Source organism: Pseudomonas sp. BS3767 (genome assembly GCF_900099665.1).
Classification (GTDB): domain Bacteria; phylum Pseudomonadota; class Gammaproteobacteria; order Pseudomonadales; family Pseudomonadaceae; genus Aquipseudomonas; species Aquipseudomonas cerasi.
The window spans coordinates 1-461,373 of record NZ_FNCX01000001.1 but is presented as its reverse complement, the minus strand read 5'-3'; the positions used below and the strand labels follow the sequence as shown (position 1 = coordinate 461,373).

The following is a 461,373-nucleotide window of genomic DNA, read 5'->3' as shown; positions in this document are numbered from 1 at the left end:
GCCTGCTCGTTGAGCTCGCGATACGTCAGGCGCTGTTCGCCATGGACGACTGCCGGCGCTTCAGGTGTGCGCTCGACCTGTGCTTCGAACAGCCCATGAATGGTCTGTTCGTGCGGGCAATCCAGCGCCGTGTCGTTGAACCCCACCAGCAACTGCTTGCGCTCGGCAGCCGGCAGAATCGGCAGGCTCTCGAGGGCAGTATCCGGCGACTGCTCCAGCGCAACCAGCAGATTGTCCAACGCGGTCTGCATATAGCCGCAGACTCGCCCGGCGCCAACCTTGCCGGTCACCAGCACTGACAACCTGAAACCGTCGCCTTGATCATCGACGTTCAAGGTCAGCGGGTAGTTGGTGCGTTCCTCGCCTCTCTGTACGTCGATGCCGCGCCAGGCCTCGATCGACTCAGCAGAGGGTTCGCCCACGCTGCTGTGGCGGTAGTTGAGCAGCGCGCTGAATAGTGGCAGCGGTGCCGCCACGCCGCTGCAACGCTGCGCCAGCACCAACGGCGCGTGTTCATGGCCGAGCAGCGCGGTGAGTTGAGCATGGGTCGCCCGGACCCCGGCCTGCGCACCCTGCCCGGCCAGATCGACGCGCAGCGGCAACGTATTGATGAACATGCCCAACGCCCTTTCGGCGCCTTCACCACTCTGCATGCGGCCTATCAGCACGGTGCCGAATACCACAGATTGCCTGCCCGATACCTGGCTCAATACCTGAGCCCAAGCCAGATGGACCAGACTCGCGGCGCTTACCCCCAGCTGCCGGGCCTGGGCGCGCAGGCGCAGGTTCAATTGACGGTCCAGTGTCAGACTGCTCTCTTCAATGTCGCGGCCATCGCCCTGCACATCCAGCAGGCCGAATGGCAGCGTCGGTTCGTCGATATCACCGAGCTGTTCGCGGAAGAACGCTTCATGGTCTTCGCGGCTCACACCGAGGCGAGCCTGGGCCACATAGTTGCGATACGGAATGGCGACCTCGAGTTGGTCAGCCTGGCCCAGCAGGTGTGCCTGCATGTCGTGGAGCACAACCTCCAGCGCCGTATGGTCGAGGACCATGTGATGGAACAGCAGAATCGCCGCCCACCGCTGGTTGGGCTGATCTTCGGCAAAAACCAGCCGTAGCAGCGGTGCCTGGCTCATGTCCAATCGCGAATGGCGAGGGTCGAAGCGCTGTTGCAGCTGCGCCATGATCGGCCCTTCAAGCGGGTCGAGTTCGACCTGCTCCACAGGCAGACGGGCCTGACGACAGACCACCTGCACCGGTGTTTCCAGGCCCTGCCACTGCACCGCAGTGCGCAGGATGTCGTGGCGATCAACCACACTTTGCAAGGCGCCGACAAAGGCGTTCATGCGCGCACGGTCAGCAATCTCAAACACCGATTGCAGGACGTACGGGTCGCCTGCGTCTGCCGCCAGGTGGTGATAGAGAATCCCCTCCTGCAACGGCGCCAACGGGTAGATGTCCTGCACATTCGCCACGCCGCCAGGCACGCTGGTGACAATAAGGTCGATGGCGGCCTGATCGAGATCGGCCAGCGGCAGCATCTCCGGCGTGATGCGCGTGCAATTGTCCGGGATAGCATTTTCCGGGACTGTTATTTCATTTCCGCCACCCACCGCCGCAGCCAGTGCGGCCAGCGTCGGCTGTGTGAACAGGGTGCGAATATCGGCATCGAGCCCCTGGCGCCGCATCTGTGCGATCAGATTGACAGCCAGCAGCGAGTGACCGCCGAGTTCAAAGAAGTGGTCATGACGCCCCACCCGCTCGACGTGCAGCAGTGAACTCCAGATCTCGGCCACAGCCGTTTCCACCACCCCTTGAGGTGCTTCGTATTCGCGATCAGGAAGCGCTTCGCGATCCGGCAATGGCAAGGCCTTGCGGTCGACCTTGCCATTGGCGGTCAGCGGCCAGGCGTCCAGACGTATGAAGGCGCTGGGCACCATGTAGCCCGGCAGCACTGCCAGCAAGGCAGCGCGCAGTTCGGACACCGGCATCGACAGCGAACCGGCGCGTTCGATGAAATACGCCGCCAGCCTTGGCTGGCCCGGCTCGTCCTCACGGGCCAGCACCAGCGCTTCTTCGATACCCGGCAATTGGCTGAGCTGAGCTTCGATCTCGCCCAGTTCAACGCGTAAGCCGCGGATTTTCACCTGATCATCGTTACGCCCCAGGTAGTCGAGAGTGCCATCGGCATTCCAGCGTGCCAGGTCACCGGTGCGATACATCCGTGCATCTGTGTGGAACGGATCACGCAAAAAGCGCTCGGCAGTCATCTCCGGCCGATTCAGATAGCCCCGCGCCACGCCTTCCCCGGCGACGTACAGCTCGCCCGCCACGCCCAGCGGCACCAGTTGCTGATGCTCGTCGAGCAGGTACACACGGGTGTTGGCAATCGGTGTGCCGATGTCGAGGCTGCCGTCGGGCAGCAAGCGCCCCGATGTGGCAACCACCGTGGCCTCGGTCGGGCCGTAGTTGTTGATGACGGCAAAACCCGGATCGCGCTGGAACTGGCGCAGGCGGTCGCCACCGATCAACAGCGTGCGCAAGGTGGGGTGAGACAAATTGCGGCTGAAGGCGTACTCGGCGACCGGTGTTGGCAGGAAGGCCACCTGCAGCGGTTGAGCGATCCACCAATCAAGCAGCGCATCGATGTGTTCATTGCTCACCTCCGCAGGCGGAAGGTGCAGGGTTGCCCCGGCACACAGCGCCGGCCAGACTTCCCAGGCCATGGCGTCGAAGCCGAAGCCAGCGACGCTGGCGGTATGGCTGCCAGCTTGGAGATCGAAGGTCTGGCAATGCCAGGCGATCAGGTTGCCGAGGGTGCGGTGCTCGACCATCACGCCCTTTGGCTGGCCTGTGGAACCGGAGGTGTAGATCACGTAAGCCAGATGCGTGGCGTCGAGCCCGGCCACCTGCGGGTTTTCCAAGCGTTGCGGCCATTCAGGCCGGTCGAAGGCGATGACCGGTGCAGCCGTTTCCGGCACACGGCTCATCAGGGCCTGCTGGGTCAGCACTACTTTGGGTGCGCTGTCGGTCAGCAGATAGGCAATGCGCTCGTCAGGGTGCGACGGATCAACCGGGACGTAGCCGGCGCCGGCCTTGAGCACGGCGAGCATGGCCACCAGCGTGTCCAGACCACGACGGGCCATGACCGCCACGCGATCATCGATACCTACGCCGAGACTGATCAGGTGATGGGCCAGTGCGTTGGCGCGATGGTTCAACTCGCCGTAGTGCAGGCGATGCTCCCCCACCTGGGCTGCCACACCTTCAGGTGTGCTGGCCGCCCGGGCTTCGATCATGGCGTGCACGGTCTGCTCGTCATTAACCTGCGCCAGCGCCGTCGTGTTGAGCGTTTCCAGCAGGTAACGGCGTTCCTCTTTGCCGACCAGCGTGATGCGATCAAGGTGCGTCTGCTCATCGGTCGCCAGGGTTTCGAGGACTTGCACGAAATAGCCGAGATACCGTTGCGCGGTCGCTTCGTCGAACAGCGCCGTGGCGTAGTCCAGCGTACCGAGCAGCGTTTCACCCTGCTCGCTCAGGTTCAGCGAAAGGTCGAACTTGGACACCTGATTGACTTGCTCGATCGGCACCACTCGCAGGTCGCCCAGCGACGCGGCGGCGTGTTTGCCGGGCATCCAGTTCAGCGTGTTCTGGAACAACGGGGGATGGGCCAGGCTGCGCGTCGGACGAACCACTTCAACGACCTGCTCGAACGGCAGGTCCTGATGCTCCTGTGCTTCCAGTACGCGCGTCTTGACCTGAGCCAGCAGCGCTTCGCCGCTCGGATTGCCCGAGGTGTCGATGCGTACCGCCAGGGTGTTGACGAACAGGCCGACCAGGTCTTCCAGTTCGCTACGGCCTCGCCCTGCCACCGGGCTGCCAATCACCACTTCGCCCTGACCGGAAAGACGTGTAAGTGTCGTCGCCCAGGCGGTCATCAGCGCCATGTACAACGTAACGCCCTGGCGTTGCGCCAGTTGACGCAGATCTGCCGTCAGACGTGCGTTCAGTTGCACCGCAAGGCTGGCTCCGGCGAAGTCCTGCTGCGCCGGACGCGGCCGGTCAGTTGGCAACGTGAGCAGCGTCGGCGCGCCCTCCAGTGCCTGACGCCAGTAGGCCGCCTGGTGCTGCAGACGCTCGCCCGATAGCCAGCGACGTTGCCATACTGCGTAATCGGTGTACTGGATCGCCAGCGGCGGCAGTGGGTCGGGCTGTCCCTGACAGAACGCCGGGTACAGCGCCAGCAGCTCCTGGCTCAGCACACCCATCGACCAGCCATCGGCGACGATATGGTGCACAGTCAGCAGCAGCACATGACGGTCGTCGGCCACATGCAGCAGATGAGCGCGAATCAGTGGGCCGTCAGCCAGATTGAACGGTGCGACCGCCTCGACCCGAATAGCCTCTTGCAGGCGATGGGGCACATGGCGAATGTCTTCGACAGACAGTGTGGCGTCTGCGCAGGTAGGCGCGAACAGCACCTGCGCAGCGCCTTCGCGGCTCACGAATCGGCTACGCAAGGTTTCATGGCGTTCGACGATGCGTGCCAAGGCTCGCGTCAGGGCGGTGACGTCGAGAGTACCCTCAAGGCTCAGCGCCATCGGGATGTTATAGGCTTGGTTACCGCCGTCCATCTGTGCCAGGAACCACAACCGTTGCTGGGCGAAGGACAATGGCATTGGCTGATCACGCTTCACCGGCAGGATCGCTGTCAGCTCACTGCGCGCCACGCCACCCAGCGCTGCGGCCACCGCTGCCAGTTCACCGCGGGCGAACAGCTCGCCCAGCGGCAATTCCACGCCCAGTTGCAGGCGCACTTGAGACACCATGCGCATGGCCAGCAGGGAGTGCCCGCCGAGATCAAAGAAGTTGTCGTTACGGCCAATCCGCTCGACCTGCAGCACCTCGGCCCAGATCTCGGCCAGCGCCACTTCGACTTCGCCTTGCGGTGCTTCGTAACCACGACTGATCAGCGATTGCGCATCCGGCACTGGCAGGGCCTTGCGGTCGAGCTTGCCATTGGCGGTCAGCGGCAGCGCATCGAGCTGCACGTAGGCCGCGGGCACCATGTACTCCGGCAATGTGCCTTGCAGGTGGCTGCGCAGAGACTCAATGTCGAGCACGGTTTCAGGCTGTCGCGCCGTGACATAGGCCACCAGACGCTTGTCACCAGGCACATCCTGACGGCATAGCACCACGGTCTCGCTTACATCGGCGTGTTCGGCCAGGCGCACTTCGATCTCACCCAGTTCAACACGGAAACCGCGGATTTTCACTTGATCGTCATTGCGACCCAGGTATTCCAGGTTGCCGTCGGCACGCCAGCGCACCAGATCGCCGGTGCGGTACATCAGTGCATGTTCAGAAGGGCTGAACGGGTCGACGACAAACTGCGTGGCGCTCAATTCGGCACGATTCAAATAGCCCTTGGCAACGCCCTGCCCGCCGATATACAGCTCGCCGGGCACGCCCAACGGCACCGGTTGGCCTTGGCCATCGAGCACATACAGGCGGCTATTACCCACCGGTTTGCCGATAGGGATCGAGCCATCGCCGACCGACGTAATCTCGTAGGTCGCGGAAAAGGTCGTCGCCTCGGTCGGGCCATAGCCATTGAGCAGATGGTGTGGAGGATTGTTCGCCAGCACTCTGTTTATAACGGCAGGGTCCAGCACATCGCCGCCGACGATCAGGTAGCGCAGACGTGAAAACGCTTCGCCCAGCCCCGAAGCGTATTGATGGAACAGCCCTGCGGTCATCCACAGCACGGTTACCGATTGCTCCAGCAACAGGCGCTGGAAATCGCGCGGGGACAGCAAGTCATTCTGCCCGATCACCACCACGCAACCGCCATTGAGCAACGGTGCCCAGACATCCAGCGTACTGGCATCAAACGCCGGGTTGGAGGCAAACGCTACGCGATCCTGAGCATTGAAATCGGCGTAACCGTTGTTGATCACCAGACGGCTGATGGCGCGATGCGGCACCAGCACACCTTTCGGGGTGCCCGTCGAGCCGGAGGTGTACATGATGTACGCGACACTTTCGCTGGACTGCGGCAATGCCAGATCAGTGTCTTTCAGGCCGTCCAGCGTCAGATTGTCGAGGTCAACACGCTGCGCAGCGGTCGTCAGCGACATCTGGCTATGGGTCAGCAGAACACGCGCCTGACTGTCTTCGATCATGAACGTCTGACGTTCGACCGGTGCATTGATGTCCAGCGGCACGTACACCGCCGAGCACTTGAGCACCGCCAGCTGGCTGGCGAGCAGGTCGAGGCTGCGTTCCAGCAGGATCGCTACGCTGTCACCCGGCTGCACACCGAGCCCCAGCAGATGCCGCGCCAGGCGATTGGCCCGGGTGTTGAGTTCGGCATAGCTCATGGCCACGCCATCGTGGATTGCAGCGCAAGCTTTGGGGCACGCCCGTACCTGGGCTTCGAACAGACTCTGCACGGTCTGCTGCTGTGGGTAATCCCGCGTGGTGTCGTTGAACGCCACCAGCAGTTGCTGCCGTTCGGCTTCCGGCACTACCGGCAGATCGCACACCACCGAATCCGCCGCGAATTCAAGGGCTTTGACCAAGTGGCTCAAGGTGGTCTGCATGTAGGCGCAGATGCGCCGCGCATCAATACCGGTCACAGCCTGCACATTCAGCCTGAAACCCGTACCCAGGTCATCGACGTTCACAATCAACGGATAGTTGGTTCGCTCTTCACTGCTCAGGGCATGGATACCCTGCCAGGCCTGGGTGTCCCGCTCGGAGACGTTGCCAACCGCACTGTGGCGGTAGTTGAGTAGCGCATTGAACAATGGCAGCGGCGCGGCCACGCCACTGCAACGCTGGGCGAGCACCAGCGGCGCATGCTCGTGACCGAGTAATGCCGTCAGTCGCTCGTGAGTCGCTTTTAAACCCTCGAACACTGTTATCGCACCGACGTCCACGCGCAGGGGCAACGTATTGATGAACATGCCCAAGGCACGGTCGGCGCCCTCACTGCTCTGCATCCGGCCCATCAACACTGTGCCGAACACTACGTCGCGCTTGTCCGACAAATTGCCCAGCACCTGGGCCCAGGCCAGATGCACCAGGCTGGCGGCACTCACACCCTGTTGCCGGGCCTGAGCTCGCAGGCGCAGATTCAGTTGGGCGTCCAGCACCAGGCTGGCTTCTTCAATATCACGACCGTCGCCCTGCACATTCCCCAGGCCGAACGGCAGCGTCGGCTCGTCGATATCGCCCAGCATGTCGCGGAAGAACGTTTCGTGATCTGCCTGGCTGACACCCAGGCGTGCCTGGGCCACATAGTTGCGGTATGGCACGGGCACCGACGCTGCCAAGGCTTCGGCCTCGTCAAGCAGACAGCTCTGTATTTCGTGCTTCACCACTTCCAGCGCGGCGTGGTCCAGGGCCATGTGATGGAACAGCAACATCGCGCAAATCCGCTGGTTGAGCGGATCTGCGGCATAGGCTACGCGCATCAAGGGAGCCTGACCGATGTCCAGACGGTAGTGACGCGGGTCGAAACGGCTGTGCAATTGCTCCGCGATACCACCGTTTGCCGGATCCAGTTCAAGCGCTTCAAGGTGCAACCGGGCTTGACGCCAGACCACCTGGACCGGGGAGTCGAGACCTTGCCACACCACGCTGGTGCGCAGGATATCGTGGCGGTCGATAACTGTTTGCAGTGCGTGAACAAAGGCGTCCATGCGTTCGCGGTCGTCAAAGACGAACTGAGTCTGCAACACATAGGGGTCGCCGGTTTCGGCTGACAGGTGGTGATAGAGAATACCTTCCTGCAACGGCGCCAGCGGGTAGATGTCCTGCACATTGGCCACGCCGCCCGGCACGGTGGCTAGGACTTGATCGATCTGCACCTGCGTCAGGTTGATCAACGGCAGCAGCTCAGGCGTAATTTGCTGGCAATCGTCATTAATGAGATTGGCCGGCACCACTATCTCAGTGCTACCACCGATTGCTGCGGCCAGTGCGGCCAGCGTGGGCTGGCCGAACAGCGCACGCACGTCGACGCTCAGGCCTGACTGGCGCATATGACCTATGAAACTGACTGCCAGCAGCGAGTGACCGCCCAGTTCGAAGAAGTTGTCGTGACGACCGACCTGCTCGACGCCCAGCAATTCTTGCCAGATAACCGCGATCTGCGTTTCTGTTTCGCCCTGCGGCGCTTCGTAGCCACGGCTGATCAGCGAGTCACTGTCGGGTGCTGGCAGTGCTTTGCGATCCAGCTTGCCGTTGGGGGTCAGCGGCAGCTTATCCAGCATCACGTAAATGGCTGGAACCATGTACTCCGGCAACCGTTGCTGCAAATGACTGCGCAGGCTGTCGATGTCCACTACGGTGTGCCCGGCCGCCAAGGTGTAATAGGCCACCAGACGCTTGTCGCCGGGAATGTCTTCGCGAGCCGTCACCACCGCTTCATGGACGGCCGGGTGTTTAGCCAGACGCGCATCGATCTCGCCCAGTTCGATACGGAAGCCACGGATCTTCACCTGATCATCGTTACGGCCCAGGTATTCGATATTGCCGTCTGGCAGATAGCGACCCAAGTCGCCAGTGCGGTACATGCGTGCCGCTGGGTTTTGGCTGAACGGGTCCTTGAGGAAGCGTTCGGCAGTGAGGTCGTCACGGTTCAAATAACCCCGCGCCACACCGGCTCCGCCGATGTAGATCTCACCCGCAACACCCAGTGGAACAGGCTGCTGTTGCTCATCCAGCAGGTAAAACTGGGTGTTACCGACCGGTTTACCAATGTGCGGAGCGAAGCCGTCTTCGCGATCCATCGCCACCCAGCTTGAATAGGTGGTGGTTTCCGAAGGACCGTAGAGGTTGCACAGGCGCTGCACGCCTGTTTTTTCGAACAGGTTTTCTACCAGACTGCGCTTGAGCGCTTCACCGGCCACGTTCACCGTGTGAACCGTGGCCGGCAGCCCCTCAACGTCCAGCAGTGCTTTAAGCGCCGACGGTACGGTGTTGATCAGGCCGATATCGTGCTCGCCGTGTTGCAGTTCCAGCACGTTTTTGACGACTTCGATGCTGCCGCCCGAGGTCAGTGGCGCAAAGCACTCGTAGACGGCGAGGTCGAAGTTCAGCGAGGTGGAGAACAGCGTTTTTTCCAGTGCCGACCCGTCAAAAGCCGTGTGTGCCCAGCTCAGGAAGTTCACGGTGTTACGGTGTTCGATCATCACGCCTTTCGGCAAGCCGGTCGAACCCGAGGTGTAGATCAGGTACGCCAGATGCGCTGAGGTCAGCCCAGGTACCTGCGGATTCTGGACGGATTGGTCCTGCCAATCGCTCAGATCAAGATTGATCACAGGCACCGAAACGTCGGCCAGCAGGCCCTGAGTAGCGGTTTGAGCCAGAACGGCTGCCGGAGCGCTGTCCTGCAGCATGTAGGCAATACGTTCTGCCGGGTAAGCCGGATCGAGCGGCACATAGCCGCCGCCCGCTTTGAGAATCGCCAGCAAACCGACGACCATTTCTGCGCTGCGTTCTACACAGATACCGACTCTGGAATCCGGCTGCACACCCTGCTTGCGCAAGGCATGGGCCAGGCGGTTGGCCTGCTCGTTCAGCTCGCGATAGGTCAAGCGCTGTTCGCCGTGAATCACTGCCAGCGCGTCCGGTGTGCGCTCGGCTTGCGCTTCAAACAGGCCATGGATGGTCTGCTGTTGCGGATAGTCCAGCGCCGTGTCGTTGAACCCCAGCAGCAACTGCTCACACTCGTCGGCCGGCAGGATCGGCAGGCTATCGAGGGCAGTGTCTGGTGATTGTTCCAGCGCGATAAGCAGATTTTTCAGTGCGGTCTGCATATAGCCGCAGACACGTCCGGCGCCAACCTTGCCGGTCACCAGCACCGACATTCTTAAGCTGTCACCCCGGTCATCGACGTTCAAGGTCAACGGATAGTTGGTCCTTTCCCCGCTGCTGAGCATGTCGATACCGCGCCAGGCCTCGATCGACTCATCGGAGGGTTCGGTCACGCCGCTGTGGCGGTAGTTGATCAGCGCGCTGAACAGGGGTAAGGGCGCTGCCACACCGCTGCAACGCTGCGCCAGCACCAACGGCGCGTGTTCGTGGCCAAGCAACGCGGTCAGGCGGGCATGAGTCGCCCGCACTCCGCCGCGAGCGCTCTGCCCCGCCATATCGACGCGTAACGGCAAGGTATTGATGAACATGCCCAACGCCCGTTCGGCGCCTTCGCCACTTTGCATACGGCCCATCAACACGGTGCCGAATACCACCGTGCGCTTGCTCGACACCTTGCCCAATACCTGAGCCCACGCCAGGTGCACCAGACTCGCGACGCTTACCCCCAATTGCCGTGCCTGAGCGCGCAGGCGCAGAGTGAGCCGACGGTCCAGAATCAGGTTGCTGTCTTCAATGTCGTGGCCATCACCCTGCACATCCAGCAGGCCGAACGGCAGCGTCGGCTCGTCAATGTCCCCCAGCAGCTCGCGGAAAAACGCTTCATGAGCTTCGCGGCTCATGCCCAGACGGGCTTGGGTCACATAGTTGCGATACGGTATCGCGGCGTCGAGCTGGTCCGCTTTGCCGAGTAGCCGGGCTTGCATGTCATTAAGCACAACGTCCATCGATTTGTGGTCGAGAACCATGTGATGGAACAGCAATATCGCCACCCAACGCTGGTTGGGCTGGTCTTCGGCGAAGGACAGTTGCAACAGCGGTGCCTGGCTCATGTCTAGCCTTGAGTGACGAGGGTCGAAGCGCTGTTGCAACTGATCCATGACCTGGCCATCGGCCGGATCGAGTTCGACCTGCTCCAGAAACAGCAGAGCCTGACGACAGACCACCTGCATCGGTGTTGCCAGACCTTGCCAAAGCACCGCAGTGCGCAAGATGTCGTGACGGTCGATCACACTTTGCAAGGCATCGACAAAGGCGTTCAGACGCTCGCGGTCAGCAAAGGCGAACTGCGTCTGTAACACATAGGGGTCGCCGACCTCGGCGGCCAGATGGTGATAGAGAATGCCTTCCTGCAGCGGCGCCAGCGGGTAGATATCCTGCACATTCGCCGCACCGCCTGGCACGCTGGCGACAATGAGGTCAATGGCGGCCTGATCGAGATCGGCCAGCGGCAGCATCTCCGGCGTAATGCGCATGCAGTCGTCGGGGATAGCATTTTCGGGGACTGTTACGTCACTTGCGCCGCCGCCCACGGCCGCAGCCAGCGCGGCGAGGGTCGGCTGGCTGAACAGTACGCGAACGTCTGCGCTCAAGCCGGCCTGGCGCATACGTTCGATCAGGCTGACGGCCAGCAGCGAATGCCCGCCCAACTCAAAGAAATGGTCATGTCGACCGACTTGCTCAACCTGGAGCACTTCGGCCCAGATCGTCGCCAGCAGGTTTTCCACTTCACCTTGCGGCGCTTCGTAGCCACGGCTGATCAATGCCTGCGCATCCGGTTCGGGCAGCGCTTTACGGTCAAGTTTGCCGTTGGTTGTCAGCGGTAGTGCATCGAGGCGCACATAGGCTGCGGGCACCATATAGTCCGGCAGGCGGGTTTGCAGATGGCTGCGCAGTGTCTCTATTTCCAGTGTTCGCTGAGCCTCATGCACAGTGAAATAGGCCACCAGGCGTTTCTCTCCTGCGTCCTGTCGCACCAGCAGCGCTACTTCGTGTACCGCAGGGTGTGTGGCCAGAACGGCCTCGATTTCGCTCAGCTCAATGCGGAAACCGCGAAGTTTCACCTGGTCATCGTTACGGCCCAGGTATTCGATGTTGCCGTCTGGCAGATACCGGCCAAGATCGCCGGTACGGTACATGCGTGCCGCTGGTCGCTGGCTGAACCGATCCTGCAGGAAGCGTTCGGCGGTCAGTTCGTCACGGTTCAGGTAGCCCCGCGCTACACCGGCGCCGCCGATGTAGATCTCGCCCGCAACGCCCAGGGGGACGGGCTGTTGCCGTTCGTCCAGCAGGTAAAACTGCGTATTGCCAACCGGTTTGCCGATATGAGGAGCGAAACCGTCTTCGCGATCCATCGCTACCCAGCTTGAGTACGTGGTGGTTTCCGACGGGCCATAAAGGTTGCACAGGCGCTGCACGCCGGTTTTTTCGAACAGGTTTTCCACCAGACTGCGCTTGAGGGCCTCCCCGGCCACATTCACGGTGTGGACCGACGTCGGCAGTCCTTCTACATCCAGCAAGGCCTTGAGCGCCGACGGCACGGTGTTGATCAGGCCGATATCATGTTCGCCGTGTTGCAGTTCCAGAATATTTTTAACCACCTCGATCCTGCCGCCCGAGGTGAGTGGCGCAAGGCACTCGTAGACGGCGAGGTCGAAGTTCAGCGAGGTGGCAAACAGTGTTTTTTCCAGCACAGAAGCGTCAAAGGCTTTGTGCGCCCAGGTCAGGAAGTTAACGGTGTTGCGGTGCTCGATCATCACGCCTTTCGGCAGACCGGTGGAGCCCGAGGTGTAGATCAGGTAGGCCAGGTGCGCCGAAGTCAGCCCCGCCACCTGCGGATTCTGGACGGATTCGTCCTGCCAATCGCTCAGGTCAAAATTGATGACGGGCATCGAAATATCGGCCAGCAAGCCCTGAGTAGCGGTGTGAGCCAGCACGGCTGCCGGAGCGCTGTCCTGCAACATATAAGCAATACGTTCCGCTGGATAAGCCGGGTCGAGCGGCACATAACCGCCGCCCGCCTTGAGAATCGCCAGCAACGCGACGACCATTTCCACGCCTCGTTCGACACAGATCCCGACTCGCGAATCCGGTTGCACTCCCTGTTTACGAAGGGCATGGGCCAGGCGGTTGGCTTGCTCGTTGAGTTGGCGATAGCTAAGGCGCTGTTCACCGTGAACCACTGCTACAGCATCCGGCGTGCGCTCGACCTGCACTTCGAACATCCCGTGAATGGTCTGTTGGTGCGGATAATCCAGCGCGGTGTTATTGAACCCCACCAGCAACTGCTCGCGCTCCTCGGCAGGCAGGATCGACAACTCTTGTAAGGAGGCTTGTGGTGTCTGCTCCAGCGCCGTTACCAGGGTTTCCAGCGCCATCTGCATGTAATTGCAGACGCGTTTGGCGCCGATTGACGAAGTGACCAACGCCGTGAGGCTGAACCCCTCACCCAGGTCATCGACGTTCAACGTCAATGGATAGTTGGTGCGTTCTTCGCTGTTCAGGGCATAAATACCCTCCCAGGCCTGGGCGGTCCGTTCTGAAACGCTGCCAGGCGCACTGTGGCGGTAGTTGAGCAAAGCGCTAAACAATGGCAGTGGCGCGGCCACACCACTGCACCGCTGGGCGAGCACCAGCGGTGCATGCTCGTGGCCGAGCAAGGCAGTCAGTCGTTCGTGAGTCGTTTTTAATCCCTCGACCACTGTTATCGCACCAACATCCACGCGCAGTGGCAACGTGTTAATGAACATGCCCATGGCGCGGTCAGCGCCCTCACCACTCTGCATACGGCCCATCAATACCGTGCCGAACACCACGTCACACTTGCTCGATACATTGCCCAACACCTGGCCCCAGGCCAGATGCACCAGGCTGGCGGCACTTACACCCTGCTGCCTTGCCTGAGCCCGCAGGCGCTGATCCAGCCGGGCGTCCAGCGTCAGGCTGGCTCCTTCGATATCACGACCGTCGCCCTGCACATCCTGCAGGCCGAACGGCAGGGTCGGTTCTTCGATGTCGCCAAGCATCTTGCGGAAGAATGTTTCGTGACTGGCCTGGCTGACACCCAGGCGTGCCTGGGCCACGTAGTTGCGGTACGGCACCGGCACCGACGCTGCCAAGGCATCGGCCTCGCCGAGCAACCCGCTCTGTATTTCATGCTTCAACACTTCCAGTGCCACATGGTCGATGGCCATGTGATGAAACAGCAACATCGCCAGCCAGCGGCCGTTGAGCGGATCATGGCTGAAGACAATGCGCATCAGGGGCGCGTGACGCACATCGAGGCGGTAATGCCGGGGATCGAAGCGCTCGTGCAATTGCTCATCAACCGGGCCGTCTGCCGGGTCGAGGAGCAGCTCGGTGACTTGCAGTTCGGCTCTGCGCAGCACCACTTGCACCGGCTCGGCGAGACCCTCCCACAGCACGGCGGTGCGCAGGATATCGTGCCGGTTGATCACGCCTTGCAAGGCGCCGCTGAAAGCGTCCAGTCGTGTCCGGTCAGATATCTCGAACAGCGCTTTCAAGGTGTAGGGGTCGCCCCCTTCTGTACTGATGTGGTGGTAGAGAATCCCTGCCTGCAGAGGCGCCAATGGATAGATATCCTGCACATTCGCCATGCCACCCGACACGCTGGCAGCTATCTGATCGATCTGCATTTGGCTCAGGCTGATCAGCGGCAACAGTTCAGGGGTGATGTATTCACAATGTTCGGGAATCAGATTGGCCGGCACCACGACTTCCGTGCCACCACCGACCGCAGCTGCCAGCGCCGCCACGGTCGGCTGGCTGAACAGCACGCGAACGTCGGCACTCAGGCCGACCTGACGCATCCGCTCGATCAGCGTCACTGCCAGCAGCGAGTGGCCACCCAGTTCGAAGAAGTGATCATGGCGACCCACCTGCTCGACCTTGAGTACGTCTGCCCAGATTGAGGCCAGCAGGGTTTCGAGCTCGCCTTGCGGTGCTTCGTAACCATGGCTGATCAGCGACTGTGCGTCCGGCGCTGGCAGGGCCTTGCGGTCGAGCTTGCCGTTGGCGGTCAGCGGCAGCGCATCGAGCTGCACGTAGGCTGCCGGTACCATATAGTCCGGTAACAACCCTTGCAGATGGTTACGCAGGTGTTCGATGTCCGGTGCAGTTTCAGGCTGCTGCGCCGTGACATAAGCGACCAGACGCTTGTCGCCAGGCTCATCCTGACGGCACAGCACCACGGCTTCACGAATATCCGAGTGCTCGGCCAGGCGTGCTTCGATTTCACCCAGTTCAACGCGGAAACCACGGATTTTCACCTGATCGTCATTACGACCCAGGTATTCCAGATTGCCATCTGCGCGCCAGCGAACCAGGTCGCCAGTGCGGTACAGGCGAGCCTGTGGGGCGCTGTCAAACGGGTCGGCGACGAACTTCTCAAGAGTCAGTTCATCACGGTTCAAATACCCCCTGGCGACACCCTGTCCACCAATATACAGCTCGCCGGGCACGCCCAAAGGCACTGGCTGGCCTTGGCTGTCGAGCACATACAGGCAAGTGTTGCCCACCGGTTTGCCGATAGGGATCGAGCCATTGCCGACTGACACAATCTCGTAGGTGGCGGAGAAGGTCGTCGCCTCGGTCGGGCCATAACCGTTGAGCAGATGTTGCGGCGCATTGTTCGCCAGTACCCGGCCAATAACGGCAGGGTCCAGCACATCACCGCCGACAATCAGGTAGCGCAGGCGCGAAAAGGCCTCGCCCAGACCCGAGGCGTATTGATGGAACAATCCGGCGGTCATCCACAGCACGGTTACGGCTTGTTCCAGCAGCAGGCGCTGGAAATTCAGCGGCGAGAGCAAGTCGTGCTGCCCGATCACCACCACACATCCACCATTGAGCAGCGGCGCCCAGACATCCAGGGTGCTGGCGTCAAACGCCGGGTTGGAGGCAAACGCTACGCGATCCTGAGCATTGAAGTCGGCATAACCGTTGTTGATCACCAGCCTGCTGATGGCCCGGTGCGGCACCAGTACACCTTTCGGAACACCCGTCGAACCAGAGGTGTACATAATGTAGGCGACACTTTCGCTGGACTGCGGCAATGCCAGATCAGTGTCTTTCAGGTCGTCCAGGGTCAAATCGTCGAGATCGATACGCTGTGCACCACTCGTCAGCGATACGTGGCTACGAGTCAGCAGGACACGCGCCTGGCTGTCCTCGACCATGAACGCCTGTCGCTCTACAGGCGCGTTGACGTCCAGCGGCACGTACACCGCCGCGCATTTGAGCACTGCCAGCTGACTGGCGAGCAAATCGTGGCTGCGTTCCAGCAGGATCGCCACGCTGTCACCCGGCTGCACACCGAGCCCCAGCAGATGCCGCGCCAGGCGATTGGCCCGGGTGTTGAGTTCGGCGTAGCTCACGGCAACACCATCGTGGATTGCCGCGCAAGCTTCGGGGTACGCCCGCACCTGAGCTTCGAACAGGCCATGCACCGTCTGTTGCTGCGGGTAATCCCGCGCGGTGTCGTTGAACGCCACCAGCAGCTGCTGGCGCTCGGTTTCCGGCACAACCGGCAGGTCGCACACGGCTGAATCCGGTGCGGATTCAAGGGCCTCGATCAGATGACTCAAGGCGGTCTGCATGTAATCGCAGACCCGCTGGCCATCGAAACCGGCTGCAACCTGCACGCTCAACAGGAAGCCTTCGCCTTGATCGTCCACCGACAGACTCAACGGGTAGTTGGTCCGTTCGCGGACGCCGAGCACCTGAGCATCCGCCCACCGCTCGCCACCGCTGGCTTCGCGCGCCGGGCTATGGCGGTAGTTGAGCAGCGCGCTGAACAGCGGCGACGTTGCGGAAACCGCACTGCAACGTTGAGCCAGCACCAATGGTGCATGTTCGTGGCCGAGTAATGCAGTCAAGCGGTTATGGGTCAGACGCACGGCCTGACGTACGCCGCCGCTACCGACATCGACCCGCAGCGGCAAGGTATTGATGAACATCCCCAGCGCGCGGTCGGCGCCCAGGCCGCCTTGCATGCGTCCCAGCAACACGGTGCCGAAGACCACGTCTTCACGTCCACTAGCGGCGCTCAGCACTCGTGCCCAGGCCAGGTGGTGCAGGCTTGCTGCACTCACCCCCAGTTGCCGAGCCTGAGTGCGTAGACGTTGACACAGATCAGCCGGAAGATCATGGCGAACCTCCTTGACGCCCTGCCCATCACCCTGAACCTCAAGCAGGCCGAACGGCAGGGTCGGTTCATCGACATCACCAAGCATCTCGCGGAAAAACGCTTCGTGTTGCTCGCGACTCACGCCCAGACGGGCCTGACCCACGTAATTCCGGTAAGGCATCGCCGCCGGCAGTTGCGCTGCGGTACCTTGCAAGTGAGCGAGCATTTCTGCGCTCATCACGTCCAGCGCGGTGTGGTCGAGGGCAATATGGTGGAAAAGCAGGATCGCCACCCAGCGCTGGTTCTCAGAGTCCTCGGCGAAGGCCAGGTGAATCAGCGGGGCCTGCCTGAGATCGAGGCGGCACTCGCGCGGATCAAAACGGTTCTGCAACTGAGCGACGATATCGCCGCCGTCCGGGGCCAGGGTGATCTGCTCCATCGACAGCTCGACCCGGCGCAGAGCGACTTGCAGCGGTTGCTCCAGATCTTCCCAGACCAGCGCCGTGCGCAGGATGTCATGGCGATCGATCATCGCCTGCAAGCCTTCGGCAAAGCGTCGTACGTGTGCCGGGTCGCGCAGGGCGAAGGTCGCTTGCAGCAGATACGGGTCGCCCTGTTCGGCAGCAATATGATGGTAAAGAATGCCTTCCTGCAACGGCGCCAGCGGGTAGATGTCCTGCACGTTCGCTGCGCCACCGGGAACGCCGGCGACAATACGCTCGATACTCGCCTGGTCCAGTGCTGTGAGGGTCAGCATGTCCGGGGTGATGTGCCTGCAGCCCTCGGGGATGCCGTTGGCGGGCACCTCGATCTCGATGCCGCCGCCTACGGCCGCCGCGAGTGCGGCAAGGGTCGGTTGGCCGAACAGCACGCGCACATCGGCACTCAGGCCAGCCTGGCGCATGCGCTCGATCAGCTTCACCGCCAGCAGCGAATGACCGCCCAGTTCGAAGAAATGGTCCTGCCGACCGACCCGCTCCACACTCAGTACTTCGCACCATAGTGCGGCCAGCGTGGTCTCGGTGTCGCCAAGCGGCGCCTGATAGTCGCGACTGGCGAAAGCATCGGCCAATGGCTGTGGCAACGCACGACGATCCAGTTTGCCATTGGGCGACACCGGCAGTTTTTCCAGGTGTACATAGGCTGCCGGGACCATGTAGTCAGGCAGCAGAGCCTGTAAATGCAGGCGCATCTGGTCGGTCTGGGGCACAACCTGGCCGGCCTGCACGCTGAAATACGCCACCAGGCGCTTTTCACCTGGAACGTCCTCGCGGGCCAGCACTGCCGTATCGCGCAGGCCTGGATATTGACCAAGGCGTGCCTCGATTTCCCCCAGTTCGATACGAAAACCACGCACCTTGATCTGATCGTCGTTACGGCCCAGGTAAACAATCCTGCCGTCCGCCTGCCAGCAGGCAAGGTCGCCGGTCTTATACAGGCGCGCGTGTGGGTTGCCGACATAGTTGCTCGCAAACGGATCAGCGATAAAGCGTTCGGCGCTCAGGTCATCGCGGTTCAGGTAGCCACGGGCGACAGCTGCGCCACCGATGTACAGTTCACCCGCGACGCCCACCGGCACCGGGCGCATGTGTTCGTCGAGCAGGTAGATGCGGGTATTGGCCACCGGCTGGCCGATGCTTGGCAAGGTCGGCCAGGCCTGTGGATCGCCATCGAGAGTCAGCGCCGTGACCACGTGGGACTCGGTCGGGCCGTAGTGATTATGCAGGCGGGCATCGCTCAGACGGGCGAATAACTGCCGCATCGGTTCGGTGATTCGCAGTTGTTCACCCGCAGTGATCACGTCCTGCAACAGGCACTCAGGCTGTTCAGGCTCGTCAACCACGGCCTCGGCCAATGCCTGCAGGGCAATACACGGCATGTACAGGCGTTCGATACGCTGCTCGCAGATATGCTCGAACAGGCGGCGGAAATTCAGACGAGTATCAGCGTGGATCAGCGACAGCTCGCCACCTGCGCACAAGGTGCTGAAGATTTCCTGAAAGGCCACATCAAAACCCAGTGCTGCGAACTGCAAGGTACGTTGCCTCGGGCGACGGTCCTCGACAGACTGGGCGATCTGCCAGTGCATCAGGTTGACCAGCGGCGCATGGGGCATGGCCACGCCTTTTGGCTGACCGGTAGAGCCCGAGGTGTAGATCAGGTACGCCAGGTGCTGCGCGCCAAGCCCTGCGAGCTGCGGGTTGGTTGCCGGCGCGCGGTCGATACCGCTCTCGGCGCGGGCCTCAGCTTCCAGCAGCAACACCGGCATGGCGGCCTGCGCAAAGCGCTCGCGCAAACCACGTTGGGTCAGCAGCATTTTCGGTGCGCTGTCCTCAAGCATGTAGGCCAGACGTTCTTCAGGGTAAGAAGGGTCGAGTGGCACGTAGCCTGCGCCGGCCTTGAGAATGCCCACCAGGCCGGCGATCATTTCCAGACTGCGTTCCACACAGATCGCTACGCGGTCATCAGCACCAACGCCTGCAGCGATCAACCGGTGGGCAATCTGGTTGGCCCACTGATTGAGCTCGGCGTAACTCAGGCGCTGGCCTTCGTAGGTGACCGCCACCGAATCGGGCTGCGCAGCTGCCTGAGCTTCGAACAACTGGTGCAGCAAAAGGTCTTGCGGGTAGGCGCTATCGAACGCGTTGAAATCTTCCAGCAATTGGCGACGCTCGTGCGCGGGCAGCCAGTCGAGGCTGTGCAAGGCAGCATCGGGCCGGTTGTCCAGCGCGTCGGCCAGTTGTTCCAGCACCGTGTGCATGTAACCGCAGATGCGCCGGGCATCGATTCCGGCCACCGCCTGAACGGTCAGACCGAAGGATTCGCCGAGGTCGTCTACCGATAACGACAGTGGGTAGTTGGTGCGCTCTTCACCGCCGAGTACCTCGACACCGCCCCAGAGTCTGGTCTGCCCAGCCTCTTGGGGTGTCTGGGCGCCGACCGCGACATGGCGGTAGTTCATCAGCGCACTGAATAACGGTGTCGGTGCTGCTACGCCGCTGCATCCCTGGGCCAGTGACAACGGTGCATGCTCATGACTGACCAACGCCGCCAACCGGGCGTGAGTGGTGCGCACTGCAGCCTCAATGCCCTGCTCTCCGGCAGCGACGCGCAATGGCAAGGTATTGATAAACATGCCCAAGGCCCGCTCGGCGCCTTGACCACTGAGCAGGCGGCCCATCAACACGGTACCGAACACCACATCCTGACGCCCCGACAGGCGCCCGACCACCTGGGCACAGGCGAGGTGATGCAGGCTGGCATTACTGACGCCCAGGCGCCGCGCATGGGCGCGCAGACGTCCGGCCAGTTTCGGCTCAACCGGCAATAGCGCTTCGTCGACTCCGCTGCCGTCGCCTTGCACGTCTTGCAGGCCAAATGGCAGGGTCGGCTCGTCAACATCTGCGAGCATGTCGCGGAAAAACGCCTCATGCTCCTCGCGGCTTACGCTCAATCGCGCCTGAGCCACATGATTCCGATACGGCACCGACGCGGGCAGATGTTCGCCGCGCCCCTGTCTGAACGCATCGATCTCTGCGCCCAGCAAGGCCAGCGATGTGGCGTCGTCGATCAGGTGATGGAAAAGCAGCACCGCAACCCAGCTTTGGTCGACGGGATCTTCGGCGTAGTGCAGGCGCATCATCGGGGCCTGATGCAGGTCCATGCGTATCCGCCGTGGATCGAACTGTGCCTGCAACTGGGCCGCAACATCACCTTGATCCGGGTGCGGTAAAAACGCCTCGACCCGCAGTCGTGCCTGACGCCAGACCACCTGCACCGGCTCGTCGAGTTCTTCCCAGGCCACAGCCGTGCGCAGAATGTCGTGACGATCGATGACTTGCTGCAAGGCTTCCGTAAAGTCCAGCAGTTGCTCGAAGCTATCGACTCGCAACAAGGCCTGCAACAGGTATGGATCACCCTCCTCATTCGCCAAATGGTGATAGAGGATGCCTTCCTGCAACGGCACCAGCCCATAGATATCCTGCACATTACTCACACCGCCCGGCACGCTGGCGACCACCCGGTCGATCTGGGCCTGGGTGAGCGCGGCCAGAGGCAGCATGTCCGGGGTAATGTGCCGGCAATAGGCGGGAATCTTATTGGTGGGCGCCTGCACCTCTGTGACCTTGCCGCTGGCTGCCGCCAGCGAGGCCAGGGTTGGCTGGCCGAACAGCACGCGCACGTCGGCATTCAGACCGATGTCGCGCATGCGTTCGATCAGTTTCACCGCGAGCATCGAATGCCCACCCAGCTCGAAGAACTGGTCATGGCGGCCTACCTGCTCGACGCCCAGCAACTCGGTCCACAACCCGGCCAGGCGGGTTTCCGTCAGCCCTTGCGGTGCCTCGTATTGACGCCGGGCATAAGCTTCGGCCGAGGGCAGCGGCAGTGCCTTGCGGTCGAGCTTGCCATTGGCGGTCAGCGGGAACGCCTGCAGACTGACAAAAGCGCTTGGCAGCATGTGCTCGGCGAGCGACAGGCGCAGCTGTTCACGCAAATAGGTAGCGTCGGGTTCCAGGTCTGCTGTGCCGATGACATACGCCACCAGACGCTTGTCGCCCGGTTCGTCTTCACGCACCACGACCACAGCTTCGCGCACGCCTTGGCAGGCGCTCAATTGAGCTTCGATCTCGCCCAGCTCGATACGGAAACCGCGAATCTTTACCTGCTCGTCGTTGCGGCCCAGGTATTCCAGGCTGCCGTCCGGCAACCAGCGACCCAGATCGCCAGAGCGGTACATCCGCGCGCCCGGTTCCGAAGCAAATGGATCATCGAGAAAGCGCGTCGCGTTCAATTCGTCGCGATTGAGGTAGCCACGGGCCACGCCTGCCCCGCCGACGTACAACTCGCCCACCGCACCCGGTGGCAGCGGATGGCCATAGGCATCGAGCAAATAAAGTTGCAGGTCGGGGATGCGCTTGCCAATCGGGCTGGCGCCCACGCGCTGGGCGTCTTCAGGCTGCAACGGATAGTAGGTGACGTGCACGGTGGTTTCGGTAATGCCGTACATGTTCACCAGTTGCGTGTCAGCGTTCACGCTGCGTGCGTACCACGGCTTGAGCATCGCCGTATCCAGTGCTTCACCGCCGAAAATTACCTGGCGCAGCGAATGTGCCTGTTCCTTTTCTCCCTGGGCCGCAATCAATTGGCGAAACGCACTCGGCGTCTGGTTGAGCACCGTAACACCTGCACTGCACAGCAGGTCGTGGAAGTCTTCAGGCGAACGGCTGACCAGTTGCGGCACGATCAGCAGACGTCCGCCGTGCAGCAGCGCGCCCCAGATTTCCCAGACTGAGAAGTCGAAGGCAAACGAGTGGAACAGCGCCCAAATATCCTGTTCATTGAAACCGAACCAGTCCCGGGTGGCCGAGAACAGTCGTGCAACGTTGCGATGCTCGACCATCACACCCTTGGGCAGGCCGGTGGAGCCGGAGGTGTAGATGACGTAGGCAAGGTCGCTGGGTTTGACCGCTACTTGCGGATTGCAGGCGCGTTCATCCTGCAAGTCGACATCGTCGAGATAGATCAGCGGCACATCCGACACCGGCAACGCCTGTTGTACTGATTGCTGGCTCAACAATGCTACCGGCGCACTGTCGCCGAGTGTGTAGGCCAGACGCTCGAGCGGGTAAGCAGGGTCCAGTGGCACGTAACCGGCGCCGGATTTGAGGATCCCCAGCAAGCCGATAATCATTGCCGGGCCGCGTTCGACGCAGATCGCTACACGATCGTCCGGGCGTACACCCTGTGCCAGCAAACGATGCGCGACCTTGTTGGCACGCGCGTTGAGTCCACCGTAGCTCAGGGTCTGCCCTTCGAACATCAGCGCGACGGCGTCTGGTCGCTCTGCGGCGCGGGCTTCAAACTGCTGGTGGATCGTCAGGTACTCGGCGGAATGTGGCTGACCGGCATTCCACGTCTGAATCTGCAAGGCGTCGGTCTTGCTGATCAGCGAGAACTCATGCACTGGCAGTTGTTCGTTCGCCAGCCCCTGCTCCGTGACTTGCTGCAAGCGCTCGGCAAGCGGGACGATCTCGTCGTGCTGAAAATAGGCCTCGTTGTAGATGTAGTGCAGCCGCGATTCAGTGTCGCAAGCGTTGCTGCGCAGGTGGATGGCCAGCGGTGTCTGCTCGTGGTTGTTTGAACACTTGAAGGCGCGGGCGCTTGCCTGACCGAAGCGAAGCAGTTGGTTTTGGCGCTCATAAGAAAACGTCAGGTCGAACAATTGCGTACGCTCGGCACGGCGCAATTCCAGCAAGCTGTTAAGGTCGCTGACCGGAAACCGCTGGTGGCGGTAATCCTGCTTGACTGCCCGACAGATGCCCTGGACCAGTTCAGCGAACGTCAGGTCGGGACTGAATTTCAGACGCACTGAACTGAGCTGGGTAAAAAGCCCCAGGGTCTTTTTGTAGCTGGCAGTGGAACGGTTGAGAATCGGCAAGCCGATGACCAGTTCATCACGCTGACAGGCGCGGGTGAAGTACACGTACAGCACTGCCAGATGAACGTGGAACGACGAGGCGTTCAGTCGCAGGGCCAGCTCCTCGATCTGCTGCTCCAGGCCACGGTCCATGCCGTAGCTGAGGTGGCCGCTGCGGCTCGTCGCCGGGTGCTGAATCCGAGCCTGGTGACGTGGCGCCAGCAATGGATCGGGGATGTCGCGGTATTTGTCCAGCCAATAGGCCTGATCGAGAGCAAAGCGTGGCGACTCGCGATACTGGCGGTCGTCCTTGATGAAATCGACATAGGACGGTGCCGCCAGATCGGGCACACGTTGATCGTGCAATACGCTGTAAAGCTCACTGACGGACGCACAGAGCCGGTCGATGCCCCAGCCATCGAGCGCAATGTGGTGGGCATGAATCACGAAGTAGAAACGCTGTGCTTCGAGCTTGAGCAAATGCACTCGGAACAGTGGTCCACCTTCCAGCTTGAACGGTTGTTCAAGCTGAGTCTGCATCCAGTGTTCGGCTGCCTGACGCGGGTCGTCCCGCCCTTGCAGGTCAAACGGTGTCACAAGCATCGGCATGCTCGTGGCGAAGGTCTGCATCGGCACGCCTTCCTCGTCCCGCTCTTCGAGCAGGACCATGCGCAGCGCATCATGCTTCTCGATCAACAGGTCCACGGCTCGCTGGAATATCCCGGAATCGAAGGGGCCTTCGATCTCCACGTAGCCGCCGATGTTGTATAGCGGCGAGTCGCCCTGGGTCATCTGGTCCAGCCAGATATTGCGTTGGGCAGCGGTCAGGACAAATGCCATACATTTCTTCTCGCAAAGGGTTGGCCTTGTCGCACGCAAGAGGCGGCGACAGCCGATAGTCGATTCGGGGCCAGGGAGTAGCGCGCTTCATGCCGTTTTGCGAAGGATCATCCCTGGAAATTTGGACCGCGCTTCAGTTCAGGCGCGCTTGTCCTGCACCGCGCACTTCACGTCGGAGACGATGCAACCATCGACCAACTTGATGATGCGATCGGCCAGCTGGAAGTACTGGTCGTCGTGAGTGATGATCAGAACGGTCTTGCCGCGCCGTTTGAGGTCCGGCAGCAGTTCCTCGTAGAAGAAGCGCTTGAATGGCGGGTCCTGGTCGGCGGCCCATTCGTCCAGCAGGTAAATCGGACGGTCTTCCAGATAGGCGCAAACCAGGGCCAGGCGTTTCTGCTGGCCGTATGACAAGGCTTTGGTAGTTGAATAACCCTGCCCTTCGATTTTGACCTTGTCTTCCAGGCCCAGAGTCGACAGGTATTTCTGCGCCTGGTCGGTGCTGGCCAGTTCTTTCTCGTCAGGACCTATCAGCCGGTTGAACAGATGGAAGTCGGAGAACACTGCCGAGAACAGATCGCGATAGTGGCTGCGCGAGTCTTCGGTGATTGCCGTACCGTCGAGCAGTAGCTGACCTTCTTTCGGGATGTACAGGCCGCATAGCACTTTGGCCAGGGTACTTTTGCCACACCCGTTGCCGCCGACAATGTAGATCAGCTCACCGGACTGGATTGTCAGGTCGATAGGCCCCAGGGCAAACCCGGAATTACTCAGTGGGTCCGTGTAGTTCATGTGGACGTTTTTCAGCTCGATCCTGCCCCAGGACTTCTTGTGATCGAGGAGCAACACATTGTCGGCGTCGCTGGTTTCCGGTTCCGGATGCGGTTCGTTGATGGAAAATCCGAAATCCGCCAGACGTGTGCAGGCGATACGTCCCTGGGCCAGCATCGGCATGGTGGTGACCAGCATCACCAGCGGGCCCATGATGTACAGCACCGCCAGGACGCTGGCGCTCATGGTCTTGGCATCGATTACAGCGAACATGGGAGCAGCGAACAACAGGCAACCGATCAGCAGCGACAGGGTCAACTGGCCAACGTTGTCGGCGGTGGTGTACCAGAGCCGTTCGATGTAGTTGTACCTCGCGACCCGGGCCGAAGACTCCTGGATCGCCGAACGGCTGAACCAGCGGCGACGAATACCGTTGAGTTTCAGTTCCTTGAGGCCGAACACAAGCGCGTGTGTGTATTCGTTGAATGCGGTGAACTCGTCGCGCACCTTGTGGGTGTACTTGATGCCGCCCGCGAAAAACAGCAGGTACAGTGCGACGCCCAGCACCATCAGTCCGATGGTTATTGCGAACACCACCCAGGACAGGTAAGCCAGATAGGCAATACCAAACAGAAATACCGCCGACTCCACGAGGATCGTCGGCATGATCAACAGCGTTGCGTTGAGTTGCGGAATATCGCTGGTGAGCATCGTCAGGACATTCGGCGCACCGCGGCGGTCGACTTCCTCAAGCGGCGTGCCGAGGATCTTGCGGCACAGGGCAATGCGCAGGCGGGTCATGATGCGCATGCTGGCGTAGGCCGGAAACAGCGCCGCACCGTTGCGGAAAACCAGGGCAACCAGGCTCAGGCCAACGAACCAGAACAACGACTCACGCTGAAAGGTCTCCTCGTGAATCGCCTGGTTGATCACATTGACAACGGCAATGGAAGCCACGCCGCTGATCAGACCCGTCAGCAGCGTAAAGAACGTCAGCCAGGGATGGCTGCTCCATAGCAGACGCATTATCGAGCCCGGTCTGGTCTTCTTCTCTTGCTTGGTTTTCATTGCTTGCTGTCCTTGTATGCATTGGCCCGCGCGGGCGTCGGTGGTTGAACGCCCTGGCGGTTTCACTGGATATCGATCATTCAGACCGGTCGCCAGACATCGCCCCGAGCGGTCATTTCACCCATGGCCACGACGATCAGCCGGGGTTCTTCATAAGGGTCACGGGCATGGGCGACGAGCATGTTGTCAAGCATCACGACATCGCCCTTGCGCCAGTCGAAGCGCACCGCGCACGCCTCGTAGGCATCACCGATCAAAGCCATCACCGAGTCTTCGATGGCTGAGCCGTCGCCATAGCTGACCATCCGTGGCAGGCGGTCGGGGCCAAACATGTCGAGCAGGTCCTCGCGCAGTTCCTCGCCCATGCAATAGGGGTGATGCAACTGCACCTGATTGAAAAACCCACGCTCGCCGGTAAACGGATGGCTGATCACCGCCGGGCAGAGGGTGCGAAGCTGCAGGGTGTCGCCGTCGAGCCATTCGAAGTCCGTACCCTGCTCGCGGCAACGCTGTTCGATAGCGCTGCGTTCGGAGGTGCCGAAGAACGATTCCCAACTGGGCTCGACACCGGCTGTGAAGGTGCGGCTGTAAAGCAGACCTTTGCTTTCAAAACGCTCGATCACCTCTTTCGGCAGGTAGGCGAGCACTTGGCGAATGTCCGCCAGTGGCGTCGCCCCGCCCACTTGCGATGGCTTCTCACAGAAGAACCATTGCTTGCGTGGCCAGCTTTCCAGGTGCGAACTCTCGTTGTGATAAAGGATCATCTCGCGCTCGGGATACGGCGTTGAGCGATAGACATTACGCCCGCCTTCCTTCTTCGGAAGGTCGCCATACGTGCCGTGCAGGCCAGGCGACAGCGCCTCGGCAAACGCTTCGAAGGCGGCGACCGAAGGCAGGTCAAACCCGCGAAACAACACTGCGCCGTGACGACACAGCAGTGCCTCAATCGCCTCGCGTCGCGCGTTGGCCCACTGGGCCGGGTCCAGTTCATCAACGGTTGGCTCGATCACTATCGGCAAACTGATGCCGGCCGCCAGCAAGGACAACCGCACCGAGGGGGCAGCGGCCTTGTCGGGCCAGCTTGGCGCATCCGCTTGCTGTTGGTCAGCGAAAACGGGCGCAGTGTTAGCTTGAAGACTCATGAACAAACTCCTGGACCTCAGCCCTTCACATCCACTTTTTGTATAGAGCCAGACCAGCACGCTCCGGCACTACGCAAGAATCAAAACACTGATGACCAGAAGCGTCTGTCACCGCAATCCGGGACAGCGGTCGCACAGCGGGTCGATGTGTGGTGATGAGATTGGGCAGGCTTTGTCCCCATTTCCCTCGACAGACGCCGGCTGACAGTCGGTGCTGAAATGCGACAACTGCGGATCATGCCGGCCCATTGACGGATTCCTCAGGCCGCAGGGATGTCTCGATTGCAGCGGATTTGAACGCTGCATCTGGTTATTACACAGGAGCCTTGGTCATGCCGATTAAGAACACTGACGAATCGCCCAGCGCTGCGTCAGCCCCTCTCAAGCCCGGTGCTTTCCTGCACGAGATATTCAGTGACAGCGCACGTCAATTTCCCGAGCGCACCGCCGTTAGCGATGCGCTCAGGAGCTTGAGCTATGCACAGCTCGACGCACTCTCGACAAAGCTGGCTGCACGTTTGCGCGACGAAGGCGTGACCCAGGGCATGCGTGTGGGTATGTACCTGCCGCGCAGCGTCGATCTGGTCATCAGCCTGCTGGGCATTCTCAAAGCCGGTGGTACCTATGTGCCGGTCGATCCGCAATATCCCGGTAAGCGCGTCGAACACATCGTGCGCGACAGCGGCCTGAACCTGATCATCGGTGATGCTGCCAATCTGCCGAAAGTACCGTCTCTGCGTGCCTTGGCGCTCGACGAGTTGTTGTCCGCACCGGCGCTGGAGCTGGCTGTCGAAGACAGCCGCGTCGACCCTGATCACGCCACTGCGTACATCATCTACACCTCTGGTTCCACCGGTGAACCCAAGGGCGTACAGGTTTCTCATGGCAACGTCAGTCGCCTGCTGGAAAGTACTCAACGCGCCTACGGCTTCAACGCCCAGGACGTCTGGTCGATGTTCCACTCCATCGGTTTCGACTTCTCGGTCTGGGAAATCTGGGGTGCCCTCGCCCACGGCGGCCAGGTGGCCGTTGTCCCGTATGACGTCTCGCGCTCTCCTGCCGCTCTGCGTCAATGGCTCGCCGATCAGCGCATCACCGTACTCAGCCAGACGCCATCGGCTTTCCGTGGTCTTGATGAGGCCGATCGTGGCAACACCGCGCCGCTGGCGCTGCGCTACGTAGTGTTCGGTGGCGAAGCGTTGCCCGCCAGCGTGCTGCGTCCCTGGGTCGAGCGTCACGGCGACCAGAAGCCCGCGCTGATCAACATGTACGGCATCACCGAGGCCACCGTTCACACCACCTTCAAGCGAGTGTTGGCGCAGGACCTGGAAACAGCAGCCATGGTGTCGCTGGGCAAGCCGCTGGACGGCTGGCGCCTGCACCTGCTTGACGCCAGCCTGGCGCCAGTGGCGGCAGGCACTACCGGCGAGCTGTACATCGAAGGTGCTGGCGTGGCTCAGGGCTACCTGAACCGTGAGGCGCTCAACGTCGAGCGCTTCGTCGAGTTGCCCGGTGCCATACGCGCTTACCGTACTGGCGACCTGATGACCCTGGAGAGTAATGGCGAATACAGTTATGCCGGTCGCTGCGACGAGCAATTGAAAATCAGCGGTTTCCGCATCGAGCCAGGCGAGATCGAAGCCTCTCTGCAAACCAGCCCCAGCGTGGCCGCTGCCCATGTCGGCGTACATGATTACGGCGATGGTGACCTGCGCCTGGTGGCTTACGTGGTACCAGGCCAGGGCGTCGATGCCTGGACCGAACAGGCTCGCAGCGAAGTTGCCGCGTTGATGGCCGAAAATTTGCCGGAGTACATGCGGCCCTCGGTGTATGTGCCGCTGGCAGAACTGCCGGTGACTCATCACGGCAAAATCGACAAGCAACAACTGCCCTCGCCTGCCGCTGACACGACGCCTTCAAGCGCGGCAGACGTCAAGGGCCTCAGTGAACAGGAGCACTTCGTGCTCAAGGTCTGGAGCGAAGACCTGGGTCTGAAAAACATCGGCGTCAATGATGATTTCTTCGATTCCGGCGGCACTTCACTGGCATTGATCCGCTCGCTGAGCAAGCTCAAGACACATTACAAAATCAACCTCGACCCCGGGATCCTGGCGGACGGCGCAACGGCCAAAGTTCTGGCCGACCACATCTCCCGTAGCCTTGTTCAAGCCCATTGACCGAAAAGGAAAAGCTCATGAGCAAAAAATTCGCTTTAACTGCGGAACAGCGTGCCTCGTTCGAGAAAAATGGTTTTATCGGTCCGTTTGACGCCTATTCGCCAGAAGAAATGAAAGAAACCTGGAAGCGCACCCGTCTGCGCCTGCTCGACCGCAGCGCCGCGGCCTATCAGGATCTGGACGCCATTTCCGGGGGGACCAACATCGCCAACTACGACCGCCATCTGGATGATGATTTCCTGGCCAGCCATATCTGCCGCCCGGAAATCTGTGACCGTGTCGAAAGCATCCTCGGACCTAATGTGCTCTGCTGGCGCACCGAGTTCTTTCCCAAGTATCCGGGCGATGAAGGCACCGACTGGCATCAGGCCGATACGTTCGCCAATGCTTCCGGCAAGCCGCAGATCATCTGGCCGGAAAATGAAGAGTTCGGCGGCACCATCACCGTCTGGACGGCGTTCACCGACGCCAACATTGCCAATGGTTGCCTGCAGTTCATTCCTGGCACCCAGAACAGCATGAATTACGACGAAACCAAGCGCATGAGCTATGAACCCGATGCCAACAACTCGGTGGTCAAGGATGGCGTGCGTCGCGGTTTCTTCGGTTACGACTATCGGCAGTTGCAGATCGATGAGAACTGGAAACCCGACGAGGCCTCTGCTGTGCCCATGCAGATGAAAGCCGGGCAGTTCATCATTTTCTGGTCAACGCTGATGCATGCGTCCTATCCGCACAGCGGCGAATCACAGGAGATGCGCATGGGCTTCGCGTCACGCTACGTACCGTCGTTCGTGCACGTCTATCCGGATTCGGACCACATCGAAGAGTACGGCGGCCGCATCAGCCTGGAGAAATACGGCGCGGTGCAGGTGATCGGTGACGAAACACCCGAATACAACCGTCTCGTGACACACACCACACGCGGCAAGAAATTCGAAGCGGTCTGACCCACAGACGTCAGACGAACGTAGCCTCGCGCAATGTGCCTGAAAAAAGCGCCCAACAAAGAGTGTAGATCCATGACTATTTCCTCCGATGCAGCGATGCGTCTGTGCGAGACGGTGAGGATGCTCAGGCACCTTGCCCTCAATTTGCCCGATCCCGTGTGCCTGAGCTTTCTCGCCCGGGACAACGACCCGCTGCCAGAGCCGGCGTGCTCCAGCGTGCGAGCCACAGAGCGGGCGATCAATGCCGCGTTTGCGCGCATTGGTGTGCGCACCCTGCAGTACTTGCACGGTGGCGAGGCACAACTGTCGTCGTTCGAATACTTTATAAGCCGCAAACTCTGCGAGGCGCTCGACTACAGCTACGAGCACTTCGACGATGCTGAAGACGTCACCGCCTTCAATCGACTGCTCAAGCATTTTGAATTCAGCGGTGCAGTGCCGCACATCGAGACATTGCACCTGACCACCCGTGACCATGCGCCTTTGCTGGTGCATGCGAGCGCCAACCGCGAGCTGCCTCCCGTGGTTCTGGCATTGCCTTGCGGCATTCCGTTCGATCTCTGCCGCGACTGGTTCAATGCCTTGAGCGAGCGGTTTTTTGTCGTGACCTGGGAGACCCGAGGGCTGTTCGGTGCCTGCGAGGCATTCGACCAGATCGCGGTGGACACCGATGCCCAGGTTGCCGACATGATCAGCGTAATGAATCACTTCAGGTTATCAACCGCACATCTGATGGGTATCTGCGGCGGCGCAGTGATCGCCCTGAGCGCCGCTGCTGCCCACGCCGACCGGGTCAACTCCCTGAGCCTGTGGCATGGGGATTACAACCTGGGCGACAACGACCTGCGCACCGCTCACCAGCAAAACTTCGAGTGGCTGATGGAAAGCGCAGCTCAGGATCGTGGCGAGGCTGCTGACCTGCAAACGATGTTCCTGGACCAGGCGACGCTGGCCACCACCCCTGAGCCCATTGCCCACGTGGTGCTTTACCCCTACGTCAATCCCGAGTTGTTTTATCGCTATGCGCGCCTGAATGACGCGCTGAACAAGACCGAGCTGGCACCACGACTGACGCGCATCACCGCGCCAACCCTGGTGGTGGCGGGCGATGCCGACTCGACTACGCACATCGGCGGCTCACGGTATATCGCCGCGTCGATCAAGGACGCCACGCTGCACGTAGAGCGCGATGGCAGCCACCTCGCGTTCTTTGCCTCAAGCCATCAATCGAAACAAACCGCCTTCAGCTTCCTCGAAGAAGTTCTTCAGCCCGCTGTTGCCTGACAGTGGTTCGATACCTCGTCGAGTAAAAAAGGGGGCTCAGGCCCCTGGCTTTACTCTGCGCGGCGACCTTGAGCGCGGCGGCGACCGGCTCACCTTCAAAGCGCCACACTGGCGAAGCACCAACCTTCCTTCACCGACCCGCTCCATAGGCCAATGGAATCGGTCCAGGCCTTTATACCGGCGAGGCGCAGCGTAGCCTTGAGTCATTGATCACCCAGCCCGGAAGACCACCGCGCGCAGTTGTCCCAGCTTCCCATGACAGACATCCCCAGGTGGATGCTCTATTTTTTTTTCAATGTTCTTAATCCTCCCGCCGACTGGCATTCGTCCAGCGCCATGCCGCGCCGCCCTTCGACCGGAGACGAGCCAATTGATTTCGCAAACAGGTGCTTTGAGATGAATTCGTTGATCGACAATCTGTGCACGCAAGGACAAGAGCTCCTTCCGCTGGCTTCGGTTCAGCAAGGTATCTGGCTTGATCAGCTCGCCTATCCGCACCTGCCTTATTACAACATCGGCATGACTCTGGAGATCAAGGGCGACATCGATATTGCGCTGTTCGAGAAAGCCATCCAGATGGTCGTCGACGGCCATGACGCGCTGCGTCTGAGTTTCAGCCACGAAAGGGGCATGGGCGGCCAGCGGGTTCTGTCCAAGGCGCCGTTCACGCTTGAAGTGACCGACTTGCCTGACGTCGACGGCGACGCCGAGCAGGCCATTGCGCATCTGCGCGAGTCCTTCCGCCAACCCTTTGAGTCAATGATCGGACAACTCTGGGAGTCGCGTCTGGTTCGTTGCGGGCCGCAACTCTATTACTGGTTCAATCGCTTGCACCACCTGGTCGCCGACGGCATCGGTGCAGTGCTGATAGCGCACACCGTAAGCGATGCCTACTCAGGCTTGCTGGAAGGCAAGCAAACGCTGGCCGAGGGGCCTTCTTACCTCTCGTTCCTTGAAGAAGACAAGGCCTATATGACGTCTTCTCGCTACGAGCGTGATCGACTGTTCTGGGAGCAGGCCTACGCCCAACTGCCGCCGGTTCTGCTGCAACGCAGAGCAGATTTCAAGGCAGGCGTAACCAACGGCCCAGCCCCCAGTGACCAGGTTCAAGCCATGTTGCCCCGCGCGCTTTACAACGCGCTGACTCAGTTTGCCGGCGAATGCAATCTGTCCGTGGCTCATGTACTGGTCGGAGTGATCAGCACCTATTTCTGCCGCACCGCGGGCGTCGATGAGATCGTTGTCGGCATGCCGGTGCATAACCGTACCAATGCTCGTCAGAAAGCCACCATCGGTATGTTTTCGTCTATCAGCCCGATTCGCGTGGGCTTCGATCCGCATGAAACGCTGGTCGACCTGATGAATAACATCGGCACGCAACTACGTCGCACTTACCGCCACCAGCGTTTCCCGATTGCCGAACTCAATCGCAGCCTGCGGCTGGCGCAAAACGGACGCCACCAGCTGTTCGATGTTTCACTTTCGTTCGAAAGCTTCGATGGTGACGTCACATTCGGCTGCGAGGACCCGGCACGGGTGCTGATGCTGGACAATGGTTACGAGCAGACGCCCATGGCGATCTTCGTACGCGATTACCATCCCTCTGAAGACATCCACCTGGATTTCAACTTCAACACGGCTTATTTCACCTTAGAGGAAGCGCAGCGCGTACAGCAGCGCATTTTCGCCATGCTTGAAGCAGTGCTGAATCAGCACGACACGCCTTTGGCGCACTTCCCGCTGATGAGCGAAACCGAGCATCAGCAACTGGCAGCTTTCAACGAAACCGCCCTCGCCTATCCCCGCGATGTCGTTATCCACCAACTGATCGAACAACAGGCCGCCCAGCGTCCGGATGCCTGCGCCGTACGCGGCGACAGCGGGCCGTTGCTCACTTACGCCGAACTCAATCAACAGGCCAACCAGCTCGCCCATCGCCTGATAGAGCTGGGTGTGAAGCCGGATACGCGGGTCGCAGTCAGCCTGCGTCGCGGACCGGAAATGGTCGTGGCGCTCTTGGGTATTCTCAAGGCCGGTGGCGCCTACGTGCCGATCGACCCTGACCTGCCCAGCGCCCGCCAGACTTATATGCTCGAGGACAGCTCGCCGCAGGCAGTGCTGACCACTCAGGACCTGAGCGACAACCTGCCGGCCCTGGACCTTCCGGTGCTGGTGCTTGATAGCCACGATGACAGCGCGCAACTGGCCAGGCAGCCGACCGGCAACCCGGATGCCAAGGCCCTGGGCCTGCAGCCGAACCATCTGGCCTACGTGCTCTACACCTCGGGTTCCACCGGGCAGCCCAAAGGCGTGATGAACGAACACCTGGGCGTAGTCAACCGCCTGCTATGGGCCCGCGACGCCTATCAGGTCAACAGTCAGGATCGCGTGCTGCAAAAAACCCCGTTCGGTTTCGACGTGTCGGTCTGGGAGTTTTTCCTGCCACTGCTGGCCGGGGCCGAGCTGGTCATGGCTCGTCCCGGTGGCCATCAGGATCCGGAGTATCTGGCTCAAGTGATGAGTGACGCGGGCATCACCCTGCTGCACTTTGTACCTTCGATGCTCGATGTGTTTCTGGAACACCGCTCAACCCGCGACTTCCCGCAACTGCGCCGCGTGCTGTGCAGTGGCGAGGCCTTGCCGCGTGCGTTGCAGCGCCGCTTCGAGCAACAGCTCAAGGGCGTTGAACTGCATAACCTGTATGGCCCGACCGAAGCGGCCATCGACGTTACTGCCTGGGAATGCCGTCCGACGGATCCGGGCGAAAGCGTGCCTATTGGCCGCCCGATTGCCAATATTCAGATGCACGTACTCGATGCCTTGGGCCAGTTGCAACCGCTGGGCGTGGCGGGCGAGCTGCACATTGGCGGCATCGGCGTGGCGCGGGGTTACCTGAACCAGCCGCAGCTGAGTGCCGAGCGTTTCATCGCCGATCCGTTTTCCGAAGACCCGCAGGCACGCCTGTACAAAACCGGCGATGTGGGTCGCTGGCTGGCCAATGGCGCGCTGGAGTACCTGGGCCGCAATGACTTTCAGGTGAAGATCCGCGGTTTGCGTATCGAAATCGGCGAAATCGAGGCCACCCTGGCCAAACACCCGGCGGTCCATGAAGCGGTGGTCACCGCTCGCGAAGACATACCCGGCGACCAACGTCTGGTGGCTTACTACACGCAGTCTGCCGAGCACACTGCTGTCGATATCGAAACCTTGCGCGGTCACCTGCAGCAACAGTTGCCGGAATACATGGTTCCGGCCATTTATGTACTGCTTGAGGCGATGCCACTGACGCCGAATGGCAAGCTCGATCGCAAGGCGCTGCCAGCACCGGATGCACAGGCGCTTATCAGCCGTGGTTACGAAGCGCCGCAAGGCGAAGTGGAAACCCTGCTGGCGTCGATCTGGGCCGACGTGCTCAAGGTTGAACAGGTGGGTCGCCATGACCATTTCTTCGAACTGGGTGGCCACTCACTGCTGGCGGTGAAATTGATCGAACGCATGCGCCAGGTCGGCCTGAGTGCCGATGTGCATGTGCTGTTCGGCCAGCCAACCGTGGCGGCACTGGCGGCAGCTGCCGGTGGTGGCTCGGAAGTCGTGGTGCCGGCCAATCTTATTCCCGAACGTTGCGACCGTATCACCCCGCAGATGTTGCCGCTGATCAACCTCTCTCAGGCGCAGATCGACCACGTGGTGAAGGGCATGCCCGGTGGTGTTGCCAACGTGCAGGACATCTACCCGCTGGCACCGTTGCAGGCGGGGATTCTTTACCACCATATCAGTGCCGAACAGGGCGACCCCTACACCCTGAAAGCACTGTTCGCGCTATCTGACCGGGCGCGACTGGACGATTTCAGCGGTGCTTTGCAAGGTGTGATAAACCGCCACGATATCCTGCGCACCGCGGTGCTGTGGGAGGATCTCGATGAACCGGTGCAAGTCGTGCTGCGTCAAGCTGAACTGCAAGTCATCGAGTTGTTCCTCGACCCTGCAGACGGCCCGGTTGACGAGCAATTACACCAGCGCTTCGACCGCCGGCATTACCGCCTCGATGTGCGTAACGCGCCATTGATGCGCATTGTCTTTAGCCATGACCCGGTCAACGACCGCTGGCTGGCGATGCTGCTGTCCCATCACCTGGTCAGCGACGCCACTTCCCTGTCCGTGGTACTGCATGAAATTCAGGCGCATCTGCTCGGTCAGGGCAATGACCTGGGTGAGACAGTGCCATATCGCAACTATGTCGCCCAGGCTCGCCTGGGTGTCAGCGAGGCACAGCACGAAGCGTTCTTCCGCGACATGCTCGGCGACATCGACGAGCCGACGCTGCCGTTCGGTTTGCAGGATGTGCAGGACCGTGGCCGCAACCTCGAAGAGGCCAGCGTGACCCTGGCGGCCGAACTGAACCTGCGTTTGCGGGCTCAGGCTCGACAGGCAGGCGTCAGCGTCGCGAGCCTGATGCATTTGGCCTGGGCGCGGGTGCTGGGCAATGTCTCGGCCTGCGAACAGGTGGTGTTCGGCACGGTACTGCTGGGCCGGATGCAGGCCGGTGATGGCGCCGACCGTGCGTTGGGCATGTTTATCAACACCTTGCCGCTGCGCGTCGATATCGGCGCGACGACAGTGGCCGACGGATTGAAGGCAACCCACGAGCGGTTGACGGCTTTGCTGGGGCATGAGCATGCTCCGCTGGTGCTCGCCCAGCGTTGCAGCGGCGTGGCCGCTCCGACGCCGCTATTCAGTGCATTGCTCAACTACCGGCACGATGCTGTGAGCGATGTTTCAGCAGAAGCTGCCAGCGCCTGGGGTGGGATCGAGTCCTTCGGCACCGAAGACCATACCAACTACCCGTTGACCCTGAATGTCGATGACCTGGGCGATGCTTTTACGCTCACCGTTCAGGCCGTCCAGCAAATCAATGCCCAGCGCATCGGCGAGTACATGCAGGTTGCACTGCGCAGCCTGGTGCAAGCGCTGGAACACACGCCGCAAGCAGCGCTGAACAGCCTGCCGATATTGCCGGACGATGAGCGCGAGCTATTACTGGCGGGGTTTAATGACACTGCCCACCCTTATCCGCGCGACGTACTGATCCACCAATTGATCGAACAACAGGCCGCCCAGCGTCCGGATGCCTGCGCCGTACGCGGCGACAGCGGGCCGTTGCTCACTTACGCCGAACTCAACCAACAGGCCAACCAGCTCGCCCATCGCCTTATAGAGCTGGGTGTGAAGCCGGATACGCGGGTCGCGGTCAGCCTGCGTCGCGGCGCGGAAATGGTCGTGGCGCTCTTGGGTACCCTCAAGGCCGGTGGCGCCTACGTGCCGATCGACCCTGACCTGCCTAGCGCCCGCCAGACTTATATGCTCGAAGACAGCTCGCCGCAGGCGGTGCTGACCACTCAGGACCTGAGCGACAACCTGCCGGCTCTGGACCTTCCGGTGCTGGTGCTCGATGACCGCGATGACAGCGCGCAACTGACCAGGCAGCCGACCGGCAACCCGGATGCCAAGGCCCTGGGCCTGCAGCCGAATCACCTGGCCTACGTGCTGTACACCTCGGGTTCTACCGGCACGCCCAAAGGCGTGATGAACGAACACCTGGGCGTGGTCAACCGCCTGCTCTGGGCCCGCGATGCCTATCAGGTCAACAGTCAGGATCGCGTGCTGCAAAAGACCCCGTTCGGTTTCGACGTGTCTGTGTGGGAGTTTTTCCTGCCACTGCTGGCCGGTGCCGAGCTGGTCATGGCCCGTCCCGGTGGCCATCAGGATCCTGACTACCTGGCGCAGATAATGAGTGACGCGGGCATTACCCTGCTGCACTTTGTGCCCTCGATGCTCGATGTGTTTCTGGAACACCGCTCGACCCGCGACTTCCCGCAACTGCGCCGCGTGCTGTGCAGCGGCGAGGCCTTGCCGCGTGCGTTGCAGCGCCGCTTCGAGCAACACCTGAAGGGCGTTGAACTGCACAACCTCTACGGCCCGACCGAAGCGGCCATCGACGCTACCGCCTGGGAATGCCGTCCGACGGATCCGGGCGACAGCGTGCCCATCGGCCGTCCGATTGCCAATATTCAGATGCACGTACTCGATGCCTTGGGCCAGCTGCAACCAATGGGCGTGGCCGGTGAACTGCACATCGGCGGTATCGGCGTGGCGCGGAGTTACCTGAACCAGCCACAGCTGAGTGCCGAGCGTTTCATCGCCGACCCGTTTTCCAGCGACCCACAGGCACGCCTGTACAAAACCGGCGACATGGGTCGCTGGCTGGCCAATGGCGCGCTGGAATACCTGGGCCGCAACGACTTTCAGGTCAAGATCCGTGGCTTGCGTATCGAAATCGGCGAAATCGAGGCCGCGCTGGCCAAACACCCGGCAGTCCATGAGGCGGTAGTCACTGCTCGTGAAGATGTACCGGGCGATAAACGCCTGGTGGCTTATTACACCCTGATCGCAGAGCATGCTTCGGTAGACATCGACAGCCTGCGCGGTTGGCTGCAGGAACAACTGCCGGCCTACATGATCCCGATGGCCTATGTGCTGCTCGACTCAATGCCGCTGACGCCGAACGGCAAGCTGGATCGCAAGGCGCTGCCGGCGCCGGACGGTGATGCGCTGATCAGCCGTGGCTACGAAGCACCGCAAGGCGAAACCGAAACGCAGATTGTGGCTATCTGGCAAGACCTGCTGGGCGTCGAGCAGGTCGGGCGTCACGACCATTTCTTCGAACTCGGTGGCCACTCACTGCTGGCCGTCTCTCTGATCGACCGGCTGCGCAAGCAGGGGTTGAATCTCAACGTAAATACCGTATTCACTGCGCCCAGCGTGCGTGAAATGGCCCTGGCCATCAGCCAGGACAAACAAGTCCTGTTCCAGGCTCCGGCTAACCGCATCCCGGCCGACTGCACGCAATTGACGCCAGACATGCTGCCGTTGGTGAAACTAAGCGTCGATGAGATTGAGCTGATCACCTCCGCCGTTCCCGGTGGAGCCGCCAATGTTCAGGACATCTACCCGCTGATACCGCTTCAGGAAGGCATCCTGTTCCATTACCTGCTCAATCGTGAACGCGACGCCTATCTGGTGCGCTCGACGATCGAGTTCGACAACCGTGCGCGTCTTGACGCCTTTCTTGAGGCGCTGCAGACGGTTATCGACCGCCATGATGTCCTGCGCAGTTCGGTGCATTGGGTCGGCCTGCCGCAAGCGGTGCAAGTGGTGCACCGCCAGGCGCAATTGCCGGTCCATACCCTCACCCTGACGCCGGATGAAGACGCACTCAGCCAGGTGAATCGTCTAAGTGATCCAGGTCGTCTGCGCATGGACCTGCAACAGGCACCGCTACTACTGGCCTACATTGCTGGTGACCCGAACTCGGATCGTTGGCTACTGGCGCTGATTGATCACCACATGATCAGCGACCACGTCACTCTGGAGCTCATACTCGAAGAAATTCGCCTGCTGATGCGAGGCAAGAGCGCAGACCTGCTGCCAGCGCAGCCTTATCGGGAGTTTGTCGCACAGACCCTCGCCAGCCCTTCAAGTGCCCACGAAGCCTATTTTGCACGCCGTCTGGCGGATGTTGATTCACCCACCGCTCCGTTCGAACTGCTGGAAGTTCAGGGCGACGGCAATGACGTCATAGAGGCCGAACTGGCATTGAACGGTGAACTCTGCGCACGTATCCGGACTCAGGCCCGGGAGCGCGGTATGTCCCCGGCGGTTCTGTTCCATGTCGCCTGGGCGCAGGTGCTGGCCCGTTGTACCGGTCGCGATGATGTGGTGTTCGGTACGGTGGTCACCGGCCGCCTGCAAGGTACGGTCGGCGCCGAGCGGGCCATGGGCATGTTCATGAACACCTTGCCGGTTCGCGTGCAACTGGCCACGCAAGGCGCCCAGGAACTGGTCATGGCCACCCACCGTGATCTCAGCGAGTTACTGAGCCACGAGCAGGCATCATTGGCCCTGGCCCAGCGTTGCAGTAGCGTGGCCACGGGGGCGCCATTGTTCTCCAGCCTGCTCAACTACCGGCACCAGAGCCAGGACAGCCAGTTGCAATGGCCGGGCCTGCGCCTGCTCGACAGCTCCGAGCGCACAAACTACCCGTTGTGCTTGTCGGTCAATGATTACGGCAGTGACCTGGGCCTGTTGATACACAGCGTGCAACCTGCGGATCCGCAACGCCTGTGCGCCATGATGCAGTGCGCGCTGGAGCAATTGACCGACGCGCTGGCGCACACACCACAGATGGACGTTACTCAGCTGGATGTGCTGCCCGCCGCCGAGCGCAACCTGCTGCTGGAGACCTTCAACCAGACCCGCCAGGACTACCCGACGGAGCTGTGCATTCAGCACCTGTTTGAAGCCCAGGTACGCACGCAACGCGGTGCCATCGCCGTGGCGTTCCAGGGGCAGCGCTTGAGCTATGCCGAACTAAACCGTCAGGCCAACCGTCTGGCTCATCACCTGATCGGCCTGGGCATCGGCCCTGATGATCGCGTGGCGCTCTGCGTCGAGCGCGGTGTGGAAATGATGGTCGGCCTGCTCGGTGTGCTCAAGGCCGGTGCTGCTTATGTACCTCTTGACCCGGCCTACCCGGCCGAGCGCCTGGCCTACATGATCGAGGACAGTACGCCGTCGGCGTTGCTGACACAGCGTCACTTGCAGGAATATCTGCCGACCCTCACCTTGCCACTGGTGCTGCTCGACGATGATCAGCGCAAAACCTTTACCGAGCGTGACGACAACCCGGTCGTACCGACCCTCGGCGTGCGCAACCTGGCGTATGTGATCTACACCTCCGGTTCCACCGGCAATCCCAAGGGCGTGATGATCGAACACCGCGGTCTGGTCAACTACAGCGTCGATGCGGCACGACTGTTTGGCCTGTCCCAGAGCGACACGGTGCTGCAACAAAACACCCTTAACTTCGACCTGTCGGTGGAGGAGATCTTCCCGGCACTCCTGGCCGGTGCCACCCTGGCGCCGAGCCGCGAGATATTCGGCAGTGAAGGAACTGAAAATCACGGCATTTACCCGACCGTCCTGCATTTGACCGCCGCTCACTGGCACACCCTGGTCGCCGAATGGCACAACCAGCCGCAGGCTGCTGAACAACGCCTGGCCGAGGTACGCCTGATCAACGTCACAGGTGACGCATTGTCGGCACAGAAACTCAAGCTCTGGGACGAGATGCGCCCGGCGCACACGCGTTTGATCAATACTTATGGGCCTACCGAAGCGACAGTGTCCTGCACCGCCGCTTATGTCAGCCATGACGCCGTGGCCGGCAGCGAAGGCAGCGGCAACGCGACCATCGGCAAGCCAATGGCCAACACGCGTATCTACCTGCTTGATGCCCACCAGCAGCCGGTGCCATACGGCGTGGCCGGTGAGATTTTCATCGGTGGCGACGGCGTGGCGCGGGGTTACCTGAACCTTGAAGAGGTCAACGCCGAGCGTTTCCTCGCGGATCCGTTCAGCAACAGCCCTGATGCCAGGATGTACAAAACCGGCGATCTGGCGCGCTACATGGTCGACGGCCGTATCGAGTACCTGGGTCGTAACGACTTCCAGGTCAAAGTACGCGGTTTCCGTATCGAGCTGGGCGAAATCGAAGCCCGCCTGGGCAATTGCACCGGGGTCAAGGAAGCGGTGGTGGTCGCTCGGGAAGATAACCCGGGAGACAAACGCCTGGTGGCCTATGTGGTTGGCCAGCCGCAAAGCCAGCTTACAGCCGCTGAACTGCGTGCCGAACTGGCGCCGCAACTGGCCGAGTACATGCTGCCGAGCGCATTCATGATCCTCGACGCCTTGCCGTTGACGCCGAACCGCAAGCTCGACCGCAAGGCCTTGCCAGCCCCGGACGCTGATGCACTGATCAGCCGTGGCTATGAAGCCCCACAAGGCGAAACCGAAGAGCGGATCGTGGCTATCTGGCAAGACCTGCTGGGCATCGAGCAGGTCGGGCGTCACGACCATTTCTTCGAACTGGGTGGCCACTCACTGCTGGCCGTCTCGCTGATCGAACGTCTGCGCAAGCAGGGCCTGAATCTCAACGTAAAGACTGTATTCACTGCCCCCAGCGTGCGTGAAATGGCCCTGGCTATCAGCCAGGACAAACAAGCCCTGTTCCAGACACCGGCCAACCGTATTCCGGCCCACTGCACGCAATTGACGCCAGACATGTTGCCGCTGGTGGAACTGAGCGTCGCTCAGATTGAACTGATCACCTCCGCCGTTCCCGGCGGCGCCGCCAATATCCAGGACATCTACCCGCTGGCACCGCTTCAGGACGGCATCCTGTTCCATTACCTGCTGAATCGTGAGCGCGATGCCTACTTGATGCGCTCGATGATCGAGTTCGACAGCCGTGCGCGTCTTGACGCCTTTCTTGAGGGCCTGCAAACGGTAATCGACCGCCATGACATCCTGCGCAGCTCGGTGCATTGGATCGGCCTGCCGCAAGCGGTGCAAGTGGTGCACCGCCAGGCGCAATTGCCGGTCCATACCCTCACCCTGACGCCGGATGAAGACGCACTCAGTCAGCTGGACCGGCTAAGTGATCCAGGTCGTATGCGCCTGGACCTGCGACAGGCACCGCTTCTACTGGCCTACATCGCTGGCGACCCGAACTCGGAACGTTGGTTACTGGCGCTGATTGATCATCACATGATCAGCGACCACGTCACCGTGGAACTCATACTCGAAGAAATTCGCCTGCTGATGCGAGGCCAGAGCGCAGACCTGCTGCCACCGCAGCCTTATCGGGATTTTGTCGCACAGACCCCCGCCAGCCCTTCAAGTGCCCACGAAGCTTACTTCACCCGCCGCCTGGCTGATGTGGATTCACCCACCGCTCCGTTCGACCTGCTGGAAGTTCAGGGCGACGGCAATGACGTCGAAGAGGCCAAACTGGCATTGAACAGTGACCTCTGCGCACGTATCCGGACCCAGGCCCGGGAGCGCGGCATGTCCCCGGCGGTTCTGTTTCATGTCGCCTGGGCCCAGGTGATGGCCCGTTGTACTGATCGTGATGATGTGGTGTTCGGCACCGTGGTCACCGGCCGCCTGCAAGGTACGGTCGGCGCCGAGCGGGCCATGGGCATGTTCATGAACACCCTGCCGGTTCGTGTGCAACTGACCACACAAGGCGCCCAGGAACTGGTCATGGCCACCCACCGTGATCTCAGCGAATTATTGAGCCACGAGCAGGCATCACTGGCCCTGGCCCAGCGTTGCAGTAGCGTGGCCACAGGGGTGCCGTTGTTCTCCAGCCTGCTCAATTACCGGCACCAGGGCGAGGACAGTCGGTTGCAATGGCCGGGAATGCGCCTGCTTGACGGCACCGAGCGGACCAACTATCCGCTGTGCTTGTCGGTCAACGATTACGGCAGTGAGCTCGACCTGATAATACACAGCATGCAGCCTGCGGATCCGCAACGCCTGTGCGCCATGATGCAGTGCGCGCTGGAGCAATTGACCGACGCGCTGGCGCACACACCGCAGATGGCCGTTACGCAGCTGGATGTGCTGCCTGCCGCCGAACGCAACCTGCTGCTGGAGACCTTCAACCAGACCCGCCAGGACTACCCGACGGACCTGTGCATTCAGCACCTGTTCGAAGCACAGGTACGCACGCAACCTGGTGCCATCGCCGTGGCGTTCCAGGGGCAGCGCTTGAGCTATGCCGAACTGAACCGTCAGGCCAACCGTCTGGCTCATCACCTGATCGGCCTGGGCATCGGCCCGGATGATCGGGTGGCGCTGTGCGTCGAACGCGGTGTGGAAATGATGGTCGGCCTGCTCGGTGTGCTCAAGGCCGGTGCCGCTTATGTGCCGCTTGACCCGGCTTACCCGGCTGAGCGCCTGGCCTACATGATCGAGGACAGTACGCCGTCGGCGTTGCTGACCCAGCGTGATCTACAGGAGCGCTTGCCGGCGCTGAACTTGCCGCTGGTGTTGCTCGACGACGATCAGCGTCAGGCTTTCACCGCGTGTGATGACAACCCGGTCGTACCGAATCTCGGCGTGCGCAACCTGGCGTACGTGATCTACACCTCGGGTTCCACCGGCAATCCGAAAGGCGTGATGATCGAGCATCGCGGCCTGGTCAACTACAGCGTCGATGCGGCGCGGCTTTTTGCTCTGTCCCCAACTGACACCGTCCTGCAGCAGAACACCCTGAACTTCGACCTCTCGGTGGAAGAAATCTTCCCGGCACTCTTGGCCGGGGCCACCCTGACGCCAAGCCGCGAGATCTTCGGCAGCGAAGGGACTGAAGATTACGGCATTCATCCGACCGTCCTGCACCTGACCACTGCGCACTGGCATACGCTGGTGGCCGAATGGCACAAACAGCCGCAGGTCGCTGAGCAACGTCTGCAGCATGTGCGTCTGATCAACGTCACGGGTGACGCACTGTCGGCACATAAGCTCAAACTCTGGGCCGAGATGCGCCCGGTGCACACGCGTCTGATCAATACTTATGGGCCAACCGAAGCGACGGTGTCCTGCACTGCGGCCTACGTCAGCCACGACGCTGCGGCCGGCAGCGAAGGCAGTGGTAATGCGACCATCGGCAAACCGATGGCCAACACGCGCATTTACCTGCTCGACGCTCATCAGCAGCCAGTGCCGTATGGCGTGGCCGGTGAAATCTACATTGGCGGCGACGGCGTGGCACGCGGTTATCTGAACCTTGAAGAGGTCAACGCCGAGCGCTTCCTCGCGGATCCTTTCAGCAACAGCCCTGATGCCAGGATGTACAAAACCGGCGATCTGGCGCGCTACATGGTCGACGGCCGTATCGAGTACCTGGGGCGTAACGACTTCCAGGTCAAGGTTCGCGGCTTCCGCATCGAACTGGGCGAAATCGAAGCCCGCCTGGGTAATTGCAAAGGGGTCAAGGAAGCGGTGGTGGTCGCTCGGGAAGATAATCCGGGAGACAAGCGCCTGGTGGCCTATGTGGTTGCCCAGCCGCAAAGCCAGCTTACAGCCGCTGAACTGCGTGCCGAACTGGCACCGCAACTGGCCGAGTACATGCTGCCGAGCGCGTTCGTGCTGCTTGATGAACTGCCGTTGACGCCGAACCGCAAGCTTGACCGCAAGGCCTTGCCGGTTCCGGCGGACGATGCTTTTGCCAGTCGCGAACACGTGGAGCCGCAAGGTGCTACCGAGATTGCGCTGGCGCATATCTGGCAAAACCTGCTCGATCTGGAACAGGTGGGCCGTCATGACCAGTTCTTCGAACTGGGCGGCCACTCCTTGCTGGCGATGCGCCTGATTTCCCAGGTGCGCCATCAATTGGGCGTCGAACTTGGTCTGGCCGCGCTGTTCGCCCATCCCGAACTGAGTACCCTGGCCGCGGCCATCGCTCAGGCCGGACGCAGCGACTTGCCGGACATCGTGCCGGTGGCACGCGATCAGGCGTGGCCGTTGTCATTCGGCCAGCAACGTCTGTGGTTTCTCGCCCAGATGGAAGGCGCCAGTGCGGCCTACCACATACCTGCCGGCCTGAGCCTGCATGGCAAACTGGATCTCAAGGCATTGCAACGGGCGTTGGAGCGTATCGTGGCGCGCCACGAAGGTTTACGCACCACATTCATGCAGGGCGATGACGGACAGCCGGTGCAACGCATCAGCCCGGCGCACACCGGTTTCAACCTGCAAGTGCACGACCTGCAAGGGTTGGCGGATGCCGAGGAAAAACTTCAGGCACTGGCCAGCGAAGAGTCGCTGCAAAGCTTCGACCTGCAACAGGGCCCGTTGATTCGTGGCCGCCTGATTCGTATGGCCGAGGACCATCACGTATTGTTGCTGACCCTGCACCATATCGTTTCCGATGGCTGGTCGGTTGGTGTGCTGACCCGCGAATTGTCCGCGCTGTATGCGGCATTCAGTCAGGACCAGGACGACCCGCTGGCGCCGCTGGACCTGCAATACCTGGACTACGCGGTGTGGCAACGTCGCTGGCTGAGTGGCGATCTGCTGCAACAGCAAAGCAATTTCTGGCAGCAAACCCTGGCAGATGCTCCGGCGTTGTTGATGTTGCCCACCGACCGTGCGCGTCCGGCGCTGCAGGACTATGCCGGTGCAGCACTGCCCGTCGTTTTCGACAAAGACCTTACCCGAGGTCTCAAGGCATTGAGCCAACGCCGCGGCAGCACCCTGTTCATGACGGTCATGGCCGCGTGGGCCGGCCTGCTGGGACGCCTGGCGGGTCAGGACGATGTGGTCATTGGTACGCCTGTGGCCAATCGTACACGCAGTGAAGTCGAAGGGCTGGTGGGTCTGTTCGTCAACACCCTGGCCATCCGCGTTGACCTCAGTGACAAGCCTACGGCAGAGACGCTGCTGGCGCGGGTCAAGCAGCAGACTCTCGATGCCCAGGCGCATCAGGACTTGCCGTTCGAACAAGTCGTGGAAGTCATCAATCCGCTACGCAGTCTGTCCCACAGCCCGATTTTTCAGGCCATGCTGTCGTGGGAGAATAACGAGGCGTCTGATCTGACGCTCGGCGACATGACTCTGAAAAGCATCGAATTGGCCGCTGATACGGCCCAATTCGACCTGACGCTGGACATGGCCGAGGTGGATGAGCAACTGGTCGGCACGCTGGAGTACGCCACCGCGTTGTTCGACGAGAGCACCATGCGGCGCTATCTGGGCTACTTCCAGCGTGTGCTGGAGGCCATGGTCGCTGACGACCAACAGGTGCTGGAGCACGTTAACTTGCTGGGTGTGGACGAACGTGAACATCTACTGGTGGGCCTCAACGCAACAGAGGCGCCCTACCCGCAGGACTTCACGATTCATCAACTGTTCGAAGAAAGGGTTCAGGCACAGCCCAACGCCATCGCCTTGGCTTTCGAGGCGCAGCGCTTGAGCTATGCGGAATTGAACCGTCAGGCAAACCGTCTCGCTCACCATCTGATCAGCCTCGGCATCAAACCGGATGATCGGGTGGCGATCTGCGTAGAGCGTGGCGTGGAAATGCTGATCGGCGTGCTCGGTGTGCTCAAGGCCGGTGCTGCTTATTTGCCACTGGACCGGGCCTACCCTGCCGAGCGCCTGGCCTACATGATCGAAGACAGTGCGCCGTCGGCACTGCTGACCCAGCGTGATGTACAGGCGCATCTGCCGACGCTGGACTTGCCACTGGTGCTGCTCGATGAAGATCAACGCGACACCTTCAACGAGCGTGACGATAACCCGGTGGTGGAAAACTTCGGTGCGCGCAATCTGGCGTATGTGATCTACACCTCGGGCTCAACCGGCGTGCCGAAAGGCGTAATGGTCGAGCATCGCGGATTGCTCGCCGTCAGCGCGGCGTGGGAGAAATTGTATGCGTTACACGCGCCACTCAATCATCTGCAGATGGCCGGGTTTTCCTTCGATGTGTTCAGCGCCGACCTGATCCGCTCACTGGGTTTCGGCTGCACACTGGTGCTGTGCCCACGCGAGACCTTGATGGACCCTCCTGCGCTTTACCGCCTGTTGAGCGAAGAGTCGATCGGTTTTGCGGATTTCGTGCCTGCCGTGCTCAACGCGTTGCTGGGCTGGGTGGAAGAGACGGGTCACGACCTGTCGTTCATGCGCACCGTGGTCTGTGGTTCGGATATCTGGACCGCGCACAGCGCCCGGCAACTGCGCAAGCTTTGTGGCGATCACGTGCAGATCGTCCAGGCCTACGGTGTCACTGAGGCCAGCATCGACAGCACCTGTTTCGAGTTCGAGGCAAACAGCCAGGTCGACGGGGTGTTGCCGATTGGCCGCGCGTTGGCCAACACGCGGATTTATCTGCTCGATGAGCTTGGCCAACCGGTTCCGCCGGGTGTCGCGGGCGAGCTGTATATCGGCGGCGCAGGTATTGCACGCGGTTATCTGAATTTGCCGCAACTCACCGCCGAACGCTTCATGGACAGCCCCTTCGTGGCGGGCGAACGGCTGTATCGCAGCGGCGATATGGCTCGCTATCGGGCTGATGGCAATATCGAATTCCTCGGCCGCAACGACTCCCAGGCCAAGCTGCGCGGGCTGCGTCTGGAGCTGGGCGAAATCGAAGCACGCCTGGCCGAGGTTGCGGGCGTGCGCGAAAGCCTGGTCGTGATTCGCGAGGACAGCGGCGGCACGCCGAAACTGATCGCGTATTTTGTGGAATATGCCACTCGCGAAGAGTCTGGCCCTACCCTGACCCCGCGCGCGCTGCGCCAGCAGCTGCAACTCAACCTGCCGGAATACATGATCCCGGCAGCGTTCGTGCGCATGGCCGCATTGCCGCTGAGCGCCAACGGCAAACTGGATCGCAGAGCATTGCCCGAGCCGGATGCCGACGCTTTCGATCAGCAGGATTTCGAAGCAGCCGATGGCCCGCTGGAGACGGCAATCGCCGCAATCTGGGCCGATATGCTGGGCGTCGCACAGGTCGGCCGCAATGATGACTTTTTCGCGCTCGGCGGTCATTCATTGCTGGTCATGCGCGTGCTGGCTCAGGTCCGTCAGCAGTTGAATCTGGAGGTTTCACCGTTGGCGTTTTTCGCGGCACCGGTGCTGCGACAGTTCGCTGAGCTGCTTGCCAATACGCAGGGCAACGCTCGCCTGGTGATTACGCCTGCACAACGTTCGGGTGCGTTACCGCTGTCGTTTGCCCAGCAGCGCCTGTGGTTCCTTGCGCAACTGGAAGGTGGCAGCGCCGCTTACCATATTCCGGCGGGACTGCGTATGCGTGGCAGCCTTGATCAGGCGTCGCTGCAACGCGCGCTGGACCGTATCGTGGCCCGCCATGAGGCACTGCGCACGACCTTTGTACAAGAGCAGGGACAGCCTGCGGAGCAGCGTATCTCTGCCACTGAAACAGGTTTCAGACTGCAACTGCAGGTACTGGCCGGGCAGACCGATGCCGAAGACAAGCTGCTCGCCATCGCTGCACAAGAGGCCAGCGAGCACTTCGACCTCGTCAATGGCCCGTTAGTGCGCGGGCGTCTGGTGCGCATGGCCGATGACGACCACGTGTTGCTGGTGACCATGCACCATATTGTCTCCGATGGCTGGTCAACCGGGGTGTTGAACCGCGAGCTGGGCGCGCTCTATGCAGCCTTCAGTGAGGGGGCGGAGGATCCGCTGCCGGCGTTGCCGGTGCAGTACGTCGACTACGCACTGTGGCAACGTGACTGGTTGAGTGGCGACGTGCTGCAACAACAGCGTCAGTACTGGCAGCAGGCACTGGCCGGTGCGCCAGCCTTGCTGACCTTGCCGACCGATCGGCCACGTCCGGCGCAACAGGACTACAGCGGGCAGACGCTGGAGCTGGTGCTGGATACGCAATTGACCCATGGCCTCAAGGCTTTGGGCCAACGATATGGCAGCAGCCTGTTCATGACCGTGATGGGTGCCTGGGCCGCGCTGTTGGGACGGCTGTCCGGTCAGGACGACGTGGTGATCGGTACGCCGGTTGCCAATCGAATGAGCGCCGAGGTGGAGAACCTGATCGGGTTCTTCGTCAACACCCTTGCTGTACGGATCGACCTCTCGGGGGCGCCGAGCGTCGAAGCGCTTATGCGGCAGGTCAAACAGCAGACTCTGGCTGCTCAGGCAAATCAGGACCTGCCGTTCGAACAAGTGGTTGAAGTGGTTCGACCACAACGCAGCCTGTCTCACAGCCCGATTTTTCAGGCGATGCTGTCATGGCGAGACAATGAGGACGACGCCCTGGTGCTCGGCGACATGAGCCTGCAAGGCGTTGCAGTGCCCGGTGATGCATCAAAATTCGACCTGGCGCTGGACATCGGTGAGGTAGACGGACAACTGATCGGCACGCTGGAGTACGCTACGGCGCTGTTCGACGAAAGCACCATGCGACGTTATCTGGGCTACTTCCAGCGTGTGCTGGAAGCCATGGTGGCCGACGATCGGCAAGTGCTGGAGCAGGTGCCGTTGCTCGACACGGCGGAGCGCGAGTACCTGCTGAAGGATATCAATGCCACAGAGCGCACCTACCCGCTCGGTCAGTTGATGCATCGCTTGTTCGAGGCACATGCCGAAGCTGCACCGCAGGCAATTGCAGTCCGCCAGAGTGAGCAAACGCTGACCTACGCCGAACTCGACAGCCGAGCCAATGCCTTGGCTCAGCACCTGCGCAAACACGGTGTGGGGCCAGGAACCCGGGTGGCGATCCTGCTGGATCGGTCGGTGGAATTGCTGGCCAGCATGCTGGCCACCCTCAAGTGCGGCGCGGCTTATCTGGCGCTGGATCGTCTGGCGCCCGAAGAGCGCCTGCGCTTCATGCTCGAGGACAGCGAAGCCATCATGCTGCTGAGCCGTAGCGACCTGACGGCACCTGACATGACGCCAAGACTGGATCTGGACACACTGGAACTGTCGGCGCTGAACCAGGGGCCAGTCATGCTTGCAGATGAAATCGCAGGCGAAACCCCCGCGTGCATCATCTACACCTCTGGCTCCACCGGTGTGCCCAAGGGCGTGATCGTGACTCACAACGGCATTATTCGGCTGGTTAAGGACAACGGCTACTACGACTTCTCCGCCGAGGACCGTGTGGCGTTTTCGTCCAACCCGGCGTTCGACGCCAGCACTCCGGAAATCTGGGGTGCATTGCTCAATGGCGGCCAGTCGGTGATTATCGAGCCGCAGGTGCTGCTTGAGCCGGTGGCCTTCGCCGCCCTGCTGAAGCGCCATGGTGTAACAGCCATGATCAGCTCGACCGCCCTCTTCAACCTGTATGCCGGGTTGATTCCCGAGGCCCTGGCAGGCCTGCGCATGATCATGTGTGGCGGCGAGCGCGCTGATCCGGCCTCGTTCCGTCGGGTCCGGGAGCACTCCGCTCAGGTACGCCTGTTCAACGGCTATGGCCCGACCGAGGGCACCACCTGTGCCACCAGCTACGAAATTTTCGATGTACTGCCTGACACCCTGAGTCTGCCGATTGGCAAGCCTAATGCCAACGTGCGGGTCTATGTGCTTGACGCCGGGCGCGAGCCGGTGCCGATGGGGGTGGTCGGCGAGATCTACATCGGTGGCACAGGCGTCGCACTCGGCTACCTGAACCGCCCGGAACTGACCGCCGAACGTTTCAGCGAAGACCCGTTCAGCCAGCAGGCCGGCGCGAGACTCTATCGCACCGGCGACCTGGCGCGCTGGTTGCCGGACGGTAACCTTGAATACCTGGCGCGTAACGATGGGCAGGTCAAGGTCCGCGGCTTCCGCGTCGAGCTGGGCGAAATCGAAAGCCTCCTGCACTTGTGCGACGGCGTGCGCAACTCCGTGGTGGTGGCGCACGAAGCCAGCCCGGGTGACACCCGTCTGGTCGCCTACTACACCGTGCATGCAGACGCTGAAGCACCTGATCCAGAGGATCTGCGTGCGCAATTGAGTGCCGATTTGGCGGAATACATGGTTCCGAGTGTGTTCATGCGCCTGGATACCTTGCCGCTTACGCTCAATGGCAAGGTCGACCAGAAAGCACTGCCGGCACCGGACCTGAACGCCATGTCCGCGCGAACTTACGTTGCGCCGGAGGGTGCCACCGAACAGGCCTTGGCGGACATATTCCAGGAGCTGCTGAGCCTTGAACGAGTGGGTCGCCATGATGGCTTCTTCGAGCTTGGCGGTCACTCGCTGCTGGCTGCGCAACTGGTTTCCCGTGTGCGTCAGCAACTGAACGGCGACATGGCGCTGCGTCAGCTGTTCAATCACCCGACCGTGGCCGAACTGGCGAAAGTGGTCGACGGCCTGCAAGCGGCCGACACCGACAGTATCGAACCCATCGAGCGTAACGCGCCGCTGGCACTGTCCTTTTCCCAGCAGCGCCTGTGGTTCCTCGACAGGCTCGACCCTGGTGCCAGTGGCGCCTACCACATGCCGATGTCGCTGCTGCTGCGCGGCGAGCTTGATCACGGCGCGCTCAAGGCTGCGCTCGACCGTCTGGTTGCACGTCATGAAAGCCTGCGCACCACCTTCGAGCTGCACGGCGAACATCCGGTGCAGGTCATCGCTGCGGCGGACAGCGGTTTCGCCCTGGCAGAGCAGGACTTGCGCTCGCAGCCTTATGAACAGGCCAGCCTCAGCGCTTCACGCATCGCCGACAGCGAGGTCGCTGCACCGTTTGACCTGCGCCAGGGCCCGCTGATTCGCGGGCGTCTGCTGCGCCTGGCGGATGATGAGCATATGTTGCTGATCACCCAGCACCACATCATCTCCGACGGCTGGTCGGTGGGTGTGCTGATCAACGAGTTCGTCGCTCTCTACCAGGCCTTCAGTCAGCATCAGCCTGACCCGTTACCGGCCCTGTCAATTCAGTACGCCGACTACGCCGCCTGGCAACGCCGCACCTTTACCGGCGAGCGCCTTGCCGAGCAGGCCGACTTCTGGCGTGAGCACCTGGGTGGCGCGCCGACGCTGCTGTCGCTGCCCACCGACCGGCCGCGTCCGGCGCTGCAAAGCTACCGCGGCGGCGCGGTGCCCGTGACGATCGATGCGACGCTTTATCAGCGTCTGGAGCGCTTCTGCCAGGCCCATAACGTCACCCTGTTCATGGGCCTGCTCAGTGCCTGGTCGGTGCTTATGGCACGTCTGGGCAACGAACGCGATGTAGTGATAGGCGTGCCGAGCGCCAACCGTGGCCGCACCGAAACCGAGAACCTGATCGGTTTCTTCGTCAACACCCTGGCCCTGCGCATTGATCTGGCGCAGAACCCCAGCGTGGCGCAACTGCTGGAGCAGGTCCGCCAGACCACGCTGGCGGCCCATGAACATCAGGACATTCCGTTCGAGCAAGTGATCGAAGCCTTGCAGCCGCCACGCTCGATGAGCCATAGCCCGCTGTGTCAGGTCGCCCTGTCGCTGGATAACACCAGCATCGGCGGCGAGTTGAAGCTGCCGGGCCTTAGCCTGCACCCCGTGTTACAAGCCCATGAAACCGCGCAGTTCGACCTGATGCTGATCCTGGGCAGCGAAAACGGCACCCTCACCGGGGTTATCGAATACGCCAGCGATCTCTTCGATCGCGCCACCGTCGAGCGTTTTGCCCAGCATTTCCATACGCTGCTGGAAGCGATGGTCGAGGATGTCGCGCAACCTGTGCTCGGCCTGCCGTTGCTCAGCCCGGCGCAGCGCCTGGCCTCGCCAGCGCTGCTGCAGCCCAAGGCGGTATTCGCGTCGGGTCTGATGGTGCATCAGCGCTTCGAACAGTTCGCCGCCGCCCATCCGCAAAACATCGCGCTGGTCTTTGGCGGGCAAGAGGTGAGTTACCAGACGCTCAATCGCCGAGCCAACCGTCTGGCCCATGAACTGCTTGCCCAAGGCGTACGTCCCGATGACCGGGTGGCGATCCTCGCAGAGCGTGGCACGCAGATGATCTGCGCGGTGCTGGCCGTGCTCAAGGCCGGTGCGGCCTACGTACCGCTGGACCCGACTTACCCCACCGAGCGTCTCGGCTACCTGCTGACAGACAGTGCGCCGGTAGCGTTGCTGGCCCAGTCGGCCTGCCTCGACGTGCTGCCGGTACACAGCGTGCCGGTACTGACCCTCGGCGCGGACAACGACAGTGCCGATTTGGCAGATGAATCGCTGGACCGCAACCCTGAGCCTGCTGCGCCGGGTCTGTCTCGCGAGCATTTGGCATACGTCATTTACACCTCAGGGTCTACAGGCCTGCCCAAAGGTGTGCTGGTGGAGCACGGCAACGTTGCACGCCTGTTCGACGCCACCGCCGGGCAATTCAACTTCGGGCCTGAGGATGTCTGGACGCTGTTCCACTCCTTTGCCTTCGACTTCTCGGTCTGGGAAATCTGGGGCGCGCTGTGCTACGGCGGCAAACTGGTCATCGTCCCGAGTGAGGTGGCGCGTTCACCGGATGACTTCTATGCGCTGGTCTGCGAGCAGCAGGTCACCGTTCTGAACCAGACGCCAAGCGCTTTCCGCCAGTTCATCCAGGCTCGCGAACGCAGCCCGCAGGAGCATGCGCTGCGTGAAGTGGTGTTCGGGGGGGAGGCTTTGGACTTCCGCAGCCTGCAGCCCTGGACCGCACGCACACCGCTGTCGCGTACCCGTCTGGTGAACATGTACGGCATCACGGAAATCACCGTGCATGCCACTTACTATCCGATCAGCCAGTCGGAAATCGACACAGCCATGCCAAGTCTGATCGGGCCGGCACTTGATGACCTGTGCCTGCGTATCCTCGATGACTATCAGCAGCCGGTGCCGGTCGGCGTCAATGGCGAGATTTACATTGGCGGTGCCGGGGTTGCCCGGCATTACCTGAACCGCACCGAACTGAATGCCGAACGTTTTATTGCCGACCCCTATGCGTTGCAAAGCGGCGCACGGCTCTACCGCACTGGCGACGTTGCGCACTACCGCAGCGACGGCGGCGTGGTCTACGTCGGCCGCAATGACTCGCAAATCAAGATTCGCGGTTTTCGTATCGAGTTGGGCGAGATCGAGGCGCAATTGCTCGCCTGCCCCGACGTTCGTGAAGCGATGGTCATCGTGCGTGAGGATCGCCCTGGCGACAAACGCCTGGTCGCCTATCTGATTGCCGAGGACGGCGCTGCTCCCGAGTCAGCGCTTCTGCGCAGCCAACTGGCCAGCGTGCTGGCCGAACACATGCTGCCAAGCGCCTTTGTGACCCTTGAAACCTGGCCGTTGACCACCAACGGCAAGCTGGACCGTGCCGCCCTGCCCGCGCCGGACCAGTTCGCAACGGTGAGTCGTGACTACGAAGCACCGCTAGGCGCTATCGAAACGACCCTGGCCGCTGCCTGGCAGGAATTGCTCGGGGTTGAACGTGTCAGTCGCCAGGATCACTTCTTCGAACTGGGTGGTCACTCCTTCCTGGTGATTAACCTGATAGAGCGCTTGCGTCAGATCGGCTTGGTGCTGGACGTCAGCACGGTGTTCTCGGCGCCAACCCTGCAAGCCATGGCTGCGGTCCTGGCGGGCGGTACTGCGGCGGAACGGGTCGCCCCGGCGAACCTGATTCCGGTCGATTGCACGGCATTGACCCCGGACATGCTGCCGTTGGTGAAGCTGACCCGGCAGGAACTGGAACATATCGTTGCCGATGTGCCAGGCGGCGTCGCCAATGTTCAGGATATCTACCCATTGTCGTCGCTGCAGGAAGGCATCCTGTTTCACCATCTGTTGCAGTCAGAAGGCGACGCCTACCTGATGCGCACCATAGCGACGTTCGACAGCCGTGCGTTGCTCGACAAATTCCTCGGCGCGCTGCAAGTGGTGATCAACCGCCACGACATCATGCGCAGCTCACTGCGCTGGCAAGGTCTGCCGCAACCGGTACAAGTGGTGCATCGTCAGGCAACGTTGCCAGTCATTCAGCTCGACACTGCACCGGGTGAAGACGCCTTGCAGATGCTGCGCGAACGCACCAATACCTACCATATGCGCCTGGACCTGCAACAGGCACCGCTGATAGCCGCGTATATCACCTACGATACCCGGCAGGAAAAGTGGCTGATGGCGTTGCTGGACCATCACCTTATCAGCGACAACGTCACCCTGCGCCTGATCATGGGCGAGATCCAGGCAGTGATGGACGGACGCGCCGACGCCCTGTCGCCATCGCAGCCGTACCGCAACTTCATCGCCCAGGCCGCGTGTGTGTCCCAGGCCGAACATGAAGCCTACTTCCGTCAACTGCTGGGGGATGTCGATACCACCACTGCGCCTTACGGCGTGCTCGATGTGCGTGGCGGCGATGCAACAATCCTGCGTTCGGTGCAGGATCTGAGCGACGATCTCAGCGCGCGGATCCACGCCACCGCACGGGCTCAGGGCGTGCCGACCTCGGTGCTGTTCCATGCGGCATGGGGCTTGGTGGTAGCCGCCACCAGCGGCCGCGACGACGGGATTTTCGGTACCGTGCTTTCGGGACGTTCCCAAGGCACCTCCGGTGCCAACCATGCGCTGGGCATGTTCATCAACACCTTGCCGATGCGTATTCGCCTGCAACAGAACAGCGTGCGCGATATCGTTCAGGACGCCTACCAACAGCTCAGCGGCCTGCTGACCCACGAGCAGGCGCCACTGGCCCTGGCGCAGCGCTGCAGCGCAGTGGATGCATCGCTGCCGATGTTCACCGTGATCCTCAATTGCCGTCACGGTGATCTGGTGAACACTGCCGGGGAAAACATCGAGGACATGGGCGAGGAGCAGGAAGGTGTTCATTTCCTGGGCTCCGAAACCCGTACCAACTACCCGATCGAAATTGCCGTAGCCAATGAGGCCAATGGCTTTTCGCTGACCGCGCAGTCTATAGATGGCATCGATCCGCACCGGATTGCCGCCTACCTCGGTCAGGCGGTTGCCGAGCTGGTCAATGCCCTTGAGCAGGATCCGGCACGCCTGGCAAGCAGCCTGGAAGTGATTCCGCAGGCCGAGCGGCAACTGCTGCTCAACGACTTCAACGACACTGCCAGCGACTTCGCACCGGTCGTGCCGATCCATACCTTGTTCGAAGACCAGGTCCGCCGCAATCCTGACGCCGTGGCGCTGGTCTACGAAGACCGCCAGCTAAGCTATCGCCAGCTCAACCGCCGTGCCAACCACATAGCCCGGCAACTGCTGCAACTTGGTGTACAACCGGACGAGCGCGTGGCCATCTGCGCCGAGCGCAGCCTGGATATGATTGTCGGCCTGCTGGGGGTGCTCAAATCAGGCGCCGCCTACGTGCCGATCGACCCTGCCCACCCAACTGACCGCATGGCCTTCATGCTGCAGGACAGCCAGCCGCGTGCGCTGCTGACCCAGAGCGCCCTCAGTCTGCCGGCCGGCGATACACCACTGATGCTGCTCGACAGCGCTGAATCGCTGCTGGCGGCGGATGATCAGGCGTTCGATGCCAATCCGCTGGTCGACAGCCTGACGGCGGAAAACCTGGCCTACGTGATCTACACGTCAGGCTCCACCGGCCAGTCGAAAGGTGTCATGGTCGAGCACCGCTCGGTGTTCAACTTCTGGAACGTGCTGACCCGCACCACCCATCAGCATTGCCCGACACCGGCCACCGTGGCGCTGAACGCCGGCTTCTTCTTCGACATGTCGATCAAAGGCATCTCGCAATTGTTCTCCGGCCACACGCTGGTGATCATCCCGCAACTTATTCGTGCCAACGGCAGCGAACTGCTGGACTTCCTCGAAGCCCACCAGGTTCATGCCTTCGACTCAACACCCTCGCAGCTCGACACCTTGCTCTCGGCCGGTTTGCTGGAGCGCAGCAGTTACCAGCCGGTCAGCGTGCTGTTGGGTGGCGAGGCGATCAACGCCAGCACCTGGGAAAAGCTGCGCAACTGCCCGACCATCCGCTTCTACAACATGTATGGCCCGACCGAATGCACAGTGGACGCGACCATTGATCTGATCCGCGACCTGGGTGAAAAACCAAGCATCGGCCGACCCATCGCCAACGTTCAGGTGCATGTTCTGGATGCGCGTGGCGAGCCCGCACCACTGGGCGTCGCCGGGCAAATTCACATCGGCGGTAGCGGTGTGGCCCGTGGCTACCTCAACCGTGACGAGCTGAGTGCCGAACGCTTCATCGCCGACCGGTTCTCCGATGTTGCCAATGCGCGCCTTTACAAAACCGGCGACCTGGGTCGCTGGCTGGCGGACGGCACGCTGGAATACATGGGCCGTAACGACTTCCAGGTGAAGGTTCGCGGTTTCCGTATCGAGCTGGGTGAAATCGAAAACGTTCTGCTGGCCGTATCAGGCATCCGCGAGGTGGTGGTGATTGCCCGCAACGACAGCCAGGGTGATTCGGACAGCCAGCGCCTGGTCGCTTATGTCTGCGGTGAATCGGTTGCGGCCGAGCACTTGCGTAGCGAGCTGCTCAAGCATCTGCCTGAGTACATGGTGCCCAGCGCCTTCGTCCAGCTGGATGCCCTGCCGCTGACCTCGAACGGCAAGCTCGACCGCCGAGCGCTGCCGGCCCCCGGTCAGGATGCGTTGGCCAGCAAGGCTTACGAGGCGCCGCAAGGCGAAACCGAAGAGGCCATCGCCGAAATATGGAAAGCCCTGCTGCATCTGGATCAGGTCGGCCGCGACGACGGCTTCCTTGAACTGGGCGGCCATTCGTTGCTCGCCGTGCAATTGCTGTCGCGACTGCGACGCAAGCTCGGTACACGAATCACCTTGCGCGAACTGTTCGACGCACCGACCGTTCGTGGCCTGGCCTCATTGGTCAACGCCACCGCGCCAAGTGAAGCGCAATCGATTCCAAGGGCGGATCGCTCGGGACGTCTGCCATTGTCATTCTCCCAGCAACGCCTGTGGTTCCTGGATCATCTGGATCATGCTGCCGGTGCGGCCTATCACTTGCCGATGGCCTTGCGCCTGACAGGGACGCTGGACACGGTTGCCTTGCAGGCGACGCTTGATCGTCTGGTTGCACGCCACGAAACCCTGCGCACGCGTTTTGAACTGGTGGACGGTGAACCGGTGCAGAAGATCGCCCCGGCCGATACCCGCTTTCCGCTGTTGCACCAGGATCTGCGCGATCTTTCCAGTGACCAGCGCACGGCGACCCTGACCCGTCTGGGTCAGGAAAATGCCACGCAACTGTTCGATCTGACCAAGGGCCCGATGCTGCGCGGGCATCTGCTGCAGGTTGCGGATGCCGAGCACGTGCTGTTGATCACGCTGCACCACATCGTCTCCGATGGCTGGTCCAACAGTGTGCTTGCCCAGGAAGTGAGCGTGCTTTACGCCGCCTTCAGTCAAGGCCAGAAAGACCCGCTGCCAGCACTGCCACTGCAATACGTGGACTACGCCGCCTGGCAACGGCAATCCCTTGACGGCCCGGCGCTGCAAGCTCAGATCGACTTCTGGCGCACGCATCTGAAAGGTGCGCCAAGCGTATTGAACCTGCCACTGGACCGTCCGCGCCCAGCCATCCAGAGCTATACCGGCGGGATGATCGACTGTGTGCTCTCGCCAGAGCTGAGTGCCGACTTGCGTTCCTTCAGTCAGGCTCAGGGCAGCACACTGTTCATGGTCCTGCTGGCAGGCTGGTCGATGCTCATGAGTCACCTCAGCGGCCAGAACGATGTGGTGGTTGGTACACCTGTCGCCAATCGTCAACGCCCGGAGCTGGAGCCACTGATCGGCTTCTTTGCCAATACGCTGGCATTGCGTGTGGCAACCTGCCGAGAGACCCGACTGAGTGAAGTGCTCGGTCGGATCAAAGACATCACGCTGTCTGCCTACAGTCATCAGGATCTACCGTTCGAGCAAGTGGTAAGCGCCTTGCAGCCAACCCGTAGCATGAGCCACAGCCCGTTGTTCCAGGTGATGCTGAGCCTGGACAACACGCCCCCTTCGCTGTTGCAACTGCCCGGCCTGGAAGTCGAGTCGCTGGACAGCGCCCATATCACCACTCAGTTTGACCTGTCTTTGTCACTCAACGATACCGGCGAAAGCCTGAGCGGCGGTCTGCAATACTCCAGCGACCTGTTCGACAAAACCACTGTACAGGCCATCATGCAGCTGTTTGCCAGGGTTCTGGAGAACATGGTGACTGACGCACAGCAGTCGATCGGTCAAGTGCTGGACAACACGCCGGCGCTGCCGCGTTCGGCGCATAGCGCGGCGCTCGCTGCGACGGTCGAGGACGAACAGCCTGAAGACCTGCCTTACGAAGCACCCGAAGGCGACACCGAGATCGCCCTCGCCAACCTCTGGAAGGAGTTGCTCAAGCTGGACAAGGTAAGTCGCCATGACGACTTCTTCAGGCTGGGCGGTATTTCGCTGATGGCCGTGCAGATGGCGTCGCGTTTGCGCAAGGTACTCGGCAAACCGATCGCTGTCCGCGATCTGTTTATCGAGCCGACCATTGCCGGTTTCGCCAGGACACTGGACAGCCAGACACGTCCCGGCCATCACAGCAATCTGGTACCGGTCCGTCGCACTGGCTCGAAAAGGCCGCTGTTCCTGGTCCACCCGTTGGGCGGCGAAGTGCAGTACGTGCGCGATCTGGCCGCGGCAATCGACCCACAGGTGCCGCTCTATGGCTTGGCCGCCAGTGGCCTGGCAGCTGGCGAGAAGCCGTTGTCTGACGTGCCGGCCATGGCGGCGAGTTACCTGGCAGCGATTCGCCAGGTACAACCGAAAGGGCCTTACCGGATCGGCGGCTGGTCTGCAGGTGGTCTTATCGCTTATGAAATGGCCCGCCAGCTGCAATCCAGCGGTGAACAGCTGGAGTTCCTCGGCATCATCGATACCTCCGCGCGTCTTGAGCAGCAAGCGCCGGAGGTATTGAGCGAAGGTCAATTCCTGATGAGCTGGCTACCCGAGCAGCTTGATCCCGAGGTTCTCCGGCAGCTCACCGAGCTGGCCAGCGCGGATGCCGTCGAGGAAATGCTGGCATTTTGCATGGCACAGCGCCTGCTTCCGGAAGAACTGCCGCAGAACGTCGATGCCACCATGCTACGCAGCCATGTTGCGGTGGCCCATGCGATCCATATCGCCATCAGTGCCTATGTCAGCCTGCCCGCCCCGCTTCACGTGACACTGTTTACCGCAAGCGGGCAGGAGCGTACCGATCCGCTGCTGGGTTGGGGGGCTTTGCTTGAAACACCGGTGAGCGTTACAGCGCTTCCCGGCACCCACGACACACTGGTCAGGGCGCCTCACGTCAGCGCATTGGGCCAGGCGATCTCTCGAGCGCTCGACAAGGAGCCCGTCCAAATGAGCAGCAGTGAAGAGGTCCATGTTCGATAACCGCACTTTCTGACGGGTAACCGCTCGGTTGTGCAGGATGTCCCGGTATCCCGTGACAGACTTTTCCTGCACAACTCAGCTTAATTGGATCCTCAAGCTGAATCGTTTCTTGTGAAGATAATCGCGCTTGATACCGGATTCGAGTGATGTTGAGGCGCGAAGGATTTGAGCGGTCTTAGGGCCGAATTCACAGTCTGGGCGACAGAATTGCACGCAACTTCTGATCGTCAGGAATGGACATATGAACCGACAAGTGAATGCCAAAGATGAAGTGAAAACGCACATTTATCTGGAACTCGGGAAGCTGGTGTCTAGCGTCGGAGATGACATGTTTCTGAGCAATATGTACCAGTTAATCAATACATCGCTGGCTGTAAGCCGTGTGGAACTGAGCGAGTGGACCGTTGATGACAGTCAGGCGACGGTGACCGATGTACAGTTGCTGGGCTACGCGGGCGCTGAGTTGAATCCGCAGATGCAAACGGTGTGTCCGACCCGTGCCAGACACCGCAGCGACCATCCACTGGTCAAGCGCGTGCTGGAGGTAGAGGACGACCTGCTGATTCACCTGAACGCCCGGATGAAAAACCAGCAAGGCAATGACTGTCTCGGAACCTCCCACCAGTGCAGCATGATTTCGCGCAAGGCCAATCGCTGTTGTGTGATCTCACTGCACCGTCCGCAAGCTGACAAAGATTACTCGTTGCAAGAGCTGTCTTTTTTGAAATACCTCTCGGAGGCCCTGCTGCCTTTGTCGGAGCGCCATGCCCGCGCCCATCGCCAATCCGGTATGAAAAGCGCTGGGGTGCCGCTGTCCCATGGCCCGCTTTCCCTCGAGCACAAGCAATTGCAAAGCGAGTTCAACGAGCGCTTGCGTGCCTGCGACGTCTCACTCTCGGCACGGGAGAAGGAGGCCTGTCTGGAATTCCTCGCGGGCAGCACAGTTCCTGAAATCGCAGAGAAGCTTTGCGTCAAGAGCAGTTCTGTCGAAACCTATCTGAAACGCTCCGCCGCCAAGCTGGGTATCAGCGGTCGACATGGGCTGGCCAAGTGGCTGATATGCGCAGAATGAACAAATCCGTTAGCCCATGGCTATTTGCAGTACTGTCGTTGAGCGGCTGCTCGCTGATTCCGGACTATCAGCGCCCGGCAGCCCCGGTTGCCGCACACTACCCACAATCTTTCGACTCGGCGCCAGCGCTTTCTGGCCCACTGGCGGCGGACATGGGATGGCGTGACCTGTTCCGCGACCCTACGCTGCAACAACTTATCGAAAGCGCCCTGCTCAACAATCGTGACTTGCGCGTGGCAGCACTTAACGTCGAAGCCTATCAAGCGCAATATCGCATTCAGCGCGCCGATCTGTTTCCCGCGATCAGCGCCACGGGCAGCGGTACCCGGCAACGCCAGCCCGCCAGTATCACGCAGACCGGCGGCCCGGTGACCAGCGGTACTTATTCGGCGACGCTGGGCATCAGTTCCTATGAACTGGATTTGTTCGGACGCATACGCAGCCTCAGCGATCAGGCCTCGCTCACCTATTTGTCCAGCGAAGAGGCCCAGCGCAGCGCTCAACTCAGTCTGGTGGCGAGTGTCGCCACCGCTTACCTTACCTGGCGTGCCGACCAAGAGCTGTTAGCCTTGACTCAGGACACGCTGATGTCCTACGAAAAAAGCCTGAAGCTGACCACTCGTAGCCAGCAAGTCGGCGCTTCCTCGTCACTGGACCTGGCCCAGTCGCGTACATCGGTGGAGAGCGCACGAGCAAGTCTGGCGACGTTCCAGCGCCAGGTCGCCCAGGACCTCAATAACCTGACCTTGCTGGTGGGCACGACGGTTGCGGACAGCGCGCCCAGCCGTCCGTTGTCCTCGGAATGGCTCGCTGAAGTGCCAGCGGGGCTACCTTCTGAGCTGCTGCAACGACGCCCGGACATTCTTGAAGCCGAATACCAGTTGCAGTCGGCCAACGCCAGTATCGGTGCTGCGCGAGCGGCGTTCTTCCCGAGTATTACCCTGACGGCCAACGCCGGTACATCCAGCACCGAACTGTCCGGCCTGTTTAAAGCGGGTTCGGGAGGCTGGGTGTTTTCGCCGCAGATCAATATCCCGATTTTCAACGCCGGCAGTCTGCGGGCAAGCCTTGATTACTCGAAGATCCAGAAGAATATAAGCGTTTCAAAGTACGAAAAATCGATACAGTCCGCCTTTCAGGAGGTCTCCGATGGCCTGGCTGCGCGCCAGACCTACAAACGTCAGCTGAAAGCGCAGAGCGACCTCGTACAGGCAAGCCGGGAGTATTACAGCCTTGCCGAACGCCGCTATCGCATTGGCGTCGATAGCAGCCTGACATTCCTCGATGCACAACGCTCTTTATTCAGCGCTCAACAAACCCTGATCACCGACCGACTGTCGCAGCTGACCGCCGAAGTCAATCTCTACAAGGCGCTGGGCGGCGGCTGGACAGAGCGTACATCAAAACCCTTGTGAGGACTGAAGATGGGCACATTCGAACCAGGAGCACATGTACGCCTTCGCTCGGGCGGCAAAATCATGGTGGTCAAGCATGAAGCTGCGATCACTCCTCTCCCGGACACTCTGCTGGTGATGTGCGAGTACCGGTCAAAGAATCGTCTGGTGCAGGGCTTTTATTCGGAGCGGGATCTGATCCTTGCGCGCCGCGAGCCAATGCCCAATCATGACTGAGAGCAACCCGGCCTAGTGGGTTGCGTCGCATCAGGAACCACTTGGGCGTCGCAGGGATTGCAGCAATCGCTGAACCGGTACTAAATGACACTGATCATTTGACTCGCAGGCAGTCCGGTGCAGTAGATGACATTGCGATAAGCGGCTTGATTAGTTGCTCTTGTGCAAGCATGTTCTGGCTGTGCAAGCTGTAGAGTCTGTCCCTGGACTGGCTGGTCATAACAGAACATCAACGCTTTATTCGGGCGTTTCGGATATCCCCCCGCCACCCTTACTGGACTTTTCTTCGACGTCCGAACCGCTGGGCAGTTCTGATACGTTTGCCAAGTGTGGTCTTATGTTGTTGGCGGCCCATATGCGCTGGACGCTGGCCGGCGATATACCGACAAGCTTCGCCATGCTTCGACAGCTCCAGCGAGCGTGACCTACACACGGCTGAGTGACTTGATCAAGGGCCTTCCTCAAGGCTTCGGCTGGCAGGGATGACTTGCGGCCTCTTCCAGGCAGATCCACCAGACCTTGCAGGCGCAGCTCTCGGAAGCGCTTGCACCAGCGGGTGACTGAAACAACCGATAGCCCGGTCAACCTGGCAATCTCGTTACGCGAGCAGCCTTGTGCGGCGAGCAAAATCACCTGCGCCCGGCGGCCTTCGCGCTGACTGACCGTGATTGATTCAAAGCGCCGATTCAACTCGACCTCTTCATCTTCACTGAGCACAATGCCACGGTAGCTCACGTGACCACTCCACTCATTATTAACCTCATAAGTACAATCAACGGTCGGTACACATTTAATAGATAGTGTATGGGCGGGGCACTGTCGGTTTGAATAACTCAGGCGAAGATCGCGGTGGTGGCCACGTTATACAACGCAATAATCGCGAACAGTCCAATGACCAATGAAACAAATCGGTTGACTCGATTGCCCGATAGTAACGAGGGTAGCTTTCGGCCGAAAAATGCGCCCAACGCGACCCACGTTATTCCGACAGGAATAACGACCAACGAAAAAACAGTCATGAATGCCCCATAACTTTCCACGTGCAAAAAGGTTCCAGCGGGCGCTATGATCGTAGCGAAAGACAGCCCTTTTGGATTGTTGAGTGTTGCCAAAAACAACGCTCGGATCGAAATCGGCGCTGGCTTTCCATCGGTGTCCTGTTGAATCGAAAACCACAATTTCAGAGAAATATAGAACAGGAACATCACGGCCAGAACTTTGGTCGCGACCACTACCCAGCCATAGTTTTCGATCATTGCGTCGATGGACAAACCCCACGAGGTGATCTGAATCAGATAAGCCGCCCACTCGGCAGCGACCAGCTTCAGCGAATACATGCCCAGCCCGCGACTGATGCCTGATTGCAGCAGCAGCGAATTAGTCGGCCCTGGCACCAGCAGCAAGGTGAGCATTGCAATTGCAACGTAATACATGGCCATACCCAACACTCCAAAATAGATTTTTTCCAGCTCGCCGGGGTTTTCAAACATGAACACCACGGGTGCATGGGCAAGCGCCTAAGCCTTCAGGACATTGCTGAAGCTGGCATCGATTGTTAATCCACGGTTGACCTTGTTTTACTACGTACGCCCATTTCATTAACAAGGCGCTTACAACGTATCCGTTATCGATTTGACGCAGACTTACTGCCGCCCTCGATGTCTTGTTAGTCGGCTCCCCCTTCAAGCACCCTCCACACCGCCCCGCTCTCCGATGACAACCCTGTCGCCGGCTTTGAGCCCCGAAAGTACTTCGACCCTGACCTGGTTATTGATGCCTGGCACCACGTCCGCTGTTCTGACCTCGTCACCTTCACCCAGAACTCTTACGCTGTAGGTGCCGTCTTCCCGCCGGTCACCCAGCGCGGCAACAGGAATCGTCAACACGCCCTCTTTCGCCTCCAGCACAATTCGGACGTTAGCGGTCATGTCGATGTAGAAGCGGCTTTCAAGGTTGGGGACATCAAAAAGGGCGTTGTAGAAGACGGCTTTACTGTTTTCGCCTGTTGCTCCGGACTGGCTTGCAGCGTCCACAGGACCTGGCTCGATCGCCTTGAGGGTGGCGTTATAGCGCGTATCAGGATCGCCCGGGATAGTGAAGTAAACCGCAAGACCGGGTTTGATTTTGAGCACGTCGGCTTCGGAAACCTGCGCCTTCACGGTCATGGTGTCGAGTTGCGCCATCTTCAGAATGACCGGTGCCATCTGGTCTGCAATGACGGTCTGGCCCTCCTGAGTGACGATGGCGAGGACCTGACCATCCATTGGTGCGAAGATTCGTGTGTAGTCGAGTTTGATGCGTGCCGCTTCTTCCTGCACGCGGGCGGTCTGCAATTGTGCGGTGAGCGAAACCAGATTGGCGCGCTGGGCCTCCAGCTCAAATCGAGTCTTGTCCTGATCCGCTTTGGAAACCGCCGTCGTGGAGCCCAGTGCCTGGTATCTGCGATCATTCGACTCGGCAAGCTTCAACTTATGCAGCGTCGCGTCCCGTTCAGCCGTGAGTTGTTCGATTTTGACGACCGCCTGGCGCAGAGCATTTCTGGCGGGCAGAGGGTCGATCTCTGCCAACAGCTGGTTTTTTCTGACCATGTCACCAGGTTTGACCTTCAAGGACTGCAATTGCCCGGAAACCTGTGCGCCGACGTCCACCTGATTACGCCCATGGAGCACACCTTGTGCCATGACGGCGTACTCCATGTCCGTAACTTCCGCTGCGGCAGAGAGAAAAGCTGTCTCTTCTTCCCCGCTTGCGCCCTTATAGAAGGCGTAGCCAGCCAGCGAGATCGTTAGATCGATCAACACGAGTCTCAAAAGGATTTTGCGGAAATTCAATTTCCGGAAAAAGCCGACAATGCTCACTGTATTCCCCGCCTAATGGGCTTCCCGGATCTCGGATGAATCAACGGCTCAACACTTAAATAAAGGGCGTACATGAGAATATCTACTTCGCCACTACCGCTGTCCTGCGAGGCAGGCGCTCATTCTGCAGCCATGCACTAATGGAAACATCAGGACCTGTGTGCGTCTGTCCCCGCATTCAGGGACATTATCGCGGGGCGTCGCCGGATGGTTGTGTCTGAAACGCAAAAACGAAACATATTTTGAGCACCCTACAGCGATCACGTGAGGCAATGGACTCTTGGCATGAAGAACTTTATTTTTGAGACAGATGGCCCGCCATGTATTTCGTCGCAGGCGTCAGGCTTCAGTAGTTGCAATCGTGACGTATCGAAGAGGTCAGCCACGCAAAAGATCTTTTATTCTGAGACTAATATCGGGTTCCCGCTTAGGGTGTTTGTCACTTGCTAGTGAGCACCGTCGGCGCTGGCTATCCGGCCTCTAGCGAGACGCTTGTCCCCCTTTTCCCCTACAGACTGGGTATGGCCTCTATGTGTAAATTCTCTAATGCACTAGTAACATTGTCCTACAATCAGACAGTATACTCATTGCTAGGTATGAGACGGCTGCCCTGTATGCGAGGTTGCTTTTGGTTCGGCTGGAGATTAACGCCATGGGGGCGAATGTGTAATGGAAGCCAATCTACAAATGACGGGAAATCAGTCAGCGTATTTTCTGGAGCTCGGGAAGTTAATCGCAAGCGTGGGTGATGCAGGATTCGCTTCGAACATGTACCAAATCATCGCGGCCAGCGTTCCCATCGGTTGCCTCGACCTGAGCGAATGGACGATCGACGAGAATGAAGGAAGCGTTATCAGCATCCAGCCTCTGGGGCAGGAGACCGCCGATCACAAACCGATGATTCTAACCGTGTCGCAGAACCAGGAGACGCTGCTCGCTCGAATGCTCAGTGTTGACGACTTTCTGCTCGTTCATCTGAAACTACCCAGCAGCGTTGGACAGGCCAGCTCTGGCCCGACAGGTACCTATCACTGCAATCTGGTGTCGCGCAAGTCGAACAGGCGCTGTGTCATTTCCTTGCACCGCGACCATCATCAACGTGATTTTTCACTTCACGAATTATCGTTTTTGAAGAATTTCTCAGAGGCCCTGTTGCCCCTGCTGGACAGACATGCCCAGACAACCCGTACTTTGTGCACTGCGCATGCTGACAACGAAGCCGTTACACAGGGCGGCCAGCAGCTTCAACGCGAGTTCAACGATAAGCTGAGTCAAGCGGAGGTCCGGTTGTCATTGCGTGAAAAAGAAATATGCCTTGGCATATTGGCTGGCGCTACGGTCCCAGAGCTTGCCGACAAACTGCATGTCAAGAACAGCTCCATCGAAACCTACCTCAAGCGCGCCGGAGCGAAGCTTGGTGTGAAGGGGCGACACGGTTTGGTCAAGTGGATGACAGGCGTATCTCAAACAGCCTGAGCCCGCCATGCGCCGCAGCGCGGTTTTACCTGTCTGATCGTCTCGCCCAGCGGGTGGCCGAAGCCAATCTGCACCAGGTGCTCGGTGATGTTGCCTGTGTCGCACCGCCAGCCAACCGCCCCTCCATCGGCTAAACCGAGTGAGGCTACTGTTGTACAGCGATAGTTTTATAAAATGCCTGTAGCGAAGTCAGCAAACACCAAAATTAAAAACAAGCGCCCCCCTGATGAAGGGCGTTGTGATGCGCACTTACTGTGCACTATCGTACGCGTGGGTACTTATTCACTTGCTATCGAGCAGGATAACTAGTATGGCGTGCCTGTCCGGAGCGTCATGCCGCTTCGCTGCTGTCCAGCACATCCAGTAATACTGCGCGGAATGACACCCAGCGTTATAAGCGTCACGTGTGATCTCTCTCTTATTATTAAGCTTTTTTCATTGCAATTCAGGTGTGAAACATGAACTATATGGTTAGTATTCGGTCATACGCTCAGATGGATTTATTTAAGGCCCCTTCGATCAATATGATCACCTTAATATAAAAAAAATGGTGCAACACGCCCCCGTATTGCCACCCCCGTGTGCGTACGTGGACAACATGGACAGGGATAGGAGTTGATCGTCATGCCAACGTTACTCGCTGCCTTTAGATCGCCGCCGCAGGCGTTATGGCTTCACTCTGTGGGACGATTGTCATCAGACAACCCTCTAGTTACTCAGAGTGATTCGCATTTCCCTGCGCTACCTGGCACACCTCAGACTCAATAAACATCGATAAAAGAAGTTATCAATATTAACGAGTGCATTGCTTATGGTTAGCATTCTCGCTTTTCTTAACACGCATGAATTTTTACTAGTGCATGCTCTTGGGCAACGTTATCGCTCCACGTTCAACCTCTTGTTAAGTCAGTATAAATTTTGTATGACGCCCTACATATAATCTGTTTGGTCGCAGGGCTTGAAGAGTACAAAGCACTTACTTATTCATTTGCTGAATCAAGGCTGCGCCTTGGCGTGTCTCTTTATAAACGGAAAAAGGAACCCCGATGAACATGCAACAGCTTTTCCCGCATCTCGGCAAAGTGATCTCCGGTATTGGAAGCCGTCAGTTCGCTCGCTTGCTCCACGAGATGATTACCGCTTCATTGCCCGTGGATGCGACCCATGTCATTCAGGGACTCAGTCGATCTACGAATGAAGTCACCGGCGCTCAGGCCATAGGTGCATTTGGCGGAAACCTACACCAGGTGCTCACTCCCGGGGTCGATAGCAGACGTCTGGAGCCTGTTCTGTTGAGCCCGACAGAGCTGGCAGATACGCGCATCGACAGATCCATCAGGTTCGAGTCGCCCACTTACAGCGCGCAAGAGAAGCCAGGTCATGTGCCCTCCCACGCCGCTCTCCCCCAAGTACACCTCGCTTACCCGGGAAAGGGGGAATATGTGCTGTCGGTTTATCGATCACCCTCTGCCAAGGCATTCACCAGTCAAGAGCGCGCCCGACTCAAAGACCTGTCCTGGGTCGTATTGCCCATCGTGAAGCAACACATTGCGACCGTGACACCTACCCTCGTTTCGACAAACCCCTTGCCTGTCACAAAAAGCCTGAAAAACAAAGATGCCATGGAAGGCCTGCGCCAGCGTTTCCTGGGCCGCCTCGAGGCATCGGCGCTAAGCCTGTCTTCGCGCGAAACCGAAGTGTGCGTCGGCCTGCTGGCTGGTCTCACGGTGCCTCAACTGGCAGAAAGGCTTGATCTGAAAGTCAGCACAGTGGAGAGCTACTTCAAGCGCGCGGCGGTAAAAATGGGCATCGCGGGTCGCAGTGCGCTACTTCGCTGGTTGCATGCAGAGCAGCGCATGCAGCATGCAATCCCAGTAGAGATGTTTCAGGCGGCTGTCTGAGCAGAGTGCGGTTTTATGGTCGTTCCACGTTAAAGGATTCTCCCACCGTGCAGCGGTACGGTCTGTAGACCAGTTGATACCCGTCTCGACCGCGACCGCCGCGCCATCCGGCGTATGCCGGACGTCATTGCCGTCCCCTCGACTGATCAATGTCGAGGGTAAACGACAATACTGTGCAGGTTTATGCGTATAGCGCTATTCCTCTAGCGCATAAAAAAACCCGCCGAAGCGGGTCGTTTTTCTATCAATACCATTCCGACATCCTGTCAGTAGCCGTCCCGGCAATGGTGATCATCCTTGACCTCCGAAGCGCCTCCTGCGCAACGGTTGATGGCTATAGATTGCTACTTCGCGAGCACGTCGTACAGGGCTGATGCACTCCAGCGCGTGTAAGCCTTTCGCTATAGGTTCAACTATGGCGCAGCGAGATCACCCCTGTTCAAACTCGATCAACACCTTGCCGATGTGCTGTGCTGCGGCGAAATACGCGTAGGCTTCGGGGGCCTCGGCGAATTTGAATGTCCTGGCGACTACCGTTTCAACTCCATTGGCCTCGATGGCTCGAATAAGGTCGACAAACATCTCGCGGCTGCCGTTGGCGATGCCTCTGATTGTGACGTTTTTGAGGATCAGCGACAGGTAGTCGGGAATCGGCGAGTGCTGACCTGGCGTCACGCCTATCACGGCAATACGGCCGTTGACGGCAGCCGCCGCGATCGATTGTCCCAAGGTGTCCTGCCCTCCTGTCTCGATAATGATGTCGGCACCGGCGTTATCACTGAGCGCCATGACTTGAGCCGCCCAGTCCGGGTGCGTGCGGTAATTGATCGTGATGTCGGCGCCAAGCTGACGCGCGATGTCCAGCTTCTCGTCACTCGATGAGGTGATCGCCACGCGTGCGCCGTGAAGCCTGGCCAGTTTCAACGCGGCCAGCGCCACTCCGCCGGTCCCCAGACACAGGACGAGTTCACCCGGTTTGACCTTGCAGACCTCCATCAGCGCGTTCCAGGCGGTCAGACCGGCAGATGCCAGTGCGGCAACGTCCTTGTCAGCCAACGCGTCCGGTACGTGAATCAAGGCAGCGGCGGGCAATACGACTTTTTCAGCCAGCCAGCCGTCATGAGTTACACCGACATCGTGGGCGAACACGCTGGTGCGAAATTCGCCCTGCAGCCAGCCGGGAAAGTGACCGCAGATGACCCGGTCGCCCGGTTTGACCTGGCTGACGCCCTCGCCTACGGCGATGACTTCACCCACGCCTTCGGACATGGGAATGCGCTCTGGTAATTGTCGGGGGCCGTATGTACCACGCAGAATTTGAACATCCCGGCTGATAAGGCTCACCAGGCGAGGCGCCACGATGGCCTGCCCCGGCCCGGCGATCGGCTCGGGCCGAGTGGTCGCGGTCAGCGCGTCCAGGCCTTGTTGAGATCCGATCTGAAAAGCTTTCATGAACATAATCCTTGTGCCGTCAGCGCCATGAGGTCTCTGCATCGCGCCTTGAAAATATCGTGTCGCCCGGTTCAGGGCCGCGGGTTTTTCAACGTGTCGCCTACACAATACCTGCTCAGCGCTGAGCATCAAGTCCGGCACTCGCATCCCGGCCGCCTTGGTCTGCTGCCTGGCGTGGCGTAACGGCACGGCGCAGCGCAGCGTTGCGTTGCGTTGCGCCACGGCCGTGCTTACGCCTGATGTACCGAGTTATTGTGGTAGCTGGCAGCCCTTTTTCTTCAAGGATTCCAGGACCCAGGAGCGATCGTTTTCTCCCTTGGCGATCTGTTCCAGTTGCTTTTGTTCGGCATGGTGCTTGGCCGCGGCTCGATCATAGACGTCGGCGACATGCTCGTACGGTACGCACAGCAAGCCGTCCTCATCGCCTATGACCAGATCACCCGGTTCGATCACCATACCGTCGATCGCAATGGCCACGTTGATCTCACCCGGTCCGTCCTTGTAAGGGCCCCGGTGGGAAATGCCTGCTGCAAACATCGGGAATGTCCCCGCAGCAATGCTCCCTGCGTCCCGAATCGCGCCGTTGATGACGATGCCCGCCACGCCACGCTTCACCGCATAGGCCACCATCATCTCGCCGATGAGCGCGTTGCTCAGGTCTCCCCCCGCATCCACCACGATCACATCGCCCGGTTCGGCGATATCAATGGCGTAATGCAACATGAGGTTGTCACCGGGCCGGGCTTTCACGGTCAGAGCAGGTCCGGCCAGCACGCCTTCGCGGTGCATCGGACGCAGTCGAGCGCCGCCTGCGGTCATTCTATTCATCGAATCGCTGATATTTGCGACGGGTACGTCGCGATAACGTGATACCCACTCGGCGCTGACTTTGCGGGCTGCTTCGAGGACTCGGAATCCAATCGTCATGGGGCATGGCTCTCTTGAAATTATGGGTTGCCGCCGAAAGGCTGGGAGAAGAATTTTCAGAATCACATTTCATTTTGTATCAATCAAGCGGTAAAAAATAATTAATAAACTTTTTTATTCCGATAAAAATCAGGATAGTGAAATGGCATTTCATTATGGTAGGTTTTGGATATCGGGTTGAAGTCGCTGCCCGGTCGCACACCAAACGCGACGCAAACAAGAACAAGGTACGCATCCATGACCCGCAAGATTTTGCTGACGGGCCCCGCCCTGGCACACAACGCGATGAGCTATGCGAATGATCTGGGCATTCAGATTTTCCCCACCACCCCCTATCTGCCGGCTGAAGAGCTCACTTCGCTCATCCGCGACGTGCAGCCCGACGCGATCATCGTCAGGCAAGGCAAGCTCACGCGAGAAATGATCGAAGCGTCCCCCATGCTCAAGGCGGTCGCCAAGCATGGGGTCGGCTACGACACCATCGATATTCAGGCGGCGGCAGAGAAAGGTGTCCCTGTCATGATCGCCCTCGGGGCGAACGCGCAATCCGTGGCCGAACATGCCTTTGCGCTCATGTTCAGCGTGGCTCGGCAAATTGCCTGGCTGGATGCCCGTACACGTCAGGGGCATTGGGACAAGGCCACCGCCAACGGCATCGAGTTGTCCGGCAAGACATTGGGGTTGGTTGGCCTTGGAGCGATCGGCAGCATCCTGATGGATCTGGTTGCGCCCTTGCAGATGAAGGTCAAGGTGTTCGACCCTTACCTCAAAACGCTACCCGAACGTTCAAACGTCGAGCGTGAAACCGACTTTGACCGCCTCATCGAATCCAGCGATATCATCAGCCTGCATTGCCCGCTGACTGACGAAAATCGCAACCTGATCAGTACCGCGCAACTGAACCGCATGCGCTCCAACTGCATCCTGATCAATACTGCCCGTGGTGAACTGGTCGACACCCAGGCGCTTATCCAGGCGCTGCAAGCCAACAAAATCGCAGGTGCGGGGCTGGATACGTTCAATCCGGAGCCACCGCCTGCCGACAGCGCGCTGTGGCAGCTGCCAAATCTCGTTGCCACACCGCATACGGGTGCCAATACCACCGAATCCCTTGATCGCGTGGGACTGCTGGCCGTTCAACAGATCGTGAAAGTGTGGGGAGGCGACGCGCTTGATCCTCGCTGCGTCGTGAATCGCCAATTGCTCGATAGCTGATCCGGCTTGCGCCCCGCTGCCTGGCCGGCGGGGCGAACATCTACCGTTTCTCCACAAAAATAAACACAGGAGAGCACCATGGCCCGCCCCCAAGCGACTCAACCGGTCACCGAACTCGAGCGCACTACCATGCGCAAAGTTGCATGGCGACTGCTTCCATTCCTTATCCTCTGTTACCTGATTGCGATCATCGACCGCGGCAACATCGGCATGGCATCGCTGCAGATGAATCATGACCTGGGCCTCAGCCCGACGATCTTCGGTTTCGCGAGCAGCCTGTTCTTTGTTTCCTACTTTCTGGTCGAGGTGCCGAGCAACCTGGCACTGCAGAAATTCGGCGCGCGCATCTGGATTGCACGCATCATGATCACCTGGGGGCTGATTTCCGCAGGTACGGCTTTTGTACAGGGCGCCAACTCGCTATACGTCATGCGCTTTCTGCTGGGCGCTGCCGAGGCAGGTTTTTTCCCGGGGGTGCTGCTGTACATGACTTACTGGTTGCCGTCAGCCTATCGAGCACGCATGGTGGCGATCTTCATGGTCGCTATTCCAGGTGCAAACTTTCTGGGCTCGCCGCTTTCGGGCTACCTGCTGACACTGGACGGCTGGATGGGCATGAGGGGCTGGCACTGGCTGTTCATTCTTGAGGGGATCCCCGCGGTACTGCTGGGAATTGCCTGCCTTTTCATTCTCACAGATCGTCCCGCTCAGGCCCGCTGGCTGAATGACGCGCAGCGCACCTGGCTGGTTAACAAGCTGGACGAAGAGCGCAAGCTCAAGACCAATATCGGCCATATCTCGCTGTGGAAGCTGCTCAAGCACAAGGACATATGGGTCATGGCGCTTATCTATTCAGGCGCGTCTGCAGCAGGCAGCACCATGAGCGTATGGGCACCGCAACTGTTGAAAAGCTTTGGCCTGAGCAATCTGGAGATCGGCTTCGTCAATGCCATTCCCTACGGTATTGCATCGGTTGCCATGATCGTCTGGGGGCGCAGCTCGGACCGCAGCAATGAACGTCGCTGGCACACCTCCGCCACGTTGTTTTTGATCACGGCAGGTCTGCTGCTGGCGCTGGTCACATCCTCTCTACCCGCCACTGTGATGATGCTGACCATGGTGCTCATCGGCGCCTACTCGATGAAAGGCCCGTTCTGGGCACTGGCGTCCAACTGGCTTTCGAGCAGCACGGCAGCTGCCGGACTGGCGGCCATCGGCGCTCTGGCGAATCTGATCGGAGGCGGGATCATGGTCAATGCTTATGGTGCTATTCACCAGGCCACGGGAAGTTATGCGATCGCTCTGCTGCCTCTGGCCGCGCTGTGCACGGCTGGTGCAATCGCCGTGGTTGTGATGGGCAGAAGCCGCAAGCGTGAGGCGCATGAGGACGCCAAATCTGTAGAGGTCAACTGAGAAACTGGCGATAACGGTTTGAAACGCTGCCTTGCGCAGCGCTTCAAGTCGGCCGTTTATGGAAACTTCGCACTGCTGCCGGACTCAGACCGCTTCGTCGACCGCCGGTGCGCGATGTGCCACCTTCTCCTCGCCGAAGCTTTTCCCTCCCAGGCTGCGCGTCAGGTCGTCAGCCACCTCGATGAAGATCGACCGGATCGCTTTTGCGTAGTCAGCGGTCAGTCGCATGGACGGGCCCGAAAGTACCAGTGCTCCGATGTTTTCATGCAGCGGGCCAAAAATAGGCAATGCCATCGAGGCAGCATGCGGGTCAGTCGCACCGCTGGAGTAAAAAGGCTCCAGCCCATCCTTCGCACGGGCATACGGGGTACGCAATGCTTCGGCACTCGCCGCACCGTCCATGGGGCGCATGTCTCCAGGCTGCATATGCAATCGCAGCCGGTGAGGAGAGTTGACCCGGTACTGGCACAACCGATAGGCGCCGTGTTTCACATAAAAAGAGGCCGTCTCGCCGGTTTCACCGGTCAACTTGTGCAGTCTTGGCAACACATGCCGCTCAAGATCCAGAGCATCCTGGTAGACCGCATTGAGGCGCATGACCTCGCTCGCGAGCATATAGCGACCGTCTGCAAGACGATTGACGAAGCCATAGGTTTCCAGGGAAACCATCAAACGCATGATCGTGCTTTTGATCAGTCCGGTGCGCTCGACCAGTTCCACAAGGCTCAAGGCCGAGTCTCCGATCTGAAACGAAGACAGAACGGTGAGCACTCTATCCGCTGATGCGACTCCATTCACGGCGGGACGTGGACGCGTTTTGACCATCATTATCTCCTGTGCGGCAGATTGCAGCATGAACCTCGAACTCGCAGCATTATCCGTTAGCTGAAAACGGATAGCCATGAAACCCTTGGTATCAGCCGCGCTGCAAAGGTCAAAAAAACGCCGCCAGCCCAATGTCGGGCTTACTGCTTCAAATGCCAGACACCTTCCACCTTGTGCGCCAGACCTCGCTCGCCCAATGATTCGATATATTTCTGCATGCCCTTTTCGCCACGTTTTTGTAGCAGGCGGATGGCCCGTGGCAATAGATTGGGGAACAACATGGCCAGACTGGACGCCCAGGATTCACTCGGTTTCGGTGATCGCTCCAGGCAGGGCTTGTCGAGCATGAGCATTACCTGACGTGCGACGTCATCCGGCGATTGCGGCGGCGCGATGAACTGCAAGGCGTTGCCGCCCTCAATCGCTTCCTTGCGCAACATTTGTGTGTCTGTCGCAGTGGGCAGGATCGAGCCGACCTTGATGCCCTTCTCTGCCAGATCCAGCCCGATCGACAGCATGGCGCCACGCAGGCCGAACTTGCTGGCGCAATAGATGGGTGATTCCGGCGTGGGAAATACACCGCCCAGCGAAACCGTGGAGATGATCCGGGCGTCAGCCGAGCGCTTGAGCAATGGGATGGCGAGGCGCGTAAGAATCAGGGGTGCAACGAGATTGATATTGAGCTCTCGGCTGATGCTGTCCACCGAGCGTGTATCGAACGCCTCGACCACCGCGATGGCGGCATTATTGATCAGCACGTCCAGTCGGCCAAACTCTGCTTCTATATAGGCCATCAAATCAGCCAGGGCTTGCTGATCGGTCAGATCAACCACATAGGGATAAGCGCCTTCCCCCAGTTTTTCTGCCAGCGAACACAATTGTTTTTCGTCGATATCAGCCAGGACCAGTTGCATCCCCCGACGGATCAGCTGGGCACAGATGGCCTGGCCTATGCCACCGGCCGCACCGGTAATCAGGACCACCGTTTTCATGAGCACGTCTCCTGAATGGCGGCTGTTTCCTGGAGCAGCGGCGCAGCCACATAGCCGGCACCTCTGCGCAGGTTCTTGTAGTAGCCTTCCTCGACCATTGGCCAGCCCAGCCCATGAGACAACTTGCGCAGGTATTTCTTGAGCGTATGAGCCTCCAGGTACACCTCATGGCGTTGGGATTTGACGAACGTGATCCCCCCGGAAAGATCCGGATCGTCAGACGCAATCAACCGATCAAATTGACGAGCTCTGGCTTTTTGCTGCAATTGGTCGCGCAAGTAACAGGCCACCGCGTGGGCCTCGCTGTCGAACAGCTTGTAGGCGCTGGAGTTGGTTTCAACGTAACCGATGCCAAACAGGTTGTGGTGCTCCCGGCTGAAAATCGACAGGTATAACCGGGGCCGACCGCCCTTCCACTCGAAATAGTTTGCGGCGTATTTGCAGCTCCATTTATAACCGGTGGCGTAAAGCACCAGATCCAGCGCCTCGCGTGTGCCATCCTTGAACACCACGTACTGCCCCTCATAGTGCGAGACATCCGCTTTGACCTGAATATCACCGTGCTGCAAACAGTGCAGCAACTGGGTATTGAGCAACGGGTGGCTTTCAAACAGCTTGTGGTCAGGTCTGGGCAAGCCAAAACGGCGCGTGTCGCCATTGATCACGCGCAGAATCGCCTGAAATATAGGCCGCGCCAGCCATATTGGCAGTTGCGGCCCCTTTTCGCCGAACTCATCAACCGGCATTCCGAACAGATGCTTGGGGATGAAGTGATAGCCGCGGCGCATGCTGATAAAGGCTTTATCCGCATGCCTGGCGGCGTCACAGGCAATATCTGCACCGGAGTTGCCCGCACCGATGACCATTACCCGTTTGCCCTTGAATTCGTCGGCATGCTTGTAGGTTACCGAGTGCCTGATGGTGCCTTCGAACTGACCTTTCACCTCGGGCATGTTCGGGTCCCAGTTGCACCCTGTGGCGCACACAACCGCGCGATAGCGGCGTCGTTCACCGTTGGCCAGTGTCACCAGCCAGCGGCCGTTTTCTTCCTTTTCGACATTGTCGACGGCGGTGTTGAAGCGGATTTTGCCGTACAGGTCGAACGCCATTGCAAAGGAGCGAACGTACTCGAAAATCTGCCGATTGCTCGGGTAGTCGGGAAAGTGCGCGGGCATCGGGTAATCAATGAAGCCAGACTGATCGCGCGAAGAGATAAAGTGCGCCGAATGGTACATCGGCGTTCCGGGGTTATTGATATCCCAGACACCACCCACTTCACTGTGTCGCTCGAATTGTTCGTAATCGAGTCCCTGGCGCTTCAGCGCCCTGGCCATGCAAAGCCCGCCAGGCCCGCTTCCGATAATGCACACCGCGTCGGCGCAATCGTGGATCTTGTTGTCGTTGCTCACGTTGTATTCCTCGGGTTCTACAGCGAGAACCCTAAGTTAGCCAACGAGCCGTAGCGCTAGCAGGGGGTTTATGGACGTTAAAGGGGGTGATAACGGACTTGTCCGACAGGCACTTCAAGCCGATAAAAATGAACGTTTCCACGGATGTTTCAGCTGTTTTTTCAGGCATGCTGTGATTCGATGGGACAAAAATACCTGCACGTGAAAGGTCTGGATCAATATGAAGCTCATTGCCGACCCACTGTTCTCCGAAGCCTCTGCCCCGCCACAGGTATCGCGCATGCTCCTGCAGTACGCGACCGATCGTGGCGTCAATACCCAGTGGCTGTGCCGTGGCCTGGGTTTCGCTCCTGACGACCTGAAGAAATCGGGTTATTTACTGTCGCACCGGCAAAGCAACCTGCTGGTGCGCCGGACCCTTTCGGAGTTGGGCGATGATGGCTTGGGGTTGTCGGTCGGCCAGCGCCAGACGGCCGTGTCATGGGGTATCGTCGGATTGGGCATGCAGGCCAGCCCGACGCTGGGCGATGCGCTCAATCTGGCCATCCGCTATCAGAAACACGCCGGCGCCCTGCTCTCCCACCGTATGGAGTTTCACGAGGGGCGTTGCCTGACGTATATCGTGCCGCAGTTCTTCGACCCCGATGTAATCGGTTTCTATCTGGAAGAGGCGTTCGCCAGCGCGATGGCGATCGTTCGGCACCTGAGTGGCCGTCATGATCTGGTTCCCAGTCGTGTGGAACTTGAATACCCGGAGCCCGAGCACGCGCATCGGTACAAGGAAGTGTTCCGCTGTCCGGTGGTATTCGCCGGTACGCATAATCTGATCGAGTTCGACGCCCGTTGGCTGGAAACGCCATTGGTCACGCGTGACGATTTCGTCGCGGCCGAAGTGGCCGAGTTGTTGGACAGCGCAAACTGGGAAGATAAAGGCACGTCTGATCTTGTCGAAACCGTGCAACGGGAAATACGCAAGCGGCTCTGCGCGCCGCCGTCACTCAATGAACTCGCGCAGCAACTCAATATAGGCGAGCGCACCTTGAGGCGGCGTCTGGATGAAGCCGGACAGTCTTATCAGGGCGTCATCGATTCACTGCGCCGGGCAAAGGCACTGTCACTGCTGAGTCACCGCGAAACGAAGCTGATCGACGTGGCCAGCGAAACCGGCTTCAGTGATATTCGTGATTTTCGCCGGGCATTCAAGCGCTGGACCGGGGTAACGCCGCGAGAGGCCAGGCACGAGATGCAGCAGTTCCGCAAAGATATCCAGCGCCCGACATCGCCCTGATGTTTCGCGTGATCCGCAGTCTGCAGCGTATTGACGGAAGTCCATCGCCGCCCCCTTTCGCGTCCGGTTCAGCCCTGATCGTTCTGTAACCGATTGTTTAACGTAGCCCTGCTCTGCATAACCAATCAAACAAGAGATGGGCTGCCATGACCGATCGAGTCCTTGTTACCGGAGGTGGCGGGTTCGTTGCCTGCCACCTTATTCAGCAATTGCTCGCCAGCGGTATTACCGTCAATACCACCGTGCGCAATCTCGCCAACGAGACAAAAGTGCTGCCTTTGCGGACGCTGCAAAAGCAGTATCCGGGCAGGCTTTATCTGTTCGAGGCGGACCTTCTGGCAGAAGGCGCATTTGATGCGCCCATGCGCGACTGCAACGTGGTCCATCATGTGGCGTCACCTTTTCTGTTGCCCGAGAAAATAAAAGACGGTCGCCGGGAGATGCTTGAGCCCGCACTGCAGGGCACCCGGAATGTTCTGCAGAGTGTCGATAAAACCCCCAGCGTGATGCGCGTGGTCATGACCTCCACGGTCGGGGCAATCTTTGGTGACTACATCGATGTGCTGCAGATGAGCAACAAGACCCTCACCGAGGAGTATTTCAATACCAGCAGCACACTCGAGACCAATCCCTACCATTACGCCAAGGTCGAAGCCGAGAAAGAGGCGTGGCGAATCTGCGAAGCGCAGAGCCGCTGGAGCCTGGTGACGATCAATCCCGGCATGATTCTGGGCCCGTCTCTGACACCCGCCTCGGAGTCCGGAAGCCTCTTCCTGCTGGATGAGATGTTCCGTGGCTACTTCTTTTACGGGATGCCCGACCTGAGCCTGACGACGGTCGACGTCCGGGATGTGGCGACAGCCCATATCACCGCGGCCAATAAGGCTGACGCTCATGGACGTTACATCCTTGCCGAACAACGAATGATCTCTTTCGTGGAGATCGCCGGCATTGTGCGAAGTCTGCATCGACGTCCCTGGCTGCTGCCCCGCTATCAGATCCCCAATGTGCTCGTGCGCTTGATCGGTCCGATGTTCGGGCTCACTCAGGCTTACCTGAGCAAGCATCTGGGCATCCGTTTCAGCGTGGATAACCAGCGCAGCGTGAATGATCTGGGAGTCAGGTATCGCTCGATCACCGAAACGCTGACCGACCACTATCAGTGCTGGGAAGCGCAGCGCCAGCTGAAAGGTCAGGCGGCCCGAAACCGTTAGGTTGCTCCGTCTGTGTAAACGGAATGGAACATGCATGGTTATCTGCCATCACGTTTCACCCGAGGTCTTCCCATGCGCCATCTCGATACCGATTGCCTTGCCGCTTTTGTTGCTGTCATCGACTGCGGCGGGTTTACCAACGCCGGTGAGCGTATCGGCAAGACCCAGGCAGCGGTAAGTCTGATGCTGGGACGACTGGAAGCCAGGGTCGGGCGCAAGCTGCTGGAGCGCTCTCGCCGTGGCGTCACGTTGACGGAGCATGGCGAAAGGCTGATCGGCTATGCCCGGCGCATCCAGATGCTTGAGGATGAAGCGCTTGCCGCGCTGGATTGCGGGCAGGAGGCTGCCCGCGTCCGTATCGGCATGCCGGATGACTACCTGGAGTCACTGGGGTGCGAGCTGATGCAGGCGTTCGCCCTGCGCCACCCGCATCTGCAGGTGGAAATCATCTGTGATTTTTCTTCTCGCCTCGAGGCGATGATTACGGAAGGTAGCATCGACCTGGCGATCATCACCCGCGCCAACGCCAAGGTACAAGGTGAGTTACTCCGGTGCGAGCCGATGTTGTGGTGCGCAGCGCCGGGGCATTTTCCCGAGCAGCAGAAGGTTGTGCCGCTGTCATTGTTTACCGACAGCTGCCGGGCGCGTCCGCAGATCATCGAGGCGCTGGATCTGCTAGGCACGCCCTGGCGAGTGGTCAGTTCGTCATCCCATCTCCCGGGCGTCATGCATTCGGTTCGATTGGGCACCTCGGTGACGGTATTACCCGCTTCGGTCGTGCCGTCCGGCTGGCGCATTCTGCATTGCGAGCAATTGCCCGAGCTGCCGAGCATCGAGCTGGAGCTTGTAGTGCCCGAACATGCCCTGCTGAACACGCGCCGCCTGGCACATTTCGTTCGCGACTGCTTCAAGGCCGAAAGCCTCTCGGAAAACAGCTCACAAGTCACTTCTAAAGGCACGATTCAAAGCGAAGCGATGGCCGCCTTGTAGCCTTCCAGCAAGGCCTGCAATGCCTGCTCCTGATGGGCAAAGGTCAGGTAGGTGCGGCCGAAAGCAAACGGCATGCTCATGACCCTTTGCCGACGCAGCGCCTTGTGCAAGGCCAGCGTCCAGCGACTGTCAGCCATTTGCGCTGCATCAGCGTAGTCTTTGGGCGGGACTGCCGACGGCCATAAGGTGAACACCGACCCGTAACCCGTGCTGCTTACCGCCATGCCCTTGTCGGCAAAGGCTGCCACCAGTTGCGCGCGCAACTGATCGCCGCGTCTCAGCAGTGCGGGATAGTCCGCAGTGGCCAGTTGCTTGAGGGTTGCCAGTACTGCGGCGCAGGCCGGCGGCGCTCCGCTGTAAGTACCGGCACGGACGATTTTCCCCTGTTCGAACAACCCCATGTATTCGGGCTTTCCGACCAGTGCAGCGACTGGAATACCACTGCCGATGGCCTTGCCGACCGTGGCGAGGTCGGCCTCGGCACCCAGCAACGTGCCGGTCAGCCCCGGGCACAGGCGCAGCCCCATCAGCACTTCATCCAGAATAATGAGCGCCCCGTTGCGGTGGGCCAGATCGCTGAGGTACTTCAAGTACCCGGCTGCAGGTTCGATGCAACCCGCATTGGCCAGCACCGGTTCCAGCACCAGAGCGGCAATGTCGTGGTAGTCGCGAAACAACTGCTCGGCGTCGGCAAAATCGTTGTAGCGCAGCAGCAGTACACCGTCCCTTTCCGGACGCTGCGTACCGGCCATCAGGGCCGATGCCTGTCCGGCGTTGCCAAAGGCGACCGAGTCGTACCAGCCATCATAGCCGGCAGCGAACTTGACGATACGCTGGCGGCCCGTCGCGACGCGGGCAGTCCGGCAGGCCAGGTGCACCGCTTCGCTTCCGGTATTGACGAATATCACCTGGCTGAGATCGCCGGTGAACGCTGCCAACGCCGCCGCCGCAGCCTCCTCGTCTGCGTGGGCGAAGGACGGCATCGGGCCATTGATCATCGCAGCACTGGCTGCAGCCATGACCTGCGTCTGGGCATGACCGAGCATGGTTGCACCGAAGCCCATTGCCGTGTCCACGTAGCGAATCCCCTCGCTGTCCCACAGCCATGGGCCACTGGAACGCGTGACATTGAAGACCTGGCCATCGATTTCAGGCAAAGCGCGGCCGCCGCTGGAAATTCCACCGATCAAATGTTTCATCTTTTTTCTCAGGAAATGGGAGGGATCAATAGCCCATGACGCGGGGCAACCATTGGGTCAGATTCGGGAAAAACACGAGCAAGGCGATGGCAAATGCCGTAGCGATCCAGAACGGTATCAATCGTCGTGAGACGGAGCCGATATCAATACGCCCGACATTGCACACCACAAAGATGTTGGTTCCGATAGGCGGAGTGAACAGCCCCCAGCCCAGGGTCATGGTGAAGATCAGACCGATCTGGTAGGGCTCGAAACCTGCCGCCTTGGCAACAGGAACCAGAATGGGGGCCAGGATGATCATCGCCGGGCCCAGGTCCAGCCAGAAGCCAACGACCTTGAGCACCAGAATCACCAGCAATATGGTGATCAGCGGGCCGGTATGCAGGCCGACGATCCAGGTCGCCACGGTATGCGGTACCAGTTCGAAGGTCAGAATCCAGCCGAACGGCATCGCCACGGCCATGATGATCATTACCGAGCCAGTTGTGGTGACCGCTTCGGTCACGGCCGGGAACAGGTCACGCCAGCGCAATTGGCGGTAGACGATGGTGCCGACGAACAGCGCGTAAAGAACCGACAAAGAGGCTGCTTCAGTGGCCGTGGCAAAGCCGGTCACTATCGTTCCCAACACCATGAACGGCATCAGCAATGCTGGTAGCGCGCCGGCGGTATCACGCAGGAACAGGCCCCAGTCCATCTTGCCTTCGGCTTTTGGAAAGCCCTCGCGAACCCCTACTATATAAGCGGTCAGCATGAAGACTGCGGCGAGCATCAGGCCGGGGATCACGCCGGCCATGAACAGACCGCCGATAGACGTATTGGTCAGCACGCCGAACATGATCAGAATGACACTCGGTGGCACGATAATACCCAGCGTTCCGGAGGCAGCGGTGACTGCCGCGGCGAAGGCACGAGGGTAGCCTCGCGCTTCCATCACCGGAATCATGACCTTGGCAACGGTGCCGGTATCGGCCGTGGCCGAGCCGGTCAGGCCGCCATAAACGAACGCAGTGGCCACGTTCACCAGTCCGAGTCCACCACGCAAACGTCCGAAGCAATGCTCTGCAACGCGCATGATGCGCAGCGTGAGGCCGCCACGATTCATCAATTCTCCAGCCAGCAGAAACAACGGAATCGAGGCCAGGGTGGATGAGTCCGCACCGCGCAGTGTCTGCTGGGCGAGCCAAGCCAGCGGCATGTGCAGATCGCCCCATAGCAAAGCCGTGATACTGCCACCGGCCATCGCCCAGACGACGGGCAGGCCAGCCATCAACAAACAGAAAAACGCCAGAAAGAGAATCAGCACGGTCATGGGCGTACTCCGTTGCGAATCAGGCGTGCCAGGCGCACAACGGCCAGTATCGCGAGCATTGCGGCAGCGCTGATCAGCGCCAGTGAACTCAGTCCTGCCGGCCAGCGCAGCACCGGGGTCGGCATCCAGCCTGTGCGTGAAATAAACGCCACACCGCTGCTCAGCAGCCACGCGCTGATTCCCAGCAAAGCCACGCTCGCAAAGGCATCCAGGGCCTTTTGCAGAGCGGCCGGCAGCATGCCTGCCAAGCCTTGGAATCGCACGTTCTCCTGCCTCATTTCAGCGATCACCGCGCCAGTGAACGTCACCCAGATAAACCCGATGGTGGCGATCTCGAACGACCATTCGAAGCCATGCAGGTTCAGGTAGCGGGAGAAGACGCCCGCCAGAATGGACAGAAAGGTGACGGCGAACATCAACGCGCCGAATACAGCAAGGCAGCGTTCAGCCAGGCTGCTGGGTGGTTGGTCGGGATGCGGGCTGATAGACATGGCATCACTCGCCTTGCGCGTCGTGTCGCAGCTGGCTGACGAAGTCTTCGCCCCAGACCTTGCCGAACTGCGTATAGACCGGATTGCTCAGCTCGCGAAACGGCCGAGGGTTGACGTCGTTGAACTTCACGCCCTTGCTCTGCATTTCCTGCTGGATTTTGCTGTACACCGCTTCCAGCTGTGAGCGATACCAGGCGGTGGTGTCGACCACCGCCTTGTCGAGAGCCGCCCGCTCCGTTGTGCTCAGGCTTTCATACTTGTCCTTGTTGATGAACCAGAAGTTTGCCGACCACACGTAGTTCGAGAGCGAGACATACTTGGCGACCTCGTACCACTTCTGATCATGAAAGTCGCGCAGTTCAGGCTCGACCCCGTCCACTACACCCGATTGCAGCGAGGTATAGACCTCGCCAAACGGAATCGACTGCCCCAGCCCGCCCAATTGCTTGATGGTTGCCAGAATGACCGGGTTGGGCGGCGTGCGTATTTTCAGGCCGCTAAGGTCCGCTGGTTGCAATATCGGGTGTTTGCTGTTGGCGAACTGACGAAAACCCGAGTCCAGTGCCGAGAGCATGACGAAACCGTGGTCCTGGCCCATGCTCAGAAATTTCTTGCCGGCTTCGCTATCGAGGTAGGCATGCACGGCGACAGAATCTTCGAACAGAAATGGCAGTGACAATGCATTCAGGCGTGGATCGATGCCGTCGGTCGAGCCGCCCAGGCCAATGTCGATGGCACCGGCGCCGACCGAGTCGACGATAGGCGCTTCGTCGCCCAGTTGGCCGTCCGGATAGACCTGTACGTTCAATTCACCTTTCGTCTCGGCGCTGACCTCGGCGGCAAAACGCGTCATCGCCTGGTTGATCAGACTGTCGGAGCTGGAGGCATGGGCCAGACGCAAGGTCTGCCCGGCCATTGCCAGGTTGGTACCCACGAGAAACGCCAGACCGGCGATGGCCTGAAGTACTACGGTTCTACGAGACAGGGATCTGAGCATGGCGGCGAACTCTCGTTGATGGCGTTGAAGCTATTAACCATGAGCCGCTGCTGCAGCGTCAATTGAGAGATGGCTTTTTGCGATTAAGATGCGTAATACATCCATACATATATTTATTTATGGGCACCCTCTCCGCCATCCTGGCGCTCTCAGTCAACTCTGGCCGCTCCACTCAAGTATTGCGATAACCCGGTGATTACAGTCGAGGTGCCAAGCGAAGCCTTCTGCTCACAACTCCAAAAATAGAGCCGCGCCGATGACACTGAAAATATCCTTGCCAGCCTGCCTGGTGCTTAGCTTCATGCCGTTCGTTGCCCACGCAGCAGATGGCCCTCCTCCGCCCTCGGTCAGCCAGCCCAGTGGTATCAATCTGGGCGGCACGAGCTTTTACGACGGTTTTGCCGGACCGCCTGGCCTGACGCATCAGACCTATCTGAAGTTCAGCACGGCAAGCAGCATCAGAACCAACGGCGGCAAAGACAACAGCGCCTTCGACGACCCGAAGATCAATGTTGTCACGATGATCAATCAGTTGAGCTATTACTCGCCAGAGAGCATTGGTGGTGCGCACCTGGGCTGGAGTCTGCTGGTGCCGGTGGTCTCTCTGGACGGTGACTTCGGTGACAACGGTGCCACACTCAAAGACAACGGCGCGGGGCTGGGCGACGTTACGGTCGGGCCTCAGGTGCAGTTCGACCCAATAATCAACGCCCAGGGAAGGCCGGTTTTCGTCCAGCGTGTGGCTTTCGATACCATCGTGCCCACGGGCAAATACGACAAGCACAAAGACCTGAACCCTGGCTCCAATCATTTCTCGCTGAACCCCTACTGGGCGGCCACCTGGATGCCTGCGCCGCGCTGGGAAATGAGTTGGCGCCTCAACTACCTGTACAACTTCAAGAACGACGACCCGGCGAGCAGTTCGCAACAGTTTTTCGACGGGCAGTCAGTGCGCAACACCCAATCCGGCCAGTCGGCGTGGGCCAACTTCACCGCGTCGTATGAAGTGTTCCCCAAGGTTTCCGTCGGCATCAACGGCTACTACTTCAGGCAGATATCGGATGATCAGGTCAATGGCAGCCGCTTGAGTGACTCCCGGGAAAAAGTACTCGGCATCGGACCTGGCCTGTTCTGGAAAATAAGCGAACCGCAGGCGTTCTGGCTGAACACCTACAAAGAAACCGGCGTCGAGAACCGCTCACGCGCGGATTACATGGTGCAGGTTCGTTACGTTCACACGTTCTGACCGATGTCTGTGTCCGCCCGTGCACGGTGGGCGGCCCCTTTGTAGAGGTAATGAGTGAATATATCTGGCAACGACGCCTGTCGCGTTGCGCCGAAGAGTTGCGCAGCAATGAGCATGCCCATCGTTCACTGACCGATATCGCCTATGCCTGGGGCTACGGCAGCAGTTCGCATTTCAGCAGGCAGTTCAAATCGACATTCGGTATGTCGCCCCGCCTGTTTCGAGAGATGGCTCGCGGCAGGGATAAGCCGTCGAGTGCCGCCTGACAGCTGCAATCAAGCGACGGTTTCAGACCGGTTTCGAGCCGTGCAGTGCCGGCAAAAGCACGTTAGCTCGACAATCGGCGCGCGTTGCAAGAAACTTGGCAGCACGGTCTGCTCGTATCGGCATTCCGCCTCGGCACCATGACCTCCAGCATCCCTGCTCCCCAATACGCTGCAACGGGCGGCGTCGGCAGGACCAGATCGGCCTCATTACTGCCCGTGCCGTTGACGCAGTTATCCACTTCATCGATATCGCCAACGGAGCACGTTAATGTTTCATGTCATGTTCAGCATGCCCTGCCTGTACGTCATCGCCCGATTCCTATGGCCGATGCCCTGGGCGTTATCGGCGAAAATCGCCGTTGCGGTGCTGCTTGTCCTTGCCTCGCAATATCATCTGTATTGCCGGTTTTCCTCCGGCAGCGTGTTCTCGCCGGAATTTCCACGCTACATCGTGATGCTGTTCAACTGGGCGTTCGGCGCGATCCTGTTGCTTGCGGTACTGCAAATCATCGTCGACATCTGCACATTGCTGACGATGCTGGTGCGCCGGCAGACGCTGAGCATTCCGGCCAATCTGCGTTATTTCATCGGTATGGCGGCCCTGGTGCTGGCGGCAATCGGCGTCCAGCAGGCCGTGCGCGTGCCGCCAGTGAAAGACATCCAGATCGCGATTAAAAACCTGCCTCCGCAATTCGAAGGCTACAAGGTATTGCAACTGACGGACATGCACATCAGCCGCCTGTTCGATGCGCCCTGGACCCGGGCTGTGGTGCAGCAGTCCAATGCGCTGGGGGTTGACCTGATCGTCATCACCGGCGATCTCATCGACGGCTCGCTCAACGACCGGAAGCAGGATATCGAGGCGCTGCGCGATTTGCGTGCGCCGGATGGCGTGTACGTCATCCCCGGCAACCATGAGTACTTTTTCGATAACCAGGCGTGGATGCAGCACTTCGTCTCGCTGGGCATGATCCCTCTCGCCAACAGCCACACGCTGATCGAGCACGACGGTGCACGCATCGCTTTGGCCGGCGTCACCGATGTCACGGCGCCGAAAACCGGCTTCCCTGCGCCAGACCTGCAGAAAGCCATAGCAGGCATCGCGAAAGACACACCGATCATCCTGCTCGACCACCAACCCAGAAACGCCGAGGAAACAGCGACCCACGGCATAGCGCTGCAACTCTCCGGGCATACCCATGGCGGCATGATCTTCGGTCTACACCGGCTGCTGGCCCTGGCCAACGGCGGATTCGTATCCGGGCTTTATGATGTGGGCGGGATGCAACTGTACGTCAACAACGGCACCGCACTCTGGCCCGGGTTTGCCATTCGTCTTGGCAAACCTTCGGAATTGACCCGGATTACGCTTCGGCGGGCGCTTTAGCGTTCCATCAGTGGGGCGTTGGCTGTTCGTTTAGTGGGTCTGCTGTCTCCTCCCGGGATTGAGCCAAAAGATCGTTCAACGCTGCATTCAGCCTCTGCAATGCTCCCTCTTTGTCTACCCACCATTCCGTGGACCATAGCCGCACCAGATTCCAGCCGAGACCGCTGAGAATTGCTCCGCGGACCTTGTCCCGATCCCGAGCAGTGGCAGCGCTGTGATAGGTAGCACCATCGCATTCGACGCCAGCCAGATAGTCACCCGGACGATCGGGATGAACAATTCCCAGATCAATGCGGAAACGAGAGACTCCGATCTGCGGAATCACTTGCCACCCAAGACGCCTCAGGCCCTGAGCGACTGCCTCCTCGAACGGCGAGTCGTAACCACCGACCGAGCCTTGTACCGCCTCGGCCAAAGCTTTTGGTCCGCGCTGGGCAAACTCTATGAAATGCTTCAAGTCACGGACTGCGCGGGCATTGGTGCGGTTCAGGTCGATCATTGAAGGATCAAAGGATGAGAACACCAACATTTCTCGGCGAGACCGGGTGATCGCCACGTTAAGCCTGCGCCAGCCGCCGTCCTTGTTGAGGGGACCGAAGTTCATGGACATGACCTGCGCGCCGGGCTCGGTAGGACCGTAGCCTATCCCGAGCATAATCAGGTCGCGCTCATCGCCCTGGACTGTCTCCAGATTCTTGACGACAACCGGCTCGGTCTGTGTGTCCTGAAAAAACGGCTCGATCTGCGGGTACTGCTTGCGGGCATTGTCCAACAGATCATTGATCAGTTTTTGCTGATCGGAGTTGAGCGTGATAATACCGATCGAATGGCCAGCAGCCACGAACGCGGGATCGGTAAGGCGCTTGACTGTCTCGCTGACAATGGCTTCGGCTTCAGCCTGGTTGTAGCGCCCTTTGCCTTTTGCATAAACACCGTCAACCCTGCGCCACTCGACGGCACTCGCGCGAGTCTCTGCTGCCGGAAAGGTAATGAGATTACTGTCGTAGTAACGATGATTGGAGAAGGCAATCAGGCTTTCATGGCGACTCCGGTAGTGCCAGCTCAGACTGTGGCTCGGCACCCCTGCTCCCAGGCATTCGTCCAGAATGCTTTCCATGTCTTCCGCGGTATCGTCGTCGCTGGCATTCGGGCCACGGTTGAAAAAGTTCGTCGGCGGCATTTGACGCGGGTCACCCGCGATAACCACTTGCCTGCCGCGAGCTATCGAACCGATTGCGTCCCATGGAGCAATCTGCGAAGCCTCGTCGAAAATGACCAGATCGAAAGGCGGTTGATCGGCGGGCAGGAATTGCGCAATCGACAGCGGGCTCATCAGCATGCAAGGCGCCAGGCGATTCAGCGCGTCGCCCATTTCGACAGCCAGTTGCCTGACAGGTTTGTGCCGGCGAGACTTCTGCAATTCATGTTTGAGAATGGCAAAGCCGCTGCTCTTGGGTATGTCATTTTTGGAGGGGATCAAGCCACACAGTTTGGCCCGGATGTAACGCACCGTCAGTTTCGCCATTTCGTCGTCCAGACGAACGAAAGCCGCAATATCACTCATGTGCTCGGCAGCCACAAAATTCCGCAACAGAGGTTCGCCGTCTATACCCTGCGTAGCGAACCAATGGGCATAGGCCGTGATGAAGGTTTCCTCGCTTGCTGCAGGTGACAGACTCCCTGCCTCGAGCGCACGCGCCAGACTGGCTAACCCAGCCTCACCAGCCTGCTCGCGAACCCGGCACCAATCGCACCATGCCTTGAGCTGCTCTTCTTGTTGCTGGATTGAGAGCGAAGTAGCCCTCAACACGCCAACGCTCGGTTGTGTATCTGTACCGGCTGCAGATAATTCGGCAAACAGTCGAGCGGCGTCTTCATAGCGAGACAACGCCTGTTGCAAGGCTGATAACGCTACGCCGATTTGCCCGCCCGGCGCCAACATTTCGTTCGCCTCAACGACCAGTCGCGCGACGGCACCGCGTAGCGAAACGAGGTGGTCCGGTGATTGGGCCAGACCGCTTATCAGCCCGCGCAGACGTTCAGCCATTGAGGCTGCACGAAATATCTGTGACACGTCACTGGTCAGGCCCTGCCAGCCCGGGATCGATTGCAGGCTGCCGGCCAATGTATCCAGTTCGTTCAGTTGCGCGTGCAGGCGCTCGAAAATCGCCAGGTCGCCAAGCGTGTCCGGCAGGCCTGCTGCGCCACCTGAAGAGGCCAGCTTCTTCGCGACCTTTTTCTTGGCGAAAGTCGCCAGGAACCAGAACTTTCCTTCGGCATCTCGCCATTCGCTGCGCATCGCCTCAACGGGAATGCGACGGCAGGCTTCGTCCGCATAATCCAGCGACAGACCTTCCTCAAGCTCTCGATAGCTTTCGATTAACTGGCACGCGCGCCGGGCGGCTTCAATACGCGCGACGGCGTCGGGTGCAAAAGCGAATGAGAGGTTCAGTCCATAGGACTCCACGACCAGAGTCGCCAATTCGCCAAGGTGCTGAACCTGCGCCACTTCGGCTACAGGCAAGTCAAGGTGCGTCAGGACAAGAAGCCTTTCACTCGCCGCATTCAGCGCGTCAAGGGCCTGCGGCAGCTCACGTGCGGCATTCGCAATGTGTGCCTGCCAGGCGTTCGACCACTGGGTCTGCGCCAGAGCGCCGAATTTGCCTGACAAATTACGTGCGGCATCACCGTTCAGGCCTAACCGGCGCGACAGATCCAGCAACTGGCTGTACTCGGCAGCATCATGCTGCGTGTCTGATGGCCAGGTCAGCCTGGGTGTTTGAGGGCCATGATCACGAACCACACGACCAATCGCCTGATGCAGGGAGAGCCCGTTGCTCCAGCGTCGGTGCAGTACCGCGACCAGTTCGTTGAGTCGCGAACGCAGTGTCTGCAAACGAGTGGCTTCACGCTCCCATTCGTCGGCGCTCAATGCGTCGCTGACGTCCCAGGCGCGGTCCAGTTGTTTGAGTACTTCAACTTTAGAGGTCTTGCTTGAATGCAGTTCCAGGCAAAACTCGCCCAGCCCCTGTTCTGCCAGGCGACGGTAAACCACGTCCAGTGCCGCGCGCTTCTCTGCCACGAACAGCACGCGGCGGCCCAAGGCCAGATTGTGGGCAATCATGTTGGCAATGGTTTGCGACTTGCCGGTTCCCGGAGGCCCATCCATGACGAAACTATGAGTACCGGCAGATGCCACCACGGCAGATAACTGTGAAGAGTCGGCCGGCAACGGGGCGAAAAGCGTGGCGGGCGTTACTGACGAGTCCAGATGCTCTGGTCTGGGAAACTCGTCTGAGCCGGAGAAGCCCTCATCTACCTCAGCGGGGTCCAGCAAATGCTTGACCAAAGGGCTTTGCAGCAGCAGTGCTGCGTTGGCATTCAGGTCTTTCCACATCAGGTATTTGGCAAATGAGAAGGTTCCCAACACAAGTTCGGTACTCACCTCGAAACCCGGCACGTCACGCACTGCTCGCCGCACCATGTTCCAGATACCCGTCACATCAATGCCACTTTCATCGCTGGGCAGTTCGCCGTCCAGTCCGGGAATTACCAACTCGAAGTCATGGCGCAGCAGTTCAAGCAGCGTCAGATTGAAACGTGGTTCCTCATCAAGAAGGCTTAGCGTTACCCCGGACAAGGCACTTTTACGTTCAAGTTTTACTGGCAGCAAGATCAGGGGCGCGGAGTAAGTTTTCGGGTCGTCGGCACTCTTCTTCCATTTGAGAAAGCCGATGGCCAGAAACAGTGTGTTTGCACCGCCCTCTTCCAGGTCGCTACGCGCCTTTCGGAACAGATCAATCAGGGTGGCTTCAAGTTTGACTTTTTCCAGCCCGGCGAGCACTTCACCACGAGCAAGAGCCTGACGAGCAACTTCGTCAACCAGGTTTTCATTATTCTGCTGTTCGTACAGCGCCTCATCCCGGCCACTGCTTTTCAGGTCAGGCACCGGCAGCACGCGAATTCGCTGCCCACTGGAGAGAAGGTCTTCAAGCGCTGCCGGATCGGGGCACAACAGGCGTACGCCTTTTGCGCTGTCCGGGAGATGCAGGAGACGGTTGCGGGTCGTCAGATCGAGGAGTTTGCGTTGCCACAGCGTCAGTTTGCCGGCAGGACCTTCGCTGTCGGTATTTATTTCGACATCGAACCCCGGGAGTGCCGGCGCCTCCTCCAGTCCTTCAATAGTGGGCGGAGCATCGGCTGTCGCATCAGATCCTTCTGTTACTGATATGAGCGCCATCGGACGAATCTTCTGCATCCGGGCACGGTGCAAATCGATGGCCATGATGAACTGCTCATCATCGAGTTGCCGCTCGGCAGCTGCAATTGCCTGGGAGAACCCCGGCGCAGGTGTCTGGGTAGAAAGGGTGGTTTCGAAGACCACCATTTCCTTCAGATCCATGCGTTTACGTACTGCCGACGCCTCATCGGTCAACAATTGGGAAAACTCTTGAGGCTGCAACCATACGCCTGCAAATGCATGTCCCTTGGTCATGATCAGCAGAGCATTCAAGCCCGCCTGCTCCAACGCCGCAGCAAACAGCAATGCAGTGTCCAGACAGGTCGCCACGCCGTTTTCCAGAACCACACTCGGAGGCCTGACTTTTTGGCCCTGCTGCTCAAAACTGGCCGGAGGTAATGCATAGCTCAACTGAAAGCTGCACACTCCTGACCAAATGGCAGAGGCAAGCTCCCAGGTTCGCGTACGCGACTTGCTTTCATAGCCGTCAATGCCATCTTTCTTGCCTGCGCGCCGTAATACCTGTGAAGCTGCCTTGAGTACGCGATCTACCGCGGGATCATTGGGCATGCAGAAAGCTGCAAGCAACTCCGGCATTGCGCTCAAGCCGCCCCATTCTGTTCGCGCCAGGAGTTCTATAGGGAAGCGCTGCTCGACGAGCACGTTGTCGCCCTGGGACAAGCGCATCACCACGTCTGCGCTGAGGCTTTCAGTCAGCCCGGCCAAATAACCCGCATTAAGCTTGATATCGCGCTCGGAGATGTTGAGGCGATCACCTGCATGGATGCGATCTATATGCCAAGTCCGGCTTTCTACGAAATCGGGGTCGGTGCTTAAACTCAGGGTCAGGTTTTCAAAACCGGTTTCTTCCTGGTTCCAGATGCTTAGTTCACGTACCAGCGGTACGGCGTTCTGGTGAGAGGCGAAACCGATCTTCCGGGCGATCAGCGCCTCAATCTCGATGTTCATTCACGGGCTCCTGAAGCTGCGAGCGCTTGCCTCATAGAGGCAGCCAAAATGCGCATATACTCCATGAGTCATCGACAATAAGGAATGCTTATATGTGAATGGAACGCCTTATTCGCAGCAGCACCTCACGTTGACGCGATCGGTGCCTATCCCGATCACAGTTCCAAGAGGGTGTTGCAGCTCGCTGTACTGGCAGAAAGCCGCAGGTTTTATTGGGCGCCAAGCACTAGAGAACTCTCATCGTCTCTGGTGAATCCAAAGTTCCGCATTGAAGTTCGAGAGCGCCTGACTTGAAGCACATCCCCCTTATTTTCCAAGAACCGCCAACGCCCTGACCGGCCCTTTAGTCTCACTCATTGTCAGCAGCTCTGTTACCTGAGCCAACGGTAAGGGCCGTCCGAACAGGTAACCTTGGGCAAAGTCGCACTCATGAGTGGCCAGCCAGTCAGCCAGTCGCTCGTGCTCAACACCCTCGGCGGTGATTTTCATCCGCAGGCTTTTCCCCAGAGCGAGGATGGCCTTGACCATCTCGTTCTGGTTCTCGAGCGTCGTGTCGAAGAACGATCTGTCGATCTTGATCTTATCGATGGCAAGTTTGGTCAGGTGGTAAAGCCCTGAATAGCCGGTCCCGAAATCGTCCAGGGCGACGCTCACGCCTATCGCGCGCAGACGTTCGAGATTCAGGCGGGCACTGTCGACATTGGCGACGAGAGCGTTTTCCGTCACTTCCACTTCCAGCCGACTCAGCGGGAATTTTCCTTCGCTGGCCAACTGTTCCAGCCAGTCCGGAAAGTCGGGACTTTCGATCATCAGTGAGGTGACATTGATTGCCAGCGTGAAGTCGCTTGGCCAAGCGCGTGCCTGATCGAAGGCCTGAAGCAAAAGGGTCGCGGTGAGTGGCTTGATCAGCCCCAACTGTTCTGCTACGGGTATGAAGTCAAGCGGCAGAATGATTCCGCGCTCCGGATGCAGCCATCGCGCCAACAGTTCGAACCCGGACAGGCGCTGCTCTGGAAGGCTGACAATGGGCTGATAGAACGGTTGAATATCCTTCTCTTCGATAGCCTGGGTGAGTTCCCGCGCGAACTGCTCCTGCAGGCGCTGCTCGCGCTCGAAGCTGACTTCATAGAAATGAAATGTGGCTCGGCCACCGGTCTTGCCGCGGTACATGGCGCTGTCAGCACGTTGCAGCAAGAGGTCGGGGTCTGAGCCGTCCATTGGCGCAATGGCAATGCCGAGGGTTGCACTCAGGACCACACGCGGCAGGCCGACGCTGGATGCCGCGATTTTGGCCAGAATGTTTTCAGCGAGCGGCGCCAGTTCGGCATGGCTGAAGTCACCGCTGACCGCCAGGCCAAACTCGTCGCCACCCAGTCGCGCAACGGAAGCCTGCCACCCGACAGTGGCGTCGCGCAGGCTTTCGGCAACGGCGCAGATCGCCGCGTCTCCCGCCGCATGCCCATGGGTATCGTTGATGAGCTTGAATTTATCCAGGTCGATCAGAAAAACCGCAGTGTGTGTCGCTGGCTGCCGTAAGCGTGCAACCAGTTGCTCGTGAAACACACGCCGATTGAGCAAGCCGGACAAAGGATCGTGGCGGGCCAGAGATTCGCTGAGCGCCTGTGACTCGAGCAAATCGTTGTAGCTGCTATGGAGCCGTTGCATCAGGCGTTTCAGAAGAATGAACGGTATAACCATCGATAACACTGCAAAGCCTGTCGAGGTCAATACAAAACGCCAACGCTCGGCGTTTTCGAAGTCCTGGTCGTAGGGTAAGCCCATTGCGACCATGGCGACGGATTCAAGTTCGAATTCCCACGCGATGGCCAACAGGAAAATAGAGAACACGTAAAACCACAACAAGGTGTAAAGGTACTTACGAACCATGTGTGGGCTGCGCAGGAAAGTCATAATAACGATGCTCGAAATGACGGCGGGTGCAACGGTTATAAGCAGGGTATCGGTAGCCGGCTATCAGTCTTGAGGCAGTAGCACAGTGATTCCGATAGTGGGCGCCTTGCGCGAGTGCTGTCCCATCGATTTAATAAAACACACTCATTTAAAACTTTTATACGCAGGTGGCTCTGCACAGATCAGTACACTTCCTTTCCTGTTTAACTGCGCAGTGAGTGACTCAGGGCAGCACACCTTTAGTGTCCCCTGAGTCGACCCGACTGTTCACACTTAACTGGAGCGCTGGTCCACAAACCGGCTGACTGCCCGCACTACCGTGTTGGCACCTTGCTGGATTTCCTGGATCACACGGTCTGCGTCGTTGGCCAATACCAGCGCCTCGGAAGCCTGTTCGGTGCTGCGCACAATGACGCCTACTGCGTCTGAAGCCAGGCTTTGGTTGGTCTTCACGACGTTTACGATTTCTTCCGCGGCTTTTGTCGTGCGGGAGGCCAGCTGGCGCACCTCATCGGCCACTACGGCGAACCCCCTGCCCTGTTCGCCAGCCCTGGCGGCTTCAATCGCTGCGTTCAGCGCGAGCAAGTTGGTTTGTTCGGCAATACCGCTGATGGTTTTAATGATTGTCCCAATCACCTGACTTTGCGAATCCAGTGCTTCGATACCTCGTGTAGCCTCTGCCATCGAAATGGTCAGCTGGCCGAGCATATGCAGCGTGTCCTTGATGACTTTTCGGCCTTGCTGCGCGCTGCTGTCAGTATCGATAGATGTTTGATAAGCCATTTCCGATGCTTCGGCGACGGCTTTCTCGCGCTCGACCTGTTCAGTGATGACCGTCGCGAACTTGGCAATTTTATAGAGTTTGCCGTTGGCGTCGGTAATCGGGTTATAAGACGCCTCCAGCCATACATCACGACCACCTTTGTCAACTCGACGAAAACGATCGACGATAAACTCACCTCGGCGCAGTCTTTCCCAGAACTGGGTATACGCGTCAGAAGCGGATTCTTCAGGCAGGCAGAAAATCTTGTGATGTTTGCCCTTTATCTGATTGAGTTCGTAGCCCATCGCCTTCAGAAAGTTGTCATTGGCGCCTATGACAATGCCATCGAGGGTGAAATCGATAACGGCGGTGGAGCGCTGCAGTGCGTTGACCAGGGCCTCGTTCTCACGCGAGGCTTCAATGGTTCGCGTCAGAACACTCGAGTACAGGGTGATCTGCTCGACGCCGCCGGTTTCATTTTTATAAGGAACGACAATGGTTCTCAGCCACACCCTCGATCCGGCCTTGCTGACTAGGCGCAACGTGCCGCTGAAATGCTTGCCGTCGCGAATCGCGGTCAACGCGCGTTTCTGGTGAACGTCACCGCTCAGTTCCGGCGGGCTCAGTTCAGACAGGTTGCGTCCGACAAGCTCTGCTTGGGCGTAGCTCATCTCCGTCTCGAACAACGCGTTGACGGTCTGTACCTTGCCCGTGCCATCCAGAACGACGGCGACTGTCTCCAGATTGAGGATTTGCCCTGCTTGCTCAAGCATGGCGAGGCGGCGCTCCAATGCCTTATTGGTATTTTTCAAATGCGAATTGAACATTGCGGCTATCCGGGACAGTTTGGGTTTGCAATCTGCATCGGTCATCGAACCGCAATCTTGAGCAGTGCCGGCGAACTTAATACGTAAATGGCCTGCCTATTGTCTGATTGTCGATATTAGGATCCAAATATTAAACATATTGTCATTGCCGACTTCTGATTTCCGGCTGCTGCCCCTTAAGTCTGTCGAGCAACTCCGCCCGTCTTTTTCTGTCCGCACTCTCCTTGCCAAGCAACTCGGGTAACAGTTCGTTCGCCTGTTGCGGACTCAGGATAAACACCCCGTCATCATCCCCGACTGCGATATCCCCCGGCTTTACATCCACGCCGCCTACATTGATCAGCCCATTGAGCTCGCCGCTTTCCCCGAGACTGCGCGTCGTCATTGCGCTGACTCCCCGGCTGAACACGGGCAGACGATGTTCGCGCAAGGCGGCGACGTCGGTAACCGTACCCGAGATGATGACGCCGGCAAGCCCCTTGATGAGCGCGGCCAGGGTGCGCAGGTCGCCCCAGCAGGCACAATGCTCGTCGCCGACGCATTCAATCACCAGCACATCCCCGGGCAGGCTGTTCAGCAAAGCGTCGCGCAGGATGCTGCCGTCGGGCAGCTGCAGTTTGACCGTGACAACGTTGCCGACCAGTCTGGCACCCTCGAACAGCGGTCTGATCCCACGCAGGTAACCCACGTCGGTCAGATGGCCAATGGTTGACGCGGCAACATCACGGTATTGCTCTATGACCGCGTCGCTGAGCTGTTGCTGGCGGTGGGCGATCTGCTTGTTCATCGACATTTTTTGGGCCTCAGTAACGGGCAGGTCGAGCAATACTCGACAGGGTTGCTGGCGTCATAATAGAAACAGCAGGTACGCCGAAAACGGACGCTTTTGCCTTCGCCTTCGAGCACAATCGGTGGACGGCGGAAGTGTTTGAGCGGGTTGTAGGTCAGGCCGAACAGTGCCGGATCGGCCTGATGCAGCAGCCAGTCGAAATCGGCTTCACAGCGCTGCCGGATCACCAGGTCTTCAACCGTGTCCATGCGCTTGTCGTACAGCGAATAGACACGTACTGCGGTGTTTTCCCACAAAATGCGTCGGGAAATGCCAGTGACACGGTTGAAGGTTTCCCACAGTGGCTGAAGCAGGTCGCGGAACAGGGTGGCGACGAGCACATCACGCCACGCCTCGCGAGCCCCCGGTGCGTAACCCACAGGCGTTGTATCGAGCAAGGGCATTGAAGAGGTCCAAAGGCCGTTATCGTGCGCGTATTCAACCACGCTATTGTCCAGCGACAGGGCCAGGCCCTTGTCGTAGACCGACATCGCGTACAGACAGGCACCGGTGCTGAGGAAGGAAAAGCGCTTGGCCAGCAATGACGCGGTGATTGCCTGGGTAGGAGAACCGATCACCGGCCCCAGCACGCCGAGCAATTGCTCGCAGACGGCGTCGTCCAGCAGCGCTCGGGCCGGGAGTGAGCGCGGATCGTGTTCACCTGCCGGCCCTAGCCGCAGCGCCCCGGACAGCAACGACCATTCGGACTCGCTGAACGCCTGCGCCAGACTCATTGCGGCAGTTCCCGGCCAAAGGGAATGCACAGCGGCGTACCAAAGAATGGATCGGCGATGATCCGGCAGTTGAGGCCGAAGACCTGCTTGACCAGCGCCTCGCTGAGGATGTCCGCCGGACGCCCCTGAGCAAAGGCGCTGCGTTCGTGGACAGCGACCATGTGATCGGCGTAACGGCAGGCCAGATTCAGGTCATGCAGGACCATCACGATGGTCTTGCCTTCTTGCCGATTCAGGTCGCGCAAGAGGTCCAGCACTTCGATCTGATGAGCCAGATCGAGAAAGGTCGTCGGTTCGTCCAGCAATACAATGTCGGTATCCTGCGCCAGGGTCATGGCGATCCATGCGCGCTGACGCTGACCACCTGACAGGGCATCGACAGGTCTGTCGGCCAGTTCCTGCATGCCGGTCTGCGCCAGAGCCCGTGCGACCATGGCTTCATCCTCGGCGGACCATTGCTGCATCCAGTTCTGATAGGGATAACGCCCCAACGCCACCAATTGCCGTACGCTGATGCCTTCCGGTGCGCTGGGCATCTGCGGCAGAATCGCCAGCTCACGCGCGACAGTCGCAGTGGACTTCTGGTGAATGTCGGCACCGTTGAGTACGACGGTGCCTTGCTGGGGTTTGAGCAGGCGCGCCAGGGATTTGAGCAAGGTGCTTTTGCCGCAACCGTTACTGCCGATCAGCACGGTCACCTGGCCTGCGGGTAGCTGCAGATCAAGGCTGTCGATGATCACCTGCCGCTGGTAACTCAGGGTCAGGTCGTGGGTTGCGATTGACGCCATCCGTAATTCCTTAATGCCGCTGGTTGATCAATAGGTACAGAAAAAACGGTGTGCCCAGCACCGCGACAAAAATCCCTGCGGGCAGATCCAGCGGCAGAAACAGCGTGCGCCCGGCCAGATCGGCAAGCATCACCAGATTGGCACCGATCAGCGCCGCCATCAGCGCCTGACCGACGAACCCCGGCGGCATCAGGCGTTTGGCGATATGAGGCGCTATCAGCCCGACAAAGGCAATCGCCCCGCCCCAGGCGACCGCCAGGCCGGCCAGCGCCACGCTCACCAGCAGCAAACCGGCACGCAACCATTGCACGCGCACGCCGATGCCCTGGGCCAGCGCGTCATCCAGTTGTTGCATGCGCACCTGACGGGCGAGCAGCGCCAGCAGCGGCAACGTCAACAATAGCCAGCCGGCCAGCGCGCGGGGCTCCGGCCAACTGGCACCATACACGCTACCGGTCAGCCAGACATAAGCCGACAAGGTGGTGGTCAACGGGCTGAACACCAGAATGAACGTGGTGACCGCAGCCAGCAAAGCCGACACCCCTACCCCGATCAACACCATACGCAAGGGTGAAGCGCCCTGATTCCAGGCCAGCAGATAAATGACCAGCGCCGCGAGGCCTGCGCCGGAGATCGCCGCCAGGGGCAGAAACTGCGCGCCCAGTGCAGTCGAGAAGAATGACAGGTACAACACGGCTGCGGCGCTGGCACCGCTGGTGATGCCTAACAGATCCGGTGAGGCCAGCGGGTTGCGAATGATGCTTTGCAGGATCAGCCCGGACACCGCCAGGGCCGCACCGACCAGTGCGGCCAGGGCGAGCCGGGGCATGCGCAGTTGTTCAACGATGAACACCAGGCTGGCGTCCGCCTGGCCGGTAAAAACACTCAGCAGGGTCGTGGGCGACAGGTTGATCTTGCCCGCGGCCAGCGAGATCAAGGCAACCAGCAGCGTCAGCGCCAGACCCGTAAGCAAACGCGTCAACACTGTCAGGCTGAACTGCCGGGAAAAGCTCCGGTAGCGCACGGTGACATGCTTATCCATAGCGCGCCCCCCGCCGAACCAGCGCAATGAAAAACGGCGCACCAAACAGCGCAGTCATTACACCCACCGGCACTTCCTGAGGGACAATCACCACTCGTGCCAGGGTGTCGGCCAGCAACAACAGCGTCGCGCCCAGCAACGCACAGCCGGGCAGCAGCCAGCGATGGTCGATGGACAGCGTCTTGCGCACCATGTGCGGCACCAGCAGACCGATGAAGCCGATACTGCCCGCCAGCGCCACGGCGCTGCCTGCCAGGGCAATGATCACCACGCTCATCATCAGGCGAATCAGCCCCGTACGCTGTCCCAAAGCCGTCGCGATGGATTCCCCGGTGTTGAGCACGTTGACCTGCCCCGCCAGCACCAGTGCACCGACAAGCCCCATGACCACGCAGAAGAGCAGCGGCGCAGCAGTGCTCAGTTCGCGCTCCGACAAGGAGCCAGCCAACCAGAACAGCACGGTATCCAGACCGTCCTGATTGACCACCAGCAAGGCCTGACTGAATGCGGTAAACAAGGCAGTGATCGCTGCGCCAGCCAATACGATGCGCAATGGATTGAGGCTGCCCTGCCCCCGGTTGCCGATGACCCAGACAATAGTGCCCGCCACCGCAGCGCCGATGAACGCGCACCACAGCCATTGGCTCATGGACGACAGTGAAAGCAGCGACGAACAGGCGATGATGGCAAACGTCGCGCCGGCATTGATGCCGAACAGGCCAGGCGATGCCAGCGGATTGCGCGTCAGCGCCTGCATCAGCGCCCCGGCAACCGCCAGACTAGAGCCCACTGCGACGGCCATCAGGGTGCGTGTCAGCCGTGTGTCGAGCAGCACGTGCTCGATAGCGCTCAGCGCATCGGGCTGCCAGGCACTTCGCACAATGGCAGCGGGCGATATCCAGGTGGCCCCGGTGGCCAGACTCAGCCCCATGCACGCTACCAGTACCAACAGCCCCAGGCCCAGTTTTACCGCAGCCGTCATGAGGCGCTATCCGCCAGCGCCACGCGAGCGATTTCATCAAGCATGCGGTTGGCGCCCAGAATGCCGCCGGACAGACTCCAGGCGACGGCATCCACGCGCCATACCTGAACGTCGCGTACTGCCCGCAACTGTTGCCAGAACGGGTTCTCTACCAGCTTGTCGTAAGTGTGTTGCGCGGCGGTGCTGTCCGCGCGCTGAAAGACGAAGAACAGGTCCGCATCGACCACAGGCAAACTCTCTTTACTGCTGAGTTTAAGGGACACGCCCGTGGCTTGGCGGGCCGCGGGCGTCCAGGCAAAGCCCAGTTCACTGAGCACCGAGCCAGCAAAGCTGGCCGGCAGATAGCTACGGATATGGTCTTCGCGAATGTCGAGCACCGACACGGTGATTGGCCAGCGTCCGGTGAACTTCGCCTGCAACTGGCCACGCAGCGCTGCCACACGCTGTTGCCATTGCCCGAGCAGCGCGATGGCCAGTTGTTGACGCTGCAGGGCCGCACCCATCATCGCCAGGGTGCGCTTGAATTCGAACACCTCTTCAAGCATCAGTACCGTACTGATCTGTTCCAGCAACGGTGCAATGCGCTGATGACGAAAGCGTGAGGCGACGATCAGGTCCGGCTTGAGCAGCACGATATCTTCAAGGCTCGGCTGGGTTTCCAGACCCACATGCGGTACCGCCGCCAGCGCCGGGCGCAGGTAGCGATACATCGGTTTTTCGCTCCACGAATCCACCACGCCGCAAGGCGTCACGCCCAGAGCCACGGCAGTATCGGACGCCCCCTGAAACAGGGTGACAACGCGTAGCGGCGCTGCCCGGGCAATGCCAGGCAGCGCCAGTAACCCCAGCGAAAGGCGCAACACTGTGCGCCGCGAAGGATGCAGGGTTCGGTCAGGTTGCACGGCGTAACCTGTGGAACGGGTTGACCACTTCGCCCTTGCCGAACGGCATGCTGCCCGGACCGCCCGCGCGCTCGATCATGGGTGTCAGCAGAAGTTTCTGCGGCCAGTTGGGGGCTTCGAACAGTTGTTGCCTGATCATGCCACGCGCCTCGTCGTCAAATTCGATGGTTGTGATCAGATTATCCAGAACATCACGCAATACGGTCCACAGCGCTGTGACAGGCACGTCATACACCTGCGCCAGCGTATCCATGATTGCCCGCACGTTTACCTGAATACCCAGTGTCTGCAGCCAGAACAGCAAGTCCTCGGGACGGTCATGATAAAGCGTATTGGCATGACCTTTCTTGATGCGATACTCCGGGTCGTGCATGCCGTTGCGCTCCAGCCAGGGCACGAAAATACGCAACGAGTCGTGGTCACGCAACAACAGCCCTTGCGCCTGTCCGGCTTTCCAGACCATGACCGCGTTCTGGCCATGCACTTCGCCGAGCATCCCCAGGCGGAACATGCGCAGGTTGATGTCGAAGAAACTGTGGCTCAACTCGCGAAACAGTGTCAGTACCGAAGCCTGATTGCGCGGCAGGTCGCGATAGTCCATCCACTCGTCGAAGAAATGCCGATTGCTCCCCGGTAGCGGTGTGCCCAGTGCCGCCATGGGCAGCAGGCGGCACTCCGGATCATCGAGCAAGGCGGCCGGATAGCCGCGCACCATCGCCGAAAGATGCCGGGGCCCTTCGTCGAACAACGTGGCTTGCGGCGGCATGAATGCCCACCATTTGCGCTCGTCGCACAAGTGCAGCGAACGGCCCAGGGTTTGATCCTTGTCGACCACCTGGCGCAGCAGTTTTTCGCTCAGCCCGCCGTTGATCATTTTGACCGCTGGCAGGTAACGCGAAGCGCCGAGCGAATAAATTGCCATGGGCAGCTTCAGGTAGTCAGCGCTGTTGAAGCACGGTGTCATCGAACGCAGCGACGAAGTGGCGTGGACCTGCGCCTGATTGAAGTCAAGCCGCTGGCAATCGCCCTTGGCGAACGCATCGCCCAGCTGGGCCTGCAGAACATGCTCGAACTGCCACGGGTGAACCGGCAGCGCAACATGGCTGCCGGCAATGCCACGCGTCTGCATCTCCTGGTCAAGCTCCGCTTGCAGGTGCTCGGGCAGCAGATAGCGGGCCGGAAACGATGCGTTCAAGTCCTCTACGCCGTCGCCGCATTGCAGCAAGGTCTTGTCGACCGCCACCCAGTTCAGCGCTACCGGCCGGGCGAACTCGGCCTGATAGTGTAAGTATTCCTGTTCATTCAAGCCTTGTTTGGCCTTGGCCAGCGGGTGATACGGGCGATCACGCAGCGACGCCCACTGCTCCATGGTCCTGAAGAACGTTGCGCCGTCCTGAGCCATCAGGTTCTGCTCGTCGACTTTGTGGTCCAGCGACAGCGCGGTCTGCCAGACACTGATACGCAATACCTCGAGAAACAGCGCGATACCCTTTTCGTTGTCCTGGCGCTCGCTGTCCTGAAGCAGCGTTGCCTTGCCGGCGAACACCCACTTCATGAAGTCTTCCGGCGACAACTGCGTCCAGCGCTCGTCCTGTCGCCCCAGTACCGGCGTACCGGGTACTTTTTCCCATTGCTGGGTAATACCGGCGCGCAACGCGATGCTGATAAAGCGCTGCTCCGAATCATCGCAGCACCATTCCCAGATTTGCTGCGCACTGCCCTGCTCCACCAGTTGCGGAGCCTGTGGATGGCGCAGTTGCCATTGGCTGCTGTCCTGCAGGCGCAATGGCTCGCGACCAAAGAAATCTTCAGCCAGCAGGCAATCGACCAAATCCTGCATGACCAGGTCAGCGGCGAGTGAAGTGAAGTTCATGGTTTATTTTCCTTCTGCTGAATGTTGAGCCAGGCGGGCCTGAAGCGCGCGAAAGGCAATGCCGCGCTCATCCCCGAGGACAAAGGTGTTGACCCCGCGAGCCTGCCAGCGGGCAGCGTCACCGGGTTGACGAGGGATCGCGCAATAAGCGATGCCCGCCGCGTCGGCGGCTTGCCAGGTTGCAAGCAGCGCGTTTTGTACATCTGGTTGATCGATCTGCCAGGGCATGCCCAGTGACTGCGACAGGTCTGCCGCGCCTTCAAGAATCATGTCCAGCCCCGGCACGCTGGCGATCTCGGCGGCACGTCGCACGCCTTCGGCGCTTTCGATCATCGCCACCACCATGATCTGTTGATTGGCGGCCTCCACGTACTGCGCCAGGCTGTGCTTGCCGAAAGAGCCGGGACGTCCGGCATTGAGGCTGCGACGACCCAGCGGGTAGTACTTGCAGGCGGCAATCGCATCTGCCAATTGCTCAGGGCTCTCGATCATCGGCAAGACGATGCCCTGCGCGCCGCCATCGAGCAGGCGCAGCAGGGTTTTCGGGTTGAGATCGGCGACCCGCACCAATGGTGTAAGGCCGTAGCTCTCTGCCACACGGATCATGTTTTCCACGGTTTCCGGGTTGATCAGGACGTGCTCCATGTCGATGATCACGAAGTCGAACCCGGCTTCAGCGATCAACTCGATGGCGGCCGGGGCCGGAATCGAACTGATCACCCCGTGTGCCGGCTGTCCGTCCGCAACTCTGCTTTTGAGCGCATTGGTCCTCAGCATCATTGCGGCCTGTAGGTATGCAGTGGGTTAGGTACCGAGCGGAAGCGGCGCTCGCCATCTCCCAACAGGCGGCGCTTGGTCAGCTCTTCGACTTCGTACGAGGGTGCAAACACGTCAAACAGCCCGAAACGGTCGCGGTGCTGCGGGTGAGCCTGCTGATAGTCAAGAATGACGTCGGCGGTCATCTGCCAGAACAGCGCTTCGTCCAGCTGGTATTGCTGGCGCAGGAAAATCGCCATTTCGGCCAGGCAGATGAAGAAGAAACAATCGCAGGAAAAGTCGCGCACCGCGTTGACGTCGTCGGTAATGATGAACGAGTTGCGGTTGAGCTTTGCGTGGCTGGCGGGCAGCGGCACTAGCTCCGGGCACAGTTCGGGACGCCCGAGGTGCTCAGGTGAATAACGCACGCCGTCATGGAAGTCCTTGAGGGCGATGCGCTGCGGCCAGCCCTGCTTGACGATCAGCACGATGTTCTGGCCGTGGGACTCCATGCCGATGCCTTCGGCATAGAGCATGTGAATGATCGGCGGCACCGTGACCTGCAGCAGTTGCCGGGTCCATTCCTTGAGCCCGTACTGGCTGACCCATGCGTCTATGAAAGGCGTCTGCTGGCCATCACCGTAACGATTTTCCACATGGCTGAGGCCGTTGAATGGCACCGCCTGCTCGTCGTCCCGGAGGTATTGATGCAGGCTTTCCCGCCAAATCGCACCCAGCGTGCCGTAGGTCTGCGCCGAACGCGATTCCGGCAGATGGCGGTAATCGAAGCTCACCCCCGCCACCTCACCGAGAATCACGAAATCCAGCGCTTGAGCGGTGCTGTCGGTTGCGATCAACTGGTGCAGCCAATCGGTGATGATCGGGCCGTTCAACACCGTGTGACGCGCCAGAATCCGCGTGCTGGAGGTATTAGTCATGCTCATCGCCAGCTTGACGTATGGGCGCTGTGGCTGACTGGCGTTGGCCAGCGTGCGAATCGACTGCTGAGCCTTGTAGCGATCGGTCGAGGTGCCCAGATAAATCAGCTCGCCGCTGGCCAGTTCCGGGTAGAAAGTCGACACCGTGACGTTGTCCCACTGCCACGGATGCACCGGCATCAGTTGATAGTCGTCGATGGACTTGCCCTGCGCAGCCAGTTCTCGAGTTATTTCCTGCCAGCGTTGTGTACCCAGCTCCTGACGGATGAACGCCTGAAAATCCATGCTCCGCGAGTGGCCGACCGAGGCGCTGGACTTCGCCACGGCCAGCCAGACCACCGCGAAAGGTGTGGCAAATTCTGGCCCGTAGTGGCGATTGTCCGCCAGGGAAAAGCCGATCCGCGACTTGTAGCACGGGTGATAGCTGTGGGCGTCCATGAAGTGCTGCTCCAGCGCATCGACATCCAGCTGATGCGCAGGCCTGGCGGGCTGATAACCCTGATTACGGGCCTGCAGGTCCTTGAGCTGGGTTTGTTCGATTTCCTGGATGAAGCGCGTCAGGTGCGGGCTGTCCTTGAACGGGCTGAGCAGCTCGGTCAACGCCAGATGCAGATCCGGCACGCTGCGTTCGCCGGCACTGTCCACCCGCTCAAGCGTGGCGTGATTGAGGCGGATCAGCTCAAAGCTGGTGCTCAGCAGGCCCTCGCAGTGGTATTCCACACCGCCACTGACGGCCACGGCAAAACGATGCCGATGATCATCCTGCGGCTCACAGCGATAAGGCAGCGCCGCCTCGTACAGCAGGGTTTGTAGCAACTGGCCAATCACGCGGCGTTGCACTTGCTGATAGCGCTCGGCGCTGACGTCAGCCAGCCAGGCACCCGTACCCGTCGTTGTCGTTGTCGAAGCGGCGTTACGTTGCAGCGGTAAAGGGGTAGCCATGTTCATACCTCGAACGAAAAATTATCGGGGTTCGACCGCGTCGGGCTGGGCCTCGGCGCGCTCGTCGTTAAGGGGGAAACGCCAGGCACAGGGCAGTGCCAGCAGGATCAGCAGGCCGGTGGCGATGAACACTTCACTGATGGCCGAGGGCGTGGCGGCCGGTCCCGCGGTGTTGAAGCGGAACTCCAGCCACAGCGACGCAATGACGATGGCCAGCGACGCGACCAGACGGCGGGAAATGTTGTTCATCGCGGCGCCCTGAGTGACCATCGGCTCGGGCAAGGCATTGAGCCCCGCCGTGGTCACCGGCATGTAGGAGAGCCCGAGACCGGCGCCACGAATCATCATCAGCACGAACACCACGCCGATTGCGGCATCGGCCTTGAGCATGCCCAGCGCCAGGGTCGAAACGCCGGTCAACAGCAGGCCGACGGCGACGACGGTGCGCGGGCCATGGCGGTCCAGTGCCTTGCCGCCCCACTGCCCGAACAGGCTCGCGAAGCTGGCGGTACACAGCAGCGCCAGGCCGGTCCAGATCGGGTTGTAGCCCAGCACGCTCTGCACCAGCAGCGGCAACAGCACCAGACACTCGAACATGCCGACCGATTGCACCACGGCGATGATTACGCTCAGACGATAACCGCGCAGGTTGAACAGGCGCAGATTCAGCAGCGGTGCCTGGCGACTCAACTCGACGCGGACGAACGCCAGCAGACAAGCCACCGCGACCAGCACCATGGCCTGATTGACTGGGTCGAGCAGCGCCTGAGCATGGTGCATGCGGCTGATGGCGATCATCAGCAAGCCAATGCCCGACGCCACCAGCAGGTAGCCGATCAGGTCGAACGGCTTGCGCTCGGCAGGCTCGGAGTCCGGCAGCACGCCGACGCCCAGCAACAGTGCCAGCAGACCAATGGGCACATTCATCAGGAACAGTGAGCGCCAGCTGAACCACTCCAGCATCAGGCTGCCACACAGCGGACCAAGCGCCGGTGCGAGCATTACTGCTGCGCTCCAGAGCCCGGTCACCCTGCCCCGTTCGTGCTTTTCATACACCGAGAAGATGATCGCCAGCGATAACGGGATCATCAGCCCGCTGGCAATGCCCTGTACCACCCGTGCGGTGATCACCAGTGCGATGGAGTCGGCCAGCGCGCCCAACAGCGAACCGCCGATGAACAGCGCCACACCCCACAGATACAGGCGTTTGCGTCCGATGTGCTGACTGAGGAAGCTGGTCAGCGGCATGGTCATGCCCATGCTGGTCATGAACCCGGCGACAATCCAGGTGGCCAGCAGAGGGCCGATCCTGAACGCATCCATAAAGGTCGGCAGCGCCGGGTTAAGCGAACTGTTGCTCAGGCTGACCGTCAGCGTACCGAGCAGCACGTTGAACACCACCCAGCGGCGTGGGACGTTGAAACTCATTGGCGAACCCGTTCACCGTTGCGCACGAAGTGCTGTGACGGTCGTGGATGGCAGAGAAAGTCGGCGTGGGAGATGTTGTAGCCATAGGCTCCCGCCAGCGGCAGGACCAACAGGTCACCAATGTTCACACCTTTGAGTGGCTGGCGACGGCTCAGCACATCCTTGGGCGTGCACAGCTGCCCGACAATGGTGTAAGCCTGCTCTGACGACTCAGTGCTCTGCGGTGCATTCGGCAGGTGGATAACCGGATGGTCATGGCTTTGCGCAACCGGCAGGCGAAACTGGTGAGTACCGCCTCGACAGACCAGAAAATGCTCGCCGTGGCTGGTTTTGCTGTCCAGCACCTCGATGGCGTAATAGCCGCAATAGGCACTGATGAAGCGTCCCGGCTCGAAGCGCAGGATCGGCGCGTCGTGCTGCTCGCCCAGGCGTTTTTCCAGATAACGGCACAGCCGCTGCCAGTCGAACTGCTGACTGTTGAGGTAATCGACGCCAATACCGCCGCCGACGTTGAAATGGGTGAGCTGGCTCGGATCGCGGGCCAGAGCCTTCCATTCCGGCCAGCGCTGCAGGTAGAAATCGAGCAGTTGCTCATGACGTTCAACCGACATCTGATGCGACATGGCGTGTACGTGGAAGCCCTTGAGCGTCAGGTGACTGGCGTTGTCCACGCGTCTGACCGCCTCGGCCAGATCCGCTTCGTCAATCCCGAACGGTGTCGCGGTCCCGGCCATCGCCAGCCTGCTCGATTGCGCAGCGGGCAGTTGCGGGTTGATGCGCAGGAACACCGGCTGCACGCGCCCCGCTTGTTCTGCCAACTGTTGCAGACGCGCGATTTCGTTGAGGCTCTCCAGGTGGATGGCTTCAACCTTGTTCAGCAACGCCGAACGCAGATCGGAATCAAGTTTGCCTGGGCCCGAGAACACGTAGGGCTTGCGTGTCGGACAGGCCATCACCCGCTCGATCTCGCCCCCAGAGGAAATTTCAAAGCCACTGACCAGCGGGGCCAGGGTTTCCAGCATCAGCGCTTCGCTGTTGGCCTTGATCGCGTAATACAGCTCGACACCGGCGGGCAGCGCCGCCATGACTTCACTGACATGCTGCTGCAGCGCGTCCAGATCGTAGACAAAGGCCGCCAGCGGATCGGTTTCCAGCGCCCGAGCCTCCTTGATGGCCGCCAGTACGGTTTCCGGCACCTTATGCATAACGTGCCTCCGTGGCCCACGGCGACGCAAGACGCACATAGTTGGCTTCGCGGTCGGCCTTGGCGGCGAGCCGGACCTTGAGGTTGGTTTTGCAGGCAATCGACTGGCCTGCGATCAGCGCGTCCAGCTCGGGCGCAGGCAGCACCAGTTCATCACGGATACGCTGCAATTGGCGCTCGACGCGCTGCCACATCAGTGGTGCCAGGTGCGGGCGCTCCCAGCTCAAGGCCAGCACGGCTTCGGACAGGTTGTTGATCAGCAGGCAATAGGTAATGCGGTTCCAGCCCTGTTCGCGGCTGTAGAGCAGCGACTGGCGAATTCTCGGGTGCAGCCCCACCTGAATCGCCTTGATGCCCAGCTCTTCGGTCAGCTTGACGCCTTCAAAGTCGCGCAACAGCAGCTGTTGCGGGCGTCCGTTGTCGTGAATCAGCACCGCATTCTGCAAGTGCGGCTCCATCACGATGCCGTGATTGAAGAACAACGCCATGACCGGGTTCAGCAGCAAGGCCTGATACTCATCGAACCAGTCCAGCAGATGCTGGTCCTCAAGCTCCCCTCCATTGAAACGCTGGAGGAAGTCGTGCACCAGCGGGCGTGAACGCAGATCACGAGCGAACAGTGTGCCCGCCATCACGCTGCTGTCGGCGCCGGAGCGGCGGCAGAAGTTTTCCCGCAGTATGGCGCCGGTCTGCTCGCGGAACCAGTGACCGTCAGCCTCGCTCGCACCTTTTGGCGCCCAGCTCATCGAACCGGGTTCGGCGACTGTGGACAGCCCACCGAGGGTTTCCGGACGAGTCTGCTGCAGGCGCTGAAACAGTTCGTCGATGATCAGCGTGCTCTCCAGTTCATACCATGCGTTTTTCCTCACGCAGTTGGTGATGCGCACATTCAGCGAACCCTTGATGAAGTAGTCGTGCCCCTCGATGTACCAGGTGCGCATCGACGCCGTCGGGCTGGCCAGCAGCCCACTGGCACCCAGGTCCGAGATATCCCCCAGCTCAAGCAGCCTTTGCACGCGGCGGTCCTGCATGAACAGTTGCGCCTGTACCGGATGCATGCAGATCAGCGCATGCCCGGGCCGGGCCCGCGATTGGTCCGCGAAGCCTGACATCACCTCGGCTTCGCTCAAGCCATTGGAGGTGATTCGCAGCCCTTCCAGCGGCACTTCGAACAGATGCAGCGCGGTCTGCGCCTGAAACTCCGGGGCGTAGGTCTCCTGCGCCAGATGCTCAGGCCACAGGCGCGCCTTGGGCGCCGGATGGTTGGGGTGGCCGAACCACAAACCCTGCTCACTGGCCAGATAGCCGCTGAGCGGTGCCGGATGCTGACCGGTCATGTTGTGCGCAACGATGGCAGCAGTCAGGTGCTGGCTTTGCAGGACCTGATCCAGTAGTTCGTCATTGCTGGCACGGGTCATGTGCTCACAGGCGGTCAGCAGTTGCCGGGCGAATTCGGCGAACGCCAGACAGCGCCAGGTGCCCTGCCCCTGACGAGCGTAGACATCGGAAAGGTAGCGATGGCTGCCCAGGTGGTCGCGGCGGTCCACCAGAACAAAGAACTGCTGCTGATTGGGCAGGCTGATGGTGAGCGGAATGCCCTTCCATTGCCCGCCATCGACGAAACTGCCAGGCGCTATGCCTTGCATGCCTTCAGGCCAGGTGTAATGCAGGCACTCTTCCGGCAGTGCGAATTCCTTGATCAGGCAATTGAGTAACGCGCGAGTGGTTGCCAACTCGCTCACCATGTTTGATAAGACGGTGCGATCGGTATTAGTCATGTCTGCTCCACAGTCGCCTTTACGCTGACCGTTCAAATGACGTCGCAACAAACGTTGATTTATCGCTTGCGGCACAACAATCGAGCTGTCGAGGGGCGATAAGTTCGCCCAGCCAAACGTTGTGTGCGGTGTTGTTTCAATCGTGATATCAGTGTCACGATGATGGGCTGTTTATGCCTTGCTTATTACAAACTTTTATTTACGTAGCTGGGACAGTGCCGCCTTGAGCGCTTGTTCAAAACGCTGGATCACCAAGTGGCATTGCTCTTCGGTAATGATCAACGGCGGCAATAAGCGAATGACGTTGCCATTGCGACCACCGCGTTCAAGTAACAACCCCTGTTTGAAACAATGCTGCTGAATGGCGACAGCCAGGTCCGGGTCCATCGGCAGGCTGCCGAGGCGGTCAGCCGCTTTGCGCTCATCGACAATCTCGATGCCCAGCATCAGGCCGCGGCCGCGCACATTGCCGATCGCCGGATAGCGTTGCTGCAACAGACCGAGCTGTTCCTTGAGCCAGTCGCCACGTTTTGCGGCCTGGCCAGCGAGGTTCTGTCGCTGCAGCACTTCAAGGGTCGCCAGGCCGGTGGCCATGGCCATCTGGTTGCCACGAAAGGTGCCGGCATGATTGCCCGGAGACCAGGCGTCGAACTCGCGTTTGAAACCCAGCACTGCCAACGGCAGACCGCCGCCGACCGCCTTGGACATGACGATGACGTCGGGTTCGATCCCCGCGTGTTCGAAGGCAAACATCTTGCCGGTACGGCCAAAACCGGCCTGCACTTCATCCAGAATCAGCAGAATGCCGTGCTTGCGGGTGACTTCGCGAATCTGGCGCAGCCATGCCGCAGGTGCCGGATTGACACCGCCCTCGCCCTGCACCGCTTCCAGAATTACCGCGGCCGGGAGCGACACACCACTTTCCACGTCTTCGATGAACTGGGTGAAGTAATAACTCAGTGCTTCAGTGCCGGCCTCGCCGCCAATGCCCAGCGGGCAACGGTATTCGTGGGGATACGGCAGGAACTGCACACCGGGCATCAGGTTAGCGACAGCGTTTTTTGGCGCCGTGTTGCCGGTCAGCGCCAGGGCGCCATGGGTCATGCCGTGGTAGGCGCCGGAAAAGCTGATGATGTTATGGCGGCCGGTGGCGGTCTTGGCCAGTTTGATCGCGGCTTCGACGGCGTCGGCCCCGGACGGACCACAGAATTGCAGGCAGTAATCACGCCCCTGTCCTGGCAGCAGACTCAGCAGCGTTTCGCTGAAGGCGTCCTTGACCGCAGTGGTCAGGTCAAGGGTGTGCATCGGCATGCCCGAGGTCAGGAAGCTGTCGAGACTGGCCATGATAGCTTCGTGATTGTGTCCCAGTGCCAATGTTCCGGCGCCGGCCAGGCAGTCCAGATACGTGGTGCCTTCGACATCCGTGACCCATACGCCATGTGCCTTGGCTATCGCCAATGGCAACTTGCGCGGGTAACTCCTTACATTCGATTCAAACTTGCTCTGCCTGTCCAGATAGTTGGCATTGGTTTTCTGCGACGTCGTAGAGTGCAATAAGCCATTATTCAACATCTGTAAGTCCTCGCTGGATTTCCGGATGCAAATTATTATCATTTACCCAAAAGTGCAACCCATTATTTCGAAAACAAAGATGAAATTTAAATGAACGTTTCTGCGCGCCTGACAATGAATAAGGCACACAGTTATACCGACAGAATTAATCGGTATAACTCAATGTGCCACTATTGAAAGTGGCCATTTGTTATTCTGGCATATGACCAAGCAGTCTATTTAAATAACAGACTGTGGTGTCGCCGTGTTGAGGTTTATTATTTAATACTGCACACAGGTTATCCCTCGATGAGGACTGCCGGTCGTTCGCTATACACGTGAGCCCTTCCCTGGGCGTCGCGTATCCACTCAGAAACCGATGGTGGCCGACAACAGATAGGTGCGCGGTGTCGACAGGGTCAGCCCCGGCTCGCTGTCATCCGACGCGCCGGCCGAGCTCCAGTAGTACTTGTTCATCACGTTCTCGACGTTGGCCCGCAGTGTGATGTCCTTCTGATCGACCTTGAAAGCATACCGCGCACCGACGTCGAAACGCTCCGATGAGTCGATGCTTTTGCTGTTGGCCTGATCCAGATACTGCGAGCCGGTGTAGATGCCCCGTCCGGTCAGGGTCAGACCGTTTACGCCCGGAACGTCCCACTCGGCCCCCAGATTGACGTTGTATTTGGGGGTAGCCGGTGCGCGGTTGCCGTCGAATGTGCCATTGACGGTGTTGGTCAGATCGCTGTCGATGTACATCACCCCGCCCAGCAGACGGAAGCCCTTCATCGGCTCACCGAACATGGTCAGCTCGACACCGTCGTTACGGCGCTTGCCGTTCGGGCCGAACACACGGGAGGTGGTATTGGTCTCGTAGGCCGGTTGTTTGATACGGAATACGCTGGCAGTGAAGGCGTATGACCCCAGGTCATACTTGGCGCCAACCTCGACCTGACGACTGACGAACGGCGGGAAGATCTGGTCTTCGTTCACCGAGGTCGACGGAGCGATCTTGCCCTGGCTCAGGCCTTCCATGTAGTTGGCGTACACCGAAAAGTCGTCGGTCACCTTGTACAGGATGCCGCCTGATGGTGAGACCTTTTCCTCATCGTAGGCGGTGTCGCCTTTCACGCCATCGGTCCAGTCATCAACCTTGACACGCTGCCAGCGGGCGCCGAGTGTCAGCAGCAGACGGTCCTCGAAAAACCCTAGCGTGTCAGTCAGCGCCACACCGCTGAAGCGGTTCTCGGTGTAAACCTTGGAGTCGGCCCGCGTGGGATTCGAGGGTGTCGGCGTGTCGACCGGGTTGTAAAGATTGCTCGGCGCTGCCGCATAGCGTGCACCACCGTTTTCAAAGTCCATATAGAAATAGCTGGCAGCCAGGTTGACCTCGTGGCTGACCGGCCCGGTAGTGAACCAGCTGCGCGCGCCGGCAGTGGCTGTGCGCACATTTTCGTCACGGGTGAAATCGCGTGGTTGAACGCTGAAGTCGCCTGCATCGTTGGTGACCGATACCGCATGGCGCAGGAAGTCATGGTTACTTTTGCGCGCGCCGACACCGCCGTAGAGCATCACCGAGTCGCTGAGGTCATATTCGGCATTCACTGAGCCGAACGTATCCTTGGTGCGCGCCTTGCTCCAGGACTGCGCATAGTTGTCACGCACATCGTTGGCGTTGGGCACCTTCGCGTTGGCACCGACCTGCACGCGTTCCTGCGGAGCATCGGTGTCGCGTTCGGTGTGCCCGATGTCCGTCGACAGACGCAGGCGATCACCACGGAAATCCAGGCCCAAAACGGCCATGTCGCGATCAACGCTCTGGTGATCCCATTCAGTGTCGCCGGACTGCTTCACGCCGTTGAAACGAATCCCGAACTTGTCGTCTTCGCCAAACCGACGGGCTACATCGACTGCAGCACCCACCTGCCCCTTGGAGGCATAGCTGGTGGTGAGCTCGGTGATCGGTTTATCCGTCGCGCGCTTGGGGACCACGTTGATCCCGCCGCCGACACTGCCTCGCGGCGAAATGCCGTTGATCAACTGGCTCGGCCCCTTGAGGATATCCACCCGTTCGGCCATTTCCATGTCGATCGTGTAAGTGGGCAGAATGCCGTACAGGCCGTTGTAGGAAACGTCGCTGTTGAACAGGCTGAAGCCGCGAATCGTGAACTGCTCGTAACGCCCGCCTGCGGGGTTGGTGGCACGCACTGACGGGTCACTGGCGATCAGGTCGCCCAAGGTTCGGGCCTGCTGGTTTTTCACCGCGTCCTTGGTGTAGGTGGTCATGCTGAACGGCGTTTCCATGAAGTCGCGCGAACCCAGCATGCCTTGCGAGCCTTTGCGTGCCACTTGGCCGCCTGCGTATTCCTGGCCATCCGTAGAGCCGCTGTCACCGACAATCGAGGTGGGTGCAAGTTGCAGGCCTGCGCTGGCGCTGTCAGGTGCCGGGATCAGCGTGTAGGCCTGCTCCCCGACGGGCATCAGTTGCAGGCCGGAACCTTGCAGCAGGCGCGCAAAGCCTTCCTCGACCGCGAACTCGCCGGACAACCCCGAACTGTTCCGTCCATTCACCAGCGCAGGGTCTACCGACAGGTTGACCCCGGCCTGCCCGGCAAAACGGGTGAGCGCAGCGCTCAGGCTGCCGGCCGGCACCTCATAGGCGCGTCTGCCCGATGTGTCGGCCCAACTGGTCGAGACGAATAACGGACTGGAACTCAACGTCAGCAACAGGCTGAAATGCAAAAGTGGACGCAAACGGTAGGAAGACACTGCGGACATAGAGGGAAGCTCTCGTATTTTTTGTGCACTTACCTGGAATGACCAGCGAGACAAAAAAAAGGGACAGCATTACGCACTATTTTTTGTCGAAATGTTTTTTCGAGGCACCAGGGTCACCCAATAACGCGTGCGCATCTGCACGTCCACCGGCAGACTGGCCGCCAGCAAGGACAGCACGCGGTCGGTATTGTCGAGCCTGAAACTGCCCGTCACTCGCAGGTTTTCCAGCTCAGGTTCCCAGCGCAGCAGGCCCGGACGGTAACGACTCAGCTCGCGAAGGAAATCGCCCAGTGACTGGTTCTGCGCGCTCAGCACATCGTCGCGCCAGCCAGGCAGCAAGGCGTCGAAGGCACTGACAGGACCGATGCCGCTCTGCTTCAGCGTGACCTGCTGCTGCGCATTCAAGGCCAGCACCGGCCCGCGCAGGGGATAAAGCTGCACCGTGCCGCTGATGACCGAGACCCTGCAATCGCTTGCGTTGAGACGCACACAGACTTCACTCCGGCCAACCACGATGCGCCCGTAAGGACCGTTGATGGTCAGCGGCGCGCTGCCAGGCACCTTGAGGGCTATTTCGCCCCGTACAAGGGTGATTGCCCGGGCGCCCATGTCCACGTTCACCGCACTGTCGGTATTCAGTTGCAACATGCTGCCATCAGCCAGCGACAGGCGCTTGTGCTCGCCGACTGCGGTTTGCAGGTCGGCACGCCAGACATCCAGCGGCAATTGACGCCCCAGCAGCCAGACTGCAGGGACCAGTGTCACGGCCCCCAACGCTCTTTTTAGCGTCGCACGCCTGGCCTTGTCAGGACGATCCAGCGTCGCCATGGCGAGGTTGGCAGGCAGACCGAAAAAACGCTGACGCAGCTGTTGGGCCTTTTGCCAGGCGCGTTCGTGACTGGCGGAGCTGTCACGCCAGTGTTGCAGCATGGCGTGATCTTCATCGCTGGCACCACCGGATTCCAGAAGCGCCAGCCACTGCGCCGCTTTGCGTACTACCTCGCGTTCTTCGGTAGAAGGTGCCGGACGAATCACCAGTCCACCAGCAAACAGTGCTCGTAGGCTTGTGCCATATAGCGTTTGACGGTGCGTTCGGAAACACTCAGGCGTTCAGCGATTTCCCGATAGCCCAGCCCCTCGAGCTGACTCCAGAGAAACGCCCGCCGCACCACTGCCGACAGACCATCGAGCAGCTCGTCCAGCGCCTGCAGGGTTTCCAGAAGCAACCAGCGCTGCTCCGGCGACGGCACGCTTTCTTCGGGCAACTGCGCCAGCGCTTCCAGATAAGCCTGTTCAAGGCTGCGGCGAGTGTAGAAATTACTCAGCAGGCGCTTGCCCACGGTCAGCAGGTAGGCACGCGGCTCCTGCATATCGGCGATCTGCTGGGAGCTGGAGAGCACGCGCAGGAACGTATCCTGACTCAGGTCAGCCGCATCCCAGGCATTGCCCATGCGTCTGCGCAGCCAGCTTTCCAGCCAGCCATGATGATCGCGGTACAGGGAATGCAAGGTCTGCTGTGATAGCGTCGCTGCTTGAGTCATGTCAAAAGCCTTGAGCGATGGGATGCGCCAAATGAGACTGATTCTAATTAGTGTTATATCCCGAGTCCACGCTCTTTTTTTCAAAAGGCCCATCGCCGCTGCGTGAAATCGGGGCTGTCAGCCCGCAACACGTTGATCCGCGCTGCATCCGGGCGATTGACCTGCACGACAAATTAGCGCTGAAAAAGCGCCCCTTGTGTCCTGTTTGTACGTTTTCCGAGACAATGCCTGCCGGGATGGGTGAATCGGCTACTCCCATTACTGTTAAGTACGCCGCCAATCAAACCCCGCCCACAACCCCGACCCTTCTATCAACTGCCCGCCGGTGCAGCAGCGCTATCAGGCACAAAGCCGATACCGACAGCCAGACGCTGACCAGCAGTACCGGTTGAGCATTGTCGCCAGACACCCATTGCGACGCCAGCAGCGGTCCGAATGCGCAGCCCAGCAGTTGCATGCCGGGAATGAGCCCGGCGATGCGTCCCGAGGGGTCTATCTGCAGCGCAATGCGCACCTGAAACGGGGTCAGCATCAGGTAGATCAGGGCAAACAGCGCGCACAGGCCCAGAAATACGTTTACCCCCTGATCGGCTGTTATGTACATGCCCAATGCAATGCCGGCCAGAAGAAACGCGGCGGTAGCCAACATCGAGTAATCAGGCACCCTGCGTACCAGCAGAATGCCCAGGCAGCCGCCCAGAACCTGCATGAATAACATCGCGGACACCAGCAATTGCGCCGCATGAGCGCCCAGCCCTGCGTGGAGGCCCAGCGGCTCCAGATACGCCCACAACCCGCCAACGGCCGAGAGCTGCATGAACACCAGCATCAGCAGCAGCACTTGCTTCAAATTCCATCTGAAACCTGATGTATCCAGCTGTCTGTCAGGCTGCTGCGGCAAGCGTCCGGGTAGCCAGACAACGAACAGCACTGAGCTTGCGGTCAGCATTCCCAGAAACACGAACCCTGCATGCACGCTACGATCAGGCAGTATCAGGTACGCAAGCGCTGCGGCCATCAGTGCCTGAGCCAGGGTCTGGACGACCATGAACACGCCTGCCACCCGGTCTGGCGCAGGCCCCTGAACGATAAGGCTGACGGCGCCCCAGAGCAGTAGGCCCTCGGCCAGCCCCGCCAGCGCGCGTGCAGCGGTCAACGGCCCGTCGCCGGTGACATTGGCCGTGACCAGATCCATTCCGGCAGCGCACAGGATGGCGATGACCGTCAGCAGGCGCAGGTTGAGCATCGAACGCAGCAGGTCGCCCAGCACCACACCGAGCCCCAGCGCGACGATTTCACCCATTGCGACCAGCCCGACACCTTCCAGTGATACGTGGTCTTGCGCCAGTAACTCGCCAAGAAGCAATGGTTGCAGCCCTACCATCAGCACCGCGACAGAGCCCAGTGCCAAGGCGGCACTCAGGTGCCTGCGAGTTACAGCGGACGACGTTTGCATGGCATGCGCCTCTTCGGAAGTTTCAGTAACCGCGGGTTTCAGGCGGAATACGGCCTTCGGCAAAACACTGCGCCGCCCGCTTCTCGTCTTTCATCAGCCTTCCGTTGGCCACCAGCACCACCCACCAGGGCAGTAACGTAAGGTGCGTGCCACATGCCTTGGCCAGCGTATAGGCCTTGGCGCATTTTTCGAACAACTCTGCATTGAGGACCATTCGCGCCCCTGTAGTACCCATCACCACCGGTGTGCTGTCGATCACCGCAGCATTTCCCCCACGCTTCAACAGTCGCGCCAGTGGTTGCTCGGAACTGGCAGGCGTAGCCATATGGCCTATATGGCGTGCCTGCTCATCAAATAGAATCGGCAGGACTCCGCCAAAATCCACCAGGCTTTTGGCGAAGGCACCGCCGCCGAGCAGAACGGCGCCGACGTCAGCTCGGGCGCGGTAGATCGCCGCGTGCGTCTGGCCGTCGCCCGCTGCCGAGTCGTTGCAATCAACCACCTGCGGCGCCAGGTCGTCGAGCTTGCCCAGCCACATGCTCTGTTCGCCCGGCAATCGCAACGACACACTGCTGTGTGAGTCCACCTGCCCCATCAGGCGTTCACGCAGATCAAACCACTGTTTTCGAAGTGAATCGCGCATGCTGCTCACCTCACACCAACTGAAAGACAGCGTCGAAGCGTTCGAGCGCGTCGTCGATGACATCGTCGGTGTCAGCCAGGCTGGTGTACAAGCGGCTCCCGGCCAGCGTGATCAGGCCGTGAGCGGTATACGCGGCGCCCATCTCTTCCATCATGTGCTTGCGAGTCTTGGCTTCATTGCGCGCCCTCAGCAGCTTGAGCGGGTTGCCGGTATCGAGCAGCAGGACGCCGGACGTCTGCAGGTGAACGATGGAGCCCATGTTGTACGCCACGTAGGGCAAGCCGCGCCGATTGATGATCTCTTCCAGTCCTGCGCGCATACGGTCGCCCGCCCTTCCCGCCAGCGCCGGCGCGTTCAGGCGGCGGGCTTCGACCAGCGCGTAATAACCAGCGACGCATGACAACGGATTGGCCGACAGCGTGCCGCCGACGAACGCCCGTCGCGAGGATGTGCCGATGCCACCGGCAAGCAGTTGCATCACGTCCCGGCGCCCGCCAATGGCACCCGCCATCGGATAGCCCCCGGTCAGGCATTTGCCCAGTACCGTGATGTCCGGCATGACATTGAAGTAAGCCTGTGCGCCGCCCAGACCGGCACGGAATCCGGTGACCACTTCGTCGAAGATCAGCAGGGCATCGAATTCGTTGCATAGCGCACGCAGCTGTCGGTTGAAGTCGGCGTGCACCGGACGCGTGCCACTTTCCGGGCCAAAAGGTTCGACCATAATGGCTGCGGTGCCACCACGCAGACGATTGATTTGCAGCCTGCGACGCAACGCATCGAGATTGTTGGGTGGGCTCTCCTGAGTGTTTGCGGTGGCGCCTCGCGGGATTCCCACTGCCTCCATGCGCCCGGTGCCCGGCAAGCGCATGCCATAGACCAACTGGTCGCTCCAGCCGTGGTAGGCGCCGCCGATCTTGATCACCCATTTCTTGCGGGTATAGGCACGGGCCAGACGAACCGCGGCCATGACCGCCTCGGTGCCCGAGCCCAGCAAGCGCAGCATGTCGACGCCCGGCATCGATTGGCAGACCAGTTCCGCCAGTTTGACTTCATATTCATGCAGCAAGCCGGTCACCGGCCCGCACTCATCGAGAATCCGGTCAACCTGTTCGCGAATGGCCGGATGGTTGGAGCCCAGCAACGTCGGGCCGCCTGCCTGCAGGAAGTCGGTGTAGCGATTGCCATCGACATCGGTCAGGTGCGCACCGTTAGCCTGGGCGAAGGCCAGCGGAAACGGATAGTTGAACGCCAGATTATGTTGCACGCCTCCCGGTATGACCTTTTTCGCCGCCTCGGAAAGCCGCTTCGAGCCTTGGCAGCGCTCGTCGAAATAGCCCATGATCTTGTTCATCGCGTCGCGCTTGATCGGGCGAATCGGCTGTTTCACGAGCTCATCGAAGCGGCGATACAGTGAATCGACATCGGGCCATTGCGACACGGCCGATGCGGGAATGTCAGGGATGTTGGCAGGATCGAGAGGTCTGTTCATGATTGAGTCTCTGAAAAAGTCTGAGGGCTGAGGGCGTGCGAGCCGGCACTGGTCAGGGCGTCGATCAGGCGTGCTATTGCAACGCGTGATTCGGGTTTGCCACGGCTGTTGGCTTTGATCTGGTTGAGAAGATGGTCACGACAGAATGTTTCCAGGTCCTCCAGGCGCTTCAGGGTGGCTTCTATGTCCGGGCCACAGCACAGAACGCCGTGATTGCGCATCAGGTAGGCGTTTTGGTCAGGCCGGATGGTCTTTTCCAGCTTGCCCGCCAGCCAACCGGAACCGGACGGCGCATAACCCACCAGCTGAATTCGCCGGCCCAGCGATTGCCACAGCGGCGGGTATGGCACTTCCAGCGATTTGCCGAACAATGTGCAGGCGCTGGCCAATGGTTGATGGGTGTGAATGCTGCAGTTGACGTCCGGGCGACTGCGCAGGACTTTCGCGTGCAGCTCGCTTTCAACCGAGGGCGAACGTTCGCCCGACAACTGCTTGAGATCCTTGAGTCGCAATACGCAGACGTCCTCTGGCCGCATGCTGAAGTAGTCGGTGGCCGACGGAGTGACCGCGATGTGCAATGCGTCGATACGCAGCGCAAGGTTGCCGCCGGTTGCGGCAAAGAAGCCGCGGCGTGACAGATGCCGCGACAGGTCGACGATCTGCTGTTGAACATTGCTCATGGTGCCGTCTCCTGCGATGGGTTCAACCTGCGATAGAGCGGCGCCAGACGTTTGCGGACTTCCTTGAACGTGGCGAAGCGGTCGTCATACAGGTTTCGGGTTGATTCGGAGGGTTCGTACAGCCGATGCGGCCGTTGCAGGGCCGGCAGATCGTTGAACTGCAGTTTTTCGAGCGCTACTGCAGCAATGAAGGCCGCACCGCGTGCGTTGGTCTGAATCGGGTTATGCGGTTGCTGAATGACTCGCCCGCAGACATCGGCCATGATCTGGCACCACACATCCGATTGCGCTCCGCCTCCGGTGGCGACGATGACTCCGCGCGACTGGCCGATAAATTGCGAGAACGGTTCCAGCATCCAGCGCGTGTTGTGCGCGACGCCCTCCATGAAGGCCCGGATGATGTCTTCCCGCGAGTGCTCGAGTTTCAGGTTGATCAGGCCGGCACGCAGGCTCGGATCACCTACCGGAGAGCGCTCGCCACACAACCATGGCGTGTAGATCAGCCCCCTCGAACCCGGTGGCACTCGGGCGGCGATACGGTCCAGCAAGGCGTACACGTCCGGCTGCTGCTCATCGCTCAGCAACTCGTCCGGGTGATACAGCACCTTGTCGCGCAGAAACGACAGATTGGAGCCCGCCGCCGATTGCATGGCCATTGCCAGATACCGGCCCTTGACCGCACTGGGTACCGCAGCAATGTGGTGGCGAACACTGGATTTCTTGAACGGCACGTGAGCGCCGACCCACGACGAGGTGCCCAGATAAAGATGCGGAGCGAAGTCGCGCACGGTGGCGCCAACGGCCACCGCCGAGGTGTCCACAGCACCCGCCACCACAGGTGTGGATCGAAGCAGCCCCAAAGCATCGGCGAGCTCGGGCTTCAAGGTGCCGATGACTTCCGTCGAGCCCACCAGCTCAGGCAGCTTGCCTGCGTCGATACCCAGAGCCCTGATCAGGCTGGCGTCGTAACGGATGTGATGAGGATCGCGATTGTCGGTTACCCAGGCGGTCAGCATCGAGTCACCTGTGGCGCAGAAACGCCCAGACAAGCGCATGTTCATATAGTCGAGCACATTCAGAAACTTGTGCGTCTGGTCATACCTTGCCGGATCGTGGTCAAGGATATAGGCCATGTGCCCGGCCGAATCCATGCCCGACAGCGACGCTACCCCGCCGGTCAGTCGCAGCGATTTCCAGAGTTTGAGCGGCCCGTAGCCGCCCAGATTGCACCAGCCTCCGCCCATGCGTTTTTTGATCGAGTCGGCGCCGCGTTTGTCCAGCCACAGCAGCGCCCGGCCAATCGCGGTCCCGTCGCGATCGACACAGACCGTGCCTTCGCTTTGCGTCGAGCAACACACGGCCACCACCTGACGACGCCTGAGCGGGTCGGCTGCCAGCAATTCGTGGGCACCAAGCAGAAACGCGTTCCACCAGTCCTCGGGTTCCTGCTCGGCACTCAGGCCACTGACGTGCAGCGGTACACCGTGAAACGCCCAGGCGCGGATGTCTCCCTCCATGGAGACCAGCGCGCACTTGCAGCCGGACGTTCCCAGGTCGATCGCGAGGACGAGTTGCTCCAGGCCGGTAGCCGCCTCAGGCGTCCGGGAAATGAAAAGCGAAGTCATAAAGGTCTACTCAGAATGTGCGGGAAATCGACGCTACCCAGCGACTGCCGTCCGTGGTGCGCACATGTCCGTCGTCCTCGGCCATATACAGCTCGCGCGCCCTGGTCTTGGTCGTCACCCAGTCAAGCCCCCAGTCGAAGCCCCACCAGTGGTGGACCAGACCTGCGCCATAATCGGCAAAGTCGGCTTCCGAGAAGTTTTCGATCTGTTGATAGCCGGCGTGCAGCTTCAGGTTGGTGTTGATGCCCAGCGCGTATTTGTAATCGAGGTCATAGAGCATGCTGCCCCGGGAGTTGCGGTCACCCTTGGCATAGCAATCGAGGCCTTTGGTCGGGTCATCGCGGAACTGCAATTGCGCGCCGCATACCCCGCCACTGTTGGCACCCCGGTAGTTTTTCGAGAGCACCCGGGCGATTCGCCCTTCGAGCGCGCCGTAACCGATTTCAAGCACGGCGAACTGGCTGTTGTAATTGGTCGAGTGCTCTTCACCTGGCGTGAACGTTTCGAAATCGAACCGGTTCGGCGCCTTGAACTGAGCCCCTGGAAACATCTCGGCCGCCAGCCCGACGCCATAGTGCCAGGCATCCGGATCGCCGAAGCGATAACCGCCCGCCAGCAATACGCCTGCACCGTCGCCGTCGAGGAACTGTTTCTTGCTGACCGTGGTAAATTCGGCAAGCGCCACCAGGCCTGTTTCATGGGCGACCTGGAGGGTCACCTTGGCCCCGGGCCGATTCAGAGAATCGGAAATCCCGCGGGTACGAATGTCCGAGCTGACCTTGGCGGTAACATCCACTGCGTAGCTCGACATTTCATCGGCGATGGCAAGAGTCGAGCCTGCTGCGCAGCACAGGGCTGCAGCCATTGCATAACGGGTTGTATACGTGCGCATGATTCTCTCCCACGCTAAAGGGCCGGATTTACGATTTGCAAACCGGGGCAGGAGGCAGTGTTGCGATTCGCTCGAATTGCTCTGTCTTGCCGAGAACTTCGGTGCCGACAAAAGCCCTTACATTGAGGCGTCCATCCTTGACTCGAACGGCGCCCTTATATTTTTTCTGATCACGGGGGTCATACACCCAGCCATCACGCCAGGCGTCCTGGTCGTAGCGGGTCAGCTGCAGAATCTGTACGCCGCAGTCACTCGACGTCGAAGCAGCATCCTTGACCCAGACAATCTGGCCGCAGATAGCGCCGGTCTTGTCTGCGCAGTCGTCAAGCCTGACTACCGCGTCCTTTTCCGCCGTCAGCCAAAGGCCCTTGGCCTCAAGCGGACCGGCAGCAGCATGAATGCTGGTGGAGCACATCAGAACCGAAGAGAGGAAAAGCCACTGCCGTACGTTCATAGCGTCACCTTTTTTTATTTTTTGTTTTGACAGACCGTCACAATAACGACGCTTCAGTTATGATAGTCATCGCTACACGATAGTTATAACTATCATTTTATCGTGCAGCAACTGTTTTTTTGATCGTCATGCTGGCGCCCCATTCTTCTTGACAGGTACTTATGGCCAGGCTGAAAACCGAAACCCTTCCCGAGCAGATCGCCGGGAAAAGCGTTGAACGCAAGAAGTTGCCCGCGCAGCAGCGTGCTACCGAAACCTACGAACGCATTCTGGTCGCCACGGCAAACACCCTGTGCGAGGTCGGCATAGAACGTTTGTCGACCAATCTGGTATGCGAACGGGCCGGCCTTACGCCGCCCGCGTTGTATCGCTATTTCCCCAATAAGTACGCGCTGTTGACGGTGCTGGGCGAACGTCTGCTCGAGAAACAGAACGAGCGGATCGATCACTGGATCACCCCCGAGCTGATCGCAGGTCCGCCTCAGGCGCTTGAGCAGGCGCTCGCCGAGCTTATTCTGGATACGTACCGGGTCACCGATGCCACGCTGGGCGGCATGTGGACGCTCAAGGCACTGAGGGCGGTTCCCGCGCTGGAGCATGTGCGGCTCGACTCCCACCGCAGGGTTTCCAAGGCTCAGGCCGCCATCATCGGCAGTGCTTTTCCAGACGCGGCGTCCGAGGACATCGCCATGGTTGCCCGCGTTGCGGTGGAAATGATTCACGCGACCATTGAGTTGTTGTTCGATGAACCGCTGGAGCCCGCGAAAACCTGCGCGATGGTGGCAGCGATGATTGTCAGTCATCTGGATCGCCTGGCGCCCGAACCTGTGCATGGCGAGCAATGATTGCAATACAGGTTGGCCGTTCCAGCCACTTTAACCGGCCGGATCGCCCCTCCATTGGCTTTGCAGTGTCCTATACGGTTAGGTGAGCCAGGACATCGACACATTACCGCTGACACGCCTGCACTTGCGGCAGGTTCGGTCGCAGTGACTATAAAAAACACGCAGCCACAGGAGCAGCGTCATGAATCAACCCGCCAGGGTTCCGCCAGGTACCACGTTCCACGCTGCCGGGCTAACCGAGCTGTTCGAGGCACAGCAGGCTGCATTCCGTGCTCAGGGCGCACCTTCCTACGATCAACGAATCGCAGACCTCAACGCCGTCCTGCGTATGGTCAGCGATAACCAGGACAGGTTGCTCGAGGCGGTCAGCGCAGACTTCGGCAACCGTTCGTTCGACGAAACCCGGCTCGGTGAATTGATGCCGGTGGTCAACGGCATCAAGCACATCCGCTCGCACCTCAAAGCGTGGATGCGTCCGTCCCGGCGCAAGGCGGGTATTGTCTTCAGGCCCGCCGCAGCACGGGTGGTTTATCAGCCGCTGGGCGTCGTCGGCATTCTCGCTCCGTGGAACTACCCGCTGACGCTGACGCTGGTGCCCTTGATAGAGGCGCTGGCTGCAGGTAACCGGGCGATGATCAAACCTTCGGAACTGACACCCCGAACCTCCGAGCTGCTCAGGCAGTTGCTCGGCGAAACGTTTCCCGCCGAGCAGGTTGTCGTGGTCACTGGCGACGCCACGCTGGCGGGCCAGTTCAGTGAGCTGCCTTTTGACCATCTGCTGTTTACCGGCTCGACCCGCGTGGGCCGCCAGGTCATGGCGGCGGCGGCACGCCATCTGACACCGGTCACACTGGAGCTGGGCGGCAAGTCGCCAGTCGTGGTCTGCGACGACTTTTCGATCACGAAAGCCGCCCGGATGATCGCTATCGGCAAACTGTTCAACGCCGGTCAGACCTGCGTAGCACCTGACTATGCCCTCGTCCCGCGCGAACAGGTGGACAGCTTTGCCAGCGAGTGGCTGGCTGCGGCAAAAAAACTTTACCCGACCCTCGATGGCAATCCGGACTACACCTCGATCATCTCCCAGCGCCACTACGACCGGCTTATGGCGATGGCCAGTCAGGCCGTCGCGACGGGGGCCAAGGCGTGGCAACACAATGCGCCTGCAACGGCGGGCGAACGCAAGATTGCACCAATGGCACTCACTCAGGTGTCCCTGAACGCAGATGTCATGGGCGAAGAGATTTTCGGCCCGCTGCTGCCGGTGCTCGCGTATGACTCTCTGGATGAAGCCATCGCCTTTATCAATGCTCGTCCGGCACCGCTGGCCCTTTATTGCTTTTCCAACGTTCAAACGTCTGTGGACAGGGTGCTGAACCGCACGCAGTCCGGCGGCGTGACCATCAATGGCACCATGCTGCACGCAACCCAGGATGACCTGCCCTTTGGCGGTGTCGGCGACAGTGGCACCGGGGCCTATCACGGCTACGAAGGCTTCGTTCGCCTGTCCCATGCCCGCGGCGTTCTCAAGCTCGGTCGTTTCAACATGTCCGACAAGGTCTCGGCACCTTACGGACGGCTTACGCGTCTGGTCACCCGACTCATGATCGGAAAGTAGGCGCCTGCCGAACGATGTTACCCCGCCATATCACGACGTTTACATGCATATGCGCGGGGTTTTTATTCACTTTCTACTTCCCGTCACAACATCAGGCAGCATGAGCTAACGCCGGCCAGCCCGCCCCACTTCTGCGACGCCATTGTCCGCCGTCCGACCGATGACCATCACTCTTTCTGATAGTGAAGTATTTAGGTAACCTCAGGACGATACTCTTTGCTGTACTCCACTAGAGATGCTCTAGCGGGCATCTAACGCTGATCTCGCGCCGAAAACGCCAGCGACTAAGTTGATGTGACTGCGCCATGCTTACAGCGTCTATAACATTGTCAGCAGTTCTAAACTCATGGATGACTAAATGCCTCACACACTACTTCCGCAGATTGGCAGGGCCATCGCCAGCATCGGTAGCGGGAATTTTTCCAGCATGTTCCACAAGCTGATCGATACTCAGCTTGCCGTAGATGCCACGCACCTCTCATCACTGCCGCAGCCCTGGCAAACGCCGCCTGCCTCTGCACCAACGGTCTTTAACGAGACCGTCACGTCATCGCGGGGCACGCTGTTGCTCAGTGACTCCATTCATCTTTACCCTGATCAGGCCTCGGAAAGCTTTAGTTGTAAAATAACGGTATTTCGGGCGCTTCCCGCGCACGAATTCTCAGAAAAGGAACGCCGGCAGCTGGGCGACATTTCCCCTCTGCTGTTTTCGATACTTGAAAAACATGTCAATGCCCTGCAATCGGCAATGCCCGGCATCGAGCATAAAAAGCCCGAAAGCATTGAGAGGCGCTTCCAGGAACGACTGCGCGAAACGGGTCTGACGTTGTCCGAACGCGAAACCCAGGTGTGCCTTGGGCTGCTCGCCGGTCATACCGCGCTTGAGCAGGCCGAGCGGCTCGCACTCAAGGTCAATACCGTGGGCAGTTACCAGCGCCGTGCGGCGATCAAACTGGGCATCAGCGGTCGTAATTCACTGATGCGCTGGATGTATGGCTCATCAGCGGGCGTTTTTTCAACCTGCTGACCGCCAGTCGATGCAACGGGAGGGGCGATACCGATCGCCCCTCTCGGATACACCCTCACCGCCTCCGATGCAAGACCTCCCTGCGCCTGCAATCACGCTTTATCAATACCCACCAAGTCATTGCGTTTCCCCCACACCGACTGTCAATCCGTCATACCACCAGGCCGACAGGCTATAGACGTCCGGAGCTTTCAGGACGCTGAAGTGGTTGCCCGGCCCCTCCCAGAGCGAAAGTTGCGGCAGCAAATGCTGCCATTGGCTTGCGCAAGCGGCATGTTCGAGTTGATTGTCCAGCGCATCCAGATGCGGGTCATTCACCAGTACCAGACTTGCCCTGCCGCTGTAGCCTCCCGGCTCAGGTCGATAGACCGTGCGCAAGGCGCTGGCAAACGTGCGGACGATCCCTTGCAGGGCCTGTGCCGCCAGACGTGGCGGCAATAACCCGACGCGCACCATGGCCTGCTGAAGCAGGTGCATTTGCGCGACCGTGTCGCTGTCGGCAAACGCCAGTGGGTCGAGCTCCAGGCTTCTTCCACTGGACAACTGCAGCGCCTCGATCAGGCGTTCCAGCACGGCGGTGGCGGTATAAGGCTTGCTGCTCAGACCCTCGCCGCCAGGCGCCTCGCTGTCGATCAAGGTCAACGAGACAACCTCGCGGCCTCGGGCCTGAAGCTTGACCGCCATGGCGTGCGCCGCCCAGCCTCCGAACGAATGCCCAACCAGATGCAGCGGGCCTTTCGGATACAGCGCTTCGATGGCTTGCACATGGCTCTGCGCTGCCGCTTCCACCCTGCTGTGCGGAACACTGCGACCGTCCAGGCCGCGCGGTTGCAGGCCGTGGATCGGCCAGTCCGGCCCCAGCGCCTCTGCCAGGCCAATGAAGCTGGTGACGCTGTCACCGGCGCCCGGTACACAAAACACTGGCGCATGCCCGTCACGCCCGCTCTGGATCGCCAGCAGCGACTGATGAGCCGGTGCCGGCGGTGGCGTGGCGGGCACGCTGTGCAACGCCTGAACGATGCTCCGACCGAGCACGGCCACGTGCGGTGCCTGCATCATCGTCATGTGGTCCCCCGGGACATCGACGCACTGCAGTTGATTTCTGGAGAGAATCTCACCCCAGCCCAGGGTCGAACTGCTTCCGATCGGCGCCATTGGACGCTGTTCGGCGCGGAACAAATGGATCGGCAGGCTGAGCGGTTCCAGCTGGTAATGCGCCAGGGCCTGACCATGCGCCACTTCCCGGTCCAGGTAATGGTGCAACTGCTGATCGCTCGCCAGCGCCAGCTCCTCGTACAACAGACCTTCGTCGCGGCACAGTTGCAACAGCGTCGCGAAGTCCGGCAGCGGTGCTTGCTCGCTCAATGAGGTGAGGCGCGCCAACCTGGCGGCACCCTCACCCGCCTGGGCTTGCCAGTGCGCAGTGCAGTGCGAGAGCAATTGCCGCTCAAGCAAGTCAGGTCCCTGCCAGCGTGCCTTGCCCTGATCGGTCAGGCGTGGCACATAGCTGTCGATCAGGCCGAGGAATGTGACGGCCTCGTCCATGCCCAGCAGTTGAGTAGCCACTTCGTAGGCCATAACCCCACCAAACGACCAGCCGGCCAACCGATACGGACCGCGCGGCTGGACCTGACGAATGCGCTCCACCATCCGCGCAGCCAGGCACTCCATGGTGCGTAATTGCTGCTGCCCAAGGCCAATGCCCGGCAAGCCGTAAATCGGAAAGTCGCCCTGAAGATGTTGCCCAAGCACAGGGAAATAAGCATCCAGCCCTGTGAAATCGTGGAGCAGAAACAACGGTGACTCGCTGCCACCGGCACGCACTGTGATCACCTCACGAGCTTCGTCCGGTGATCCTGGACGCTGGTCGAGCAACCCTGCCAGCGCTGCGACGCTAGGGTGCTGAAACAGCTCGGCCAGCGTCAGTGACACGCCTGCTTTTTGCAGCAGGCTGACCAGACGGATGGCCGATAGCGAATGGCCGCCCAATTCGAAGAAGCTGTCGTGCCTGCCTATTTTTCCGACTTCAAGAACCTCGGCCCACACCTCCGCCAGACGCTCTTCCAGCGCTGTCGAAGGCGCTTGGTAGGCGAGGTTCGCAAGAGCGGCCAGGTCCGGCGCAGGCAACGCCTTGCGGTCGACCTTGCCGTTCTGGGTCAATGGCAGCGTATCAAGACCTACAAATACCGCAGGCACCATGTATTCCGGGAGCTGCCCCAACAGATGCGCACGCAAGGCGGCACTGTCGAGCGATGCATCGCGACGGGTGAAGTAGCCCACCAGACGCAACGAACCATCGTCCAGACGCTGGGTGGTCACCACCGCTTCGCTGACGCCCGGGCATTGCGCCAGGTGCTGTTCGATCTCTCCCGGCTCGATACGCACGCCACGGATCTTCACCTGATCATCGTTGCGGCCCAGGTATTCAAGCGTCCCGTCGGACAGCCAGCGCACCAGATCGCCGGAGCGATACATTCGGGCGCCGGGGCTGTCGCTGAACGGATCGTCGAGGAAGCGTTCTGCGGTCAGGTCCGCACGGTTCAGATAGCCGCGAGCCACGCCTGTGCCGCCGATGTACAACTCGCCGGGCACCCCGAGTGGCACTGGCTGTCCACGCGAATCCAGTACATACAGTCGGGCATGGGAAACCGGCTTGCCGATGTGCAGCACCTTGCCCGGCTGCATCCGGCCAGAGCTGGCCACCACCGTGGTCTCTGTCGGGCCATAGTTGTTGACCACGGCGAAACCCGGATCACGGTTGAAATGGCGTAAACGATCACCGCCAATCAACAAAGTCTGCAGCGTTGGATGGTGTAATTCACGGCTGAAGGCGTATTCGGCCACCGGGGTCGGCAGAAACGCCACCTGCAGCGGCTGAGCCAGCCACCAGTCGAGCAGCACATCGAGCTGTTCGTTGCCAATCTCAGCTGGGGGCAGGTGCAGCACCGCACCGGCACACAGCGCAGGCCAGACTTCCCAGGCCATGGCGTCGAAACCAAACCCGGCAACGCTGGCGGTATGACTGCCGGCACGCAGGTTGAACGCTTCACAGTGCCAATCCACCAGATTGTTCAGCGTGCGGTGCTCGACCATCACGCCCTTGGGCAGCCCGGTGGACCCCGAGGTGTAAATCACGTAAGCCAGATGGTGCGTGGTCATTTCCGGCACGGACGGGTTGTCGGTGCGCTGTGACCAGTCCGGGCGATCAAGCGCGATCACCGGCACCTGCAGTTCGGGCAGACGCGTCAGCAGGTCGAATTGGGCCAACACCACCACGGGCGCGCTGTTCTCCAGCAGATAGCTGATGCGTTCATCCGGGTGGGCCGGATCGACCGGTACGTAGCTCGCCCCGGCTTTCAGCACTGCCAGCAGCCCCGTCAGCGTCTCCAGACCGCGCCGCGCGATCACCGCCACCCGGTCGTCAGGACGTACGCCCAGTCCGATCAGATGATGGGCCAATGCGTTGGCACGGGCATTCAACTCGCCGTAGCTCAAATGCTGGTCGCCCGCCTGAGCAGCCAGTGCGTTCGGCTGGTCAAGCGCCTGCTGTTCGATACGTAGGTGAACGGGCAGCGGGTACTCCGCCGTAAGGCGATCGGCATTGAAGCCATTGAGCAGTTCGGTTCGCTCGGTGCCGGGCAGAATATTCAGGGTTTGAATCGGTTCCGCCGGTGACTGCTCGAGGGCATCGACCAGCCCGTTCACGGCACTGGAAAGGTACGCACAAATACGTCGGGCATCGATACCTGTCGAGGTCAGCGCAGTCAGGTCGAACGCTTCGCCCAGATCATCGATGCTGAGCGTCAACGGATAGCTGCTGCGCTCGCCGGACTGCAACAGCTCGATACCCTGCCAGGCCTCGCCGGCAGCCTCGTTTACCTCACTGGGCACCGCGCTGTGGCGGTAATTCAACAGCGCACTGAACAGCGGTACGCCCGCAGGCAAGGCGCTGCAACGCTGAGCGATTGCCAGAGAAGCCTGTTCGTGGGCAAGCAATCCGGTCAGGCGGCGGTGAGTCTGGGACAGAGCATCGCGTGCACTCTGATCGGCCAGGTCGATGCGCAGCGGCAAGGTGTTGATGAACACCCCGAGTGTACGTTCTGCACCCTCGCTGCCATTCAAGCGACCCAGCAGTACGGTGCCGAACACCACGCTGTCACGCCCGGACAATCGGCCCAGTACCTGCGCCCACGCCAGGTGCATCAGGCTGGCAGGACTGACACCCAGCTGCCGCACCTGATGGCGTAGCCGCCTGCTCAGGTCCGCATCCAGACGCACTCGGGCCTCGCCTGCAACCTCCGGCCCTGGCAACCAGGTCTGAGCGTACGCCAGGGTCGGCTCATCCAGATCGCCCAATTGCTCGCGGAAGAACGCTTCGTGCGTGTCGTCCCCCGCCCCCAGCAAGGTCTGCGCGATGTAGTTGCGGTAAGGCACTGGCGCAGGCAGTTGCGCTGCCTGATCGAGCAGTACCGCCTGCAATTCCTGGCTCAGCAGGTCCAGGGCAACGTGGTCCATGATCAGGTGATGGAACAGCAGGACCGCGACGATACGCCCGTTTTCCGGGTCATCGGCATGAACCAGACGCAACAGCGGTGCACGCACGAGCTCCAGCGGCTCGGGCGCATCCAGCGCCGCCAGCGGCACCTCGATCACCGGCAGATCGGCATGCCGCCAAACCACTTGCACAGGCGTTTCCAGACCTTCCCAGCACAGCGAAGTCCGCAACACGTCGTTGCGGGCGATGACCTGTTGCAGCGCCTGGCTGAAGGCATCCAGTCGCGAGCGGTCGGCAAAGGCGAAGCGTGCCTGCAAGCGATAGGGATCATCCTCAGCGGCGGACAGGTAGTGATAGAAAATGCCCGCCTGCAGAGGCCCCAGCGGGTAGATGTCCTGAATATTGCTCGCCCCCCCGGTAACGCTCGCGACAATGCGATCAATGCCTGCCTGATCCAGTTTCACCAGCGGCAACAGGTCCGGGGTGATTGATGTGCAATCCACACCGATCAGGTTGGCCGGAATCTTCACCTGAGCGCCGCTGCCGACGGCACGCGCCAGGGCGGCCAGGGTCGGCTGGGCAAACAACACGCGGATATCGGCATCCATGCCACGGCGACGCATGCGCGCGATCAGGGTAACGGCGAGCAGTGAATGGCCGCCGAGCTCGAAGAAATGATCGTTGCGCCCTATTTGCTCGACTTGCAGCAGCTCGCTCCAGATGTCGGCCAGGGCCATTTCCAGCTCGCCTTGCGGCGGCTCGTATTCGCGCCCTGGCATGGCGTCGCGATCCGGCACCGGCAAAGCACGTCGATCGACCTTGCCGTTGGCGGTCAGTGGCCAGGCATCAAGGCGCACGAATGCACTCGGCACCATGTAGCCCGGCAGGCGGTCCAGCATGTCGGCACGCAGCCTGGCGATATCAAGCGCCGGGTGCGGGCCTTGTTCAATGAAATACGCCACCAGACGTGACTGTCCAGGTTCGTCCTCGCGCGCGACCACCAGCGATTCCTCGATACCCGGCAACGAGGTCAGTTGCGCCTCGATTTCGCCCAGTTCGATGCGCATACCGCGGATTTTCACCTGATCGTCGTTACGCCCCAGATAGTCCAGCGTGCCGTCGGCATTCCAGCGTGCCAGATCACCGGTGCGGTACATGCGCGCCTGCGGGTGCTCACAGAACGGATCGCTGAGGAAGCGCTCGGCAGTGAGTTGCGGCTGATTCAGATAACCGCGCGCTACGCCTTCTCCGCCGATGTACAACTCGCCAGCAACACCGGTCGGCACCAGTTGCTGGTGCTCATCCAGCAGGTACACGCGGGTGTTGGCGATCGGCTTGCCGATGTCGAGGCTGCCGTCAGGCAACAGACGACCGGAAGTGGCGACCACCGTGGTTTCGGTCGGGCCATAGTTGTTGATCACTGCGAAACCTGGCTCGCAGTGGAACTGCCGCAGGCGGTCGCCACCGATCAGCAGCGTGTGCAGCGTTGGGTGATAGAGCTCGCGGCTGAACGCATATTCAGCCACCGGTGTCGGCAGAAACGCCACGTGCAGCGGCTGCGTGAGCCACCAGTCGAGCAGCAGATCGAGCTGTTCATTGCTGATCTCGGCGGGCGGGATATGCAGCGTTGCCCCTGCACACAGCGCCGGCCAGACTTCCCAGGCCATGGCATCAAAACCGAAACCGGCCACCGTGGCCGTGTGACTGCCGGCGTGCAAAGCGAACGCCTGGCAATGCCAGTGGACGAGATTGGCCAGCGTGCGGTGTTCGACCATCACGCCTTTCGGTTGCCCGGTCGAGCCGGAGGTGTAAATCACATTCGCCAGATCGCCGGGCGTCAGCCCCGACACCAGCGGATTTGCCGGTTGCTCAGGCCATTGAGGTCGATCAAGCGCGAGCAGCGGCACTGTAAGTGCAGGCAGGCGCGCCATGAACGCCTGTTCCGCGAGCACCACTGCTGGCGCGCTGTCGGTCAGCAGGTAGCTTATGCGCTCATCGGGGTGCGCCGGATCCACCGGCACATAGCAGGCACCGGACTTGAGCACGGCCAGCAGGCTCACCAGCGTGTCCAGCCCACGACGCGCCACCACCGCGACGCGATCATCCGGGCGCACGCCCAGGCTGATCAGATGATGGGCAAGGCTGTTCGCCTGACGGTTCAGCTGCGCGTAGCTCAGTGACTGCTCGCCGACCCTGGCGGCAACGGCTTCGGGCGTGCCTTCGGCGCGTGCTTCTATCAGGGCATGAATGGTCTGACCTTGCGGCAGATTCACCGCGCTGGCGTTGAGGCTTTCGAGCAGATACTCGCGTTCCTGCTGGCCCACCAGCGGGATATCAGCAAGCACCACCTGCTGGTTATTCACCAGCGTGCGCAGCAACTGTTCGAAATAACCGTAATAACGCTGCACTGTTGCCTCGTCGAACAGTGCAGTGGCGTAGTCCAGCGTGCCGAACAAAGCATCACCCTGCTCGCCGAGGTTAAGCGACAGATCGAACTTGGAGACCTGACTCTGCTGCTCAACCGTCGTCAGCAACAGCCCGTCCATCTCCGGTAACGTCGTTTCCCCGGCCAGCCAGTTCAGCGTCGTCTGGAACAATGGACCGTGGGCCAGACTGCGTGTCGGGCGGAGGATTTCCACGACCTGCTCGAACGGCAGATCCTGATGGTCCTGAGCCTCCAGTACTCGCGTCCTGACCTGTGCCAGCAGCGCCTCACCGGTGGGTGCCGATGCCGTGTCGATGCGTATGGCCAGCGTATTGACGAACAGACCGATCAGCCCTTCCAGCTCGGCCCGACCACGGCCCGCGATCGGGCTGCCGATCACCACCTCGGCCTGACCGGAAAGACGCGACAGCAGTGCGCCCCACGCAGTCAGCAAGGTCATGTACAGCGTGACACCTTGCCGCTGTGCCAGCGCACGCAGACCTGCGGTCAGTTGCCCATCCAGCCGCACGTTGAGGCTGGCACCGGCGAAATCCTGCTGCGCCGGACGCGGCCGGTCTGCAGGCAGGGTCAGCAGTGTCGGTGCGCCTTCCAGCGCCTGCCGCCAATAGGCAGCCTGATGTTGCAGACGTTCGCCGCTCATCCAGCCCTGCTGCCAGACCGCATAGTCGGCGTACTGGATGCTCAGCGCTGGCAGTGGATCGGCCTCGCCGCGACGCAGCGCCGGGTACAACGCCAGTAATTCGCGGGTCAGAACTCCCATCGACCAACCATCGGAGACGATGTGGTGCACGGTCAGCAACAACACGTGCCGCTCGTCCTCCACCTGTAGCAGGCAGCCACGGATCAGCGGCCCACGCGTCAGATCGAACGCTGCGGTGGCCTCTGTTACGACGCGTTCGGTCAGGGTGTGCGGGTGTTGACGCAGGTCTTCGATAGGCAGGAACGACATGGCCGTCGCAGGTATAAACACCACTTCGGCACCCTCCTCGCGGGCGATGAAGCGGCTGCGCAGGGTTTCGTGGCGCTCGACGATCCGCCCAAGCGCGGCCGTCAACGCTGCCACATCCAGCGATCCTTGCAGACTGAGGGCCAGCGGGATGTTGTAGGCCTGATTGCCGCCCTCCATTTGTGCCAGAAACCACAAACGCTGCTGGGCAAACGACAGCGGTAGCGACTGATCACGCGGCGCAGGCAGGATCAGTGACAGTTCACTGCGTCCGGTACCAGCCAGCGCACTGGCCACGGCTGCCAGTTCGCCCAGCGCGAAGAGTTCGCCCAATGGCAATTCCATCCCCATCTGCTGACGCACCTGCGACACCATGCGCATGGCCAGCAGGGAGTGCCCGCCCAGATCGAAAAAGTGATCATGGCGACCGACCCGCTCGAGCTGCAGAACTTCAGCCCAGATCTGCGCCAGGGCGATTTCAATCTCTCCCTGCGGTGGCTCGTAGGCCAGCCCCAACAGCGACGAATGATCCGGTTTGGGCAGTGCACGGCTGTCCAGCTTGCCGTTGGCCGTCAGCGGCAGAGCGGTCAGCTCGACAAAGGCTCCAGGCACCATGTATTCCGGCAGGTTGGCCTGCAAGTGAGCCCGCATTTGCTCTGGTGCAGGCGCTTCGGTGTCCAGTCGGCTGGTGAAATAGGCAACCAGACGCACATTGCCCGGCTCATCCTCGCGCGCCAGAACCACAGCCTCCCTGATGCCCGGCAACTGGTGCAGGCAGTTGACGATCTCGCCCAGCTCGATACGGAAACCGCGGATTTTCACTTGATCGTCGTTGCGTCCCAGACATTCCAGCTGGCCGTCCTCCAGCCAGCGGCCCAGATCGCCGGTGCGGTACATCACCGCGCCGGGCTGATCGCTGAACGGGTCGGCGATAAACTTCTCTGCGGTCAGGTCCGGACGATTCAGATAGCCCAGCGCTACACCGTCACCACCAATGTAAAGCTCGCCAATCGCGCCCAACGGCGTCAGGTGCTGATGAGCATCGAGTACGTAGACCGTCGTGTTACCGATAGGCCTGCCGATCGGTATTGATTCGGCATTATCGCCCAGCGTTCGTACATCGCTGGCGGTCGCGAAGGTAGTCGTTTCTGTGGGGCCATACACATTCAACAAGTGCAGGCCCGGAGCCTGGGCAAGCAGCGTGCGGAAGCTCGCCGTGTCGGCACGCTCACCGCCGGAAAGCAACAGCCGAAGGCCGCCGAGTGCCTCGGGGATCAGTTGCACGTACTGGTTGAACAGCGCGCTGGTCAAAAACAGCACGCTGACATTGCCCTGACGCAGGGCTGCACTGAAACGCGTCGGGTCGATCAGCGTGGTGTGTTCGATCACCAACAGTTGCCCGCCGTTGAGTAAGGCACCCCAGACTTCCATGGTGCTGGCATCGAATGCCGGGTTGGAGGCAAAGGCGATGCTGTCCTGCTCGTTGAAGTCGGCATAACCGTTGTTCAATACCAGCCTGGCAATGCCGCGATGGGCCACGCGGACGCCTTTCGGGGCGCCCGTCGAACCGGAGGTATACATGACGTAAGCCGCTGTGTCGGACGCCTGTGGCAGGCCCGGGTCATGCGCAGGCTGGTCATCAAGGTTCAACCGGTCCAGATCGATGCGCTGCACCGTCGAGCCCATCGAGATGGCGCTCTGTGTCAGCACACATTTCGCCTGGCAGTCATCGAGCATGTAATGCTGGCGCTCGGCAGGCGCGTTGACGTCCAGCGGCACGTAGGTCGCTGCGCACTTGCAGATCGCCAACTGGCTGATGAGCAGCTCCAGCGAGCGCGGCAGCAGGATTGCCACGTGTTCGTTCGGCCGCACACCTTGTCCCAGCAGGTAGTGAGCCAAGTGGTTGGCGCGTTCGTTCAACTCACCGTAAGTGAGTGAACGACGGCCATGTACGGCAGCCACTGCATGCGGGTGAAGCGCAGCGCGGCGTTCGAACAGAAGGTGCACGGGCTGTTCGCGGGGGTAGTCACGCCGGGTATCGTTGAACGTTACCGACAGACGCTCGCGTTCTGCCTCCGGCACCACTGACGATTCGATCAGGGCTGCTGCCGATTGCTGCTCCAGGGCCTGCACCAGGTGGACAAGGGCTTGTTGTACGTAGGCGCAAATCCGTTGCGGATCAATGCCCGGCGCAGCCTGGGCTGTCAGGCTGAAACCATCGCCGAAGTCATCGATACTCAAGGTCAGCGGGTAGTTGCTGCGCTCCTCTGCATGCACCACCTCAATCCCCTGCCATGCCGTGTTGTTCGCCTGGTCATCGACCTCAGGCACAGCACTGTGGCGGTAATTGAGCAGCGTATTGAACAGTGGCGCGCCAGCCGGCAAGGCACTGCAGCGCTGGGTCAGAGCCAACTGAGCGTGCTCGTGGGCAAGCATCCCGACCAGACGACCATGAAGGTCGAGCACCGCACTGCGCGCGCAATGCCCGCCCAGATCCATGCGCAATGGCAAGGTATTGATGAACACACCCAGGGCGCGCTCACCGCCTTCACCGCCGCGTAACCGTCCAAGCAGCACGGTGCCGAATACCACGCTGTCACGCCCGGACAACTGGCCCAGTACCTTCGCCCAGGCAAGGTGCATCAACGTGGCAGCGCTGACCCCCAACTGCCTTGCCTGGTCGCGAACCTGACGGCACAGGCCGCCGTCCAGCGTGAGACGGGCTTCGCCAGGAATCTGCTCTGCGGATGCCGTTAACAGGCCGTAAGGCAAGGTCGGCTCATCGATATCGCCTAACTGCTCGCGGAAGAACGCTTCATGAGCGTCGTCGCCAGGCCCTTGCACAACGTGGGCGATGTAGTTCCGGTAAGGCACGGGCGCTGCGAGCTGAGCTTCGTTGTCCAGCAGTATGGCCTGCAACTCATGGCTCAATATATCGAGGCCGATATGGTCCATGATCACATGGTGGTAGCGCAGCACTGCTGCGATCCTTTTGTTGGCTGGATCATGGGCATAAACCAGCTGCAACAGCGGCGCCTGCGTCAGGTCCACGCGTGGTGCATTGAAAAGGTCCTGCAAGGCGGTCTCTTCAACCCGCAATGGCGCCTGACGCCAGACCACCTGCACCGGCGCTTGCAAACCCTCCCAGAACAACCCGGTGCGCAGGATATCGTTGCGCTCGATCACGCGCTGCAAGGCATGGCAAAAAGCGTCGAGACGCGAGGCGTCGGCAAAGGCGAACTGCGGCTGCAGCAGATAAGGATCGCGGTCCCCAGCTGTCAGGTGGTGATAAAGAATACCGGTCTGCAACGGGCCCAGCGGGTAGATATCCTGCACATTCGCAGCACCGCCCGGCACCCGCGCCACGATACGGTCGATAGCGGGCTGATCCAGCGCCACCAGCGGCAGCAGTTCAGGAGTGATGCGCTGACAGTGCGCATCGATCAGGTTGGCTGGCACATTGATTTCAGTGTCGCAACCTACGGCCGCCGCCAGCGCCGCCAGCGTAGGCTGGACAAACAGAACGCGAATGTCCGCACGCATGTCCAGACGACGCATGCGCGCAATCAGGGTCACGGCCAGCAACGAGTGGCCGCCCAGTTCAAAGAAATTATCCTGACGACCGACCTGCTCCACATGCAGCAGCTCGGCCCAGAGGCTCGCCAGGGCGGTTTCGATCGCCCCTTGCGGCGCTTCATAGGCGCGGCTGGCAATGCTGTCGCGATCCGGTGCCGGCAGGCTCTTGCGGTCCAGTTTGCCGTTCGCCGTCACCGGCAGGCTGGCCAGCCGTACATAGGCCGCAGGCACCATGTAATCGGGGAGCAGGCCCGACAGCCAGGCACGCAACTGTTCGATATCCAGCCCGGGTTTACCTTCACCCGAGGTGTAATAGCCAACCAGTCGTTTGTCACCCGGCACATCCTCGCGCGCCACCACCACAGCGTCGATAACATCTGGATGATCGTTCAGGCGAGCGGCGATCTCACCCAGTTCGATACGGAAACCACGAATCTTGACCTGTTCGTCATTACGGCCCATGTATTCCAGGCTGCCATCGGCCAGCCAGCGGCCCAGGTCACCGGTACGGTACATACGCGCATCAGGGGCGTGGCTGAACGGGTTGTCGAGGAAACGTTCGGCCGTCAGTGCTTCACGGTTCAGGTAGCCGCGTGCCACACCGGCGCCGCCGACATACAGCTCGCCAACCACGCCCATCGGCACCGGCTCGCCGCGGGCATCGAGGACATACAGCTGCAAGTCGGGAATGCGCCTGCCAATCGGGCTGGCGCCAAGGCGCTGAGCGTCTTCGGGCTGCAACGGGTAATAGGTCACATGCACGGTGGTTTCAGTGATGCCGTACATGTTCACCAGTTGTGTGCCGGCATTCACGTTGCGGGCATACCACGGCTTGAGTATGACTGTGTCCAGCGCTTCACCGCCAAAGATCACCTTGCGCAACACATGCGCCTGGCCGTTCTCGCCCTGTGCAGCAATCAGCTGACGGAACGCACTCGGCGTCTGGTTGAGCACCGTCACCCCGGCGCGGCACAGCAACGTATAGAAGTCTTCGGGCGAGCGGCTGACCAGTTGCGGCACGATCACCAAATGCCCGCCATGCAGCAACGCGCCCCAGATTTCCCAGACCGAAAAGTCGAAGGCGAACGAATGGAACAGCGCCCAGACATCCTGCTGGTTGAAACCGAACCATGCTTCGGTGGCCGAGAACAGCCGCGCAACGTTGCGGTGTTCGATCATCACGCCTTTGGGCTTACCGGTAGAGCCGGAGGTGTAGATCACATAAGCCAGGTTGCCGGGCTTTACCAGCACCTGCGGATTGCAGACGGATTCGTCCTGCAAGTCGTCGTCGAGACTGATTACCGGCACTTCCGAGACCGGCAAGGTGCCCTGCACTGAACGCTGACTCAACAACGCCACCGGTGCGCTGTCCTCAAGGGTATAAGCCAGACGTTCAAGCGGATAAGCCGGGTCCAGTGGCACGTAGGCGGCACCGGCTTTGAGGATCCCCAGCAGGCCGGCGATCATCTGCAGGCCGCGAGGCGTGCAGATGGCGACTCGGTCGTCCGCACCAATGCCCATGCCAATCAGGCGATGCGCGATCCTGTTGGCCTGGGCGTTAAGTGTCGCGTAGCTCCAAGACTCCTCTTCATAGCTGACGGCAATCGCATCCGGCGTGCGCTGCGCTTGCGCTTCAAACTGACTGTGCAGCGTCTGCTCTTGCGGATAAACCGCATCGGGTGCATTGAAACCTTCGGTCAATTGCAGACGCTCGGCCTCCGACAGCAGCGGAATGTGGCTCACAACCGTCTGGCTGTCAGCCACCATGGCGCGCAGTATCGCCTCCAGATACCCCAGATAGCGTTCGATGGTGTCGTGGTCAAACAAAGCCGTGGCATATTCCACGATGCAGCGGAAATGGTCGGGGCCATCGCTGACGCTCAGCGCCAGGTCGAATTTCGCAAAAGCGGCCTGTTCATCCAGCGGTTCGAGCTGCATATCGCCCAGTTGCAATTCCAGCCCCTGGCTGCCGTCCCAGGTCAGCGATGCCTGGAATAACGGGCTGTGCGCGAGGCTGCGCGGCGGCCGCAGGCGCTCCACCACTTGTTCGAAAGGCAGGTCCTGATGGTCCTGCGCTTCCACTACGCGGGCCTTGATGCGCTCCAGCAGCGTCACCACATCCGGCTCGCCCGACGTGTCGACACGCACGGCCAGGGTGTTGACGAACAGACCGATCAAGCCTTCGATTTCAGCACGACGGCGGTTGGCAACCGGCATGCCGACGACCACCTCTTCCTGCCCGGACAGCCGCGCCAGCAATACGGCCCATGCGCCCATGAACAGCATGAACGGTGTCATCGACTGTGCCTGGCAGAAGGCTCTGAGGTCGTTGCTCAGACGCGGATCGAGATCCAGCGCGACGCTGGCCCCGGTGTAGTCCTGATGCGCAGGACGCGGCCGGTCAGTGGGCAAGGTCAGCAATACCGGCGCACCCGTCAGGGTCTGCTGCCAGTAATCGGCCTGATGACTCAACCGCTCGTCGTCCAGCCAGTTGTGTTGCCACACGGCGTAATCGCCATATTGCAGCGCCAGCGCGGGCAGTGGATCGTCCTGCCCTTGACTGAACGCCTGGTAGAGCGCGGTCAGCTCGCGGGTCAGTACGCCCAGTGACCAGCCGTCAGCAACGATGTGATGCACGGTCAGCAACAAGACGTGACGGTCTTCAGCCAGACACAGCAAACGGCCACGGATCGGCAGGTCATGCTGCAAGTCGAAGGGCTGCGCGGCCTCTTCCCTGATCGCTGCCTGCAGCGCTTGCGGGTCCTGATCGCGTAAATCCTGCCAGCAGATGCGCGGCACTTCAGTCACCGGCGCTGCCTGTACCCAGGCATTGTCGTCTTCCTGGCTGAAGCGGCTGCGCAGGCTGTCGTGGCGGGCCACAATACGTTCCAGCGCACGCGTCAATGCTCGACTGTCCAGCGGACCGCTCAGTTTCAGGCCCAGCGAGATATTGTAGGCGCTGTTGGCATCTTCCATTTGCGCCATGAACCAGATGCGCTGTTGAGCAGAAGACAAAGGTACAGGACCATTGCGCGGCTGCACTTCGATGGCCGGCAACTGACTGCGCGCGGCAGCGGTCAGGCAGTGTGCGACCGCGATCAGCGAACTGTCGGCAAACAGGTCGCCAAGGGCCAGTTCCAGTGACAGGCGCTGACGTACCTGAGAAACCATGCGCATGGCCAGCAGCGAATGACCGCCCAGCTCGAAGAAACGGTCATGACGCCCTACTCGCTCGACCTGCAGCAATTCGCTCCAGATCAAGGCCAGTGCGCTCTCCAGATCGCCTTGCGGGGCCTGGTATTCGCCGGTCGACAGCGCGGCGCGGTCGGGTACCGGCAAGGCACGGCGGTCAACCTTGCCATTGGCCGTCAACGGCCAGCTGTCCAGGCGCACCAATGCGCCGGGCACCATATAACCCGGCAGACGGGCCAGCAGCGCGGTACGTAATTGTTCCACGCTGCTGGCGGCAGCGCCTGCACGCTCGGTGAAGTAGCCCACCAGCCGTGGTTGCCCCGGTTCGTCTTCACGAGCCAGTACCAGTGCTTCCTCGATACCCGGCAATTGGCTGAACTGGTTTTCGATTTCTCCCAGCTCGATGCGCACCCCACGAATTTTCACCTGATCGTCATTACGACCCAGATATTCCAGGGTGCCATCAGCATTCCAGCGCGCCAGATCCCCGGTGCGGTACATGCGCGCCTGTGGTTGCCCGGCGAACGGGTCATGCATAAAGCGTTCTGCTGTCAGTTGCGGTTGATTCAGATAACCGCGGGCGACACTGTCGCCGCCGATATACAGCTCGCCCGGTACCCCGAGCGGGACCAACTGTTGGCGTTCATCAAGCAGGTAAATCGAGGTGTTGGCGACCGGTTTGCCGATGTCCAGGCTGCCGTCGGGTAGTAAGCGACCGGAGGTGGCGACCACCGTGGTTTCGGTGGGGCCATAATTGTTGATCACCGCAAAACCGGGATCGCGATGGAACTGGCGTAGCCGGTCACCGCCGATCAGCAGCGTGCGCAGGGTTGGATGACGCAGATTGCGACTGAAAGCGTATTCGGCCACCGGAGTGGGCAGAAAAGCGACCTGCAGTGGCTGGGCGATCCACCAGTCAAGCAGCGCATCGAGCTGCTCATTGCCAATTTCGGCCGGTGGCAGGTGCAGCGTCGCCCCGGCGCACAAGGCCGGCCAGATTTCCCAGGCCATGGCGTCGAAACCGAAGCCCGCCACACTGGCGGTATGACTGCCCGCGTGCAGATCGAAGGCCTCACGGTGCCAGTCGATCAGATTGTTCAGCGAGCGGTGTTCGACCATCACGCCCTTGGGGTGGCCGGTCGAGCCCGAGGTGTAGATCACGTAGGCGAGATGGGTCGCATCGAGCGTGGCGATATGAGGATTGTCTTGCTGCTCCGGCCAGTTTGCCAGGTCCAGCTCGATCAGCGTGGTGTTCAATCCCGCCAGGCCCAACCCTTGCAGGCGTTCGACAAACGCCGGTTGAGCCAATACCGCAACCGGCGCGCTGTCGCCGAGCAGATAGGCAATGCGCTCATCCGGGTGCGCCGGATCGACCGGCACATAGCCCGCACCGGCCTTGAGCACTGCCAGCAAGCCGACCAGCGTCTCCAGGCTGCGCCGCGCTACCACCGCCACACGGTCATCGGGTTGTACGCCAAGACTGAGCAAATGATCGGCGAGCGCATTGGCCCGCGCGTTCAGCTCGCGGTAGCTCAGGTGTTGTGCACCTACCTGTGCGGCAATGGCGTCAGGCTGCTGCTCTGCCAGCTGTTCGATACGCTGATGAATCGTCAGCCTGCGTTCGTAGTCGGCACGTCGGTCATTGAAGTCCAGCAACAACCGCGCACGCTCGCTGGCAGGCACGATATCAAGCTGTTCGACCGGCATCTGCGGCGTCTGCTCCAGCGCATCGACCACGCTTTCCATGGTCCATTGCATATAGGCGCAAATGCTTTGCGGGTCGATGCCTGCGGTGGCTTGTGCCGTCAAGCCAAAGGCTTCACCCAGATCATCGACGCTCAGTACCAGCGGATAATTGCTGCGCTCCTGAGCCTGTAGCACTTCAATGCCTTGCCATGTTTCACCGGACGCCTGCGCCGGCGCACTGTGGCGGTAGTTGAGCAACGCGTTGAACAACGGCGTCGGCGCCTTTACCCCACTGCAGCGCTGCGCCAGTGCCAGCGGTGCGTGTTCGTGGCGCATCAGCGCGGTCAGGCGCTGATGGGTGGCGCGCACTGCGGCTTGCACGCCCTGCTCAGCCAGATCGAGGCGCAGCGGCAATGTGTTGATGAAGATGCCCAGCGCCCGCTCTGTGGCTTCGGCACCCAGCAGGCGTCCCATCAGCACGGTGCCGAATACCACCTGCGATTGTCCGGCGAGGCCCGCCAGCACCCGTGCCCAGCCCAGATGGAACAGGCTGGCGACACTGATGCCCAGGGTTCGCGACTGAGCGCGCAGGCGCTGACACAACTGCTGATCGAGCGTGACGCTGTGCTCTTCGATGGCATCTCCCTCACCGCTCAAATCCTGCAGGCCGTAGGCCAGTGTCGGTTCGTCGAGATCACCCAGCATTTCGCGAAAAAACGCTTCATGCTGAGCTTCGCTGACGCCCAGCAGCGCCTGTCCGACATAGTTGCGAAACGGTACCGGTACGCCCAGCATTTCAGCTTGCCCTGACAGGCAGGCCTGTATTTCATGGCGCACCACCTCAAGGGCACTGTGGTCCATGGCAATGTGGTGGAACAGCAGCGTAGCTTCGACCCGTTGCCCTGCCGCAGGGGCATGGCAGACCAGGCGCATCAGCGGCGCCTGGCCCAGGTCCATCGTCAGGTCTGCCGCGAGCGGCGAGCGGTCGACCTTCAGTTCAGCGTGGCGCCAGACCACCTGCACCGGGGTTTCCAGCCCCTTCCAGTGCACCGACGTACGCAGAATGTCATGCCGGGTAATGACGGTTTGCAACGCCTCGGCGAACGCGTTCAGACGTGCCTGATCGGAAAAGGCGAATTGCACCTGCATGACATAGGGATCGCCCTGGGTGGCGGTGACGTGGTGGTAAAGAATGCCCTGCTGCAGCGGCGCCAGCGGGTAGATGTCCTGGACATTCGCGGCACCTCCCGGTATCGCGTCCATCAACAGGTCGATAGCCGCCTGATCAAGGTCCACCAGCGTCACCATTGCGGGAGTGATTAGCTCGCAACCCTGTTCGATGCCGTTGGCTGGCAATGCCGGTGCGCCGCGCTTGCCGTTCTGATAATCGCCCTGTTCGATGAGCTCGATCAGCGCCGGCTTATGCTCACGCAGATGTTCAAGTAGCCCGTTCTCGGTCAAGGCACGGCGATTGCCCTGTACCACCAATTGACCGTCCTTGACCGTCAGGTGGATTTCGTGAGCTTTGAGTGTCGCCAAGAGTTCGTTGATGCTCACAGGGTAATCTCCATGTTCTCTGTGATGGCTGCGTAGCCCGCCAGCGTAGGTTGTTCGAAAAGCGCCCGTACATCGGCCTCGATGCCTTCCTGGCGCAGGCGCGCAGTCAGACTCACCGCCAGCAGCGAATGACCGCCCAGCTCGAAAAAATTGTCATGACGGCCGACCTGCCCGACCCCGAGCAGTTCGCTCCAGAGCCTGGCCAGCAAGGCTTCGGTTTCGCCTTGCGGTGCTTCATAAGGGCGGGTCAGGAGCGCATCCTGCCCGGGCGCAGGCAGCGCCTTGCGGTCCAGCTTGCCGTTGGGGCTCAGGGGCATGGCATCCATATGCATGAACAGTGCTGGCACCATGTAATCCGGCAACTGCGCGCGCAGCACCTCACGCAAGGTCTCGACCGGCAGCTGTGTGCCGGTGTAATAGGCCACCAGCCGCTGCCCGCCCGGTTGCTCGTCGCGCACCAGAACGATTGCCTGTTCGATACCCGGATGGTTGATCAGGCAGGCCTGAATGTCGCCCGGTTCGATACGCAATCCGTGGATCTTCACCTGATCGTCGTTGCGGCCAAGGAACTCGAGGTTACCGTCTGCCCGCTGGCGTGCCAGATCGCCACTGCGGTACAGGCGATCACCCGTCACGAAGGGGCTGTCGATAAAACGCTCGGCGTCGGTCTTTGGCAGGTTCAGGTAGCCACGCGTCACCCCGGCACCGCCGATATGCAGCTGGCCGATAACCCCCTGCGGTACGGGCTGGTCATGGGCATCGAGCACGTAAAGCCGCGTGTTGCTGATCGGACGCCCGATAGGCAAGGCGCTGTCCGGCACGGCTTCGTTGGGTCGCAGCGTCCAGACACTGCAATCGACGGTGGTTTCGGTCGGGCCATACACGTTGTGCAGGCGCACCCCTGGCAAACGTTTGCGTAGCTGCGCGGCCATCTCCACGGTCAGCTCACCGCCCCCGCAGACCACGTCGGTCAGGCTGCTGCACGCGCTGCTCTGCGGCAAATCGAGAAACTGCTGCAACAGCGCAGGAACGAACTGCACCACGCTGACCTGGCGTTCCTGAATCACTTGCGCCAGGTAGGCAGGATCGCGCTGGCCGTCAGGACGCGCGAGCACCAGCGCAATACCACTGCTCAGTGGCCAGAAGATCTCCCAGACCGAGGCGTCGAAGCTGATCGGGGTCTTTTGCAGCAAGACGGTGTCCGAGCTGGGTGGGCACAACACCGAGCTCCACTGCACCAGGTTGCTGACGTTGCGGTGCTCGACCATCACTCCTTTCGGCGTGCCGGTGGAGCCCGAGGTGTAGATCACATACGCCAGATGCTCCGCGGTCAGGCCGGTAACGCGCGGATTCTGATTACGCTGTGCGTCCCAGGTCACGCTGTCCAGATCGATCCGCAGGGCGTGCTCGTCGTCGAGCAGATCGCGGGTGCCGGCCTGTACCAGCAAGGCGACCGGCGTGCTGTCCTTGACCATGTACTGCAAACGCTCGCGCGGGTAGCTGGGGTCCAGTGGTACGTAAGCGCCACCGGCCTTGAGGATCGCCAGCAGACCGATCACCATCGACAGGCCGCGCTCGACGCAGATCGCGACCCGTTGATCGGGCCGCACGCCCAGATCGATCAGGTGATGAGCCAGGCTGTTGGCCTGTTCATTGAGCTGGCGATAGCTCAATTGTGCACGTCCGGCGCGCAGGGCTATCGCCTGCGGCGTACGCACCGCCTGGGCTTCGAACAGCCCGTGCAGGGTTTGCTGAAGATCGTGGTGGATCGTCGTGGCGTTGAAGTCGACCAGCGAACGCTGCCGCTCTTCAGCGCCGAGTACCGACAGGTGCTGCACCGGCAGATCCGGCTGGCCTTCAAGGGCGTCAAGCATGGTCACCAGCGTCTGCTGCACATAAGCACAGATACGTTGCGCCCCTACCCGGGGTGGCACGGTAACGCTCAGACGCAGGCTGTCGCCCAGATCGTCGACGTTGAGGCTCAACGGGTAGTTGGTGTGCTTCTCGCTGGTCAGAATCTCCAGGCCTTGCCATGCATCGAGCTGCGCATCCTGGCGCGCCTGGCCTGCTGCGTGTCGATAGTTGAGGATTGCACTGAACAACGGCAATGGCGCTGCCACCCCGCTCCAGCGCTGTGCCTGAGCCAGGGATGCGTGCTCATGGCCAAGCAGTGCCGCCAGTCGTGCATGTGTGGCACGTGCGCCGTCGCGCACACTGAGGTTGCCCAGATCGACCCGCAACGGTAGCGTATTGATGAACATGCCCATACCACGGTCGGCACCCGCACCGCCCTGCAAACGACCCAGCAGCACAGTGCCGAATACCACGCGGTCATTGCCGGTGGCCGCGCCCAGAACCCGCGCCCAGGCCAGATGCAACAGGCTGGCGACGCTGACACCCAGTTGTCGCGCCTGACTGCGCAGGCGCTGTAGCAACGCATCCGGCAGCGCCTGCTGGGCTTCCTCGATGCAACGGCCGTCACCCTGCACATCGCGCAGATCGAATGGCAACGTCGGCTCGTCTATATCGCCCAGTTGTTCGCGGAAATACGCCTCATGCTCCGCCTCGCTGACACCCAGGCGTGCCTGAGCCACATAGTTGCGATACGGCACAGGGGGCTGAGTCGGGCCCGGCTCGCCGCGCAGATGGGCGAGCATTTCTTCGCGCATGACTTCGAGTGCAGTGGCGTCCACCACAATGTGATGGAAGCGCAGCGTTGCCGACAGGCCTGGGCCTTCCGCGTCCGGGCAGTAGGCCAGGCGGATCAGCGGCGCACAGCTCAAGTCCATACGCGCCGCGCCCGCCGGGGTGTCGATTTGCGCCATTGTCACACGCTCGACAAGCAGATCCGCCTGGCGCCAGACCACCTGTTGCGGCGTTTCCAGGCCTTCCCAGACGATCGCCGTGCGCAGACTGTCGTGCCGCGCGATGACCTTGCGCAAGGCAGCGGCCACTGCCTCCAGACGCTCCGGGCTGTCGACGTTCATGCGCAATTGCAGCAAGTACGGGTCGCCCTGCTCGGCAGTCAGGTGGTGATAGAGGATGCCTTCCTGCAGGGGCGCCAGCGGGTAGATTTCCTGAATATTGGCCGCACCGCCAGGCACCGTGGCGACAATGCGCTCGATGGTCGTCTGGTCGAGCTGTGACAGGCTCAGCAGCTCTGGCGTGATGTGGGTGCAACCGGCCGGAACGCGATTGAGCGGCGTCGGGACTTCACGCCCTTTACCCACGGATGCGGCCAGCGCGGCGACGGTCGGCTGGCCGAGCAGGACACGTACATCGACGCTGAGTCCGGCGTTGCGCAGGCGCTCGACCAGACTGACCGCCAGCAGCGAGTGGCCGCCCAGTTCAAAGAAGTTGTCATGCCTGCCGACTTTTTCCAGGCCAAGCACGTGCGCCCAGAGATCAGCCATAAGGATCTCCGTTGCACCCACGGGTGCCTCGTAGGCCTGACTGGTCAGCGCTTCCAGCTCCGGGTCCGGCAAGGCACGGCGGTCAAGCTTGCCATGGCTGGTCAGCGGCAGCGCGTCCAGGCGTGTGAAGGCCAGCGGCACCATGTGCGCGGGAAGACGTGCACGCAACGCCTCGCGCAGCGCTTCGGGTTCGACGGGAGCATTTTCGGTGAACCAGGCTAGCAAACGGTCACCGCGCACCAGCACCACGGCGTCCTGCACTTCGGCCTGACTGGCCAGCGCCGACTCGACTTCGCCCAGCTCGATGCGCATGCCGCGAATTTTCACCTGATCGTCGTTGCGCCCCAGATAGTCGAGGCTGCCATCGGCATTCCAGCGCACCAGATCGCCGCTGCGATACAGGCGCGCCTGCGTTGCGGCACTGAACGGGTCGGCAATAAAACGCTCTTCGGTCATTTGCGGACGATTCAGATAGCCACGGGCAACCCCCGCGCCACCGATATACAGCTCGCCGACGACACCCACCGGCACCGGCTGCAACTGCTCGTCCAGCACATACACGCGAGTGTTGGTGATCGGACCACCTATATGCAACGGGCCGCCCGGCTGCATGGCACCAGAGGTCGCCACCACAGTGGTTTCAGTCGGGCCGTAATTGTTGATCACGGCGAAGCCAGGGTCGCTGTCGAACTGGCGAAGACGGTCGCCGCCGATCAGCAACGTACGCAGCGTCGGGTGCTGGCGCGGGCGTCTGAAGGCCTGCTCGGCCACCGGGGTGGGCAGGAAACCGACCTGAAGTGGCTGTTCCAGCCACCAGTCGAGCAGTTCATCGACGTGCTCGTTGCCGACTTCGGCCGGTGGCAGATGCAGCACTGCACCGGCACACAGCGCCGGCCACACTTCCCAGGCCATGGCGTCGAAGCCGAAACCGGCCACGCTCGCCGTATGACTGCCAGCCTGCAGAGCGAACGCCTGACAGTGCCAGTGCACCAGATTGACCAGCGTGCAGTGCTCGACCATGACGCCCTTGGGCTGACCGGTGGAGCCGGAGGTGTAGATGACGTACGCCAGTTTTTGCGCATCAAGGTCCGCAACGCAGGGGTTATTGCCGGAAGAACCAGGCCAGTCAGCCTGCTCGATGTTCACCCGGGCAGTATCGCCGGCCAGATCATGAGTCAAGTTTTCAGTCAGAACCACGCGGGGCGCGCTGTCCTGTAGGAGGTAGGCAATACGCTCAGCCGGATAGACCGGGTCGACCGGCACGTAGGCCGCACCGGCCTTGAGCACCGCCAACATGGCAACCAGGCGTTCGGGACCACGGTGCAGGCACAGGGCAACACGTTCATCGGTTTTGACGCCCAGACCCATCAGATGGTGGGCCAGGCGATTGGCGCGCTGGTTGAGCTGAGCATAGGTCAGGACATGGCCGCCCTGAATCACCGCTGGGCTGTCTGGCTGGCTGGCAGCCTGCGCTTCGATCAACGCATTCACGGTGCAGTCCTGCGGGAACGGCTGCTCGCTGCCATTGAAATCGAGCAACAAATGGTTGCGCTCTGCCGCATCGAGAATCGCTACGTTCTCCAGCCGCAGCGGCAGTGCCTGTTCCAGAGTGTCCAGCAGATGCTCCAGCGTGTTGAGCACCCAGCAAGCGATACGCTTGGCTCCCATACCCTGCTGCGCCAGCATATGCAGGTCGAAACCTTCGCCCAGATCGTCCACGCAGAGGGTCAGCGGGTAGTTGCTGCGTACATCGCCACCGAGCACCCGCACGCCTTGCCAGAGCCCTTCGCCGTCCTGCGGTTTTACCTCCCCGCTGTGGCGATAATTGAGCAAGGCACTGAACAGCGGGGAACCCGATGCCACCGCACTGCAGCCCTGGGCGAGTACCAGTGAAGCCTGCTCGTGAGCGATCAGCGCAGACAGCTTCGTGTGAACCGCTTTGACGGCTGAACGAGTGTCCTGCGCCGTATCCACGCGCAGCGGCAAGGTATTGATAAACACACCGAGTGCCCGATCAGCGCCCTCACCGCCCATGCGTCCCAGCAACACAGTGCCGAACACCACGTCGCGACGATTGGCGAGCACGCCCAGAACCCGCGCCCATACGACGTGCATCAGACTTGCAGCGCTCACCCCGAGCTGGCGTGCCTGTTCGCGCAGCCGCAGCGCCAGCTCAGGGTCGAGGGCCCGTCGCTCCTCCTCGATGCCACTGCCATCGGCGTGTACGTCCTGTATGCCAAAAGGCAGGGTTGGCTCATCGACGTCACCGAGCATTTCAGTGAAAAACGCTGTGTGGCTTGCCTCATCATTGGCCAGGCGTACTTGCGCGACGTAGTTGCGATACGGCACTGGCGTTTTCAAGTCATAGCGGTGGCCGAACAGCAACGCTTGCATCTCGCGGCTGACGATCTCCATCGCCGTGTTATCCAGCACCAGATGGTGGAAGAGCAGAATGGCGACGGTTTCGCCGCTCGACGATTGCTGGGCATGCACCAGACGCATCAAGGGGGCCTGGGTCAGATCCAGTCGATGATGACGAGCGTCGAACTGGCGTTGCAGACGGTCGATGACAGCTGTTTCGGGGTCTTCGGCCTCGAACTCGATGGCTTGTACTGTCAGCTCGGCATTGCGCCAGACCACCTGTTGCGGGCTTTCCAGGCCTTGCCATACCACTGAGGTGCGCAGGATATCGTGGCGGTCGATAACCTCCTGCAAGGCCGCGGCCCAACTGTACAGGCGCTCCGGCGTGTCGAACGCCAGGCGCCATTGCAGCAGATAGGTATCGCCGTGCTCTGCGATCAGGTGGTGATAGAGAATGCCTTCCTGCAGCGGTGCCAGCGGGTAGATATCCTGCACATTGGCAGCACCGCCCGGTACGCTGGCGACGATGCGGTCAATGGCTGACTGTTCGAGCGCCACCAGACTCAACATGCCCGGAGTGATCTGCTTGCAGCCTGCTGGAATAAGGTTTGCCGGCACTTTGAAGGTGTTGACGTCCGTCTGAGATGCCGCCAGAGCGGCCAGTGTCGGCTGGCTGAGCAGCACATGCACATCCGCCTTGAGTCCGGCCTTGCGCAGTTGCTCTACCAGACTGACGGCCAGCAGTGAATGGCCGCCCAGTTCGAAAAAGTTGTCGTGCCGCCCTACGCGCTCGATGCCCAGCACTTGTGCCCAGATGACCGCCATGGCGATTTCCACTTCGCCCTGTGGTGCTTCATAAGCGTTGCCGAGCAGGTACGCCGGGTCGGGATCGGGCAGCGCACGACGGTCAAGTTTGCCGTTGGCCGTCAATGGCAGCGACGCCAGCCGGGTAAAGGCACGCGGCACCATGTAGCCCGGCAGACGTGCGCGCATTGCCGCTGACAGCGTGTCGGTGTCGACCGTGGCGGTTTCGGTGAACCAGGCAAGCAGATGGAGATCGCGAACCAGCACGACTGCGTCTTTCACACCGTCCAGACTGGCCAGCACCGACTCGATTTCGCCCAGCTCGATGCGCATGCCTCGAATCTTCACCTGGTCGTCGTTACGGCCCAGGTAATCCAGAGTCCCGTCGCCGTTCCAGCGTACAAGATCGCCACTACGGTACATACGTGCCTGCGCGACATCGCTGAACGGGTCGGCAACAAAGCGCTCGTCGGTGAGTTGCGGCTGGTTCAGATAGCCCCGCGCAACACCCTCACCGCCAATGTAAAGCTCACCGGGTACTCCGACGGGCATCGCTTGCAAGTGCTTGTCGAGTACGTAAACACGGGTGTTGGCGATGGGGCCGCCAATGTGCAGCGCGCCATTGGCCTGCACCTGACCGGAGGTGGCGACAACGGTGGTTTCGGTCGGACCATAGTTGTTGACGACGGCATAACGGCGGTTGTGAGTGAACTGGCGCAGACGATCGCCGCCGATCAGCAGCGTACGCAAGGTCGGATGGTCGTGATTCTGGCTGAAGGCGTACTCGGCCACCGGGGTGGGAAGAAAGCTCACGTCCAGCGGTTGCGCGCGCCACCAGTCGAGCATGGCTTCAATGTCCTCACCACCGTCCTGGACCGGCGCCAGATGCAGGGTTGCACCAGCACACAGGGTCGGCCAGACCTCCCAGGCCATCGCGTCAAAACCGAAGCCGGCCAGGCAAGAAGTATGACTACCCGCCTTCACATCGAAAGCCTGACAGTGCCAGTCAACCAGATTGGCCAGGGTTCGATGCTCTACCATCACGCCTTTGGGCTGGCCTGTGGAGCCGGATGTGTAAATGACGTAGACCAGATTGTCGCTGCCCAGCCCCGCTACCTGCGGATTATTCTCGGCGCCCTGGCCGCCGGTGCAATGGTCCAGCTCGATCAGCGGCATTGCCAGCGGCGGCAGACGCTCGATCAGCGAAGACAGGGTCAGCACCACCACCGGCGCGCTGTCACTGAGCAGATAATGCAGGCGTTCACGCGGGTGCGACGGGTCGATGGGCACATAAGCCGCCCCCGCCTTGAGGATGGCCAAAAGCCCTACCAGGGTTTCCAGGCCACGGCGCGAAACGATTGCCACGCGATCGTCAGGGCGTACGCCCTGGTAGATCAGACGCTGAGCCAGGGCATTGGCCTGCCGGTTGAGTTGCGCGTAGGTCAGGTGTTGCCCCTGGAATATCGCCGCCACGGCATAGGGGCGAGTACGGGCCTGCTGTTCGATGCGTCGATGAATCAGTTGCTCGTCGCCCACAGCCGTTTCAGTCTGATTCCAGGTCTGCAGTTGCAATTGCTCGGCAGGTGCAGACAGGTGGAAGTCCTGAATCTTCAAAGCCGGGTTTTCCAGCCCCTGTTCCAGAACGTGCAGCAAGCGTCCGGCAATCGCCGAGGCCTCGTCGTCATCGATCCAGGCACGGTGGTGAACCAGGTGCAGCGAGGCATCGTCGTTGCAACTGTTGCTGCGCAAGTGGATGGCCAGCGGCGTCGCCTCGTAACCATTGGACACTTTTACCGTCCGCGCCTGCGCATCGGTGTAGCAGTAACCGTGGTCCTCCAGCTCGTAGGACACCGAAACTTCGAACAGTTGCGCCCGTCCCTCACGCGACAATTCGAGACTGCGATTGAGCTCGCTCAAGGGGAAGCGCTGATGACGGAAGTCACGTTTCAGTGCGTCACGCACCTCGACCACCAAGGCAGCGAAGTCCAGCCCGTCGTCGAAAGCCATGCGCACGGCACTGACCTGAGCGAAGTGACCCAACGTCGCCTTGAAGCGCGCGCCGCTGCGGTTGAGCAGCGGCAGCCCGACAATCCACTCGTCGCGTTGCGCAGTGCGCGTGAAATAGACATGCAGAACCGCCAGCAGTACATGAAACGCAGAGGCGTTGTGGTGCTCGGCAAATTGTTTCATGCGCGCATGCAAGGTACCGGGAAGCGGCTGCACCCAGGCATGGGACGGCGCCGGGTCAGTCGCCCGGCGGTTGTGATAGCGCGACACCAGCAACGGCTCCGGCAAATCGCGGTATTTCTCCAGCCAATAGGCCCTGTCCAGCGAATAGCGTTCTGATGCCTGATACCGGGCATCGTCTGCAATGAAGTCGCTGTACCCCGGTGCAACCAGTTCGAGGTCTTTAACTGCCATCAATGCGCTGTAAAGCTCGCCCAGGGACTTGAACAACTGTGCGAAACCCCAGCCATCGAGAATCAGGTGGTGGGCCTGGCCTGCCAGCCAGTGGCGATCATCCGCCAGACGGATGAGGCTAAAGTCGAGTAGCGGGCTGCCGTCGAGCACGTACGGGCGGCGCATGCTGTCGTTGATCAGTGCTCGCGCTGCCTGCTCCGGCTCGGGGTGGCTGCCGAGGTCGTAAAATGGCAGTGACACCGGCATGGAGGCCGCATAAGTCTGAAGCGGCACGCCATCCGCTCCGGCACCCGGCATCAGCACCGTGCGCAGCGCCTCATGTGCACCAACCAGTTGCTCCAGCGCCTTGTGCAGGGTTGTCGGGTCAACCGCTCCGGACAGTTGCAGATAGCCGCCAATGTTATAAAGCGGAGAGTCACCGCGGCTGATCTGATCAAGCCAGACGTCGCGCTGAGCAGCGGTCAATGGGAATGTTGCGGCGCTGGAGGCGAGCATGACTCAAGGTCCTTCTTGGCAGGTAGGCAGCGGATTAAGCACTGCCGTCCCAGCTGTGTATGGCCCCTTAAACCCGGACAGTGCCGTACGGCCAAATGCCAGCGCAGACACACTTTCGGCGGATTGCAATCCTGTCCCTGTTTTTTGTTACAGACGCAGGATGAAAGCTTAGGCTGAATACCCAAAGACCAAGTGCCATCATCAGGCTTATCAGTAAGTGCAATCAGTAGTTGCCGCGCAGCAGTCGACATGGTCCGTCTTTGCGCGGTCGGAATCAGGAAAGCTCAAGATGAACACGGCGCAACATTTCGAGTACAACGACGACCCACGCTTTTATCTGCAACTGGCCAAGCTGGTATCCAGTACAGGCGACGACACTTTTGCCGGGCACATGCTGCAATTGGTGGATTCGCTGGTGCCCATTCACGGGCTTGGCCTCAGTGAATGGACGCTGGACCTGCGCGAGAGCAGTATCAGTCGTATCAATCTGCTGGGCAGCGCGGGCCTGCAGCATGATCCTCCCCACAGCGAGGACACCGGCCATCCTCTGCTCTCGAGCATTCTGAACATGCAGGCCCCGCTGCTTGTCCAGCTCAGGACCCCGCTGAGCGCGCAACACCCTCAGCACAACACCCACCAGTGCAATCTGGTGTCCAGCCACGGTGAACGTCGACTGATCATCTGCTTTTATCGGCTGACCGCGCTGCGGGCGTTTTCCCTGACTGAGCTGTCCTTGCTCAAGAGTCTCTCCGACACGCTGCTGCCACTGGTCGAGCATCACGCACAGAGTCTTGCTCAGTCCAGCAGCAACGCCGCGCGGCTCGAGCCGGAACCTGGTTCGCTGGATCAGGCCTTCAGTGGCAGGCTGGCACAGGACTCGGTCACACTTTCAGCACGCGAGCAGGAAGTCTGCCTGGGCTTGCTGACCGGCGGCACCGTGGCCGAAATGGCACAGCGCCTCAAGGTCAAGAACAGTTCGGTGGAGACCTACCTCAAGCGCGCTACCGCCAAACTGGGCGTCAGCGGACGACATGGTCTGGCACGCTGGATGGCGGGTGATTGAAGCTCGCATGTTCTGGTGCCTGACGGGCAGCGATACGCCCCACGAAAAAAGGGCCATTAGAGGCCCTTCTCGCGCATACGCCTCTGCCTTCAATCAATCCGAAAGGCAATCACGCTGTCGCCCAATGTCGTACCGAGCGATCCGTGACCGCCGGCAGCAATGACCACGTACTGCTTGCCGTCGTTGCCGGTATACGTCGAAGGAATGGATTGTCCGCCTGCGGGCAACTCATGATCCCAGAGCATTTCGCCATTATTGACGTCATAGGCGCGGAAAAAGTTATCCGCCGTTGCACCGTGAAAGGCCAATCCGCCTGCTGTCACCATCGGACCGCCATGGGCGACCATGCCCATTGGAAAGCCAACCGGGAAACGCTCCTGCATGAAGCTGGTCTTGAGGTTTTTGGTCGTGCCGACCCGGCGCATCCATTGGGTCTTGCCGGTCGTGAGATCGACCCCGGCCATGGTTCCCCACGGTGGCGCTGTGCACGGGATGCCAAGGCTTGAGGCGAATCTGGAAATACGGATGGCATAGTCCCCGTCGAAGTTCTCGTTCCAGTAGGGTTTGCCTTCCTGAGTGAACAGACGTTTTTCCTGGGCCTGCTCGGGGCGCTTGATCAGGTTGTAGACATACGCCAGACGCACCGGTGCGGCGATCAGCACCTGGCGGTCAGGATCGACGGCCACCGAGCCCCAGTTGAACACGCCTATGTTGCCGGGATAGATCAATGATCCCGACTCGGTGGCCGGTGTCCACGGATTGCCGTCATAACGAAGTGTGTTGTAGGCGATCCGGCAAGCCATCTGGTCAAAAGGCGTAACCCCCCACATGGACTTCTCGGTCAGTACGGGAGGAATGAAGTTAAGTCGCGAGACCGGCTGGGTGGGTGCAAAGCGCTCGCCGTCGACACCTCCCTCGGTGCGCACACTGACCTGATCGACAGGCACGATCGGCTCGCCGGTCAGTCGGTCAAGCACGAAAATATTGCCGACTTTGGTCGGTAATACCACCGCGGGCTGGCGGTTGCCGTCCTTTCCCAGGTCCAGCAGTGAGGGCTGTGATGGGTTATCGCGATCCCAGAGGTCGTTGTTCGAAGTCTGGAATCTCCAGCGCAGCGCACCGGTTTTCAGGTCAAGAGCCACCAGCGCATCGCGAAACTGCTCGGTATTGCTGTCAGGGTTACGCCGAGTGCCGGTTTCGTCGGGCGAAGCGTTGCCGAACGGGACGTACACCAGACCGTTTTTGACATCGGCGCTCAGGGTTGCCCAGGCGACCGGCGTGTCCTGCGGATAGCTCTGGTCAGCCGCTATGGGTTGGGTGTTTTTCGGATTTTGCGGATCGAAATTCCACACCAGCCTGCCAGTGATGACGTCGTAGGCGCGAATCACTCCGGACGGGTTGCCGTCGTTATAACCGTTATCCATGATCGAACTGCCGATCACGATCAGTTCGCCCGCAATCAGTGGCGCGGAGGTCTGCATGAGCGCGTGCGGGCGGATGGTGCCCATGTTGACGCTCAAGTCGATCACACCGCCGCTGCCGAAGTCGCTGCACAGGTTGCCGGTGTCGGCATCAAGCGCTACCAGTCTGGCGTCTGCGGTGGCGGTAATGATGCGTTTGGCGCATTGAGCAGGCTGTTGTGGCTGGCCAGCCGGGCTGGAGGCCGCAGAATAGTAGCTGACGCCGCGGCAGGTCTGGTGCTGCTGCAGGTACGAGCGCTTTTTCTCGGGGGTGTATTTCCAGGCCAGTTGCCCGGTCTGCGGGTTCAGTGCATGCACTTCGTTATGAGGCGTGCACACGTACACCCGATCGTTGATCTTGAGCGGCGTCGCTTCAAAGGTGTACTCACCGGCGTCCTTGTCCTCGTCACGCAGGTCGCCGGTGTGGTATTCCCAGGCCACCGACAGCTTGCCGACGTTGTCCGGGGTGATCTGATCGAGGCTGGAGAAACGCTGGCCCGCGTTGCTTCCGCCATACGCGGCCCAATCACTGCCTGCCGAGTCGGCGCTGCGGGTGGTCGCCACGTTGTCGATCCTCCCCTGCTGCGGGTACGGATCGTGAAACATCAGCGCAATCACGATCAGCAGCATTGCGCCAAGCGTTCCGCCAAGCAACGGGTGAAAACGACGGTTATCGGTACTTGAGCGCGCCTGATAAAGCGGCCGCACTACCCAAGGCATGGCCAGCCAAAGGCCGATCAGTGCAAACAGATCGCCGCGAGGAATCCACTGCCATTTGTCGAGGCCGACTTCGTAGATGATCCAGATCAGAATCCCCCACATCATCACGGCATACAGGGTAAGCGCCGATTTTCTTTTCAGGAATACCAGGGTTGCTGTGGCCAGCAAACCCAGGGCAATCACCGAGTAGGCCGGTGAACCGCCAGCAGCCACCAATTGCGCGCCCATTAACAGCAGAATGAGGCTGAGTATCGCGATCACGATACCGGTCACTTTGAGAATCATCTTCCTTGCCCTTTATTGTTATTCAATCTTGCGCCGCGACACTTTCGACCACGGATTTCGTCCGTAGTGTCAGTTTTTGCGTGTCGCGTCATCCAGGGCAAGGATGGTGTGGGCGTTGGTGACGGTGGTTGCCAGGGTGTTGATCACGCCTGAACGCAAGGCGCCCAGCGTGGCGGCGGCCTTGGTGTTTTCGCTGGCAATGGCCACTACATCGGGGATACGAAACAATTCCTGCACGGTAAGGCCGATTACCCTGCCCTGTATGGCATTGACCGCAGGCTGGCCGTGAATGTCGATGAAGTCATAGCCCATCATGTCGCCCACCGTGCCGGACAGCCTGGCCTGAGCGATTTCCTGCGGAGAGAACCAGCCCATGCGCACCATGTTGCTGTTTTCGCTCATGTCACCAATGCCGATCAGCGCCATGTCGGCACGCCGTGCACGGTCAAGCGTCGAGCGCACAGTGTCGTTGCTGATCAGAATACTGCGCAGCTCAGGGTTGGCGACCAGCGCCGGAGCGTACAGGCTTTCGCTTTCGCCACCGAACCGCAGCGCCAGACGGCGGCAAATGTGGTCGGGGTTCATGTACTCGCCCGCCTTGAGCGAGCCGCCAATAGCACAGACAAATGTGCAGTTGCGCGTCACCGGCAGGAACACGTTGTCCGCGACCGCACCCACATTGCGGCCCATGCCCACGGCGACGATCATGCCGTCACCAAGGGTCTTGTTGAGGTAGTTGGCAACCAGACTGGCGACCGCCGAGCGCTGGGTATCCGGGTCACTGTGGTCGACTGCAATCAACGCCCTGTCCAGCTGAAACCGTTCGACCAGCGCCAGTTCCAGCTCGTTGTTCATCGCCGGGTGCTGCAGCACCCGTACTTCGACAATCCCTTCATCGCGTGCGCGTTTGAGCAGTCGGCTGACTTTTGCGCGCGACAGGTCAAAGCGTTTGGCGATGGCTTCCTGAGTGACGTTCTCAAGGTAATAGAGCATCGCGACTTCAGTCATCAGATCGATGTCGCTGGCCATGCGCTGGGTACTGTCACTCATGTGGACGGGCTTCCGTTTCGGCGTCAAAGGCACATTCTCCCTACTCGCGCCCTGTCCCGTCCACTGACTATTGATGCCCGTCACGCTCTATCGCGTTGATGCGCTCGACCTTGGCGCCGGAGCGCGCGGCTTCGAACTCCGACTCCAGGAACGATTTGACGATGCTTTTCGCCAGTTCCGCGCCGATCACCCGTGCACCGATGGAAAGAATTTGCGCATCGTTGCTCTTGCGCGCCCGCTCAGCCGAGTAGGTGTCGTGGGCCTGGGCCGCACGAATGCCTAAGACCTTGTTGGCGGAGATGGCCATGCCTATTCCGGTCCCGCAGACCAGCACGCCAAGCCGCTGCTGCCCGGCATTAATGGCTGTGGCCACGGCCAGGGCGATGTCCGGGTAAAGCACCGGTGCCGTGGAATGAGTACCGAAATCGGTCACCGGATAACCCAGCGACTCGATATGGCGCTTCAACAATTCCTTGAGTTCATAACCCGCTTCATCACATCCGATAGCCACCGGGAAAGGTGTGTTCATGGCATCAGGCTCCGCTGCCGAGGTCTTATTATCTGACCAAATGTTCAATCGGTGAAATTCCGATCAGTCATTTCTGAAACATTAGCCTGGTTCTGTCAAGCAAGTTTTCCAACGAATCCTGAACAAAAGCTCAGAACTGCCGCAGGATTGCCTTTAAACGAACACTTGAAAACTTTTACAGGAAACAGATTGACTGATCAGAATTTCATTTGGTACACATATGCTCACTGAGCAACGCATCAGCACCTAATAAGAATTCACAGCACGAGGACACGCCAATGGCCAAGCCATTACTGCTCCAGGCTGAACACGTCACCAAGGCTTACGCTGGCATCCCCGCCTTGCGTGACGGGCGTCTCTCATTGCGAGCCGGAAGCGTGCACGCCCTGTGCGGCGGCAATGGCGCGGGCAAGTCCACTTTTCTGAGCATTCTGATGGGCATCACCCAGCGCGATGCCGGGACCATCCTGCTCAACGGCGAGCCAGTGCAGTTCAATCGCCCCGGCGATGCCCTGGCTGCCGGGATTGCGATGATCACCCAAGAGCTGGAACCCATCCCCTTCATGACCGTCGCCGAGAACATCTGGCTGGGCCGCGAGCCGCGTCGGGCCGGGTGCATTGTCGACAGCAAGGAACTGAACCGACGCACCCGTGCACTGCTGGACGAACTGGAATTCGACGTCGACGCCACCAGCCCCATGCATTTGCTGAGTGTGGCGCAGATACAACTGGTGGAAATCGCCAAGGCCTTCAGCCATGACTGTTCGGTAATGATCATGGACGAGCCCACTTCGGCCATCGGCGAGCGTGAGGCGCAAACACTGTTCAAGGCCATCCGCCGGCTTGCCGCCCGGGGCGCGGGCATCATCTATGTTTCCCACCGCCTCAGCGAACTGGCACAGATTGCCGACGATTACAGCATCTTTCGAGACGGCGCCTTTGTCGAAAGCGGACGCATGGCCGATATCGACCGGGCCCACCTGGTGCGCGGCATCGTCGGCCAGGAATTGCAGCGTATAGATCACAAGGTCGGCCGAGAATGCGCGGTCGAATGCTGCCTGAAGGTCGAGGGCCTGAGCCGCAACGGCGAGTTCGAAGACATCAGCCTGCAAGTGCGTCACGGCGAAATTCTCGGTATTTACGGGCTGATGGGCTCGGGTCGCAGCGAGTTCCTCAACTGCCTGTACGGCCTGACCACCCCTGACGCCGGCAGCGTCACCCTGCAAGGCAAGCCAATGCCGGTCGGACTGCCCAAAGCGACCATTCGCGCGGGCGTCTCACTGGTTACCGAAGACCGCAAGGACAGCGGCCTGGTACTCAGTGGCAGCATCCTGTCCAACATCGCGCTGTCGGCTTACCGGCAGCTGTCGAACTGGTCGCTGATCGATGCCCGCAAGGAACACAAGCTGGCCGAAGACATGGTCAAGCGCCTGCAGATCAAGACGACGTCGCTGGATCTGCCCGTCGCGTCGATGAGCGGCGGCAACCAACAGAAGGTCGTCCTCGCCAAATGCCTGTCGACCGAACCGGTGTGCCTGCTCTGCGACGAGCCGACCCGGGGCATCGACGAAGGTGCCAAGCAGGAAATCTATCACCTGCTGGATCAGTTCGTACGCGCTGGCGGAGCCGCCATCGTGGTCTCTTCAGAAGCGCCGGAACTGCTGCGCCTGAGTGACCGAATCGCCGTGTTCAAGGGTGGCAGGCTGGTGACTATCAGCAGCGATGCCGATCTTTCCCAGGAAGTCCTGTTGAGTCTTGCCTCATGAATGCCAAAACCATCATTGCCCCAGCCTCCACGTCTCCACGCAGCCGCCTGCGCCTGTCTCTCGACCGTTTCGGGCTGCCGCTGGTGTTCATTCTGTTGTGCCTGGTACTGGCGTTTGCCAGCGAATATTTCATGACCTGGCGCAACTGGATGGACATCCTGCGCCAGACCTCGATCAACGGCATTCTCGCGGTCGGCATGACCTACGTGATCCTGACCAAGGGCATCGACCTTTCGGTCGGTTCGATTCTGGCGTTCGCTGGATTGTGCAGCGCCTTGGTCGCCACCCAGGGCTATGGTTTGCTGGCAGCAGTCAGTGCGGGCATGTTCGCCGGCGCCATGCTCGGCGTGGTCAATGGCTTCATGGTTGCCAATCTTTCGATTCCACCGTTTGTAGCCACCTTGGGCATGCTCAGTATCGCCCGCGGCATGACCTTCATCCTCAACGACGGCAGCCCGGTGACCGACCTGCCCGAAGAATACCTGGCGCTGGGTATCGGCCGCGTCGGCCCGATTGGTGTGCCGATCATTATCTTCGCGGTGGTCGCGCTGATTTTCTGGATGGTACTGCGCTACACCACCTACGGCCGTTACGTGTACGCCGTCGGCGGCAACGAAAAGAGCGCACGCACCTCCGGTATCGGCGTACGCAAGGTGATGTTTTCGGTGTACGTGGTTTCCGGGCTGCTCGCCGGACTGGCAGGCGTAGTGCTGTCCGCCAGAACCACCTCCGCCCTGCCCCAGGCTGGCATGTCCTACGAGCTGGACGCCATCGCAGCAGTGGTCATCGGCGGCACCAGTCTGTCCGGAGGCACCGGCAGCATCGTCGGCACGCTGTTCGGCGCACTGCTGATCGGCGTAATCAACAACGGCCTGAACCTGCTCGGCGTGTCCTCCTATTACCAGCAGGTCGCCAAGGGCCTGATCATCGTGTTTGCAGTGTTGATTGATGTGTGGCGCAAGAAAAAACGCTAAACCGGCATGAACGACTGACTACAACAATAACGAGGTTCTCATCATGAAATTCGGTACATCCCTGGCCGCGGTCGCGGCGTTCTCCCTGCTTGCCAGCAGTATCTCCATGGCCGCCGATGGCAAGACCTACAAGATCGGCGCGGCGGTGTATGGCCTCAAGGGCCAGTTCATGCAGAACTGGGTGCGTGAGCTCAAGGAGCATCCGGCGGTCAAGGACGGCACCGTGAAAATCACCGTGTTCGACGGTAACTACGATGCGCTGACCCAGAACAATCAAATAGAGACCATGATCACCCAGCATTACGATGCGATCATTTTCGTGCCCATCGACACCAAGGCCGGCGTCGGCACTGTGGCCAGGGCAATGGAAAACGACATTCCGGTCATCGCGTCGAACACCCGGGTTGCCGGCAACAAGGTGCCTTATGTCGGCAACGACGATGTCGAGGGTGGTCGGCTGCAGGCGCAGGCCATGGTCGACAAGCTCAAGGGCAAAGGCAATGTGGTAATCATCCAGGGACCGATTGGCCAATCGGCGCAAATTGATCGGGAAAAAGGCGAACTGGAGGTCCTGAGCAAACACCCGGACATGAAGATCATCGAGAAGAAGACCGCCAACTGGTCCCGGGCCGAAGCCCAGACCCTGACTGAAGACTGGCTCAACGCGCATCAGAACGGCGGCATTTCCGGGATCATTTCGCAAAACGACGACATGGCTCTCGGCGCCCTGCAAGCGGTGAAATCCCGCAATCTGAAGCCTGCCGATGTGCCGATCACCTCCATTGACGGCATGCCTGACGCCATCCAGGCGGCGAAGAAAAACGAAATCACGACCTTCCTGCAAGACGCCCAGGCCCAGTCCCAGGGTGCCCTCGATGTCGCGCTTCGCACCCTGGCCGGGAAGGATTACAAGCCGCAGTCAGTGATCTGGGAGCGCTATGCCAAGGACGTCAAATGGGGCGATGGCACCGACAAGAACTACATCCTGCCCTGGGTGCCAGTCACCGATGCCAACGCCGACGCGCTGTACAAGCAGGTCAGCGGCGGCAAGTAACCGGTCTGAGATTCCCGCTTCTGCCCGAAGGGTGTGGGAGCGAACCGGGCGACGCTTCGCTTGTTCGCGAAGACAGTATTTCAAACGACGCATTTTCGGCGGTCATACCGGCCTCTTCGCGAACAAGTTCGCTCCCACGGCCTTCGGCCAGAATCAAAAGCTAACGTGTTTGAATCTTCAAAACAACAGCGCTACAGGAGTCATCTTCATGTCTGAATTCTGGAACAAGGCGTTCGATCTCAATGGCCGTTGTGCGGTCATCACCGGCGGAGCAGCCGGGATTGGCCTTGCCTGTGCCAGCCTGCTGGTCGCACGCGGCGCACGGGTCGCACTGCTGGACCGTGATCCGGCAGTGGCCGAGGTTGCCGCCGGCCTGGGCAGCGGGCACCTCGGTATTGCCGTCGACCTGCGCCGGATCGATCAGGTCAACAGCACCATCGACAGCGTCTTCGAGCATTTCAAGCGCATCGATTATCTGGTCAACAGTGCCGGAGTTGCCCTGCTGGACAAGGCTGTCGACGTCAGCGAAGAGGCCTGGGACACGACGCTGGACATCAACCTCAAGGCCAGTTTCTTCGTCGCCCAGGCCTGTGCGCGACATATGCTCGGCCAAGGCAGCGGACGCATCATCAACCTTGCCTCGCAGGCCGCGGTCATTGGCCTGGACAGGCACGTCGCCTACTGCGCGAGCAAGGCCGCAGTGGTCGGCATGACCAAAGTCCTGGCCATGGAGTGGGCGCCGCACATCAACGTCAACGCCATCTCGCCCACCATCGTCGAGACCGCGCTGGGCAAAAAAGCCTGGGCGGGCGAAGTCGGAGAACGGGCCAAAACGCAGATCCCGGCAGGCCGCTTCGCCCAGCCGGAGGAAATAGCCGGGCTGGCCCTGTACCTGCTCAGCGACGCCGCCAGCATGATCACCGGCGAAAACGTAGTGATCGACGGCGGCTACAGCATCCAGTAATTCATTTTCTGTCGTGAGGTTCATCGTCATGTCCACCGTCACCGAACGCACTGCCGAACAACTTTCACCGGTCATCCCGAAAACCATGCAGGCCGTGGTCTGCCACGGTCCGGAAGACTACCGGTTGGAAACCGTGGATGTGCCGACTCCCGGCCCCGACGAAATCCTGACCAAGGTCGAGCTGTGTGGCATCTGCATGGGCGACATCAAGACCTATCGCGGCGCACCCTCGTTCTGGGGCGATGCCGAGCAGCCTCGCTACGTCAAACCACCGATGATTCCCGGCCATGAATTCGTCTGTCGCGTGGTGGCGCTCGGCCCTGGTGCCGAAAAGCGTGGCGTGCAGATCGGCGACCGGGTGATCTCCGAACAGATCGTGCCGTGCTGGGGCTGCCGCTTCTGTAACCACGGACAGTACTGGATGTGCCAGAAGCACGACCTTTACGGCTTTCAGAACAACGTGCAGGGTGCCATGGCCCAGTACATGATTTTTACCAGGGAAGGCATCATTCACAAGGTGCCCGACTCGATCGCCCCGGACGAAGCCATTCTCATCGAACCTCTGGCCTGCTCGTTGCACGCAGCCGAACGGGCCGATGTCGACTTCGACGACATTGTAGTCGTCGCCGGTGCCGGCACACTGGGCCTCGGGATCATTGGCGCAGTACGCATGCGCAACCCGAAAAAGCTCATCGTTCTCGACATGAAGCCCGAGCGCGCTGCCCTCGCCCTGCGCATGGGCGCCGATGAGGTGTGGAACCCGGCCGAGGTCGACGTGCAGGCGAAAATCCGCGAGATAACCGACGGCTACGGCTGCGACATCTATATAGAGGCCACCGGACACCACAAGGCCGTCAATCAGGGCCTGGCGATGCTGCGCAAACTCGGACGCTTTGTCGAGTTCAGCGTATTCAACGATGAGGCCACGGTGGACTGGTCGATCATCGGTGACCGCAAGGAACTGGACGTACTCGGCTCTCACCTCGGCCCCTACATGTACCCGCGCGCCATTGATTTTATCGGCAACCGCAAGATCGACATGCGCGACGTCGTCACGCACAAATTTCCCCTGGCGGAGTTCAAGGAGGCGTTTGCCGTCATGGAGCGCGGCGATAAATCATTGAAGGTGGTTCTGGAACCCTGATCCGCCCGATCCTTATAAAAAGAACACAGGAAATCGCGTTATGAACCGAGTGATAAACGATCCGGACCAAGTGGTCGAGGACATGCTGCGCGGCATTCTGGTAGCGCACCCCGAACTGTCGCAAAGTGACGGTAATCCACGGGTCATCAGCAAAACCCGGCCTTCGGAGCAAGGGCGCGTCGGTATCGTTACCGGCGGCGGCTCGGGTCATGAACCGGCCTTTCTCGGCTATGTCGGTCCAGGGCTGGTGGATGCGGTAGCGGTCGGCGAGATTTTTTCCTCGCCTACTGCCAAGAGCTTTTTCGACGCCTTTCGCGCGGCCGATCACGGGGCAGGCATCGCCTGCCTGTACGGCAACTACGCGGGCGACAATATGAACGTGAAGCTGGCGATGAAAATGGCCGCCAGCAAAGACCTGCAAGTGCGCACCGTGGTGGCCAACGACGATGTGGCCTCGGCGCCGAAAGCCGATATCGCCAAGCGACGCGGAGTGGCCGGGGAAATTTTCATGTGGAAGGTCGGCGGCGCTGCGGCCGCGCACGGTTACGATCTGGACGGTGTGATCCGTGTCGCGCAAAAGGCCGTGGATCAATGCCGATCCATCGGTATCGGCCTGACGCCCTGCACCATCGCGGCGGTCGGCAAACCCAACTTTCAGATCCCCGACGGCAAAATGGAGCTGGGCATCGGTCACCATGGCGAACCGGGTATCGAAGTCATCGACATCGAGTCTGCGGCGGCCATGGCAGAACGCATGCTCGCGCCGATTCTGGCCGACCGGGATTTCAGCGTGGACGACAGCGTAGTCGTGCTGGTTTCAGGCCTCGGAGCAACACCGGTAATGGAACTCTACGTGTTCTACGCCGAAGTGGAGCGTCTGCTGAAGGCTCGGGGCTTGAAAATCCATCGTTGCTACGTGGGCAATTACTTCACGTCGCTGGAGATGATGGGGGTAACCCTGACGCTGCTTGGCCTGGACGCCGAACTGAAAACCCTGATCGACCACCCTTGCCGTTCCATCGGAATGACCCAGGCGGAGTGAACCATGAGCGAGCAATTCTCTACCCAACATGGCACTGCCATCGTTGCCGACCTGGTGAGCGTGATCGTCGCCAACCGCGAATACCTCAGCGAAGTGGATGGCGCGATCGGTGACGGCGACCATGGCATCAATATGGCCAAGGGCTTCGCCCACTGCGGCCGTACCATCGAAGACCGCCAATTGAGCCTCGCCGAGGCGCTGGATGAGCTGACCCTGAGCCTGATGGAAGGCATCGGCGGATCCATGGGCCCGCTGTATGGCAGCCTGTTTATCGGCATGGCCGATCAGGTACGCGGCTGCGAGGAGATCGATGCCGCGGCCTTCGCCAAACTGCTGCGTGGCGGCCTCACTTCACTGCAGGACATCACCGAAGCCGGCGTCGGCGATAAATGCCTGATGGATACACTGATTCCGGCCGTCGAAGCCTTCGAGCAGGCCCACGCCCGGGGTGAATCATTCAGTGCAGCGCTCGATGCAATGAAAAGCGCAGCATCACAAGGGCGCGATTCCACCCGCGATCTGATCGCGAAGATAGGCCGGGCGAGTCGCCTCGGCGAACGCTCGCTCGGCGTGCTGGATGCAGGCGCGGTGTCGTGCTGCCTGATACTGACGCAACTGGCGGATTCAGTGCAGCCGAGGCTGAAAGACCGTTAAAACACCGCACTATCAAAGCTCGAATCGAATCCGCCGCTCGCGGCGCTGTGCTTCCGGCAGCGCCTCGCCGGCCATCCTGCGCGAGGATCTATACAGCAGCAACCCCTCACTGCGCCTGCGCACGCAACCGGGCGGGCTCGCCGTTCTTTTCGGCGTAGTAACGCGCGCGCCGCAAGACATGCTGGGTGGCTCTGCGCGCCTCCTCCTTGTTGAGTTCGACATGCGCTTCCAGCAATTGCTGCGCCTGTCGCGGCCGACGTTGCAGGAGGGCCTTCAGAATACTGCCATGCTCTTCATACGTTGCATCGATTCTGGAGGCGCTGAATTCGAGACGCCGGATGGTTCGGGTCTTCTCGGTAATCTCGTAATGCAGCCTGGCCATTTCCCGGTTACCCACTGCCTCGACCAACGCACAATGGAACCGTTCGCCCAGCCCGGCCAAGAGATCGGTGTCTCTCAAACGCTCGCTTTTCGGCACCAGCCAGGTGCGTATGAGTTCGTCGATCAGCGGCTCGACACTCAGGTTCATCAAACCCAGCCTGGCAAGCGCCGTCAGCTCGAGCACCACCCGAACGTCATACAGTTCCTCGAAGTGACGAGGGTCGAAGGGCCGCACCTGCCAGCCGCTTCGGTAATAAACCTCCACATAGCCTTCCTGCTCCAGCCGGAACAATGCCTGCCTGACCGGTGTACGGCTGGCTTGAACACGCTCGGCCACTTCACCTTCAGTAAATCGCTCGCCGGGTAATAGACGAAACTCGGAAATGTCTTCTTTGAGCAGGGCGTAAATCCGCTCGGACATGGTTTCCGAGCGCTCTTTCAATTTTTTGGCGCATGCTGTCTGCATTGATGATTCGTCCTTGTAATCCAGTTACTTAACCTTGGCGCAGATGACCTGCGGTATTGCCGGACATCCACCAGCGTGGGAAATCTGCAATCCCGTTAATCACCGCATCCACGTTTTGCCGATGGGCCTCGAATAGCTTCGGGTCATATTTTCCGGTACGCACCAACAGGCTGCTGGCACCGACGGCTTTCGCCCCTGCGCAGTCAGTCAGAACGTCGTCGCCCACCACCAGTGTGCGGCTGGCGCTGGTATCGAGTTTGCGCAAGGCAGCCTCGAAAAACATCGGTGACGGTTTGCCCATGACCAAGGCCTGTACCTGTGCTGCGGCCTCAAGCCCGACGATGAAGGCGCCGCAATCGAGGCGCTCCCCGTCACGATCGAACCAGAACAGGTTTTTTTGCAGCGCAATGAGACGAGCACCGCCTCGCAACATACGGAAACAGCGATTCAGCGTGGCGTAGTCGAAGGCTTCGCCGATATCGCTGATGACCACTACGTCCGGGTTCTTATCGTTTGTAACGATGCCGCTGAACGCCGGCCGTATCGAATCGGGGACCAGCAAATGGCACTTGAGGTGCGGATGTTGCTGCAGATAGCCCAGACACGCCGTGGTGGCGGTCTGGATTTCGTCGGGGACGACCTCGATTCCGGCGTGGCAAAGCTCCTCTGCCAGCGCCTCCGGCATCTTCGCCGTGGTGTTGGTCAGCAATTGCAGCCTTAACCCCTGCGAGCGCGCGAAGCTCAATGCATCGGCTGCGCCCGGCAGAGGCTGTCCCTTGAGCATGAGTGTGCCGTCAATATCGAAAAGCAGGCTGTCGAAGCGCATGGATAAGCTCCCTGTGGCTGAAAGTATCGAGTCAGGTGTCAGAATGTGGCTGTGAGCCACTGGCGAATCGCAGGCAATGTCATTTCAGCGTCGGCAGGCCGTGGCAACGGCGTGCTGCTGGCGTCCAGCAACACGCCACGCAACCACGGGTCATTGGCGAATACCGTGTGATCGCCACCTTTTCGGCTGAGGCGAACGGCGTGTTCTGAACGAGCGGCCAGCAGTCGCGTGCCGCGTGGGGCCTGCCAGTAGCAGCCGCCCGTCCAGCCTTCAGCAAAGACCTGCCCGCCGGCGCACTCGAACATCGTCCACTCATCTCGAAACGGCTGTGCGAGGCTTTTGCGCCAGGCGTCGGTCACTGAGCCAGGGTCGTGTCCGGACAGCGCCAGTCGTCCGGTGTTGAACAGCACCAGACCGTTGTCGGCCGGATGAAAGAGCGCCGCGCTTTTGTGCATATCCGGCACGCCTGATGCGTCATAGACCAGCCAGCCCTGCTGCTCGAAAAAACTGTTGGGGTAAAGATCGTGATGGACAGGTGCCATGCCGTGATCCGAGTGAGCGACGCAGCGTACTTCGCCACCCGCGGCATCGACGCAGCGCAGGATCAGCTCATCGACCCACCCCGCTATCTCGTCGAACAGGCGTTGCCCAACTGCTTGCATCAATTCGCTGGCCCAGTCTTGCGCGAGGTACTTGAGCAGATGATGTGACAGCAGATCCACCACCGGGTAATAACCGATGACACGCCGTGCGTCACCGGCCCTGACTGCGCCGACAATGTCGTCGCAAAAGCTTTCATGCATCTCGCGCATCAGTTCCAGCAGCAGCCATTCCGCAGCGCCCTGCCCGCCCTCATCCAGCCGCTTGCCAAGCTGTCCGGTGCGATACAGCACCGTCAGGTCATTGGCCACGTAAGCCTTGCCGGCGTCGCCCTGCAGATCAAGCGCCTGGACCTCACGGTAACCGAAGCTGATCACACAAACACGGTTTTCGATGTGCACCGCGCGCACTGCAATCGCCTTGCATACATTGCCCGGGGCCTGCCGCGACAACGGCACGTGTATCGTGCTGCCCAGCGGCAATGGGCAAGGGGCACGGCCGTGGTTCTCTGGCCAGTCCAGCACCGCACCGTCCTGTTGAAGACTGACCCTGGCAACCACATCCAGGGCCTCGATACGCAGGCAGCCACCGTTTTCAATGACCTCGGGACGCAGCGAAAAACCCTGGTAGACGCAGCTTTGTCCAAGCAATGCATCACCCAGCCTGTCGGGCTGGACAAAGGGCACGGCACACAGGCGGAAGGTGATGCCCTGGCGCGCCCATTCATCCCAGACCATATCGATGTGGCGCGGCCAGACCTCAAAGGCATCCGTCACCGCCAGGCAGTCCTGCGGCGTTGGCGCAGGCACGAGATAGCCCATCAAACCGTGCTCGCTGACCGGTGCGCCGCTGAAGATCGACAACAGCGAGGGCGGGGTCTGGCAATTGGGCGACAGTGGCAGCAAGGGGTAACACGGCCACTGCGCCGAGGGCCGTCCAGGCTGTCGTGCCCGGTAACGCTTGACCAGCTCCCACGACAACCCGTCGATCAACAGCCATACCAACGGATCAGCGCCCCTCATGAAGCGATCCGGCGTTGAGAGTTGTCCAACGCCCACCGGGCCACCACGGCAACACGCTGCTTCAACTGTTCGAGAGAACCGCTGTTGGGCAGTACATAATCCGCTTCGATCCGGCGCATCTGCAGATCCAGTGCGCTGTTTTCCACCACACTGATGTCGCCTCGCTGTCCCAGACGCGTTTGTCTCACGGATGAATCGGCAAGCACCTTGATCACCTGAAAGCCTTGCGCCTGAAGGTACGGCCAGTCGACCGTGTCGTCGCGCAGGTCATCATTGATGACCACCTGCGCGCAGCACCGGGCCAATCGTCGGGCGAAGTTCGTGACCAGCGACTGACTGTCCAGATCCCTCAGCTCGCGTGCGATGCACTCCAGCAAACGCTGATTCTGGCTGCCGCTCGCCACTTGCACCCCGGCCTGCGCATAGAACATGCCTTGCAACTCATACAGGGGCTGGGCGAGCTTGATGACCTCGACCGACAGCCCTGACGTTTCGAAATACTCACGCAGCAATTCAGCGGTTGTACTCTTCCCGGAACCGCTGGGGGCCACCAGTGCCAGACGCAATTGGTTAGCGTGGTTCATAGGATCTCCTTATCAGGCGCTGATCAGCTCGCGCGCCACGCCCACACGGCTTTGCCACTGTACACCGAGCAGCCCACGGACGATCTGCGGCGGTACGCTGTCGGTCAGCGAACCGGCATCCAGCAAACCGTGCCAGGTCGAGGTAACGAAACGATGCGGCCACTCGAAGAGCGTGGGTGAGTGAATCTGTTCCAGAATCGCATCGCGGCCCATTGCATCGACCCGCAATTTGCCCCGCGTCGCCACGTTGGGCAGGATCACGGTCTCCAGCCAGCCACAGCCTTCCGGGCTGGCCTTGAGTGCGGCGCGCATGGTTTCAGGCATGCACAGGCGTTTTTCGGTGTGTGCAATCGACAGGTCATCGGCCACCGCAGCCAGATCGAGTCGCTTGGCCAGTTCGGGGTGTGTACGCAACGTGCCGACACCGACATGCGGGTAGTCCGGCCAGCCACGGGCACGAACCCGGCCGTCTATACAGTCCAGCAACAGCTTGTCACCGGAGAAGTACAGATACTCCTCGGACAGCACCAGATCCAGCATGGTAGTGGTCTTGCCAGCTCCCTTCGCACCGCCGATTGCAACGATTCCACCGTCTGGCCCGACCACCGCCGACGCATGCATGATCACACTGCCTTTGGCCTGCTCGACCAGCAGGCCGTAGTAGCGCACCAGCTCGATCAAGTGGATGAATGCATTTTCGTCGCCGTGAAAATCCACAGTGTGACGCGCCCGGTCAATCCGGTAACCGACTCGCGTATCGGCATCCCAAGCGTAATCCAGACCTGTGTCCGGGTCATGGCCACGCAACACCCGCAGGGTAAAGCCGGGGGCGTAGGTTTCGCGGATGATGTCAGGCGTCACGCAGAGGCCAATCCATTCCTGCTTGAAGGCGGTGCTGTCGTGCAGCCGGATCCTTAAGTCGACGGTGGTCTGGCCGTCGTCCGCGACTTCGGCAAAGTAAGGTGCGAGGAAGACTCGCAGCCGCTGGGCCAGTGCGGAGCCCGAGGTCTGATCATCCAGTTCGAATCGATAGCGTCCATTGCAAAGATAGCGGCTCATGAGTACAGGCTCTCCCGGGTGGTGATAAAGGGCGATGGCGAATGCAGAAAGGCAAAGCGGTCAGTCAGGGGCCAGCATTCCTGGCGACGTTCGCTCAGAAATGCCCGCAGATGCTCCATCAGCCTGCGCAGATCGGCATCGATCGACTGAGAGTCCAGTGCGCCCCGGCACTTGAGAAAACGTACCTCACCGCGCGTCGTACTCCCCGCCTGCGAATCGAGCGGCATGCAGGTCTCGAAGGTGATCGCGAAGAGGTTGCCGCTGTCCACGGATTCACACGGGGCACTGAACGCATAACGTCGGTACTCACCAAGTGCCTGCAACGTGCTGTCAATGTTCATGGCCATAGCCTCCAGCGTCGGAGAGCCCAGCGACAGGTGCCTTACGGTGCCCGACAGGTTGCCCGGGGCACTGCGAAACAACTGCACGATGGGCTCATTGACCGCCAGCTTGCGTTTGCGGCTGCAATGCTCGACCCACACATAGCCCCCGTCTTCATCACGGGCGGCGGTCACCTGATGATCCCAGACCTGAAATTCGTCACCGCACTGGCTGGTGAACGGCGCCATTGCCGGGCTGAAACTGGCATCGAACCAGGCCTCGCCGAGCATCCGCGCATGGCAATCAGGTGCCATCTCGATGGACTCGACGTAGGTCTGTTCGCTGGTGGCGTAGCGACATTCCCAATTGTTGATCGCCAGATGGTTGCGCTCGAACGCATTGCGCAGCGAGATCAACAGGTTTTGCGGGACGGCAGGCTGCTCGATTTCGAGGGGCGGCTGTACGAACAGCGAACGATGCACATCAATGCGATTGAGCAAATGGCTGATGTACACCCGGTCCGCCTGCAAGCGGATGATCGCCAGCGGGATGGCGGCACCGGACAGGTTTTGGCAGCTTTCATCGCCCAGCGCGCCGTGCGAATCCTCAAGGAACATCGCCCCGTCGGCATCCCAACGTGCCAGTACCCGATGGCGGCCTCGCAGGTCAGCGACGGCGGTCAGCTCACCCAGCAACGCCGTGTCCGCGGCAATGGCATACAACGTGTGGTCATCGCTGCCGAACGGCTCCTGATGACGGATTTTCCAGCTACCGAACACAATAGCCGTCTGCGTGGTCGTGGATTGCGACATGCTCATCTCCCCGGCAAAGTGAATTCAGAGCCGACTCGCCTCACGGGCAAAGTCGAGTTTCGAATAGAGATCCTGCTGAAACGGCGGATGCCGCTCCGCCAGAAAGTCGCGCATTACGTTGGATACGGTTTCAAAGTCTTCCTCCACCTCGCGCAGCGTGTGCAGGGTCCTGCTGCGGCAATATTCGACTTCGACCTGGGCGAACTCCGCACTCCCGTCGACCATGCGGCAGACATCGAAATACGCGCCAAAACCATTGCCGGTCCTCAGCGATTCGAAATTGATGTCGATCCGGGTGCGCCTGAACGGCTTGAGCCGACACAGATTTGCCGAGGTCATCGAGCGGGCGTGAGTTTCGATATCGGCAAACGCCACCGGCTGATCGGTGTTGAAGTCTTCGCGGCGCAATTCGGCGTTTTCGAGAAACCATTTGCGTTTGACCGCCATAAGCCCATCGGCCTGAGGAATGAACGAGATGTAACCGGTTTCGAGCGGGTCGCCCGTCACTTCGAAAATGTGCGATTCATAATCGTAGGTTTGAAAGTCACGGTCGATTTCCAGCACCAGGTCCTTGAAAGCGCCCTCTCCGAACGCTTTGTGCATCGCGGTGGACAACTGCCACATGTCAGGTATCTGAAACGAGGTGAATTTACGTTCCAGCTCCATTTCCGGACGCCAGCGCACGTACCAGCAGTCATCACTCAGCATCGGTTGCGAAACAGCCACGCGCGCAGCAGCGGATCGGGCCAAACGTTGCCAGGCCCTCCAGGAAGCACGCTCGACCGGTTCGACCTCCATCAAGTGCAGGAACAAGGCCCCGGCTTCACCCTCGTGAACGTAGTGATAAACGCTGCATTTACCGAGGTGATGCGTCACCGCCAGAGTGGCCATCAGCGCCTGATCGGACGGCCGACGGTGAAGCGTCGGGTCCAGCACATGCATGCGTGAACGGCTGTCTTGCGTACGCTTGCGCTGCCCGGCATTGAAGACTTGAAAGTCGAAGTCCTTCATCGGCATCGGCACATGGGTGTGATGAGCGTTGGAAAGCCACTGCGCATGCAACGTACCACTGGGAATGAACAGACCGTTGTCCGAGTGACGGGCCCGCGCAGCCTCTGTGTCGACAATTGCAACCAGCGCAGAATCAAGGCTGCCGTTGAGGGTGTGCGGATCGAAGAACAGCAGTGAAATATCCGTAGTCATTGTAGCTCCCGTACTTCGTTGACAGCGTGAGGCAGCGCCTTCGGGCTCTGACTGAAAGTGATCCGTTGTCCGGCAAGACCCTGTTGATACAGCGCCTCGGACTCCACGGCAGGTATGCCGTGTTCACGCAACAGGATCGAAAGATGACAAAGCATGGACGCCTGCTCGAAGACAAAACCGCGCGCGAACGGCAGCAACGCCGCCAGTGCCGCATAAGGGCGTGGCGAGACGACAATGGCTTGTCCGTCATGAGCACGCAGTTGCCGCTCAAGCTCCTCCAGTTCAGCCCCCAGAGAGCTGGACGTGGGGATCGAATTGATCGACACGGTGGCCGAGATACTCAGTTCTTCCAGCTGTCGCCCCGCCGTGACCAGCACCACCGGCCCGTCGGCATAACCTGGCGAAATCAGACGGATTTCCGTTGAGTCCTCTACCTGAACGAACGTCGACAACGGCGAGAAATCAATCAGGTGCAGCTGCTCGCCCGCTCTCACCCACTCCAGTTGCACCGAGCCCAACAGTTCGCCGGCGGCGTGAGTAATGCTGTGCAATTGCAGGGCATCTGCCGGGCCAGTCGGATCGTGCGCTACCAGCCGGGCGCGTTGCGTTCCGGCGATGCCGCGATTGATCGCCAGCAAGCCTTCCGATGACCATTCGCAGGTCGTGGAGCCGTCATCGCACGCCTGAGTGATAAGCCCTGTTTCACCTTTCAGAAACTCGCGGACCACAAAACACACCACCCGCTCATCACTGAGCTCAAGCAGTCGTTCAAGCAATGCGCCGCGCTCGAGGATCTGCTGGCGTACCTGATCGGAGAAGTCCAGCACGACCTGATCGGTATTGAGTCGGTCCAAAAGCACCTGGCTCATTGCTGGCTCGACCAGTCCCTGACGGTTTGCCTTGACCAACAGCGCCTGGCCCGCAGAAACGCCGTGGGTTTGCGCGAACAACGCCAGCGGGCGGCGCTTGCTTCGAAAATACTGCGCAAAGGCAGGCAATGGCCGGAAATCCATCAGCGCATCATCACTGGCGATATACAGTTCGGCCCACTCAAGGACCGGCTCCAGGCTGCGTGCTTCGCGCAGGCTGGTGACGGGCCTTGCCTGGAGCAGCCAGAGTTGCTGGTCATCAGCCGCCCACTCGATATCGGCGGGCAGCCCCAGCGCCGCAGATGCATTGGCAGCCAGTGTCGCCACCTCCAGCAGCAACGCCTTGTGAGGCTCCAGCGCGGGGTCACAACCCAGCAATTGCTGGTCGCTGACCCGCGCCGACATGCCCTTCTCTACCCCGGAGACCATCGCTTCGCCCAGCGATGCGACGGTTTCAATCAGCGTTACTGCCTCCCCGCTCAGCGGATCATGGCTGAAGGCAACGCCTGCGAAGCGGGCCTTGACCATGCGCTGCACGATCACCGTCATCTCGACCGGCGTTTCCAGCATCGACGCTCGCAGGCGTTCCAGAATGGCCTGCCGGGAAACTCCGGAGCGCCATACATTGAGCACCGCCGTCTTGAGCGCTGGCAAACCCTGCACCGAAAGGTGTGTGCTGAAAATCCCGGCAAAACTGTGCTGATTACCATCTTCGATATTCGCCGAAGAACGTACGGCAAGTTCGCTGCCGGCATCAAAGCCCGCTTGCTCAAGCAGCGCCTGGAGATGGCTGTCGGCAGCCTCACTCCATTCAAACTCGGCCAGCCGGGCGATTCTGTCCATGTGCTCGTCAAGAAAGGCACCTGCGGTGATGCGCACGGTTTTCAGCGTGTCTTCAATAGCCTTTTTGCGGTCTGCGAAGTCGTGCCAGAGCACGCGGTAGTCTGCATCGTCCAGTGCGCTCAGGGGCGGCACCGGCAATGTATCGGCAAGCTGTTGCAGGGTTGAGTATTTACTGGACACGACGGCCTCCTGCTATCAGTGGAAGGTCAGTGGCTCTCCGAGCGGGCCCACTGGCCAGTGCATCCGGGACTGCATCAACGTCCTCCTGGGCTGCCAGAACCGGAAACGGCGCAAGATTGGGCACCACCAGTGGCTGTGGGCGTGGCGTCTTTTCGAAATCCATGAATATGCGTGACGCAAAGGCTTCGGTCGCGCCCTGATACTTCCCGGAATACAGCTCGATATCGCCTTTGACGTTCCAGAACATCATCTGACCGATGTTCATGCCGGGGTAAACACGGATGCGGTTCAACGCATACAACTGCAAGGTCCAGCGTCCGACGAAACCAATGTCGCCCAGTGGGGCCGACAGGTTGATGAACATTCCCAGTCTTGCAATCGAGGAACGCGCCGCATAAGTGGGTACGAAATGGGTGCTGCCCATGGTTTCTATGGTTGAAGCCAGGTACAGCTTCATCGGCTGCAATTCATAGCCTTCCGGACCGATTTCGATGGTTTGGGTGGACGCCTCGGCGCGCACATCGATCACATCGTCTTCGTAGACCTTCATCTGGTCATGCAGGCGGAAGTTGTAACTGTTGGGATTGACGTTCTCATGGGAAAAAGGACTGATGACGATTTCACCCGAACGCACACGATTTTCGATTTCACTACCGGTCAGTATCATGGTCAATCCAGAATGATTTTCGAGGGCACGGTGCTCTTGGAGCCCAAGTAGCGTCCCGCATAACAGGTGGTCAGGCCGAAGTTTGCCCAGAAGCAGACCTTGGCCACTTTGGTGCCGGCATAGACCCGCACCGGCTGGGTAACGACGATCTCCAGGGTCCAGCTGATGGCCGCGCCGGTGTGGCCGAGCGGCGCACTGGTCTGAATGAAAACGCCACAGGAGGCGGTGGAAACGTTGGCGTAAAGCTCACTGGCAAAATCGATACCGCCGATCTGCTCGGCCGTGGCGCCCAGGTAAAAGCGGTTGGGGTACAACACAAAGCCTTCGGGCGGAATATGATGCTCGACCACCTCCAGCTCCCCGTGAGGATCGATGCGGTCGCTGCGGTACTCCAGAAGCAGATCCGCCAGGTGACAGCCGTAGGAATTGACCTCGACATGAATGGGGTCGAAAGGCTCGATGACGACACTGCCGACCTCGCGCATTTTCACTATTTCAGAACCGGTCAGCATCATGGGTTCAAGCCTCCTGATCCAGAGACGCCACGGCGCGTGCCTGCCCGTTCGCACCGTACAATTCGGCCCGCATGCTGCGCGCGCCCCAAAGATAGCCTTCGGTGTTGCAGGCGGCGGCCGAGCCTGGCAGGCGCTGAGCAAGGCGTTGCGACAAGGTGCCCAGGTGATAGCTGGGCACCTGTTGAAAAAGGTGGTGCTCCCAGTGCCTGTTGATATTGCACGGTGCAAACAACCCTCGTTCCAGCCAGCCCGGGCTGACGCTGCGTGCATCGCGCTTCACGCTCCGGGTCGAGAGCCCGGCATGCTCCGACAGACTGCGAATGCGCAGAATCGGCGGAAGAAAGAACACCAGCGGTGCCAGCCAGTACAACAGCACGCCCGGCCAGGCACTGAAAGCGCTGATGAGCAGCACTGCACAGGCATAAAAAGCCAAAGCCTGATAGCGCTCGGTGCGGGTCGCGGGCGAAGGGCTGGTGAAAAGCCCGATCACGCTGAAACTGTCCATCGTGCGTAACGATTGCAGGGTCGACAACCCGCTGATGTCGCGCAGCAAGGCCTGCCAGAACAACATCGAACTCGGTGGTGCGAACGCATCGGCGTAGTCCGGGTCGGCAGGCGTATTAAGGTGCTTGTGATGGGCAATATGGTGGGCCCGATAACGTGACGTGCTCAATGTCAGAGGGAACGTCAGAAAGACGTTGGAGATCAGGTCGTTACGCCGCTTGCCACGGCTGATCAGCAAATGCGCCGCGTCGTGCATGAGTACCAGCAACGCGTGCTGTCGCGTCGCAATGACGACTACGGCGATAATACAAACCAGCGTCGAATCGCTGACTTCAGCCAGCGTGACTGCGGCGACGATCACCGCCCACTGCACGCCTATCTGCAATGCCTGCCGCCAGTTGCTGAGTTGCTTGAGATCCGAGGTCAGTGACAGGTTGTCGCGTGCCAACCTGGCGCGCTCCGAGCGTCGGTCGTAAGCGCCACTGTCCATCGTGTCGAGTTCGATTGTGTCTTCCATCTTCCATCTCCCGTTCAATCGTTGAAAGGGCCTGCTAGCCGTGCATTGCCGCTGACTTCGCGACAAGCCTGTCGAGGCTGAGCCGCGCATCGGGCGCATGAGCCAGCCAGTAATCCACCGCTCTGGGTAAAAATATTTCTGCGCTGGGTGCCGGGTGCCGGACATTCAACGGGGGTCTGACCAGATCGCTTTCGGCGTACACGCCATAGATCTGTAACAAGCGCTCGAAATAGCGGAAATCTCTGGTTGAAATACCCTCCGGCCGCCATGCAACCAGCGAGCGCTTGAGGAACGCCCATTGCCGACTGCGCAGGATCGGTGCCGGGGTCAAGGGCGCAATACCCGCCTGCTGTCGAGCATGGTCGACGCGCGACTCGATGATGCGGATCACCTGCTCATAAGGCAGGCGTGCATCCCCCGCCGAGGCGACGACCTCACGCGCTTCGCCACCGGCCACGCAATGACTGACCAGATGGATCAATTCGTCGACCACCCAGTCGATAGGCACCAGGTCAAACAGCCCCTGGCGGTTGCCGACCAGAAACGGCGGTGAGAAGGAATTGATGAAGCGAATCAACGGATACAGGCCATGAAAACGGCTGATCGCACCGTCGCTCGTAGCGCCGATGACCAGGCTGCAACTGAATACGGAAATCGGCATTTGCCTGCCGAAGGTTTCACGTAAACCCCGCTCCGCAGCGGCCTTGCTTTCCTCATAACCGTTGCGATAGGTCCAGCCCTCACACTGCGTGAAAGCCGTGGACACGTAGATGAAGTGAGGCTTGCGCACCAGTTTCTGAACAAAACTGCAGAACAGCTGCGCACCTTCGACATTCAGCTCATGCATCTCCTCGAACGTCTTGTCCCAGGCCACATCGGCAGCGAGGTGGACCGCCGTGGCGCACTCGATGGCTGGCATGGCGTCCACCAGCGCATTCAGGGAAGCTGCGTCGGTAAGGTCGGCGATCCGGCACTCCAGTCGCGAGCGACTGTCCACTGGCAAGTCTTGCAGGCAGCGACTGGCAGCTTGCCCGGAACGACACAAGGCTATGACATGCGACTCCGGATGCTGACTGAGCCAGTCGCGCACGAACCAGGAGCCCAGTGCGCCGCTGGCACCGGTGATGATCAGTGTCGAACGCATATCAACAGCCCCCTGCCGCAACCCGCTGATGACGGCGAGCGAGCAATTGATTGCGTATACCGTCGAGCATCTGGATGTTATTGGCGCGAATCGCGCGCTCGCCTATGGGGTGCAAAACCTCGGCCAGCGACGGGATGCCAAGGTCGAAGGTGACATTCAGGTCCACATGCAAGCCATCGGCGCGTTGTATCAGCAGCCACTCGCCGTACCAGACCTCAAGGTCGCCATCGGTCTGCTTGAACTCGATGCGCTCGTTGGTCACGAGCCAGTCCTGCTCGGTCCAGGTCAGCTCGCTGCCATTGATCAGCACGCGCCACGTACTGGAGACATATTCACTCTGCCGGGGGTGAACGATCACCTCCAGCACATCACTCATGAAGTCGGGATAGCGGGCGAAGTCCGAGAGGATCGGCCACACTTCGCCAGGCTCGAAGTCACCAAGAAGCACACTGGTTGATACATCAGGCATAGGAACTCTCCGTCATTGGATGGAACGATAGGCCGCATCGACGGCATCACAGAAACTGTTGATGCCGTGTTCGAGGTCGTCCCGGGTGATGGTCGCGTCGGGATAAACCCGCAGTACCCGGGTTGCGCTCAGGCAGAAAGCCAGCAGCACGTTGCGGTGTGCGGCCTCGATCAGGGTCTGCGCCACATAGTTGCTGGAGGTGAACTCCACACCGATCATCAGGCCACTACCGCGTACTTCAGCCACTGCCGGGCAGTCCTGCAGACGTTTGCGCAGGATTTCCATGGCCACTTGCCCAAGCTCATTGACGCGTTCGCAGAATGCGGGATCGCTAACCACGTCGAGCACCGCGTTGACCACTGCCCCGGCCAGGGCGCTGCCCGCATAGGACGAGGCATGCACGACAGGATCACGCGCGGGCGCACCGAACCGACTGCTGTCGTAAATGGCGGCGGCAACCGGGAACACGCCACCGCCCAGGGTTTTGCCGAACACGATGATGTCGGCTGGCGCGCCGCAAACCAACGAACCACTGCGCCCCAGACCTGACTGAATCTCGTCATGAATCATGAACGCGTCATGCTCGCGGCATAGCCCGGCAAGTTCTCCCAGAAAGCTCAGGTCCACCGGCCTGATTCCGCCCTCTCCCTGAACAGGCTCGGCGATGACCGCTGCAATATCGCCTTCTGCCAGTGTCTTGCGTGCAGCGTCCAGATCACCGGCATCGATGAACACCACATCTTCGGCATGCATCAGCGAGGCGTGGCCCCTGTAGCCATAGCTGACCGCCAGCGCGCCACTCGTGCGCCCGTGATAAGCATGAGTCAACGCGATGATTCGCCGCCTGCCGGTCTGCATGCGCACCAGCTTGAGCGCCGCTTCGATGACCTCCGAACCGCTGTTGCCGTACAGCACACCATTGCCCGGCCGACCGACACAGGCCACCAGGCGCTCGGCTGCGCTGAGGCTGGGTTCGTTGGCCAATATCCGACTGGAAAGGCCCAGCGACGTCACTTGCCGCGTTAGAGCAGCAACCACCGCGGGGTGCCGATGGCCCAGCAAGTGCAGGCCGAACGAACCAAAGTCCAGCCAGCGCCGGCCGGTGTCATCGGTTATCCACGAACCCTGGGCCGAGTGCTCGGCTGCGGTAAGCCCTGCCATTCGCAGCATCAGGCCTTGCTCTCGGCCGAATACCGCCCCGTAACGCTCGACAAACGATGATTTGCGCACCGGCACTGCAGGCGCGGTCATGACATGACTGTTCATAGAGACCTCATCAAAGGAGCCAGAAAGGCAGCATCGCGTCCTGCCAGGCGGCAGGAGCGGTCCCAGTCACGCAGGGTCCGCAGGACCTGGCCCTGAGTACCCGGCAGCAACGGGTTGAACAGCTTTCCGGGAAAGGCCTGCAGAACTTCCTTGAACAGCTGGATCAACCGGCTCGCCTCATCACTGCGGTCGGCATCGGTATCCGTGGGGACGCCCAGCCATTCGACGGCGACTGGCCCGGAGTGAGCAACGACGTCTGTGAGCCCGTATTCACTGAACAAGGCGAACTGGTGCAACTCGTTCGGGGTGTCGGCACCGGCGAGTCGGCAGTCAATGTCGACCATCAATTCAGCCAGCTTGATTCTCAGCGCATCCACCACTTGAGGCTCGTTCGCCGCGCCTTCGAGGTCCTCCAGATAGGCTTCAAGCTCGGTCATCAGCAACCAGGCCACCGATATCAGCTTTTGCGCGTAAGGCCCTGCCGGGTATACATAGCCGCCACTCAGCCGGGGAAACCACTGGCGACCGGCTGCCTGTGCTGAAATTGCAGTCATGCGTGTGCTCCCTGCATCGGGTTGTGATCCTTGAGTGAGAAGCTGACGAGTCCGGCACGCGCAGCGCGCAGAAGACAGGCGGCAGCCTCAGGGGATTGCTCGGCAAGATCGATCGGGCGGGTGCTGGACAGCTCTGGCACATCCAGACGTGCCAATAGCGTCGCCTGTTGATCGTCGGTGAGCACAAAGTCGACCCCCGGCAAAAACGCACTGGCGGCGGAACGCTCGATACCTGGTTTTAACGCGGCATAGTCCGCTTCGCAGGCAAAGGTTTGCTCGGCGAGCTGGGTCAATTCACACAATTGCATGAGGCCTGCCCCCTGCAATCCATTGCGGCAGGCAGGATAGGCGCGTTGCCACAGCTGCCCGATGGCACGGGCAAGGCCGTCGTCATTCAGCATGCCGTGCCTGTTGAGCGCGCGGTCCCATCGCAGGAGTGTCCACTTGCGATTGGAGTTGACCCAGCCATGGCTGGCCAGCGTCGCGTTCATCAGAAACAGTGCGGCGTTGCAGGCATAGGCGGCGGCCGCGCGGTATTCGCCACTGCGCCAGGCCAGCATTGAAAAGCAGGCGCTCTGGCGGAAGTCGTCGAACGCTGCCACCGACCAGATCGAACTCAAGTCCTTCTGACTGTCCAGATAAGGAAGCGACTGATCGGTCGACACCGCGCAGACCAAGCGCTCCAGGTACTTTCGCGATACCGCCTGCTGCTTGTCCCACTGCTTGAACGCAACGAGTTTCTGTGCGGTAGTTTTGTGTGCGTCCGTCGCCAGTTGGGAGAACGCGTTGTGAACTTCTTCGCGGGCAAATGCCACCACTTCCATATGGTGTTCATTGTGGTAAATCTGCGAGGCCATCGATTGATCGGACTGCCGATCATCGGTCACACATATCAGGTCTATATCACTGGCCGCATTAGCGATGCCATGAACGGGAGAGCTGCTGATCAGCGCCAGTTGTGCATCGGCATACTGACGTTTCACAACCTCTTCCAGTTCAGAAAAAGCAAGTTGGCGCGAGGCCAGAAACTGCAGGGCGTTGCCTGAATAAAAAGCACGAAAATCCATGTACACCTTCCACTCGATAACGGTGACTTCATTGGGGCTGCTATTCGGCTTGCCGAGCAACCCCCTGCCTGATCCATGACCATGAATTACTTTGTCGTCGTTAACGCGAGCGCTGACGCAATGGAACAAGCCCCCATTACTTCACGATGTTGTACCCAGCAAGTGGCGTGCCACCGTTATTGATCATCGTGTATTGGCAAGGTGCCAGATAATCGCCAACGCTGGCCTGAAGCGTGACTGAAGGATCGGCAAGCCTTTAAATTAAATGATTTTTTTACGAAAGCTTTCAAAATATGACAACTTTAATATATGTATCAAATTATGTATAAGCCACTATTAAAAGTAGCAAAGTGCTATCCACGTTTATTATTTCAGGGCACGTAAGCAACTGCACCGCGACGACTCGATAGCGTCGAAATCGCACTGTTTTGGTTTATCGTCTTGTATACATGTTTATTAAATCACTGCCGTTAAGTTTGTTCAGCCGCCTGATAAAGCAGTGGCACGAAGCTTGCTCAAGCACTGCTCACACTTCGAAGCCAGGGAAGTTCAACGTGGACACACTTCTTGCACAATTAGCCGACGACACCAACGACACTTTCTATACCGTTGACCCGCGCTGGATCACCCGGAATGCGCAGCAATTTAGTGGCTGTTTTCCAGGTACCGTGCTGTATGCAATGAAGGCCAATCCACTTGAGCAAGTACTTGAAGCCTTGAGCCAGGGTGGTATCAATCATTTTGACGTAGCGTCGCTTGCAGAGGTGCAGACGGTACACAACACGCTGCCCACCGCAGTTCAATACCTGATGAACCCAGTGAAGTCCCGCCATTGCCTGCACGAGGCCTACTATCGGTATGGCGTGCGTTCATTTGTGCTCGACAGTGAGGAGGAACTCTCGAAGTTGCGGGACGTGTTGCCCGAGCGCGACAGCACGATCAGCCTGTTCGTGCGCTACGCACCCTCCGAGTCGACGGCGGTTTATGATCTCAGAGGAAAATTCGGGGCAAGTCCGGTGTTAGCGACGCAACTGGTGCATCAAGTGGCGTCCAGCACCGACTGGTCACTCGGGCTGTCATTCCATGTCGGTTCGCAAGCCATTGAAGACGGCCCGTGGCTCGCGGCCCTCAATGACGCCGATGCCATTGTGCGCGACACCGCCGAGCACGTCAGGCACCTGGATATCGGTGGCGGGTTTCCGGGTAATTACCTGAACTCCATGGGTAACACGCCAGACCTGGTTGGCAGAGTCTGCGACCATATTCAGACCAGCCCGAAACTGAAGGACCTGAACCTGATCTGTGAAGCGGGTCGTGGCCTGGTCTACGGCGGCATGTCGCTATTTGCACGGGTGCTTTCAAGACGTGAACAGAGCGTTTTTTGCGGTGCCGGTATTTTTGGCGGTTTGCTCTCAGCCCAGCAGTGGCTGCAATTTCCCGCACGCGTGTGGCGAGATGGCACCCCTTACACCGGTGCTGCGGAAAACACGTTCAATATCTTCGGCCCCACCTGCGACAGCATGGATCGCCTGGCCTTCCCCTACTCGCTCGCCAGCGATATCAGGGAAAGCGACTGGCTGGAATTCCAATCGACCGGCGCTTACTCGGTGTCCCTGCGCACCCCGTTCAACGGGTTTTACGCCGACCGCATCATTTCTCTGCCTTCCTGAATGCCTGAAAAGCGATCTGCCGCCATGCTCATAAAAGCCTATTTGTTCCTGCTTGCAGGAATTGTCGCTGAAACAGTGGCGACCATCGCACTGAAAGAAAGTAACGGGTTTACCCGTTGGGTCCCGGTTATTGCCTCTATCGCGGGCTACGGGCTCGGAATCGTCTGCCTGGGGTATGCACAACGGGACTTGCCCATGTCCCTGATCACCTCCATGTGGTCAGGGTTGGGCATTACGCTGATTACTGTCATTGCCGCGTTTCGCTATCAACAGGTGCCCACGTTAATGGCCGTGAGCGGTATCGGCCTGATCATCGCGGGCATCATTCTGGTCAATCTGGCCAAGGAACAAGTGGCCTGACAGCGCATGGTTGCCAGGCTCATATGTCGGTTCAAGCGAAGTCAAAAGGCCCCTCGAAACGACCTATCGGCACCCAGTGGGTAATAAGGCCGGTGTCGGCCTTCCAGTGGTGCAGCAACAGCGCGGGAGGCTCGACATAGGAAGCGTCGGCAGCATCCGGGCGCAGTTGCAAGGCAATGGCCGTCGTCGTGCTCGGGGCCGTGCACATCAGCGTGCCGCCAAAGCGCAGCTGCATGAAACGATGAATATGACCGCAGACGATTCGCTCGACAGCCGGGTATCTGGAGACCACCTCGGCCAGCCGCTCGCCCCTTTCACAGCGATAGGCGTCGATGCAGTGAATGCCACTTGAAAACGGCGGCTGATGCATCATGATCAACGTCGGTTTGTCAGGCTCCAGCGCCAGTGTACGATCCAGCCATTGGGTGGCGGTATCGGTCATGTCGCCGTGGTGCTGGTCGGGCACGCTGATATCCAGCCCGATGATGCGCATCGGCGCGGAACCCGAGTCGACGAAGCTGCAGTTTTCCTCATTGATGAAGTAATCGTGCTCCGGGAAGGCACTACGCAGGTTCTGCCGATGATCATGGTTGCCCGGTATCATCAAAAGCCTCTGGCGCAGCGGCTGCAGCAGCTCTCGGGCCATTGCGTACTCCTCGGGTCGCCCCTCGTCCACCAGATCACCGCTGAACAGGATCAGATCAGGCGCCGGATCCAGGGCGTTTATCGTTTCGACGGCAGCCGCCAGCATTGCATTCGAATCGACAACGCCTTGATAGAGTAGCCCTCTGGGTCGTACATGCGTGTCAGAAATGTGCGCTATCAGCATTCCATTACCTCAATCGTGACCAGGTCGCTTATCCACTAGTACAGCGAACCTGCAACGACCGGGCCAGACTTCGCCCCGGCCATTACTGAAGCGCCGCAGCGATTGAGAACACCGCAGTCTTTAAACCTCTGGAAACACTGGTTCTCCCAGATTGAGCATCAGCCGGTTCGCCCAGGCGAATATCGAGATGGCGTGAATCAGGTCCAGCACCTGTGTATCGTCCAGCCCCTGCTCGTACAGCGCCTGGATATGCCCGGCGTTGAGCGAGGCCGGTTCGAGCGTCAGGTCGATGGCGAACTGCACGATGGCTTTTTCACGCGCGGTCGTACCTGCCGTATGGGGGTCGGCAAATACCTGGGCGATAACATCATTGCGCTTGGCCAGTTGTTCGAAGCGTTGCGCGTGCACTGACGCGCAGTACACGCAGCGGTTGATCCGCGACACGACAGTGCTCGCCAGCTCCCGCTCGGCGCGCGACAGGCCACCCGGTGCGTACATGATCGCGTTGAACGCCTGTGAGCGCTGACGAAGGATGTCAGGGTGATGTGCCAAGGTCAGGTAGTAATCCGAGGTCTTGGCCTGCGGGTGGCTTTCTTCAAGCACCGCAACCTGCCCGGCGGTCGCGCTGTTCAGGTCCACGGTTGGCAGCCAGGCTTTCCAGCCCAGTACCTGATTGGTGAAACCTTCAATTTCAATCAGTTCGCTCATCAGGCTGCTCCGGCAGACTTTAACGCACCCAGCCCTGCGGCCAGACGCACTTGATAGGACAGGAATGCGATCAGTTGTGCCAGTACTACGATTTCAGCGGTGCTCAGGCCCTGATGTTGCAGCGCCTGCAACGCGCTTTGATCGCCGTGTACCGGAGACTCGATCAAGGTCCGCGTGAAGCGCAGGATCGCCGCCAGACGTGGGTCTTCCAGCAGATCGATTCGGCTGGCGTCCACATCGGCCAGCACATTTGCCTCGGCGCCTGCCGTCTGCAACTGCGACAGGTAATACCCGCTCAGAGTCGGCTGCGCGCTCAGCAGCGTTGCGTAATACGCCACCCAAAGGCGTTCGCTCAGTGACAGGTTGTGTGCCAGTGCCGGGTCGAAAAACAAGTCCTGACTGCCCTGGGTTGCCAGGGCCACCTTGTCCCGCGCATGACGAACCGCGTGCAGCGGACTGCCGGGTGCAATGCCCAACAGGCTATCGAGGGTGTCCGGAGTCGTTGAATGTTCAGTGGTCGATGTCATGACAGGTCCTGCAATGCTGTGGTTGCATTCGCGCAGCCGCTGGCAAAAGCGGCGCGTTCATGAAAGAGAATCAAGGCTGCTCGGTGACCATGGTCGCTGCAGTGCGGTCGCTGACCAGCGGCTCGACCTTAAGGCCTTTGCGCGCTGCCCAGATGTTCTGGTAATGGAACAGCGGGATGATGCCGACGTCGTCACTGACAATCTGCACCGAGTCCTGGAGAATCTTGCGGCGCTTGGCCTCGTCGAACTCAGCGGTCGAATCAGCCAGGGCCTTGTCCACCAGCGGATTGCTGTAATGCCCCCAGTTGGAAGCGCCCTGCCCTTTGCTGCTGTCGACCGTGGTCAGAATATTGGTCAGGGCATACGCCGCCTCGCCGGTGCCATTGCCCCAGGCAATCACGCTGATCGCCAGTTCATTCTTGTTGGCCTTGCCCGCGTACACCGCCCACGGCAATACCTCCAGCTGAACCTTGACGCCGATCCGTGTCCAGAACTGCGCCACCGCCTGCATGACCTCCGGTGCCTGCGGATAACGGTCACCTGGCACATGCACAGTCAGTTGGAAGCCTTCGGGAAAGCCTGCCTGCGCCAGCAGATCCTTGGCCTGCTTGACGTCATAGGGAATGTTCTTGATCTGCGGGTTGTAACCGAACGTATTGGCCGGCATCCATTGATTGGCTTCGGTGACGGTGCCCTGCATGATGCGTTCGTTGATGGCCGGGCGGTTGATGGCCAGGGACAGCGCCTTGCGCACCCGCACATCCAGCAGCGGGTTTTCGGCCAGCGGCTTGCCCGCGTTGTCGCGAATGAACTCGTTCGGGCCGGCGCGGAAACTCGGCTGAACGATCAGCGCACGCAGCCCCTGATAGGCGAAGACATTGACGTTCGGCGTTTTGCGCAGGCGCTCCACATCAGTAGGCGATACCTTGTCGATCACGTCGACATCGCCCGCCAGCAAGGCTGCAGTACGGTTGGCGGCGTTGGCGATGAAACGGAAATCAACCTTGTCCCAAGTCGGTTTGCCACCCCAGTAACTGTCATTGCGAGCGAATATCGTGCGATCACCCGGCACGAACGAGACAAGCCGGTAAGGTCCGGTGCCAATCATCGCCTTGCCCGAGTTGTAATCGGCACTGCTGGCTGCCGCACCGGCGTGGCGACTGACGATATAGATCGAATCGACGTCCGGCAGCAGATTGGCGTTGGGCGAACGGGTCTTGATGATCAGTGTGTGATCGTCCTTGGCCTTGACCGATTCCACGGTACGCATGGCCCCTGCGTAAGAGGCCACGCTGCCGGGTACGTTTCGCGCGCGCTCGAAGGAGAAGACCAGATCATCGGCGGTCAGCGGCGTGCCATCCTGCCATTTGACGTCATCACGCAGGGCGAACTCCCAGGTGGTGTCGTCCACGACCTTCCAGCTCTTGGCCAAGCCTGGCAGGGTCTTGTCATCACGGCGGCTGACCAGCGATTCGAAGGCATGCAACGCTACCGAACGGTCTCCGGCATAGTTATTGAGCTGTGGATCGAGGGACGAGACCGGGTCGGCATAGCCGATGCGCAAGTCCTGTGCCGTGACACTGCCGGCGGCCAGCAGCAGGGCCGACGCTAACAACGAACGAACGAGTGGTTTCATGGGTGATTCCTTGTACGCAATGGCAGAAGGTGACGGGTTTGAGGTGCCCGTTCAGCGTTGGTCATTCAGGTGACAGGCGCTCTGGTGATTCGGCGAAACCTCCCGCAGCGCTGGAACTTCCTCGCGACAGCGCGCCATGGCGTGCGGGCAGCGAGGGTGGAAATGACACCCGGCAGGCGGGTTAAGCGGGCTGGGGATTTCCCCTTGGATCGCGTCATAACGGGTACTGCGAATATCGAAGCGCGGGATCTGCGCCAGCAAAGCCTGGGTGTACGGGTGATTGGCCCGCGCGAACAGGTCATCGACCGATGCTGTCTCGACCACACGACCCAGGTACATCACGACGACGCGGTCGCAGAGGTGCTCGACGACGCCCAGGTCATGGCTGATAAACAGATAGGTCAGGCCCAGTTCGTCGCGCAGGTCCATGAACAGATTGAGGATCTGCGCCTGAATCGACACGTCCAGCGCCGCCACCGACTCGTCGCACACCAGCAGTTCCGGTTGCACCGCCAGCGCACGGGCAATCCCGATGCGCTGACGCTGGCCACCGCTGAACTGATGCGGATAGCGCTGACGCAATTGCGGGCTGAGCCCGGCACGCTGCAATTGCGCACTGACGTAATCATCTGCGCCCTTGCGGTCGGTCAAGCCGTGCAACAGCGCACCTTCGCCAACGATCCGGTCGACCCGCAGACGCGGGTTGAGGCTCGAAGACGGGTCCTGAAAAATCATCTGCACTTTCAGGCGCAGCGCCTTGCGCTCACGTGTGGTCAGGCTGTCCAGCGGCCTGCCGTCCACCGACGTGGTGCCTGAAGAGACCGGCAGCAGCCCGGCAACCATGCGCCCCAGGGTCGATTTGCCACAGCCTGACTCGCCCACCAGCCCGACCACTTCACGGCGCATGATGCGCAGATCGACACGATCCACCGCATGGGTCAGCGGTTTTGCACGGGTAAGGTGCAGCCGTTGCAGGAGCCCCTGAAGGGAGCGCTTATCCACGGCTTTGCCGAAGGTCTTGCTGACCTGATGCAGCTCGATAAGGGGAATCTGATCACTGGGCATCGGCCGCTCCTGGGTGAAAACAGCGAACCATCTGGCCCGGTCGTGCCTCGTGGGGTTGAGGCTCCTGCGCACAGACCTGCGAGGCTCTGGGGCAACGCGCCGCGAAAGCACAACCGACCGGCATCGACAGCAGGTCGGGTGCCATGCCCGGGATCTGCCGCAGGCGCTGACCGCGCTGGTTGCGACTTGGCAGGCTGTCGATCAGCCCTTGTGTGTAGGGGTGTTGCGGGCGATCCAGTACATCGGCGACCGAACCCTGCTCGACGATGCGTCCGGCGTACATCACCGCCACATCGTCAGCCAGCCCCGCGATCACGGAAAGATCATGGGTGATCCAGATCAGCGAGGTGCCCTGCTCGCGCACCAGCTTCTGCACTTCACTGAGAATCTGCGCCTGAATGGTCACATCCAGCGCCGTGGTCGGCTCATCGGCAATGACCAGGTCCGGTGCATGCAGCAGCGCGATGGCAATCGCCACCCGCTGGCGCATACCGCCAGACAACTGATGCGGATAGGCGCGCAGCCGCTCTTCCGGGCTGGCGATGCCCATCAGCGCCAGCGTGCGGCTGGCATGTTCGCGGGCCTCGCGCTTGCTCAGCGGGCTGTGCGCACGTACGGCCTCGATCATTTGCGTGTCGACCCGCAGCACCGGATTGAGGGTCATCATCGGGTCCTGAAAGATCATCGCTACCCGGTTGCCCTGAATGTCACGTAGTTGCGAGGCAGACAGTCTGGTCAGATCGCGCCCCTTGAACAGCACCTGGCCGCCGCTGATGCGCCCAGGTTCATCGACAAGACCGAGGATCGAAAAGCCGGTGACCGACTTGCCCGAACCGGACTCACCCACCAGGCCCAGAATGCGTCCCGGTTGTACCCGCAGCGAAACGTTGCGCACCGCTGGCAGCACACCGGCGCGGGTATGAAACGAAGTGCACAGGTCGCGCACATCGAGGGTCGGCTGTTGGGCTGCGTCAGGTGCAGGCGACATTTCAGACACGCTCATCGCTGTAACCTCGGGTTCAGGACATCGCGCAAACGGTCACCGACCAGATTGATCGCAACGATAGTGATCAACAGCGCCAGGCCCGGAAACAGGCTGATCCAGTATTCATTGCTGAGCATGTATTGAAAGCCGTTGGCAATCAGCAGCCCCAGAGACGGCTCGGTGACCGGTACGCCCAGGCCGAGAAACGACAGGGTTGCTTCGAGCGTGATGGCGCGGGCGATCTGCAAGGCGCCGATCACGATCAGCGGTGGCAGGCAATTGGGCAAAATGTGGCCAACCACAATACGCAGCGGCCCCACGCCCTGCCCGCGCGCCGCGTCGACGTATTCACGGCGGCTTTCGGTCAGCGCCTGACCGCGTGCGGTGCGCGCGTAATAGGCCCATTCAAGCATTATCAGAGTCAGCATCACGTTGCCGACGCCCTTGCCCAGCCAGGCAAGAATCATCAGTGCCATGAGAATCACCGGGAACGACAGCAGCAGGTCGACCAGACGCATCAGCAAAGCATCGAGCCAACCGCCGACATACGCAGACACCAGCCCGAGCAGCGTACCGATCACTGCCGCAATCAACGCCGAGCCAATGCCGACCCACAGGCTGATGCGCAGGCCATAGATAATCGCCGAGACCAGATCGCGGCCCTGCCCGTCGGTACCCAGCCAATAGGTGTAACCGCTGTCCCCATTGAGGCTGCCAGGCGGCATGCGCGCGTCCATGACGTTAAGCTGCATCAGGTCGTAGGGGGTCTGCACCACAATCCACGGAGCCAGGGCTGCAACCAGCACAATGAGCAGCAGGACCACCAGGCCCGTCACCGCCGTGGGCGAGCTGAAGAACTCGGCCAGCACTCGTCGCCAGGGTGACTGGGCCTGCAACAGCGTGCTGCCGATCGGGACTTTTTCAATGACATTCATCGGGAGGCCTCGATGCGTACACGTGGGTCCAGCAGGTAATACAAGCCGTCGACGATCAGGTTGAGCACCACGAAAATCACCACGACCACCATCAGGTAAGCGACCACCACCGGGCGGTCAAGCATGTTGATGCTGTCGAGAATCAGCTTGCCGGCACCCGGCCAGGCGAAAATGCTTTCAGTCACCACGGCATAGGCGATGGTCGAGCCCAGTTCCATGGCCAGCACCGTCACCACCGGAATCATGGTGTTGCGCATGACGTGCATGCACATCACGCGCATCGGTGACAGGCCCTTGGCGCGGGCGAATTTGACGAATTCCTGGGGCAGCACTTCGCGCACACCGGCTCGGGTCAGGCGCAGCACCAGGGAAATCTTGAACAACGCCAGATTCAGCGCTGGCAACAGCAGGTGCTGCAAGCCGTCCAGCGTCAGCCATGACCATTGCACGCCCAGCCACTCACGGGTCTCGCCCCGGCCGCTGGCCGGTAGCCAGCCCAAGGTGATGGAGAACAGCATGATCATCATCAATGCGACCCAGAAGGCTGGTAGCGAGAAGCCGACAATGCTGGCGGCCATCATCAGCCGGGACAGCGGATGCTCGGGGTACATGCCGGCAAACATTCCCAGCGGCACACCGATGACCACTGCCAGAAACAGGGCACTGAACGCCAGTTCGAAGGTTGCAGGCAAACGCTGCAGAATCAGGCGCATGGCGTCCTCGTGATACACGAAGCTTTGCCCCAGATTGCCGTGAAGCGCACCCTTGAGAAAAATCAGGTACTGCTGCCACAGCGGCTTGTCCAGCCCCAAATGCGCCATGGCCTGCAGACGCTCGGCCTGATTGAGGTCTTCACCCACCAGAATGTCCATCGGGTTGCCGATGGCATTGAGGCCGACGAACACCACCAGCGTCATCAACAGGATGACCAGCAATGATTGAGTCAGCCGACGCAGCGCCCAGCCGATCATTGGCGCAGCTCTGCAGCGCCTGGCTGGCTGGCGACCCACTCATCGCCCAGCAGCTCTGGCTCGGCGTAATCGAGCATGGTGTCGAAATGCAGGGCGATGTCCTCGTTGAACAACTGCCCGACCAGGGCATGGGCCAGACGTTTGGAGCCCTCGCTGATAGCAGGAATATCCCCGGACACCGCGCCGTAGCTCAATGCTGCCGGATAACTGAAGCAGTGAATGTGGTTCAGCCCCGGGCAGGCGCCTGGGGTCTTCTCCTGAAACTCGAAGCAGTTGCCCAGATCCGGCAGCGCAGCCAGTTCGGCATCGGTTTCGCCGCTCGGTGCCTGGAAGCGATCCTGCCAGACGCGGATCTGCGCAGAGAATGGCGCAAATTCCGGGCGCTGCCGGAAGTCGGTGCGAAACCCGGTGGCAAATACCACGAAATCTGCTTCGATACGGGCCTTCGGCGTATTCAGCCAGACGCCTCCAGCAGCGCTCTCCTCGACGGAAAGCACCGGACTGTCGAGCATGAACCGCGCCTTGCCGGAAGCGGACACTCTGAGGGTACTGCCGCGCGGCGGTGGGACCTGCTGGGTATTGAGGTAGTGGCGAATGCGCCATTTCCAGACGTCGGGCAGGCGCCAGTAGCCATGGACCATGCCGGGATTGCCGACGCCCTTGCCTTTGTTGATGCGCGGCAGCTCGGCACGCCGGATCAGCAGATCGACCCGCGTTGCGCCAGCCTCCAGCGCCGTGGCAGCGCTGTCCATCGCCGAGGCGCCACCGCCGATGACCGCAACGCGTCTGCCGGCGAACCAGCTGTCCTGCAAACCCGCCGCCGAGTGTGTCCACAAGTGCTGCGGCAACTGCCGGGCAAAATCCGGCACCCAAGGACCGCCCAGACCGTCCCGACCCGTGGCGAGCACCACATGGCGGGCCAGCAGGAATTGCGTCTGCACCGGCGTGACGACATCCAGCTCAATCAGACCGTCCGTTCTGGGCGCTACCCGGCTTATGCGGTGCTCATTGCGTACGTCCAGGGCCAGCACCTTGCGATACCAGCGCAGGTACTCGGCCCATTGCAGACGTGGAATCTTGTCCAGCAACGCCCAGCCGTCGACGCCGAATTGCGCTTCGTACCAGGCGCGAAATGTCAGCGCTGGCAAGCCCAGCGCCGGCCCGGTCAACTGCTTTGGCGAGCGCAGGGTCTCCATCCGTGCGGTGGTGGCCCAGGGGCCTTCGAAACCTGCTGGTGACTGATCGAAAATGACCGCCGCTACGCCGAGGTTACGCAGCTCTGCGGACAGCGCAAGACCGGCCATGCCTCCGCCGATGATCGCTACGTCGAGCACGGCCTGCCCTGCGCTGATCCTGGGCTTGACCCATGGCTTGGCGGGCAGATCCAGCCAGGCCAGATCCTGCTGCAAGCGAGCTTCCAAAGCGGCCAGGCCAGTGGGTGCGTTCACATCGGACATTGATCGGTACTCGAAAAAATGATCGGGCTACAAGCCCGAGCCTTGATTCAAAGCACTTCAAGAATCATTCCAATATTGTTTTAAATGAATTCTTAAAGCCTTTGAATGCTTAATTCGAATATTAAAAGCCGATTTTTATTCTCGCAACGCGCAAAAAAGCATATTTATATTCCGAAATGGAATTTGAGCGAGCTTTGCGTGCCGAGAAACAAGGCGTTACGGAGGCTATTCATGGACGCGCTGCGTCCGGCTTTCAGTCTTGTGCGACGACAGGCGTTATCAGCAACCGGGCATGGCCCGCTCACTCGGCATAAATGCTCTGTAACAGGGCATCGTGCGCGCTGGCTTCGTGCATGATCATTTCCGGCAGCAGGATTTTTGCGCTGTCGGCAATTTCATCGATCAGCGCGCTCGCCACATCCGACAACGGGCTGGCGAAGGCTGAAATCAGCCCGAAGAAAAACGGAATGTTGCAGGCGATCGGTCTGACGACCAGGCCTTGTACCGGCACCCCCAGCGCTGTGAACGGATCGACCAGTGCAACGCCCAGACCGACCCTGGCCATCTGCATGGCAATCAGCGACGTATTGGTGTCCAGCATGCGCGGCGGCTGACCACCCGCCTCCTGAAACGCCTTGTCGATGCGTCGACGAAAGCGATACGGGTTGGCCATGGTGATCAGCGTCTGCTGACGCAGCAGCTCCATCGACAGCACCTCATGAGCGGCCAGCGCCGAATCGGCTGGCAATACCGCCACACAAGGCGCCTCGCCGATCCAGTGAATTTCCAGACCACGATGCTCCAGCGGCAGGCTGACCGCGCCCAGGTCCATGGTTTTCGACAGGACAGCCTGAACCACGTTCTCCGGAGACATGCTCTGCAGCTGAATCTGTTGCGGACGCAGGTGCGCGGGCAGGCGCGACAATGCAGCAGGCAGCAGGCCAGCCGCCAGGGCCGAGATCGCCACCAGCTTGATCTGATGGTTTTCCTCCTGGGCAATGTGCTGCGCGCGCTGGCGGATGTTGCGCACCCCCAGCAGCGCACTCTCCACTTCGCCATACATCATGAATGCCTTGTGGGTAGGCGTGACCTTTGGCCCGCTGCGCTCGAACAACGCAAAGCCCAGTTCCTGCTCGAGTTCCTGAATGGCCCGGGTGACCGAGGGCTGAGATCGGCCGAGCATTTTCCCTGCCGCCGTGACACTGCCTGCCGACATGACTGCCGCGAAGGCTTCGAGCTGACGCAAATCCATAAGCATGCCTTGATCGATACACCGCCGATGAGGAAGCACGACGCTGTGCTCCCCGGTTCAAAGCGCGAAAGTCTACACGCTGGTAGCGCCTGACGTGAGCCAGCACCTCATCCGGCGATCATTACCCGGTTTCGGCCCTGCTGTTTGCCCATGTACAGCGACGTGTCGGCGCGATTGAGGGCCAACTGAAACGCCTCGCCCGTCGCGATGGTCGCCACAGCGACTGTGGCGCTGACGGCGATGATGCGCTCGTTGATCAGACCGGCCTCTTCGGCGATACGCCGCCAGATACGTTCTGCCGCGCGCAGTGCGTCTTCGGGCGTAGTGTCAGGCATAAGCACCAAAAATTCCTCGCCGCCCCAGCGCGCTGCCATATCACTGCTGCGCACGCTCGAACCGATGATCTCGGCGACCCGTTGCAGAACCACATCGCCGGTTTCATGCCCGTGGATATCATTGATCTGTTTGAAATGATCGATGTCGAGCAGGATCAACGAAGCCGACAGCCCCTGCCGTCGGCCTTCCAGCTCGCGTATGCGATGCAGCACTCGTCTGCGCGTATAAAGATTGGTCAGGCTGTCGCGGCTGGCGATATGAAACAGGCTCAGTTGCATCGACGAGGTGAAACGTACCGACAGTGCAGTGGCGTAAATCGACAGAGTGGTCGCAGAGAGTACGTTGACGATACCGAACGCATCGAGCACGTTCTGGCTGAGACCGGATCCCTGCCCCGTGTATCGGCGAAAGGCAAAGCAGCCCACCAGCGACAGCAGAATCGCCACGCTGTAGGCAATGCGTCTGATGACGTTCAGTTGAAACGTGAAGGCAATGACGGGAATCACGCAGAATATGTAGAAACTGAAGTTGCTTTCCCAGCCCAGCTGCCACGTCGCGAGCACGGCATGGCCGATGATCTCCAGGCACATCAGTTGTCCGGCTTGTCGATGCCGACGCCTGCGGATCAAGTAGATGCAGTTGACGTAAACCAGCGTGCTGACGATGTTCGCCATCCACATGATCTTCATGCCCAACCCCAGGAACACTGTCAGCCACACACAGTGAATGCCCAGAGCGACATAAACGATCGGGGTGATGTGTTTCCAGAACTGGATAGCCGTGTCCTTGAACAGCTGGGTGCGGTCTTCCGTCGGAAGGCTCATCATCACGTTATCTCGAAATGCAGGTGGAATATGACCATCAGCGTAGGGGCGAGATCATGATGTATTGTCGGCCTGAACCGACGCCGCTTTATACAGCGACTGGATAATATATTTGTCTGCAGCGCCCGAACCCCGTGAATGCCGGAAGGACTCAAATGGACATCATTGAGACCGTGTAGTGCAATCCCGTGCCTGACTTTTTCATAGTCCGATGGGCCGTCGGCAGCGTCCGGCAATATGCAGTGAGCTTGCACTCCGGGCAGCGTATGGCGGTTTTTCGTCGCTTTACGGTAGCGATCCTGATGCTCCGGAAATACTATCGGGAGCGGACCTTGTGTTGATCACGTATTGCTCGTCAGCCCGCCAAGATGCAGGCAGCCCTGAATGATTCGGAAGGAAGCTTACCGATGGAACGTCTCACCGCAAAAGACTTTGCTCCTGAACTGCTTGAGCTTTATGACTACTACGCACACGGCAGGATCAATCGGCGCGAGTTTCTCGATCGTGCAGCGATGTTCACCTTTGGCGGCCTGACCGCCAGTGCGCTGCTTGCCTCGCTGAGCCCCAACTATGCGCTGGCCGAACAGGTGGAATTCACCGACCCGGACATCATTGCCGAGTATGTCTCCTATCCTTCGCCCAAGGGGCATGGTCAGGTTCGCGGCTATCTGGTACGTCCGGCCAAAGCCGCCGGAAAAGTACCCGCAGTGGTTGTGGCACACGAGAATCGCGGCTTGAACCCTTACATCGAAGACGTGGCGCGCCGCGTTGCCAAAGCCGGTTTCATTGCGTTGGCACCTGACGGGCTGTCGTCGGTCGGCGGCTATCCGGGCAACGATGACAAGGGCCGTGAGCTGCAGCAGACGGTCAACCCGGAAAAGCTCATGAACGACTTCTTTGCCGCCATCGAGTGGCTGATGAAGCATGACGCGACCACCGGCAAGGTCGGCATCACCGGTTTCTGCTACGGCGGCGGTGTGGCCAATGCTGCGGCGGTTGCGTACCCGGAGCTGGGCGCTGCGGTGTCGTTCTACGGGCGTCAGCCCAATGCCGAAGACGTGGTGAAGATCAAGGCGCCGGTGATGATTCACTACGGCGAACTGGATACCCGCATCAACGAAGGCTGGCCGGCTTATGAAAAAGCCTTGAAAGCTTCGGGAAAGACGTACGAAACGTACATTTATCCGGGCGCCAATCATGGTTTTCATAACGACTCCACCCCACGTTACGACGAAGCCGCGGCCAAACTGGCCTGGGACCGCACATTGGGATGGTTCAACAAGTACCTGGTCTAAGTTCTGGCCGAACGGCGCGGCACAGATCTGTGACGCGCAGCATCACGCACGGCATTCCCACGCTGGAGCGTGAGGAACGATAGTCCTGTAACTATCGTGCCCATGCTCCGCGTGGGCATGCCGTTCTGGACGCTCTGCGTCCTCTCTATAGCGCTCTCACCCGTTCCAGCAGTACCTGTAGTGGATGCTGCACCACTTTGCCATCCTGGCGCTTGACCTGGCTGCGGCATGAGTAGCCATCGGCGACCAGTCGACCTTCACCGCCATGCCGCGCCACCAGTGGCTGCCAGGACTGACGATAGATGATGTCGCTGGTTTTCGCGTTTCGGGTTTCATGCCCATAGGTGCCGGACATGCCGCAGCAGCCGCTGGCCAGCACTTCCAGCTTGAGCCCGGCGCGGGCGAAGGCTTTCTGCCAGAGGCCGACACTGGCGGGCTCGTTGGTCTTTTCAGTGCAATGCGGCAGGAAGTAGTACGTCTCTTCCGATGCCCCATCACGACCTTCCTCGACCGTGGACGCCAGCCATTCCTGCGGCAGCATGACCTCGGGTACATTCTCGCTGCCCAGCGTCTTGCTGTACTCCTGGCGGTAAACCAGGGTCATGGCCGGGTCCAGACCGATCAGCGGGATGCCGTACCCGGCCAGCTTGCCCAGCGACTGGCTGTTGAAACCGGCAGCCTTCTCGAACGCCTGCAGAAAACCCTGCACCTGCAGCGGCTTGCCATTGGGCGCAAACGGTGCGAGGTAGACCTGATAACCGAGACGCGAAATCAGCTCCAGCCAGTCTGCCGCCAACGGGGTTTCGAAGTATCGGGTGAATGCATCCTGAACCAGCACCACCGTGCGCTTGCGCTCCTCCTCGCTCAACGCGGCCAGGCGCTGCGGCGTAACGATGCCGACATTCCAGCGAGCGCAGGCCGCGCGGAAATCGGTCAGGCTCAATAACGGGCTGTCGACCATACCGGCTACATGCTCAAGCAGGTAACGCACCGGCCTTGCGCCCATGATCGCGTTATACAGCTTCGGAAAGCGCGCCAGGTGCGGGATGCTGAACTCCAGCGAGCCAATCAGGTAATCCTTGATCGGGCGCAGGTAGCGGCTGTGGTACAGCTCGAGAAAGCGCGAACGGAACTCGGGCACGTTGACCTTCACCGGGCACTGTCCCGCGCAGGACTTGCAGGCCAGGCAACCGGCCATGGCGTCGTAGACTTCATGGGAGAAATCCTTCTGCCCCGCAACTCTGGCGACGCTGTTGACGGTTCGCTCGGCAAGGCTTTTCAGCACATTGGCACTGCGCGCCCTGGCGCTGGCGGTGAGGACATTGACGTCCTGCTCGCCTTGCAGACGCAGCCATTCCCTGACCAGCGAAGCGCGGCCCTTGGGTGAGTGAATACGATCACGGGTGGCTTTCCACGACGGGCACATGGCATCGTCGGTGTCATAGTTGTAACAGGCTCCGTTGCCATTGCAGTGCAGCGCGCTGTCGTAGCTTTGCCAGACCCGTTCATCGATCGTGCGATCCAGGTCACCACGCAGTGTCACTTCATCCACCAGCGTCAAGCGTGATTCCGGCACCGTCGCAGGCGTGGCGATCTTGCCGGGGTTCAGCTGGTTGAACGGGTCGCAGGCAGCCTTAAGGGCCTGCAATGCGGGATACAACTCGCCGAAATATTCAGGCACGTATTGCGAACGCAGGCCCTTGCCATGCTCGCCCCAGAGCAGCCCGCCATAGCGTTTAGTCAGCGCGGCGACGGCGTCGGAGATTGGCCGAATCAATGCCGCCTGCGCGGGGTCCTTCATGTCCAGAATCGGTCGCACGTGGAGCACGCCGGCATCCACATGGCCAAACATGCCGTATTGCAGCCCGTAGCTGTCCAGCAGCGCACGGAACTCCTGAATGTAGTCGGCGAGATTTTCCGGAGGCACGGCAGTGTCTTCGACGAACGGCTGCGGCCTCGCTTCACCCTTGACGTTGCCGAGCAGCCCCACCGAGCGCTTGCGCATGGTGTAGACGCGGTTCACCGCTGCACTGCCAGCCGCCAGCGTGTGGCCGAGGCGCACCACCGATGTGTCAGTCTGCAAGTGCGCAACGAACGCATGAACGCGCTGTTCCACCTCACTCAACTCATCGCCGCTGAATTCGATCAGGTTGATGCCCAGCGTCGGCGTCGCAGGGTCCTGGGGGAAATACTCGGCGACGCCATGCCAGACGATATCCTGCATGGCCAGCATCAGCACCTTGGAGTCCACGGTCTCGATGGACAGCGGCTTGTGCGCCATCAAGGCCTTGGCGTCCCGCAGGGCGTCCATGAAACCGGCATAACGAACGTTGACCAGAATCGAATGTTTGGGGATCGGCAGGACGTTGAGTCGGGCCTCGACGATAAACCCCAGTGAACCTTCGGAACCGCAGAGTACGCTGTTGAGGTTGAAACGCCCGTCTTCCTCGCGCAGGTGCGCCAGATCGTAGCCGGTCAGGCAGCGGTTAAGCGGCGGAAAGACATCCTTGATCAGTTGTGCCTGCGTATCGGCGATCTGCTGCGCGCAACGATAAACGTCGCCCGCGCGGTCGACGCGTGCCTGCTCGCTGGCCAGTTGTTCGACATTCAGCGCATGGCTGTTGACGTACGAACCGCCCAGCAACACCGTGGACAGCTCAAGGACGTGGTCACGGGTCTTGCCGTAGCTGCAACTGCCCTGCCCGCTGGCATCGGTGTTGATCATGCCGCCAATCGTGGCGCGGTTGGAAGTCGACAGTTCCGGCGCGAAAAACAGCCCGTGCGGCTTGAGCGCGGCATTGAGCTGGTCCTTGACCACACCGGTCTGCACGCGCACCCAACGTTCCTCGACGTTGATCTCAAGAATAGCGTTCATGTGCCGCGACAGGTCGACCACCACGCCGTCGGTCAGCGACTGCCCGTTGGTCCCGGTGCCGCCGCCACGCGGTGTCAACACCACCTGTTTGTGCTCGGGCCGCGCCGCCAGCCGGGCGACGATTGCGACGTCATGGCTGTCCATCGGGAACACGGCAGCCTGCGGCAGGCGCTGGTAGATGGAGTTGTCAGTGGCCAGCACTGTGCGCGCACCGTGGTCACGGGCTATTTCGCCACGAAAGCCGCCCTCCGCCAGGGCATTGAGGAAACGGTCATAGTGACCGACCTGCTCGGAAGTCGGTTTCAACAGCGCAATCATGGGTGGTGTTCCTCGCTAGGCGTTTTATATGCAAAGCACGTATGCTTCGAAACGCTCGAATGCATGGCGTTATCAACGGTTAGCGTGATTCTCCGGCCTGTCATGCTTCAGTGCAAACGTAAAACCTGCCGTTTTTCCATGAGCTTTATGAATGAACACCCGAAGACTGACGCCCTCCATGTCGCTGCTGCTTGCCTTCGAGGCGGCCGCCCGGCATGGCAGCTTCACCAAGGCCGCAGATGAACTGGCCCTGACCCAGAGCGCCGTCAGCCGGCAGGTGCAGGCGCTGGAGGCACAACTGGAAGTCGAGTTGTTCAAGCGCGATGGCAGACGCATCGAGCTGACCACCGCAGGCGCGCTGTATCAGCATGAGCTGGCTGCCGCACTGGGCCGCATCCGCAGTGCAACCCTGCAAACCATCGCGCACAAGGCCGAAGGCGGCACGCTGCATCTGGCCGTGCTGCCCACCTTCGGCTCGAAGTGGCTGCTGCCACGCATGAATGACTTTTACACCCGGCATCCGGGCTATGTGGTGCACATCCATTCACGCATCGTGCATGCCGACCTGACGCCCGCGGCCAGCGAAATGAACGCGATCATCTGTGCCGGCAACGGCAACTGGCCCGGTTACATCGCTCATCCGCTGGTCAGTGAAAAACTGGTGGTCATTGCCAGCCCGGCAGCCCTTGCCGGCTACCAGTCGATGACTCCGGCGCAGGTGGCCCAGCATGCGTTGCTGAGCGTTGTGTCGCGGCCCAATGCCTGGTCGGACTGGTTCGACAGTAATCGGCTGGACCACCACATCATGCGCCCCGGCCCGAGTTTCGAACTGACCTCGCACCTGATCCAGGCCGTCGCGGCCGGCATTGGTATCGCACTGGTGCCGCGCATTCTGGTGCAGGACGAAATCCACAGCGGCGAACTGGTCACCCTGTTCGAGCCTCTGGACAGCGGACGCAATTACTATCTGGCCTACGCCACGCGCTTTCAGAACCTGCCCTCGCTGTGTGTGTTCAGGGACTGGCTGCTGGCGACGCCGTTTCCCGACCCTTTGTAAAACCTGCCCGCAACAGGAGCCACTGTGCGTATCGAGCCCCTTCCGCCGCTGCAGAACCTGATCGCTTTCGAAGCTGCCGTCCGGCATGGCAGCTTCACGCGTGCCGCCATCGAACTGAACCTGACTCAGAGCGCGATCAGCCGTCAGGTCGCGCAACTGGAGGAATTTCTCGGCCGCGCGCTGTTTCGTCGCGAGCACAAGCGCATTCATCTGACGGTCGCCGGACAGATTTACGCCGAGCAGATCCAGCGCGTACTGACCCTGTGCGCCGAGGCCACCGCACAGGTGATCACTCACAGCGGTGATCAGCAACTGACCCTGGCCTGCTCCAGTGGCGTGGCGGCCTTGTGGCTGGGGCCTTTGCTGGGACGTTATCGCGATGCCTTTCCGGCCGTGGATATCCGACTGCGCGTGGTCGATGGGCTGGATTCGCTGATTCGCGCCGAATTCGATCTGGCGCTGTATTTTCTGCGTGAAGTCTCACCGGCAGGTCTCGACAGCCGTCTGCTGTTCGCCGAATCGGTCAACGCCTATTGCTCGCCCGACTATCTCGGCGGGCGCCTGCTGGAGCCCGCGCAACTGCTGGATCATTGCCTGCTGATGCTCGAAGACGGCCAGCGTCAATGGCTGTCCTGGGGTGACTGGTTCGGCCGCCAGGGTGTCGATGCCTCGCTGATCCGCAAGCGCATGACCGTGAACCTGTATCCGGTGCTGGTCGATCTGGCGGTCGCCGGGCATGGCATCGTGCTCGGCTGGCAGCCGATGATCGACCGCCACGTACAGTCCGGCGCGCTGGTGCCCGCGTGCCGCAAAAGCGTCGGCGCGGTAGGCGGCTATTATCTGCTGACACCCAACGACAAGACGCCTCGGCGTGCCGCGCGTGCCTTCGAGAAATGGCTGGCAGACGAAATAGCCACACTGGCTCCACCGCTCTGAATCCTGCATGCGTTTGGCGCATGCAAATCTGCGTAATAAGCGTTTTGTTAAAATCGGCCCAGCGCCTACTCTCGACTGAAACGGGCAAAAAGACCTGACTCGGCCGCACTCACACACACCCTGCCCCTCAATCAATGCAACCGATGCAGGGGGTTTCCCTGCGTGTATCGCATGCAGGAGCCTATCCAGTGAGCACACCACAATCCTCTGCTTCACGCACCCATGAACAAAAGGCACGCCGCGCGGTGGTCGCCACGGTCATCGGCAATGGCCTTGAATGGTTTGACTTCACGGTCTACAGCTTCTTCTCGGTGATCATCGCCAAGGTATTCTTCCCCACCGGCAGCGAACTGACTTCTTACCTGCTGGCGCTGGCGACCTTCGGGGTGGGCTTCTTCATGCGTCCGGTGGGTGGCATTGTGCTGGGCATCTACAGCGACAAGCGCGGGCGCAAGGCAGCATTGTCGCTGACCATCCTGCTGATGGCGCTGGGGACACTGATCATCGGGCTGACACCCGGCTTTGCGCAGATCGGCTATCTGGCACCCCTGCTGATTGTCCTGGCGCGTCTGCTGCAAGGCTTCTCTGCCGGTGGCGAGATGGGCAGCGCCACGGCGTTTCTCACCGAGCATGCGCCTGAGGGCAAAAAAGCCTTCTACTCCAGCTGGATTCAGGCCAGCATCGGCGTCGCGGTACTGCTGGGTTCCGCGCTGGGCGCGGTGCTGTCCAGTTACCTGACCCAGGCACAGCTCGAAAGCTGGGGCTGGCGGGTGCCGTTTCTGATCGGCACGCTGATCGGGCCGGTCGGCTTCTATATTCGCAGCCGGGTTGACGAGACACCTGCCTACAAGGCTGCAAAACCGGTCGAATCGCCGCTGCGCGAAGTGATCAAGACCTACCCGCGACAGACCCTGATCAGCTTTTCGCTGGTCGTGCTATGGACCGTCTGCACCTATGCCATCCTGTTTTACATCCCCTCCTACGCCCAGCGCGTGCTCGGCCTGCCGTCATGGATGGGCTTCAGCGCCGGCATGATGGGCGGCGCGGTACTGATCGTCGCCACACCGATTGTCGGCGCTCTGGCCGACCGCAGCGGGCATCGCCCGTGGCTGCTGGGCTCGGCCATTGCCATCTTCCTCAGCGCCTACCCGATGTTTCTGTTCATCAACCAGATGCCGGGGCTGTTTTCACTGTTGATCTTCGAGCTGGTGCTCGGCCTGCTGATTTCCGCTTACATCGGCTCGATCCTCGCAGCCTTCGGTGAATTGCTGCCAACCCACGTGCTGTCCACCGGGCTTTCGGTGGCCTACAACTTCGCCGTCACGATCTTCGGCGGGTTTGCCACCTTTACCATCACCTGGCTGATTGCCTCGACCGGCAGCAACCTGGCGCCGGCCTTTTACATCATGTTCGCCGCCATCGTCAGCGGTATTGGCGCACTGCTTTATCGCGACCGTGCGCCCGCGGCTCACCCCCCCTTGTCTGGAGCTTACCAATGAGTACCACTGAACCCACACGTCTGATCCTGCGCAACGGCCGCCTGCTGGACGTGCAACGCGGGCAATTGATTTCGGGCCAGGAGGTCGTGATCGAGGGTGAGCGCATTGTCGAAGTACGTGCCGAGGGTGAACCGGCCCCGGCTGGCGCTCAGGTCATCGATCTGGGTGGCAGAACACTGATGCCCGGCCTGATCGACTGCCATGTGCACGTGCTGGCTTCCAACGCCAATCTGGGCATGAACGCCCTGCAACCCAACGCAATCATCATGTACCGCGCCTTGCCGATTCTGGCGGCGATGCTCGACCGTGGTTTTACCACCGTGCGCGATGCCGGGGGCGCTGACTGGGCACTGGCCCGTTCGATTCAGATGGGGCTGATTCCCGGCCCGCGCATCTTCGCATCGGGCAAGGCACTGTCGCAGACCGGCGGCCATGGCGACATGCGCGCACGCGGCGAATTGCTGCTCAACGAGCCCTGCTCCTGTTGCTTCCGCGCCGGGGCCATCGCCCGCGTGGTGGATGGCGTCGACAACGTGCGCCTGGCGGTACGCGAGGAGCTGCAGCAAGGCGCCAACCAGATCAAGATCATGGCCTCGGGCGGAGTGTCCTCGCCAACCGACCCGATTGCCAACACCCAATACAGCGAAGCTGAAATCCGCGCCATCGTCGACGAGGCCGCCGCCGCGAACACCTACGTCATGGCGCATGCCTACACCGCCCGGGCGATTCGCCGTGCCATCGAGTGCGGTGTCAGAACCATCGAACATGGCAACCTGGTCGATGCCGACACCGCGCGGCTGATGGCCGAAAAAGGCGCATTTGCGGTGCCCACCCAGGTCACTTACGAAATGCTCGCTGAATACGGCGAACGCTTCGGGCTGCCGGCTGACTCGGTCGCCAAAATCGAGGATGTGCGTCAGGCCGGGCGCAATGCCCTGCTGCTGTTCGCTGAAGCGGGTGTACCGATGGGCTATGGCTCGGATTTGCTGGGGGAAATGCATGAGTACCAGACTCATGAATTGAAGATTCGCGCCGAACTGCTGGGTAATCTGGCAGCGCTGCGCAGTGCCACAAGCGTGGCAGCGCAGATCCTTCAGCGCGAAGGCGAACTGGGCTGTATCGCCGCCGGCGCGATCGCCGATCTGCTGGTGGTGGATGGCGACCCGCTGAGCGATATCAGTTGCCTGGTCGGTCAGGGCGAACGCCTGGCAATGATTGTCCAGGGCGGTCATGTGCGCAAGAACACCCTGGTCTGACGCCTGGTCAGTGCGCGTTGTGGTCCCAGATCCAGTTCCACACACCGGGCAAGCTGACAGGCTCGCCCGCCTCCTTGACCGTCCTGGCCAGTGCTGCGCGCTGCAACTGCGCACTGTCGTCGTAGAACGGCTTGTCGGCGAGCCTTACGCCAGTCTGCCCGGCACTGTCGACCAGAATCTGCAGGTACTCCCGCGCATGCCGCGCGGTGTAGCGGTTCAGGTCGTGGAAGGTCACCACCACCGGAATCACGCCATCCACCGCAGGCAGCTCTCCGGCGGCAATGCGTTCGCGCACCTGCGAGAGCTGGCTGACCATGTTGGAACGGCGGCGCAGGCTGAAGTTATAGCCCCAGATCTTGCCGTCATTGGCACTCAGGTCAGTGAGCAGTACCTGCAGATGGTGGCGCTGATAGGCGCTGAACGTGCGTTTGTCGTAGTTCCAGAACGGCGGACGCAGCAAGGTGGTCGGCACACCGGTGATAGAGGCGATGATCGCGCAGCCCTGGGTCAGGGATTGCTCCAGTTCCTCATCGCTCAGTGAACGGTGGTTGGTGTGGTGCGGCGTGGCGGTGTGAAAGCCCAGCAGGTGCCCTTCTTCATGCTGACGGCGCATGATCGCCCGGCCCTGATCACTGTTACCCGCACCGGTTGCGCCGGTCTGCACGAAGAACACCGCCTTGATGCCCGGCTGCAGCGGATTGTCCGCCAGGCTGTCGAGCACGGTGATGCTGGGGTTGTAGAACGTCGAGGCGCTCGGGCCATCGTCGAAGGTCAGCAGAAAGCGCACCGGTGGCTGTTGCTGCAGCTGCGCGGCGGTTTTCGCGGTCAGCGGGATCGGCGCGCTGATGCAGGCCGACAGGCTTGCAGCGATGGCCAGTACGCAAAAAGCCTTGAGCACGAACTTAATCACGATAGGGAATCCTGTGGCCGGTCTGCTGAAGCGCCCGCATGATCATCCACAGGCGCGGCAAACACAATCACTGCCGCCCGAAGTTTATCGGCACCGAAACAACTCATGCGATTGAAGTCGGCATGGCTTACCGGCATATGCTGGCAGTCAATGGCTTGCCGATGCAGGCTGTGATCAATATCGGGATCGTGCAGGTAGACGAAATCGCTGTCGCAATCGGTGACCATCACCCAGTGCGGTGCCTTGGAACGGGTCAGGCGGTAACTGCTGATCAGCACCAGCGGCTTGCCGCCGTCGGCCAGTAAGCGCGGCAGGTTCAATGAGCGGTTGGGCAGCGTCTCTACACCGCAGGTTCGCAGCTCATGACAGAACTGCTCATGAACCAGGCGAATCACCTGTTTCTTGTTGTCGCTGCGCACGCCGCCCAGAAACAGCGGGCCCGAGACCGACACCAGCAACTTCACGGCAAAGCCCCGTCGCCGGGCAGCCAGCGCCAGCCCCTGAGGACTGCAGCCGCCGTGGCCGGAGGTCATAAACACGGTGGTCGCCTCGCGCCAGATCTGCAGCTCTTCGGCACGCCCCATCGAACGCGCAGGTTGCAGGGCTTTCATGGCCATCAACAGGCAGGCCGGGCCGCAGGTGAACTCCAGAGTCTGCTGGTAGTAAGGCACTGAGCGACTGTCCAGCCGGGCGTGCTCAACGATACGTTTCTCGTAGCGCAAGGCCGGGGCATGGTCCTGGTAATAGTCGTCGACCTGAGCGAAACGCCGGTAACCATTGCGTTCGTACAGCCCAATAGCCGCGTGGTTATCAGGGCGCACCTCAAGGCGCAGGTAAGCGCAGTCGCGGCCCACGGCCTTCTGCTCGGCACGTTGCAACAACTGCTTGCCCAGCCCCTTGCCCCGCGCCGCATCGGCAATCGCCAGCGAATACAAACGCCCCAGCGAGGTGCCCCGATGAAACAGCACCAGCGCATAGCCGGTGAGCTGTCCGGCCTGCTCGGCGACGATCAGGCTGGCATTGGCGCGGCGAATCATCCAGTGAAAGCTGCGCTCGGTCAGACGGTCGCCGTCAAAACACTGGTTCTCCAGAAGCAGCAAATCATCGACATCGGTTTCAACTGCATCTCGAAATATAAAGTCCATCTCCACCGCCGTAAAAGTTGTGTAACGAAACGGGACATTTCAAAAAGCACATGCTTAATAGAAAGGACTTGTTTCCCATCGGATCGATTACACATGTCAGCGGCACAGGTGAAGATGAACGAAGTATCTGCGCAACTTGCGCTTTCAGCAACAACCCGACGAGCAGACCCCACAACACTCTTTGCAGCGCAGAGGCAACTGGTGATTATTGTCGAACGGCTCGAAGACTGGGCATCGTACTTCCCCAGCGAAGACTTGATCAGCGCCCAGGACTATCTGGAAAAACCGCTGAAAGCCACGGCAGGCAAGCGTGTGCAAGTCATCAACCTGTGCCGCAGCTACAAATACCTGGGCCATGGTTATTACTGTTCTCTGCTGGCCGAAGCGCGCCAGCACAATGTCATTCCCTCGGTAAAGACCATCAGCGAATTGACCCGAAAGTCACTCTACGGCCTGGCACTCGATGACCTGGACAAGTTGCTGGAGACCGCACTTGAGGACCATCCCTATGACGACACCGAAGGGTTTACCCTGACACTGTACTTCGGTCAGACCACACTTGAGCCGTTGAAGGATCTCGCCCGTCAATTGTTTGAAGTCTTCCCCTGTCCGATCCTGATGGTGGAGTTTCGCAAGCGCGACAATTGGCACATTGCCGGTATCAAGGCCGGAGCTCTGCCGCGTCTGCGCGAGGATCAGCAGGATGAGTTCGCCACGGCGCTGGAGGGCTTCAGCCGCAACGTCTGGCGCCAGCCCAGTTCGCGGCGAATGGCCCGCTACGACCTGGCGATTCTGCATGATCCGCAGGAACAGCTGCCGCCCTCCAACCCTGAGGCGCTGGCCAATTTCATCCGCGTCGGTCAGCGCCTGGGCATCGATGTCGAGCTGATCGAAAAGAAAGACTACGCCCGACTGGCCGAGTACGACGCGCTGCTGATTCGTGAAACCACCAGCGTTGACAACCACACCTATCGCTTTGCCAAGAAAGCCGAAAGCGAGGGGCTGGTGGTCATGGATGACTCAACCTCGATCCTGCGCTGCACCAACAAGGTGTACCTGACCGACCTGCTCAAAAGCCATGATCTGGGCATGCCGCGAACGGAAATCCTCTACAAGGACCGCCCGGAAGAACTGCAACACGTGGCCACACGCCTGGGTTTCCCGCTGGTATTGAAGATTCCCGATGGCTGTTTTTCCAGAGGCGTGATCAAGGTCAGCACACCCGAGGAAATGCACACGGCAACGACCCAGCTGTTCGAGCACTCGGTATTGCTGCTGGCTCAGGAGTTTTTCTACACCGAGTACGACTGGCGCATCGGTATTCTCAATCGCAAACCGATATTCGCCTGCCAGTACTTCATGTCCAAGGGGCATTGGCAGATCTACAACCACAAGGCGATCGGTGCCGAGGTGATTGGCGAATGCCGCACGCTGGCGGTGCACGAAGCGCCGCGCGCCGTGGTCGAACTGGCGCTCAAGACCGCCAATCTGATTGGTGACGGCTTGTATGGCGTGGACTTGAAACAGTCAGGCGATCACGTGGTGGTGATCGAGGTCAACGACAACCCGAACCTGGATGCCGGCATCGAAGACGCTTATCTGCAGGATGATCTTTACAGCCTGGTGCTGGAAGAGTTCGTCCGCCGTCTGGAGCTCAAGCGCCTCGGTCAGGCATGGTGAAACGATGATTCAGGGCCTGAAACTCGACAACAACCAGTTGCTGGCATGTGATCCGCAAAAGGCTCAGGTGCTGTGGTTCAGCAAACCGGATGCCGGGGAACGCAGATTATTGCTGGAGCGATTTCACCTTGATGAGCATGCCGTTGCCTCGGCACTCGACCCGGACGAAATTTCGCGCATCGAGTTTCACCCTGATGCGTTGTTCGTCATCTGGAAACGTCCCGAGAACTATTCGGGCAAGGACAGCTTCTCGTTCGACGTTTCGTCCTTTGGCGTGCTGTTGAGCCGGGATCAGCTGGTGCTGATCTGCGATGACGAGCAACCCTTGAGCGCGCTGGGGGCTCACCGCCCGTTGGACCAGCCGCTGGATATCCTTCTGGAGCTGCTGTTCAACAATATTCATCACTATCTGGGCCATTTGAAAGTCATCAAGATGGTCGCCCGGGAATTGCAGCAGAAATTCAACTCTTCCCTGGAAAACCGCCATTTACTGCAGATGTTCAACCTCAGCGAAAGTCTGGTGTATTACATCAATGCCATCCACAGCAACGGTGCGGTCCTGACGCGTCTGCGCAACCATGCGCAAGGCCGGCAATACGCAGCCGACAGCCTGGCGCTGATCGACGACATGATCATCGAGAACGATCAGTGCTACAAACAGGCCGAGATCTATTCCACGGTGTTCGCCGGGTTGATGGATGCGCGAGGCAATCTGGTCAATAACAGCACCAACACCCTGCTGCGCAAGCTGACCTTGATCAATGTGGTGTTTCTGCCCCTGAACCTGATTGCCGGGATCGGCGGCATGTCGGAATTCAGCATGATGACCGCCCCGCTGCACTGGTGGGTGGCTTACCCGGCACTGCTGCTGGCGATGCTCGGGATGGGGGCGGTGATGGTCTGGGGACTGCGCAGAATGGCGCGCGCAGCCTGAGCGGTTATTGCTCCCACTCGGCCTTGGCGATCTGCAGACCATGCAGGCCGTTGTAAGCTGCGCGCTCGGGGGACTGCCAGCCGTCCAGCAGCGACGCGTCGAGGTCATAGATCTCGACGCCCAGCGGTCGGCAGACGCTCAACGGGTCCTGCGCATCAGGCCCCCACATCGGCAATGACAGGTCGCCACCCGGACACGTCGACAATGCGCATAGCAGGTCGATTTCCGCGAAGAACTCCAGATAGTCGCCCTTCTGCGCCGGGCAGGCTTTCATGAAATACAGGTCGTCATGGTTCAGGCCGGTGCACTGGAAGATGTTCAGCACATCGTGCACATCGAACTCGGTCAGCCCGTGCGGCAGCACTGCGCGGGTCAGGTTGGAATGGCAGTGATGGTGAAAGTCTTCGCCGGTCAGCATCTTGTTGACGTAGGGATCGCAACGCGTGCCGAGCAGGTCATGCAGGCGGCCGCCGTGCTCGTCGGTTCCGTAACTGGCCAGACTGTCATCGGTGATGGTTACCATTGGCCGCAAAAACGGCAGATTCGACCACAACCGGTCGTGGGTACTGACATGCGCGCCCTGCAACTGACGCGTGCGCGCAGCCCACAGGCGCTCGCGGGGGTCGTTGGCGTTCCAGACATTGAAATCACCCACCTGCGGGCCCACCGGTGTGGTGACCCGAAACACCTGACCGGCCTTGACCTTCCAGGCCCGCCCGGTACGAATCGGTACTTCGAACTGTTCGACGAGGGTGCGTTGCTGCGCATTCGTGCGGATGCGCTCATAAAAGGCAGTGGCCACTTGCAGCGCCGCGCCTTTGCTGACCTGGTAAGCGGCTGGATAGTCTTTGTACATACAGGGCTTCTCGGTGGCAGGATGTACCGATTGCTACTGCAAATTACAGGCCCGATTACTGGAAGTCCCGACTGCGCACATCCAGTCCGGTCAACAGCGGCGTCAGGTCATACAGCCGCTGGGCGATCAGGTGCCGTACGCCGCTTTTTGATTCCAGGCGCCCGAACACCTGCAGCAGTTGCGAGCCCACCAGCACCTTGCGCTGACGTTCGGCCAGGTCGCGCCAGACCACGACGTTGACCATGCCGAATTCGTCTTCCAGCGTCACGAAGGTCACGCCACTGGCGGTGCCCGGTCGTTGACGGCCAATGACCAGCCCCGCCACGCTGAGGGTCCGGTCGTTTTCCAGGTGTAACAAGTCTTGTGAGCTGCGAAAGCGCTTGGCAGCCAGTTGCCGGCGCAGCAAGGCCAGCGGGTGTGGGCCCAGGGTGGTACCCAGCGTTGTGTAGTCGGCCACCAGGTCTTCGGCGACAGTCGGCAGTGGCAAGATCACTTGGGTTTCTTCGCTGGGCAGGTCGTCGAACAGCGGGCGCTGGGCCTCAACCCCGGCCACTTCCCAGCGCGCCCGGTGCCGATGGCCGATCAGGCCGCGCAAGGCACCGGAATCCGCCAGTGCTTCGGCGGCGCGCGAGTCCAATTCGGCGCGCAACGTCAGGTCCGTGGCATCGACAAACGGGCGTTTCGCGCGCGCGACTTCGATGCGCAAGGCATCTTCCTCACGAAAGCCACGGACCATGCGCAGCCCGAGGCGAATCGCCAGATTGCGTGTGCGGTCGGGATGATCGAGCGGCTCCAGCGAACAATCCCAGTCGCTGTAGCGCACATCCACCGGGCGGATTTCAATGTGGTGGCGACGTGCGTCTTGTAACAATTGATCCGGGCTGTAAAACCCCATCGGCCAACTGTTGATCAGCGCACAGGTGAACGCTGCCGGCTCGTGGCATTTGAGCCAGCAACTGGCGTAGGTCAGCAAGGCGAAACTGGCGGCGTGGGATTCGGGAAAACCATAACTGCCAAAACCCTTGATCTGTTCGAAAATCCGGTCGGCAAAGCCCGCTTCATAGCCGTTTTTCAGCATGCCCGTGCGCAGCCGTTCGCGATGTGGCTCGAGCCCGCCGTGACGTTTCCACGCAGCCATCGCGCGACGCAGCTCGTCCGCTTCGCCCGGGGTGTAGTCGGCAGCGATGATCGCCACTTCCATGACCTGCTCCTGGAACAGCGGCACGCCCAAGGTGCGCTCAAAGACGCTTTTTAGTTTAGGCGGATAGGTAATGGCTTCCTCTTTATTACGTCGACGCAGATATGGGTGAACCATGTCGCCCTGGATCGGCCCTGGCCGGACAATGGCGACTTCGATGACCAGGTCGTAGAATTTTTCCGGTCTGAGGCGCGGCAGCATGGCCATCTGCGCACGCGACTCGATCTGAAACACGCCGATGGTGTCGGCGCGGCTGATCATTTCGTAGGTTTTCCGGTCGTCGCCCGGCAGACTTGCCAGGGCCCAGCGTTTGCCCCGGTGCAGATGCACCAGATCGAACGTGCGGCGCAAGGCACTGAGCATGCCCAGCGCAAGAATGTCGACTTTCAGCAGGCCGACCAGATCCAGGTCGTCCTTGTCCCACTGGATGATGGTGCGGTCGGCCATCGCGGCGTTCTCCACCGGCACCAAGGTCTCCAGTGGGTGTTCGGAAATCACGAAGCCACCCGGGTGTTGCGACAGGTGCCGGGGAAAACCGATCAGTTCGCCGGTCAGCGCCAGCACGCGCTTGAGGATCGGCGTGTCGGCATCGAAGCCGTATTCGCGCAAGCGTTCAGGCGACGGCAATGAATCGCTCCAGCGGCTGAAGGCTTCGGCCAGGGCATTGATCTGGTCTGGCGGCAAGCCCAGCACCTTGGCCACGTCACGCATCGCGCCGGAGCCGTGATAAGTGCTAGCGACAGCAGTCAGCGCCGCCCGGCCCCGGCCATAGCGCCGAAAGATGTACTGAATGACTTCTTCGCGGCGGTCATGCTCGAAATCCACGTCGATGTCCGGTGGCTCGTTGCGCTCTCTGGAGATGAAGCGCTCGAACAGCAGATTGCTCTTTTCCGGATTCAGCTCGGTGATCCCCAGCGCATAACATACTGCCGAGTTGGCAGCCGAGCCGCGTCCCTGACAAAGGATGTGCTGGCTGCGGGCAAACTCGACGATGTCATGCACGGTCAGAAAGTAGCTGTCGAACTTCTTTTCCGCGATCAGCGCCAGTTCCTTCTCGACCTGCGCGCGGGTAGCTGGCGTCAGCCCCTTCGGCCAGCGTTTTCGGACACCGCGCTCGGTCAGTTCACGCAGCCACGACGTAGGTGTCTGGCCTTTGGGGACAAGCTCGTGCGGGTATTCATATTTCAATTGTTTGAGATCAAACGTGCAGCGCCGGGCAATACGCACCGATTCGGCCAGCAGCCAGTCCGGGTAATGCTCGGCAAGCGCATCCAGTGGCCGTAAATGGCGCTCGCCGTTGGCAAACAACAAGTGCCCTGCTTCGGCCACGGTCGTGTGATGGCGAATGGCAGTCATGGTGTCCTGCAGGGCACGCCGGCCGCGTGCGTGCATGTGCACATCACCACTGGCTACTGCCGGGATACCCAATGATTGAGCCAGCGCCAGCAAGTCGGCCAGACGCTGCTCGTCATCCGCGCCGCGATGTAACTCCACGCCGAGCCAGAGGCGCTCGGCAAAGCGCTCACGCAACCAGCGTCCATGCGCCAGACAGGCTTGAGCGTCACCGTCGAGGTCCGGCAGCCAGAGGGCCAGCAACCCGTCCGGCGCAGGCTCGAAATCTTCACGCAACAACCGGTATTCACCTTTTTTGGCTCTGCGGCGTGCCACCGTGATCAATTTGCACAGCGCCTCATAGCCTGTCTGGCTTTCCACCAGCAGCACGGCTTTCGGCCCGTTCTCGATGTGCATTTCGCTGCCGATGATCAATGGCAGGCCGGTGCTGATGGACGCCTGCCAGGCACGTACGATACCGGCCAGCGTGCACTCGTCAGTGATGGCCAGCGCCTGGTAGCCGTGGCGCAAGGCTCGTTCGAACAGCTCACGGGCGCTTGAGGCGCCGCGCTGAAAACTGAAGTTGGACAGGCAATGCAGCTCGGCGTATTCGCTTGTCATGCGAACCAGCCATGCAGCAGCAGTTCACCCTGCTCGCCCACGCTGCGATAGGCCCAGGCGCGCTGGCCGCTGGAGGTTTCGACCAGATAGTAGTCGCGACGTACATCGCCGCCGTCCCACCAGCCTGATTCGATTCGCTCGGGCCCCGCCACGATGCGCGTGGCATGAAGTGGCAGCGGCTGGGGTTCTCGCAGCAACCAGCCCGGGCGCGTACAACCCTTGCTCGGCAAGACCGGTTTGCTTGTGCTGTGCGGTTGCCAGGCGCATTCAGGGCGGTGATCGGCCTGAGCGCGTAAGCCATTGACCGACTCGTCGCCCAGACGCGCCCGCAGGCGCTCGCGCAGTTGCTCCCAGGGCAAGGTTTGCTGCACGCGCTCATCGAACAACTGACGGTGCGCCGGGACAAAATCCGGCAAGTCTCGCGCCAGCAGGCGCACGGCACGTACCGGCGACGCGACCAGCACCTGCTCCAGCCTGCCGCGGGCCAGTTCGAACAGCATCGAAGCATCGCGCTCGGCACTCAGCAGTCCGACGGGTACCACAGTCTCCGGACCTTCAACATGCTCCAGATGCAGGGAAAATCGCTGCACACCGCTGTCGCGTCCGGCGAGGAACAAGGCCAGATCGGCGATCAGCCGCTTGAGCGGAAACAACAGGGCCTGATGGGACTCGACATCGAAATTCAGCTCGATGCGTACATCGAAAAAATCCGGCGGCGTGTAGCATTCCAGCGCCACGGGGCGCTCGCCGAGCAAGGTGTCGAAGTGCTGCAGCACGCTGGCCGGAAACCGCCGTGCCAGCGTATCGCGGGGCAGCGCCAGCACCTGCCGCACGCTACGCAGCCCCATGCGCGTCAGGGCAGTAGCGGTTTCGCGGCTCAGGCCGATGCGTTCCAAAGGCATCTGTTCCAGACGGCGGCGCAATTCATGCGGACAGTCGATGCTCAGCCCGTCATGCATGTTGGCCAGCATTCGCGCGGCTATCGGGTTGGGCGCGACCACGATGCGATGGCGGAAACCCTGCGTGGTCAGCTCTTCACGCAAACGCGCCTCGAACACTGGCCAAGGGCCGAACAGCTTGAGGCTGGATTCGATTTCCATCAGCAGTACCCGCGGGTACTTGAGGCTGACATTGGAGCTGAAACCGTAGGCCCAGGCCGCGAGCAGTTGCTGCAAACGCTCGATATCGGCCGGGTCATGCTCGATCGTGGTGAAGTTCGGCACCAGCGCCTGTGCTGCGGTCAGCGACTGCCCGGCTTTCAGCCCCAACGCACGCGCAGCCGGATTGACGCTCTGCAACACGCGACGTTGAGCGCTGCCGCTGATCAGCGCCAGCGGCTCATCGGGGTTGCCGTGACGACGCATGACGCCGTCCAGCGCCAGTTGCGGCAGCAAGACACAGGCCCAGAGCATAAGAACCTCAAGCGTCGGTCGGGAACGGAATGGGGAAAGGCGGCGCAAGTCCGCCCCGGCATTTGAGCACTCGCAACTGTGCCGGGCGGGTATCTATAGCTATGCGCAGGGCTGCGGGTGAAGGGTTGGCGGCGGCCTGCTGCGGGCGACAGGCAAAAGCCAGGGTCTGCCCGGTTTCGGCAGCCACCTGCAAGCGTCGCAGCGCACGGTCATCGACCATGCCGGGCCAGCACACGACCGCGCCACAACTGCCGGAACGCAGGCATTGCTCGGCGGCCCACAAGGCATCACGGGGACTCGCCTCGATTACCACCAACTGGCGCAGATCGACACCGGCGGCCAGCCAGGCCTGTGGGTACGGAATATAAGGCGGTGCGACCAGCACAATGCGCTCAGCGATTGCGGAAAGCCGTGCCAGGCTTGGCCACAGCAGGCGCAGTTCGCCGCTGCCATTGGCCGGAATGAGGATTTCAGTCAGGGCCGCTGCAGGCCAGCCGCCGGTGGGCAATGCAGCATCCAGCAACATGTGGCCACTGGGCTGCGGGCTGACCGGTGGCGCGCTCTGCTGGCGCCCTTTCCAGACCCTGCGCTCATCCAGCAAGGCATCCAGGCTGACCACCGCGCCCATCATTCGCGGCGCACCAGCCCGCAGAACACACCTTCGATGGCGAAGTCCTGATCGGGCGTGACGATGATCGGCTCGTAGGCCGGGTTGCGCGGCAACAGGCGCACCTGCTCGGCGCGGCGTTGCAGGCGTTTGATGGTCACCTCGCCGTCCAGCCGGGCAACCACGATCTGCCCGTCACTGGCCTGCGGGTTACGGTGCACGCCCACCAGATCGCCATCGAGAATACCGTCCTCGATCATCGAGTCACCCTGCACACGCAGCAGGTAGTCCGGCACACGGGTAAAGGTGCTGCGGTCCAGGTGCAGCGTGCTGTGTATATCGAGGTCAGGCCCGATAGGTGCGCCCGCCGCCACGCGCCCCAGTACCGGAATTTCCAGCAATTCGGGGAGTGGCTCACTGTTCAGCAGGCGAATGCCCCGCGCCTGATGCGCTACGACTTCGATCAGCCCGGCCTCGGTGAGGGCCACAATGTGTTTGCGCGCCACACTGCGCGAAGCAAAACCGAAAGCCTCGGAAATTTCCGCCAGGCTCGGTGATTGCCCCTGCTGCGCGATGCGATCGCGGATGAAGGTAAGGATGGCGCTGCGTCGAGGAGATAATGTGCTCATGGAGTACATTTGTACTCCACTGGTGATTTTGTGACTAGTACGGTTTGTCGGATTGACGCCGCACGCTCTCGCGCTTGGTGAACGTTAATTATTCGGATTTTCGCAACGGTGAAATAAGAAACACCAGGTTTATTGCGCCAGCCAAAGCGTAGAGACTTGATGGCTCTTTCAACGATCAGGAGCACTCATTGTGATCACGCGCCAATTGGGTCAACTCGGTCCGCACGTATCCGCCGTCGGGCTGGGCTGCATGGGAATGTCGGACTTCTACACCACCGGCATCGATGAAAAGGAATCCATCGCCACCTTGCACCGCGCACTGGAGCTGGGTGTCACCTTTTTCGATACAGCGGACATGTACGGCCCGCACACCAATGAAGCCTTGCTTGGCCGGGCCCTCGAAGGCAAGCGTGAAGGTATTTACCTGGCCAGCAAGTTCGGCATCGTGCGTGGCGACGATCCGCATGCACGTGGCGTCAATGGCAGCCCGGCGTACATTCGCCAGTCCATCGACGCCAGTCTGAAGCGGCTGAACACCGATTACCTTGATCTCTATTATCAGCACCGCGTCGACCCAAAGGTGCCCATCGAGGACACCGTTGGCGCCATGGCCGAACTGGTCAAGGCTGGCAAGGTTCGCCATATAGGCATCTGTGAAGCCAGTGCAGCGACCATCGAAAAGGCCCACGCGGTACATCCGTTGGCGGCTGTGCAGAGCGAGTACTCACTCTGGTCACGCGATCCGGAACAGAATGGCGTGCTTGCCACCTGCCGTCGCCTGGGCATTGCTTTCGTGGCTTACAGTCCGCTCGGCCGGGGGTTTCTGACCGGTGAATTGCGCACTCCGGACGATTTCGCGGCCGATGACTATCGTCGCTTCACTCCACGGTTTCAGGGCGAAAACTTCAATCGCAATCTGCAATTGGTCGAGAAGGTCAAGGCACTGGCTACGGCCAGAGGCATCAGCGCGTCGCAACTGGCGCTGGCCTGGGTGCTTGCCCAGGGAGAGGACATCATTCCGATCCCGGGCACCAAACAGCGCAAGTACCTGGAAAGCAACGTGGCCGCAGCTTCATTGACGCTGAGTACCGATGACCTTGCCCAGCTGGAAGCGATTTTTCCGGCTCAGGGGTCGGCATCCGGCGAGCGCTATAGCGCGGAGTCGATGAAGTCCCTCAATGGCTAACGCTTGCGATTCGAGATCAGGTCGCCTCAGGGCAGGTCTCGGTGCCGTTGTTGAGGCCCTGTTTTTGATTCTTGTAATCGAGCGTGGCCTTGCCATCGACCCATTTCAGGGTGACGACAATCACTGAGTCGAAATCATCGTTCGTCCAGTCATCCAGCAGGTTAGTGCTCTTGCCGGACGCTTCTTCAGCAACCTTGTTGATCAGCTCCGGCAGGTAGCCATGCGACCAGGCGGTGTAGATAACTGCGTTGTGGTACTTGTCCCGCATCAGCTCATCGGCCAGGTCTGCGGTGTCGTTGGCACCAAAGTCGAGGTTGACGGGCAGACCCAGTTTGATTGCGCTGGGCCCTACCGTCATCAGCGGACGCACGTAGCTGTAGGACTGATCGCCCTCACCCTCTTCCACATGTCGGCTCGGATTGGCAGCGAAAATGAAGTCAGCCTTGCCGAATTCCTTGGGCAGGACTTCCGACAGTTCTATCGCCCTGTTAAGCCCCTGACAGTTCAGTTGCCCCAACCCCATGGCCGGTTTTTCGGCATGCCGAAGGAATACCAGTGTCTGGGTGCCATTCTTGGGCTCTGCATGCACGCCTTTGCCCATGGTGAACAGGGCCAGGGCCGAAGCCACCAGCAAGGAGGGGAAGAAGCACCACGCAAGACGGCGCTGAAGTCGGGTGATGGAAGGCATTTTCGGCATATTCATTATTTTCTGAGTCCGGTGCGCATTTGAAAGGGGACAGCCATCTGGCTAGTGCGAATACGCAGGCTTGTGCAGCTCGCCCTGGAAATTTCTGCGGATCAGTCAAACAGGGTCACGCGCGAATCCACGCGCGAATCTTAGTGCGCACATGTTTCGAAATTAAGAATGTGGACGATTAAGAGTGTCAAAAAACGATTCTGTTGCAATACCGGCAAAAAAATCGTCTGACAAGCAGAGAAAATGTCAAAAAATCGTCGAAAGATGGGTCATCAGACCGACTGTTTGCCTGGCAACAGCCATTCAACAGACCGCTGTCAGATCAACATCACGGACGTCGGAAAACCGCGTAAGGCCCCGGAATTCAAGCACCCTGGTGTTTGGCATAGAGCGTGCAATATTCCTGTTCTGAATTTCACGCCCTGCGAACTGCCTGTTTTGGAATATACCAGCCGGTCGCTGCGGCTCTAGTTTTCCTGACCTGGATGCCACTATGCCACAACCCTCCGTTTCCTTTCGGTTGCTGTCTCCCCGTGCGCTGATTCGCTGGATGGCCAGCACCTGCGTATTGGCGTTGAGCCTCAACGGCGCGGTGCAGGCCGCCGAGGCCGTACCTGCCGAAATCCGTCTGGACTATGCCTACTATTCGCCGGTCAGCCTGGCGCTCAAGCATTTTGGCTGGCTGGAGAAAGCCCTGCCGGAGGCGAAAGTCACCTGGGTGTTGAGCCAGGGCAGCAACCGCTCGCTGGAATACCTGAACAGTGGCAGCGTCGACTTTGCATCGTCGGCCAGCCTGTCTGCGGTGCTGGCCCGGGCCAATGGCAGCCCGATCAAATCGGTGTATGTCTACAGCCGGGCAGAATGGACGGCTCTGGTGGTGCGCAAGGATTCTCCCCTGCAATCGGTTGCCGAACTCAAAGGCAAGAAAATAGCCGCCACCAAAGGCACCGACCCTTATCTGTTCACCTTGCGCGCGCTGCAGAAGGCCGGGCTGAAAAAGGATGATGTCGAGTTGCTGCACCTGCAGCATCCCGATGGACGCATCGCACTCGAAAAAGGCAACGTAGATGCCTGGGCAGGGCTTGACCCGCACATGGCGGCCAGTGAAATACAGTCCGGCTCGCGCCTGCTTTACCGCAACAAGGACTTCAACAGCTATGGCGTACTGAGCGTCACGGAAACCTACGCCAAGGAGCATCCACAGGCGATCAGAACAGTATTGAGCGCTTATGAGCAGGCTCGGGAATGGGCAGTGAAAAACCCTGACGAGCTGGCCAGGCTGCTGGCGACCGAGTCGGGTTTGCCGCTGGAAGTCGCCAGGCTGCAATTGACCCGCACAGACCTGAGCAACCCGCAACTGAGCGCGAAAGACATGGAAGCGTCCAAGGCCGCGGCGCCGATTCTGGTTTCCGAGGATCTGGTGCGCAAAGGCGTCAATGTCGAGCAGGTCATCGATCAACTGATCACGCCTGAATTCTCCAAAGCCGTGATCGCCACTCCATGACCAGCCGGGACAAAGCGTTGTCTGCATCAGCGCAGGCAGCACCGGACAAGTCGCAACCAACGCTTTGGCAGCGCTACCGAACGCCACTCAAGGGCCTGGTGGTGCCGGCGGCGATCATCGTCCTGCTGGAAGTTATCGTCCGTATCGGCTGGCTGCCTGCCTACCAGATGCCAGCGCCCAGCGAGATCGTGCTGACCCTGCGCGATCTGGCGGACGGTGCGTTGTGGAAGCACATCAGTGCCAGTCTGTTGCGTGTGCTCAGCGGCTTTGTGATCGGCGCGAGCCTGGCCCTGGTGTTTGCTGCGTGGGTGGGGCTCAGTCGTGAAGCAGAGGCGTATCTGGAGCCGACGTTCGCCGGGCTTCGCTCCATTCCAAGCCTGGCTTGGGTGCCGCTTCTGCTGTTGTGGCTGGGCATTGGCGAAACATCGAAAATCGTGCTGATTGCCATCGGCGCGTTCTTTCCGGTCTACCTCAACGGCGTGGCCGCGATTCGAGGCATTGACCGAAAGCTGGTGGAAGTCGGCCAGATGTATGGCTTGAGCCGCTATCGCCTGACCCGGCGCATTCTTCTGCCCGCCGCCCTGCCCGGCCTGTTTACCGGTTTGCGCAGCGGCATGAGCCTGTCGTGGATGTTTCTGGTGGCCGCCGAGCTGATCGCGGCCACCAAAGGCCTGGGCTACCTGCTCAGTGACGGACGCGAAACCTCGCGCCCGGACATCGTGTTGGCGGCCATCATCGTTCTGGCCACACTGGGCAAACTCAGCGACGGTCTGCTGGCAAACCTTGAAAAACGCTTCCTGGCCTGGCGCGACACATTCAACGGGCAAAGCCGTGAGGGTTGATAGATGCCGGAATCACTGATGGACATACGCGTCGACCACAAGGCATTTGCGGGCAATACCGTACTGCACGGCATCGATCTGTCGCTGCAGTCGGGGGAAATCGTCAGCCTGCTGGGCCCCAGCGGCTGCGGCAAAAGCACGCTGCTGAGAATTGTCGCCGGACTGGAGCAGGATTTTCGTGGCTCGGTGCAGCGCATTCAGGGCGAAGTGGCGTTCGTGTTTCAAGAGCCGCGCCTGATGCCCTGGCTGACCGTCGCACAGAATATCGGTTTCAGTGATGATGACCGCTACGACCGCCGCTGGGTCGGTCAATTGATCGAAGAAGTGGGCCTTTCCGGTTTTGCCGACGCCTTGCCCAAAGCGCTGTCAGGTGGCATGGCGCAGCGTGTGGCGATCGCGCGCGGCCTGTATTCGCACCCGGCGGTGTTGCTGCTGGATGAACCGTTCAGCGCAGTCGATGCGTTTACCCGGATGAGGCTTCAGGACCTGCTCCTGCAACTGGCTGCGCGCCATGCCATCACCCTGTTGCTGGTGACCCATGATGTCGACGAGGCGTTGTACCTGAGTGACCGTGTGCTGGTGATGGGCAGCCGTCCCGGCACAATCACCCACGATTTGCCGGTCGGGCTGCAGACGCCGAGGGATCGTCGCGATCCGCTGCTGGCGCGATTGAAGGCTCAGGCGCTGACCGAGCTGCAGCAGGCCCATGTCATCTGAACAGCGTTACCTGCCGGCCCTGAATGTGTCCCAGAGCTTCTCGCGCAACGTATTGATAGTGTCCGAGACCTGAGACATCACGAACAGGCGGCTCAACATGTCGGCGTCCGGGTACACCGTGGTATCGGTCCACAGGCCGGGACCGATCAGCGCGTCGGCCTTTTCATTGCCATTGGCGTAATGCACCGTATTGGTGATGTTGGCGATCACTTCGGGGCGCAACAGGTAATTCAGAAACGCGTAGGCGCCCTTGGTATCGGTGGCGTCAGCCGGTATGGCGACCATGTCGAACCACATGGGTGCGCCCTCCTTCGGAACGACATAATCGATGGTAAAGCCATTGCCTTCTTTCTGCGCCTGCTCCTGAGCCTGGGAAATATCCCCGGAATAGCCCACTGCGACACAAATACTGCCCTTCGCGAGGTCGGCGATGTAATCGGCAGAGCTGAAATTGCGTATGTACGGCCGTACGCTGTCCAGTACCGCCTTTGCCTGACGGTAGTCGTCAGGCACTTCACTGTGCGGCGGCAAGCCAAGGTAATTCAGGGTGATCGGCAGAAGAGCCGGTGCGCTGTCGAGAAATACGACACCGCATTGGGCGAGTTTTTTCATGTTTTCCGGCTTGAGCACCAGATCCCATGAATCGAGCGGTACATCCTTGCCGAGGATGGCCTTGACCTTGGCTACGTCATAGCCGATGCCGGTACTGCCCCACAGATAGGGGAAACCATGCTGATTACCGGGGTCACTGCCCTCCAGCGCCTTGAGCAGGACCGGGTTGAGGTTTTTCCAGTTGGGCAATTGACGCTTGTCGAGGGTTTTGAGCAGCCCACTCTGGATTTGTCTTCCCATGAAATGAATGGACGGAAAAACCACATCGTAGCCTGAGTGGCCGGCCAGCAGTTTTGCGTTCAGCGCCTCATTGGTTTCAAAGGTTTGGTAAGTGGTCTTGAAGCCGGTGGCGGCTTCGAAATTCTTCAGGGTGTCCGGCGCTATATAGTCCGTCCAGTTGTAGATATTGACCGTCTCCGCCGCGTGACTGGTGGAGGCCAGCAACACCAGTGCGGCAAGGGATTTTCTCAGCATGTGCAGTTCCTCGGGTCAATAGCGACAGCTTGCCCCAGACCCGGCACGAAAACCATCCTCGTCACGGCAAATTCAGTCCGTTGAAGGACTTGCGGCAGCGGCTCGGCAGATGCATGGAGCGTGCCCATTAATACCTTCGAATGACACCGGTCATATAATTGATTTTTTTATGCTGCGTCATAAAAAATTTTTCCAGAACGGCACTGGCAAATGCTATTTTCAGTATTCGTCAGACCGCTCAGCGATCCTGCTGGAAAGCAACTTGACCGACCGATGATGCGTACTGCTGGTCATCGTCTCGTCATCATGGCTTTACCGGACGCATTCTGGCTGTCTGCCTACCCATTGGAGCAAGGGAAGTGCTCGATTGATTCAGGTGGGCCATCGTCATGACTAAAGTCACATTCCCCAATGCATGCCAACTGATGCGCTGGCACTTCCATCCCGTGGGCTTTGAAGCCTCGATGGATGCGCCAGGGAGCATGATTGCGCGACTTTTCGACCGTGCCAGCGGTGAGACCGTGGTCGCCATTGCCGGCCTGCCCTGTTCTACCGTGATGAATGCCGCAGACGTGGAGCGCATCATCGAAGCGATCGAGGACGAGCTGGAGTTATTCGGCACTCAGACGCAACGACAGATCGCCGGTTTCATCTGACATGAACGCCTCAGCCAGCACGAACCCTGTTACGCAGGTCTTCGAAGAAAGGCTTGTCGCGGGCAATCCTGTCTGACGCTTTGGGCATCTGAACTGCTTCTCCCGAACTGGCGCTTTCATCGATATACCAATAACAGTGCCGCGCCGAGCGAGTAATGGCGACATAGGCCAGACGCAAGACTTCATCCTTCTGCGCTGTATCGAATGGCTGAAGATCACTCGCATCACCCAGCCCTGCCAACCGGTAAACCTGATTCTTGTATGGCGAGACGGTCAGATGCTGACAATCGCCCAGCAGAAATACGGCATCCGCCTGCAAGCCCTTGGAACTGTGGTAGGTCAGCGTTCGGATGCGGCGATTCTGCGCGCCATTTGCCGAATCAGCGTCGATCAATACTTGCAGGCGCGTCGGGAAACGTGCCTTCTCGCTGCCCTTGCGGTACAGCAGCAGGATCGAGTCGCCATCGTGATAGTGCTCGGCGACCCGCTCGGCAAGCTCGTCCTCATCGCGATCCAGTACCTTGACCGGCAGCAGCTCCTGGAGCGTGCCACTGGCGCGGGCCTTCTTGCCAGGGATAGCCGGGGCCGCACGGACGATGTGCTCGGCGGCGTCGATGATGTGCTGATGACTGCGAAAATTGTCGCTGAGCATGACCTTGGTGGTCGCCGGGGAGGAAAACTCCTTTGCGAACTCCATGAAGTATTTCGGTGAACTGCCGCGCCAGCCGTAGATCGACTGCCAATCGTCACCGACACATAACAACGATGAGTGCTGAGCGATGCGGCCGGTGTGCAATGCCGGACCACGACGCCTGATTTCGCGCAAGCTGGCGCGTAGCCATGAAACGATCTGCGGCGAGACGTCCTGGAACTCGTCGATCATCAAATGCGCCAAGGGTCTGAGCATCGGGTCACTGACGTGCTTGAGGTTCTCGGGAGACGTTTCGCCGAACAAGGCAAACATGCGGTTGTAGGTCATGATCGGCGGCGATTGAGCCAGCAGGTGCGTTTCGAAGGCTTTCCAGAACAGGCTGAGCGCTTCGAAGAAGAAACGGTCCGGGTCATCGCTGGCAAAACTCATCTCGGATACAGCGCTCGGCACATCCAGCCCGAGGTTCTCGATGAAACTGGCAGCCGTGACAAAACAGTCCAGCAAGGGTGCCGCACCGAGCTCGCCCTTGACCCGGTAATCGAATCCAGGCCCAGCGACGGCATCGCCTGCCAGGGATTGCAAAACCTGATTGGCAGACTGGTAATTATCCATCCATATCAAAGGCTTATTGCAGAAAGCTTGAAACAGGGTGCGCTTTATGATGCCCTCTGCCCACACCGGTAGCTTGGCGCCAGGGCGCTTGAGTTGCTGGTCCTCACTGGCGTCCAGACCCAGCACAACCCAAGCATCCAGCTCAGCGATATAGCCGTGAAACGAAAATGAAAAACCATTTATTTCAACAGCTTGGCGCATGGGCTCAATGCCCTTTATAGGCCAGGCCCCGGCGCGGATCCACAAGTCTTCAACGGTGTCACACCACTCTTCATCGCGTTTCGAGGACAATTCGGTCACGGCGACCCGTTTCTGCACATCAGGGTGATCGCGGTCCAGTTCCTTGAGCTGCAGGGCATGGCGATACAGCGGCGCCATGACTTCGCGAAAACGCTCATTGCCAGCGTACAGATCGCGATAGCAGAGATTGAGTTGCTGGCGCTGCGCATCGTTGATCCGCAAGTCGAAGGGGTTGCTATCCGCCTCTTCCAGACCGGAAGACTGGCTGCTCAGGTTCTCGAACGCGCGCAGCTGCTCAAACCCCGGCAGACTGCGCACCAGCGGCAGAATGCGTGAATGGAAGGTGCGCACTACCTCGCGCGCCTGCTTTTGCTCCAGCGCATGCCCCCAGAGGGCCATGACGTCGATCAGTTTGCTGATGAAGTCCTTGCGCGACTCGCGGGTGAAGGTCACCACCGTCATGGCGTTCAGTTCGAAGCCCAGGTAGTGATGCAGCAGCAGAATCCGCAGTACCAGCGACGTGGACTTGCCCGCGCCCGCCCCGGCAATCACGTAGGTAGACGGCGTGTCGCTGAAAATCATCTTCCACTGTGCCGTGCTGGGCTGGGCATGTGCGGGGAGCTTTTCGGCGACATCGGCCTTGATGCGCTTTTTCAGTTCAGGTGTGAGTGCCAGTCGCCAGTCATCGAACAGATGATCATCGACCTTGGGGCCACGATGCCGTGCTGGCCGGGTATCGCTGATGACCAGCACCTGACGGCCCGACTCTTGGCCATCCAGATAACCCTCTTCATAGCCTTCACGCACGCCTTCGATGTGGCCGTTCAGATAACCGTCGGCATGCCCCTGCGACCATGAGGGCGCGTGCTGCGAGCGCAGTCCGGTAAGACCACGCCCCATCAGCCGCGCCAACAGGCGTCGAAAAAACGGCAATTGCCGGGGCGGTACAAGGTCGACATCCAGGTCATGAGGAAGCGCAGAAGGCAGGTCGTCAGGCACGCAGACTCCGGTGGTGGGCTCGCAGGCGAAAAGGTCGCCTATGGTGGCCGGATTTTCGCGCGGGTTCCAGCGAAATGCTTGTCTGTCAGTGTGTTAGCCGATCAACTGCATGTTCTGTGGCAAGTGCCATCAGACTGGCATGACCGACTTGGGCACCAGCGCGCCTGGATGCTGGATCACGATACTGGCCAGACGATGCCCTGCTTCCGCCGCCTGCAGCGGGTGGTCACCCGTGAGCCGGGCCGCGAGATAGCCGGCACTGAAGGAGTCACCCGCTGCCGTGGTGTCGACCACACGCTCGACCTTCTGCGCTGCGATGTCGAAACGTTCGCCGCCGGCTTCGACGAGGCAACTCTGCGCGCCACGCTTGACGACGATTTCACCGATGCCGCGCCCGCGATAGGCGGCCAGCAGCTGTTCGCTGTCGGCATAGCCATACAGTGCCTGCTCGTCGTCTTCGGTCAGCAAGGCCAGATCCACATGCTGCAGACACGCACGGTAGGCTTCGCGGGCCTGCTCGACACTGGCCCACAGCCGCGGACGATAGTTGTTGTCGAAGGCGACCCTGACTCCGCGCTGACGCGCACGCGCCAATGCCTCCAGCAGTTTGGCACGCCCCTGCTCGCCAAGCACTGCCAGGGTAATGCCGCTGAAATACAGCACGTCATAGCTGGCCAGCGCTGCCAGGATCGGCTCGGCCGCCGGGGTCATGAAGCAGTCCCGCACGGCAGCTTCGTTGCGCCAGTAGAGAAAGCGCCGCTCACCATTGGCGTCGGTCTGGATGCAGTAGAGTCCCGGCAAGCGTCCGGGCAGGCGCTGCACCTTGCCCAGACCGATGCCCTCGTCCGCCCAGATCCGGCACATCGCATCGCTGAAGCTGTCGTCACCCAGTGCCGTAACGTAGTCGACCTTGGCCCGCTCACCCAGCAATCGGGAAAGGTAGACCGCCGTATTGAGTGTGTCGCCGCCGAAGCTCTGGCGCAGACTGCCATCGGCATGTTGTTGCAGTTCGATCATGCATTCGCCGATCAGGGCGACCCGTGGAAGGCTCATGTGACGATACTCCTGCAAATACTTTGACTAGAAATATGTACTGAAAGACTCGATCACGTGTAGGTCATTATCCACCAGGCAACCTGAACGCCACTTGTCGAACGTCAGACACGGGTGCGAGGTGCCGAAGGAAATGATATCGCCGACCTTCAACTCGCATCCGGGTGCAACCGTCATGAACGCGTGCTGGTCCATAACCGCCGTCACCTTGCAGGCGCTCACATCGTCGCCAGCCGATTGCACGCCTGGCTTGTAACGCAGCAGCGGGTTGGGCAACCCGGCGTCGTAGGCAACATCGCGCTTGCCCATGGCAATCACTGCAAAGCCCGGTTCCGGCAGGGATTGCACATGCGCCCAGACCTCCAGGGCCGGGCGCAGTGCTTCGCTCAATTCGGCGCGCCGATCCAGCACGCAGCACTGCGCGTCCTTGTAGATGCCGTGGTCATGCACCACATAGCTGCCGGGCCGCAGCACGCTGAGGAAGCGCTCGCGAACAGACTGGGCATCGAAGGCTTCGGCGATCAGGTCATACCAGGCCGAGCCGGAGGCTGTGACGATCGGGCGATCCAGGGCGAAGGCGCCCTTGTCCTGCAGGTCGACAGCCAGGCGCACCAGCGATGCGGCAAAGGCCTTGATGCCTTGGATGGCGTGGTCGCCGTGGATGACGCCCTCGTACCCTTCAATGCCGGTCAATGCCAGCGCCGGCTGTGCCAGAACAGCGTCGGCCAGTGCCAGCACCTGCTCTTCGCTACGGCAGCCGCAACGCCCGCCAGGTACGCCGTATTCGATCATCACGTTCAAACGCAGGCCACGCGCAGCGAAAAACTCGCCCAGCGCAGTGACATTGTCCGGATGGTCGACCATGCAGTGAAACTCGAACATGGGATCAGCCAGCATGTCGGCAACGATTGCCATGTTCGGCGCACCGACCAATTGGTTGGCCATCAGCACCCGGCGCACGCCATGCGCATAAGCGGCCTGCGTCTGGACCGCCGTGGCGAGGGTCATGCCCCATGCGCCTGCGTCCAATTGCCGGCGAAACAGCGCGGGCACCATACTGGTCTTGCCGTGCGGTGCCAGCTCTGCACCGCTGTCGCTGACAAACTGCTGCATCCAGCGAATATTGTGTTGCAGCGCCTGATTATGAATTACCAGTGCGGGCAGGCTGACATCACTGACCAGGCTGTCACCCGGCTGCGCAGTACCCTTGTCCATTACGGCGGTGCTCATCGGTAATCTCCTGCGGTTATTCATTGATACGGCGAGCCAGGCCATTGGCGCTTTCGATCAGCACCCGCCGATAGTCGTCGTAGTGGGTCTTGGCGTCGGCACGCGGCGCGACGATGCACAGCGTGGCGATGCACTGACCGTGTTCGTTGTTCACCGGAGCGGCGAAGCAGTGGGTGAAGGTGTCAGCCACGCTATTGAAGGAAAAGAAGCCCTCCTCGCCGGCCTTGCGGATTTCCCGAAGAAAGGTCTCCAGCGGCAGACGTTCGCCCCCCGGCAGAATGAAGTCGTCGGGGTCGATCAGGTCGATGATCTGCTGATCGCTCAGGTGACTGAGCAACAGACGTCCGGACGCCGTCCATGGGATGGGCGCGTTCTCGCCGATGTCCGAAGAAATCCTGAAATGACGCTCACCCTCCTTCATCAGCGCCACGGTGTATTTGCGACCATTGAGCAGGCACATCTGCGCAGTTTCCCGCGTCCGGCTGACGATCTCGCACAGGCAGGCCTCGGCCTCGCGAGTGAAATCGAAGTGCCGCAAGTGTGCCTGCCCCAGAAAATACAATTGACGGCCCAGATAGACATGCCCGTCCTTGCCCACCGTCTCCAGAATCCGCCGCTCCAGCAACGATGCCACCAGCTCGTAAACCGTCGATTTGGGGCTGCCGATCCCGCTGGCAATCTCATTGGGGCGCATGGGCCTGGCCTTTTCCTTGAGAAAATCCAGGATATCGAACGCCCGGTCCAGTCCACGTGCCCGGCGCTTGATAGTGTCTTCGGTCATGAGATTCGTTCCTTGGGAAAGCGGCAAGCCAAAAGCCTCAGGTGATCGGGCTTCCGGCTTGCAACGTGTAGCTGTACGTGTGCTATTTGCGTTTGTAGGCAATACAGTCGATTTCGACCTTGCAGTCGACCATCATGCTGGCCTGAACGCAAGCGCGTGCCGGCGCATGCTCGGGGGTGAAGTACTCACCGAATACCTTGTTGAAACTCCAGAAGTCCCGCGGGTCCTCCAGCCATACACCGACCCGGATCACATCCTTGAGCGCATAACCGGCCTCTTCAAGAATTGCGATCAGGTTGCGCATGGTCTGGTGCGTCTGCTCGACGATGCCGCCGACGATGATCTCGCCATCCAGCGCAGGTACCTGGCCGGAAACGTGCAACCAGCCGTCAGCCTCGACGGCGCGAGCGAATGGGCGTGGCTGGCCGCCTCCTGCTGTGCTGCCTGCGCCATAACGGGTAATAGTCATGAGTTTTTCCTTGTCTTGAAGCATTGGACGTAGTGAACGTTTAAAAACGGATGTTCTTGAGAAACTCGCTCAAGCGCGCCGACTTCGGCTGCTCGAACAAGGCCTTGGGTGGCCCCTGCTCTTCGATGCGGCCCTGATTCATGAACACGATCTGGTCCGACACTTCGTAGGCGAAACGCATTTCGTGCGTCACCAGCAGCATGGTCATGCCCTCCTCGGCCAGGTCCTTGATGACGCTCAGCACTTCGCCCACCAGCTCCGGATCGAGTGCCGAAGTGACTTCGTCAAACAACATCAGGCTGGGGTTCATGGCAATGGCGCGTGCAATCGCCACACGCTGCTGCTGCCCGCCGGACAACTGACCGGGGAAGTGATTGCGCCGCTCCAGCAGGCCGACCCGGTCCAGCCACTTTTCGGCCAGCGCAACGGCTTGATCCTTGGGCATCTTCTTGACCTTGAGCAAGCCCAGGGTGACGTTCTGCAAGGCGCTGAGGTGCGGAAACAGGTTGAATTGCTGGAAGGCCATGCCGGTCATTGCCCGGTGTTGCGCGATCAGACGCTCCGGATGGCGGGTGCGCTTGCCGTCTACGTTGCTGTAGCCGATGTCCTGCCCCTCAAGACGGATATGCCCGCCCTGAAACTCTTCCAGCAGGTTGACGCAGCGCAGCAAGGTGGTCTTGCCCGAGCCGCTGGAACCGATCAGGGTCACGACATTGCCTTTCTGCATGCGCAGATCGACGCCCTTGAGCACTTCCACTGCGCCGTAGGATTTATGCAAGCCTTCGATGCTGAGCAGCGCCGGGCCGGGGTTATGAGTCTGTGTCATGACAATGCCACCCGTTTTTCGATTTGCCGCCCAAGAAGCTCGATGGCGTAGTTGATGAGAAAGAACAGGAAACCTGCAAACAGGTAGAACTCCAGGGTCATGAACGTGCGCGCGATCACCTGCTGGGTGCTGAGCAGCAGTTCAGCCACACCGATCACCGAAAGCAGCGTCGACGCCTTGACGATCTCGGTCGAGGAGTTGACCCAGGTCGGCAGGATCTGGCGCATGGCCTGAGGCAGCAACACATAGCGCAGCGACTGGCCGAAGCGTAGACCGATGGCCTTGCCGGCTTCCAGTTGGCCACGGGGAATGGCCTGCAGGGCGCCGCGCACGATTTCCGAAACGTGAGAGCCGCAGAACAGCGTCAGGCCTATTGCGCCGGCCTGAAACGCGCTGATCTGCCAACCCAGCGCCGGCACCATGTAAAAGACCGCCAGCACCAGCACGAACACCGGGGTACCGCGAATCAGATCCACATAGAGCCGGATCGGCAAGCGCGCGAAAAAACCGCCGTAGGTCAGTACCAGACCGGCCAGCATGCCGATCAGCGTACCTGCGGCAATCGCTAGCGCCGAGCACTGGATACTGGTCAGAAAACCGGACCAGAGCACTTCCCGCGCATTCCACAATTCCTGCAACCAGCCAGGGGGTTGATACATGACAGCCTCCTAGCGGCGAATCGCCAGACGTTGTTCGAGGGTGCGCAGAAGCAGAGCGATCACGTAGCAGGCCACCACATAGAGTGCTGTGGTCACCAGCCAGGTTTCGATCACCCGGTAGCTTTCGACGTTGATCTTGCGCGCGTAGTAGGTCAGCTCCGGCACGGCAATGGCGGCCGCCAGCGAGGTGTCCTTGAACAGCGAAATGAAGTTGTTGGAGAGCGCCGGCAATACATTGCGCAACATCACCGGCACGATAATATAGGCACGCACCTGCCATTCACCCAGGCCGATCGCCAGCCCCGCTTCACGCTGCCCTTTATGGATGCTCAGCAGCCCGGCACGGAACACTTCGGTCAGATAGGCACCGGCGTACAGCGACAGCGTGACGATGAATGACGCCAGCTTGTCGAGTCGAATGCCCAGCCCGGGCAACGCGAAGTAGATCAGCAGGATCAACACCAGGATCGGCGTATTGCGTACCACCGTTACATAGATCGACGCGACGATACGCAACGCCTTGTAACGCGACAGCAGCGCAAATGCATTCGCCAGCCCGATCACACAACCAATCGCGATCGAGATCAGGGCCAGTTCCAGGCCAAGGCCCAACCCCGCCAGAAGGCTGGGGAAGTCGCGCCACACGGCATCAAAATTCAATTGGTAATTCATGCTTGCCCGTACCTGGCAGGGAAAGCCCGAGGGCCTGCCCTGCCGCTGAAGGTCAGAGTGGACTTATTTGTATTCCATCGGAAAGCCGATTGCAGGCACCGGCAGATCGACACCGAACCACTGCTTGAAAGACGCCGCGTAAGCCGGGAACTCGACACCGGTCATGGCTTCATGCAACGCGGTGTTGACGAAGTTCAGCCAGTCCTGGTCGCCACGCTTGACCGCGCAGGCATAGGTTTGCGGGCTCCAGGCAAAGGCAGGCGAACGGTAGCGACCAGGGTTCTGCACCATCAGGTACTTGACCGAAGACTGATCGGTGGCCGCTGTATCGGCACGCCCGGAGTTGATCGCCTGGTACATCAGGTCGACGCTGTCGTACTGATCGACCTTGGCCTTGGGCAGTGCCTGATGCACCAGTTCCTCGGCGTACACGTTTTGCAGGACGGCCACGGTCACATCGTCACCTGCTGCCTTCAGGTCATCGATTTCCTTGTACTTGCTATTGGCAGGCAACAGCAGCGCCACACCCTCGCGGTAGTAGGGCAAGGTGAATGCCACCTGCTGTGCGCGACTGGCGGTAACGGTGATGAACTGGCAGCTGATGTCGACCTTGTCGGTCAGCAGGTTGGGGATACGTGCATCCGAGGACTGCACGACAAATTCCACCTTGCTCGGGTCATTGAACAGGCCTTTGGCGATGATTCTGCCAATGTCGATATCGAAGCCCTGCAACTTGCCGTCCGCGCCCTGAAAGTGCCACGGGGCATTGGTACTGCCCGTGCCTACCACCAGATTGCCACGTTTCAATACCGCATCCAGCTTGCTGCCTTCGGCTGCCTGCACCGTATTGGCCAGCATGAATGAAGCTGAAAGAACAAAGGCACAAGCTTTCACAAAGGAAGGTCCGCGATGCATGACTTAAACTCCGCCGAAGTATTCGTTATTCCGCTATAGCGGATACAGGTATTTAACAACGGAATAGATAGCAGAAAGTGTGCCACAGAGGACGCGCGGAGAACACCGCATGAAAAAGTCGAGATAAATCAACAGACTGGAATTTTGGCTTGAAGCGGAGACGCGGGGGCGCATTGCGCAGGTAACGCTACCGATTGCCATATCTGAGTGCCAGGGCCCCACTCTTGTGCATATGCGCTGTTATCGGGCGTGGAGTATCGACCCGGTCAAGCCCGAAGCATGAGTGGGCGCACACAACGCATCCAGAACGGCATTCCCACGCGGGCGCATGGGAATGAGAGGTGTCAGTGTGAAAAGACTTAAAGGCAGGTAGCAATGGCCGCAGAGCGCAATGCGGCCTGAGCATCGCCTTGCGGGGCATAGAACTCAACGGCAGTGGTCGGGCCCTTGCCGCGCACGTCAGCGAAGTAGGTCGACTCAGTGGTAAACACGGTGAAGCCGCCGCCGGAGAGGTCATGAAGGAACACGTCAGAGGACGTGCCGAACATGGCTTCGTTCTGCCAGGTCACCTGAATGCACTGGGCAACGGCGGCATCCTGCTTGGCGCTCGACAGGACCTTGTAGGGTCCTGCGGCACGTGCAGCACTGGAAGGCGCTGCACACCCGGTCAATAAGGTTGCCGCAATCACCGTCGCGCTTGTCAGAGACAGAAACTTCATGTCATGCCTTCGCTGATAAAAAGCCGATTCTAGCACTGCACAGCGCTATCAACCCTCAGCCAATTGCTCTTCGTATTCCTTCACGTATTCGCCGGCCAGACTCTGTTTCTGCTTTTCGTCGAGCAATTTGCCCGCCATCTGGAAGAACTTCTGCTCTTCTTCTTTCAGGTGGTGGTGCACTTTTTCCGACAATTTTTTCGCAGTGGCCAGCCAGGCCGGGCTCGACATTTCAGTTTCATCGAGTTCTTCCATCATCTCGTCCATCTCATGATGCTCGGAAATGGCGTGACGGCTCAGGTCCACGCCATTGTCGTGGGCCATCAGAGGAATGTAGAAAAACCGTTCTTCGGCCGTTTCGTGTGCCTGCAGTTCTTCCTTGAGCTGTTTGTAGGCCTTCTCGCGCTCGGCGCTGTCGCCACTGGTCTGGATCAGGGCATCAGCGTAGCTGCGTTGACGGTCATGGCTTTCGCGCAGGGCTTCGAAAATATTCAAGGGCGTGTCTCCAGGTCGGCTTCCGGGAGCTGGAAGCATCGTGGACTAGACCCCTGGCGAAGATCAGCAGTTCCACCAAATACTGGCAAATGCGTATCGCGCAATAACGGCAGACTCAAGCAAGCTCGAAAACCACATCCTGAGCGCCCTCCCAAAGCGTCTTCACGCCCAGCTTGCGCAGGTTTTCCTTGCCCTGAGTGATGGTCAGAAAATGGTTGCCCGCCAACTGCCCCATCTTGCTGGCGAAACAACACGAACCGTAGGCAAGGATAATCTCGGTTTCGCTGTAACCGCCCGGGTAGAAAAGAATGTCGCCCACCGAAGGATGGCTGGTTGCGTTCTCGAAACCGATCAATGCGTCATCCAGCTTGAGCTGATAATCATCCAGCGGCACCCAGCAGCCCTCGCCGCTCCAGCGTACATGGATGAATTTCTGCCGATAAGGCAGCAGCTTGAGAAACGCCTCCACCGTTTGCGGCGCGTCCGGATGGGTTTCGGCGAGAAACTCGTATCCGCCCGCGGTGATTTTGATGGTGGTCACTTCAACGACTCCTTAACAGACAACAAGGCTCAGAATAGTGCCCAAGGATAAACGCGAGCCCGACAAGCCGTCACGGAGTTCCGTTACGCCCATACAGAAGGTAGCCGGAGCGATGGCTCAGGCGTTCGTAATACGCATTGACGGCGGGCAGGTCGGGATGCTCGAGAGGCGTCTCGAACCAGCGATTGACTGAAAGACCGATGGGGATGTCAGCCAGGGTAAAACGCTCGCCGCAGACATAGGCGCCAGTCTTTTCCAGTTGCCTGTCGAGTATTTGCATATGCCTGGCCCACTGGGCACAGGAAGCGGCTATGGCGACAGGGTCCTGGTGCTCGCTCGAGCGTCGCACCAGTGACATGAAGGCATAGCTCCATGATCTGTTCAGATCCGAGCCTTGCCAGTCGATCCACTGATCGGCCTGCGCTCTGGCACGTGGATCCAGCGGATAAACAGCGTCGCCAGCATAACGGTTGGCCAGATAGCGAACGATGCTGTTGGACTCCCAAAGCACGAAGTCATCATCCACGATAACCGGCACCATGGCATTCGGGTTGAGCGCGACAAACTCGTCCGTGTTGGCAGGTTTGAAGCCTGACCCCCAGTCTTCCTGAGTGAAGGGTATCTTCAGTTCCTCGCAGGTCCAGAGTACTTTTCGTACGTTGATCGAGGAGGTCTTGCCCAGTATGCGCAGCATTCAGCGTCCTTGTTGCACAGCAACGTCGTGTCAGTCAGTGGTCATCAGCGATTTGGCAAACAGGTGATTCTCATGTGTCTCGCCCTGAAACACATAGTGCGGAGCACCTTTCAATTCATAGCCTTGACGAGGGTAAAACGCCAGCGCGCGCGGGTTGCCAACCCAGACCGTCGCCCATAATAGCGAGGCGTGACGGCTTGTTGCACGCCGCTCGGCGGCTTCGAGTAACAGCCGCCCTGCTCCACGCCCTGTAAAACGTTCCTGCACATAGAGCCGTTGCAACTCGGCAGCGGTCGATACGCCCAGCATTGCATGATCGGTGCGCAACGCGACCTGAGCAAAGCCAATCAAATGCCCTTGCGACTCCGCAACGATGATCAATGTCGTCGGCTCGATGAGCAGTTGTGCGAAATTCGCAGGCGAGAAAGCTTCCAGCGCTTCGCGGGCGATGGATTGTCGAATGCCCTGCGTTGCGTAGGTGTCGAGAAAAACCTGCATGCCGAGCGCCGCAAGGCACAAAGCGTCCGCAGAGGCAGCATCACGCAGGGTAATGGTCATTGAAGAGGGAGTGATCATCAGACGGTGGATTCCCGGCGTCAGGTAGACAGATGGCGGAATCATACCTGACACAAGGATCGGCCCGGCAGCAGGACCGGGCCGTCACTTCAGACGCAGCAGCTCGTTATCAGCGGCCGGTCATGAGCGATTGCAGTTTGGACTGGGCTTGTTGCGCGTTCTTGCCCTGCTCATTCAGCTCTTGCAGCAGTTTGTTGAGCTCGGTCTGTACCACCGGGTCCTTGACGGTGATGGTCGAACCCGAGATATCGATCTGCGATTTGTGCGCGTCCACATAATCGGCAACCTTCAGGCCACTGGAAAAGGTGCCCTTTATCTGCGGCAGCACTTCACGGAAGGTGTTGGCGGGTACGCTGACAGTTCGGTCGTAGGCCTTGTCGTAAACCACCTTCAGGTCTTCTGGCTGCTTGAGTTTCGCACGTGCCGCGTCTGCCTTGCCCTGCTCGATGGTCAGCTTTTCGCCCACTTCATCGAGTCCCGTCTGCACGGCGGCCAGGTCTGCACGGCGTTGAATGACATCGCTGACCGAATGAAAGGAGCCTTTCTGCATCAAGCCGGCGAGTGGCTGCACCGCAGTGTCCATGCCCGCGCCGAAGTCGGAGATGACCGCGTAGTGCGAGGTGTAGTCACCAAAGGCTTTCTTTTCTTCATCCGTCAGCTTGGGCACATGCACGCCCGGCTTGTCGACAATTCGGGTTTGCAGGAACTGAGTGAACGCAGTGCGCTGCTCGGGCTCCTTGTCTCCGCAGCCAGCCAGGAACAGGGGTAAAGCGACAGCCAGCAGCAAAGCTGGACGGAAAAGGGACTTCATGTCAGTAACCTCCGGGATCATAAGAATGCACGTTCACAGGCCACGCCTGCTGAACGCGAGCGTGCTTATAGTCTCGTCATCGCCTCATCTAGTTCCACGACGGCATTGAAGATACTTGTCGGAATGCCAGCTGACCGTTGAGGGTTTCGGGTGATGGGCGGTGCAAACGTCAAGCGGTGCGGGTCCTTCGAAGAGCAGCAGGATGCCGGTCGAACCCGGTTTCAGATAAATATCGCGTGCAGCTTCAGCGCGTCATCCTGGCAAAGTCGGCGCGCGACCGGACTGGTTCGGCGGAAGGAAACCGGGCATCTGCGCCCGGATCGTGCGTACGTCTGCATGGCGCCGGGTCCTCTCTTGAAGCCACTGCGGGAAAGTTCCTTAACATTTCTTCATGAGGTGAAACGTTTCAGCGACTAGTCTTCAACGGACCGACAAAGTGACAACAGGAGTCAATCACTATGTTTGCACACGAAGGGCTGGGTCTGATCCTTGTCTCCATCGTCTTTCTGCTCGGAGCGATTGCGATGTTCATTCACCCTTTCCATGCGCTGGGAAGCTGGTTCAGGAGGAAAAAGCAGGAAAGGAAATCCGACTAACCGTCAACACGCACCAGAAATGGCGGGCCCGGTGATCACCGGGCCTTGCAGAAAAAACCTTTTGTCGCCGACTTCGTCCAACTTACCCTCTGCAAATGTATCGTCCTGATACATATTTCGATCTTCTCGCTGCGCATCTAAAGTACAGAATATTTTGCCAGAAACAGAAGCCGATACAGCCGCCATCAAGTAGTGGCTAATCAGTATTAAATCAATATCACCGACCTGACCTTACATCCGAAAACCATCTAGTGAATAACGCGTTTCGTGAATTGGCGGCCGTGCTATGTAGCCAGTTGTTTCCAGTGTGATACTCTTTTTAGACCCTTTGATGTTGAATTACTGGCCACCAGCCAATAACATCCTGCGCAATATGTCCCAACTAATTTGCCACTAGTGCCTACAGGGTAGTCATGACTAGTCAATCAATTAATTCGACGCGCTACCTGCGCAATGCTGTTGACGAGCACATGCCTGAACCGACGCGCGTGCTTGATTTCAGTACATGCAGGGGCACTAAAAAAGGGCCGGTCTTCCTGATTGGCTCTGGGAAGTCAGCGAAGGATTTCCCGATCAAAGAGTTCTCGCACATCCCCATGATCACCATGAACGGCGCGTTCTCGATGTTCGCAGGCACGAACATAAAACCGTTGTTCTACGTCTGCTCCGACAGGGATTTCCCCAACCAGCAGCCTGAGCTGTTCGCCGCTGCAATGCGCTCCAGCGAGAATGTAGGCCTTTGGGAAGATCAGTTTCGCGGCGACATTCCCAGACCTTCCGGACGCGCTTATGCACTGAAGAAATCGCCCAGATTGTCGACGGTTGCAGCGCTGTGCTCCCGGGAAAATGCACTGGTCAGAAAACTTTCGTTATGGAGTAGCAGAAGCCGGGATATCGGCTTCAGCAAGAATCTGGAACTTGGTTTTTTCGACGCCCGAACGGTCATGTATCTGGCGCTGCAACTGTCCTATCACCTTGGTTTCGACGACGTCTTTCTGGTCGGTTTCGACATGAATCAGTCCGTGGGCCGGTTCTATGAATCATCCAGCGACAATTGCTCACCCTGCGGTCTGGATCAGCATTACGAATCAAGAATTCTTCCTTCGCTGGAGCTGATGTCGAAACAGGTCGTCGGGAGCGACTTCCAGGTATTCAATGTCTCCAAGAGCTCGCGAGTACCGCATGAGGTCATTCCCAAGTTGAGCCTTGATGAAGTTCGCCATAAAGTCAGTTGCGCACTTCAGGGATAGTACTTCGCCACTATAGAGAGCGACGCCTGCAATGCACCTGTTTATCTTGAGGCATCCGCAGTTGCCCGCAGCGAAGGGTGCTGAAACGGGCGCCAGCCCTGCCCCGAACCGTTAAACTCGGCAATCCTCTGCCGTCCACCATGTCACTGCCGCCCGACCTATGCGACAATGCGCGCCAATGTCTGGCGTGAACCCCCACATTCATATCCCGGCAACGCAGTCGTGGCAGGCTGACGTTGCGGTAGACGTATGCCCGTTGGGTCAGCTCATGCTCGGACGGAGCGGACTGAACAGCTTGGGTGGGGTCCTGAACACCACACCCCTGACGCCAGCGCTCCCCCGGTTATTGCCCACGTTATTGATAGGTAAAGTAATTGATCTCCACAGCTAACATCACCATGCAGTTCGGCCCCAAACCCTTGTTCGAGAATGTCTCGGTCAAGTTTGGCGCCGGTAACCGTTACGGCCTGATTGGCGCGAACGGCTGCGGCAAGTCCACGTTCATGAAAATCCTCGGTGGCGACCTCGAGCCTTCGGGTGGGCAGGTGATGCTGGAGCCGAACGTGCGTCTGGGTAAGCTGCGCCAGGATCAGTTCGCCTATGAAGAGTTCACGGTGCTCGACACCGTGATCATGGGTCACGAAGAGCTCTGGAAGGTCAAGGCCGAGCGCGACCGCATCTATTCTCTGCCGGAAATGAGTGAAGATGACGGCATGGCCGTTGCCGAGCTGGAAACCGAGTTTGCGGAAATGGACGGTTACACCGCCGAGTCCCGCGCCGGTGAACTGCTGCTGGGTCTGGGTATCGGCATCGAACAGCACAATGGTCCGATGAGCGAAGTATCGCCGGGCTGGAAGCTGCGCGTTCTGCTCGCTCAGGCACTGTTCTCCGATCCGGAAGTACTGCTGCTCGACGAACCGACCAACCACCTGGACATCAACACCATTCGCTGGCTGGAAAACATCCTGACCCAGCGTAACAGCCTGATGATCATCATCTCCCACGACCGTCACTTCCTGAACAGCGTGTGCACGCACATGGCCGACCTGGATTACGGTGAGCTGCGTCTGTTCCCGGGCAACTATGACGAGTACATGACCGTGGCGACCCAGTCCCGCGAGCAGTTGCTGTCCGACAACGCCAAGAAGAAAGCGCAGATTTCCGAACTTCAATCGTTCGTCAGCCGCTTCTCGGCCAACGCCTCGAAAGCCAAGCAGGCCACCTCCCGGGCCAAGGCGATCGACAAGATCCAGCTGGCCGAGGTCAAGCCCTCCAGCCGTGTCAGCCCGTTCATTCGTTTCGAACAGACCAAGAAGCTGCACCGCCAGGCGGTCATCGTTGATCGCATGGCCAAAGGCTTCGACGGCAAGACCCTGTTCAAGGACTTCAGCTTCCAGGTCGAAGCCGGCGAACGCGTGGCCATCATCGGCCCGAACGGCATCGGCAAGACCACCCTGCTGCGCACGCTGGTCAACGAGCTGCAAGCGGATGCCGGCACGGTCAAGTGGACCGATGCGGCGGAAATCGGCTATTACGCTCAGGATAATGCTCACGATTTCGAGGATGACTCCACCCTGTTCGACTGGATGGGTCAGTGGACCCAGGGCGGCGAGCAACTGGTACGTGGCACCCTGGGCCGCATGCTGTTCTCCAACGACGAGATCCTCAAGTCGGTGAAGGTGATTTCCGGTGGTGAACAGGGCCGCATGCTGTTCGGCAAACTGATCCTGCAAAAGCCCAACGTGCTGGTGATGGACGAACCGACCAACCACCTGGACATGGAATCCATCGAGTCGCTGAACCTGGCGCTGGAAAACTATCCAGGCACACTGATTTTCGTCAGTCACGACCGCGAGTTCGTGTCCTCGCTGGCTACCCGCATCATCGAACTCAGCCCAAGTGGCGTAGTCGATTTCAGCGGCACCTATGACGACTACCTGCGCAGCCAGGGCGTTTCGTTCTAAGCCTGTCAGCCTGCAATAGCAAAAAGCCCTGTCTTGTGACAGGGCTTTTTGGTTTCAGAGCGCTTATTCGCTCGGCTGGCTGAGCATTTCAATCCACAGCGCACCCTTGCCCGAAGGCGCTTCGCCGATCCGTTGCAAGGCACCCTTCTCGTCGATGGCGTAGCTGCCGACCTTGTCGCTTTTCTCGCCACTCACCAGCAACCAACGTCCATTGGGCGACACCGCGATGTTGCGCGGCTGCTTTTCCTGAACGGGATAATTTTCAACGAACGTCACTTTGCCGCTGGTGGGATCAACGTTGAACACCGACACGCTGCTGCTGGTGCGCTCGCTGATGAACAGCCATTTGCCGTTCGGCGCGAGGCGAATATCCGCAGCCCAGATGCGCGGCGTCGGGTCATCCTTGAGATCGTTGTTGCGCGCATCACGGGCCTGCCCCGGTGCCAGGTTCAAGCGTTTGGGAATACCGTCTGCCTGACTGGTCTGCTTCAACGCACCGGTTTTCTGATTGATCGCGAAGGCCGTGACGGTGCCACTCATTTCACCGACGACATACAGAAACTTGCCATCGGACGAAAAGGTCAGGTGGCGTGGGCCGGTGTTGTCGGGAACGACGACGTAGCCCTCGCCGATGGGCACAAGCTTGCCGTTGCCGTCCTTGGGCTCCAGGCGGTATTGCAGCACACGATCGACGCCCAGGTTACCGGCGTACACAAACCGGTTGCTCGGATCGGTGCGCACCGAATGCGCGTGCATGCCGGTCTTGTAAGTCTGAATGCTGTCGCTCGGGCGGTGCTGCGCGTCGATGGGCTGGACGCTGAGCAAGTCGGCGCCATAGGACGCACCAAACAGGAAGCGTCCGCTGCGATCGGTAGACAGGTAGGCCAGACTCTCGGCCAGCGGCGCCTGACTGAGGGGTTTGAGGTGCCCGGTGCCAGGCTCGATGCTGAAACTCAGCACCTGATAGGGTTTGGCGCGCAGCGCGGCGAATAACGCTTTGCCATCCGGCGTGATGGCCATCGGATTGACCTGATCACCTGCCTTGGTCTGCTCGACCAGGCTGAGCGCCCCGCTCTGCTCATCGAGACGGTATTGAGAGATCAGCCCATCGATGGGGCTGGAAATGTAGGCGAAGGTGGCTGCCTGGGCGCTCAGGCCGAATGAACAACCAACCGCAGCGGCCAGCAACAGAATATTTTTCATGACAAACCTTTTTATTATTGTGATGTGATCAGTCATCCTATGAGTATCTCCTCACAACGGCAACTGTCTGATAAGCAGCCGCATAATACCGTTAGCCTGCTTTCATTTATCCACGACGCACGCCATGATGGGGCACTCCCACCGCCTGCCAGCGAAGAGTCCAATGCCTGCCGCACAACCCGGTTCCATGACGATTACGCTGCAGATCGTCTCTATCGTCTTTTACACGTTCATCGCCTTCCTGTGCATCGGCCTGCCTATTGCGGTGTTGCCCGGCTATGTTCATGACCAGCTCGGTTTCAGCCCGCTGATTGCCGGCCTGACCATCGCCTCGCAGTACCTCGCCACCCTGCTCAGCCGGCCTTTCGCCGGTCGCGCGACAGATACGCTGGGCAGCAAGCGCTCCATCGTATTCGGGCTCTGGGGCATCGTCATCAGTGGCAGCATGACCTTGCTGGCCACACTGCTGCACGAGTTTGCCACGCTGAGCCTGTCAATTCTCATCGTCGCGCGGCTGTTCCTCGGCGTCTCTCAAGGGCTTATCGGGGTCGGCACCATCAGTTGGTGCATCGGCAAGGTCGGCCCGGAGCACACTGCCCGCTCAATCTCGTGGAACGGTATCGCGTCCTATGGGGCGATTGCCATCGGTGCACCGCTGGGCGTAGTGGTCATCGATAGCATTGGTTTCAACAGCCTGGGTATTGCCCTGATGGTGATGGCAGGTCTGGCGCTGAGGCTGATTCGCGACAAGCCTTCGGTGCCCATTATTGTCGGTGAGCGCCTGCCCTACTGGTCGGTATTCGGCCGGATCGCACCCTATGGTCTGGGCCTGACGCTATCGTCGATCGGCTATGGCACGCTGACCACCTTCATCACCCTGTTCTATCTGAATCGTGGCTGGGAAGGCGCGGCCTATTGCCTGAGCATGTTTGGTGTGTGCTTTATCCTCGCCCGCCTGCTGTTCATCGGTGCCATCAACCGGCTGGGCGGCTACAACGCGGCCATTGTGTGCATGGCGGTAGAAATCTGCGGGCTGTTGATGCTCTGGCTTTCGTCGAGCAGCGGCGTTGCCCTTGCAGGGGCCGGATTGACCGGCGTGGGGCTATCGCTGGTCTACCCGGCGCTCGGCGTAGAAGCCATCAAGCGCGTACCCACCCCTAGCCGCAGCGCAGGCCTGAGCGCCTACGCGGTGTTCTTTGACCTGGCATTGGCAATCGCAGGTCCGGTGATGGGCGCAATTGCCTTGGGCCAGGGTTATGACTGGATATTTTTTTACGCTGCCCTGCTATCGGTTTGCGCGCTGGCCCTGACAATCTGGTTGTCGCGGCGCACCGCTCGACTTGAGTAAATCGCCCTCGACAGTGGCTTTGCCGCATAAGCTTTTCGGTTGTAGTTCCAATAGTTAGTAGATAAAGCTTAAATTCTGCCATCGGTCGGTCAACTTCTTGACGCATTCAGCAACGACTTCTTGACTTGATACTGCGAGCCTCGAAACAGGCTTGCAAAGCGATTGTCAGCCGCCTTGGCGTGACGCCGCTTTGCGTAGCAGTCAGGCACCTCGATCCCTCTCGATTGCCTCCGCCTCCCTGCTGCCAGCCTGGACGGGAGTGCTGTCATGAAAATCCGTTGTGTCCATCTTTACCAGACCTGCAACGTGCTACCGGTAGTGATACTGGCAACCATCCCTTCCTGGGCCGAAGGTGCCTGCAGCCTTTCCTCCCTGGCATCGGCAGGCGTTCAGGTCTGCGACAGCGGCAGCAGCGGGCCGTTTAGCGCGCTGAGCGGTGACCACGTGCTGATATTTCCGGCCGGCGGAACGGGCACCGTGTCCGGCAATATCCTGTTCGGTCCAGGAATGGACAGCGTGGACCTGCAGTCGGGGCGGATTCTGGGCAACGTCACCCAAGCGGCCGGAATCGACCGTTTCACACTCTCCACAGGTGAGGTCAGCGGCGATCTGAACCAGGGCGATGATCCCGACGATTTTGTCATGAGCGGCGGCACGCTGAGCGCTCTGGCCCAGGGGGATGGACGGGATACCTTTCTGATGACGGGCGGCACCATCACCCGCGCGTTCGAGGATGGTGACGTGGCGGTGATGAGCGGTGGCAGCATCGGTCGCGTGGACATGAAGCTGGACAACAATGTATTCGAGATGTCCGGTGGCACCATCATCAACAACCTGGTCACCGGCTTTGGCCGGGACACGATCACCTTGTCGGGCGGCATTGTTGGCGGCAACGTCAGCGTCAGTGGCGGCGACGACCAGATCACCCTCAGCGGCGGCGAGATTCGCGGCGAAGTTCGCACCAGCGTTGGCAATGACAACTTCAACTGGCTGAACGGCGGTTACGCACGCAGCAACGTGTTGATGGCCGACGGCAACGATACGGCACGCCTGTACAACCTGAGCGAATACTACCTGAGCGCCAACCCGCTGCTCGACGGCGGCGCGGGCAACGACGTGTTGACCTTCGATAACACTGTATCGTCGCAGCCGGGTCGTTATGCCAACTGGGAAACGATCAATGTGAGCAACGGCTCGCAGCTGGACCTGGCCAGCGCGCTGGTCCTTGGTGACAACGTGAGTAACACCGGCGTTCTGAACATCGATTCCACCAGCACATTGATCTCGACTTCGGGCAGTATTCTCCCCTTCAGCGCCGGATCCCTTGCGTTACTGGAGAATGCGGGAACGCTGGACGTCAGCGATGCAGGCCGTTCGCTCACTGGCACATTGACGGTGACCGGCAATTACACCGGCCAGAACGGACGGCTGCTGTTGCTCTCGGCACTGGGCGATGATGCATCCGCCAGCGACCGACTGGTGGTTGCACAGGGTCGTATCAGTGGGTTTACGCGCATGATCGTCAGCAACTCGGGTGGGCTGGGCGCCCTGACCCGTGGCAACGGCATTGAAGTGGTACAAACCATCAACGGTGCAACCAGCGATAGCGGCGCCTTTTCGTTGCAAAATCCGCTGTCTGCAGGCGCTTATCAGTATTACCTGTTCAAGGGCGGCGCCACTGCCGGCTCGGAGAACAGCTGGTTCCTGCGCTCTGCGGTGATTGCTCCGCCAACGTCAACGCCTGTCGAGCCCACCCCAGAACCGGCACAGCCAACGCCACTGCCAACACCTGTTCCTGTTCCCGAGCCAACACCTACACCGCAGCCTGAACCTGCTCCCGAACCTGCACCCACGCCACAACCTGTACCTGCCCCTCCCCCAAACCCTGAGCCTGGGCCGAACAGCCCACCCCCTGTCCTGCCAGCAGCCACACTGCCGGTGCCTGCCATTGGAACCCCGCCACTACCTGAACCCGTTCGTGGAGCCGCGCCCATCGCGCTGTACCGACCCGAGGTCGCCAATTACTCCGTCCTGGCGCCAACTGCTGCGGTACTCGCACTGAGTTCACTGGGCACCTTTCATGAGCGTCAGGGTGATCAAGCCCTGCTGACACAAAACGGCGCGACGTCGGCAGGCTGGGCACGCGTGTTCGGCAGTGATTTCAAGCAACGCTGGTCCGGAGACGTGAGGCCTGGCCTGGACGCTTCATTCAAGGGTTATCAGATTGGCCATGACCTGTATGCCTGGCAACAGGACAGCGGACAGACTCAGCGCGTCGGCCTGTTCGTCGCGCATAACCGTCTGGACGGCAAGGTGAAGGGTTTTGCAGACGGTTTCAGCGACTACGAAACAGGGCGTCTGAAACTGCAGGGAGAAAGCCTGGGCGCGTACTGGACGCTGACCACACCGAGTGGCGGATACGTCGACGCAGTAGCGATGGACACACGCCTGGATGGCCGCAGCCGCTCTGTCAGGGGCATCGGTGTCGACACTGAAGGCCACGTCATGAGCCTGTCTGTCGAGACAGGTTATCCGCTGCCGCTTTCACAGCGCTGGGTTGCCGAGCCGCAGTTACAGATCATCTACCAACGCGTAGACCTGCAGGATCAGGATGACGGCATTGCCCATCTCGGGTTCGACAGTCAGGCCTACACCACAGGGCGCATCGGCGTGCGTTTCAAGGGACGCTATCAATTCAGCAGCGTACCGATAGAGCCTTATCTGCGGGCCAACCTTTGGCACACCAAAGACGGCCATGACACGCTGACCTTCGATCACGCAGAGCAGATAAAAACCGCGCATCAATCAACGACGGGCAGTATTGGCGCAGGGATGATAGCGACATTGAGCAGCAACGCCAGTCTGCACTGGAGCGCTGATTACCTTGGCGATCTGAACGAGCGTGGAGCGGAGGGAGTGAACACCAGCCTGGGGTTCAGGCTGGTGTGGTAACACGACCATCAACGCGGGAACGCGCCTTGGTCAGTCTTTCTTCGGTTTGAGGATCAACACCGCAAGTGGTGGCAGATTCAGCACCAGCGAATCTTCCATCCCATGCGCCGGCTCGGCTTCAGTCATGACCTCGCCACCATTGCCAAAGTTGGAGCCTGCGTAGGTTTCCGCATCACTGTTCAACAGCTCCGTCCAGGCACCTCGCATCGGCGCGCCGAGACGGTAGTCCAGGCGCGGCACCGGGGTCATGTTGGCGACCACCAGCAGCGGTTCACCCTCGTTGCTCCAGCGCAGGTAGGCAAACACGCTATTGGCACTGTCATCGCCAACCAGCCACTGGAAGCCGGCAGGGTCTGCATCGCGCTCGTGCAGCGCCTTTTCGTCTCGATAGAGGCGGTTCAGATCGCCGACCAGATTCTTCACGCCCACGTGTTCGGCGTATTGCATCAAGTACCAGTCCAGTTCCCTGTCGTGATTCCACTCGCGCCATTGGCCGAATTCGCAGCCCATGAACAGCAGCTTCTTGCCGGGGTGCGTCCACATGAATGACAGATACGCGCGCAGGTTGGCGAATTTCTGCCAGCGGTCACCCGGCATCTTGTCGATCAGCGAATGTTTGCCGTGCACCACTTCGTCGTGGGAAATAGGCAGTACAAAACGCTCGGACCACGCATACACAAGGCTGAAGCTCAGCTTGCCATGGTGATGCCCACGGTTGATCGGGTCCTCTTCCATGTACTGCAGCGAGTCATGCATCCAGCCCATGTTCCACTTGTAATTGAAGCCAAGCCCACCCTGCTGGGTCGGCTCGCTGACGCCCGGCCACGCCGTCGACTCTTCGGCAATCACCATGGTCCCGGGGGCTTCCAGCGCAACCACGTCGTTCAAATGACGCAGGAAGTCGATGGCCTCGAGGTTTTCGCGGCCGCCGAAGCGATTCGGCACCCATTCGCCCGCATTACGCGAATAGTCGCGGTACAGCATCGACGCCACTGCATCCACGCGCAGACCGTCGATGTGGTAATGCTTGAGCCAGTGCAGTGCCGAGGCCAGCATGAAGCCATGAACCTCAGTGCGCCCCAGGTTGTAGATCAGGGTGTTCCAGTCCTGATGGAAGCCTTCCTTGGGGTCCGCGTACTCATACAGGCAAGTGCCGTCGAACTGCGCCAGACCGTGGGTATCGGTCGGAAAATGCGCGGGAACCCAGTCAAGAATGACGCCGATCTCAGCCCGGTGGCAGGCATCGACGAAGAAGGCGAAATCTTCCGGCGAACCGTAGCGGGCAGTTGGCGCGAACTGGGCCAGCAACTGATAGCCCCACGAACCACCGAACGGGTGCTCCATGATCGGCATCAGCTCGATATGCGTGAAGCCAAGCTCCTTGACGTAAGGAATCAGGCGATCAGCCAGTTCACGCCAGTTGTACTGCCGCCATTGATTGTCGTCGACCTGCTCCATCTGCCAGGAGCCTGCGTGCAACTCGTAGATCGACAAGGGTGCAGTCACTTGGTGACGGCCTGCCCTTGATTGCAGCCACTCTTGGTCATTCCACTCGAATTGCAGCGGCGCAGAGATCTTCGACGAGGTATCGGGCGGCAACGTGGTGGCCAGGGCCATCGGGTCGCTTTTCAGCGGCAGAATACCGTGAGCACCGAGAATCTCGTACTTGTAGAGCTCACCTGGCTGCAGACGCGGGACGAAAATTTCCCATACGCCGGTCGGGTGGCGCATGCGCATCGGATGGCGACGGCCATCCCAACTGTTGAAGCTGCCAACGACAGAAACACGACGCGCATTGGGCGCCCAGACCGCAAAACGCACACCGTCCACGCCATCGACGCGGGTGACTTGCGCGCCCAGACAGCTGCTCAGGTCGCGATGATTACCCTCGGCAAACAGGTAAAGGTCCATCTCGCCCAGCAGCGGGCCAAAACTGTAAGGGTCTTCGGTGATCTGTTCACCACCGGCCCAGTTGATTTTCAGCAAGTAAGGCTGCGGGTGCTCAAGGTGGCCGACGAAAAACCCCGGCACCTCGCTCATTTCCATCTCGCCCAGTTCACGACCGTCATCCCTGGCCAGCAAGCGCACACTCAAGGCTGCGGGCAAATAGGCGCGAACGAACTGCCCGCTGCCGCCATCGCCATGCGGGCCCAGGACAGAGAACGGATCACGATGTTCAGCACGGATCAGCGCGTCGAGGTCCACAGCAGCGGGAATCGCGCGGCGGCGCGTGCCGGTTTTGTCAGGCGCATTCATATTGACTCTCCATCAGACGGTTGCAGCAGTCCACGCAAGCCTTGCAAGGGAACGGCCAGCCACGCTGGGCGGTTCTCGGCTTCGTAGATCACTTCATAAGCAGCTTTTTCAAGGGTGAACAGCTCGAGTGCAGCGTCCTCCCCTTTCGCATCTTTCCAGGCATGGGCAATGCCGGTGGTCGCCGAGCGATAACCTTCGATGAAGGTTTCTCGCGCCTGCGCCAGGTAGGTATCGGCAACACGTTTGCGCGCGCCGGCAGCCTCGGGAGACGTGTCTACGCTCTGCGCACTGCGTACAGCCATCGCCGCAGCGTAGTCGAAGGAGCGCAGGACACCGCTGACATCCTTGAACGGGCTGTGCTTGGCACGGCGCTCTTCGAGTGCGCGGGCCGGCTCGCCCTCGAAATCGATCAGGTAGGCATCGCCCTTGACCACCAGTACCTGCCCCAGATGCAGATCGCCATGCACACGTATGCGCAGGCCACCGGCCGAGCGCTTGGCCAGGCCTTCGACGCGCTGACGGATCTGCTTGCGCTGCGCGAGCAAGTCTTTGACCAGTTGCTGATCGTCCTGCTCCAGCTCGCCCATGCGCTGCTCCAGCAACTGCAAGGCGCGCTCGAGCTGAGCGTTGACGCTGGCACCCGAGGCCTTGCTGTCCTGGCTGCTGGTGACCTCAACGGCAAAGTCGGCATTGTCGGTGGGCGATGCCAGAATCTGATGCATCTCACCCAGGCGCTGGCCAAGACTGCGCGAGAAGTCCGCGAGTTCGAGCAACGCGTTGTAGTGCTGTTCCTGGCCGGAAACACCATGTGCCAGCTCGTCGCGTACCGCACGCTCGAGATTGTTCTGGGTCCATTCCCACGCATCGCCCTGATTGCTCAGGTAGCCTTGAGCAATCATCAGCAGGTTGGACTGACCGTCCTTGCCGACGCGTACCAGAGAACCCAGTAGCGGTGAAATGTTCTTGAAGCCGGCATGAGTCAGGAATGCGCCCATTTCCAGCTCGGGGTGCGTCCCGGCACTGACTTTGCGAATCAGCTTGAGCACCAGGCTGCTGCCCACCACCACTGAACTGTTCGATTGCTCGGCAGACAGGTAGCGCACTTCCGACTCGGCGTTCAGGCCGAGGGGCGCCAGCTGCGAGCTTTGCTCAAAACGCAACTCGCCGTCGGCACAGGGTATGACGGTATCCGACTGCATGCCCTGAATCACGGCACGGATGAAGGTTTCCAGAGTGAATGCATCCGTGATCAACCCGACATCGCGGTTGCGACGTACTCGGGCGAGCGCCAGCTGCTGCGGCAATGCACTGCTGATGTCGTCTTCGGCCAGCAAGCCGAACGGCAATTGATAGCGATCGGTCTGCCCGCCTGCGGAGACTTCTATTTCACTGAGCAATACCGGATTCGCTTCGTCGCCGAAGCGCACGGCGTAGGCAATGCTGACCTGCTCGATCGCCTTGTCCTTGCCCGCGAACCAGCGTCGTTTGGGCAGGTAAACCGCCAGCGAGGTGTTTTCCATGGTGCTGCGCAGTGGCTCTTCGAGCAACTCTTCCAGACGCTTCTTGAGCACCAGGGTCGGGAAGTCCGGCATGCTCTGCGCGGGTTCAACGTGCCAACTGGGCATTTGATTCTCCGAAGCCAGTAAAAACCAGTAAAAGCCGTACGGCGGCAGCGTCAGCAGGTAGCTTAACTGGCCGATAGGCGGGAATGCGCTGCCGCCGAGCATTTCCACCGGCACCGTGCCTGCATAGGCAGACAGCTCAAGCTCTGCAGCCTGGGCAGCGCTGGAAACGTTGGCGACACACAGCACAACTTCACTGTGTCCGTCAGGCGCTGTGTATTCGCGGGTATAGGCAAGAATGCGGCGGTTCGACGGCGAGAGCATTTTCAACGTGCCACGCCCGAATGCCTTCTGCTGTTTACGCACGGCGAGCATGCGCCGGTTCCAGTTCAGCAGAGAATGCGGATCACGTTCCTGGATTTCGACGTTGACCGACTGGAATCCGTACATCGGGTCCATGATCGGTGGCAACACCAGACTGGCCGGATCGGCGCGCGAAAAGCCGCCGTTGCGGTCGATGGACCATTGCATGGGCGTGCGCACACCGTCCCGGTCGCCCAGGTAGATGTTATCGCCCATGCCGATCTCGTCGCCGTAATACAGCGTCGGTGTGCCGGGCATCGACAACAACATACTGTTGAGCAACTCGACCCGACGGCGATCGCGATCCACCAACGGCGCCAGGCGCCGACGGATGCCCAGGTTGATCCGTGCACGGCGGTCGGCGGCGTAGTAATTCCACAGATAATCACGCTCACGATCGGTGACCATTTCCAGGGTCAGTTCATCGTGGTTGCGCAGGAAAATCGCCCACTGGCAGTTTTCCGGAATCTCCGGCGTCTGCCGCAGGATATCGGTGATCGGAAAACGATCTTCCTGAGCCAGTGCCATGTACATGCGCGGCATCAACGGAAAGTGAAAAGCCATGTGGCATTCATCGCCATCCGGGCCTTTGCTGTCGCCAAAATACAGTTGGGTGTCTTCCGGCCATTGGTTGGCCTCGGCCAGCAGCATGCGGTCCGGATAATTAGCGTCGATCTCGGCACGGATGCGCTTGAGCACCTGATGGGTTTCCGGCAGGTTCTCGTTGTTGGTGCCGTCCCGTTCGATGAGGTACGGAATGGCATCCAGACGCAAGCCGTCAATGCCCAGATCCAGCCAGAAGCGCATGACTTCCAGTACCGCATCCAGCACGTGCGGGTTGTCGAAGTTCAGGTCCGGCTGATGCGAGTAGAAACGGTGCCAGAAGTACTGGCCGGCAACCGGGTCCCAGGTCCAGTTGGACGTCTCGGTATCGAGAAAAATGATCCGCGTGCCGTCGTACTTCTGATCAGTGTCCGACCACACATAGAAATCCCGCGCCTTGGAGCCGGGCTTGGCATTGCGGGCTTTCTGAAACCATGGATGCTGATCGGACGTGTGGTTGATGACCAGCTCGCTGATCACTCGCAGGCCGCGCTTGTGTGCCTGAGCGATGAAACGCTTGGCGTCGGCCATGGTGCCGTAGTCGCTGTGCACATCGCGGTATTCGGAAATGTCGTAGCCATCGTCCCGGCGCGGCGACGGGTAAAACGGCAACAACCAGATGGTGTTGACGCCCAGCGCGGCAATGTAGTCGAGCTTTTCGATCAGGCCCGCGAAATCGCCGATTCCGTCGTTGTTGGAATCAAAGAACGATTTCACGTGAACCTGATAAATCACCGCATCCTTGTACCAGAGCCGGTCTTTGATAAATGTCGCGTCACCGGGCTTTTTGGCCATTATTGACTCCTCGGGAGTGTTATTGCGCGGCCTGGATACGCCAGATTCCAAACGGTTGAGCTGGATCGAGACGCGTGTGCTGATACTTGCCATACCAGGTCCAGCGGTGCCCTGTCATCAGGTCTTCACCCGACGTAGCGGCGTCATCCGGCAGCCCCATTTCCCACAGCGGCAACTCGAAATCCGCTTCCTGTGCGTTGTACGGGTCAAGGTTGACGGCAACCAGAATGAAGTTGCTGCCATCCGCAGAGCGCTTGCCGAAATACAGGATGTTGTCATTCCACGCGTTATACAGCTTCAGCCCCAGGTGCGTTTGCAGCGCAGGGTTCTGCCGACGAATACGGTTGAGCTGAGCGATCTCGGCAATGATGTTGCCCGGCGCCGCGTAATCGCGAACCCGAATCTCATACTTCTCCGAGTCCAGATACTCTTCCTTGCCAGGGATTGGTGCCGCTTCGCACAGCTCGAACCCCGAATACATGCCCCACAGTCCGGAGCCCATAGTGGCCAGTGCCGCCCGGATCAGAAACCCAGGGCGACCGGACTCATGCAGGAAGCGCGGGTTGATATCGGGCGTGTTGACGAAGAAATTCGGGCGATAGCAATCACGCCACGGGACTTCATTGAGCTGAGTGAAATACTCAGAGAGTTCCGCCTTGGTGTTGCGCCAGGTGAAATAGGTGTAGCTCTGGCTGTAACCGACCTTGCCCAGGCGTGCCATCATTGCCGGCTTGGTAAAGGCTTCGGCCAGGAACATCACCTCAGGGTGCTGACTGCGCACTTCGCCGATCATCCACTGCCAGAACGGCAGCGGTTTGGTGTGCGGGTTGTCGACGCGGAAGATTTTCACCCCTTCGTTGACCCAGCCCAGAACGATGTCGCGCAACTCCGTCCACAGGCCGGGGATGGCGTCTGGTGCGTAGAAATCGACGTTGACGATGTCCTGATACTTTTTCGGCGGGTTTTCCGCATAACGGATCGTGCCGTCCGGACGCCACGAGAACCAGCCCGGATGCTGCTTGAGCCACGGGTGATCCTGAGAACACTGAATGGCGAAATCCAACGCGATTTCCAGACCATGGTCGGCCGCAGCTTTCACCAGGTTACGGAAATCTTCACGGCTGCCCAGCTGTGGGTGAATGGCTTCATGGCCGCCATCCTCGCTGCCGATTGCATACGGGCTGCCCGGATCATCAGGTCCGGCGGTCAGGGAGTTGTTCGGCCCCTTGCGGTGGGCACGGCCGATAGGATGAATCGGCGGGAAATACAGCACGTCGAAGCCCATGTCGCGAATGATCGGCAGACGCGAATGGACGTCGTTGAACGTCCCGTGGCGCGCCGGATCGTCGGTCATCGAACGGGGAAACAGCTCGTACCAGCTGGCAAACTGTGCTAGCTCACGCTCGACATCAAGCGGGAACTCGACGCTGCGGCTCAGGAACGCCTGATTGTCGGCCAGCTTCATCAGGCTGGCGGTTTCGCTGTGCAACAGTAGCGCTACTTTCTCGTCTTTGTCGCCCTGTTCAAGTTGGCCCAGCAGACTTTCGATCTGCTGGCGCTGTTCGTTCTGGCTGCGCTCGGCGGCGTGGACCAGATGAATGCGGCCCTCTTCCAGCTCCAGATCGACAGGAACGCCAGCGCCGAACTTCTTCTCCAGTTCATAGCGGTAGCTGCCGAACTGATCGATCCAGGCTTCGAGGCGAAACACATGGCGGCTTACGGAGGTCGGGGTGAATTCACCAACCCAGCTGTCATTGCCCAGCTCGCGCATTGGCGCGCTGTGCCAGTGTTCTTCATCGGCAGCACGCCAGCGGATATTCACCGCCATTTTGTCGTGCCCATCGGCATAGACCTTGCTGGTCACGGTAACCGGTTGCCCGATGATCGCCTTGGCCGCAAACAGGCCACCGTCGATCACCGGCAACGTGTCTTCGATCACGATGCGGGGTAATTGCAGCGCCTGAGTCAGTGACAGCGGAAGGGTTGCTTGCGGGACATCGGTGGCCAGGGAATCCGGACCGTATGGCTGTTCATTCATCGAGCATCACTCCTCACGCCCCAGGGACGCTCCTGTGCATTCCATGCAATGGAAAAATTGACGGTATGGCAGCGTACGATCGCACTGTGCTGGCGACTCGTCTATTTCCGCTGCCTAGGTTCCGAGCGGTCAACGAGGGTAAAGTTCAAAGGTTTTGAGGATGTTTGGTGGTCGTGCGCAGAGATGAAGCAGCCATCGAGCGGATCAACAAGGCGACTGTAGCGGGAAGCAAATCAATTGAATCATCGGCCCTGCCGGGCGGTCGTAAACAGGGTCGACAAGGAGGCTGCAACCATGACCCTACCCAATCCGGTAGAAGTACCCGATCCAAACATCGATGACCCCGCCCTGCCCGAGCCAATCCCCGAACAGGAGCCGCCGCCATCCACGCCACCACCCAATGAAACACCAGTCGGCGACCCGCCTGCCAATGCGCCACCGGTTACGGTGTGACGAGTCAGTAAACGGGATCTGAAGGCGTCTGTCCGAGCATGGACACCTTCAGCGCCCTCCCGCTACATCGATGAACGTTCCCGTCGTATACGACGCATTGTCCGACAGCAACCAGAGAATGGCCTCGGCGACTTCCTCCGCGGTGCCGCCACGGCCCATGGGCAATGCACCCTCAAGCTTGCTGACGCGGAACGGATCGCCGCTCAGAGCGTGAAAGTCGGTGAAGATGAAACCCGGACGTACTGCGTTGACGCGCACGTTTTCCGCCGCGACCTCTTTGGAAAGTCCGATAGTGAAGGTGTCCAGTGCCCCTTTGGATGCCGCATAGTCGACGTACTCGCCTGCCGAGCCGAGGCGCGCCGCGAGCGAGGATACGTTGACGATGCTGCCGCCGTGCCCCCCGTGTGCCGGCAACATGCGCAACAAGGCGTGTTTGCTGCACAGCATCGGGCCGACGACGTTGTTCATCATCATCTTCAACATGCGAAATTCCGACATGTCCTCGACTCTGGAAGCCTGCGCCAGGGTGCCCGCATTATTGACCAGATGAGTGACTCGACCGAGTTCGGCGTCGACCCGGGCAAACAGCCGCATGATCTCATCTTCGTTGCTGACGTCGGCTTGCACGGTGATCGCTCTGGCGCCCATCGCCCTTACCTGGACTGCGGTCTTTTCGGCGGCGGCATGATCCGACAGGTAATTGATGCAGATCCGATAACCCTGTGAGGCGGCCAGACGCGCCGTGGCAGCGCCGATCCCGCGCGAACCACCGGTGATAATGAGGACTTTTTCCATGGAGTGTCTCGTGTTTTTTTAAAGGCCGACATCAGGATCCAGCCAACCCTCGCAGGTTAACCAGCCGGTTCAGATCGTGCCAGCCTTTACCGTCCAGCGCCATCTGTGCGTTTCAGAAATCGGATTGCCCGGTATCGGACTCATCCACCGCAGCTTTTGCCTCGGCAGCATGGATTTCTTCGAGAAACTGCTGGGCCGGCAACGGATAACCCAGCAGGAAGCCCTGCAGCGAGTGGCACCCCAAATGAGTCAGGAAACGCTGCTGAACGGCGGTTTCGACGCCCTCGGCGACTATCCGCAGATTCAGCGCCTGCCCTACCGCCACGATGGCCGAAACAATGGCAGCGTCGTCGGTGTCATGCTCCAGATCGCGGACGAAGCCTCGATCAATCTTGATTTCATTGGCAGGCAATCGCTTCAGGTACATCAGGCTGGAGTAACCGGTGCCAAAATCATCGATCGACAGGTCCACACCCATTTCCGAAAGCCTTCTCAACACCGCCAGGCTGGCATCCGCATCATGCATGGCAGTGGTTTCGGTGATTTCCAGGGTCAGGCAGTTGGCCGGTAACTGATGCCGCGCCAGTGTGTCCGCCACTGCCGTGACCAGCCCGGAATGACAGAACTGCAAGGCTGACAAGTTGACTGCAATGCGCCAGTGCGAGTAACCCTGCGCGTACCACTCACGCATTTGCCGACAGGCTTCATCCAGGACCCACTCGCCGATCTGAATGATCAGACCGGTTTTCTCTGCCATGGCGATGAACAGGTCGGGAGCGAGGATCCCCTGTTCCGGATGGTTCCAGCGCAACAATGCCTCTGCCCCTACGGGCAGTCCGGTCATGGCATCGAACTTGGGCTGGTAATAGATACAGAACTGTCGATGCTTGATCGCCTTGTGCAAATCCTGCGACATTTGCAGCTGATTGCGGGCGTTACTGTTCATCGACGCATCGAAAAAGCTGTAGCCGTTCTTGCCGGCAGCCTTGGTGTGGTACATAGCGGCGTCGGCATTGATCAGAAGCTCATGCTGGGTGCTGCCATTGCCCGGGTAGATGCAGATGCCGATGCTCAGTGAAATCTGCAACTGATGTTCACCAATGGTGAACGGGTTGCCGACTTCGTTGACCTGTCGTCTGGCAACGGCCAATGCATCCTCAGGGTGTTGAAGCTCCACCAGCAGGACGAACTCATCGCCGCCGACTCTTGCCAGCGTGTCACGCCGCTGCAGGCTGTTGCGAAGACGCAAGGCGACCTGCCGCAACAGCAGGTCGCCGGTGTGGTGGCCGAATGCATCGTTGACCGGTTTGAAGCCATCAAGGTCCATGAACATCAATGCAAAGCACCCACCCGTCTCATTGGCCCTCTTCATTGCCCGATCAATGCGCTCCGTCAACAACGCACGGTTTGGCAAACCGGTCAGGTTGTCATGCAGGGCCAGGTGGGTCAGTTCCAGATTGGCTTCAGTCAGGGAATCGGCCAGAACCGCGGTACGTGTTTCCAGGTGAGAATCGAGAATGCAGCTGAACAGCGCAATCCCCAGAATCGACAGGCTGGCGACCAGCACGAATCTGTCCAGCCCGTTGCTGCTCAGCCCCTGCGGCAGCGCCCCGCAAAAGCTGCCATCAGCAAAATTCGCAGCGGCCATACCTGTGTAATGCATGCCAATGACAGCCAGCCCGAGCAACAGTGCCGCCGAGGCGCGTAGGAGGTAGACTCTGGGGCGTCGCTGACGAAGATGGAAGGCTATTCGCAGTGCTGCCGCGGACGCAGCGACAGCGATCACCAACGAAAGTACCAACAGCCACGGCGTGTATTGAATCCCCGGCTGCATGCTCATGGCCGCCATGCCGGTGTAGTGCATGGCGCTGATGCCAAGCCCCAGCAATAACGCCCCCAAGCTCAGTTGCAGGGCAGGCAATCGCGGCTGGGTGGCGAGCCACAGGGCGAACCCTGAAAAGCCGATGGCGATCAACAGCGAAAGCAGCACCAGTGGCACGTCATAGCCAAGGTTGATGGGCAATACGAACGCCAGCATACCGATGAAATGCGTTGACCAGGTACCGACGCCCATCGCGATCGCGCCTCCCGCGATCCATACGTGAACGGCACGGCCCCTGGCCGAGACGATGCGGCCAACCAGATCGAGGGCCGTGTACGCAGCAAGAATAGCGACGAGAATCGAGATTACGACGAGTGAAGGGATGTAACTGCCAATCAACATAAACGCACCTGGAAACCAATGAGCGCGTCCATGCCGATCTTGTGCGGGTGATTGTACGCATTCGCGGCAGAATGTCGCGGCACTTGGTCGCAAAGATGGCGAATAGCTATTATTTTTCCGGTTACTGCGAACAGTTCACTGAAAAAGTGTGTTTGAACCCGAAATATTCACTCCCGGAGCGTCAGGCCTGTCTCGGCATTCCAGCCCCCGCCCAGTGCGGCGATCAATTGAACGCTGGCAATCAAACGGCTTTGCAGCACGCTGAGCACACTGCGCTCGTTGCTCAATGCGGTGGCCTGGACATTGACGACGTCCAGGTAACCGATCAACCCGGCCTTGTATTGATTGTTGGTCAGGCGCAGCGAGTCACGAGCCGAGACCAGCGCTTCCTGGCGTACGGCCGCTTCCTGCTCGTATACCTTGAGCTGAACCAGATAGTTTTCGACCTCCTGGAAGCCGTTCAGCACGGTCTGCCGGTACTGGGCGACAGTCTGGTCATACACCGCTTCGGTGCGATCGACCTCGGCCGAACGTTTTCCGCCGTCGAACAGGGTCAGCGCCAACTGCGGGCCCACCGACCAGAAGCGGTTGGGCAGGCTGATCCAGTTGGCAAAGGTACTGCTGCTGTAACCGCCGCTCATGCTCAGCGTGAAGTCCGGATAATAAGCCGCCTTGGCCACGCCGATGTTGGCATTGGCGCCCATGACCGAGCGCTCGGCTGCGGCGATGTCAGGGCGGCGTTCGAGTAACTGCGAAGGCAGGCCTGGCGGGATCTGCGGCAACTGCGGAATCGAAGTGGTGACGGGCAGATTGAAGTCTGCCGGCGCCATGCCCATCAGTACGACGATGGCATTCTCGTATTGCGCCCGTTGCCAGGCCAGGTCAATCAGATCGGCCTGGGTACTTTTCAGTTGCGTCTGTGCCTGCGCAACAGCATCACTTCCGGAAATACCGGCGCGGTACTGGTTCTGCGTCAGGGTCAGGGAGCGCTGGTAGGCATCCACTGTGGACTCCAGCAGGCGTTTCTGTTCATCGATCACGCGCAATTGCAGGTAATTCTGCACCAGTTCCGATTGCAGGCTCAGGCGCATCGCCGCCAGGTCGGCAAGACTCGCCTGCGCATTGGCGGTGTCGGCTTCCAGCCCGCGACGCAGCTTGCCCCAGACGTCGGCCTCCCAACTGACGCCCAACTGCGCGTTGTAACTGTTGCGAATCCCCGAAGCACTGGTGCCGGTGTTCGAGGTGCCAGTGCCCTGCCCCGAGCGCGTCTTGCCGGTCGTCAGGTCGAGGGTCGGCAGGAAGGCAGCCCTGGAGCTGCGCACCAGTGTCTGTGCCTGTCGATACTGCGCGTCGTACTGGGCGACTGTCTGGTTGGAGGTGTTGAGGCGCTCGACCAGAGCGTTCAACTGCGGGTCCTTGTACACCTCCCACCATGCACCTTTGGCCATCCCGTCACTTGGCGTGGCCGCACGCCAGCCCTGCGCAGCCTTGAACTGCGCGGGCGCGGCCATCGACGGCTTCTGGTAATCCGGACCCACAGCGCAGGCGCTGAGCAGCACGACGCAAAGCCCCAGCGCGAATGGACGAATCAGCCCTGTCGGGCGGGAGGTGAATGCCAGGCGTTCGGTCATAGCGGAGTTTCCAGAGCAGCATCGGTGCGCACGCCACGCCATTTGTTGTAACGATGGCGCAGACGGTCGAGATAAAGGTAAACCACCGGGGTGGTATAGAGGGTCAGGACCTGGCTGAAGATCAGGCCACCAATGATGGTCAAACCCAGCGGCTTGCGCATTTCGGCACCTTCGGCGGTACTCAGCAGCAGCGGCAAGGCACCCAGGATGGCGGCCATCGTGGTCATCAGAATGGGCCGCAGGCGCTGCAGGCAGGCGCTGCGAATCGACTCTTGCGGCGTCATTCCCTGTTCGCGCTCCAGATGCAGGGCAAGGTCGATCATCATGATCGCGTTTTTCTTCACCACGCCAATCAGCAGGAACAGCCCCAACAGGGAAATCAGGCTGAATTCGCTGCCCAGCACATAGATCGTCAGCAATGCGCCAACGCCTGCGGACGGGAGCGTCGAGAGGATCGTCAGCGGATGAATGTAGCTCTCATAGAGGATACCCAGCACCAGGTACACCGCCAGCAACGCACCGAGGATCATCCACGGCTGACTCTTCTGCGTGGAAGCGAAGGCGTTGGCGGTCCCGGCCATCTTGGAAATGATGTCGGATGGCAGCCCGATGGCGGCAATCGCCCGTTCTATCGCCACGGTGGCCTTGTCGAGGCTGGCCCCTTCGGCCAGATCGAAGGAGATGTTCTCGGCCGCGAACTGACCGTCATGCGATACCCGGTCATTGGCCAGGCTGCGCTCGTAATGGGCGATGCTCGATAGCGGTACACGCTGCCCGTCTGCGGTAATGACCTGAACCTGCTCCAGCGTCACCGGGTCCTGGGCGTATTTTGGATTGACCTCCATCACCACCTTGTACTGGTTGAGGCTGTCATAGATGGTCGATACCTGGCGCTGGCTGTAAGCGTTGTTGAGCACCGCCGTGACCATGTTCATATCGATACCCAGTCGCTTGGCCGTGTCACGGTTGACCACCAGGGTCACCTGTTGTGCCCCGCGCCCTTCCCGTGCGTCGATGGCGGTCAGCTCGGGCACCGACTTGAGCGCTGCGACAATCTTGGGGTACCACAGACGCAGACTGCCCAGATCAGCGCTCTGCACGATGTATTGATACTGTGAACTGGTCTGCTCGCGACCGCCGCCCAGTTGCAGGTCCTGATCCGGGGCCAGGAACAACCTGCCGCCCGGCACATGCGGCATGTTCTTGCGCAGGCGCTCGACCACTTTCTCGGCAGACAGCTTGCGCTCGGCAATCGGCTTGAGGCGCACGATCATGAAGGCGTTATTGGTGCCACCGCTGCCACCGATAAAACCGGCAACGCTTTCCACCGCAGGGTCAGCGAGAATCGACAGGCGGAAGGTCTCCATTTTCGGCTGCATGACCGAAAACGAAAGACCGTCGTCACCGCGAACAAAACCCATCAGTTGCCCGGTGTCCTGCTGCGGCAGAAAGGTCTTGGGCACCACCACATACAGCGCGATATTGACCACCACGGTAACCAGCAGGCTGAGCAGCGTCAGCCGTCGATGCCGCATCACCCAGCCCAGCGAGCGGTCGTAGCCTGCCACCATTCGATCGTTGACCCGCTCGCTCCAGCGCTGAAAGGCGTTTTCCCCATGGGCTTCGCGTGGCTTCAACCAACGCGCGCACAACATCGGCGTCAGGGTCAGGGACACAATCAGCGAGACGATGATCGCTACCGACAAGGTGATGGAAAACTCGCGAAACAGACTTTCGACCAGACCGCCCATGAACAGGATGGAAATGAACACCGCGACCAGCGAGACGTTCATCGACAGCAAGGTGAACCCCACCTCCTTGGCGCCCAGAAAAGCCGCTTTCATGGGGTCGAGGCCGTTGTGAATATGCCGGGATATGTTTTCCAGCACAACGATGGCATCGTCCACCACCAGACCGGTCGCGAGGATCAACGCCATCAGTGACAGGTTGTTCAGGGAGAAGCCGAACAGGTGCATGATCGCAAAGGTGCCGACCAGCGATACCGGAACCGCCAGGGTGGGGATCAGCGAGGCGCGAAAACTGCCGAGGAACAGGAACACCACCATCACCACCAGCACCACGGCAATCAGTAGGGTCATTTCGGCTTCGTGCAGCGTCGCCTTGATCACCGGCGAGCGGTCCATCGCGATATTGAGACTGACACTGGCCGGCAGCACCGCTCGCAGCGCCGGCAACTGCGCCTTGATCTGCGCCACGGTTTCAATGATGTTGGCGCCCGCCTGGCGATTGACGACCAGCAGCACGGCACGGTCATTGTTGTAGAACCCGCTGTTGTAACGGTCTTCCACGGCATCGCTGACTTTCGCCACGTCCTTCAGGCGCAAGGTCGCTCCGTCCTTGTAGCGAATGATCAGCGGCGCATAATCCTCGGCGGTTTCCAGCTGGTCGTTGGCCTGCACCTGCCAGTTATGCTGGTCGTCCTCCACAAAGCCCTTCGGCCGTCGTACGTTGGTGCCAGTGATGGCAGTGCGTACGTCGTCCAGCGATACACCGTACTGGGAGAGCATCTGCGGCTCCAGTTCGATACGCACAGCAGGCAGCGAGCTGCCGCCGATCTGCACTTCGCCGACCCCGGAAACCTGTGACAGGCTCTGTGACAGGATGGTGGACGCCAGGTCGTAAAGCTGGCCCTTCTCCAGCACCGTCGACGTCATCGACAAGACCATGATCGGCGCCTGGGACGGGTTGACCTTCTTGTAGGTCGGCATACTGCGCATACCGCTGGGCAGCAGATTGCGTGAGGCATTGATCGCCGCCTGCACTTCCCGCGCGGCGCCGTTGATGTCGCGATTCAGATCGAACTGCAGAATGATCCGCGTGGTGCCCTGGCTTGAATTGCTGGTCATGGTGTTGACACCGGCAATACTGCCCAGCGATCGCTCCAGCGGCGTTGCCACCGTGGACGCCATCACTTCCGGACTGGCACCGGCGAGGCTGGCCGAGACCACAATCACCGGGAAATCCATGTTCGGCAACGGTGCCACCGGCAACAAGCGAAAGCTCACCGCGCCCAGCAGCATGATCGCCAGGCTTAGCAGAACGGTCGCAACGGGGCGACTGATGAACGGCGCTGAGAGGTTCATGCGTCAGCCCGTTCCAGTCGGTCCGGGTCAGCCGGTTTGCGACTCCAGCGACGGCCAAGGCGGTCGAAATACAGGTAGATGACCGGCGTTGTGAACAGTGTCAGCACCTGACTGAGCAACAGTCCGCCAACCATCACCAGCCCCAGTGGTTGCCGCAATTCGGCGCCGGAGCCACTGGCGAGCATTAGCGGGATGGCGCCGAACAATGCGGCCAGGGTGGTCATGAGAATCGGCCGGAAGCGCAACAGTGCCGCGTCGTAGATCGCCTGCTCGGGCGCAACACCGCGGTTGCGCTCCGCGTCGAGCGCGAAGTCGATCATCATGATCGCGTTCTTCTTGACGATGCCGATCAATAGAATGATGCCGATGATCGCGATCATCCCCAGATCGTTGCCGCTGATCAGCAGAGCCAACAAGGCTCCCACTGCTGCCGACGGCAGGGTCGAGAGGATGGTGATCGGGTGAATGTAGCTCTCGTAGAGCACGCCCAGCACGATGTACATGGTGACCACCGCCGCCAGAATCAGCAGCAAAGTGCTGGACAACGAAGCCTGAAACGCTTCGGCAGCGCCCTGGAACTGAGTCTGCACGCCGATCGGCATGCCGATCTCCTGCTCGACCTCCTCGATCACCTTCACCGCCTTGCCCAAGGCAATATCGGGCGCCAGGTTGAACGACATCATCACCGCCGGAAACTGCCCGAGGTGGGCGATGGCCAACTGTGCCTGGCGCTGCTCGACACTTGCCAGGCTGGATAGCTTCACCTGCGCGCCATCGGTGGTCTTGACGTGGATCTGCTCGAGCGCCGCCGGGCCAAGTTCACTGCCCGACGCAGCCTGCAGCACCACGCGGTACTGGCTGGCCTGCGTGTAGATGGTGGATATCTGGCGCTGACCGAATGCGTCGTACAGCGCATCGGTAATGTTCGCAACCGTGACCCCGACCCGGCTGGCCGCATCACGATCGATGTTCAGGTACACCTGCAAACCTTTATCCTGCAGGTCGCTGGCCACATCCGTCAGCTCGGGCCGCTTGCCGAGCGCGTCTACCAGTTTTTCGCTCCACAGCGTCAGCAGCTCGGCGTCGGGCGACGACATGCTGAATTGATACTGGGTGCGACTGACGCGGTCTTCAATGGTCAGGTCCTGCACCGGCTGCATGAACAGGCGGATATCCGACAGCTTGTCGACCTCGGGTTGCAGGCGCTGGATCACCTCGGACGCGGTCAGGTCGCGCGCCCCGTGAGGCTTGAGGTTGATCAACAGGCGCCCACTGTTGAGCGTGGCGTTGTCACCGTCGACACCGATGTAGGACGACAGACTGACCACTGCCGGGTCCTTGAGAATGATGTCGGCAAGTGCCTGCTGACGCTGGCTCATCGCTGCGAACGACACCGACTGCGGCGCTTCCGAAATACCCTGAATCACTCCGGTGTCCTGCACCGGAAAAAAGCCTTTGGGTACGACGATGTACAGCAACACAGTCAAGGCCAGGGTGGCCAGGGCAACCAGCAGGGTCAGTGGCTGATGCTTGAGCACCCAGCGCAGTCTGCCCGCGTAGATGTCGATCAGCCAGTCGATCCAGGCACCGCTGGCCCGGTAAAAACGGCTCTGCTCTTCTTCCCTGGGCTCGCGCTTGAGCAAGCGCGCGCACATCATCGGCGTCAGGGTCAGCGAGACCACCAGCGATATCAATATCGCGACCGCCAGGGTGATCGCGAACTCGCGGAACAGCCGCCCGACCACGTCGGCCATGAACAACAGCGGGATCAATACCGCAATCAGCGAAAGGGTCAGGGAAATCAGGGTGAAACCGATCTGCTTCGCGCCCTTGAGTGCGGCCTGCAAGGGCGTCTCGCCCTCTTCGATGTGTCGGGAGATGTTTTCCAGCATGACGATGGCGTCATCGACGACGAAACCGGTCGCAATGGTCATGGCCATCAGCGTCAGGTTGTTGACCGAAAAACCGGCCAGGTACATCACGCCGAACGTGCCTACCAGCGACAGTGGGACGGCGATAGAGGGAATGATCGTCGCGCTGAAACGACGCAGGAACAGAAAGGTGACCAGCACCACCAGGACGATCGCGATCAGCAGTTCGTGCTGAACATCGGTCACCGACGCACGGATGGTCTGCGTACGGTCCGTCAGGACCACGACGTCGAGCCCTGCCGGAAGGTTTTCGGTGATCGACGGCAGCAACGCCTTGATCCGGTCGACCACCTCAATGACGTTGGCGCCCGGCTGACGCTGAATGTTGAGCAGCACCGCCTGGCTCCGGTTGGCCCAGGCCGCGAGCCGCTCGTTTTCGGCACCATTGACGATTTCGGCCACATCCTTCAGGCGCAAGGGTGCGCCATCCTTGTAAGCCAGAATCAGGTTGGCGTACTCCTCCGGAGACTTCAGCTGATCGTTGGCATCCAGCATCGAAACCCGGGTCGGCCCGTCGAAATTGCCCTTCGGCTGGTTGACGTTGGAGGCGCTGATCAGGGTACGTACATCGGACAGGTTGAGACTGTTGGCGGCCAGCGCCTCCGGGTTGACCTTGATCCGTACCGCCTGCCGCTGCCCGCCGGCAATGCTGACCATGCCCACACCGCTGATCTGCGAGATCTTCTGCGCCATGCGCGTATCGACCAGATCATTGAGCTTGGGCAACAACATGGTTTTCGAGGTGATCGCCAGGGTCAGAACCGGTGTGTCGGCCGGGTTGACCTTGTTGTAGACCGGAGGCGCCGGCAGATCGGTCGGCAGCAGGTTGGTGGCCGCGTTGATCGCCGCCTGCACCTGTTGCTCGGCGACATCCATATTGATTTCAAGGCTAAAGCGCAACGTAATGACCGACGCACCGCCAGAACTGGTCGAGGCCATCTGGGTCAGGCCGGGCATCTGTCCGAATTGACGTTCAAGAGGCGCAGTCACGGAGCTGGTCATCACCTGCGGGCTGGCGCCCGGGTACAGGGTCATCACCCGGATGGTCGGATAGTCGACCTGGGGCAACGCCGAAACAGGCAGCAAGGTATAGGCGATCAGACCCGCCAGGACGATTGCCAACATACTCAGCGTGGTGGCAACCGGACGCAGGATGAACAGGCGTGACATGTTCATACGCTTGGTTTTTCCACCTTGCCGAGCGCCGCCGACTTGTCGGTCTTGCTGTCAGGCTTGCCTTGCAGCTTCTGAGCCGGGCCGGCCGGCACTTCCTTGCTGTCGTTGACGACTTCGACTTCGGCACCGTCGCGCAGGCGGTCGGTACCTTCGAGCACCACCCGCTCGCCGGCTGCCAGACCTTCGGTAATCACCGTGGATGTCTCGTCGCTCGGGCCGGTCTTCAGCAGCTTGAGTTTGACCTTCTTGTCACCGTCCAGCACATAGACAAAGGTCCCGTCGGTGCCGAACTGTACCGCCGCCGTCGGTACGAGCGTGACTTTTTTCAGCGTGTCGGCGCGCAGCCGTACATTGACGAACTGATTGGGGAACAGGACCTCGTCACTGTTATCGAAACGCGCCTTGAACTTCAGTGTGCCGGTGGCCACGTCGATCTGGTTGTCGAGGCTGGCCAGTACGCCGCTGGCCTGCATCTTCGTATCGCCACGGTCCCAGGCTTCAACGGGCAGCTTGTCGCCGGTGCGGTAGCGGGAAATGACTTTCGACAGGTCCTTTTCAGGCAGCGTGAACGCCACGGATATGGGCTGGGTCTGGGTAATCACCACCAGTGCAGTGGTGTCGTTGGCGGCAACCAGATTGCCCACGTCCAGCTGTTTGAGGCCGACACGCCCGGCAATCGGGGCACGGATGCGAGTGAAGTCCAGGCTCAGTTTTGCGTCAGCCACAGCAGCCTGATTGGTCTTGATCGTGCCCTTGTATTGATTGACCAGCGACTCGGCAGTGTCGAGGGTCTGCTTGGCGATGCTGTCCTCGGCAAACAAGCCTCGGTAACGCTGCACATCGAGCTGAGCATTCTTGAGCAGCGCCTGGTTAGTGGCCAGCGTACCTTCGGCCTGCTGCAACGCCACCTGATAGCTGCGCGAATCGATTTCAGCCAGCAGATCACCGGCCTTGACCATCTGCCCTTCCTGGAAATAAAGCTTGACCAGCTCCCCCGCCACGCGGCTGCGCACATTGATGGTGTTCATTGCCGTCACGGTGCCAAGCGCCTTGTAGTAGATCGGAAAATCACCTTCGGTAGCCGGGGCCACACGCACCGGGACCGCGACAGCCGATCCGCCGAAGCCAGGTCGTGCCATGCCGCTTGCAGCCGGCTTCTTGTTGCTCTCGGCCCCCTTGCCGGCAGTGGACGCAGGCCAGAACCACCAGCACAAGGCAACAATGACCAACAGGACCAACAAACTGATCAACCAGCGACGGGATTTACGGGAGCCAGACAATTGCATGAATAAATCAACCATTACAGGTGGGGGTTTGTTCAGAAGGCTGAACAATAAGCACAGTTACGTTACAAGCAAAGCGGCTTTACCAAGCGCTTACTTTGGATAAACGTATGACGCACAAACAAAAAAAACGGCCTGAGCGGATTCAGGCCGTCGACAGGTTGCGGAAAGTTACTTCAGCACAGCCAATGCAGCGTCATAGTTGGGCTCGCTGCCAATCTCGGCAACCAGTTCGCTGTGCAGTACCTTATCGTTCTCGTCCAGAACGACCACGGCGCGTGCTGTCAGACCCGTGAGCGGGCCGTCTGCAATAGCAACACCATAATTTTGAGCAAAATCGGCGCTGCGGAACGAGGACAGGTTCTGAACATTTTCCAGACCTTCGGAGCCGCAGAACCGGGCCTGGGCAAACGGCAGGTCAGCCGAGATGCACAGAACAACGGCGTTGCTCAGGTCATTGGCCTGGGTGTTGAATTTACGTACCGAGGTGGCACAGGTCGGCGTATCGACGCTCGGGAAGATGTTCAATACCTTGCGCTTGCCGGCGAAGGACGCCAGGGTCTTATCGGCAAGACCTGCGCCAACCAGCGTGAAATCGTGTGCCTTGCTACCGACTTCAGGCAGGTTGCCACTGACCTGAACGGGGCTGCCTTTGAGGGTCACTTGAGCCATGAAACACGTTCCTTTTCAAAATGGATGAAAGAGCCGGAAGTTAAACACGAAAGTGTGCCGCGGCCTATATGGGATAATTCTGAATTTTTTCAGGAAACCAGTCTGTCCCTGATATCTGTGTGGGCACACAATTCCACCAGCCAATCAACGAATACCCTCACTCGTCGTGACAACTGTCGATGCGGGGGGTAAAGGGCCGTCAGTGGCAGTGGCGGCGGACGATGCAATCGCAGCACTTCCACCAGCACACCGCTGCGCAATTGCGCGGCGACATGGTAGCGCGGCACCTGAATCAGGCCGAATCCCGCTTCGCACGCCGCGACATAGCCATCGGCACTGTTGACAGCGATCGAGCAGGCCGAGGCGTGCTCAACGTCCATGCCATCGGCCATGAACTCCAGACCATAGCGCTTGCCGGTACTGGTCGAAAAATATTCGATTACCTGATGTTGCGCGAGCTCATTCAGGTTCCGTGGCGTGCCGTATTGCTCCAGGTATTCACGACTGGCGCAGGTGATCTGGGTCAGACTGCCCAGCGGCCTGGCAACCAGCGTTTCATCCAGTGCGGCGCCGGCACGCAGCACGCAGTCCACGCCTTCGCGGATCAGATCGACCGGCCTGTCGCTCATGCCGATTTCCAGGCGGATCTGCGGATAGCGCCGGCTGAATTCAGGCAACGCCGGGATGATAATCATGCGCCCCAGACTGACGGGCAGATCGACACGCAGCAACCCCTTGGGCTCGGCCCCCGTCGCCGAAAACGATGCTTCGGCATCGTCCAGATCGGCCAGCAGGCTGACGCAGCGCTGGTAATAGGCCTTGCCGTCAGGGGTGGCGCTGACCTGACGCGTCGTACGCTGCAAAAGCTGTACGCCCAGGTGCGCTTCCAGCTGCTTGATCAGGATCGTTACCGAAGCACGAGGCATGTGCAGACTCTCGGCCGCCCTGGCGAAACCGCCGAGTTCGACGATACGGGTGAACACGCGCATGGCGTTGAATCGATCCATGATGACCGGCAACCTGAAGGTAAATGACGTGTGAAGGGACTTGCAGTTGCAAGAGGGACGCTCGAGAAAGGCCAGGCGGTTCGGCACAGGGCCGCGCCGTTACCGCCACCAGCCCTCGCCTAGAAGTCCCTTTTATAGAAAATATCCAGCGAGCTGGCAACACCACTCGCGGCCTCGAGGTACACGCGCTTACTGAGCAGGTAGCGCAAGGCAATGGTATTGGCCGGTTCAAACACGCCTACGCCATAACGCAGGCTGAGCTTGTCGGTGATCTTGCCGCTGGCAACCACATTGGTCTTGTCGCCGGTTCCCGAAGTGTCCAGCTCGAAATCCTTGATACCCAGATTGTCCGCGAGCTTGCCGGTGGTCGACGAGCTGCCCGCAACACCCAGTGCCAGCGCAGCCTGAGCGACCATGTTGTTGTCTTCGCCGGAAGTGCTGAGCGGTCTGCCCATGACCAGATAGGAAAGCGCCTGCTCCTGGCTCATCGCAGGCTCGGAAAACACCTCGGTGGTGGGCTGCTCGGCGCTGCCGGTCAGGCGGATACCGGCAATCACGTCGTCGGTCTGGCGAATCGCCTCGATGTCCAGATAAGGCTGGTCGACCGGGCCGGCAAACAGCAAACGCGCCTTGCGTATGGTCAGCCGTTGACCGTAGGCACGATAACGACCGTCGTTCAGGTTGAGCTCGCCACGAGTGTCCAGATTGTCACCAATGTGTACATGCCCGACCAGATTGGCGGTGAGCCCGAACCCGCTGAAACTGAGCTTTTCCTGGCCGACTTCCACATCGATATCCATCGCCACGGCCAGCGGCGGAGCGCCCTCCTCGGTCTGCTGTCCGACGATCACTGTGTCACCGGAGAGCTTCACAGTGGACGGCGGCAACTCGCGTACGGTAATCGCGCCCTTGGGCACCAGTACCTTGCCGGAGATCGCCAGTCGCTCGCCCTGCATGGAGATTTTCAGGTCAGGCGCCGCCTCTACCGCCGCATAGGGTTCGACATTGATCGGCAGGCGCGAGCCCTTGAGGCTCACATCGACATTCAGGCTTTGCCCCCAAGCCACCTGACCGCCTATGCTGCCCTGCCCGGTGCTGCCACTTTTCCAGCCGCCGTTGAGCTGTACGCTTTCTCCGGCAATCAACGCCTGGACCTTGAGGTCATGCAGTTCCATAGGCAGCTCTGCCCCCGCCACTTCACCCCCTTCAAGCGTCACGTTGCCGTTGACCAGTGGCGCCAGCAACGTGCCTGACAACCGGCCATTGCCATTCAGACGCCCATTGAGTTTCTGCACCATCGGCGCGAAAGGACGTGCCACCGAGATATCCAGCCCCGAGAGATTGAAGTCGCCCGCCAGGGTCTTGTCCTTGGCCAGCGGGTCGATCTGTGCGTTGAGCAACAGCCTTCCCAGCTTGCCGCCCTCGAAGTCGAGACGCGTGTCGATGCGTTTGGGCGCCAGCGTGGTGGCCAGTTTCAGCGTCTGATAAGGGAAGTCCAGCCACTGGTTGTTGTTGCGTACCCGCAGCGTGCCGCCTCCGGCGTCAATCGTGACCTTGCCGCTGGGGCCAGCTGCCGGAATGTCGAGCTGCACGTCTGCATTCAACGCGCCCTTCCAGGCAAAATCCTTGGGCATCCATTGCGCCAGGCTGTCCAGGGGGAAATTCTTGAGCTGATAACGCAGATGAGGCTCCGGCATCAGGCGCTGATCGCCGCCACACAGGCTGGCGCCCCCGGACAACCAGCAATGGGCACCGAAGTTGAGCCGGCCATCGGCCAGACGCTCGATCTTCGCCGACTGCTGCAAACGCCAGTTCTGCCCGCCGCTCTGCACCGTACCGCTGGCCAGTCGGCCTCGCCAATCACCCTTGTCCAGGCCACCGTCAAGGCCGATGGCCAGCTTGAGCAGCGGTCCTTGAAGGTCCAGCTTCAGCTGCTGGCTCTTGAGTGTGCCCTGACCGTCTACCAGCAAGGTGCCCAGCTGGGTATCGCCAGCCTGAATACCGGCACCTTTCAGGTTGATGATCGCGCGCTGCGCCTGATCCAGTCTGGCGTTGAGCGTGAGGGTCTGCAGACGATTGTCCTGCAAGGCGAGCTGGCTGCCCTGCAAGGCCAATTGCCCTTGGGGCGCCTGTAGCGTTCCGGCCAGGTCCAGCCGGCCTTTGACTTGCCCCTGCAAGCGTGGCCAAAGCTGGGCCAGACGCGGCAGATCCAGGTCCAGCTGCCCCTTGAGACGCTCCTGCAGGCTACCCGCACCTTGAATACGGTTGTCGCCGAGGCGGATGCTCAGGCTGCTGACATTCCATTGCTGATCATGGCCGTCAGCCTTGGCTTGCAGCAGCGCCGGCTGACCACGCAAACGCCCTTTCAAATCGAGGTCTGCGCTGAGTTCAAGCTGCGCGTTGCGCATCTGACCTTTGCTGCGCAACGGGCCTGCCAGTGTGCCGGGCAGTTCGGCAACCCAGAATGAAGGGTCCAGCGCACTCAGGTCCAGAGCCGTATCCCAGCCGATGCCGTCAGCGAATTGCAGGTTCAGGAAACCGCTGGCCTTGCCCTGCCCTGCGACCAATTCCAGTTGCGGCAGATGGATCTCTTGCAGATTGCCGCTGAACGGGCTGACCAGGGTGAATGCACCGGCAGGCCCTTTGAGGCTGGCGTTGAAATTGCCGAGGTATTTGCCATCGGTATAGGAAATATCGCCCTTGAAGGCATGCAATGCCACTTGAGGCGCTGACGCCAATGGATACAGGCGCTGCCAGGGGAAATCCAGCCAGTCGATGCTCGCATCTGCAGAAAAACCGTTCTGCCAGTTCATCTTGCCGTTGATGGCCAGACGCTGCTGATCATCGGCGGCCAGATCGAGTCCGGCGATGGTTGCGCCGTTGGCATCCACGTTTCCTTTCAATGACAACGCGACAGGACCTTTCTCTGCGGGAAGGTTGGCGCTGCCATCTATCAGATAGCCCGAGTCAAGATTGCCTTCGGCGGTCAGCAGCAACTGGTCCAGTTGCAACGTATCAGGCAATGCAGCACTGGGTTTGAAGTGCTCGGCCGTCAGCTTGATGCGTGCAGGAAGGTGTTCGGCCAGGGGTTGCAACTCGCCGGTCAGCAAACCCGGCAGGTAGCCGCTGCTGTCCGCCTTGAGTTGCAGCGTTTTCAGCAGGTCGCCCTGAATATCCAGCGCCAGCGCCCAGGGCTGGCCATCCTGTGGTGGAAGTTGCAGTTGACCTTGCACGCTGAGTGGCCAGTCGCCCTCGGGTTTCAGCAGGCCATTGAGGTCCAGCACAAGCGCATCACGTTGCAGGTGCGCACTGTCGATCTTCAAGCCTTCGGCTGTCCAGTGCGCTGCCAGCTTGAGATCGCGCAATTGTTCGACGCCATCCAGTTGCAGACCACCCAGCTGTATATCACCCAGTTGCAGCGCCAGCGGTAACCTGAGCGTCGGTAACTGGATCGGGCCGTCGCTGGCGGGCGTATCGCTCGGCGGGAAGTGCATCAGCACCTGCTGCGCATGCAGACGGTCGATGCACAGCGTCATCTTCAACAGGCAGGCAGGCGTCCAGGCGAAATCGACGGATTGAACCTCGACACGGTCTGCGCCCTGCTGCCATAACAGACGCTCGGCGCTCCACTGGCTACCCAGTCGCCCCTGAAAGTTTTCCAGCTGTACGCCGGGTACCCGAGCCAGGGCCCACTGGCTGCCCGTGTGGGTGCCCAGCAGCAGCGCGACAATAATGACCACAAGCAGCAGTAATGCGACAAGTCCCAGCCCGACGACCTTGGCTCCGCGGGTGATGTTCGACGTGTTCAAAGCTCCGGCCCCATCGAAAAGTGCAGACGGATTCCGCCGTCATCGTCCAGCGCGTGGGCCAGATCGAGACGCAGCGGGCCCACTGGAGATACCCAGCGCACGCCGAAACCCACCCCGGTTTTCAGGTCTGGCTTGTCCAGGCTGTTGAACGAGTTGCCCTGATCGATGAAGGTCGCCAGGCGCCATTTGTCAGCAATGGAATATTGGTATTCGACGCTACCGGCAAACATATACCGGCCGCCGATACGGTCGCCGTCAGAGTTGGTCGGTGACAGCTTCTGATAGTCATAGCCGCGCACGCTTTGATCGCCGCCGGCAAAAAAGCGCAGCGATGGCGGTATCGAGGTGTAACCGTCCGTGAGGTTGCCGCCAAACTGCACGCGACCGAGAAAGCGGTGATTTTGCGCGACGGTGGTCAGCCCTTTGAGCAGCACATTGGCATGCACAAGGTTAGCGTCAGACAACATGCCCTCCTTGGCCACCTGCGTATCGAATTGCAGGCGATAACCCTGGTGCGGGTCGATGCGATTGTCACTGCGCAGATACGAGTAACTGATACCGGGCATCAGCAGCGTACTGAGGCCGGCGTCATCACCCAGGCGATATTCTTCACGCTGCCATTTCAGGGATATGACCCGTTCCCAACCGCTGGGCAGCTTGCTGTGCCATTCCGGCCCGGCAGTCAGCAACTTGCTGAGGCTGTCGGTTCCGGCAATCTCTTCGTACTGATACCCGCCGGCGTAGCGCAATTTGTCGGTCAGCGGCGGATCAAGTGGCACGTCGTACCACAGGCCGATATTCTGCCGTGGCGCGGATATCTCGGATTCGAAACCGTAACTGTGGCCCTGCGGGTTGGCCCAGTGCCGGGTCCAGTTGGCTTTGCCGCGCGGGCCGACGTCGGTCGAATAGCCCAGACCCAGGCCCATGGTGCGAGGTTTACGGGTTTCGAGCTGGACGGTCACCGGAATGACCTGGTTTTGCGCTGCGGTGGGCGCCGCATCGACCCGTACGCCCTCGAAATAGCCGCTGCCCTGCATCGCCTGGGTCAGTTCGGCAATCAGTTGGGAGTCGTAGGGCGTGTTCTCCTTGAACGGCACCATGCGCTTGAGCAGATCGTCATCAAATGGCGCGTCGCCGCTGAACATGACCTTGCCGAGCGTGTAGCGCGGTCCGCTTTCATAAACCAGTTCGATATCGGCCACACCGGCCCGCGGATCGATGGCCAGACGCTGACTGGTGAAATGGCCACCGAAAAATCCGTAGCGCGAGGCCTGATTCTGGATCAGGCGCTTGGCGTCTTCATAGTTGCCGTGGTTCAACACCGCGCCGCTTTTCAGCGCGTCGCTGCTCGGCACACGAAAGGCCTTCATTGCTGCCGCCGGCCCTTCGACCCGGATCACCACGTTACGCAGGTGAATGGGCTCGCCCGGCTGGATGTTGATCACCAGGCTGGGTTGATCTCCGTCCTTGATCTCACTGTCGATCTGCGCCTGGTAATAACCCAGCGCCTGAGCGGCTTTTTCCGCCTGTTGCTCAGCGCCGAGGCTGAAATTACGCAGCGCCTGGACGTCACGCTCGCCCAAATCACCGACATACCCTTCGACGTTGGCCTTGAGTTGCGGATTGGCAGGCTTGATCCTGACGTCGAGGCGGGCCTGGGCAAGCGCTGCCGCACTCATGGTCATCAGGAACACGCTGCTGAATAGTCTGAAAAGCTTCATAGGCGTAGATGCTACCACGATCGACAGGCTGCACTGGAAGCCCACGAATTGTCGGATATTCAGGCCATTACGTCAGGGACCGGCAGTGAAACCTGAGGGTTCGGATGAAAAAACACATGCTCTCGGACAGGGCCTACAGCAATTTCACCGATCTCTTCGTAGCCCTGTCGCTTATAGAATTCCAGATAACGCGGATTGCCGGTATCGACCACGATGCCCTGAGAATGCTCATCCACTGCGCACCAGTCATGCAACGCTGCCAGCAGTTGCTCGCTCAGGTCCTGGCCGAGCTTCTGCCCTTGGAACTCCGGATCAAGGCCTATCAACGGCAGCACATGCACGGTTTCCGAAGGCACACAGGCGAGCACAGCGTTGTAATAGGCCAGATAGCGTTGAGTGCAGCCCAGACCGGTGTCCATCACCATGCGCAGACGCCAAGCCCAGCTTTCGGTGACACCCAGACGACGCTGCGGCGGTGCGATCAGCGCTACGCCGACCAAACGGTCCTGCAGGAACAGGCCCAGCGCAGGCTGGTTTTGTAGAAAGTGTTGTTTGACCAGCTGGCGAATGGTCGCCAACACACGTTGCTCATATCCCTCACGCTCGGCGTTGAACAGATAGGCAAATGTCGGATCGTGCCGGTAGGCCCTGAACAGCAAGGAGCGGGTTTCACGGGAATAACCACTGTCGAGTTGGCGAATTTCACCCGTGATGGCAGCAGGTAGGGACATAAAGGGCCTCGTGTTAACGGAACTGCGTCTGGCGCAGCGGTTTTGGCAAGCAGGCTTTCGAGTGATGGCCATTGATAACAGTTCCAACGAATTATCCAGACACCCCCTGGCCTGCGCTTCCGACACGGCACTGGTCCTGAAACCACAGGTCGGCTAGCATCGCTGTTTGTTTTTGCTCAGGACCGCTGCTTTATGAAAATCGTCTCGTTCAACATCAATGGTCTGCGCGCTCGACCGCATCAGCTGGCGGCGCTGATCGACAAACATCAACCTGACGTGATCGGTCTTCAGGAAACCAAGGTTTCGGACGAGCAATTCCCCCAGGCGGAAGTCGAAGCGCTGGGCTATCACGTTCACTTCCACGGCCAGAAAGGCCATTACGGTGTCGCTCTGCTGTCTCGCAACGCACCACTGGCCCTGCACAAGGGTTTCGAAGGCGACGACGAGGAATCCCAGAAGCGTTTCATCTGGGGGACTTACGCCGACAGCAACGGCCAGCCGGTAACCATCATGAATGGCTACTTTCCACAGGGCGAGAGCCGCGACCACCCGACCAAATTCCCCGCCAAACAGCGCTTTTACGAGAACCTGCAAACACTGCTCGAGGGCCACTTCAGTAACGATCAGCCGCTGATCGTCATGGGCGACGTGAATATCTCTCCGCAGGACTGCGATATCGGCATTGGCGCCGACAACGCCAAACGCTGGCTGAAAACCGGCAAGTGCAGCTTTCTGCCTGAAGAGCGGGAGTGGATGGAGCGCCTGAAAAACTGGGGGCTGGTGGACAGCTTTCGGCACCTGTATCCGGAAGTCGTCGACCGCTTCAGCTGGTTCGACTATCGCAGCCGTGGCTTTGAAGACGAGCCCAAACGCGGCCTGCGCATCGATCTGATCATGACCTCTACCGGTCTGCAGCCACGCATCAAGGAAGCGGGTGTGGATTACGATTTGCGCGGAATGGAAAAACCGTCCGATCACGCGCCCATCTGGCTGGAACTCAGCTGACTGATCCCCTCCCGGGCTCCTCCTGCGCGATCCTTCCTTATAAGGGGTGGGTCGCGCTGAAAGCTGAAACACGCACAGACCCTGAAATTGTCATATTCCGGCAATCTCTCTGACTTATTCTCCCGGCACCCTCCCGTGATTCATGGTGACGCCGATGCTGCGCGCTTTGCTTACGGCGCTCATCCTGTCGAGCGCCACCCTGCCCGCTTTCGCGCAAGCCGCACTGCCGCTGCCTGCTGGCGATATACCGGCGTTGCGCATTCAAGGCTCCAACACCATCAATGCCCAACTCGGACCTGCGCTGGTCGAAGGATTGATGCGCCAGCAAGGTCTGCAATCGGTACAGACCCTTCCCGGCAACACCCTCAATGAACAGCGCGTCATCGGAACCACGGCCGCCGGTCAACCCGTCAGTGTCGAAGTCGCCGCACATGGCTCAGGCACCGGTTTCACTGCGCTGAAAGCCGGCAGTGCGGATGTCGCGGCCTCCTCTCGACCGATCAAGGATCAGGAGGCCAAAGATCTGGCCAGCCTCGGTGACCTGAAAAGCGCAGCCAGCGAGCAAACCATTGCCATCGACGGCGTTGCAGTGATCCTGCATCCCGCCAATCCGCTGAGACAACTGGATACCCTTCAACTGGCGCGCATTTTCAGTGGCGAAGTCAGGAACTGGAGTGAAATCGGTGGCAATCCAGGCGCCATCCATCTCTATGTTCGCGATGAAAAGTCCGGCACCTACGAGACGTTCAAGGACCTTGTACTGAGCAAATACGGTAAGACCCTGCTCGGCAGCGCCGCGCGATTCGAATCCAGCGAACAGCTCTCCGACGAAGTCAGCAAGGACATCAATGGCATCGGCTTCATCGGCCTGCCTTCCATCCGCCGCGCCAAAGCGGTGGCCATAGCCGACGGCGATTCCAGGCCCATGCTGCCGACCGTCAGCCTGATTGCCACCGAAGACTATCCGTTGTCGCGACGACTGTACTTTTATGTGCCCACCTCGGCCCATCAGCGCTGGGCGCAGGCGCTGGTCCGTTTCGCGCAGAGCGCCGACGGCCAGGCCATCGTCGCGCAGAGCGGTTTTGTCGCGCAGACCGTGCAGGTGCTCAAGGTGCAGCCTACCGCGCAGATGCCCGCCGATTACCAGGCGCTGGCACGCAAGGCCGAACGCCTGTCCGTCAACTTTCGCTTTGCCCAAGGCAGCGCACGCCTGGACAACAAGGCGCAGCAGGACCTCAAGCGGGTCGCGGATTACCTGAAATCCAGCGACAAACTGGACCGGCATGTGACGCTGGTCGGCTTCGGCGACGCCAAGAGCGACCCGGAGCGTGCCGCCCTGCTTTCCAGGCTGCGTGCCATGGCCGTGCGCCGGGAACTGCTGAAAAGTGGCGTGACGTTCCGCGATATCGTTGGCCTGGGTGACGAGATGCCGGTGGCCACCAACGATATCGACGACGGCCGGATCAAGAACCGTCGCGTCGAAGTCTGGGTGCAGTAATTGGCTGACAGCTAGAGTTGGCTGCGCGCCAGATCTGCCGGCATATATTTGCCCAGTTCATACTTGCCGACGGCAGCGCGATGCACTTCATCCGGGCCGTCAGCCAGACGCAGGGTACGCTGCATGGCGTACATGTAGGCCAGCGGCAAATCATTGGAAACCCCGGCGCCACCGTGCATCTGAATCGCTCGGTCTATGACCTTCAGCGCCACGTTGGGGGCAACCACCTTGATCTGCGCGATTTCGCTCTTGGCAACCTTGTTGCCGACGGTGTCCATCATGTACGCCGCTTTCAGGGTCAGCAGGCGTGCCATGTCAATCTCCATGCGCGAGTCGGCGATCAGGTCGATATTGCCGCCCAGCCTGGCCAACGGTTTGCCGAACGCAACGCGGTCAATGGAACGCCTGCACATCAGCTCCAGTGCCCGCTCCGCCATGCCGATCGAGCGCATGCAGTGGTGAATGCGCCCTGGTCCTAGCCTTCCCTGAGCGATTTCAAACCCTCGCCCTTCACCAAGCAGCACGTTTTCGAACGGGACCTTGACGTTTTCGAACAGCACTTCGGCATGGCCATGGGGCGCATCGTCATAGCCGAACACCGGCAGTGGCCTCACGATCTTTACGCCGGGCGTATCGACCGGCACCAGAATCATCGAATGCTGCTGATGGCGCGGCCCCTCAGGATTGCTCAGGCCCATGAATATCAGGATTTTGCAGCGCGGGTCGCAGGCACCGGAGGTCCACCACTTGCGTCCGTTGATGACCCATTGGTCACCATCACGCTCAGCGCGCGCGGCCATATTGGTGGCGTCCGATGAGGCCACGTCGGGCTCGGTCATGGCAAAGGCAGAGCGAATCTCACCGCGCAGCAGCGGTTCGAGCCAGCGGGTTTTCTGGTCCTCACTGGCATAGCGGACCAGTACCTCCATGTTGCCGGTGTCGGGCGCCGAGCAATTGAAGGGCTCGGGACCGAGCAGTGAGCGACCCATGATTTCCGCCAGCGGCGCGTACTCCAGATTACTCAGGCCGGCGCCAAACCCGGAGTCTGGCAGGAACAGATTCCACAAGCCTTCCGACTTGGCCCGGGCCTTGAGCTCTTCCATGATTGCCGTGGGCTGCCAGCGATCCCCTTCGGCCACTTGCCGCTCGAAAACCGGCTCGGCCGGATAGACGTATGCATCCATGAACGCCGTGACGCGCTCACGCAGGGCCTGCACCTTCGGGGAATACGCAAAATCCATGGGGTCGCCACCGTGTCGATCGGGTTGTCGAAGTCATGAACGCGATGCTAGAGAACCGCTGCACATTTATCTAATCTATTCTCAGCGTGTATAAACATTCATAACCGATATATGATCCATCACCATTGCGGCATTACGCCCCTCTAAACAGTCAATCACAATAACGGCACGAGGCGCCCCATCAATGAACCTGAACAAGGTCGATCTCAACCTCTTCATTGTCTTCGACGCCATTTATACCGAAGCCAATCTGACCCGCGCCGGACAGATTGTCGGCATCACCCAGCCGGCGGTCTCCAACGCACTGGCGCGGTTGCGCGAGACCTTCAATGACCCGCTGTTCGTGCGCACGGCACAAGGCATGGTGCCGACACCGATGGCGCAGAACATCATTGGCCCGGTGCGCAATGCGCTTTCGTTGCTCAGGGTATCGGTGCAGGAAAGCCGCATCTTCAACCCGTTACAGGCCAACAAGAACTACCGCATCAGCATGACCGACCTGACCGAAGCGGTGATCCTGCCGGCGCTGTTCCAGCGCCTGCGACGCCTGGCACCTGCGGTGACCATCGAAAGCTTTCTGTCCAAGCGCCGGGAAACCACCAAGGAACTGGCTGCCGGGCGCCTCGACTTCGCCGTGGACGCGCCGCTCAACACTGACCCGCAAGTGCGGCATGTGAAGCTGATGGAGGACCGTTATGTGTGTGGCATGCGCAAGGGCCATCCATTGGCGAACAAGGCCATTCTGACCCTCGACGATTACCTGAGCCAGGCGCATATCCATATTTCCAGCCGCCGCAGCGGGCTGGGTCATGTGGATCTGGCGCTCGGCAAGATGGGCATCCAGCGCAGGATCGCATTGCGCTCGCAGCACTACATGATGGCAACTCAGGTGCTGCAGCAGACCGACATGGTCATGACCGTACCCGAGCGCTTCGCCCGTCGTAACGACTTACACTATGTCTACCTGCCAGTCGCCGATGTTCCCTCGGTCGAAACCCACCTGTACTGGCATGAAAGCACCGATCAGGACCCGGCCAATCGCTGGATGCGAGAACAGATCATCGAGCTTTCGCAGCGGGTTGTGGCGCAGGAGCAAAGCCTCGAAAAGACATGAAATAGAAATACAAGCCAATGATTTATAAGCATTTAAATCGCTTAGTTAATGTGATTTCTAAGTGCCGGAGTGTGACCTCTCGACCTTTGGCACCGCCACACAGCTTGACGTATACGTAAAGCAACCCTTAGCTTTGCGGCTGTATACCTTTCCGAGCCACGCCATGAGCAGTCAGACCTACAGTATTTCCGAGCTCGCCCGCGAGCTGGACATCACCACCCGCGCCATACGCTTTTACGAAGAGCAAGGCATGCTCAGCCCTGAACGCAAGGGCCTGGAGCGTATCTATACGGCGCGTGACAAGGTCACCCTGAAACTGATCCTGCGTGGCAAGCGCATCGGTTTTTCCCTGGCCGAGTGCAAGGAACTGATCTCGTTATACGACCCTGCCGGCGGTAACCAGAAGCAGTTGCAGACCATGCTGGACAAGATCGCCGAACGCCGTGATCAGCTGGAACAGCAATTGCTGGACATCCACCAGATGCAGCTGGAGCTGGACACCGCCGAAGAGCGCTGCCGAGCCGCACTCGATAAAACCGCTGCCGCCCCACTCTGACCATTCGCACTGACTACAAAGGCGCTGCCATGTCCCTTCCGCAAAAGGTGAATCTCGTTGAAGTCGGCCCACGTGACGGCCTGCAGAATGAAGCACAACCCATCAGTGTCGACGACAAGGTGCGCCTGGTGGATGACCTGACGGCAGCCGGGCTGGGCCATATCGAGGTCGGCAGTTTTGTCTCGGCCAAATGGGTCCCGCAGATGGCGGGCTCTGCACAGGTGTTCGAACGCATCCAGCGTCGTGAGGGCGTCATCTACTCGGCGCTGGCGCCAAATCTGCGTGGCTTTGAAGATGCCTTGGCGGCCGGCGTCAGGGAGGTCGCGGTGTTCGCGGCGGCGACCGAAGGGTTCTCGCAACGCAACCTCAACTGCTCGATCAGCGAAAGCCTGGAGCGCTTCGCGCCTGTCATGGAAGCAGCACGCATGCATGGTGTGCAGGTTCGAGGGTATGTGTCATGCGTGCTGGGCTGCCCTTACGAGGGCAGCGTTTCGCCCGAACAGGTCGCGACGGTCGCCAACGAACTGCACGCGATGGGCTGCTATGAAATTTCCTTGGGCGACACCATCGGAACCGGCACGCCGGGCGCTACACGGGCATTGTTCAGCGCAGTGGCTGCGCAGATACCGCGCGGCAAGCTGGCTGGCCACTTCCATGACACCTATGGCCAGGCATTGGTGAATATCTACGCAAGCCTGGAGGAAGGCATCCAGGTGTTCGACAGCTCCGTGGCCGGCCTCGGTGGCTGCCCTTACGCCAAGGGCGCCAGCGGCAATGTGGCCACTGAAGACGTGCTGTATATGTTGCAGGGGCTGGGTATCGAAACCGGCGTCGATCTGGACCAGGTCATCGCGGCGGGCCAGCGCATCTGCAACGTGCTGCACCGTAGCAATGGCTCTCGTGTAGCAAAGGCCAGATTGTCTGCGTAACGTTGTCGTCGTCTGTCGGTAACAGGGTGCGACAACTTGCCACAGAGTGTTACTCTGCCCCGCGTCGAGTCGAAACAAACGGGTAACACGGAAACACTCGGCCGCAGAATCAAACGGTCCGATGCCGGAAAAACAAGGTCATCCCCCGGTATTACAGGGGTTTTGAAAAACTGGCACGGGTCCTGCTATACCCTTCGTACAACAAAAATAAAAACACGCAGTGACCCAATAAAAACAACACGTACCGGCTCTGACATAACAAGAACAACACGGACAGAGGCGTAGCTAACAGATTTTTTTGAAGTGGATAGCTTTTCTGAACCGCTTGCCTGTCAAGTCGTTCGCAGCCAGACAGAGAACAATAAAACTGCCCCAAGGCAGCTGCCGAACTGGTTGGATCACTACGATGAAAGTGTCATCAGCGCTCAAAAAAATACGTTTGCTCTTGGTCCCGCATGCGGATCGCTCAAAAAAGATGTGAAGGGCCAGGTCGCCAAAAACAACAACAGGCCTCCCGAAAAACAAAAAAGAGCATAGCAACATACCTTGAAGGGGAGCCCAGGCTCCCCTTCGTGCTTTCCGGCGTTCCGCCCTCTTCTCTCATGATTGAACACTACAGTCCGATCACGCTTTGTTCACATCGGCATCGGCGTTGACAGCACAATCCTACAGGTTTACGTTAACGTAAAGGTCATAGCTGGTACACGCCACAACCGACCCACGAACAAAGCGTCATTCAAGAACAAAAAGGAACGCCCCATGAGTTACCCCAGCCTGAATTTCGCCCTGGGCGAAACCATCGACATGCTGCGTGATCAGCTGCAGTCTTTCGTCGCCGCAGAGCTTGCCCCGCGCGCCGCGCAGATCGACAAGGACAACCTGTTCCCCGCCGACATGTGGCGCAAGTTCGGTGAAATGGGCGTACTGGGGATTACTGTCAGCGAAGAATATGGTGGCGCGGGCCTGGGTTATCTGGCTCACGTCGTGGCGATGGAAGAAATAAGCCGTGGCTCGGCATCCGTGGCGCTGTCCTATGGCGCCCATTCCAACCTGTGCGTTAACCAGATCAATCGCAATGGCAGCCCGGCGCAAAAGGCCCGTTACCTGCCCAAGCTGATCAGCGGCGAACACGTTGGCGCACTGGCCATGAGCGAACCCAATGCCGGCTCGGACGTGGTGTCGATGAAACTGCGCGCCGACAAGCGCGGTGATCGTTATGTGCTCAACGGCAGCAAGACCTGGATCACCAACGGGCCGGATGCCAACACCTACGTGATTTACGCCAAGACCGACCTGGAAAAGGCAGCCCACGGCATCAGTGCGTTTATCGTCGAACGCGACTGGAAAGGCTTCTCGCGCGGCAGCAAGTTTGACAAGCTGGGCATGCGCGGCTCCAACACCTGCGAACTGTTTTTCGATGATGTCGAGGTGCCCGAAGAGAACCTGCTGGGCGTGCTTGATGGTGGCGTCAGGGTGCTGATGAGCGGCCTCGATTACGAGCGCGTCGTGCTCTCCGGCGGTCCCACCGGGATCATGCAGGCGTGCATGGACGTGGTGGTGCCCTACATTCACGACCGCAAGCAGTTCGGCCAGAGTATCGGCGAGTTTCAGCTGATTCAGGGCAAGGTCGCAGACATGTACACCCAGCTCAATGCCAGCCGGGCCTACCTGTACGCGGTGGCCCAGGCCTGCGACCGCGGCGAGACCACTCGCAAGGACGCTGCCGGGGTGATCCTGTACAGCGCCGAGCGCGCCACGCAGATGGCGCTGGAAGCCATCCAGATTCTGGGCGGCAATGGCTACATCAACGAGTTCCCGGCGGGCCGACTGTTGCGCGACGCCAAACTCTACGAGATCGGCGCAGGCACCAGTGAAATCCGGCGCATGCTCATCGGTCGCGAACTGTTCAACGAAACCCGTTGATTGCGGAGCCACCATGACCATCCTGCAGACCCGAATCAACACCCGCTCGCCCGAATTCATCCTCAATCGCGACGCCCTGCTCAAGCAGGTCGAAGCACTGCGCTCGCTGTTGAGCAACGTCCAGCAAGGGGGCGGCCGCAAAGCCCAGGAGCGTCACACTTCACGCGGCAAGTTGCTGCCGCGCGAGCGTATCAACCGCTTGCTGGACACCGGCTCGCCGTTTCTGGAAATCGGCCAACTGGCTGCGCATGAGGTGTACGGCGAAGAGGTGCCGGCCGCTGGCGTGATCGCCGGAATCGGCCGGGTCGAGGGCGTCGAATGTATGATCATCGCCAACGATGCCACGGTCAAAGGCGGCTCCTATTACCCGCTGACCGTCAAAAAGCATTTACGCGCACAAACGATCGCCCAGCAGAACCGCCTGCCATGCATCTATCTGGTGGACTCAGGCGGCGCCAACCTGCCACGTCAGGATGAGGTGTTTCCGGATCGCGAACATTTCGGACGGATATTCTTCAATCAAGCCAACATGAGTGCACAAGGAATTGCCCAGATCGCGGTGGTCATGGGCTCCTGCACCGCCGGTGGCGCATACGTACCGGCTATGGCCGACGAGGCGATCATGGTCCGCCAGCAGGCCACGATCTTCCTGGCCGGCCCGCCACTGGTCAAGGCAGCGACCGGCGAAGTGGTCAGCGCCGAAGAGCTGGGTGGTGCCGATGTGCACTGCCGCACGTCCGGTGTGGCCGACCACTACGCGGACAACGACGATCACGCACTTGCATTGGCGCGACGCAGCATCGCCAATCTGAACTGGCGCAAGCAGGGTCAACTGAACACGGTCGCGCCCATTGCACCGCTGTACCCCGGCGATGACCTGTACGGCATCATCCCCGTCGACACAAAACAGCCCTTCGATGTACGGGAAGTCATCGCACGCCTGGTGGACGGCTCAGTACTCGACGAATTCAAGGCCCTGTTCGGCACCACGCTGGTGTGTGGCTTCGCGCGTCTGCACGGCTACCCGATCGCGATTCTCGCCAACAATGGCATCCTGTTCGCAGAAGCAGCCCAGAAAGGCGCGCACTTCATCGAGCTCGCTTGCCAGAGAGGCATCCCCCTGCTGTTCCTGCAGAACATCACCGGCTTCATGGTCGGCCAGAAGTATGAAGCCGGCGGCATCGCCAAGCATGGCGCCAAGCTGGTGACCGCCGTGGCCTGCGCCAGGGTGCCGAAATTCACAGTGATCATTGGCGGCAGTTTCGGCGCAGGAAACTACGGCATGTGTGGCCGCGCTTACGACCCGCGCTTTCTATGGATGTGGCCCAACGCGCGGATCGGCGTGATGGGCGGCGAACAGGCTGCCGGCGTGCTGGTGCAGGTCAAGTGCGAACAGGCCGAACGGGCTGGCCAGGCGTTCAGCGCCGAACAGCAGGCCGAACTGAAGCAGCCGATTCTCGATCAGTACGAACATCAGGGTCATCCTTACCATTCCAGCGCCCGTCTGTGGGACGACGGGGTCATCGACCCGGCACAAACCCGCGACATTCTCGCGCTTGCCCTTTCCGCCTCGCTCAACGCGCCCATCGAACCTACCACTTTCGGCCTGTTCCGAATGTGAGCCGGGAAATGACCATGACTTCGACCTCCTTCGCAACCATAGAGCTGATCAACGACCCACGTGGCTTTGCCACGCTGTGGCTGAATCGACCAGACAAGAACAACGCCTTCAACGCGCAGATGATCCGCGAGCTGATTATCGCGCTGGAGCAGGTGCAAGGCGATGCCAGCCTGCGTTTCCTGCTGTTGCGCGGCCGTGGCCGGCATTTCAGTGCCGGTGCCGACCTGGCGTGGATGCAGCAGGCAGCAGACCTGGACTACAACACCAACCTGGATGACGCCCGCGAACTGGCAGAGCTGATGTACGGCCTCGCCAAGCTGAAAATCCCGACGCTCGCCGTGGTACAGGGCGCAGCATTCGGCGGTGCGCTGGGCCTGATCGGTTGCTGTGACATGGCCATTGCAGCGGTGGATGCGCAGTTCTGCCTGTCCGAAGTGCGCATCGGCCTGGCGCCAGCGGTCATCAGTCCTTTCGTGGTACAGGCCATCGGCGAACGCGCCACGCGACGCTACACCCTCACGGCCGAGCGCTTCGACGGCCAGCGGGCGCAGCAGATCGGTCTGGTCGCCGAGTGCTACCCGGGTGCAGAGCTGCAAGACCAAACGCAGCAATGGGTCGACAACCTGTTGCTCAACAGCCCGCAGGCCATGCGCGTCAGCAAGGAGCTGCTGCGCGAAGTCGGCAACGGTGAGCTGACCCCCGCGCTGCGTCGCTACTGTGAAAGCGCCATCGCGCGCATCCGTACCAGTGCCGAAGGACAGGAAGGCCTGCGCGCCTTCCTGCAAAAACGTACGCCCGGCTGGCAGCCAGTCAACCATCAGCCACCTGTCGATCCCGCTGCCGTAGCCTCGGCAGCCCGGCACGATCCACACAAGGACTCGCAGTCATGAGCACGCCCGAGTTGACCACGCTGCTGATTGCCAACCGCGGCGAGATTGCCTGCCGCATCATGCGCACGGCGAAAAACATGGGCCTCACCACGGTCGCCGTGCACAGCGCCATTGACCGTAACGCACGGCATAGCCGCGAGGCCGATATCTGCGTGGACCTTGGCGGCAGCAAGGCCGCAGAGAGTTATCTGGCGATAGACAAGCTTGTCGAAGCCGCCAGGGCGCGTGGCGCGCACGCGATCCATCCCGGCTACGGTTTTCTGTCTGAAAATGCCGATTTTGCGCGCGCCATCGAAAACGCCGGGCTGATTTTCCTCGGTCCACCCGCCTCGGCCATCGATGCTATGGGTAGCAAATCCGCCGCCAAGGCATTGATGGAACAGGCAGGCGTGCCTCTGGTGCCTGGCTACCACGGTGAAGCACAGGACATCGAAACATTCCGCGCTGCGGCCGAGCGCATCGGCTATCCGGTGCTGTTGAAAGCCACCGCAGGTGGCGGCGGCAAAGGCATGAAAGTGGTCGAGCACATTGGCGAACTGGCCGAAGCGCTGGCTTCCGCGCAACGCGAGGCGCTGTCCTCGTTCGGTGACGCGAGAATGCTGGTGGAGAAATACGTGCTCACCCCGCGCCACGTCGAGATACAGGTATTTGCCGACCGGCATGGCCACTGCCTGTACCTCAATGAGCGCGATTGCTCCATTCAACGCCGACACCAGAAGGTCGTCGAGGAAGCACCAGCGCCCGGCCTGACAGCTACATTGCGCAAAGCCATGGGCGAAGCCGCAGTGAAAGCCGCGCAAGCCATCGGCTACGTGGGTGCAGGTACAGTCGAGTTCCTTCTGGACGCACGCGGCGAGTTTTTCTTCATGGAAATGAATACCCGCCTGCAGGTGGAACACCCGGTCACCGAGTACATCACGGGGCTGGACCTGGTGGAATGGCAGATCCGCGTCGCCAGAGGCGAATCGCTGCCCATCACCCAGGAGCAGGTGCCCCTGACCGGCCACGCCATCGAAGTCCGTCTATACGCCGAAGACCCGGCCAACGACTTTCTCCCGGCAACCGGCGCCCTGGAGCTCTACAGAGAGCCTGCACCCGGCCCCGGCAGGCGGGTGGACAGCGGCGTTGCCGAGGGCGATAACATTTCGCCCTTCTACGACCCGATGCTCGGCAAGCTGATTGCCTGGGGTGAAGACCGCGAGCAAGCCCGTCTGCGCCTGCTGGCCATGCTCGATGAGTTTGCCGTGGGCGGAGTTCGGACCAACCTGGCGTTTCTGCGCAGAATCATCGCGCATCCAGCGTTCGCCGCCGCGCAGCTTGATACCGGCTTCATTCCCCGCTATCAGACGCAACTGCTGCCGCAAATCGATGAGCCGGACGAGACATTCTGGCAGGCCGCCGCCGAGGCCTTCAGCCAGAGCGAACCGGCACGCATCGATCGAGCCGATCCGTATTCGCCCTGGGCAGTCGGCAGCGGCTTTCGCGCCGGCCTGCCCGCGCAGACGGATCTGCGACTGAGCTGCAACGGTCAGACCCGCAACACCAGCCTGCACAACAGCAGTCCGTCGTTATTCACTCTGAGTGACGAGCATCTGCAGGTCGAGCACAACGGTATGCGCCAACGACACCTGGCGATACGGCGCGGCAATACGCTGTACCTCGAATGGCAAGACGAGCTGCACAGCGTCATCCGGCTGGACGCCATCGCTCAGGCAGACGTCGGTGACGGTCAGCATGCAGGCCTGACGGCACCGATGAATGGCAGCATCGTGCGGGTATTGGTTGAAGTGGGTCAGGCTGTCGAATCTGGTGCGCAACTGGTGGTGCTGGAAGCCATGAAGATGGAACACAGCATCCGCGCCGCCAGCGCCGGGGTGATTACCGCGCTTTACTGTCATGAGGGCGAGATGGTCAACGAAGGCGCGATACTGGTGGAGCTGGACTGACGCTCGTCAACCGCCGCACATGAAAACGCCCTGAACAGTCAGGGCGTTTTCGTGCAGCAACTTCCTTGCCAAAAAGAGCCGCTTAGTAGTAGGCGTTTTCTTTCTGCGTATGGTCGGTAACATCGCGAACGCCCGACAGCTCGGGAATACGCTCAAGCAGTGTGCGCTCGATACCTTCCTTCAGCGTGACATCGGCCTGACCACAGCCCTGGCAACCGCCACCGAACTGCAGCACGGCGATATTCTTCGCCTCTTCCTCGACCACGTCGATCAGCGTGACCTGACCGCCATGGCTGGCGAGGCCCGGATTGATCTCGGTTTGCAGGTAGTAATTGATACGCTCGTTGATCGGGCTGTCGGCATTGACCATCGGCACTTTGGCGTTCGGCGCCTTGATGGTCAGCTGGCCGCCCATCCGGTCGGTGGCGTAGTCGACCACTGCATCGTCCAGAAAGGCCTCGCTGAAGCCGTCGATCCAGGCCGTGAAGCTCTTCAGGCCGATGGCCTTGTCTTCCGGTTTTTCTTCACCCGGCTTGCAGTAGGCAATGCAGGTTTCGGCGTACTGAGTGCCGGGCTGGGTGATAAATACGCGGATGCCAATGCCCGGGGTATTCTGCTTTTCCAGCAGATCGGCCAGATAATCGTGGGCGGCATCGGTAATAGTGATAGCGGTCATGAAAATTCCTCGCAGACGTGCGTGCAGTTTACGCCAATCGGCCGCTTCACACAAAGTCCTAGTATTTTTGTCAGGTTAATGCCTGCGCCTGACCGAGCGCCCGGCGTCCATCCAGCCAGGCTTTCATCCGGCGGTAGAGGCCCTTCTCGATCCACTCATAACTGACCCAGGCACCGATGGCGATGATCGGCACGCAGAACGCGAAAACCACATAGGGGCTGAGGCCAAAGCGCTGCGCCATCAGCAAGCCGCCGTACAGCACCAAAACGTGCAGCAGGTACACCGAATAAGAGCAGTCACCCAACACCTTGAGCAGGCGATTGCCCTGGAAATACGGTTCCAGCGAGATGCACGACAGCACGATCAAGGCACTCGGCAGGCCCCAATTGAGCAGGCGCTGCTCGTTGGTCAGGTTATTGATCGCATACAGCCCGACCGCAATGCCTGCCATCGGCAGCCACAGCGCCGGTTTGATCCAGCCACGGCGATAGAGGATGCCGATGCCGATACCCAGCAGGAATTCGTAAATGATGTCGTTGCCGTAGAAGCGGCTGATCAGCCCGGCGCGAGCCAGAACCTCACTGACCGCAAACAGCGCTGCGGCAATGATCAGCGGCCGGTGACGCTGTTGGAAGAGGAACACCATCGAGAACAGCAGGTAGAAAAACATCTCATAGTTGAGCGTCCAGCCAACGTTGAGCGTCGGGTAGAGACCATAACCACCGGGGTTTTCGGAAGGAATGAAGACCAGTGACAAGAGGAAGTTCTGCCACCCGATGACCTGATGCGGGAGCATCGGCGCTGCAATCAGCAGCAGCAACGCCATGGCGGCGGTGTACAGCCAATAGGCCGGAACGATGCGAATCAGACGATGCAGAATAAAGCGCCGTGCTGGCATGTCGCTGTTCTGCGTCGACAAGAAGATGACCAGACCACTGATGACGAAGAAGATATCGACGCCGACCGCACCCTTTGACACAAAGAACTGCCCTACCGGACCACTGGCCTTGAAATCGAAAAAAATCTGCATGAAGTGATGACACACCACGACCCACGCTGCGAACGCCCGTAGGGCCTGAACTGAAATCAACATCACTAAAAACCTCTACTTCCTGACTTTCAATCATGAGCCGCTGAATAAACCGGGCTATGACGCGCACCATTTCGGACCACCTTTTTGAAAAAAAGGTCGCGCAAGATACATTTCGTTCAGGAAGTAAAGATGGCCGCAGGCCATGTTGCACAAGGGCCTGCGGCGTGAAGCCCCGGTTTTTCAGAGGTTCTCGTAGCGATTCATGTCCAGCACGCCCGCTTCGCGTGGTTCAGTTTCCTGAACGTAGCGATTCAGATCGTGGAAGTAACTCCAGAACAGTGGATGAGTACGACGGATGCCCCAACGCTGGACGATTTGTTCGAAACTCGCCTGATCCTTGCTCTGCTGCATGGCATCGACAAAGGCCGGCACCTGTGCGACCGGAATATTGAAGATGAAATTCGGATAACTGCTGAGCACGCCCGGGTAGACAGTCAGTGTGTCCAGGCCCGGAATATAGCGGTACGACTCGCCCAGCAGAAACGCGACATTACTGTGCGCGCGGTTGCGCAACATACTGTAGATCACGCGCTTGCCATTGCCGCCCTCGATGCGCAGCATGCTCGCTTCCGGCAACTGATCGATGACCTTCAGACCCGCAGCAGGACGCGACGTCAATCGGCTCAGCGCCTGTTCTGCCTGGGCAAAGCTGCTGTCGAGGCCAGGCCGCGAGCAATACGCCCCGGTGCAGCGGTTGATCGGGTCAGGTGCGGCATTCAAAGTGCCGAAGCGCTCGATCAGCCTGGACGCAAAGTCACGCTTTGCGGCCTTTTCATCGAGCTTGATGCCAGTCGGCGTATCGTCGTCGATCTTCTGGTAATCCAGCCACATCTTGATTTTGCCGCCCTCCTGATAAAGATCACTGAGCATGTCTTCACGCAGGTCGGCAGGCATCAGGCGCAGGAAATTGATCTCGGCACCGTTGCGGATCAAATCGAAATACAGCCGCGTCTGGGCTTGATGTGAAACATTGCCATAGACATCGAAGTTCACCGCCAACTGATAATAGGTGCGCTCCAGCAGCGGGTAGTCGAACAGCCACATGGAGTGCGGCACGTCGCCAATCAGCCCTTTATTGACCGACGCACTGTCGAAATGGCGGAAAACGGTCAGCAAGGCATTGTCATTGCCTGCCCACAGCGTGCTCCAGCCCGGCGCTGGCATTTTCGCGTAACTGTCGCGGCGCAGGTTTTCATACTCATTGCGCCGGTCGCGGTAGGACAGCCACAGGCTCAGCACGCTGCCCACGTCATCGTTCTGCCCCGGCATGGCCAGCAATGGCGTGGCCTCCCCGCGATACGTCGCATCGGTGATGTAGCGATCGTGCGACGGGTCCTGGAACAGCACCCAGAACTGATCGCGAATCACGTCTGTGGCGATCTGCCCGCGACAGACCGGCCCGCGAATGAACGTGCGAACGAAATACTCGGCGTTGTCGAGCATGAACTGATAACGCGCCACCGCAGGGATGGCTTCGAAGGTCAGAAACGGATTGGCACGATGGCCAGGGCCGTAACCCGGCAATGCGCTGACTTTCCAGTCGGCCCCATAGAACAACTGCCTGACCCGCGCCAGTTTCTGCGGGCTCATGGCGTAGGTAATGTGGGTCTTGTGAACGATCACACCTTGCACGGGGATCAACCGGTAATAGAAGTCGCTGCCCGGATCGTCGTCGGGACGACGGGTAGCGATCAGGTCCACAGGTTTGCCGCTCGGAGTTCGCGAGCGCACCCACTGGAAGAAGTGCCCCGCCTCACCGCCTTCGAAATAGATGTGCGCCAGGAACAGATGCTCGAACAGCCAGCGACCGACCAGCGCCTGATTCGCGCCAGGTTCGTTGAGCTGCGCCTCCCAGGCATTGATCTGCGCGGCCTCGGTGACACTCGGGGTAATGGTCTGCTGCTCGACCGGCGCACCGGCGGCCAGCCAGCGCTGCAGGGTCTGGTATTCGGCATCGGTCAGTCCGGCGACCGCCAGCGGCATGCCCTGTTGCGCGTGGGCAGCCGCATAGGCATTGAATTCGCCGGGCAGCGGGCAGACGTTTTCCCGATTGATCCCCAGGGCGATGTCATCCGGAATCCTGCTGTTGGCTGGCAAAGGTGCGCTGCGGCCCAGATCAAGCATGCGCGTCATCAATGCCGCCTGACTGCCCTGGGCTTCCAGTACTGAATAGAAGCCCTTGCCGCGCCACGCGTCGGTATCACGTGCATCATAAAACAGACGCGTCGGCGCAACCGCCTCGCTGCGTTCGCCCTGATAGACAGGGACTTTGCTGGCGCCACGGCTCACACCTTCGCCACTGCCCAGATTCAACTGGCAGGGAGCGTCATTGCAGGCGTGGCAGGCAACGCACTTCTCGGTGAGGATCGGCTGGATGTCCTTCACATAGGAAATCGCCGGGGATGCCGGTATGACGGGGGGTGCAGGAGTCTGAGCCTTGGCAGCACAGCAGATAAAAAGCAAGGCGACGCTTGCCAACAAACGGTGCGGCATATCCCGTGGGCTCTGATATTAAAATGGCATAATTCTACAAGGGCATCACTCGCTCCAACATGAATGATTTTCATGCAAAAGGCGCAACAACACCAAAACCGTTCCGGTTTGCTATCATCCCGTTCTTTAAAGAATCGACCTTCTCAAGGTAGCCCCCATGTCTGACCGCAGCGCCCGCCATCAAGCCTTTCTCACTGCTCTGAAACAGCGGATCCTGATCCTCGATGGCGGCATGGGCACCATGATCCAGAGCTACAGGCTCGAAGAACAGGATTACCGCGGCAAGCGTTTCGCCGACTGGCCCAGCGATGTCAAAGGCAACAACGACCTGTTGATCCTGACCCGCCCTGACGTGATCGGCGCCATTGAGAAGGCTTATCTGGATGCCGGTGCCGACATCCTCGAAACCAACACATTCAACGCCACCCAGGTGTCTCAGGCCGATTACGGCATGGAATCGATCGTCTACGAGCTGAACGTCGAAGGCGCACGCCTGGCGCGCAAGGTCGCAGACGCCAAGACACTGGAAACCCCGGACAAGCCGCGTTTCGTGGCGGGCGTGCTGGGCCCTACCAGCCGCACCTGTTCGCTGTCGCCGGACGTCAACAACCCCGGCTATCGCAATGTGACCTTCGACGAACTGGTCGAGAACTACACCGAAGCGACCAAGGGGCTGATCGAGGGCGGTGCCGACCTGATCCTGATCGAGACCATTTTCGACACACTCAACGCCAAGGCGGCGATCTTTGCCGTACAGGGTGTATTCGAAGAAGTGGGCTTTGAATTGCCAATCATGATCTCCGGAACCATCACCGATGCCTCGGGGCGCACCCTGTCCGGCCAGACCACCGAAGCGTTCTGGAACTCGATCAGTCATGCCAAACCGATCTCGGTCGGCCTGAACTGCGCACTGGGCGCGAGCGAACTGCGCCCCTACCTGCAAGAGCTGGCCAATAAAGCCAACACCCATGTGTCCGCGCACCCCAACGCCGGCTTGCCGAATGCATTTGGCGAATACGACGAACTGCCGAGCCAGACGGCGAAGATCATCGAAGAGTTCGCCCAGAGCGGCTTCCTGAACATCGTCGGCGGCTGCTGCGGTACCACCCCGGCGCACATCAAGGCGATTGCCGAGGCGGTTTCCGGTTACGCGCCGCGGGAAATTCCGGACATCCCCAAGGCCTGCCGCCTGTCGGGCCTCGAACCGTTCACCATCGATCGCCAGTCGCTGTTCGTCAACGTCGGCGAGCGTACCAACATCACCGGCTCTGCCCGCTTCGCCCGCCTGATCCGTGAAGACAACTACACCGAAGCCCTGGAAGTCGCCCTGCAGCAGGTCGAAGCCGGCGCCCAGGTGATCGATATCAACATGGACGAAGGGATGCTCGACTCGAAGAAGGCCATGGTGACCTTCCTCAACCTCATCGCAGGTGAGCCGGACATCTCCCGCGTACCGATCATGATCGACTCCTCGAAGTGGGAAGTGATCGAGGCCGGCCTCAAGTGCATCCAGGGCAAGGGCATCGTCAACTCCATCAGCATGAAGGAAGGCGTCGAGCAGTTCATTCATCACGCGCGGCTGTGCAAGCGATACGGCGCGGCCGTGGTGGTCATGGCCTTCGACGAACAGGGTCAGGCCGATACCGAGGCGCGCAAGAAGGAAATCTGCAAACGCTCCTACGACATTCTGGTCAACGAAGTGGGCTTCCCGCCGGAAGACATCATCTTCGACCCGAACATCTTCGCCATCGCCACCGGTATCGAAGAACACAACAACTACGCCGTGGACTTCATCAACGCCTGCGCCTACATCCGTGACGAGCTACCGTATGCGCTGACCTCGGGTGGCGTGTCCAACGTGTCGTTCTCGTTCCGTGGCAACAACCCGGTGCGTGAAGCGATCCACTCGGTGTTCCTGCTGCATGCAATCCGCAATGGCCTTAGCATGGGCATCGTCAACGCCGGGCAGCTGGAAATCTACGACCAGATTCCCGCTGAACTGCGTAACTGCGTCGAAGACGTAGTGCTCAACCGCAATCCCGAGGGCACGGATGCGTTGCTGGCAATTGCCGACAAGTTCAAGGGTGATGGCAGCGTCAAGGAGGCCGAAACCGAGGAATGGCGCAGCTGGCCGGTCAATCAGCGTCTGGAGCACGCGCTGGTCAAGGGCATCACCACGCACATCGTCCAGGACACCGAAGAGTCGCGCCTGGCATTCACCCGCCCTATCGAAGTGATCGAGGGCCCGCTGATGGCGGGCATGAACGTGGTCGGTGACCTGTTTGGCGCAGGCAAGATGTTCCTGCCTCAGGTGGTCAAGTCCGCGCGCGTGATGAAGCAGGCAGTGGCGCACCTGATTCCGTTCATCGAGCTGGAAAAGGGCGACAAGCCCGAAGCCAAGGGCAAAATCCTGATGGCCACCGTCAAGGGCGACGTGCATGACATCGGCAAGAACATCGTCGGCGTAGTACTGGGCTGTAACGGCTACGACATTGTCGACCTGGGCGTGATGGTGCCTGCAGAGAAAATCCTGCAAGTGGCCCGCGACGAGAAATGCGACATTATCGGCCTGTCCGGCCTGATCACGCCGTCACTGGACGAAATGGTCCATGTCGCCAGAGAGATGCAGCGCCAGGACTTCCACCTGCCATTGATGATCGGCGGCGCGACCACGTCCAAGGCGCACACGGCGGTGAAGATCGAGCCTAAATACAGCAATGACGCAGTAATCTACGTCACCGATGCTTCCCGAGCGGTCGGCGTCGCGACCCAGTTGCTGTCGAAAGAGCTGAAGCCGGCCTTTATTGAAAAGACCCGACTCGAATACGTCGAAGTGCGTGAGCGCACCTCGGCACGCAGCGCGCGCACCGAACGCCTGAGCTACGGTGCTGCGGTGGCCAAAAAGCCGCAGTTCGACTGGGAAAACTACACCCCTGCCCAACCGACGTTCACCGGCACCCGGGTGCTGCAGGATATCGATCTGAACGTGCTGGCCGAGTACATCGACTGGACGCCGTTCTTCATTTCCTGGGATCTGGCTGGCAAGTTCCCGCGCATCCTCACCGACGAAGTGGTCGGTGAAGCGGCCACTGCGCTGTATGCTGACGCCACGCAGATGCTGCGCAAGCTGATCGACGAGAATCTGATCAGCGCCCGCGCGGTATTCGGCTTCTGGCCAGCCAATCAGGTCAATGACGATGATCTGGAAGTCTATGGCGACGACGGCAAGCCGCTGGCCAGGCTGCATCACCTGCGCCAGCAGACCATCAAGCCCGACGGCAAGCCGAACTTCTCGCTGGCCGACTTCGTTGCACCAAAGGACAGCGGCCTGACCGACTACATCGGCGGGTTCATCGCCACTGCCGGCATCGGCGCCGAGGAAGTCGCCAAGGCTTATCAGGACAAGGGCGACGATTACAACTCGATCATGGTCAAGGCGCTTGCCGATCGTCTCGCCGAAGCCTGCGCCGAGTGGCTGCACCAGCAGGTGCGTAAGGAATACTGGGGTTATGCGCAGGACGAAGCGCTGGACAACGAAGCGCTGATCAAGGAGCAATACATGGGCATCCGCCCGGCGCCGGGCTACCCGGCCTGCCCCGATCACACGGAAAAGGGCACCCTGTTCGCCCTGCTCGATCCACTGCCGGAAGGCAGCGCCGAACATACCGCAGGCAAGAGCGGCGTGTTCCTGACCGAGCACTATGCGATGTTCCCGGCTGCAGCGGTCAGCGGCTGGTATTTCGCCCACCCCCAGGCGCAGTATTTTGCAGTGGGCAAGGTCGACAAGGATCAGGTCGAAAGCTACACCGCCCGCAAGGGTCAGGACCTGAGCGTCACCGAACGCTGGCTGGCACCCAACCTGGGCTACGACGAGTAACGCCTGACCGGTTATCTGCCGCCTGAGTGGTCAGGCGGCAACATGCCTTTCAGCGAAAATGGCGACGCTTCGCCAGAAGTTTCCATATTGAATGCCTGGATATCGAGCCGGTAATGCTCGTCCCGGGTGGCATCCAGAAAGCGCTGCGCATCCTGTGGCTCGACCACGTGAATCACATCAATGATTCGTGTGCCGATCTGTTGCCGGGCCTGCCATTGAGCAGTGTCATAGTGGTGCAGGAGAATGATGGCCCACCCGCCCAGGGTGAAATGCCCTGAAGCCACGACACTCAGGCTGCCATTGAGCTGTGCCCGCAGTGAAAGCGACGTGCCGTTGATCGCACTGAACAGTACGTCCTGCCCCGGCTTGCCGCCGCTCTCGCGCAATGCATCCATCGCACCGAACGCCATTTGCTCGTTGGCAGCCCACACCAAGCGTGTCTGCGGATAGCGCTTGAACAGCACGCGCGCCTGCTCGAGCGCGCGATCACGGCGCCAGCCACCCAGCGCAATCTGCCGTAGATGCACCTCTGGGTGCTCTGACAAGGCACGCAGCATGCCTTTTTCACGCAGCAGGGAAACGGGCGTGGTGTTGGTCCCGGAAAACGCGAGCATGTCGAGGACCTGACCGTCTGCGCCAGGCGCCGCGAGGCTGATAAGCCGCTTTGCCGTCAGATAGCCGCCCTGTTCATCGTTGCCCACCAGGCTGCCGATGAAGTCCGGATAACGCGATGGCAGATCACCGAGAATCCGAATCTGGTCCTCGGTCAGCGTATTGTTGACGGCAAACAGCTTGACCCCGCTGCCCACGGACATACGCAGGACTTCAGGGGCGATATTCAACTCATTGGAAAACAACAGGTAATCCGGGCGCTCATCCCCTTGCAGCGCCGCTCGCGCCAGATCGAGCAACTTGCGAGTGTCGCGCTCGGTATAGAGTATTTTCAGTGACATGCCAGTGGTGTCGGCAGCCGTCTGCATGACCCGGGAGTAACTCTGCCAATAGCCATCGGATGGTGCGCCGGGGTTCAGAAATACCACCGAGGCGGCATGTGTCGCCCCGCCCCAGAGACAACTGCACAGTAACAGCCAGCCAGCATGTAACGCCTTCATATCAACGAACCTTGAAGCAGCAGGGATTTAGCACTACGAGCGTGTTATCGGCTGCGGCAGCAAGGTTCTGGAGACTCCGGCAGATTCTTTATCAGCCCTTCACTGGCTGCTGGCCCAGAACATCGCTGCGCCTACCGCCAGAATGACAATGAATAAAATGGCCCAGGTGTCCACGGATCTGCCTGGCTTGGCTACTTTCGGGTGCTTGCTCATCGCATCGCCTCTTGTCGGTCTTGTGGGTGATTGCACATGAATAGGAGTGTTCCGACACCTGCTCGGCATCGGTCAACGTTCAGTTAAGTCGAGTCTTGCCCACACGGCAAGCAGGGATATGCACGGACGCGGTTTTGCTTATCGCTTTTAGTGATTTGCATATATATAAACATCACTTTTATCGATAACTGCAAACTGCTATCGTCGCCTTCGCTCCCCAGGGAGTGCGCGGCCGTGCGCGCAGAATTGACCAGATGAAGCAGGAAACAACGAGCAGCGGGCTTTTTTCAGACTGACGCCACTGCCCTGCTTCATGACGAAGCCTGAGAACAGGACCTATATGTACGTATACGACGATTACGATCAGAAGATCATCGAGGACCGCGTCAAGCAGTTCCGGGATCAGACCCGACGCTACCTGGCCGGGGAACTGAGCGAAGAAGAGTTTCGACCGTTGCGCCTGCAAAACGGTCTTTATGTTCAGCGCTTCGCGCCCATGCTGCGCGTGGCCGTTCCATACGGTCAGCTGACCTCGCGCCAGGCGCGCATGATGGCGAAAATCGCGCGCGATTATGATAAAGGCTACGCGCACATCAGTACCCGCCAGAACGTACAGTTCAACTGGCCTGCGCTTGAAGATGTTCCCGATATTCTCGCTGAACTGGCGACCGTGCAGATGCACGCTATCCAGACCAGTGGCAACTGCCTGCGCAACGTCACCACCGACCAGTTTGCCGGTGTGGCGGCAGACGAACTGGTAGACCCGCGCCCATGGTGCGAGATCGTCCGTCAGTGGACCACTTTCCACCCCGAATTCGCTTACCTGCCGCGCAAGTTCAAGATCGCGATCAACGGCTCGACCAGTGACCGTGCAGCCATCGAAGTGCATGACATCGGCCTCGAGCCATTGCGCAACGAAGCGGGCGAACTGGGCTTCCGTGTTCTGGTGGGTGGCGGCCTTGGCCGTACTCCTGTCGTCGGTGCCTTCATCAATGAGTTCCTGCCGTGGCAGGACCTGCTGAGCTACCTCGACGCCATCCTGCGGGTCTACAACCGCTATGGCCGTCGCGACAACAAGTACAAGGCGCGAATCAAGATTCTGGTCAAGGCGCTGACCCCTGAAGTGTTCGCCGCCAAGGTCGACGCTGAAATGGCGCACCTGCGCGGCGGTCAGACCACCCTGACCGAAGCCGAAGTGCAGCGCGTTTCCCGCCACTTCGTCGACCCGCAATACAAGACCCTCAGCGATCAGCACGCCGAACTGGCAGCGCTGGACGCTCAGCACCCCGGCTTCGCTCGCTGGCGTCAACGCAATGTGCTGGCGCACAAGAAGCCCGGCTACATTGCCGTGACCCTGTCGCTCAAGCCAACCGGCGTCGCCCCGGGCGATGTGACCGACAAGCAACTGGACGCCATTGCCGACCTGGCCGATCGCTACAGCTTCGGTCAACTGCGCACTTCTCACGAGCAGAACATCATTCTTGCCGATGTCGAGCAGAGTGAGCTGTTCACGCTGTGGAACGAGCTGCGCGACAATGGTTTCGCCACGCCGAACATTGGCCTTCTGACCGACATCATCTGCTGCCCGGGCGGTGATTTCTGCTCGCTGGCCAATGCCAAGTCGATCCCGATCGCCGAATCCATCCAGCGTCGTTTCGACGATCTGGACTACCTGTTCGATATCGGCGAGCTGGACCTGAATATCTCCGGCTGCATGAACGCCTGCGGCCACCACCATGTCGGCCATATCGGCGTGCTGGGTGTGGATAAGAAAGGTGAAGAGTTTTATCAGGTCTCGCTCGGCGGCAGTGCCAGCCGTGATGCGAGCCTGGGCAAGATTCTCGGCCCTTCCTTTGCCCAGGAGGCGATGCCGGACGTGATCGAGAAGCTGATCGACGTCTACGTTGAAAAACGGACTGAAGACGAGCGTTTCATCGACACCTACCAACGTATTGGCATTGACCCTTTCAAGGAGCGCGTCTATGCAGCGAATCATTAAGAACAACGAAGTCATCGATGAAACCTGGCATCTGCTGCCCAAGGATACTGCCTTTGACAGCCTGTCGAACTGCGACGACCTGATCGTGCCGCTGGCGCTGTGGCGCGAACACGCGCATTCGCTGAAGGCACGTGACGGCGGTCTGGGTGTGTGGCTGGACAGCGATGAGGAAGCCGAGGAGATCGGCGAGGACGTCGACCAGTTTCAGGTCATCGCCTTGAATTTCCCGGCGTTCACTGACGGCCGCAGCTTTTCGAATGCGCGCCTGCTGCGTGATCGTTTTGGCTACAAGGGTGAATTGCGCGCCATCGGCGACGTGTTGCGTGATCAGTTGTTTTACATGCGCCGCTGTGGCTTCGATGCGTTTGCGGTGCGTGCCGACAAGGATCCATACGAGGCGCTGGAAGGCCTGAAGGACTTCTCGGTCACCTATCAGGCCGCGACCGACGAGCCGCTGCCGCTGTTCCGCCGCCGCTGATTCAGGCGACGTTGAGTCATCGCTCCGGTGTTCACCTAAGATGACTATCGTTCCCACGCTCCAGCGTGGGAGCGCAGTTCTGGACGCTTTGCGTCCTCGTTTGTGGCGCTGCGCGTCACAAAAGGGTTCTTCGATGCCAGGTAGATTCAGATAAGACTCAAGCCCCCTTTTCGCCTCTCGGCGCCCTACTTTGAGGGACCAAAGTAGGCAAAGTCCTCGCTCCTGTTTCCGGCCCGACTTCGTCGGGTTCCTTCGCCTGTCACTAACGTCGCACTCTGCGTCGTCAGTGCCATCGTGGTTGAAAAGCACTTTAAAGCAAGTGGCTAAAGCACGGCTTAGATACTAATGAAGATCGTGCCGACGCTCCGCGTCGGCATGCAGTTCGTGACGCTCTGCGTCACACAGCGGCTCTGTGATATCGGGTAACTTGAGGCTCGACTCAGGCCACCTTGCCATCCACACCTACCAGAACCGCTGCTGAGTCAAACGTCCCCACCACTTGGTGGCCAGTTGATCCGCTGAGGTGGCTGCCGCCATCCCCATGCGCTCTTGCAGGCTCTTGCGTTGCACGTAGTGCAGGTGGAACACGTCTGCATCCTTGGCACGCTCGGCCAGGTACTCGTCACTGGTCTTGAGTTCATCGACCAGCAGCTTGTCGACCGCCGCCATGCCCAGCCATACCTCGCCAGTCGCCACTTCGTCGATGGACAGTTGCGGGCGGTAGCTGGCAACGAAGTTCTTGAACAGGTCGTGGGTGATGTCCAGGTCCTGCTGGAATTTCTCGCGGCCCTTCTCGGTGTTTTCGCCAAACACGGTCAGGGTGCGCTTGTATTCACCCGCGGTCAGCACTTCGAAATCGATGTCGTGCTTCTTCAACAGGCGATTGACGTTGGGCAGTTGTGCCACCACACCAATGGACCCGAGGATGGCGAACGGTGCGCTGATGATCTTGTTGCCTATGCACGCCATCATGTAGCCGCCGCTGGCTGCGACCTTGTCGATGCACACGGTCAGCGGGATGCCCGCCTGACGAATGCGTGCCAGTTGCGAGGACGCCAGGCCGTAGCTGTGGACCATGCCGCCGCCGCTTTCCAGGCGCAGGACCACTTCATCCTTGTCGGTGGCCAGGGTCAGCAACGCGGTGATTTCATGACGCATGCTTTCAGTGGCCGATGCCTTGATGTCACCGTCGAAATCCAGCACGTAGACGCGGGCCTTGGGCTCGGCCTGCTTTTTCTCTTTCTTCAGCGCCTTGCCCTGCTCCTTGCGCAGCGTCTTGAGGCGCTCCTTGTCGAGTAATGATTGCTCAAGCCGTTCGCGCAGGCCCTTGTAGAAATCATTGAGCCGGGTGACCTGCAATTGACCGGAAGACTTGCGACGGCCTTTGCCACGCATGGACGCAATGGCAACCAGTACCACAACGATGGCGATCACCAGCGTCACGGTCTTGGCCAGAAAACTTGCGTAATCGACAACGAAATCCACGAATATCCCTCATTAGTGTCAGGCCCTTACCAATCAAGGGCTGTGATGAATGCAGCATACCGACGCCCTGTGCAGTGCACCAGCCAATGACCCGTTACAAACCATTAAAACGATGATTTCAAACGAGCGTATGTTTTTTCATTGACAGTCCCCCGGCATCCCTCATAACCTCGGCGAACCTTCAACGTACCGAGAAGAAACGGACGTGGGCAGCATCTACCTGATACGACATGGCCAGGCCTCATTTGGTGCAGACAATTACGACGTGCTGTCGCCCGTGGGTATTCGTCAGTCTCAGGTATTGGGTGCCTACCTTGCCGAGCAGGGCCTGAGCTTCGATCGCTGCGTGTCCGGTGAACTCATGCGCCAGAAAGACACCGCCCAGCATGTGCTGGGCCAGTACACCGAAGCAGGCCTCGATACGCCTGCCGTGCAACTGGACAGCGCGTTCGATGAATTCGATGCCGAAGGCGTGATCAAGGCGTTGATACCGGCGATGCTCGAAGACGAACCACAGGCGCTGGATATTCTGCGCGACGTTGCCGCAAACCCTGCAGGGTTCCAGCGCCTGTTCAACCTGATTACCGGGCGCTGGCTGAGTGGCAATCACGACACACCGGGCCTGCAAAGCTGGCAGGCGTTCGTGGCCCGCGTCGAAGCAGGCCTGAAGCGGATTCTCCAGGCTGCCGGCCCGCATGAGCGTATCGCGGTATTCACCTCCGGCGGCACCATTACTGCCCTGCTGCATCTTATTACCGGAATGCCTGCATTGAAGGCACTGGAGCTTCACTGGCACATCGTCAATACGTCGTTGCATCAGCTTAAATTCAAAGGCAACGACGTGACCCTGGCTTCCTTCAACGGTTACACACATTTGCAACTGCTGAAGGCGCCGGAGCTCATCACCTATCGCTGAGCCCGGCCAATCGCGTCCTGTCGGACGCTGGCACTCACTCTAAAAGGATCACCTCATGACCTCAGTAGCAGACGCCGTACAGACAATGAAAGACAAGTTCAACCCAGCTGCTGCTGCCGGTCTGGACCTGGTCTTCGGCTTCAACATCACCGACGAAGATAAACACTACGCGCTGATCGTCAAGGACAGCACCTGCCAACTGGAGGAAGGCGAAAACCCTGACGCCAACGTGACCCTGGTCATGGACAGCCAGACCCTCAAGGGCATCGTCAGCGGCGAGACCGATGGCATGCAGGCGTTCATGGGTGGCAAGCTGCGTGCCGAAGGCGACATGATGCTGGCCATGAAGCTCAGCGAACTGTTCCCGGTATAAACCTGCCGCACACGGCAGACTGGACTACCTGAGACCGAAGCCCCGCCGGCTTCGGTTTTTTTATGCACGCACCTTTCTGTAAAACAGCGATCAGAGCTACTGATTGCCCGGCAACACGCTAGCCTATAAAGCGCCCATGCGCTTGATCGCGGATTGGACGATCATTAGATTAGTCAATAGTTTGCGCTGACCATAATAAACACAAGGGATACGTATGGCACTGACTGACCAGTCCACCGAGGTTCGCAGCGGCGAAGAACTGGACGCCTTCCGAATCGACGCGTATTTGAAGGCGCACATGGCGGATCTTCACGGCACGCCGGCGATCAGTCAGTTTCCGGGCGGTGCATCGAACCTGACCTATCTGCTTCAGTACCCTGAGCGGGAACTGGTACTGCGTCGTCCACCCTTCGGACACAAGGCGCGTTCGGCCCATGACATGGGCCGCGAGTACCGTATTCTCAATCAGCTCAAGGAAGCCTTTCCCTACTGTCCCGAGGCTTATCTGCACTGTACCGACGAGTCACTGATCGGCTCGGAGTTCTACGTCATGCAGCGCGTCAAAGGGGTTATCCTGCGCTCCGACCTGCCGCCGGAACTGGCGCTGGATGCCCGACAGACCGAACAGCTGTGCAAAAACTTCATCGACAAACTGGTGGACCTGCATCGCGTCGATTATCAGGCCTGTGGCCTGGGTGACCTCGGCAAGCCGCAAGGCTATGTGCAACGGCAGATTTCCGGCTGGTGCGAGCGCTATGAGAAAGCACTGACCCCGGACGCTCCGGCGTGGGAGCAGGTCAAACGCTGGCTGGTCGCCAAAATGCCTGCCGACTCCCCCACCTCGAGCATCGTGCACAACGACTACCGTTTCGACAATGTGATCCTCGACCCCGCCAACCCGATGCACATCATCGGCGTGCTGGACTGGGAGCTGACCACGCTCGGCGATCCGCTCATGGACCTGGGCAACACCCTCGCCTACTGGATACAGGCTGACGATCCGGCTCCGGTGCAACTGATGCGCCGCCAGCCGAGCAATGCGCCGGGGATGCTGACCCGCCAGGCTTTTGTCGACTATTACGCCGAGCGCGCCGGCGTGCGCATCGACAATTTCGATTTCTACTACACCTACGGCCTGTTCCGTCTGGCCGGTATCGTGCAACAGATCTATTACCGCTTTTTCCATGGCCAGACCCAGGACAAGCGCTTTGCCCAATTCATTCACATGAACAGGCTGCTGGAGCAGATGAGCCTGAGCGTAATCGAAAAATCCAGCCTCTGACCGCCAGCGCCAAGACAAGGAAATGACATGTCCAGAACCCAGCTCTTCGACCTTGATGGCAAGGTTGCCTTCGTTTCAGGTGCCAGCCGAGGAATCGGTGAAGCCATTGCCCGGCTACTGGCCCAGCAAGGCGCGCACGTTATCGTCTCGAGTCGCCGACTCGAGGGTTGCCAGGCGGTAGCGGACGCCATCGTCAGCGAGGGTGGCAAGGCAACAGCCATTGCCTGCCACATCGGTGAGCTGGAACAGATAACCCATGCATTTACGCAGATTCGTCAGCAGTTCGGGCGCTTGGATGTATTGGTCAACAACGCCGCCACCAATCCGCAGTTTTGCAACGTGCTGGATACGGATCCCGGGGCCTTCCAGAAGACCGTCGACGTCAATATTCGCGGTTACTTTTTCATGTCCGTGGAAGCTGGCAAGCTGATGCGCGAAAACGGCGGCGGCAGCATCATCAACGTGGCGTCCATCAACGCGGTATCGCCGGGCGCCTATCAAGGCGTCTATTCGATGACCAAGGCAGCCGTGGTCAACATGACCAAGGTGTTTGCCAAGGAGTGCGCTGAGTTCGGCATCCGTTGCAACGCCCTGCTTCCCGGTTTGACCGACACCAAGTTCGCATCGGCACTGGTCAAGAATGACGCGATCCTCAACATGGCGCTGTCGCAGATCCCGCTGAAACGCGTTGCCGCTCCCAGCGAGATGGCCGGCGCGGTGCTTTACCTTGCCAGCGAGGCCTCCAGCTATACCACTGGCGTCGCACTGAACGTCGACGGCGGCTTTTTATCCTGAAGCCCACTTGGCCCGCAGAAAAAAAGAAAATGAATTAATTTTCCAAAATTAAAATAATTGGAATATATTTTCCGCATAACAACAATCCTTTTTGGAGAATGTCATGCGGGAATCCCTTTCCACATCGCCTGCGCAACTGGGTATTGGACTGATCGGCACCGGCTTCATGGGCCGCGCTCATGCGCTGGCGTTTGGCAACGCCAACGCTGCGCTTGACCTGCCTGCACGTATACGACTCTCCGCGCTGGCGGACGCCGACAGTGCACGCGCCGAGCGATGCGCAAGCGCCTGGGGCTTCGACCGCAGCCACGCTGACTGGCAGCAATTGATCAATGATCCGCACGTACAGATCGTGGCGATTACTACCCCCAATCACCTGCACTTCCCCATGGCCATGGCCGCCATCGCCGCAGGCAAGGCGGTGTATTGCGAAAAACCGCTGGCCGTGAATCTCGCCCAGGCCGATGAAATGCGCCGCAGTGCCAAGGCTGCGGGTGTCGTCACCCAGGTTGGCTACAACTACCAGCACAACCCGATGATCGGACTCGCCAGGGAAATGATCGAAGCCGGCGAACTGGGCGAGATCGTCAGCTTTCAGGGTGAGTTCAGCGAGGATTTCATGGGCGATCCGGCGTCCCCCTGGTCGTGGCGCTGTGAAGCGGCGCACGCGGGCGGTGCGCTGGCAGATCTGGGCAGCCACTTGCTGGCGATGGCGCGTCATTTGCTGGGCGACGTCGAATCAGTCTGCGCCGACTCCAGCACCGTGCACCGTGAACGCCCGGCGAACAGCGGCAGCCAACAGATGCGCGCCATTGCAGTGGACGATCAGACCCACGCGCTACTGCGCTTTGCCAGTGGTGCGCGCGGGACGTTCAGCAGCAGCTGGCTCAAACACGGCTACAAAAACCACCTGAGTTTCGAGATCAGCGGCACCAAGGGCACGCTGGCGTTCGATCAAGAGCGGCTCAACGAGCTGCACCTCTACCGCACAGGCACAGCCGGACGCGATGGTTTTCAGCGACTGCTGGCCGGCCCTGCACAACCGGGTTACGCCGCGTTCTGCCCGGCCCCTGGTCACCAGTTGGGTTACAACGAGCTCAAGGCGCTCGAAGTACAAGCGCTCATCCAGGCCGTATGCGGTCAGCACAGGCGTGGCCCGGACTTCGAGGAAGCGTGGCAGATCGAGCGCCTGGCGACGGCCATTCGCGTGGCCGCAGCCGAGCAGCGCTGGGTCGCGCTCGCCGACATCTGACTTCCTGCAAGCGTTGCACAAGGGGTAGAATGCGCCACGTTCGGGCAGCCATTCTGCCCCCTTGCCGTCCTCGCCATAAGCCCCCTGCCACCATGCCCTTTGAACTCAGCGTCGACCTGACCACCCTCGCCATTCTTGCCGTGGTTGCTTTCATAGCGGGATTCATAGACGCCATCGCCGGTGGCGGCGGACTGCTGACCACCCCGGCGCTGATGACCGCCGGCCTGCCGCCGCATCTGGTGCTGGGCACCAACAAGCTCAGTTCGACCTTTGGTTCAGCGACGGCCAGCTTCACCTTCTACCGTCGCAAACTGTTCGATCCGCGCCAATGGCTGCATGCCGTGGTCGGCACTGCGATCGGTGCCGCGCTAGGCGCTGTGATTGCCCATTACCTGCCAGCCGAATGGCTGAACCAGATGTTGCCGGTGATCGTGTTCGGTTGCGGACTGTATTTGTTGTTTGGCGGCACGCCCAAGGCCCCTCTGGACAGCAACGCACCGATCAAAAGGAAATGGCAGCTTCCCCAGGGAGTGAGCCTGGGTTTCTACGACGGTGTTGCCGGACCGGGTACCGGCGCGTTCTGGACAGTCAGCACCCTGCTGCTCTACCCGGTTGATCTGGTCAAGGCCAGCGGCGTGGCGCGCAGCATGAACTTCGTCAGCAATGCCGTGGCGCTCTCGGCATTCATGTTTTCCGGCCAGGTGGATTACATCATCGGCCTGAGCATGGGCCTTGCGGTGATGCTCGGTGCCTACTTCGGTGCAGGCACCGCGATCAAGGGCGGTGCCAAATTCATCCGCCCGGTGTTCATCACCGTGGTTCTGGGCCTGACCGTGCGCCTAGCCTGGCAACACTGGTTCGGGGGCGCCTGAGCGCTCGGCCAGATACGCCTCGATCAGGTAGCGGGCAATCGACCGATTGGCCGGCAACGGCGGCAGGTCATCGACATGAAACCAGCGTGCGTCTTCAATCTCTTCTGCCTGGGGCACGATTTCACCGCTTTCGTATTCGGCATGGAACCCGAGCATCATCGAGTGCGGGAACGGCCAGCACTGGCTGCCGCGGTACTTCAGGTTCTTGATACGCACCTGCACCTCTTCCATCACCTCGCGATGCACGCAGTCTTCGGCAGATTCACCCGGCTCCACGAACCCGGCCAGTGCGCTGTACATACCGGTGACGAACCGCGGTGAGCGCGCCAGCAGGATTTCATCGCCACGGGTGACCAGCACAATCATGCTGGGCGAAATACGCGGGTACAGCCGCAGGTTGTCATGCTCGCAGAACATCGCACGTTCGCCGCGAATCTGCACCGTCGCACGACCGCAGGCACCGCAGAAACGGTGTTCCCTGGCCCATGTGCTGACTTGCGCGGCGTAGCCGAGCATCTGGAAAACAGCGAAGTCGCCTTCCAGCATGAATTGACGCAAGCCTTGCCAGGCGCAGCCCTCGACGGCAACCGAGCGTTCGAGCACCAGAAGGTAGACAGGCTCACCCTCGAAATAGCCTATGCCGTGCTCGCTCTGCACCGGCAGGTCCAGCCCGTTCAGCCAGCCTCTGGGGAACATCACCCCATTGGCATCCAGCAAAAAACCCTGATCACCCTGAACCACAGCCAAACCGCCAGGGGCCTCGACATCCAGAACTGCAGTTGTCCAACGCTCCGGGCGCGACATTAGAAACTCCTTCGCTCAGACTCGAGCCTTGTCATGTATCAATTATCGAAGACCGGCTTCTGCTTGCTCATCTGCGCAGCCATCGCCAGCTTCAGGTCAGGTGATTGCAGCATGGCTGCGTTCCAGATGGCAACGTGTTCGAGGCCGTCTTCCACTCTGTGATCGCGCATGTAGCTGATCATTTGCTTGGTGCCTTCGATAGCGATGGGCGATTTGCCGGCTATTTCCCGAGCCACCGCCAGAACACCCTGCAACAGACCTTCAGTGTCCTCGAAGGTGCGATTGACCAACCCGATCCGTTGCGCCTCTTCAGCGCCGACGCTACGCCCGGTGTAGGCCAGTTCGCGCAGCACACCATCACCGATGATCCTCGGCAGGCGTTGCAGCGTGCCGACATCGGCGGCCATGCCCATGTCGATCTCGCGAATGGCGAACTGCGCGTCAGCCGCCGCATATCGCATGTCACACGCAGAAATCAGGTCGATGGCACCGCCCAGGCAGTAGCCTTGAATGGCGGCAAGAACCGGTTTGCGGCAATTGTCCACGGCCGTGAACGAGGCTTGCATGTCGCGGATCTTGCGCCGCAACAGACGTGCATTGCGCCCTGCGTCCTTACCCAACTGGCTGGCGACCGAAGCCAGCAATGCCAGATCGATGCCGGACGAAAAGTGCTTGCCTGCACCGCTGAGCACCACAACGCGCACCTCGTCGGTACGCTCTATCCAGTCGAAGATGTCGATTATCTCCGTCCAGAACGACTCGTTCATCGCGTTGAGTTTTTCAGGCCGGTTGATTTGTACGTGAGCAACGCTGTCGCCCAGCTCGACCCGGAAACTTTGATAATCGGTCACGACGTGATCCCTCAAGCAGGTGGGTGTTCAGGCGCAGGACTATAACAACTGCAACAGACACATCGTAACCGGACTGAAGTGACATTTGCAGGACCCGAAAACTACCCGCCCGGCTATATTGGATATGGATGTTCCCCTCAAATAGGGGGAACGGTCGCAGTACCTGACGGTCCAGTAATGAGGCATTAACAAAACCTGTACGGTTATCAGAGGGCGATACTTGAATACGTCAAAAGCGGCAACCGGCATTGAAGGCCTGGATGACATCCTTGCAGGAGGTCTTTCACGCAGTCATGTGTTTCTTCTTGAGGGAGAACCCGGAACCGGCAAGACAACCGTGGCGCTGCATTTTCTGCAGGCCGGGGCGGCAGCGGGCGAAATCTCGTTGTATATCACTCTGTCCGAGACTGAAAGCGAGTTGCGCTCGGGTGCAGCCTCGCACGGATGGCAGCTCGACGAACATATCAATATCTTTGAACTGACACCGCCTGAAAGCCTGCTCGATGCGGATCATCATCAAAGCCTGCTCTACTCCTCTGACCTGGAGCTGGGTGAGGCGACGCGGCAGATATTCGAGGTGGTCGAGCGTGTCAAACCTACTCGCGTCGTCATCGACAGCCTCTCGGAAATCCGTCTTCTGGCGCAGAGTTCGTTGCGCTACAGGCGCCAGATTCTGGCCATCAAGCATTATTTCACCCGCTACAACGCGACAGTGCTGCTGCTCGATGACCTGACCACCGAGGCACTCGACAAGACCGTGCACAGCGTTGCCCACGGGGTGATTCGCCTTGAGGCACTGACACCTACTTACGGTGCCGAGCGCAGGCGTCTCAAAATCGTCAAGTACCGCGGTCAGAAGTATCGCGGTGGTTTTCACGACTTCACCATTGCCGAGAATGGCATACACGTCTTTCCTCGCCTGGTAGCCGCCGAACACCGTTCCAACTACTCGCGCACTCAATTGAGCAGCGGAATCCAGGAGCTGGATAACCTGCTCGGAGGCGGCATCGAAGGTGGCTCCAGCACCCTGATTCTTGGCCCGGCCGGGACCGGGAAATCGCTCATCTCGCTGGTTTTCGCCGTGCAGGCGGTCGCACGCGGCGAGCGCGTCGGTCTGTTCATATTCGATGAGGAAATGGGCCTGCTGTTCGAGCGCATGCTCAAGCTGGGGATCGACCTGCGTGCACTGCAGGAAACCGGCAATCTGGTGGTCGAGCAGATCGACGCCGCAGAGCTGTCCCCTGGCGAGTTCGCACACCGTGTGCGGCGTGCAGTCGATAAAAAGCAGATAAAGACCGTTGTCATCGACAGTATCAACGGTTACCAGGCTGCAATGCCTGAAGAAAGCGCGCTGGTTCTGCACATGCACGAGCTGCTGCTCTACCTCAATCGCCAGGGCGCCTCGACCTTCATGACCGTTGCGCAGCACGGACTGGTCGGCGATATGCGCTCGCCAGTAGACATCACCTACCTTGCCGACAGTGTGATTCTGTTGCGTTACTTTGAAGCATTGGGTCAGGTACGCCGTGCGATATCGGTCATCAAGAAACGCACCGGCACTCACGAATCCACAATCCGTGAGTACCGCATCAGTTCCAGCGGATTGAAAATAGGCGAACCGCTGGAGGCCTTTCAGGGTGTACTGCGCGGTGTGCCGTCGTACATGGGCGACAAGAAACCGCTGCTTGAGGATGACGACCTGTGAGTACCCCAGGTCTGTTATCAGAGCGCGCGATCATTCTCGCCCCACGCGGGCGGGACAGTCAGATCGCCATGCGTATTCTCGACGAAGCAGGTTACCCCGCGACGGTCGCCCGTGACGTGCCCGAACTGGTCAGAGAGCTGGGGGCCGGTGCCGGTCTGGCGATCATCGCCGACGAGGCACTGCGCAACACTGATATGACCCCATTGCTGGAGCTGCTTGGCCGTCAGCCGCCCTGGTCGGACTTGCCTATCGTCTTGCTGACCCACGGACCTGATCACAACCCCTCTGCGCGCATGGGTAATCTATTGGGCAACGTGACCTTTCTCGAGCGCCCTTTCCATCCGGTGACGTTGGTGAGTCTGGTGATGACAGCGGTGCGCGGCCGTAGACGCCAGTATGAAGCTCGCGCGCGCATGGAGGATCTGCACGAAAGTGAAGGCCGCCTGCAGAATGCCCTGAAGGCCGGCAGGCTGGGCTCATGGGTTCTGGAGGCCGAATATCTCAAACTGACCTGTTCGGACATCACCAAAAGTCACTACGGCCGCGACGAGCAGAACACCTTCGGTTACGACGACTGGCTGGCCGCCGTTTATTTCGAAGACCAGCCCCGAATGCAATCGGCGTTGCAGCGCAGCCTGGACACCGGTGTCGATCTGATCATCGAATACCGGAATATCTGGCCGGACGGCTCACTCAACTGGGTGGATGTGCGCGCCCGTGCCACGCGCGGCAAGAACGGCCTGGTCGGCTCACTGGCGGGGGTGACATCCGACATCACCGAGCGCAAGCAGGCCGAGTCGCAGTTGCGCCGCCTCAATGAAACGCTCGAGCAACAGGTTGAAGAGCGAACCTCGCAGCTACGTCACAAAGAGGAAATTCTGCGCCAGTCACAGAAAATGGAGGCAGTCGGCCAGTTGACCGGCGGGATTGCCCATGACTTCAACAACATGCTGACAGGGATCATCGGCAGCCTCGAGTTGATAAGACGCCGGCTGGCGCGCGGGCGTGTCGAGGACCTGAACGGCCTGATCGATCTGGGGGTCACCTCAGCAAACCGCGCCGCCGCCCTGACCCATCGTCTGCTGGCCTTCTCACGGCGTCAGTCGCTGGACTCCAAGCCGGTCGAAATGAATCATCTGGTCAACGCCATGGATGAACTGCTACAGCGCAGCGTTAACGAGAGCATTCATTTGCAGCTGCGCCTGGCACACGATCTGTGGACCGCAGAAGCCGACCCCAATCAGTTGGAGAGCGCCCTGCTCAATCTGGTACTCAACGCCCGCGACGCCATGCCTGACGGCGGCACGCTGGTGGTCGAGACCTTCAACCAGCAACTGGACAGATCCTTCACCAATGCCCATGAGAACCTGCTGCCGGGTGACTATGTCGTACTGAGCGTCAGCGACAATGGCTGTGGCATGCCTGAAACCGTCATCAGTCGAGCGTTCGACCCGTTCTTCACCACCAAACCCATCGGCCAGGGCACGGGTCTGGGTCTTTCGATGATCTACGGCTTCAGCAAGCAATCGCATGGCCACGTCCTGATCAAGAGCGAAGTCGGCGTCGGCACTACCGTACAACTGTTTCTGCCGCGCTTTCAGGGACTGGCGGATGAGGCAGAGCAAAGCTTCCAGAGCAATGCCGTTTACGCCGAGAACGGCGAGACGGTACTGATCGTTGAGGACGACCCTGCCGTGCGCGCGCTGGTCAGTGAAGTGCTTGGCGAGCTGGGCTACACCTTTATCGAGGCTGGCGAGGCAGCGGACGCAGTACCCATACTGGAATCCGGACGGCGTATCGATCTATTGATCAGCGATGTAGGCCTGCCAGGCATGAACGGCAGGCAACTGGCGGACATCGCGAGGCAACTGCGACCGGAACTCAAGGTGTTGTTCATCACCGGTTATGCAGAACATGCGGCGGTGCGCGGGGGCTTTCTGGACACAGGAATGCAATTGATCACCAAACCCTTTGCGTTCGATCACCTGACGTCAAAAGTACGGGAAATGATAGAAGCCTGAGCAAGACTCAGGCTTCAGGCAGCGCAGATTTATCAGATTGCCCGCTCACTCGTCGGGCAGGCAGGCCGCTCAAGCCAGTAGTTTCTGGATCTGGGTGTGCAGGGTGTCCATGGTGAAGGGCTTGGCGAGAATAGGCGCCTTCAGCGCGATGGGGCTGCCCGAATCGAGTATCTCTGCCGGGTAGCCGCTGATGAAAATCACCTTCAACTCGGGCCGCAGCATGATCGCGGGCTCGGCAATCTGTACGCCCGAGACGCCGCCCGGCAGCCGATAATCGGTGATCATCAGGTCGAGATGGGGTTTGGTCGCCAGAATCTCGAAAGCCTGCTCGCCGTTCTCGGCTTTCAGGACACGATAACCCTCACCCGACAGATAATCGGCCAGAAGCATCAGGATCAGGGGCTCGTCTTCGACGATTAGTACGACGTTTTCTGCATCAGCGCTCATTGAACTGCCTTTGATCTTATAAATAGCTGCCATTACGACCACGGCACGCGTGGGAGGTTGCGCCAACGTGTGATTAAACTTGATCGCCGGAGGCGGCGACCTTACAGAGGCAGACAGATACGAAACACCGAACCCTTGCCCTCTTCACTCTCCACTTCGATGCGACCGCCGTGAGCCATGACGATCTGATCGGAAATGAACAGCCCAAGACCCAGCCCGGCAACAGCGTGATTAGTCGACACCCGCTCGAACTGCTGAAAGATGCGCTTCTGGTTTTCGGCCGTAATGCCAATACCTTGATCCCTCACTTCAATGAAGGCCTCGCTGTCCTTGCTGTACACATGCACTTCAATCGGCTTTCGCGCGCCGTAGCGCAGCGCGTTGGTCAACAGGTTGGCAACCACCTGCTCAATGCGGAACTCATCCCAGACGCCTATTACCGGCTGCTCGGCGAACCGGGTGATCGTGGAATTGGCGGCGGCGATCTGCGCGGCAAAACTTTCCAGCAGTTGAGTGACCAGCTCGCTCAGGTCGAACGGACTTGGCCTGATCGACAGCTTGCCGGTACGAATCCTCGATACATCGAGCATGTCTTCGATCAGGCGGATAAGGCTCTGAATCTGCCGCTCATCGCGATCGACCATGGCACGTAACTTTTCCATGGTAAACGCCGCTGCGTTGTCCTTGGCCAGGTGCAGCTTGCGCAGCTGGGTCTCCAGAATCAGGCCGTTGAGCGGCGTGCGTACCTCGTGAGAGACGATGGACATGAAGTCATCACGCATACGAATCGCATGCTCCAGCTCGCTCTGGGTCGACTGCAGACGCTTGAGCAAGGCCTCCTGCTCCTGGCGACTGCGCTCAAGTTCCTCGACTTGTATCTTCATGGCCTTGCGCTGCCGGTAAAGATCGACGAACACATTGACCTTGCTCTTCACCGCGTGAATATCCAGCGGCTTGTGCAGGAAGTCCACGGCACCGCTTTCATAACCCTTGAAGGCGTAATTCAGCTCACGTCCGGCGGCACTGACGAAGACGATTGGAATGCTTTTGGTCTTTTCCGTGCTGCGCATCATCTCGGCCAGCTCGAAGCCGTTCATCCCGGGCATCTGCACGTCGAGGATGGCCATGGCGAATTCGTGCTGCAGCAGCAGTGACAGCGCCTCATCGGCAGACAGCGCCTTGTAGACGATTCGATCACCGCGCTTGATCAACGCTTCGAGCGCCAGCAGGTTTTCCGGCAAATCATCGACGATAAGCAGTTTTGCCTGAATTTCACTTAACATGCGGTTCGTTCCAGCTCGACCAGCAAGCGGCCAATATCGTTCAGGGAAAGGAGGTAATCGGGCGAGTGCAGCGCCAGGCCAGCTTCAGGCATGGTAGAAGCCTGGGCCTGCGAGGGGTCCTGAATCACCGTGAAACCACCGTACGTCTTGATCTGCAGCAACCCGTTCGCACCGTCATTATTGGCACCGGTCAACAGCACCCCGGCCAGTCGCGCCCCATAGGCATCAGCAGCCGAACCGAACAGAATGTCGATACTGGGCCTTGAATAAAACACTTTGTCCTCCTGACTCAACGACAGGGAAAAGTCGGACTCCACCGAGACGTGATAGCCCGCTGGCGCAACATACAAAGTGCCGGGCACTATGCTCTCCTTGTCGTCGGCTTCCTTGACCGGAATCGCCAGACGGTTCTGAAACACATTGGCCAACTGGCTATGCCGGTCATCAGGCAAATGCAGAACCATCAGGATAGGCAACGCAAAACCCTTGCGCAGGCCGCTGAATATTTTCAGCAAGGCTTCCACGCCGCCGGCCGATGCGCCGACCACAATGGCATCGACCACGGGCAACGAGTGACTCAAGGCGTCATCGCCAAACGTGGTTTTCATGATTTCCGGTAAATCCGCTCGGGTTTCACCAGCGCCTCGAAAGCGCCCCCGTACGCTGAGAATTCCAGCGTCTCCTTGCTGCCCAACGCCAGAAAACCACGATGACACAGCGAGTCATGAAACAGCCCGAACGCTCGATCCTGGAGCTTTTTGTTGAAATAAATCAGTACGTTACGACACGAAATAAATTGCGTTTCGGAGAATACACTATCTGTGGCCAGACTGTGATCGGCAAACGTGACGTTCTCGCACAGCGTCTTGTCGAAGATCGCGTAGTCATAGGCGGAAGTGTAGTACTCGGCAAAATCGCGCTGCCCTCCCGCCTTTCGATAGTTCTCGGCGTAGGCCCGCACACTGTCCATGGAAAAGATGCCCTGCTTGGCCTTCTCCAGCGAGCTGGGATTGATATCGGTCGCGTAAATGATGGTTCGCTCCAGCAGCCCCTCTTCACGCAACAGAATAGCCGTGGAATAGACCTCCTCGCCCGTACTGCAGCCGGCAATCCATACCTTGAGTGACGGGTAGGTACGCAGCACCGGTACGACCTCATTACGGATTGCCAGGAAGTGCGAGGGATCACGGAACATCTCACTGACCGGGATCGTGAGAATCTGCAGCAATTGCATGAACGCCGCAGGGTCGTGGATCACACGTTCCTGCAGCGCGGAGATGGTTGCACAATCGAACTGGCGCAACGCATGGATCACGCGGCGCTTGACCGAAGCGCCGGAGTAGTCACGAAAGTCGTAGCTGTACTGAAGGTAAATCGCCTCGATCAGCAGGCGCAACTCGATGTCCATGCTTCGATCAAGCTGCATGGTGCCGCCCGGGCTTGCCATTGCAGACGCCCCTCCACTGAAGCCTCATTCAGATACGCTCCATCTTCGGCAGCCAGACGCGAATCAGCGAAAACAGACGATCCAGATCAATGGGTTTGGCCAGGTAATCGTTGGAACCCGCCTGCAGACAACGCTCCTGATCATCCTTCATGGCCTTGGCCGTGACGGCGATGATCGGCAGCTTGCGCCAGCGCGGGTCCTTGCGGATCTCGATGGTCGCTTCAAAACCATCCATTTCAGGCATCATCACGTCCATCAGGACCAGATCGATGTCTTCCACCTCATTGAGCCTGGCAATCGCCTCCAGACCATTGCGGGCGATTTCCACTACCGCACCCTTATGTTCAAGGGCGCTGGTCAGCGCAAAGATATTGCGCACATCGTCGTCGACCACGAGGATCTTGCGCGCCTCGAAGACCTTGTCACGGCTACGTGCGGTCTTGAGCATCTTTTGCCGTTCGTTGGACAGTTGCGACTCGACCTTGTGCAGGAACAGCGTGACCTCATCGAGCAGCCTTTCAGGCGAGCGCGCACCCTTGATAATGATCGAGCGCGAATACTTCATCAGCTCGGCTTCTTCATCGCGGGTCATGTTGCGGCCGGTATAGACAATCACCGGCGGGAAGGCGCAGATGTCCTCCATCGACATGCGCTTGAGCAATTCATTGCCGAGCATGTCCGGAAGCTTGAGATCAATGATCATGCAGTCATAGACATGATCGCGCAGCAGGTCCAGCGCCTCCTGGGCAAAGCCTACCGCAGTGATTTCAATATCGTCATCACCGATCAGGCGCGCGATGCTGTCACGCTGCAACGCATCGTCTTCGACCAGCAGGATACGTTTGACCTTCTGCGTCAGCTTGGCTTCCAGCTTGGCGAACACGTCCTTGAGCTCTTCACGCGTGGTCGGCTTGACCGCGTAGCCAATCGCGCCCATGTGCAAGGCGGCTTCCTGGCGATCCTCGACCGAGATCACGTGTACGGGAATGTGCCGGGTGGGCGCCAGCTCCTTGAGACGCTGCAGCACGGTCAGGCCCGAATGATCCGGCAGGCGCATGTCCAGCAGAATGGCATCGGGCGTGTAGCGGGACGCCAGGTTGAAGCCATCGTCAGCAGCATGCGCGACCAGACAGTCGTAGCCCAGCTCGTGGGCCAGGTCGTAGAGAATCTGGGCGAATCGCACTTCGTCTTCGATCACCAGGATGCAACGACGCTCGAAGGGCGCCTTGTCCCGGTCGTCGGCAAATACCGGTACCGGCGTATCCATCGGCACGGGTGCCGGTACCGGCTGCGGGATGACCGGAAGCGCAGCCACAGACAGCGGCAGCGCAGCAGGCGCTGGTGAGATGAGCAGATCGCTGTCCGGCTCGCGGCCGTCTTGTTCGACGTATTGCTCCGGCAGCACGAGGCTGAAAATACTGCCCTGCCCCGGTGCGCTGGTCACACTGATCGATCCGCCCAGCAATGCCGCCAGATCACGCGAAATCGACAGCCCCAATCCGGTACCGCCATAACGCCGGTTGGTGGTGCCGTCTGCCTGACGGAACGCTTCAAAAATGCCCTGCTGGTGCTCCTCGGCGATTCCGATGCCCGAATCACGCACGATGAACGCGATACCCGCGCCCGGATGACGCGAAACCACCATGCTGACCGAGCCTGCTTCAGTGAACTTGATCGCGTTGGACAGCAGGTTCTTGAGGATCTGCTCAAGACGCTGGCGATCCGTGAACAGCATGGTAGGCGCACCGGCCTGGATGTCGACGGTAAACGCGAGCTTCTTTTCGGCGGCCAGCGGCTGGAAGAGCGTCCGCAGACCTTCGACCAGTCGGGGTACGCTGCTGTTTTCCGGGCGCACTTCCAGCTTGCCGGCCTCGACCTTGGAAATATCCAGAATGTCGTTGATCAGATTCAGCAGGTCATTGCCCGCCGAATAGATCGACTCGGCAAACTTGACCTGTTCGGCGGTCAGGTTCTCGCCCGGGTTCTCGGCCAGCAGTTTGGCGAGGATCAGTGAGCTGTTGAGCGGCGTGCGCAGCTCGTGGGACATATTGGCGAGGAACTCGGACTTGTACTTGCTGGCGCGCTGCAGTTCGTCTGCCCGCGCCTGCAACTCGGCCTGAGCAATATTCAGTTCTTCATTGTTGCGATCCAGCGCATCGCGCTGCTCGGCCAGTGCCTGACTCTGGTCGGCGAGTTGCTCGTTGGTCTGCTCCAGCTCAGCCTGCTGGGTCTCCAGATGGACCTGGGACTCCTTGAGGATGCGCGATTGCTCCTCCAGCTCTTCGTTGGCCGTACGCAGTTCTTCCTGCTGCACCTGCAGTTCTTCGTTGAGCTGCTGGGTCTCGGCCAGCACCTCCTGCAGACGCTGGCGATAACGGGCGGCTTCGATGGACGTACCGATGTTGTCCGCCACCAGCTCAAGAAACTCGATATCGCGCTCGGTCAGGGTGCGCAGAAAGCCCATTTCGATCACGCCGTTGACCTGATCGTCATTGCTGGTCGGCACCACCACCACGCTGCGCGGCGAGCCATCGCCCAGGCCGGAGGCGACCTTGAAGTAGTTATCCGGCAGTTCATCCAGCGTAATGATGCGGTCCTGCTGGGCTGCCTGCCCCACAATGCCTTCGTCACTGTGAATGGTCTGATCCTGCTGCTCCTGTTCGCGGGAGAAACCATACGAGGCAACTCGCGTGAGGCCGCCGTGGTCCTGGCGGATGTAGACAGCGGCCACCGACGCGCCCAGGTGTTGGGTCAGAAACTGGAGGATATTCCGGCCCAGCATGCTCAGCGTCAATTGCCCCAGGACCTGCTCGGCCAGCTCGCTCTGACCATTGCGCAGCCAGGCCACCTTCTGCAGGCGCTCGGCATTGACTTCCTGCAGTCTGAGGTTTTCGCTGTAAGTGTTCGACAGCGACATCAGATCCCTGCGACCGATATAGGCCAGAATTGCGCTGACAATCACCACGAATATCAGATAAAGGGTGACGGAAAGAATGGTACTGCGCGTGACTTCCGCATTGCGGGTCAGGCGCAGTTGCTGCTCCATTTCCACGGCCTGATCGTATTCGGTGCGGATCTGATCGGTAATTCGCTTGCCACGTCCGGCCAGCACCGGCGTCTGATAATCGGCGTTGGTGCGCCGCAACGTAATCATCTCCTGGGCGAACGCATTCCACTCCTGTTGCAGCGTGGCCAGACGCCTGAACCGATCCAGTTGCGTGGGGTTGTCTTCTACCAGTTCCTCCAGCCCCTGCAGCTCGGCGAGCAACAGCGGCTTGGCGACTTCATAGGGATCGAGAAAATGCTGATCACCGGTGAGCAGGAAACCGCGCATGCCGGTTTCCATGTCTATCGACAGTTTCATTGAGCGGTTGGTGTTGTTGATCACCCGGTCAGTGTGCTCGACCCACTGTATTGCAGTGAGCAGATAACTGATCAGCAGAATGAAGAAAACTGCGCTCAATACACCGACGCCCAGTGGTAAGCCAACGTTACGCCCCAGCAATTTTCGAAAGCGTTGTTCATCGACAACAGACGTCCGATTCATGAAATATCCCTGACGAGTGGATCAAAACCGTAGAGTTTGCCGTAAACCTACGAAAAACACTCTTATTTCTGACATAGAGGATTGAAATTTCACACATAAATGCGCGATAAGCTCACGCCTGTATTCATTAATGACGCCAACCCGTGAGCCGCCCTGTCGATTTACGGTATTTGTGCCTCGATTGAACTTCCACCCGGTTTTTATTTACTGATACAGGGACTGTATCAACAGCGGACAGGCCCTCGCTCGGTTACCCTGAGTTGACGGGAAAGGATGCGTAAAATTCCACACTGTCTGCACCATCGCCATTATTCAGGTTTAAGGAGTCAACCATGCCCGACACAGCCCGCACCATTCTCGTGGTCGAAGACGACGCCATTGTGCGCATGCTGATTGTCGACGTGCTCGAGGAGCTGGAATACAAGGTACTGGAAGCCGAGGACGCTACGTCGGCACTGACCTTTGTTGCAGACGATTCCAATCACATCGACTTGTTGATGACTGACCAGGGGCTGCCTGACATGAAGGGCACCGCACTGGCCAAAAAGGTCATCGAACTTCGCCCGCAATTGCCGGTGCTGTTCGCCAGCGGTTACTCCGAAAATATCGACGTGCCGCCAGGCATGCACTCGATCGGCAAGCCGTTCTCCATCGACCAGTTGCGTGACAAGGTAAAAAGCATTCTCGGGAACAGCCTTGACTGACATCGACGCAGTCTTCAACCGTACCGACAAGCCTGTCAGCACCCGCCTATTGATCATCGGCTACGTGTGGCCAGAACCGCGCTCCTCGGCCGCGAGCGGGCACATGATGCAATTGATTCAATGCTTTCTGGAGCAGGATTGGCAGATCACCTTTGCCAGCCCTGCCACTGAAGGCGAGCACCGCGCCGATCTGCTCGGCCTGGGCATCCACGAAGTGCACATTGCGCTCAACGACAGCAGTTTTGACGTGTTTGTCAGCGAATTGCAGCCTGACGTGGTGCTCTTCGATCAGTTCATGATCGAAGAGCAGTTCGGCTGGCGTGTCGAGCAGCAGTGTCCTGACGCGCTGCGAATTCTGGAGACCTCGGATTTCCAGAGCCTGCGCCACGCCCGCCATCAGTTGTTGAAGGACGCGCTGAACAGCGATTGCCCCGAGGCTGCGCCGGGCAGTGTGGACATTTCAGCGCCGCAGCTTTTCCGGAAGATAGCGTCCAGTGATCTGGCGCAACGCGAAATCGCTTCGTTGTATCGCTGCGATCTCAACCTGATGACGTCCGATGTCGAAATTGCACTGCTGAGCGGCCCTTTCGGCCTGCCCGAGACGCTGCTGCACTGGTGTCCGCTGATGATCGACGGGGCGCCCGACAGCTTCCGGCCTTTTGCACAGCGTGCACACTTCCTCAGTATCGGCAACTTCCGTCATGCGCCCAACTGGGATGCGGTGCTGTGGATGAAAACCACTATCTGGCCGCTGATCCGTCAACAACTGCCCGAAGCCCAGTTGCACATCTACGGTGCCTATACGCCACCCAAGGCCGCGGCGCTGCACAACGCCGCTCAGGGCTTTCATGTGAAGCACTGGGCCGAGGATGCGCTGGAGGTCATGTCCAATGCGCGAGTGTGCCTCGCGCCATTGCGTTTCGGGGCTGGCATCAAAGGCAAGCTGATGGACGCGATGCTCTGCGGAACGCCATCAGTCACCACCCCGATGGGTGCGGAAGCCATGAGCGGCGGGCTGCCGTGGCCCGGCATCATTGCCGATAAGCCAGCCGACATCGCTGACGCTGCGGTCAGGCTGTATCAGGAGCAGAACCTCTGGCTTGAAGCGCAACATGCGGGTCAGGCGTTACTGCAAGCGCGCTTCCAGCATCGGCAACACTGTGCGACCCTGATCGAGCGCATCGAGACCCTTCGCAACGGACTCGCGGAGCATCGCCTGGCGAACTTCACCGGCGCCATGCTGCGGCATCACCACCACAAGAGCACCAAATACATGGCGCAGTGGATCGAAGCGAAGAATCGCAACAAGGATGAAAAACCGGCTTAGGCCGGTTTGCGTAGCAAATAGGTATCCATGATCCACCCCTTGCGCTCGCGTGCCTCGCTGCGCAGCCGCCTGATTTGCTCGCAGACCTCATCGAGCCGGCCCGACACCAGTATCTCGTCCGGCGTGCCCAGATACGCGCCCCAATAGATGTCCAGCCCCTGCCCCACATAACGCTCGAATGTGCAGTGCGCGTCGAGCATCACCACGACGTTGCCGAGGTGCTCCAGCGGAGCTGTCGCCATGCGTCGGCCGGTGGTGATAAGAATCGACTCGCCGATGCGATTGAGCGGGATCCGGTGCCGCGCGACCAGGCTCTGGACGCTGGTGATACCGGGAATCACCTGATACTCGAATACCTCGTTGCGCCGCGCCAGGACCTGATCAAGGATGCGCATTGTGCTGTCGTAGAGCGACGGGTCGCCCCAGACCAGAAACGCGCCGACTTGATCCACACCAAGCTCATCGGTCAACAACCGCTCGAAGAGTATTGCGCGCTGTTCGTGCCACCCCTCGATGCCGCGCTCGTAGGCCTGCGGATCATCTTCACGTCGAGGATCCTGAACTTGCACCAGACGGTAGCGTTCATGAGTGATATAGCGCTGACAGAGCTCTTTGCGCAGCCTCAGCAACTGATCGTCGACGTACCCCTTGTCGAGGATAAAGATCACCTCTGCACGGTTCAGTGCCGCGACAGCCTGCAGGGTGATCTGCTCGGGATCACCGGCCCCCATACCGATCAGCAGGATCTGTTTCATCGGGCAACGCCTCCACTGTGCAGGAGCCTGATCGTAGGTGATTTTTGCCAACGACCGGGCATTGAACTGAAAAATCAGGCACATTACTCTTTTGGCAACGGATGAACATGACATCGCCAATGAATAAAACAACAAGAATCGCCGACCCTTCCTACGAATTGATGGACGACCACAACGGTCTGTCGATCATCTACCGCGAGCATGGTTTCCCCTGCCCGCTGGTGCGCTGGCACTTCCACAAGGAATATGAGCTGCACCTGATTGTCGCCAGCTCTGGCAAGGTGTTTGTCGGCGACTACATCGGCAATTTCAATCCTGCCAGCCTGTTTCTCACCGGCCCCAACCTGCCGCATAACTGGATCAGCCAGATCGACGATGGCGAGGTGGTGCCCAAGCGCGACATGCTGGTCAACTTTACCGACGAGCTGCTGGAAAGCGGCAATCAGGTGTTTGCCGAACTCAAGACCCTGACGCCCTTACTGGAGCGCGCCCGCTACGGCATCGAATTTCGCTGCAAACGCACGATTCGTCAGGCCATGAAGCAAATGCAGAAGATCGCCGACTCACGAGGCATCACTCGCCTGGGCCACTTCTTCATCCTGCTCGAGCTGCTGGCCGCCAGCGACGACTACCAGCTGCTGTCAGGCACGGCGGTGGCCCACACGGCGGACGAGCACAGTGTGGATCGCACCAACCGGGCGGTGGATTATATATTCACCCACTATGGCCGCGAGCTGCCGCTGGAGGAAGTCGCCGAGTATCTGGGCATGAAGCCGACCTATTTTTCCCGGGTGTTCAAACAGGCTACCGGGCGCTGCTTCGTGGAGTTCGTCAATCGGCTGCGCATCAGCAAATCGTGTGAACTGCTTGCCGACGGCGACAAACCGGTCACCGATGTGTGCTTCGAGTCCGGATTCAACAATATTTCCAATTTCAATCGGCGCTTTCAGCAACTCAAGGGCATGACCCCGTCGCACTACCGCCGCCTCGCCGTTCAGCGTCTGACCGAACAAAACCTGTACTGATTCGCCCCGCTCTCGCCCTCATCGTCTACGCTGAAGATGCGTCGAAGCCGTCCTATGGGCGATTCGGCGCTGTTGGCTTTTCGCACCCGAGTGCAAAAAAGTATCAGTCAGAGTGCGGCGCAGGATTTGTCTTTCAGACCGAACGCCGGTGTAATCAGTGCACATCTTCCTCACCTCCGGAAGAGAAAAAAACAATAACCATCCTTCTACAGTCCTTTGGGCGTGGAAGAGGAGTGATCAATGAAGAACTCAGCAAAACTTCTGCTCGCCAGTTCCGTCCTCAGTACCTGTTTCGTGTTCAGTGGCAGTGCCACAGCGGGGACCGTGACCATCGCCACGGTCAACAACAGTGACATGATTCGCATGCAGCGCCTCTCCAAGACCTTCGAAGAACAGCACCCCGACATCAAGCTCAACTGGGTCGTGCTGGAAGAGAACGTCCTGCGCCAGCGACTGACCACCGACATCGCCACCAAGGGCGGCCAGTTCGACGTGCTGACCATCGGCATGTACGAAGCCTCACTCTGGGGTCAGAAAGGCTGGTTGCAGGAAATGAAAGACCTGCCTGCCAGTTACGAGCTGGACGATGTGTTCCCTTCCGTGCGTGACGGCCTGTCGGTGGACGGCAAACTGTTCGCCCTGCCGTTCTATGCTGAAGCTTCGATCACTTACTACCGCACCGACCTGTTCAAGGCGGCCGGCCTGACCATGCCAGAGCGCCCTACCTGGACGCAGATCGCCGAGTTCGCCGGCAAACTGACCGACAAATCCAAGGAACAGTACGGTCTCTGCCTGCGCGGCAAGGCTGGCTGGGGCGAGAACATGGCGCTGATCACCACGCTGGCCAACGCCTTTGGCGGACGCTGGTTCGATGAGAAGTGGACGCCACAGTTCGATCAGCCAGAGTGGAAGAATGCGCTGAACTTCTACGTCAACACCATGAAGCAGTCCGGGCCGCCGGGCGCCTCCAGCAACGGTTTCAACGAGAACCTTGCGCTGTTCAACAGCGGCAAGTGCGCCATCTGGGTCGACGCCAGCGTTGCCGGTTCATTCGTGACCGACAAGAAGCAGAGCAAAGTGGCCGACAGCGTCGGCTTCACCTACGCCCCGCATGAGGTGACCGACAAGGGCTCGTCGTGGCTGTACTCGTGGTCGCTGGCGATCCCGACCAGCGCCAAGAACACCAAGGACGCTGCCGAGTTCACCCAATGGGCCACCTCGAAAGAGTACGCCAAACTGGTTGCCGATACCGACGGCGTGTCCAACGTACCGCCGGGCACCCGCGCCTCGACCTACACCGACGAGTACAAAAAGGCAGCGCCGTTTGCCAACATCACGCTTGAGTCGTTGAAGAAGGTCGATCCCAAGTCGCCAACCCTCAAGCCCGTGCCTTACGTCGGCATTCAACTGGTCACCATTCCCGAGTTCCAGGCCATCGGCACCAGCGTCGGTCAGCAGTTCTCCGCAGCACTCATAGGTCAGTCCACTGTGGATCAAGCCTTGCAGAATGCGCAAACCGCTACCGCGCGCGACATGAAACGAGCGGGTTACCCGAAAAAGTAACCGTCACGCACCAGGGCGAAAGCCGATGCTTTCGCCCTGCCGCTCAACTGCGCAACAACTCTGGTGCAATCCGGTTCGGAGCTCCCCATGAATACCTCAGCCTCCCCTGAACGCACGGACTTGTCCGGCGAACAGCAACCGCTCAAAAGCCGTCGATTCAAGCCGGGCTGGTTTCTGGTCAGTCCTTCGGTGGCGCTTCTGTTGGTGTGGATGATCGTGCCGCTGGGCATGACCATTTATTTCTCGCTGATCCGCTACAACCTGCTCTCCCCTGGCGAAAACGAATTCGTCGGCCTGGAAAACTTCCAGTACTTCGTGACCGACAGCGGCTTTTTGCCGGGTGCCGGCAATACCTTGCTGCTGGTCGGCAGTGTGCTGGCGATCAGCGTGATCTTCGGCGTGCTGATTTCGGCGCTGCTGGAAGCCAGTGAGTTTTTCGGTCGTGGCATCGTCCGTGTGCTGTTGATCTCGCCGTTCTTCATCATGCCCACGGTCAGTGCGCTGATCTGGAAAAACCTGATTTTCCACCCGGTGTCCGGCGTACTCGCGGCGGTCTGGAAGTTCTTCGGCGCGCAACCCATCGACTGGTTCGCCCATTACCCGATGCTGTCGATCATTATCATCGTCTCCTGGCAATGGCTGCCGTTCGCGATCCTGATCCTGATGACCGCCATGCAGTCGCTCGATCAAGAGCAGAAAGAAGCGGCGCGGCTGGACGGCGCAGGTCCCCTGGCAATCTTCTGGCACCTGACCCTGCCGCACCTGGCACGTCCGATTGCCGTGGTGGTAATGATCGAAACGATCTTCCTGCTTTCGGTATTCGCTGAAATCTTCACCACGACCAATGGCGGGCCGGGCTTTGCCTCGACCAACCTGGCTTACCTGATCTACATCCAGGCGCTGCTGCAGTTCGACGTCGGCATGGCCTCGGCGGGCGGCTTGATTGCAGTGGTCATAGCCAACATCGCGGCGATCATCCTGATCCGGATGATCGGCAAAAACCTCACCGACAAGTCATGAGGACCTTGCCATGATGACCCTCAAACAATCACGCCGTCTGCAAAGCCTGCTGCTCGGGGCCCTGTCCTGGATCATCGCTGCGCTGGTGTTCTTTCCGATCTTCTGGATGGTCCTGACCAGCTTCAAGACCGAGATTGATGCGTTCGCGACACCGCCACAGCTGTTCTTCACCCCGACGCTGGAAAACTACCTGCACATTCAGGAGCGCAGCGATTACTTCCATTTTGCCTGGAACTCGGTGCTGATTTCCTTCAGCGCGACGGTACTGGCGATGCTGATCGCGATTCCTGCGGCATATTCCATGGCGTTTTTCGAGACCAAGCGCACCAAAGGCACGCTACTGTGGATGCTGTCTACCAAGATGCTGCCGCCGGTGGGCGTGCTGATGCCGATCTATCTGCTGGCCAAGACCTTTGGCCTGCTGGATTCGCGTCTGGCACTGATCATCATCTATACGCTGATCAACCTGCCGATCGTGGTCTGGATGATTTACACCTACTTCAAGGATATCCCCGGCGAGATCCTCGAGGCCTCGCGGCTGGACGGGGCCAGCACCCGCCAGGAAATCTTTCGCGTGCTGATGCCGATCTGCAAGGGCGGCCTGGCGTCCACCGCGTTGCTGTCGCTGATCCTGTGCTGGAACGAAGCGTTCTGGTCGCTGAACCTCACCTCGTCCGCCGCGGCCCCGTTGACTGCCTTGATCGCTTCCTACTCCAGCCCCGAAGGGTTGTTCTGGGCCAAGCTGTCAGCGGTCTCGACCCTGGCCTGTGCGCCCATTCTGATTTTCGGCTGGATCAGTCAAAAACAACTGGTTCGCGGCCTGTCGTTCGGCGCTGTCAAATAGCCCGGCCCAAAGAACAAGAAGGAGTCCAACATGGCTAATCTGAGCATCCGCAATCTGCAAAAAGGCTTTGACGGTCACCAGATCATCAAGGGCATCGACCTGGACGTGAAAGACCGCGAGTTCGTGGTCTTCGTCGGGCCTTCGGGCTGCGGCAAATCCACCCTGCTGCGGCTGATCGCCGGGCTTGAGGAAGTGACATCGGGAACCATCGAGCTCGATGGCAGGGACATCACTCAGGTGACCCCGGCCAAGCGTGACCTGGCCATGGTGTTCCAGACCTATGCGCTGTATCCGCACATGACCGTCGGCAAGAACCTGTCGTTTGCGCTGGACCTGGCGGGCGGTGACAAGGCCGAGATCAAGAAGAAGGTCGATGAAGCCGCACGTATTCTGGAGCTCGGACCACTGCTGGAGCGCAAGCCCAAGCAGTTGTCCGGCGGACAACGTCAGCGTGTCGCGATTGGCCGGGCCATTGTGCGCAACCCGAAGATTTTCCTGTTCGACGAGCCGCTGTCCAACCTCGACGCCGCGCTGCGCGTGCAGACCCGCCTGGAGTTGTCGCGCCTGCATAAAGAGTTGCAGGCCACCATGATCTACGTGACGCATGATCAGGTGGAAGCCATGACCCTGGCCGACAAGGTTGTCGTCCTCAATGGCGGCAAGGTCGAGCAGGTCGGCTCGCCGCTCGAGTTGTATCACCACCCGGCCAACCTGTTCGTTGCCGGCTTCCTCGGCACGCCGAAAATGGGCTTCCTCAAGGGCAGGATCAGCCGGGCGGACAGCAGCAGTTGCGAAGTCGAGCTGGATGCCGGAACGCGTATCAGCCTGCCGGTCAATGGCGCAGGACAAAGCGTTGGCGCCGCTGTGACGCTGGGCATCCGCCCGGAACACCTGAACCTTGCCCAGGGTGATGATTGCCAATTGCAGGTGATTGCCGATGTCAGCGAACGTCTTGGCAGCGACACGTACTGTCACGTGCGCACCCGTTCGGGCGAGGCGCTGACCATGCGTATTCGTGGTGATCTGGCCAGCCAGTACGGCGAAACGCTGAACCTGCATCTCGACAGTGCCCACTGCCACCTGTTCGACGCTCAAGGTCTGGTGATTGCCAAAGCCTTGCAGACTGCCGCCGCCTGAGTTCCGGAGAGCCCTTCATGAAACTGAACAAAAACAATCTGTCCCGACTGGACGCCGACATTGCCCTGCCCGCCTACACCGTCGACAGCACTCGCCAGGGCATTGCCCATATCGGCGTCGGCGGCTTCCATCGTGCGCATCAGGCGTTTTACACCGATGCGCTGATGAACAGCGGCGAAGGCTTCGAGTGGAGCATCTGCGGCGTGGGCCTGCGTCCTGAAGACAAGGCCGTGCGCGACGCTCTGGCACAACAGGACTACCTGTACACGCTCTATGAACTGGGTGACACACCCGATACCCAAACCCGCATCATTGCCTCGATCAGCGGCATGCTGCTGGCCGATGACAGTCCGCAGGCGCTGATCGACAAGCTTGCCAGTCCGGACATCCGCATCGTCTCGCTGACCATCACCGAAGGCGGTTACTGCATCGACGACAGCAACGGTCAGTTCATGGCCCATCTACCGCAGATCCAGCACGACCTGGCAAATCCGGATCAGCCAAAGACGGTATTCGGCTTCCTCTGCGCCGCGCTGGCGCGGCGCCGGGCGCAAGGCACGCCGGCCTTTACCCTGATGTCCTGCGATAACCTGCCACACAACGGCGCAGTGACACGCAAGGCATTGCTGGCATTTGCCACGTTGCGCGATGCCGAGCTGCATGACTGGATCAAGGCAAACGTCAGCTTTCCCAACGCGATGGTCGACCGTATCACACCGATGACCAGCGCAGCCCACCGTCTGCAACTGGCAGACGATAAACACATCGACGACGCCTGGCCGGTGGTCTGCGAACCGTTCGTGCAGTGGGTGCTGGAAGACAAGTTCGTCAATGGTCGCCCGGCATGGGAGAAAGTCGGCGTGCAATTCACCGATGACGTGACGCCCTATGAAGAGATGAAAATCAAACTGCTCAACGGCAGTCATCTGGCACTGACCTACCTGGGCTTCCTCAAAGGTTATCGTTTTGTACACGAAACCATGAATGACCCGCTGTTCGTGAGCTATATCCGCGCCTACATGGACCTCGACGTCACCCCGCAACTGGCGTCGGTGCCAGGCATCGACCTGGAAGGTTACAAAGACACCCTGATCGAGCGCTTTTCCAACCAGGCGATTGCCGACCAGCTGGAACGGGTCTGCTCGGACGGTTCGTCGAAATTTCCCAAGTTCACCATTCCGACGATCAATCGTCTGATCGTCGATCAGGGCAATCTCGAGCGTGCCTCACTGGTAGTCGCCGCATGGGCGCTGTACCTGAAGGGTGTTGACGAGAACGGCACAACCTACAGGATTCCTGACCCGCGTGCCGAGTTCTGCCAGGCGCTGGTGGCTGATGACGCGCTCATTGCCGAGCGCTTGTTGGCGGTGGAAGAAATATTTGGCTCGGCCATTCCGAAATCCGCAGCCTTCGTGGCGGCTTTCGAGCAGAACCTCAATGATCTGCGCACGCTGGGTGTGAGTGGCACACTGGAAAAACTTTTGACCGCCAGGGCCTGAGGGACTTCCCATGTTTCTTGGAATCGATTGTGGGACCCAGGGCACCAAGGTGTTGGTGCTCGATACCGAAAGCGGCAACGTGCTGGGTGAAGGCTCGGCGCCGCACAGCCTGATCAGCGACCATAACGGCCGCCGTGAACAGGACGTGCAGCAATGGCTGGACGCACTGCAACAGGCGACCCGCGAGGCATTGGCAGCGTCGGGCGTTTCCGGACAGCAGATCCAGGGCATCGGTGTGTCAGGCCAGCAACACGGCCTGGTGCTGCTCGATGCCCACGGCGAGGTACTGCGCCCGGCCAAGCTGTGGTGTGACACCGAGTCGGCACCGGAAAACCAGCGCCTGCTGGACGACCTGGGAGGCGCGCAGGGGTCGCTGCAACGCCTTGGCCTGGTCATCGCCCCAGGCTATACCGTGTCCAAACTGTTGTGGACCAAGGAGCAGTTCCCGCAGCTGTTCGAGCGGATCGACAAAGTGTTGCTGCCCCACGACTACCTCAACTATTGGCTGACCGGTCGCTGCTGCACCGAGTTTGGCGACGCGTCGGGCACCGGCTACTTCAACGTGCGCACTCGCGAGTGGGACCTGCCATTGCTTGCGCACATCGACCCGAGCGGCCGGTTGGGCAAGGCACTTCCGCAGCTGTTGCAAGCCCACGAACCGGTCGGCGTGCTGCGTCCTGAAGTTGCCCGATTGCTGAGCCTGAACCCTGACGCTCTGGTGTCCAGTGGTGGCGGCGACAACATGATGGGCGCGATTGGCACGGGCAATATCCAGCCGGGGCTGATCACCATGAGCCTCGGCTCTTCCGGTACGGTGTATGCCTATGCCGATGAGGCACGGGTCAGCGAGCATGAATCGGTCGCGACCTTCTGCTCATCCTCCGGCGGCTGGTTGCCGCTGATCTGCACGATGAACCTGACCAACGCGACGACCGCCATTCGCGAGCTGTTCGCCCTCGACATCGCCGGCTTCAACCAAGCGGTCGCCCAGGCGCCGATCGGTGCCGAAGGCGTACTGATGCTGCCCTTTCTGAATGGCGAACGCGTGCCCGCCCTGCCCGACGCTACCGGCAGCATCGTCGGACTGGACAGCACCAATCTGAACCAGGCCAACCTGTCCCGCGCGGTGGTCGAAGGCACCACCTTCGGCCTTCGCTACGGTCTCGATCTGCTGCGCGACAGCGGTATCAAAAGCGAGAAGATCCGCCTGATCGGCGGAGGCTCGAAAAGTGCGGTATGGCGGCAGATCGTAGCCGACATCATGAACACCCCGGTGATCTGCACCGACCACTCGGAAGCCGCTGCGCTGGGCGCTGCCATTCAGGCGGCCTGGTGCTGGTCGCACGCCAACGGCAAGGTTCAGGACCTGCAGCAACTGTGCGAACGCTGCGTAAGTCTCGATCAAAGCAGTGAGACGCACCCCGTGGTGCATAATGTGGCCGCCTATCAGCAGGTCTATCAGCGTTATCAGGCGCAGCTGCGCAAGGTTTGAACCGTTTTTTCATGGAGCACTTATGTTTCTGGTTTGTGGCGAAGCACTGTTCGACATTTTCACCCGCGCTGATGACAGCGGTTCCCTGAACAGATTGGGGTTTGATGCGATTGCCGGTGGCTCTCCGTTCAACGTTGCGATCGGCCTGCGCCGCCTGGGTGTGGAAGCGAGCTTCCTGGCCGGGCTGTCCACCGATTACCTGGGCCGTCGGCTGCGTGCCGTGCTGGAAAAGGAAACCGTGAATACCGATCACCTGATCGAATTCGACGCACCCACTACACTGGCCATGGTCGCCGTGGGCAGCGATGGATCGCCGACTTACAGCTTTCGAGGCGATGGCTGCGCGGACCGCCAGTTGCGCCTGGAACACCTGCCGCAACTCGACGGGCAGGTACGCGGCATTCACGTCGGCTCGTTTTCACTGGTGGTGCAGCCGATTGCCGACACGCTGCTGGCGCTGGTAGCCCGTGAAAGCAGCACCCGCCTGATCTCGCTGGACCCCAATGTGCGCCTCAACCCGGCACCGGACATTCAGCGCTGGCGCAGCCAGGTCGCAGCATTCGCCGAGCATGCGCACCTGATCAAGGTCAGCGACGAAGACCTGCACCTGTTGTACCCGGACAGCGACCCACAAAAAATCGCCGAAGGCTGGCTCGGCAAGCGTACGCAACTGGTCATCGTCACTCGCGGCACGCAAGGCGCCAGCGTCTTCACCCGTCAGCACGGCACCTGGTCGGTGCCGGCAAAAACCGTGGCCACCGCCGATACCGTCGGGGCCGGGGATACTTTTCAGGCCGCGCTGCTGACCTTCCTCAGTGAACGCCAGCTCGATACGCCGCAAGGCTTGTCAACGCTGTCACGGGAAACACTGGACGAGATGCTGAACTTTGCCGTCGGCGCGGCCGCGCTGACCTGCACAAAGGTCGGGCCGGATTTGCCGTACAGGCATCAATTGGGGTGAGAGGGCTTGAATACTACCTCCATACACCCGCATCAACTGCGGTGTATGGACGGTAGTCTTCGCTTGTTCACGAAAAGGTCATCAACGTCGCCGAACAAACATCAGGCCACCATACCGGCCTTGATACCTCTGATGCGGGTGTTGATGTCATCCGCAACGTCGTTTTGCTTGTCCTTGAGCGCGTCCTGAACCTTCTGGTCAATGGCCAGTTGGTCCTGAGGTGCCATGGCGTCGTAGTCTTTCTGGGTGATGCCCGTCAGCTTTTCGCGCACTTTCTCTTCGGCTGTCTGCTTCAGAGAGTCCATGAATTTCTGTTGTACCGAATCCGTCGATGCCGTGTCAGTGGTGCTGGTGGTACCAGCCACTGAACCGATGACACCGTTGTCACGGTCAGCCGTCTTTTCCGACAGTGACGTATCACCGGCGGATTTCAGGTTGATCATCATCCGTGCAAAGGATTCGTTGTAACCACTGTTGTCCTGCTTGCTGTCCTGCGATGTCGAACTGCTGGTCTGCGCGGTAACCGGTGCCGAACCTGATGTCAGGCCAGCGGCAGCGACCGAGCTGAAGGCGTCCTGGGACACCTCGTCTACGGTCTTGCGCCCGACGACAGCTCGGGAAACAAGCTGCTCAAGCGCACTCGTGCCAATAATCATCTCTCACCTCCTGATGAACCTGTTGCGCAGGTTCAACAGCAAGTCCAGTGCCAACTGCCCTACAAATAATTAACCTGTTGATTTTAAAGATTAAATAAAAACAGGGCATACAGATCGCGTCAAAAAACGGATGCATCCGGCCGCCTGCGGCAAGCATTGGCCGAGCTTCAGCCTGCCGCACGGCCGGTGTTGATATTCAATAGCTCAATCGGCAGCGGCTCGGAAAAGTAGTAGCCCTGCGCCTGTGTGGCGCCAATCTCACGCAGCAGCTCAAGGGTTTCACGGTCCTCGACCCCTTCGGCAACCACGGTCAGATCAAGGGATTCGGCCATGCGCACGATGGCACGCACAATCGCGCGGCTGCGTACACTGGAAGCCAGGCCGAAGATAAACGACTTGTCGATTTTCAATCCGCTGAAATGGTACTGGTGCACGTAGCTGAGCGAAGAGAAGCCCGCGCCGAAATCGTCGAGCATGACCGACATGCCGTGCTCGGCCAGAAGCTTCATTGACAGGCGTGCCTGCTCGGGATCGGCCACCAGTGCGCCTTCGGTGAGCTCCAGGCACAGACGCTCGGGCGCAACATTGTGTTCGGCAAGCATCGCCAGCACTTCCGCCGCGAATGCCGGACGGGTGATGCTGTAACTCGAACAGTTCACATGCACGGGTGGCCAATGACCGTTTTCGGGTTGCGCCAGAATGGCAACCACACGCTTGAGCATGTAAAAGTCCAGACGGCCAATCAGACGCAGTCCCTCTAGCGCAGGTAGAAAGCTCTCTGGCCCGACGATTCGCCCATCCGGCATGCACCAGCGGATCAGCGCCTCGAACGCCAGCAACTTTCCGCTATTGACGCAAATCACCGGCTGAAAATAGGGAATCAACTGATCCGTACGTTTCAGCGCCGTGCGCAAGGCGCCCTCCTGCTCGACCTGATCCGATACCTCGCGACGCAACGCCTGATTGAACACCGCGAAGCTGTCCCGGCCACCATTCTTGACCCGGTACATGGCGGTATCGGCATCGCGCAGCAGGTCAGCCGGCTCCTGATGGAAGCGGCTGTCGGCGCCCACCACACCGATACTGCAGGAGGAAAAAACCGTGTGATCATCGATCACGAACGGCTGCTCGAACGCCGTCAGTATTCGCTGGGCAATCTCCGTGCCGGTCTGCAACGGCGTGTCGATGCTCAACACGGCGAACTCGTCACCGCCCAGCCGCGCCAACAGGTCCTTTTCGCGCATGCAACTGCGCAAACGCTCGGCGGCCTGCACCAGAAGGATGTCGCCGCAGTGATGGCCAAGGCTGTCATTGATCATCTTGAAGCGATCCAGATCGATGAACATGACGATCAGTTGCTGGCCATCGCGGCAGAAGTCCTGCCAGGCATGCCTCAGGCGATATTGCAAATGGCTGCGATTGGGCAGCCCGGTCAGCGAATCGTGGGAGTTTTCGTGCTGCAGTCTGGCGTTGGCCCGATCCAGCTCACGGGTCCTGTCTCGAACCCTGGCTTCAAGCAAAACATTGGCGGTATGGATCGCGTCTGCCGCGCTGCGCCGGGACAGTGCCGTATCGATGTGACGAGAAACAAAGGTGAGCAGTTCCTGATCGCGCAAGGTATAGCTGACGTCCTTGGAATAACTCTGCACCACCAGCACGCCGCGAACCTGTCCGCCGTCGAACAGCGGAATGCCCAGCCATGAAGAACAACGACCGGATTGTCGCTGGACCTCGATCTCGCCAAGGCTTTCCAGCCTGCGGGCTTCATCGTAATCGATCAGGCACGGTCGCCGCTGGCCTATCACATACTCGGTAAACCCTCGCTGCCCGCGTCGTGAACGCGGCGGCGTGGGCTTGAACTCGTCAATGTAATACGGAAAGGTCACTTCGCCCGTCGTGCTGTCGTAAAGCGCGATATAGAAATTGAGCGCCACCAGCAGCTCGCCGACGATCATGTGCAGGCTGCGGAAAAGCTCGTTCATGTCGCCGGGCTGACTGGAAAGCTCGGCAATCTGGAACAGGGCACTCTGCAGATGCTCGGCACGCTCGCGATCCCTGACTTCCTGACGCAACGCGTCATTGGCTGCAGAAAGTTGTTGCGTGCGCAGGGCTACCACCTGTTCCAGGTCAGTTCGGCGCAACTGCCGGTCCAGTGCCATCGCCACATGGCGCGACACGACGGCGAACAATGCACGATCCTGGGCACTGTAGACACGAGACACATCGTAAACCTGCATCGCGACCATGCCGAAGACTTCATCCGATGCATTTTTCAAGGGCGCGCCCATCCAGAACTCGGGCAGACGTCCGACGCAGTAAAAGCGGTTCTCGGCTTTGGCCAGTTCGATGCAGGCGGCATCGAGAAACAAAGGCTGCCCGCTGCTCAAGACATACCCGGTCAGCGACATCCGGTCAGCGTCGATAAACTCGAACGTCTCGTGAGCCATCGCTTCGTCATCGAAACGGTCAATGTAATAAGGGTACGTGATCTTGCCGCTTTGCCGGTCATACAGCGCAACGTAGAAGTTCTCGGCATCGATCAGCGCCCCCAATTGCTCATGAATGCCTTGCAGAAAAGCGCCGCGGTCCAGCGTGGAGCTGGCCAGCAGGCTGATTTCATACAGAACCCGCTGAGTGTTCTGCGCGCGGATCAACGCGGCGGTCTGCAACAGCGAGCCCAGTCTGGCGGCCAGATCCACCAGCAGGGGGTGGTCTTTGTCGGCCATCGGTGCCAACACCCAGCCCAGCACGCCCTCGCCCTGCCCTGCGACCCGGCAATGCAGCTGCAATTGAGCGCAATACGCTTCGAAGTCTTCAGCCGCGATGTGTACTGGCCAGACAACGGTGTTGTCGCCCTGTCCGAGCAGGCATTTCAGTTCGCCAGCGGCGTATGCAGCCCAGGCAATATCCGCTGTCTGCTCGCGTGCGGCGCTGATGAGTGCTTCGATGGACGCGTGACAGGAGAATCGGTCGCGGTTGGCTGCCGAGGCGCTGCCGGGAGTACGTGAGGTGCACGCTACGCTTGGGCAAAGGCCCGTGGCCAGAAGTGAGACTGTCATGGAAACACCCAGATGCATGAGCCGACGGCGGTCATCCTTAAAATAATGACCAGAGATTACAAGCGTGTCAGGCATTGTTGCAAAGTTCATACCTTTTTGGCAGACCCTTGTATTCCCCTATGACGCTTGTGTGACGCAGGGCACTACACGGCTCCCTCATGTGTCAGATTCAGGTGCATTGCCGCGCAGCGAGGCTCGGCTATGCTGTCGTACGGCGTTACATTTATTCAATTGAACAGGTGACAGTAATGGTCAAGACGTACAGCTACGCAGCGCAATCTGCCCAAGACATACTCAAACCCCATCAATTCGAACGTCGCTCGCCCGGCGCTGACGATGTTCAGATCGACATCCTTTACTGCGGCGTGTGCCACTCGGACCTGCACACTGCGCGCAATGAGTGGCACAACACACTCTATCCTTCTGTTCCGGGTCACGAAATCGTCGGTCGGGTCACGGCGGTCGGCTCCGACGTCAAGCAATTCAAGGTCGGCGACCTGGCTGGCGTCGGCTGCATGGTCGACAGCTGCCAGCAATGTACATCGTGCGCCGAGGGTGACGAGCAATATTGCGAGAGCGGCTTCACCGGCACCTACAATGGCCCGGTATTTGGCGGCGAGAACACATTCGGCGGCTACTCCGACAAGATCGTGGTCAAGGAAAAGTTCGTCTTGCGCATCTCTCATGATGCCAACCTGGCCGCCGTAGCGCCGCTTTTGTGCGCGGGTATCACCACCTATTCTCCCTTGCGCCACTGGAAGGTCGGCCCGGGCAAGAAAGTCGGCATTGTCGGGCTTGGCGGTCTCGGCCACATGGGCGTCAAGATTGCCCACGCCATGGGCGCACATGTTGTGCTGTTCACGACCTCCCCCAACAAGCGAGAAGATGGCTTGCGCCTGGGCGCCGACGAAGTAGTCGTATCCAAAGACGCGGCACAGATGGCCGCTCAGGCCAACAGCCTGGACTTTATCCTCAACACGGTCGCAGCGCCGCATGATCTGGACGCCTTTCTGTCTCTTCTCAAGCGCGACGGCACCATGACACTGGTCGGCGCGCCGGCAGAACCGCATCCGTCACCAGCGGTGTTCAACCTGATCTTCAAACGTCGCAGCCTGGCTGGCTCGTTGATCGGAGGCATTCAGGAAACCCAGGAAATGCTGGATTTCTGCGCCGAGCACGGCATCGTTTCCGACATCGAAATGATCAACATGCAGGACATCAACGAGGCTTATGAGCGGATGCTCAAGGGCGACGTCAAGTATCGCTTTGTCATCGACATGGACAGCCTCAAGCAGGAAGCGGCTGCCGACTCGAACGCTGCCTGACGTGCAGCCAACAGCCAGGGAAGGCTGAGCGCACGGACATGCCGTACGTCGCCCCCGGTGAACCGAACGCGGCTAACCGCCCACTGATGTCCATACTCTAATGCAGCAAACGGGTTGCAGACCTCGGCAACCCGCCTGCTGTGCGTCTCGCTCTGGCTGTTTCACGCTAAGACCTGAGCGGCGCACCCGCCAAAATGAACTATTTATTACATTTTGGTGACTACCACTGACTGTCTTTGAGTCTCAAGTTCACGCAGTCCTTGCAGATACTCATGTCAACGGACGTTTAACAGGTGAACGGATTATGAAACAACGCGCGACAGTCATCTGCAAACGTGACGGCCAGGTCCTTTACGTGCGCAAACCGAAATCCCGCTGGGCATTGCCCGGCGGCAGGATTGAAGCGGGTGAAACGCCCTTCCAGGCCGCAGTGCGTGAACTGTGCGAGGAAACCGGGCTTGCCGACCTTGATCTTCTGTACCTCGATGTGTACGAGAAGGATCAAGTGGCCCACTACGTTTTTACCGCTCAGGTTCCAGCCTCCAGCGAGCCATCGCCGCAGAACGAAATTGCCGCCTGCAAATGGCTTGCGCCGCAGAAACTTGACGACCTGAAAGCCAGCAGTGCGACCAAAACCATCGTCAAGTCATATGCCAACGAGTCCGAAGACGTTTCCGGTGCACGGAGCCACGTGACGGGGTAATCGGGACAATCGGGTTGAACGGTATGGCCTGATTCTGTTCTGAGACAGCAGACGGTTCATTACTTTCTTCCCCGTCTCAGGAGACCCCTATGACTCAGACCGCCCTGGTTGTTGGCGCAAGTGGCATTGTCGGCAGCGCAATCACGCAGTTGTTACTGGAAAACGATTGGCAGGTTGCCGCCCTCTCCCGTAGCCCGTCAGCGCGGCCCGGCGTGATCCCGGTTGCTGCAGACCTGCAGAACCCGGAGTCCGTACGTGTGGCTCTGGCTGATTTAAAGCCCACCCACGTTTTCATCACGACATGGTCGCGTCAGGCCACTGAAGCAGAAAACATCCGAGTCAATGCCGCGATGGTGCGTAACGTGCTGGACGCTGTGCGGCCCGCTGGCAGTGTCAAGCATGTCGCGCTGGTGACCGGCCTCAAGCATTACCTCGGCCCGTTTGAAGCGTATGGCAAAGGCACCCTGCCGCAAACGCCGTTCAGGGAATCGCAGGCGCGCCTCGATATCGAGAACTTTTACTACGCTCAGGAAGACGAAGTCTTCGCTGCCGCAGAGAAGGATGGCTTTACCTGGAGCGTCCATCGTCCGCACACCGTGACCGGTGTCGCCGTCGGCAACGCGATGAACATGGCGACGACTCTGGCCGTTTACGCCTCGATCTGTAAAGCCACGGGCCGACCTTTCGTGTTCCCGGGCTCACGTGTGCAGTGGGACAGCCTGACCGACATGACCGATGCGCGGCAGCTGGCCCGCCAGCAACTGTGGGCCGCGACCACACCTGCAGCGGCCAATCAGGCGTTCAACATCACCAACGGCGATGTGTTCCGCTGGAGCTGGATGTGGGGACAGATCGCCGAATACTTCGGCTTGCAGCCAGCCGATTTCCCGAGCGAGCCAGCCCCGCTGGAAACGCAGATGGCCAACGATCAAGCAATCTGGGATGACATTGTTCGCGAGCATCAGCTCAAGGAAAGTGACATCAACCGCCTGATTTCGCCATGGCACAGCGATGCCGATCTCGGCCGTCCGATTGAAGTAGTCACTGACATGTCGAAGAGCCGCAAACTGGGCTTCACGGCATTTCAGGCCAGTGACGATGCGTTCTTCGACGTGTTTGAAAAGCTGCGTCGTGACCGCCTGATTCCCTGAAGCTGCTCACGCTCTCGTGCCAATGCTCGCATTGGCACGAGAGCTGGCACTTTCTACGGGTAACGCAAGCACAACAAAAAAGGGCCAACCTTTCGGTTGACCCTTTTTTTACCGCCCAGCAGAGCGGATTTTGTTTGGTAGGCGCGATTGGACTCGAACCAACGACCCCCACCATGTCAAGGTGGTGCTCTAACCAACTGAGCTACGTGCCTGCTGTGGGTCGGCATTCTACGGATATTCGATTGCCTGTCAAACGCTTTTTTGCAGTAACCCTCTGAATACGTGAATTTTTTAAGGCTCCTGCCAGTGATCACGCGACATCGGATTCCTTTCGCCTTACCGGCACGCTGATCGTGCGGCCTTCTTGTGTTCACCCACCTTTTGAAACCTTACCTAGCACATTTACCAGTATCACTCATCATCCAGCCCCAATAACGCTTGCTAGCGTCATAGGCGTCGACCTATGCATCACTCAGGAGAAAAAATCATGGACGATGACGTGGCCGCACTGGTGGTTGATAACGGGTCAGGCCCGGTTCAGAGCGACAATGAAAGCAACGCTGCCTCCGAAGACGGGCCCGCTATCACGAATCGCTATGCAAGGCTGAGAAGTGACGGGATCGTCATTATGATTCAAGACATCCTGGGTCCGCCCCCGACGCCGGACTGGAAACTATGCAAGGCAGATACAAAGCCAGCCAGAGACTCGCCGAGCGGGTCGGATTTGAGTACGAAGGCACGCTTAGACAGGATCGTATGAGCATTCAGGGAGGACTGCGCAACACTCGCGTTTACTCGATCATTGGCAAAACAAAAAAGGGCCAGCCTCTCGGCTGACCCTTTTGATACCGCCCAGCAGAGCGGATTTTGTCTGGTAGGCGCGATTGGACTCGAACCAACGACCCCCACCATGTCAAGGTGGTGCTCTAACCAACTGAGCTACGTGCCTGCTGTGGGTCGGCATTCTACGGATATGCGAATACCTGTCAATCTGTTTTTTTGCTAACCCTATGAAATACAGCGTTTTTTGCCAAACTACAGGCAACGACTCTTTTCGCCTGCTGCTGGCAGAGCTTTTATATCTCGGGTACGATTGCCGCCATCGTCAAGAATATTAAACGGAGTCTCAGGATGGCAAACACGCCCTACCCGCAGTCCTTCTATGCGGCTTCAGCCAATGCTGCCCCGGAACGTCCCGCGCTGCAGGGCGAAGTCGAAACTGACGTGTGTGTCATCGGAGCGGGTTACACAGGCTTGTCCAGCGCGCTGTTCCTGCTGGAAAACGGATTTCGGGTCACGGTGCTGGAAGCGGCCAAGGTCGGCTTCGGCGCATCAGGGCGTAATGGCGGGCAGATCGTCAATAGTTACAGCCGCGACATCGATGTCATCGAGCGAACCGTGGGGCCACGCCAGGCGCAGTTGCTCGGGCAGATGGCCTTCGAAGGCGCATCCATCATTCGCGATAGGGTTTCCCGTTACGGCATTCAGTGCGACCTGAAAGATGGTGGTGTATTCGCAGCGCTGACCAGCAAGCAACTGGCGCATCTCGAAGCCCAGCAGCGGCTCTGGGAGCGGTATGGGCACACCGGCCTCGAGTTGATGGACAAGCGCCGGATCAATGAAGTCGTGGCTTGTGATCAGTACATCGGCGGGTTGCTGGATATGACCGGTGGACATATTCATCCCCTCAACCTGGCGCTGGGTGAAGCGGCGGCCGTTGAAACACTGGGTGGCACGATCTACGAGCAATCAGCGGCCATTCGTATCGAGCGCGGGGCAAACCCTGTGGTGCATACGGCGCAAGGCAGGGTCCGGGCCAAGTTCATTATCGTGGCCGGCAATGCCTACCTGGGCAATCTGGTCCCGGAGCTGGCGGCCAAGTCGATGCCGTGCGGCACTCAGGTCATCACCACCGAGCCGTTGAGCGATGAACTGGCCAAGACGCTTCTGCCGCAGGATTACTGCGTCGAAGACTGTAATTACCTGCTGGATTACTACCGCCTCAGCGCCGACAAGCGCCTGATCTTCGGCGGCGGCGTGGTGTACGGTGCCAGAGATCCTGCCAATATCGAAGCCATCATCCGGCCGAAAATGCTCAAGGCGTTCCCGCAGCTCAAGAACGTGAAGATCGACTACGCGTGGACCGGCAACTTCCTGCTGACCCTGTCTCGTCTGCCCCAGGTCGGACGACTGGGCGACAACATCTATTACTCGCAGGGCTGCAGCGGACACGGCGTGACCTACACCCACCTGGCCGGCAAGGTACTGGCCGAGGCGCTGCGCGGTCAGGCAGAGCGCTTCGATGCGTTCGCCGACCTGCCCCACTACCCGTTCCCCGGCGGACAGCTGCTGCGCACCCCGCTGACCGCGCTGGGCGCATGGTATTACAGCCTGCGTGACCGACTCGGTTTCTAGATTTGCTGAACGTAAAACGGCACCTTCTCGGTGCCGTTTTTGTTCCTGCCGCGTTGATTTCATTTAACGCCGCGTGCCAGCGTTCTTTTCGCCTCGCCCGCCGCCTGCTCCTGTCCTGATGTCGATAACGCTTCGGCCGCCTGCAGCCAGCGCTGCGCATCGACATTGGCCGGCAACTGCCGGGGCGACTGAATCAGTACCGCCCAACTGCCCGCGTCCTTCCAGGCCGACGCGAAGCTGCTGAAACTCATTGAATAGCGACGATCCATGCCTGCGTTGAGCAGCACGGTCTCCTTGATGCGGTTATAGCCGATCAACACCGCATAACGCGGCCCTTTCCACAGCGCAGAGCCCTGGGCAAAACGCAGCATGACCGGATAACCCGCCGAGACCTGAGTCAGCAGGTCCTGTAATTGGCCATCAAGCGGGTAAACCATGAACCCGTATTCACGCGCGACTTTCTGCATGTTCTGTTCGAGCCGGTCCTCGGCGCCCGGCAGTTGCAGCGGCTTGTCGAGCAAACCGGGCGTTGTCTGCACCTGCTGGTTGGCCAGCATGCTAGCCAGCACCATCGGGCCGCTTTGATAGGCATTACCCCGAAAGAACGGAATCGACGTCAGCTCGACCCGGTCCGGAAAGCGTTTCATCTCCGGCGTAACCATCGACGAACAACCAGCAAGGCCCGTCAGCAAGGCCGCAATCAACCATGAACGCAGTGCACCGACAGTACCGGTATTGAAAGAAACCGACAGCATGTTCACTCACTTTAACTGTTATCGGGCAACCCGCGACCCGACCTGAGCACCGATGATAGAGCCGACCGGGTTCCGGGTATAGCCGCGCGCGGCACCTCGGTCAGCGGAATGGCGAAAATAATTCATAGCCCGATGCCACTGGTCAATTAACCGAAACATGCCCCGTACTAGACTGTCAGTTATCAAGACCGCAACAAAAAGCAGGAATGTGGAGGCACTTATGAGCCTGGAATTGACAATCGTGATGCTGATCGCCTCGTGGCTTGCCGTTGCCAGTGCGATGCTGTGGGGGGTGATGCGCATATCCCGTCGCCATCACCAGCCACGCAGTGTCGAGTCGCGCGTGGCAAAGCGGCCAGTCCTTGCAAAACATCTCAAGGCTCCCGCTGTAGCAGCCAACTGACTTACAAGGGCGTGAGCAGCGTTTAGCTGATCTGCCCTCATCAGCGTATTTGCCAGCACCTTGAACGCGAAAGGTCGACCCTGTTACCAGGGCCGACCTTTTTTACAGTTTCGCCAGCTATTAGTGCGTGGACACCTGAGTAGCGGCTTTCTTGCGTCTTGCCCTGCGTACCAGCATGTTCAAGGCTTCAACGGCTGCCGAGAAGGCCATGGCCGCATAGATATAACCCTTGGGCACATGGGCGCCGAAACCTTCGGCGATCAGCGTCATACCGATCATGATCAGGAAGCCCAGGGCCAGCATGACCACCGTCGGGTTGTCGTTGATGAACTTGGCCAGCGGGTTGGCGGCGACAAGCATCACCACGACAGCAGAGATGACCGCGATGACCATGATCGGCAGGTGCTCGGTCATACCCACGGCAGTGATGATACTGTCGATGGAGAACACCAGGTCCAGCATCAGGATCTGCACGATAGCCGCGCTCATGCTCAGCGCCACCACCGAACCCAGGGCTTTCTCTTCCTCGGTCTTGACGTCCATGCTGTGGTGAATTTCCGTCGTTGCCTTCCAGACCAGGAACAGGCCACCGGCAATCAGGATCATGTCTTTCCATGAGAACGCCTGACCAAATACCTCGAAGACCGGCTCTGTCAGCTGCACGATGTACGCAACGGTACTGAGCAGGCCCAGACGCATCACCAGCGCCATGCCGATACCCAGCTTGCGAGCCTTCTCGCGCTGATGTTCAGGCAGCTTGTTGGTGAGAATCGAGATGAAAATCAGGTTATCGATGCCCAGTACAACTTCCATCACCACCAGTGTCGCCAGCGCGATCCAGGCTGCCGGACTTGTTGCGAGTTCCAATAGGTATTCCATAGATCACTGCCCTGCCTGCGCCAATAGTTATAAGTCAGATTTCTTTATCAGACGTGTTTTCGGTTTCAGCCGAGTTTGGTGGTGGCTCCTGCAACGAAAGTTCCTGCCTGGCCTCGTCCAGTGCCTGGGTCGCGGCTTTATGGGTGTCATCGACCACCTGTTTTGCACTGTCGGCGGCGGCGTTCACCACCTGCTTGGTGGAAGACTCTAGCTGATCGCATCCCGCCACTACCAGCAGCGAACCGCTCAGTAATACAGCGTAAAGGGCTTTGTTCATGGGCTCCTCGGTCGGTGAAGCCGGGCGGCCTGTTCAGCCCGGCATTGGAGCGGATTCTAGACATCTTGAAACATAAGGAAAATTCGATTTTATAAGGCATATACTTCGGTTTTACCGAATCGGCAGAAAATATGCTCAATTACCGCCAACTTCACTACTTCTGGGTCGTGGCCAAGACCGGCAGCATCGTGCGCGCCTGTGAACAGTTGAATCTGACCGCGCAGACCGTCAGCGGGCAGATCAGTCTGCTGGAGGCGTCACTGGGGGTCGATCTGTTTCAGCGCGTCGGTCGGCAACTGGAAATGACCGAAGCAGGTCGCCTCGCCCTGCCCTACGCCGAACAAATGTTTCAGTTGGGCAATGACCTGGAAAACCTGCTGCGTTCGCAACCGGATGAACAGCAATTGCTGTTGCGCATTGGGGTGGCTGACGTCGTGCCCAAGTCGATTGTCTACCGCCTGATCGCCCCGACCATGACGCTGGAAGAGTCAATCCGCATCACCTGTCGCGAGGACAAGCTGGAACGACTGCTGGCAGACCTGGCCATTCAGCGTCTCGACCTGGTGATTTCCGATAGCCCCATGCCGCCGCACCTGGACATCAAGGGGTATAGCCAGAAGCTGGGCGAGTGCGGGGTCAGTTTTTTCGCCACGCGTGAAATGGCGGAGCGTATCGGGACGGATTTTCCACAGTGCATGCATGGAGCACCGCTGCTGATTCCAGGCCAGGAAACCGTGGTTCGAGGCCGACTGATGCGCTGGTTTGCCGAACAGAGCATTCAGCCGCGCATCATTGGCGAATTTGATGACAGCGCGCTGATGAAGGCGTTCGGCAAATCCGGCAGCGGCGTGTTCGTGGCGCCCAGCGTGATCGCCGACGAAGTGCAGAACCAGTATGGCGTACAAGTGGTTGGCCACACTGACGCGGTGACCGAATCGTTCTACGCCATTACCGTGGAGCGCAAGGTCAGGCACCCCGGCGTTGTCGCCATCGCCGAAAGTGCTCGGAACCAGCTGTTTACCGATGCAGGCTAAGCCGGGAGCGGCCCCGGATCACGCTTGATCAACAACAGCGCCAGCACGATCGCCAGCACAATGATGCCCGCAGCGGCAAAACCGACGTTGCCCAGCCCCAGGTGATCAATGACCCTGCCGCCGATCAACGCGCCGATGCCAATGCCAAGGTTGGCGCCGGCGATGTTCAGTGATGCCGCGAATGCAGGTGCTTGCGGCGCGGCCTTGATCAGCCGCACATGACTGACCAGAAACAAGGCCGCCTGGGTAATGCCCCAAACGGCAAGCGCGAGTGGCAAGGCCACCACCGAATGAATACTCGGCACCACCGCGACCATGCCGACGACCATGAAAGCGCAGAACACCAGGCTGGCAATCAACGGATGGCGGTCGACCATGCGCCCGCCCAGCGAGTTGCCCAGCAAGCCGACAGCGCCAAAGCCCATCAGACACCAGCCCACCAGAGCGCCGTCGAAACCGGCAAGACGCTCGAGCATGTCCGCCAGGTAGGTATAGGCCGTGAACATGCCGCTGAATACCAGCACCGAGAGCAGCACGTGCCCCTGCATCATCCGGCTGCGCAAGATGCCGAACTGTTCAAGGATCGAGACCGGGTTCGGCCGGGCAACCGTTTTCGGCAGATAGACCGTCAACAACAGTGCCTTGGCGAACGCCAGACCGGCCAGCACCAGAAAGGCCGTGCGCCAGCCGAACGCGTCGGAGATCAGGGTACCGATGGGGATGCCGAACACCGTGGCGCAAACGATGCCGAAACCGATCCTGGCAATCGCCCGCCCAGCAAACTGAGGACCGACAATGTCCACGGCGGTCTCGCTGGCCAGCGCCCAGAACACCGGCAAGCCCAACGCGGGAATCAGCCGGGCGATACCCATCACGGCGATATTGGGCGCCAGCGCCGCCAGCACATTTGCAAAGCCGAACAGTACCAGGATGCTGACAAAAAGGCGCTTGCGCTCGAAGCGCGAAAAGTAGGCGGTCAGAAAGGGACCAAAGGCGGCGACGGTGAACGCGAACAACGTCACCAGCAGCCCGGCCTGCGAGACCGTGACATTCAGGTCGCGGGCAACGGCTGGCAAAAGGCCAACGATAACGAATTCTGTAGTCAGCACGGTGAACCCGGCGGCTGACAACAGAAGGATGGGCAACAACATGAATACTCCAGAACAACATCAATACAGCCCGCTGCAACAGCGCGGCCTGCGGGAGGACAATTAAAGCGGCTTGAAGATGAGTGTCACGCCAATGCTGCGCATTGGCGTGCATTTCGTGAGGCTCTGCGTCGAAACTTCTCAATCCGGCAAGGCAGTGACTAAACAGTGCATCCTGTAAGAGCCGAAGCTCACGCCAAAGCTCCGTGAAAGCGTAACGAACTGCACCCATACGCTGAGCACGCGTCGGTGTAAACCAGCCCGTTTTTGATTCTGGCCGAGGGCCGTGGGAGCGGGCCTGCTCGCGAAGAGGCCGGTACAGCCCTCAGGAAAGAGGGCGCTCGATGCATCGACTTCGTGAGCAATACGGATCGCCGCCCCGGTCACTCCCACACCCTTCGGGCAGAAGCCTGTAAGCCCTTTATTTCGGGCGTTTTAGAACTTGCCCATGAAATCACGCTTGCCGATTTCAACGCCGTTGTGGCGCAGCAGATCGTAGGCAGTCGTGACGTGAAAGAAAAACTGCGGCAAGGCGTAGCTGAGCAGATAGGCCTGACCGTTCAGGCGCTTTTCCTTTTCAGTGCCGGGACGCAGGACGATTTCGATGCCTTCCTTGCCGTCGACCTGATCAGGGGTGATGCTGCCGATGAACGCGAGTGTCTTGGCAAGCAGAGCCTGCAACTCGGCAAAGGTGGTTTCGGTGTCATCGTATTGCGGGATCTCGACGCCTGCCAGGCGCGCGGAAGCACCCTTGGCAAAATCGACGGCGATCTGCACCTGACGGGTGAACGGCAGCATATCCGGGAACAGACGTGCCTGTAGCAGGGCTGGCGGCTGAATTTTCTTCTCGGTCGCGTAGGCTTCGGCTTTGGTCAGAACGTCGCTCAGCGCGTTGAGCATTTGCTGAAAGACAGGAATGGAAGCGGCGTACAGGGAAATAGACATGACATATCCTGATTGAGAAAGGCGCAATTATAGACCCACATGACGCCAAACGCCGTGACACTTTCAGCGCCCCTGCAGATCCGTGCAGCAGACACTGGCAATAATGTCCGCCACGCCCTACGCTGATCCACCGCCATCACTCAGGGAAGCGCCATGTCCATCGAATCGTCCTCCACCGAATCCTCCCCGAATGCCGAGGCGTTACAACTCAACGGCGTTGAAGTGCGCATTCTGGGCTGCCTGATCGAGAAACAGGCGACCAACCCGGAAACCTATCCGCTGACCCTCAATGCACTGGTGATTGCCTGCAACCAGAAGACCAGTCGTGACCCGGTCATGAACCTCACCCAGGGTCAGGTCGGCCAGAGCCTGCGAGCCCTGGAAGGCCGCGGTCTGACGCGGCTGGTCATGGGCAGTCGCGCCGATCGCTGGGAACACAGGGTCGACAAGGGGCTCGAGCTGGTCCCGGCGCAGGTGATACTCACTGGCCTGTTGCTGCTGCGCGGGCCACAGACCGTCAACGAGCTGCTGACCCGCAGTAACCGCATGCACGACTTCGAGGACAGCGAGCAGGTCGTGCACCAGCTGGAACGTCTGATCGCCAGAGGTCTGGCGATGCTCGTGCCGCGCCAGTCGGGCCAGCGCGAAGACCGTTACATGCACCTGCTGGGCGACCCGGAATCCCTGCAGGAGCTGCTTGCCGCCCGCCAGCACACACCGGAGCGACCTTCGGCAAGTCCGGCGGCCAACTCGCGTATCGATGAGCTGGAGGCACGGGTCGCGGCCCTTGAAGAACGACTGGCCAGACTGGAGCACGCCGAGGAGTAACGCGCCCTGCCCGACCTGCCGGCTAGCCGGCTCTGGCGAAGGCGGCCGCCTGCTGATACTGCTCGTCGGTCGGGCGCACCCCGGTATAGAGCACAAACTGCTCCAGTGCCTGGATCGCCGCCACTTCATCACCACTCACCACACGCTTGCCCAGGCGACGTGCAGCCTGGATCAGCGGCGTGTCGGCCGGGGTAGCCACCACATCGAAAACCGTTTCAGCGGCGTCGATGGCTTGCAGGTCAAACGACAGCTCGTCAGCTTGCGCGCCCTGCATCCCTAATGGAGTGACATTGACCAGCAAGGGTGGCCGCGCGCTGCCCAGCTCCGCTTGCCAGCGAAAGCCGCACGCCTCTGCGAGACGCCGGCCGGCCTGCTCGTTACGGGCCACGATCAGCCCCTCGGTGAAACCCGCATCACGCAGCGCGAACGCGACTGCCTTGGCCATTCCCCCGCTTCCACGCAGGGCAAACGCGCTGCGCGGCACCGCATGGCTCTCCATCAGTTGAGCGACAGCGATGTAATCGGTGTTGAACGCCTTCAGATGCCCATCGGTGTTGACGATGGTATTGATCGACTGGATAGCGGCAGCCGAGGCGTCCAGTTCGTCGACCAGCTCGATGCAGGCCTCCTTGAAGGGCATCGAAACTGCGCTGCCACGAATCCCCAGCGAGCGTATGCCGGCCACGGCGGCGGCGAGGTCTTTGGGGGCGAAAGTCTTGTAATAGAAGTTCAAGCCCAACTGCTGATAAAGATGATTATGGAAACGCACACCAAAGTTGCCGGGACGGGCGGCCATGGACATGCACAATAATGTCTCCCTGTTAGCAGTGACGGACATCGGGTGTTTCCTCCAGACGGTAATGGCTTGAATCTTCGATAGAAGCGTATGCTACGCACCAGCGAGCGCGAGGACATACGCGGCACACCTTACATAAAATTTACTCAGCACTTTCGCAGATTCTTACAATTTCGGTGTCATAGTGTTATCCCGTGGCAGTGCTTGAGAGTGATGCAGGCGCGCGACAACGGGTTGAGAGCGAGGAACAGTCATGATTCGTCAAATCCCCAAGATCGCCTTGTTTGTAGGTGCCCTGGCCCTTGCTGGCCAGGCGAATGCTGACCGTGGCTGGGGTGGCCCTGCCGTGGTAGGTGCTATCGTTGGCGCTGCCGTTGTCGGGGCGGCGGTATCTTCAGGTCGCGACAGAACGGTGTACGTCGAGCGCGAGCCGGTATACGTGCAACAGCAGCCGGTCTACTACGCGCCGCCACCGGTCTATTACCAGCCGGCCCCGGTCTATCAGGTTGTGGAGCGCTACCCACCGCCTCCACCGCCAGGCTACTACCACCGTTACGGGCCACCGCCAGGCCCCGGCTATTACTACGGTCCGCCACGCGGCCGTTGGTAACAGAACAAAAAACCCGCCTTTTAAGGCGGGTTTTTCGTTGCTGTGCTCACATAATTGGCTGCCAATGCAATGCGCCAAACCCTCGTTGTTATCAATGACCACTATTGAGAGCGTCGATTTCTGACTTGCCCGCCTGCCCTCTACAGTAGCGCCATGGATTGAGGAGGCACTTATGGCCAAGGTACACATCATGTCCGTCGTCGGTAGCGCAGTTCCAGCCCCGCTCAGAGAGCGCGGCCTGTTGGCCTGCTGGTACCTGATTCAGGATGGCGAACCCGTCAGCGGCCCGCTCGCGTCATTGCCTGTTGCAGAGGCCCTGTCGCGGCAACTGCAGTGTCAACCCCTCAACAGCTGACTTCTTCTGCAAACCTCGTGCGTTGCTCCGCACATCCCTTGCCCGCCTCTTCGATGGCGGGCTTTTTTTTGCCATGGAAAAAGCCGGTGACCAGACTCAGCCGCGCTCGGCCATGGCCGCGTTGACCTGACAGCGATGGGCCAGTTTCTGCAGGCGTTTCTCCAGCGCCATGAACACCACACGATCGGTACGGCCACTGTCGAGCTCATCGATCAGGTCATTGGCGACCTGACGCAATTCGTAAGCCAGCACCACGCGGTCATCGTTGAGGTCCTGTTTATGCGACTCGAACAGGCGATGCAGGTAATCCTGCAAGGTGTATTTCAGGCTATGCCGGTCACTGGCGCGCAGATGGGTCAGGTTGAGGCTGATACGGCCCTGCAGTTCGCTCAGCTCGCCGCACAGGTACTGCATGCGCCGCGCGTAACCCACTTCCCGGTCACGTATCTGCCTGTGCGCCAGTTCCGCTTCCTGCTTGCGCTGGATGGCCGGTACTGCCACAGCGGCCATCAGCCCGACGATCAGACCGATCGCCTGCATCCAGCCGGCCCAGTCACTCGGACGTGAGGTAAAGCCGACACCCAGCAGCAGAATGACGATCAATGAAGCGATGATCACCAGTACTGCGTAATCCTTGCTGACAAACCCCTTGAGCATTGCATGACTCCTGAATCGGTGACCTGAATGGCATGGAATGCTAATCGGTGCGGGCCTTGCGCACCACGAATATTCAATTCAGATGTGGTTTTTGGCAGGTTCCAGAGCAGAAAGCGACTTAACAGCAACTTAATGAATGACCGATTGCGTCATTTATTGCGCAAACGCCCACCCCAGCCCATCGACATACAGCAAAGTCTGCTCATAAAATGCAGCGTTTTGACGCGATCCCTTCCATTTACCACCTTTTATCGAGTGAGCCTTGCTCTTGAAAATCCGTCTGTCTTTTTTGGGCCTATTATTTGTACTTACCGGCCCGGTGCTTTCTACCCCTACGCTGGCAAATGAACCCGCTGTTCTGAACCGTGATCCTTCCAACCTGCACCTTGCCTCGGGCAGCGCAATGGTCATCGACCTGCAGACCGACAAGGTGCTGTATTCCAGCAACCCGGATGTGATCGTGCCGATTGCCTCGGTCACCAAGCTGATGACCGCGATGGTCGTGCTGGATGCCAAGCAGCCGATGGACGAAGTCATTCCGGTGAACATTTCCCAGACACCGGAAATGAAAGGCGTCTTCTCCCGAGTCAAGCTCGGCAGTGAAATGAACCGTCGGGACATGTTGCTGATTACCCTGATGTCCTCGGAAAACCGCGCGGCGGCCAGCCTGGCGCACAGCTATCCGGGCGGCTATCCGGCGTTCATTCTGGCGATGAACGCCAAGGCCAAGGCGCTGGGCATGAAGCACACGGCCTACGTCGAACCCACCGGCCTGTCGGTGTACAACGTGTCGACCGCGCGCGACCTCACCAAGCTGGTGATGGCGGCGCGCAAATACCCGCTGCTCAGTGAACTGAGCACCACCGAGCAGAAGACCGTGACCTTCCGCAAACCGACCTACACCCTCGGTTTCAGCAACACAGATCATCTGGTGCGCAAGGATAACTGGGACATCAAGCTGACCAAGACCGGCTTTACCAACCAGGCCGGTCATTGCCTGGTGCTGCTGACCAGCATGGCCAACCGCCCGGTTTCAGTGGTGATTCTCGATGCGTTCGGCAAGTACACGCACTTTGCCGACGCCAGCCGCATACGCAAGTGGATGGAAACCGGTCAGAGCGGCCCAGCGCCCGAAGTGGCCCTGCAGTACAAGAAGGAAAAGAATCTGGTCATGAGACAGACCGGCATTCAAGCCAGAGACTGAGTCACGCGGGCAACGAAAAACGGTCGCGATGCTTGCACATCGCGACCGTTTTTTATTTCCCCGAGCGACACTCAGTTGTATTGAGTGACCAGCTTGGTATTCAGGTAGGCCTCAATGGCCTCGGTGCCGCCTTCGGAACCGTAACCGGAATCCTTGATCCCGCCGAACGGTACTTCCGGCAAGCCGATGCCCTGATGATTGATCGACAGCATCCCCGCTTCGATAAAGGTACTCAGCGCTTGCGCAGTCTTCATCGACGTGGTGAAGGCATAGGATGCCAGCCCGAACGGCACGCGGTTTGACTCGGCAATCGCCTCCTCTAGCGTGTCGAAAGGCACCAGCAACGCGACAGGGCCGAAAGGCTCCTCATTCATGATGCGCATCTGCGGCTTCAGGCCACTCAACACGGTCGGCTCGAAGAAATAGCCCGCCCCCTCGACAGCCTTGCCACCGGCAGACAGCGTCGCGCCACCACGCACCGCATCATCGATCAGATCGACCAGCGCAGGAATACGTCGATCATTGGCCACAGGGCCCATGGTGGTACCCGCTTCCAGACCGTTACCCACCTTGATTTCGCGAGTCAGGCCAACGAATTTCTCGGTGAACGCGTCGAGTACCTTGCGCTGCACCAGAATCCTGGTCGGCGACACGCAGACCTGCCCGGCGTTACGGAACTTGGCGGTGGCCAGCACGCGAGCGGCGAGGTCGATATCCGCATCATCGAACACCAGCGCCGGTGCATGACCACCCAGTTCCATGGTTGCCCGCTTCATGTGCTTGCCAGCCAATGCGGCCAGTTGCTTGCCGACCGGCGTAGAGCCAGTGAACGTGACCTTGCGAATGACCGGATGCGGGATCAGGTAGCCGGAAATTTCTGCCGGATCACCGTAGACCAGGCCAATGACGCCAGCCGGCACACCGGCATCGGCGAAAGCGCGAATCAGCTCGGCAGGCGACGCTGGCGTTTCTTCCGGGGCCTTGACGATGATCGAGCAGCCCGCAGCCAGTGCCGAGGACAACTTGCGCACCACCTGGTTGATCGGGAAATTCCAGGGCGTGAACGCAGCGACCGGGCCGACCGGCTCCTTGATGACTTTCTGTTCGATGGACACGCCCCGCGACGGCACGAGACGACCATAACTGCGACGCCCTTCTTCGGCCAGCCAGTCGATGATGTCAGCCGCCGACAGGGTTTCCATGCGCGCTTCGGCCAAGGGCTTGCCTTGCTCCTGCGTCATGATTCGGGCGATGCCGTCCGCGCGCTCACGAATCAGGTTTGCCGCTTTCTGCATCAGCTTGTAGCGATCATAAGCCGAGGTGGCACGCCAGGTGGCAAAGCCACGCTCGGCCGCCGCCAGAGCTTCGTCAAGGTCGGCGATAGCGGCATGCGCCACAGTGCCCAGCGCCTCGCCCGTCGCCGGGTTGATGACTGACAACGTGCGATTGTCGCGGCTTGCGCGCCATTGACCATCGATATAAAGCTGTACGTCTGGATACATGAACAATTTCTCCATAAGTCGCTGAAAGGAACGGTGTGACCGACGGATCAGACTCGCTGATCAGCACCGGCCATCGGCAAAAATGCCAAGCGCTACGGCTCGTCGATTTTGCGACGCGTCATGACGCGCGTCGACAGGCTTACAAAACGTTTGAAGCCGGTGGTCTCATAGGCCTGCGCTATGCTGCACTTACGACGATACTTTACTTACATAGCCTGGACTCAAGTCACCAGTCAGGGATGACGTGATCATGAACGTACAGTCTGCCGCATTGCATCATCATACGCCCCGCCTGAGTGTCATTGAGCCACGCGGCCTGGAGATTCGCGCGATTGATTTTTGGCGCAACCAGGCCATAGACACGCCGGCAGTTCTTATAAACCGCGTGGCTTATGATGCTGCCGGGCATCCGGTCAACTGCTGGGATGCAAGGCTCTGGGAAAGCCAGGCTGCCGTCAATCTTGCTACTGTGTTTTCCTTGAGTGGTCAGGCGCTTCTCAGCGACAGTGTCGATGCCGGTTGGCGGCTGATGTTGGCCGGTGACAGCGGCGCGGTCGTGGCTGGATGGGATGGCCGTGGGACTGAGCGGAGCGTGCAGTATGACGCCCTACTCAGACCCGTTGCCATCATTGAAAACGGACGCTGCGTCGAGCGGCGGCAATACGGCGGGCCGGATACCAAGGGCCATAATCAGTGCGGCCAATGTATACGCCATGATGACCCGGCTGGTTCGCGAATGGATACCGAGTTCGCCCTGGCGGGTGGCGTGCTTGAACAGACGCGGCATTTTCTCTTCAATCTTGAAAATGTCGACTGGCCAGAACCGCTGGCCGAACGTGACGCCTTGCTCGAATCTGGTCCAGGCGCGACTACGCGCTGGGCACACAGTCCGCTTGGCGATGTCATCTCGCAAACGGACGCCCAGCGTAACGTCCAGACCTTTGCCCATACTGTGGCAGGTCATATTGAGGCCATTTCACTCAGCCTCTCCGGGCAGACAGAGCGAGTTCTGGTTCACAGTATCGATTACGACGCTCAAGGCCACGTAACCTCGGAAACGGCTGGCAACGGCGTTGTGACCAAGGCGGTGCACGACGCCGCAGATGGCCGTCTGATTGAACTCAAAGGCACACGGGCAGATGGTCAACTGCTGCAACATCTGCTGTATGACTACGACCCGGTGGGCAATGTCCTGCGTATCGAGGATCGCACCCAGCCGACACGGTGTTATGCCGGTCAGCGCATTGAGCCGGTGTCGACGTATCAATACGACACGCTGTATCAGTTGATCCAGGCTACGGGCACGGAGTCTGCGAAACTCAATCAAGGCCCTGTTTTTCCATCCTTCCAGTGTCCGCTCGACCTGACGCAGCTGGCCAATTACACGCAAAACTACCGCTATGATGCGAGCGGCAATCTGTTGCAACTGACCCACACGGGCACCCAGTCCCACTCGCGCACCCTGATCACTTCGCAAACCAGCAATCGCAGCCTGCCGGTTATCAACGATCGACCGCCGGATGAAGCGGCCATCGCTGCCGCGTTCGACGCCAATGGCAATCTGAATGAGTTGCAAGCCGGGCAAGCGATGAGCTGGGACTGGCGTAATCAGTTGCAGCAAGTGCGGCCGGTGGTTCGGGCAGCGGGTGACGACGACAAAGAGCGCTACATCTACGACGCCAGTGGGCAACGCCTGCGCAAAATCCATACGACCAAGGCGAAAGCCGTTGTCCACAGTGCCGAAGTGCGCTACTTACCAGGCCTGGAGGTGCACAGCAACAGCGCCACAGCCGAGACTTTGCACGTTATCGTCACCCAGGCCGGGCGCAACGAGGTTCGGGTATTGCACTGGCAGGCGGGTCAACCCGAAGGACTTGAAAACGATCAGGTTCGCTACAGCTTCGCCGATCATCTGGGGTCCGGCACCCTGGAGCTGGATAACAACGCGCGCATCATCAGCCAGGAAAGTTACTACCCGTTTGGTGGTACCTCGTGGTGGGCAGGGCGCAGTACGGTTGAAGCCAGCTATAAAACCATTCGATATTCCGGCAAGGAACGCGACGCGACGGGGCTGTACTACTACGGCCTGCGCTATTACGCGCCGTGGTTGCAGCGATGGATCAATCCGGACCCGGCGGGCACAGTGGACGGGATGAATCTGTATCGTTTTGTCAGGAATTCGCCTTTGCGGTTTGCTGATCAACAGGGGGCTGCTCCCTACGACGTGCCCATTACCGTTGTCGTTGCAAAGGACCTTTCCGAGTTCGCGCCTGAGCAGCTATCCAAAATGTATGACGTTAGGGATGTTGCCGTTTCGTTATTGGAGTTCACGCGTTCCGAGCTGCTAAAAGCATCACCGAGGCGAGACGTAAACAAGGCATTCGACGCAACCTTCGGTGCGCTGGATCCGAGCGCGCGCTCTGCTACGAGTATCGACGTAGAAGATTCGTTACGGCAGATGCAGGAGCTCATTGAGTCCATCGGCAGTCCAGACTCTGATCTGACGCTGTTTCTTTTTAACGGACCCGAGGACATCCTCGCATCGACTGATTTTCAAGGCGAGTTTCAGGAATCGGTCGAACGGATTGGGGTGTCAACCTCTCTTCTTGCCAACTACGATGTGCTGGAAGTTGCACGATCCCTTATTCACGAGACCACCCATGTCCGCCTGAATACAGTGGATGCGTTTTATTATCTGACGGATGCCAGTAAGCGCCTCGTTAATGGAGCGGATGCCACACAGGTTAAGACGTGGTCAGGCGAGCTCCGAAAGTCGTTAAGAAAAATCTCGACGCATGGCCCCAGGGAAAACCGATTCGATCCAGCCAACTATATACTCGCCATGCAGGCGTTGACCGAGAATGCGCACACCCGAGCAGAGCGAAAACAAGAGTTCTTGAGCAACACAACGACCCGAACTTCATTATTGCTGATGAATGCCGACACGCTTTCGTCGCTTGTCATGGCGACCGGACAGCCTGCCCGATATGCGCAGACACGGATGAATCAGTCTGGAAATTAGACAATCAATGGCAGTACCCGCTTGAGCAAATACAGAGTGTCATTGACGCCTGAAAAAACGGTGCCTGTTTGAGCACCGTTTCAACAAAAAAGGCGTTGTCGGGGTAATTACAGAATCGGCTTGCCGCCCGTCACTGCATAGCGCGAGCCGGAAATGTAACTGGCTTCGTCAGAGGCCAGCAGCACATAGATCGGCGAAACTTCCACCGGCTGCCCCGGGCGCCCCAGCGGTGTCTCGCTACCGAAGCTTTTCACATCTTCGTCGGTCATGGTCGCCGGGATCAACGGGGTCCAGATCGGACCTGGAGCAACGCTGTTCACGCGGATGCCCTTCTCGCCCAGCAACTGCGCCAGACCACCGGTGAAGTTGGCGATTGCGCCCTTGGTGGTTGCGTAGGCCAGCAACGTCGGCTTGGGCATGTCCGAATTGACCGAACTGGTATTGATGATCGAACCACCCCGCGGCATATGCGGAACCGTAGCCTTGCAGATGCGAAACATCGCCGTGATGTTGATATCGAAGGTTTTGACCCATTCTTCGTCGGAGATTTCGTCCAGCGTTTCATGCGTCATCTGGAACGCAGCGTTGTTGACAAGCACATCGATGCGACCAAACTCTGCAACGGTCTTGCTCACGATGTCTTCGCATTGCTGCTTCTGTGCCAGGTCGCCCGGCAACAGCAGACATTTACGGCCCGCCTCTTCGACCCAGCGCTTGGTTTCTTGCGCGTCTTCATGCTCGTTCAAGTAGGAGATCGCGACCTGCGCGCCTTCACGTGCAAAGGCGATCGCGACTGCGCGGCCGATGCCGCTGTCGGCGCCGGTGATCAGCGCGATCTTGCCCTGCAGGCGTCCGGAGCCCTTGTAGCTCTTTTCACCGCAATCGGGATAGGGGTCCATCTTGCCCTGCATGCCTGGAACATCTTGTGGCTGGCTGGCAAATGGCGGCTTTGGGTATTCTTCGTTCATCTGAATAAATCTCGTCGAATAAAATGTTCTGACTGAAACGCTGACGCCCTTGTCGATCGCCTGTGGCAGATACGACAAGGGCTCTCAGGCAAGGCCTGGTCAACTGCGCTTATCACGCACCTGGCTTGAGCACGACCTTGGTCCAGCCTTCATCACGCGCATCGAAGTGCTTGTAGGCGTCAGGGCCTTCTTCAAGTTTCAGGCGATGGGAAATGATCTGCGACGGCTTGGCGCGATCGTGGTGGATCAGCTCGGCAAGGCGACGGTTGTAAGCCTTGACGTTGGCTTGGCCGGTGCGGATCTGCTGGCCCTTGAACCAGAACGAACCGAAGTCGAAGGCCATCTTGCCTTCCCTCGCGAGGTCGCTTTTGGCGCCCGGATCCTGCGGCACGAAAACGCCCACGACGCCGATTCCACCTGTCGCCTTGGTCGAGGCAACGAGATTGTTCATGGTGACGTGGTTGGCCTCGTGACCATGACGGTCGCAGCACTGATAACCAACGCACTCACAGCCACGGTCGGTGCCTTTGCCATCGGTCAGATTGAGGATCTGATCCACTGCGCCCTGCTCCAGCGAGTTGATCGGCGTCGCGCCCATCTTCGCCGCGAGTGCCAGACGATCTGGATGGTTGTCGACCACGAACACCTGCGACGCGCCCTTGATCATCGCCGAGTGGGCAGCCATCAGGCCGACCGGACCGGCACCATAGATGGCAACGCTTTCGCCAGGCAGCAGCCCGGCCAGTTCGGTGGCATGCCAACCGGTAGGAAAGATGTCCGAGAGCATGACGTAATCCTCTTCACGCTCGGCGGCATCTTCGGGCAACAGCAGGCAGTTGAAGTCGGCATACGGCACACGCAACAGCTCGGCCTGGCCACCTTCATGATCGCCCATGTCAGCAAAGCCGTAAGCCGCACCCGCGCTGCCCGGGTTGGCGGTCAGGCAATAACCGGTCAGGCCCTTCTCACAGTTTTCGCAAAAGCCGCAGCCAATATTGAACGGCAGGCACACCCAGTCGCCCACTTTGATACGGTCGACCCCGGCGCCGACTTCGATCACCTGGCCGAGGTTCTCATGGCCGAAAATGCGCCCGGTCTCGAAAGACGTGCGGCCTTCGTACATGTGCAGGTCCGAGCCACAGATATTGGTGGAGGTCACTCGGACAAGAGCATCTGTTGGCTTCTGGATCTTCGCATCCGGTACGTTTTTGACACTGACGTCACGCGGACCGCCATAGACGATAGCTTTCATGTTCTGAGTCTCCTTGGGTGAAAAATTCGACAGGGCCTTTTATGGCCCACCGAATATCTGTCACGACCAGAAGACGCCTGTTCAAAGCGATTGCCTTCGTACCTGACGAATGGTCATTGATGAACGCGTGCCAGCGCTGCGCGCCCGCAGTGATTCGGGCAAATGAGGCGAGTCCCGGCCCCTGTATTCACTGCAAAGAAAGCATTTGCACGCACGATCTTATGGTATACCATCAGACGAAATACAAAAGCTCGCTCCGGGAGTCGTTCATGAGTTTTGAAATTCGCAAGATCGTCACGTACACCGAAGAAACCTTTATCGAGGGCGGCAAGGCCGCCGACAAGCCGGTCACCATGATCGGGCTGGCGGCCGTGATCAAGAACCCTTGGCTGGGCCGTGGTTTCGTCGAAGACCTGAAACCGGAGATTCGCGCCAACTGCTCCACACTGGGCGAGTTGATGGTCAAGCGCCTCACCGATGCGATTGGCGGCGCGCAGAACATCGAGGCCTACGGCAAGGCTGCAGTGGTCGGGGCGGAAGGCGAAATCGAACACGCTTCGGCCGTGATCCATACCCTGCGCTTTGGCAATCATTACCGTGAGGCCGTCAAGGCCAAGAGCTACCTGAGCTTCACCAACAAACGCGGCGGCCCAGGTACGTCGATCCAGATTCCGATGATGCACAAGGACGATGAAGGGCTGCGCTCGCACTACATCACCCTGGAAATGCACATCGAAGATTCGCCGCGTGCCGACGAAATCATCGTAGTCCTTGGTGCCGCCAACGGTGGACGCCTGCACCCACGAATCGGCAATCGCTATATAGACCTGGAAGAGCTGGCGGCCGAAAAAGCCCAGTAACTCATGAAGGGCTCGTCGCCCGATCACCTTTGTCATCTGCGCAGGAGCGATCCATGATTCAGCTCACCGCTGAACACACCCCGGCGGGTACCAGCTATCTGGCTACCGGCCAAGGTCACCCCGTGGTGTTGATTCACGGGGTGGGCCTTAACAAGGAAATGTGGGGCGGCCAGATCGTCGGGCTGGCCACGCAATATCAGGTCATCGCCTACGACATGCTGGGCCACGGTGCCAGCCCTCGCCCCCACCCGGATACGGGTCTGCCAGGCTATGCCGAACAACTGCACGAGCTGCTGACGCACTTGCAACTGCCGCAGGCGGCGGTCGTCGGTTTCTCGATGGGCGGACTGGTGGCGCGTGCGTTTGCGCTGGAGTTTTCCCAGCATCTGTCGGGGCTGGTGGTGCTCAACAGCGTCTTCAATCGCAGCGCGGAACAGCGTGCCAGCGTCATTGCGCGCACCAGTCAGGCTGCCGAGCATGGCCCGGACGCCAATGCGGGCGAAGCGCTGTCACGCTGGTTCAGCCGCGAGTATCAGGCGGCCAGCCCGGCCCAGATTGCGGCCATTCGGCACAACCTGGCCAGCAACGATCCGCAGGGTTACCTGACCACGTACAAGCTGTTCGCCACTCAGGATATGTACCGCGCCGAGGATCTGGGCGATATTCGCGCACCGACGTTGATCGCCACGGGCGAACTTGACCCGGGATCGACGCCCGAAATGGCCCGCGAACTGGCCGCGCGTATCCCTGGTGCCGATGTCGCGATATTGCCCGATCAGCGTCATATGATGCCGGTTGAATCGCCACGTCTGGTCAACCAGGTATTGCTCGGTTTCTTCGAAAAGATCGGCCTCGACAAACCGGCGTCCGCTCACCATTCGATCAAGGGGATTGTTGCATGAGCCTTACCCGCTTTCAGATGTGCATCGACGGTCAATGGGTCGATGCGTTGTCCGGCAAGACCTTCGACAGCCTCGATCCGGCGCGGGCCGAACCCTGGGCGCAACTGCCGGATGCTGACGAAGCTGACGTCGAGCGGGCCGTTCAGGCCGCCCAGAAAGCCTTCGAGGGTCAGGCCTGGCGCGGCCTGACGGCCACGGCACGCGGCAAGCTGCTGCGTAAGCTGGGCGACCTGATTGCCGAAAACAAGGAGCAACTGGCACAGCTGGAAAGCCGCGACAACGGCAAACTGATTCGCGAAACCCGCGGGCAGGTCGGCTATCTGCCCGAATTCTTTCATTACACCGCAGGGCTGGCTGACAAACTCGAAGGCGGCACTTTGCCCCTCGACAAGCCCGACCTGTTCGCCTACACCGTGCACGAACCGATGGGCGTAGTGGCCGGGATCATACCTTGGAACAGCCCGCTGTACCTGACCGCCATCAAGCTGGCCCCGGCACTGGCGGCAGGCAACACCATTGTCCTCAAACCCTCGGAACACGCCTCGGCCACCGTGCTCGAGCTGGCGCGTCTGGCACTTGAAGCCGGCATTCCACCGGGCGTGGTCAACGTCATCACCGGTTACGGCCCGACCACTGGCGCGGCCCTCACCCGGCACCCGCTGGTGCGCAAGATAGCCTTCACCGGTGGCGCGGCTACGGCGCGTCATGTGGTGCGCAGCAGCGCGGAGAACTTCGCCAAACTGTCGCTGGAACTGGGCGGAAAATCACCCAACATCATCTTCGCCGACGCCGATCTGGACAGCGCCATCAATGGCGCCGTCGCCGGCATCTATGCGGCGTCCGGGCAAAGCTGTGTTTCCGGCTCGCGATTGCTGGTGCAGGACGAAATCTACGACGAGTTCGTCGAACGCCTGGCAGAGCGCGCCAGTCGTATCCGCATCGGCAATCCGCAGGATGAAGGCACCGAAATGGGTCCGATGGCCACCGCTCAGCAACTGGCCGTGGTAGAAGGCCTGGTGGCCGACGCGCTGGCCGAAGGTGCACGCCTGCGTCTGGGCGGCAAGCGACCGACGCTGGACAGCAAAGGCTGGTTCTATGAACCTACGCTGTTCGAGTGCGATCACAATTCGATGAAGATCATGCAGGAAGAAGTATTCGGCCCGGTGGCATCGGTGATTCGTTTCAAGGACGAAGCCGAAGCGCTGGCCATCGCCAACGACTCCCAGTTTGGTCTCGCCGCCGGAATATGGACCCGCGACCTTGGCCGGGCACACCGTCTGGCGCGGGATATTCGCTCAGGTATCATCTGGGTCAATACGTATCGAGCCGTGTCGGCCATGGCGCCCATCGGCGGTTTCAAAAATAGCGGCTACGGTCGTGAGAGCGGGATAGACTCCGTGCTGGCCTACACCGAACTGAAAACGGTGTGGATCAACCTTTCGCAGGCGCCCATGCCTGATCCATTTGTCATGCGTTAACGAGGCCGCTGCGATGATAGAACCCGGTATTTACAAAGAAGTCATGGCGTCATTCCCTTCGGGCGTGACCATCGTCACCACCCTCGACCCTGAGGGCAACCTGTTCGGTATTACTGCCAGCGCATTCAGTGCGCTGTCCATCGACCCGGCCCTGGTGCTGTTCTGCCCTAACTATGAGTCGGACACTTACCCGGTGTTGCGTGACAGCAAAAAATTCGCGATTCACCTGCTGTCTGCCGACCAGCAGATAGAAGCCTATGCCTTCGCCAGTAAGGGCAAGGACAAGACCAAGGGCATCGAGTGGCAGTTGAGCGAGCTGGGCAATCCGCTGCTGAGCAAGGCCACGGCGATCATCGAGTGTGAGCTGTGGCGGGAATACGACGGCGGCGATCACGCGATCATTGTCGGCGAGGTGAAAAACCTGATCCTGCCCGCGACACCGGTCACACCGATGGTCTATCACCGGGGCAAGATGGGTGCACTGCCAGCCATCGTCTGAGGTAGCTCAGGGCAGTCTTGGTGGTTGCAGGCACGGGCGTGATAAACTCGGCCGCGACCCGGGTTCATCCATCCGGGCCATGCAGCAGCCCGCGCGGTTTGCGGGTTGCCGACATGAGCGAGACGTTATTTCCAGTCACGTTTTTACTTTGACAGCCCCATTCCGAGCACACCCGATGAAACGCCTGCCTCTCGACGACACCTTCAAGGTCAACCGCAACCCCGTCACACTGCGCGAGATCGTGCTGGACAAGCTGCGCAGCGCAATCATGAACTTTCAACTGCTGCCGGGCGATCGTCTGGTCGAGCGTGATCTGTGTGACCGCCTCGGGGTAAGCCGCACGTCGGTTCGCGAAGCACTGCGCCACCTGGAATCCGAAGGCCTGGTGGAGTTCGCCGATGCCAAGGGCCCGCGTGTTGCAATCATCACGCTGGCTGATGCCTGCGATATCTACGAACTACGCTGCGTGCTGGAAGGCCTGATCGTTCAGCTGTTTACCCTGCGGGCCAAGCCCAAGGACATTCGCGCTCTGGAAAAAGCCCTGGAGGAAAATCGTCAGGCGCTCAAGGAAGGCGAACTGCAGCAGGTGATCGACTCGGTCCAGGGTTTCTACGATGTATTGCTGGAAGGCTCGGGCAACCATGTGGCCGCGACCCAGCTACGCCAGTTGCAGGCGCGCATCAGCTACCTGCGCGCCACCTCGGTATCCCAGGAAAATCGCCGCGGTGCCAGCAACAAGGAAATGGAGCTCATGGTCGAAGCGATCAAGAGCGGCGACCCGCTGGCCGCGCACCAGGCGTCGGTCGATCACGTACGCAACGCCGCACGTGTGGCGCTGGAATACCTCAAATCCAAGCAGGACGAAGACAGCAAAGTCCGTGACATCATCGCCCCCGTTGCGCTGAAAGAACCTCGCATAGGTCGCTGAAATGGCCACACCGCGCTTCTGTCCTCAATGCGGTAGCGCTGATCTGGCTCAGCGTGTCCCGTCTGGCGATACGCACGTGCGGCTGGTCTGTGGCGGCTGTCAGTATATTCACTACATCAACCCGAAGATCATCGCGGGTTGCATCATCGAGCAGGAAGGCAAGTACCTGCTTTGCCAGCGCGCCATCCCGCCGCGCCCGGGCACCTGGACGCTGCCTGCCGGTTTCATGGAAAGCGGCGAAACCACCGAGCAGGCGGCGCTGCGTGAAGTCTGGGAAGAAACCGGTGTGCGCGCCGAGATCCTTTCGCCCTACTCTATCTTCAGCGTGCCGCGCATCAGCGAAGTCTACATTGTGTTCCGCGCCATCGCGCTGGAGGTGACCGGCCAGTTCGGCCCGGAAACCCTGGATTACAGATTCTTCGCCCCCGAAGACATCCCGTGGGACAGCATCTATTACCCCGCCATCCGCCAGATACTGGAACGCTATATCGAAGAACGTCAGGCGGGTGTCTACGGTATTTATATCGGTAACGACGACACCGGCAAGGTGCACTTTATCCGGTGAATGCCTGAAGCTTTCAGCTCGCAACTGAACGCTTAAAACTGCCCCTCGACGATCACGATCTCGGCCTTCGAAGCACCCTGCCTGTGGCTCATCGCATGCTGGTACTCGGGCGACCGATAACAGGCCAGCGCCTTCTCGTAGGATTCAAATTCGATAATCACCGTGCGCTGCGGCGTATCACGCCCTTCGAGCGCCTCGGAACGTCCGCCGCGCGCGAGGAACCTGCCACCAAACAGCTCGAAAGCCGCGGGGGCGCGCTGGGTGTATTCGCTGTACTGCTGAGGGTCGGTCACATCAACGTGTGCAATCCAATAGGCTTTCATCGCGGTCTCACTGTTTCATTGATAGGCAATCTGTGAAATATTCTGTCTTATGGTATACCACGATTCATCCACCCATAAAACCGGGAAACTGACTATGGCGTTCGATCGCATCGAAGACATCATCGAAGACTACCGCCAAGGCAAGATGGTGTTGCTGGTCGACGACGAAGACCGGGAAAACGAAGGCGATCTGCTATTGGCTGCCGATTGCTGTTCGCCACAGGCCATCAGCTTCATGGCCCGCGAAGCGCGCGGTCTGATCTGCCTGACGCTGACCGACGAACACTGCCAGCGTCTGGGCCTGGAACAGATGGTACCCAGCAACGGCAGCGTATTCGCCACCGCGTTCACGGTGTCCATCGAAGCGACCACAGGTGTGACCACCGGCATCAGCGCGGCAGATCGTGCGCGTACCGTTCAGGCTGCCGTCAACCCGCACGCAGTACCGGAAGACCTGGTGCAGCCGGGCCATATCTTTCCATTGCGCGCGCGTGACGGCGGCGTCCTGACCCGTGCCGGGCATACCGAAGCGGGCTGCGACCTGGCCCGGCTGGCCGGTTTCACGCCAGCGTCGGTCATCGTTGAAGTCATGAATGATGACGGCAGCATGGCCAGAAGACCTGACCTGGAAGTGTTTGCCAAAAAGCACGGCATCCGCATCGGCACCATCGCCGACCTGATCCATTACCGCCTGAGCACCGAACACACCATCGTCAGGATTGGCGAGCGCGAACTGCCGACCGTGCACGGCACCTTCCGTCTGTTCAGCTACGAAGACCGCATCGAAGGTGGCGTGCACATGGCCATGGTGATGGGCGACATCCGCCGTGACGCCGCTACGCTGGTGCGCGTGCATGTTGTCGACCCGCTGCGCGACCTGGTCGGTGCCGAATACAACGGCCCCGCCAACTGGACGCTTTGGGCCGCCCTGCAACGTATCGCTGAAGAAGGTCACGGCGTGGTGGTGGTGCTCGCCAACCACGAATCTTCCCAAGCGCTGCTGGAGCGCATTCCACAGCTCACCCAGCCGCCACGCCAATACACGCGTTCGCAATCACGTATTTATTCCGAGGTCGGTACGGGCGCACAGATCTTGCAGGATCTGGACGTCGGCAAGCTGCGCCACCTCGGGCCGCCACTGAAATACGCAGGGTTGACTGGCTACGATCTGGAAGTGATTGAAAATATTCCGTTTCCCGGCTGACCAGGCAAACGCTTGGCGCGCGAGCCTGATAATCCACTGCCTTTAACCGAAGGCGCTGACCAAAAAAGCCACCGTGAAGGCGTTTTGACAGGGCAAAACGCTTGCAGAAAGTTTGGAATACCATAATATGACATTCCATAAATACAAGATCTGGTCAGACGCGCCCGGCGAGGGACAGCACTAATAACAGCACCTGACCTGTACAAGGTTTCAAGGCCCATTGGACCTACTGCTCCCGATTACGCGGGCAAGAAAAGCCCGCTCAAAACACAACAAATGAGGGCGTAAAAATGGTGTTGAACAAACGTGCAACAGCAGTCCTGGCCGCAGGCGTGCTGGCTTTCTCGAGTGTCGCCGCTATTGCCGCCGAGAGCGTCAACTTCGTGAGTTGGGGCGGCTCCACGCAGGACTTTCAGAAGGAGGCTTGGGCGGCGCCGTTCAGCAAGGCCAGCGGCATCACCGTCGTGCAGGACGGTCCTACCGACTACGGCAAACTCAAGGCCATGGTCGAAAGCGGTAACGTGCAGTGGGACGTTGTCGATGTCGAAGCCGACTTCGCCCTGCGCGCCGCCAGTGAAGGCCTGCTGGAGCCTCTGGACTTCACCGCCATCAAACGCGACGAGATCGACAAACGCTTCGTGACTGACCACGGCGCCGGTTCGTTCTTCTTCTCCTTCGTGCTCGGCTACAACGAAAGCAAAGTAGGCGGTAAGGCACCGGGTGACTGGGCCGCGATGTTCGACACCAAGACCTATCCTGGCAAGCGCGCGCTGTACAAGTGGCCAAGCCCCGGCGTGCTGGAACTGGCTCTGCTGGCCGATGGTGTAGCGCCTGACAAGCTTTACCCGCTGGACCTCGACCGCGCTTTCAAGAAACTCGACACCATCAAGAAGGACATCGTCTGGTGGGGCGGCGGTGCGCAGTCCCAGCAACTGCTGGCTTCCGGCGAAGTGTCGATGGGGCAGATGTGGAACGGCCGGGTCTACGCCCTGCAGCAGGATGGCGCGCCGGTGGGTGTGAGCTGGAAACAGAATCTGGTCATGGCTGACTTTCTGGTCGTACCCAAGGGCGCAAAGAACAAGGACGCTGCGATGAAATTCATCGCCAATGCAACCAGTGCCAAAGGCCAGGCGGACTTCTCCAATCTCAGTGCCTATGCCCCGGTCAATACCCAGAGCGTTGCGCGCCTGGACTCTACGCTGGCACCTAACCTGCCGACCGCGCACGTTGCCGATCAAATCACTCTCGACTTCGCATACTGGGCCAAGAACGGCGCTGATATTGCGACACGGTGGAACGAATGGCTGGTCAAGTAAAAATGACAGCGGTTGCTCCTCGTCAATCCATGCCGGCCGGGGGTGCTTCCAGCACCGCTGGCACGGCCAGCCAGAAGGCGCCGGGCATGCAGGCATCCCCTTCCCTCGCACAGCGCTGGCGTGGCAGCCGCAATCTGCTTCCGGCGCTGATCTTCCTCGGACTGTTCTTCTTCGCGCCGCTGATTGCCCTGCTGCTGCGGGGCGTGCTGGAACCGGTGCCGGGCCTTGGCAACTATGAGCAACTGTTTGCCAACTCGGCCTACTCGCGGGTGCTGCTCAATACCTTTTCCGTAGCCGGTCTGGTGACGCTGTTCAGCCTGCTGCTGGGCTTCCCGCTCGCCTGGGTGATCACCCTGGTGCCGCGCGGCTGGGGACGCTGGATTCTGAATATCGTGCTGTTGTCGATGTGGACCAGCCTGCTGGCCCGTACATATTCGTGGCTGGTGCTGTTGCAGGCCTCAGGGGTCGTCAACAAGGCCTTGATGGCCATGGGCATCATCGATCAACCGCTGGAAATGGTGCACAACCTGACCGGTGTGGTGATCGGCATGAGCTACATCATGATTCCGTTCATCGTCCTGCCGCTGCAGGCGACCATGCAGGCCATCGATCCCATGGTACTGCAGGCGGGTTCGATCTGCGGCGCCAGCCCGTGGAGCAATTTCTTCAGAGTGTTCCTGCCACTGTGCCGTCCGGGGCTGTTTTCCGGAGGCCTGATGGTGTTTGTCATGTCGCTCGGTTATTACGTCACCCCGGCGCTGCTCGGCGGCGCGCAGAACATGATGCTGCCCGAATTCATCGTCCAGCAGGTGCAGTCGTTCCTCAACTGGGGGCTGGCCAGTGCCGCCGCTGCGTTGCTGGTGCTGATCACGCTGGTGCTGTTCTACTTCTACCTGAAGCTCCAGCCGGAATCACCGGTCGGCGCCAGCAATGCGAGGTAAACCGCCATGCTCCTGACACCCAATGCCATGAGCCCCGGCTTGCGTACGGGCCTGTACCTGACCACCGCCCTGATCGCGCTGTTCCTGTTGCTGCCGATCCTGTTCATCGTCCTGCTGTCGTTCGGTTCGTCGCAGTGGCTGGTGTTTCCGCCGCCCGGCTGGACGCTGAAGTGGTATCAGCAGTTTTTTTCCAATCCGGACTGGATGGCCGCGGCCATGTCCAGCTTCAAGGTCGCGATCCTGACCACCCTCGCCTCGGTGGCACTGGGCCTGCCCACTGCATTCGCACTGGTGCGTGGCCGGTTTCCGGGGCGTGACCTGCTGTACGGCATCTTCACACTGCCGATGATCGTGCCGCTGGTGATTATCGCCGTCGCGGTCTACGCGCTGTTTCTCAAGCTCGGCTACACCGGCACACTGTTTTCCTTCGTCGTCAGCCATGTGATCGTTGCCTTGCCGTTCACCATCATCTCGATCATCAATTCGTTGAAGCTGTTCGACCAGTCCATCGAGGATGCCGCAGTCATCTGCGGTGCCTCACGCTTGCAGGCCATCTACAAGGTGACCTTTCCCGGCATCCGGCCGGGCATGATGGCCGGTGCGCTGTTCGCGTTCCTGGTGTCGTGGGACGAGGTGGTCTTGAGCGTGATGATGGCCAGCCCTACCCTGCAAACCCTTCCCGTGAAAATGTGGACCACCCTGCGTCAGGACCTGACGCCAGTCATCGCCGTCGCCTCAACGCTGCTGATCGCCCTGTCGGTGCTGATCATGTTCATCGCCGCGACCCTGCGTCGCCGCAACGAAGCCAGGAGTACTTCATGAGTGCCGTGATCAAAGACCCCGCCCATCAGCGACAGAACACACTCGTCAGCCTGTGTAATCTGAACAAGCACTATGGAAGTTTCGCCGCCGTCGACGACATTTCCCTGGACATCCAGGACGGCGAATTCCTGACCTTCCTGGGCTCCAGCGGCTCGGGAAAAAGCACCACGCTGTCGATGCTCGCCGGCTTCGAAACGCCCAGCTCGGGCGAGATTCTGGTGGGCGGCAAATCGCTGGTGAATGTGCCGCCGCACAAACGCGACATCGGTATGGTATTTCAGCGCTACTCGCTGTTCCCGCACCTGTCGGTCCGCGACAACATTGCCTTTCCGCTGACGATCCGCAAGTTGCCTGCGGCCGAACGCGAGAAGAAAGTCGATGCGATGCTCAAGCTGGTTCAGCTGGAAGCCTTCGCTCATCGTCGCCCGTCGCAACTGTCAGGCGGCCAGCAGCAACGGGTCGCCATCGCCAGGGCGCTGGTTTACGAGCCGCGCATCCTGCTGATGGACGAGCCTCTAGGCGCACTGGACAAGAAGCTGCGTGAAGACTTGCAGGACGAACTGCGTCAGTTGCATCGCCGGCTGGGCATCACCATCGTTTACGTGACCCATGACCAGGAAGAAGCCATGCGCCTGTCACAGCGCATCGCCATTTTCAGCCATGGCAAGATCGTCGGTCTGGGCTCGGGCTATGACCTGTACCAGGATCCACCGAATGCCTTCGTCGCCTCGTTTCTCGGCAACTCGAACTTCCTCAGGCTCAAGGCTCAGGGCAATGCCGTGGCGACGTTCGAGGGCAGCACACTGGCGATTCGCCTGACCGCAGGGCTGAAGACCGATCAGGACGTGCTGCTGATGGTGCGCCCGGAGAAAGCCCAGGCGCTGAGCGTGTCCCAGGCTGCGGCCATGCCACTCGAAGCAGGCTGGAACGAGGTGAGCGCCACGGTCCATGAAGTGCTGTTCCTTGGCGAGAGCCAGACGTGCTCGGTAGTCACTGCCGGAGGCACTGCCATGACGGTCAAGGCGCTTTCCGCGAACGGCATGTCGCTCAAGGCCGGCGACCCGGTGCACGTGCGCTGGGCCGCCGCAGACGCATGCATCTACACCGAGTGGACCGAAAGCGACCTGAACAAGGCGGCTGGCACCCACTGACAGTGCGTGGCGTGTCTCAGTGGTTGACCGGCGAAGGATGCAGGGCAAGGTAGTCGCGCAGAAACTCCACCGTGACGCGGACCTTGGCCGAACTCATCAGCGGCGAGGTATGCACCGCCCAGATGTCTGCATCCTGACGGTAATCCGGCAACACCTGAACCAGCCGGCCCTCGGCCAGGTCAGTGCGCACATCCCACAGCGAACGCAGCAATACCCCGCGTCCGTCCAGGCACCACTGGCGGGCGATTTCGCCGTGGTTGGTGGACAGGCTGCCGGTCACCTTGACGGTTTCGGCACCCTGCGGCCCGTTGAGGTGCCAGATGCCGAACGGCCGGTCACGCTCCTTGATCACCAGGCAATCGTGATTGGCCAGTTCGCCAAGATTGAGCGGCGTGCCATGAAGGTTGAGGTAGCCGGGGCTCGCGCACAGAACCCGCCAGTTGCTGGCCAGATGCCTGGCGCGCAAGTGCGGAGCGATTTCGTTGCCGACGCGGATATCCAGATCGACGCCCTCCTCGATCAGATCGACCAGCCGGTCCTGAATGTCCAGACGGATATCCAGCTTCGGATAACGCGCGGCCAGTTCCGACAACGCCGGCGCGACGAAACGACGGCCAAAGCCCTGGCTGCTGACCACGCGCAACAAGCCACTCGGTTCGCCATGCAGTGCCGCCACTTGGTCGCCCATCTGCTGCACTGAGTCGAGCATACCCCTGGCCCACTCGTAGACGCGCTCGCCATCTTCGGTAATCGACACCTGCCGGGTCGAGCGGTGCAGCAACACCACGCCCATGCCCTGCTCCAGCAAACGAATGCGCTTGCTGACGTAGGCAGCGGACATGCCCAGCTCATCCGCAGCCCCGACGAAGCTTGAGCGCCGGGCCACATGAACGAACACATTCAAATCATCGAGACTGGGGTATTTATTCACGATTCGTGTTTTCTCAGTCCATTAATCGGCTGATTATCTTTGTATCGTGCGCTTATAGCATGAATGGCCTGTGCAACTCATTCATCGCACACCCGTAATGGATCGATTCAGAGAGAGCGCCACCATGAACAACAAGAAACTGCGTATCGCTGCCATCGCCGGTGACGGCATCGGCCTGGAAGTGCTGCCCGAAGGGGTACGTGTGGTGCAGGCCGCTGCCGCGCGGCACGGGCTGGACCTGGAGTTCGAATACTTCGAATGGGCCAGCTGCGATTACTACCTGAAGCACGGCAAGATGATGCCGGACGACTGGTTCGAACAGCTCAAAGGCTTTGACTCGATCTTCTTCGGCGCCGTCGGCTGGCCGGAAAAGGTGCCGGATCACATCTCACTGTGGGGCTCGCTGCTCAAGTTTCGTCGCGAATTCGACCAGTACGCGAATATCCGTCCGGTGCGGCTGTTTCCCGGCGTGCCCTGCCCGCTGGCCCATCGTAAACCGGGCGATATCGACTTTGTCGTGGTCCGGGAAAACACCGAAGGTGAATACTCGTCGCTGGGCGGGATCATGTTCGAAAATACCGACAACGAATTCGTGTTGCAGGAATCGGTGTTCACCCGTCGCGGCGTCGACCGCATTCTCAAATTCGCCTTCGAGATGGCCAGCAAACGCGAGCGCAAGCACGTTACCTCGGCGACCAAATCCAACGGCATGGCCATCAGCATGCCGTATTGGGACAAGCGCACCGAAACGATGGCCAGCCAGTACCCCGGCATCAGTTGGGACAAGCAACACATCGACATTCTCTGCGCACGTTTCGTGCTGCAACCCGAGCGCTTCGACGTGGTAGTGGCGTCCAATCTGTTCGGCGACATCCTCAGCGACCTCGGCCCGGCCTGCGCAGGCACCATCGGCATCGCGCCTTCAGCCAATCTCAACCCCGAGCGTCACTTCCCGTCGCTGTTCGAACCGGTTCACGGCTCGGCCCCGGACATCTTCGGCCAGAACATCGCCAACCCGATCGCCATGATCTGGTCGGGTGCGCTCATGCTCGAATTCCTCGGCCAGGGCGATCAACGCTTCACCGCGGCCCATGACGAAATCATCACCGCCATCGAGCAAGTGATCGCCAACGGCGACGTCACGCCGGATCTGGGCGGCACGCTTTCGACTCAACAAGTCGGTGCGGCGATTGCCGAGCGGGTTTGTGCAGGCCGTTAAACGCTCGCTGGCTCGTTGCGCTGTTCCAGCAACTCGACGAAGCGAGTCAGGCTGCGTGACACCGTGCCGCGGCGCCAGATCAGCCAGGTCTGCAGGTAGCGAAACTTCTCGGACAGCGGCCAGATACTGACCGTGGCGCAGCCGGGCATGCTATCCAGCATGCTGCGCGGCATCAGCGCCAGCCCGGCACCGGCGCTGACGCAGGCGAGCATGCCGTGGTAGGACTCCATTTCATGGATCTTGCCCGGCACTGCCGCGTCATCGGTGAACCAGCGTTCAAAGTGATGGCGGTACGAGCAGTTGGCACGAAACGCATAGATACTCTCTCCGCTGACATCCCGCCCGCGCTTGACCGGCGCATGATTGAGCGGCGCAATGATGACCATTTCCTCTTCGAAGACCGGCACTCCGTCAAGCGATGGATGCTGAACTGGCCCGTCGACGAACGCAGCGACCAGTCGACCGGCCAGCACGCCGTCGATCATGGTTCCGGACGGGCCTGTGGACAGGTCCAGCTCGACCTTGGCGTTCTGCTGGTTGTAGGCGGCCAGCAGCGCAGGAATCCTGACCGCAGCCGTGCTTTCCAGCGAGCCCAGTGCAAAAGGCCCCTGTGGCTCCTCACCGGAAACGGCGGAACGCGCTTCCTGCACCAGATCCAGGATGCGTCGCGTGTAGTCGAGAAAATTCCAGCCTGCGGGAGACAGACGCAAGCGGTGCTTCTCGCGAATGAACAGGTCGACGCCCAGATCCTGCTCCAGTTGCTTGATGCGCGTGGTCAGGTTCGAGGGCACCCGGTGGATGTGCTGCGCGGCGGCACTGATACTGCCGTGTTCAGCCACCGCCTTGAAGATCTCCAGCTGAACCAGATCCATATCATTCTCCAAAAATGAACGTTAAGCTCATTATTATTCAGTTTTAGAAAGCATTGCACACCTATATTCTGGTCCCACTTCCACCTCAACAGGATGGCGCAATGACTACTGTCACCAGCAACACCCATGCAATCTCGATCAACCCTGCCACCGGCGAGCAGATCGGCCACTATGCCTTCGAATCCGCCGCCGCGCTGGATCAAAGCCTGTCGCGCGCGGCGGCCGGTTTTGCCGGCTGGAAGCGCACGCCGGTTCAGCAACGTGCGCAACTGATCATCGCCATGGGTCAGGCCCTGCGTGATGACGTCGACAACATTGCACGCATGATCAGTCAGGAAATGGGCAAGCCCGTCGCTCAGGCCCGAGGCGAGGTCGAAAAATGCGCGCAGCTGTGCGACTGGTACGCGGCACAAGGCCCGGCGATGCTGGTGGCCGAAGCAACTCAGGTCGAGAATGACAAGGCGCGGATCGAGTACCGTCCGCTGGGCCCGATTCTCGCAGTGATGCCATGGAATTTCCCGATCTGGCAAGTGCTGCGCGGCGCGATTCCGACCCTGCTGGCCGGCAATACTTACGTGCTCAAGCACGCGCCCAACGTAATGGGCTGCGCTTACCTGATGCTCGATGCGTTCAAGCGTGCCGGTTTTCCGGAGGGTGTGTTCGAGGTCATCAACGTGACCCCGGAAGGCGTTTCAAGCGCCATTGCCGACCCGCGCATCGCAGCCGTCACCCTGACCGGCAGCGTGCGTGCTGGCCAGGCCATCGGTGCCCAGGCTGGTGCGGCACTGAAGAAGTGCGTGCTGGAACTGGGCGGTTCCGACCCGTTCATCGTGCTCAATGACGCGGACCTGGATCAGGCGGTGAAGGCGGCGGTGATTGGCCGCTTCCAGAACAACGGGCAGGTCTGTGCAGCGGCCAAGCGCCTGATCATCGAGCAAGGCGTGGTCGAGGAGTTCACCCGCAGATTCGTCGAGCAAACGCGTCAACTGGTGACAGGCGACCCCCTCTCCAGCGAAACCTACATCGGCCCCATGGCGCGCTTCGATCTGCGCGACGAGCTGGATGCCCAGGTGCAGGACACGCTCGCCGAAGGCGCCACGCTGTTGCTGGGCGGCAAAAAGGCTGAAGGCCAGGGCAATTATTATCAGCCGACCGTGCTCGGTAACGTCACCGATAAGATGACTTCGTTCCGGCAGGAGCTGTTCGGCCCGGTAGCGTCGATCATCACCGCCAGAGACGCGCAGCACGCCCTGGAGCTGGCCAATGACAGCGACTTCGGCCTGACCGCGACGGTTTATACCCGCGACCTGCAGCTGGCCGAGCGCATGACCGAGGAACTGGAAACCGGCGGTGTGTTCATCAATGGCTACAGCGCTTCAGACCCACGCGTGACCTTCGGCGGCGTGAAGAAAAGCGGTTTTGGCCGTGAGCTGTCGCACTTCGGTGTACGCGAATTCTGCAATGCGCAGACCGTGTGGCGGGATCGTCACTGAGGATTCAGCAGGTACACAGCTGTTACGGAAGTGACCGGGGCGGCGATCCGCGTTGCTCGCGAAGGCCGCTGAATGTCTGCTGATCAGTCAGTCCGCCTTCGCGAGCAAGCTCGCTCCCACGGAGGCAGTGTGTGCTTGCTCATGACAAGGCTGGTGCAGCCGCTGACTATTTGCGGAGCAGTCAGTCCGCTTTCGCGAGCAAGCTCGCTCCCACGGAGGCAGTGTGTGCTTGCTCATGAAAAGGCTGGTGCAGCCGCTGACTATTTGCGGAGCAGTCAGTCCGCCTTCGCGAGCAAGCTCGCTCCCACGGAGGCGGTGTGTGCTTGCTCATGAAAAGGCTGGTGCAGCCGCTGACTACTTGCGGAGCAGTCAGTCCGCTTTCGCGAGCAAGCTTGCTCCCACGGGAACGATGAGTGTGCTTGTGTGGGAGTGAGCTTGCTCACGAAGAGGCCTTTACGGCCAGTGGAGATCGTCAGGGCCAGACATCGCGATCATTCCTCGCCCGTTTCCACCACCGCAGGCTCACCAATCGTGTAGAAATGCCCGCCCGCGACGTAATGCAGGCTGCGCCATTTCGGGTCGGCCTTTTCGAATTCCCAGTGTCCGTCGTTGAACACACGGGTATCGGCCCAGGCACCCACCACTTCACCAATGAACAGGTCATAGGTCTGCTGATTGTGCGGCTCGGGAATGACCTTGCAGATCAGCCACGCCGAGCAGCCTGCGACCAGCGGCGAGTCGTGGCCGTCGATGCGGAACAGGTCCACATTGGCCTTGTCCAGCTTGTCCGGGGTAAAGACCTTGCTCTGGGTGCCGACGTCGAAGGTCATCTGCAATTGATCCAGATTGGGCACCTGCAGGGCAAAGTAGCCACTCTTCTCAACCAGCTCGCGGGTCTTGGTCATCTTGTCGATGACCAGCGTCACTTTCGGCGGCGAGAAGTCCAGCGCACAGGCCCAGGCCGCAGCCATGACGTTATGCGTGCCCTCGTGGCTGGATGAGACCAGCACGGTCGGGCCGTGGTTGAGCAAACGGTAGGCTTTTTCCAGATCGACAGGACGAATATGATTGTCCACTTGAAACCCTCGAAAACATGATTCGTGCCGCTACCGGCAAGGCAGCGAAATAAGGCATTGTGCGTGCATCAGCAGAACTGCAGGGTGCGACGGGCAAGCCGCGTGCGCCCTCTCCTTTCACCCACTCATAAGGTTTCGGATTGAGCAGGATAGACAGCCAGATCCCAGAAGTGTTCGCCCTGGTCCTCGCAGCGGGGCGCAGCAGACGCTTTGCCGGTGACAAACGGCAGGCGCTTCTACCTTGCGGGCGGACCCTGCTCACGGCAAGCCTGGAAAACGCGCAAAACGCATTCGGCAAAACGGCGGTGGTAGTGCGCCCTGATGACCAGGCGGATGCGCTGGGGATTGCCTCGAACGTTACGATCATCCGCAGCGAACAGGCCGAACTGGGGATGGGCCACAGCCTGGCGAGCGCCGTTGCGGCAGTGATGGACTCCTTTGCCGATGCGGTTGCCATTGTTCTCGCGGACATGCCCTGGATACAGCCGCAGACCCTGCATGACCTGGCCAGAATGGCCGATTCCCAGCGCATCGTCCTGCCCATGCACAAGGGCCAGCGCGGCCACCCGGTGATTATTGGCCGCCGGTTCTGGCCAGCGCTGCTCAAGCTGGAAGGCGATCAGGGCGCGAAAGCCCTGATCATCGATAACCCCGAGGCATGTGACGTACTGCACTGCGATGACCCTGGCATCCTGCGTGACGCCGACACCCCGTCAGCGCTGGCAGAAGCCTGCCGGCAACACCTTACACCTCGGCACGACTGACACCGTTGGCCACCCGCAGGATATCGGCCATTACCGCAATGGCGATCTCGGAAGGGGTCTTGCTGCCCAGGTTCAGGCCGATGGGCGCGTGAATCCGGTCCAGGACCTGAGCGTCCAGCCCGCCAATCCGCCCCAGACGCTCCAGACGTTTGCTGCTGGTGCGCATCGAACCCATCGCGCCTATGTAAAACGCCTCGGTACGGACCGCCTCGAGCATGCTCAGATCGTCCAGCTTCGGATCATGCGTCAGAGCAAGAACGGCCGTCGAACTGTGGCAGCCGCCCTCGGCAATGAACACCGCAGGCAGCACGCCACGCACCTCGACACCCGGCATCGAGAACCCGGAAGTGACCTCGACACGAGGGTCACAAACGATCACCTCATACCCCATCGCAACGGCAAAACTGGCGCAGAACTCCGCCACCGGCGACAGTCCGGCGAGCAGCACGCGATACACCGCACCCATGCGGATACTGATCCGCTCACCGTCGACCTGTACGCGTGACTCGCCCATCGTCGCAGGCCCGATCTCCCTCTGCACGCCGCCCAGTTGCACCTGCCTGCTGACCAGCTCGCGACCGGCCAGCGCCTGCTCGATGGCCGCCAGATGAGCATCGGCTTCAGGGCCTGGGGCAATGAACTCGATCAACACATCCAGCACACCACCGCACGGCAAGGCCCGCGTCGGCGCGAAGCCGCCGTCGCCGTAACGAACCACCTGATTGACCGGCTCGAACTGGCTGGCAGCAACGCGCTCGAGAAAATCCTCTTCCACGCAGCCACCTGACAGAGAGCCGCGATGCTCGCCGCTGCCCAGCGCCACCAGCATCGCCCCCGGCCCGCGCGGGGCCGAGCCGAATGTGGAAAGAACCGTACACAGCCAGACGGCCTTGCCGCCGGCCAGCCAGTCACGCGCCTGTTGTACAACCTGCAAATCAAGCTGTTTCATGACTACAACCCGGCCATCAGTTTTTCCTTGCTGATCGGCAGGCTGCGTACCCGTTTGCCCGTCGCGTGATACACCGCATTGGCCACTGCCGCCGCCAGCCCGGTCACACCAATCTCGCCGATACCACGTGCGCCGAATTCACCCAGGTTGTAATCCGGATAATCGAGCAGCAGGACGTCGATGTCCGGCTGATCCGCATGCACCGGCACCACGTACTCGGCATAGTTGTTATTGACCGGCATGCCGCTACGCGGATCGTATTCACCGGCCTCGAACAAGGCCATACCGATGCCCATCACAATTGCGCCTTCCACCTGATTGCGTGCTGCCAGCGGGTTGACCACTTTGCCCACGTCAATGGCACTGACCACCCGCGAGACGCGCAGGCTGGAAATGCCCGGATCCCAGCGCACCTCGACAAAATGCACACCGAAGGAGCGGAACGAGTACTTGCCCGCTTCAGGCATACCGCTCTGGAAAGTGCCCTCGGCACGCGACAGGCGCTGACCGTTCAGCACATCGACGAAGCTCGCACGCTGCTCACCCATGACCAGTTGACCGTTCTCGACCTTGATCGATTCGGCGTCCTGTCCGGCGAACACTGCATCCTTGCTGACGGCGTACTGGCGCAGCTTCTGCAACGCTTCGCGGGTGGCACCGGCGATCGCCGGCATGACGCTGGCGGTGACCCAAGAGCCGCCGGATACCGGGCCTGCCGGGAACGACGAGCTGCCCAGTTCCACCTCGACGCGCTCCATGGGAATGCCGGTCAACTGGCTGACGGTCTGCGCGACGATGGTGTAAGTGCCGGTACCGATGTCCTGCAAGCCGCACTGAGCCAGGGCCGTGCCATCGGAACGCAGAATGACCCGCGCATCGGTAGGCACCTGATAGGCTTCCCAATTGCAGGCGCCCATGCCGTAACCAATGATTTCATCGCCTTCGCGCATCGAACCGACTTCAGCCTTGCGCGCGTGCCAGCCAAACCGTTCGGCGGCCTTGTCAATGGCTTCAGGCAAGTGATTACTGGACCACGGCAGGCCCGCGCTCTGATCCTTGTCAGAGAGGTTCAGCTTGCGGAATGCCAGAGGGTCCATGCCACTGGCCAGGGCCATTTCATCAATGGCCGACTCCAGTGCAAACAGGCCCGGGGCCGCGCCCGGCGCGCGCATGGAGGTAGGCGTGCCGCGGTTGATGGGGCTGATCTTGTGGCTGACCAGCACGTTATCGCAGGCATACAGGCTTTTGGTCACGCCACCGCAGTTTTCGGTGTAGTCATCGAGCATCGAGGTGTTGTTGAACGACTCGTGACGAATCGATACCAGCTTGCCGCTCGCATCGGTGGCCAGACGCAGGCGCTGGCGAGTTTCCGGACGGTGCCCCACCGTGGTGAACATCTGCGCACGCGGCAGCACTAGCTGCACCGGTCGCCCGGTGACTTTCGCAGCGGCGCACGCTGCGACCGAATGCGGCCACGGCCACAGCTTGCCGCCAAAGCCCGAGCCTATGAAGGGCGCGCGTACTTCCACCCGGTCGGGGGAAAGGTCAAAAACGTTGGCCAACAGGTTGCGGTGGTTGACCACGCCCTGGGTGCTTTCATAGACGAACAGCTTGCCGTCCTGCCACCACGCGGTGCTGGCGTGCATTTCCATCGGGTTGTGCACTTCGACCGGTGTGGTGTAGGTCTGATCGACTTTCACTTTTGCAACGTCGAAGGCGCTGTCCGGGTTGCCCCGATTGTGCCCTGCGCCGCCATCGCGGGCGCCGTTGACGCGCATACCTTCGTCAAGGTCCTTGACCGCTGGACGCTCGTCATAATCAACCGTCACGCGATAGGCCGCCGCCCTCGCCTGCTCGAAGCTTTCGGCCACCACCAGAGCGACAAACTGGCCAGGGTAATAGACCCGGTCATCCTCGAACGGCAGGCGATGCTCGTCGGCCTTGCTGGCCGAAAGCATCTTGGCGAAGCTCAGCTTGGTGTTCGGAGTACGGTGCAACGAGGGGAAGTTGTCGTGGTGAAAGATATCGACCACGCCAGGCATCGCCTTGGCCTGCTGATCCTTTATCGCCACCACGCGCCCGTTGGCGATGGTGCTGTAGACGCCATAGGCGTAAAGCATCTTGCCCATCGGATGGTCCGCGGCATAGCGCGCCTGACCACTGACTTTCTTGCCGCCGTCGATACGACGCTGCGGCACACCAATGATGTTTTCACTCATGAGAAATTCCTAGGCCGTGAGGTCACGAAGGTTGCGGACGATGACCTGCTGTCCCAGCGGGATCTTGAAGGCGTTGTGTTCATAGCCCCGCGAGCCCTTCATCGCTAACGCTGCGACCTGCGCAAAGGTATCCAGGTCGGCACGCTGACCGATCAGCGCACGTTCGGCGTCCAGGGCACGCCACGGCTTGGTGCCCACGCCGCCCAGTGCAATGCGCGCATCGGTAATGCGCTTGCCGTCCATCACTAGAATCACGGCGCTGGACGCCAGGGCGAACTGGTACGAAGTACGGTCGCGCAACTTCAGATAAGACGAGCGGCTGCCTGACAGCGGCGCGTCGAGGGTCACATGGGTGATGAGCTCATGGGGCGCCAGCGCGTGTTCGCGCTCTGGCGTATCACCAGGCAGCAAATGAAAGTCAGCGAACGGGATATCCCGCGAGCCATTGGCGCCCTGAACGGTAACCTGCCCGCCGATGGCTGCCATGCCGACACACATGTCTGACGGATGCGTGGCAATGCAGTGCTCGCTGGTGCCCAGCACTGCGTGCACACTTCGGTTCATCCCGCCGATGGCTGCACACCCGGAGCCCGGCTGGCGCTTGTTACAGGCTGAAATACCATCGCGAAAATACGGGCAGCGCACACGCTGCATGAGATTGCCGGCGGTGGTCGCCTTGTTGCGCAATTGAGTCGACGCACCGGCAAGGATCGCTTCGGACAGAACCGGGTAGCGCTGCTGCACCAGCGGGTGGCTCGCCAGGTCGGTATTGCTGACCAGCGCGCCGATGCGCAGACGGCCATCCGGCAGCGACTCGACCTGCTTCAACGCCAGATGATTGATGTCCACCAGCTGCTGCGGTTGCATCACGTCGAGCTTGACCAGATCCAGCAGTGTGGTGCCACCGGCCAGATAGAAGCGTTGCCCTTCACCAGACGCTGTGCTGAAAGCCTGCGCGGGCGAAGCGGCGCGAGCGTAGTCGAAAGTTCGCATCAGGCAGCACCTCCCATTTTCGAGCGCGCGGATTGCACGGCAGACAGAATGTTCTTGTAAGCGCCGCAACGGCAGATATTGCCGCTCATGGCTTCTCTGACGCTGGCGTCGTCGGACGGAATGTTCGGGTCCTTGAGAATCGCGACCGCGCTCATGATCTGTCCGGAGGTGCAATAACCACACTGATAGGCGTCGTGTTCCCAGAACGCCTCCTGTACCGGGTGCAGCTTGCCGTCCTCTGCCAGCCCTTCGATGGTGGTAATGCTGTCGCCCTGATGCTGAACGGCGATCGACAGACAGGAGTTGATCGCCAGGCCGTTGACCAGCAGCGTGCAGGCGCCGCACTGGCCGTGGTCACAGCCCTTCTTGGTGCCGGTCAGTTGCAGGCGGTCACGCAGCACATCGAGCAGAACGGCATTGGCCGGCACGTTCAGGGTATGAACCTGGCCATTGACCTTCAACTGGATGCGCTGCTCACCCGCTGCGGGCGCGTCACTGTCTTCGACCACGGGGGCCGCAGGTGCCAAAGGCGCCGCCTGCAGCAGGCCATCGGAGGGGATCCAGGTAGACAGCGTGGCCGCAGCAATGCCGGAGGCACCGAACTTCAGAAAGTTTCGGCGTGAGGGCTGCACGGCGCTGCTGTCGACAGCAGTTTCCTTGTGCTTCTTGGGTTCGGTCATCAGGATCACTCGGTAATAGCCGGCGCTGCTGGAAAGCGCCGGGCGTTATGGTGTGGTCAGCGGCCCGGGCGTACTCCTGCTCACTGACGTGCTGCCTTTATTTTCAGGGGGTAATCAAAGCCAAAACGCTATCACCCGTTATAAGTGTTTAACTGGTCTGCGCTTCTAAAGTTCCAACTGTTTGACGGACGTCTGTATCCGAACATTGCGACCACAGGCATGGCAGCCGTATAAGGACCCTAACAGGAGGTCGAAGCGCTGATTAGTCAGGCAGATCCACACGCCGTTATGAGCCTGGCTCATGAATGCCAACGGCCGCATGAGCGCACTTTTCGGGGAGAGTTTCAGATCGAGTGAGGGCCATGTCCGCCTGACGGCTAAAGACCCGGGCGAAAAAGCCGATACAGACAGGCAGTGGAAGGCTGTGAAGTGTCTAAATCAAGGCATTCGTGGCTAATTTGATGATGGCATCTCGCAACGGGGGTGCACATTATGCGAAAATACCGCGTCTTTGCCGGTATGCCACCGAGAGTGTGTCGCAGCACGCGTACATAAAATTGCGCGTCGAGCGTGCCTCCGTGCTCCGATGCGGCGTCTCAGACTCCGTGAACAGGCTGACCAGGTGTGTCTTCGCAAGTCGCTCAGGGGCAAGACCCTCGGGCATCGCAGCGCACCAACAGAGCAAATGTCACTCATGACGCTGAATCCAATGATGATAAGAAGTCAGCGCAGCAGGACATAAATTGAGGTCTCGAGCGGTATTATATTGGCCTTGTATGTCCACCTCTAGTCCCTGTGGGTGCGAGTGTTTGTCGCAGGCTTCAATGCATGTGACGAGCCGTTTCCCAGGAGTAGTCGGCGGATGGCGTTTATCAGATGGATGACAGAATGTTTAAAAAAGTGAACACGGCCCTCCTGGGTCTGGCCATTTCCATGGGCCTGATGCCCGTGCAGGCGGCTGAAACCAAGAAAGTCGACGTGCTGCTCGTCGGCGGCGGCATCATGAGTGCCACCCTCGCCGTCTGGCTCAACGAGCTGGAGCCGAGCTGGTCGATGGAAATGGTCGAGCGTCTCGACGGCGTCGCCGAAGAAAGCTCCAACGGCTGGAACAACGCCGGTACAGGTCACTCGGCTCTCGCCGAACTGAACTACACCCCTGAAGACAAGAACGGCAACGTCGACATCTCCAAGGCCATCGAGATCAACGAAGCGTTCCAGATCTCCCGTCAATTCTGGTCCTGGCAGGTCAAGACCGGCGTCCTGAAAGACCCGCGCTCGTTCATCAACTCCACGCCGCACATGAGCTTCGTGTGGGGCGACAACAACATCCAGTTCCTGCGCAAGCGTTACGCAGCATTGCAAGCCAGCCCGTTGTTCAGCGGCATGCAGTACTCCGAAGACCACGAGCAGATCAAGAAGTGGGTCCCGTTGATGATGGAAGGTCGTGACCCGGCGCAGAAGCTGGCCGTGACCTGGAGCCCGATCGGCACCGACGTCAACTTCGGCGAGATCACCCGCCAGTTCGTCGCCAATCTGAAAGCCAAGCAGAATTTCAATCTGCAGTTGTCGAGCGAAGTCGAAGACATCAATCACAACGACGACGGCACCTGGCGCGTCAAGTACAAGAACCTGAAAGACGGTACTGTCACCGAGACCGACACCAAGTTCCTGTTCATCGGTGCCGGCGGTGCAGCCCTGCATCTGCTGCAGGAATCCGGTATTCCTGAAGCCAAGGAATACGGCGGCTTCCCGGTCGGCGGTTCGTGGCTTGTCACTGACAACCAGACCCTGGCCATGCAGCATATGGGCAAGGCCTACGGTATCGCGTCGACTGGCGCGCCACCCATGTCGGTTCCGCACCTGGACACCCGTGTTCTGGATGGCAAGCGCGTGATCCTGTTTGGCCCATTCGCAACCTTCTCGACCAAGTTCCTGAAAAACGGTTCCTATTTCGACCTGCTGACCAGCACCACCACGCATAACGTGTGGCCAATGACTCGCGTCGGTATCGAACAGTACCCGCTGATCGAATACCTCGCTGGTCAGGTGATGATGTCTGACGACGATCGCTTCGCTGCCCTGCAGCAGTACTTCCCGAACGCCAAGAAAGAAGACTGGCGCCTGATGCAAGCCGGTCAGCGCGTACAGATCATCAAGCGTGACGAAGAGAAAGGCGGCGTCCTGAAGCTGGGTACCGAAATCGTTGCTTCCAAGGACGGCAGCATTGCCGGCCTGCTGGGTGCTTCGCCAGGTGCCTCGACTGCAGCGCCGATCATGCTGGGCGTGCTTGAGAAAGTCTTCAAGGACAAGGTAGCGACTCCGGAATGGCAGGCAAAACTGCACCAGATCGTGCCTAGCTACGGCACCAAGCTGAACAACAATCCGGACCGTGTTGCCGAGGAATGGGCTTACACATCCGAAGTTCTGCAGCTGACACCGCCACCACCGGTGAACAAGACAGGTAATACTCCAACACCTGCACCTGCTGCCCAGCCAGCGAAAAGCAATCCAGCCAGTGACATGGCGCTCTAAGGCTTTCACAGCTTGAGCAAAGCCCCGCCAGACCTTGTCTGGCGGGGCTTTTTTTTGCACGCCGTTGCGCGGGCAATCCCTGCCCACACGAAAACAGGTCGAACTCTTCGCGTCGTTCGTTCCTCCAACCAGAACGACACACACCGAGGAACTGCAATGAGCACGCATACCGACAAGCCTTCCAGCCACACGCCTGAACAGTCCGCGCCGACGACAGACCAGTCCGGCAAGCCGGTCGATGTGGTGCACAAGGACATTGCACACGAGAACCCCGCCACCGAAGGCGTGGACAAGGTCATTACCCCGACTTCCATCAAGGAAAAAGAGCAGGATGCCGAAACGCTTCGTGCTAAAAACCGTGAGCTTGAGCGCAAGCTGAATGGCCAGGGCTGATTGCCCAAGCGGGCCTATAGCAACCCAGTATTTGCCGATAACTCGCTAAAAAACGGCAGGCAGGGCCTTAAAGGCCCACACCTGCCAACTTGCAGGCATTTCCCCGCCATCGTCAGTTAAAGCTACGCGTCCAACGGGCACCTGTTATGGTGACCCACTTCCTTCCATCTCTGGCTTGTATCAGCAGAGCGCGTCATCCAGGTCTCCACGCCGCACTTTCGCGGCAACCCCGCATTTTCTTGCGCTGTCCATCCGGGCCGCTGGCCGCCCAAATTCCCGCTGCGGCCGACAGAAAACATCTGAATCGCGTTCAGCCTCGAACGACTGCACTTCGTATCAAGCAGCGGCTGGCTGTTCCCGGTTGAAAAACCCTATGGAAGGAAACAGGCGGTTGCAACCACCGTAAAAGTTGGCCTGCGCTTGATACGCCGCAACATCGAGCGAGAACTCAAAGGCCAGGCCGACATTCAGCTCGCCCTCACAGGGATCATCTGGTCAATGCTGATTCCCTGGCCAGACAAACCGGAAAGCCACTTATGAGCTCAGAATCGGAAGACCAGACCTCGCTCCCCAAAGTACTGTTGGTAGAAGACGAGACCATGCTCGCCACGTTGATGGAGATGATGCTCGATGACCTGGGTTTCGCGACCGCCTACCACGCCAGCACGCTGAACGAAGGCATTGAATATGCGCGTAACGGCGAGTACGACCTGGCCATCCTGGATATCAACATTATCGGCGGAGACTCGTTCCCGATAGCCGCAGCCATTGCCGATCGCGGCATACCCTTCATGTTTTGCTCGGGGTACGGGCGGCTGGGGATACCTGACGCGTGGCTCGACCGGCGATGCGTCGCCAAACCGTTCAGTGCCGAGCAACTGAGCCAGGCTTTGAGTGAGCTGCTTGAGACCTGACTCGCTACGTCGATCGGCGTCAGAAAGCAGGCCGGGGCGCTCCGGCCTGACCACTCCGATTATGAAGCGATGGTGGTTTCTTCCGGCCCCGGCCACTCGCTGTCCGGCACGTCCATGAGGGTGCCGTTCTTGACTCCATCGATCTCGTACTGGGTCAGGTAGTCCCTGAGGTGATCGGAAAACCGGTCGACACGGGTCTCCTGTTTGCCCTCCTCGATCATGCCGGGAATCAGCAGCGCCACAGCGCCCACCCCGGCGGCGGCCAGTCCCAGAGTGCCGGCCAGCAACGGCAAGGCGCGCACCACACTGCCCGTCAACTGCAGGACGCCTGCTGCGCCCTCTGCCGCTGATGCCAGACCGGCCATCGCGCCCAGGGACCCGGCCGTGATGCTCATACCGCCGGCGACCAGCTCGCCTCTCCTGATCGATTTCACACCGTCAAAGATGCCATAGGCCCCTGCGGCCACTCCGGCCAGGCCACCCAGCCCTTTGGCAGCGTTTTCCAGTTTCGACAGGTTGGTGGTTATTTCCTTGTAGATGTCCGGCTCGAGCATATCCTTGATGTCCTTGAACATCGTGGTGACATTCTTGACGCCGCCCTCGGTCAGCAAGGTAGCGCTTTGCACCGAACCTGTGGTGATGTCGACGATCTGCCGATCAGTCAGCGCCCCCGCGCCATTTGCCCCCTTGGCGATGGTGATGCCGGCCATGAACAGACCGCTGACACCATGCAGGACTCCGGCACCGGAAGCAGCCTTGATCGAAGAGTTGTCACTGAACAGGCCCAGTTCGGAAATGGACTTGGTGCCCTGACGCAACAGATCCCAATTCCCTCGGAATACGCCCAGAATCTGGTCGGACGTGGCCGGCTTGCCGTCGGCATTGGTCAGCAACTCGGGGTTGCTTTCACTGATCTGGTCGATCAGCGACCTGACTTTCGCTTCGTCCAGTGTATCGCCGCCATCCTTGCCAAAAGCCTTCTTCAGATCCTCGAAACTGGCGTCCTTGAAGACGTTGTTCTGGGCAATGGCGGTGTAGTTTTCAGTCAGCTTGTCGTCGTATTTCCCTGTGAACTCCGGGTTCAGCGCAGCGTTATACATCGCCACTTCCATGCTGAACTGGCTGGTTGCCACTTCGAAGCTTTCAGTCTTCAACAACTCGTTGAGTCGCTCGCCCGAGACCAGCGTTTTCTCGTAGAACGATTCGAAATCCTTATTGTGCGCCGACTTTTGCACGGCCTTTTGAATTTCACCCGGATCACTCAAACTCAGAGATTCCTGAACGCTTTGAGCCGAGCTGTAGAACCGGGCCAGAGCCGTCTGCTGATCGGTCTTGCCGTCCTTGGTGTTGGCGTCCCACAGCTTGTCGAGGGCCTTGCCGGTCTTGATGTCATTGTCGTAAGTGCCTTGCAAGGCGCTTTTCAGCGCGTCGCTGCCCTCCAGCACCTTGCTCAATTCGCTGGTCGCATTGTCGTTGCAGAACGTGACCACCTCGGGGTCCTTTTCGAGCAACGAGATATGCTCGTTGACGTCATCGAGCAGCTTTTGCGGGTCGGGATGACTGCCTACGTTGTTGGCAATCTGCACCTGAGACTTGTCGTCCTTCCACATCCCCGCACCGCTGCCCTCGACAATCAGGCTCTGGGCCGCCTTGAGTTCCTGCAGGACTGCGGCCTTCTGCTCTGCGGTGTAGTTCTGCGGATGCTCGAACACATCCTTGTCGAGCGCGTCGGTGTTGACCTTGTTGAGCAGATTGCCCTCTGCAACGGCTTCCAGCAGCGTGCCCACGGCACCGACGTCTTTTGGCGCGCTATTCTTGAGGAAAGCCTGAATGTCACCACGGCTGGCCTTGCCATCGGTGCCTTGCTCGAGCGGGCTTTTGGCATTATCGAGCAGCGCAAAGGCGCCGGGTTGCGACCAGAAATCCAGCGCTTCCCTGACTTCCTTGCCGAGCTGCGGATGCGTGTCCCGGTAGGTCGCCAGCGCCTCGGCGGTCAGGTCCGCAGAACCGGTCTTGCCCTTGATCGCGTCATGGTTCTCGTCGAGGATTGCTGCATAGCGGGCGATTTGCTTCGAGGCCTCATCAGCATCGGGGCTGGCTTTCAGAAAGTCCTTGTAACTGCTGATGTCTTCGGTCTTTTTCAGCGCCGGCAGTGCATCGAAGCTCAGTTTGCCGAAGTCCTGCAAGCGTCCAGCCTCGGTGCCATGCTTCGCTTCGGCGCCTTTGGTGAAGCCGTCGACTCGACTGTTGAACACATCGCCCCCAGACTGAATCTCACCCTTCTCGTTGTACATTGTCACCCGGTCGAGCACTTGGACCGCGCGAAAGGCAGCATTGGCGTCCTTTTCAAAATCTCCGACGCGTTCCTTGAGCATGTCCTTGACGCCGCTCTGATTGCCGAGATCCCTGAGCAACGGATTGGCGTCGATGATCTCTTGTGCCGAGCGCGTGTCGTCCTTGGGCAGCTCCCACAGAAAGCCCAGTTTTTCGGCCTGTTCGCGGGCCTGGGTGTTGTCGCCAGCCGCCGAAATATTGCTCAATTGACCCGAGAGGCTGGAGAAACCGTGCTTGCCAAAATCCTGCAGACGACCGGCTTCGGTGCCGTTACGGGCTTCGCCGCTTTTGGTGAAACCATTGATCCTGCCGTTGGCCACGTCACTGCCGACAATTCGTCCTCCACTGCTATCGAACTGTTCGATATGGGCCAGCACCTGAGTGGCTCGATAGGCTGCATCTGCGTCGGTATCGAAGTCGCCGACCTGCTCTTTGAGCATGTCCCTGACGTCACTCTGATTGCCCAGGTTTTTGAGCAAAGGGTCACCGTCGACGATACTTCTGGCGTCCCTTTCATCGCCCTTCGGCCGCTCCCACTGAATCCCGAGCTGCTCGGCCTGTTCGCGAACCGCAGGGTCATCGGCTGGCGATCTGATTTCGTGCAGTTTGCCCTTGAGGCTCGAGAAACCGTCCTTGCCGAAATCCTTCAGACGACCGGCCTCCGTGCCGTGCCGGGCATCGCTGCTGCTGGTGTAGCCGTCGATACGATTGTTACCGATGTCCTTGCCGGCCAGACGGTCACCGTTGGCGTCGAAGGTTTCAATGTGTTCGAGCAATTGCACGGCTCGAAACGCGGCACTTGAGTCCTTGGTGTAGTCACCGACCTGAGCAATCAGGTTTTCCCTGGCTTCCCTCCGGTCACCTCGCTCGCCGAGGTTTTTCAGCAGCGGGCTATCGTCGATGATCTGCTGAGCGGAGCGTTTGTCATCGGCAGGCAGTTGCCACTCGATACCCACCTCACGTGATTGCTGTACCGCCTGTTCCCAGGCTTTGGCATCGGTAGGATCGGTGGGTTTTTCAGTGCTGATCTTGCTAACAGTCGTCATTGTTATTTCCTTCCATTGGCCACCCGACATTCCATGGCGTTACAACGCCGCTAGTGCAGGCAGCGCGCGCCGCTACGGATTGGTCTGGTGAGAGACGGGCCTTTGCAGGCAGAGGCACGGAGCCTGGATAACTGTCAGGCGTCCGCTATCAATTACGATTAGAAAGACTTTGCATTAAGAAGGGATGACATCGCTGCGCAACTTGCCGTACACCAGACGACCGGATACGGCGCAGGAAAGAGGCGAACTTATCGTGCGCGGCTCAGCGTCTGAAGTAACAGGGCATCTTCGATTGCCGCACCGCTGGCCGTGTTATCGAATATGCACCATGTTTCGACGCCCTCTTCCACCGACGCCAGCGCCTGCCGGCCCAGAAACTCCAGCCGTTGAGGGCCGTAGGCACTGTGGTAAATCTTCGGTGAGCCGTGCAGCCGCCAGTAGCGGGCGCCTGGCCATCCGCCAGGAACATGGCCCGCGCTGATCGGCGAAGGATCGGCTGCGACTCGTGCAATACGCTGATCGACCAGAAGTGCCTCGGCCTGGCACCAGGATTCATGACGCGGCTCAAGAACAAGTGTGCCGCTGTAACGACTGCGCAGCACTTTAAAAAAGCGTTCTGCGACATCCGGAATATAGTCAAGAGAAGGCGGTAGTTGAATAAGCAGGCAACCCAGTTTTTCACCCAGCTCACTGCACTGGGAAAGAAACACATCCAGTAACACTTCAGTATCCTGCAACCGTTGATCATGAGTAATCAGTTTGGGGATCTTTACCGAAAAGCGAAAATCGTCAGGCACCGACTGTGCCCAGCGCCTGTAAGTCTGCGGACGGTGTGTCCTGTAGAACGAACTATTGATTTCAACGGTGTTGAAGCGTGACGAATAACGTTGCAAATGAGTTCCGGCAGCGGAAAATTCAGCACAGTGCTCGCGCCCCAGACTCCAGCCCGCACAGCCTGTACGCAATGATAACGGGGTGTTCAATACAGCACCTTGCCGGCTTCACACATGAATATCTCCACAGTCTTGGGGCCAATGCCGTTGAAGGCTGCCAGACGTTTCTCGAAGTCTGCGCGGTCTTCGCTCGCCTCGTGGAGATTGCCGATCGTGCCCGCGTAGTCAGCGTTGAGCCCGGCACACAGCGCCAGCAGTCTATCGGCCGTGGACTCGTCATAGCGCACGTAATGCGCTTCGCCGAGCATGCTGACCACCTCGCGATGGGTGCATTGGCCCAGTTTGCGTGGCGTGTCGCGCTCATGCTTTTCGATGATGACCCGGTATGCCTTACAGGCGATGGCCGACTGAATTCGCTTGCCCATCAGAAAACTTGCAATGAGCCACTTGAACAAGGCTTTTTCCCGGTCCTTGTCAAAGTCGATATGCAACTCTGCAGCATTGACGGTTCGATTCATGAGGTTCTCTGCAAGTGGACATACCGGTCGCATTAGTTCTGCAACCGTCATCTAAACGACCGTTCGGGCAAATGGCGTGTTGACAAAAAATCGTTACAAGTCGACCAACGGTAAACGGAGTGGCGGCTAACTGATGTCAATTAACGTGGGCGCGATTTGTGCATCGATCTCATAACAGTCATCTCATGTCACTAGACTTTCCGCTTTCCGGGCAGTCAACGCGTTAAATCAGGCATGCGGTCAGGCATTGGTGCACACCCGGTAACACGGAGTGTCCGCTCAGTTACAACTGATCTGCCGCAGGTAAACGGAGGCTGGCAGATAAACGGAACACTCATCACCACACGGACACAGATCGGGACCTTCATGCTCCTGCACGGTGCGGCGGCGCAGTTATTACTTCTGACACAGGTCTAAGCATGGATTTCGAAGCAAGCGGCCAGAATGAAATGGCCATTCAGGAAACAGGTGAGGCGTCGCGCAGCAACGAGGCCATTCACTTTGGCCCGTTCACCCTGCTTCCACGCGAATATTTGCTGCTCAAGGATTCACAGCCGGTGCCACTGGGCAGCCGCGCAATGGCATTGCTGGTCGCTTTTGCCACTCGGCCAGGCGAACTGCTGGAGAAAGCCGAACTGCTGGCACTGGCATGGCCCAGAGCGGTGGTCGAAGAATGCAACCTGCGTGCGCAAATCGTTGCCCTGCGCAGGGCACTGGATGCCGACGAGAATTACATTGTCACTGTGCCGGGCCGTGGCTACCGATTCGTCGCGCCGGTCAGTGTGCAGCAGGCGGTCCGCCACGAACCTGCGCCAGCGGACACACTCGCCAGCGTAAGCGTGCCGGCAATCAACCGTCAGGTGCTTGGGCGTGACGAACTGATAGAGCAACTGTCGGAACTGACACTCTCCCGGCGTCTGTTGACCCTGAGCGGTCCGGGCGGCGTCGGCAAAACGACCGTTGCGCAGGCACTGGCTGACAGTCTGGCCGCACAATCGGGCCTCAGCACCGCGTTCGTCGACCTGACGCCGGTCAACGGCACGCAACCGATATTGGGCCGAATCGCCTCCGCACTGGGGCTTAGCGCCGAAAACGAACAACCGCTGCACGACATACCGCCATCGCTGGTCGGTCGCCCGCAATTGCTGGTGCTCGATAACTGCGAGCATGTGCTCGACGAAACCGCCGCTGCCGTCGAAGCGTTGCTGGCCAATGCACCGCTATGCTGCATCGTGGTGACCAGTCGCGAACCGCTGCGTGCGCAGGGCGAATGGGTGCATGAACTCGGCCCGCTGCAAGTGCCTGATGAGCACGAAGTGCTCACTGCCGCGCAGGCCATGGGCTATTCCGGGGTGGCGCTCTTCGTGACCCGTGCCAGAGAGCAGGACCCCGAGTTTGCCTTCAATGACGGTGACGCCGGAACGGTCGCCGCCATCTGCCGCAAACTCGACGGTAATCCACTGGCCATCGAACTGGCTGCTGCACGCGCCAGGACCTTCGGTATTCATGACCTGGTCGGCCTGCTGGACGGCAGTTTTCGACTGCAGATGACCGGCCTTCGCACCGCCTTGCCACGCCAGCGCTCGCTGAGTGCCACGCTGGACTGGACCTACGGAATGCTCACCGGGCACGAGCAGGCGTTGCTGCGCCAGCTGTCGATATTCAACGGTTCATTCACCATTGACGGGGTCATGGCGATCGTCAACATCGGTTTGCCGGACGTGCGGATGACATTGCCGATGCTCGAAAGCCTGCTGGAAAAATCGCTGCTCGGCACCTTCGATCACAGCCAGGGCAAGCGCTTCAGGTTGCTGGAAACGACACGTCTCTACGCCCACGAAAAACTGGTGCAGTTCGATGATGTACCACGCCTGTGCCGCGCTCACGCTCAATGGGCACTGACGCTTCTGGAACAAGGCAAACAGGATCTCGAACAAATGCCCCAGGAGCTCTGGACCCAGCGTTACGGTATAGAGATCGACACCATTCGAGCGGCCCTCACCTGGGCGTTCTCGGCCGAGGGCGACCGCCAGCTGGGGGTCGAACTGACGCTGTGCAGTTCGCCATTGTGGCTGCGGCTGTCGCTGGTGCGCGAATATCAGGACTGGGTAAACCACGGCCTGCCCCGGCAGGTGGAAGAGGCACACATGGATCGTCGGCAGCGCATGCGTCTGCTGACCATGTCCGGCAGCATTCTGATGCTGACCTACGGTGCGGGACAGAAAATGCGCGAAGTCTGGCAGCAGGTCAGTGAAGATGCCGAAGCGCTGGACGACTCCGAATACCGCCTGCGGGCGCTGTGGGGCAAGTGGAACGACCACACCTGCAGCAACAAGCATCTGCAGGGTACGCAGGTCGCCTCGCAATTTCTGGCACTGGGCAAGGATTACCGCATTGCTGACTGCCAGTTGCTGGGCAGACGCATGCGCGCCACCAGCGCGTTCTATATGGGCGATATGAAGACGGCGCGTCAGGCCATCGAAGAAGCACTTGGCGCCCCGCGCTCGCCGTCCTCGCACATTATCGACATGCACTTCGACCAGCGTATTGCAGCGCAGTCGCTGCGGGCCCAGGTTCAGTTACTGATCGGCAATACCGGCCAGGCGATGGTCGCCCTGGAAACCAATGTGCAACAGGCTATTGCACTGAGTCATCCTGCAACCTTGTGGTACACCCTGGCGATCAGTGCGATCCCGGCGACGCTGATTGCCGGTACGCTGCACAAGACGCGGCATTTCCTCAAGCTGCTCAAACAGAGCAGCGAACGTCAGCCCCTGCATGTCTGGCGCCAGCTGACCAGTTGCTATGAAAGCATTCTGGCGATTCGCGAAGGCGATGCCGCAACGGGTGTGCCGCTATTGGGAGAAGCCCTGCAGCAGTTGCGCAACCATGTGGAAACGCCGCTGCATGCGATGCTGCACACCGAGTACGCATCAGGTCTGGCGGCACTCAGACTCGAACCTCTGGCACTGGAAATTCTCGATGAGCTTCATATCGGCGCGGTAGAAAATCATGACCGCTGGTATTTGCCGGAGATCATGCGGGTCAAGGCCCAACTGATGCTCGACCAGCCGCATGACTACTCGCTTGAGGATGTACGCATGATGCTTGCTCAGGCACTGGACACGGCACGTGAGGACGGTACGCATTTCTGGGCATGGCGCATCAACACCGACCTCAACCGTCTGAAGGTGGTGCGCGGCACACCGGCAACCCGCTACAGTCCGATGGTGCACTGAATACACGAGGCTTGCCCCGGTGGTCAGCGTTGGCCTGTAGTTTCAAGCCGGGCACAGAATGTCCAGAACATGTTCACCGAGGCGTGAGGAGCGACAGCGCTGTCACCGTGCAGCGCGCCAGACACGTGCGAGGTGGCTGACATCAGATCAGCCGCTGGGCCACCAATGCATCGGCTACCGCCTGGAAGGTGTTTTCCGGCACCGGGTCGCCCGCCACGCTTCGCTTTGCAATCGACTCGGCAAGACTTGCGTCGGGCCACAGAGCAATGCCCAGTGGCGCGGCGTCGGCCAGCAATGCGGCGGACTCGTGCTGTGCGGCGCGACAGACCACTATCGGCACTGGCGTTTCGCCGCGAACATAACGCACGCCCACCACCCAACCGCCAGCATCGCCAATCATCAATGAAGCCCGCGCCAACCCGAGCTTGGTCGCCAGGGCCTGCATTTCGCGCCGTTGGCGCTGACGTTCGCGTTTGATCATCGGGTCGCCGTCGACGTCCTTGCGTTCGCGTTTCTGCTCGCTGTGGCTCATTTTCATTTCTCGACCAAACAGCCAGCGCTGCATCAGCACATCCACTGCACCAACCAGCAGAAACGCCGCCAGCACGGTGAACACCAGCGGTTTGAGGACCAGATAAAACGTCGATTCAATGCAGCCCTCACCACAGCGCGACGACTCCATCAGCGCTTGCAGGGCCTGACGACCGACCACATAGAACGCCAGCCCCAGCAGTACCACCTTGACCAGCCCCTTGAGAAACTCAATCAGGTTGCGCATCGCAAAAATGCGTTTGAATCCCTCGGCAGGGTTGATGCGTTTGATGTCCGGCTGAATGGGCTCCACCGAAAACACCACCCCACGCATCGTCACGATGTTGGTCAGAATCACCGCCGCGACCGTTACCGCCACCACTGGCAAGGTAATGCCGATGACGATCTGCTCGGCATGATCGAGCAGCCGCGGCCAGACATCGTTGAAGGGCTCGATGTAAATCAATGCCGCGAGATCAATCAAGGCCTCGACCTGCGCACGCGCCTTGGGCAGCAGCACCGAAATACACAACGTACACAACAGAATGACCATGCCGGAGACCAGGTCCTGGCTTTTTGCGACCTGACCCTTCTTGCGGGCATCGCGCAGCTTCTTGTCCGTGGCCGGCTGGCTTTTCTCCTCGCTGGATTCGCCCATCAGCCGCCCTCGACCGCGAGCGCCTTGAGCACCTCGATGGTGCCTCGGAACTGTGCCAGTTGATCGATCATCACCGGGATCAGAAAGCCGATGTAGACCACCATCAACACCGAGAAAAACAGATTCTTGACCGGTAATGACAGGTCAAAAATATGCAGACTGGGGGCCATGCGTGACAGGTAGGCCAGCATCAGATCCGTGATCAGCATGGCGATCAGCAGCGGCGCGACCATCAACACACCGATGCGCATCACCTGATCGAGAATCGCCAGAATCGACGTCAACGCCGCGCTGCTGAACAGCGGTGTAAATTCGGTCACCGGCCAGAGTTGATAGCTGTGGTAATAGCCGTCCACCATCAGAATGAAGCCGCCGGACATGAAAAACAGCGTGATCAGCATAACGGTGAGCAAGGTCGCCATCACGCTCGCCTCCCCCTGTCCAAGCGGGTCGACCAGTTGTTCCATGGTCGACCCACGCTGCAGGTCGATCAGCTCACCTGCCACTTCGGCGGCCCAGAACGGGATGCCGAACAACAGCCCGATCAGCAACCCGATCAGCAATTCCTTGATCATCAACCCAGCCAGAAAGAATCCGCTGTGCTCGGGCATGGAGGTGAACGCGGAGAAAACGGGAAGGATCATCGGCACCGAGATGGCGACCGCCACGCAACCCCGAATCATGCCGGTCAGGCCCAAACGGTTGAATGCCGGCGTGATGATCACCACACCCATGGCCCGCGACGCAGCCAGCGATGTCGAACTGATCACCGGGTAGGCAACTTCGATGAACGCGTTGGTCAGATCAGCGCCCATGGCTGTTCAACGCGTCCACAGCGGAAAATTGTCCAGCACCTGATTACCCAGCTCGGCCACCTGCCCTGCCAGCAACGGCCCGACGAATACGATGACCAGCAGCACGCCTACCAGTTTGACCACTTGCGGCAAGGTCTGGTCCTGAATCTGGGTCAGCGCCTGCAGCAGTCCCACGCCCAACCCCACCACAATCGCCACGATCAGCGCAGGTGCGGACAGCAGCAGCACAGTCATCAGCGCCTGATTCATCAGCGACAGAAATACGTCCTGGCCCATGACTTCAGCCCCCGTAGCTTAAAATCAGCCCGTGCATCAGGCGTGACCAGCCACTGAGGGCCACGAACAGGAATATCTTCAGCGGAATTGAAATCAACGTGGGCGAAACCATCGACATACCCATGGCCATCAAGACGTTGGACACCAGCAGATCAACGACCAGAAACGGGATGTACAGTAAAAAGCCGATTTCAAAGGCCCGAGTCAGTTCGGAGCTGACGAATGCCGGGATCAGCACCACCAGATCATCATCGCGCAGGTCGGCACGTGCCTCGGGTGACCAGATGGTTTCGGTCGCCTGCACGAAAAACCCGCGCTCGCTTTCGTTGGCGAACTTCGACAGATGTGCCTGCAAGGTCGGCCGCAAGGCGCTGCCCAACTCCTCGAGCTGCTGAACGTTCTGCAGACTCAGATCGCGGCCCTGCACCTGCCGATACATGTCGCCGATCAGCGGCGTGGTGACGTAGACCGACAGGATCAGCGCGATGCCGTAAAGCACCAGGTTCGGTGGTGTCTGCTGTACGCCCAGTGCGTTGCGGATCAGGAACAGCACCACAGATATTTTCATGAAACCGGTCAGGGTCACCACGGCCAGGGGAATCAGTCCGATGGTGGCAACGACCAGAATGATCTCGATCAAATTCGGCTGGTAACCGTTCATGAGCCGCTGAAGCCAAGCAGGCGCACGCCCAGACCGTCGCCGATGGTCACCAGTTCACCACGACCGATACGGCGACCGTTGACCATCAGGTCCACTTCGTCATGCGCCTGGCTGGTAAAGGGCAGAACGCTGCCAGGGGCCATTTCGCGCAGCTGCGCAAGGGTCAGCTCCATGCTGCCCAACTGGCAGATCAGGGTCAGCGGCAAATCGTCCAGCGAGGCATCCAGATCGGCATCGGTGCTCATTTCACTCATCGGGTCATTCCTGTCAAAGGGATACGGAGAAAATGCAGGGCTGCCGGGACGCAACGCGCCTTGCCAGACCAGCGTGTCGCCCTGGCGTCTGACGACGGTCTGGCAGTGACGCCCCAGCCGCAGCAGCACCTGCGCATCGGCCAGGGTGTCGAGCATCACTACATCGCCCGGTAACAGGCTGCGCAGTTCGGCGTGAGTCAATGGCGCCTGCCCGGCTTCGATGCTCAACGCCAGACGCAAGCCTTGCAGCGGGTCACGCGTGACCGCGCAGTGCTGCTCAAGCAGCGCGCTCACCCGCTGGGCGCTGGCGGCGTCGAAATGGATTTTCAACGCCTGAACCGGCTGATCGCCGGCGCGCACCTCGACGGCGACCTGCAGGCCCTTATGCGGTTGGTCGGGCGTGCATGGCACTACGCGCAGCGGTTCGCCCAACAGCCCTTCCAGCGGCTCGATCAAGCTCAACCAGGCCTGTTCCAGCAGCAATGCGTCAGCGTCGGTTTCGATTGCTGCACCGGGCTGCCAGCCCAACCCCGAGAGCTCAAGCAGCCGCAGCGGGATATTCAGTTCGATCCGATGCCCGCCGAGCGCGATGGCCACACGCACCGGCTGCCGGCACTCGCCACTCGCGCTGGCCCAAAGCACCTGCACCGCTTGCCCGCCCAGCAGCACCGGCCAAGGCTTCAGGGCGCGGTGCAGCCGGTTGTGCAGGTCCAGTGCCTCACTGTCGAACTGCGCCAATCGCGCCTTGAGCACCTCGCGGCACGACGGATCGGCAGCAATCTGGCCGGCATACATCGTCATGGCTCGGTTCCTGATATCTGGGCAGATGTCACAGCAGTTGCAGCGGCACTGCCAGGCGCTGCTGGCTGATCGGCTTCGTCACGCTGTTCGGCCAGACGTGCATCACTTCGCACGCGCTGCTCCACCAGGCTTTGCCAGGCTTTGGTTTTCTGTTGCTGCTCCCTGTGAACGTGCCTGAGGCGCTCGCGGGCCTGCTCTTCGGTCTCAAGTGTCAGGGCCACGGCATCAGCATCGGCCTGCAACGCCACACGTTCGTCATCCAATTGCTGCAAGCGCTCCTGGGTCGCTCGCCAGGCGCTGACCGAAAGCCCCTCACTGAACCGGCCATATGCCTGCTCGGCTTCCCGAACGAGCTTTTCCCGGTGCAGACGCAAGGCTTCACGGGCCTGATCGAGCTCGCTGTTGGCCTCACGGCAGCGTTCACGTTGTGCAGCAAGACGCGCTGTGGCGCGCTGCTCACGCAGCACGCGCAGGGCCTGCAAGCTGTACAAGTCAGCCGTTTTCATAAATCTTTCCCATGGCAAATGCCGTTCGGCATCGAAAGAGAACATGCATGCGATCAGTCATCACAGCGAGATGTACAAGGGGTGAGCAATCAACGTTCGAATTCATGCCAGCACCTTGCGCATCTGCATCAAGGTCAGTTCCAGACTGTCATGCTCGGTGGCGGGCTGACGCAGAAAGGCCTCAATGTCTGCGTGCCGGGCAATCGCCTCATCGGCCAGCGGGTCGCTGCCGGCCGCGTATTCACCCACCTGAATCAACAGCTCGATCTCCTGGCGCCGGGCAATGAGCTCGCGCATCCGCGATGCCAGTTGCCGGTGTTCTGTTGTCGCGATGTGGTCCATCAGGCGGCTTCGACTGCGCAGTACGTCGATTGCCGGAAAATGATCACGCTGTGCCAGATCGGCGCTCAGCACGATGTGGCCGTCGAGAATGGAACGGGTTTCCTCAGCCACCGGGTCCATGCTCGCATCACCTTCGGTCAGCACGGTATACAGCGCCGTAATGCTGCCTGATGGTCCAGGGCCGGCGCGCTCGAGCAGACGCGGCAACGCCGAGAAAAACGACGGCGGATAACCGCGCCGGGTCGGCGGCTCACCCACCGCCAGACCGAGCTCACGCTGAGCACGGGCAAATCGGGTCAGGCTGTCCATCAGCAGCAGCACGCTGCGGCCCTGGTCACGATGATATTCAGCCTGGGTGGTCGCCACGTAGGCCGCCCTGACCCGCTCGGCGGCAGGCCGATCCGAGGTGGCAACCACGGCAACCGTGCGCGCCCGCGCCGTGGCATCCAGCTGCCCCTCCAACAGTTCACGCACTTCACGCCCGCGCTCGCCGATCAGGCCGATGACAATCACATCGACATTGCTGTTACGCACGATACTGGCCAGCAGTGAGGACTTGCCCACCCCTGGCTCGCCAAAAATACCCATGCGTTGTCCCTGCGCCAGGGTCAACAGGCTGTCGATGGCACGTACCCCAAGCGAAAGTGGCTTGACGATGCGCTGACGACTGAACGGCGCGGGCGGCTCGGCATGCAAGGGGTAACGCTGCAAACCGCTGGCAACCACCGGTGCAGGACCGTCGAGAAACTCGCCCATCGGGCTGATGACCCGGCCCAGCAAGGCGTCGCCGACCTGCACGCCCAGCGCCTGGCCGGTAGCGATGATCTGGGTACGGGTCGACAACCCTTCCATGGAGCCGATCGGCGACAGAATCGCGTCATCCTCATCGAACCCGATCACTTCGGCCGACAGCTCTCGTCCGTTTCCAGGGTCGCGCAACATGCACAGCTCGCCAATCCGTACCCCGGCCACACTGGCGCGCAACAACACGCCGCGAATGCTGCGCAAGGTGCCGCGCATCGGTCTGGGCTGGGCGAGCTGCAAGCGCCGCTGAAGACCGGGCAGCAGCCTGATCAGGGCCTCATTCAAGAAGCATCCCCTTCTGCCAACGGCAACAGCGCACGTCGCAGGTTGTCCAGTTGCGCGTCCAGCCCGAGTTCAACGGAGCCCGCCGGGCTACCCAGCCGCGCTTGACCGGCTGCCAGCTGATCGTCACCGACGACACTCAGCGACTTCAGTGCCGGCGGCGCCTCGTGGGCCAGCCGTCGACGCAACGCTTCGACGTCGGCACGCGGCACATACAGCGTCAGCGCCTGATCCTGACGAAACGCCGACAGTGCCTCTGCGGTGCAGCGCAGCAGGCGTTCGTGGTCATCCAGTTCGCCCAGCACCTGGCGGGCAATCCCCAGCGCCAGTTCAGCCAGCGAGCTTTCCAGCCCCGCCAGGTAACGCTCGACCTCGGCGCTGGTCTTTGCCAGCAACGCCGCGACCTGCTCGGCGCCGTCCTGACGGGCGCGCTCGAAACCTTCAGCGCGGGCCTGCTCCAGCCATTGCGCACTGTTTTCGCGAACCGACCGCGCCTCCTGATGAGCGGCCTCGACGAACGCGTAGCCGTCGATCCAGCGGGCCGCTTCGGCAGCGCGCACGATCCGTGAAGCGGGTCGGGTCGGCAGATCACTCATGGTCGTCGCTCCCGGTCAGCAGGCGGGCAACGGTTCGCACCACGGCCACCTGTCGTTCATCGCCTGGCTGAGGCTGATTTTGCGCAATGTCCAGACGCAGGCGCAGCCAGGCTTGCAGTTCGATGGGTTGGGCCTCGAGCCAGGCGGCCACGCAGCGCGCACCATCGCGATCGATGGCCTGGACGAGTTCGACCGGTGTGCGCAGCAGGTTGGCGGCCCCGGCCAGTTGGCGCTGAGCGAGTGCCAGTGAAAAAGCATCGTCACCCAGCAATTGACGGTACTCGCTGACCACGTCACCACGAATTTCCCGACTCAGCGTGGCGGCATGCCAGACCGCGCCACACAAGCGCGGCAAACGTGCAAAATCTTCGTCGGTCAACAACAGAACAGCCAGGTCACTCTGCGCTGGCTGTTCCAGTTGCGGCAGTGGTTGCAGCTTGAAATGCGCATTCAACAGCTGCTCGAAGCGTGTAGCAAAGCGCGACGAATCGCGCAGTGAAGCCAGCGTGGCAGGATCGACATCGCGTTGCAGGCATTCGGCCAGCCAGCGTTCGCGGACAAACGTCAAAGGCCGCTCGACGAGTGCCTGCCACTGCTCGGTCAGCGCAGCATTCATGGTGCATCGCTCAAGACATAGGTGCCCTCGACCCGGCGACGTTGCCAGAACTGACGACTCAGCAATCCGGCAAGCACCAGCGCAATCAGCAACAGGCTGCCGAACAGCCAGCGCGCCGCCGGAACATCATCCTCCAGCATCCACAGCCCGAAAAAGCTCGCCAGTTGCGGCTGCGCGCCGGCCTTGTCGGGGAGCGCTGCCTTGATGGCCGTCACCGACACACCGTCGTAGCCCAGCCCGGAAATTCCATTGGCGACCAGGGTCTTGATCTGCGGTATCAGCACGTTGATGTCGGTGCGCGGGTCGTAGCGCACCAGCACCGAGGCCGAGGACGGTGAAATCACCCGCTTGAGCAGGTCATTGTCCGGCAGCACCACATGCACCCGCGCGGACAGAATGCCGTCGATCTGCGAAACCGTGTGTGACAACTCTTCACTGAGCGCATAGACCATCTGGGCGCGCTCCTGTACTGGCGAGGACACCAGGCCATTGCCCTTGAACACCTCGCCCATGTTGGAGAAGCTCTGCCCCGGCAAGCCTGCATCGTCCAGTGCTGCCATGGCCTCGGCGAAGCGCTTTTCGTCGACCATGACCTTGAGCTGGCCGTTGTCCTGCACCTTGCGCGACGCCGGTATGCCGTCGCGCAGCAACACAGCCAGCATGGCATTGGCTTCTCGCTCGCCAAGGTTGGTGTAGAGATCGATGTCGCAGGCCTGCAACAGGCTGGCAAGCGTGGCCACGATCAGCAGGCGCAGGACACGGCAGCGTTTGGACATGATTCATTGACCTTTGAGAAGGGTGTTGGCGGAGCCGGATATCTGGGTCGCCCCGCGCACCACCATCTGGGTTTCGATGGAGTAGTCGAACATCCGCCCCAACGACTGCACGATCTGATCGACCTGCGGCCCACCGACTTTGCCGGTCGTCTGAGCAGCGCTCGCGGCAGTTGTTGGCGGCTGACTGGCCGCCTGCGGCGCGCTGCCCTGGGTCAAGGCGTCGGCACGCTGGGAGAACTGCCGAGAGCGGTCGATAAAGCCGTCCAGCCGCTCCATCAGGTTGGTGCCGATCTGATGCGGGCTGGCGCCCTGCGGCATCCCTTTGGACGTCTCGGCCATGTGTTCGAAGAGGTTCTGCGAAGCCTGCGGCCCCGCGCCTCCTCCCGGCGACGGCAAGGCAGCCGCCGCCGGTGACGCAGCTAGATTCACAGACATGGTCGTACCCTATTCGGAGTCGTCATCGGACTGGGCTTCGTTCAGCATTTCCTGAGCTCGCGGCATGATGATGAACTGCCCACCGATGGTGACGGCCTGAGTGATCAGCGCGTCGTTGAACTCACTGTCGCTGGAGGCCTGTTCGGCGTTCTCGACGGCGGCGTTGAAACGTGATTCCTGACTGGAAACATTGACGTCGACATTGCTATCTACGGAGTTGACGGACATGGGTAGTGCTCCTTTTGGGGTTACTGACGGTCGGTGGCGACTTGAGTGACGACACCGCCTCGAAACACCCGCACACCGCGTTCGCGCACCACGGGTGCGGCCTCGGCGACAGGTTGACGATCCACATGCTGCTGAATCTGCGCCAGATAAGCTGGCGGTCCGGACACGAACAGACTGTCGTTATCCGGGCTGACGCGACTGGACATCGGCTGGCCGGAGACCTGCAAGCGGGCCAGATAGTCCTGCAACTCTTGCAGCCGGGTGCCCTGCAGGTCGAAAACCCGCGTACCGACCTCATCAGCGCCCGCGATGTGCAGAACGTTACCGTCGAAGTACCAGCTCAACTGATTGGCATCGCACAGGCGGCCAAGAAACTCTCCAGCCGTTTCGCCGCGTACCGTACCGCGGGCGTTGCCGCGCACCTTGTCGGAGAACACCACGATCAGGTCGAGGTTCTGCGCGAACTCGGTGAGTGCACCGCGAATATCCTGGTCGACCAACACATAGGCATAAGGCTCGGCGAACCACTCGGGTTCGCGCTCCGACGCCGCGTTCAACGCACCGGGCAGTGAGCACAGCAGAATCACCAACAGCCGTAGCGCGATGCGCCACTCAGCCTTGAACAACGGCATGGCGCCCTCCCTGCCGGTTGCGGCGCTGCCTCGAACGCTGGCCCGCAGCGACGCGAAAAACCATGCTCAAAAAACGGTCGCAATTCAGCGCCGGGGCTATAAACTGGCGCTCGCCCGCGAAGGCCGTCGACGGCTGAATTGCCTCGCCCCGTCCCCTTTCACAAGAGCCCTGTCCATGCCACCTCGTTCCATCTCCACGTTGTTGTTGCTCGGCTGCCTGACCCTGACGGCGTGCACGACCCAGCCCAAGACCGATGCCAATTACGAGCGCTTCATGCAACTGGCCGCCGACCTGGAAAAACGCGGCGACTCGACGACGGCTGCGTCGTTCTACCAGCGCGCCACGCAACAGCCTGAAGCCGGCGTCGAATCGTGGCGTAAACTCGGTGCCGCACTGCTTGCCAGCAACGACACGCGCGGCGCGGAGCGCGCCTATCAACGTGCGCTGGAGCTCAAGGCCGATGACCCTGACGCCTTGTTGGGCCTGGGCACCGCGCAGTTGCGTCAGGGCAAGCTGCAACGCGCCGTCACCGTACTCAATCAGGCCGCGACTGCCCTGCAGCAGCCGCAGGCGTGGAACCGACTGGGCATCGCCTACATTCTCAGCGGTGAGGCCGACAAGTCCCAGAACGCCTTCAATACCAGCCTTCGTCTGGCACCGAACGATCTGGACACCCGCTGCAACCTGGCCCTTGCCTATGTGCTGGGTGACGACAATAAAAAGGCCCTGGAAACCATTGACCGCGTTAGCCAGTCGCCGCTGGCGCAACCCCGCCACCAGCGCAATCAATTGCTGGTGATGGTGCTCGCCGGTAAAGAGAAAGACCTCAAAAGCATGACCTTCGACGACATTCCCAAGGCCGAACGCAGCAAACTGATCGCCGAGGCTCGACGTATCAAGGCAATACCCGACCGTGCCGAACAGGCACGCGAATTGGGTCTGGTCGACGCTCGCTGAAATCATCGCGCCTCCCGAGTGTCGGTGTTGGCCTGCTGCTCCGCCTGACGGCGGCGCAGTTCTTCGCGGTCATAGCCATCGATGTACACCTGCGCGGCCCGCCCCACCGGGGCTGCCATCACCGAGCCAGTGCTACGGCCCTGCACCACGTCCGAGCGCTGCTCGACCATCTGCAACAGAATCAGATTGCTGGCGCAGCCCGGCGGCAGCAGCGGCTGAAAATCTTCCCCTACGCCAATGTCGTCCTGCGCAGCGGGCTGCATGCAGGCATCCGGCACCAGTTCCACGCGACCATCGGCGCGGGTCACCGCCGTGTAACCCGGCGAATAGCTGACCGGGTCAAGGTGAGTCTTGCAGCCTGCCAGCAGGCATAGCGTCATCAGAATCGGCAGGCGTGGCATGCTTGAAATGAGGTTCATGGCCGGTTCCTGTCAGTTCATGTAAAAGCCGAACGCGCCGCCACTGCGCGGTCCGGCCGCTGCGGTGCTGGCTGCGCGCTGCTTGTCCAACGGGGTGGCGGCCACACGCTCCTTGACCGGTTCGACCAGATAAGGGGTGATCAGAATCACCAGTTCGGTCTCGTTGCGCTGAAAGCGTTTGGAGCGAAACAGACTGCCAAGAATCGGCATGTCGCCAAGCATCGGTACCTTGTCCATGTCCTGACTGCTCTCGCGCTGGAACAGCCCGGCAATGGCGAATGTCTGGCCGCTGCCGACTTCCACGCGGGTGTCGGCACGTCGCACACGGAACGAAGGCACCTGGTAGCCATTGACGTCCAGCGTGGTGGTGCTCATCAGGCTGCTGACTTCAGGACGTACTTGCAGGGCAATACGGCCGTTGGGCAGCAGCGTCGGGCTGAACAATAGCGAGACGCCGTAAGGCTTGTATTCGATACCGACCACCTCACGGTTGACGGGCACCGGTACAGCCACTTCACCCCCCGCCAGAAAGCTCGCCGTCTGCCCGGTCATCGCCGTGATGTTCGGCTCTGCCAGCACCTCAAGCACGCCATTGTTTTGCAACGCCTCAAGCATCGCATCGATGTTGACGTTACCCGAGGTGAGCCCGGCGCTGATGACGTTTGACGCGCCGCTTGCGGCATCGGCAGCCAGGCTGCCACCGGTCAGCAGGCCAAACGAAAAGGTGCCGTTATTGAACAGCGCATTCCAGTTCACCCCATAGCGCAGCAGTTCGGAGCGTGAAACTTCAGCGAAACGTACACGGATGTTGACCTGTGCCGAGCCTGCGTAAGTGGCGCTGTTGACCGTCGACTGAAAGTTCTGGCCCTCGGTGCTGAGCAAGGCATTCAGGTCGGTCGCTTCACCGACATCCTGGACGGCGCCGCTGGCGATCACACGGCTGCCGCTGGCATTGATGCGCGCCTGACTCTGCGGGTGCAGCGCCTTGAGCGGGCGGCTCACCGCTGCCGTGCCGCTGCTCACGGCGAGGCTCAGGGTCGCGGTTTCCCGACCCTCGCTGTCCAGCGCGATCAGGCTGGTCTGCCCGGCTGTTTTGCCGAACACGTAAATCACACCGGGCGATACCACCTGCAGGTCGGCAATGCCTGGCTCTGCGACCATGACCGAGTCCACCGGTGCCGAGAAATGCAGAACCCGGCCTTCGCCAATCGCCAGATCAACGGTGCCCTTGGCGCCTTTGGCGATGGTTTCGGCGTTCGCACCGCCAGCGATGAGCAAGGCACTGAGCGCCAGAAACAACAGACGAATTACAGAAGCGGAACGGATCATGAGGCAGTCGCCAGAGAGGTGGCCGCGTCAGCCTTGGGGGCCGGGCGCGCAGTGATATCGGTCAGGCTGACAGTGCCGACCGCTTGAAGGTTGTATTCGCTGGCCAGCTCGCGATACGACAGCACAGGCAACTGCAGCTCGCCACGCAGGATGATGCGGCGCAGGCCGCGACGCAGCTCGGGGTGTACCAGCAATACCGTCGACTCATCTTCGGGCAGCACAGCGCACAGGCGCCGCAATTGTCCAAGCACGGTCCGTCCAATGTCATCGGGCAGCGCGTCACGATTTCTGTCCTGGCGGCCCAACGCGGTACGCAATTTTTCTTCGAGGGCAGGGGCCAGCACAAATGCGCTGATCACCCGGTTGCGATCGGCATACTGGTGGCTGACCTGACGCGCCAGCGCTGCGCGCAGATGTTCAGTCAGACGCCCGGCATCGGCTTCGCGACCGCCCCACTCCACCATCGCCTCCAGCAATCCACGGCGGTTGCGTATTGACACACCTTCGGCAACCAGCAACCGCAATACTTCGGCAATACGTTGCAGCGGCAGGATGCGTAACGCCTCCTTGACCAGTTCTGCGTACTTGCCTTCAAGCTGCTCCAGCATCACGCGGGTTTCCTGAATACCCAGGAAATCTGCAGCATAGCGACGCAAGATGCGCTCCAGCGTGGCGCGCAAGATTTCGTCGGCGAACAGAAAGCCGATGCCCGCCTCCTGCAACTGATCGGCATGCTCGCGATCTACCCAACGACCGGGACGCGAACTGATCGGCGAAGGGGCTTCGAAGGGCTCCACGGAGATAAGTTGTGCATGCAGCGGATCATCCTGTAGCAGCAGCGACGTGGCACTGAATTCACCTTCGCAGACTGGTACGCCCTCCAGCTCGACCTGAAAGCGATCTGCCGCCATTGAGCGATCCAGATAGACGTCCGGCACCGGCACCTCGACTCCCAGATCCGTGCGAATGTCGTGACACATGGCTTCGATGCGCTGGCGCAGCGGCTGCAGGGGTGCCGCCTCGGCCAACCCTGCCCCGATACTCAACAGTACCTGGGTGTCGCGGGGACGCTCGGCATCCTCCTGCACGACGACCGGCTCGGGTTCAGTCGCCGACAGTTGCTCAGGTTGCTCGAGCTGTGCAGTGGGAAGGCTGGCCCGATGCTGACGACGCCAGAGGAAAAATGCGCTGCCGCCAAGCAGTGCCGCCAGCACTACGAATACCGGCATGGGAAAGCCGGGCAGCAGCCCGACGCCAAGCAGAATCAATGCGGTCAGCCCCAGCGCCCGATGGCTGGCCCCCAATTGCCTGACGATTTCGGTGCCCAGGTCGCGCTCTTCGCCATCGCTGTTGACCCGCGTGACCACGGTGCCTGCAGCCACCGAAATCAACAACGCCGGGATCTGCGCGATCAGACCATCGCCGACGGTCAGCAGCGAATAAGTATGCGCCGCCTCGGCGAATGGCATACCCCGCTGAACCATGCCGATCATCATGCCGCCCAGCAGATTGACGAACAGGATCACGAGCCCGGCAATGGCATCGCCCTTGACGAATTTCATGGCACCGTCCATGGCCCCGAACATCTGGCTTTCCCGCTCCAGGCGCGAACGACGGCGCCTGGCTTCGGCCTGATCGATGTCACCGTTGCGCAGATCGTTGTCGATGCTCATCTGCTTTCCCGGCATTGCATCGAGGGTAAACCGTGCAGCGACTTCGGCGACCCGCTCGGCGCCTTTGGTGATGACCACGAATTGCGCCACGGTAATGATCAGAAACACCACCAGCCCGACCACGACCTGACCTGCGATCACAAAGTCGCCGAACGCCTTGACGATATGACCGGCATTGCCATCCAGCAGGATCAGACGTGTCGTGGTGATCGACAGCGAAAGACGAAACAGGGTGCTGAGCAGGATCAGCGGTGGCAATGCCGAAAACTCCACCGAATGATTGATGTAAAACGCGACGATCAGAATCAGCAGGCTGAGCGCAATGTTCAGAGCAATCAGCGCGTCCACCAGGTAGGTGGGCAGCGGTATGATCATCATTGCGATGGCCATGAGCATGAACGCTACGATGATCACATCGGTGCGTTTCGAGGCAATTTCGGCCAGTCGGTTGAGGCGGTTCATGAGGGTCATTGCGCGGCCCTCCGGGCATCCAGATAACGTCTGAAACACTGACGTGCTTCGTCCCTGCGACCGGCCTTCCATAGTGCCCGGCTACGCAACAAAAGCAGGGACGGACTTTCGCCCTGCTGCTCGACCAGACGGTCCAGTGCAGCGAGGGCCCTGTCAGCATCTCCACTGTCAGTGAATGCCAGAGCCAGACCGTGCAATAGCGCGGTGTCGGTCGGCGCCAGCTGGATGGCAATCAGCAACATCACCAGTGCCCGCTGCGGTTGACCGCTACGGCGGTACAGATTACCGAGCCCGGTCAACAACTCGACACATTCGCGGTCCTGGGCTGCACTCATGGCTGCACCTCGGCGCGCTGCTGTTCAAGCAAGAGACGCAATTCGATTTCCTCTCGAATCACCTCTTCAGCCAACTCGCGGATTTCAGGTTCTGCATCCAGCGCGGGCAGCACTTCATCAAGCACGTAGTGCAATACTTGCAGCGAGCGCGCCGGGCCAAACAATGGCGCGGCGACACCAGCGGCCTGCTCGGTCTGTTCAAGCTCGCCACGCAGTGAGCGACGGACCTTGCGCTCGCGTTGATCCAGCAGCGCTTCGAATCGCGTGCCTTGTCTGGGCTGCGTCGGCGCGACACGCTCGACAGCTGGCAAGGACTCCGGAGAAGTCGGGGTGATGGGTCGCAGGTCGACTTTCATAATGTGAAGGCAAACCGTTCCTGACCACGCACCAGACGTACCTGATCACCTTCGATACTTTCCAGCGTCCAGTCGTCCGCCAGTATCGCGCCGGGGTAGACGCGCTTGCCATGCTCGTCGATGACATATGGATTGCGTCCGAACCAGACGGCTTGCAGGCGCACACGTGGTGTCGCAACCGCCGCGCTCACCTGAACATTGGGGGTCAGGACGATGCGCTGACCAAAGCGGCTGTCGAAATCGCGCTGAACCTTTAACCAACTGCTTTTAAGATCGGCGGGATAGCTGCCTGCCACACTCAGCTGACCATCCTGCTCGTGGACGCGCAATTGACCAAGCCTGGCGTCGCGCAGTGCTTGATCCAGCCAGGTCCGGGCTTCCGCCAGCGTCGGCGCAGATACATTGGCAGGCGCTGCAGGCATACCGACGGCACCGCGATGCGACACAGCCTCTGGCGGCGCACGAAACGCAAATGCAGTGGCGCATGTCACCAGCAGCAACAGCGCGCCCAACACCGGCACCTTGAATGCGTGCAGTTTACGCGGCTCAACGGACGAGGCTTTTGCAGGTCGAGTACTGCGCAAGCGCAGACGGCTTTGTCCAAGCGTCAGTTCGACGGGCAACCCGAGTCGCTGCCCATGCCCCTCGGGGATAAGCAGACTCTTGCCGAGCGCATCCATTGCGGTTACGTCGCCGCCCCTCGCTTCAATGGCAACGAGATCTTCAGAAAACCGCAGGCGCGCATGCTGCGCAGCGATACCGGCATCGCCCAGCACAAGGTCGGCCGTGGCGGCACTGCCGATTGTATAGAGCGGCTTGTCGAGCGCCAGAGCAACGCCCTGGTGCAAGCCGTGGAGAATTTCGAGCAATGCCACGCCATTATCCTGTTCGGCAGCGTCTGGCGTTGCGCTCAATGAAATCAGGGCTGTCATGATCGAGTCACCACCGTGTGATCTACCGGAAACGGCACGTCAGAGCCGGGTAAAGCTGTCGATCGAAAGACGTGGTGCAAATCGTGCAAGAAGCGAGTGTGGGCGGCAGCGCCGCCGCCCACACCACGACATCAGTTCTGAGGACGTTGCTTGGTAGCGTCCAGCTCTGCCTTCTTGGCAGTGGAGATTTCAGTGATCTTGGCCGATTTCTCGATCGCCATGTCAAAGGTAGCGGACATCTTTTCGATTGCCGCGTCCGAATTGCCGGAGCTTACTGGTGCAGTCTCACTCATGTTGTTTCTCCTTGCTTCGAGGGGGAAGTTTCAACTGCCGAGAGGCAGAGCAATATGCCATCACCGAACAGTGAACCCGGGACTGTTACTTGATGATCCCAGCAAGCAATGCGTTCACTGTTCCGCCAGATCAATACTACGCAAGGCGAATTATCGGATGCTGTGAAAAGTTGTGAAATTGCGTTTTCACAACCCGTTAAAACAATTAACCAACAATGATATCAAAATGATATTTATTACTGTCTTATTTCTGAAGAGATTAAGTTTTCAGGTATCAGCCACGCCACAGATACTGTGCTGCGTGGCCTCCAGGCGTACGAACTGATACTCGGCAGGCGTGTGAAACGTTGTGAAAACGCAGGCATTGATCTTCCTTATCGCCCGCCAAGTGTTAGTGTCTGCTCAGTAAGTTCACTGACCGGACATTCGTAAAACGAGAACCCGTTCAAACTATAGAAGTGTGCACTCGTTTTAACCATGCCCTGTGCAATGTGTTTGAAACTTCAGGGTCGCCAACGTGTATTGCCTGACTGTCAAGGCTGCTGCGCAACACATGGCGATTTTAGCGAGCGGCTGAAGTACATCTTGTTCAACGGCCAATCGCATCTACTGTCCACACCAGGAGTTACCCGCCATGTCGACGTCAACGGTCAGCCCGACACCCGCCCCCAGCCCTGCCCCCAGCGGTAACGCGAATATCCGCTTCAATCAGGTGCTGCAATCGAGCAACCGCAGCAGCACCTATCGTCCGGCAAGCGCGACCGAGAAAGCGCCTGCGCTGGGCGATTATGCGTCCATAGAAAAGCCGGGCACTGTCGCCGCCGATACGATTCGCTATGTGACAGATAAAGGTGATCACGTACTGGTCTACCGGTCCACCAGCCCGGCGCTCTACCAGCAAGTGGTAGCGGATCAGCCCAGGCTCGCCGGCTTCAAGACCAGCGTGACGCAGGGCTACAAGCCGGCTGCGGCGGGTGCCGAGGCGCCATCGAACCTGGGTGGCTACCTGCGCATCGGGGCACCGGATGAAATGGGGCCGGGCCTGATTCGCTATGAGGCCGCCGACGGCAGCAAGATCATGGTGTCGCAACAGGACAACCCGGAACTGTTCAAGCAGGTCGCATCGGACTTCAAATCCCTTTCCGGCATAAACAGCAGCCAGCAGGAGGGCTATCGGGCGGCCGGCGCGGATGAAAAAATCCCCGCAAAACTGGGCGATTTCGCAGAAGTCGGTCCGGTCGACGAGGTCGGACCGGGGGTGATGCGCTATGTTGACCGCGATGGCAACAAAGTTGTGGTGTCCGAGCGCGATAACCCCGAACTGTATGCTGCCGCCAAGGATGCCTACAACTCGCTGACGGGGCTGAGCAAAAGCGAGTCGGAAGGTTATCGCCGCGCGGGCGACAATGAAGTCTGGCCGCCCGTGTTCGGCACCACCGTCGGCCCGCTGAACGAGGCCGGCCCTGGCACCATTCGCTATGAACACAACGGCGAAAAAGTGGTGGTCGCCCGTGATGACAATCCCGGCCTGTTCAAGTTTTTGACGGGACTGCAAAGCGTCGTTTCAGACCCCGAAAAACGCGCAGCGCTGGAAAAGGCGGTCAATGAAGGACAACTCCTCGCCGACGGCAACACGTCTTTACCGGGCCTTAACGACATCACCGAATTCAACTGGATACCCGGCCAGGAAGGCAGCCAGATCAGCTACAAGAATCAGAGCGGCGAAGTGATTGTCGTGACCCAGGCACTGACACCCGATCTGTTCGACAAGGTCACCACGCTAAAGGACGCTTGGGACAAGATCAACAGCAGCCGCGAAGAAGGCTACACGTTGGCAGGCCCCAACGATTTTCTGAAAAACCAGGACATCACCATCGGTTCGCCAGACGAGCTGGGTTCCGGGCTGATCCGCTTCGAGAACGACGACGGCAAGTTCATCGTCTCCAAGGACGCCAGCCCCCAGCTGTATGACGACGTGGTGCAGAAATGGAATGAGCTGGGCACCGGCAATATCAGTGAAACCCGCAGTCGGCATAACCTGCCCGGTGCGTCCGAAGTTGACCTCATGGGTCAGAAAACCGGTGTGAAGGCTGACAAGGATGACGAAAAATCCGAAGAACTGAATGTGGGTGAGCTGGCGACCAAGGAGCTCCTCGACCAATACCGCGAAGGCGTAAAAAACGGTGATATCCCCAAGGACGATCCGCGCGCCAAGCTGGTCCGGGCCATCGAAGCGCAGGCCGCCTACGACAATGGCCGCGGCCTGACCGGCTACGAGGAGGCACAAGGTGCATTCGGCGGCACATGGCGAGAGTTCGACAGCAAGCAGACTCAGCTGAGCTCGGCGGACATGCACGACATCATTGACGGTGGCAAGCTGCAGGAGCAACTGACTACGCTGTTCTCCGACCCTACGGTGCAGCAGGACTACCAGAGCAAGCTGACCGATGCCGTGAACAAGGTGCCCAACAAGGACGAGATCAAGCAAAAACTGCTGGACCTCACCGCGAGCCCCGACTACGTACTTTACCTCAAGGACTTGCAGAAACAGGGGCTCGGCCAGGAAGCGCAAAAGGACCTGAGCGACACGTTGTCCTCACTGGCACTGGTCGATCCCGAAGCCGCCAGCAAGGCAGCGCAGTCCATCCAGGCCGACGGATTGACCAGCGACCTCAATGACCTGGTGGCCGACCCTTCGAAAATCAGTGACGAAAACAACGCCCTCGCCACCAAGGATCTGTTCGGCCTGCTCAAGGCAGAACTCAAGGGCTTTTTGGTGGACATGCCGCGCTTCCTGCAGCCGACGTTCGAGAAATTCATCGAGGAAGGCGTCGTGGGCAACGCCAAACCTGCTGATATCGCCAAGGCGCTGAAGGAAGTGGGCGATGCTTATCAGAAAAATGGCAAAGTCAGTGAGGCCGACATAAAGACTGCCCTGTCCAAGCCTTATATTCCGGTCGCCGATCGCGGCAAGCTGGGCGAGATTTTCAACACGCTGAACAGCAAGGGTGTCATGGGCTCCGTCGCGGCTGGCGTGTCTTTGTTCTCGGCCATTTATCAAATGGTCGGGAATGGCGGCAAGCTCGGCGAGACACCGCTCCAGCGCCTGGCCATCGCCAAGGACTTCCTCAGCTTTGCCGGTGGCGCCAGCCATTTTGTGCGCCTGGCCGACAAGGTGGGTGACCTGATGGGCAAAGGCGGCCTGGTTGATTTACTCGGGCTGGACAAGACCGTGCCGGAAATCTGGGGCAAGCAGGACATGAAACCGCCGAAGGTTGAAGTCAGCCCCAGCGGTCTTTCTGCGGCACGGCTCGACGAGATCCGCAACGCACTGGACATCCCTGATGACACGCGGATGGCCGTTATCGGTGACCTGACCGGTAGCGCTGAAAGCGAACGCACCGCAATGCAAGGCATCTCTCAGCGACTGGACAGCGAGACCAAGTTGAAGCCGGGGATGGCCAGCAAGATTGCCGGTTCGGTGGTCAAGGTTCTCGGCCCGGCGACAGACCTGGCCGGCGGTTTCGCCGACATCGTGCTGGGAGCTTTTACCATCAGGGACGGTGTCAAATCCGGTGACAAACTGGCTCAGGCCGCAGGCGGTCTGCAAATTGCGGGCGGCGCGTTCGGCGCTTCAGCCGGCGTGCTGGGCACCGCCGCACTGGTGGGTGCAGGAGGCGCAGCGGCCACAGCCCTGGCCGGACCTTTCTTTCTGGTCGGGGTGGTGGTTGCGGTGGTAGGCGGAGTCATCGGCTACTTCGTGGACCACAACAAAAAGCAGAAAGCCTCCGAAAAGGGAAATGACTGGTATCGCGACCTGGCGGCTGACGGCCTGTTGCAGGCTGACTGGGGTGACAAGGTCGAGTACGCCCACTATTCGATCCATCACTACAGGGAGCGCGAAGCACCGGAAGACGACAGCCTGTTTCGTTTCCAGAGTGCCGAATGGAAGCATTTCGACGAGACGCCACAAGAGGACGGTTCATCGAGCAACCGCCTGGATGGCGAGTTGCATGTAGAATACGGCGAGACGCATAAATCACCGGATCAACAGCAGCGTGAAGATTTGAGAAACGCACCCCGCTGGACTGGCCCGAAAATCTGAGTTTCCTCTGCGCAAACGACTCCAGGGCCGCCATCAGACGGCTCTGGAGTCAGGCGCTCTGCGGGACGATCAAAGCTTGCCGATCTCTCCGGTCGCCTCGCCAATGGTCGCCAGCGTGGCCTCGATATCATCGATTGCCTGTTCAAGCCCGACGAACGATTGCTGGATAGCTTCGCGGGTGTCTACCGTCTGCTGACCCCTTAAACGCTCAACACGCTCCAGTTCACTGAGCTGCAGGTTACGCACCTCCGCCCTCAACGTTTGCAGTGTCTTCCAGACCAAGCGGAATTGTTGCTGGCTGTCATGTCCCACCTTCGTATCCTCTGTCGATCGGCTCAAGTGCAAGGTTGAGACAGCCTGCAAACCGAATGCTCCACTTTATTGCGCGCTGTGGAACTGAAACCGCCGCCGGTCAGGCTTGATGTCCATCGGTTTGAATTTACCTCCGTTATCAGGATCACTTTTTCATGCCTGTAACGACTGCTGTCGCTGCCAGATCCTGAATGACGCTTGCTTGCGTACTGTAGAAAGCAGCGTCGCTGACGGTCTACGCTCGAACGAGCCAATGAACAGACCAACGCTTACCCTCTTTGGCCTTTAGCCTTGTGTAGCGTCAATGAAAAGGAATTTTCCACCATGGCCACTCCCGACACCTCATCACTGCGCCGGGCGATCACCGCGCCCATGTTGACCCTGTTCATCCTCGGCGACGTGCTGGGTGCTGGCGTCTATGCATTGGCAGGCACGATAGCCGGACGCGTCGGCGGAGCCATCTGGGCGCCCTTGCTGATTGCCCTGTGCTTTGCCTTGCTGACCGCAGCGTCCTACGCCGAACTGGTGACCAAATACCCGCGTGCGGGCGGTGCCGCGGTGTACGCCGAAAAAGCGTTCGGCAAGCCGCTGCTCTCGTTTCTGGTCGGCTTCTCCATGGTCGCGGCTGGCGTTACCAGCGCTGCCGGGCTGGCCGTGGCGTTTGCCGGCGACTACTTTCAGGCGCTGCTCGACTGGCCTGCGCAGTGGGTCTGTGTAGCATTTCTGGTCATCGTCGGCCTGCTCAACGCACGCGGTATCAAGGAATCGCTTTCAGCCAATCTGGTCATGACAGTCATCGAGCTGAGCGGCTTGCTGATGGTCATCGCTGCGGCAGTGTGGTTCGTCAGTCAAGGGCAAGGCGTGCCGCAACGCGTGTTTGAACTGGACAGCGCATCCCCCGCCACAGCGATTCTCGGTGCCTCATTGCTGGCGTTCTATTCGTTCGTAGGGTTTGAAACTTCGGCCAATCTTGCCGAAGAGATCAAGGATGTGCGCAAGGTCTATCCACGCGCCCTGTTCGGTGCACTGCTGGCTGCCGGCGCGGTGTACATGCTGGTTGGCGTGGGCGCAGCGATGGTCCTGCCGGTCGAGCAACTCAAGGATTCCCAAGCACCACTGATGGACGTAGTGAGTGCCTCGGGGCTCGGCATACCTGCGCCCTGGTTTGCGGTCATTGCGCTGATTGCGGTGGCCAACGGCGCGCTGCTGACCATGATCATGGCCAGCCGACTGACCTTCGGCATGGCCCGCGAAGGACTGTTACCTGCAGTGATGGGTTCGGTGCTGCCCAAGCGCCGCACGCCGGGGCTGGCAATTCTGGCGACCACGCTGGTGGCCATTGCCCTGTCCTTCACCAGCACCCTGACCATCCTCGCCGAAACAGTCGTGCTGTTACTGCTCTTCGTATTTCTCAGCGTGAACATCGCCGTGCTGGTACTCAAGCGCGACAAGGTCGAAGCCGGGCACTTTCAGGTCCACTGGGTTATTCCGCTGCTGGGCATTCTTTCGTGCCTGTTGCTGCTCACTCAGCAAGGTCCGGAAACCTGGCTGCGAGCAGGCATCATGCTGGCGGTCGGTGCAGCGCTTTACGGACTGACCCGGCTGGGCAGCTCGGCGCTGGCGCCGCATTCTCGCTGAAACGCGGAAAGAATGGATTCAGACCGCACGCACGGGCGGTTTGCTATTTCAACTACCGCGGTAGTTACACTTTGGGCGGTTGATGAAGCGCAGTACGGGACTGAATCCGGTATGACCGGGACGCTGATTCATGAGAACCAGCGCCCGGACAATTTAGCGACGCTTCATCCGGTCGATGATCACCGCCAGCAACAGGATCGTGCCGCGAATCACGTACTGGTAGAAGGTGTCGATGTTCTTGAGGTTCATCGCATTTTCGATAATCGCCAGAATCAGCACCCCGGCGATCACATGCCGGATCATGCCGATGCCGCCGCTCAGCGAAACCCCGCCCAGTACGCAGGCAGAAATGATCGTCAGCTCGAAGCCCTGCCCGATCATCGGCTGACCCGAGGTCATGCGCGAGGCCAGCACCACGCCTGCCAGTGCCCCCACCAGACCGTGGACGGCGAAGATGATGATCTTGGTACGGTCTACGTGTACACCCGCCAGCAGCGCAGCTTCCTGATTGCCGCCGATGGCCATGGTGTTGCGCCCGTAAGTGGTGTAATTGAGCAGCCAGCCGAAGAATATGAAGCAGGCGATGGTGATCAGAATCGGTACCGGCACGCCGTACACCTGGCCATTGCCAAAGATGAAGAAATCCTCGTTGGAAACGCCGACAGCCTTGCCGTTGGAGAAAATATACGCCAGGCCGCGCACGATCTGCATCGTTGCCAGGGTCGTGATCAGGGCGTTGATGCGCAGCTTGGCAATCACGATGCCGTTGATCAGGCCCACCACCAGTCCGAGCGCCAGAGCTGCCGAGACGCCCAGAAACACACTGTCGGTGTCGCGGATGACGATACTGGCGATCACCCCGGAACAGGCCAGCACCGAGCCGACCGAAAGGTCGAAGTGCCCGGACGCCAGGCAGAAGAGCATGGTGCAGGCAGCGATGCCCACTGTGGAAATCGCCAGGCCCAGACCCCGCATGTTGAGCGGCGACATGAAGTTGTCGATGAACACGGCACACAAAATGAAGATTCCCACGGCAGCCAGGAGCATCACCCAGTCATCGGCGAAACGACGCAGGTTCATGCCCTGACGGGGAGCCTGCAGGCTGGATTCGGTAGACATACGCACCTCTTTTTTATTGTTCATGGTCAGGGACCGATTGTCAGCCGCGCGTGCGAGGCAGAGCCAATTGCAGAAGTCGCGACTCGTCAGCCTCGTCGCGATTGAGTTCACCGGTGATTGCGCCTTCGCTCATCACCAGAATGCGGTCTGAAATGCCCATCACTTCCATCAGATCGCTGGAGACCACAATCACCGCGATACCGTCTGCGGCCAGGTTGTGGATGATCTCGTAAATCTCGGACTTGGCCCCGACGTCGATCCCGCGAGTCGGCTCGTCCAGCAGCAGGACTTTCATGGGCATCGACAGCCAGCGACCAAGAATCGCTTTCTGTTGATTGCCGCCAGAGAGGTACATGATCTGCTGCTCGGGCGATGGCGTCTTGACGTTCATCGACTTGATCTGGCTGCGTGCGTTGTCACGCTCCCAACTGCCCTGAATCAGGCAACCGAGGTTCACGTGCCGGGGGCGCGCACCGATGTTGATGTTCTCCGCGACGCTGGACAGCGGCACGATGCCTTCTTTCTTGCGGTCCTCCGGGCAGAGCAGAATTCCGGCCTCGATGGCATCACGCGGTGACTTGAGTGTCAGCGGTTTGCCGTCCAGTTGCAGGCTGCCTGCAGAGCTGCGGGTAAGCCCCGAGAGCAGCCGGAACAGCTCGGTACGCCCGGCGCCGACCAGGCCGAAAAAGCCCAATACTTCGCCCTTCTGCACGGCAAAGGTGACCGGCTCATGCAGGCCCGGCCCCAGCAGGCCGGTGACGCGCAGACTTGGCCCCTGATGCTGACGCGGACGGTAGTTGTAGATGTTCTGGATATCGCGCCCGACCATACAGGTCACCAGTCGGTCGTGATCAAGATCAGCCATCTGTTCGAAGGTTTTTACAAAACGGCCGTCCTTGAACACCGTCACCGCATCACAGACACGGAAGATTTCTTCCATGCGATGCGACACGTAAAGAATCACTCGGCCCTCGTCGCGCAGGCGCACGATGATCGCCATCAGTCGGTCGATCTCGCGCGCCGACAGGCTGCTGGTGGGCTCGTCGAAGGCAATGACGTGGGCATTGCGCGACATGGCCTTGGCGATCTCGACCAATTGCCGCTGCCCCAGCGAAAGATCGCCCAGACGTGTGCGTGGGTCTATCTCGTCAGCCAGGCCCTTGAGCAGCTCGCTGGCCCGGCGGTACATCGCACCGCGATTGATCAGACCGAAGCGATTGGGCATGTGCCCGAGCAGCAGGTTCTCGGCAACGGTCATTTCCGGCACCAGATGCAGCTCCTGGTGAATCACCGCCACGCCAGCCGCGATGCTCTCGGCGGTGGACTTGAACTGATAGCTCTGCTCGCCGATCTGCAAGGCACCGCTGTTGGGCTGATAAGAGCCGCCGAGAATTTTCAGCAGCGTGGATTTACCGGCACCGTTTTCACCCATCAATGCATGGACGCTGCCGGGGCGCGCTTCGAAACTGATGTCCGAAAGCGCCTTGACGCCGGGGAAGACCTTGCCGATGCCGTTGAAGCGCAAGGCACCGCCTGCGGCGTATTGCTCGATAGCCTGTTGCATGAACCAATCTCCTCGCACGTGTGAGGGGCCTGAACATCAGGCCCCTCGTTCAGCTCACTTCCACAGACCACGCTCGGTCAGTATTTCCTGGAAGTTGGTGCGCTTGATCAGTGTCACGTCGTCCAGAGCGGTGTACTTGGGTGGTTCGGTGCCCTTGGTGGCCCACTCGTAAACATGCAACGCGGTGTCGTAACCCTCTTTGCCAGGGTTCGGCAACATAGAGCCAAAGAAGCCGCTTTTTTTCTTCTTAAGTTCGTCGATCGCATCGGTGCCGTTGATACCGATCCCGATCACGTTATCCGCTTCAAAGCCATTGGTAGAAGTCGCACGTACCCCACCCAATACGGTGTTGTCGTTCATACCGCCGATGATCAGCCTTTTGGCATCGCCTGGAAGTTTTGGCAGCGCCGAGTTGGTGGCGTCCATGCTGCCTGGCACATCGAGGGTTTTCTGTGCGGTGAAGACAATATGGTCCTTCGGCAGGCCGGCTTCCTCAAGTGACTTCACCGAACCATCCGTGCGTTTCTTGCCGGTATCCAGCTCGTTATAAGTGTTGATGATCGCGTAGGTGCCTTTCCAGCCATCCTCGTCCCACTTGCGACTTTTCGCTTCCTTGGCCATTTCGACGCCCTGCTTCTGGCCTACTTCAAAGGCAGCCATGCCCAGGTAAGGCACGTCCTCCATGAAGTTACCCTTGGCGTCGACAAAGCGATCATCCACGGCCATGACTTTCAATCCCAGCGCTTTGGCCTTGGCCACAATCGCAGGGCCGAGCGACACGTCAGGCGGGCAGATCACGAAGCCCTTGGCACCGTTGGCGGCGAGGTTATCGATAGCGGTCAGGGTCTTTTCACCATCTGGCACGGCAATCTTGATGACGGTAAAGCCATGCTCCTTGCCAGCTTTTTCGGCACCCGCCCATTCGGCCTGGAACCACGGTTCTTCAGCCTGCTTGACCAAAAAGCCGATTTTGACTTCTTCGGCAGCGGAGGTGATGCCACTCATGCCCAGAATGGCGGTAGTGACGGCGACACAGCACAGGGAACGAATCCCGTGACGACTCAACATAGCTAGCTCCTTATTTTTATTGAATAGCTACAACGTTCAGCGAGGTGGCGGTCGAGAACGCGAATGCGTCCGAAACCGGTCAAATAGTCATACCATATAACGGGTGACCGCTATGTAACCGAATGTCACCCTTGCATCTACCATCACGCTGCCGTCAAAAAAGACGGCGGCGCGATACGCTTATCAACCCGCGAAACGCTGACACGGCGTGCCCTTGACGCCGATCTGCGCCATCAGCAGCGCGCCATCGAAACGACCCTGTGCATCGGCAGGTGCGGCACTGGTGACGTACAACGTTTCCAGGTCAGGACCGCCGAATACACAACTGGTGGGATGGCTGACCGGCAGCTCCACAACCCGGTCAACACTGCCATCCGGGGCAAAACGGATCAGGCAATTGCCACCCCAGCGCGCATTCCAGACATACCCTTCGGCATCCATCGCCGAGCCGTCGGGTGAGCCTCGATCGTGTTTTGCAGCCCATACCTTGCGTGGCCCCAAAGCACCGTCTGCGAGCACCGGATAGTGATAAATGACGTCGTCCAGCGTATCGGCGCTGTACAGCACGCTACCCTCGTCATTCCACAACAGGGTGTTGACGATGCCCTGCCCGTCCAGCAAACGGGTCACGCGAGCATCAGGTTCAACGCGGAACAACCCGCCTGAACGACGCACCAGAGGCACGTCGCCGCCCTCGGCATCGATGTTGTTCTGCATGCTGCCAAGCCAAAGGTGGCCGCGCGCATCGCACCGCGCTTCGTTGGCGCGATTGCCAGGTGTGGGGTCTGCCACGCAGAACGGCACTAAAGAAGTCTTGTCGGAGTCCAGGTCCAGGCGATAAACGCCGCTGGCCAGTGTCACCAGTGCATCACCCTGCTCGGTCGGAATAAATGCAGAAACCGGCTCCGGCATGCGCCATTGGCGGATCTGCCCGGCGACCAGCCGACACGCCAGGAACCCGGAAATGTCGACCCAGTACAAAGCCTGCTCCTCGGCATCCCAGAAGGAGCCTTCGGCCAGCTTGAAACGGTGCTCGGAAACGGGCAGCCAGTTCATGAAAAATGTCCTTTGTTATTGTTGTAAAGGCACTTTTGGATGTTTGTGTCGCTGTCTTGTCCAACCTCTGCCTGCGCTGACCCGTTGCACGGATTTCAGGCTGCATGGCAAAAAAAACGGCAGATCGGCTAAGGTGAGTCACAAGCCTTCAGCGACGATGGCACTACTAAATAGTATTACAATTTATTTTTCAAGCTTCATTTTATAGGCTATACATCCATGCATCGGCTTGAATCCGATCAAATAGTCTTACCAATAACAATAAAAGCAGGCAGATCAGATGAAAAAACATGCGCTCCTCAGCACCCTTGGACTGTCCTTGATGATCAGCACCCTGACCGCACAGGCCGCCGCACTCTCCAGCGAACACAGCGCGTTCGGCCAACTGCCCGACGGCTCTGCCGTCGAAAAATACACCCTGCGCAACAGTCACGGCGTGCAGGCCAGCATCATCACCTACGGCGCGACGCTGCAATCGCTGCTGGTACCTGACAAGGCCGGAAAGGTCGAAGACATCGTCCTGGGTTTCGACGATGCTCAGGGCTATCAGAACAACGGTACGGTTTATTTCGGCGCGACCATCGGCCGCTTCGGCAACCGCCTGGCAGGCGGCAAATTCAGTCTGGATGGCAAAACCTATCAGGTCCCGCTCAACGACAAGACCAACGCGCTGCACGGCGGCACGCAGGGTTTTGACAAGCGCTTGTGGAAGGCAGAAGAAACCAGGACCGGTGATTCGGTTGGCGTGAAGCTGACCTACCTGTCGCCGGACGGCGAGATGGGTTTTCCAGGAGCCCTGCTGACTGAAGTGACCTACAGCCTGAATGAAAAAAACGAGCTGAAGATCGACTACCGCGCTACCACCGACAAACCGACGGTGCTGAACCTGACCAACCATAGTTATTTCAATCTGGCCGGCGCGGGCAGTGGTGATGTGCTCAAACAGGTCGCCACCCTTCACGCCTCGCACTACACCCCGGTCAACGACAAGCTGATCCCGACCGGAGAACTGCCTGCTGTCGCCGGCACGCCCATGGACTTCCTCAAGCCCACCGCGTTCGGCAAACACATCAAGGATGATCATCAACAGTTGAAATACGCCGAACCCAAGCAAGGCGGGTTTGATTTCAACTGGGTGCTCGACACCAAGGGTGACGTGAAGAAACTGGCCGCCGAGGTCAGCGACCCGCAATCAGGCCGCCGACTGCAGCTGTTCACCACAGAGCCCGGCGTGCAGCTGTACACCGGTAACTTCCTGGATGGCAGCATTCACGGCAAGGCTGGCAAGGTCTACCCGCACTGGGGCGCCTTTACTCTGGAAACGCAGCATTACCCCGATGCGCCCAACCAGCCGAAATTCCCCAGCACCCGACTGGATCCTGGCAAGGCGTACACCCAGACCACTGTGTTCAAATTCCTCAACGACTGAAGCGTTGAGCTGCCCGGCGCCTGCAATCAGGGCGCCGGGCAGTTCAGGCTCACTGATTGCGCTTCATTGCCGCAGTCAGGGTATCGACGTTGTAACGGAACATCTTCGCGTAGGTTGACGCCGGGCCGTCGGCTGGCGACAGGGATTCCACGTACAGTTCACCCCCTGGTTGAGCGCCACTGGCTTCGGCTATCTGCTTGACCAGACGCGGGTCGCTGGAGTTTTCGAAGAAGTAGGCACTGACATGTTCGGTCTTGATCTGACGGATCAGTTTCGAAACATCGGCGGCCGACGCCTCAGATTCGGTAGACAAGCCCAGCGGCGACAGGAAGTTCACCCCGTAGGCATCGCCGAAGTAGCCGAACGCGTCATGAGAGGTGAGGATCTTGCGTCTGGCAGCCGGAATCGAACGGATCTGATCACGTGCATAGCTATCCAGCTGCTGCAACTCGACGATGTAGCGATCACCATTGGCCTGATACACGCTGGCCCCTTCCGGATCGGCTTTCTTCAGCGCTGCGATGATGTTGCGTACATAAATCACGCCATTGGCCGCGCTGTTCCAGGCATGCGGGTCGACAATGCGCTTGCCGTCCTCATCCATGCTGCGGGTCTTGATGCCCTCGGACAGTACCACCGGCTGCCCCTTGTAACCTGAAGCCTTGATGAGACGATCCATCCAGCCCTCAAGATGCAGGCCGCTGACAAATACAAGATCGGCATTTTTCAGCGCCTGGGCGTCACTCGGTGTGGGCTCGTAAACGTGTGGATCGCCGTTCGGACCGATCAGCGATTTGACGTGCACACGGTCACCGCCGACCGTACTGACCATGTCGGCAATGACTGTGAACGAGGCAACGGCTTCCAGCGGTTTGGCCTGGGCCAGGCTGGCGAATGCCGACAGCGCCAGTGCAGCCAGGGAACTCAACATCATCAATCGTTTCATGACGTACCTTTTTCAGTGAGCCAGGTGAGGTTTGGGGAACAGCCGACGCACGATGCCCGTGCGCCCGAACAACAGGGAGATGCCGTAGAACGCACTGGCCGTCAGCACGATGGCCGGCCCCGAGGCGACGCCAAGGTGGTAGGAAACGATCAGCCCGATCAGCCCGGACAAGGTCGCCAGCAGCGTCGAAATCACCATCAGGCCACTCAGCGAGTGGGTCCAGAAACGTGCCGCGGTTGCCGGCAGCATCATCATGCCCACGGCCATCAAGGTGCCCAGCGCCTGAAAGCCTGCGACCAGGTTGAGCACCACCAGCAGCAGAAACAGAACGTGGTACAGCGAGCCGCGCCCGCCGACCGCACGCAGAAAGCCCGGATCGAAGCACTCCAGTACCAGGGGGCGATAGATGATCGCCAGCAGAATCAGGGTGAAGGAGGCAATGCTGCCGACCATGTAAATAGCGGTGTCATCGATGGCCAGAATGGTGCCGAACAGCACATGCAGCAGATCGACGCTGGAACCGTGCAGCGAGACAATCAGCACCCCGGCGGCCAGCGAGGTCAGATAGAAGCTGGCAAAGCTGGCGTCTTCGCGTAGCGAGGTCAGTCGACTCACCAGACCGGACAGCAAAGCCACTGCCAGCCCAGCGATCAGGCCGCCGAAGCCCATTGCCGGCAACGACAGCCCGGCGACCATAAAGCCCACCGCTGCGCCCGGCAGCACCGCATGGCTCATCGCATCGCCCACCAGGCTCATGCGCCGCAACATCAACAGCACGCCGACCGGCCCCGAGCCGATGCCCAGTGCCAAACACGCCACCAGTGCACGGCGCATGAAACCGAATTCGATAAAAGGCTCGACCACCAGGCTATAGAGCATCATGCGTCGTCGTCCTCGGCATCACACAGCAAGGCATCCGGGCTCCAGTACTCGGCCATGTTGCGCGCCTTGCGCAGGTTGGCAACGCTGAGCACCTGGGCTGTCTCGCCCCAGGCGATGGCTTCGCGAGCCATCAGCAAGGTTTGCGGAAAGTGCTGACGAACCTGTTCGATATCGTGCAGTACGGCAATCACCGTACGCCCCTGCCCGTGCCAGGCGCGAACCAGCTGTAATAGATCACGCGTGGTGCGCGCGTCGATGGCGGTGAACGGTTCATCCAGGAGGATCACCGAGGCGTCCTGCAACAACAGTCGGGCGAACAGCACCCGCTGAAACTGACCCGACGACAGCGAGCCAACGCTACGCCCTTCAAACCCCTCGAGGCCGACGGTCATCAGCGCCTCGCCGGTCAGACGCGCATGATTGCGAGTCAGACTGCGAAACGGGCCGATGCTGTGCCAGGCGCCCATCGACACCGTATCGGCGACGCTCAACGGAAAGCTGCGATCGATTTCCGCAGCCTGCGGCAGATAGCCAATCGTGCGGGTTGCCAGACGCCCCCGATCGACGCGTCCCTGAGCAGGCTTCATGGTGCCGGCGATGGCTTTGATCAGCGTCGATTTACCCGCGCCGTTGGGCCCGACAATAGCCGTCAGACTACCTGCTTCGAAGCGCCCGCTGATGTGGTGCACTGCAGGGCGGCGCTCGTACGCCACGGTGAGGTTTTCCAGAGCGATGGCGGCACTCATGGAACTGCCACCGACCAGCCAATCGCCAGCCAGAGCAATATCAGTATCGCCAGGGAAAACAGGACCCGCTTCCAGGCCGACTGGGCCATCACGGAGCCTGCTATCGAAGCGCTTGCTGTCGAAGCGTCAGAAGAATTTTTCAAGTAAAAGTAACCTGCAACTATTTGTTACAGTATTACATACCAAACACGTATGTGTTATTAAATAACATTCATGCTGGCACCTTGCTTTCCACTCATGCAGATCAAAGCCTGCGTGAATCCGATCCGGCATCGCCTCGCAGAACTCCGCCGTGCGGTACTTGTGACACCGCGTGCGCCCCTATACTGTATATACAAACAGTCAAGGGACACTTCATGCAGCTTATCGACAAGCTCAGCATTCTGGCAGACGCCGCCAAGTACGATGCGTCGTGCGCCAGCAGTGGAGCACCCAAGCGCAGCTCGCAGGACAAGTCCGGGCTCGGCTCTACCAATGGCATGGGCATCTGCCACAGCTACACGCCAGATGGGCGTTGCGTGTCGCTGTTGAAAATCCTGCTGACCAACTTCTGTCTTTACGACTGCCAGTACTGCGTCAACCGCCGCTCCAGCGATGTGCCACGTGCGCGCTTCAGTCCCGAAGAAGTGGTCACCCTGACGCTGGACTTCTATCGCCGCAATTGCGTGAGCGGGCTGTTTTTGAGTTCCGGGATCATTCGCTCTGCGGACTACACCATGGAGCAACTGGTCGAAGTTGCCCGGCTGTTGCGCGAGGTACATGAGTTTCGCGGCTACATCCACCTCAAAACCATCCCTGACGCCGATCCGGCGCTGATCGAAAAGGCCGGCCGCTATGCCGACCGTCTCAGCGTCAACATCGAACTGCCGACCGACCTGAGCCTGCAGACCCTCGCCCCGGAAAAAGACGTCGCCTCGATCAAGCAAGCCATGCAGACGATCTACACCGGCGAGCAGACGGTGCGCAACGAGCCTCGCTCGCCGCGCTTTGCGCCTGCCGGGCAGAGCACGCAGATGATTGTCGGTGCCGATGCCACCGACGACAGCACCATCCTGCACAGCGCGCAGTCGCTGTACAGCAACTTCAAGCTGCGCCGGGTCTACTACTCTGCGTTCAGCCCGATACCCAACAGCCCCAACAGCGTTCCCCTGGCGGCACCGCCGCTGATGCGCGAGCATCGCCTGTATCAGGCTGATTTTCTGCTGCGCGGATATGGCTTCACTGCCGGTGAACTGCTCGACGGTCCCGGTGATCTGGCGCTGGACATTGACCCCAAACTGGCCTGGGCTCTGGGCAACCGGCAGGTTTTCCCGCTGGACCTGAACCAGGCCGACCCGGCACTGATCGCCAGGGTGCCGGGTATTGGCATTCGCACTACGCAGCGGCTGGTCGAGCTGCGCAGACAGCGTCGCATCCGCTATGAAGACCTGACCCGCATGCGCTGCATACTGGCCAAGGCCAAGCCGTTCATCATTACCAGTGATTACCATCCGCCGCATGCGGAAACCACCAGCGAGTTCCTGCATCACCAGCTGCGCGACCGGCCTCAGCCTCAGCAAATGGGGCTGTGGGGATGATCTGCCTCGACTGCGACGACCTGTTCGATACCTGGCGGCAACAGGCTCGCTGGCTGTTGAGCCATGAAATCGATCCCAGCCAGGTCAGCTGGAAGTCGCCGGATGCCGCCGACCTGTTCGGCAGCGAAGAAGAGTATCCCAGGGAGGCCGGGCCTTTTCAGGCAAGGGTTCCGCTGGAGCTGGTGCAGTTGCTGGAAAGCGCGTCGCGTTACCGGGGCGATCAGCGCTGGAGCCTGCTGTACGAAGTGCTGTGGCGCGTGACTCACGGCGACCGCACAGCGATGATGGCCGGCGACAAGCTCGGCAGTGAATTGCATCGTCGCCTGAAATCGGTAAGGCGCGAGGCCCATCATCTGCATGCGTTCCTGCGATTTGTCGCGCTGCCGTCCGTGGCTGACGACGAAGCCCTGATGCGCCCGCAGTACGTGGCCTGGCACGAACCGGCCCACGATATTCTGCTCAGTGCCAGCGAGCATTTCATCGGCCGCATGGGTCAGCACCGCTGGATGATCGCCACGCCTCAGGACGGCGTGTATTACGACGGCCAGCAATTGATTCATGAGCGACGCTGCCCGCCTGCCTGGCAGACCATGGCCAGGCAGGTGGAAGATCCGCATGGTGAACTGTGGCTGACCTACTACAGCCACATCTTCAACCCTGCGCGCCTGAACCCCAAGGTCATGGAAGGCCACTTCCCTTCGCGCTTCTGGAAAAACCTGCCGGAAGGCCCGCTGATTCCGGCCCTCATCACCCAGGCTCGCACCGGCAAGCAGCGTGACGGCCAGGCCAGCGACATCGCCGCCAGACGCGGCAAGAAAATTGCGCTGAAGGATTGAGAGCGAGAGGCAAAGGCATCCTCAGGATCGGACGCAGAGCGTCCGGAAAGCCATGCCCAAGCGGAGCACTCGGCGTAGCGGTCCGCCGCCGGGCCTTCTTCCAGAAACCAGCGATTGAACCAACCTCTGCGTCGGCGGCTCACAGCTGTGGCAGCCGCGACGCTGCCTGCACGCCAGATGATAAGGTGACCAGTCGCAAGAGCCACCCGAGGTTCAAACATGCTCGACAGCCCAACTCGACATCTGCTCGACACGCTATGCCAGGCGATGGCCGACAAACCGTTTCTGGTGGTAACCGGCGCAGGCATCAGCACCGCATCCGGCATACCGGACTACCGCGACAAGGACGGCGTGCGGCGCGGCAAGCAGCCGATGATGTATCAGGAATTTCTCGGCAACCCCGCAGCGCGCCAGCGCTACTGGGCACGCGCGATGCTCGGCTGGCCGCGGATCCGCGCGGCACAGGCCAATGCCGCGCATCGAGGTCTGGCTGCTCTGCAGGCTGAAAACGCTATCACAGGACTGATCACCCAGAATGTCGATGCACTGCACACGCAGGCCGGAAGCCGGGACGTCATCGAACTGCACGGCAGCCTGCACCGGGTGCTGTGCCTGGATTGCCAGCAGCGCAGCGACCGGGCAACCATTCAAGAGCAGATGCTGGAGCAAAACCCTTATCTGATCGGCGTCCACGCGACACAGGCGCCGGACGGCGACACCCTGCTCGACCCGGCTTTCGAGTCCAGCTTCAAGGTGCCTCTCTGCCCGCACTGTGAAGGCGACAGGCTCAAGCCGGACGTCGTGTTCTTCGGTGAAAACGTCGCCGCGCAGACCGCTGCCAAAGCAATGCAGAGTGTCGAAGAGGCTGAAGGTCTGCTGGTGGTCGGCACGTCACTGATGGCCTGGTCGGCATTCCGCCTGTGCAAGGCGATGGCCGAACAGGGCAAGCCGGTCATCGCCATCAACCATGGCAAGACCCGGGCCGATGAATTGCTTGAAATGAAAATCCAGGCGTCCTGCGAGCAGGTATTGCCGTGGCTCGCCGAGCAGCTGGTTTCGCGTTAAAACAGCCCCAACTGCCCACCGATCAGGGTGCTGAAATCGTCGTCAACGAACGGCAGGATGGCATCTGCCAGCGGTTGCAACTGACGAGTCACGTAGTGATCGTAGTCGATCGGGGCGTGGCGAATTTCCAGCGGCTCCGGCCCGGCGGTGGTCATTACGTAGCTGATCCAGCCGCCACTTTGATACTGACGCGGTCGCCCCTGCTGGTCGTTGTATTCGTCGGCCAGCCGCGCGGCGCGTACATGGGGCGGCACATTACGCTGGTAGTCATCGAGCTTGCGACGCAGGCGCTTGCGGTAGATCAACAGGTCATCCAGCTCGCCTGACAGGGTGCGCTGCACATAGTCACGCACGTAATCCTGATACGGCTGACGCTTGAAGATCCGCAGGTACAGTTCCTGCTGAAACTGCTGAGCCAGTGGCGACCAGTCGGTGCGTACGGTTTCGAGGCCCTTGTAGACCATCTCTTCGGACCCGTCAGCGCGGGTCACCAGACCGGCATAGCGCTTCTTGCTGCCCTCCTCCGCACCGCGCACGGTGGGCATCAGGAAGCGCCGAAAATGCGTTTCGTATTGCAGCTCAAGGGCGCTGTGCAAACCGTACTCGGCGTGCAAGTGCTCGCGCCACCACTGGTTGACCTGCTGCACCAGCGCCTTGCCGATGCTCGCCGCCTCTTCCTGTCCGTGAGGGCGGCCCAGCCAGACAAAGGTCGAGTCGGTATCGCCATAGATCACGGTGTAGCCCTGCGCCTGAATGAGGTCGCGGGTCTTGAGCATGATTTCATGCCCGCGCAGGGTGATCGATGAAGCCAGGCGCGGATCGAAAAAGCGGCAGCCGCTCGAACCCAACACACCGTAGAAGGCATTCATGATGATTTTCAGCGCCTGGGACAAGGGCGCGTTCTGCTCGCGCTTGGCGGCTTCCCGCCCCTGCCACACTCGCTCGACGATGGCTGGCAGGCTGTGACGTGTGCGTGAAAAGCGCGCACCGCGAAAGCCTGGCACCGACTCGCTGTCCGCCGGATGCCGCAGGCCTTCGATCAAGCCCACCGGATCAATCAGAAAGGTACGAATGATCGACGGGTAAAGGCTTTTGTAGTCCAGCACCAGCACCGACTCGTACAGCCCTGGCTGGGAATCCATGACAAAACCGCCAGGGCTGGCCTCCGGCAGGCGCTCGCCCAGGTTGGGCGCAACGAAACCCTGACGATGCATCAGCGGGATATACAAATGGCAGAAAGCGGCAACAGAACCGCCGCTGCGGTCGGCAGGCAGACCGGTGACCGTGGCGCGCTCAAGCAGAAAGGTCAGCAGTTGCGTCTTGGCAAAGATGCGCGTGACCAGTTCGCAGTCCTTGATGTTGTAACGCGCCAGCGCCGGCTTGTCCTCGGCGAACATGCGGTTGATTTCATCCATGCGCTGATAAGGCGTGTCGATGGCCTTGCCCTCGCCCAGCAGGGTCTGCGCGACGTATTCAAGACTGAATGACGGAAAACTCCAGGTCGCCGAGCGCAATGCCTCGATGCCGTCGATAATCAGCCGCCCGCTCACCTCGGCAAAAAAATGGTTGTTGCGGCTGCCATGCTCACGCCAGCCCATCGCTTCACCGCCACGTCCGAGCCTTAACGGCACTTGCAGGCGCTGGGCATGCTCATGCAGCACGCGCAAATCGAACTGGATGACGTTCCAGCCGATAATCGCGTCAGGGTCGTGCAGCGCCAGCCAGTCGTTGAGACGTTCCAGCAACTGCGCGCGGGTATCGCAATAGTCGAGCTGAAAATCCAGCGCCTCGTCGCCACCATTGGCCGGCCCCAGCATGTAGACCTGGCGTTGCCCACAGCCCTCCAGTGCAATCGAATACAGCTCGCCGCGTGCCGTGGTTTCGATATCCAGTGAGACCAGTTTCAGGTTGGGACGGTAATCGGGCGATGGCCTGATCTGCGCGTCACAAAGCACGCCATCGGCATCCAGCGTGCCGCCAAACTGCACAGGCGCAGTGATAAAGCGCTCCATCAGGTAGCGCTCGGGCGGGCGAATGTCCGCTTCGTAGACGTCCACGTTGCCTCTGCGCAGCAGCTTTTCGATGTTCATCAACTGGCGGTGCTGCTGACAATACACACCCAGCACCGGGCGATGACGGAAATCACAGAGTTCCAGCGGGCGCAGCTCTACGCCACGTTCGGTGCGCAATAACGATCGGGCGCGCTCACCCTGCTCGGCAGGAATAAAGGCGACAGAAGGCTGGCAAGGCAGACGGATATGGCGCGGACCCTGATCGGTGGCCAACCAGAAGTCGACCTCGGTCCCGGCGGGCGTGTCTTGCCAATGCCGACTCAGGATAAAGCCCTGCTGTACATCCAACGCTGTTACCTCGACCGCCCGGTGAAACAATTGATTCTACTTGGCTATGAAGCTAAAGGCGCGTCTGGCAGGCGAATTAGCGGCACATTGAGGGCGTGGATAATTGATTCCTCCTATTCCCGTGATCTTTATTTACTGCTTGCTCGATGCTGCGCGCTGGATGATTCTGTAGTGGTTCCGGCAATGCACTACAGCCAGCCAGGTCCCGATCGCGGAGAGCCCCATGAAAACTGTCGCCCAGCTACTGAAATTGAAAGACCTGCAGAACCAGCAAGTGCATACCATTGGCCCGGATCAGATGGTGCTCGACGCACTCAGGTTAATGGCTGAAAAGAACATCGGTGCGCTGCCGGTGGTCGAGGGCAACGAAGTGGTGGGCGTCATCAGTGAGCGCGACTACGCGCGCAAGGTGGTCCTCAAGGGGCGCTCGTCGGTGGGTACACCAGTGAGGGACATCATGAGCAGCAAAGTGATTACTGTCGACTCGCAGCGCAGCGTCGAGGCGTGCATGGGCATCATGACCGACAGCCATCTGCGCCACCTGCCAGTCGTTGAAGGCGGGCAGTTGCTGGGCCTGCTGTCCATCGGTGACCTGGTGAAGGAAGCCATTGCAGAACAGGCGAGTCTTATCAAGCAGCTCGAGCAGTACATTCGCGGCGAATGACCTGAGCAGCGCGTCAGGCGCAGCGCGCGATTGCCGCGCGCTACGCCGTTCACTCAGTCGTCCAGCGTCTTGCCGGGCGCCCCGCCCTTGACCGGTTTGCCCGGTTTTTCGACAGGCGCGGGCTTGGCTGGCGGCTCTGGAGCAGGCGCCACGGCTTCCTGCTCGCGCATCGGCATCTGGTCGATGGTGGCAAAGATCTCTTTGAGGTCTATGGATTCTGACTTCCCGATAGTTTTATCGATCTTTTTCTCGCCGTCCTTGCCCACCAGAATGACCTTGGTACCGACGCCTGCGCCCAGCTTCAATTCACGAATCAAGGCCATGGTCGACTGCGGGTCCATGCTTTTGCCGTCACGTTCGCCGATAGTATTCACCACCGTGAACAGCACCATATTGCGCTCCGTGAAATCTTTATGATTGGCAGGTTCCTTCAGCGCGTCCTTGAGGTGACCCAGCGCCGGATCAGCCGGGCTGGGTGCGATGATGATCAAGGGACGCGACTTGCCGCGCTCCTGTGCCAAAGGGCCGTCGCTGTCGGCAGCAAGCGCTGTACCGGCAGCGACAAGCAGGGTGGCGAGGGTCAGGGACCGGATTAACATGGTGGGCTCCTTTCAAATCCATTGGGTAGCCATCGCGTACAGACCGACACGATGCTGGTCTGTTCTACCGCATATGGGTCATCCCGGTACAGCCCGATGTAATCCTTTTCCTTAATCCGTTGCGTCAGGCAGAGCGTGCAAACGACCGATCACAGGCGCTGTCCAGGCTTGCCGTCAGGCGTTGGACAATCTGCGCCACTTCAGCGGCGTCCAGCACCAAGGGCGGCAACAGGCGAACGATTTTGCCCCGAGTGACATTGATCAGCAGGCCATGTTCCTCGGCTGCAATGCGTGTCAGTTCAGGTATGGCCTGGCGCAATTCGATACCGATCATCAAACCCTGGCCACGAACGTCCAGCACGTTCGGGTGAGCTCCTAGCGCATTGCGCAGCCCGTCCAGCAATTGCCGGCCTTGCAGTGCGGCGTTTTCCACCAGCGCCTGTTGTTCGATGATATCGATCACCGTGCAGCCGACCCGGCAGGCCAGCGGATTGCCGCCGAAGGTACTGCCGTGGCTGCCGGGCGTGAACAGTTGCGCCGCCCTGCCCCGCGCCAGGCAGGCACCGATCGGTATGCCGTTGCCGAGCCCCTTGGCCAGGGTCATGACGTCTGGAACGATGCCCTCATGCTGAAAGGCAAACCACTTGCCGGTACGGCCCATACCGGTCTGGATTTCGTCGAGCATCAACAGCCAGTCACGCCGCGTGCACCGCTCTCTCAAGGCCTTGAGATACCCGGCCGGTGCCATCTGCGCGCCGCCCTCGCCTTGAATCGGCTCGACCAGCACGGCGCAGATCCGGTGCCCATAGGTCGCGCAAATCTTGTCGAACGCCACCAGATCGCCAAATGGCACCTTGATGTAATCGCCCGGCAATGTGCTGAAACCCAGACGCACAGCCGGCCCGTCACTGGCCGACAATGTGCCGAGGGTGCGGCCGTGAAAGGCGTTTTCCATGACCACGACCAGAGGCCGTTCGATGTACTTGTGCCAGCCATGCAGGCGCGCCAGCTTGAGCGCAGTCTCGTTGGCCTCGGCACCGGAATTGTTGAAAAACACTGCGTCCAGCCCCGACAGGGCCGTCAGTTTCTGCGCCAGACGCTGCTGCCAGTCGACGGTGTACAGATTGGACGTGTGCAACAGCAGCCCCGCCTGATCACGAATCGCCTCGACCAGCAGCGGATGCGAGTGCCCCACATTGGTCACTGCCACGCCCGCCACGGCGTCGAGGTATTCGCGCCCGCTCCGGTCCCACAGACGTGTGCCCAGACCATGGGTGAAACTCAGGGCCAGAGGTTGGTAAGTGCTCATCAGGCAGGTGGCGGTCATGAGGTGAAGCTCCTTGGGTATGTTTCGGTTTTTGCAGTATGGTTAACCACCTAAAATGGATAAACAGCGAAATACTTCAATAATTTTAAAGCTGAGATTGATAATGGATTTGTTTCTGGCAATGCGGGTGTACGTGAAAGTGGTCGAAGCAGGCAGCCTGACGGCGGCTGCGCAAGCGTGTTCGATTTCCACCACCATGGTGGGCAATCACCTGCGCGCACTGGAGGAGCGCCTGGGCGTCAGCCTGTTGCAGCGCACCACACGTCGCCAGCGTCTGACAGAATTCGGTACCGCGTATTACGAGCGTTGTCTGGAAGTACTGGGGTTGGTGGCCCAGTCCGAGCAACTGGCCGAGCAGGCCCAGGGGGATCCCACGGGTACACTGCGCATCACCGCGCCGCTGACATTCGGCTCGGAGGTGCTGGCACCTGCGCTCGTCGAATTCTCGCGGCGCTTTCCCGAGGTCAAGCTCGATCTGGTGCTGACCAATCAGCGTCTGGACATGATCGACAATGGATTTGACGTCGCCATTCGCCTGGGCAACATTCCGGAATCTTCGCCACTGATCGCGCGCGCCTTGCAGGACTACACCTTGACCATCTGCGCCGCGCCGGACTATCTGGCCCGCAACGGCACGCCGATCCATCCAGCGGAACTTCGCGGGCATAACTGCCTGGCGTTCGCCTATCCGGCGGGAGACGAATGGCGCACGGCCGGTACGCAGTGGCGTATGACCGGCGCCGAAGGCGAAGTGCTGGTGGACGTGAGCGGTTCGATGGTTGCCAACACTTCCGCCGCTCTTTATCAGGCGGCTCGGGCAGGCCTGGGGGTAGTGATGCTTCCGGATGCGCTGGTGCAGCGAGACCTGCAGGAGGGCCGGCTGATTGCACTGTTCCCCGACTACCATTTGCCCAGACGACCGACGACCCTGCTGTATGTGCAGGACCGTTATCGATTGCCCAAGCTGAGAAGTTTTGTGGAGTATGCGACGGGGCTCTGGGGACGGTAAGAAGTTACCGCCGGAGGGTCACCGGGTCGACTCCGGCGCGCAGCCTTTATGGTGCGCGCCGGGGTTTACCGGGAATGAACGTCAGACCCGGAATCGACTGACCAGGCTTTGCAGATGCACTCCCAGACGAGCGAGCTCTACGCTCGATGCAGCGGTCTCTTCACTCGCAGAAGCCGTCTGCTCGGAGATGTCTCGCACATTCAGAACACTGCGATTGATCTCTTCGGCAACGGCGCTCTGCTCTTCGGCGGCTGCGGCGATCTGATGGTTCATCGTCTCGATCGTCGAGATCGCCTGAGTCATGTTATTGATGGAAACACCCGCGTTGCGCGTCAGCTCGACACTGTTTGCAGTCAGCGCCTGGCTGTTGTCGAGGATGGTTGCTACCTGCGCCGTGCGGGTATGCAGGCCGCTGATCAATGCCGCGATCTCTTCGGTCGACGTCTGCGTGCGCTGGGCCAGACTTCTCACTTCGTCAGCCACCACCGCGAAACCCCGGCCTGCTTCGCCCGCACGCGCCGCTTCGATGGCAGCGTTGAGGGCCAGCAGATTGGTCTGCTCGGCAACGGCCTTGATGACATCGAGTACGCCACCAATCTTGTTGCTTTCGTTCTTGAGCTCGTCCATCGCGGACTTGGAGTGAGTAACTTCAGTCGCGAGCTTCTCGATCTGCGCTACAGCCTTGGAAACTACGCCGTCGCCTTCGCGAGCTTCTTTCGAGGCGTTGACCGCAGCATGTGACGCCTGCTCTGCGTTGCGTGCGACTTCCTGAACGGTCGCAGACATTTCGTGCATCGCAGTGGCGACCTGATCGGTTTCGTTCTTCTGACTGTTGACGCCGGCGCTGGTCTGCTCGGTGACGGCCGACAACTGCTCGGCGGCACTGGCGATTTGTGTCACGCCATCGCGCAGGCCACCAATCAGCTCGCGCAGGTTGCCGGTCATGCGCATCATACTGCCCTGCAACTGACCCAATTCATCCTTGCGGGTGACCAGTTGGTTGTTCGTCAGATCACCGTCAGCAACACGTTCGGCCAGTTTCAGTGTTTCACGCAGCGGGCCTACGATAAGGTTGGTAATAACCCATGCTGCCAGGGCGCTCATGATCAACGCTGCAATCAGCCAGACAGAGAGCAGCATCTTGGCCTGGCTCACATCTTCCACTCTCAGGTTGACCTGATTCTCGGACAGTTTGTCAGCGCATTCAAACAGGATGCCGATGTCTTTAGTGATACCTGCCTGAGCCTGCTCAATCCTGGCCTGCGCCGCGGTGAACTGATTCAAGGTGTTCTGGTAGCTCAGCATAGAGTCCACAAGGTGCTTGATGGTCGCCGACTGACCCTCGAAACCTTGCAGATTTCTGACAAACTCGATAACCGTGTTCATCGATGTTTCCGCTGGAGCACGGTTTTCCGATTTCAGCGAATAGGTGTAGCCACGCAAGTCGAAGCGCATTTTCTGGAACAGCGTCATCGCCTGCACGATGGCATCGCGCTGCGCGGGAGTACCATCATCGGATCGGGCAATAGCGTTCAGTTTTTGCAAATCGTCAGCGCCTGCATCGGCGTACTGGCCAAATACCGAACGGGTCGCCTCACGGGCAGCGGTTGCCTGCATGAGGTTGTCGTAGTGGATGCGGTAATCCTTCAAGGCATCTGCGGCAGTATTGACCAGCGGTGTATTCAACGGCGAGTCGAACACCTGCTGCGCGTACTTCACATGATTTTCGAGACTTTCGAGTGCTTTCAGCCAGTTGCTGGCGCGCTCGGCGTCATAATTGACCGAATAGGCCAATCGGGCTATGCGGACATCTCGCGTGAGCGCCCCCAGCTTGCCGATATCGGAAATCCGCTCGCTTCGTTCACTCAGTGAAGTAATGCCTGTCCAGCCTGTCAGCGCAATCAGCACCGTCAGTACGATGACCAAAGCAAACCCGAGCACGAGCTTGGACCTTACCGAAATATTGCTCAGAGTATTTATCACAGGGAGTCGCTCTTTTGTTGGTCATCAGTGGAATGCAAGAGGCCTGTCCTTGCCATCTATCTATACAATTCACAAATGTCGGCAGCGCGGATTAAAACTTTAAAACTGGCGTCAATATTTCGCTTGAAAATAAATCCCTTGGGGCATGGTTCACCCCGATGGCATTTCCATCCGAGTCAGTTAGCATGGGCCTTTACGCACATTTGGGTATTCTGGAGAAGTGCATGAGTCTGGAATTGATCGCCTCAAAAAGCAGCTTATTGACCATCGAGGAGCGCTCTGCAATTGCCGAGATCGAGGCCACGACCAATGTGCTGCGACTTGTTACCCGCCTGACAGGCATGCGCTTCGCCGGTATTGCCAAGTTTACCGATGCCGACTGGATCGCCTGCTCTGTCTATGACCCGACAGACCTGGGTATCGACGACGGCGACGTGTTCAAACTCGAAACCACGCTCTGCAACGAGTTTTGCGTCAACCCCGAAGCGCTGTTCGTGCCGCAGATAAGCACGAACGGCCGGTACGCGAACCTGCCGGTGGTGAAACGCTACGCCATCGAGAGCTATGCCGGAGTGCCGATCTACCTTCCCGACGGACAACTATATGGCGCGTTGTGCGCGCTGGACTCCAGCCCGACGCTGTTTGACGACCCCGATCTGTCGGAAACCCTGACCCTGTTCGCCCGCTTGATCGGGTGCATTTTCTTCGCCAACATCAACGAAGGCAGTTGACCCGGGCCTGCGCACTGAAGCAGCACTGTCGACTCACGGGCTGACAGGCTGCTCTGCCAGCGCATACAGGGGCACGGACTCTAACAAGGCGCTGCTGAACTGGCCTTCGTCGAGTTGCAGGCGATATCGGGGCGGCACAGGTGTGACCGGGTGATCGCCGTCCAGCAAGGCCTCGGCAGGCAGATCAATCCCGAAATGAGGAAACGGCTCCTGAGCCACCCAACCACCTGCGGCCAGGACCAACAACAGAAAAATACCCGCAATGGGTTCTTTAGGTCTGCACATTCTCGTTTCTCCAATTCCGGCAAAACGATGTGGCTCACAATGAGCTACTCAGTATAAAAGCCAGGGCGGCGCCCTGCTCTCGCGGTCGGCGCATCAGGCGAAGGGCTCTTCGCCCTGCAATTTGGTACGGTGCATCATTCGCCCGCACTCAGGGTCATAGGCTTCCGCCCGATGCATGGTGCCGGTGTTGTCCCATATCACCAGGTCACCGACCTGCCATACATGGCTGTAACTGAACGCCTCGGACGTGGCCCATTCGCGAAGGCCGACCAGAATCCGCGCACTTTGCGCCAGGCCGACGCCAACGACCTGCTGCGCAGTGCAGCCCAGAATCAGCGACTTGCGCCCGGATCGGTGCTTCCAGACCAGCGGCAACTCCTTCTCGCCGATGGCCTGCATGGCCTCGAGCATCGCAAGGCCAGGCTCCGGATTGTAATAGAGTAACGATGCCCATGGCGCGTGAATTACTCGTAAGCTTTCGTAACGATGTTTATCAGCGCTGGATAACCCCTCGTACGCCGCGTAAGTGTTACAGAACCCCGTGTTGCCTCCCCACGTGGCGGGCACCTTGCAAGACAGCAACGATGCCAGAATGGGTGAATCACTGCTCGTACCGTCGATGTGCCAGTAGAGCGAGCCCTTTAGAAACTCCGCGCCTGCCGGGTTCTCTTTCACATCCAGGCTGATCCGGGTGATGTTCTGCCCATCGCCGGGTTCAGGACAGAACGTACCCAGCGTGCGGGTAAAGGCAATTTGCTCTGCATCGGAGAAATGAATCTGCGGGAACACCAACACCCCTCGCTGCTCCAGCAGCTCCCGGATCTCCCCAGCGAATCGACCCGACAGCAGTTCCTGCTTGCCGTTGAAAATACGCGCGCCGATACCTGGCTTGATGGGCTCCTGTGACAGCTGAACGAGCGAAGTGGCTAACATGGTGCGACCCTCTTCATAAGTGAACACTACGGTACACTTATGAAGAAATGGAAGCAATAGCCTGTTTTCGCTCGGGACGTTTTAAAGGGGATGCAGGTAATTGCCCAAGTGATCGTGCAGGAAGAAAGCGAGCAATACTCCGATAAGCATTGCCAGCAAATCCAGCGCTCTGGCCTTGCCCCATATCGGCGTGCGCTCCCGGAGTCGAAAATACCAGGGACCTGTACAGAGAATAAGACCCTGGCCAAGGAACCAGACAAGGGCAATGAAAAGCCCAGTGCTGAGAAGGCTATCGTTTCTGACAATCAGAGAACCTGTCGACTGACTCAAGGCAGCAAAATAAAGGCCGACCACCCCGATGACCGACATCGTCAGCCCAATGGGCCAGGCTGGAAAACCGCGACGCTGTACGTGCTTTTCAAGGTTCGACCGATCCCCCTCCAACAGCTCGATGGTTCTCGGCCATCCTGCAATACGCGCAAGCGTCAGTACGTCATGGCCGTTGCTGTTGGTCGCCGCAGAATCTGCCCCCATGTACAGAAGCGTAGCGACGAAATTGCAATTACCGGCGAGGGTTTCGCGATGGATCATTTGCCAGCCCGAGTCGTCGTAGTCAGTGGCCAGACCCGGATCACCCCGAAGGCCCTCTTCCACGGCACCCTGTGCGTTCAGTCCCATCGGATGCTCAAGCCGCCCCAGCTCGTTCAAGGCACGTTTATCCGCTGCACTGTCCAGTGCGCGAGAGAAGCAGACCGGTGACTTGCCCTCTGCTGCCGGAACAAGCATAACGGTCCCCGCCTCACCAAAGTCCAACCCCCACGTCTGGTCATGCTCGATGCGCTCGGCCGCAGACATGCCGGACCGCAGGGCATCGATAGTGAAACCGCCGAATACGCGACCGCCAAACACATAGACCCAGTCATTCAAGCGCTCCAGGGAAACCGACACAGGGTCCCCGACACTGATCGAACTCACCCACACAGGCTCATTCATGAGAATGCCCGAGAGGGTCAGGCCGTCGAAATCGATATCCGTGACCCACATGTTCTCAACCGATGGGCTGTCGGGATCGGCTGAGTCAGTCGTGAAGGACACCTTTACCGCAGCCAGATCCAGCGCTTTCACAATTCGGCGACGCTCCCAGGACATCTCGCGCCAGAAGAATCTGAAGGTGCGCTGCGCACTGGCAACCGCGACACGAAAGTCCTCGCTTTCGCCTTCAACACCGTAAATTTTTTGCTCCGTCATTGGCAGGGTCATTCCTTGTTTGATGAGTGCGAACAGAATGGCGGTGTCGCTGGCACTCATTCAATTCGGCTGTTTTAAATGCATTACTTTTTGAGTCGCGGTGGCGCCGATCTCAATTTTACCCGCTTGCGGCCAGCATGATCCGCTGCCAAAGTGCTTCGAACGAACGCCTGATATGCAATTCAAGGAAAGAATCAACGTGCACGCCCCTGCCCCGCAAATCCTCATCCAGCGCATGGCCGACATTCACCTCGAAGGTGTCACTGCACTCTATAACGAGCCTGCGGTGTGCCGTCAGGTACTGCAGATGCCTTATCAGTCCATCGAAGTATGGCGCAAACGCCTGGCTGCCAGTACCGAGCGACACGTGAAACTGGTCGCGCTCCATGGCAACGAGGTGATTGGCAGCATTGGCCTGGAGCAGTATTCGCGCAGTCGGCAAAGCCATGTCGGCGCTATCGGCATGGGCGTCGCATCGGCCTGGCAGAGCAAAGGCGTCGGCTCGAAGTTGCTGGCAACCGCACTGGACATCGCAGACAACTGGATGAACCTGCACCGGGTGGAACTGACCGTGTATGTCGACAACGAAGCAGCCCAGGGTCTGTATCGAAAATTCGGTTTCGAAACAGAGGGCCGGCTGCGCAACTACGCGGTGCGCGATGGCCTGTTCGTCGATGCCTTGAGCATGGCGCGGCTCAGATAAACCGTGTCCGTCAACACCGCGACTTGAGCGATGCGTCAAAGCATGCAAGGATCAGCCATGAATCAATTTCCCCAAAGCAACCGACATCACCACCACAGCCCGCTTCAAGGTGCTGCGGTTGCTTGTGCTCATCGATTGGCCAGATATAGATCCACATTCTGACTCATCAGTGAAACCGACCAAGGCGCCCATGGCGCCTTTTTTATTGCCTGAAAAAACTGGAGATCATCCCCCATGACCATGCTACGCGGAACCCGCATCGTGACCGGAACAGAAGCCGAAACCCTGCGTGACACAGAAAACCGTTTCCGGAGCTATCTTCATCGAAGCCGGAGCTGAGGAAGCCATAGTGCCGGCCTTATGGGGCCAGGACACCTTTATCGAAAAAGCCGGCGGCAGCGAAATCATCGGCCAGATGTGGGCCTTCGAGGACAAGGCCGGGCGCGCCTGTTGCCTGATACCCGAAGCCACAGCGCTGTTTCAGGAACGCAGCGAAGCGCTGCTTGAGGGGCGACGCGAGGCACTGTTTTTCTACGTGGCACGCTGTTATCGCTACGAGCGGCCACAAGCCGGACGCTACCGCGAATTCACCCAGCTGGGGCTGGAAATCCTCAGCCCTTCACCGCAGCAGGCATTGCTGCGCAGCCAGGCCATCTGCACGGGCTTTCTGGATTCGCTGGGCCTGGACTATGAACTCAATACCGCCGTGAAACGGGGCCTGAGCTACTACCTGGAAGGCAACGGCTTCGAGGTACGGTGTTCACGCCTGGGCGCGCAGCAGCAAGTAGTTGGCGGCGGCGCCTATCGAGAGGGTGCCGGGTTTGGCATCGGGCTGGAGCGGCTGGTATTGGCGCTGGGGTGCGGCCAATAACGCGCATCCTGTAACTGGCCGTAGAAGCGCAACGCGTTACACTGCGCTTCTACCCTGCCCCAGACCCGAGGCCCCCGTATGAAAGTTGGTGTGATTTCCGACACCCACGGACTGCTCCGTCCTGAAGCCATCGCTGCGCTACAGGGCTGCGCACAGATCATCCATGCCGGTGACATCGGCAGCCAGGACATCGTCGAGCAACTGACCGCCATCGCCCCACTACACATTGTGCGCGGCAACAACGACATGGATGCAGACTGGGCAACCCCCATTGCCGATCACTTGCGCTTCGACATCGACGGCTGGCAAGTCCTGCTGGTACACGACATCGCCGACGTTCCAGCGTTATTGGATGACAGCGTGAAACTGGTCGTGACCGGCCATTCACACAAACCCCTCATAGACTGGCGCGGCGACACGCTGTATCTGAACCCTGGCAGCGCCGGACGGCGGCGTTTCAAACTGCCGGTGACGCTGGCAATACTTGAAATGAATTCAGATGGGATGGAGCCGAGTCTGGTGCAGTTGGTTGACTGACAAACAGGGCTAACGCTGAGTATTTCTTCGGCAAGAAAACGGAGTTTCGAGCAATGATTATCGTCCCCACGCTCCGCGTGGGAATGCAGTTCGTGACGCTCCGCGTCACCCTGAACGCAAGACTCATCCCCGTGCCGATAAGCGCTCCAAATACCGATACAACACAGGATCTCTAGAGATCCCGCGACATCAGATAGTGCTCCTTGCCCCACGCCTCAATACGCTCCAACATCCGCCAACCGCGCTTGCCGTAGAACCTGTGCTGATCATGGGTATGCAGATACAACGTGGTGATACCGACAGACCTTGCATGACTGCAAATACCGTCGATCAACTGTCCTGCAACGCCCCTGCCTCGCACTTCCGGTTTTACCAGAACACACGCCAGCCAAGGCCCAAGATCCGGACGCTCGGCCAGATCGTCGCTGGCCAGCGATGCACCGCCCAGCAACTCACCATCCTCCATGGCAATCAGGCACTTCCAATTACCATTTGCCTGTCCTTGAGAAAAGTCCAGTTGCCAGTCAGCGAGTGATTGCGATGCAAACTCGTAATCGAACTGCCGATGGAGCCACAGCGCCATCGTGTCGCTGTGGTGCATGTGGTTGCTGAGCCAATCCAGATTGAGCATGCGAGGTCCTTTCAATTAATCAGCGTTCAAGTCCATTCAATGGCATCACAGCTGCGCAGGCATACGAAAATCGCGTAGCGCACTCATATCAAACGGATTGGGTGCCCGCTGGCTCGACAACAGATAGTCGGCGCGCATCCCGCCCACGTCGGCCTTGAGCAGCAGAACATCGCGCCCTTTCAAAGGCTCGGTCTGCATCAGATCCAGAAGGCGGAACAGCGACCAGGGACCGTTGCTTTTCTCAATCCCCAGTGGCCTTCCAACCATCCCTTCCATCACCAGACTCGTACGCCCTTCTTCAGCATCAGCAGGCCATTTGAACAAGGTCGGCACGATGGGACCATGTCGATACTCCAGTGACTGCTCGCCTAGCCGGAACTCTGCGCGGCGAACACCTGGATCGAGCGTATAGGGTTCGAGGGTAAACTGCACCTGCGGTTCTTGGGTGCGATGGGCGAAGAAACTTTTGCGGATTCGATGCACACCCGCCATCTGATCCAGATAGGCACGGCTCATGGGCAGGCTGTAGCCGTCAATGCTGCGCAGTTTGTATCTCCCCGGATCGCCATTGACGAAGGGCTTCAGGTAATTATCAAAGAAGCGATCAGCTATCCCCTGCGAGCCGAAGAATTCGCGAAAATCATTAAGCGCCACATCACTGCTGCTGTGTGCATAAAACGGATAGCGCTTGTCGAGAGACTGCTCGTAGAAACTGTAAAGCTCGGCCTTGTAGCGCTGGTTGAGGTATTGATGAGACTGATACAGCACGAAGCTCCAGGTATCCTCCGCGAGCGTATGGAACAACCCGCCCAGAGGCTGCGCCAGGCCGGTCGCCGCGTTGCGCAGGTTGCTCAGTGCATCCCGCTGTCCGGACATTCGTCCCTTTGCCATCTCGTAGGCAGCAAGATCGGGCTGACCGGAGCGTCCCAAAGCAGCCATTTGCATCTGCAATTCATTGATCGCGCTCAATGCGGCAATCAGTTCGGGAGTCGGACCATTATCGCCGTCCAGTAAACGGTGTAAGGGATCAAAGCGGCGCTGCAACGATTTCTTTGCCGTCCCGGGCAGACTGACGGTCACCGTCTGCTGAATCTTATCGCCAATCGCGGCCACCTGAGTGAGTGGCGATGGTCGCGATACAGCCATATCAGCTTCAGCCTTCATCGCGTCAAGACTGTCTGCAAGGACGGGAAAAAGCGTGTTTTCACGTACTTCGATCAGTAATTGCAACAACGGCGAATGGGCTGCCGTCAGCCCGGCCATCTGCACCGCAGCCGCACCTGGCCCCTCGAAGGGTTGCAGCGAAACCCGTCCGATTGCCTCGGCCCAATAATCGGCATAATCCCGGAAATACAGCTTTTCCAGTTCGACCATCAGCACCCGCAGCTGTTGTGCATTGAGCTGCGCACCCTCACCCAGAACCCAATTGTCATGCATGAGTTCGGTCACCAGACCCGTGCCACGAGTGACGAAATATTGCTCATAACCGTGGCGGGTGTAGAGTCCGGGGATTCGGTACTCAGTACCCGCCAACAAACCTGCCTGAGGGCCGACATGGTGAGCCAGACTGTAGTCCGGGAGTGCGCGCGCCCTTTCACGCAGCACTCGATAAACAATGCTGGCAAAGGACTCGTTGCGAAGTACCTGTCGGGCCTGTGCCACCAGCGCGTCGTTTACCGGATAGGCGAAGGTTTGTGCAAGCAAACGCTCGAAATGCTGAGCCAATTCGTTCTGAGCCTGCTCATGACCGACATAACGGACTGACCAGTCGGTCGCTACCCACGTTTTCAGTGCAGAGGGTTCCCGGTGCTCGTCCTTGACCAGCATCAGGTAGGCACGCAAGCTGTCCAACAACTGCTCGCGATCCCCCAGGCTAGCCATTATGCGCGCCTCGATCATGTGGGCCACGCGTGGCAGCAACTGCCTCTGCAATTCGGCATGATAGGTGTGCATCAGAACGTCGTTGGCAGGTTTGCCCTGATAAAGGCCACTGCGTTCATACAGAACGACCTCATCGCCATCCGGAAATACTCGGGCTGCCAGATAAAGCGTGTTCAAGCTATCAAGGACCGTCAGCAGATCGTCCTCGGCGCCTAGCGACGATCGTTGTTGCGCCCACTGCTCGCCCAGAACCCGCAGCCTTTCCAGCCTGTCGTGATTGGCATTGAAACCGGTCGCCCACAGCACGCCGAACACAGACAGGCACAACAGCGCCGCGCAACACATACCCCGCTGGCGCCACTGAATCTTTCGGCGTGCTGTTTTATCGAGAACCGCAAGATCAGCCTCAGGGAAAATCACATGTCTTAACAGATCATGAATAAATCGCGCCTTTCCGCTATAGCAGGTCGGTGAGCCGGTATCGCTTTCCCCATCGGATGGCTGATCGTTCTGAACAACTTGCGGCGCTCGGGTCAGATAAAATCCACGAAACTGGCTGGCCCGCTGATAGCGATTCCCGGAAAATGCCAGCTCGACAAAGACGCTCAGTCGATATGCGATGCCTCCAAGCTGGTTGGGAAACTCAAGCATCTCTCCTCGGCGTCGGCTGTCCCGCTCCTGATGAATGCGGGTAATAACCTGACTGCCAAGGCGCTGCAGCAAGGCATCGAACGCCTTGCCGAGGACATCGATATTACTGCCTTGCTCGCCCTGCCGAAACGTAGTGCCCAGGACCTGTTCACTTTCTTCCCGGGAGAGTTGATCGAAAAAGGCGTCGAAGCCCGCTATCGAGTCAGCCTTGGTGAGTACCAGATAAACCGGCACATCGACATGCAACTGATGAAATACGTCGTCCAGGCGGGCACGCACGTCTTCGGCGATTTTTTCCAGGCGCTTGTCTTGCTCGTCAAACAAAGTGTCGACCGGCAGTGTCACCAGCACCCCGCTGAGTGGATGCGCGCGGTGGCGGTTTCGCAACAACTCCAATAACGTGCTCCATGCGCTGCCGTCGACCTCGGGCAGGGGCTGTTGGAGATAGCGCCCGGAAGTGTCCAGCAGAACTGCCTGCTCAGTGAAATACCAGCCACAACTGCTGGTGCTGCGCATATCGTGCGTCAGCCTGCGCCCGCGCCTGTCCAAGGGAAAATCGAGCCCGGAAAAATCCAGCAGACTGGTCTTGCCACTACCCTGCGGGCCGATCACCGCATACCACGGCAGCTCATTTCGGCCCCGAGCGCCTAATACCCCATACAGGTCCGAATCCTTGAGCACGCGCAAGGCATGCTTGAACCGGCCCACAAGCTCCAGGCGCTCTTTCTCCACAGCAACAGCCTTACGCAGAAGCTCTTGACCTTCGTGGCTGTCCTGCGCATGCCTTTTTTGCCAGCCGCTGCGCCAGTTGGAAAATACAACCCCGAGGCCCCAGATCAGCAATAACACGCTGATAGTTGCCAGACGCACAACAGGACTCTCCCAGAACCTGTTATCGGCCATCGCCAGCAGGGGACCGAACATCCAGATACAGGCGGCCAGCGTCAGTATCAACAGCAGCGACCAGAACCAGGTGCTGCCCAATAGCGTCATGAGTTTTTTAAACAAGGTTTTCACTGCATCTCTCATTTCAAGACCGCCGCTCGATGACTACCGCATCCGCTGACTGATAAGGCTTGAGTACCGCCTCACGCTGCTCGCCGAGGACCCAGGCAAATCCGCAATACAGCGCGGTCAGGCTTATAGCGGTGAACAACACAATCAGCCACGCAGGCATAATGCGCAGCCGGTCAGCAGCGCCGGAGCGTGCGCCCTGCCAGTGAGGTGAAAGCGTTCGCGAAACATCGCCTCTTACGTGTTTTATCTGCAGATAGAGGTTATGCCGGATATCTTCCAGCTCGTTGCCGTTGCGACGATGAGAGCGGTATTTCCCCTCAAAACCGAGTGCGAGGCACAGGTACATCAACTCGAGCATCGAGAGATGCCTGAAAGCGTTTGCGGAGAGTTTTTCAAGCAGTTGAAAGAATTTTTCGCCGCCGAAGGTTTCCCTATGAAAACGGCTGAGCAGACTGATCTTCGACCAGTCACTCTGGCTACCCCAAACCGTGTTCAGCACAGCCTCATCCACTACCGTACACAGCACATAGCGCGCAGCCAGCAGGTGCTCGTTTGCTATCGCGTTCCGCCGTGCCCTGGCTTCGAACAGTTTCACCTGGTCGGAAAGCTGTACGTTCAGAAGATGGATATCCCCAACGTCTTTCGCTGTACCCAGCTTCGCCACCTGAGCCAGCAATTCACCTGCTGCAGAAACCAGTGGATTGACGTGGCTACCGACCTGTCTTTCAGATACTCGCCGAGTGCTGTACAGCAACTGCTCCTGCAGACCTTCGAAAAGATCCGAATTGTGGGTGTCGGTGAAATAGCCATTCCCTGACCCGGTATTGTCCCGTTCGAAGGCAAAATGATCTTCGAGGCCGCTTTGCATATCCGCCACCCTGTTCAATTTCTGATCGCCCAGAACTGCAGTTCAAGCCCGGGAAACTCACCTGATACATGGAAAGCGAATCCTCCTGACTGATCGATCCCGGTCTGTTCCCGGTCATCGACATCGAGAATGAAATAGCTCTTGGCAGCATGAAAAGGTATTTGCCGAGGCGCCACAGGCAGTGGTCTTATGCGTAAACCTGGCAAATGCAGGCTCACCAGCTCGCGAATACGTTCTACCGAGCCGACTTTAAGATGCGAAGGCAGTCGCAGACGCAGTTCTTCGGCATCGCAATCTGCGCGGGCAGCAATGATGAATGACGCGTCCCCCAGTAGCTCACGATCCACCCGAGGCGAAACCAGAACACCATACTGCCGGGGCTGTAACTCGAACTCCTGGGCCTGCTGCTCGAGAACCATCGACAGCATCTGTCGAATCGCAGACATTACGCCTCTGAATGTGCCGCCCTGGTCACTGTGCTGATAAGTACCTTCCAGTCCAGGACGTCTGCTCTCATCGCCAAATGTCGATAACTCACCCAACAGCGATAGCAGTGCACGGTATAGCTCCTCAGGATGGACGCTTCGAATATTGAGATAGTGTTGAAAAACCAATGCATTTCGATTGACCAGTTGCAACATCATCAAATCGCTCGCCTCTGCGCCACGGGTCTGACCGCGAACACCGATACGCTCGGCAATCACGTCCCCACGGTGATTCAGCAGACCCGCCACTTCCCTCAGGCACGACATCACATAGCGGGAGCCACTGGCGCTGATGAAGGCAGGTGAAAATTCGAGGTCCAGCGAAAGCGACTTGTCAGGACTGCAGATCAGAACGTGGCAGACCTTGAGCATGCTGTAGGTATGCTCTCCCTGGGGCTCGCCCATTAACAATCGGAACTCTGGACGCGCGCACAACACAGGCGTGAAACGGTCTTCACCCGCGTTTGAATCGCGGATGCTCGCTGAATAGCTTGTAAACCGTGCTACCACATCCGGCTGTTCGTGACTGCGAGACTCAATGCAGTTGCCCGCCACGATCGGCAGTGCCAGATACACCGAGACGTTTGAAGTAGTGGGAGGAATGTCCAGCGCCAAAGGAGTTTCATGGCCCCGTATATCAAAGACACTGCCATCCGGCAGAATGCCCGAGGCCTGGGCAATGACGATTTGCCCCGCCCCCAGAAATTGCGGATCGATTTCCAAGGCTGTAAAGCCCCAGTTGTAAGCGCCTGCCAACTGAGTACGAAGCCGCAACTGATGGTCGTAGTAACGATCATGATGCTGAAAGTGCTGCGGGCGAAGCAGCATGCCTTCCTGCCAGATAACCTTGTGCTGATTCATAACGGACTTCCTGTGTCAGTTGGGCTGTCTTCCAGTTGAATACCGGAATCACTCAACATGAAAACGGCACTGTTCTGCTGGTTAGGGGCGATCTGAATCACCTGACGCCAGCGGGCTTCGGACAAGTGCCGATAAGCCGCGAGCACAGCGATATAACGACTGCTGTCATCCAGCTTCAGCTTCAACTCAATACTGTCGCCGGGACGAAGCTCAAACTCTTCGCTGGCCACCAGATCATTTCCCAACGCCTGCCCGGTACGTTTATAAAGCGAGAGAAAATCCATACTCTCAAACGTGACGGGACGTCGAAGTTCAAGCAACTTGAAAACAACCGGAGACGGTCTGCCATTCACATCGGGATTCAGTCGGTCATCGGCACTCAGTCTGATATCCAGACGTGTTTGCGTTGAGTACGGCGATAGTGCGGAGCAACCTGAGATCAAAACCAGGAGTACTATCAGTACCTTCTGGAAGCCTCGGGCAACGCAAGCGCTCACGGAGATCATTCCTGAAAATCCTGACGTAGGGCAGCAATCGAAAAGGCATGCGGCGTTGACATCTGTTTTTGAGGAATCGAATCCTGCCGTAATACATCCAGGCGGCCGGTGGGTTCTGGACTGCCCAACGCGCGGTATTGATCATCACTGAACTTGAAATGACCTTTGCACCCCCCGAGGCAAATCAGCGCAACGAATGTGATAGGCACAATGCGCCAACAATGAAAGTTCATTGGAACGTCTCCAGACAGGAAATTAACTAAATGTGATTATTGAATGGCTAGGTACGCCGTCCATGAGCAGCGCCGATCTTCAGATGTGCCAGCCGATAAAGCAGCGTGCGCCGCGACACCCCTAACGTACGCGCTGCAAGGCTCCGGTTACCGCCGCTGTCGCGCAGACTCTCAAGCAGAACGCCACGCTCGAACTGCTCGATGCGTTCACGCAGTGAAAAACCAACCGGATGGCTTGTCGAATCGGCGGCCATGGGAAAGTGTTCCGGTCGCAACTCCCCGTCTTCGCATAACAACACTGCTCGCTCGACGAACCCCTTCAGCTCTCGAACGTTTCCAGGAAAGGCATATCCCGATAACGCACTCAATGCGGTTTCCGACCACTGCACAGGCTCTCGCTGTGAGTTCTGGCAAGCCTTGTCGGAGAAATGCCGGGCCAGTATTTCGATGTCTTCCACGCGATGACGTAGCGGAGGAAGTTCGATGGGGAACTGCGCCAAACGGTAATAGAGGTCTTCTCGAAAGCGCCCTTCGGCGACCAGTGTCGGTAGATGACGATGAGTAGCAGCGATGATTCGCACATCCACGTTGCGAACTTCATTGCCGCCCAGCGGACGAATCTCGCCCTCCTGCAACACCCGCAAAAGCTTTGCTTGTAATTGCAGCGGCATATCGCCAATTTCGTCTAGTACCAGCGTGCCGCCATCAGCTTCGTCAAACAGGCCACGCCGATCACGGTCAGCGCCGGTAAACGCGCCTTTGCGATAACCAAAGAGTTCGCTTTCCAAAAGAGCTTCTGGAAAGGCAGCGCAATTCTGTACAACGAGCGCCTTGGAGCGACGAGGTCCGTGCTCGTGAATGGCACGAGACACTATCTCCTTGCCTGTCCCGGTCTCACCCGTCAGCAACACTGTGCAGGTGCTGTCGAGAATCTTGCTCAGAAGATGGGTGGTTCTTTCCAGGGCTGCGCTACGCCCCATGAGTCCAAAACGCCCTTCCGGTGAGATGCACCTGCGCGGATTAAGCTTCGCGCACACAGACCTGGGTGATGACTGCAGAACGGATAATCGGGAAATCACGAACGTTCCCAGCGCGCCTAGCGATTCTGCGTAGCATTCCAATTCTTCAGAGCGCCTGCTCGCACATATCAAGACCCCGACGGCTATCCGCTCATGATTGTGCAGCGGGACGCACAGCAGTGACGTCCACTCTTGCGCCCCTACCGGTAGGAAGCTGGTCCTGTGAAGACTGCTGCTGATTTCCGGCACGCTGACAACCCGGTTCTGAAGCAGAGAGAACTGCAGTAAAGGCTCGTCCCGGTAGTCTTTAAATGAAGTCGTTTTCTGATCAGGCTGAATGACACTGTCAACGACTTCAGCAACAAGGCAGAGGTGTTTGTGACGCGCATCGAGTAGAAACAACTGGCTTGCCTGACAGTCGCTGAGCTCCGCAGCAGAGAGTGCAAAATCATGCTGCAGCGACTGGCTATCGGCTGACCGGGAGAGAGCCGAGTACTGCGAAACCAATGTTTGGGCATAGCCTGATGGGTCGTGTAGCAAATGAAAGGACGAGGCCACCTTATTCGAACTCACAGACAACACCACCTGAGCTGTCGAGTGTTGCGTGAACCCTGACGACCCTGTCACCACGGCTCATGGCGTCGAGTAAACGGTCTGCTATCAAGGGGGTCAGACTGGACTCCAGTAACTGATCGATCAGCCGGGCGCCGCTGCCGTCTTGCGTACACTGTTCAAGCAGATGACAAACCAGATCATGCGAATAACTGAAGGTCAGACCACGGGATTCAAGTCTCTCGCCAAGACGAATCAGCTTTAGTTCGACCAGTTCACGCAGCGCAGCCCCCATGATCGGGTAATAAGGCACAACCCGCATTCTGGCCAGCAATGCCGGTTTGAAATGCGCGCTCAGTATCGGTTTCAGCCGGGTTTTCAGCTCTGTGACATCAGGTCGTCTGCCTTCGTGGCAACTTGCGTGGATCAGATCGGCACCCAGGTTGGAGGTCATCAGAATGAGTGTGTTACGGAAATCGATTTCCCGGCCCTCTCCATCGTTGGCCGTGCCTTTATCGAAAATCTGATAGAACAGATTAAGTACATCCGGATCAGCCTTCTCCACCTCATCAAGGAGAATGATCGAATAGGGTTTACATCGAACGGCATCGGTCAACATACCCCCTTCGCCATAACCGATGTAGCCCGGAGGGGCACCGATCAATCGGGAAACGGTATGCTTCTCCTGAAATTCGGACATGTTGATAGTCGTGAGAAAACGTTCGCCGCCATACAACAGATCAGCCAGAGCAATGGCTGTTTCCGTCTTGCCCACTCCGCTGGGTCCAACCAGAAGAAATACACCTGTCGGGGCGCCGGGTGCATTCAACCCCGCAGCCGATGCACGGACAGCCTTTTCAATGGTCAGCATCGCCTGCTCCTGACCACGGATGCGCATGCGCAGTTCTGAGGAAAAGCTGTTGATTGCCGGGCTGTGCTCCTGAGCAAGGCGCGATACGGGAATACCGGTCCAGCCACCCACTACTTCAGCTATCAGCCTGGGGCATACCTCAAAGCTCACGAGACGGTCGCTCATCTGAATATCGATCAGGGTCCGTCGAACCTGGGTCAACTCGGACTCAAGCGAACGTATGGACTCACTCTCACCCGCATCAGCCGACAGTGCTGTTCGTTCAGCCAGTTGCTTGCGCAGTTCCAGCAGACGCTCGACGGCTGCCCGTTGATCAGTCCATCTGAACTCCAGTGCTGCAGCCTCGCTCCGCATCAATGACAGATTGGAAGTCAGCGTATCCACTGCCTTGTCATCAACCGACATCCCGGCATTGGCATCACGCCGTATTGCCTCGAAATGCCTCTGCTGACGTGCCATCTCGCTTCGTAGATGTTCTAGACGCTCAGGTACGGCGATCAGACCGATTCGTGCGCGAGCGCAAGCTGTATCAAGCAGATCGATTGCCTTGTCCGGCAGCTGGCGCCCGGTGAGATAGCGCGCCGAAAGCCTGGCGGCCGCAACTACGGCATCATCGCGCAGATGCACACCGTGAGTACGTTCATATAGCGGAGCAAGCCCGCGCAGAATGGTGATGGCCTGCTCGACTGTCGGCTCCGGCACCCGGACCGGTTGAAAGCGACGTGCGAGCGCCGGATCCTTTTCAAAATATTGTCTGTACTCGGCCCACGTCGTCGCTGCAATGGTCCGCAATTCTCCGCGTGCCAACGCCGGCTTCAACAGATTGGCCGCGTCCGAACCACCCGCCTGCGCACCGTCGCCGATGAGTGTGTGGGCTTCATCGATGAAAAGAATAACTGGCCTGGACGAGGATTTGACCTCGTCAACCACGCCCTTCAAGCGACGCTCAAACTCGCCCTTGATACTGGCACCCGCCTGGAGCAGCCCCATATCCAGAGACAGTAATTCAACGTTTTCCAATAGATCGGGGACTTCACCGTGAACGATCTTAAGCGCCAGCCCTTCGACAACCGCAGTCTTGCCGACACCCGCCTCGCCCACCACTATGGGGTTGTTCTTGCGTCGACGAGACAGGATATCGATCATCTGACGCAGACAGTCATCACGGCACAGCACGGGATCAAGCAACCCATCCCTGGCCTGCTGCGTCAGATTATGAGTGAAGCGTTCGAGCAGCGAGTCACATTGCCTCACTGACGGTTTTGTTACGTCCGGCACTTGTTCGGCAAGGGCGTAATCACGAAAGCGCTCAATGTTGATCTTCGCCAATAATGGCTGGTATGGACGTTCGGCATAGCGCAAAGGGTTACGCAACAAGGCAAGAATCAACGCAGCCTGATCAATCAGGCTTTGGCCCAGATCCAGATTGGCAATCAACAGCGCGTCCTGAAGCCATTGAACAAGTTCGGCAGAAAATGCCGGGCTCCGGGTCGCACTGTGTTCGATTGGCGGATGAAGAAAGCCTCCAAGTTCGTCGGCCCCGACCTCAGCGTCTACGAGCGCACGGGATAGCATTCCATCAGGTCGTTCCAGCAGGGCAAGCAACAGGTCTTCGACCAGGATTTTACTACTGCCTCTCGAAACGCAGCGTTCGGCGCTTGCCTCCAGTTCTCCACGCGTAGGCGCATCGAGGGCATTGACGAGTTGCTGCAAATCTACATCGATCATGAGTCGTCCTTAATGTATCGGTCTGTTGAGCGTGACCAGACCCTGCGCATGCTCGCGCCCGAGCCAGGTGGTCCAGCCCAGGTGACAGGTGTTCGACTGGCCAATGCGCAGTTCTCTGATGTCTTCATGGCGCAGCTCAAGACAGACGTCGTAGTCCAGCGGGTCGCGTAACGTGAATCGCACAAGGGCGCCCAACGGACGGTAGCCAGAACCGACGGGTAAAAATTCGTGGAAACGTTCCCAGTCGAGCTGTTTCACATGAACGCGGAACTTGCCACTCCGGTCAGGCACCCGGCTACCCAGCACCGCAGTGCGCCCCAATCGGTGATTGGTTTTTCCAAGGCAATTAAGCTGAGAGCAGCTGATCTCGACGGTTCGCTCAACACACTGCTCGATAAACAACTGTGCGTGCTTGAAGTAATAACGAAGCACAGACTCGATCAAGGCGGCCGAATGAGCGCGCAGGCTCAAAAGTCCTAGGTAGGGCAATAGCCGTTTCCAGTTCAATTCGGGAGTTTCGCGAATACGCTGCCCGTGCAGGCCGATCAGTGCGAACAGCTGTTCGGAAAACGAATCTGTCGCGCCACGGGTAAACATGGCGTGATAGCGATACTTGCGCCATACGGGGAGCATTAACATCTGCAATCGACGATTAAAGATATCCAGAAAATCGCGAGTCACATTAGGCTTATCCCGCTCACCCAAGGCTTGTTCAGCATAAAAAGCGGGTAACGGTGAGCCGGAGCCGACCAGGCTCATCACATTGAGATCAAGTCGTACATGCAACTGACCCTGCTCGTAAAAAAGCTCCATACATTCAATATCACTGCCAGGAAATCCAAGACCCGGATTTGCCCGCAACTCGAGAAAATCATGAACGCGGCGCTCATCCGTACCTGGATGAATTTCACGTAAAGTATTGAGAATCAGTGGTATCGCCTGATAAACAGAGTACCGCCGTATGTCCTGACTCAGCCTGGCTAAAGCAGCGGTTGCATGCCCATGCGCGGTGCCCATTCGTATCCTCCACCTTGTGTGCTCTTTACATGCAGTTCGTGAAAGGAATTCAGGCTCGCATAGAGCGCAAAGAATTCGTTTAGGACGGAGGCGAACAAGAACAAACTGCCCTCTCCTGCAAAGCCGTCAGGTTCGACGGTCAACTCCGTCCTGACTCCCCTTACAGGCAGCCCGTCGTGCAGGCAGTCGATATGTTGGTGACGAATGGACTTCAACCCGCCCAAGAGATGCTTGCTGACTTTCTCTGCCTGCGAATCGTAATACCGAGGCAAATCGTACGTTTCGAGAATCACTTTCAGTGCTTCGATATTTTCGAGCGACAGGTAGTTGAGCGACATGTTGCTGATCACACGCCAGAAAAAATCTCCATCCATGGGTGGCGCAAATGTTTTTGTGGCAGGCGATATATTTCTGAAGCGCAAAAAGTCAGGGGTGCCCTCACATGGTTTACAGAGGCCTCCTGCCTTGATTTGCCACGGGAGGTCACCGTTAGTGCATGTCATCTCAATGGACATTGTCTCGTCAGTTCGCCCAGCTCGAAGACCGAAGCTTAAAAATGTATCGAGCCCTTTGTGCTGTATGGAAGTACGATGCCTCACGCTGTAGTAAGGCGAGTTACTATCCACATCGACCGCAGCGTCGTGTTCAAACGATTCAAAGGGTACGTAATTCTGATAGCCCAGCCCTCCAGGCTGCCAGCCAACAACCTTATCGACCGAGTACACACCACAACCGCCGTGTGCGTAATGCGCAGGAATGAGCAGATATTCGTCCTGCCGGGCATCCGCAAGAATGGGCAAGGCATCCTGTTTGAACAGGTTCACGACCGGCGTGCAGTAAAGCTTGATGTTTTCGAGGGTAGGGCGAAGGGGTTGCATGTCTTTCCCTTGCACATCAAAAACAAGCTGTAGCCCGCACGCGCGCTTCAGCAAATCGTCAGTCAATGAGTGAATGACATCTAAACCGAGAACATCGACAAAAAGAAACTTCTCAGGAAAAAAGAAATACTCTTGCAGGTAGCGATAGCCCCGAAAGGTATTTAGTGGGTAGGGAATCAACGACTCCTCTTCAGCGAAGCCTACAGGTTTCACGTGTTCCACAGGAATGATCAGTTCGATCGCTTTGCCTGAAGAGGTCAGTAACGGATCGCCCATCGCATCAAGAGGCAATAATGTGATGCCCTTGAGCTTCTGCATCATCGCGAAGTAAATGGCTTGGCTGATGCGACGCTCACCCGCCAGATGCAAACGCAACTGACTGAACTTTACCTCGCCTAAATGGCTGTCTCCATTGATCGCCAGACACAGCTTCAGCGTTGTCCCGCCCCCGCTTGACGAACAATAGAGGTGAGTCAGTTTCAACGGCAATACCTGAGTGGCAAAGCAGGTACGGAAATGGCACACCTGGTCATTCACTGGTTCGCTTTCTACAGGTGTTGCTCGCTCCACCACGAAACCCGGGCCGGAGCCGTCCAGAGCGTCAAACTGAAGCATGCTCACCGAGGGCAGAGGTCGAAGGTAATTGGGCCATAACAACTGCATGAGGGAGTGGGTCAGCTCAGGTAAGTCTTCATCCAGTTTTTGACGCAAACGGCCCGTCAGGAAAGCAACTCCCTCGAGTAAACGTTCTACGTCCGGGTCCTGGCCCGCCTGCCCTAAAAAAGGAGCCAACGCCGGATTACGCTCGGAAAACCGACGTCCAGACTCTCGAAGAGCCGTCAATTCTTCTTGATAATAGTGGTTAAATGACACCGTTCTTTCTACCTGGCCGGTCGTAAATCGATAATGAAAAATCTGGGTGTAAAACCGATAGATAATCGGCGCACCGCTTCGCGAGGGGAAAAACTTACTCAAACAATACTTATTTTACCGTCGCCACCGAGCAGTGCAGAAAATCGAACAGACTTCTTTACACCTGCAATGTCCAGAGCCGCACCGATCGAGAATGTTCGCCTCAGCAGACAACTTTCGTGTTTTTCCAACGTTACGTGAACATCGAATAATCGTGGTTCATATGTACGAATCATCTTTTCGATGATCATGCGAGAGTGCCTCAGCGTATCGTCAAGGCTGAGCCCCCTATTGTTCAAGTCAGGCAAACCATAATCAGGCAGCATCTTTACGCTACCGGCTCGCGTACCCAGCATCTTGGTCAGATGAGCCGATATCAACATCATTAACTGCTCTTCCCTGTCAAAAGACTGTTGTTTCAAGGTGTCACCTGCCAGGCGTTGAAAGAGGCTACCTTTTGGATTCATCATCAATCGATGATCTACTCTTTATCCATTTTGCCGACCAGCGACAGCGTAAAGTCGGCACCCATGTATTTAAAATGAGGACGAACATTTAGACTGACCCGGTACCAGCCGGGATCACCTTCAACATCACTGACAATGACCTGTGCCGCGCGCAGCGGTCGTCTGCCACGCACCTCTGAACTCGGATTCTCCTGATCGGCAACGTACTGACGTATCCATTTGTTAAGCTGACTCTCCAGGTCCGCTCGTTCTTTCCAGGAACCTATCTGCTCTCTCTGCAGCACCTTGAGGTAGTGCGCGAGGCGATTGACGATCATCATGTAGGGCAGTTGAGTGCCTAGCTTGTAATTAAGCTCGGCTATTTTCCCCTCTGGATTGTTGCCAAAAAACTTGGGCTTCTGTACTGAGCTGGCAGAAAAGAACGCCGCATTGTCACTGCCCTTGCGCATGGTCAATGCGATAAAGCCCTCTTCCGCCAGCTCGTATTCACGGCGGTCAGACACCAGTACCTCAGTCGGAATCTTGGTCTCGATTTCACCCATGCTGTGGAAGTGGTGCAAAGGCAGGTCATCAACAGCACCGCCGCTCAAAGGACCAATGATGTTGGGGCACCACCGAAATCTGGCGAAGCTGTCTGTCAGCTTGGTAGCAAATGCATAGGCCGTATTGCCCCACAGATAGTGCTCGTGGTCGTTCGAGACGTTTTCCTCATAGGCAAACGTCTTCACCGGATTTTCCTTAGGCTCGTAGGGGCTGCGTAAAAGAAAACGCGGTACTGTCAGTGCGAAATAACGGGCGTCTTCCCGCTGCCGAAAGCTTTGCCATTTGGCGAACTGCGGCCCTTCGAAGTGATCTTTCAGATCCTTTAGATCGGGCAGACCGGTGAACTGCTCAAGCCCGAAGAAATTCGGGCCTGCAGCCGCAATAAAAGGTGCATGCGCCATGCAGGCAACGCTTGAAACGTACTGCATGGTCTTCACATCGGGAGCGCTTGGCGAGAAGAAATAATTGGCAATGATCGCGCCCACGGGATTACCGCCGAACTGACCATATTCAGCGGTATACACATGTTTGTAGAGTCCCGACTGCACCACTTCAGGTGAGTCTTCAAAATCGTCCAGAAGATCTTGCTTGGAAATACTTAACAACTCGATTTTTATATTTTCGCGAAAATCGGTTCTATCAATCAGTAACTGTAGCCCGCGCCATGATGCTTCCAACGCCTGAAACTCTGCATGATGGATGATCTCGTCCATCTGGCGACTCAGCTTGACGTCAATCTCGGTAATCATTCGATCAACCAGCGCTTTCTTGACCGGCTCGTTGTTATTACGCGGTTTCAGCAGTTCTTCAATAAATGCAGCCACCCCTCGTTTGGCAATACCATAGGCGTCGTCACAAGGCTCTAATCGGGTATGCGCAATAATCTGGTCGAGAATTCCAAGGTGAAGTTCACTTGCATCGCGCTGCGGTATGGCTTTTGTGTTCATATCTTAATTCCTGACAATGGGTCCGATGTTACTGTTGCGCGGCGACATCCAGGCCAAGCTCATCCAGCACGGTCTTACGCGATGTTTCATCCGTAATGACCTGCTCGATGGCCTTACGAAAAGAAGGCATGTTCCCCAACGGCCCCTTGAGCGCCATGAGGGCGTTGCGCAGCTCCATCAACTTTTTAAGCTCAGGAATCTGTTCGACGAGACTGGCAGGGTTGAAGTCTTTCATTGAAGAGACCTTGATGCTGACAGTCAGCTCGTCAGCCCCGCTGTCAGCCTGCAAGCGGTCAGGTACATTCAGTACCAGCTCAAGCTCCTGCTTCGCCAACACATCATCGAAATTGTTCTTGTCGATACTGATTGATTTACGGTCCTCAAGCTTTCGCTCGTCCGCGCGCTGTATGAAATCGCCAAGAACCAGCAACTTAAGTGGCAGTTCTATTTCTTCCTGCGCACCACCAACAGCAGGCTTGAACGTCACGTTGATCCGCTCTTTGGGCGCTACAGAGCCTTCTCTGGCCATTCCATTTCCCCTCAATTTATTAAACTGTACGTTAGCCATCAATAAATCTTTCAAGGTCGTGATGACATAACCTCTGGTAAATCACTTCTTTGCGCGCCGCGGCCTTGTCGTTCAGCGCCATTCGCTCATAACAGCTATATAACAACCGAGACACCTCGAGGAATATCGTGGGTTCCCATGCCGGGAGGCTTGCCGATTGAAGCTCCTGATCAAGATACTCAAGTTGAACCTTCGCCAACTCGTATTTTTTTGCATCGATACAGAGACGTGCGATGTACAGCTTGCAGAAAAATCGCTCTCGCCCGCCTTCCATACCGTTCAAGTGATCATTCACTAATTGCACAGCGGCTTTAAGCCCTTTTGTCTGCAAAACCGGCAGTGCGTCGTGGTACAGCGAATTTCGTTCTGAAGTGTCATGCTGACTTTCGCTGCCAGATGCATTTCCGACATGGACCTCGGTAGGCAGGATATAAGCGGCGATCCACTGTAATGTCTCCGTGTCTGCAAACGGCACACCGTCGTGAAAGCGAAGTTCAATAAGGTCTGGAATGCGCTTTAAAAGCAGAGCAAACTGAGCTTCTACTTCGCGCATTGCCGCTTCGCCCCCCAGGGCTTTCAGACAGTTCCAGACCATTCGCTGACCATCAAACCAAAAAGGCGACCCTGCAAGACTTGCCTCAACATCTACAATAAGGTCTGCGTAAAGACCCTGTTCGAATCGCTCTTGGTAATTGCTCAATTTGTCAACGGGCAACCTCCTTAACGGGGTTATTTTTTCACTGTTTCTTTCAGGAAGACTGTCCACTGCATACCAGGTCTGCGAGCGACCCAGGCGGAACGCTCGCGGGTCTGTAGTTTTTTGCTTAAGCCACCATCTACAAAGGCTGCGTACCGAGTGCTCTTGCACACTTAACGTCCGCTGGGCGTCTTTCTCGTTGTCGATATAAGAGTCACTTGAAAATAACTGGACCGCAGCCTGCTTGACACGCTCCACCACCTTGACAGGCTCTTTCTCAACTTGCTCAGCGCGCTGAATCATACGGGCGAGCCGTCTTCTCAATGGCAGCAGCAACGGGGCATCACTTCCCAGATACAGATTAAATATCTCATCCAGGCCATCAAGCTGTCTGAGCAGTTGCTGGAATTCAAGAAGCTGGTGAGTAATGGAAATATCTTCTCCCAGCGCATTGTCGAGTTTTAGCAAGAGCCATTGCATGGCCGCTGAACGTGTTCGTAATTTTTGGGGATGAAATAGCAGCCAATGCTCTTTGCACAAACAATGAATCAATCCCAGCCCCGCAGATAATCCGCTAACAGACTCGCATTCATATAGCGCCCACGCCAGCCAGCTGGCGACGCGCAAGTCTTTAGACTGGTTTGAAAGAATATGTTCGCAGCCCTCTCTGATCCGCAGCCAGTCTACATTCACTTCCCCGAAAATGGCCTGTGCACCGCCCAACTCACGCTCCAAGGCTTCAAACGCCGTAGAAAAACGGATGTCTTCGCCTGCATAATCACCCGTTGCGACAGGATGCCGGCCCAGATCCAGATATCGAATAGAGAGTTTGTCTTTATTGGCCACTGCCCATATTCCCACACGGCGCGCATTTCATTGTTGACGATTTTTCCAACCACTCATAAAGCCAGACAGACCTTATCGCCATGAAAACCAGCAAGCAAGGCGACACTTGGAAAACATTAAACTTTCGGAAAATTCTTACAAACAAACGAAGAAAATATGTAGGAAAGCATATAATTTATGTACCAAAATATTTAACAACCTAACTACCTATTGACCAAATACGCTGTTGCGTGCCCATCAGAATCCACAGATGTATTTTGCTTAAAACTTAACCACGAGAGGCCACTAAACGGCCAGCCATCTTGCCAACAGCACTGAAAAAACCCATGACCTCCCATACAACAAGGCCAAATATAAAATATGGATATTTTTGGATAGAGTCCTGGAAAGCTGCGCAAAAAAATGAAAATAGCGCGCAAAAACTTGCACAAATTACTCGAAAAAACTCACAACGAGCAGCACCCTCATATCCGTTCAAACGGCCAAACCAGCTGACAATACTGACTTAAGAGATACCTGGCACGTAACTTGTTATAGCGATGCTTCGACCTCCAAGCCGATTTGCTTGTGAGGCGCCACCGACTGTAAGGAAGGACGTTAATGCCTACACCCGCCTATATGACTGTCATAGACGCCAATCAGAAAATACTGACAGCAGGAGCTTTCACAACAGACTCTGTCGGCAACGTCTATCAGGAAGGCCATGAAGATGAAGCAATAATCCAGGCATTCAGCCATAACATTATTACACCCTGTGATCCTCAGTCAGGGCAGCCTACTGGCCAACGCATTCATGGTCCTGCGTGTGTCACGAAAATTTTCGACAAGACCTCGCCATTGCTTCTGGAGGCTCTTTGCTCAGGCTCAACACTAAGCAAAGTCGAAATCAAGTGGTACCGGACGTCTATCGATGGCAAGCAGGAACACTATTACACCACCACCCTGGAGGATGCGGTCATCGTCAACATCAGGTCCTACATGCACAACTGCCAGGATCCGAAGAACTCGCACTTTGGACACCTGGAGGACGTTCAATTCAGCTATCGCAAAATAACCTGGGACCACGTAAAGGCCACTACTACCGGGTCTGATGACTGGAGAAGTCCTAAGTCGGCATAACTACGCGGCCCCGGCGGTTCGACAGGATCGTCGGGGTTTTCATAAACCGGCTAGGCACGGTGGTCCATATGACGCTTAACCCCACTGATCGACCTTATTTCAGCCTGATCATCGACGGCCCTGAGCATGATTTTCAAATCCTTTCATTTACCGGCCATGAAGCTATCAATCAGCCCTTCTGTTTCAAGCTTGAGCTGGTCAGCGAGCGCGCATCGCTGAATCTCGAAAGCCTGCTGAATTGCCCCGCATTTCTGCAGTACACATCAAGGGGCAACGGCATTCATGGAGTGATCGATCAGGTTTCCCAAGGCGATTCCGGCAGGCGTCTTACGCACTACTCAGTCACCTTGCGACCGAATCTGGCAAGGCTCAAGCATCGTACCAATCAGCGTATTTTTCAGAATCGAACTGTAAAGGAGATTATTGAGCAGGTATTGAAAGAACATCACCTGATGGGCGATGCCTACAGCTTCCAGCTCGGTACGACTTACCCGGAGCGCGAATACTGCGTGCAGTATGGCGAGTCCGACCTGCACTTCATCCAGCGGCTTTGTGAAGAGGAAGGCCTGCACTATCACTTCAAACACAGCCACACAGCGCATCAACTGGTATTTGGTGATGACCAGACCGTATTTCCGAAACTAAACCCGGTTATCTATAAGCCGGACAGTGGCCTGGTACCGGTTAAGTCGGTCATCAAGCGCTTCAGGTTGCGCCTGGAAATACGCACAAACAGCGTTACTCATCGCGATTATCACTTTGAAAAACCACTTCTGAAAATGGAAGGCACGGCATATGACGACGCCCGGCCGGAGCTGGAGCACTACGAATACCCGGGCGGCTTCACTCATCGGGATCGAGGAGCGCATCTGGCGAGCCGCGCACTTGAGCGCCATCGCCAGGATTACCGACTGGGCGATGGCCAAAGTGATCAACCCACCTTGGTCAGCGGCCATTTTCTACCTTTGCGCGAGCACCCCAACGAGGAATGGAACGACCTCTGGCTGTTGACCGAAGTCCGTCATGAGGGCCGCCAGCCGCAGGGGCTTGAGGAGTCTGCCCATGCATTACAGAACAAGGGGGACTTTCATCAGGGATATCGCAATACCTTTCTCGCTACACCGTGGCAAGCCTCGTATCGCCCTCCCCGGCATCATCCCAAGCCAAGAATATTCGGCAGCCAGACCGCTGTGGTCACCGGCCCTAAAGATCAGGAAATACACTGCGACCGGCACGGTCGGGTCAAAGTGCAGTTTCATTGGGATCGGGAGGGTCAGGCCAATGATCACAGCAGCTGCTGGATACGGGTTTCGTCCGGTTGGGCCGGTCATCACTACGGCAGCATGGTTATCCCGCGGATCGGTATGGAAGTACTGGTGACGTTCCTTGACGGCGACCCTGACCGTCCATTGGTCAGCGGCTGCCTGTACCACGCAGAGCACGTCCCGCCCTACGACCTGCCAGCACATCAGACGCGCAGTGTATTCAAGACCCTGAGCAGCCCCGGAGGCAATGGTTCCAACGAACTGCGTATTGAAGACCGTGCAGGCCAGGAGCAGATCTACATTCATGCCCAGCGCGACTGGGAGCAGAACATTGAGCATGAGCAGAAAATCCGGGTCGGTCATCATCGGCATGAGCGGATCGAAGGCAACAGCTACAGCGAGCTCAAGGCCGAGGAACATCAGACTGTGGATGGCGACCGGCTGACCGAGGTAAAAGCGAGCGATCACGTCACGGTTGGCGGAACCCGGCACATCAGAGTGGGTGATGGATTACTGGCCCACGCCGGACAGGAAATCCATCTCAAAGCCGGTAACAAATTGATCATCGAAGCGGGGCTGGAAATCACGCTCAATGCAGGCGGCTCCTTTATCAAGATCGATGCCAGTGGTGTGACCGCGACCGGGCCTCAGATAAAGCTCAATTCGGGGGGCAGCCCCGGAAACGGCTCTGGAGCCACCCCTCTACTTCCAGGTGATGCAGAGCGACCAGAAGCTGGCGAATCAGGTGACATGCTGATCTCCGCACAGCGACAGGCAATGATACGCAGCCCACTTTGTAGCCAATGCTCGCAAGCAACCGAAGAAACGAAAAAATGAATCAAGCCAATTATCTGTTGATTGACGGATTGCTGAGACCTGACGCCGTAAAGCAGCTATACCAGTGCGACGAGCCTATCGAGATCGCTCCGCTTTATCTCGGTACACGGTGGGCGGAGATCATGGATTTAGGCCCGGTACTTGTGCGCACGGCTCATCCCTCCGAACTCATTGCGCAGTGGCGTCGACATCCTGAACAGCGTATCGACGCCTGCATTTTTTTCAGCAATGCGCCCTTGAAAATCGTCTCTGAACATTTGCAGCGTTTCCTGAATCCCTTTGATTATCTCGGTCATTCAAGCCTGCTGCGCTTCGCAGATCCGCTGGTGATGCACTACTGGCTATCGAGCTATGACCCTGAACATTTGAACTCGACGCTAGGCCCCATCGATCAACTCTGGGTTCAGTCCCCCCTGCGCAGCTGGCAACAAAACCTCGATCCAGCGATCACGACATTTGTTAACGAACGTGCGCAAAAAGTCTCTCGGGCGCCTTTTTCTCTGGTAAGCGAACGTCAGTTGCAAGCCTTCGAAAGCTGCTATCGATGGCTCTTCGAGGAGCGCCTTTATGAATGGGTCAAAAAGCAGGATTCGCTGGCCTTTCTGGACCAGAGCGACGATCAAATCGAAATATGGCTGAAGCGTGCTGTGGACAGCGCAATTGAATGGGGGCTGGTCAGCGAGTACGCACTGGCGACATGGGCCGACATCTGCCACGACTGGGGTCTTGGCTTTACGAGCTCGCCACAGGGCCACTACCAATCCTGGTGTGCTCAATACACCGAGCAACAGCGCTTGCCCCCGGAGCTCCGCGTAACCGTACTCGATGAATACCGTCAGAAAGTTCGTATAGACAGGGATGCAACGCATGACCGACAAATCCGGCACCCATACTCAACGACGTGCTGCAACGTTCGCCAAAACTCCCGCCACGGCCACCAGCCTGTGTCCCTTCCGGGGACCTGACGTCGCCATCGTGCCAGTGCGCTATGCGCTGGATCGCTCCCGCTACGATACCGCGCCCCAGAAGCTGAAACCGCTACTCAAGGGCAGCCGCTGGGCAGCGATGCCGAAACTGAAAACACGCAGCTATACCCTTCGCCAGCTGTATGACGGCTACGTGTATGTCTATGACGAGACTGCCGAAACGTTGCATGAGTACGTGGTGTCAGCCGCCACTGGCAACCTGAGCCGTATTGTCTGGACCGATGCGCAGCTTGGCAGTGACCGGCGAAGCGGTGCCGACGATGGCAAACCCTTCCTGCTCTATCCGCGAAACAACCTGCTGCGCATCGCCTTTTCTCCGCTGCAATGGACGTGGCGAACATGCGAACACCTGCGTTCGAATCCGGCAAGCCGCTCTGCATGGATGAAAGCGCTGGATCTGAAACGCTACTGCATGACCATGGCCGAGCCGGATACCTTGCCATTGAACCGTATCGCCGAGGCGGTGGCGGACATCGATAAGGAGCATGTGGTTGACGATGGCCGCTTTGCAGACTCGGCGATTCCTATATCCAAGGCCTCCAGCGAAGAAACCCAGCCGTTGTTTTCGCCAATCGGCGCTGACGTTTTCTGGCAGGGCAGCGTTGAAGACCAGCACAGCTCACTGCTCATCGCCCTTGATGACCCGCTGGCCATTTTCAATGATCTGGGCATGCAACTGGCCGCCGATCAGGCCGCTTACCGCAACTGGCAAGCCGAGCACGAACACAGGATCCAGATCGCCCAGACGGTCACCGCACTGTGCGGCGCTGAAAGTGAACCAGAGAAATTGCCGACATCGGTGCGCGACAATGCGGCGCTCACCCATCAGTACCTGGGCGAGCTCGAAGTTTACTTCGAGCAGTGCATCCTTGAGGAAGCGCAGATCAGC

At 59.7% G+C, this 461,373-nt stretch carries 320 protein-coding genes, 2 tRNA genes and 7 pseudogenes (1 of these 329 only partly in view); 125 read left to right on the top strand and 204 right to left on the bottom strand.

Features of this window, described 5'->3' with window-relative positions:
- The 3 genes from sypA to BLR16_RS01645 form a co-directional block, all read right to left on the bottom strand.
- Positions 1-24,077, bottom strand: partial view of a syringopeptin non-ribosomal peptide synthetase SypA gene (gene sypA / locus BLR16_RS01655; RefSeq protein ID WP_074807769.1) — the 5' portion only. 1,630 nt of this gene lie to the left of the window's left edge; only the first 24,077 of its 25,707 coding nucleotides appear in the window; it begins with the start codon at positions 24,075-24,077; its stop codon lies beyond the left edge, outside the window.
- A 138-nt stretch (positions 24,078-24,215) separates the two neighbouring features.
- The gene (locus BLR16_RS01650; protein ID WP_024661740.1) at positions 24,216-25,916 is read right to left on the bottom strand and encodes a cyclic peptide export ABC transporter; all 1,701 of its coding nucleotides are present in this window, start codon (positions 25,914-25,916) and stop codon (positions 24,216-24,218) included.
- A gap of 80 nt (positions 25,917-25,996) precedes the next feature.
- Positions 25,997-27,058 carry a TauD/TfdA family dioxygenase gene (locus BLR16_RS01645; protein ID WP_074807766.1) on the bottom strand — a complete coding sequence of 354 codons (1,062 nt, stop codon included), beginning with the start codon at positions 27,056-27,058 and terminating at the stop codon, positions 25,997-25,999.
- Between the two features lie 332 nt (positions 27,059-27,390).
- Here BLR16_RS01645 and syrB1 point away from each other — a divergent pair, with 332 nt between their 5' ends.
- The 8 genes and pseudogenes from syrB1 to BLR16_RS01610 all read left to right on the top strand — a co-directional run bounded on the left by syrB1 (position 27,391) and on the right by BLR16_RS01610 (position 62,924).
- Entirely contained in the window at positions 27,391-29,235 is a 1,845-nt protein-coding gene (syrB1, locus tag BLR16_RS01640) for a syringomycin E biosynthesis L-threonine--[L-threonyl-carrier protein] ligase SyrB1 (protein WP_024661742.1), read from the top strand.
- 17 nt (positions 29,236-29,252) lie between these two features.
- Positions 29,253-30,185, top strand: a complete 933-nt coding sequence (syrB2, locus tag BLR16_RS01635; RefSeq protein ID WP_003383694.1) for a syringomycin E biosynthesis L-threonyl-[L-threonyl-carrier protein] 4-chlorinase SyrB2 — start codon at positions 29,253-29,255, stop codon at positions 30,183-30,185.
- 72 nt (positions 30,186-30,257) lie between these two features.
- Positions 30,258-31,469 (top strand): syringomycin E biosynthesis aminoacyltransferase SyrC, encoded by a 1,212-nt coding sequence (syrC, locus tag BLR16_RS01630; RefSeq protein ID WP_003426751.1) that lies wholly within the window; start codon positions 30,258-30,260, stop codon positions 31,467-31,469.
- A gap of 255 nt (positions 31,470-31,724) precedes the next feature.
- Positions 31,725-52,580, top strand: a pseudogene (syrE, locus tag BLR16_RS01625) (syringomycin E biosynthesis non-ribosomal peptide synthetase SyrE); the annotation flags it as partial.
- Positions 52,581-52,646: 66 nt separating this feature from the next.
- On the top strand, positions 52,647-60,221 hold the full coding sequence (locus tag BLR16_RS29135) for a non-ribosomal peptide synthetase (RefSeq protein ID WP_371123431.1): 7,575 nt from the start codon (positions 52,647-52,649) through the stop codon (positions 60,219-60,221).
- Positions 60,222-60,462: 241 nt separating this feature from the next.
- On the top strand, positions 60,463-61,293 hold the full coding sequence (locus BLR16_RS01620; RefSeq protein ID WP_003420497.1) for a helix-turn-helix transcriptional regulator: 831 nt from the start codon (positions 60,463-60,465) through the stop codon (positions 61,291-61,293).
- On the top strand, positions 61,290-62,708 hold the full coding sequence (gene adeC / locus BLR16_RS01615) for an AdeC/AdeK/OprM family multidrug efflux complex outer membrane factor (RefSeq protein ID WP_003318754.1): 1,419 nt from the start codon (positions 61,290-61,292) through the stop codon (positions 62,706-62,708). Before BLR16_RS01620 ends, adeC begins: the two co-directional genes overlap by 4 nt.
- Before the next feature lie 9 nt (positions 62,709-62,717).
- Positions 62,718-62,924, top strand: a complete 207-nt coding sequence (locus BLR16_RS01610) for a hypothetical protein (RefSeq protein ID WP_003318753.1) — start codon at positions 62,718-62,720, stop codon at positions 62,922-62,924.
- Positions 62,925-63,100: 176 nt separating this feature from the next.
- On the opposite strand, the pseudogene BLR16_RS01605 reads toward BLR16_RS01610, so the two are convergent.
- The 3 genes and pseudogenes from BLR16_RS01605 to BLR16_RS01595 form a co-directional block, all read right to left on the bottom strand.
- Positions 63,101-63,659: pseudogene (locus BLR16_RS01605) on the bottom strand (helix-turn-helix domain-containing protein); the annotation flags it as partial.
- Positions 63,660-63,757: 98 nt separating this feature from the next.
- On the bottom strand, positions 63,758-64,363 hold the full coding sequence (locus tag BLR16_RS01600; protein ID WP_092194122.1) for a LysE family translocator: 606 nt from the start codon (positions 64,361-64,363) through the stop codon (positions 63,758-63,760).
- 243 nt (positions 64,364-64,606) lie between these two features.
- Entirely contained in the window at positions 64,607-65,782 is a 1,176-nt protein-coding gene (locus tag BLR16_RS01595; RefSeq protein WP_024661756.1) for an efflux RND transporter periplasmic adaptor subunit, read from the bottom strand.
- Positions 65,783-66,469: 687 nt separating this feature from the next.
- On the opposite strand from BLR16_RS01595, the gene BLR16_RS01590 reads away from it, so the two are divergent.
- Positions 66,470-67,258, top strand: coding sequence for a helix-turn-helix transcriptional regulator (locus tag BLR16_RS01590; protein WP_161437857.1), 789 nt, complete (start codon positions 66,470-66,472; stop codon positions 67,256-67,258).
- Between the two features lie 1,046 nt (positions 67,259-68,304).
- Positions 68,305-69,159 (top strand): helix-turn-helix transcriptional regulator, encoded by an 855-nt coding sequence (locus BLR16_RS01585; RefSeq protein WP_074807752.1) that lies wholly within the window; start codon positions 68,305-68,307, stop codon positions 69,157-69,159.
- A 429-nt stretch (positions 69,160-69,588) separates the two neighbouring features.
- On the opposite strand, the gene BLR16_RS01580 is transcribed toward BLR16_RS01585, so the two are convergent.
- Complete coding sequence (locus BLR16_RS01580) at positions 69,589-70,611, bottom strand: zinc-dependent alcohol dehydrogenase family protein (protein WP_074807748.1); 1,023 nt, start codon at positions 70,609-70,611, stop codon at positions 69,589-69,591.
- Between the two features lie 249 nt (positions 70,612-70,860).
- Positions 70,861-71,538 (bottom strand): RraA family protein, encoded by a 678-nt coding sequence (locus BLR16_RS01575; RefSeq protein ID WP_074807745.1) that lies wholly within the window; start codon positions 71,536-71,538, stop codon positions 70,861-70,863.
- Between the two features lie 237 nt (positions 71,539-71,775).
- Between BLR16_RS01575 and BLR16_RS01570 the strand changes: the two genes are divergently transcribed.
- On the top strand, positions 71,776-72,753 hold the full coding sequence (locus BLR16_RS01570; protein WP_074807742.1) for a hydroxyacid dehydrogenase: 978 nt from the start codon (positions 71,776-71,778) through the stop codon (positions 72,751-72,753).
- A 78-nt stretch (positions 72,754-72,831) separates the two neighbouring features.
- Positions 72,832-74,166: an MFS transporter gene (locus BLR16_RS01565; RefSeq protein WP_074807739.1), complete on the top strand. Its 1,335-nt coding sequence runs from the start codon at positions 72,832-72,834 to the stop codon at positions 74,164-74,166.
- An 84-nt stretch (positions 74,167-74,250) separates the two neighbouring features.
- Here the strand turns inward: BLR16_RS01565 and BLR16_RS01560 are convergent, their stop codons facing one another.
- The 3 genes from BLR16_RS01560 to BLR16_RS01550 form a co-directional block, all read right to left on the bottom strand.
- Positions 74,251-74,991, bottom strand: a complete 741-nt coding sequence (locus BLR16_RS01560) for an IclR family transcriptional regulator (protein ID WP_003420515.1) — start codon at positions 74,989-74,991, stop codon at positions 74,251-74,253.
- 140 nt (positions 74,992-75,131) lie between these two features.
- Complete coding sequence (locus BLR16_RS01555) at positions 75,132-75,983, bottom strand: SDR family oxidoreductase (protein ID WP_092194054.1); 852 nt, start codon at positions 75,981-75,983, stop codon at positions 75,132-75,134.
- A complete protein-coding gene (locus BLR16_RS01550; RefSeq protein WP_058417187.1) occupies positions 75,980-77,392 on the bottom strand; it encodes a flavin-containing monooxygenase in 1,413 nt (470 codons plus the stop codon). Before BLR16_RS01550 ends, BLR16_RS01555 begins: the two co-directional genes overlap by 4 nt.
- Before the next feature lie 220 nt (positions 77,393-77,612).
- Between BLR16_RS01550 and BLR16_RS01545 the strand changes: the two genes are divergently transcribed.
- From BLR16_RS01545 to BLR16_RS01535, 3 genes are all read left to right on the top strand, one after another.
- Entirely contained in the window at positions 77,613-78,680 is a 1,068-nt protein-coding gene (locus BLR16_RS01545; protein WP_003372903.1) for an AraC family transcriptional regulator, read from the top strand.
- A gap of 146 nt (positions 78,681-78,826) precedes the next feature.
- The gene (locus BLR16_RS01540; protein ID WP_074807733.1) at positions 78,827-79,894 is read left to right on the top strand and encodes an NAD-dependent epimerase/dehydratase family protein; all 1,068 of its coding nucleotides are present in this window, start codon (positions 78,827-78,829) and stop codon (positions 79,892-79,894) included.
- Between the two features lie 72 nt (positions 79,895-79,966).
- Positions 79,967-80,884 (top strand): LysR substrate-binding domain-containing protein, encoded by a 918-nt coding sequence (locus BLR16_RS01535; RefSeq protein WP_032609625.1) that lies wholly within the window; start codon positions 79,967-79,969, stop codon positions 80,882-80,884.
- Here BLR16_RS01535 and BLR16_RS01530 read toward each other — a convergent pair.
- From BLR16_RS01530 to BLR16_RS01515, 4 genes are read right to left on the bottom strand one after another with little or no spacing between them, the layout of a single operon-like run.
- Positions 80,857-82,083: an aminotransferase class III-fold pyridoxal phosphate-dependent enzyme gene (locus BLR16_RS01530; RefSeq protein ID WP_074807731.1), complete on the bottom strand. Its 1,227-nt coding sequence runs from the start codon at positions 82,081-82,083 to the stop codon at positions 80,857-80,859. The genes BLR16_RS01535 and BLR16_RS01530 overlap by 28 nt on opposite strands.
- A 25-nt stretch (positions 82,084-82,108) precedes the next feature.
- Positions 82,109-83,395 carry a TRAP transporter large permease gene (locus BLR16_RS01525; RefSeq protein ID WP_074807807.1) on the bottom strand — a complete coding sequence of 429 codons (1,287 nt, stop codon included), beginning with the start codon at positions 83,393-83,395 and terminating at the stop codon, positions 82,109-82,111.
- Complete coding sequence (locus BLR16_RS01520; protein ID WP_003372892.1) at positions 83,392-83,886, bottom strand: TRAP transporter small permease; 495 nt, start codon at positions 83,884-83,886, stop codon at positions 83,392-83,394. The genes BLR16_RS01525 and BLR16_RS01520 overlap by 4 nt, the downstream gene beginning before the upstream one ends.
- 4 nt (positions 83,887-83,890) lie before the next feature.
- Complete coding sequence (locus tag BLR16_RS01515; protein WP_074807728.1) at positions 83,891-84,883, bottom strand: TRAP transporter substrate-binding protein; 993 nt, start codon at positions 84,881-84,883, stop codon at positions 83,891-83,893.
- Positions 84,884-85,139: 256 nt separating this feature from the next.
- Between BLR16_RS01515 and BLR16_RS01510 the strand changes: the two genes are divergently transcribed.
- The 3 genes and pseudogenes from BLR16_RS01510 (at position 85,140) to BLR16_RS01500 (ending at position 87,782) form a co-directional block, all read left to right on the top strand.
- Entirely contained in the window at positions 85,140-86,129 is a 990-nt protein-coding gene (locus BLR16_RS01510; protein WP_058417184.1) for a SphA family protein, read from the top strand.
- A gap of 50 nt (positions 86,130-86,179) precedes the next feature.
- Positions 86,180-86,395 (top strand): annotated as a pseudogene (locus tag BLR16_RS01505) (helix-turn-helix domain-containing protein); the annotation flags it as partial.
- 268 nt (positions 86,396-86,663) lie between these two features.
- Positions 86,664-87,782, top strand: coding sequence for a metallophosphoesterase (locus BLR16_RS01500; protein WP_003433954.1), 1,119 nt, complete (start codon positions 86,664-86,666; stop codon positions 87,780-87,782).
- 7 nt (positions 87,783-87,789) lie between these two features.
- Here the strand turns inward: BLR16_RS01500 and BLR16_RS01495 are convergent, their stop codons facing one another.
- The 27 genes and pseudogenes from BLR16_RS01495 to BLR16_RS01370 form a co-directional block, all read right to left on the bottom strand.
- Positions 87,790-92,991, bottom strand: a complete 5,202-nt coding sequence (locus BLR16_RS01495) for a DUF4011 domain-containing protein (RefSeq protein WP_074807725.1) — start codon at positions 92,989-92,991, stop codon at positions 87,790-87,792.
- A gap of 306 nt (positions 92,992-93,297) precedes the next feature.
- Positions 93,298-94,902: a putative bifunctional diguanylate cyclase/phosphodiesterase gene (locus BLR16_RS01490; RefSeq protein WP_074807722.1), complete on the bottom strand. Its 1,605-nt coding sequence runs from the start codon at positions 94,900-94,902 to the stop codon at positions 93,298-93,300.
- Positions 94,903-95,175: 273 nt separating this feature from the next.
- A pseudogene (locus BLR16_RS29130) lies at positions 95,176-95,604 on the bottom strand (methyl-accepting chemotaxis protein); the annotation flags it as partial.
- 111 nt (positions 95,605-95,715) lie between these two features.
- Positions 95,716-96,438 (bottom strand): annotated as a pseudogene (locus BLR16_RS29125) (PAS domain-containing protein); the annotation flags it as partial.
- 196 nt (positions 96,439-96,634) lie between these two features.
- A complete protein-coding gene (locus BLR16_RS01480) occupies positions 96,635-97,285 on the bottom strand; it encodes an RraA family protein (RefSeq protein ID WP_003372873.1) in 651 nt (216 codons plus the stop codon).
- Positions 97,276-98,055 carry an IucA/IucC family C-terminal-domain containing protein gene (locus tag BLR16_RS01475; protein WP_074807717.1) on the bottom strand — a complete coding sequence of 260 codons (780 nt, stop codon included), beginning with the start codon at positions 98,053-98,055 and terminating at the stop codon, positions 97,276-97,278. The genes BLR16_RS01480 and BLR16_RS01475 overlap by 10 nt, the downstream gene beginning before the upstream one ends.
- Complete coding sequence (locus BLR16_RS01470) at positions 98,052-98,843, bottom strand: ABC transporter ATP-binding protein (RefSeq protein ID WP_003372869.1); 792 nt, start codon at positions 98,841-98,843, stop codon at positions 98,052-98,054. The genes BLR16_RS01475 and BLR16_RS01470 overlap by 4 nt, the downstream gene beginning before the upstream one ends.
- A 10-nt stretch (positions 98,844-98,853) precedes the next feature.
- Positions 98,854-99,885, bottom strand: a complete 1,032-nt coding sequence (locus BLR16_RS01465) for a FecCD family ABC transporter permease (protein WP_074807714.1) — start codon at positions 99,883-99,885, stop codon at positions 98,854-98,856.
- On the bottom strand, positions 99,878-100,867 hold the full coding sequence (locus BLR16_RS01460; RefSeq protein WP_054081417.1) for a FecCD family ABC transporter permease: 990 nt from the start codon (positions 100,865-100,867) through the stop codon (positions 99,878-99,880). The genes BLR16_RS01465 and BLR16_RS01460 overlap by 8 nt, the downstream gene beginning before the upstream one ends.
- Positions 100,864-101,769 carry an ABC transporter substrate-binding protein gene (locus BLR16_RS01455; protein ID WP_074807711.1) on the bottom strand — a complete coding sequence of 302 codons (906 nt, stop codon included), beginning with the start codon at positions 101,767-101,769 and terminating at the stop codon, positions 100,864-100,866. The genes BLR16_RS01460 and BLR16_RS01455 overlap by 4 nt, the downstream gene beginning before the upstream one ends.
- On the bottom strand, positions 101,759-103,642 hold the full coding sequence (locus tag BLR16_RS01450) for an IucA/IucC family protein (RefSeq protein ID WP_003433969.1): 1,884 nt from the start codon (positions 103,640-103,642) through the stop codon (positions 101,759-101,761). The genes BLR16_RS01455 and BLR16_RS01450 overlap by 11 nt, the downstream gene beginning before the upstream one ends.
- Before the next feature lie 3 nt (positions 103,643-103,645).
- Positions 103,646-104,419: an HpcH/HpaI aldolase family protein gene (locus BLR16_RS01445; protein WP_003433971.1), complete on the bottom strand. Its 774-nt coding sequence runs from the start codon at positions 104,417-104,419 to the stop codon at positions 103,646-103,648.
- On the bottom strand, positions 104,419-106,278 hold the full coding sequence (locus tag BLR16_RS01440; protein WP_074807707.1) for an IucA/IucC family protein: 1,860 nt from the start codon (positions 106,276-106,278) through the stop codon (positions 104,419-104,421). The genes BLR16_RS01445 and BLR16_RS01440 overlap by 1 nt, the downstream gene beginning before the upstream one ends.
- Before the next feature lie 21 nt (positions 106,279-106,299).
- Positions 106,300-107,706, bottom strand: a complete 1,407-nt coding sequence (locus BLR16_RS01435; protein ID WP_074807696.1) for a DHA2 family efflux MFS transporter permease subunit — start codon at positions 107,704-107,706, stop codon at positions 106,300-106,302.
- Positions 107,703-108,911 (bottom strand): type III PLP-dependent enzyme, encoded by a 1,209-nt coding sequence (locus BLR16_RS01430; RefSeq protein ID WP_074807693.1) that lies wholly within the window; start codon positions 108,909-108,911, stop codon positions 107,703-107,705. The genes BLR16_RS01435 and BLR16_RS01430 overlap by 4 nt, the downstream gene beginning before the upstream one ends.
- Positions 108,904-110,688, bottom strand: coding sequence for an IucA/IucC family protein (locus BLR16_RS01425; RefSeq protein WP_044308133.1), 1,785 nt, complete (start codon positions 110,686-110,688; stop codon positions 108,904-108,906). Before BLR16_RS01425 ends, BLR16_RS01430 begins: the two co-directional genes overlap by 8 nt.
- 195 nt (positions 110,689-110,883) lie before the next feature.
- The gene (locus BLR16_RS01420) at positions 110,884-112,260 is read right to left on the bottom strand and encodes a diaminobutyrate--2-oxoglutarate transaminase (RefSeq protein ID WP_003372849.1); all 1,377 of its coding nucleotides are present in this window, start codon (positions 112,258-112,260) and stop codon (positions 110,884-110,886) included.
- Between the two features lie 348 nt (positions 112,261-112,608).
- Entirely contained in the window at positions 112,609-115,017 is a 2,409-nt protein-coding gene (locus tag BLR16_RS01415; protein WP_074807690.1) for a TonB-dependent receptor, read from the bottom strand.
- 69 nt (positions 115,018-115,086) lie between these two features.
- Positions 115,087-116,052, bottom strand: a complete 966-nt coding sequence (locus BLR16_RS01410) for a FecR domain-containing protein (protein ID WP_054081424.1) — start codon at positions 116,050-116,052, stop codon at positions 115,087-115,089.
- The gene (locus BLR16_RS01405; protein WP_003318943.1) at positions 116,049-116,558 is read right to left on the bottom strand and encodes a sigma-70 family RNA polymerase sigma factor; all 510 of its coding nucleotides are present in this window, start codon (positions 116,556-116,558) and stop codon (positions 116,049-116,051) included. Before BLR16_RS01405 ends, BLR16_RS01410 begins: the two co-directional genes overlap by 4 nt.
- 280 nt (positions 116,559-116,838) lie before the next feature.
- Complete coding sequence (locus BLR16_RS01400) at positions 116,839-118,014, bottom strand: MFS transporter (RefSeq protein WP_003372842.1); 1,176 nt, start codon at positions 118,012-118,014, stop codon at positions 116,839-116,841.
- A gap of 22 nt (positions 118,015-118,036) precedes the next feature.
- Complete coding sequence (locus tag BLR16_RS01395) at positions 118,037-118,657, bottom strand: hypothetical protein (protein ID WP_003372840.1); 621 nt, start codon at positions 118,655-118,657, stop codon at positions 118,037-118,039.
- Between the two features lie 10 nt (positions 118,658-118,667).
- A complete protein-coding gene (locus BLR16_RS01390) occupies positions 118,668-120,149 on the bottom strand; it encodes an aspartate aminotransferase family protein (RefSeq protein WP_003433991.1) in 1,482 nt (493 codons plus the stop codon).
- Positions 120,146-120,829 carry a class II aldolase/adducin family protein gene (locus BLR16_RS01385; RefSeq protein WP_003372838.1) on the bottom strand — a complete coding sequence of 228 codons (684 nt, stop codon included), beginning with the start codon at positions 120,827-120,829 and terminating at the stop codon, positions 120,146-120,148. The genes BLR16_RS01390 and BLR16_RS01385 overlap by 4 nt, the downstream gene beginning before the upstream one ends.
- Positions 120,826-122,454 (bottom strand): xylulokinase, encoded by a 1,629-nt coding sequence (locus BLR16_RS01380; protein WP_003372836.1) that lies wholly within the window; start codon positions 122,452-122,454, stop codon positions 120,826-120,828. Before BLR16_RS01380 ends, BLR16_RS01385 begins: the two co-directional genes overlap by 4 nt.
- A gap of 10 nt (positions 122,455-122,464) precedes the next feature.
- Entirely contained in the window at positions 122,465-123,346 is an 882-nt protein-coding gene (locus BLR16_RS01375) for a TorF family putative porin (protein ID WP_074807687.1), read from the bottom strand.
- 28 nt (positions 123,347-123,374) lie between these two features.
- Positions 123,375-123,800, bottom strand: a complete 426-nt coding sequence (locus BLR16_RS01370) for a DUF2147 domain-containing protein (RefSeq protein ID WP_003351155.1) — start codon at positions 123,798-123,800, stop codon at positions 123,375-123,377.
- Positions 123,801-123,961: 161 nt separating this feature from the next.
- Between BLR16_RS01370 and BLR16_RS01365 the strand changes: the two genes are divergently transcribed.
- From BLR16_RS01365 to BLR16_RS01355, 3 genes are all read left to right on the top strand, one after another.
- Positions 123,962-124,645, top strand: a complete 684-nt coding sequence (locus tag BLR16_RS01365) for a TetR/AcrR family transcriptional regulator (protein ID WP_003433998.1) — start codon at positions 123,962-123,964, stop codon at positions 124,643-124,645.
- 181 nt (positions 124,646-124,826) lie between these two features.
- Positions 124,827-126,263, top strand: a complete 1,437-nt coding sequence (locus BLR16_RS01360) for a coniferyl aldehyde dehydrogenase (protein WP_058396924.1) — start codon at positions 124,827-124,829, stop codon at positions 126,261-126,263.
- A gap of 358 nt (positions 126,264-126,621) precedes the next feature.
- A complete protein-coding gene (locus tag BLR16_RS01355) occupies positions 126,622-127,290 on the top strand; it encodes a helix-turn-helix transcriptional regulator (RefSeq protein WP_058396925.1) in 669 nt (222 codons plus the stop codon).
- A 117-nt stretch (positions 127,291-127,407) separates the two neighbouring features.
- Here the strand turns inward: BLR16_RS01355 and BLR16_RS01350 are convergent, their stop codons facing one another.
- Positions 127,408-145,188, bottom strand: coding sequence for a non-ribosomal peptide synthetase (locus BLR16_RS01350; protein WP_092194052.1), 17,781 nt, complete (start codon positions 145,186-145,188; stop codon positions 127,408-127,410).
- Entirely contained in the window at positions 145,185-154,682 is a 9,498-nt protein-coding gene (locus tag BLR16_RS01345; RefSeq protein ID WP_074807681.1) for a non-ribosomal peptide synthetase, read from the bottom strand. Before BLR16_RS01345 ends, BLR16_RS01350 begins: the two co-directional genes overlap by 4 nt.
- Before the next feature lie 289 nt (positions 154,683-154,971).
- On the opposite strand from BLR16_RS01345, the gene BLR16_RS01340 reads away from it, so the two are divergent.
- Entirely contained in the window at positions 154,972-155,745 is a 774-nt protein-coding gene (locus BLR16_RS01340; RefSeq protein WP_058417164.1) for a helix-turn-helix transcriptional regulator, read from the top strand.
- An 89-nt stretch (positions 155,746-155,834) separates the two neighbouring features.
- Here the strand turns inward: BLR16_RS01340 and BLR16_RS01335 are convergent, their stop codons facing one another.
- The 3 genes from BLR16_RS01335 to rpiB all read right to left on the bottom strand — a co-directional run bounded on the left by BLR16_RS01335 (position 155,835) and on the right by rpiB (position 159,789).
- Positions 155,835-158,210 carry a glucose/quinate/shikimate family membrane-bound PQQ-dependent dehydrogenase gene (locus BLR16_RS01335; protein ID WP_074807678.1) on the bottom strand — a complete coding sequence of 792 codons (2,376 nt, stop codon included), beginning with the start codon at positions 158,208-158,210 and terminating at the stop codon, positions 155,835-155,837.
- Between the two features lie 69 nt (positions 158,211-158,279).
- Positions 158,280-159,260 (bottom strand): sugar-binding transcriptional regulator, encoded by a 981-nt coding sequence (locus tag BLR16_RS01330; RefSeq protein ID WP_003369595.1) that lies wholly within the window; start codon positions 159,258-159,260, stop codon positions 158,280-158,282.
- 67 nt (positions 159,261-159,327) lie between these two features.
- Positions 159,328-159,789, bottom strand: coding sequence for a ribose 5-phosphate isomerase B (gene rpiB / locus BLR16_RS01325; RefSeq protein WP_003434010.1), 462 nt, complete (start codon positions 159,787-159,789; stop codon positions 159,328-159,330).
- A gap of 278 nt (positions 159,790-160,067) precedes the next feature.
- Here rpiB and BLR16_RS01320 point away from each other — a divergent pair, with 278 nt between their 5' ends.
- The 7 genes from BLR16_RS01320 to dhaL all read left to right on the top strand — a co-directional run bounded on the left by BLR16_RS01320 (position 160,068) and on the right by dhaL (position 167,387).
- Positions 160,068-161,555, top strand: a complete 1,488-nt coding sequence (locus BLR16_RS01320; protein ID WP_003434011.1) for a sugar ABC transporter ATP-binding protein — start codon at positions 160,068-160,070, stop codon at positions 161,553-161,555.
- Positions 161,552-162,529 carry an ABC transporter permease gene (locus BLR16_RS01315; protein WP_003369589.1) on the top strand — a complete coding sequence of 326 codons (978 nt, stop codon included), beginning with the start codon at positions 161,552-161,554 and terminating at the stop codon, positions 162,527-162,529. The genes BLR16_RS01320 and BLR16_RS01315 overlap by 4 nt, the downstream gene beginning before the upstream one ends.
- A gap of 43 nt (positions 162,530-162,572) precedes the next feature.
- Positions 162,573-163,583, top strand: coding sequence for a substrate-binding domain-containing protein (locus BLR16_RS01310; RefSeq protein ID WP_003434012.1), 1,011 nt, complete (start codon positions 162,573-162,575; stop codon positions 163,581-163,583).
- A 208-nt stretch (positions 163,584-163,791) separates the two neighbouring features.
- Positions 163,792-164,547, top strand: a complete 756-nt coding sequence (locus BLR16_RS01305; RefSeq protein WP_003369584.1) for an SDR family oxidoreductase — start codon at positions 163,792-163,794, stop codon at positions 164,545-164,547.
- Positions 164,548-164,575: 28 nt separating this feature from the next.
- Positions 164,576-165,691, top strand: a complete 1,116-nt coding sequence (locus tag BLR16_RS01300) for an erythritol/L-threitol dehydrogenase (RefSeq protein WP_003369582.1) — start codon at positions 164,576-164,578, stop codon at positions 165,689-165,691.
- A 40-nt stretch (positions 165,692-165,731) separates the two neighbouring features.
- Positions 165,732-166,733 carry a dihydroxyacetone kinase subunit DhaK gene (locus tag BLR16_RS01295; protein WP_010202455.1) on the top strand — a complete coding sequence of 334 codons (1,002 nt, stop codon included), beginning with the start codon at positions 165,732-165,734 and terminating at the stop codon, positions 166,731-166,733.
- A gap of 3 nt (positions 166,734-166,736) precedes the next feature.
- Positions 166,737-167,387, top strand: coding sequence for a dihydroxyacetone kinase subunit DhaL (dhaL, locus tag BLR16_RS01290; RefSeq protein ID WP_003434015.1), 651 nt, complete (start codon positions 166,737-166,739; stop codon positions 167,385-167,387).
- Positions 167,388-167,493: 106 nt separating this feature from the next.
- Here dhaL and BLR16_RS01285 read toward each other — a convergent pair whose 3' ends face one another.
- Genes BLR16_RS01285 through BLR16_RS01210 form a run of 16 tightly spaced genes read right to left on the bottom strand, consistent with a single transcriptional unit; the run spans position 167,494 to position 183,256 of the window.
- Complete coding sequence (locus BLR16_RS01285; RefSeq protein WP_058417162.1) at positions 167,494-168,234, bottom strand: GntR family transcriptional regulator; 741 nt, start codon at positions 168,232-168,234, stop codon at positions 167,494-167,496.
- Between the two features lie 28 nt (positions 168,235-168,262).
- Positions 168,263-169,060, bottom strand: a complete 798-nt coding sequence (locus tag BLR16_RS01280; protein WP_058396932.1) for an HAD-IIA family hydrolase — start codon at positions 169,058-169,060, stop codon at positions 168,263-168,265.
- 38 nt (positions 169,061-169,098) lie between these two features.
- Entirely contained in the window at positions 169,099-170,682 is a 1,584-nt protein-coding gene (locus tag BLR16_RS01275) for a hypothetical protein (protein ID WP_074807675.1), read from the bottom strand.
- Entirely contained in the window at positions 170,679-171,266 is a 588-nt protein-coding gene (locus tag BLR16_RS01270; RefSeq protein WP_074807672.1) for a dephospho-CoA kinase, read from the bottom strand. The genes BLR16_RS01275 and BLR16_RS01270 overlap by 4 nt, the downstream gene beginning before the upstream one ends.
- A 12-nt stretch (positions 171,267-171,278) precedes the next feature.
- On the bottom strand, positions 171,279-172,325 hold the full coding sequence (locus tag BLR16_RS01265; RefSeq protein WP_074807669.1) for a hypothetical protein: 1,047 nt from the start codon (positions 172,323-172,325) through the stop codon (positions 171,279-171,281).
- Positions 172,322-173,458 carry a hypothetical protein gene (locus BLR16_RS01260; protein ID WP_058417196.1) on the bottom strand — a complete coding sequence of 379 codons (1,137 nt, stop codon included), beginning with the start codon at positions 173,456-173,458 and terminating at the stop codon, positions 172,322-172,324. Before BLR16_RS01260 ends, BLR16_RS01265 begins: the two co-directional genes overlap by 4 nt.
- A gap of 24 nt (positions 173,459-173,482) precedes the next feature.
- On the bottom strand, positions 173,483-174,661 hold the full coding sequence (locus BLR16_RS01255; protein ID WP_074807666.1) for a hypothetical protein: 1,179 nt from the start codon (positions 174,659-174,661) through the stop codon (positions 173,483-173,485).
- Positions 174,658-176,553 (bottom strand): PEP/pyruvate-binding domain-containing protein, encoded by a 1,896-nt coding sequence (locus BLR16_RS01250; RefSeq protein ID WP_060707744.1) that lies wholly within the window; start codon positions 176,551-176,553, stop codon positions 174,658-174,660. The genes BLR16_RS01255 and BLR16_RS01250 overlap by 4 nt, the downstream gene beginning before the upstream one ends.
- Positions 176,543-177,220 carry a dCTP deaminase gene (dcd, locus tag BLR16_RS01245; RefSeq protein WP_074807663.1) on the bottom strand — a complete coding sequence of 226 codons (678 nt, stop codon included), beginning with the start codon at positions 177,218-177,220 and terminating at the stop codon, positions 176,543-176,545. The genes BLR16_RS01250 and dcd overlap by 11 nt, the downstream gene beginning before the upstream one ends.
- Positions 177,221-177,222: 2 nt before the next feature.
- Positions 177,223-177,735, bottom strand: a complete 513-nt coding sequence (locus BLR16_RS01240) for a dCTP deaminase (RefSeq protein WP_004667600.1) — start codon at positions 177,733-177,735, stop codon at positions 177,223-177,225.
- A gap of 4 nt (positions 177,736-177,739) precedes the next feature.
- Entirely contained in the window at positions 177,740-178,756 is a 1,017-nt protein-coding gene (locus BLR16_RS01235) for a fatty acid desaturase family protein (RefSeq protein ID WP_074807660.1), read from the bottom strand.
- A gap of 34 nt (positions 178,757-178,790) precedes the next feature.
- Positions 178,791-179,900, bottom strand: a complete 1,110-nt coding sequence (locus BLR16_RS01230) for an SDR family oxidoreductase (RefSeq protein WP_058396940.1) — start codon at positions 179,898-179,900, stop codon at positions 178,791-178,793.
- A 1-nt stretch (position 179,901) separates the two neighbouring features.
- Positions 179,902-180,369, bottom strand: a complete 468-nt coding sequence (locus BLR16_RS01225; protein WP_005732080.1) for a type II toxin-antitoxin system RatA family toxin — start codon at positions 180,367-180,369, stop codon at positions 179,902-179,904.
- A gap of 12 nt (positions 180,370-180,381) precedes the next feature.
- Entirely contained in the window at positions 180,382-181,635 is a 1,254-nt protein-coding gene (locus BLR16_RS01220) for an aspartate aminotransferase family protein (protein WP_058417154.1), read from the bottom strand.
- Positions 181,632-182,189 carry a DUF6031 family protein gene (locus BLR16_RS01215; RefSeq protein WP_058396942.1) on the bottom strand — a complete coding sequence of 186 codons (558 nt, stop codon included), beginning with the start codon at positions 182,187-182,189 and terminating at the stop codon, positions 181,632-181,634. Before BLR16_RS01215 ends, BLR16_RS01220 begins: the two co-directional genes overlap by 4 nt.
- Entirely contained in the window at positions 182,186-183,256 is a 1,071-nt protein-coding gene (locus tag BLR16_RS01210) for a DUF6001 family protein (RefSeq protein ID WP_058417195.1), read from the bottom strand. Before BLR16_RS01210 ends, BLR16_RS01215 begins: the two co-directional genes overlap by 4 nt.
- Before the next feature lie 554 nt (positions 183,257-183,810).
- Between BLR16_RS01210 and BLR16_RS01200 the strand changes: the two genes are divergently transcribed.
- Complete coding sequence (locus tag BLR16_RS01200; RefSeq protein WP_161437856.1) at positions 183,811-184,926, top strand: type III PLP-dependent enzyme domain-containing protein; 1,116 nt, start codon at positions 183,811-183,813, stop codon at positions 184,924-184,926.
- 24 nt (positions 184,927-184,950) lie between these two features.
- Positions 184,951-185,286: a DMT family transporter gene (locus BLR16_RS01195; RefSeq protein WP_004662130.1), complete on the top strand. Its 336-nt coding sequence runs from the start codon at positions 184,951-184,953 to the stop codon at positions 185,284-185,286.
- A gap of 31 nt (positions 185,287-185,317) precedes the next feature.
- On the opposite strand, the gene BLR16_RS01190 is transcribed toward BLR16_RS01195, so the two are convergent.
- The 11 genes from BLR16_RS01190 to BLR16_RS01140 all read right to left on the bottom strand — a co-directional run bounded on the left by BLR16_RS01190 (position 185,318) and on the right by BLR16_RS01140 (position 196,814).
- Entirely contained in the window at positions 185,318-186,115 is a 798-nt protein-coding gene (locus BLR16_RS01190; protein ID WP_058396943.1) for a phosphodiesterase, read from the bottom strand.
- Positions 186,116-186,235: 120 nt separating this feature from the next.
- Positions 186,236-186,823 (bottom strand): peroxidase-related enzyme, encoded by a 588-nt coding sequence (locus tag BLR16_RS01185; RefSeq protein ID WP_044308153.1) that lies wholly within the window; start codon positions 186,821-186,823, stop codon positions 186,236-186,238.
- On the bottom strand, positions 186,823-187,350 hold the full coding sequence (locus BLR16_RS01180; protein WP_074807657.1) for a CMD domain-containing protein: 528 nt from the start codon (positions 187,348-187,350) through the stop codon (positions 186,823-186,825). The genes BLR16_RS01185 and BLR16_RS01180 overlap by 1 nt, the downstream gene beginning before the upstream one ends.
- Before the next feature lie 70 nt (positions 187,351-187,420).
- The gene (locus BLR16_RS01175) at positions 187,421-188,986 is read right to left on the bottom strand and encodes an ABC transporter substrate-binding protein (RefSeq protein ID WP_054081440.1); all 1,566 of its coding nucleotides are present in this window, start codon (positions 188,984-188,986) and stop codon (positions 187,421-187,423) included.
- 51 nt (positions 188,987-189,037) lie between these two features.
- Positions 189,038-190,051: an ABC transporter ATP-binding protein gene (locus tag BLR16_RS01170; protein ID WP_092194050.1), complete on the bottom strand. Its 1,014-nt coding sequence runs from the start codon at positions 190,049-190,051 to the stop codon at positions 189,038-189,040.
- Complete coding sequence (locus BLR16_RS01165; RefSeq protein WP_058396947.1) at positions 190,041-191,054, bottom strand: ABC transporter ATP-binding protein; 1,014 nt, start codon at positions 191,052-191,054, stop codon at positions 190,041-190,043. The genes BLR16_RS01170 and BLR16_RS01165 overlap by 11 nt, the downstream gene beginning before the upstream one ends.
- Positions 191,051-191,971 (bottom strand): ABC transporter permease, encoded by a 921-nt coding sequence (locus BLR16_RS01160; protein ID WP_074807653.1) that lies wholly within the window; start codon positions 191,969-191,971, stop codon positions 191,051-191,053. Before BLR16_RS01160 ends, BLR16_RS01165 begins: the two co-directional genes overlap by 4 nt.
- Complete coding sequence (locus tag BLR16_RS01155) at positions 191,968-192,942, bottom strand: ABC transporter permease (protein ID WP_074807650.1); 975 nt, start codon at positions 192,940-192,942, stop codon at positions 191,968-191,970. The genes BLR16_RS01160 and BLR16_RS01155 overlap by 4 nt, the downstream gene beginning before the upstream one ends.
- A complete protein-coding gene (locus BLR16_RS01150; protein WP_058396949.1) occupies positions 192,939-194,399 on the bottom strand; it encodes an NAD(P)-binding domain-containing protein in 1,461 nt (486 codons plus the stop codon). The genes BLR16_RS01155 and BLR16_RS01150 overlap by 4 nt, the downstream gene beginning before the upstream one ends.
- A gap of 301 nt (positions 194,400-194,700) precedes the next feature.
- Positions 194,701-195,651, bottom strand: a complete 951-nt coding sequence (locus BLR16_RS01145) for a LysR family transcriptional regulator (RefSeq protein ID WP_046235611.1) — start codon at positions 195,649-195,651, stop codon at positions 194,701-194,703.
- 107 nt (positions 195,652-195,758) lie between these two features.
- Positions 195,759-196,814 (bottom strand): GGDEF domain-containing protein, encoded by a 1,056-nt coding sequence (locus BLR16_RS01140; protein ID WP_161437845.1) that lies wholly within the window; start codon positions 196,812-196,814, stop codon positions 195,759-195,761.
- 404 nt (positions 196,815-197,218) lie between these two features.
- On the opposite strand from BLR16_RS01140, the gene yghX reads away from it, so the two are divergent.
- Complete coding sequence (gene yghX / locus BLR16_RS01135; RefSeq protein ID WP_060707737.1) at positions 197,219-198,106, top strand: YghX family hydrolase; 888 nt, start codon at positions 197,219-197,221, stop codon at positions 198,104-198,106.
- A gap of 145 nt (positions 198,107-198,251) precedes the next feature.
- On the opposite strand, the gene BLR16_RS01125 is transcribed toward yghX, so the two are convergent.
- Positions 198,252-201,299, bottom strand: a complete 3,048-nt coding sequence (locus BLR16_RS01125; RefSeq protein WP_092194048.1) for a D-2-hydroxyglutarate dehydrogenase YdiJ — start codon at positions 201,297-201,299, stop codon at positions 198,252-198,254.
- A gap of 151 nt (positions 201,300-201,450) precedes the next feature.
- Here BLR16_RS01125 and BLR16_RS01120 point away from each other — a divergent pair, with 151 nt between their 5' ends.
- From BLR16_RS01120 to BLR16_RS01105, 4 genes are all read left to right on the top strand, one after another.
- Positions 201,451-202,356, top strand: coding sequence for a LysR substrate-binding domain-containing protein (locus BLR16_RS01120; protein WP_003369550.1), 906 nt, complete (start codon positions 201,451-201,453; stop codon positions 202,354-202,356).
- A 24-nt stretch (positions 202,357-202,380) separates the two neighbouring features.
- Entirely contained in the window at positions 202,381-203,292 is a 912-nt protein-coding gene (locus BLR16_RS01115; RefSeq protein WP_058396953.1) for a LysR substrate-binding domain-containing protein, read from the top strand.
- Positions 203,293-203,480: 188 nt separating this feature from the next.
- Positions 203,481-204,791 carry an MFS transporter gene (locus BLR16_RS01110; protein WP_074807638.1) on the top strand — a complete coding sequence of 437 codons (1,311 nt, stop codon included), beginning with the start codon at positions 203,481-203,483 and terminating at the stop codon, positions 204,789-204,791.
- Positions 204,788-206,047, top strand: a complete 1,260-nt coding sequence (locus tag BLR16_RS01105) for a metal-dependent hydrolase family protein (protein ID WP_074807634.1) — start codon at positions 204,788-204,790, stop codon at positions 206,045-206,047. Before BLR16_RS01110 ends, BLR16_RS01105 begins: the two co-directional genes overlap by 4 nt.
- 7 nt (positions 206,048-206,054) lie before the next feature.
- Here BLR16_RS01105 and BLR16_RS01100 read toward each other — a convergent pair whose 3' ends face one another.
- Both BLR16_RS01100 and BLR16_RS01095 read right to left on the bottom strand, forming a co-directional pair.
- Complete coding sequence (locus BLR16_RS01100; RefSeq protein WP_003434061.1) at positions 206,055-206,957, bottom strand: polysaccharide deacetylase family protein; 903 nt, start codon at positions 206,955-206,957, stop codon at positions 206,055-206,057.
- Positions 206,954-208,102, bottom strand: a complete 1,149-nt coding sequence (locus tag BLR16_RS01095) for a GNAT family N-acetyltransferase/peptidase C39 family protein (protein ID WP_074807631.1) — start codon at positions 208,100-208,102, stop codon at positions 206,954-206,956. The genes BLR16_RS01100 and BLR16_RS01095 overlap by 4 nt, the downstream gene beginning before the upstream one ends.
- Positions 208,103-208,195: 93 nt before the next feature.
- Here BLR16_RS01095 and BLR16_RS01090 point away from each other — a divergent pair, with 93 nt between their 5' ends.
- Both BLR16_RS01090 and BLR16_RS01085 read left to right on the top strand, forming a co-directional pair.
- Positions 208,196-209,782: a RimK family alpha-L-glutamate ligase gene (locus tag BLR16_RS01090; protein WP_003369538.1), complete on the top strand. Its 1,587-nt coding sequence runs from the start codon at positions 208,196-208,198 to the stop codon at positions 209,780-209,782.
- A 4-nt stretch (positions 209,783-209,786) separates the two neighbouring features.
- Entirely contained in the window at positions 209,787-210,716 is a 930-nt protein-coding gene (locus tag BLR16_RS01085; protein ID WP_003369536.1) for a magnesium transporter CorA family protein, read from the top strand.
- Between the two features lie 4 nt (positions 210,717-210,720).
- Here BLR16_RS01085 and BLR16_RS01080 read toward each other — a convergent pair whose 3' ends face one another.
- The 5 genes from BLR16_RS01080 to lexA are packed head-to-tail and all read right to left on the bottom strand — an operon-like array spanning position 210,721 to position 217,380.
- The gene (locus BLR16_RS01080; protein WP_074807628.1) at positions 210,721-211,572 is read right to left on the bottom strand and encodes an urea carboxylase-associated family protein; all 852 of its coding nucleotides are present in this window, start codon (positions 211,570-211,572) and stop codon (positions 210,721-210,723) included.
- A gap of 55 nt (positions 211,573-211,627) precedes the next feature.
- Positions 211,628-214,723: an error-prone DNA polymerase gene (locus tag BLR16_RS01075; protein ID WP_074807624.1), complete on the bottom strand. Its 3,096-nt coding sequence runs from the start codon at positions 214,721-214,723 to the stop codon at positions 211,628-211,630.
- A complete protein-coding gene (locus BLR16_RS01070; protein ID WP_058417139.1) occupies positions 214,720-216,135 on the bottom strand; it encodes a Y-family DNA polymerase in 1,416 nt (471 codons plus the stop codon). The genes BLR16_RS01075 and BLR16_RS01070 overlap by 4 nt, the downstream gene beginning before the upstream one ends.
- 7 nt (positions 216,136-216,142) lie before the next feature.
- Entirely contained in the window at positions 216,143-216,763 is a 621-nt protein-coding gene (gene imuA / locus BLR16_RS01065; protein WP_003434071.1) for a translesion DNA synthesis-associated protein ImuA, read from the bottom strand.
- Positions 216,763-217,380, bottom strand: a complete 618-nt coding sequence (gene lexA, locus BLR16_RS01060) for a transcriptional repressor LexA (RefSeq protein WP_032609584.1) — start codon at positions 217,378-217,380, stop codon at positions 216,763-216,765. Before lexA ends, imuA begins: the two co-directional genes overlap by 1 nt.
- Positions 217,381-217,561: 181 nt before the next feature.
- Here lexA and BLR16_RS01055 point away from each other — a divergent pair, with 181 nt between their 5' ends.
- The gene (locus BLR16_RS01055; protein WP_003369523.1) at positions 217,562-218,557 is read left to right on the top strand and encodes an aldo/keto reductase; all 996 of its coding nucleotides are present in this window, start codon (positions 217,562-217,564) and stop codon (positions 218,555-218,557) included.
- Positions 218,558-218,573: 16 nt separating this feature from the next.
- On the opposite strand, the gene BLR16_RS01050 is transcribed toward BLR16_RS01055, so the two are convergent.
- On the bottom strand, positions 218,574-219,260 hold the full coding sequence (locus BLR16_RS01050; RefSeq protein WP_074807621.1) for a hypothetical protein: 687 nt from the start codon (positions 219,258-219,260) through the stop codon (positions 218,574-218,576).
- 487 nt (positions 219,261-219,747) lie between these two features.
- Here BLR16_RS01050 and BLR16_RS01040 point away from each other — a divergent pair, with 487 nt between their 5' ends.
- Genes BLR16_RS01040 through BLR16_RS01030 form a run of 3 tightly spaced genes read left to right on the top strand, consistent with a single transcriptional unit; the run spans position 219,748 to position 222,317 of the window.
- Complete coding sequence (locus BLR16_RS01040) at positions 219,748-220,758, top strand: aliphatic sulfonate ABC transporter substrate-binding protein (protein ID WP_058417138.1); 1,011 nt, start codon at positions 219,748-219,750, stop codon at positions 220,756-220,758.
- Positions 220,755-221,600, top strand: a complete 846-nt coding sequence (locus BLR16_RS01035) for an ABC transporter permease (protein ID WP_003369517.1) — start codon at positions 220,755-220,757, stop codon at positions 221,598-221,600. The genes BLR16_RS01040 and BLR16_RS01035 overlap by 4 nt, the downstream gene beginning before the upstream one ends.
- 3 nt (positions 221,601-221,603) lie before the next feature.
- Positions 221,604-222,317 carry an ABC transporter ATP-binding protein gene (locus BLR16_RS01030; protein WP_060707727.1) on the top strand — a complete coding sequence of 238 codons (714 nt, stop codon included), beginning with the start codon at positions 221,604-221,606 and terminating at the stop codon, positions 222,315-222,317.
- A gap of 6 nt (positions 222,318-222,323) precedes the next feature.
- Here the strand turns inward: BLR16_RS01030 and BLR16_RS01025 are convergent, their stop codons facing one another.
- Complete coding sequence (locus BLR16_RS01025) at positions 222,324-223,403, bottom strand: polyamine ABC transporter substrate-binding protein (protein WP_003434083.1); 1,080 nt, start codon at positions 223,401-223,403, stop codon at positions 222,324-222,326.
- Between the two features lie 389 nt (positions 223,404-223,792).
- Here BLR16_RS01025 and BLR16_RS01020 point away from each other — a divergent pair, with 389 nt between their 5' ends.
- The gene (locus tag BLR16_RS01020) at positions 223,793-224,059 is read left to right on the top strand and encodes a DUF1652 domain-containing protein (RefSeq protein WP_003420677.1); all 267 of its coding nucleotides are present in this window, start codon (positions 223,793-223,795) and stop codon (positions 224,057-224,059) included.
- Between the two features lie 10 nt (positions 224,060-224,069).
- Here BLR16_RS01020 and BLR16_RS01015 read toward each other — a convergent pair whose 3' ends face one another.
- The 15 genes from BLR16_RS01015 to BLR16_RS00945 form a co-directional block, all read right to left on the bottom strand.
- Complete coding sequence (locus tag BLR16_RS01015) at positions 224,070-226,562, bottom strand: UvrD-helicase domain-containing protein (protein WP_161437844.1); 2,493 nt, start codon at positions 226,560-226,562, stop codon at positions 224,070-224,072.
- 129 nt (positions 226,563-226,691) lie between these two features.
- On the bottom strand, positions 226,692-227,615 hold the full coding sequence (locus tag BLR16_RS01010; protein WP_054081459.1) for a 2-dehydro-3-deoxygluconokinase: 924 nt from the start codon (positions 227,613-227,615) through the stop codon (positions 226,692-226,694).
- Between the two features lie 27 nt (positions 227,616-227,642).
- Positions 227,643-228,845 (bottom strand): amino acid deaminase, encoded by a 1,203-nt coding sequence (locus BLR16_RS01005; protein ID WP_003369502.1) that lies wholly within the window; start codon positions 228,843-228,845, stop codon positions 227,643-227,645.
- Positions 228,846-228,861: 16 nt separating this feature from the next.
- Positions 228,862-229,626, bottom strand: a complete 765-nt coding sequence (locus BLR16_RS01000; RefSeq protein ID WP_003369500.1) for an IclR family transcriptional regulator — start codon at positions 229,624-229,626, stop codon at positions 228,862-228,864.
- An 82-nt stretch (positions 229,627-229,708) separates the two neighbouring features.
- Complete coding sequence (locus BLR16_RS00995) at positions 229,709-230,095, bottom strand: RidA family protein (RefSeq protein WP_003369497.1); 387 nt, start codon at positions 230,093-230,095, stop codon at positions 229,709-229,711.
- A 40-nt stretch (positions 230,096-230,135) separates the two neighbouring features.
- Positions 230,136-230,921 (bottom strand): amino acid ABC transporter ATP-binding protein, encoded by a 786-nt coding sequence (locus BLR16_RS00990; protein WP_003345505.1) that lies wholly within the window; start codon positions 230,919-230,921, stop codon positions 230,136-230,138.
- Positions 230,918-231,580, bottom strand: a complete 663-nt coding sequence (locus BLR16_RS00985; protein ID WP_074807618.1) for an amino acid ABC transporter permease — start codon at positions 231,578-231,580, stop codon at positions 230,918-230,920. Before BLR16_RS00985 ends, BLR16_RS00990 begins: the two co-directional genes overlap by 4 nt.
- 9 nt (positions 231,581-231,589) lie before the next feature.
- Positions 231,590-232,252, bottom strand: coding sequence for an amino acid ABC transporter permease (locus BLR16_RS00980; RefSeq protein WP_003345502.1), 663 nt, complete (start codon positions 232,250-232,252; stop codon positions 231,590-231,592).
- 63 nt (positions 232,253-232,315) lie between these two features.
- On the bottom strand, positions 232,316-233,167 hold the full coding sequence (locus BLR16_RS00975; protein WP_003416527.1) for a transporter substrate-binding domain-containing protein: 852 nt from the start codon (positions 233,165-233,167) through the stop codon (positions 232,316-232,318).
- A 359-nt stretch (positions 233,168-233,526) separates the two neighbouring features.
- Positions 233,527-233,886, bottom strand: coding sequence for a 2-oxoacid ferredoxin oxidoreductase (locus tag BLR16_RS28740; protein ID WP_074807615.1), 360 nt, complete (start codon positions 233,884-233,886; stop codon positions 233,527-233,529).
- 48 nt (positions 233,887-233,934) lie between these two features.
- Positions 233,935-234,378, bottom strand: coding sequence for a hemerythrin domain-containing protein (locus BLR16_RS00965; RefSeq protein WP_003369485.1), 444 nt, complete (start codon positions 234,376-234,378; stop codon positions 233,935-233,937).
- 115 nt (positions 234,379-234,493) lie between these two features.
- Entirely contained in the window at positions 234,494-234,919 is a 426-nt protein-coding gene (locus BLR16_RS00960) for a DUF3830 family protein (protein ID WP_044308181.1), read from the bottom strand.
- Positions 234,920-234,989: 70 nt separating this feature from the next.
- Positions 234,990-235,613: a glutathione S-transferase family protein gene (locus BLR16_RS00955; protein ID WP_003369480.1), complete on the bottom strand. Its 624-nt coding sequence runs from the start codon at positions 235,611-235,613 to the stop codon at positions 234,990-234,992.
- Positions 235,614-235,643: 30 nt separating this feature from the next.
- Complete coding sequence (locus BLR16_RS00950; protein WP_032609627.1) at positions 235,644-236,189, bottom strand: GNAT family N-acetyltransferase; 546 nt, start codon at positions 236,187-236,189, stop codon at positions 235,644-235,646.
- 109 nt (positions 236,190-236,298) lie between these two features.
- Positions 236,299-237,000 (bottom strand): DUF3053 domain-containing protein, encoded by a 702-nt coding sequence (locus BLR16_RS00945; protein ID WP_003369473.1) that lies wholly within the window; start codon positions 236,998-237,000, stop codon positions 236,299-236,301.
- A 458-nt stretch (positions 237,001-237,458) separates the two neighbouring features.
- On the opposite strand from BLR16_RS00945, the gene BLR16_RS00940 reads away from it, so the two are divergent.
- The 3 genes from BLR16_RS00940 to BLR16_RS00925 all read left to right on the top strand — a co-directional run bounded on the left by BLR16_RS00940 (position 237,459) and on the right by BLR16_RS00925 (position 240,810).
- Positions 237,459-237,596: a hypothetical protein gene (locus BLR16_RS00940; RefSeq protein WP_003369471.1), complete on the top strand. Its 138-nt coding sequence runs from the start codon at positions 237,459-237,461 to the stop codon at positions 237,594-237,596.
- A 413-nt stretch (positions 237,597-238,009) separates the two neighbouring features.
- On the top strand, positions 238,010-238,846 hold the full coding sequence (locus BLR16_RS00935) for a hypothetical protein (RefSeq protein ID WP_003434091.1): 837 nt from the start codon (positions 238,010-238,012) through the stop codon (positions 238,844-238,846).
- A 374-nt stretch (positions 238,847-239,220) separates the two neighbouring features.
- Positions 239,221-240,810: an ABC-F family ATPase gene (locus tag BLR16_RS00925; RefSeq protein WP_092194046.1), complete on the top strand. Its 1,590-nt coding sequence runs from the start codon at positions 239,221-239,223 to the stop codon at positions 240,808-240,810.
- Positions 240,811-240,873: 63 nt separating this feature from the next.
- Here BLR16_RS00925 and BLR16_RS00920 read toward each other — a convergent pair whose 3' ends face one another.
- Entirely contained in the window at positions 240,874-242,013 is a 1,140-nt protein-coding gene (locus BLR16_RS00920; RefSeq protein WP_074807608.1) for a lactonase family protein, read from the bottom strand.
- Positions 242,014-242,176: 163 nt separating this feature from the next.
- Between BLR16_RS00920 and BLR16_RS00915 the strand changes: the two genes are divergently transcribed.
- Together BLR16_RS00915 and BLR16_RS00910 are read left to right on the top strand one after the other, a co-directional pair.
- Positions 242,177-243,361 (top strand): MFS transporter, encoded by a 1,185-nt coding sequence (locus tag BLR16_RS00915; protein WP_161437843.1) that lies wholly within the window; start codon positions 242,177-242,179, stop codon positions 243,359-243,361.
- A gap of 267 nt (positions 243,362-243,628) precedes the next feature.
- Positions 243,629-246,313 (top strand): autotransporter family protein, encoded by a 2,685-nt coding sequence (locus BLR16_RS00910; RefSeq protein ID WP_074807600.1) that lies wholly within the window; start codon positions 243,629-243,631, stop codon positions 246,311-246,313.
- Between the two features lie 30 nt (positions 246,314-246,343).
- Here BLR16_RS00910 and glgB read toward each other — a convergent pair whose 3' ends face one another.
- The 3 genes from glgB to BLR16_RS00895 are packed head-to-tail and all read right to left on the bottom strand — an operon-like array spanning position 246,344 to position 253,930.
- On the bottom strand, positions 246,344-248,569 hold the full coding sequence (gene glgB, locus BLR16_RS00905; RefSeq protein ID WP_058396965.1) for a 1,4-alpha-glucan branching protein GlgB: 2,226 nt from the start codon (positions 248,567-248,569) through the stop codon (positions 246,344-246,346).
- Positions 248,566-251,892, bottom strand: coding sequence for a maltose alpha-D-glucosyltransferase (treS, locus tag BLR16_RS00900; RefSeq protein ID WP_092194044.1), 3,327 nt, complete (start codon positions 251,890-251,892; stop codon positions 248,566-248,568). Before treS ends, glgB begins: the two co-directional genes overlap by 4 nt.
- Positions 251,893-251,911: 19 nt before the next feature.
- Entirely contained in the window at positions 251,912-253,930 is a 2,019-nt protein-coding gene (locus tag BLR16_RS00895) for an alpha-1,4-glucan--maltose-1-phosphate maltosyltransferase (RefSeq protein ID WP_032614017.1), read from the bottom strand.
- Positions 253,931-254,224: 294 nt separating this feature from the next.
- Here BLR16_RS00895 and BLR16_RS00890 point away from each other — a divergent pair, with 294 nt between their 5' ends.
- Positions 254,225-254,383: a hypothetical protein gene (locus BLR16_RS00890; protein WP_072366551.1), complete on the top strand. Its 159-nt coding sequence runs from the start codon at positions 254,225-254,227 to the stop codon at positions 254,381-254,383.
- A gap of 48 nt (positions 254,384-254,431) precedes the next feature.
- On the opposite strand, the gene BLR16_RS00885 is transcribed toward BLR16_RS00890, so the two are convergent.
- The 11 genes from BLR16_RS00885 to BLR16_RS00835 form a co-directional block, all read right to left on the bottom strand.
- The gene (locus tag BLR16_RS00885) at positions 254,432-255,178 is read right to left on the bottom strand and encodes an SDR family oxidoreductase (protein ID WP_058417127.1); all 747 of its coding nucleotides are present in this window, start codon (positions 255,176-255,178) and stop codon (positions 254,432-254,434) included.
- Between the two features lie 112 nt (positions 255,179-255,290).
- Entirely contained in the window at positions 255,291-257,402 is a 2,112-nt protein-coding gene (locus BLR16_RS00880; protein WP_074807592.1) for a putative bifunctional diguanylate cyclase/phosphodiesterase, read from the bottom strand.
- A 167-nt stretch (positions 257,403-257,569) separates the two neighbouring features.
- Positions 257,570-259,033, bottom strand: a complete 1,464-nt coding sequence (locus BLR16_RS00875) for an efflux transporter outer membrane subunit (protein ID WP_092194042.1) — start codon at positions 259,031-259,033, stop codon at positions 257,570-257,572.
- Positions 259,030-262,137, bottom strand: a complete 3,108-nt coding sequence (locus BLR16_RS00870) for an efflux RND transporter permease subunit (protein ID WP_003369446.1) — start codon at positions 262,135-262,137, stop codon at positions 259,030-259,032. Before BLR16_RS00870 ends, BLR16_RS00875 begins: the two co-directional genes overlap by 4 nt.
- Complete coding sequence (locus BLR16_RS00865; RefSeq protein WP_003434108.1) at positions 262,134-265,244, bottom strand: MdtB/MuxB family multidrug efflux RND transporter permease subunit; 3,111 nt, start codon at positions 265,242-265,244, stop codon at positions 262,134-262,136. The genes BLR16_RS00870 and BLR16_RS00865 overlap by 4 nt, the downstream gene beginning before the upstream one ends.
- Positions 265,241-266,545: an MdtA/MuxA family multidrug efflux RND transporter periplasmic adaptor subunit gene (locus BLR16_RS00860; protein ID WP_074807590.1), complete on the bottom strand. Its 1,305-nt coding sequence runs from the start codon at positions 266,543-266,545 to the stop codon at positions 265,241-265,243. The genes BLR16_RS00865 and BLR16_RS00860 overlap by 4 nt, the downstream gene beginning before the upstream one ends.
- A 153-nt stretch (positions 266,546-266,698) precedes the next feature.
- On the bottom strand, positions 266,699-267,199 hold the full coding sequence (gene tpx / locus BLR16_RS00855) for a thiol peroxidase (protein WP_003369437.1): 501 nt from the start codon (positions 267,197-267,199) through the stop codon (positions 266,699-266,701).
- An 89-nt stretch (positions 267,200-267,288) separates the two neighbouring features.
- Positions 267,289-268,206: a LysR family transcriptional regulator gene (locus BLR16_RS00850; RefSeq protein ID WP_003434111.1), complete on the bottom strand. Its 918-nt coding sequence runs from the start codon at positions 268,204-268,206 to the stop codon at positions 267,289-267,291.
- A gap of 119 nt (positions 268,207-268,325) precedes the next feature.
- Positions 268,326-272,015 (bottom strand): translocation/assembly module TamB domain-containing protein, encoded by a 3,690-nt coding sequence (locus BLR16_RS00845; protein ID WP_092194040.1) that lies wholly within the window; start codon positions 272,013-272,015, stop codon positions 268,326-268,328.
- Positions 272,012-273,736, bottom strand: a complete 1,725-nt coding sequence (locus BLR16_RS00840) for an autotransporter assembly complex protein TamA (RefSeq protein ID WP_074807583.1) — start codon at positions 273,734-273,736, stop codon at positions 272,012-272,014. The genes BLR16_RS00845 and BLR16_RS00840 overlap by 4 nt, the downstream gene beginning before the upstream one ends.
- 59 nt (positions 273,737-273,795) lie before the next feature.
- Positions 273,796-274,467: a GNAT family N-acetyltransferase gene (locus tag BLR16_RS00835; RefSeq protein WP_003345438.1), complete on the bottom strand. Its 672-nt coding sequence runs from the start codon at positions 274,465-274,467 to the stop codon at positions 273,796-273,798.
- A gap of 192 nt (positions 274,468-274,659) precedes the next feature.
- Between BLR16_RS00835 and xthA the strand changes: the two genes are divergently transcribed.
- The gene (xthA, locus tag BLR16_RS00830; protein WP_003369429.1) at positions 274,660-275,472 is read left to right on the top strand and encodes an exodeoxyribonuclease III; all 813 of its coding nucleotides are present in this window, start codon (positions 274,660-274,662) and stop codon (positions 275,470-275,472) included.
- A 154-nt stretch (positions 275,473-275,626) separates the two neighbouring features.
- Positions 275,627-276,970, top strand: a complete 1,344-nt coding sequence (locus BLR16_RS00825; protein WP_074807579.1) for a substrate-binding domain-containing protein — start codon at positions 275,627-275,629, stop codon at positions 276,968-276,970.
- Positions 276,971-276,981: 11 nt separating this feature from the next.
- On the opposite strand, the gene BLR16_RS00820 is transcribed toward BLR16_RS00825, so the two are convergent.
- Complete coding sequence (locus BLR16_RS00820; RefSeq protein WP_074807575.1) at positions 276,982-278,211, bottom strand: acyl-CoA dehydrogenase; 1,230 nt, start codon at positions 278,209-278,211, stop codon at positions 276,982-276,984.
- A gap of 184 nt (positions 278,212-278,395) precedes the next feature.
- Here BLR16_RS00820 and BLR16_RS00815 point away from each other — a divergent pair, with 184 nt between their 5' ends.
- The 3 genes from BLR16_RS00815 (at position 278,396) to BLR16_RS00805 (ending at position 280,810) form a co-directional block, all read left to right on the top strand.
- Positions 278,396-279,325 (top strand): LysR family transcriptional regulator, encoded by a 930-nt coding sequence (locus BLR16_RS00815; protein WP_003434117.1) that lies wholly within the window; start codon positions 278,396-278,398, stop codon positions 279,323-279,325.
- 163 nt (positions 279,326-279,488) lie between these two features.
- On the top strand, positions 279,489-279,881 hold the full coding sequence (locus tag BLR16_RS00810; protein WP_042930746.1) for a MerR family transcriptional regulator: 393 nt from the start codon (positions 279,489-279,491) through the stop codon (positions 279,879-279,881).
- 29 nt (positions 279,882-279,910) lie between these two features.
- Positions 279,911-280,810: a hydroxymethylglutaryl-CoA lyase gene (locus BLR16_RS00805; protein ID WP_074807572.1), complete on the top strand. Its 900-nt coding sequence runs from the start codon at positions 279,911-279,913 to the stop codon at positions 280,808-280,810.
- A gap of 285 nt (positions 280,811-281,095) precedes the next feature.
- On the opposite strand, the gene BLR16_RS00800 is transcribed toward BLR16_RS00805, so the two are convergent.
- Complete coding sequence (locus BLR16_RS00800; protein ID WP_074807568.1) at positions 281,096-281,353, bottom strand: hypothetical protein; 258 nt, start codon at positions 281,351-281,353, stop codon at positions 281,096-281,098.
- Between the two features lie 216 nt (positions 281,354-281,569).
- Here BLR16_RS00800 and BLR16_RS00795 point away from each other — a divergent pair, with 216 nt between their 5' ends.
- From BLR16_RS00795 to BLR16_RS00780, 4 genes are read left to right on the top strand one after another with little or no spacing between them, the layout of a single operon-like run.
- On the top strand, positions 281,570-282,733 hold the full coding sequence (locus tag BLR16_RS00795; RefSeq protein WP_003434122.1) for an isovaleryl-CoA dehydrogenase: 1,164 nt from the start codon (positions 281,570-281,572) through the stop codon (positions 282,731-282,733).
- Positions 282,734-282,746: 13 nt separating this feature from the next.
- Positions 282,747-284,354: a carboxyl transferase domain-containing protein gene (locus tag BLR16_RS00790; RefSeq protein ID WP_074807565.1), complete on the top strand. Its 1,608-nt coding sequence runs from the start codon at positions 282,747-282,749 to the stop codon at positions 284,352-284,354.
- 14 nt (positions 284,355-284,368) lie between these two features.
- Positions 284,369-285,244: a gamma-carboxygeranoyl-CoA hydratase gene (locus BLR16_RS00785; RefSeq protein ID WP_092194120.1), complete on the top strand. Its 876-nt coding sequence runs from the start codon at positions 284,369-284,371 to the stop codon at positions 285,242-285,244.
- The gene (locus BLR16_RS00780) at positions 285,241-287,190 is read left to right on the top strand and encodes an acetyl/propionyl/methylcrotonyl-CoA carboxylase subunit alpha (RefSeq protein ID WP_074807562.1); all 1,950 of its coding nucleotides are present in this window, start codon (positions 285,241-285,243) and stop codon (positions 287,188-287,190) included. Before BLR16_RS00785 ends, BLR16_RS00780 begins: the two co-directional genes overlap by 4 nt.
- Positions 287,191-287,272: 82 nt before the next feature.
- On the opposite strand, the gene nfuA is transcribed toward BLR16_RS00780, so the two are convergent.
- From nfuA to BLR16_RS00765, 3 genes are all read right to left on the bottom strand, one after another.
- On the bottom strand, positions 287,273-287,866 hold the full coding sequence (gene nfuA / locus BLR16_RS00775) for a Fe-S biogenesis protein NfuA (RefSeq protein WP_002553665.1): 594 nt from the start codon (positions 287,864-287,866) through the stop codon (positions 287,273-287,275).
- Positions 287,867-287,936: 70 nt separating this feature from the next.
- A complete protein-coding gene (locus BLR16_RS00770; protein ID WP_003369396.1) occupies positions 287,937-288,959 on the bottom strand; it encodes an acyltransferase family protein in 1,023 nt (340 codons plus the stop codon).
- Between the two features lie 180 nt (positions 288,960-289,139).
- A complete protein-coding gene (locus BLR16_RS00765) occupies positions 289,140-291,452 on the bottom strand; it encodes a fatty acid cis/trans isomerase (RefSeq protein ID WP_074807559.1) in 2,313 nt (770 codons plus the stop codon).
- Between the two features lie 157 nt (positions 291,453-291,609).
- Here BLR16_RS00765 and metH point away from each other — a divergent pair, with 157 nt between their 5' ends.
- A complete protein-coding gene (gene metH / locus BLR16_RS00760) occupies positions 291,610-295,329 on the top strand; it encodes a methionine synthase (protein WP_074807556.1) in 3,720 nt (1,239 codons plus the stop codon).
- A gap of 11 nt (positions 295,330-295,340) precedes the next feature.
- On the opposite strand, the gene BLR16_RS00755 is transcribed toward metH, so the two are convergent.
- Positions 295,341-296,441: an ABC transporter substrate-binding protein gene (locus tag BLR16_RS00755; protein WP_074807553.1), complete on the bottom strand. Its 1,101-nt coding sequence runs from the start codon at positions 296,439-296,441 to the stop codon at positions 295,341-295,343.
- A 553-nt stretch (positions 296,442-296,994) separates the two neighbouring features.
- On the opposite strand from BLR16_RS00755, the gene BLR16_RS00750 reads away from it, so the two are divergent.
- Both BLR16_RS00750 and BLR16_RS00745 read left to right on the top strand, forming a co-directional pair.
- Complete coding sequence (locus tag BLR16_RS00750; protein ID WP_003369389.1) at positions 296,995-298,653, top strand: nitrite/sulfite reductase; 1,659 nt, start codon at positions 296,995-296,997, stop codon at positions 298,651-298,653.
- On the top strand, positions 298,637-299,131 hold the full coding sequence (locus tag BLR16_RS00745; protein WP_003369387.1) for a DUF934 domain-containing protein: 495 nt from the start codon (positions 298,637-298,639) through the stop codon (positions 299,129-299,131). The genes BLR16_RS00750 and BLR16_RS00745 overlap by 17 nt, the downstream gene beginning before the upstream one ends.
- A gap of 462 nt (positions 299,132-299,593) precedes the next feature.
- Here BLR16_RS00745 and sohB read toward each other — a convergent pair whose 3' ends face one another.
- Positions 299,594-300,616 (bottom strand): protease SohB, encoded by a 1,023-nt coding sequence (sohB, locus tag BLR16_RS00740; protein WP_003369385.1) that lies wholly within the window; start codon positions 300,614-300,616, stop codon positions 299,594-299,596.
- A gap of 205 nt (positions 300,617-300,821) precedes the next feature.
- On the opposite strand from sohB, the gene BLR16_RS00735 reads away from it, so the two are divergent.
- The 6 genes from BLR16_RS00735 (at position 300,822) to BLR16_RS00710 (ending at position 306,106) form a co-directional block, all read left to right on the top strand.
- A complete protein-coding gene (locus tag BLR16_RS00735; protein ID WP_003369383.1) occupies positions 300,822-301,532 on the top strand; it encodes a histidine phosphatase family protein in 711 nt (236 codons plus the stop codon).
- 55 nt (positions 301,533-301,587) lie between these two features.
- Positions 301,588-301,905, top strand: coding sequence for an SCP2 sterol-binding domain-containing protein (locus BLR16_RS00730; RefSeq protein WP_003369381.1), 318 nt, complete (start codon positions 301,588-301,590; stop codon positions 301,903-301,905).
- A 214-nt stretch (positions 301,906-302,119) separates the two neighbouring features.
- Positions 302,120-303,187: a phosphotransferase family protein gene (locus BLR16_RS00725; protein ID WP_044308207.1), complete on the top strand. Its 1,068-nt coding sequence runs from the start codon at positions 302,120-302,122 to the stop codon at positions 303,185-303,187.
- Positions 303,188-303,214: 27 nt separating this feature from the next.
- A complete protein-coding gene (locus BLR16_RS00720) occupies positions 303,215-303,982 on the top strand; it encodes an SDR family oxidoreductase (RefSeq protein ID WP_003434139.1) in 768 nt (255 codons plus the stop codon).
- 103 nt (positions 303,983-304,085) lie between these two features.
- The gene (locus tag BLR16_RS00715) at positions 304,086-305,234 is read left to right on the top strand and encodes a Gfo/Idh/MocA family protein (RefSeq protein WP_024663557.1); all 1,149 of its coding nucleotides are present in this window, start codon (positions 304,086-304,088) and stop codon (positions 305,232-305,234) included.
- Between the two features lie 92 nt (positions 305,235-305,326).
- On the top strand, positions 305,327-306,106 hold the full coding sequence (locus tag BLR16_RS00710) for a TSUP family transporter (protein WP_074807551.1): 780 nt from the start codon (positions 305,327-305,329) through the stop codon (positions 306,104-306,106).
- Here the strand turns inward: BLR16_RS00710 and nudC are convergent.
- Positions 306,074-306,910 carry an NAD(+) diphosphatase gene (gene nudC / locus BLR16_RS00705; protein WP_003369368.1) on the bottom strand — a complete coding sequence of 279 codons (837 nt, stop codon included), beginning with the start codon at positions 306,908-306,910 and terminating at the stop codon, positions 306,074-306,076. The genes BLR16_RS00710 and nudC overlap by 33 nt on opposite strands.
- 38 nt (positions 306,911-306,948) lie before the next feature.
- A complete protein-coding gene (locus BLR16_RS00700) occupies positions 306,949-307,761 on the bottom strand; it encodes a crotonase/enoyl-CoA hydratase family protein (protein ID WP_003369367.1) in 813 nt (270 codons plus the stop codon).
- Positions 307,762-307,981: 220 nt separating this feature from the next.
- Between BLR16_RS00700 and BLR16_RS00695 the strand changes: the two genes are divergently transcribed.
- The gene (locus BLR16_RS00695) at positions 307,982-309,466 is read left to right on the top strand and encodes an ATPase domain-containing protein (protein ID WP_032609592.1); all 1,485 of its coding nucleotides are present in this window, start codon (positions 307,982-307,984) and stop codon (positions 309,464-309,466) included.
- Complete coding sequence (locus BLR16_RS00690) at positions 309,463-311,487, top strand: response regulator (RefSeq protein WP_003369363.1); 2,025 nt, start codon at positions 309,463-309,465, stop codon at positions 311,485-311,487. Before BLR16_RS00695 ends, BLR16_RS00690 begins: the two co-directional genes overlap by 4 nt.
- 69 nt (positions 311,488-311,556) lie before the next feature.
- On the opposite strand, the gene BLR16_RS00685 is transcribed toward BLR16_RS00690, so the two are convergent.
- The 5 genes from BLR16_RS00685 to BLR16_RS00665 all read right to left on the bottom strand — a co-directional run bounded on the left by BLR16_RS00685 (position 311,557) and on the right by BLR16_RS00665 (position 318,211).
- Positions 311,557-311,934 (bottom strand): response regulator, encoded by a 378-nt coding sequence (locus BLR16_RS00685; RefSeq protein ID WP_003318062.1) that lies wholly within the window; start codon positions 311,932-311,934, stop codon positions 311,557-311,559.
- Between the two features lie 101 nt (positions 311,935-312,035).
- A complete protein-coding gene (locus tag BLR16_RS00680; protein WP_003434146.1) occupies positions 312,036-313,217 on the bottom strand; it encodes a hybrid sensor histidine kinase/response regulator in 1,182 nt (393 codons plus the stop codon).
- A complete protein-coding gene (locus tag BLR16_RS00675; protein WP_054081481.1) occupies positions 313,211-313,825 on the bottom strand; it encodes a chemotaxis protein CheB in 615 nt (204 codons plus the stop codon). The genes BLR16_RS00680 and BLR16_RS00675 overlap by 7 nt, the downstream gene beginning before the upstream one ends.
- Entirely contained in the window at positions 313,822-314,643 is an 822-nt protein-coding gene (locus tag BLR16_RS00670) for a CheR family methyltransferase (protein ID WP_003369355.1), read from the bottom strand. The genes BLR16_RS00675 and BLR16_RS00670 overlap by 4 nt, the downstream gene beginning before the upstream one ends.
- Positions 314,644-314,692: 49 nt before the next feature.
- Positions 314,693-318,211 carry a response regulator gene (locus tag BLR16_RS00665; protein ID WP_003369353.1) on the bottom strand — a complete coding sequence of 1,173 codons (3,519 nt, stop codon included), beginning with the start codon at positions 318,209-318,211 and terminating at the stop codon, positions 314,693-314,695.
- 332 nt (positions 318,212-318,543) lie between these two features.
- Between BLR16_RS00665 and BLR16_RS00660 the strand changes: the two genes are divergently transcribed.
- Both BLR16_RS00660 and BLR16_RS00655 read left to right on the top strand, forming a co-directional pair.
- Positions 318,544-318,915, top strand: a complete 372-nt coding sequence (locus BLR16_RS00660) for a response regulator (RefSeq protein WP_003369350.1) — start codon at positions 318,544-318,546, stop codon at positions 318,913-318,915.
- Positions 318,908-320,242: a glycosyltransferase gene (locus BLR16_RS00655; protein ID WP_161437842.1), complete on the top strand. Its 1,335-nt coding sequence runs from the start codon at positions 318,908-318,910 to the stop codon at positions 320,240-320,242. Before BLR16_RS00660 ends, BLR16_RS00655 begins: the two co-directional genes overlap by 8 nt.
- On the opposite strand, the gene cobF is transcribed toward BLR16_RS00655, so the two are convergent.
- Complete coding sequence (gene cobF / locus BLR16_RS00650) at positions 320,239-320,997, bottom strand: precorrin-6A synthase (deacetylating) (RefSeq protein WP_044308244.1); 759 nt, start codon at positions 320,995-320,997, stop codon at positions 320,239-320,241. The genes BLR16_RS00655 and cobF overlap by 4 nt on opposite strands.
- 119 nt (positions 320,998-321,116) lie before the next feature.
- On the opposite strand from cobF, the gene BLR16_RS00645 reads away from it, so the two are divergent.
- From BLR16_RS00645 to BLR16_RS00610, 8 genes are all read left to right on the top strand, one after another.
- Complete coding sequence (locus BLR16_RS00645; protein WP_003434154.1) at positions 321,117-322,022, top strand: AraC family transcriptional regulator; 906 nt, start codon at positions 321,117-321,119, stop codon at positions 322,020-322,022.
- A 240-nt stretch (positions 322,023-322,262) separates the two neighbouring features.
- Positions 322,263-323,585, top strand: coding sequence for an ABC transporter substrate-binding protein (locus BLR16_RS00640; RefSeq protein WP_003369339.1), 1,323 nt, complete (start codon positions 322,263-322,265; stop codon positions 323,583-323,585).
- An 87-nt stretch (positions 323,586-323,672) separates the two neighbouring features.
- On the top strand, positions 323,673-324,605 hold the full coding sequence (locus BLR16_RS00635) for a carbohydrate ABC transporter permease (protein WP_003369337.1): 933 nt from the start codon (positions 323,673-323,675) through the stop codon (positions 324,603-324,605).
- Positions 324,606-324,615: 10 nt separating this feature from the next.
- Entirely contained in the window at positions 324,616-325,449 is an 834-nt protein-coding gene (locus BLR16_RS00630) for a carbohydrate ABC transporter permease (RefSeq protein ID WP_003369336.1), read from the top strand.
- Positions 325,450-325,479: 30 nt separating this feature from the next.
- A complete protein-coding gene (locus tag BLR16_RS00625; protein ID WP_060707703.1) occupies positions 325,480-326,586 on the top strand; it encodes an ABC transporter ATP-binding protein in 1,107 nt (368 codons plus the stop codon).
- 17 nt (positions 326,587-326,603) lie between these two features.
- Entirely contained in the window at positions 326,604-328,085 is a 1,482-nt protein-coding gene (locus tag BLR16_RS00620; RefSeq protein ID WP_044308216.1) for a mannitol dehydrogenase family protein, read from the top strand.
- Positions 328,086-328,095: 10 nt separating this feature from the next.
- Positions 328,096-329,577 carry a xylulokinase gene (gene xylB, locus BLR16_RS00615; protein ID WP_046719457.1) on the top strand — a complete coding sequence of 494 codons (1,482 nt, stop codon included), beginning with the start codon at positions 328,096-328,098 and terminating at the stop codon, positions 329,575-329,577.
- A 22-nt stretch (positions 329,578-329,599) separates the two neighbouring features.
- Complete coding sequence (locus tag BLR16_RS00610) at positions 329,600-330,538, top strand: carbohydrate kinase family protein (protein WP_003369326.1); 939 nt, start codon at positions 329,600-329,602, stop codon at positions 330,536-330,538.
- Positions 330,539-330,639: 101 nt separating this feature from the next.
- Here BLR16_RS00610 and BLR16_RS00605 read toward each other — a convergent pair whose 3' ends face one another.
- Positions 330,640-331,194, bottom strand: a complete 555-nt coding sequence (locus BLR16_RS00605; RefSeq protein ID WP_003369324.1) for a hypothetical protein — start codon at positions 331,192-331,194, stop codon at positions 330,640-330,642.
- A 167-nt stretch (positions 331,195-331,361) separates the two neighbouring features.
- Positions 331,362-334,271: a bifunctional diguanylate cyclase/phosphodiesterase gene (locus BLR16_RS00600; protein WP_074807542.1), complete on the bottom strand. Its 2,910-nt coding sequence runs from the start codon at positions 334,269-334,271 to the stop codon at positions 331,362-331,364.
- 230 nt (positions 334,272-334,501) lie between these two features.
- Here BLR16_RS00600 and BLR16_RS00595 point away from each other — a divergent pair, with 230 nt between their 5' ends.
- The 3 genes from BLR16_RS00595 to BLR16_RS00585 all read left to right on the top strand — a co-directional run bounded on the left by BLR16_RS00595 (position 334,502) and on the right by BLR16_RS00585 (position 337,432).
- Entirely contained in the window at positions 334,502-335,578 is a 1,077-nt protein-coding gene (locus BLR16_RS00595; protein ID WP_003434168.1) for an NAD(P)-dependent alcohol dehydrogenase, read from the top strand.
- 304 nt (positions 335,579-335,882) lie between these two features.
- Positions 335,883-336,281 carry an NUDIX hydrolase gene (locus BLR16_RS00590; protein ID WP_003369317.1) on the top strand — a complete coding sequence of 133 codons (399 nt, stop codon included), beginning with the start codon at positions 335,883-335,885 and terminating at the stop codon, positions 336,279-336,281.
- Between the two features lie 89 nt (positions 336,282-336,370).
- Entirely contained in the window at positions 336,371-337,432 is a 1,062-nt protein-coding gene (locus BLR16_RS00585) for an SDR family oxidoreductase (protein WP_003434169.1), read from the top strand.
- A 135-nt stretch (positions 337,433-337,567) separates the two neighbouring features.
- Here BLR16_RS00585 and BLR16_RS00580 read toward each other — a convergent pair.
- Both BLR16_RS00580 and BLR16_RS00570 read right to left on the bottom strand, forming a co-directional pair.
- A tRNA-Val gene (locus BLR16_RS00580) sits at positions 337,568-337,644 on the bottom strand.
- Positions 337,645-338,304: 660 nt separating this feature from the next.
- Positions 338,305-338,381: transfer RNA gene (locus tag BLR16_RS00570), tRNA-Val, on the bottom strand.
- Positions 338,382-338,563: 182 nt separating this feature from the next.
- Here BLR16_RS00570 and BLR16_RS00565 point away from each other — a divergent pair.
- Positions 338,564-339,847 (top strand): NAD(P)/FAD-dependent oxidoreductase, encoded by a 1,284-nt coding sequence (locus BLR16_RS00565; protein ID WP_003369311.1) that lies wholly within the window; start codon positions 338,564-338,566, stop codon positions 339,845-339,847.
- A gap of 59 nt (positions 339,848-339,906) precedes the next feature.
- On the opposite strand, the gene BLR16_RS00560 is transcribed toward BLR16_RS00565, so the two are convergent.
- Positions 339,907-340,602, bottom strand: a complete 696-nt coding sequence (locus BLR16_RS00560) for a hypothetical protein (RefSeq protein WP_074807539.1) — start codon at positions 340,600-340,602, stop codon at positions 339,907-339,909.
- A 220-nt stretch (positions 340,603-340,822) separates the two neighbouring features.
- Between BLR16_RS00560 and BLR16_RS00555 the strand changes: the two genes are divergently transcribed.
- Entirely contained in the window at positions 340,823-341,005 is a 183-nt protein-coding gene (locus tag BLR16_RS00555) for a hypothetical protein (RefSeq protein ID WP_042930717.1), read from the top strand.
- A 120-nt stretch (positions 341,006-341,125) separates the two neighbouring features.
- Here the strand turns inward: BLR16_RS00555 and BLR16_RS00550 are convergent, their stop codons facing one another.
- A complete protein-coding gene (locus BLR16_RS00550; RefSeq protein ID WP_003369306.1) occupies positions 341,126-341,884 on the bottom strand; it encodes a TerC family protein in 759 nt (252 codons plus the stop codon).
- Between the two features lie 34 nt (positions 341,885-341,918).
- On the bottom strand, positions 341,919-342,161 hold the full coding sequence (locus tag BLR16_RS00545; protein ID WP_003369303.1) for a hypothetical protein: 243 nt from the start codon (positions 342,159-342,161) through the stop codon (positions 341,919-341,921).
- A gap of 131 nt (positions 342,162-342,292) precedes the next feature.
- On the opposite strand from BLR16_RS00545, the gene nhaR reads away from it, so the two are divergent.
- The gene (gene nhaR, locus BLR16_RS00540; RefSeq protein ID WP_003369301.1) at positions 342,293-343,195 is read left to right on the top strand and encodes a transcriptional activator NhaR; all 903 of its coding nucleotides are present in this window, start codon (positions 342,293-342,295) and stop codon (positions 343,193-343,195) included.
- Here nhaR and BLR16_RS00535 read toward each other — a convergent pair.
- Both BLR16_RS00535 and BLR16_RS00530 read right to left on the bottom strand, forming a co-directional pair.
- The gene (locus tag BLR16_RS00535; protein ID WP_003434173.1) at positions 343,192-344,346 is read right to left on the bottom strand and encodes an MFS transporter; all 1,155 of its coding nucleotides are present in this window, start codon (positions 344,344-344,346) and stop codon (positions 343,192-343,194) included. The genes nhaR and BLR16_RS00535 overlap by 4 nt on opposite strands.
- Positions 344,347-344,778: 432 nt before the next feature.
- On the bottom strand, positions 344,779-345,288 hold the full coding sequence (locus tag BLR16_RS00530) for a DUF1993 domain-containing protein (RefSeq protein ID WP_003369297.1): 510 nt from the start codon (positions 345,286-345,288) through the stop codon (positions 344,779-344,781).
- Positions 345,289-345,441: 153 nt separating this feature from the next.
- Here BLR16_RS00530 and BLR16_RS00525 point away from each other — a divergent pair, with 153 nt between their 5' ends.
- Positions 345,442-346,116, top strand: a complete 675-nt coding sequence (locus tag BLR16_RS00525; RefSeq protein ID WP_054081493.1) for a YceH family protein — start codon at positions 345,442-345,444, stop codon at positions 346,114-346,116.
- Between the two features lie 22 nt (positions 346,117-346,138).
- Here BLR16_RS00525 and BLR16_RS00520 read toward each other — a convergent pair whose 3' ends face one another.
- On the bottom strand, positions 346,139-346,954 hold the full coding sequence (locus tag BLR16_RS00520) for a shikimate 5-dehydrogenase (protein ID WP_054081494.1): 816 nt from the start codon (positions 346,952-346,954) through the stop codon (positions 346,139-346,141).
- Positions 346,955-347,165: 211 nt separating this feature from the next.
- On the opposite strand from BLR16_RS00520, the gene BLR16_RS00515 reads away from it, so the two are divergent.
- On the top strand, positions 347,166-347,522 hold the full coding sequence (locus tag BLR16_RS00515) for a hypothetical protein (RefSeq protein ID WP_003410180.1): 357 nt from the start codon (positions 347,166-347,168) through the stop codon (positions 347,520-347,522).
- Positions 347,523-347,694: 172 nt separating this feature from the next.
- Complete coding sequence (locus tag BLR16_RS00510) at positions 347,695-347,877, top strand: hypothetical protein (protein WP_003434175.1); 183 nt, start codon at positions 347,695-347,697, stop codon at positions 347,875-347,877.
- A 96-nt stretch (positions 347,878-347,973) separates the two neighbouring features.
- Here BLR16_RS00510 and BLR16_RS00505 read toward each other — a convergent pair whose 3' ends face one another.
- Complete coding sequence (locus BLR16_RS00505) at positions 347,974-348,534, bottom strand: hypothetical protein (RefSeq protein ID WP_003369287.1); 561 nt, start codon at positions 348,532-348,534, stop codon at positions 347,974-347,976.
- A gap of 268 nt (positions 348,535-348,802) precedes the next feature.
- Here BLR16_RS00505 and pbpG point away from each other — a divergent pair, with 268 nt between their 5' ends.
- Positions 348,803-349,738, top strand: a complete 936-nt coding sequence (pbpG, locus tag BLR16_RS00500; protein ID WP_003369285.1) for a D-alanyl-D-alanine endopeptidase — start codon at positions 348,803-348,805, stop codon at positions 349,736-349,738.
- A gap of 71 nt (positions 349,739-349,809) precedes the next feature.
- On the opposite strand, the gene BLR16_RS00495 is transcribed toward pbpG, so the two are convergent.
- On the bottom strand, positions 349,810-351,240 hold the full coding sequence (locus BLR16_RS00495) for an NAD-dependent succinate-semialdehyde dehydrogenase (protein WP_044309622.1): 1,431 nt from the start codon (positions 351,238-351,240) through the stop codon (positions 349,810-349,812).
- Positions 351,241-351,490: 250 nt separating this feature from the next.
- Between BLR16_RS00495 and BLR16_RS00490 the strand changes: the two genes are divergently transcribed.
- The gene (locus tag BLR16_RS00490; protein WP_074807536.1) at positions 351,491-354,262 is read left to right on the top strand and encodes an RHS repeat domain-containing protein; all 2,772 of its coding nucleotides are present in this window, start codon (positions 351,491-351,493) and stop codon (positions 354,260-354,262) included.
- Positions 354,263-354,369: 107 nt separating this feature from the next.
- On the opposite strand, the gene BLR16_RS00485 is transcribed toward BLR16_RS00490, so the two are convergent.
- Together BLR16_RS00485 and BLR16_RS00480 are read right to left on the bottom strand one after the other, a co-directional pair.
- Entirely contained in the window at positions 354,370-355,230 is an 861-nt protein-coding gene (locus BLR16_RS00485) for a glucose 1-dehydrogenase (protein WP_003434180.1), read from the bottom strand.
- Between the two features lie 112 nt (positions 355,231-355,342).
- Positions 355,343-356,482, bottom strand: coding sequence for a glutathione-independent formaldehyde dehydrogenase (locus BLR16_RS00480; protein ID WP_003434181.1), 1,140 nt, complete (start codon positions 356,480-356,482; stop codon positions 355,343-355,345).
- Between the two features lie 269 nt (positions 356,483-356,751).
- Between BLR16_RS00480 and BLR16_RS00475 the strand changes: the two genes are divergently transcribed.
- From BLR16_RS00475 to BLR16_RS00450, 6 genes are all read left to right on the top strand, one after another.
- On the top strand, positions 356,752-357,342 hold the full coding sequence (locus BLR16_RS00475; protein ID WP_003369275.1) for an amino acid synthesis family protein: 591 nt from the start codon (positions 356,752-356,754) through the stop codon (positions 357,340-357,342).
- 53 nt (positions 357,343-357,395) lie between these two features.
- Positions 357,396-358,244: an alpha/beta fold hydrolase gene (locus BLR16_RS00470; protein ID WP_003434182.1), complete on the top strand. Its 849-nt coding sequence runs from the start codon at positions 357,396-357,398 to the stop codon at positions 358,242-358,244.
- Positions 358,241-359,722, top strand: a complete 1,482-nt coding sequence (locus BLR16_RS00465) for an aldehyde dehydrogenase (protein WP_003434183.1) — start codon at positions 358,241-358,243, stop codon at positions 359,720-359,722. The genes BLR16_RS00470 and BLR16_RS00465 overlap by 4 nt, the downstream gene beginning before the upstream one ends.
- Positions 359,723-359,735: 13 nt before the next feature.
- Positions 359,736-360,221, top strand: a complete 486-nt coding sequence (locus BLR16_RS00460; protein ID WP_003434184.1) for a flavin reductase family protein — start codon at positions 359,736-359,738, stop codon at positions 360,219-360,221.
- A gap of 175 nt (positions 360,222-360,396) precedes the next feature.
- A complete protein-coding gene (locus tag BLR16_RS00455; RefSeq protein WP_003369267.1) occupies positions 360,397-361,149 on the top strand; it encodes a GntR family transcriptional regulator in 753 nt (250 codons plus the stop codon).
- Between the two features lies 1 nt (position 361,150).
- Complete coding sequence (locus tag BLR16_RS00450) at positions 361,151-361,714, top strand: NUDIX hydrolase (protein WP_003369265.1); 564 nt, start codon at positions 361,151-361,153, stop codon at positions 361,712-361,714.
- Between the two features lie 32 nt (positions 361,715-361,746).
- On the opposite strand, the gene BLR16_RS00445 is transcribed toward BLR16_RS00450, so the two are convergent.
- On the bottom strand, positions 361,747-362,037 hold the full coding sequence (locus tag BLR16_RS00445) for a DUF1330 domain-containing protein (protein ID WP_003434186.1): 291 nt from the start codon (positions 362,035-362,037) through the stop codon (positions 361,747-361,749).
- A gap of 94 nt (positions 362,038-362,131) precedes the next feature.
- Here BLR16_RS00445 and ribBA point away from each other — a divergent pair, with 94 nt between their 5' ends.
- The 5 genes from ribBA to BLR16_RS00420 all read left to right on the top strand — a co-directional run bounded on the left by ribBA (position 362,132) and on the right by BLR16_RS00420 (position 367,471).
- Entirely contained in the window at positions 362,132-363,241 is a 1,110-nt protein-coding gene (ribBA, locus tag BLR16_RS00440; RefSeq protein ID WP_003434187.1) for a bifunctional 3,4-dihydroxy-2-butanone-4-phosphate synthase/GTP cyclohydrolase II, read from the top strand.
- A 290-nt stretch (positions 363,242-363,531) separates the two neighbouring features.
- Positions 363,532-364,557 (top strand): ABC transporter substrate-binding protein, encoded by a 1,026-nt coding sequence (locus BLR16_RS00435; protein ID WP_003369260.1) that lies wholly within the window; start codon positions 363,532-363,534, stop codon positions 364,555-364,557.
- Positions 364,542-365,498, top strand: a complete 957-nt coding sequence (locus BLR16_RS00430; protein ID WP_072366517.1) for an ABC transporter permease — start codon at positions 364,542-364,544, stop codon at positions 365,496-365,498. The genes BLR16_RS00435 and BLR16_RS00430 overlap by 16 nt, the downstream gene beginning before the upstream one ends.
- Positions 365,499-365,504: 6 nt before the next feature.
- The gene (locus tag BLR16_RS00425) at positions 365,505-366,320 is read left to right on the top strand and encodes an ABC transporter permease (RefSeq protein ID WP_003369256.1); all 816 of its coding nucleotides are present in this window, start codon (positions 365,505-365,507) and stop codon (positions 366,318-366,320) included.
- Positions 366,317-367,471: an ABC transporter ATP-binding protein gene (locus tag BLR16_RS00420; RefSeq protein WP_074807533.1), complete on the top strand. Its 1,155-nt coding sequence runs from the start codon at positions 366,317-366,319 to the stop codon at positions 367,469-367,471. The genes BLR16_RS00425 and BLR16_RS00420 overlap by 4 nt, the downstream gene beginning before the upstream one ends.
- Positions 367,472-367,487: 16 nt before the next feature.
- Here BLR16_RS00420 and BLR16_RS00415 read toward each other — a convergent pair whose 3' ends face one another.
- Positions 367,488-368,402 carry a LysR substrate-binding domain-containing protein gene (locus tag BLR16_RS00415; RefSeq protein WP_032609599.1) on the bottom strand — a complete coding sequence of 305 codons (915 nt, stop codon included), beginning with the start codon at positions 368,400-368,402 and terminating at the stop codon, positions 367,488-367,490.
- 124 nt (positions 368,403-368,526) lie between these two features.
- On the opposite strand from BLR16_RS00415, the gene BLR16_RS00410 reads away from it, so the two are divergent.
- A complete protein-coding gene (locus BLR16_RS00410; protein WP_096137252.1) occupies positions 368,527-369,621 on the top strand; it encodes a tartrate dehydrogenase in 1,095 nt (364 codons plus the stop codon).
- Here the strand turns inward: BLR16_RS00410 and BLR16_RS00405 are convergent.
- Positions 369,618-370,493 carry a putrescine utilization regulator PtrR gene (locus BLR16_RS00405; protein ID WP_003434195.1) on the bottom strand — a complete coding sequence of 292 codons (876 nt, stop codon included), beginning with the start codon at positions 370,491-370,493 and terminating at the stop codon, positions 369,618-369,620. The genes BLR16_RS00410 and BLR16_RS00405 overlap by 4 nt on opposite strands.
- A 101-nt stretch (positions 370,494-370,594) precedes the next feature.
- Here BLR16_RS00405 and BLR16_RS00400 point away from each other — a divergent pair, with 101 nt between their 5' ends.
- Entirely contained in the window at positions 370,595-371,986 is a 1,392-nt protein-coding gene (locus BLR16_RS00400) for an aldehyde dehydrogenase family protein (protein WP_054081499.1), read from the top strand.
- Between the two features lie 491 nt (positions 371,987-372,477).
- Here BLR16_RS00400 and BLR16_RS00390 read toward each other — a convergent pair whose 3' ends face one another.
- A complete protein-coding gene (locus BLR16_RS00390; RefSeq protein WP_003369242.1) occupies positions 372,478-373,062 on the bottom strand; it encodes a flavin reductase family protein in 585 nt (194 codons plus the stop codon).
- Between the two features lie 140 nt (positions 373,063-373,202).
- Here BLR16_RS00390 and BLR16_RS00385 point away from each other — a divergent pair, with 140 nt between their 5' ends.
- Complete coding sequence (locus BLR16_RS00385; protein ID WP_042930710.1) at positions 373,203-373,826, top strand: nucleotidyltransferase family protein; 624 nt, start codon at positions 373,203-373,205, stop codon at positions 373,824-373,826.
- Here BLR16_RS00385 and BLR16_RS00380 read toward each other — a convergent pair.
- Genes BLR16_RS00380 through BLR16_RS00365 form a run of 4 tightly spaced genes read right to left on the bottom strand, consistent with a single transcriptional unit; the run spans position 373,807 to position 378,667 of the window.
- Positions 373,807-374,775 carry an XdhC family protein gene (locus tag BLR16_RS00380; protein ID WP_003434200.1) on the bottom strand — a complete coding sequence of 323 codons (969 nt, stop codon included), beginning with the start codon at positions 374,773-374,775 and terminating at the stop codon, positions 373,807-373,809. The two genes, BLR16_RS00385 and BLR16_RS00380, sit on opposite strands and share 20 nt — an antisense overlap.
- Positions 374,776-374,777: 2 nt before the next feature.
- The gene (locus BLR16_RS00375; protein WP_074807526.1) at positions 374,778-376,994 is read right to left on the bottom strand and encodes a xanthine dehydrogenase family protein molybdopterin-binding subunit; all 2,217 of its coding nucleotides are present in this window, start codon (positions 376,992-376,994) and stop codon (positions 374,778-374,780) included.
- Positions 376,995-377,003: 9 nt separating this feature from the next.
- Positions 377,004-377,987, bottom strand: coding sequence for an FAD binding domain-containing protein (locus BLR16_RS00370; protein ID WP_003434207.1), 984 nt, complete (start codon positions 377,985-377,987; stop codon positions 377,004-377,006).
- Positions 377,987-378,667 carry a (2Fe-2S)-binding protein gene (locus tag BLR16_RS00365; RefSeq protein WP_003369233.1) on the bottom strand — a complete coding sequence of 227 codons (681 nt, stop codon included), beginning with the start codon at positions 378,665-378,667 and terminating at the stop codon, positions 377,987-377,989. The genes BLR16_RS00370 and BLR16_RS00365 overlap by 1 nt, the downstream gene beginning before the upstream one ends.
- Positions 378,668-379,555: 888 nt before the next feature.
- Between BLR16_RS00365 and mqo the strand changes: the two genes are divergently transcribed.
- The 3 genes from mqo to BLR16_RS00350 all read left to right on the top strand — a co-directional run bounded on the left by mqo (position 379,556) and on the right by BLR16_RS00350 (position 382,506).
- Positions 379,556-381,199, top strand: coding sequence for a malate dehydrogenase (quinone) (gene mqo / locus BLR16_RS00360; protein WP_003369230.1), 1,644 nt, complete (start codon positions 379,556-379,558; stop codon positions 381,197-381,199).
- Positions 381,200-381,355: 156 nt separating this feature from the next.
- Positions 381,356-381,592 (top strand): hypothetical protein, encoded by a 237-nt coding sequence (locus tag BLR16_RS00355; RefSeq protein WP_003369228.1) that lies wholly within the window; start codon positions 381,356-381,358, stop codon positions 381,590-381,592.
- 536 nt (positions 381,593-382,128) lie between these two features.
- Positions 382,129-382,506 carry a response regulator gene (locus tag BLR16_RS00350; protein WP_003434210.1) on the top strand — a complete coding sequence of 126 codons (378 nt, stop codon included), beginning with the start codon at positions 382,129-382,131 and terminating at the stop codon, positions 382,504-382,506.
- Between the two features lie 59 nt (positions 382,507-382,565).
- Here the strand turns inward: BLR16_RS00350 and BLR16_RS00345 are convergent, their stop codons facing one another.
- The 3 genes from BLR16_RS00345 to BLR16_RS00335 form a co-directional block, all read right to left on the bottom strand.
- Positions 382,566-385,886, bottom strand: coding sequence for a type III effector HrpK domain-containing protein (locus tag BLR16_RS00345; RefSeq protein ID WP_074807523.1), 3,321 nt, complete (start codon positions 385,884-385,886; stop codon positions 382,566-382,568).
- Positions 385,887-386,134: 248 nt separating this feature from the next.
- Positions 386,135-386,869: a DUF72 domain-containing protein gene (locus tag BLR16_RS00340; protein ID WP_032609603.1), complete on the bottom strand. Its 735-nt coding sequence runs from the start codon at positions 386,867-386,869 to the stop codon at positions 386,135-386,137.
- Positions 386,866-387,297 carry a DNA methylase gene (locus BLR16_RS00335; protein WP_074807518.1) on the bottom strand — a complete coding sequence of 144 codons (432 nt, stop codon included), beginning with the start codon at positions 387,295-387,297 and terminating at the stop codon, positions 386,866-386,868. Before BLR16_RS00335 ends, BLR16_RS00340 begins: the two co-directional genes overlap by 4 nt.
- Before the next feature lie 419 nt (positions 387,298-387,716).
- On the opposite strand from BLR16_RS00335, the gene BLR16_RS00330 reads away from it, so the two are divergent.
- Positions 387,717-390,536, top strand: coding sequence for an ATP-binding protein (locus BLR16_RS00330; RefSeq protein WP_058397005.1), 2,820 nt, complete (start codon positions 387,717-387,719; stop codon positions 390,534-390,536).
- Positions 390,537-390,678: 142 nt separating this feature from the next.
- Here BLR16_RS00330 and BLR16_RS00325 read toward each other — a convergent pair whose 3' ends face one another.
- The 13 genes from BLR16_RS00325 to BLR16_RS00265 form a co-directional block, all read right to left on the bottom strand.
- The gene (locus BLR16_RS00325) at positions 390,679-391,725 is read right to left on the bottom strand and encodes an EscU/YscU/HrcU family type III secretion system export apparatus switch protein (protein ID WP_003434215.1); all 1,047 of its coding nucleotides are present in this window, start codon (positions 391,723-391,725) and stop codon (positions 390,679-390,681) included.
- The gene (sctT, locus tag BLR16_RS00320; protein WP_003369214.1) at positions 391,725-392,540 is read right to left on the bottom strand and encodes a type III secretion system export apparatus subunit SctT; all 816 of its coding nucleotides are present in this window, start codon (positions 392,538-392,540) and stop codon (positions 391,725-391,727) included. The genes BLR16_RS00325 and sctT overlap by 1 nt, the downstream gene beginning before the upstream one ends.
- Positions 392,541-392,546: 6 nt before the next feature.
- The gene (locus BLR16_RS00315) at positions 392,547-392,816 is read right to left on the bottom strand and encodes an EscS/YscS/HrcS family type III secretion system export apparatus protein (RefSeq protein WP_003369212.1); all 270 of its coding nucleotides are present in this window, start codon (positions 392,814-392,816) and stop codon (positions 392,547-392,549) included.
- A gap of 4 nt (positions 392,817-392,820) precedes the next feature.
- The gene (gene sctR / locus BLR16_RS00310) at positions 392,821-393,477 is read right to left on the bottom strand and encodes a type III secretion system export apparatus subunit SctR (RefSeq protein ID WP_092194037.1); all 657 of its coding nucleotides are present in this window, start codon (positions 393,475-393,477) and stop codon (positions 392,821-392,823) included.
- Positions 393,474-394,532, bottom strand: coding sequence for a type III secretion system cytoplasmic ring protein SctQ (gene sctQ / locus BLR16_RS00305; protein ID WP_074807515.1), 1,059 nt, complete (start codon positions 394,530-394,532; stop codon positions 393,474-393,476). The genes sctR and sctQ overlap by 4 nt, the downstream gene beginning before the upstream one ends.
- Positions 394,529-395,038 (bottom strand): hypothetical protein, encoded by a 510-nt coding sequence (locus BLR16_RS00300; protein ID WP_074807512.1) that lies wholly within the window; start codon positions 395,036-395,038, stop codon positions 394,529-394,531. The genes sctQ and BLR16_RS00300 overlap by 4 nt, the downstream gene beginning before the upstream one ends.
- Positions 395,039-395,140: 102 nt before the next feature.
- A complete protein-coding gene (locus BLR16_RS00295) occupies positions 395,141-396,469 on the bottom strand; it encodes a FliI/YscN family ATPase (protein ID WP_044309599.1) in 1,329 nt (442 codons plus the stop codon).
- On the bottom strand, positions 396,466-397,062 hold the full coding sequence (locus tag BLR16_RS00290; protein WP_003369199.1) for a FliH/SctL family protein: 597 nt from the start codon (positions 397,060-397,062) through the stop codon (positions 396,466-396,468). Before BLR16_RS00290 ends, BLR16_RS00295 begins: the two co-directional genes overlap by 4 nt.
- Complete coding sequence (locus tag BLR16_RS00285) at positions 397,055-397,678, bottom strand: hypothetical protein (protein WP_003369197.1); 624 nt, start codon at positions 397,676-397,678, stop codon at positions 397,055-397,057. Before BLR16_RS00285 ends, BLR16_RS00290 begins: the two co-directional genes overlap by 8 nt.
- On the bottom strand, positions 397,675-398,454 hold the full coding sequence (sctJ, locus tag BLR16_RS00280; protein ID WP_003434222.1) for a type III secretion system inner membrane ring lipoprotein SctJ: 780 nt from the start codon (positions 398,452-398,454) through the stop codon (positions 397,675-397,677). Before sctJ ends, BLR16_RS00285 begins: the two co-directional genes overlap by 4 nt.
- Before the next feature lie 3 nt (positions 398,455-398,457).
- Positions 398,458-398,889, bottom strand: coding sequence for a hypothetical protein (locus BLR16_RS00275; RefSeq protein ID WP_032609606.1), 432 nt, complete (start codon positions 398,887-398,889; stop codon positions 398,458-398,460).
- A gap of 9 nt (positions 398,890-398,898) precedes the next feature.
- Positions 398,899-399,117 carry a hypothetical protein gene (locus tag BLR16_RS00270; protein WP_003369190.1) on the bottom strand — a complete coding sequence of 73 codons (219 nt, stop codon included), beginning with the start codon at positions 399,115-399,117 and terminating at the stop codon, positions 398,899-398,901.
- Between the two features lie 20 nt (positions 399,118-399,137).
- Positions 399,138-399,749 (bottom strand): hypothetical protein, encoded by a 612-nt coding sequence (locus BLR16_RS00265; RefSeq protein WP_003369189.1) that lies wholly within the window; start codon positions 399,747-399,749, stop codon positions 399,138-399,140.
- Positions 399,750-399,924: 175 nt separating this feature from the next.
- On the opposite strand from BLR16_RS00265, the gene BLR16_RS00260 reads away from it, so the two are divergent.
- Complete coding sequence (locus BLR16_RS00260) at positions 399,925-400,707, top strand: tetratricopeptide repeat protein (RefSeq protein WP_032609632.1); 783 nt, start codon at positions 399,925-399,927, stop codon at positions 400,705-400,707.
- Positions 400,708-400,709: 2 nt separating this feature from the next.
- Here the strand turns inward: BLR16_RS00260 and BLR16_RS00255 are convergent, their stop codons facing one another.
- The 7 genes from BLR16_RS00255 to BLR16_RS28485 all read right to left on the bottom strand — a co-directional run bounded on the left by BLR16_RS00255 (position 400,710) and on the right by BLR16_RS28485 (position 406,515).
- Positions 400,710-401,126, bottom strand: a complete 417-nt coding sequence (locus tag BLR16_RS00255) for a hypothetical protein (protein ID WP_003434224.1) — start codon at positions 401,124-401,126, stop codon at positions 400,710-400,712.
- Between the two features lie 12 nt (positions 401,127-401,138).
- A complete protein-coding gene (locus tag BLR16_RS00250; RefSeq protein WP_003369185.1) occupies positions 401,139-402,455 on the bottom strand; it encodes a type II and III secretion system protein family protein in 1,317 nt (438 codons plus the stop codon).
- Positions 402,452-404,599 (bottom strand): type III secretion system export apparatus subunit SctV, encoded by a 2,148-nt coding sequence (gene sctV, locus BLR16_RS00245; protein WP_054081510.1) that lies wholly within the window; start codon positions 404,597-404,599, stop codon positions 402,452-402,454. The genes BLR16_RS00250 and sctV overlap by 4 nt, the downstream gene beginning before the upstream one ends.
- Complete coding sequence (locus tag BLR16_RS00240) at positions 404,596-404,934, bottom strand: type III secretion apparatus assembly chaperone SctY (protein ID WP_003369180.1); 339 nt, start codon at positions 404,932-404,934, stop codon at positions 404,596-404,598. Before BLR16_RS00240 ends, sctV begins: the two co-directional genes overlap by 4 nt.
- The gene (locus BLR16_RS00235) at positions 404,931-405,290 is read right to left on the bottom strand and encodes a hypothetical protein (protein ID WP_003434228.1); all 360 of its coding nucleotides are present in this window, start codon (positions 405,288-405,290) and stop codon (positions 404,931-404,933) included. Before BLR16_RS00235 ends, BLR16_RS00240 begins: the two co-directional genes overlap by 4 nt.
- Positions 405,287-406,222: a SctD/MshK family protein gene (locus tag BLR16_RS00230; RefSeq protein WP_074807508.1), complete on the bottom strand. Its 936-nt coding sequence runs from the start codon at positions 406,220-406,222 to the stop codon at positions 405,287-405,289. The genes BLR16_RS00235 and BLR16_RS00230 overlap by 4 nt, the downstream gene beginning before the upstream one ends.
- A gap of 131 nt (positions 406,223-406,353) precedes the next feature.
- Complete coding sequence (locus BLR16_RS28485; RefSeq protein WP_003369172.1) at positions 406,354-406,515, bottom strand: hypothetical protein; 162 nt, start codon at positions 406,513-406,515, stop codon at positions 406,354-406,356.
- A gap of 634 nt (positions 406,516-407,149) precedes the next feature.
- Here BLR16_RS28485 and BLR16_RS00225 point away from each other — a divergent pair.
- On the top strand, positions 407,150-410,620 hold the full coding sequence (locus BLR16_RS00225) for a hypothetical protein (protein ID WP_092194035.1): 3,471 nt from the start codon (positions 407,150-407,152) through the stop codon (positions 410,618-410,620).
- Between the two features lie 69 nt (positions 410,621-410,689).
- Here BLR16_RS00225 and BLR16_RS00220 read toward each other — a convergent pair whose 3' ends face one another.
- Positions 410,690-410,932, bottom strand: coding sequence for a hypothetical protein (locus BLR16_RS00220; RefSeq protein ID WP_042930737.1), 243 nt, complete (start codon positions 410,930-410,932; stop codon positions 410,690-410,692).
- Positions 410,933-411,256: 324 nt separating this feature from the next.
- Here BLR16_RS00220 and BLR16_RS00215 point away from each other — a divergent pair, with 324 nt between their 5' ends.
- Positions 411,257-412,570: an APC family permease gene (locus BLR16_RS00215; protein ID WP_003369165.1), complete on the top strand. Its 1,314-nt coding sequence runs from the start codon at positions 411,257-411,259 to the stop codon at positions 412,568-412,570.
- A gap of 153 nt (positions 412,571-412,723) precedes the next feature.
- Here the strand turns inward: BLR16_RS00215 and araH are convergent, their stop codons facing one another.
- The 4 genes from araH to BLR16_RS00195 all read right to left on the bottom strand — a co-directional run bounded on the left by araH (position 412,724) and on the right by BLR16_RS00195 (position 417,377).
- Complete coding sequence (gene araH, locus BLR16_RS00210; RefSeq protein ID WP_003369163.1) at positions 412,724-413,689, bottom strand: L-arabinose ABC transporter permease AraH; 966 nt, start codon at positions 413,687-413,689, stop codon at positions 412,724-412,726.
- Positions 413,690-413,729: 40 nt separating this feature from the next.
- Positions 413,730-415,253: an L-arabinose ABC transporter ATP-binding protein AraG gene (araG, locus tag BLR16_RS00205; RefSeq protein ID WP_058416145.1), complete on the bottom strand. Its 1,524-nt coding sequence runs from the start codon at positions 415,251-415,253 to the stop codon at positions 413,730-413,732.
- Between the two features lie 54 nt (positions 415,254-415,307).
- Positions 415,308-416,321 (bottom strand): substrate-binding domain-containing protein, encoded by a 1,014-nt coding sequence (locus tag BLR16_RS00200; RefSeq protein ID WP_058416144.1) that lies wholly within the window; start codon positions 416,319-416,321, stop codon positions 415,308-415,310.
- Between the two features lie 183 nt (positions 416,322-416,504).
- Positions 416,505-417,377, bottom strand: coding sequence for an SMP-30/gluconolactonase/LRE family protein (locus BLR16_RS00195; RefSeq protein ID WP_060707687.1), 873 nt, complete (start codon positions 417,375-417,377; stop codon positions 416,505-416,507).
- A 280-nt stretch (positions 417,378-417,657) separates the two neighbouring features.
- On the opposite strand from BLR16_RS00195, the gene BLR16_RS00190 reads away from it, so the two are divergent.
- Positions 417,658-418,806: an aldose epimerase family protein gene (locus tag BLR16_RS00190; RefSeq protein ID WP_074807496.1), complete on the top strand. Its 1,149-nt coding sequence runs from the start codon at positions 417,658-417,660 to the stop codon at positions 418,804-418,806.
- Positions 418,807-418,855: 49 nt separating this feature from the next.
- Here the strand turns inward: BLR16_RS00190 and BLR16_RS00185 are convergent, their stop codons facing one another.
- Genes BLR16_RS00185 through aztA form a run of 3 tightly spaced genes read right to left on the bottom strand, consistent with a single transcriptional unit; the run spans position 418,856 to position 421,380 of the window.
- Entirely contained in the window at positions 418,856-419,752 is an 897-nt protein-coding gene (locus BLR16_RS00185) for a metal ABC transporter substrate-binding protein (RefSeq protein ID WP_054081516.1), read from the bottom strand.
- 12 nt (positions 419,753-419,764) lie between these two features.
- Positions 419,765-420,634 (bottom strand): metal ABC transporter permease, encoded by an 870-nt coding sequence (locus tag BLR16_RS00180; protein ID WP_003410031.1) that lies wholly within the window; start codon positions 420,632-420,634, stop codon positions 419,765-419,767.
- A complete protein-coding gene (aztA, locus tag BLR16_RS00175; RefSeq protein ID WP_003369147.1) occupies positions 420,631-421,380 on the bottom strand; it encodes a zinc ABC transporter ATP-binding protein AztA in 750 nt (249 codons plus the stop codon). The genes BLR16_RS00180 and aztA overlap by 4 nt, the downstream gene beginning before the upstream one ends.
- Before the next feature lie 356 nt (positions 421,381-421,736).
- On the opposite strand from aztA, the gene BLR16_RS00170 reads away from it, so the two are divergent.
- The 3 genes from BLR16_RS00170 (at position 421,737) to BLR16_RS00160 (ending at position 424,858) form a co-directional block, all read left to right on the top strand.
- Complete coding sequence (locus BLR16_RS00170; protein ID WP_003434243.1) at positions 421,737-422,957, top strand: putative DNA modification/repair radical SAM protein; 1,221 nt, start codon at positions 421,737-421,739, stop codon at positions 422,955-422,957.
- Positions 422,954-423,793, top strand: a complete 840-nt coding sequence (locus tag BLR16_RS00165; protein ID WP_003369140.1) for a TIGR03915 family putative DNA repair protein — start codon at positions 422,954-422,956, stop codon at positions 423,791-423,793. Before BLR16_RS00170 ends, BLR16_RS00165 begins: the two co-directional genes overlap by 4 nt.
- 219 nt (positions 423,794-424,012) lie before the next feature.
- Positions 424,013-424,858, top strand: coding sequence for an NAD-dependent protein deacetylase (locus tag BLR16_RS00160; RefSeq protein ID WP_003434245.1), 846 nt, complete (start codon positions 424,013-424,015; stop codon positions 424,856-424,858).
- Here the strand turns inward: BLR16_RS00160 and BLR16_RS00155 are convergent.
- Positions 424,855-427,218 (bottom strand): DNA polymerase II, encoded by a 2,364-nt coding sequence (locus BLR16_RS00155; RefSeq protein WP_003434247.1) that lies wholly within the window; start codon positions 427,216-427,218, stop codon positions 424,855-424,857. The genes BLR16_RS00160 and BLR16_RS00155 overlap by 4 nt on opposite strands.
- 223 nt (positions 427,219-427,441) lie before the next feature.
- Between BLR16_RS00155 and BLR16_RS00150 the strand changes: the two genes are divergently transcribed.
- Positions 427,442-427,882 (top strand): CBS domain-containing protein, encoded by a 441-nt coding sequence (locus tag BLR16_RS00150; RefSeq protein WP_003369137.1) that lies wholly within the window; start codon positions 427,442-427,444, stop codon positions 427,880-427,882.
- 53 nt (positions 427,883-427,935) lie between these two features.
- Here the strand turns inward: BLR16_RS00150 and BLR16_RS00145 are convergent, their stop codons facing one another.
- Both BLR16_RS00145 and BLR16_RS00140 read right to left on the bottom strand, forming a co-directional pair.
- Entirely contained in the window at positions 427,936-428,481 is a 546-nt protein-coding gene (locus BLR16_RS00145) for a DUF4174 domain-containing protein (RefSeq protein ID WP_044309587.1), read from the bottom strand.
- Positions 428,482-428,605: 124 nt separating this feature from the next.
- The gene (locus tag BLR16_RS00140) at positions 428,606-429,808 is read right to left on the bottom strand and encodes an aspartate aminotransferase family protein (RefSeq protein WP_065349963.1); all 1,203 of its coding nucleotides are present in this window, start codon (positions 429,806-429,808) and stop codon (positions 428,606-428,608) included.
- 103 nt (positions 429,809-429,911) lie between these two features.
- On the opposite strand from BLR16_RS00140, the gene BLR16_RS00135 reads away from it, so the two are divergent.
- Complete coding sequence (locus tag BLR16_RS00135) at positions 429,912-430,817, top strand: LysR family transcriptional regulator (protein ID WP_003369133.1); 906 nt, start codon at positions 429,912-429,914, stop codon at positions 430,815-430,817.
- A gap of 81 nt (positions 430,818-430,898) precedes the next feature.
- On the opposite strand, the pseudogene BLR16_RS29120 reads toward BLR16_RS00135, so the two are convergent.
- Both BLR16_RS29120 and BLR16_RS29115 read right to left on the bottom strand, forming a co-directional pair.
- A pseudogene (locus BLR16_RS29120) lies at positions 430,899-431,498 on the bottom strand (methyl-accepting chemotaxis protein); the annotation flags it as partial.
- A 255-nt stretch (positions 431,499-431,753) separates the two neighbouring features.
- Positions 431,754-432,800: pseudogene (locus BLR16_RS29115) on the bottom strand (methyl-accepting chemotaxis protein); the annotation flags it as partial.
- 224 nt (positions 432,801-433,024) lie between these two features.
- On the opposite strand from BLR16_RS29115, the gene BLR16_RS00125 reads away from it, so the two are divergent.
- Complete coding sequence (locus BLR16_RS00125) at positions 433,025-433,531, top strand: GAF domain-containing protein (protein ID WP_003434258.1); 507 nt, start codon at positions 433,025-433,027, stop codon at positions 433,529-433,531.
- A gap of 33 nt (positions 433,532-433,564) precedes the next feature.
- Here BLR16_RS00125 and BLR16_RS00120 read toward each other — a convergent pair whose 3' ends face one another.
- From BLR16_RS00120 to BLR16_RS00110, 3 genes are all read right to left on the bottom strand, one after another.
- Entirely contained in the window at positions 433,565-433,816 is a 252-nt protein-coding gene (locus BLR16_RS00120; protein ID WP_003434260.1) for a hypothetical protein, read from the bottom strand.
- 93 nt (positions 433,817-433,909) lie between these two features.
- Positions 433,910-434,749 (bottom strand): TauD/TfdA dioxygenase family protein, encoded by an 840-nt coding sequence (locus BLR16_RS00115; RefSeq protein WP_054081535.1) that lies wholly within the window; start codon positions 434,747-434,749, stop codon positions 433,910-433,912.
- An 81-nt stretch (positions 434,750-434,830) separates the two neighbouring features.
- Positions 434,831-435,997, bottom strand: coding sequence for a YegJ family protein (locus BLR16_RS00110; protein ID WP_232917453.1), 1,167 nt, complete (start codon positions 435,995-435,997; stop codon positions 434,831-434,833).
- A gap of 199 nt (positions 435,998-436,196) precedes the next feature.
- On the opposite strand from BLR16_RS00110, the gene BLR16_RS00105 reads away from it, so the two are divergent.
- From BLR16_RS00105 to BLR16_RS00095, 3 genes are all read left to right on the top strand, one after another.
- Positions 436,197-436,700, top strand: coding sequence for a GNAT family N-acetyltransferase (locus BLR16_RS00105; RefSeq protein WP_025990900.1), 504 nt, complete (start codon positions 436,197-436,199; stop codon positions 436,698-436,700).
- A gap of 289 nt (positions 436,701-436,989) precedes the next feature.
- On the top strand, positions 436,990-437,571 hold the full coding sequence (locus BLR16_RS00100) for an ATP phosphoribosyltransferase regulatory subunit (RefSeq protein WP_032609613.1): 582 nt from the start codon (positions 436,990-436,992) through the stop codon (positions 437,569-437,571).
- 78 nt (positions 437,572-437,649) lie between these two features.
- Positions 437,650-438,108, top strand: coding sequence for a metallophosphoesterase family protein (locus BLR16_RS00095; protein ID WP_003434265.1), 459 nt, complete (start codon positions 437,650-437,652; stop codon positions 438,106-438,108).
- 172 nt (positions 438,109-438,280) lie between these two features.
- Here the strand turns inward: BLR16_RS00095 and BLR16_RS00090 are convergent, their stop codons facing one another.
- The 14 genes from BLR16_RS00090 to tssA form a co-directional block, all read right to left on the bottom strand.
- On the bottom strand, positions 438,281-438,739 hold the full coding sequence (locus BLR16_RS00090) for a GNAT family N-acetyltransferase (protein ID WP_003369114.1): 459 nt from the start codon (positions 438,737-438,739) through the stop codon (positions 438,281-438,283).
- Between the two features lie 45 nt (positions 438,740-438,784).
- Positions 438,785-442,288 carry a type VI secretion system membrane subunit TssM gene (gene tssM / locus BLR16_RS00085; protein WP_074807490.1) on the bottom strand — a complete coding sequence of 1,168 codons (3,504 nt, stop codon included), beginning with the start codon at positions 442,286-442,288 and terminating at the stop codon, positions 438,785-438,787.
- Positions 442,289-442,301: 13 nt separating this feature from the next.
- Positions 442,302-443,156 carry a type IVB secretion system protein IcmH/DotU gene (gene icmH, locus BLR16_RS00080; protein ID WP_074807487.1) on the bottom strand — a complete coding sequence of 285 codons (855 nt, stop codon included), beginning with the start codon at positions 443,154-443,156 and terminating at the stop codon, positions 442,302-442,304.
- 14 nt (positions 443,157-443,170) lie between these two features.
- On the bottom strand, positions 443,171-444,502 hold the full coding sequence (tssK, locus tag BLR16_RS00075; RefSeq protein ID WP_074807484.1) for a type VI secretion system baseplate subunit TssK: 1,332 nt from the start codon (positions 444,500-444,502) through the stop codon (positions 443,171-443,173).
- Positions 444,499-445,008 carry a type VI secretion system lipoprotein TssJ gene (gene tssJ, locus BLR16_RS00070; protein WP_054081526.1) on the bottom strand — a complete coding sequence of 170 codons (510 nt, stop codon included), beginning with the start codon at positions 445,006-445,008 and terminating at the stop codon, positions 444,499-444,501. The genes tssK and tssJ overlap by 4 nt, the downstream gene beginning before the upstream one ends.
- Positions 445,005-445,232 carry a hypothetical protein gene (locus tag BLR16_RS00065; RefSeq protein WP_044310880.1) on the bottom strand — a complete coding sequence of 76 codons (228 nt, stop codon included), beginning with the start codon at positions 445,230-445,232 and terminating at the stop codon, positions 445,005-445,007. The genes tssJ and BLR16_RS00065 overlap by 4 nt, the downstream gene beginning before the upstream one ends.
- A 47-nt stretch (positions 445,233-445,279) precedes the next feature.
- Positions 445,280-446,824, bottom strand: coding sequence for a sigma-54 interaction domain-containing protein (locus BLR16_RS00060; protein WP_080484333.1), 1,545 nt, complete (start codon positions 446,822-446,824; stop codon positions 445,280-445,282).
- Positions 446,811-449,402, bottom strand: coding sequence for a type VI secretion system ATPase TssH (tssH, locus tag BLR16_RS00055; RefSeq protein ID WP_074807481.1), 2,592 nt, complete (start codon positions 449,400-449,402; stop codon positions 446,811-446,813). The genes BLR16_RS00060 and tssH overlap by 14 nt, the downstream gene beginning before the upstream one ends.
- A 9-nt stretch (positions 449,403-449,411) precedes the next feature.
- Positions 449,412-450,419, bottom strand: coding sequence for a type VI secretion system baseplate subunit TssG (gene tssG, locus BLR16_RS00050; RefSeq protein ID WP_074807477.1), 1,008 nt, complete (start codon positions 450,417-450,419; stop codon positions 449,412-449,414).
- Positions 450,383-452,170 (bottom strand): type VI secretion system baseplate subunit TssF, encoded by a 1,788-nt coding sequence (tssF, locus tag BLR16_RS00045; RefSeq protein ID WP_074807473.1) that lies wholly within the window; start codon positions 452,168-452,170, stop codon positions 450,383-450,385. The genes tssG and tssF overlap by 37 nt, the downstream gene beginning before the upstream one ends.
- A 98-nt stretch (positions 452,171-452,268) precedes the next feature.
- On the bottom strand, positions 452,269-452,679 hold the full coding sequence (tssE, locus tag BLR16_RS00040; RefSeq protein WP_080376665.1) for a type VI secretion system baseplate subunit TssE: 411 nt from the start codon (positions 452,677-452,679) through the stop codon (positions 452,269-452,271).
- Between the two features lie 11 nt (positions 452,680-452,690).
- Positions 452,691-454,166, bottom strand: coding sequence for a type VI secretion system contractile sheath large subunit (gene tssC / locus BLR16_RS00035; protein WP_003434275.1), 1,476 nt, complete (start codon positions 454,164-454,166; stop codon positions 452,691-452,693).
- Between the two features lie 28 nt (positions 454,167-454,194).
- Positions 454,195-454,695: a type VI secretion system contractile sheath small subunit gene (gene tssB, locus BLR16_RS00030; protein ID WP_003434277.1), complete on the bottom strand. Its 501-nt coding sequence runs from the start codon at positions 454,693-454,695 to the stop codon at positions 454,195-454,197.
- 31 nt (positions 454,696-454,726) lie between these two features.
- Entirely contained in the window at positions 454,727-456,277 is a 1,551-nt protein-coding gene (gene tssA / locus BLR16_RS00025; protein WP_032609640.1) for a type VI secretion system protein TssA, read from the bottom strand.
- A 600-nt stretch (positions 456,278-456,877) separates the two neighbouring features.
- On the opposite strand from tssA, the gene BLR16_RS00020 reads away from it, so the two are divergent.
- From BLR16_RS00020 to BLR16_RS00005, 4 genes are all read left to right on the top strand, one after another.
- Positions 456,878-457,396: an Hcp family type VI secretion system effector gene (locus BLR16_RS00020; RefSeq protein ID WP_003434281.1), complete on the top strand. Its 519-nt coding sequence runs from the start codon at positions 456,878-456,880 to the stop codon at positions 457,394-457,396.
- 68 nt (positions 457,397-457,464) lie between these two features.
- Positions 457,465-459,498 (top strand): type VI secretion system Vgr family protein, encoded by a 2,034-nt coding sequence (gene tssI, locus BLR16_RS00015; protein ID WP_003434282.1) that lies wholly within the window; start codon positions 457,465-457,467, stop codon positions 459,496-459,498.
- On the top strand, positions 459,495-460,463 hold the full coding sequence (locus tag BLR16_RS00010) for a DUF4123 domain-containing protein (protein ID WP_256332856.1): 969 nt from the start codon (positions 459,495-459,497) through the stop codon (positions 460,461-460,463). The genes tssI and BLR16_RS00010 overlap by 4 nt, the downstream gene beginning before the upstream one ends.
- A partial coding sequence (locus tag BLR16_RS00005) for a toxin VasX (protein WP_368086293.1) occupies positions 460,366-461,373 on the top strand: 1,008 nt, incomplete at its 3' end. The genes BLR16_RS00010 and BLR16_RS00005, both read left to right, overlap by 98 nt.

What these genes read in the sequence shown, in the direction of transcription:
- BLR16_RS01425 (WP_044308133.1), bottom strand. Translation starts at nt 110,688, where the DNA reads ATGACTAATACCGATCGCACCGTCTTATCAAACATGGTGAGCGAGTTG.
- BLR16_RS00610 (WP_003369326.1), top strand. Translation starts at nt 329,600, where the DNA reads ATGTTTCTGGTTTGTGGCGAAGCACTGTTCGACATTTTCACCCGCGCT.
- tpx (WP_003369437.1), bottom strand. Translation starts at nt 267,199, where the DNA reads ATGGCTCAAGTGACCCTCAAAGGCAGCCCCGTTCAGGTCAGTGGCAAC.
- BLR16_RS01180 (WP_074807657.1), bottom strand. Translation starts at nt 187,350, where the DNA reads ATGACATCGACCACTGAACATTCAACGACTCCGGACACCCTCGATAGC.
- tssE (WP_080376665.1), bottom strand. Translation starts at nt 452,679, where the DNA reads ATGATGAATCCAAAAGGTAGCCTCTTTCAACGCCTGGCAGGTGACACC.
- BLR16_RS00405 (WP_003434195.1), bottom strand. Translation starts at nt 370,493, where the DNA reads ATGGATCTGGTTCAGCTGGAGATCTTCAAGGCGGTGGCTGAACACGGC.
- BLR16_RS00815 (WP_003434117.1), top strand. Translation starts at nt 278,396, where the DNA reads ATGAACCTGAACAAGGTCGATCTCAACCTCTTCATTGTCTTCGACGCC.
- BLR16_RS01000 (WP_003369500.1), bottom strand. Translation starts at nt 229,626, where the DNA reads ATGACCGAAGACACTATCAAGCGCCGGGCACGTGGACTGGACCGGGCG.
- BLR16_RS01300 (WP_003369582.1), top strand. Translation starts at nt 164,576, where the DNA reads ATGTCCACCGTCACCGAACGCACTGCCGAACAACTTTCACCGGTCATC.
- BLR16_RS00135 (WP_003369133.1), top strand. Translation starts at nt 429,912, where the DNA reads ATGGATTTGTTTCTGGCAATGCGGGTGTACGTGAAAGTGGTCGAAGCA.
- BLR16_RS00725 (WP_044308207.1), top strand. Translation starts at nt 302,120, where the DNA reads ATGGCACTGACTGACCAGTCCACCGAGGTTCGCAGCGGCGAAGAACTG.
- imuA (WP_003434071.1), bottom strand. Translation starts at nt 216,763, where the DNA reads ATGGGCGCGGTGGTCAGCCTGGATGCCTTGCTGGATGAGCGCAGGGTC.
- BLR16_RS00170 (WP_003434243.1), top strand. Translation starts at nt 421,737, where the DNA reads ATGCAGCTTATCGACAAGCTCAGCATTCTGGCAGACGCCGCCAAGTAC.
- BLR16_RS00865 (WP_003434108.1), bottom strand. Translation starts at nt 265,244, where the DNA reads ATGAACATGTCACGCCTGTTCATCCTGCGTCCGGTTGCCACCACGCTG.
- syrC (WP_003426751.1), top strand. Translation starts at nt 30,258, where the DNA reads ATGACTATTTCCTCCGATGCAGCGATGCGTCTGTGCGAGACGGTGAGG.
- BLR16_RS01310 (WP_003434012.1), top strand. Translation starts at nt 162,573, where the DNA reads ATGAAATTCGGTACATCCCTGGCCGCGGTCGCGGCGTTCTCCCTGCTT.
- BLR16_RS01400 (WP_003372842.1), bottom strand. Translation starts at nt 118,014, where the DNA reads ATGCAAACGTCGTCCGCTGTAACTCGCAGGCACCTGAGTGCCGCCTTG.
- BLR16_RS28740 (WP_074807615.1), bottom strand. Translation starts at nt 233,886, where the DNA reads ATGAAGTTTCTGTCTCTGACAAGCGCGACGGTGATTGCGGCAACCTTA.
- BLR16_RS00350 (WP_003434210.1), top strand. Translation starts at nt 382,129, where the DNA reads ATGAGCTCAGAATCGGAAGACCAGACCTCGCTCCCCAAAGTACTGTTG.
- BLR16_RS01240 (WP_004667600.1), bottom strand. Translation starts at nt 177,735, where the DNA reads ATGATGCTGACCGGTTCTGAAATAGTGAAAATGCGCGAGGTCGGCAGT.
- BLR16_RS01420 (WP_003372849.1), bottom strand. Translation starts at nt 112,260, where the DNA reads ATGTTGAATAATGGCTTATTGCACTCTACGACGTCGCAGAAAACCAAT.
- BLR16_RS00455 (WP_003369267.1), top strand. Translation starts at nt 360,397, where the DNA reads ATGAAACGCCTGCCTCTCGACGACACCTTCAAGGTCAACCGCAACCCC.
- sctJ (WP_003434222.1), bottom strand. Translation starts at nt 398,454, where the DNA reads ATGTCCAAACGCTGCCGTGTCCTGCGCCTGCTGATCGTGGCCACGCTT.
- BLR16_RS01025 (WP_003434083.1), bottom strand. Translation starts at nt 223,403, where the DNA reads ATGCTGAGAAAATCCCTTGCCGCACTGGTGTTGCTGGCCTCCACCAGT.
- BLR16_RS00770 (WP_003369396.1), bottom strand. Translation starts at nt 288,959, where the DNA reads ATGTTGATTTCAGTTCAGGCCCTACGGGCGTTCGCAGCGTGGGTCGTG.
- BLR16_RS00950 (WP_032609627.1), bottom strand. Translation starts at nt 236,189, where the DNA reads ATGATCACTCCCTCTTCAATGACCATTACCCTGCGTGATGCTGCCTCT.
- BLR16_RS00225 (WP_092194035.1), top strand. Translation starts at nt 407,150, where the DNA reads ATGTCGACGTCAACGGTCAGCCCGACACCCGCCCCCAGCCCTGCCCCC.
- BLR16_RS01220 (WP_058417154.1), bottom strand. Translation starts at nt 181,635, where the DNA reads ATGAACAGTCATGTCATGACCGCGCCTGCAGTGCCGGTGCGCAAATCA.
- BLR16_RS00985 (WP_074807618.1), bottom strand. Translation starts at nt 231,580, where the DNA reads ATGTATCAACCCCCTGGCTGGTTGCAGGAATTGTGGAATGCGCGGGAA.
- BLR16_RS01080 (WP_074807628.1), bottom strand. Translation starts at nt 211,572, where the DNA reads ATGTACAAAGACTATCCAGCCGCTTACCAGGTCAGCAAAGGCGCGGCG.
- BLR16_RS00235 (WP_003434228.1), bottom strand. Translation starts at nt 405,290, where the DNA reads ATGAAAGTCGACCTGCGACCCATCACCCCGACTTCTCCGGAGTCCTTG.
- BLR16_RS01580 (WP_074807748.1), bottom strand. Translation starts at nt 70,611, where the DNA reads ATGAAAGCTTTTCAGATCGGATCTCAACAAGGCCTGGACGCGCTGACC.
- nhaR (WP_003369301.1), top strand. Translation starts at nt 342,293, where the DNA reads ATGCTCAATTACCGCCAACTTCACTACTTCTGGGTCGTGGCCAAGACC.
- BLR16_RS01355 (WP_058396925.1), top strand. Translation starts at nt 126,622, where the DNA reads ATGCCTCACACACTACTTCCGCAGATTGGCAGGGCCATCGCCAGCATC.
- BLR16_RS01265 (WP_074807669.1), bottom strand. Translation starts at nt 172,325, where the DNA reads ATGAGCCGCTATCTTTGCAATGGACGCTATCGATTCGAACTGGATGAT.
- BLR16_RS01530 (WP_074807731.1), bottom strand. Translation starts at nt 82,083, where the DNA reads ATGAAACATTTGATCGGTGGAATTTCCAGCGGCGGCCGCGCTTTGCCT.
- BLR16_RS00270 (WP_003369190.1), bottom strand. Translation starts at nt 399,117, where the DNA reads ATGTCCGTCAACTCCGTAGATAGCAATGTCGACGTCAATGTTTCCAGT.
- BLR16_RS00150 (WP_003369137.1), top strand. Translation starts at nt 427,442, where the DNA reads ATGAAAACTGTCGCCCAGCTACTGAAATTGAAAGACCTGCAGAACCAG.
- BLR16_RS01395 (WP_003372840.1), bottom strand. Translation starts at nt 118,657, where the DNA reads ATGCGCGATTCACTTCGAAAACAGTGGTTTGATCTGCGTGAACGCCTG.
- BLR16_RS01490 (WP_074807722.1), bottom strand. Translation starts at nt 94,902, where the DNA reads ATGACTTTCCTGCGCAGCCCACACATGGTTCGTAAGTACCTTTACACC.
- BLR16_RS00585 (WP_003434169.1), top strand. Translation starts at nt 336,371, where the DNA reads ATGACTCAGACCGCCCTGGTTGTTGGCGCAAGTGGCATTGTCGGCAGC.
- BLR16_RS00460 (WP_003434184.1), top strand. Translation starts at nt 359,736, where the DNA reads ATGATAGAACCCGGTATTTACAAAGAAGTCATGGCGTCATTCCCTTCG.
- BLR16_RS01610 (WP_003318753.1), top strand. Translation starts at nt 62,718, where the DNA reads ATGGGCACATTCGAACCAGGAGCACATGTACGCCTTCGCTCGGGCGGC.
- BLR16_RS00620 (WP_044308216.1), top strand. Translation starts at nt 326,604, where the DNA reads ATGAAACTGAACAAAAACAATCTGTCCCGACTGGACGCCGACATTGCC.
- BLR16_RS00520 (WP_054081494.1), bottom strand. Translation starts at nt 346,954, where the DNA reads ATGTCCGTCACTGCTAACAGGGAGACATTATTGTGCATGTCCATGGCC.
- BLR16_RS01460 (WP_054081417.1), bottom strand. Translation starts at nt 100,867, where the DNA reads ATGACGGCTGCGGTAAAACTGGGCCTGGGGCTGTTGGTACTGGTAGCG.
- BLR16_RS01450 (WP_003433969.1), bottom strand. Translation starts at nt 103,642, where the DNA reads ATGAACTTCACTTCACTCGCCGCTGACCTGGTCATGCAGGATTTGGTC.
- BLR16_RS01280 (WP_058396932.1), bottom strand. Translation starts at nt 169,060, where the DNA reads ATGCGCTTCGACAGCCTGCTTTTCGATATTGACGGCACACTCATGCTC.
- BLR16_RS00555 (WP_042930717.1), top strand. Translation starts at nt 340,823, where the DNA reads ATGAGCCTGGAATTGACAATCGTGATGCTGATCGCCTCGTGGCTTGCC.
- BLR16_RS00995 (WP_003369497.1), bottom strand. Translation starts at nt 230,095, where the DNA reads ATGACTATTACCCGTTATGGCGCAGGCAGCACAGCAGGAGGCGGCCAG.
- BLR16_RS01535 (WP_032609625.1), top strand. Translation starts at nt 79,967, where the DNA reads ATGCGCCATCTCGATACCGATTGCCTTGCCGCTTTTGTTGCTGTCATC.
- BLR16_RS00420 (WP_074807533.1), top strand. Translation starts at nt 366,317, where the DNA reads ATGAGTGCCGTGATCAAAGACCCCGCCCATCAGCGACAGAACACACTC.
- dhaL (WP_003434015.1), top strand. Translation starts at nt 166,737, where the DNA reads ATGAGCGAGCAATTCTCTACCCAACATGGCACTGCCATCGTTGCCGAC.
- BLR16_RS00880 (WP_074807592.1), bottom strand. Translation starts at nt 257,402, where the DNA reads ATGTTGATTGGCAGTTACATCCCTTCACTCGTCGTAATCTCGATTCTC.
- glgB (WP_058396965.1), bottom strand. Translation starts at nt 248,569, where the DNA reads ATGAATGCGCCTGACAAAACCGGCACGCGCCGCCGCGCGATTCCCGCT.
- BLR16_RS00115 (WP_054081535.1), bottom strand. Translation starts at nt 434,749, where the DNA reads ATGTTAGCCACTTCGCTCGTTCAGCTGTCACAGGAGCCCATCAAGCCA.
- BLR16_RS01030 (WP_060707727.1), top strand. Translation starts at nt 221,604, where the DNA reads ATGCCGGAATCACTGATGGACATACGCGTCGACCACAAGGCATTTGCG.
- BLR16_RS00090 (WP_003369114.1), bottom strand. Translation starts at nt 438,739, where the DNA reads ATGCTCAATCTGGATTGGCTCAGCAACCACATGCACCACAGCGACACG.
- BLR16_RS00265 (WP_003369189.1), bottom strand. Translation starts at nt 399,749, where the DNA reads ATGCCGTTGTTCAAGGCTGAGTGGCGCATCGCGCTACGGCTGTTGGTG.
- BLR16_RS00300 (WP_074807512.1), bottom strand. Translation starts at nt 395,038, where the DNA reads ATGAAAACGGCTGACTTGTACAGCTTGCAGGCCCTGCGCGTGCTGCGT.
- BLR16_RS01475 (WP_074807717.1), bottom strand. Translation starts at nt 98,055, where the DNA reads ATGAGTCTGGCGCAGGCGTTCAGCGAGTCCGAATGGTCGTTGCTGTCC.
- BLR16_RS01035 (WP_003369517.1), top strand. Translation starts at nt 220,755, where the DNA reads ATGACCAGCCGGGACAAAGCGTTGTCTGCATCAGCGCAGGCAGCACCG.
- tssK (WP_074807484.1), bottom strand. Translation starts at nt 444,502, where the DNA reads ATGAATCAGCACAAGGTTATCTGGCAGGAAGGCATGCTGCTTCGCCCG.
- BLR16_RS00535 (WP_003434173.1), bottom strand. Translation starts at nt 344,346, where the DNA reads ATGTTGTTGCCCATCCTTCTGTTGTCAGCCGCCGGGTTCACCGTGCTG.
- treS (WP_092194044.1), bottom strand. Translation starts at nt 251,892, where the DNA reads ATGGCCAAAAAGCCCGGTGACGCGACATTTATCAAAGACCGGCTCTGG.
- BLR16_RS00215 (WP_003369165.1), top strand. Translation starts at nt 411,257, where the DNA reads ATGGCCACTCCCGACACCTCATCACTGCGCCGGGCGATCACCGCGCCC.
- BLR16_RS00285 (WP_003369197.1), bottom strand. Translation starts at nt 397,678, where the DNA reads ATGAATGCTGCGCTGACCGAGCAGTGGCAGGCACTCGTCGAGCGGCCT.
- xthA (WP_003369429.1), top strand. Translation starts at nt 274,660, where the DNA reads ATGAAAATCGTCTCGTTCAACATCAATGGTCTGCGCGCTCGACCGCAT.
- BLR16_RS00355 (WP_003369228.1), top strand. Translation starts at nt 381,356, where the DNA reads ATGAGCACGCATACCGACAAGCCTTCCAGCCACACGCCTGAACAGTCC.
- BLR16_RS00140 (WP_065349963.1), bottom strand. Translation starts at nt 429,808, where the DNA reads ATGACCGCCACCTGCCTGATGAGCACTTACCAACCTCTGGCCCTGAGT.
- BLR16_RS00400 (WP_054081499.1), top strand. Translation starts at nt 370,595, where the DNA reads ATGACTACTGTCACCAGCAACACCCATGCAATCTCGATCAACCCTGCC.
- BLR16_RS01585 (WP_074807752.1), top strand. Translation starts at nt 68,305, where the DNA reads ATGAACATGCAACAGCTTTTCCCGCATCTCGGCAAAGTGATCTCCGGT.
- BLR16_RS01370 (WP_003351155.1), bottom strand. Translation starts at nt 123,800, where the DNA reads ATGAACGTACGGCAGTGGCTTTTCCTCTCTTCGGTTCTGATGTGCTCC.
- BLR16_RS00915 (WP_161437843.1), top strand. Translation starts at nt 242,177, where the DNA reads ATGCCTGCCGCACAACCCGGTTCCATGACGATTACGCTGCAGATCGTC.
- BLR16_RS00910 (WP_074807600.1), top strand. Translation starts at nt 243,629, where the DNA reads ATGAAAATCCGTTGTGTCCATCTTTACCAGACCTGCAACGTGCTACCG.
- BLR16_RS00425 (WP_003369256.1), top strand. Translation starts at nt 365,505, where the DNA reads ATGCTCCTGACACCCAATGCCATGAGCCCCGGCTTGCGTACGGGCCTG.
- cobF (WP_044308244.1), bottom strand. Translation starts at nt 320,997, where the DNA reads ATGAAACAGATCCTGCTGATCGGTATGGGGGCCGGTGATCCCGAGCAG.
- tssG (WP_074807477.1), bottom strand. Translation starts at nt 450,419, where the DNA reads ATGGGCACCGCGCATGGGCATGCAACCGCTGCTTTAGCCAGGCTGAGT.
- BLR16_RS00480 (WP_003434181.1), bottom strand. Translation starts at nt 356,482, where the DNA reads ATGAAAGCTATCGTCTATGGCGGTCCGCGTGACGTCAGTGTCAAAAAC.
- BLR16_RS00730 (WP_003369381.1), top strand. Translation starts at nt 301,588, where the DNA reads ATGACCTCAGTAGCAGACGCCGTACAGACAATGAAAGACAAGTTCAAC.
- BLR16_RS00470 (WP_003434182.1), top strand. Translation starts at nt 357,396, where the DNA reads ATGATTCAGCTCACCGCTGAACACACCCCGGCGGGTACCAGCTATCTG.
- BLR16_RS00660 (WP_003369350.1), top strand. Translation starts at nt 318,544, where the DNA reads ATGCCCGACACAGCCCGCACCATTCTCGTGGTCGAAGACGACGCCATT.
- BLR16_RS01405 (WP_003318943.1), bottom strand. Translation starts at nt 116,558, where the DNA reads ATGACTCAAGCAGCGACGCTATCACAGCAGACCTTGCATTCCCTGTAC.
- BLR16_RS00240 (WP_003369180.1), bottom strand. Translation starts at nt 404,934, where the DNA reads ATGAGTGCAGCCCAGGACCGCGAATGTGTCGAGTTGTTGACCGGGCTC.
- BLR16_RS00885 (WP_058417127.1), bottom strand. Translation starts at nt 255,178, where the DNA reads ATGGAAAAAGTCCTCATTATCACCGGTGGTTCGCGCGGGATCGGCGCT.
- araH (WP_003369163.1), bottom strand. Translation starts at nt 413,689, where the DNA reads ATGTCTACCGAATCCAGCCTGCAGGCTCCCCGTCAGGGCATGAACCTG.
- BLR16_RS00840 (WP_074807583.1), bottom strand. Translation starts at nt 273,736, where the DNA reads ATGAAGCTTTTCAGACTATTCAGCAGCGTGTTCCTGATGACCATGAGT.
- BLR16_RS01560 (WP_003420515.1), bottom strand. Translation starts at nt 74,991, where the DNA reads ATGGTCAAAACGCGTCCACGTCCCGCCGTGAATGGAGTCGCATCAGCG.
- BLR16_RS00645 (WP_003434154.1), top strand. Translation starts at nt 321,117, where the DNA reads ATGAATAAAACAACAAGAATCGCCGACCCTTCCTACGAATTGATGGAC.
- BLR16_RS00315 (WP_003369212.1), bottom strand. Translation starts at nt 392,816, where the DNA reads ATGGGCCAGGACGTATTTCTGTCGCTGATGAATCAGGCGCTGATGACT.
- BLR16_RS00410 (WP_096137252.1), top strand. Translation starts at nt 368,527, where the DNA reads ATGAACAACAAGAAACTGCGTATCGCTGCCATCGCCGGTGACGGCATC.
- BLR16_RS01140 (WP_161437845.1), bottom strand. Translation starts at nt 196,814, where the DNA reads ATGATGAGCCTTCCGACGGAAGACCGCACCCAGCTGTTCAAGGACACG.
- BLR16_RS01275 (WP_074807675.1), bottom strand. Translation starts at nt 170,682, where the DNA reads ATGAGGGGCGCTGATCCGTTGGTATGGCTGTTGATCGACGGGTTGTCG.
- BLR16_RS00345 (WP_074807523.1), bottom strand. Translation starts at nt 385,886, where the DNA reads ATGACGACTGTTAGCAAGATCAGCACTGAAAAACCCACCGATCCTACC.
- BLR16_RS00790 (WP_074807565.1), top strand. Translation starts at nt 282,747, where the DNA reads ATGACCATCCTGCAGACCCGAATCAACACCCGCTCGCCCGAATTCATC.
- BLR16_RS00430 (WP_072366517.1), top strand. Translation starts at nt 364,542, where the DNA reads ATGGCTGGTCAAGTAAAAATGACAGCGGTTGCTCCTCGTCAATCCATG.
- BLR16_RS01575 (WP_074807745.1), bottom strand. Translation starts at nt 71,538, where the DNA reads ATGACGATTGGATTCCGAGTCCTCGAAGCAGCCCGCAAAGTCAGCGCC.
- BLR16_RS01365 (WP_003433998.1), top strand. Translation starts at nt 123,962, where the DNA reads ATGGCCAGGCTGAAAACCGAAACCCTTCCCGAGCAGATCGCCGGGAAA.
- BLR16_RS00375 (WP_074807526.1), bottom strand. Translation starts at nt 376,994, where the DNA reads ATGAGTGAAAACATCATTGGTGTGCCGCAGCGTCGTATCGACGGCGGC.
- BLR16_RS01185 (WP_044308153.1), bottom strand. Translation starts at nt 186,823, where the DNA reads ATGAGCGAACTGATTGAAATTGAAGGTTTCACCAATCAGGTACTGGGC.
- sctQ (WP_074807515.1), bottom strand. Translation starts at nt 394,532, where the DNA reads ATGACGATGTATGCCGGCCAGATTGCTGCCGATCCGTCGTGCCGCGAG.
- BLR16_RS00895 (WP_032614017.1), bottom strand. Translation starts at nt 253,930, where the DNA reads ATGAATGAACAGCCATACGGTCCGGATTCCCTGGCCACCGATGTCCCG.
- BLR16_RS01390 (WP_003433991.1), bottom strand. Translation starts at nt 120,149, where the DNA reads ATGAACAGACCTCTCGATCCTGCCAACATCCCTGACATTCCCGCATCG.
- BLR16_RS01335 (WP_074807678.1), bottom strand. Translation starts at nt 158,210, where the DNA reads ATGATTCTCAAAGTGACCGGTATCGTGATCGCGATACTCAGCCTCATT.
- BLR16_RS00290 (WP_003369199.1), bottom strand. Translation starts at nt 397,062, where the DNA reads ATGAGTGATCTGCCGACCCGACCCGCTTCACGGATCGTGCGCGCTGCC.
- BLR16_RS00565 (WP_003369311.1), top strand. Translation starts at nt 338,564, where the DNA reads ATGGCAAACACGCCCTACCCGCAGTCCTTCTATGCGGCTTCAGCCAAT.
- BLR16_RS01075 (WP_074807624.1), bottom strand. Translation starts at nt 214,723, where the DNA reads ATGACAAGCGAATACGCCGAGCTGCATTGCCTGTCCAACTTCAGTTTT.
- tssJ (WP_054081526.1), bottom strand. Translation starts at nt 445,008, where the DNA reads ATGATCTCCGTGAGCGCTTGCGTTGCCCGAGGCTTCCAGAAGGTACTG.
- sctT (WP_003369214.1), bottom strand. Translation starts at nt 392,540, where the DNA reads ATGGGCGCTGATCTGACCAACGCGTTCATCGAAGTTGCCTACCCGGTG.
- BLR16_RS01470 (WP_003372869.1), bottom strand. Translation starts at nt 98,843, where the DNA reads ATGGCGTCAATCGCAACCCACGACCTGACCCTGAGTTACCAGCGGCAG.
- tssB (WP_003434277.1), bottom strand. Translation starts at nt 454,695, where the DNA reads ATGGCCAGAGAAGGCTCTGTAGCGCCCAAAGAGCGGATCAACGTGACG.
- BLR16_RS00275 (WP_032609606.1), bottom strand. Translation starts at nt 398,889, where the DNA reads ATGTCTGTGAATCTAGCTGCGTCACCGGCGGCGGCTGCCTTGCCGTCG.
- BLR16_RS01070 (WP_058417139.1), bottom strand. Translation starts at nt 216,135, where the DNA reads ATGCTCTGGGCCTGTGTCTTGCTGCCGCAACTGGCGCTGGACGGCGTC.
- BLR16_RS01195 (WP_004662130.1), top strand. Translation starts at nt 184,951, where the DNA reads ATGCTCATAAAAGCCTATTTGTTCCTGCTTGCAGGAATTGTCGCTGAA.
- mqo (WP_003369230.1), top strand. Translation starts at nt 379,556, where the DNA reads ATGTTTAAAAAAGTGAACACGGCCCTCCTGGGTCTGGCCATTTCCATG.
- syrB1 (WP_024661742.1), top strand. Translation starts at nt 27,391, where the DNA reads ATGCCGATTAAGAACACTGACGAATCGCCCAGCGCTGCGTCAGCCCCT.
- nudC (WP_003369368.1), bottom strand. Translation starts at nt 306,910, where the DNA reads ATGTCGCGCCCGGAGCGTTGGACAACTGCAGTTCTGGATGTCGAGGCC.
- BLR16_RS00755 (WP_074807553.1), bottom strand. Translation starts at nt 296,441, where the DNA reads ATGAAGGCGTTACATGCTGGCTGGCTGTTACTGTGCAGTTGTCTCTGG.
- BLR16_RS00590 (WP_003369317.1), top strand. Translation starts at nt 335,883, where the DNA reads ATGAAACAACGCGCGACAGTCATCTGCAAACGTGACGGCCAGGTCCTT.
- BLR16_RS01590 (WP_161437857.1), top strand. Translation starts at nt 66,470, where the DNA reads ATGACGGGAAATCAGTCAGCGTATTTTCTGGAGCTCGGGAAGTTAATC.
- BLR16_RS01540 (WP_074807733.1), top strand. Translation starts at nt 78,827, where the DNA reads ATGACCGATCGAGTCCTTGTTACCGGAGGTGGCGGGTTCGTTGCCTGC.
- BLR16_RS00745 (WP_003369387.1), top strand. Translation starts at nt 298,637, where the DNA reads ATGCAGCGAATCATTAAGAACAACGAAGTCATCGATGAAACCTGGCAT.
- BLR16_RS01230 (WP_058396940.1), bottom strand. Translation starts at nt 179,900, where the DNA reads ATGCGTTCGACACTGATCATCACCGGTGCCAGCGGCGCACTGGGCTCC.
- BLR16_RS01145 (WP_046235611.1), bottom strand. Translation starts at nt 195,651, where the DNA reads ATGGATTTGCGTCAGCTCGAAGCCTTCGCGGCAGTCATGTCGGCAGGC.
- BLR16_RS01545 (WP_003372903.1), top strand. Translation starts at nt 77,613, where the DNA reads ATGAAGCTCATTGCCGACCCACTGTTCTCCGAAGCCTCTGCCCCGCCA.
- tssC (WP_003434275.1), bottom strand. Translation starts at nt 454,166, where the DNA reads ATGAACACAAAAGCCATACCGCAGCGCGATGCAAGTGAACTTCACCTT.
- BLR16_RS01150 (WP_058396949.1), bottom strand. Translation starts at nt 194,399, where the DNA reads ATGTCCGATGTGAACGCACCCACTGGCCTGGCCGCTTTGGAAGCTCGC.
- BLR16_RS00595 (WP_003434168.1), top strand. Translation starts at nt 334,502, where the DNA reads ATGGTCAAGACGTACAGCTACGCAGCGCAATCTGCCCAAGACATACTC.
- sctR (WP_092194037.1), bottom strand. Translation starts at nt 393,477, where the DNA reads ATGAACGGTTACCAGCCGAATTTGATCGAGATCATTCTGGTCGTTGCC.
- BLR16_RS00435 (WP_003369260.1), top strand. Translation starts at nt 363,532, where the DNA reads ATGGTGTTGAACAAACGTGCAACAGCAGTCCTGGCCGCAGGCGTGCTG.
- BLR16_RS00940 (WP_003369471.1), top strand. Translation starts at nt 237,459, where the DNA reads ATGTTTGCACACGAAGGGCTGGGTCTGATCCTTGTCTCCATCGTCTTT.
- BLR16_RS00710 (WP_074807551.1), top strand. Translation starts at nt 305,327, where the DNA reads ATGCCCTTTGAACTCAGCGTCGACCTGACCACCCTCGCCATTCTTGCC.
- BLR16_RS01340 (WP_058417164.1), top strand. Translation starts at nt 154,972, where the DNA reads ATGAACACGGCGCAACATTTCGAGTACAACGACGACCCACGCTTTTAT.
- BLR16_RS01095 (WP_074807631.1), bottom strand. Translation starts at nt 208,102, where the DNA reads ATGGACTTTATATTTCGAGATGCAGTTGAAACCGATGTCGATGATTTG.
- BLR16_RS01305 (WP_003369584.1), top strand. Translation starts at nt 163,792, where the DNA reads ATGTCTGAATTCTGGAACAAGGCGTTCGATCTCAATGGCCGTTGTGCG.
- BLR16_RS01155 (WP_074807650.1), bottom strand. Translation starts at nt 192,942, where the DNA reads ATGATCGGCTGGGCGCTGCGTCGGCTGACTCAATCATTGCTGGTCATC.
- BLR16_RS01415 (WP_074807690.1), bottom strand. Translation starts at nt 115,017, where the DNA reads ATGTCCGCAGTGTCTTCCTACCGTTTGCGTCCACTTTTGCATTTCAGC.
- BLR16_RS00685 (WP_003318062.1), bottom strand. Translation starts at nt 311,934, where the DNA reads ATGAGCGCTGATGCAGAAAACGTCGTACTAATCGTCGAAGACGAGCCC.
- BLR16_RS01445 (WP_003433971.1), bottom strand. Translation starts at nt 104,419, where the DNA reads ATGCTGAGGACCAATGCGCTCAAAAGCAGAGTTGCGGACGGACAGCCG.
- rpiB (WP_003434010.1), bottom strand. Translation starts at nt 159,789, where the DNA reads ATGAACACACCTTTCCCGGTGGCTATCGGATGTGATGAAGCGGGTTAT.
- BLR16_RS01650 (WP_024661740.1), bottom strand. Translation starts at nt 25,916, where the DNA reads ATGAAAACCAAGCAAGAGAAGAAGACCAGACCGGGCTCGATAATGCGT.
- BLR16_RS00490 (WP_074807536.1), top strand. Translation starts at nt 351,491, where the DNA reads ATGAACGTACAGTCTGCCGCATTGCATCATCATACGCCCCGCCTGAGT.
- tssI (WP_003434282.1), top strand. Translation starts at nt 457,465, where the DNA reads ATGACGCTTAACCCCACTGATCGACCTTATTTCAGCCTGATCATCGAC.
- BLR16_RS01125 (WP_092194048.1), bottom strand. Translation starts at nt 201,299, where the DNA reads ATGATTGCGCTGTTGAAACCGACTTCCGAGCAGGTCGGTCACTATGAC.
- BLR16_RS00525 (WP_054081493.1), top strand. Translation starts at nt 345,442, where the DNA reads ATGTCCATCGAATCGTCCTCCACCGAATCCTCCCCGAATGCCGAGGCG.
- BLR16_RS01050 (WP_074807621.1), bottom strand. Translation starts at nt 219,260, where the DNA reads ATGAATATGCCGAAAATGCCTTCCATCACCCGACTTCAGCGCCGTCTT.
- BLR16_RS00450 (WP_003369265.1), top strand. Translation starts at nt 361,151, where the DNA reads ATGGCCACACCGCGCTTCTGTCCTCAATGCGGTAGCGCTGATCTGGCT.
- BLR16_RS00935 (WP_003434091.1), top strand. Translation starts at nt 238,010, where the DNA reads ATGACTAGTCAATCAATTAATTCGACGCGCTACCTGCGCAATGCTGTT.
- lexA (WP_032609584.1), bottom strand. Translation starts at nt 217,380, where the DNA reads ATGTACTCCATGAGCACATTATCTCCTCGACGCAGCGCCATCCTTACC.
- BLR16_RS01525 (WP_074807807.1), bottom strand. Translation starts at nt 83,395, where the DNA reads ATGACCGTGCTGATTCTCTTTCTGGCGTTTTTCTGTTTGTTGATGGCT.
- BLR16_RS00820 (WP_074807575.1), bottom strand. Translation starts at nt 278,211, where the DNA reads ATGGATTTTGCGTATTCCCCGAAGGTGCAGGCCCTGCGTGAGCGCGTC.
- BLR16_RS00805 (WP_074807572.1), top strand. Translation starts at nt 279,911, where the DNA reads ATGTCCCTTCCGCAAAAGGTGAATCTCGTTGAAGTCGGCCCACGTGAC.
- BLR16_RS01495 (WP_074807725.1), bottom strand. Translation starts at nt 92,991, where the DNA reads ATGAACATCGAGATTGAGGCGCTGATCGCCCGGAAGATCGGTTTCGCC.
- BLR16_RS00670 (WP_003369355.1), bottom strand. Translation starts at nt 314,643, where the DNA reads ATGCAGCTTGATCGAAGCATGGACATCGAGTTGCGCCTGCTGATCGAG.
- BLR16_RS00720 (WP_003434139.1), top strand. Translation starts at nt 303,215, where the DNA reads ATGTCCAGAACCCAGCTCTTCGACCTTGATGGCAAGGTTGCCTTCGTT.
- BLR16_RS01480 (WP_003372873.1), bottom strand. Translation starts at nt 97,285, where the DNA reads ATGTCGATGAACAAGCAGATCGCCCACCGCCAGCAACAGCTCAGCGAC.
- BLR16_RS00495 (WP_044309622.1), bottom strand. Translation starts at nt 351,240, where the DNA reads ATGTATCCAGACGTACAGCTTTATATCGATGGTCAATGGCGCGCAAGC.
- BLR16_RS01255 (WP_074807666.1), bottom strand. Translation starts at nt 174,661, where the DNA reads ATGACTACGGATATTTCACTGCTGTTCTTCGATCCGCACACCCTCAAC.
- nfuA (WP_002553665.1), bottom strand. Translation starts at nt 287,866, where the DNA reads ATGACCGCTATCACTATTACCGATGCCGCCCACGATTATCTGGCCGAT.
- BLR16_RS00260 (WP_032609632.1), top strand. Translation starts at nt 399,925, where the DNA reads ATGCCACCTCGTTCCATCTCCACGTTGTTGTTGCTCGGCTGCCTGACC.
- BLR16_RS00095 (WP_003434265.1), top strand. Translation starts at nt 437,650, where the DNA reads ATGAAAGTTGGTGTGATTTCCGACACCCACGGACTGCTCCGTCCTGAA.
- BLR16_RS00145 (WP_044309587.1), bottom strand. Translation starts at nt 428,481, where the DNA reads ATGTTAATCCGGTCCCTGACCCTCGCCACCCTGCTTGTCGCTGCCGGT.
- BLR16_RS00190 (WP_074807496.1), top strand. Translation starts at nt 417,658, where the DNA reads ATGAAAAAACATGCGCTCCTCAGCACCCTTGGACTGTCCTTGATGATC.
- BLR16_RS00835 (WP_003345438.1), bottom strand. Translation starts at nt 274,467, where the DNA reads ATGTCCCTACCTGCTGCCATCACGGGTGAAATTCGCCAACTCGACAGT.
- BLR16_RS00335 (WP_074807518.1), bottom strand. Translation starts at nt 387,297, where the DNA reads ATGAATCGAACCGTCAATGCTGCAGAGTTGCATATCGACTTTGACAAG.
- BLR16_RS00625 (WP_060707703.1), top strand. Translation starts at nt 325,480, where the DNA reads ATGGCTAATCTGAGCATCCGCAATCTGCAAAAAGGCTTTGACGGTCAC.
- BLR16_RS01515 (WP_074807728.1), bottom strand. Translation starts at nt 84,883, where the DNA reads ATGCTCAGATCCCTGTCTCGTAGAACCGTAGTACTTCAGGCCATCGCC.
- BLR16_RS00800 (WP_074807568.1), bottom strand. Translation starts at nt 281,353, where the DNA reads ATGTTGCTATGCTCTTTTTTGTTTTTCGGGAGGCCTGTTGTTGTTTTT.
- BLR16_RS00785 (WP_092194120.1), top strand. Translation starts at nt 284,369, where the DNA reads ATGACTTCGACCTCCTTCGCAACCATAGAGCTGATCAACGACCCACGT.
- BLR16_RS01210 (WP_058417195.1), bottom strand. Translation starts at nt 183,256, where the DNA reads ATGGATTTTCGTGCTTTTTATTCAGGCAACGCCCTGCAGTTTCTGGCC.
- BLR16_RS01600 (WP_092194122.1), bottom strand. Translation starts at nt 64,363, where the DNA reads ATGGCCATGTATTACGTTGCAATTGCAATGCTCACCTTGCTGCTGGTG.
- BLR16_RS00545 (WP_003369303.1), bottom strand. Translation starts at nt 342,161, where the DNA reads ATGAACAAAGCCCTTTACGCTGTATTACTGAGCGGTTCGCTGCTGGTA.
- BLR16_RS01295 (WP_010202455.1), top strand. Translation starts at nt 165,732, where the DNA reads ATGAACCGAGTGATAAACGATCCGGACCAAGTGGTCGAGGACATGCTG.
- BLR16_RS00160 (WP_003434245.1), top strand. Translation starts at nt 424,013, where the DNA reads ATGCTCGACAGCCCAACTCGACATCTGCTCGACACGCTATGCCAGGCG.
- BLR16_RS01430 (WP_074807693.1), bottom strand. Translation starts at nt 108,911, where the DNA reads ATGCATAAGGTGCCGGAAACCGTACTGGCGGCCATCAAGGAGGCTCGG.
- BLR16_RS00465 (WP_003434183.1), top strand. Translation starts at nt 358,241, where the DNA reads ATGAGCCTTACCCGCTTTCAGATGTGCATCGACGGTCAATGGGTCGAT.
- BLR16_RS00330 (WP_058397005.1), top strand. Translation starts at nt 387,717, where the DNA reads ATGGATTTCGAAGCAAGCGGCCAGAATGAAATGGCCATTCAGGAAACA.
- BLR16_RS00505 (WP_003369287.1), bottom strand. Translation starts at nt 348,534, where the DNA reads ATGCTCAAGGGGTTTGTCAGCAAGGATTACGCAGTACTGGTGATCATC.
- BLR16_RS00110 (WP_232917453.1), bottom strand. Translation starts at nt 435,997, where the DNA reads ATGACGGAGCAAAAAATTTACGGTGTTGAAGGCGAAAGCGAGGACTTT.
- adeC (WP_003318754.1), top strand. Translation starts at nt 61,290, where the DNA reads ATGAACAAATCCGTTAGCCCATGGCTATTTGCAGTACTGTCGTTGAGC.
- BLR16_RS01190 (WP_058396943.1), bottom strand. Translation starts at nt 186,115, where the DNA reads ATGCTGATAGCGCACATTTCTGACACGCATGTACGACCCAGAGGGCTA.
- BLR16_RS00640 (WP_003369339.1), top strand. Translation starts at nt 322,263, where the DNA reads ATGAAGAACTCAGCAAAACTTCTGCTCGCCAGTTCCGTCCTCAGTACC.
- dcd (WP_074807663.1), bottom strand. Translation starts at nt 177,220, where the DNA reads ATGATACTGACCGGTAGTGAAATCGAAAATCGTGTGCGTTCGGGTGAA.
- BLR16_RS00515 (WP_003410180.1), top strand. Translation starts at nt 347,166, where the DNA reads ATGATTCGTCAAATCCCCAAGATCGCCTTGTTTGTAGGTGCCCTGGCC.
- BLR16_RS01565 (WP_074807739.1), top strand. Translation starts at nt 72,832, where the DNA reads ATGGCCCGCCCCCAAGCGACTCAACCGGTCACCGAACTCGAGCGCACT.
- icmH (WP_074807487.1), bottom strand. Translation starts at nt 443,156, where the DNA reads ATGCAAAGCGGCCTCGAAGATCATTTTGCCTTCGAACGGGACAATACC.
- BLR16_RS00675 (WP_054081481.1), bottom strand. Translation starts at nt 313,825, where the DNA reads ATGAAAACCACGTTTGGCGATGACGCCTTGAGTCACTCGTTGCCCGTG.
- BLR16_RS01215 (WP_058396942.1), bottom strand. Translation starts at nt 182,189, where the DNA reads ATGACTGCAATTTCAGCACAGGCAGCCGGTCGCCAGTGGTTTCCCCGG.
- BLR16_RS00485 (WP_003434180.1), bottom strand. Translation starts at nt 355,230, where the DNA reads ATGAACGAAGAATACCCAAAGCCGCCATTTGCCAGCCAGCCACAAGAT.
- BLR16_RS01285 (WP_058417162.1), bottom strand. Translation starts at nt 168,234, where the DNA reads ATGCAGACAGCATGCGCCAAAAAATTGAAAGAGCGCTCGGAAACCATG.
- BLR16_RS00990 (WP_003345505.1), bottom strand. Translation starts at nt 230,921, where the DNA reads ATGACACAGACTCATAACCCCGGCCCGGCGCTGCTCAGCATCGAAGGC.
- BLR16_RS00635 (WP_003369337.1), top strand. Translation starts at nt 323,673, where the DNA reads ATGAATACCTCAGCCTCCCCTGAACGCACGGACTTGTCCGGCGAACAG.
- BLR16_RS00870 (WP_003369446.1), bottom strand. Translation starts at nt 262,137, where the DNA reads ATGAACCTCTCAGCGCCGTTCATCAGTCGCCCCGTTGCGACCGTTCTG.
- BLR16_RS00810 (WP_042930746.1), top strand. Translation starts at nt 279,489, where the DNA reads ATGAGCAGTCAGACCTACAGTATTTCCGAGCTCGCCCGCGAGCTGGAC.
- BLR16_RS01020 (WP_003420677.1), top strand. Translation starts at nt 223,793, where the DNA reads ATGACTAAAGTCACATTCCCCAATGCATGCCAACTGATGCGCTGGCAC.
- BLR16_RS00955 (WP_003369480.1), bottom strand. Translation starts at nt 235,613, where the DNA reads ATGCTGCGCATACTGGGCAAGACCTCCTCGATCAACGTACGAAAAGTA.
- BLR16_RS01510 (WP_058417184.1), top strand. Translation starts at nt 85,140, where the DNA reads ATGACACTGAAAATATCCTTGCCAGCCTGCCTGGTGCTTAGCTTCATG.
- BLR16_RS00365 (WP_003369233.1), bottom strand. Translation starts at nt 378,667, where the DNA reads ATGACCGAACCCAAGAAGCACAAGGAAACTGCTGTCGACAGCAGCGCC.
- BLR16_RS00165 (WP_003369140.1), top strand. Translation starts at nt 422,954, where the DNA reads ATGATCTGCCTCGACTGCGACGACCTGTTCGATACCTGGCGGCAACAG.
- BLR16_RS01520 (WP_003372892.1), bottom strand. Translation starts at nt 83,886, where the DNA reads ATGTCTATCAGCCCGCATCCCGACCAACCACCCAGCAGCCTGGCTGAA.
- BLR16_RS01085 (WP_003369536.1), top strand. Translation starts at nt 209,787, where the DNA reads ATGATTCAGGGCCTGAAACTCGACAACAACCAGTTGCTGGCATGTGAT.
- BLR16_RS01105 (WP_074807634.1), top strand. Translation starts at nt 204,788, where the DNA reads ATGAGTACCACTGAACCCACACGTCTGATCCTGCGCAACGGCCGCCTG.
- BLR16_RS00010 (WP_256332856.1), top strand. Translation starts at nt 459,495, where the DNA reads ATGAATCAAGCCAATTATCTGTTGATTGACGGATTGCTGAGACCTGAC.
- BLR16_RS00370 (WP_003434207.1), bottom strand. Translation starts at nt 377,987, where the DNA reads ATGCGAACTTTCGACTACGCTCGCGCCGCTTCGCCCGCGCAGGCTTTC.
- BLR16_RS00380 (WP_003434200.1), bottom strand. Translation starts at nt 374,775, where the DNA reads ATGAAACAGCTTGATTTGCAGGTTGTACAACAGGCGCGTGACTGGCTG.
- ribBA (WP_003434187.1), top strand. Translation starts at nt 362,132, where the DNA reads ATGGCGTTCGATCGCATCGAAGACATCATCGAAGACTACCGCCAAGGC.
- BLR16_RS00605 (WP_003369324.1), bottom strand. Translation starts at nt 331,194, where the DNA reads ATGATTATTGGCACGAGTGCGCTTGAGCAGCTTGTTTCCCGAGCTGTC.
- BLR16_RS00125 (WP_003434258.1), top strand. Translation starts at nt 433,025, where the DNA reads ATGAGTCTGGAATTGATCGCCTCAAAAAGCAGCTTATTGACCATCGAG.
- BLR16_RS00195 (WP_060707687.1), bottom strand. Translation starts at nt 417,377, where the DNA reads ATGAACTGGCTGCCCGTTTCCGAGCACCGTTTCAAGCTGGCCGAAGGC.
- BLR16_RS00180 (WP_003410031.1), bottom strand. Translation starts at nt 420,634, where the DNA reads ATGATGCTCTATAGCCTGGTGGTCGAGCCTTTTATCGAATTCGGTTTC.
- BLR16_RS01500 (WP_003433954.1), top strand. Translation starts at nt 86,664, where the DNA reads ATGTTTCATGTCATGTTCAGCATGCCCTGCCTGTACGTCATCGCCCGA.
- BLR16_RS00120 (WP_003434260.1), bottom strand. Translation starts at nt 433,816, where the DNA reads ATGTGCAGACCTAAAGAACCCATTGCGGGTATTTTTCTGTTGTTGGTC.
- BLR16_RS00875 (WP_092194042.1), bottom strand. Translation starts at nt 259,033, where the DNA reads ATGACCGAACGCCTGGCATTCACCTCCCGCCCGACAGGGCTGATTCGT.
- aztA (WP_003369147.1), bottom strand. Translation starts at nt 421,380, where the DNA reads ATGAGTGCCGCCATCGCTCTGGAAAACCTCACCGTGGCGTACGAGCGC.
- BLR16_RS01315 (WP_003369589.1), top strand. Translation starts at nt 161,552, where the DNA reads ATGAATGCCAAAACCATCATTGCCCCAGCCTCCACGTCTCCACGCAGC.
- BLR16_RS00975 (WP_003416527.1), bottom strand. Translation starts at nt 233,167, where the DNA reads ATGCATCGCGGACCTTCCTTTGTGAAAGCTTGTGCCTTTGTTCTTTCA.
- BLR16_RS00945 (WP_003369473.1), bottom strand. Translation starts at nt 237,000, where the DNA reads ATGAAGTCCCTTTTCCGTCCAGCTTTGCTGCTGGCTGTCGCTTTACCC.
- BLR16_RS01260 (WP_058417196.1), bottom strand. Translation starts at nt 173,458, where the DNA reads ATGTCGCAATCCACGACCACGCAGACGGCTATTGTGTTCGGTAGCTGG.
- BLR16_RS00980 (WP_003345502.1), bottom strand. Translation starts at nt 232,252, where the DNA reads ATGAATTACCAATTGAATTTTGATGCCGTGTGGCGCGACTTCCCCAGC.
- BLR16_RS00850 (WP_003434111.1), bottom strand. Translation starts at nt 268,206, where the DNA reads ATGGATCGATTCAACGCCATGCGCGTGTTCACCCGTATCGTCGAACTC.
- BLR16_RS00325 (WP_003434215.1), bottom strand. Translation starts at nt 391,725, where the DNA reads ATGGGCGAATCCAGCGAGGAGAAAAGCCAGCCGGCCACGGACAAGAAG.
- BLR16_RS00665 (WP_003369353.1), bottom strand. Translation starts at nt 318,211, where the DNA reads ATGAATCGGACGTCTGTTGTCGATGAACAACGCTTTCGAAAATTGCTG.
- BLR16_RS28485 (WP_003369172.1), bottom strand. Translation starts at nt 406,515, where the DNA reads ATGAGTGAGACTGCACCAGTAAGCTCCGGCAATTCGGACGCGGCAATC.
- syrB2 (WP_003383694.1), top strand. Translation starts at nt 29,253, where the DNA reads ATGAGCAAAAAATTCGCTTTAACTGCGGAACAGCGTGCCTCGTTCGAG.
- BLR16_RS00750 (WP_003369389.1), top strand. Translation starts at nt 296,995, where the DNA reads ATGTACGTATACGACGATTACGATCAGAAGATCATCGAGGACCGCGTC.
- BLR16_RS01005 (WP_003369502.1), bottom strand. Translation starts at nt 228,845, where the DNA reads ATGAGCACCGCCGTAATGGACAAGGGTACTGCGCAGCCGGGTGACAGC.
- BLR16_RS00065 (WP_044310880.1), bottom strand. Translation starts at nt 445,232, where the DNA reads ATGAACTTTCATTGTTGGCGCATTGTGCCTATCACATTCGTTGCGCTG.
- BLR16_RS00185 (WP_054081516.1), bottom strand. Translation starts at nt 419,752, where the DNA reads ATGAAACGATTGATGATGTTGAGTTCCCTGGCTGCACTGGCGCTGTCG.
- BLR16_RS01165 (WP_058396947.1), bottom strand. Translation starts at nt 191,054, where the DNA reads ATGAGCGTGTCTGAAATGTCGCCTGCACCTGACGCAGCCCAACAGCCG.
- BLR16_RS01385 (WP_003372838.1), bottom strand. Translation starts at nt 120,829, where the DNA reads ATGAGCAATGTTCAACAGCAGATCGTCGACCTGTCGCGGCATCTGTCA.
- BLR16_RS00825 (WP_074807579.1), top strand. Translation starts at nt 275,627, where the DNA reads ATGCTGCGCGCTTTGCTTACGGCGCTCATCCTGTCGAGCGCCACCCTG.
- BLR16_RS01010 (WP_054081459.1), bottom strand. Translation starts at nt 227,615, where the DNA reads ATGAGCCTTCCACGGGTCGCCCTGATCGGCGAATGCATGATCGAACTG.
- BLR16_RS00715 (WP_024663557.1), top strand. Translation starts at nt 304,086, where the DNA reads ATGCGGGAATCCCTTTCCACATCGCCTGCGCAACTGGGTATTGGACTG.
- BLR16_RS00920 (WP_074807608.1), bottom strand. Translation starts at nt 242,013, where the DNA reads ATGAAAAATATTCTGTTGCTGGCCGCTGCGGTTGGTTGTTCATTCGGC.
- BLR16_RS00200 (WP_058416144.1), bottom strand. Translation starts at nt 416,321, where the DNA reads ATGTTGAGTCGTCACGGGATTCGTTCCCTGTGCTGTGTCGCCGTCACT.
- BLR16_RS29135 (WP_371123431.1), top strand. Translation starts at nt 52,647, where the DNA reads ATGGTGCATCAGCGCTTCGAACAGTTCGCCGCCGCCCATCCGCAAAAC.
- BLR16_RS00780 (WP_074807562.1), top strand. Translation starts at nt 285,241, where the DNA reads ATGAGCACGCCCGAGTTGACCACGCTGCTGATTGCCAACCGCGGCGAG.
- BLR16_RS00795 (WP_003434122.1), top strand. Translation starts at nt 281,570, where the DNA reads ATGAGTTACCCCAGCCTGAATTTCGCCCTGGGCGAAACCATCGACATG.
- BLR16_RS01040 (WP_058417138.1), top strand. Translation starts at nt 219,748, where the DNA reads ATGCCACAACCCTCCGTTTCCTTTCGGTTGCTGTCTCCCCGTGCGCTG.
- sctV (WP_054081510.1), bottom strand. Translation starts at nt 404,599, where the DNA reads ATGACCCTCATGAACCGCCTCAACCGACTGGCCGAAATTGCCTCGAAA.
- BLR16_RS00530 (WP_003369297.1), bottom strand. Translation starts at nt 345,288, where the DNA reads ATGTCTATTTCCCTGTACGCCGCTTCCATTCCTGTCTTTCAGCAAATG.
- BLR16_RS00550 (WP_003369306.1), bottom strand. Translation starts at nt 341,884, where the DNA reads ATGGAATACCTATTGGAACTCGCAACAAGTCCGGCAGCCTGGATCGCG.
- BLR16_RS01570 (WP_074807742.1), top strand. Translation starts at nt 71,776, where the DNA reads ATGACCCGCAAGATTTTGCTGACGGGCCCCGCCCTGGCACACAACGCG.
- BLR16_RS00445 (WP_003434186.1), bottom strand. Translation starts at nt 362,037, where the DNA reads ATGAAAGCCTATTGGATTGCACACGTTGATGTGACCGACCCTCAGCAG.
- BLR16_RS01375 (WP_074807687.1), bottom strand. Translation starts at nt 123,346, where the DNA reads ATGCGCACGTATACAACCCGTTATGCAATGGCTGCAGCCCTGTGCTGC.
- BLR16_RS01465 (WP_074807714.1), bottom strand. Translation starts at nt 99,885, where the DNA reads ATGGATAAGCATGTCACCGTGCGCTACCGGAGCTTTTCCCGGCAGTTC.
- BLR16_RS00860 (WP_074807590.1), bottom strand. Translation starts at nt 266,545, where the DNA reads ATGGTTGATTTATTCATGCAATTGTCTGGCTCCCGTAAATCCCGTCGC.
- BLR16_RS00630 (WP_003369336.1), top strand. Translation starts at nt 324,616, where the DNA reads ATGATGACCCTCAAACAATCACGCCGTCTGCAAAGCCTGCTGCTCGGG.
- BLR16_RS00255 (WP_003434224.1), bottom strand. Translation starts at nt 401,126, where the DNA reads ATGAACCTCATTTCAAGCATGCCACGCCTGCCGATTCTGATGACGCTA.
- BLR16_RS00890 (WP_072366551.1), top strand. Translation starts at nt 254,225, where the DNA reads ATGACCCTACCCAATCCGGTAGAAGTACCCGATCCAAACATCGATGAC.
- BLR16_RS00680 (WP_003434146.1), bottom strand. Translation starts at nt 313,217, where the DNA reads ATGTTAAGTGAAATTCAGGCAAAACTGCTTATCGTCGATGATTTGCCG.
- BLR16_RS01440 (WP_074807707.1), bottom strand. Translation starts at nt 106,278, where the DNA reads ATGGCTACCCCTTTACCGCTGCAACGTAACGCCGCTTCGACAACGACA.
- BLR16_RS00510 (WP_003434175.1), top strand. Translation starts at nt 347,695, where the DNA reads ATGGCCAAGGTACACATCATGTCCGTCGTCGGTAGCGCAGTTCCAGCC.
- BLR16_RS00250 (WP_003369185.1), bottom strand. Translation starts at nt 402,455, where the DNA reads ATGATCCGTTCCGCTTCTGTAATTCGTCTGTTGTTTCTGGCGCTCAGT.
- BLR16_RS01435 (WP_074807696.1), bottom strand. Translation starts at nt 107,706, where the DNA reads ATGAGTTTCAACGTCCCACGCCGCTGGGTGGTGTTCAACGTGCTGCTC.
- BLR16_RS01170 (WP_092194050.1), bottom strand. Translation starts at nt 190,051, where the DNA reads ATGCCCAGTGATCAGATTCCCCTTATCGAGCTGCATCAGGTCAGCAAG.
- BLR16_RS00765 (WP_074807559.1), bottom strand. Translation starts at nt 291,452, where the DNA reads ATGCCGCACCGTTTGTTGGCAAGCGTCGCCTTGCTTTTTATCTGCTGT.
- BLR16_RS01645 (WP_074807766.1), bottom strand. Translation starts at nt 27,058, where the DNA reads ATGAGTCTTCAAGCTAACACTGCGCCCGTTTTCGCTGACCAACAGCAA.
- BLR16_RS00230 (WP_074807508.1), bottom strand. Translation starts at nt 406,222, where the DNA reads ATGACAGCCCTGATTTCATTGAGCGCAACGCCAGACGCTGCCGAACAG.
- BLR16_RS00600 (WP_074807542.1), bottom strand. Translation starts at nt 334,271, where the DNA reads ATGCATCTGGGTGTTTCCATGACAGTCTCACTTCTGGCCACGGGCCTT.
- BLR16_RS01620 (WP_003420497.1), top strand. Translation starts at nt 60,463, where the DNA reads ATGAACCGACAAGTGAATGCCAAAGATGAAGTGAAAACGCACATTTAT.
- BLR16_RS01360 (WP_058396924.1), top strand. Translation starts at nt 124,827, where the DNA reads ATGAATCAACCCGCCAGGGTTCCGCCAGGTACCACGTTCCACGCTGCC.
- xylB (WP_046719457.1), top strand. Translation starts at nt 328,096, where the DNA reads ATGTTTCTTGGAATCGATTGTGGGACCCAGGGCACCAAGGTGTTGGTG.
- BLR16_RS01090 (WP_003369538.1), top strand. Translation starts at nt 208,196, where the DNA reads ATGTCAGCGGCACAGGTGAAGATGAACGAAGTATCTGCGCAACTTGCG.
- tssH (WP_074807481.1), bottom strand. Translation starts at nt 449,402, where the DNA reads ATGATCGATGTAGATTTGCAGCAACTCGTCAATGCCCTCGATGCGCCT.
- BLR16_RS01380 (WP_003372836.1), bottom strand. Translation starts at nt 122,454, where the DNA reads ATGACTTCGCTTTTCATTTCCCGGACGCCTGAGGCGGCTACCGGCCTG.
- BLR16_RS01120 (WP_003369550.1), top strand. Translation starts at nt 201,451, where the DNA reads ATGAACACCCGAAGACTGACGCCCTCCATGTCGCTGCTGCTTGCCTTC.
- BLR16_RS01270 (WP_074807672.1), bottom strand. Translation starts at nt 171,266, where the DNA reads ATGAACCACGCTAACCAATTGCGTCTGGCACTGGTGGCCCCCAGCGGT.
- BLR16_RS01160 (WP_074807653.1), bottom strand. Translation starts at nt 191,971, where the DNA reads ATGAATGTCATTGAAAAAGTCCCGATCGGCAGCACGCTGTTGCAGGCC.
- BLR16_RS00020 (WP_003434281.1), top strand. Translation starts at nt 456,878, where the DNA reads ATGCCTACACCCGCCTATATGACTGTCATAGACGCCAATCAGAAAATA.
- BLR16_RS01330 (WP_003369595.1), bottom strand. Translation starts at nt 159,260, where the DNA reads ATGAGTGACAGTACCCAGCGCATGGCCAGCGACATCGATCTGATGACT.
- BLR16_RS01235 (WP_074807660.1), bottom strand. Translation starts at nt 178,756, where the DNA reads ATGGAAGACACAATCGAACTCGACACGATGGACAGTGGCGCTTACGAC.
- BLR16_RS01320 (WP_003434011.1), top strand. Translation starts at nt 160,068, where the DNA reads ATGGCCAAGCCATTACTGCTCCAGGCTGAACACGTCACCAAGGCTTAC.
- BLR16_RS00560 (WP_074807539.1), bottom strand. Translation starts at nt 340,602, where the DNA reads ATGCTGTCGGTTTCTTTCAATACCGGTACTGTCGGTGCACTGCGTTCA.
- BLR16_RS01555 (WP_092194054.1), bottom strand. Translation starts at nt 75,983, where the DNA reads ATGAAAACGGTGGTCCTGATTACCGGTGCGGCCGGTGGCATAGGCCAG.
- BLR16_RS01175 (WP_054081440.1), bottom strand. Translation starts at nt 188,986, where the DNA reads ATGAAACCACTCGTTCGTTCGTTGTTAGCGTCGGCCCTGCTGCTGGCC.
- BLR16_RS01225 (WP_005732080.1), bottom strand. Translation starts at nt 180,369, where the DNA reads ATGCCTGATGTATCAACCAGTGTGCTTCTTGGTGACTTCGAGCCTGGC.
- metH (WP_074807556.1), top strand. Translation starts at nt 291,610, where the DNA reads ATGTCTGACCGCAGCGCCCGCCATCAAGCCTTTCTCACTGCTCTGAAA.
- araG (WP_058416145.1), bottom strand. Translation starts at nt 415,253, where the DNA reads ATGCAACAGGCTATCGAGCAATACGCCGCAGGCGGTGCCTTGCGCTTC.
- BLR16_RS01345 (WP_074807681.1), bottom strand. Translation starts at nt 154,682, where the DNA reads ATGCTCGCCTCCAGCGCCGCAACATTCCCATTGACCGCTGCTCAGCGC.
- BLR16_RS00475 (WP_003369275.1), top strand. Translation starts at nt 356,752, where the DNA reads ATGAGTTTTGAAATTCGCAAGATCGTCACGTACACCGAAGAAACCTTT.
- yghX (WP_060707737.1), top strand. Translation starts at nt 197,219, where the DNA reads ATGGAACGTCTCACCGCAAAAGACTTTGCTCCTGAACTGCTTGAGCTT.